Annotated in this window: 401 protein-coding genes, 11 tRNA genes, 3 rRNA genes, 11 pseudogenes, 6 riboswitches and 1 other annotated feature (2 of these 433 running past the window's edge); of the genes and pseudogenes, 302 read left to right on the forward strand and 124 right to left on the reverse strand. The window is 42.1% G+C overall.

The genetic code is table 11. The features are described from left to right. On the reverse strand, window positions 1-759 hold the 5' portion of the coding sequence (locus M1D81_RS01580; RefSeq protein ID WP_456265841.1) for an LLM class flavin-dependent oxidoreductase. It extends 234 nt beyond the left edge of the window; only the first 759 of its 993 coding nucleotides appear in the window; the start codon lies at window positions 757-759; the stop codon falls past the left edge of the window. Window positions 760-1,173: 414 nt separating this feature from the next. On the opposite strand from M1D81_RS01580, the gene M1D81_RS01585 reads away from it, so the two are divergent. The 15 genes from M1D81_RS01585 to M1D81_RS01655 all read left to right on the forward strand — a co-directional run bounded on the left by M1D81_RS01585 (window position 1,174) and on the right by M1D81_RS01655 (window position 16,327). Beyond that, window positions 1,174-1,776, forward strand: coding sequence for a TerD family protein (locus M1D81_RS01585; RefSeq protein ID WP_041106675.1), 603 nt, complete (start codon window positions 1,174-1,176; stop codon window positions 1,774-1,776). 20 nt (window positions 1,777-1,796) lie between these two features. Further along, a complete protein-coding gene (locus M1D81_RS01590) occupies window positions 1,797-2,378 on the forward strand; it encodes a TerD family protein (protein ID WP_039176267.1) in 582 nt (193 codons plus the stop codon). A 39-nt stretch (window positions 2,379-2,417) separates the two neighbouring features. Continuing rightward, window positions 2,418-2,996: a TerD family protein gene (locus M1D81_RS01595; RefSeq protein WP_007498343.1), complete on the forward strand. Its 579-nt coding sequence runs from the start codon at window positions 2,418-2,420 to the stop codon at window positions 2,994-2,996. Window positions 2,997-3,136: 140 nt separating this feature from the next. Continuing rightward, window positions 3,137-3,916 (forward strand): TerC family protein, encoded by a 780-nt coding sequence (locus M1D81_RS01600; protein WP_456265840.1) that lies wholly within the window; start codon window positions 3,137-3,139, stop codon window positions 3,914-3,916. 99 nt (window positions 3,917-4,015) lie between these two features. Then, entirely contained in the window at window positions 4,016-5,203 is a 1,188-nt protein-coding gene (locus tag M1D81_RS01605) for an HpcH/HpaI aldolase/citrate lyase family protein (protein WP_456265839.1), read from the forward strand. Next, complete coding sequence (locus M1D81_RS01610) at window positions 5,193-6,524, forward strand: phosphoribosyltransferase family protein (RefSeq protein WP_456267172.1); 1,332 nt, start codon at window positions 5,193-5,195, stop codon at window positions 6,522-6,524. The genes M1D81_RS01605 and M1D81_RS01610 overlap by 11 nt, the downstream gene beginning before the upstream one ends. Beyond that, a complete protein-coding gene (locus M1D81_RS01615; protein WP_456265838.1) occupies window positions 6,517-7,626 on the forward strand; it encodes a cysteine protease StiP family protein in 1,110 nt (369 codons plus the stop codon). Before M1D81_RS01610 ends, M1D81_RS01615 begins: the two co-directional genes overlap by 8 nt. Further along, window positions 7,623-8,438 carry an HAD family hydrolase gene (locus M1D81_RS01620; RefSeq protein WP_456265837.1) on the forward strand — a complete coding sequence of 272 codons (816 nt, stop codon included), beginning with the start codon at window positions 7,623-7,625 and terminating at the stop codon, window positions 8,436-8,438. The genes M1D81_RS01615 and M1D81_RS01620 overlap by 4 nt, the downstream gene beginning before the upstream one ends. Window positions 8,439-8,508: 70 nt before the next feature. Then, on the forward strand, window positions 8,509-10,125 hold the full coding sequence (locus tag M1D81_RS01625; RefSeq protein WP_456265836.1) for a YceG family protein: 1,617 nt from the start codon (window positions 8,509-8,511) through the stop codon (window positions 10,123-10,125). 14 nt (window positions 10,126-10,139) lie between these two features. Further along, on the forward strand, window positions 10,140-11,231 hold the full coding sequence (locus tag M1D81_RS01630) for a toxic anion resistance protein (RefSeq protein ID WP_456265835.1): 1,092 nt from the start codon (window positions 10,140-10,142) through the stop codon (window positions 11,229-11,231). 400 nt (window positions 11,232-11,631) lie between these two features. Then, a complete protein-coding gene (opuAA, locus tag M1D81_RS01635) occupies window positions 11,632-12,897 on the forward strand; it encodes a glycine/proline betaine ABC transporter ATP-binding protein OpuAA (protein ID WP_024424349.1) in 1,266 nt (421 codons plus the stop codon). A 10-nt stretch (window positions 12,898-12,907) separates the two neighbouring features. Next, entirely contained in the window at window positions 12,908-13,753 is an 846-nt protein-coding gene (opuAB, locus tag M1D81_RS01640; protein ID WP_456267171.1) for a glycine/proline betaine ABC transporter permease subunit OpuAB, read from the forward strand. Then, window positions 13,753-14,634, forward strand: a complete 882-nt coding sequence (locus M1D81_RS01645; RefSeq protein WP_456265834.1) for a glycine betaine ABC transporter substrate-binding protein — start codon at window positions 13,753-13,755, stop codon at window positions 14,632-14,634. Before opuAB ends, M1D81_RS01645 begins: the two co-directional genes overlap by 1 nt. A 107-nt stretch (window positions 14,635-14,741) precedes the next feature. Beyond that, entirely contained in the window at window positions 14,742-15,494 is a 753-nt protein-coding gene (locus M1D81_RS01650; RefSeq protein ID WP_456265833.1) for an alpha/beta fold hydrolase, read from the forward strand. Window positions 15,495-15,604: 110 nt separating this feature from the next. After that, the gene (locus tag M1D81_RS01655) at window positions 15,605-16,327 is read left to right on the forward strand and encodes an SDR family NAD(P)-dependent oxidoreductase (RefSeq protein WP_456265832.1); all 723 of its coding nucleotides are present in this window, start codon (window positions 15,605-15,607) and stop codon (window positions 16,325-16,327) included. 48 nt (window positions 16,328-16,375) lie between these two features. Here M1D81_RS01655 and M1D81_RS01660 read toward each other — a convergent pair whose 3' ends face one another. After that, the gene (locus M1D81_RS01660) at window positions 16,376-17,503 is read right to left on the reverse strand and encodes a M20 peptidase aminoacylase family protein (protein WP_456265831.1); all 1,128 of its coding nucleotides are present in this window, start codon (window positions 17,501-17,503) and stop codon (window positions 16,376-16,378) included. Between the two features lie 153 nt (window positions 17,504-17,656). On the opposite strand from M1D81_RS01660, the gene M1D81_RS01665 reads away from it, so the two are divergent. From M1D81_RS01665 to M1D81_RS01675, 3 genes are all read left to right on the forward strand, one after another. Further along, complete coding sequence (locus M1D81_RS01665; RefSeq protein ID WP_024424344.1) at window positions 17,657-19,087, forward strand: YfcC family protein; 1,431 nt, start codon at window positions 17,657-17,659, stop codon at window positions 19,085-19,087. Window positions 19,088-19,306: 219 nt separating this feature from the next. Beyond that, window positions 19,307-20,254: an L-lactate dehydrogenase gene (locus tag M1D81_RS01670; RefSeq protein ID WP_024424343.1), complete on the forward strand. Its 948-nt coding sequence runs from the start codon at window positions 19,307-19,309 to the stop codon at window positions 20,252-20,254. Window positions 20,255-20,297: 43 nt separating this feature from the next. Next, on the forward strand, window positions 20,298-21,920 hold the full coding sequence (locus tag M1D81_RS01675) for an L-lactate permease (RefSeq protein ID WP_456265830.1): 1,623 nt from the start codon (window positions 20,298-20,300) through the stop codon (window positions 21,918-21,920). A gap of 120 nt (window positions 21,921-22,040) precedes the next feature. On the opposite strand, the gene M1D81_RS01680 is transcribed toward M1D81_RS01675, so the two are convergent. Both M1D81_RS01680 and M1D81_RS01685 read right to left on the reverse strand, forming a co-directional pair. Beyond that, window positions 22,041-23,396, reverse strand: coding sequence for an IS1182-like element ISBpu1 family transposase (locus M1D81_RS01680; RefSeq protein WP_456265168.1), 1,356 nt, complete (start codon window positions 23,394-23,396; stop codon window positions 22,041-22,043). Between the two features lie 97 nt (window positions 23,397-23,493). Further along, window positions 23,494-24,483: a LacI family DNA-binding transcriptional regulator gene (locus tag M1D81_RS01685; protein ID WP_456265829.1), complete on the reverse strand. Its 990-nt coding sequence runs from the start codon at window positions 24,481-24,483 to the stop codon at window positions 23,494-23,496. A gap of 109 nt (window positions 24,484-24,592) precedes the next feature. Between M1D81_RS01685 and M1D81_RS01690 the strand changes: the two genes are divergently transcribed. From M1D81_RS01690 to M1D81_RS01720, 7 genes are all read left to right on the forward strand, one after another. Beyond that, window positions 24,593-25,918, forward strand: coding sequence for a DegT/DnrJ/EryC1/StrS family aminotransferase (locus M1D81_RS01690; protein WP_456265828.1), 1,326 nt, complete (start codon window positions 24,593-24,595; stop codon window positions 25,916-25,918). Next, on the forward strand, window positions 25,893-26,759 hold the full coding sequence (locus M1D81_RS01695) for an HAD-IIB family hydrolase (protein ID WP_456265827.1): 867 nt from the start codon (window positions 25,893-25,895) through the stop codon (window positions 26,757-26,759). The genes M1D81_RS01690 and M1D81_RS01695 overlap by 26 nt, the downstream gene beginning before the upstream one ends. Next, a complete protein-coding gene (locus M1D81_RS01700) occupies window positions 26,756-27,805 on the forward strand; it encodes a Gfo/Idh/MocA family protein (protein WP_456265826.1) in 1,050 nt (349 codons plus the stop codon). The genes M1D81_RS01695 and M1D81_RS01700 overlap by 4 nt, the downstream gene beginning before the upstream one ends. Before the next feature lie 54 nt (window positions 27,806-27,859). Beyond that, window positions 27,860-29,050: an MFS transporter gene (locus tag M1D81_RS01705; protein WP_456265825.1), complete on the forward strand. Its 1,191-nt coding sequence runs from the start codon at window positions 27,860-27,862 to the stop codon at window positions 29,048-29,050. 92 nt (window positions 29,051-29,142) lie between these two features. Next, entirely contained in the window at window positions 29,143-29,775 is a 633-nt protein-coding gene (locus M1D81_RS01710; RefSeq protein WP_394722369.1) for a LysE family translocator, read from the forward strand. A 154-nt stretch (window positions 29,776-29,929) separates the two neighbouring features. Further along, window positions 29,930-30,607 (forward strand): hypothetical protein, encoded by a 678-nt coding sequence (locus M1D81_RS01715; RefSeq protein WP_456265824.1) that lies wholly within the window; start codon window positions 29,930-29,932, stop codon window positions 30,605-30,607. Window positions 30,608-30,955: 348 nt separating this feature from the next. After that, window positions 30,956-31,714 carry a YqcI/YcgG family protein gene (locus tag M1D81_RS01720; RefSeq protein WP_456265823.1) on the forward strand — a complete coding sequence of 253 codons (759 nt, stop codon included), beginning with the start codon at window positions 30,956-30,958 and terminating at the stop codon, window positions 31,712-31,714. Here M1D81_RS01720 and M1D81_RS01725 read toward each other — a convergent pair. Continuing rightward, complete coding sequence (locus M1D81_RS01725; protein ID WP_456265822.1) at window positions 31,709-33,025, reverse strand: amino acid permease; 1,317 nt, start codon at window positions 33,023-33,025, stop codon at window positions 31,709-31,711. The genes M1D81_RS01720 and M1D81_RS01725 overlap by 6 nt on opposite strands. A 112-nt stretch (window positions 33,026-33,137) precedes the next feature. Here M1D81_RS01725 and M1D81_RS01730 point away from each other — a divergent pair, with 112 nt between their 5' ends. The 3 genes and pseudogenes from M1D81_RS01730 to M1D81_RS01740 form a co-directional block, all read left to right on the forward strand. Further along, entirely contained in the window at window positions 33,138-33,734 is a 597-nt protein-coding gene (locus M1D81_RS01730) for a DUF1989 domain-containing protein (protein ID WP_087978377.1), read from the forward strand. Between the two features lie 198 nt (window positions 33,735-33,932). Further along, window positions 33,933-34,754, forward strand: a complete 822-nt coding sequence (gene nadE, locus M1D81_RS01735; protein ID WP_456265821.1) for an ammonia-dependent NAD(+) synthetase — start codon at window positions 33,933-33,935, stop codon at window positions 34,752-34,754. A gap of 352 nt (window positions 34,755-35,106) precedes the next feature. Beyond that, a pseudogene (locus tag M1D81_RS01740) lies at window positions 35,107-35,621 on the forward strand (transposase); the annotation flags it as partial. 114 nt (window positions 35,622-35,735) lie between these two features. On the opposite strand, the gene M1D81_RS01745 reads toward M1D81_RS01740, so the two are convergent. Beyond that, window positions 35,736-36,059 (reverse strand): hypothetical protein, encoded by a 324-nt coding sequence (locus M1D81_RS01745; RefSeq protein WP_456265820.1) that lies wholly within the window; start codon window positions 36,057-36,059, stop codon window positions 35,736-35,738. Continuing rightward, complete coding sequence (locus tag M1D81_RS01750; protein WP_456265819.1) at window positions 36,060-36,314, reverse strand: hypothetical protein; 255 nt, start codon at window positions 36,312-36,314, stop codon at window positions 36,060-36,062. Between the two features lie 1,233 nt (window positions 36,315-37,547). Between M1D81_RS01750 and M1D81_RS01755 the strand changes: the two genes are divergently transcribed. Beyond that, window positions 37,548-38,660, forward strand: a complete 1,113-nt coding sequence (locus M1D81_RS01755) for a Rap family tetratricopeptide repeat protein (RefSeq protein ID WP_041106640.1) — start codon at window positions 37,548-37,550, stop codon at window positions 38,658-38,660. A gap of 305 nt (window positions 38,661-38,965) precedes the next feature. Here M1D81_RS01755 and M1D81_RS01760 read toward each other — a convergent pair. After that, window positions 38,966-39,172 (reverse strand): annotated as a pseudogene (locus tag M1D81_RS01760) (sporulation protein); the annotation flags it as partial. 335 nt (window positions 39,173-39,507) lie between these two features. Here M1D81_RS01760 and M1D81_RS01765 point away from each other — a divergent pair. The 7 genes from M1D81_RS01765 to M1D81_RS01795 all read left to right on the forward strand — a co-directional run bounded on the left by M1D81_RS01765 (window position 39,508) and on the right by M1D81_RS01795 (window position 47,466). After that, on the forward strand, window positions 39,508-40,365 hold the full coding sequence (locus tag M1D81_RS01765) for a citryl-CoA lyase (RefSeq protein WP_456265818.1): 858 nt from the start codon (window positions 39,508-39,510) through the stop codon (window positions 40,363-40,365). Then, window positions 40,362-41,795, forward strand: a complete 1,434-nt coding sequence (locus M1D81_RS01770; protein WP_456265817.1) for an aldehyde dehydrogenase family protein — start codon at window positions 40,362-40,364, stop codon at window positions 41,793-41,795. The genes M1D81_RS01765 and M1D81_RS01770 overlap by 4 nt, the downstream gene beginning before the upstream one ends. Before the next feature lie 8 nt (window positions 41,796-41,803). Beyond that, window positions 41,804-42,577 (forward strand): type I 3-dehydroquinate dehydratase, encoded by a 774-nt coding sequence (aroD, locus tag M1D81_RS01775; RefSeq protein WP_456265816.1) that lies wholly within the window; start codon window positions 41,804-41,806, stop codon window positions 42,575-42,577. Between the two features lie 38 nt (window positions 42,578-42,615). Then, entirely contained in the window at window positions 42,616-44,376 is a 1,761-nt protein-coding gene (locus tag M1D81_RS01780) for a thiamine pyrophosphate-binding protein (RefSeq protein ID WP_456265815.1), read from the forward strand. A gap of 23 nt (window positions 44,377-44,399) precedes the next feature. Next, window positions 44,400-44,780, forward strand: coding sequence for a cupin domain-containing protein (locus tag M1D81_RS01785; protein ID WP_024424330.1), 381 nt, complete (start codon window positions 44,400-44,402; stop codon window positions 44,778-44,780). A 124-nt stretch (window positions 44,781-44,904) separates the two neighbouring features. Continuing rightward, the gene (locus M1D81_RS01790) at window positions 44,905-46,107 is read left to right on the forward strand and encodes a CaiB/BaiF CoA transferase family protein (RefSeq protein ID WP_456265814.1); all 1,203 of its coding nucleotides are present in this window, start codon (window positions 44,905-44,907) and stop codon (window positions 46,105-46,107) included. Between the two features lie 45 nt (window positions 46,108-46,152). Beyond that, window positions 46,153-47,466 carry an MFS transporter gene (locus M1D81_RS01795; RefSeq protein ID WP_456265813.1) on the forward strand — a complete coding sequence of 438 codons (1,314 nt, stop codon included), beginning with the start codon at window positions 46,153-46,155 and terminating at the stop codon, window positions 47,464-47,466. 239 nt (window positions 47,467-47,705) lie between these two features. Here the strand turns inward: M1D81_RS01795 and M1D81_RS01800 are convergent, their stop codons facing one another. After that, entirely contained in the window at window positions 47,706-49,064 is a 1,359-nt protein-coding gene (locus M1D81_RS01800; protein WP_456265812.1) for a hypothetical protein, read from the reverse strand. A gap of 148 nt (window positions 49,065-49,212) precedes the next feature. Between M1D81_RS01800 and M1D81_RS01805 the strand changes: the two genes are divergently transcribed. Next, complete coding sequence (locus M1D81_RS01805) at window positions 49,213-49,986, forward strand: IclR family transcriptional regulator (protein WP_456265811.1); 774 nt, start codon at window positions 49,213-49,215, stop codon at window positions 49,984-49,986. Between the two features lie 85 nt (window positions 49,987-50,071). Then, the gene (locus tag M1D81_RS01810) at window positions 50,072-50,629 is read left to right on the forward strand and encodes a shikimate kinase (protein ID WP_003214270.1); all 558 of its coding nucleotides are present in this window, start codon (window positions 50,072-50,074) and stop codon (window positions 50,627-50,629) included. 56 nt (window positions 50,630-50,685) lie between these two features. On the opposite strand, the gene M1D81_RS01815 is transcribed toward M1D81_RS01810, so the two are convergent. Further along, a protein-coding gene (locus tag M1D81_RS01815; protein WP_456265364.1) for an IS3 family transposase occupies window positions 50,686-51,836 on the reverse strand; the annotation gives its coding sequence in 2 pieces (ribosomal slippage) (window positions 50,686-51,563 and window positions 51,563-51,836; 1,152 coding nt in all). A gap of 425 nt (window positions 51,837-52,261) precedes the next feature. Between M1D81_RS01815 and M1D81_RS01820 the strand changes: the two genes are divergently transcribed. From M1D81_RS01820 to M1D81_RS01830, 3 genes are all read left to right on the forward strand, one after another. Continuing rightward, entirely contained in the window at window positions 52,262-53,209 is a 948-nt protein-coding gene (locus M1D81_RS01820; RefSeq protein ID WP_456265810.1) for a dihydrodipicolinate synthase family protein, read from the forward strand. A gap of 77 nt (window positions 53,210-53,286) precedes the next feature. After that, window positions 53,287-54,294: a LacI family DNA-binding transcriptional regulator gene (locus M1D81_RS01825; RefSeq protein WP_456265809.1), complete on the forward strand. Its 1,008-nt coding sequence runs from the start codon at window positions 53,287-53,289 to the stop codon at window positions 54,292-54,294. A gap of 120 nt (window positions 54,295-54,414) precedes the next feature. Next, window positions 54,415-55,791 carry an MFS transporter gene (locus tag M1D81_RS01830; RefSeq protein ID WP_456265808.1) on the forward strand — a complete coding sequence of 459 codons (1,377 nt, stop codon included), beginning with the start codon at window positions 54,415-54,417 and terminating at the stop codon, window positions 55,789-55,791. 210 nt (window positions 55,792-56,001) lie between these two features. Here the strand turns inward: M1D81_RS01830 and M1D81_RS01835 are convergent, their stop codons facing one another. Continuing rightward, window positions 56,002-56,775 carry a class I SAM-dependent methyltransferase gene (locus M1D81_RS01835; protein WP_025092802.1) on the reverse strand — a complete coding sequence of 258 codons (774 nt, stop codon included), beginning with the start codon at window positions 56,773-56,775 and terminating at the stop codon, window positions 56,002-56,004. 116 nt (window positions 56,776-56,891) lie between these two features. Between M1D81_RS01835 and M1D81_RS01840 the strand changes: the two genes are divergently transcribed. Further along, complete coding sequence (locus M1D81_RS01840) at window positions 56,892-57,809, forward strand: LysR substrate-binding domain-containing protein (RefSeq protein ID WP_456267170.1); 918 nt, start codon at window positions 56,892-56,894, stop codon at window positions 57,807-57,809. 45 nt (window positions 57,810-57,854) lie between these two features. Here the strand turns inward: M1D81_RS01840 and M1D81_RS01845 are convergent, their stop codons facing one another. After that, window positions 57,855-58,640, reverse strand: coding sequence for a carbon-nitrogen family hydrolase (locus M1D81_RS01845; RefSeq protein ID WP_456265807.1), 786 nt, complete (start codon window positions 58,638-58,640; stop codon window positions 57,855-57,857). 212 nt (window positions 58,641-58,852) lie between these two features. On the opposite strand from M1D81_RS01845, the gene M1D81_RS01850 reads away from it, so the two are divergent. Beyond that, window positions 58,853-59,809, forward strand: a complete 957-nt coding sequence (locus M1D81_RS01850) for an acetylxylan esterase (RefSeq protein ID WP_456265806.1) — start codon at window positions 58,853-58,855, stop codon at window positions 59,807-59,809. 35 nt (window positions 59,810-59,844) lie between these two features. On the opposite strand, the gene M1D81_RS01855 is transcribed toward M1D81_RS01850, so the two are convergent. Then, window positions 59,845-60,159, reverse strand: coding sequence for a hypothetical protein (locus M1D81_RS01855; RefSeq protein ID WP_456265805.1), 315 nt, complete (start codon window positions 60,157-60,159; stop codon window positions 59,845-59,847). A 92-nt stretch (window positions 60,160-60,251) separates the two neighbouring features. Between M1D81_RS01855 and M1D81_RS01860 the strand changes: the two genes are divergently transcribed. From M1D81_RS01860 to M1D81_RS01885, 6 genes and pseudogenes are all read left to right on the forward strand, one after another. Then, on the forward strand, window positions 60,252-61,022 hold the full coding sequence (locus tag M1D81_RS01860) for a nucleotidyltransferase domain-containing protein (RefSeq protein WP_456267169.1): 771 nt from the start codon (window positions 60,252-60,254) through the stop codon (window positions 61,020-61,022). A 161-nt stretch (window positions 61,023-61,183) separates the two neighbouring features. Further along, window positions 61,184-62,101 carry a proline dehydrogenase family protein gene (locus M1D81_RS01865; RefSeq protein ID WP_456265804.1) on the forward strand — a complete coding sequence of 306 codons (918 nt, stop codon included), beginning with the start codon at window positions 61,184-61,186 and terminating at the stop codon, window positions 62,099-62,101. Between the two features lie 23 nt (window positions 62,102-62,124). Then, window positions 62,125-63,672, forward strand: coding sequence for an L-glutamate gamma-semialdehyde dehydrogenase (pruA, locus tag M1D81_RS01870; RefSeq protein WP_456265803.1), 1,548 nt, complete (start codon window positions 62,125-62,127; stop codon window positions 63,670-63,672). A 126-nt stretch (window positions 63,673-63,798) separates the two neighbouring features. Beyond that, window positions 63,799-65,031, forward strand: coding sequence for a PucR family transcriptional regulator (locus M1D81_RS01875; protein WP_024424315.1), 1,233 nt, complete (start codon window positions 63,799-63,801; stop codon window positions 65,029-65,031). Between the two features lie 132 nt (window positions 65,032-65,163). Beyond that, window positions 65,164-66,462, forward strand: a complete 1,299-nt coding sequence (locus M1D81_RS01880; protein WP_456265802.1) for an arsenic transporter — start codon at window positions 65,164-65,166, stop codon at window positions 66,460-66,462. A gap of 179 nt (window positions 66,463-66,641) precedes the next feature. Beyond that, window positions 66,642-67,956, forward strand: a pseudogene (locus M1D81_RS01885) (IS1182 family transposase). 110 nt (window positions 67,957-68,066) lie between these two features. Here the strand turns inward: M1D81_RS01885 and M1D81_RS01890 are convergent. Beyond that, entirely contained in the window at window positions 68,067-68,744 is a 678-nt protein-coding gene (locus M1D81_RS01890) for an amino acid ABC transporter permease (RefSeq protein WP_034283291.1), read from the reverse strand. 12 nt (window positions 68,745-68,756) lie between these two features. Next, window positions 68,757-69,629, reverse strand: coding sequence for a transporter substrate-binding domain-containing protein (locus tag M1D81_RS01895; protein ID WP_456265801.1), 873 nt, complete (start codon window positions 69,627-69,629; stop codon window positions 68,757-68,759). 182 nt (window positions 69,630-69,811) lie between these two features. On the opposite strand from M1D81_RS01895, the gene M1D81_RS01900 reads away from it, so the two are divergent. Then, entirely contained in the window at window positions 69,812-70,141 is a 330-nt protein-coding gene (locus M1D81_RS01900; RefSeq protein ID WP_024424311.1) for a YckD family protein, read from the forward strand. 108 nt (window positions 70,142-70,249) lie between these two features. Further along, window positions 70,250-71,412 (forward strand): IS3 family transposase gene (locus M1D81_RS01905; protein ID WP_456265149.1). Its coding sequence is split into 2 segments (ribosomal slippage): window positions 70,250-70,526 and window positions 70,526-71,412, totalling 1,164 coding nucleotides; the frame shifts between segments, so codons are not numbered across the junction. 65 nt (window positions 71,413-71,477) lie between these two features. Here M1D81_RS01905 and M1D81_RS01910 read toward each other — a convergent pair. Continuing rightward, entirely contained in the window at window positions 71,478-72,242 is a 765-nt protein-coding gene (locus M1D81_RS01910) for an MBL fold metallo-hydrolase (protein WP_456265800.1), read from the reverse strand. Between the two features lie 115 nt (window positions 72,243-72,357). Between M1D81_RS01910 and M1D81_RS01915 the strand changes: the two genes are divergently transcribed. Together M1D81_RS01915 and M1D81_RS01920 are read left to right on the forward strand one after the other, a co-directional pair. Beyond that, a complete protein-coding gene (locus M1D81_RS01915; protein WP_039176401.1) occupies window positions 72,358-72,774 on the forward strand; it encodes an Lrp/AsnC family transcriptional regulator in 417 nt (138 codons plus the stop codon). 28 nt (window positions 72,775-72,802) lie between these two features. Beyond that, window positions 72,803-73,609, forward strand: coding sequence for an aminoglycoside N(3)-acetyltransferase (locus M1D81_RS01920; RefSeq protein ID WP_456265799.1), 807 nt, complete (start codon window positions 72,803-72,805; stop codon window positions 73,607-73,609). Between the two features lies 1 nt (window position 73,610). Here the strand turns inward: M1D81_RS01920 and M1D81_RS01925 are convergent, their stop codons facing one another. The 3 genes from M1D81_RS01925 to M1D81_RS01935 all read right to left on the reverse strand — a co-directional run bounded on the left by M1D81_RS01925 (window position 73,611) and on the right by M1D81_RS01935 (window position 76,370). Further along, window positions 73,611-73,997, reverse strand: coding sequence for a competence protein ComJ (locus M1D81_RS01925; RefSeq protein WP_041106618.1), 387 nt, complete (start codon window positions 73,995-73,997; stop codon window positions 73,611-73,613). A 119-nt stretch (window positions 73,998-74,116) separates the two neighbouring features. After that, the gene (locus M1D81_RS01930) at window positions 74,117-75,814 is read right to left on the reverse strand and encodes a methyl-accepting chemotaxis protein (protein ID WP_456265798.1); all 1,698 of its coding nucleotides are present in this window, start codon (window positions 75,812-75,814) and stop codon (window positions 74,117-74,119) included. A 127-nt stretch (window positions 75,815-75,941) separates the two neighbouring features. Further along, a complete protein-coding gene (locus tag M1D81_RS01935; RefSeq protein ID WP_456265797.1) occupies window positions 75,942-76,370 on the reverse strand; it encodes a sporulation protein in 429 nt (142 codons plus the stop codon). A 367-nt stretch (window positions 76,371-76,737) separates the two neighbouring features. On the opposite strand from M1D81_RS01935, the gene M1D81_RS01940 reads away from it, so the two are divergent. The 12 genes from M1D81_RS01940 to M1D81_RS01995 all read left to right on the forward strand — a co-directional run bounded on the left by M1D81_RS01940 (window position 76,738) and on the right by M1D81_RS01995 (window position 129,676). Beyond that, window positions 76,738-78,798, forward strand: a complete 2,061-nt coding sequence (locus tag M1D81_RS01940) for a hydantoinase/oxoprolinase family protein (RefSeq protein ID WP_456265796.1) — start codon at window positions 76,738-76,740, stop codon at window positions 78,796-78,798. Then, entirely contained in the window at window positions 78,795-80,783 is a 1,989-nt protein-coding gene (locus M1D81_RS01945; RefSeq protein WP_456265795.1) for a hydantoinase B/oxoprolinase family protein, read from the forward strand. Before M1D81_RS01940 ends, M1D81_RS01945 begins: the two co-directional genes overlap by 4 nt. Further along, a complete protein-coding gene (locus M1D81_RS01950; RefSeq protein WP_456265794.1) occupies window positions 80,780-81,865 on the forward strand; it encodes an ABC transporter substrate-binding protein in 1,086 nt (361 codons plus the stop codon). The genes M1D81_RS01945 and M1D81_RS01950 overlap by 4 nt, the downstream gene beginning before the upstream one ends. A gap of 8 nt (window positions 81,866-81,873) precedes the next feature. Next, the gene (locus M1D81_RS01955; protein WP_456265793.1) at window positions 81,874-82,965 is read left to right on the forward strand and encodes an ABC transporter ATP-binding protein; all 1,092 of its coding nucleotides are present in this window, start codon (window positions 81,874-81,876) and stop codon (window positions 82,963-82,965) included. Next, complete coding sequence (locus M1D81_RS01960; protein ID WP_456265792.1) at window positions 82,965-83,834, forward strand: ABC transporter permease; 870 nt, start codon at window positions 82,965-82,967, stop codon at window positions 83,832-83,834. The genes M1D81_RS01955 and M1D81_RS01960 overlap by 1 nt, the downstream gene beginning before the upstream one ends. Further along, a complete protein-coding gene (locus M1D81_RS01965) occupies window positions 83,827-84,630 on the forward strand; it encodes an ABC transporter permease (RefSeq protein ID WP_456265791.1) in 804 nt (267 codons plus the stop codon). The genes M1D81_RS01960 and M1D81_RS01965 overlap by 8 nt, the downstream gene beginning before the upstream one ends. 369 nt (window positions 84,631-84,999) lie before the next feature. Then, window positions 85,000-85,093, forward strand: a riboswitch (cyclic di-GMP riboswitch). A gap of 145 nt (window positions 85,094-85,238) precedes the next feature. After that, entirely contained in the window at window positions 85,239-95,945 is a 10,707-nt protein-coding gene (locus M1D81_RS01970) for an amino acid adenylation domain-containing protein (protein ID WP_456265790.1), read from the forward strand. Window positions 95,946-95,966: 21 nt separating this feature from the next. Further along, the gene (locus M1D81_RS01975) at window positions 95,967-106,661 is read left to right on the forward strand and encodes an amino acid adenylation domain-containing protein (protein WP_456265789.1); all 10,695 of its coding nucleotides are present in this window, start codon (window positions 95,967-95,969) and stop codon (window positions 106,659-106,661) included. A 43-nt stretch (window positions 106,662-106,704) separates the two neighbouring features. Next, on the forward strand, window positions 106,705-110,538 hold the full coding sequence (locus M1D81_RS01980) for a non-ribosomal peptide synthetase (RefSeq protein WP_456265788.1): 3,834 nt from the start codon (window positions 106,705-106,707) through the stop codon (window positions 110,536-110,538). Between the two features lie 63 nt (window positions 110,539-110,601). Further along, the gene (locus M1D81_RS01985; RefSeq protein ID WP_456265787.1) at window positions 110,602-120,735 is read left to right on the forward strand and encodes an amino acid adenylation domain-containing protein; all 10,134 of its coding nucleotides are present in this window, start codon (window positions 110,602-110,604) and stop codon (window positions 120,733-120,735) included. A gap of 13 nt (window positions 120,736-120,748) precedes the next feature. Beyond that, entirely contained in the window at window positions 120,749-128,929 is an 8,181-nt protein-coding gene (locus tag M1D81_RS01990; RefSeq protein ID WP_456265786.1) for an amino acid adenylation domain-containing protein, read from the forward strand. 6 nt (window positions 128,930-128,935) lie between these two features. Beyond that, window positions 128,936-129,676, forward strand: coding sequence for a thioesterase II family protein (locus M1D81_RS01995; protein ID WP_456265785.1), 741 nt, complete (start codon window positions 128,936-128,938; stop codon window positions 129,674-129,676). Between the two features lie 32 nt (window positions 129,677-129,708). On the opposite strand, the gene M1D81_RS02000 is transcribed toward M1D81_RS01995, so the two are convergent. The 6 genes from M1D81_RS02000 to M1D81_RS02025 form a co-directional block, all read right to left on the reverse strand. Beyond that, the gene (locus M1D81_RS02000) at window positions 129,709-130,248 is read right to left on the reverse strand and encodes a hypothetical protein (protein WP_456265784.1); all 540 of its coding nucleotides are present in this window, start codon (window positions 130,246-130,248) and stop codon (window positions 129,709-129,711) included. Between the two features lie 20 nt (window positions 130,249-130,268). Further along, the gene (locus M1D81_RS02005; protein WP_456265783.1) at window positions 130,269-130,802 is read right to left on the reverse strand and encodes a stage II sporulation protein M; all 534 of its coding nucleotides are present in this window, start codon (window positions 130,800-130,802) and stop codon (window positions 130,269-130,271) included. Further along, window positions 130,759-131,448 (reverse strand): ABC transporter ATP-binding protein, encoded by a 690-nt coding sequence (locus tag M1D81_RS02010; RefSeq protein ID WP_456265782.1) that lies wholly within the window; start codon window positions 131,446-131,448, stop codon window positions 130,759-130,761. Before M1D81_RS02010 ends, M1D81_RS02005 begins: the two co-directional genes overlap by 44 nt. Before the next feature lie 8 nt (window positions 131,449-131,456). Further along, complete coding sequence (locus M1D81_RS02015) at window positions 131,457-132,881, reverse strand: hypothetical protein (RefSeq protein ID WP_456265781.1); 1,425 nt, start codon at window positions 132,879-132,881, stop codon at window positions 131,457-131,459. Window positions 132,882-132,945: 64 nt separating this feature from the next. Then, window positions 132,946-133,245, reverse strand: coding sequence for a hypothetical protein (locus M1D81_RS02020; RefSeq protein WP_456265780.1), 300 nt, complete (start codon window positions 133,243-133,245; stop codon window positions 132,946-132,948). A gap of 294 nt (window positions 133,246-133,539) precedes the next feature. Beyond that, window positions 133,540-134,481 carry a DMT family transporter gene (locus tag M1D81_RS02025; protein WP_456265779.1) on the reverse strand — a complete coding sequence of 314 codons (942 nt, stop codon included), beginning with the start codon at window positions 134,479-134,481 and terminating at the stop codon, window positions 133,540-133,542. Between the two features lie 103 nt (window positions 134,482-134,584). Between M1D81_RS02025 and M1D81_RS02030 the strand changes: the two genes are divergently transcribed. Then, window positions 134,585-135,922, forward strand: a complete 1,338-nt coding sequence (locus tag M1D81_RS02030; protein WP_456265778.1) for an aminotransferase-like domain-containing protein — start codon at window positions 134,585-134,587, stop codon at window positions 135,920-135,922. Here M1D81_RS02030 and M1D81_RS02035 read toward each other — a convergent pair. The 5 genes from M1D81_RS02035 to tcyA all read right to left on the reverse strand — a co-directional run bounded on the left by M1D81_RS02035 (window position 135,919) and on the right by tcyA (window position 140,004). Next, entirely contained in the window at window positions 135,919-136,611 is a 693-nt protein-coding gene (locus M1D81_RS02035; protein ID WP_456265777.1) for a 4'-phosphopantetheinyl transferase family protein, read from the reverse strand. The two genes, M1D81_RS02030 and M1D81_RS02035, sit on opposite strands and share 4 nt — an antisense overlap. 353 nt (window positions 136,612-136,964) lie before the next feature. After that, window positions 136,965-137,609: a YczE/YyaS/YitT family protein gene (locus M1D81_RS02040; protein WP_456265776.1), complete on the reverse strand. Its 645-nt coding sequence runs from the start codon at window positions 137,607-137,609 to the stop codon at window positions 136,965-136,967. Window positions 137,610-137,753: 144 nt separating this feature from the next. Next, window positions 137,754-138,497: an amino acid ABC transporter ATP-binding protein gene (locus tag M1D81_RS02045; protein ID WP_024424287.1), complete on the reverse strand. Its 744-nt coding sequence runs from the start codon at window positions 138,495-138,497 to the stop codon at window positions 137,754-137,756. A gap of 12 nt (window positions 138,498-138,509) precedes the next feature. Continuing rightward, window positions 138,510-139,202 (reverse strand): amino acid ABC transporter permease, encoded by a 693-nt coding sequence (locus M1D81_RS02050; RefSeq protein WP_456267168.1) that lies wholly within the window; start codon window positions 139,200-139,202, stop codon window positions 138,510-138,512. Then, on the reverse strand, window positions 139,189-140,004 hold the full coding sequence (gene tcyA / locus M1D81_RS02055) for a cystine ABC transporter substrate-binding lipoprotein TcyA (RefSeq protein ID WP_046313883.1): 816 nt from the start codon (window positions 140,002-140,004) through the stop codon (window positions 139,189-139,191). The genes M1D81_RS02050 and tcyA overlap by 14 nt, the downstream gene beginning before the upstream one ends. Window positions 140,005-140,349: 345 nt before the next feature. Continuing rightward, window positions 140,350-140,451, forward strand: a riboswitch (purine riboswitch). 253 nt (window positions 140,452-140,704) lie between these two features. Here tcyA and M1D81_RS02060 point away from each other — a divergent pair. The 5 genes from M1D81_RS02060 (at window position 140,705) to M1D81_RS02080 (ending at window position 145,961) form a co-directional block, all read left to right on the forward strand. Continuing rightward, a complete protein-coding gene (locus tag M1D81_RS02060) occupies window positions 140,705-141,970 on the forward strand; it encodes a cytochrome P450 (RefSeq protein ID WP_229137380.1) in 1,266 nt (421 codons plus the stop codon). Window positions 141,971-142,022: 52 nt separating this feature from the next. Then, window positions 142,023-142,652, forward strand: coding sequence for a dienelactone hydrolase family protein (locus tag M1D81_RS02065; RefSeq protein WP_456265775.1), 630 nt, complete (start codon window positions 142,023-142,025; stop codon window positions 142,650-142,652). Then, window positions 142,649-143,833 carry an MFS transporter gene (locus tag M1D81_RS02070; RefSeq protein WP_087978497.1) on the forward strand — a complete coding sequence of 395 codons (1,185 nt, stop codon included), beginning with the start codon at window positions 142,649-142,651 and terminating at the stop codon, window positions 143,831-143,833. Before M1D81_RS02065 ends, M1D81_RS02070 begins: the two co-directional genes overlap by 4 nt. Next, window positions 143,823-144,245 (forward strand): hypothetical protein, encoded by a 423-nt coding sequence (locus M1D81_RS02075; protein WP_087978498.1) that lies wholly within the window; start codon window positions 143,823-143,825, stop codon window positions 144,243-144,245. Before M1D81_RS02070 ends, M1D81_RS02075 begins: the two co-directional genes overlap by 11 nt. A 282-nt stretch (window positions 144,246-144,527) precedes the next feature. Continuing rightward, entirely contained in the window at window positions 144,528-145,961 is a 1,434-nt protein-coding gene (locus M1D81_RS02080; RefSeq protein WP_456265774.1) for an amino acid permease, read from the forward strand. Window positions 145,962-146,091: 130 nt separating this feature from the next. On the opposite strand, the gene M1D81_RS02085 is transcribed toward M1D81_RS02080, so the two are convergent. The 4 genes from M1D81_RS02085 to M1D81_RS02100 form a co-directional block, all read right to left on the reverse strand. Beyond that, window positions 146,092-147,645 (reverse strand): MFS transporter, encoded by a 1,554-nt coding sequence (locus M1D81_RS02085; protein WP_456265773.1) that lies wholly within the window; start codon window positions 147,643-147,645, stop codon window positions 146,092-146,094. A gap of 84 nt (window positions 147,646-147,729) precedes the next feature. Next, window positions 147,730-148,584 (reverse strand): SDR family oxidoreductase, encoded by an 855-nt coding sequence (locus tag M1D81_RS02090; protein ID WP_456265772.1) that lies wholly within the window; start codon window positions 148,582-148,584, stop codon window positions 147,730-147,732. After that, entirely contained in the window at window positions 148,578-149,675 is a 1,098-nt protein-coding gene (gene uxuA, locus M1D81_RS02095; protein ID WP_456265771.1) for a mannonate dehydratase, read from the reverse strand. The genes M1D81_RS02090 and uxuA overlap by 7 nt, the downstream gene beginning before the upstream one ends. An 18-nt stretch (window positions 149,676-149,693) precedes the next feature. Continuing rightward, complete coding sequence (locus M1D81_RS02100) at window positions 149,694-150,371, reverse strand: GntR family transcriptional regulator (protein WP_024427298.1); 678 nt, start codon at window positions 150,369-150,371, stop codon at window positions 149,694-149,696. Window positions 150,372-150,721: 350 nt separating this feature from the next. Here M1D81_RS02100 and M1D81_RS02105 point away from each other — a divergent pair, with 350 nt between their 5' ends. From M1D81_RS02105 to uxaC, 3 genes are all read left to right on the forward strand, one after another. Then, entirely contained in the window at window positions 150,722-151,888 is a 1,167-nt protein-coding gene (locus M1D81_RS02105; RefSeq protein ID WP_025093649.1) for a Gfo/Idh/MocA family protein, read from the forward strand. Window positions 151,889-151,946: 58 nt separating this feature from the next. Continuing rightward, window positions 151,947-153,044 (forward strand): Gfo/Idh/MocA family protein, encoded by a 1,098-nt coding sequence (locus tag M1D81_RS02110; protein WP_456265770.1) that lies wholly within the window; start codon window positions 151,947-151,949, stop codon window positions 153,042-153,044. Between the two features lie 80 nt (window positions 153,045-153,124). Next, a complete protein-coding gene (gene uxaC / locus M1D81_RS02115) occupies window positions 153,125-154,558 on the forward strand; it encodes a glucuronate isomerase (protein WP_456265769.1) in 1,434 nt (477 codons plus the stop codon). 74 nt (window positions 154,559-154,632) lie between these two features. Here uxaC and M1D81_RS02120 read toward each other — a convergent pair whose 3' ends face one another. After that, window positions 154,633-156,126, reverse strand: coding sequence for a peptide MFS transporter (locus tag M1D81_RS02120; RefSeq protein ID WP_024425520.1), 1,494 nt, complete (start codon window positions 156,124-156,126; stop codon window positions 154,633-154,635). A 262-nt stretch (window positions 156,127-156,388) separates the two neighbouring features. On the opposite strand from M1D81_RS02120, the gene M1D81_RS02125 reads away from it, so the two are divergent. The 8 genes from M1D81_RS02125 (at window position 156,389) to M1D81_RS02160 (ending at window position 165,016) form a co-directional block, all read left to right on the forward strand. Then, window positions 156,389-158,176, forward strand: a complete 1,788-nt coding sequence (locus M1D81_RS02125; RefSeq protein WP_456265768.1) for a right-handed parallel beta-helix repeat-containing protein — start codon at window positions 156,389-156,391, stop codon at window positions 158,174-158,176. 198 nt (window positions 158,177-158,374) lie between these two features. Next, window positions 158,375-159,700, forward strand: coding sequence for an LLM class flavin-dependent oxidoreductase (locus M1D81_RS02130; RefSeq protein WP_456265767.1), 1,326 nt, complete (start codon window positions 158,375-158,377; stop codon window positions 159,698-159,700). 17 nt (window positions 159,701-159,717) lie between these two features. After that, window positions 159,718-160,221, forward strand: coding sequence for a GNAT family N-acetyltransferase (locus tag M1D81_RS02135; protein ID WP_024427303.1), 504 nt, complete (start codon window positions 159,718-159,720; stop codon window positions 160,219-160,221). A 22-nt stretch (window positions 160,222-160,243) separates the two neighbouring features. Continuing rightward, the gene (locus M1D81_RS02140) at window positions 160,244-161,038 is read left to right on the forward strand and encodes an amino acid ABC transporter substrate-binding protein (RefSeq protein ID WP_024427304.1); all 795 of its coding nucleotides are present in this window, start codon (window positions 160,244-160,246) and stop codon (window positions 161,036-161,038) included. A gap of 24 nt (window positions 161,039-161,062) precedes the next feature. After that, window positions 161,063-161,737: an amino acid ABC transporter permease gene (locus M1D81_RS02145; protein WP_024425525.1), complete on the forward strand. Its 675-nt coding sequence runs from the start codon at window positions 161,063-161,065 to the stop codon at window positions 161,735-161,737. A gap of 12 nt (window positions 161,738-161,749) precedes the next feature. Continuing rightward, window positions 161,750-162,496, forward strand: a complete 747-nt coding sequence (locus M1D81_RS02150; protein WP_087978509.1) for an amino acid ABC transporter ATP-binding protein — start codon at window positions 161,750-161,752, stop codon at window positions 162,494-162,496. 34 nt (window positions 162,497-162,530) lie between these two features. Further along, the gene (locus M1D81_RS02155) at window positions 162,531-163,688 is read left to right on the forward strand and encodes an amidohydrolase (RefSeq protein WP_456265766.1); all 1,158 of its coding nucleotides are present in this window, start codon (window positions 162,531-162,533) and stop codon (window positions 163,686-163,688) included. Next, window positions 163,679-165,016 carry an MmgE/PrpD family protein gene (locus M1D81_RS02160; protein ID WP_456265765.1) on the forward strand — a complete coding sequence of 446 codons (1,338 nt, stop codon included), beginning with the start codon at window positions 163,679-163,681 and terminating at the stop codon, window positions 165,014-165,016. Before M1D81_RS02155 ends, M1D81_RS02160 begins: the two co-directional genes overlap by 10 nt. 53 nt (window positions 165,017-165,069) lie before the next feature. Here the strand turns inward: M1D81_RS02160 and M1D81_RS02165 are convergent, their stop codons facing one another. The 6 genes from M1D81_RS02165 to M1D81_RS02190 form a co-directional block, all read right to left on the reverse strand. Further along, window positions 165,070-165,522: an SMI1/KNR4 family protein gene (locus M1D81_RS02165; protein WP_456265764.1), complete on the reverse strand. Its 453-nt coding sequence runs from the start codon at window positions 165,520-165,522 to the stop codon at window positions 165,070-165,072. 14 nt (window positions 165,523-165,536) lie between these two features. Beyond that, window positions 165,537-166,997, reverse strand: a complete 1,461-nt coding sequence (locus M1D81_RS02170) for an HNH/ENDO VII family nuclease (RefSeq protein ID WP_456265763.1) — start codon at window positions 166,995-166,997, stop codon at window positions 165,537-165,539. Between the two features lie 777 nt (window positions 166,998-167,774). Then, on the reverse strand, window positions 167,775-168,620 hold the full coding sequence (locus M1D81_RS02175; protein ID WP_456265762.1) for a GAF domain-containing protein: 846 nt from the start codon (window positions 168,618-168,620) through the stop codon (window positions 167,775-167,777). A gap of 164 nt (window positions 168,621-168,784) precedes the next feature. Continuing rightward, window positions 168,785-170,161, reverse strand: a complete 1,377-nt coding sequence (locus M1D81_RS02180) for an aspartate kinase (protein WP_456265761.1) — start codon at window positions 170,159-170,161, stop codon at window positions 168,785-168,787. Window positions 170,162-170,335: 174 nt separating this feature from the next. After that, window positions 170,336-171,772: an MDR family MFS transporter gene (locus tag M1D81_RS02185; RefSeq protein WP_456265760.1), complete on the reverse strand. Its 1,437-nt coding sequence runs from the start codon at window positions 171,770-171,772 to the stop codon at window positions 170,336-170,338. A gap of 16 nt (window positions 171,773-171,788) precedes the next feature. Beyond that, window positions 171,789-172,655, reverse strand: coding sequence for a TetR/AcrR family transcriptional regulator (locus M1D81_RS02190; RefSeq protein ID WP_456265759.1), 867 nt, complete (start codon window positions 172,653-172,655; stop codon window positions 171,789-171,791). Window positions 172,656-172,964: 309 nt separating this feature from the next. Between M1D81_RS02190 and M1D81_RS02195 the strand changes: the two genes are divergently transcribed. After that, window positions 172,965-173,276 carry an ArsR/SmtB family transcription factor gene (locus M1D81_RS02195; protein WP_456265758.1) on the forward strand — a complete coding sequence of 104 codons (312 nt, stop codon included), beginning with the start codon at window positions 172,965-172,967 and terminating at the stop codon, window positions 173,274-173,276. A gap of 31 nt (window positions 173,277-173,307) precedes the next feature. On the opposite strand, the gene gabR is transcribed toward M1D81_RS02195, so the two are convergent. After that, window positions 173,308-174,732 (reverse strand): MocR-like transcriptional regulator GabR, encoded by a 1,425-nt coding sequence (gabR, locus tag M1D81_RS02200; protein ID WP_456265757.1) that lies wholly within the window; start codon window positions 174,730-174,732, stop codon window positions 173,308-173,310. 109 nt (window positions 174,733-174,841) lie between these two features. On the opposite strand from gabR, the gene gabT reads away from it, so the two are divergent. Genes gabT through M1D81_RS02215 form a run of 3 tightly spaced genes read left to right on the forward strand, consistent with a single transcriptional unit; the run spans window position 174,842 to window position 178,937 of the window. Beyond that, window positions 174,842-176,158, forward strand: coding sequence for a 4-aminobutyrate--2-oxoglutarate transaminase (gene gabT / locus M1D81_RS02205; protein ID WP_456265756.1), 1,317 nt, complete (start codon window positions 174,842-174,844; stop codon window positions 176,156-176,158). A gap of 21 nt (window positions 176,159-176,179) precedes the next feature. Further along, on the forward strand, window positions 176,180-177,568 hold the full coding sequence (locus M1D81_RS02210; RefSeq protein ID WP_456265755.1) for an APC family permease: 1,389 nt from the start codon (window positions 176,180-176,182) through the stop codon (window positions 177,566-177,568). After that, window positions 177,543-178,937, forward strand: coding sequence for an NAD-dependent succinate-semialdehyde dehydrogenase (locus tag M1D81_RS02215; protein ID WP_456265754.1), 1,395 nt, complete (start codon window positions 177,543-177,545; stop codon window positions 178,935-178,937). The genes M1D81_RS02210 and M1D81_RS02215 overlap by 26 nt, the downstream gene beginning before the upstream one ends. A 45-nt stretch (window positions 178,938-178,982) precedes the next feature. Here the strand turns inward: M1D81_RS02215 and M1D81_RS02220 are convergent, their stop codons facing one another. The 3 genes from M1D81_RS02220 to M1D81_RS02230 all read right to left on the reverse strand — a co-directional run bounded on the left by M1D81_RS02220 (window position 178,983) and on the right by M1D81_RS02230 (window position 182,036). Continuing rightward, complete coding sequence (locus M1D81_RS02220) at window positions 178,983-179,579, reverse strand: NAD(P)H-dependent oxidoreductase (RefSeq protein ID WP_456265753.1); 597 nt, start codon at window positions 179,577-179,579, stop codon at window positions 178,983-178,985. 191 nt (window positions 179,580-179,770) lie between these two features. Continuing rightward, window positions 179,771-180,385, reverse strand: coding sequence for a YcnI family copper-binding membrane protein (locus tag M1D81_RS02225; RefSeq protein ID WP_024425541.1), 615 nt, complete (start codon window positions 180,383-180,385; stop codon window positions 179,771-179,773). 16 nt (window positions 180,386-180,401) lie between these two features. Continuing rightward, on the reverse strand, window positions 180,402-182,036 hold the full coding sequence (locus M1D81_RS02230; protein ID WP_456265752.1) for a copper resistance CopC/CopD family protein: 1,635 nt from the start codon (window positions 182,034-182,036) through the stop codon (window positions 180,402-180,404). Window positions 182,037-182,543: 507 nt separating this feature from the next. On the opposite strand from M1D81_RS02230, the gene M1D81_RS02235 reads away from it, so the two are divergent. The 8 genes and pseudogenes from M1D81_RS02235 to M1D81_RS02270 all read left to right on the forward strand — a co-directional run bounded on the left by M1D81_RS02235 (window position 182,544) and on the right by M1D81_RS02270 (window position 189,732). Next, window positions 182,544-183,986 (forward strand): PTS mannitol transporter subunit IICB, encoded by a 1,443-nt coding sequence (locus M1D81_RS02235; RefSeq protein ID WP_456265751.1) that lies wholly within the window; start codon window positions 182,544-182,546, stop codon window positions 183,984-183,986. Window positions 183,987-184,080: 94 nt separating this feature from the next. Further along, window positions 184,081-184,515: a PTS sugar transporter subunit IIA gene (locus M1D81_RS02240; protein WP_012008933.1), complete on the forward strand. Its 435-nt coding sequence runs from the start codon at window positions 184,081-184,083 to the stop codon at window positions 184,513-184,515. Window position 184,516: 1 nt separating this feature from the next. Beyond that, window positions 184,517-185,638, forward strand: a complete 1,122-nt coding sequence (locus tag M1D81_RS02245; protein WP_456265750.1) for a mannitol-1-phosphate 5-dehydrogenase — start codon at window positions 184,517-184,519, stop codon at window positions 185,636-185,638. Between the two features lie 99 nt (window positions 185,639-185,737). Continuing rightward, window positions 185,738-187,486, forward strand: coding sequence for a methyl-accepting chemotaxis protein (locus tag M1D81_RS02250; protein ID WP_456265749.1), 1,749 nt, complete (start codon window positions 185,738-185,740; stop codon window positions 187,484-187,486). A 226-nt stretch (window positions 187,487-187,712) separates the two neighbouring features. Further along, window positions 187,713-187,975 (forward strand): annotated as a pseudogene (locus M1D81_RS02255) (RidA family protein); the annotation flags it as partial. Between the two features lie 182 nt (window positions 187,976-188,157). After that, window positions 188,158-189,000 (forward strand): SDR family NAD(P)-dependent oxidoreductase, encoded by an 843-nt coding sequence (locus M1D81_RS02260; protein ID WP_456265748.1) that lies wholly within the window; start codon window positions 188,158-188,160, stop codon window positions 188,998-189,000. 43 nt (window positions 189,001-189,043) lie between these two features. Then, a complete protein-coding gene (locus tag M1D81_RS02265; protein ID WP_073203836.1) occupies window positions 189,044-189,439 on the forward strand; it encodes a MerR family transcriptional regulator in 396 nt (131 codons plus the stop codon). A 152-nt stretch (window positions 189,440-189,591) separates the two neighbouring features. Beyond that, window positions 189,592-189,732: a hypothetical protein gene (locus M1D81_RS02270; protein WP_373394002.1), complete on the forward strand. Its 141-nt coding sequence runs from the start codon at window positions 189,592-189,594 to the stop codon at window positions 189,730-189,732. A gap of 32 nt (window positions 189,733-189,764) precedes the next feature. Here M1D81_RS02270 and M1D81_RS02275 read toward each other — a convergent pair whose 3' ends face one another. Genes M1D81_RS02275 through M1D81_RS02285 form a run of 3 tightly spaced genes read right to left on the reverse strand, consistent with a single transcriptional unit; the run spans window position 189,765 to window position 190,720 of the window. Then, window positions 189,765-189,998 carry a DUF2651 family protein gene (locus tag M1D81_RS02275; protein WP_456265747.1) on the reverse strand — a complete coding sequence of 78 codons (234 nt, stop codon included), beginning with the start codon at window positions 189,996-189,998 and terminating at the stop codon, window positions 189,765-189,767. Between the two features lie 25 nt (window positions 189,999-190,023). After that, window positions 190,024-190,317 (reverse strand): DUF5316 family protein, encoded by a 294-nt coding sequence (locus tag M1D81_RS02280; RefSeq protein ID WP_025093625.1) that lies wholly within the window; start codon window positions 190,315-190,317, stop codon window positions 190,024-190,026. Window positions 190,318-190,342: 25 nt separating this feature from the next. After that, window positions 190,343-190,720 (reverse strand): VOC family protein, encoded by a 378-nt coding sequence (locus M1D81_RS02285; protein WP_025093624.1) that lies wholly within the window; start codon window positions 190,718-190,720, stop codon window positions 190,343-190,345. 184 nt (window positions 190,721-190,904) lie between these two features. Here M1D81_RS02285 and M1D81_RS02290 point away from each other — a divergent pair, with 184 nt between their 5' ends. The 8 genes from M1D81_RS02290 to M1D81_RS02325 all read left to right on the forward strand — a co-directional run bounded on the left by M1D81_RS02290 (window position 190,905) and on the right by M1D81_RS02325 (window position 197,601). Then, the gene (locus tag M1D81_RS02290) at window positions 190,905-191,171 is read left to right on the forward strand and encodes an excalibur calcium-binding domain-containing protein (protein WP_456265746.1); all 267 of its coding nucleotides are present in this window, start codon (window positions 190,905-190,907) and stop codon (window positions 191,169-191,171) included. Between the two features lie 128 nt (window positions 191,172-191,299). Beyond that, entirely contained in the window at window positions 191,300-192,055 is a 756-nt protein-coding gene (locus tag M1D81_RS02295; RefSeq protein WP_041089116.1) for a Cof-type HAD-IIB family hydrolase, read from the forward strand. Between the two features lie 181 nt (window positions 192,056-192,236). Next, the gene (locus M1D81_RS02300) at window positions 192,237-192,995 is read left to right on the forward strand and encodes a LamB/YcsF family protein (RefSeq protein WP_041089118.1); all 759 of its coding nucleotides are present in this window, start codon (window positions 192,237-192,239) and stop codon (window positions 192,993-192,995) included. A 26-nt stretch (window positions 192,996-193,021) separates the two neighbouring features. Beyond that, on the forward strand, window positions 193,022-194,239 hold the full coding sequence (locus M1D81_RS02305; RefSeq protein WP_456265745.1) for an NRAMP family divalent metal transporter: 1,218 nt from the start codon (window positions 193,022-193,024) through the stop codon (window positions 194,237-194,239). Window positions 194,240-194,244: 5 nt separating this feature from the next. Next, window positions 194,245-195,036, forward strand: a complete 792-nt coding sequence (locus M1D81_RS02310) for a putative hydro-lyase (protein WP_456265744.1) — start codon at window positions 194,245-194,247, stop codon at window positions 195,034-195,036. A gap of 18 nt (window positions 195,037-195,054) precedes the next feature. Beyond that, the gene (gene pxpB / locus M1D81_RS02315; protein WP_025093620.1) at window positions 195,055-195,801 is read left to right on the forward strand and encodes a 5-oxoprolinase subunit PxpB; all 747 of its coding nucleotides are present in this window, start codon (window positions 195,055-195,057) and stop codon (window positions 195,799-195,801) included. Further along, the gene (locus M1D81_RS02320; protein ID WP_456265743.1) at window positions 195,798-196,844 is read left to right on the forward strand and encodes a 5-oxoprolinase subunit C family protein; all 1,047 of its coding nucleotides are present in this window, start codon (window positions 195,798-195,800) and stop codon (window positions 196,842-196,844) included. Before pxpB ends, M1D81_RS02320 begins: the two co-directional genes overlap by 4 nt. Next, a complete protein-coding gene (locus M1D81_RS02325) occupies window positions 196,828-197,601 on the forward strand; it encodes an IclR family transcriptional regulator (RefSeq protein WP_456265742.1) in 774 nt (257 codons plus the stop codon). Before M1D81_RS02320 ends, M1D81_RS02325 begins: the two co-directional genes overlap by 17 nt. A 34-nt stretch (window positions 197,602-197,635) precedes the next feature. Here the strand turns inward: M1D81_RS02325 and M1D81_RS02330 are convergent, their stop codons facing one another. After that, on the reverse strand, window positions 197,636-198,271 hold the full coding sequence (locus tag M1D81_RS02330; RefSeq protein ID WP_024425558.1) for an FMN-dependent NADH-azoreductase: 636 nt from the start codon (window positions 198,269-198,271) through the stop codon (window positions 197,636-197,638). A gap of 406 nt (window positions 198,272-198,677) precedes the next feature. On the opposite strand from M1D81_RS02330, the gene M1D81_RS02335 reads away from it, so the two are divergent. The 3 genes from M1D81_RS02335 to M1D81_RS02345 all read left to right on the forward strand — a co-directional run bounded on the left by M1D81_RS02335 (window position 198,678) and on the right by M1D81_RS02345 (window position 202,698). Beyond that, window positions 198,678-199,310, forward strand: coding sequence for a GDSL-type esterase/lipase family protein (locus M1D81_RS02335; RefSeq protein WP_456265741.1), 633 nt, complete (start codon window positions 198,678-198,680; stop codon window positions 199,308-199,310). 88 nt (window positions 199,311-199,398) lie between these two features. Then, on the forward strand, window positions 199,399-200,481 hold the full coding sequence (locus M1D81_RS02340; RefSeq protein ID WP_456265740.1) for a C45 family autoproteolytic acyltransferase/hydolase: 1,083 nt from the start codon (window positions 199,399-199,401) through the stop codon (window positions 200,479-200,481). A gap of 129 nt (window positions 200,482-200,610) precedes the next feature. Continuing rightward, a complete protein-coding gene (locus M1D81_RS02345) occupies window positions 200,611-202,698 on the forward strand; it encodes a BglG family transcription antiterminator (protein ID WP_456265739.1) in 2,088 nt (695 codons plus the stop codon). Window positions 202,699-202,714: 16 nt separating this feature from the next. On the opposite strand, the gene M1D81_RS02350 is transcribed toward M1D81_RS02345, so the two are convergent. After that, window positions 202,715-203,323, reverse strand: a complete 609-nt coding sequence (locus tag M1D81_RS02350) for a class I SAM-dependent methyltransferase (RefSeq protein WP_456270889.1) — start codon at window positions 203,321-203,323, stop codon at window positions 202,715-202,717. Window positions 203,324-203,479: 156 nt separating this feature from the next. On the opposite strand from M1D81_RS02350, the gene M1D81_RS02355 reads away from it, so the two are divergent. Next, window positions 203,480-204,349 carry an SDR family oxidoreductase gene (locus M1D81_RS02355; protein ID WP_025093614.1) on the forward strand — a complete coding sequence of 290 codons (870 nt, stop codon included), beginning with the start codon at window positions 203,480-203,482 and terminating at the stop codon, window positions 204,347-204,349. 294 nt (window positions 204,350-204,643) lie between these two features. Further along, entirely contained in the window at window positions 204,644-205,066 is a 423-nt protein-coding gene (locus tag M1D81_RS02360) for a pyridoxamine 5'-phosphate oxidase family protein (RefSeq protein ID WP_041106492.1), read from the forward strand. 618 nt (window positions 205,067-205,684) lie between these two features. Here M1D81_RS02360 and M1D81_RS02365 read toward each other — a convergent pair. Together M1D81_RS02365 and M1D81_RS02370 are read right to left on the reverse strand one after the other, a co-directional pair. Continuing rightward, window positions 205,685-205,867 carry a hypothetical protein gene (locus M1D81_RS02365; protein WP_024427342.1) on the reverse strand — a complete coding sequence of 61 codons (183 nt, stop codon included), beginning with the start codon at window positions 205,865-205,867 and terminating at the stop codon, window positions 205,685-205,687. Between the two features lie 13 nt (window positions 205,868-205,880). After that, the gene (locus tag M1D81_RS02370) at window positions 205,881-206,099 is read right to left on the reverse strand and encodes a hypothetical protein (protein WP_311165051.1); all 219 of its coding nucleotides are present in this window, start codon (window positions 206,097-206,099) and stop codon (window positions 205,881-205,883) included. Between the two features lie 158 nt (window positions 206,100-206,257). Between M1D81_RS02370 and M1D81_RS02375 the strand changes: the two genes are divergently transcribed. Both M1D81_RS02375 and M1D81_RS02380 read left to right on the forward strand, forming a co-directional pair. Beyond that, window positions 206,258-206,449: a hypothetical protein gene (locus tag M1D81_RS02375; protein ID WP_456265737.1), complete on the forward strand. Its 192-nt coding sequence runs from the start codon at window positions 206,258-206,260 to the stop codon at window positions 206,447-206,449. Window positions 206,450-206,590: 141 nt separating this feature from the next. Further along, window positions 206,591-208,507 carry a hypothetical protein gene (locus M1D81_RS02380; protein ID WP_456265736.1) on the forward strand — a complete coding sequence of 639 codons (1,917 nt, stop codon included), beginning with the start codon at window positions 206,591-206,593 and terminating at the stop codon, window positions 208,505-208,507. Between the two features lie 75 nt (window positions 208,508-208,582). Here the strand turns inward: M1D81_RS02380 and M1D81_RS02385 are convergent, their stop codons facing one another. Beyond that, window positions 208,583-208,879, reverse strand: coding sequence for a DUF3817 domain-containing protein (locus tag M1D81_RS02385; RefSeq protein ID WP_456265735.1), 297 nt, complete (start codon window positions 208,877-208,879; stop codon window positions 208,583-208,585). A 129-nt stretch (window positions 208,880-209,008) separates the two neighbouring features. Next, window positions 209,009-209,683, reverse strand: coding sequence for a GntR family transcriptional regulator (locus M1D81_RS02390; RefSeq protein ID WP_456265734.1), 675 nt, complete (start codon window positions 209,681-209,683; stop codon window positions 209,009-209,011). Between the two features lie 154 nt (window positions 209,684-209,837). On the opposite strand from M1D81_RS02390, the gene M1D81_RS02395 reads away from it, so the two are divergent. The 14 genes from M1D81_RS02395 to M1D81_RS02460 all read left to right on the forward strand — a co-directional run bounded on the left by M1D81_RS02395 (window position 209,838) and on the right by M1D81_RS02460 (window position 228,948). Continuing rightward, a complete protein-coding gene (locus M1D81_RS02395; RefSeq protein WP_456265733.1) occupies window positions 209,838-210,665 on the forward strand; it encodes an AraC family ligand binding domain-containing protein in 828 nt (275 codons plus the stop codon). Continuing rightward, window positions 210,655-211,587, forward strand: a complete 933-nt coding sequence (locus tag M1D81_RS02400) for a DMT family transporter (protein WP_024425568.1) — start codon at window positions 210,655-210,657, stop codon at window positions 211,585-211,587. Before M1D81_RS02395 ends, M1D81_RS02400 begins: the two co-directional genes overlap by 11 nt. Before the next feature lie 98 nt (window positions 211,588-211,685). Further along, window positions 211,686-212,741, forward strand: a complete 1,056-nt coding sequence (locus tag M1D81_RS02405) for a tartrate dehydrogenase (protein WP_197172368.1) — start codon at window positions 211,686-211,688, stop codon at window positions 212,739-212,741. Window positions 212,742-212,813: 72 nt separating this feature from the next. Then, window positions 212,814-215,000, forward strand: a complete 2,187-nt coding sequence (locus tag M1D81_RS02410) for a DNA topoisomerase III (RefSeq protein ID WP_456265732.1) — start codon at window positions 212,814-212,816, stop codon at window positions 214,998-215,000. A 197-nt stretch (window positions 215,001-215,197) separates the two neighbouring features. Next, complete coding sequence (locus M1D81_RS02415) at window positions 215,198-216,280, forward strand: glycosyl hydrolase family 8 (protein WP_456265731.1); 1,083 nt, start codon at window positions 215,198-215,200, stop codon at window positions 216,278-216,280. Then, complete coding sequence (locus M1D81_RS02420) at window positions 216,261-217,112, forward strand: GGDEF domain-containing protein (RefSeq protein WP_025093605.1); 852 nt, start codon at window positions 216,261-216,263, stop codon at window positions 217,110-217,112. The genes M1D81_RS02415 and M1D81_RS02420 overlap by 20 nt, the downstream gene beginning before the upstream one ends. Further along, a complete protein-coding gene (locus tag M1D81_RS02425) occupies window positions 217,102-218,814 on the forward strand; it encodes a DUF2334 domain-containing protein (RefSeq protein ID WP_456265730.1) in 1,713 nt (570 codons plus the stop codon). The genes M1D81_RS02420 and M1D81_RS02425 overlap by 11 nt, the downstream gene beginning before the upstream one ends. Before the next feature lie 37 nt (window positions 218,815-218,851). Further along, complete coding sequence (locus M1D81_RS02430; protein ID WP_456267167.1) at window positions 218,852-220,075, forward strand: glycosyltransferase family 2 protein; 1,224 nt, start codon at window positions 218,852-218,854, stop codon at window positions 220,073-220,075. A gap of 4 nt (window positions 220,076-220,079) precedes the next feature. After that, window positions 220,080-222,167, forward strand: coding sequence for a cellulose biosynthesis cyclic di-GMP-binding regulatory protein BcsB (locus tag M1D81_RS02435; RefSeq protein ID WP_456265729.1), 2,088 nt, complete (start codon window positions 220,080-220,082; stop codon window positions 222,165-222,167). 69 nt (window positions 222,168-222,236) lie between these two features. After that, window positions 222,237-222,381: riboswitch (cyclic di-AMP (ydaO/yuaA leader) on the forward strand. A 112-nt stretch (window positions 222,382-222,493) separates the two neighbouring features. Then, on the forward strand, window positions 222,494-224,320 hold the full coding sequence (locus tag M1D81_RS02440; RefSeq protein ID WP_456265728.1) for an APC family permease: 1,827 nt from the start codon (window positions 222,494-222,496) through the stop codon (window positions 224,318-224,320). Window positions 224,321-224,387: 67 nt separating this feature from the next. After that, the gene (locus M1D81_RS02445; protein WP_456265727.1) at window positions 224,388-226,109 is read left to right on the forward strand and encodes a pyruvate oxidase; all 1,722 of its coding nucleotides are present in this window, start codon (window positions 224,388-224,390) and stop codon (window positions 226,107-226,109) included. A gap of 193 nt (window positions 226,110-226,302) precedes the next feature. Beyond that, on the forward strand, window positions 226,303-227,895 hold the full coding sequence (locus M1D81_RS02450; RefSeq protein WP_456270896.1) for a ribonuclease YeeF family protein: 1,593 nt from the start codon (window positions 226,303-226,305) through the stop codon (window positions 227,893-227,895). A 4-nt stretch (window positions 227,896-227,899) separates the two neighbouring features. Beyond that, window positions 227,900-228,376, forward strand: a complete 477-nt coding sequence (locus M1D81_RS02455) for a DUF2247 family protein (protein ID WP_212049115.1) — start codon at window positions 227,900-227,902, stop codon at window positions 228,374-228,376. Between the two features lie 347 nt (window positions 228,377-228,723). Beyond that, complete coding sequence (locus tag M1D81_RS02460; protein WP_456265725.1) at window positions 228,724-228,948, forward strand: hypothetical protein; 225 nt, start codon at window positions 228,724-228,726, stop codon at window positions 228,946-228,948. Between the two features lie 40 nt (window positions 228,949-228,988). Here the strand turns inward: M1D81_RS02460 and M1D81_RS02465 are convergent, their stop codons facing one another. The 4 genes from M1D81_RS02465 to M1D81_RS02480 form a co-directional block, all read right to left on the reverse strand. After that, the gene (locus tag M1D81_RS02465) at window positions 228,989-229,252 is read right to left on the reverse strand and encodes a response regulator (RefSeq protein WP_105928492.1); all 264 of its coding nucleotides are present in this window, start codon (window positions 229,250-229,252) and stop codon (window positions 228,989-228,991) included. Window positions 229,253-229,350: 98 nt separating this feature from the next. Beyond that, complete coding sequence (locus M1D81_RS02470) at window positions 229,351-229,920, reverse strand: GNAT family N-acetyltransferase (RefSeq protein WP_456265724.1); 570 nt, start codon at window positions 229,918-229,920, stop codon at window positions 229,351-229,353. Between the two features lie 71 nt (window positions 229,921-229,991). Next, window positions 229,992-231,269 (reverse strand): Nramp family divalent metal transporter, encoded by a 1,278-nt coding sequence (locus M1D81_RS02475; protein ID WP_456265723.1) that lies wholly within the window; start codon window positions 231,267-231,269, stop codon window positions 229,992-229,994. 222 nt (window positions 231,270-231,491) lie between these two features. Further along, a complete protein-coding gene (locus tag M1D81_RS02480) occupies window positions 231,492-231,752 on the reverse strand; it encodes a GlsB/YeaQ/YmgE family stress response membrane protein (RefSeq protein ID WP_024427360.1) in 261 nt (86 codons plus the stop codon). Between the two features lie 156 nt (window positions 231,753-231,908). On the opposite strand from M1D81_RS02480, the gene M1D81_RS02485 reads away from it, so the two are divergent. After that, window positions 231,909-232,739 carry an EcsC family protein gene (locus M1D81_RS02485; protein ID WP_456265722.1) on the forward strand — a complete coding sequence of 277 codons (831 nt, stop codon included), beginning with the start codon at window positions 231,909-231,911 and terminating at the stop codon, window positions 232,737-232,739. 25 nt (window positions 232,740-232,764) lie between these two features. Here M1D81_RS02485 and M1D81_RS02490 read toward each other — a convergent pair whose 3' ends face one another. Then, the gene (locus tag M1D81_RS02490) at window positions 232,765-233,862 is read right to left on the reverse strand and encodes a DctP family TRAP transporter solute-binding subunit (protein WP_456265721.1); all 1,098 of its coding nucleotides are present in this window, start codon (window positions 233,860-233,862) and stop codon (window positions 232,765-232,767) included. A gap of 68 nt (window positions 233,863-233,930) precedes the next feature. Here M1D81_RS02490 and M1D81_RS02495 point away from each other — a divergent pair, with 68 nt between their 5' ends. The 8 genes from M1D81_RS02495 (at window position 233,931) to M1D81_RS02530 (ending at window position 242,612) form a co-directional block, all read left to right on the forward strand. After that, on the forward strand, window positions 233,931-235,550 hold the full coding sequence (locus M1D81_RS02495) for an ATP-binding protein (RefSeq protein ID WP_456265720.1): 1,620 nt from the start codon (window positions 233,931-233,933) through the stop codon (window positions 235,548-235,550). Next, on the forward strand, window positions 235,547-236,230 hold the full coding sequence (locus M1D81_RS02500; RefSeq protein WP_024425373.1) for a response regulator: 684 nt from the start codon (window positions 235,547-235,549) through the stop codon (window positions 236,228-236,230). The genes M1D81_RS02495 and M1D81_RS02500 overlap by 4 nt, the downstream gene beginning before the upstream one ends. 125 nt (window positions 236,231-236,355) lie before the next feature. Then, on the forward strand, window positions 236,356-237,624 hold the full coding sequence (dctP, locus tag M1D81_RS02505; protein WP_377940097.1) for a C4-dicarboxylate transporter DctP: 1,269 nt from the start codon (window positions 236,356-236,358) through the stop codon (window positions 237,622-237,624). Between the two features lie 199 nt (window positions 237,625-237,823). After that, the gene (locus M1D81_RS02510; protein ID WP_456265719.1) at window positions 237,824-238,846 is read left to right on the forward strand and encodes an AI-2E family transporter; all 1,023 of its coding nucleotides are present in this window, start codon (window positions 237,824-237,826) and stop codon (window positions 238,844-238,846) included. A 63-nt stretch (window positions 238,847-238,909) separates the two neighbouring features. Further along, window positions 238,910-239,043, forward strand: a riboswitch (cyclic di-AMP (ydaO/yuaA leader). Window positions 239,044-239,119: 76 nt separating this feature from the next. Then, the gene (locus M1D81_RS02515; protein WP_456265718.1) at window positions 239,120-240,361 is read left to right on the forward strand and encodes a dicarboxylate/amino acid:cation symporter; all 1,242 of its coding nucleotides are present in this window, start codon (window positions 239,120-239,122) and stop codon (window positions 240,359-240,361) included. Window positions 240,362-240,487: 126 nt separating this feature from the next. Continuing rightward, the gene (locus tag M1D81_RS02520; protein ID WP_456265717.1) at window positions 240,488-241,399 is read left to right on the forward strand and encodes an ABC transporter ATP-binding protein; all 912 of its coding nucleotides are present in this window, start codon (window positions 240,488-240,490) and stop codon (window positions 241,397-241,399) included. After that, complete coding sequence (locus M1D81_RS02525) at window positions 241,392-242,159, forward strand: ABC transporter permease (protein WP_456265716.1); 768 nt, start codon at window positions 241,392-241,394, stop codon at window positions 242,157-242,159. The genes M1D81_RS02520 and M1D81_RS02525 overlap by 8 nt, the downstream gene beginning before the upstream one ends. Before the next feature lie 117 nt (window positions 242,160-242,276). Next, window positions 242,277-242,612, forward strand: a complete 336-nt coding sequence (locus tag M1D81_RS02530) for a hypothetical protein (RefSeq protein ID WP_017366657.1) — start codon at window positions 242,277-242,279, stop codon at window positions 242,610-242,612. A 296-nt stretch (window positions 242,613-242,908) separates the two neighbouring features. Here the strand turns inward: M1D81_RS02530 and fbpB are convergent, their stop codons facing one another. Both fbpB and M1D81_RS02540 read right to left on the reverse strand, forming a co-directional pair. After that, entirely contained in the window at window positions 242,909-243,058 is a 150-nt protein-coding gene (fbpB, locus tag M1D81_RS02535; RefSeq protein ID WP_065215285.1) for a Fur-regulated basic protein FbpB, read from the reverse strand. Between the two features lie 315 nt (window positions 243,059-243,373). Beyond that, a complete protein-coding gene (locus M1D81_RS02540; RefSeq protein ID WP_012008983.1) occupies window positions 243,374-243,694 on the reverse strand; it encodes a thioredoxin family protein in 321 nt (106 codons plus the stop codon). Between the two features lie 184 nt (window positions 243,695-243,878). On the opposite strand from M1D81_RS02540, the gene M1D81_RS02545 reads away from it, so the two are divergent. The 7 genes from M1D81_RS02545 (at window position 243,879) to M1D81_RS02575 (ending at window position 251,320) form a co-directional block, all read left to right on the forward strand. After that, the gene (locus M1D81_RS02545) at window positions 243,879-244,961 is read left to right on the forward strand and encodes a D-alanine--D-alanine ligase (RefSeq protein WP_024427367.1); all 1,083 of its coding nucleotides are present in this window, start codon (window positions 243,879-243,881) and stop codon (window positions 244,959-244,961) included. A gap of 80 nt (window positions 244,962-245,041) precedes the next feature. After that, on the forward strand, window positions 245,042-246,406 hold the full coding sequence (locus tag M1D81_RS02550) for a UDP-N-acetylmuramoyl-tripeptide--D-alanyl-D-alanine ligase (RefSeq protein WP_135033051.1): 1,365 nt from the start codon (window positions 245,042-245,044) through the stop codon (window positions 246,404-246,406). Window positions 246,407-246,424: 18 nt separating this feature from the next. Further along, window positions 246,425-247,117 carry an alpha/beta hydrolase gene (locus tag M1D81_RS02555; protein WP_024427369.1) on the forward strand — a complete coding sequence of 231 codons (693 nt, stop codon included), beginning with the start codon at window positions 246,425-246,427 and terminating at the stop codon, window positions 247,115-247,117. Window positions 247,118-247,244: 127 nt separating this feature from the next. After that, window positions 247,245-247,583, forward strand: coding sequence for a n-acetylglutamate synthase (locus M1D81_RS02560; protein WP_456265715.1), 339 nt, complete (start codon window positions 247,245-247,247; stop codon window positions 247,581-247,583). A 165-nt stretch (window positions 247,584-247,748) separates the two neighbouring features. Further along, a complete protein-coding gene (cshA, locus tag M1D81_RS02565; RefSeq protein ID WP_024427371.1) occupies window positions 247,749-249,248 on the forward strand; it encodes a degradosome RNA helicase CshA in 1,500 nt (499 codons plus the stop codon). Between the two features lie 106 nt (window positions 249,249-249,354). Beyond that, the gene (locus M1D81_RS02570) at window positions 249,355-249,834 is read left to right on the forward strand and encodes a PH domain-containing protein (protein ID WP_456265714.1); all 480 of its coding nucleotides are present in this window, start codon (window positions 249,355-249,357) and stop codon (window positions 249,832-249,834) included. Further along, on the forward strand, window positions 249,824-251,320 hold the full coding sequence (locus M1D81_RS02575) for a PH domain-containing protein (protein ID WP_456265713.1): 1,497 nt from the start codon (window positions 249,824-249,826) through the stop codon (window positions 251,318-251,320). Before M1D81_RS02570 ends, M1D81_RS02575 begins: the two co-directional genes overlap by 11 nt. 54 nt (window positions 251,321-251,374) lie before the next feature. Here the strand turns inward: M1D81_RS02575 and M1D81_RS02580 are convergent, their stop codons facing one another. Next, window positions 251,375-251,980 (reverse strand): rhomboid family intramembrane serine protease, encoded by a 606-nt coding sequence (locus tag M1D81_RS02580; RefSeq protein WP_456265712.1) that lies wholly within the window; start codon window positions 251,978-251,980, stop codon window positions 251,375-251,377. A gap of 94 nt (window positions 251,981-252,074) precedes the next feature. Here M1D81_RS02580 and acpS point away from each other — a divergent pair, with 94 nt between their 5' ends. The 14 genes from acpS (at window position 252,075) to M1D81_RS02650 (ending at window position 263,072) form a co-directional block, all read left to right on the forward strand. Next, entirely contained in the window at window positions 252,075-252,440 is a 366-nt protein-coding gene (acpS, locus tag M1D81_RS02585) for a holo-ACP synthase (protein ID WP_456265711.1), read from the forward strand. Between the two features lie 160 nt (window positions 252,441-252,600). Next, on the forward strand, window positions 252,601-253,617 hold the full coding sequence (locus M1D81_RS02590) for a DUF4367 domain-containing protein (RefSeq protein WP_456265710.1): 1,017 nt from the start codon (window positions 252,601-252,603) through the stop codon (window positions 253,615-253,617). 137 nt (window positions 253,618-253,754) lie between these two features. Further along, a complete protein-coding gene (gene alr / locus M1D81_RS02595; RefSeq protein ID WP_456265709.1) occupies window positions 253,755-254,936 on the forward strand; it encodes an alanine racemase in 1,182 nt (393 codons plus the stop codon). A 294-nt stretch (window positions 254,937-255,230) separates the two neighbouring features. Then, a complete protein-coding gene (locus M1D81_RS02600) occupies window positions 255,231-255,512 on the forward strand; it encodes a hypothetical protein (protein ID WP_003214273.1) in 282 nt (93 codons plus the stop codon). 4 nt (window positions 255,513-255,516) lie between these two features. Next, window positions 255,517-255,867, forward strand: coding sequence for a type II toxin-antitoxin system endoribonuclease NdoA (gene ndoA / locus M1D81_RS02605; RefSeq protein WP_024425388.1), 351 nt, complete (start codon window positions 255,517-255,519; stop codon window positions 255,865-255,867). A 116-nt stretch (window positions 255,868-255,983) separates the two neighbouring features. Further along, window positions 255,984-256,814, forward strand: coding sequence for an RsbT co-antagonist protein RsbRA (locus M1D81_RS02610; RefSeq protein WP_025093581.1), 831 nt, complete (start codon window positions 255,984-255,986; stop codon window positions 256,812-256,814). Window positions 256,815-256,818: 4 nt separating this feature from the next. Further along, the gene (gene rsbS / locus M1D81_RS02615) at window positions 256,819-257,187 is read left to right on the forward strand and encodes an RsbT antagonist protein RsbS (RefSeq protein ID WP_003214235.1); all 369 of its coding nucleotides are present in this window, start codon (window positions 256,819-256,821) and stop codon (window positions 257,185-257,187) included. Window positions 257,188-257,189: 2 nt separating this feature from the next. Beyond that, window positions 257,190-257,591 (forward strand): anti-sigma regulatory factor, encoded by a 402-nt coding sequence (locus tag M1D81_RS02620; protein WP_024425390.1) that lies wholly within the window; start codon window positions 257,190-257,192, stop codon window positions 257,589-257,591. A 10-nt stretch (window positions 257,592-257,601) separates the two neighbouring features. Beyond that, the gene (locus tag M1D81_RS02625; protein ID WP_024425391.1) at window positions 257,602-258,609 is read left to right on the forward strand and encodes a PP2C family protein-serine/threonine phosphatase; all 1,008 of its coding nucleotides are present in this window, start codon (window positions 257,602-257,604) and stop codon (window positions 258,607-258,609) included. A 59-nt stretch (window positions 258,610-258,668) separates the two neighbouring features. Beyond that, the gene (locus M1D81_RS02630; RefSeq protein WP_024425392.1) at window positions 258,669-258,998 is read left to right on the forward strand and encodes an anti-sigma factor antagonist; all 330 of its coding nucleotides are present in this window, start codon (window positions 258,669-258,671) and stop codon (window positions 258,996-258,998) included. Next, window positions 258,995-259,483: an anti-sigma B factor RsbW gene (gene rsbW / locus M1D81_RS02635; protein WP_024425393.1), complete on the forward strand. Its 489-nt coding sequence runs from the start codon at window positions 258,995-258,997 to the stop codon at window positions 259,481-259,483. The genes M1D81_RS02630 and rsbW overlap by 4 nt, the downstream gene beginning before the upstream one ends. Then, window positions 259,449-260,237, forward strand: coding sequence for an RNA polymerase sigma factor SigB (gene sigB, locus M1D81_RS02640; RefSeq protein WP_024427378.1), 789 nt, complete (start codon window positions 259,449-259,451; stop codon window positions 260,235-260,237). Before rsbW ends, sigB begins: the two co-directional genes overlap by 35 nt. After that, window positions 260,237-260,836: a PP2C family serine/threonine-protein phosphatase gene (locus M1D81_RS02645; RefSeq protein ID WP_456265708.1), complete on the forward strand. Its 600-nt coding sequence runs from the start codon at window positions 260,237-260,239 to the stop codon at window positions 260,834-260,836. Before sigB ends, M1D81_RS02645 begins: the two co-directional genes overlap by 1 nt. A 76-nt stretch (window positions 260,837-260,912) precedes the next feature. Continuing rightward, on the forward strand, window positions 260,913-263,072 hold the full coding sequence (locus M1D81_RS02650) for a Tex family protein (RefSeq protein WP_456265707.1): 2,160 nt from the start codon (window positions 260,913-260,915) through the stop codon (window positions 263,070-263,072). A gap of 19 nt (window positions 263,073-263,091) precedes the next feature. On the opposite strand, the gene cmpA is transcribed toward M1D81_RS02650, so the two are convergent. Continuing rightward, the gene (cmpA, locus tag M1D81_RS02655; protein WP_008346893.1) at window positions 263,092-263,226 is read right to left on the reverse strand and encodes a cortex morphogenetic protein CmpA; all 135 of its coding nucleotides are present in this window, start codon (window positions 263,224-263,226) and stop codon (window positions 263,092-263,094) included. A gap of 99 nt (window positions 263,227-263,325) precedes the next feature. On the opposite strand from cmpA, the gene M1D81_RS02660 reads away from it, so the two are divergent. From M1D81_RS02660 to M1D81_RS02720, 13 genes are all read left to right on the forward strand, one after another. Continuing rightward, window positions 263,326-263,799 carry a SprT family protein gene (locus M1D81_RS02660; protein WP_456265706.1) on the forward strand — a complete coding sequence of 158 codons (474 nt, stop codon included), beginning with the start codon at window positions 263,326-263,328 and terminating at the stop codon, window positions 263,797-263,799. 199 nt (window positions 263,800-263,998) lie between these two features. Continuing rightward, window positions 263,999-264,976: a thiamine pyrophosphate-dependent dehydrogenase E1 component subunit alpha gene (locus M1D81_RS02665; RefSeq protein WP_456265705.1), complete on the forward strand. Its 978-nt coding sequence runs from the start codon at window positions 263,999-264,001 to the stop codon at window positions 264,974-264,976. 19 nt (window positions 264,977-264,995) lie between these two features. Next, a complete protein-coding gene (locus M1D81_RS02670; protein WP_456265704.1) occupies window positions 264,996-266,033 on the forward strand; it encodes an alpha-ketoacid dehydrogenase subunit beta in 1,038 nt (345 codons plus the stop codon). Between the two features lie 17 nt (window positions 266,034-266,050). Then, a complete protein-coding gene (locus M1D81_RS02675; protein WP_456265703.1) occupies window positions 266,051-267,181 on the forward strand; it encodes a dihydrolipoamide acetyltransferase family protein in 1,131 nt (376 codons plus the stop codon). Between the two features lie 16 nt (window positions 267,182-267,197). Beyond that, window positions 267,198-268,577, forward strand: coding sequence for a dihydrolipoyl dehydrogenase (lpdA, locus tag M1D81_RS02680; protein ID WP_456265702.1), 1,380 nt, complete (start codon window positions 267,198-267,200; stop codon window positions 268,575-268,577). 103 nt (window positions 268,578-268,680) lie between these two features. After that, window positions 268,681-270,528 (forward strand): sigma-54-dependent Fis family transcriptional regulator, encoded by a 1,848-nt coding sequence (locus M1D81_RS02685; RefSeq protein ID WP_456265701.1) that lies wholly within the window; start codon window positions 268,681-268,683, stop codon window positions 270,526-270,528. A 223-nt stretch (window positions 270,529-270,751) separates the two neighbouring features. Then, window positions 270,752-270,826 (forward strand) — tRNA-Asn (locus M1D81_RS02690). 4 nt (window positions 270,827-270,830) lie between these two features. Further along, window positions 270,831-270,921 (forward strand) — tRNA-Ser (locus M1D81_RS02695). A gap of 9 nt (window positions 270,922-270,930) precedes the next feature. Beyond that, window positions 270,931-271,002 (forward strand) — tRNA-Glu (locus M1D81_RS02700). Between the two features lie 20 nt (window positions 271,003-271,022). Next, a tRNA-Gln gene (locus tag M1D81_RS02705) sits at window positions 271,023-271,097 on the forward strand. 31 nt (window positions 271,098-271,128) lie between these two features. Continuing rightward, window positions 271,129-271,204: transfer RNA gene (locus M1D81_RS02710), tRNA-Lys, on the forward strand. Window positions 271,205-271,211: 7 nt separating this feature from the next. After that, window positions 271,212-271,294 (forward strand) — tRNA-Leu (locus tag M1D81_RS02715). A gap of 48 nt (window positions 271,295-271,342) precedes the next feature. Continuing rightward, a tRNA-Leu gene (locus M1D81_RS02720) sits at window positions 271,343-271,426 on the forward strand. A 124-nt stretch (window positions 271,427-271,550) separates the two neighbouring features. Here M1D81_RS02720 and M1D81_RS02725 read toward each other — a convergent pair. Further along, window positions 271,551-271,775 (reverse strand): annotated as a pseudogene (locus M1D81_RS02725) (tyrosine-type recombinase/integrase); the annotation flags it as partial. A gap of 260 nt (window positions 271,776-272,035) precedes the next feature. On the opposite strand from M1D81_RS02725, the pseudogene M1D81_RS02730 reads away from it, so the two are divergent. Both M1D81_RS02730 and M1D81_RS02735 read left to right on the forward strand, forming a co-directional pair. Next, window positions 272,036-272,580: pseudogene (locus M1D81_RS02730) on the forward strand (HAD-IIIA family hydrolase). Window positions 272,581-272,836: 256 nt separating this feature from the next. Beyond that, window positions 272,837-272,920, forward strand: a pseudogene (locus M1D81_RS02735) (hypothetical protein); the annotation flags it as partial. Window positions 272,921-273,119: 199 nt separating this feature from the next. Here M1D81_RS02735 and M1D81_RS02740 read toward each other — a convergent pair. Further along, complete coding sequence (locus tag M1D81_RS02740) at window positions 273,120-273,683, reverse strand: GNAT family N-acetyltransferase (RefSeq protein WP_456265700.1); 564 nt, start codon at window positions 273,681-273,683, stop codon at window positions 273,120-273,122. A 204-nt stretch (window positions 273,684-273,887) separates the two neighbouring features. On the opposite strand from M1D81_RS02740, the gene M1D81_RS02745 reads away from it, so the two are divergent. The 4 genes from M1D81_RS02745 to M1D81_RS02760 all read left to right on the forward strand — a co-directional run bounded on the left by M1D81_RS02745 (window position 273,888) and on the right by M1D81_RS02760 (window position 276,503). Then, window positions 273,888-274,400, forward strand: a complete 513-nt coding sequence (locus M1D81_RS02745; RefSeq protein ID WP_456265699.1) for a GrpB family protein — start codon at window positions 273,888-273,890, stop codon at window positions 274,398-274,400. Between the two features lie 223 nt (window positions 274,401-274,623). Beyond that, a complete protein-coding gene (gene cspC / locus M1D81_RS02750; RefSeq protein WP_008346765.1) occupies window positions 274,624-274,827 on the forward strand; it encodes a cold shock protein CspC in 204 nt (67 codons plus the stop codon). Between the two features lie 354 nt (window positions 274,828-275,181). Next, window positions 275,182-275,580, forward strand: a complete 399-nt coding sequence (locus M1D81_RS02755) for a MerR family transcriptional regulator (RefSeq protein ID WP_456265698.1) — start codon at window positions 275,182-275,184, stop codon at window positions 275,578-275,580. Window positions 275,581-275,660: 80 nt separating this feature from the next. Next, entirely contained in the window at window positions 275,661-276,503 is an 843-nt protein-coding gene (locus tag M1D81_RS02760; RefSeq protein ID WP_456265697.1) for an oxidoreductase, read from the forward strand. Window positions 276,504-276,915: 412 nt separating this feature from the next. Here M1D81_RS02760 and M1D81_RS02765 read toward each other — a convergent pair whose 3' ends face one another. Next, complete coding sequence (locus M1D81_RS02765) at window positions 276,916-277,965, reverse strand: NAD(P)-dependent alcohol dehydrogenase (RefSeq protein WP_456265696.1); 1,050 nt, start codon at window positions 277,963-277,965, stop codon at window positions 276,916-276,918. 218 nt (window positions 277,966-278,183) lie between these two features. Between M1D81_RS02765 and M1D81_RS02770 the strand changes: the two genes are divergently transcribed. Continuing rightward, window positions 278,184-278,585, forward strand: coding sequence for a MerR family transcriptional regulator (locus tag M1D81_RS02770; protein WP_456265695.1), 402 nt, complete (start codon window positions 278,184-278,186; stop codon window positions 278,583-278,585). Between the two features lie 43 nt (window positions 278,586-278,628). Here M1D81_RS02770 and bglS read toward each other — a convergent pair whose 3' ends face one another. Then, complete coding sequence (gene bglS, locus M1D81_RS02775) at window positions 278,629-279,357, reverse strand: beta-glucanase (RefSeq protein WP_456265694.1); 729 nt, start codon at window positions 279,355-279,357, stop codon at window positions 278,629-278,631. Between the two features lie 268 nt (window positions 279,358-279,625). Between bglS and M1D81_RS02780 the strand changes: the two genes are divergently transcribed. The 5 genes and pseudogenes from M1D81_RS02780 (at window position 279,626) to M1D81_RS02800 (ending at window position 284,208) form a co-directional block, all read left to right on the forward strand. Next, window positions 279,626-280,201, forward strand: a complete 576-nt coding sequence (locus M1D81_RS02780; protein ID WP_456265693.1) for a TetR/AcrR family transcriptional regulator — start codon at window positions 279,626-279,628, stop codon at window positions 280,199-280,201. 79 nt (window positions 280,202-280,280) lie between these two features. After that, on the forward strand, window positions 280,281-281,720 hold the full coding sequence (locus M1D81_RS02785) for a DHA2 family efflux MFS transporter permease subunit (RefSeq protein WP_456265692.1): 1,440 nt from the start codon (window positions 280,281-280,283) through the stop codon (window positions 281,718-281,720). A 193-nt stretch (window positions 281,721-281,913) separates the two neighbouring features. Further along, window positions 281,914-282,807, forward strand: coding sequence for an alpha/beta hydrolase (locus M1D81_RS02790; RefSeq protein ID WP_456265691.1), 894 nt, complete (start codon window positions 281,914-281,916; stop codon window positions 282,805-282,807). A gap of 151 nt (window positions 282,808-282,958) precedes the next feature. After that, window positions 282,959-283,335 (forward strand): annotated as a pseudogene (locus M1D81_RS02795) (MmcQ/YjbR family DNA-binding protein). Window positions 283,336-283,446: 111 nt separating this feature from the next. Then, a complete protein-coding gene (locus M1D81_RS02800) occupies window positions 283,447-284,208 on the forward strand; it encodes an SDR family NAD(P)-dependent oxidoreductase (RefSeq protein WP_456265690.1) in 762 nt (253 codons plus the stop codon). A gap of 229 nt (window positions 284,209-284,437) precedes the next feature. Here M1D81_RS02800 and M1D81_RS02805 read toward each other — a convergent pair whose 3' ends face one another. Next, entirely contained in the window at window positions 284,438-284,806 is a 369-nt protein-coding gene (locus tag M1D81_RS02805; RefSeq protein ID WP_025093561.1) for a UPF0715 family protein, read from the reverse strand. A 275-nt stretch (window positions 284,807-285,081) separates the two neighbouring features. Between M1D81_RS02805 and M1D81_RS02810 the strand changes: the two genes are divergently transcribed. Further along, on the forward strand, window positions 285,082-286,230 hold the full coding sequence (locus M1D81_RS02810; RefSeq protein ID WP_456265689.1) for a type II asparaginase: 1,149 nt from the start codon (window positions 285,082-285,084) through the stop codon (window positions 286,228-286,230). A gap of 35 nt (window positions 286,231-286,265) precedes the next feature. On the opposite strand, the gene M1D81_RS02815 is transcribed toward M1D81_RS02810, so the two are convergent. Both M1D81_RS02815 and M1D81_RS02820 read right to left on the reverse strand, forming a co-directional pair. Then, window positions 286,266-287,150 carry an alpha/beta fold hydrolase gene (locus tag M1D81_RS02815; RefSeq protein ID WP_456265688.1) on the reverse strand — a complete coding sequence of 295 codons (885 nt, stop codon included), beginning with the start codon at window positions 287,148-287,150 and terminating at the stop codon, window positions 286,266-286,268. A gap of 56 nt (window positions 287,151-287,206) precedes the next feature. After that, a complete protein-coding gene (locus M1D81_RS02820) occupies window positions 287,207-287,659 on the reverse strand; it encodes a MarR family winged helix-turn-helix transcriptional regulator (RefSeq protein ID WP_456265687.1) in 453 nt (150 codons plus the stop codon). Window positions 287,660-287,874: 215 nt separating this feature from the next. Between M1D81_RS02820 and M1D81_RS02825 the strand changes: the two genes are divergently transcribed. The 5 genes from M1D81_RS02825 (at window position 287,875) to M1D81_RS02845 (ending at window position 291,848) form a co-directional block, all read left to right on the forward strand. Beyond that, window positions 287,875-288,480, forward strand: coding sequence for a TetR/AcrR family transcriptional regulator (locus M1D81_RS02825; protein WP_024427803.1), 606 nt, complete (start codon window positions 287,875-287,877; stop codon window positions 288,478-288,480). Window positions 288,481-288,511: 31 nt separating this feature from the next. Further along, window positions 288,512-289,708: an MFS transporter gene (locus tag M1D81_RS02830; RefSeq protein WP_456265686.1), complete on the forward strand. Its 1,197-nt coding sequence runs from the start codon at window positions 288,512-288,514 to the stop codon at window positions 289,706-289,708. A 138-nt stretch (window positions 289,709-289,846) separates the two neighbouring features. Next, window positions 289,847-290,875, forward strand: a complete 1,029-nt coding sequence (locus M1D81_RS02835; RefSeq protein ID WP_125587421.1) for an acyltransferase family protein — start codon at window positions 289,847-289,849, stop codon at window positions 290,873-290,875. Between the two features lie 186 nt (window positions 290,876-291,061). Then, the gene (locus M1D81_RS02840; protein WP_456265685.1) at window positions 291,062-291,355 is read left to right on the forward strand and encodes a hypothetical protein; all 294 of its coding nucleotides are present in this window, start codon (window positions 291,062-291,064) and stop codon (window positions 291,353-291,355) included. 226 nt (window positions 291,356-291,581) lie between these two features. Beyond that, entirely contained in the window at window positions 291,582-291,848 is a 267-nt protein-coding gene (locus M1D81_RS02845; RefSeq protein ID WP_456270897.1) for a GNAT family N-acetyltransferase, read from the forward strand. On the opposite strand, the gene M1D81_RS02850 is transcribed toward M1D81_RS02845, so the two are convergent. Beyond that, a complete protein-coding gene (locus M1D81_RS02850; protein ID WP_025093555.1) occupies window positions 291,840-292,313 on the reverse strand; it encodes a GNAT family N-acetyltransferase in 474 nt (157 codons plus the stop codon). The genes M1D81_RS02845 and M1D81_RS02850 overlap by 9 nt on opposite strands. Window positions 292,314-292,354: 41 nt before the next feature. On the opposite strand from M1D81_RS02850, the gene M1D81_RS02855 reads away from it, so the two are divergent. After that, on the forward strand, window positions 292,355-292,624 hold the full coding sequence (locus M1D81_RS02855; RefSeq protein WP_024425418.1) for a YesK-like family protein: 270 nt from the start codon (window positions 292,355-292,357) through the stop codon (window positions 292,622-292,624). On the opposite strand, the gene M1D81_RS02860 is transcribed toward M1D81_RS02855, so the two are convergent. The 3 genes from M1D81_RS02860 to M1D81_RS02870 all read right to left on the reverse strand — a co-directional run bounded on the left by M1D81_RS02860 (window position 292,621) and on the right by M1D81_RS02870 (window position 294,244). Continuing rightward, complete coding sequence (locus M1D81_RS02860; RefSeq protein WP_456265684.1) at window positions 292,621-293,160, reverse strand: GNAT family N-acetyltransferase; 540 nt, start codon at window positions 293,158-293,160, stop codon at window positions 292,621-292,623. The two genes, M1D81_RS02855 and M1D81_RS02860, sit on opposite strands and share 4 nt — an antisense overlap. Further along, the gene (locus M1D81_RS02865) at window positions 293,157-293,552 is read right to left on the reverse strand and encodes a VOC family protein (RefSeq protein WP_024425420.1); all 396 of its coding nucleotides are present in this window, start codon (window positions 293,550-293,552) and stop codon (window positions 293,157-293,159) included. The genes M1D81_RS02860 and M1D81_RS02865 overlap by 4 nt, the downstream gene beginning before the upstream one ends. A 68-nt stretch (window positions 293,553-293,620) precedes the next feature. Beyond that, entirely contained in the window at window positions 293,621-294,244 is a 624-nt protein-coding gene (locus M1D81_RS02870; RefSeq protein ID WP_456265683.1) for a GNAT family N-acetyltransferase, read from the reverse strand. A gap of 149 nt (window positions 294,245-294,393) precedes the next feature. Here M1D81_RS02870 and M1D81_RS02875 point away from each other — a divergent pair, with 149 nt between their 5' ends. From M1D81_RS02875 to M1D81_RS02900, 6 genes are all read left to right on the forward strand, one after another. Next, on the forward strand, window positions 294,394-294,945 hold the full coding sequence (locus tag M1D81_RS02875; RefSeq protein WP_456265682.1) for a TetR/AcrR family transcriptional regulator: 552 nt from the start codon (window positions 294,394-294,396) through the stop codon (window positions 294,943-294,945). A gap of 77 nt (window positions 294,946-295,022) precedes the next feature. Then, a complete protein-coding gene (locus tag M1D81_RS02880) occupies window positions 295,023-295,565 on the forward strand; it encodes a dihydrofolate reductase family protein (RefSeq protein ID WP_456265681.1) in 543 nt (180 codons plus the stop codon). Between the two features lie 108 nt (window positions 295,566-295,673). After that, the gene (locus M1D81_RS02885) at window positions 295,674-296,147 is read left to right on the forward strand and encodes a MarR family winged helix-turn-helix transcriptional regulator (RefSeq protein ID WP_041116800.1); all 474 of its coding nucleotides are present in this window, start codon (window positions 295,674-295,676) and stop codon (window positions 296,145-296,147) included. Next, entirely contained in the window at window positions 296,131-296,754 is a 624-nt protein-coding gene (locus tag M1D81_RS02890) for a nitroreductase family protein (RefSeq protein WP_056768413.1), read from the forward strand. The genes M1D81_RS02885 and M1D81_RS02890 overlap by 17 nt, the downstream gene beginning before the upstream one ends. Window positions 296,755-296,771: 17 nt before the next feature. Then, window positions 296,772-297,824: an LLM class flavin-dependent oxidoreductase gene (locus tag M1D81_RS02895; RefSeq protein WP_024425426.1), complete on the forward strand. Its 1,053-nt coding sequence runs from the start codon at window positions 296,772-296,774 to the stop codon at window positions 297,822-297,824. Between the two features lie 350 nt (window positions 297,825-298,174). Continuing rightward, window positions 298,175-298,468 (forward strand): hypothetical protein, encoded by a 294-nt coding sequence (locus tag M1D81_RS02900; RefSeq protein ID WP_025093551.1) that lies wholly within the window; start codon window positions 298,175-298,177, stop codon window positions 298,466-298,468. 33 nt (window positions 298,469-298,501) lie between these two features. On the opposite strand, the gene M1D81_RS02905 is transcribed toward M1D81_RS02900, so the two are convergent. Further along, on the reverse strand, window positions 298,502-299,065 hold the full coding sequence (locus M1D81_RS02905) for a helix-turn-helix domain-containing protein (RefSeq protein WP_456265680.1): 564 nt from the start codon (window positions 299,063-299,065) through the stop codon (window positions 298,502-298,504). 93 nt (window positions 299,066-299,158) lie between these two features. Between M1D81_RS02905 and M1D81_RS02910 the strand changes: the two genes are divergently transcribed. Continuing rightward, complete coding sequence (locus M1D81_RS02910) at window positions 299,159-299,746, forward strand: LysE family transporter (protein ID WP_024425429.1); 588 nt, start codon at window positions 299,159-299,161, stop codon at window positions 299,744-299,746. A 4-nt stretch (window positions 299,747-299,750) separates the two neighbouring features. Here the strand turns inward: M1D81_RS02910 and M1D81_RS02915 are convergent, their stop codons facing one another. Next, window positions 299,751-300,302, reverse strand: coding sequence for an N-acetyltransferase family protein (locus M1D81_RS02915; protein WP_456265679.1), 552 nt, complete (start codon window positions 300,300-300,302; stop codon window positions 299,751-299,753). Window positions 300,303-300,425: 123 nt separating this feature from the next. Between M1D81_RS02915 and M1D81_RS02920 the strand changes: the two genes are divergently transcribed. Together M1D81_RS02920 and M1D81_RS02925 are read left to right on the forward strand one after the other, a co-directional pair. Then, the gene (locus tag M1D81_RS02920; protein WP_024427790.1) at window positions 300,426-300,611 is read left to right on the forward strand and encodes a CsbD family protein; all 186 of its coding nucleotides are present in this window, start codon (window positions 300,426-300,428) and stop codon (window positions 300,609-300,611) included. Window positions 300,612-300,759: 148 nt separating this feature from the next. After that, window positions 300,760-301,422, forward strand: coding sequence for an O-methyltransferase (locus M1D81_RS02925; RefSeq protein ID WP_025093548.1), 663 nt, complete (start codon window positions 300,760-300,762; stop codon window positions 301,420-301,422). Window positions 301,423-301,458: 36 nt separating this feature from the next. Here M1D81_RS02925 and M1D81_RS02930 read toward each other — a convergent pair whose 3' ends face one another. Next, complete coding sequence (locus M1D81_RS02930) at window positions 301,459-301,785, reverse strand: AzlD domain-containing protein (RefSeq protein ID WP_025093547.1); 327 nt, start codon at window positions 301,783-301,785, stop codon at window positions 301,459-301,461. After that, the gene (locus M1D81_RS02935) at window positions 301,782-302,507 is read right to left on the reverse strand and encodes an AzlC family ABC transporter permease (protein ID WP_024427788.1); all 726 of its coding nucleotides are present in this window, start codon (window positions 302,505-302,507) and stop codon (window positions 301,782-301,784) included. The genes M1D81_RS02930 and M1D81_RS02935 overlap by 4 nt, the downstream gene beginning before the upstream one ends. Before the next feature lie 297 nt (window positions 302,508-302,804). Between M1D81_RS02935 and M1D81_RS02940 the strand changes: the two genes are divergently transcribed. Together M1D81_RS02940 and M1D81_RS02945 are read left to right on the forward strand one after the other, a co-directional pair. After that, a complete protein-coding gene (locus tag M1D81_RS02940) occupies window positions 302,805-303,680 on the forward strand; it encodes a DMT family transporter (RefSeq protein ID WP_456265678.1) in 876 nt (291 codons plus the stop codon). 76 nt (window positions 303,681-303,756) lie between these two features. After that, complete coding sequence (locus M1D81_RS02945) at window positions 303,757-304,770, forward strand: S66 family peptidase (RefSeq protein WP_456265677.1); 1,014 nt, start codon at window positions 303,757-303,759, stop codon at window positions 304,768-304,770. A 35-nt stretch (window positions 304,771-304,805) separates the two neighbouring features. Here M1D81_RS02945 and gltP read toward each other — a convergent pair whose 3' ends face one another. Next, the gene (gltP, locus tag M1D81_RS02950) at window positions 304,806-306,056 is read right to left on the reverse strand and encodes a glutamate-aspartate/proton symporter GltP (RefSeq protein WP_024425437.1); all 1,251 of its coding nucleotides are present in this window, start codon (window positions 306,054-306,056) and stop codon (window positions 304,806-304,808) included. 369 nt (window positions 306,057-306,425) lie between these two features. On the opposite strand from gltP, the gene M1D81_RS02955 reads away from it, so the two are divergent. From M1D81_RS02955 to tsaD, 12 genes are all read left to right on the forward strand, one after another. Then, window positions 306,426-306,502, forward strand: a tRNA-Arg gene (locus M1D81_RS02955). 11 nt (window positions 306,503-306,513) lie between these two features. Next, window positions 306,514-306,587: transfer RNA gene (locus M1D81_RS02960), tRNA-Gly, on the forward strand. A gap of 134 nt (window positions 306,588-306,721) precedes the next feature. Further along, window positions 306,722-308,270: ribosomal RNA gene (locus M1D81_RS02965) — 16S ribosomal RNA — on the forward strand. 182 nt (window positions 308,271-308,452) lie between these two features. After that, window positions 308,453-311,383, forward strand: a 23S ribosomal RNA gene (locus M1D81_RS02970). A 61-nt stretch (window positions 311,384-311,444) separates the two neighbouring features. Continuing rightward, a 5S ribosomal RNA gene (rrf, locus tag M1D81_RS02975) occupies window positions 311,445-311,560 on the forward strand. Together the 16S, 23S and 5S rRNA genes with 4 tRNA genes alongside form the textbook arrangement of a ribosomal RNA operon. Before the next feature lie 18 nt (window positions 311,561-311,578). After that, a tRNA-Met gene (locus M1D81_RS02980) sits at window positions 311,579-311,655 on the forward strand. 4 nt (window positions 311,656-311,659) lie between these two features. Continuing rightward, window positions 311,660-311,736: transfer RNA gene (locus M1D81_RS02985), tRNA-Asp, on the forward strand. 272 nt (window positions 311,737-312,008) lie between these two features. Continuing rightward, the gene (gene thiL / locus M1D81_RS02990) at window positions 312,009-312,986 is read left to right on the forward strand and encodes a thiamine-phosphate kinase (RefSeq protein WP_317222175.1); all 978 of its coding nucleotides are present in this window, start codon (window positions 312,009-312,011) and stop codon (window positions 312,984-312,986) included. 13 nt (window positions 312,987-312,999) lie between these two features. After that, window positions 313,000-313,476 carry a tRNA (adenosine(37)-N6)-threonylcarbamoyltransferase complex ATPase subunit type 1 TsaE gene (gene tsaE, locus M1D81_RS02995; RefSeq protein ID WP_044335667.1) on the forward strand — a complete coding sequence of 159 codons (477 nt, stop codon included), beginning with the start codon at window positions 313,000-313,002 and terminating at the stop codon, window positions 313,474-313,476. Then, complete coding sequence (gene tsaB / locus M1D81_RS03000) at window positions 313,457-314,146, forward strand: tRNA (adenosine(37)-N6)-threonylcarbamoyltransferase complex dimerization subunit type 1 TsaB (RefSeq protein WP_025092761.1); 690 nt, start codon at window positions 313,457-313,459, stop codon at window positions 314,144-314,146. Before tsaE ends, tsaB begins: the two co-directional genes overlap by 20 nt. 25 nt (window positions 314,147-314,171) lie before the next feature. After that, window positions 314,172-314,600 (forward strand): ribosomal protein S18-alanine N-acetyltransferase, encoded by a 429-nt coding sequence (gene rimI, locus M1D81_RS03005; RefSeq protein ID WP_024424460.1) that lies wholly within the window; start codon window positions 314,172-314,174, stop codon window positions 314,598-314,600. Then, on the forward strand, window positions 314,593-315,621 hold the full coding sequence (gene tsaD / locus M1D81_RS03010) for a tRNA (adenosine(37)-N6)-threonylcarbamoyltransferase complex transferase subunit TsaD (protein ID WP_024426735.1): 1,029 nt from the start codon (window positions 314,593-314,595) through the stop codon (window positions 315,619-315,621). Before rimI ends, tsaD begins: the two co-directional genes overlap by 8 nt. Window positions 315,622-315,891: 270 nt before the next feature. On the opposite strand, the gene M1D81_RS03015 is transcribed toward tsaD, so the two are convergent. Further along, window positions 315,892-317,814, reverse strand: coding sequence for an ABC-F family ATP-binding cassette domain-containing protein (locus M1D81_RS03015; RefSeq protein ID WP_456265676.1), 1,923 nt, complete (start codon window positions 317,812-317,814; stop codon window positions 315,892-315,894). Between the two features lie 138 nt (window positions 317,815-317,952). Here M1D81_RS03015 and moaC point away from each other — a divergent pair, with 138 nt between their 5' ends. Genes moaC through tatC form a run of 4 tightly spaced genes read left to right on the forward strand, consistent with a single transcriptional unit; the run spans window position 317,953 to window position 320,085 of the window. Beyond that, on the forward strand, window positions 317,953-318,444 hold the full coding sequence (gene moaC, locus M1D81_RS03020; protein WP_025092758.1) for a cyclic pyranopterin monophosphate synthase MoaC: 492 nt from the start codon (window positions 317,953-317,955) through the stop codon (window positions 318,442-318,444). Window positions 318,445-318,459: 15 nt separating this feature from the next. Then, complete coding sequence (locus M1D81_RS03025) at window positions 318,460-319,113, forward strand: redox-sensing transcriptional repressor Rex (protein ID WP_008355687.1); 654 nt, start codon at window positions 318,460-318,462, stop codon at window positions 319,111-319,113. 27 nt (window positions 319,114-319,140) lie between these two features. Next, window positions 319,141-319,320, forward strand: a complete 180-nt coding sequence (locus M1D81_RS03030) for a twin-arginine translocase TatA/TatE family subunit (protein WP_008355689.1) — start codon at window positions 319,141-319,143, stop codon at window positions 319,318-319,320. A 6-nt stretch (window positions 319,321-319,326) separates the two neighbouring features. Continuing rightward, complete coding sequence (gene tatC, locus M1D81_RS03035; RefSeq protein ID WP_208945843.1) at window positions 319,327-320,085, forward strand: twin-arginine translocase subunit TatC; 759 nt, start codon at window positions 319,327-319,329, stop codon at window positions 320,083-320,085. Window positions 320,086-320,123: 38 nt separating this feature from the next. Here the strand turns inward: tatC and M1D81_RS03040 are convergent, their stop codons facing one another. The 3 genes from M1D81_RS03040 to M1D81_RS03050 are packed head-to-tail and all read right to left on the reverse strand — an operon-like array spanning window position 320,124 to window position 321,732. Next, window positions 320,124-320,750: an NUDIX hydrolase gene (locus M1D81_RS03040; protein WP_208945844.1), complete on the reverse strand. Its 627-nt coding sequence runs from the start codon at window positions 320,748-320,750 to the stop codon at window positions 320,124-320,126. A gap of 56 nt (window positions 320,751-320,806) precedes the next feature. Then, the gene (locus M1D81_RS03045) at window positions 320,807-321,001 is read right to left on the reverse strand and encodes a YdiK family protein (protein ID WP_003213897.1); all 195 of its coding nucleotides are present in this window, start codon (window positions 320,999-321,001) and stop codon (window positions 320,807-320,809) included. Further along, window positions 320,998-321,732, reverse strand: coding sequence for a CPBP family intramembrane glutamic endopeptidase (locus M1D81_RS03050; protein WP_024424466.1), 735 nt, complete (start codon window positions 321,730-321,732; stop codon window positions 320,998-321,000). The genes M1D81_RS03045 and M1D81_RS03050 overlap by 4 nt, the downstream gene beginning before the upstream one ends. A 229-nt stretch (window positions 321,733-321,961) precedes the next feature. On the opposite strand from M1D81_RS03050, the gene groES reads away from it, so the two are divergent. Together groES and groL are read left to right on the forward strand one after the other, a co-directional pair. Then, window positions 321,962-322,246 carry a co-chaperone GroES gene (gene groES / locus M1D81_RS03055; RefSeq protein WP_024426730.1) on the forward strand — a complete coding sequence of 95 codons (285 nt, stop codon included), beginning with the start codon at window positions 321,962-321,964 and terminating at the stop codon, window positions 322,244-322,246. A gap of 55 nt (window positions 322,247-322,301) precedes the next feature. Then, the gene (gene groL / locus M1D81_RS03060) at window positions 322,302-323,936 is read left to right on the forward strand and encodes a chaperonin GroEL (protein WP_024424467.1); all 1,635 of its coding nucleotides are present in this window, start codon (window positions 322,302-322,304) and stop codon (window positions 323,934-323,936) included. Window positions 323,937-324,025: 89 nt separating this feature from the next. On the opposite strand, the pseudogene M1D81_RS03065 reads toward groL, so the two are convergent. Further along, window positions 324,026-324,388, reverse strand: a pseudogene (locus tag M1D81_RS03065) (tyrosine-type recombinase/integrase); the annotation flags it as partial. A 102-nt stretch (window positions 324,389-324,490) separates the two neighbouring features. On the opposite strand from M1D81_RS03065, the gene M1D81_RS03070 reads away from it, so the two are divergent. Together M1D81_RS03070 and M1D81_RS03075 are read left to right on the forward strand one after the other, a co-directional pair. Continuing rightward, window positions 324,491-324,910 carry a phage holin family protein gene (locus M1D81_RS03070; protein WP_269196187.1) on the forward strand — a complete coding sequence of 140 codons (420 nt, stop codon included), beginning with the start codon at window positions 324,491-324,493 and terminating at the stop codon, window positions 324,908-324,910. Between the two features lie 49 nt (window positions 324,911-324,959). Next, window positions 324,960-325,766, forward strand: coding sequence for a peptidoglycan recognition protein family protein (locus M1D81_RS03075; protein WP_456265675.1), 807 nt, complete (start codon window positions 324,960-324,962; stop codon window positions 325,764-325,766). An 85-nt stretch (window positions 325,767-325,851) separates the two neighbouring features. On the opposite strand, the gene M1D81_RS03080 is transcribed toward M1D81_RS03075, so the two are convergent. After that, complete coding sequence (locus M1D81_RS03080; RefSeq protein WP_456265674.1) at window positions 325,852-326,139, reverse strand: hypothetical protein; 288 nt, start codon at window positions 326,137-326,139, stop codon at window positions 325,852-325,854. Between the two features lie 508 nt (window positions 326,140-326,647). Here M1D81_RS03080 and M1D81_RS03085 point away from each other — a divergent pair. The 4 genes from M1D81_RS03085 to M1D81_RS03100 all read left to right on the forward strand — a co-directional run bounded on the left by M1D81_RS03085 (window position 326,648) and on the right by M1D81_RS03100 (window position 328,988). Then, window positions 326,648-326,893, forward strand: coding sequence for a DNA-binding protein (locus tag M1D81_RS03085; RefSeq protein WP_456265673.1), 246 nt, complete (start codon window positions 326,648-326,650; stop codon window positions 326,891-326,893). A 322-nt stretch (window positions 326,894-327,215) separates the two neighbouring features. After that, window positions 327,216-327,551, forward strand: coding sequence for a helix-turn-helix domain-containing protein (locus tag M1D81_RS03090; protein WP_144474258.1), 336 nt, complete (start codon window positions 327,216-327,218; stop codon window positions 327,549-327,551). 13 nt (window positions 327,552-327,564) lie between these two features. Then, a complete protein-coding gene (locus tag M1D81_RS03095) occupies window positions 327,565-328,395 on the forward strand; it encodes an ImmA/IrrE family metallo-endopeptidase (protein WP_456265672.1) in 831 nt (276 codons plus the stop codon). Then, window positions 328,392-328,988, forward strand: coding sequence for a hypothetical protein (locus M1D81_RS03100; protein ID WP_144474256.1), 597 nt, complete (start codon window positions 328,392-328,394; stop codon window positions 328,986-328,988). The genes M1D81_RS03095 and M1D81_RS03100 overlap by 4 nt, the downstream gene beginning before the upstream one ends. A 781-nt stretch (window positions 328,989-329,769) precedes the next feature. On the opposite strand, the gene M1D81_RS03105 is transcribed toward M1D81_RS03100, so the two are convergent. Continuing rightward, window positions 329,770-331,092: an ATP-binding protein gene (locus tag M1D81_RS03105; RefSeq protein ID WP_456265671.1), complete on the reverse strand. Its 1,323-nt coding sequence runs from the start codon at window positions 331,090-331,092 to the stop codon at window positions 329,770-329,772. A gap of 327 nt (window positions 331,093-331,419) precedes the next feature. Here M1D81_RS03105 and M1D81_RS03110 point away from each other — a divergent pair, with 327 nt between their 5' ends. The 3 genes from M1D81_RS03110 (at window position 331,420) to M1D81_RS03120 (ending at window position 333,128) form a co-directional block, all read left to right on the forward strand. Continuing rightward, the gene (locus M1D81_RS03110) at window positions 331,420-331,806 is read left to right on the forward strand and encodes a hypothetical protein (protein ID WP_456265670.1); all 387 of its coding nucleotides are present in this window, start codon (window positions 331,420-331,422) and stop codon (window positions 331,804-331,806) included. A gap of 101 nt (window positions 331,807-331,907) precedes the next feature. Then, window positions 331,908-332,510, forward strand: coding sequence for an FMN-binding negative transcriptional regulator (locus M1D81_RS03115; protein ID WP_456265669.1), 603 nt, complete (start codon window positions 331,908-331,910; stop codon window positions 332,508-332,510). Window positions 332,511-332,684: 174 nt separating this feature from the next. Further along, window positions 332,685-333,128, forward strand: a complete 444-nt coding sequence (locus M1D81_RS03120) for a hypothetical protein (RefSeq protein ID WP_456265668.1) — start codon at window positions 332,685-332,687, stop codon at window positions 333,126-333,128. 48 nt (window positions 333,129-333,176) lie between these two features. On the opposite strand, the gene M1D81_RS03125 is transcribed toward M1D81_RS03120, so the two are convergent. Further along, window positions 333,177-333,644 (reverse strand): hypothetical protein, encoded by a 468-nt coding sequence (locus M1D81_RS03125; protein ID WP_024424476.1) that lies wholly within the window; start codon window positions 333,642-333,644, stop codon window positions 333,177-333,179. Window positions 333,645-333,966: 322 nt separating this feature from the next. Further along, window positions 333,967-334,641, reverse strand: coding sequence for a hypothetical protein (locus tag M1D81_RS03130; protein WP_456265667.1), 675 nt, complete (start codon window positions 334,639-334,641; stop codon window positions 333,967-333,969). 210 nt (window positions 334,642-334,851) lie between these two features. On the opposite strand from M1D81_RS03130, the gene M1D81_RS03135 reads away from it, so the two are divergent. Continuing rightward, on the forward strand, window positions 334,852-335,220 hold the full coding sequence (locus M1D81_RS03135) for an RlpA-like double-psi beta-barrel domain-containing protein (RefSeq protein WP_456265666.1): 369 nt from the start codon (window positions 334,852-334,854) through the stop codon (window positions 335,218-335,220). 73 nt (window positions 335,221-335,293) lie between these two features. After that, entirely contained in the window at window positions 335,294-336,343 is a 1,050-nt protein-coding gene (locus M1D81_RS03140) for a hypothetical protein (protein WP_456265665.1), read from the forward strand. 214 nt (window positions 336,344-336,557) lie between these two features. On the opposite strand, the gene M1D81_RS03145 is transcribed toward M1D81_RS03140, so the two are convergent. The 3 genes and pseudogenes from M1D81_RS03145 to gabP all read right to left on the reverse strand — a co-directional run. Further along, the gene (locus M1D81_RS03145) at window positions 336,558-336,929 is read right to left on the reverse strand and encodes a carboxymuconolactone decarboxylase family protein (RefSeq protein ID WP_095407866.1); all 372 of its coding nucleotides are present in this window, start codon (window positions 336,927-336,929) and stop codon (window positions 336,558-336,560) included. Window positions 336,930-337,207: 278 nt separating this feature from the next. Beyond that, window positions 337,208-338,737, reverse strand: a complete 1,530-nt coding sequence (locus M1D81_RS03150) for a multicopper oxidase family protein (RefSeq protein ID WP_456265664.1) — start codon at window positions 338,735-338,737, stop codon at window positions 337,208-337,210. Between the two features lie 89 nt (window positions 338,738-338,826). Continuing rightward, window positions 338,827-340,223, reverse strand: a pseudogene (gene gabP / locus M1D81_RS03155) (GABA permease); the annotation flags it as partial. 482 nt (window positions 340,224-340,705) lie between these two features. Here gabP and M1D81_RS03160 point away from each other — a divergent pair. The 5 genes from M1D81_RS03160 (at window position 340,706) to guaA (ending at window position 347,799) form a co-directional block, all read left to right on the forward strand. Then, window positions 340,706-341,605 (forward strand): cation diffusion facilitator family transporter, encoded by a 900-nt coding sequence (locus tag M1D81_RS03160; protein WP_456265663.1) that lies wholly within the window; start codon window positions 340,706-340,708, stop codon window positions 341,603-341,605. A 102-nt stretch (window positions 341,606-341,707) separates the two neighbouring features. Further along, window positions 341,708-342,670 (forward strand): AAA family ATPase, encoded by a 963-nt coding sequence (locus M1D81_RS03165; RefSeq protein WP_456265662.1) that lies wholly within the window; start codon window positions 341,708-341,710, stop codon window positions 342,668-342,670. Window positions 342,671-342,771: 101 nt separating this feature from the next. Next, window positions 342,772-343,857: a DUF58 domain-containing protein gene (locus tag M1D81_RS03170; protein ID WP_456265661.1), complete on the forward strand. Its 1,086-nt coding sequence runs from the start codon at window positions 342,772-342,774 to the stop codon at window positions 343,855-343,857. 9 nt (window positions 343,858-343,866) lie between these two features. Continuing rightward, window positions 343,867-346,071, forward strand: a complete 2,205-nt coding sequence (locus M1D81_RS03175; RefSeq protein ID WP_456265660.1) for a DUF4129 domain-containing transglutaminase family protein — start codon at window positions 343,867-343,869, stop codon at window positions 346,069-346,071. A gap of 186 nt (window positions 346,072-346,257) precedes the next feature. Then, window positions 346,258-347,799, forward strand: coding sequence for a glutamine-hydrolyzing GMP synthase (guaA, locus tag M1D81_RS03180; protein WP_024424487.1), 1,542 nt, complete (start codon window positions 346,258-346,260; stop codon window positions 347,797-347,799). Window positions 347,800-347,878: 79 nt separating this feature from the next. On the opposite strand, the gene M1D81_RS03185 is transcribed toward guaA, so the two are convergent. From M1D81_RS03185 to M1D81_RS03200, 4 genes are all read right to left on the reverse strand, one after another. Continuing rightward, the gene (locus M1D81_RS03185; protein ID WP_456265659.1) at window positions 347,879-348,364 is read right to left on the reverse strand and encodes a YbaK/EbsC family protein; all 486 of its coding nucleotides are present in this window, start codon (window positions 348,362-348,364) and stop codon (window positions 347,879-347,881) included. Next, window positions 348,346-349,455: a helix-turn-helix domain-containing protein gene (locus M1D81_RS03190; RefSeq protein WP_456265658.1), complete on the reverse strand. Its 1,110-nt coding sequence runs from the start codon at window positions 349,453-349,455 to the stop codon at window positions 348,346-348,348. Before M1D81_RS03190 ends, M1D81_RS03185 begins: the two co-directional genes overlap by 19 nt. Continuing rightward, window positions 349,456-351,117 carry a 2-isopropylmalate synthase gene (locus M1D81_RS03195; protein ID WP_456265657.1) on the reverse strand — a complete coding sequence of 554 codons (1,662 nt, stop codon included), beginning with the start codon at window positions 351,115-351,117 and terminating at the stop codon, window positions 349,456-349,458. A gap of 57 nt (window positions 351,118-351,174) precedes the next feature. Next, window positions 351,175-351,439, reverse strand: a binding site (T-box leader). 219 nt (window positions 351,440-351,658) lie between these two features. Next, on the reverse strand, window positions 351,659-352,546 hold the full coding sequence (locus M1D81_RS03200; RefSeq protein WP_456265656.1) for a helix-turn-helix domain-containing protein: 888 nt from the start codon (window positions 352,544-352,546) through the stop codon (window positions 351,659-351,661). Window positions 352,547-352,814: 268 nt separating this feature from the next. Between M1D81_RS03200 and M1D81_RS03205 the strand changes: the two are divergent. After that, window positions 352,815-353,227: pseudogene (locus tag M1D81_RS03205) on the forward strand (tyrosine-type recombinase/integrase); the annotation flags it as partial. Between the two features lie 243 nt (window positions 353,228-353,470). Next, entirely contained in the window at window positions 353,471-354,475 is a 1,005-nt protein-coding gene (locus M1D81_RS03210) for a hypothetical protein (protein WP_456265655.1), read from the forward strand. A gap of 68 nt (window positions 354,476-354,543) precedes the next feature. On the opposite strand, the gene M1D81_RS03215 is transcribed toward M1D81_RS03210, so the two are convergent. Next, entirely contained in the window at window positions 354,544-355,104 is a 561-nt protein-coding gene (locus M1D81_RS03215; RefSeq protein WP_456265654.1) for a GNAT family N-acetyltransferase, read from the reverse strand. A 368-nt stretch (window positions 355,105-355,472) separates the two neighbouring features. Between M1D81_RS03215 and M1D81_RS03220 the strand changes: the two genes are divergently transcribed. Next, entirely contained in the window at window positions 355,473-356,018 is a 546-nt protein-coding gene (locus M1D81_RS03220) for a sigma-70 family RNA polymerase sigma factor (RefSeq protein WP_456265653.1), read from the forward strand. Then, window positions 355,987-357,432, forward strand: a complete 1,446-nt coding sequence (locus M1D81_RS03225) for a DUF4179 domain-containing protein (RefSeq protein ID WP_456265652.1) — start codon at window positions 355,987-355,989, stop codon at window positions 357,430-357,432. Before M1D81_RS03220 ends, M1D81_RS03225 begins: the two co-directional genes overlap by 32 nt. Window positions 357,433-357,450: 18 nt before the next feature. On the opposite strand, the gene M1D81_RS03230 is transcribed toward M1D81_RS03225, so the two are convergent. Next, a complete protein-coding gene (locus M1D81_RS03230; RefSeq protein ID WP_456265651.1) occupies window positions 357,451-358,638 on the reverse strand; it encodes an MFS transporter in 1,188 nt (395 codons plus the stop codon). A 100-nt stretch (window positions 358,639-358,738) separates the two neighbouring features. On the opposite strand from M1D81_RS03230, the gene M1D81_RS03235 reads away from it, so the two are divergent. From M1D81_RS03235 to ablB, 21 genes are all read left to right on the forward strand, one after another. Next, a complete protein-coding gene (locus M1D81_RS03235; protein WP_456265650.1) occupies window positions 358,739-359,635 on the forward strand; it encodes a LysR family transcriptional regulator in 897 nt (298 codons plus the stop codon). Between the two features lie 115 nt (window positions 359,636-359,750). Further along, window positions 359,751-359,852: riboswitch (purine riboswitch) on the forward strand. A 144-nt stretch (window positions 359,853-359,996) separates the two neighbouring features. Further along, a complete protein-coding gene (locus M1D81_RS03240; RefSeq protein ID WP_024424502.1) occupies window positions 359,997-361,322 on the forward strand; it encodes an NCS2 family permease in 1,326 nt (441 codons plus the stop codon). 207 nt (window positions 361,323-361,529) lie between these two features. Then, window positions 361,530-361,691, forward strand: a complete 162-nt coding sequence (locus M1D81_RS03245; RefSeq protein ID WP_166644707.1) for a hypothetical protein — start codon at window positions 361,530-361,532, stop codon at window positions 361,689-361,691. 11 nt (window positions 361,692-361,702) lie between these two features. Beyond that, window positions 361,703-361,882 (forward strand): YezD family protein, encoded by a 180-nt coding sequence (locus M1D81_RS03250; RefSeq protein WP_024424503.1) that lies wholly within the window; start codon window positions 361,703-361,705, stop codon window positions 361,880-361,882. Between the two features lie 222 nt (window positions 361,883-362,104). After that, window positions 362,105-362,896 carry a hypothetical protein gene (locus tag M1D81_RS03255; RefSeq protein ID WP_456265649.1) on the forward strand — a complete coding sequence of 264 codons (792 nt, stop codon included), beginning with the start codon at window positions 362,105-362,107 and terminating at the stop codon, window positions 362,894-362,896. Window positions 362,897-363,100: 204 nt separating this feature from the next. Then, on the forward strand, window positions 363,101-363,655 hold the full coding sequence (locus M1D81_RS03260) for a DUF2179 domain-containing protein (protein ID WP_024424505.1): 555 nt from the start codon (window positions 363,101-363,103) through the stop codon (window positions 363,653-363,655). Next, window positions 363,652-363,852 (forward strand): NETI motif-containing protein, encoded by a 201-nt coding sequence (locus M1D81_RS03265; protein ID WP_060700064.1) that lies wholly within the window; start codon window positions 363,652-363,654, stop codon window positions 363,850-363,852. The genes M1D81_RS03260 and M1D81_RS03265 overlap by 4 nt, the downstream gene beginning before the upstream one ends. Window positions 363,853-363,931: 79 nt before the next feature. After that, a riboswitch (purine riboswitch) is annotated at window positions 363,932-364,033 on the forward strand. A gap of 169 nt (window positions 364,034-364,202) precedes the next feature. After that, on the forward strand, window positions 364,203-364,691 hold the full coding sequence (purE, locus tag M1D81_RS03270) for a 5-(carboxyamino)imidazole ribonucleotide mutase (protein WP_456265648.1): 489 nt from the start codon (window positions 364,203-364,205) through the stop codon (window positions 364,689-364,691). Then, a complete protein-coding gene (purK, locus tag M1D81_RS03275) occupies window positions 364,684-365,826 on the forward strand; it encodes a 5-(carboxyamino)imidazole ribonucleotide synthase (RefSeq protein ID WP_456265647.1) in 1,143 nt (380 codons plus the stop codon). Before purE ends, purK begins: the two co-directional genes overlap by 8 nt. Continuing rightward, window positions 365,823-367,118, forward strand: a complete 1,296-nt coding sequence (gene purB / locus M1D81_RS03280; RefSeq protein WP_008355754.1) for an adenylosuccinate lyase — start codon at window positions 365,823-365,825, stop codon at window positions 367,116-367,118. The genes purK and purB overlap by 4 nt, the downstream gene beginning before the upstream one ends. A 72-nt stretch (window positions 367,119-367,190) precedes the next feature. Further along, window positions 367,191-367,913, forward strand: a complete 723-nt coding sequence (gene purC, locus M1D81_RS03285; protein WP_456265646.1) for a phosphoribosylaminoimidazolesuccinocarboxamide synthase — start codon at window positions 367,191-367,193, stop codon at window positions 367,911-367,913. After that, the gene (gene purS, locus M1D81_RS03290) at window positions 367,906-368,160 is read left to right on the forward strand and encodes a phosphoribosylformylglycinamidine synthase subunit PurS (protein WP_003214349.1); all 255 of its coding nucleotides are present in this window, start codon (window positions 367,906-367,908) and stop codon (window positions 368,158-368,160) included. Before purC ends, purS begins: the two co-directional genes overlap by 8 nt. Next, window positions 368,157-368,840: a phosphoribosylformylglycinamidine synthase subunit PurQ gene (gene purQ / locus M1D81_RS03295; protein ID WP_456265645.1), complete on the forward strand. Its 684-nt coding sequence runs from the start codon at window positions 368,157-368,159 to the stop codon at window positions 368,838-368,840. Before purS ends, purQ begins: the two co-directional genes overlap by 4 nt. Then, window positions 368,824-371,055, forward strand: a complete 2,232-nt coding sequence (purL, locus tag M1D81_RS03300) for a phosphoribosylformylglycinamidine synthase subunit PurL (RefSeq protein WP_044335226.1) — start codon at window positions 368,824-368,826, stop codon at window positions 371,053-371,055. The genes purQ and purL overlap by 17 nt, the downstream gene beginning before the upstream one ends. After that, complete coding sequence (purF, locus tag M1D81_RS03305) at window positions 371,031-372,461, forward strand: amidophosphoribosyltransferase (RefSeq protein ID WP_024424615.1); 1,431 nt, start codon at window positions 371,031-371,033, stop codon at window positions 372,459-372,461. Before purL ends, purF begins: the two co-directional genes overlap by 25 nt. 96 nt (window positions 372,462-372,557) lie before the next feature. Further along, complete coding sequence (gene purM, locus M1D81_RS03310; protein ID WP_024424511.1) at window positions 372,558-373,598, forward strand: phosphoribosylformylglycinamidine cyclo-ligase; 1,041 nt, start codon at window positions 372,558-372,560, stop codon at window positions 373,596-373,598. Further along, a complete protein-coding gene (purN, locus tag M1D81_RS03315) occupies window positions 373,595-374,164 on the forward strand; it encodes a phosphoribosylglycinamide formyltransferase (protein WP_041108687.1) in 570 nt (189 codons plus the stop codon). The genes purM and purN overlap by 4 nt, the downstream gene beginning before the upstream one ends. 15 nt (window positions 374,165-374,179) lie before the next feature. After that, on the forward strand, window positions 374,180-375,718 hold the full coding sequence (gene purH / locus M1D81_RS03320) for a bifunctional phosphoribosylaminoimidazolecarboxamide formyltransferase/IMP cyclohydrolase (protein ID WP_456265644.1): 1,539 nt from the start codon (window positions 374,180-374,182) through the stop codon (window positions 375,716-375,718). 12 nt (window positions 375,719-375,730) lie between these two features. Next, window positions 375,731-377,005 (forward strand): phosphoribosylamine--glycine ligase, encoded by a 1,275-nt coding sequence (gene purD, locus M1D81_RS03325; protein ID WP_456265643.1) that lies wholly within the window; start codon window positions 375,731-375,733, stop codon window positions 377,003-377,005. Window positions 377,006-377,116: 111 nt separating this feature from the next. Beyond that, window positions 377,117-377,311, forward strand: a complete 195-nt coding sequence (locus M1D81_RS03330; RefSeq protein ID WP_024424515.1) for a hypothetical protein — start codon at window positions 377,117-377,119, stop codon at window positions 377,309-377,311. Between the two features lie 21 nt (window positions 377,312-377,332). Further along, window positions 377,333-378,178 carry a putative beta-lysine N-acetyltransferase gene (gene ablB / locus M1D81_RS03335; RefSeq protein WP_456265642.1) on the forward strand — a complete coding sequence of 282 codons (846 nt, stop codon included), beginning with the start codon at window positions 377,333-377,335 and terminating at the stop codon, window positions 378,176-378,178. Here the strand turns inward: ablB and M1D81_RS03340 are convergent. Then, a complete protein-coding gene (locus tag M1D81_RS03340) occupies window positions 378,173-379,831 on the reverse strand; it encodes a PucR family transcriptional regulator (protein ID WP_456265641.1) in 1,659 nt (552 codons plus the stop codon). The two genes, ablB and M1D81_RS03340, sit on opposite strands and share 6 nt — an antisense overlap. Before the next feature lie 191 nt (window positions 379,832-380,022). Here M1D81_RS03340 and M1D81_RS03345 point away from each other — a divergent pair, with 191 nt between their 5' ends. From M1D81_RS03345 to M1D81_RS03360, 4 genes are read left to right on the forward strand one after another with little or no spacing between them, the layout of a single operon-like run. Further along, the gene (locus M1D81_RS03345) at window positions 380,023-381,387 is read left to right on the forward strand and encodes an aspartate aminotransferase family protein (RefSeq protein WP_025092628.1); all 1,365 of its coding nucleotides are present in this window, start codon (window positions 380,023-380,025) and stop codon (window positions 381,385-381,387) included. A gap of 12 nt (window positions 381,388-381,399) precedes the next feature. After that, on the forward strand, window positions 381,400-382,086 hold the full coding sequence (locus tag M1D81_RS03350) for a CoA transferase subunit A (RefSeq protein ID WP_456265640.1): 687 nt from the start codon (window positions 381,400-381,402) through the stop codon (window positions 382,084-382,086). Then, window positions 382,062-382,727 carry a 3-oxoacid CoA-transferase subunit B gene (locus tag M1D81_RS03355; protein ID WP_456265639.1) on the forward strand — a complete coding sequence of 222 codons (666 nt, stop codon included), beginning with the start codon at window positions 382,062-382,064 and terminating at the stop codon, window positions 382,725-382,727. The genes M1D81_RS03350 and M1D81_RS03355 overlap by 25 nt, the downstream gene beginning before the upstream one ends. A 14-nt stretch (window positions 382,728-382,741) precedes the next feature. Beyond that, window positions 382,742-384,007 (forward strand): peptidase, encoded by a 1,266-nt coding sequence (locus M1D81_RS03360; protein ID WP_456265638.1) that lies wholly within the window; start codon window positions 382,742-382,744, stop codon window positions 384,005-384,007. A gap of 32 nt (window positions 384,008-384,039) precedes the next feature. Here the strand turns inward: M1D81_RS03360 and M1D81_RS03365 are convergent, their stop codons facing one another. After that, window positions 384,040-384,261: a YgaP family membrane protein gene (locus M1D81_RS03365; RefSeq protein WP_034623033.1), complete on the reverse strand. Its 222-nt coding sequence runs from the start codon at window positions 384,259-384,261 to the stop codon at window positions 384,040-384,042. A gap of 125 nt (window positions 384,262-384,386) precedes the next feature. Between M1D81_RS03365 and M1D81_RS03370 the strand changes: the two genes are divergently transcribed. Continuing rightward, window positions 384,387-386,129: an adenine deaminase C-terminal domain-containing protein gene (locus M1D81_RS03370; RefSeq protein WP_456265637.1), complete on the forward strand. Its 1,743-nt coding sequence runs from the start codon at window positions 384,387-384,389 to the stop codon at window positions 386,127-386,129. 561 nt (window positions 386,130-386,690) lie between these two features. Continuing rightward, a complete protein-coding gene (locus M1D81_RS03375; protein WP_024424524.1) occupies window positions 386,691-387,005 on the forward strand; it encodes a YerC/YecD family TrpR-related protein in 315 nt (104 codons plus the stop codon). 241 nt (window positions 387,006-387,246) lie between these two features. On the opposite strand, the gene M1D81_RS03380 is transcribed toward M1D81_RS03375, so the two are convergent. After that, a complete protein-coding gene (locus M1D81_RS03380; RefSeq protein ID WP_456265636.1) occupies window positions 387,247-388,827 on the reverse strand; it encodes an FMN-binding glutamate synthase family protein in 1,581 nt (526 codons plus the stop codon). Between the two features lie 139 nt (window positions 388,828-388,966). On the opposite strand from M1D81_RS03380, the gene M1D81_RS03385 reads away from it, so the two are divergent. After that, entirely contained in the window at window positions 388,967-389,197 is a 231-nt protein-coding gene (locus tag M1D81_RS03385; RefSeq protein ID WP_024426686.1) for a hypothetical protein, read from the forward strand. A gap of 23 nt (window positions 389,198-389,220) precedes the next feature. On the opposite strand, the gene M1D81_RS03390 is transcribed toward M1D81_RS03385, so the two are convergent. Then, the gene (locus M1D81_RS03390) at window positions 389,221-389,586 is read right to left on the reverse strand and encodes a DUF2283 domain-containing protein (RefSeq protein WP_456265635.1); all 366 of its coding nucleotides are present in this window, start codon (window positions 389,584-389,586) and stop codon (window positions 389,221-389,223) included. A 247-nt stretch (window positions 389,587-389,833) separates the two neighbouring features. Here M1D81_RS03390 and pcrB point away from each other — a divergent pair, with 247 nt between their 5' ends. The 5 genes from pcrB to M1D81_RS03415 all read left to right on the forward strand — a co-directional run bounded on the left by pcrB (window position 389,834) and on the right by M1D81_RS03415 (window position 397,201). Further along, window positions 389,834-390,526, forward strand: a complete 693-nt coding sequence (gene pcrB, locus M1D81_RS03395; RefSeq protein WP_456265634.1) for a heptaprenylglyceryl phosphate synthase — start codon at window positions 389,834-389,836, stop codon at window positions 390,524-390,526. Window positions 390,527-390,583: 57 nt separating this feature from the next. After that, window positions 390,584-392,806, forward strand: a complete 2,223-nt coding sequence (gene pcrA, locus M1D81_RS03400; protein WP_024426683.1) for a DNA helicase PcrA — start codon at window positions 390,584-390,586, stop codon at window positions 392,804-392,806. A 40-nt stretch (window positions 392,807-392,846) separates the two neighbouring features. Then, a complete protein-coding gene (gene ligA / locus M1D81_RS03405) occupies window positions 392,847-394,853 on the forward strand; it encodes an NAD-dependent DNA ligase LigA (protein ID WP_456265633.1) in 2,007 nt (668 codons plus the stop codon). 15 nt (window positions 394,854-394,868) lie between these two features. After that, the gene (locus M1D81_RS03410; RefSeq protein ID WP_456265632.1) at window positions 394,869-396,065 is read left to right on the forward strand and encodes a CamS family sex pheromone protein; all 1,197 of its coding nucleotides are present in this window, start codon (window positions 394,869-394,871) and stop codon (window positions 396,063-396,065) included. A gap of 128 nt (window positions 396,066-396,193) precedes the next feature. Continuing rightward, entirely contained in the window at window positions 396,194-397,201 is a 1,008-nt protein-coding gene (locus M1D81_RS03415; RefSeq protein WP_456265631.1) for a phosphotransferase enzyme family protein, read from the forward strand. Window positions 397,202-397,242: 41 nt separating this feature from the next. Here the strand turns inward: M1D81_RS03415 and M1D81_RS03420 are convergent, their stop codons facing one another. Beyond that, window positions 397,243-397,935 (reverse strand): MgtC/SapB family protein, encoded by a 693-nt coding sequence (locus M1D81_RS03420; protein ID WP_456265630.1) that lies wholly within the window; start codon window positions 397,933-397,935, stop codon window positions 397,243-397,245. A 167-nt stretch (window positions 397,936-398,102) separates the two neighbouring features. Further along, window positions 398,103-399,584, reverse strand: a complete 1,482-nt coding sequence (putP, locus tag M1D81_RS03425) for a sodium/proline symporter PutP (RefSeq protein WP_456265629.1) — start codon at window positions 399,582-399,584, stop codon at window positions 398,103-398,105. Between the two features lie 416 nt (window positions 399,585-400,000). Here putP and gatC point away from each other — a divergent pair, with 416 nt between their 5' ends. The 3 genes from gatC to gatB are packed head-to-tail and all read left to right on the forward strand — an operon-like array spanning window position 400,001 to window position 403,207. Then, window positions 400,001-400,291 carry an Asp-tRNA(Asn)/Glu-tRNA(Gln) amidotransferase subunit GatC gene (gatC, locus tag M1D81_RS03430; protein WP_024424549.1) on the forward strand — a complete coding sequence of 97 codons (291 nt, stop codon included), beginning with the start codon at window positions 400,001-400,003 and terminating at the stop codon, window positions 400,289-400,291. Window positions 400,292-400,305: 14 nt separating this feature from the next. After that, window positions 400,306-401,763 (forward strand): Asp-tRNA(Asn)/Glu-tRNA(Gln) amidotransferase subunit GatA, encoded by a 1,458-nt coding sequence (gene gatA / locus M1D81_RS03435; protein WP_024424550.1) that lies wholly within the window; start codon window positions 400,306-400,308, stop codon window positions 401,761-401,763. A gap of 13 nt (window positions 401,764-401,776) precedes the next feature. Next, window positions 401,777-403,207, forward strand: coding sequence for an Asp-tRNA(Asn)/Glu-tRNA(Gln) amidotransferase subunit GatB (gatB, locus tag M1D81_RS03440; RefSeq protein WP_456265628.1), 1,431 nt, complete (start codon window positions 401,777-401,779; stop codon window positions 403,205-403,207). A 179-nt stretch (window positions 403,208-403,386) separates the two neighbouring features. Here the strand turns inward: gatB and M1D81_RS03445 are convergent, their stop codons facing one another. Beyond that, the gene (locus tag M1D81_RS03445) at window positions 403,387-404,232 is read right to left on the reverse strand and encodes a TetR/AcrR family transcriptional regulator (RefSeq protein ID WP_456265627.1); all 846 of its coding nucleotides are present in this window, start codon (window positions 404,230-404,232) and stop codon (window positions 403,387-403,389) included. 129 nt (window positions 404,233-404,361) lie between these two features. Here M1D81_RS03445 and M1D81_RS03450 point away from each other — a divergent pair, with 129 nt between their 5' ends. Continuing rightward, window positions 404,362-407,586: an efflux RND transporter permease subunit gene (locus tag M1D81_RS03450; RefSeq protein ID WP_456265626.1), complete on the forward strand. Its 3,225-nt coding sequence runs from the start codon at window positions 404,362-404,364 to the stop codon at window positions 407,584-407,586. A gap of 228 nt (window positions 407,587-407,814) precedes the next feature. Here the strand turns inward: M1D81_RS03450 and M1D81_RS03455 are convergent, their stop codons facing one another. Beyond that, window positions 407,815-408,768: a nucleoside hydrolase gene (locus M1D81_RS03455; protein ID WP_456265625.1), complete on the reverse strand. Its 954-nt coding sequence runs from the start codon at window positions 408,766-408,768 to the stop codon at window positions 407,815-407,817. Between the two features lie 181 nt (window positions 408,769-408,949). On the opposite strand from M1D81_RS03455, the gene M1D81_RS03460 reads away from it, so the two are divergent. The 7 genes from M1D81_RS03460 (at window position 408,950) to M1D81_RS03490 (ending at window position 416,426) form a co-directional block, all read left to right on the forward strand. After that, window positions 408,950-409,858, forward strand: a complete 909-nt coding sequence (locus tag M1D81_RS03460; RefSeq protein WP_456265624.1) for a diacylglycerol kinase — start codon at window positions 408,950-408,952, stop codon at window positions 409,856-409,858. 61 nt (window positions 409,859-409,919) lie between these two features. Then, window positions 409,920-411,302, forward strand: coding sequence for a 23S rRNA (uracil(1939)-C(5))-methyltransferase RlmD (gene rlmD / locus M1D81_RS03465; RefSeq protein WP_456265623.1), 1,383 nt, complete (start codon window positions 409,920-409,922; stop codon window positions 411,300-411,302). A 266-nt stretch (window positions 411,303-411,568) separates the two neighbouring features. Next, window positions 411,569-412,771, forward strand: coding sequence for a hypothetical protein (locus M1D81_RS03470; protein ID WP_456265622.1), 1,203 nt, complete (start codon window positions 411,569-411,571; stop codon window positions 412,769-412,771). Continuing rightward, window positions 412,771-413,439, forward strand: a complete 669-nt coding sequence (locus tag M1D81_RS03475; RefSeq protein WP_456265621.1) for a hypothetical protein — start codon at window positions 412,771-412,773, stop codon at window positions 413,437-413,439. The genes M1D81_RS03470 and M1D81_RS03475 overlap by 1 nt, the downstream gene beginning before the upstream one ends. Continuing rightward, window positions 413,414-414,205, forward strand: a complete 792-nt coding sequence (locus tag M1D81_RS03480) for a toll/interleukin-1 receptor domain-containing protein (protein ID WP_456265620.1) — start codon at window positions 413,414-413,416, stop codon at window positions 414,203-414,205. The genes M1D81_RS03475 and M1D81_RS03480 overlap by 26 nt, the downstream gene beginning before the upstream one ends. Window positions 414,206-414,487: 282 nt before the next feature. Next, window positions 414,488-415,462: a tRNA dihydrouridine synthase gene (locus M1D81_RS03485; RefSeq protein ID WP_456265619.1), complete on the forward strand. Its 975-nt coding sequence runs from the start codon at window positions 414,488-414,490 to the stop codon at window positions 415,460-415,462. A 109-nt stretch (window positions 415,463-415,571) separates the two neighbouring features. Further along, window positions 415,572-416,426 carry an SMI1/KNR4 family protein gene (locus M1D81_RS03490; protein ID WP_456265618.1) on the forward strand — a complete coding sequence of 285 codons (855 nt, stop codon included), beginning with the start codon at window positions 415,572-415,574 and terminating at the stop codon, window positions 416,424-416,426. A gap of 53 nt (window positions 416,427-416,479) precedes the next feature. On the opposite strand, the gene M1D81_RS03495 is transcribed toward M1D81_RS03490, so the two are convergent. The 3 genes from M1D81_RS03495 to M1D81_RS03505 form a co-directional block, all read right to left on the reverse strand. Then, the gene (locus M1D81_RS03495) at window positions 416,480-416,851 is read right to left on the reverse strand and encodes a hypothetical protein (protein ID WP_285707444.1); all 372 of its coding nucleotides are present in this window, start codon (window positions 416,849-416,851) and stop codon (window positions 416,480-416,482) included. A 188-nt stretch (window positions 416,852-417,039) separates the two neighbouring features. After that, entirely contained in the window at window positions 417,040-417,177 is a 138-nt protein-coding gene (locus tag M1D81_RS03500) for a hypothetical protein (RefSeq protein WP_456265617.1), read from the reverse strand. Between the two features lie 403 nt (window positions 417,178-417,580). Continuing rightward, entirely contained in the window at window positions 417,581-417,787 is a 207-nt protein-coding gene (locus tag M1D81_RS03505) for a hypothetical protein (RefSeq protein WP_070326795.1), read from the reverse strand. 113 nt (window positions 417,788-417,900) lie between these two features. On the opposite strand from M1D81_RS03505, the gene M1D81_RS03510 reads away from it, so the two are divergent. Further along, window positions 417,901-418,548 (forward strand): DUF3885 domain-containing protein, encoded by a 648-nt coding sequence (locus M1D81_RS03510; RefSeq protein WP_456265616.1) that lies wholly within the window; start codon window positions 417,901-417,903, stop codon window positions 418,546-418,548. A 43-nt stretch (window positions 418,549-418,591) separates the two neighbouring features. Here the strand turns inward: M1D81_RS03510 and M1D81_RS03515 are convergent, their stop codons facing one another. Further along, window positions 418,592-419,920: a 6-phospho-beta-glucosidase gene (locus M1D81_RS03515; RefSeq protein ID WP_024424565.1), complete on the reverse strand. Its 1,329-nt coding sequence runs from the start codon at window positions 419,918-419,920 to the stop codon at window positions 418,592-418,594. A gap of 199 nt (window positions 419,921-420,119) precedes the next feature. Here M1D81_RS03515 and M1D81_RS03520 point away from each other — a divergent pair, with 199 nt between their 5' ends. Then, window positions 420,120-420,851 (forward strand): MurR/RpiR family transcriptional regulator, encoded by a 732-nt coding sequence (locus M1D81_RS03520; protein ID WP_025092658.1) that lies wholly within the window; start codon window positions 420,120-420,122, stop codon window positions 420,849-420,851. Between the two features lie 17 nt (window positions 420,852-420,868). On the opposite strand, the gene M1D81_RS03525 is transcribed toward M1D81_RS03520, so the two are convergent. Further along, window positions 420,869-422,068 carry an MFS transporter gene (locus M1D81_RS03525; RefSeq protein ID WP_456265615.1) on the reverse strand — a complete coding sequence of 400 codons (1,200 nt, stop codon included), beginning with the start codon at window positions 422,066-422,068 and terminating at the stop codon, window positions 420,869-420,871. A gap of 145 nt (window positions 422,069-422,213) precedes the next feature. Between M1D81_RS03525 and M1D81_RS03530 the strand changes: the two genes are divergently transcribed. Next, on the forward strand, window positions 422,214-422,693 hold the full coding sequence (locus tag M1D81_RS03530) for an aminoacyl-tRNA deacylase (protein ID WP_024426664.1): 480 nt from the start codon (window positions 422,214-422,216) through the stop codon (window positions 422,691-422,693). A gap of 64 nt (window positions 422,694-422,757) precedes the next feature. On the opposite strand, the gene M1D81_RS03535 is transcribed toward M1D81_RS03530, so the two are convergent. Both M1D81_RS03535 and M1D81_RS03540 read right to left on the reverse strand, forming a co-directional pair. Next, a protein-coding gene (locus M1D81_RS03535) for an IS3 family transposase (protein ID WP_456265614.1) occupies window positions 422,758-423,908 on the reverse strand; the annotation gives its coding sequence in 2 pieces (ribosomal slippage) (window positions 422,758-423,635 and window positions 423,635-423,908; 1,152 coding nt in all). 109 nt (window positions 423,909-424,017) lie between these two features. Continuing rightward, window positions 424,018-424,926, reverse strand: coding sequence for a LysR family transcriptional regulator (locus M1D81_RS03540; RefSeq protein WP_024426663.1), 909 nt, complete (start codon window positions 424,924-424,926; stop codon window positions 424,018-424,020). Window positions 424,927-425,029: 103 nt separating this feature from the next. On the opposite strand from M1D81_RS03540, the gene M1D81_RS03545 reads away from it, so the two are divergent. Next, window positions 425,030-426,235: an MFS transporter gene (locus tag M1D81_RS03545; RefSeq protein WP_456265613.1), complete on the forward strand. Its 1,206-nt coding sequence runs from the start codon at window positions 425,030-425,032 to the stop codon at window positions 426,233-426,235. Window positions 426,236-426,293: 58 nt separating this feature from the next. Here the strand turns inward: M1D81_RS03545 and M1D81_RS03550 are convergent, their stop codons facing one another. Beyond that, entirely contained in the window at window positions 426,294-427,373 is a 1,080-nt protein-coding gene (locus M1D81_RS03550) for a DUF3900 domain-containing protein (RefSeq protein WP_456265612.1), read from the reverse strand. A gap of 200 nt (window positions 427,374-427,573) precedes the next feature. Then, complete coding sequence (locus M1D81_RS03555) at window positions 427,574-427,723, reverse strand: DUF1540 domain-containing protein (RefSeq protein ID WP_073204211.1); 150 nt, start codon at window positions 427,721-427,723, stop codon at window positions 427,574-427,576. Window positions 427,724-428,078: 355 nt separating this feature from the next. Here M1D81_RS03555 and rfbF point away from each other — a divergent pair, with 355 nt between their 5' ends. Genes rfbF through M1D81_RS03580 form a run of 5 tightly spaced genes read left to right on the forward strand, consistent with a single transcriptional unit; the run spans window position 428,079 to window position 432,860 of the window. Beyond that, entirely contained in the window at window positions 428,079-428,843 is a 765-nt protein-coding gene (gene rfbF / locus M1D81_RS03560) for a glucose-1-phosphate cytidylyltransferase (RefSeq protein ID WP_024424573.1), read from the forward strand. 4 nt (window positions 428,844-428,847) lie between these two features. Next, on the forward strand, window positions 428,848-429,819 hold the full coding sequence (locus tag M1D81_RS03565; RefSeq protein ID WP_025092661.1) for a GDP-mannose 4,6-dehydratase: 972 nt from the start codon (window positions 428,848-428,850) through the stop codon (window positions 429,817-429,819). Window positions 429,820-429,831: 12 nt separating this feature from the next. Then, window positions 429,832-430,743: a putative nucleotide-diphospho-sugar transferase gene (locus M1D81_RS03570; protein WP_456265611.1), complete on the forward strand. Its 912-nt coding sequence runs from the start codon at window positions 429,832-429,834 to the stop codon at window positions 430,741-430,743. Beyond that, window positions 430,740-431,930, forward strand: coding sequence for a glycosyltransferase family 2 protein (locus tag M1D81_RS03575; RefSeq protein ID WP_456265610.1), 1,191 nt, complete (start codon window positions 430,740-430,742; stop codon window positions 431,928-431,930). Before M1D81_RS03570 ends, M1D81_RS03575 begins: the two co-directional genes overlap by 4 nt. Beyond that, window positions 431,931-432,860: a putative nucleotide-diphospho-sugar transferase gene (locus M1D81_RS03580; RefSeq protein WP_456265609.1), complete on the forward strand. Its 930-nt coding sequence runs from the start codon at window positions 431,931-431,933 to the stop codon at window positions 432,858-432,860. It abuts the gene before it with no gap. A 103-nt stretch (window positions 432,861-432,963) separates the two neighbouring features. Here M1D81_RS03580 and M1D81_RS03585 read toward each other — a convergent pair whose 3' ends face one another. From M1D81_RS03585 to pbp4, 3 genes are all read right to left on the reverse strand, one after another. After that, on the reverse strand, window positions 432,964-434,319 hold the full coding sequence (locus M1D81_RS03585; RefSeq protein WP_456265168.1) for an IS1182-like element ISBpu1 family transposase: 1,356 nt from the start codon (window positions 434,317-434,319) through the stop codon (window positions 432,964-432,966). 299 nt (window positions 434,320-434,618) lie between these two features. Continuing rightward, window positions 434,619-435,857, reverse strand: coding sequence for an MFS transporter (locus M1D81_RS03590; RefSeq protein ID WP_456265608.1), 1,239 nt, complete (start codon window positions 435,855-435,857; stop codon window positions 434,619-434,621). Window positions 435,858-435,999: 142 nt separating this feature from the next. Further along, on the reverse strand, window positions 436,000-438,039 hold the full coding sequence (gene pbp4, locus M1D81_RS03595) for a penicillin-binding protein PBP4(5) (protein WP_456265607.1): 2,040 nt from the start codon (window positions 438,037-438,039) through the stop codon (window positions 436,000-436,002). A gap of 209 nt (window positions 438,040-438,248) precedes the next feature. On the opposite strand from pbp4, the gene M1D81_RS03600 reads away from it, so the two are divergent. Then, on the forward strand, window positions 438,249-439,712 hold the full coding sequence (locus M1D81_RS03600; RefSeq protein WP_456265606.1) for an SLC13 family permease: 1,464 nt from the start codon (window positions 438,249-438,251) through the stop codon (window positions 439,710-439,712). A gap of 5 nt (window positions 439,713-439,717) precedes the next feature. Here M1D81_RS03600 and M1D81_RS03605 read toward each other — a convergent pair whose 3' ends face one another. After that, window positions 439,718-440,074, reverse strand: coding sequence for a hypothetical protein (locus tag M1D81_RS03605; protein ID WP_456265605.1), 357 nt, complete (start codon window positions 440,072-440,074; stop codon window positions 439,718-439,720). An 84-nt stretch (window positions 440,075-440,158) separates the two neighbouring features. Here M1D81_RS03605 and M1D81_RS03610 point away from each other — a divergent pair, with 84 nt between their 5' ends. Continuing rightward, complete coding sequence (locus M1D81_RS03610; RefSeq protein ID WP_456265604.1) at window positions 440,159-440,386, forward strand: hypothetical protein; 228 nt, start codon at window positions 440,159-440,161, stop codon at window positions 440,384-440,386. Here M1D81_RS03610 and M1D81_RS03615 read toward each other — a convergent pair. Further along, window positions 440,367-440,846: an Hsp20/alpha crystallin family protein gene (locus tag M1D81_RS03615; RefSeq protein WP_456265603.1), complete on the reverse strand. Its 480-nt coding sequence runs from the start codon at window positions 440,844-440,846 to the stop codon at window positions 440,367-440,369. The genes M1D81_RS03610 and M1D81_RS03615 overlap by 20 nt on opposite strands. Window positions 440,847-440,911: 65 nt before the next feature. Here M1D81_RS03615 and M1D81_RS03620 point away from each other — a divergent pair, with 65 nt between their 5' ends. Then, on the forward strand, window positions 440,912-441,169 hold the full coding sequence (locus tag M1D81_RS03620; RefSeq protein ID WP_456265602.1) for a hypothetical protein: 258 nt from the start codon (window positions 440,912-440,914) through the stop codon (window positions 441,167-441,169). A 6-nt stretch (window positions 441,170-441,175) separates the two neighbouring features. Continuing rightward, entirely contained in the window at window positions 441,176-441,409 is a 234-nt protein-coding gene (locus M1D81_RS03625; RefSeq protein ID WP_008344178.1) for a hypothetical protein, read from the forward strand. A 35-nt stretch (window positions 441,410-441,444) separates the two neighbouring features. Here M1D81_RS03625 and M1D81_RS03630 read toward each other — a convergent pair whose 3' ends face one another. Continuing rightward, entirely contained in the window at window positions 441,445-442,836 is a 1,392-nt protein-coding gene (locus M1D81_RS03630) for an amino acid permease (RefSeq protein ID WP_197172132.1), read from the reverse strand. A 180-nt stretch (window positions 442,837-443,016) separates the two neighbouring features. Then, on the reverse strand, window positions 443,017-444,090 hold the full coding sequence (locus M1D81_RS03635) for a tetratricopeptide repeat-containing glycosyltransferase family 2 protein (RefSeq protein ID WP_456265601.1): 1,074 nt from the start codon (window positions 444,088-444,090) through the stop codon (window positions 443,017-443,019). 132 nt (window positions 444,091-444,222) lie between these two features. On the opposite strand from M1D81_RS03635, the gene M1D81_RS03640 reads away from it, so the two are divergent. The 3 genes from M1D81_RS03640 (at window position 444,223) to M1D81_RS03650 (ending at window position 447,965) form a co-directional block, all read left to right on the forward strand. Next, window positions 444,223-446,106, forward strand: coding sequence for an ABC-F family ATP-binding cassette domain-containing protein (locus M1D81_RS03640; RefSeq protein ID WP_456265600.1), 1,884 nt, complete (start codon window positions 444,223-444,225; stop codon window positions 446,104-446,106). Between the two features lie 186 nt (window positions 446,107-446,292). Further along, complete coding sequence (locus tag M1D81_RS03645) at window positions 446,293-446,718, forward strand: MerR family transcriptional regulator (protein WP_456265599.1); 426 nt, start codon at window positions 446,293-446,295, stop codon at window positions 446,716-446,718. A gap of 56 nt (window positions 446,719-446,774) precedes the next feature. Next, window positions 446,775-447,965, forward strand: a complete 1,191-nt coding sequence (locus M1D81_RS03650; RefSeq protein ID WP_456265598.1) for an MFS transporter — start codon at window positions 446,775-446,777, stop codon at window positions 447,963-447,965. A gap of 47 nt (window positions 447,966-448,012) precedes the next feature. Here the strand turns inward: M1D81_RS03650 and M1D81_RS03655 are convergent, their stop codons facing one another. Next, on the reverse strand, window positions 448,013-449,566 hold the full coding sequence (locus M1D81_RS03655; RefSeq protein WP_024426645.1) for an ABC-F family ATP-binding cassette domain-containing protein: 1,554 nt from the start codon (window positions 449,564-449,566) through the stop codon (window positions 448,013-448,015). 152 nt (window positions 449,567-449,718) lie between these two features. Between M1D81_RS03655 and M1D81_RS03660 the strand changes: the two genes are divergently transcribed. Next, window positions 449,719-450,861, forward strand: a complete 1,143-nt coding sequence (locus M1D81_RS03660; RefSeq protein ID WP_024426644.1) for a DEAD/DEAH box helicase — start codon at window positions 449,719-449,721, stop codon at window positions 450,859-450,861. Between the two features lie 37 nt (window positions 450,862-450,898). Here M1D81_RS03660 and M1D81_RS03665 read toward each other — a convergent pair whose 3' ends face one another. Continuing rightward, window positions 450,899-451,903 (reverse strand): NADP-dependent oxidoreductase, encoded by a 1,005-nt coding sequence (locus M1D81_RS03665; protein WP_456265597.1) that lies wholly within the window; start codon window positions 451,901-451,903, stop codon window positions 450,899-450,901. 123 nt (window positions 451,904-452,026) lie between these two features. After that, complete coding sequence (locus tag M1D81_RS03670) at window positions 452,027-452,404, reverse strand: YfmB family protein (RefSeq protein WP_039177083.1); 378 nt, start codon at window positions 452,402-452,404, stop codon at window positions 452,027-452,029. A 221-nt stretch (window positions 452,405-452,625) separates the two neighbouring features. Between M1D81_RS03670 and M1D81_RS03675 the strand changes: the two genes are divergently transcribed. The 7 genes from M1D81_RS03675 to M1D81_RS03705 form a co-directional block, all read left to right on the forward strand. Then, complete coding sequence (locus tag M1D81_RS03675; RefSeq protein WP_034282732.1) at window positions 452,626-452,973, forward strand: general stress protein; 348 nt, start codon at window positions 452,626-452,628, stop codon at window positions 452,971-452,973. Window positions 452,974-453,944: 971 nt separating this feature from the next. Continuing rightward, entirely contained in the window at window positions 453,945-454,601 is a 657-nt protein-coding gene (locus M1D81_RS03680; protein WP_456265596.1) for a class I SAM-dependent methyltransferase, read from the forward strand. Between the two features lie 281 nt (window positions 454,602-454,882). Then, on the forward strand, window positions 454,883-455,608 hold the full coding sequence (locus M1D81_RS03685) for a GTP cyclohydrolase II (protein ID WP_456265595.1): 726 nt from the start codon (window positions 454,883-454,885) through the stop codon (window positions 455,606-455,608). Window positions 455,609-455,640: 32 nt separating this feature from the next. Beyond that, complete coding sequence (locus tag M1D81_RS03690) at window positions 455,641-456,444, forward strand: formylglycine-generating enzyme family protein (protein WP_061110494.1); 804 nt, start codon at window positions 455,641-455,643, stop codon at window positions 456,442-456,444. A gap of 4 nt (window positions 456,445-456,448) precedes the next feature. Next, the gene (locus M1D81_RS03695) at window positions 456,449-458,206 is read left to right on the forward strand and encodes a WD40 repeat domain-containing protein (protein ID WP_456265594.1); all 1,758 of its coding nucleotides are present in this window, start codon (window positions 456,449-456,451) and stop codon (window positions 458,204-458,206) included. A 283-nt stretch (window positions 458,207-458,489) separates the two neighbouring features. Beyond that, window positions 458,490-459,572 (forward strand): bifunctional diaminohydroxyphosphoribosylaminopyrimidine deaminase/5-amino-6-(5-phosphoribosylamino)uracil reductase RibD, encoded by a 1,083-nt coding sequence (gene ribD, locus M1D81_RS03700; protein WP_456265593.1) that lies wholly within the window; start codon window positions 458,490-458,492, stop codon window positions 459,570-459,572. A 112-nt stretch (window positions 459,573-459,684) separates the two neighbouring features. Beyond that, window positions 459,685-461,373: the 5' portion of an exosporium glycoprotein BclB-related protein gene (locus tag M1D81_RS03705; RefSeq protein WP_456265592.1), read on the forward strand. The gene runs 1,296 nt beyond the window's last position; 1,689 of the gene's 2,985 nt are visible here — the first part of the coding sequence; the start codon lies at window positions 459,685-459,687; its stop codon lies beyond the right edge, outside the window.

Here is a 461,373-nt window from a genome sequence, read left to right on the forward strand (position 1 = left end):
CAGTCCTTTTTCAACACGCAGCAGCCATAAATCTGTACTGCTGGCGATCCGGTCTGCTTCTTCATCTGTTTCACCGCAGATGACAAAGACGGCAAACATAGATTGTGGCTGTCTGGAAAAGACAGATGGAGAAAAGCGTGATCGATACGTCTCGAATGCTTGTGTGCCGCGTGCAGGATGGATAAAGTGGCCAAAAATATAATTGATTCCAAGCTCCGCCGCCTGCATGGCACTATTTTCTCCCAGCCCAAGCAGCCAAACCGGCGGATGAGCATCAACAAACGGAGCAGCTTTCACGCCTGCATGCGGATGACCAGAAGGCAGGCTGTCTGATAAGTAAAAAAGAAGGTCCTTCAGCTGGCGGTCAAACTGAGATAGGTCTTTTTTTGCTCCGTCCGTCAAAGCGAGTCTCGTCCTTTCGATCCCGCCTGGAGATTTGCCGACACCAATCTCAATCCGTCCAGGATAAAGGGCTTCAAGCTGCCGCGTAATCTCTGCTACTTTAAAAGGACTGTACTGAGGAAGTAAAATGCCGCCAGATCCGGTACGCAAAGTCGATGTATGAGCCGCAATATGAGCCATTAATATTTCAGGCGCTGTACTAGCGAGCCCCCTTGTGCTGTGGTGTTCAGCGAACCAATAGCGCTCATACCCAAGCGTTTCAGCCAGCTGAGCCAGCTGCGTTGTGTGAATCAATGTCTCCTGCGCTGTCTGACCTTTTGGAATGGCGACTTGATCTAATATATGAAGTGATGGCATCATCAACATCCTTTCATCAACATGCTGAATATAAGTATAAAGAAATCCATGGATGGAAGGAAACGAAAGGGTTTATCCTTTGATCACATGTTTTGATCTTTTCTATATCAACATATGAAACCACATCAATACGCTTCTTTTCAGCAAGAGCTGTTCACCGCGAACTTTCGACAATGTTTCACATGAAACACTTCATTAACGACATGAATCATTTTCAATGTGCATCTTTCGTTAAAAAAATATAAAGTGTTTGAAACCTATCTTGAGCATAGATCGTATATACTAGTAAATAGAAAAAAGAGTAAGAGGCTCCAATGTCATTTCATGAATTTTGTCGAATTTTCATGTATGATGATTTTAATAGGGTCCATCGCTTAATAAATAGATTTTTATTATGCTGGAGGAGTGATTGATTTGGCGATTACATTAGAAAAAGGTCAACGTATTGATTTAACAAAAGGGAAAACAGGGCTGACGAATATTCTTGTTGGACTTGGCTGGGACCCTGTATCACAAGGCGGCGGATTTTTAGGAAAGCTGTTTGGCGGCGGAGGCGGCGCTGATGTTGATTGTGATGCTTCAGTGCTCATGCTGAAAAATGATAAGTTTACGGAAAATAAAGATTTGATTTATTTTGGCAACCTAAAAAGCAAATGCGGCAGTGTGGAGCATACAGGTGACAACCTGACTGGTGAAGGAGACGGAGATGATGAACAAGTCCTCGTCAACTTGAACAAGGTGCCGGGTAATGTGAATAAATTGGTGTTTGTCGTCAACATTTATGATGCCCTTAGAAGAAACCAACACTTTGGTATGATTCAAAATGCTTACATTCGCATCGTTGATCGTTCAAACAATCAAGAATTAGTGAAATATAATTTAAAAGATGACTACGCAGGAAAAACTTCGTTAATCGTCGGGGAACTTTATCGCCACGAGAATGAGTGGAAGTTTGCGGCGCTTGGAAATGGTACAAATGACGCGAAGCTTGCCGATATTACGAGAAACTATATTTAAACAGAAGGGAGAGGTTCCTAGTGGGAATTTCTTTAGCGAAAGGTCAAAAAATTGATTTAACAAAAACGAATCCGGGTTTAACAAAAGTAGTCGTCGGTCTTGGCTGGGACGTCAATAAGTATGACGGCGGACATGACTTTGATCTAGACGCAAGTGTATTCCTTTTAGATGCGGCAGGTAAAGCAAGCTCTCCATCTGACTTTGTCTTTTACAATCAAACAACTGGCGGAGGCGGCAGTGTCGTACATACAGGCGATAACCGCACTGGCGAAGGGGACGGAGATGACGAGCAGGTCAATGTTGACCTTGCAGCTGTACCGGCAAGTATTGAGAAGATTTCATTTGTCATTACAATTCATGATGCAGAAGCGCGCAGTCAAAATTTCGGACAAGTGTCTAACGCATATGTACGTATTTTAAATGCAGCATCGAATGAAGAACTCATTCGCTACGATTTGGCAGAGGATTTCTCAATTGAGACAGCCATTATTGTAGGAGAATTATACCGTCATGGCGGGGAATGGAAATTCTCAGCGGTCGGATCAGGCTATCAAGGCGGTCTTGCCCGCATTGCAACGGACTTTGGCTTAGATATCGGATAACGATAACTTCCTATTTTCAAAGACAGGAGAGATAAGAATATGGCGATTCAGCTTTCAAAAGGACAACGTGTCGATTTAACCAAAACCAACCCAGGGCTGACGAAAGTGATGATCGGTCTTGGCTGGGATACGAATAAATATTCTGGCGGAGCCGAATTTGATTTGGACGCTTCGGCTTTCTTGGTGGATGCAAACAATCGTTGTCAGCAAGATACAGATTTTGTGTTCTATAATAACCTTCAGCATCCGAGCGGCAGTGTCACTCATACAGGTGATAACCGTACGGGTGAAGGAGATGGAGATGACGAGCAAATTCTCGTTGATTTCTCAAAAATTCCTGCTAACATTGATCGTATCGGAATTACAGTTACGATCCATGATGCAGAGGCGCGCAGCCAGAATTTTGGACAAGTCTCTAATGCATTTGTTCGTGTTGTAAATGAAGAGGGCGGGGAAGAATTGATTCGTTTCGATTTAGGCGAAGACTTCTCAATTGAAACAGCTGTTGTGGTATGTGAATTGTACCGGCACGGTAGTGATTGGAAGTTTAACGCGATCGGAAGCGGATTCTCTGGCGGACTTGCAGCTCTTTGTCAAAATTATGGATTAGAAGTGTAAATAAGAGACACAAATCAGTTCAAGAGGTGCTGTCAAAAGCTCATATGAGGGCCTTTTCCTAAGTGAGAAAGAAACAGCGATCAAGAATAGCAGCAGGCGAAAGCCTGCTGATGCTTCTACACTTATAGGAGGAAAACCAGTTGGACATTTTGAAACATATGTTGGATACATATGCCTCGTTTTTTGATTGGCATATGTGGGGAGAGGTATTAACAGACCCTGTCTCTTGGGGGCTTATTGGGACGCTTGTCGTGCTTGAAGGATTGTTATCAGCAGATAACGCACTTGTATTAGCTGTGATGGTGAAACATTTACCGGAAAAGCAGCGTAAAAAAGCATTAACCTACGGATTAATTGGCGCTTATTTCTTCCGTTTTCTATTCATTGGCATAGGGATGCTGCTTATTAAATTCTGGTGGATTAAGGTCCTCGGAGCTGCTTACTTAGCATGGCTTGTTATTAAGCACTTCTGGTTAGGTGACGGCGATGATGAAGCGAAGGAATTGAAAAAAGAAGGCTGGATGGTTCGTGTCTTTGGTGTGTTCTGGGCTACCGTTATTTCTGTTGAAATTATGGACCTTGCCTTCTCGGTTGACAGTATTCTTGCAGCATTCGCTGTATCTGAGGAAGTATGGATTCTACTTTTAGGCGGAATGCTTGGAATTCTCATGATGCGTACAGTCGCGCAGTTATTCCTTGTTCTCATTGACCGTATCCCAGAGCTCGAGAATACAGCGTTTATTCTCATCGGGATCATTGCGATCAAAATGGGCTTGAGTGCTGCTCACATTGAAATCCCGCATCTTGTATTCTTTGCGATTATTATCCTAGCATTTATCGGAACGTTTATTGTTCATAAAATCAATAAGAAGAAACATCAAGAAGTGACAAACGAAGCTGCGGCTTCAAAAGAAGAATAGGACGATCAAAAAGGAATGGAGTTGATTAGCGGCTCCATCCTTTTTTGAATCATCAAGTCATTTGTTCGATTTTCTCTCAACAACAGGAGGTGGCACAGCATGCGGTATTTTCAGTTTTTATCAGAGGCGCGGCAGCACGATATTTTTTTCAAACGGCCGGGGGCGATGCATTTGATGACGCCAAGGCACGTACTTGCGCATGCATTAGGTGCTACTTTGTATATGCCTGCGACAAGACAGGATATAGCAGACATGCTGCTGTCGCAGAAATATGAAGCGCTTTGCTCTGTTGTATTTTGTTTAGAGGATGCCATCGGTGATCAAGAAGTGGAAATGGCTGAACAGAATCTAGTAGTACAACTCGCCAAACTGTCGGACAAATTAACGCATACACCTGAAACGGCTGAACAAATGCCGCTTTTATTTATCCGGGTTCGTTCGCCGGAGCAGCTGCTCAAAATGGCAGATTTGCTTGGTCCATCTCTTCGTTTATTGACGGGCTTTGTCTTTCCAAAGTGTTCTATTCATAATGCGAAGGATTATTTGGACAGCTTGAAACAGGCGTCCGCACAAACGAAGACAACGCTGTACGGTATGCCCATTTTGGAAACACCCGATTTATTAGAAAAAGAAACAAGATATAAGGTGTTGTCTGAGTTAAAGCAGATCATGCTGAATGATGAAGAATATATCTTGAATATTCGTATTGGGGCAACGGATCTTTGCGGCTTATATGGCATTCGCCGTGATCGCGACACCACCATCTATGAAATCAGATTGATTGCTGATTTGATTACAGATATTATCAATTATTTTGGCCGTTCCTTTGTTGTTTCAGGTGCTGTATGGGAGCATTTTGGCCCTGCACGAAAGGAACAAAAACCGTTCATTCGTGCGCTTTCTAAGGGCGGTGAGCTGTCCTTATCTGAATTCGATGACGTACAAGGTTTACTCAAGGAGACAAGACTCGATGTAGCCAACGGCATACATGGAAAGACAGTGATCCATCCAACACATCTCAAGCCAGTGCAAAGCATGTACGTTGTGACAAAGGAAGAGTACTTGGATGCATTAAGCATTTTGGAACATGCCGACGGCACAGTTGGCGTGATGAAGAGTGCTTTCTCTAATAAGATGAATGAAACGAAGCCGCATTACAGGTGGGCAGAGCACATTTTAATTAAGTCAGACATTTACGGGGTGTTTCATGAAAATAGAAGCTATATCGACATACTCACAGAATCAGAAGCGGCATACGCTGAACATCTTGGAACATATGGAGGTTGAGCTCGACCTCAAAGAAGGTGCGCTCCAGCTGGAAAAAGAGCATCTTTTTGAGATGGCGGCAAGGGTGAACAAAAAAAGAGCCTTTTTATTCGTTAGTAAGGTGCTTGGAAAGCATATTCCTGTTCATCCAGTAAAACCGCTCCTTGTCTCGGGTCTTTTAGCGATGGCATATGCCAAAGAACAAACGGGAAAGACGCCCCCGCACCAAGATCTTATTGTAGAGGCACTCAAGACGGATGATCACACGGTGTTAACGGCAGCCTATGAAACACTCAAAGAAGAAAAGCTTTCAGCAGGCAATGAGCCAGTCGTCATCGGCTTTGCGGAAACGGCAACAGCCCTTGGACATGGTGTGTATGATGTGATAGAAGGTGCATCTTACATTCATACGACACGTGAACAGCTGCTGGATCTTGACCCGTCATTGGTATTTGAAGAAGAACATTCGCATGCAACAGATCAGCTTTGTTATGCAGACGAAGCATTCCTTCGTACAGACCGCCCCATCGTGTTAGTAGATGATGAAGTCACGACAGGCCGTACCAATATCAACATCATTCGTGACCTTCATGCAAAGTACCCAAGGCATTCTTATACCATTCTTTCCATTTTGGACTGGCGGACGGAGGAGCATGAGAAAGCCATGAGCCAGCTTGAAGAGGAGCTTGGAATCCACATCACATCATTGTCTTTATTAAGAGGGCAGATGGTTTTTCGAGGTAAAACGCTCGATGAGCCAGCTTATTCGTATGAGATTGCGGAGCAAGAGAAGCAGCCAAGTCTCTCTTTTCATTCTCTTCAATCTTTCTTTAAGCAAGTGCCGTATTCCCTTTCTCATGCAGCAAATTCGGCTGGTCATTCGCCATATATACATGAAACAGGCCGTTTTGGTTTAAATGCAGCAGATACGGAAGCGCTCGACCAAGCAGCTGCTGAAGCGGGATTGAGGCTGCGGCAGGAACGCAAAGGAAAACAAACACTCTGCTTAGGGACAGGTGAGCTGATGTATGTGCCGATGAGACTGTCTGCACACATGGGGGAAGGTGTTCTCTTTCATTCAACAACGAGAAGCCCTATTCACCCAGTCGAAAAGGATGGATACGCTGTCCGAAATGGGTTTACCTTTATGAATCCAGAGGATGCCCGAATTCAGCATTACGTGTACAACATTCCAAAAGGTGAATATGATGATGTATTTCTCTTTTTTGAGAAAAAGGTTTCTCAGGAGGCATTGCTTCCGCTTGTTCACTTATTTGCTGAGCGGCATGTGAAGCATGTGCATATTGTGACTTTATCAGACGAGGTGAAGGTGAATGGCTAATGTGTATACAAAGATGGGGAGCTATCCAGAGCAGGATGTAACCTTCTTACTCAAAGATTTATCCTCTATTGAGATGGAGAAAAGTACAGAGGAGCGGGAGCGTTCGATTCAGAGTGGTGCGCATTATTCAGAAATGCTGCCAATTGAGTACAAACCAACGGCATCTTATATGACTTTATTCTATCAATCTCTTGAAGAAAGTAAGGAAAAGGTAGCAGAAGCAGTAGCTGTTGTAGCAGAACAGATTGTGAAAAAACGAGGCTTCCAAACCGTACTTTGCAGCTTGGCGCGTGCAGGGACACCGATCGGGGTGCTGATCAAACGATATATTCGAAAGACATATGGTGTCGATCTGCCTCATTACAGCATCTCTATTATTCGCGACCGCGGAATAGACGAGAATGCACTGCATTATATGCTGAAAGAACATCCAGGTTTTGAAATTGCTTTTATCGATGGATGGACTGGAAAAGGTGCGATTTCGAGAGAGCTCCAAAAAGCTGTTCTTGATTTTGAAAAAAAGTATGGTGTACGTCTCTCGAGCGAGCTGGCTGTGCTGGCAGACCCCGGCTATTGTACACATGTATACGGAACGAGAGAGGACTTTCTCATTCCAAGTGCCTGCCTGAATTCAACGGTATCCGGGCTTGTCAGTCGTACGGTATTAAACAACCGCTGGATCAATGCCGATGATTTCCATGGGGCCAAGTATTATAAAGAGCTGGTTGATGAGGATGTGTCCAATTTGTATGTGGATACGATTGAAGATGCATTTTCCAGCCTCGGACCAAATGTACAGGAGAAAGCAGAAACCATACTTACGCAGGGGACGCCGGCAGATTGGCGGGGAATGGCATCCATTGAAGCAATCGGTCAGGAGTTTCAAATTGAAAATACCCACTTGATTAAGCCGGGAGTTGGTGAGACGACCCGCGTGCTGCTTAGAAGAATCCCGTGGAAAATCTTGATTCAGCCTGGATCTCAGGAGAAGCTGAAGCATATTTTGCTTTTGGCAGAGGACAGAGGTGTTCCTGTCATTGAATATGCCAATATGTCCTACACGTGCTGTGGATTAATTCGTCCGCTGGAGCATACGTCATGAAGAGATTTGCATTTGCCAGTGATTTAGACCGGACGATGATGTACTCACATCGCGTGCTTGACCAGTATGCGTATGAAGGAGAGTATGATTTAGTTGAGGTGCTGGACGAACGGCCGCTTTCCTATATGTCTGTTGAAACGAAAAAATCTTTGCAGACGATTCATCAATCAGGCTGGTTCATTCCAGTGACGACAAGAACAACTGCACAGTATGAACGAATCACCTTCTTTGAGCAAGAGCTTAAACCGGAGTATGCTGTCACAACAAACGGGGGCTGTATTCTTCATCATGGCAAGCCGCTTGAGGATTGGCAGGCCATTGTTGATGAGAGGCTCAGGGAGTGTATGCCAGTCAGAGAGATGCTGAGGGCGATCTCGGAACTTCCAGTTGCGGCATGGGTGAAGCGTACCCGTACAGCAGAGGGAAGATTCCTTTATTTGATTATGAAAGAGGAGTATCTATCTCACATTCCGCTTACTGAATTGAAGCTGTGGGGTGAGGAGAGAGGATGGCAGGTTTCTCTTCAGGGACGAAAGCTTTATTTTATTCCACAGCCGCTTAATAAGTGGGATGCTGTTGCTTTTCTAAAGGATAGGCTGCAGCTTGAATACGTCTATGGTGCGGGAGATTCTCTGTTAGATGCGGGGCTCATTCGTCAATCAGATATGGGCTTTGCCCCAAGACATGGAGAAGTTCTCGACTTTGACCCAGAACTTGAGCCGACAGCAGCATTTGGCATGGCCGCAGCGGATGAAATCACTGCTTGTGTCATCAAGCAGATGATGAACGCAAAAAAGCCTTCGATTCGATAGCAGAAGTAGAAGGCTGAATGATATGATAGTAGTAGCTTTCGAGAAAATATAGGAGAAAGGAAGGAGCGGCGTGAGTTATAAAGAAATCAATGTCACCCATATACGGGCGGAGCAGGAAGCCTGGAAAAATGTGCTGAAAAAGCCGCTCCCTGAAAGAGACGGTTATGTAAAGGACGAGCATACCTTGTCCTTGCCGCGTCTCGCCGCCCGGGTCCTTGGAACTCCGCATGATGCAACCGATTATTTTATTTATTTACATGAATTATACGAAACAGACGGCATGCATATTTTAAGTGAAACGCTCAATCGTCATATTGAGCCAGAGCATTTTCAAGCGCTGCAGCGCATTCATTTGATTAACCAAGAAGAAAAGGGATTGTCCGTGAATCGCTTTGTGGCGTTTTTAGATGGTGAACAGCTGATTGTACGCCATCCAAACCCTGTGATGAACCGGCATATCCGTCTTTCATTGATCAAGGTGTTTGAGCATTTCAAGCAGCTCCACGAGGGTGGATTTCAGCATCCTGATTTCCGCCGGGTCCTGCTGGATGTCGTGAAGTTTTCAAATAACCATCTAGGTCCATGGCTGAAGGAAGTCAATATAGAAGAAAAAATGCCGGCTGTCATTTGGTATGGAGAGGCGAATAAAAGTCAGCTTTATTTTCTTTACTATGTCATGCTGATTGGCTGTGATGTTGTGCTATTTCATCCAGAAGGCAAGGATTCGTTCCGCGAATTAGATCCAGAAGAAAAGCTGACTTTTATTGATCAGTACCCGGGAACTTCAAAGCTTGAGCCGTTCCCTACTGAAAAGCCAGAGAGGAAATCAACGGTGGCGTACCGCTCGACAAGAGAACTTGAAGAGGTGCTTCACACGGAAGATTCCATGCTGTATAAGCCGTGGCAATTCAGAGATCATACTCCTCATTCTATTACGCTGAAGACAACATATGATGAGCTGTTTTTAATTGCAAAGGAACGGTCCTTTATCCGCCCGAATTTCAAAGCAGACCGGGACACGATACAGATTCCGAATCTTTTTGCGAAAATGATGGGTGTCACACGGGACAAGCGTGAATACTGGGATCGCATCCATACGTTAATGGAAGGGAAAGAGACGAAGACCATTCGCCATTTTCCTTTTACGAAAGAAGTGACATCGAATTATCAATTTCATTATCAGCATGCACTTTCTTCTGCTGGAGAGATTGATCCTGACTTATTAATGAAAAGCAATGTGTGGCAGTTTTCTCATCTATATGAAGGTACGCAGCGTGCGATTGCAGAGTCGATATCTCGAATCTGTCAGCATCCGAAGCTATTAAAAGAAGGCAATGAAACCGAATTAGACGTCCGCATTTATTTATTCAAGCAGGTTCTGCATTTAAGCCAGGACCTCGTTGAACTGATTCAAACCTTTGATTACGCACAAACCGTACCGAAAGTGATTTTATACCATACGGAATATAATGGGGAGCTGACACGTTCTGATGCGGCCGCCCTGATTTTCCTAAATGAAATGGGTGTGGATCTCTTCGTATATCATCCGGCGGGATATCAGTGTATCGAACGGTATATCGATGACCAATTATTTGATACCCATTGGCTTGATGAGATGGTCATGAACCAGGAGTTTAAAGAGCCGTCCATCGTTAGAAAGTTATTTCAATCCATTAAAAACCGATAAGGAGATCAAAGCTTATGACAAATACAAACGGAAATGACATCATTTCAATTGATAAAGAGGAAATCACGATTGAGAAGGCAGACGATATTCGCGTTCAGCTTCGGAATGAACCAGAAGTGCAAAATATTGCGAGACAGATCGATGTGAAAAATCAGCTGGAACTGCTTGAATACGGAAAACAGCCGGCCGTTGAAATCTCTAAGTTCTCTGATCGTATCCTTTCCATGATGCGTTCAACAAGTGTCACTGACTCAGGAACAATGCTGACGCAGCTTGGCAAGATTATGGATCGCTTTGATAAAAATGATTTTGACGAACCGAAGGGTGGTTTGTTGTCAAAAATCTTTAAGCGCGGCGGCATGATCGAAAAGATTTTTAGTAAATATCAAACGCTCGGTGCAGAAATTGAAAAAATTAATGTGGAAATTAGTAAATATAAAGATGAAATGACCAAATCGACTGTGACGCTTGAAGAAATGTATGAGCATAACATTCAATACTATTTGGAGCTGGAAAAGTATGTCGTAGCCGGTCAAATGAAAATCGAAGAATTACAGCAATTGGTTCCTTCATATGAAGAAAAAGCAGCTAGTGGAAACCAGCTGGCACAGATGGAGCTTGATACGCTCCGTAATGGCATTCAAGCGCTTGAAGAGCGTGTGTATGACCTTGATATGGCACGGATGGTTGCGCTTCAAACGGCACCGCAAATCCGTTTGCTTCAGCGTGGGAATACGAAATTAATCGGTAAAATCAACTCTGCCTTCATCATCACGATTCCAATTTTCAAAAATGGGATCATTCAAGCTGTTACAGCGAAGAGACAAAAGCTTGTGGCTGATTCTATGAGTGAGCTGGATAGAAGAACAAATGAAATGCTGAAACGAAATGCTGAAAACATTTCAAGTCAAAGTGTGGAGATTGCCAAATTATCTGGCCGTCCAAGCATCGATATTGAAACGATTGAATCTTCCTTTAATACAATTGTACAAGGGATGAAAGAGACGAAACAGATCGAAGAAGAGAACAAGCGTTTACGTGAAGATGGAACAAAACGTATGCTTGAGCTTCAAGATAATATTAAGCGGGCTGCCCTAGAGTCCTAAAAAAACAAGCTGTCTGTAACTAAAGTTGCAGACAGTTTTTGTATGAATTTAAATAAAATTTAAGAAAAAAGTGTTTTTATGTGACCATTTTCGGGTAAATCTTGTTCAGGGGAATGGTTCGCCCGTAATTCAAAAAACCGCTATGACGAGGATTCGACTTATTTTTTAGCACAATTAGGAATTTCCAGTAAAATATTGTCTGGTGAGAGGAAATACCCCGTAAAATATGTAGTTTATGAAGCATTCTATAGGATTTAAGAGTAATACGGCGTATAAACTCTAATGACCAGACCTCTATATGGAATTCATACATATTGTGGGGAAATAAGCGAATTCTAAAGATTGTTCGCATCATAACGCTTATGTTACGGTTATAAAGATGCTAATTTGGAGGGAAAATATGAATTCTGAAGAGAGAAATATCAAAATCAAGATAAATAATGTATCTAAAATTTTCGGTAAAAATGCTAAAAAAGCATCTCAAATGCTTGAAAAAGGGAAAACAAAAAGAGAAATCCTAAAAGAGACCGGCGCAACTGTTGGTGTCAATCGAGCAAATTTTGATGTATATGACGGCGAGATATTTGTCATCATGGGGCTATCAGGGAGCGGAAAGTCCACACTTGTGCGGATGCTAAACAGGTTAATCGAACCAACCTCCGGTGAAATATATATTGATGGGGATATGATAACAAATATGTCAAAGGATCAATTGCGTGAAGTCAGACGGAAAAAGATCAGCATGGTTTTCCAAAACTTCGCATTGTTCCCGCACCGTACAATTCTTGAGAACACAGAGTATGGTCTTGAATTGCAAGGTGTAGATAAAGAAGAGCGCAGACCAAAAGCGCTTGAATCTTTAAAGCTTGTTGGACTTGAAGGCTTTGAAGAGCAATATCCAAATCAATTAAGTGGTGGTATGCAGCAGCGTGTTGGATTGGCACGTGCGTTAGCAAATGACCCTGACATTTTATTAATGGATGAAGCATTCAGCGCACTAGATCCATTAATTCGTAAAGATATGCAGGATGAATTGCTTGAGCTTCATACATCTGTAGGAAAAACGATCATTTTCATTACCCATGATTTAGATGAGGCGCTTCGTATTGGTGACCGCATTGTACTCATGAAGGACGGAAATATCGTTCAAATCGGAACACCAGAAGAAATTCTGATGAACCCATCGAATGAATATGTTGAACGATTCGTTGAAGATGTTGACCTTTCTAAAGTATTAACCGCTGGTCATATTATGAAACGTGCAGAAACAGTTCAGATCGATAAAGGGGCACGTGTTGCACTTACGCTCATGAAAAACCTTGGGATTTCGTCTATCTATGCAGTAGATAAGAAAAAGCATTTATTAGGTGTCATTTCTGCCCAAGCAGCGAAAAAGGCAGCAGAAACGGGAGCGTCGCTTGAAACGGTGCTCGATAAAGAATTTACGACAGTGTTGGAATCTACGTATTTGACAGAGATCTTTGATGCGGTGTCTGATGCGAACATTCCGATTGCCGTTGTTGATGAGAAAAACAGAATGAAAGGCATTGTGGTCAGAGGTGCATTGATTGGTGCATTATCAGGAAATGATGAGTATATCAACATGTCTTCTAACAAGCTAGAAGAAATTAAAGCACAAGAGCCTTCTGCACAGGAGGTAGAATAAGATGTTTAGTATGAGTGATTTACCTAGAATTCCGTTCGCGGAATATATCGATCAATTTGTTGACTGGTTAACATTAACGTTTGGTGGTTTCTTTGATGGCATCACAAATGGATTAGCAGGAACAGTAAATGGGATTGTGGCAGCACTTGGCGTCATTCCATCCATTATTTTAACCATTATCTTTGCCGGCATTGCTTGGTGGATCAGTACAAGAGGAGTTGCTCTTTTCACACTTATTGGATTTTTACTGATTGACTATTTAGGCTACTGGCATCCAATGCTTCAAACACTTGCGCTCGTTTTGACCGCTGTGGTCATTTCCATCGTGATCGGGGTTCCGATCGGTATTTGGGCATCACAGAAGGAAACTGTGCGTAAAATTGTGACACCTATTTTAGATTTAATGCAGACAATGCCTGCATTCGTTTATCTATTACCAGCGATCTTCTTCTTTAATATTGGGGTTGTTCCTGGGGTTGTGGCATCGGTTATTTTCTCCATGCCGCCAACGATTCGTATGACTATTCTCGGTATTAAACAAGTACCGGCTGATTTAATTGAAGCTACCGAAGCATTTGGTTCAACGACATTCCAGCGTTTATTCAAAGTTCAGCTTCCACTTGCAACAAAAACCATCTTAGCTGGTATTAACCAAAGTATCATGCTGGCTCTATCAATGGTCGTTATTGCGGCAATGGTAGGTGCACCAGGACTTGGTTCAGAAGTATATAGTGCGGTAACGCAGCTGAAAACAGGTATTGGTTTTGAAGCAGGTATTGCCATTGTGATTGTGGCGATTACACTTGACCGTATTACCCAAAACATTAAAACGAAAAAATCCAGGGGGAATGCTTAATGTGGAAAAAGTCTCTCTACATTGGGATGACCGCCCTGCTTGTCTTTTTACTAGCCGCTTGCGGTGCGCAGACAGATTCAAATGCGAGTGCGGCACAGCAGGTGAATAAAACCATTATCGGAATCGATCCTGGTTCTGGGATTATGGCACTGACAGATCAAGCGAAAAAGGATTACGGCTTAGAGGATTGGACGGTTGTGTCTGCATCAAGTGCAGCTATGACGGCAACGCTCAAAAAATCTTACGACCGTAAAAAGCCAATCATCATCACTGGCTGGAATCCACACTGGATGTTTTCCCGCTATGATTTAAAATATTTAGATGATCCAAAAAAATCTTATGGTGAAGCGGAAGAAATTCATACGATCTCACGTAAAGGATTTGCAAAGGATCAGCCGGAAGCAGCCAAAATGCTTAGTCAGTTTAAGTGGTCTCAAGATGACATGGGCGAAGTCATGATTGATATCCAAGATGGTGTGAAACCAAAGGATGCCGCCGTAAAATATGTGAAAAAACATAAAGACCAAGTAGCGAAATGGACAAAAGGCGTGAAAAAGTCAAATGGTGATAAAGTCAATCTTGCCTACGTTGCATGGGATAGTGAGATTGCAAGTACCAATGTTGCAGCAGAAGTATTGCGTGAACTCGGGTTTAAAGTAACTTTGACTCAGGTTGAAGCAGGTCCAATGTGGACAGCAATTGCAACCGGAAGTGCGGATGCAACATTATCTGCTTGGCTGCCAAATACGCATAAAACGTATGCAGCGAAGTTTAAAGGAAAATATGATGACCTTGGCACAAGTATGAAAGGTCTTCGAATGGGGCTAGTTGTCCCGACATATATGAAGAACGTAAACTCCATTGAAGATTTGAAAAAATAGTCAATGATGTAGTGGTTCCCTTATAATAGAAGGGAGCATGTTGAAAAAGCAGTCTGCTCAAAAAGCGGCTGCTTTTTTCTTATATTGAAGGATGGAGTTGTCGGGCGATGGATAAGTCAATCATGATTTTCCTGCATGGTGGAGGAGTAAGCAGCTGGATGTGGCAGGAGCAGATTGAAATATTGAAGGACACGTATGAATGCTTTGCGCCTGATCTCATTGGACACGGGACAAGAGCAAAAGAACAGATATTTTCAATGAATGAAAGCACCCAAGAAGTCATCTCATGGATCAAGGAAAACGCGAAAGGCCGTCAAGTGATTCTGATAGGATTCTCTTTAGGTGCGCAGATTGCCGTTGATGTGTTAGCAAGAGAGCCAGATATCGTAGACATAGCAATCATCAATAGCGCCCTTGTGTTACCTTTGCCATGGCTCCATTTCATGGTGAGACCCCTCTTGCCACTGACGTACCCATTATTAAAGAAAGATTGGTTTATCCAGCTTCAAGCCGAAAAGATGGGGCTCTCGCAACATGTACTGCATCATTATGCGGCGGAATCGAAACATCTGCAAAAGAAAACCCTTCTTACGATGTTTCAAGAAAACCTCCATTACAAGCTCCCTGACACGTTTCAACAAGCGAAGGCACGCATTCTTGTCACAGTGGGAGAAAAAGAAAAAGGCATCATGAAACGGTCAGCAAAAAAAATAACGAATTCACATCCGAAGGCAACAGGCGTCGTTGTTCCCAGTATTGGACATACATTTACTTTTGAAAAGAAAGAACTTTTTACAGAAATGATCAAAAGCTTTATAGAGGCACGTGCATTACCAGTGGAATTAAAGGAAATTCAGTAGCCGCGCCAATCAATAAGTGAAGACGAGCATAAAAGGGGCGCCGGTCTCTTAGAATCTGTATGATATAGGTATAAAACGCTTACAGTAACTGTGCCATAGAAGGAGGAGCTATGAGTAAAAACTATATCATATTTGGTGCAAGTCAAGGATTAGGAGATGCTTTTGTAAAGGGTCTTCCTTCAAGTGGAGATACAGTTTGGATTGTATCGCGAAGTGAACCAAGCAGTTTGAACATAGATGGCGGTGTACATAGAATTTGGCTGAAAATCGACTTATCAAGCCAAACGCATATCCCTGATATGCTTGAAGCACTTGAGAACAAGACGATTGATGTACTCATCTATAACGTCGGTTTATGGGAAAAACGAGGCTTTGAAGACGATTATTCCTTTGATCACGATCAGCCAGAGGATATTGCACATTTAATCAATGTGAATGTCACCTCAACCATTACATACATCCAGGCACTGCTTCCGCACGTAAGGAAATCAGAGAATGGGAAAATCATCGTGATTGGATCAACGGCCGGACTCGACCATACAAACCTGCCTCAGGTCTCGTTTGCTGCATCTAAATTTGGCCTGCGCGGAATTGTGAATGCACTGAGAGAGCATGTGAGGAAAGATAAAATATCCGTCACCTGTATCAATCCAGGAGAGCTGGCGGCGGAGGTTCCGTATGAGGATGGAGCCGAAAAGGCCATCACTCTATATGATGAAACGAGAATCCCTGTCCAGGATATTGTGGAGCTTGCCAGATGTGTGATTCATTTATCAAGGGTATCTTGCGTGAAAGAAATCAATGTTCCAGCCATGGCAGATCTGAATGCGTAATATAAAGCAGACCACCCGCCCTCAAGAGAAGGCGGGTGGTTTTTTCATTTATGATGAATGCTGCTGGAGTGTTTGATAGACAGCTTCGGTCAAAATCTCAATGCCGGTAAAGATTGCCGAGCGGTCGAAGGTCATATACGGATGATGAAGACCAGGCTTTAAATCACAGCCTAAACCGAGCATCGTGGATTTGATATGCGGAAGCTTTGCTGCATAAAAGTGAAAGTCCTCTCCACCTGTTGTGACGATCGGGGGATCAAGCTGCTCTTTGCCTAAAACCTGTTCAATTGCATGAGACATGATCTGGACAGCTTCCTCATTTAAGGTGGCGGCAGGCAGACGATGGTCTGTTGAAAGTGTAATGGAAGCGCCAAAGGCATCCGCTACAGAATGAACCGCTCTTTCAATTTCTTTTTCTAGCTCATCCATTACTTCGTTTGTTTGCGCCCGTACATCTAATGTAAAAGAAGCTTTCCCTGGGATGATGTTTGAGCTGCCCCCGCCAGCATGTAAATTGGTCATTTTGACAGAATGCGCGACTCTTGGATCGACATGGATATGCGCGAGTCTCTGCACGAGGGTTGAAGCCACTTCTATTACGTTGACGCCAAGGTGAGGACGTGCGCCGTGCGCTTCCTCGCCAATAATGGTGCCGACGTAATGATTACTTGATCCGTGCAAAATAGCAGGCGCGCAGCGTCCGTTTAATGTTTCTTGAATTGGGCGCACATGTACGCCATATAAGTAATCGACATCTGCGAGCACACCTTTTTCAATCATTTTCAGCGCACCGCCGCCTCTTTCCTCAGCAGGCTGAAAGATGAAACGGATCGTGCCGTTCGGGCGTTCTTTTTCTTTTAATGCCATGAAGGTGCCAAGAGCCATTGTCATGTGTGCATCGTGGCCACATGAATGATTGGCTTGAAACTCACCATCTACTTCCTGCCAAAGTGCATCAATATCGGCTCTCACAGCGACCACTGGTGCGCCTTCTCCAATTTCACCAATCACCCCTGTACAGTCGTCAAATGTTTGAGTTTTGCAGCCCAATTTTTTCAATATATCTTCAATATAAGCGGTCGTTTCTGTTTCTTCCCAGCTGATTTCTGGGTGGGCATGCAAGTATTCAAAGATGTCTGTCACGGTTTGTTTCATTTCGTTTGTCAAAGTTGTCATGAGAAGCCTCCTTGCTGACAGATAATCTGCCAAAACATTATTTTAATGAAATAATATTGCTCTTAAATATCAACAGTGTTTATAATATAACACATCATTTGATTATTCTGAAAATTAAGTGAAATTCCGATCAGGACAAAGGGGTTTTGACACATGAAAACAGCGACAGTATCAGCACCAGAGAAACAAAAACGAAAACTTCAAATGCCGGATGCGTATGTTCTCTTATTTATGATTGCACTGATTTGTACAATAGCAACATATTTTGTACCAGCGGGTGAGTTTGACCGAAAGACATCTGGGGAGATCACAACAGCCGTTCCTGGCAGTTATCACCGCATTGATCAATCACCAGTGAGTCCAGTTGGATTTTTTACAGCGATACAAGAAGGAATGGTAGGGTCCTCTTCTATTATTTTTCTGATTCTATTTACGGGCGGAACCATTGCCATTTTGGAGAAGACAGGTGCTATTAACGGGATGATTCACCATGTTATCAGCCGGTTTCAAACGAAGCAATTATTGTTTATTTGTATTGTTGGGGGATTATTTTCAGTCCTTGGAACGACCGGAATTGTCGTGAACTCTGTTATTGGGTTTATTCCAATCGGCATCATTGTGGCACGATCCTTGAAATGGGATGCTGTGGCAGGAGCGGCTGTCATTTACATCGGCTGTTATGCAGGGTTTAACGCAACGATTTTATCTCCATCTCCATTAGGTTTATCACAAACGATTGCAGAGCTGCCGATCTTTTCCGGCATTGGCCTGCGTGTCATTATTTATCTTTGTTTTCTTATTTCTAGTATTGTGTACATCTATTTATATACAAGACGTCTGAAGAATAAAGAAAAGGGAAGCATTCTTGGCGATCAATGGTTTCCTGCTAAGGGGCTTGGCGGCGCCGATGCGGAATCCGTGGACAAGCCTGCATTTACTGGCAGACATAAGCTGATTTTAGCAGTGTGCGGATTGTCACTTGGAGGTTTCTTATATGGCGCACTTCAGCTTGGATGGACCGATAAGGAAATGGCGGGGGTGTTCATTTTTATGGCTATCGCTGCTGGACTGCTCGGCGGTTTAGCAGCCAATGATATTGCGAAAACGTTTATTATCGGGTGCCAAAGCCTTGTATACGGCGCACTTATTGTTGGGATGGCACGCTGTATTTCGGTCATTTTAGAAAACGGGAAGCTGCTTGATACAGTGGTCAACGGCTTGGCGAGTATGCTGACAGGCTTTAGTCCAATCGCTGGTGCGATCGGGATGTATATTGCGAGTGCGCTTCTTCACTTTTTGATTTCATCAGGATCAGGAGAAGCCGTTGTCTTTATCCCGATTCTTGCGCCGCTCGCTGATTTAATGGGCATCACAAGACAGGTAGCTGTAGAAGCGGTGATGCTTGGCGAAGGGGTAGTCAACTGTATCAATCCGACTTCTGGTGTGTTGATGGCTGTGCTTGCTGCAAGTGGTATTCCTTATGTAAAATGGCTGCGTTTTATGGTGCCGCTTGCCCTCATTTGGTTTGTCATCGGTCTTGTATTTATTTGTATCGGGGTCATGATCAACTGGGGACCTTATTAAAAGTATGTAGGAAGCTGCCGAAAAGCGTTTGGCAGCTTTTTTCTTGTGGAAATATGGATGGAGGCAGTGCTTTGAAAGCACAATAAATGTGTTCACAAATTCGCTACATATTTTTTTTGAGCAGTCCCCTTGCAAAAGTTTGTGAAATGTTGCACAATATGAATGTGAAATACTTCACATAAGAAAAACAGCCTAGTTTTACTCAGGAGGATGAGATAAATGACAAACGAAAAAGTAAACAAAGTAGCCCTTATTGGAGCAGGTTTCGTCGGCAGCAGTTATGCCTTTACATTAATAAATCAAGCAATCACAGATGAATTGGTTGTCATCGATTTGAATCAAGACAAAGCAATGGGTGACGTGATGGATTTAAACCACGGAAAAGCATTTGCCCCGCATCCTGTGAATACATGGTATGGAGATTATGAGGATTGTAAGGATGCAGATATCGTCTGTATCTGTGCTGGTGCAAACCAAAAGCCAGGTGAAACAAGACTTGACCTTGTTGAGAAAAATTTAAATATATTTAAAGGCATTGTAGAAAACGTAATGAAAAGTGGATTTGATGGTATTTTCTTAGTTGCTACAAACCCAGTGGATATTTTGACATATGCGACTTGGAAATTCAGTGGACTTCCAAAAGAACGAGTGATTGGCAGTGGTACGACGCTTGATACGGCAAGATTTAGATACATGCTTAGTGAATATTTTGAAGCAGCGGCACACAACGTGCATGCTTACATCATTGGCGAGCATGGAGATACAGAGCTTGCTGTTTGGAGTCATGCGAATATCGGAAGTGTACCGATTACAGAATTAATGAAGAGAAATGAGCAATACAAACAAGAAGACTTAGATGAAATCATGGAAAATGTTCGTCATGCTGCTTACCAAATCATTGAGAAAAAAGGCGCCACTTATTACGGCGTAGCAATGAGTTTAGCCCGCATTACAAGAGCGATCCTGCACAATGAAAACAGCATTTTAACCGTCAGCACTTACTTAGATGGAGAGTACGGAGCGGAAGATGTCTACATTGGTGTACCAGCTCTTGTGAATCGAAATGGTGCAACAGAAGTAATGGAGCTCGCACTGAACGATACGGAGAAAGAAAAATTTGCACACAGTGTGAATGTGTTAAAAGAGATTTTGGCTCCTCATTTTTAATCAATCAAAAGCAACCTATCTGAGCAGAAAAGGATGAATCACTATGTGGCAGCAAATATATGATCCGTTTGGTAATGAATTCGTCAGTGCATTGGTGGCAATGCTCCCAATCTTGTTTTTCCTTCTTGCATTAACCGTTTTTAAGCTAAAAGGTGTCTTAGCCGCTTGTTTTACCTTAATCGTTAGTTTTGTAACAGCTGTTTTCTTCTTTCATATGCCAGTTGAAAAGGCATTATCTGCTGTGCTGCTCGGTATATCTAATGGGCTGTGGCCGATTGGATATATCGTCATTATGGCGGTATGGCTCTATAAAATTGCCGTGAAATCTGGTAAATTTGATGTCATTCGATCTAGTATTGCAGGAATCTCTCAAGATCAACGTCTTCAGCTCTTATTAATTGGTTTTAGCTTTAACGCATTTTTAGAGGGCGCTGCTGGGTTTGGTGTACCGATTGCGATCAGTGCCGCTCTCTTAACAGAGCTTGGGTTTAAACCGCTGAAAGCTGCGATGCTCTGCTTAATTGCCAATGCTGCGTCTGGTGCATTTGGTGCTGTGGGCATTCCAGTGATTACAGGGGCGCAAATGGGCAATATGACGCCGCTTGCGTTATCTCAAACCCTTGTATATACGATCCCGTTTATTTCATTCTGTATTCCGTTCCTGCTCATTCTGATTGTAGATGGATTCAAAGGAATCAAAGAAACTCTGCCAGCCTTGCTTGTTGTGAGTGGAACCTATGCCATTTTGCAAGCTGTCACAATGGTGACGATGGGTCCTGAGCTTGCCAATATTATTTCTGCCTTGGCAAGTATGGGAATTTTGGCTTTATTTCTTCGGAAATGGCAGCCAAAACACATTTATCGTGAAGAAGGAGCGCCAGAAATTGAACAGAAACAAACGTATCGCGGCGTTGAAATCCTGAAAGCATGGTCTCCGTTCTATATTTTAACTGCGGTTATTACGGTATGGAGTCTGCCGGCATTTAAAGCATTGTTTGCTGTAGGAGGACCGCTTAACTGGACGACCATTTTAGTGAAAATGCCGTTTTTACATCAGCAAATTGTGAAATTACCACCAATTGCACAAACGGAAACACCTATTGATGCGATCTTTAAAATTGATGTCATCAGTGCAACAGGGACAGCCATTCTGATTGCGGTCATGCTGACAGGGCTGTTTAGCAGACATATTACATTAACAGAAGGCGCTGTCTGCTTAAAAGCAGCGGTGAAAGAGCTTTGGGTTCCTGTTCTTACTATTTGTTTTGTTATGGGCTTTGCCAACCTTGCGAACTTTGCTGGACTAAGTTCAGCGATTGGACTTGCTCTTGCCAAAACGGGCGATTTGTTCCCTCTTGTCAGCCCGGTGCTTGGCTGGATCGGCGTGTTTATTACGGGGTCTGTCGTGAGTAACAACGCCTTATTCGGTAACCTTCAAGCGGTCACTGCTTCTCAAATCGGTTCACAGGCAGGTTTGTTAATTGGGGCGAATACGACCGGTGGTGTGATGGCGAAATTAATTTCTCCACAATCTATCGCTATCGCTACAGCAGCTGTTGGAGAAACAGGGAAAGAATCTGAGCTCTTCAAAAAGACTGTGAAGTACAGCTTCATTCTGCTCGGCATTGTATGTATATGGACATTCATTCTTGCTCAATTTGTATAGGTTGATAGATAGATATAAAAAAGACTGAGATCTCTCTCAGTCTCAGACCGTAGACAAACCCCTCCTTTACTTAAAGTAAAAGTGGGGTTTTCACATTTTTTGATAAAAATATCATGTGTTTTACGCTGGACATGGTCCTTTCCATGTCCAGTTTGCTAGCTTTTTAAGGTTCATGGCAGCGAAAGTAAGCATCGCTTGCATTGAAACTTTTTTTAGTCCTCGAAGTTTCGTCCAACGCATACCATGCTTTTCTTTGGCATCCGCAAAAACGCGTTCAATTGTTTCTTTCCGTTTTGCATAGATGCTCTTATTTATTTCAGTGAGTCTTAGGTTGTCTGCTTCATCTAGGTAATCCTGCCAAATATGCCGATGAATTTGTTTGGTATGATTTTGACTTTGTGTACAGTTATCTAAAAACGAGCAGGACTTACATACTTCTGAGTCGGACGCATATTGCTTATAGCCTTCTCTAGTCGTTGTACGATAGGAGAGAATTTGCCCGTTGGGGCAAATGTAACAATCAAAATATGCATCATACACGTATTCATTCTTTTTCAAATAACCAGCTTTTGTTTTTGGACGAGTGTAAGGCATGACTGGTCTTATCTCTTGATCCATTAAAAACTTAGCGATGTAAGGTGTTTTATATCCAGCATCTACTGCGACTACATTTGGTTTTCCGATTTTCTCTGTCACCTTTGATACGAGTGAATCTAACATACGACTATCATGAACATTGCCACCTGTGACCAGTGATCCTAGAATAAATCCTTTTGAATCACAAGCTGTATGAAATGAATAAGCAAATGACTTTTCACGTTCATCCTTTACATAGTAGCCACTCTCTGGGTCAGTTGTACTGACCTTGATTTCTTTTATTTCTTCTTTATTCTGAAGGGGTAAAGGCTTTTTTCCATGTTCTTCACGATCAATATTAATTTCCTCATGAAGCTGATTTTGATAACTTCTCGTCTCAACTCGAACGATTTTCTTTTCAAGTTTTTTCTTATTGGCATTCGCTTTGACATGTGTTGAATCAATGAAGGCGACAGAAGGGTCAACGAGGCCTTTTTTCATCGCTTCTCTTAAGATTCGATAAAAAATTTGTTCGAATAAATCTGTATCGTGAAAACGTCTCACGTAGTTTTTACCGAAGGTAGAAAAGTGCGGAATTTTCTCCGAAAATCCATACCCAATAAACCAACGATAAGCCACATTGGTTTCAATTTCTTTAATCGTTTGACGCATGGAGCGAATGCCAAATAGATATTGGATCAAAACCATTTTAATGAGAACAACGGGGTCCACACTTGGTCTGCCATTGTCGGAACTATAATGATCTTTGACAAGATCATAAACGAAGTCAAAATCGATTGCTTGATCTATTTTCCGTACAAGATGATCTTCAGGCACTAATTCATCTAATGCCACTACTTCTAATTGATTTCTTCTTTCTTCTTCACGTTTCGATAACATGTTCATCCCCCACAGAAATGTTAATATCCTTATTATACAAAAAAGCTTGTAGACTTTGTCTACAAGCTGAGACTGAGATCTCTCTCAGTCTTTTTCATTATGTAGATTCTCTTGTCACGAGCCGGGTAGGCAGCTGGATATGTTCGCGCTGTACTGGTTTTTGGTCTTGCAGGAGTGCGATCATTTGCTGTACAGACCGCTGGCCAAGCTCAACGATCGGTATGTCAATCGTGGTGATCGTTGGAGCTGTCACTTCACATATGTCTTGGTTGTCATAGCCGATGACCGCTAGATCCCTGGGGATTTGATAGCCATATGAAATGGCCTGTTTAATGAGTCCTGCTGCGACTTGATCATTGCCGGTGAAAATGGCATCAGGTGCTTCCTTCATGTGATGGATGACCTCCATTAAGCGAAAGCCGTCTTCAATGGTAAAAGCCTCTCCAAACAGCCAATCATCCTGCAGCGGCAAACCATGAGCAGAGAGTGCATCAAGATAGCCCTGTCTTCTTTGCTTCTGTGCTTCACTGCTTTCTGTATCAAAGCAAAACCCAATCGATTTTCGCCCCGACTGAATCAAATAGTCCACCGCTTTATAGGCGGCTTCCCGTTCATCGTATCCGATAATCGGGATGTTTGCTGTTTGGTGAAATTCATTTGCCATGACAATGGGGCCGTTCGTTAAAAATGGCTCGATCTTTTCCCACTGATTTTCTAATGCCCCCAATATGACTCCATCTACTTCTTTTCTTTTTAATAATTGAAGCCCTTCAAGCTCTAATGCTTCTTGATAAAACGTCTGGAGCACGATGGCTTTATATCCTTGATCCAGTGCTTCCTTTGAAATGCCTTTAATCAATTGTGCAAAAAAAGGATGGTCCACAGCTGGAACAGACACAGCAATGGTTTTTGTCTGATGTGACCTTAGTGTGCGGGCTGCTGAACTCGGTGTATATTCCATTTCTTTCATCACCTGTAAAATGAGCTGCCGTTTTTCTTCTGACACATATGGGTGATGGTTTAGCACTCTGGAAACGGTGGTGGTTGAAACCCCGCAGCGTTTGGCAATTTCATAAATTGTACACATATTAACAAATCCTTTACACAAAGTTATTGTTCTGAAATCGATAACATCATTTACAATGTGAAACAAGTTAAATATTAACAGAAGGAATTGATTAATTGGAGGGAATGGAATGCAAATATTGACGAAGATATCAGGTAAAAGCAAGGATTATCTTCCTTTGCTGGATATGATCAATCAAGGTGTTCAAGTTAAGGCCGATTCAGTTGAAAAGCATCGAGCAAATGAAAAGCTGGTGTCGTTCCTTGAGCAAGATATAGAGCGCACAGGTTTGGAAAAAATTCTCTTCCATTATAAACAAAATAAGGAAAAAAAGATACCGTTCCTGCCAGTTGACAAATTGATTTCAGAAGATGAAATCGATGATATTATGCAGGTGCTGAAGGAAGTATTGAGCTCTGGCCGTTTTACTTCAGGGCCATATATTCCGACGTTTGAAAAGGCGATTGCTGAGTACTTAGGGAAAAAATATGTCATTGCCACGTCAAGTGGAACAGATGCGCTGATGATCAGTCTCATATCAGCAGGCGTCCATCCAGGAGATGAGGTGATTTTGCCGGCCAATAGCTTTGCTGCAACAGAAAATGCAGTGCTTGCCATTGGGGCTGTTCCGGTATATGCCGATATTGATCCTGAAACCTACTGCCTCTCACCGAGTGAAATAGAGAAGCATATCACAGATCAAACGGTATGCATTCTACCGGTTCATTTATATGGAAAGCAAGCGGATATGAAGGAGATTTCGACGATTGCGAAACAGCATGGGCTGAAAATCATTGAAGACGGCTGTCAGGCGATTGGCAGCAGCGGCCTTGGCGCTTATGGAGATGGACTTGTTCTCAGCTTTAATCCATACAAAAACCTTGGGGTCTGCGGAAAGGCAGGAGCCATCGCTACAAATGATGAGGCCTTAGCGGAAAAATGCATGGAGATCAGCTACCACGGCTTTGAAGCTGGAAAGAAAAATGTCAAACGCAGTGACTATGGCTTTAATTCGAAAATTGATAATTTGCAGGCAGCGATTGGACTCGAACGAATGAAGTATTTAGGACTGCAAAATTTCAAACGTTTTTACTTAGCCAAGCGATACATTGACCAGCTGCAAACGCTTGAGGATGAAGGATATATGAAGCTCCCGACGCTGACAGATGATCATGTATGGCATCTATTCCCGATTAGAGTGCTGAAGGGAGAACGAGATGAACTGGCAGCGAAATTGCTGGAAATGGGCATAGAGACGGATGTCTATTACCCGGTTCTATCCCATCAGCATCAAACAAATCTTGTTTCTCAAAAATATAGACAAACGACACTTCCACATACGGAAAAAGCAGCACAGCAATTACTTCACTTGCCGCTTTATCCAGGAATGCCGCTGCAAGATCAGGAGAAGGTCATCGAGGGGGTTCATCATGTTATCAAGTCTTCCATTCAATAAAAAACTGCTGAATCAGCCGAAGAATCCGCAGTGGATCGTCTTCTGTGATTTTGATGAAACGTATTATTCTCACGGAATGACAGAGGAGCAGAGAAAGGATGTCAAGCGGCTGGAAGCCTTTGTAGCAGAAAAGAGTGAAGCAGGACAGCTCTTGCTGGGCTGGGTGACGGGAAGCAGCCTCGCTTCCGTCACGAGCAAAATGGAAAAAGGCGGGTTTCATCAATTCCCGCATTTCATTGCGTCTAATTTAGGGACTGAGATTGTATATACGTCAGATGCCCGTTTTGGACAGCCAGATGCAGAGTGGATGAAGCGGCTGGATGCACAGGGCTTTTCAGATGAAAAAATCGAAGACATCCTGGAAACCATCCGAGAAAAGGGTATTTCCCTTAGGCCGCAAACGCAGCTGGGCAGTTCAGGGTATAAAAAGAATTTCTATTATCAGGAGCAGGATGAACGGACGGATCTTCATCATCTATCATTTATCCAAACACTGGCTAAAGAGCGTGGCGTGGCGGTCAACATCAACAAATGCAACCCGCTTGCAGGAGATCCTGCGGATTGCTATGATGTCGATTTTTTACCAGTCGGAACAGGGAAGGATGAAATTGTCCGCTTTATGCTGAACCAATATGATTTATCAAAAGACCAAGGCTTTGCCTTTGGTGATAGTGGAAACGATTTGCGGATGCTTCAATCTGTCACACACGGTTTCCTTGTCCAAAATGCGACAGCCGAAGCCAAACGGCACCATCACCAAATTTGTCATCATGGGTATACAAAAGGAATCTATGAAACACTGAAAACAGTGATGTATAAACATGAGGAGGCACATTCATGAAGAAAATTGGAATTGTTGGAGCAGGGAATATTGCAAAAGCACATGCAAGAGCATTATCAACGATCAAGGGTGCAGAATTATCCGGTGTCTATGATTTGCATGAGTCGGTCGCACAGGGATTCATTAAACAGTACGGCGGACGTGTGTATTCAAGTATCGAGACACTGGCAGATGCATCTGATGGATTGATCATTGCATCCCCTAATTTTTGTCACAAGGACCATGCCCTTCAATCTCTAAGAGCAGGACAGCCGATTTTATGTGAAAAACCGATGGCTGTGTCGCTGAAGGAAGCGAAAGAAATGGTGGAGACAGCCAAACAGTTCCAAGTTCAAGCCAGTATGGGCTTTAACTATCGTTATTTATCCTTTGTGAATATATTGAAAAACTTGATTGCCAACGGTGAATTAGGCCGCATTTTAACCGTCAGAACTCATTTTAAGAAAAACAGTGCCCTTAGAAGAAAGACGTTTTCATGGAGAGACAGCGGCGAAAGTCTGCGTACGAGCGGTGCACTAGGGGATCTTGGCATTCATTTAATTGATATGCTGTGGTACTTATTTGGCAGTGAAATGAAGAAAGAATCACTTAACACCAAGATGCTGACACATGTAAAGGAAAAAGAAGAGAAAAAGGTTCAGGTGGATGATCATACCGAAATTTTCGGGCAGATGGAGAATCAAGTGTTCTTTCATTTGGTGACATCCAAAAGCACGCAGCCTGAGGAATGTGGATTTAGTGTAGAAGTCGTTGGTCATGACAAGGTATTCAAATACCATACGAACATGAAAAACGAATATGAGATCAGTGATGGATTGTGTGTGGAACGTCATCAAATGCCGCAAACTTTGCTGACAGATCCGCCAAATGAATTTTACGGATGGTCCGATACATTCCGTGATCAGCTGATGCATTGGGTGAATACTGATCCATACCCATCTCATATGAAGGTCGCTGATTTTGAAGATGGTTATCGCGCACAGGCTGCGCTCAATACATGCTTTGAGAGGGAAGAGGCAGTCGTCTCTGCTGCTCAGGCATATTAAAGAGGTGGAGCGGAGGATATCATGACTCCGCTCCTTTTTAGAGGAAGTGAAAAGATGAAAAAGGTATTTTATTTTGGCTGTGTCTTTTATTTTTTTATTGGGACCATTCATGTGTTTTTTGGCAGCTTAACGCCTTATTTGCTGTCGAGTTACGATAAGGGTCCCGGGGAATTATCATCTTTAATTTTTTTTCAGTTTATTGGTTTTTTGACAGGCGTTCTGTTATCCCCCATTCTAGTGAGAAAAAAAGGCTATGGCGCTGTGCTGACCATGGGTCTTTTGCTGATGATCGGCTCACTTCTGCTGGGGCTATTGGTGCCGGGCTGGACAACGCTTGTGCTGGCAGGTTTTTTTCTTGGGAGCGGTGCAGGCAGTCTTGAGACAACAGCCGGTGCGTATGTCATTTCGATGGCTAATAGTGCAAAGCGAATCAGTATCATGGAAGTCTTTTTTGGATTAGGTGCGCTGTTATTTCCGCTAGTGATTCTGCTGACTGTCACAGAACAGACATGGCAGTATGTGTTTTTATTTCAGGTGGGTGCGCTGACATTTTTCCTCATGCTCTGGCTGCTTTTTATGAACAAACTGCCTCAGGGGCAGATGGATGCTCCTTCCACAGGAGGGCCGAGAAAACCGTCCTTGCTCGTTGATCGAAATAATCGATTGATTGTGGTGACCATGATTTGCTTTGCCTTTTTCTACGCAGGGATTGAAACGAACTTTGCGAACTTTTTGCCGTCGATCATGCTGGAAAAAGGGGGAGAAAATTGGGGCCTTTTTGCGGTCTCTACTTTCTGGACAGCGATCGTCATCGGCAGAACCGTGATTGCGAGAAAAGCTGATCAGCTGCATCCGCTGCGTTTTTTAAAGCTAAGTGCATCACTGATGATTTTGCTGCTTGTGATATTCGCTCTGACAACCCACATGACCGCGCAGCTGATTCTCATCTTTTTCATCGGCCTTTGCGCAGCTGGCATGTTCCCAATCGCCCTGACAGCGTCTGCCTTAATGATTGAAAATGCCATTGATGAGGCGACAAGTTATTTTATTGCAGCCGCGAGCTTAGGCGGAGCCTGCTTGTCCTTTTTGATTGGATTTAGTCTGGAATGGGCAGGAGCGGCTAGTGCCGTCTTTGTATTTGCCTTCTTAGCTGTTCTTCTGTTCGCAGCTGCGATTCAAATGAATCGTTTTAAGAAAAAAGAAACGGTATATGCGCAGCAGTCAGCACTGAAAGCAGACCGCTAAGCCTCCACCTGAAATGATGACAAAGGACTTGTACTAAAACGCAGAAAGTTTGAATAACATGTACAAGTCAGCATCAAAAGGAGGACGTCTATGTGGCGGTGTTTTTTGGTTATATCTTTTTAGGGTTGTCACTTTCAGCGCCTGTTGGGCCAGTCAATGCAGCCCAAATCGACAGAGGGATTAAAAGTGGATTTTGGCATGCGTGGATTTTTGGTGTGGGGGCTATGGCTGCGGATATTGTCTATATGCTTCTCATCTATTTTGGTGTCGCCCAGCTTTTGACTGCACCTCTTGTAAAAACCTTTTTGTGGCTGTTCGGCTTTTTCGTTTTGACCTATACCGGCATTGAAAGTCTGCGTAAAATCAATTTACAGGAGAGTCCGAAAAAGGACAGCGAAAACACATCAATTGGCAAATCGTTCATGACCGGATTTTTCATTTCTCTATCTAATCCGCTCAGTATTTTGTTTTGGCTTGGCATCTATGGCAGCATCTTAGCCAATACGATCGAAAAGTATGGAGCTTCCCAAATGCTCATGTACAGTATGGCTATTTTTATCGGCATGCTGATCTGGGATTTCAGTATGGCGCTGCTTGCTAGTTCGTTTAGGCGTTATTTAAGTGAACGTGTTTTACATGGCTTATCCGTTCTTGCAGGTCTATCGTTACTTGGTTTCGGCGTCTATTTTGGGTATCAAGGGATTATGGCGTTGATTGGTTCATAAGAGTGAACAAACAGACTGATCATTCAGTCTGTTTGTTTGATTTGGTGTTATAAATATACTGATTTTTTAGGTAAAATTAGTTCTTTTTTCATTTGAATGGATAATTTGGGGATGTTAGGGTTGGAGTATAATTAATTGAAAGGAAGATATGTTTATGTTTAAGAAAGTAAGTATTTTGTTAGTGGTAGTATTGATATTTTCTACAATTCTTCCATCATTAAGTGCTATGGCAACAGCTAAGGAATCTGAATCAAAAGATCACGATTTTGATCCTAATAATTTTTTATTAATTAAAACAGAAAAAAATAAAACAGTGTTTAATGTTATTGAAGGCGATAACGAAGTCTATGAATATGAAGTTATTACTAAAAATCCAGATAAAGAAAATGAAAAAATTCAGGTTAATAAGTATTCAATTAAAAATAGTAAAAGAAATGATTTAATCGAATCGACAGAAGAGTTAGTAAATAGTAAACAAAGTATATCTACAAGTGCATCATGTAAAGGGAAAAATGGAACTCAAATAAGTTGGGCAGGAACTAGAGCGACTCTATATTTAGATTCATGTACTACTAAAAAAATAGTAAATATAATAGATGGTGGTTATGGATCAACTGGAGCTATAGCCAGTATAGCTGGTGCTCTTAAGGCTACTGGAAAATTTGCAAAGTTTGTTCCTTATATTGGTGCTATTTCTGGCATATTATTTTTTGCAGGTTCAGCTATAAAACTTATTTCTGGAAATGGGAAGTATGGAATAGGTTATCATATGGTGAGAAATCCATTAACAGGTGATATCTATCATGCTAACGGAATTCCATGGAGGCAGTAATGTGAAAATATGAGGAGTTGAATTGTACATTGTACAGATTTTTACTAATATTAGCCACGTTCATATTTATATTTAATTTGTTTATATTCCCTACATTTTTCAAGATTGAACCAAGTTCTATCGGTACTTTTGTTGGCTTGGCGATATTAATTATTATTATAGGGAAACTACTAAACAAAATATCATGAAGTTTTGTTAAGAATTTAAGAATGAGACCACTAAATAAGAAGCAGGCAAACTGAAGCCTGCTTCTTTTTTTGAACAAAAACTAAGTCGTTTCAGGACAGTCACAACAGCCATTTCTACCTCATAGGCTGTGGAGAAGACGCTAAAACGAGGTGTAAGGAAATGGCCCAGCTGTATGCAAAAAGTTGCCTTGATCAAAATCTACGATCACTAGAAGAATGGAAGCAGGATGCTTTCATACAATTTGGCGAGATGGTAGGAGATGAAGCAAATACATTCCCTTGTGTACCCGGAAGACAGGGATTTTTTCTCGATCATTTACGCTATGGGTTTGTTGGTGACCCGAGGGAAGAGGAAGCGGTGGATGAATTAGCCCAGCTGCTGAGAGAATATCAAGGCTGTGCGAAAGAAACCGGTCAATATGCTTCATTTATCTGTTTTTTTGAAACACCGCAGGATTTAAAGGAAAGTTCGCTTGAAGAGTTTGAGCAGCAGTTTTGGTCGCTGCTTCAACGGCTGCATCATAAAGATGAAGAACCGTGGCCTGAGGAGATCCCGCTAGATACTCATCATCATGAGTGGGAGTATTGCTTCCATGGTGAAGCGTATTTTATTTTGTGTTCTACACCTGCTCACAAACTCAGAAAAAGCCGCCACTTCCCTTATCTCTTAATGGCATTTCAGCCTAGATGGGTGTTTGAGAAATTGAATGGATCGACCAAGTTTGGACAAAAAATGAGCCAGCTCGTTCGCAAGCGGCTCAAAGCATATGATGAGGTCAGTGTTCATCCATCATTAAAATGGTACGGGGACCCGACCAATCATGAGTGGAAGCAATACTTTCTCCCAGATGAAGAGGCGGAGAAACCAGCCTCCGCCAAATGTCCATTTACTGCATTAAAAAACATGATGAAATTATGATGCGGTCTGATCCTGTTTCCACTTTTTCCTCATAAATAGCACCATGATGGCAATCACTGCAATGATCCCAAGGCTGATAAAAAAGCCAGGTCGTCCGCTTGCCTCTGTTAATGTGCCTGATACGGCGGCTCCAATTAAGAGCAGCGCAAGAATCATTTCGCACGTTTGGCGAGTGGATGGCTTGGATAGCTTTTTACTTGAGAACAGAATAAAGATCCATGTGTACAGCAGAGTAAGACCGGCTGCTGTTGTGAGATGCTCGTAGATGTGTTTGGATAAAAAGAGTGCAAGCAAAATCGAGACAATTAAGCCAGCAGCAGTTAAGATAATCGAAGACCATCTCACATGCGATGGATCTTTTTGTTTAAAGCAGGCAGGTGCATCCTGATGCTCTGACATTGTGCCGAGAAGCGTTGTGACCGCATAGAGAGAGGCAACCAATGTCGAAAAACCGGCAATGATGAAAATGCCATTAAAGATATGAAGAAAGATCGATAAATGAAAAGGCTCTAATGAAGTAATAAATGGACTGCTGTTCTCTTTAAAGGCTGTCACTGGGACAAGCAAGAGAGCAAGTCCGATTGAGACGATATAGATGACTGCTAGAATGATCAGCATGACACGTCCAGCTTTTGCTGCATCCTTCGGGTCCTTTAAATGAACCGCCATCAGCCCCATGACTTCAATTCCCCCAAATGCATAAAACGCATAAATCAATCCATTCCAAAGACCAAGCGGACCAAGAGGCATCCATTCGTGATCCTTGTTAGGCAGATGAAGGGTCGGTTTATGTTCTGTCAAAATGCCGAATAATACAAGCACCGCAAGAATCATAAATAGAAAAATCGCCGCTGTTTTCAGTACCGCAAGAACATTTTCTGTCTTTTGAAAAGAAGAAAGCCCAATGATAATCACGAGCAGGGCAAGAGCGGAATAAATCGCAGAAAACACCCAAAGTGGAACAGAAGGAAACCAGTGGCGGGTAAACAGAGAAATGGCGGTTAACTGACTTCCTGTAATCAGCATTTCTGCAAACCAATACACCCAGCCATTGCTAAACCCTGCCCAGCGTCCATATGCTTTACGAGCATAGGAACAAAACGACCCTTTATCAGGATGATCGGCTGTCATCGCAGCTAAATGTTTAAAGACGAGATACGTTCCGACCGCAGCAAGCAAAAAGGAGATGCAGACGGAATAACCGGATTTTGTAATGGCGATGCTGGAACCAAGAAAGAACCCAGTGCCAATTGTACAGCCCACTCCGATGAGAGAAAGCTGCCACCAAGATAAAGATTGTTCTTCTTTCAATGCAAGTGCAACACCTTTCTATTTCAATGACATTAGCTTGTGACCGACTCTTTTTTTTATACATGATCAAGGGGACATTTTGGGCATACTGTCATGGAAAGGAGTGCATGTGATGAACGGACAATACGTCATTTTACCAAAGGGTAGACTCGGCTTTCGTTTAGGAAAAGGCCAATGTATGCGAGTGGTTGATGTCGAAGGCCAGCAAGTAGCAGATGTGATGGCCTATCATGAAAAGGATTTTTATGAAAAATTTGACCAAGGTGCGACGATGGACAGTTTGTTCTCGTCTAAAGTGAAAAAAGGCGATAAGCTTTATTCTAATTTATATAAACCGATGTTTACGATCATTGAAGATACAGTAGAATGCCATGATTTATACATGCCCGCCTGCCGGCAAGAGATGTATCAGCTTTTATACGGCCGGACGCACTTAGAGGTCATGCATACATGCTATGACAATTTGCGGACTGCCTTTGAGCCCTTTGGAATTCCAAAGGAGGATATGTACTATCCTTTTAATGCCTTTATGAATACAGTCATTGATGAAAAAGGAAAGCTGTCTGTCGAGCTGCCAAAATCGCTGCCCGGTGACTACATTCGCCTGCGGGCTGAAATGGATCTCATTGTGGCCGTGTCTGCATGTCCTGCTGATATTGGGAAGTGTAATGGATCAAGCTGTACATCTATACGGGTAGAAATTGATTAAAACAGAAAAGGACCAGTCCATAAAGACGTGGTCTTTTTCACTTGTGAATGTTTGATCATCTAAGAAATAGGGGAACGTCTAACAAAATGTTCTTGATAAAAACATGGTATAATGGAGATTCAAAAAACGTTGTGAAATCAATGAATTGTGAGTAAAACCTGTTCTCTTCATGTAGAGGATGCTTAGGAGGAAAAGTGTATGAGTTTGCAGAAAAAGATCAGCCAAGAGTTGCATGTGCAGCCCTCAATTGACCCAAAGCAGGAGATCGAAAAACGGGTTGGATTTCTAAAGGAATACTTAAAAAAAACCGGGGCAAAAGGATTCGTACTCGGCATTAGCGGCGGGCAGGATTCAACGCTTGCCGGACGTCTTGCACAGCTTGCTGTCAGTGAGCTTCGTCAAGAAGGAAAAGAGGATGCGGTCTTTATTGCGGTACGCCTTCCGCATGGTGTGCAGCAGGATGAAGATGATGCACAGCTCGCCCTGTCATTTATTCAGCCAGACAAGTCGTGGAAATATGATGTTGCACCTGCCGTGTCAGCATTCAGTGATCAATATCAAAAGGAAACGGGCGGCCCATTGTCTGACTTTAATAAAGGGAATGTCAAAGCACGCATGAGAATGATCGCGCAATATGCTGTCGGTGGTGAGGAAGGATTGCTTGTCATCGGTACAGATCATGCAGCTGAAGCAGTAACCGGCTTCTTCACGAAGTATGGGGATGGCGGTGCAGATGTTCTTCCGCTCACAGGTTTGACAAAACGCCAAGGCCGGGCGCTACTCGAAGAGCTAGAAGCACCGGAGCGCCTGTACTTAAAGAAACCAACAGCCGATCTGCTGGACGACAAACCTCAGCAAACGGATGAAACAGAACTCGGCATTACGTACAATGAAATTGATGATTACTTAGAAGGAAAACCAGTGTCAGATCAAGCAGCAGAAGCGATTGAAAAGCGCTATGTTCAATCAGAGCATAAACGCCAAGTACCCGCTTCCATGTTTGATGACTGGTGGAAATAAAAAAGAAACCTCTGCAGAAGATGGAGAGGTTTCAGGCTGTCGAGAAAATCTCGACAGCTTTATTTTTTTCCTTAAATTTCCCATCTCCAAATTTTATAATAGAGATAAGTCCACTAAAGGAGGTGTTTTTTTTTTATGTTCCACACTAGAAATTCTTCTCAGCACGAAGCCGAATTTGTATTACTAGATCAACTGGTCGAAGAGGATCACCTGCTTCGTAAAATTGATCAGAACATTGATTTTTCATTATCATAGACAAAGTCAAACCTTATTATAGTGAGAATAAAGGTCGTCCTTCTCTTGATCAAACTTATTTTGTTTAAAATGATATTTATCGCATACCTGTACGGTATCCGTTCCGTATCTTGATCGATTGGATCACCAAATCACCTGATTTGATTTTCAAGTAGAAGCGGTTCCCTTGATTCTGGTTATTTGACAACATCAATCTGTAAAGGATTTATCCGATCGCCGCATTTTTGGTGTCATCGCACATAGACGCTTTCATCGAACAAGAGGAAATTCCAGTATCATTTTGAACATGATCATTACATATGCCCAAATGGTGAAAAGCTATTATATACGACAACTGTCCGAAAAGGTTATAGGTACTATAAATCAGACCCTAAAAAATGCGTTTCTTGTCCTTTCCTTGAAAGTTGTACAAGATCGAAAAATCATCAAAAAGTGAACTCAAGACATGTATGGGAGGAACAAAAAGAAAAGGTTAGACAAAATCGTCTGTCTATCTCTGGAAAAAAGTTATATAAAAAGAGAAAAGAAAAAATAGAGCGAAGCTTTGTAGATTCAAAATAACTGCATGGGCTTCGCTACTGTTGGTTGAGAGGAAAACAGAATGTGAGTGAGTAAGTTCTTCTCACAGCTGCGTGCCAGAACATGAAAAAGATTGCCACAGACCTAGCCTAGCTTGGCTAGGTCTGTGGGAGGCCTTTTTTATTTATTGTTGCTTAACAGTAATTTTTAAGGTATTTTTACAGTATATGCTAAATCAACAAACGTAATTTTTACGCCTACATCAACTTTCTTATATTTGTTTTTAACTGCCCATGCAACAGCACCAGAGGTTCCAGCAGTAATAGCCGCAGCGGCTCCAGCACCCCATGGTCCAGCAGCAGCAATTCGACTTGTGTACCAACCGATATATCCGGCTGCAAATCCACCTGCTACTATGGCATTCATGCTTCTAACTTTCGGTCCTAATTTGAGGTGTAAACCTACAAAACCTAATGTCTGCATGTCACCTTTTTTCTCATTCTCTTCAAAGCTAAATTCTTCTGATTTCATTCAAGTCATTAGTAGACTGTCGTGTTCTGAAATTCCCATTTCCATAAGGGTTTCTTTATCAGCTGTAAAATGAATATTTCCATCCTTATCTAATTCGAAGTAATTAGATAGTTTCTCTGCTAATTCCAATTGATTTTTATCTACACTGACTGGAGGGGTCTCATTATTACCTTGACTGGCATGACTAATCATTGGAGAAGAGAAACCAAATGTAATAGTAAGTACACATAACACTACTAGAAATTTTTTAAACATACGTACCACTCCTATTTATTTTTGGGGTAACGCATACATGATATTTCCTTCTATTGGGGTGGAATATTTAGAGGTTAAGGAGAGTAATAAAATGTATTTATTCTTATTCACTTTGATTTATTGTGTAATCACTCAGATGTTGAGTTTTTCCTTTGAGATGTCTTTTGGTGTGTACTTGATAGGGTTAGCTTTAATCAAAGGACTTTCCAGTGGGGAAATTAGAGACATCTTTAATTTCAAAAAGACAAGGGACGTGTTCAAAGAAAACACATTTATAGATTCTTTGATGGAATTGTTTTCTTTGGTAATAGTGTTTATTAATGCATACATAATTGATTATGAACCATTCTCTCCTTTTGAATTTGTTTATACTTTTTTCTTGCTTGTAGTTCTGTACAGGTTCCTATTTTGGGGGATCATAAGAGAGTCTAAAAAATGGTTGCATAAAGAGTCATAAGAGACATGGGCTTATAAAAATCACTCACTTTCTTTGATATATTCAAATGCTACCATTTATTTCTTTATAATTGGTAATATGGTGGAAATTTTATTTTTCAGTTGCGGTGTCCGCAATTAAGGTTCTTTTAATTGGGAGGAGAAATTTCGAATAGAGAAGAATTAGATTGTCAATTATCGCTAATGAACAGGCTGGAGAGCTTGTTTTTTTGTTTCTTAATATTATGTTTTTGTTGAAAAAATTCCATTTTGCTTGCGGTGTCCGCAAGCATTTTTTTATTTTCCAGTGCTTCATTTTGACGGATTTTTTTTGTGATAAAATCCAGTCACTGAAGAGGTGAATCATGTGAAGGTAGAAGTAGGAATAAACCTGTTTGAGATAGGATTACTCATTCTAGGTGTTTCAGTTTTGTTTTTAATCAAAGCTAATGAGGAACGAAAACGAAAAAGAAAGAGCTAGGCTGCTTCTTGAAAGGCGCTTGACGGAAATCAATAGATTTTAACACTCACATAGAGGTTTACTTAAAAATTTCAGTTGAGATCGCTCAGATTTGATTCTAATCGCTTTTTTTGTTTAGGTATTAAAAGTAGGGGTGGTGTGTCAAAAACGCTTATAAGGGCTTTAAATGTGTTTTTTCGTTTTGGCTACTGAAATCAGTTTTAAAATCTGTTTGCGGTATACCGAAAATTTTCAAAATTGGAATGAAAATGGGTTTTGGGCGTATTTCATGTGCTAGGATTTAACATAAAACGGCAAAAATTGAGGGGGATGAATAAATGGCAGCTGTATCTTCAGCGAAAATCGGTCAGAAGATTAATGAATGGTATCAGAATATCAAGAGGCTGAATGTAACAGATGCGGAAATGCTTCGGAGTGAGATCAGAAGGGATTTAGATATCATGGAGGAAGATGAGCAAGCTGTTCTTTATTTTCAGCTTATGGAATTCCGCCACGAACAAATGCTTGAATACATGAATCTAGGAGCTCGGAAATTAAACAAAGCGGAGTACCTGCGATCAGTTGAAGGGCAAGGGCGGAAGCTTACTGGAATCCTGGAATACTATTTTAATTTTTTTAAAGGGATGTATGAGTTTTCGCAAGGTGATTACATTACTGCGATTACTTTTTATCGACAGGCAGAAAAACGGTTGGATCGAGTGGCGGATGAAGTTGAAAGAGCAGAGTTTTACTTCAAGATGGCAGAGATTTTCTATCACATGAAGCAAACTCAAATGTCTATGTATTACATCATGCTAGCCCTTGATACATATAAGGCGCACCCGACTTATCTTGTCCGAGAAATTCAGTCTCGTTTTGTTGTTTCAGGAAATTATATTGATCTTAACAGTTCTGAAAAATCTCTCCCGCATTTAGACAAAGCATTAGAAAAATCACATGCGATTAAGGATGAATTAATGATTGGTATAAGTTTGATGAACTTGGGTCACTGTTATTCTAGTTTGGAAAAATATCAGTTGGCATTAGATCATTTGGAGGAAGCTGAAATTTATTTGAAACGTCATTCTCACATACGAGCAATCCTTTATCAGCAGGCTCTGATCCATTTTAAATTGGGTAACGATGAATTGGCCAAGGAATATTTGCAGCGTGGCATAGATTATCTAAAATCAAACCCTGATCAATTATTCGAATCTTTGTACGATTTTCTTGTAAACCTATATATAAAGCCACTTAATCTTGATGATCTCAAGGATATTTTGAAACGATTTGATAACATTAGGGGTTATCCATATTTAGAAGAACTGGCATTAGAGTCCGCAGAATTTTATACTAAATGTGAGCGTATGGAGGAATCTGTATATTTGTATCAGCAAATGGTGTACGCTCAAAAACAAATTCGAAGGGGCGACTGTTTGTATGAACATTAGAAAAAGCTTTGTTTTAGCTGGTCTTGCGATCATGATGTTGGTTGGTGGTTCATATCTGAATCATACCGAGACTGCTATGGAGTTGGCTATTCGATTAGGTACATGAAAAATGGCAGACCTTTTGGGTCTGTCTATTTGGAAATTCTTCTGGAACAACGCCAATGCACTAACAGACACTCAGAAAAAATCCCTTCCAATTGGATAGGGATTTTTTGAATAAGCTGCGATCTAATTCAAAGTTGCATAACCCTAATCAACAACAAACAGTACGGCCCCGCACCTCGATTGTCTGAAGGAGATATTTATTCTATATCGGCTCCTGCAACGCCTTCTTCACACATAGCCATAGGGAATTCATCTCGATCATATCCCCTTTTTGTTGGTATGTTTTTCAATGATTTTTCTCTATTTTTATCGGCACCTTCTTTATCAATCGTGCAGACGGCAGAAGCGCCCTTTTTTATAGCATTTTTTATGTGTCGTGCTGTTTCTGGATACTTATCAGTCGGAAACTTCAATTTCACATCATACTGAGACCTCTCCAGAAGATGGAGAGGTCTTTTTATGTCGAATTTCAAGTGGGTTTGACAAAATAACCAAAAATTCATTAAATTAGTAGAACGATCTACTTAAGTCCATTTAACTAAATATCGTTTTTTTTGAACAAAAATAGCAAATATAATTAGTTCGATTCACTTAATTTCGTTTCTATTGACAGTATTTTCAGAAAAAATAATTGACGAACGAAAAGAATGCGCTTACAATGAAATCACATTCCGAAAAGTGAAATTAGATTCCACTGGATGGAATAAAGGGGTGGTTCACCCCCAAATAAGAAGCTAAAGGAATGATTGACGCAATGAAAAATCGAAGTGCACTGGAAATTTACAAAGAGGGAGGCGCTTGGTGGGAGACGGAGATTAGTCATATTCAAAAAAATTCAATTGAACTACGAGGGTATCCGATTGAAGAACTGATTGGTGAATTGTCGTATCCACAAATGCTCTATTTACTGCTTGTTGGTGAATTATTGGATGATTCAAAAGCAGCTCTTTTTGAAAGTGTTCTTGTCGCAGGTGCGGACCATGGACCAAGAGCGCCATCTATTGCAGCAGCTAGAATGGCGGTGACTTGCGGCATTTCGTTTAATTCCTCTGTGGCAACAGGGATGAATCTATTAGGTGATATTCATGGTGGAGCCGGAGAGAAGGCCATGCGTATGTTATACGAGGCCAAAGCGATCTATGATGATCAAAAGGATGTACAGTCTGCGGCAAAGCAAGTGTGCCAAACATGGTTAACCCGTAAGGAAAAAATCCCGGGAATCGGGCATCAGCTTCATGATGATGATCCGAGGGTGAGACGTCTATATGAGCTGAGTCACACATATGTCCAGCAAGGTCTTATCAGCGGGGTATATTTACGGTTAGCCGAAGCGATTAGACATGAGCTTGAACAACTGAAAGGGAAGAAAATCACGATGAATATAGATGGTGTATCTGCTGCCATCCAATGTGAATTAAACATTCCAGCAGAAGCAGCAAAAGGCATTTTTTCCTTATCCAGAGGAATGGGCATCGTGGCGCATGCATATGAGGAGCTGACAAAAGGAGCCCTCGTGAAAGGACCTTGTCCGAATGAAGAAAGATTGGTTCGTTATGCAGGACATGGAACGCGGCACTTGAAGGAGGGAGAAAAAATTTGAGTGATTTAAAAGCGTTGTCATATATAAACGGCGAGTGGCTGGATACCGGTCGTGTGAAAACAGATATCATCAATCCTTACTCAGGAGAAAGGATCGGAACATCCTATCTCGCCTCATCAAAAGACATAGAACAGGCACTTTCTAGTGCGCAGCATGCTAAAAAACAAATAGCGGGAATATCGGCAATCGAACGCTCAAAGCTTCTAACAAAAGCAGCCGCCTTGCTTGAAGAACAAAAAGACCATTTTGCAAAATTGATTTCGCTAGAATTAGGCAAACCGCTTAAAAATACAAGAGATGAAGTCTCGCGGTCAATCGAGACGCTGGCTCAGTCGGCGGAAGAAGCGAATCGATTAATAGGTGAGACCATTCCTGGCAATGTATCATCGCGCGGACAGGGAGCAATGGCCATGACATTTAAAGTACCAGTCGGAGTTGTGCTGGCGATTACCCCTTTTAATGCACCGCTCAACTTAATTTGTCACAAAGTCGGTCCGGCCTTTGCAGGAGGGAATGTCATCATTTTGAAGCCCGCACCGCAAACATCAGCTGTTGCCACAGCGTTTGTCGAACTCCTTCTCGAAGCAGGATTTCCTGAGGCTGGTTTGCAGCTTGTGATTGGCGGGGTCGACGCCGGGAAACAGTTAGTCACTGATGAAAGAACGAATCTCATCTCTTTTACCGGCGGGGCTGCCGGAGGCGAACACATTACAACCTCTGCGGGATTAAAAAAGGTACTGCTCGAACTCGGAGGGAATGGCGCGACGATTGTTCATCACGATGCAGATATTGAACAAGCCGCATCCATGTGTGCCAAAACAGGCTTTAGTAATTCCGGTCAAAGCTGTATTTCTGTTCAAAGAATTTATGTCCACCAGGAAATAATGCCGTCGTTTACTGAGGTATTAAAACAAAAAGTAAAGCAGCTAGTTGTTGGAGATCCGCTGTCCAGTGAGAGTGATATCGGCTGTATGGTCGATGTACAGGCCGCGCAGCGTGTTGAGGCATGGATACAAGAGGCAGAGAGCCTGGGTGCCCAGCTTTTATGCGGGGGGAAAAGAAATGGAGCGAGCATCACACCGGCTATTTTGCTAAACCCTTCGAAACAGGCCAAGGTCGTCTGTGAGGAAGTGTTCGGCCCAGTTGTCAGCATTCTCCCTTATGAGGAGCTGGAGGAGGCAATTAAAGAAGCAAATGATAGTCGATATGGCTTGCAGGCAGGGATCTTTACAAATCAGCTGGATGTGGCATTACACGCAGCAAAAGAGCTTGAAACTGGCGGGGTTGTCATCAATGGGACATCGAATTTTAGACTGGATCATTGGCCTTATGGCGGGATTAAACGAAGTGGCCTTGGAAGAGAAGGTCCGCGTTTCGCCATCGAGGAGATGACCGAAACCAAAATGGTCGTGCTTCCAAATGGTCTGTGAAAGGGCGTATGGATGTGAATGCATTTCAGCAAAAGGTAAAAAGTGTGCAGACAGGCGGTCAGCCAATGATTTGTACGCCGCTCATCGGACACACAAAGGAAGAATTATTTCATGAAGTCGAGGTGTTAACTGAGAAGAAGCCTGATGTGATAGAGTGGCGGGCGGATTTTTTTCATCACCTTCATGACAAGGATCAAGTGATAGGAACCCTTAAGGGAATGGTAGAAAAGGCAAAGGGCATCCCATTTTTATTCACCATTCGTTCTGAAAAGGAGGGAGGCGAAAGGATATCACTCTCAGAATCTGAGAAAGTTTCTTTGCTTGCCGAGCTTTGTTCCACAAAGCTTGTGGACGCCGTTGATTATGAATTGATGCATGATGTGACACATATACAGCAAGTCAGTCAGGCAGCTAAAAGGCATGGTGTTACCTTGATTGTGTCGTATCACAATTTCGATCGCACCCCTGAGGTGGATCGTCTCGTGCAGCTATTCGTCAATGCAGAATCAGTCGGCGCCGACATCGCAAAGATCGCAGTGATGCCGCATTCTTATGACGATGCATTAACACTGCTCTCGGCGACCAGCCATGCGAAAAAGCAGCTGTCAATTCCCGTTATTTCGATGGCAATGGCGGAATACGGGGCTTTTACAAGAATGATTGGCGGACTTTTTGGTTCTGTGATGACCTTTGCTGTAGGGAAAGAAAGCTCAGCTCCCGGGCAAGTGGCGATACAGGATTTGAACAATGTTCTATCTATTGTGTTTTCAAAGAATAAGTGAGTAGCAGATTCATAGCTGCACCGTGAGAGGAGAGAAACATGAAGAAGAATATTTCTACACAGGTTATTCAGTACTTAGAAAATCGGGGAGTCGAGCATATTTTCGGTCTCTGTGGTCATACGAATATTGCCTTTTTATCAGCACTTGAAAAAAGCTCGATTCAATTTGTAAATGTCAGGCATGAACAGATAGCGGCACATGCAGCTGATGGTTATGCGCGGGCAAAGAAACAGACGGCTGTCGTTCTCAGTCATCTAGGACCTGGACTCACCAATGCGGCAACAGGGGTAGCGAATGCAGCACTTGATTCCATTCCAATGGTTGTCATTGCAGGAGATGTCCCAAGTCATTATTACGGAAAGCACCCACATCAAGAGATCAATCTTCATTCCGATGCCTCTCAATACGAAATTTATCGGCCGTTTGTGAAAAGAGCATGGCGAGTTGATATTCCAGAATTATTTCCAGAGATTTTATCAAAAGCATTTCAGTTAGCTGAAAGCGGCCGTCCTGGCCCGGTGCTTATTTCTGTTCCAATGGATGTGTTCTCAAAAGACCTAGATGTGTCCCTGTTTGAACAAATCAACCATCATACACACACCATTGAAAAACCTTCTATTGATGATCAAACGGCCAATCGGATATTAGATCGATTGCTGCAGGCAGAAAAACCGCTCTTATATGTAGGAGGAGGCATTTTATTAGCTGATGCAGCTGAGGAATTAAAGGCATTTTCTGACCATCTAAGTATCCCTGTTGCCCATTCTTTGATGGGGAAAGGAGCCATGCCGGATGATCACCCAATGACCCTTGGAATGACAGGGTTTTGGGGGACAAAATTTATCAATGATCAGTGCAAAGAAGCGGATTATATATTGGCTTTAGGCACCCGTTTTGCTGAAGCTGATGCGAGCTCGTGGGAATCAGATTATACGTTCCGCTTTCCAACAACCAAGCTCATCCATATTGACATTGACCCGAATGAAATTGGACGTAACTATCCTGTTGAAATTGGAGCAGTAGCCGATCTTAAGCAAGCCTTGACTGTACTCAATCGAGTGGCGAGAGAAAGACTGCCAAAAGGGCTGAATCGTCCTGAATTGAAAAAGGAAATTGCGGCATATCGTCAGGATTTTCAGGCTAGCAATCTGACGAATATTCAAGATGAATCTTTCCCAATGAAGCCGCAGCGTATTTTGCAGGAAGTGCGGGAAGTATTGCCGCCAGATGCCTTTATTACAACGGATGTTGGCTGGAACAAAAATGGGGTCGGACAGCAATTTCCTGTGTTGACGCCAGGAACCATTTTAACGCCAGGCGGCTTTGCAACGATGGGATTTGGAGCACCTGCCGCACTTGGGGCAAAGATTGCCCAGCCTGACCGTGTTGTTGTGTCACTCGTTGGGGACGGCGGCTTCGGTCAAAATCCATCCGTTCTCGCAACAGCCGTTGAAGAAAACATTCCTGTTGTGTGGATTGTGATGAATAACAGTGCGTTTGGCACAATAGCCGGCTTGCAAATGGCACACTATGAAACGACGTACGGTACTGTTTTCCGAAAAGATGGAGAAAGCTATTCACCGGATTTTGCTGCCATTGCGAGAGGTTATGGAATGAAGGGGATGAAAATCACCTCTGCTTCTGAATTCAAAGAAGCTTTAGCTGATGCCATTGCTTCTCAGGAGCCTTGCGTTATTGATGTCGCAATGAAAAATGATCCTGTTCCTACGGATGGACATTGGAACATTAATGATATTTATTCACCAAATTCAAAGCGCTCACATGTCAGCGTGAATTAAACAGAACGAGGGAGGAATTAACAATGAAAATTAAAGTATTGAATCCGTTTCAAGATGGGAACCCATTATGGTTAGGCTTAGATCGTCCAGAGGAGCAAATGGTTCGAAAGGTATTTCAAACCATTACACCGGATACAGTTGGATCAGAGCATATGATGGCGGGTCTCACCATTTTTGAACCAGGGGAAGCAAGTTCAGTGCACAATCACCCGGGTTCAGAAGAATTTGATTTTGTGATTAAAGGATCTGGCGAAGTCATTTGTGATGGAGAAAGGCAGTCCTTTAAACAAAATGATTTTATGTTCATTCCTGACGGTGTCCCGCACCAGCATGTCAATACAGGAGATGAACCTTTATGGCTCATTTGGCTCTACACACCGCAAGGGCAGCTTCCGAAGGATTAAAAAACTGCACCGGTAAGCCCTCCTTTTGAATCATCAGGGTCTTCCGGGGCAATCAGAAAGATGAAAAGGGCTAAAATAGAAATGATTTTAGCCCTTCATCACTTGAATGAAAGGGAGTCAAGCAATGAATATGAATACACCGCTCGAAGGAATAAAAATATTAGACGTCTCTACGATGATTGCTGCACCCTATGGCGCGGTGCTTCTAGGGGATTTTGGAGCAGAGGTCATCAAAGTCGAGATTCCTGGCAAAGGCGATACGCTGCGGCATGTCGGCCCTTTTGCAGATGGGGAACCACTTAGATGGTCTGGTCTCTCACGGAATAAGAAATCCCTTACACTGGATCTGCACAAAGACGAAGCAAAAGACATTTTTAAAAAGCTTGCGGGTCAGGTCGATGTGCTGATTGAAAATTTCCGCCCTGGCACCCTCGAAAAATGGGGCGTTGGGTACGATGTGTTAAAAGAAATCAACCCTCGTTTAATTATGATTCGTGTATCGGGTTATGGTCAAACGGGCCCGTTTAAGGACAAAGCCGGATTTGGAACACCAGCGACGGCGTTTAGCGGCTTTACATATATTCAAGGGTTTCCAGACCGGCATCCAGTCAGCCCTTCCTTTTCTCTCACTGATTATATTGCTGGCATCTATGTGGCGTTTGCTACTGTGACAGCGATGTATTACAGGGATACACATCCAGAAGGAACTGGGCAAATGGTGGATTTGGCCCTCTACGAATCTGTGTTTCGTATGTTAGAGTTTTTGGTTGCAGAATATGACAAGCTTGGAAAAGTGCGTGAGCGTTCACCGGGGCTAAGTGGACATTCAAGCCCTGCCGGTACCTATGAGACAAAGGATGGGCATTATTTGGTTCTGGTGACGAGTACAGATTCGACCTTCAATCGATTGGCAGAAGCGATGAATCGATTAGATTTACTAGAGAATGAAAAATTCGCGGTCAATGCCTCCAGGCTGAAGCATAACAAAGAAATGGATGCGATCGTCTCTGAATGGATCGCGTCGAAAACAAGGGATGACGTATTAGAAATTTTAGATACACATGGTGTTCCTGTGAGCCCAATCTTAAGTATTCGGGATATTTTTGAGCATCCGCAATTTAAAGCACGAGAGAATATCGTCGAGGTGCATCACCCTCGTCTTGGAAAAGTGAAGGTGCCTGGGATCATTCCAAAGTTTGAAAAAACACCTGGAAGTATCCGTCACATTGCACCTGATTTAGGCGAACATAATTATGAAATTTTAACAAATATGCTTGGCTTAACAGAAGAAGAGTGTAAGCAGTTAGAAGAAAACGGGGTAATTTAATACGCTCAACCGAACCGCACGCTGCGGAAACAAAGGAGGATGGTTATGAAAGTGCATTCAGAACTGAAGGGGAATGAATTGCAGCCCGCATATGTGAAACCAACGAAAGCCCGTTTTGGCATATTGATTCTGTTGTTTTTTATTACCGCTATTAATTATATTGATCGAGCCAGTGTGTCCATTGTTGCTCCTGCGATTCAATCTTCATTGCAATTAAATCCAGCCTTATTAGGCCTGATTTTTTCAGCATTTAGCTGGACATATACAGCGATGCAAATCCCAGGCGGTTTTATTCTCGATAAATTTGGCTCAAAGGTAACGTATGGAATATCACTCGTTACTTGGTCTATTTTCACAGGCTTACAGGCGTTTGCGAACAGCTTTGCCTTTTTATTCGGCTGCCGTTTGTTTATTGGGATTACGGAATCTCCCGCTTTTCCTGCAAATAACCGTATTGTTACCACATGGTTTCCAAGGCGGGAACGGGCTTTTGCAACAGGTGTTTATACTGCTGGAGAGTATGTTGGTCTTGCATTTGCGACACCTCTTCTATTTTGGATCATGACGACTTTCGATTGGAGAACCGTCTTTATTACGGCAGGTGCGCTCGGTATCATATTTGCTTTCTTTTGGTACAAGTATTATCACGAACCGAAGGAGCATCCGAAGATAAATGAAGATGAGTTAGAATTAATCCGGCAAGGCGATGGGCTGACAGTCGCATCACAGGAGAAGCTGAAATGGGCAGACTTTGCCGCCCTTCTAAAATATCGTAAATTGATCGGGCTTTATATTGGCCAATTCTCTGTTGCGTCTACCCTTTTTTTCTTTTTAACATGGTTTCCGACCTATTTGGCAGAGGCGAAAAATATGGCGTTTCTCAAGGTAGGTTTTGCTGCGTCTCTTCCTTATATTGCTGCATTCTTTGGGGTCTTGTTTGGAGGTTATGTATCTGATTGGCTGCTTAAAAAGGGCGTATCAGTGAATGTAGCGAGAAAGCTGCCAGTAGTGGTTGGCTTGCTGATGACGAGTACCATTGTTTTAGCAAACTTTACAACAAATATCCCGCTTGTGCTGACCATTTTATCCATCGCTTCATTTGCGCAAGGATTGTCTAATATCTCTTGGACGATGCTGTCTGAGGTGGCACCGCGGGAAATGGTTGGGCTGGCTGGCGGCGTATTTAACTTTTTTGCTAATTTAGCTGGGATCATCACTCCGCTGATTATCGGACTTATCGTGTCGGCGACAGGCTCTTACAATGGAGGGATTTTATTCGTCAGTTTAGTCGCCTTAATCGGGGCATTGTCGTACATTTTTATTGTAGGTAAAATTGAACGAATTCAATTAAAACCATAGCGGGAAAGCAAAAGAGAACTCAAGGATGAGTTCTCTTCAGCGTGTAGACAAACCCTCGCATTCTTTGTCAGTTCTGCGCTTCGGTGCTCACGAATGTCAAATTCGCTCCGCTCCGATGCTCGTCCTTCCTAGACTGCAAAGGTTTTCTATCACGCTGAAAAGAAGACAAAGGGCTAAAATCAAGATCATTTTAGCCCTTTGTCAACAGTCTGAGAGAACTCAAGGATGAGTTCTCTTTTTTATGTATAAAAGATAACGGTGATAATCGCTGCACATGCGATACCCATGCTGATATAAAGGCTGGCAAACCATATATTCCAGCGAGTGATACGGTAAGGGTTGACCTTCATCAAATCAGCCAATAAGGAGACAGAAACATTAAAAGGACTAAACATGACAGTTGATGTGCCAGCAACGATCAGCATGATTGCGATCGGAAGGGCAGGCAGTTCATGGATGACTGGTGCCATCATGCTGACTAACAAAGCAAGCGAGACGAGCGGGTGAAAACCGCAAAGGGCGGTGATCAGAAAATACAACCCAATGACACAATAAACCCAAATGGCATGGTCTGATATACTGACAATAAATGCTTGAATCGGCTGCATACTGTTTGTCGCAAGGAGCATATCGACAAAGAAGCCTGCACTTAAAAATAGACACATATAGTTGGAGAGCTGACGGGTTCTTTCTTTCCAATGAGGCACAGAGACAGCGATATATTGTTTTCTTTTTTTGATAACAGAAGAGAATAATAGAGCAAATGGAATAATCGTCAGTACTACAGCGAATAAATAGCCTTTCCCAATCCATGCATCGACAAGTGAGACGACTGTCATAAAACCCAGCAGCATGAAAGCGAGCTGAAGGGTTTTTCGCTTAATTCGGTGAGGATTGGCGTTTGTTTCTGAAGACTGAATGATGTTTGGTAATCGTTTGCTTTGACGAGAAAAAAGCATCCAATCTATCGCCATCACCACGACCATTAAACCAAAAGTAATAGGTGCAATTTGATAATATTTTAGTTTGGTTGCATCAATGGTGACGCTTACCAGTACTTCAACAGGACTCCAGCTTAAACATAATGCATATGACCTTAAGAGGTTGCGTGTATAAAGATGTTGTTTCACTTGTTCTTTTAGGGATTCGAGCGACGGTTTGAGCGATGTATATAGTAAAGGAATCGTCGCGATATTTAAAAACATGCCGAGTATATGAGTGACAAATGAACTCTTGCGATAAAGCTGGTTTGAGCTCGTTGTATGCAGTGTGAGCAGTTTATTTAATTGTGTATCGAAATGTCCAACATGTATGAGAGAATGAATAAAAGGCAGCATGAAAAAGAGAGAAAGCAAGCCCAGCATGGAATGAAAGTGAAGAAAAAACGTGTGCAATGGCTGGCCGGATAAGAAGAATAAGAACAACCCAATGATGAGAAATACAGCACCTGTTTTCAAATAAAGCCCGCTTGCTTTCTTAAAAGAAATGGTGAGCGAAGCAGCAGCCAGCAGACCAACAAAATAGGAGAGTATAGGAGCAGGAAATAGTTGATGAACAATATATAGACTGATAAGAAGTGTAAAAACGAGCAAGTACATTCAAATATCTCCTCCATCAAATATCTTCAAGTGATTTTATTCCGTCTAGTGGAATTTGTTTTCTTTTAGTGGAACGTTTAAAATGGATTATAGCAAAATCGATCGTTGATGTCGATAAGAAATCAAAGGGGAAAAGGAGAAAGTGAATATGGCTGATAAGAAGTCAAAAGAAGAATCAGGACTGCGTACAGTTCAGCGTGCTTTGGATATTCTGTATTGTTTTAGTGAAGAACGTCAAGAGCTGACGCTAACGGATATTTCAAAAGAGATGAATTTAGCAATGTCTACGACAACGAGACTGCTCAAGGCACTTGAAATGAATCATTTTGTGGAGAAGAATCAAGAAACAATGAAATACCGATTGGGTCAAAGACTTTATCTCCTCGGATACATTGCAGGGAAGTCCATTAAATTGAGAGAACTGGCTAAACCACTCATGTACTCACTTCGTGATGAAACAAAAGAAACCGTCAACCTGTATGTACTGGATTCAACCAGCAGGGTTTGTATTGAACAAGCGGAAGGGCTGCAATCGATTCGGCATCTTGTCAAGATTGGTGAGAAGCTGCCATTGTACGCAGGTGCAGGCGGAAAGGTATTATTGGCATTTCAAAGTGAAGAATTTCAACAAAAAGTATTAGCGTCTGAGGCTGATCATGTGAAGAGAGATGACTGGCAAGAGGAACGTAAACATATTCTTGACACGTATACGTCTTGCAGCATCGATGAACGAGAGGTAGGATCTGCGGCAGTAGCTGCACCAGTCTTTAATATTCATGGGGAAGTGAAGGCTTGTTTATCCATATCTGGTCCAACCCATCGGTTTACTGAAGAAGTCATTCCTCAGCTGCAGCAAAAAGTAAAAGAACAGGCACAGAGGCTTTCTGAACAGCTCGGCTACGTCGTCAAACACAATTTTTAAGATTGCCTATCTTTTCACGCTCCATTTATCATATAATAGAAACATTATGTAGCATTCCTTGTCGTAGGGAGGACGTGTCACGATCATGAAAATCAATAGAGAAATTCCTGTAAGACAGCGGAATATTGTCCTCATTGGCTTTATGGGTGTTGGGAAAACAACCATTGGGCAGCTGGTTGCCAAAAAGCTATATAGAGATTTTATTGATGTCGATCAGGAGATTGAGAAAAAGTACAACATGACGATTCCAGAGATGTTTCAGCAAAAAGGAGAAGCATTCTTCAGGCAGGCTGAAAAGGATTATATCGTCGATTTATGTGAACATACACAGCTCAAGATCGTCTCCCTTGGAGGCGGTGCATTCAAACAGGAAGAAATCAAACGCGCCTGCTTGAAGCATTGTACCGTTCTTTTCCTTGATCTATCGTGGGAGAATTGGAAGCAGCGGCTTGATATTTTAATCGAAAACCGTCCTGTTCTTCACAACCGGACACTTGATGAGATGAAAGAGCTGTTTGAAGAGCGCCGGGAGATTTATTCTCTTCATAACTCAAGAGTGGAAACAGATCATTTAGAGGCTGAGGAAGTCGCCAATTATATTGTGGACACACTCAAGCTTGGCTGGGATTTATATTCGAAATAAAAAAGTCTACCGTTGAGGGACTGACCCCCGTTTTTGAGACAGGGATCAAAACACCTTTATACAGCCAATTGCCGATAGTTTATCGGTGATTGGTTGTTTAGTTTCGTTTGAATACGAATGTTGTTATAATAATAAATGTATTCTTTGACAGTGCGTTCTACGATGTTGGTCGTAGTTCGATCAATGCTGTTAAGATAGAACGTTTCAGACTTTAGTGAGGAATGAAACGATTCGATGGAGGCATTATCAGCGGGTGTCCCTTTACGGGACATGCTCATGGTAATGCCTTTTATATGAACAGCTTTCTGATACTCGTAAGATGTATACACAGAACCTTGGTCGCTATGTAACACGCAGTTCTCAGGCAGTGCTGGGAGCTGATCAAGTGTGTTTAAGATAAAGTCTGTGTCCTGCTTATCACCAATCGTAAAAGCAATCACTTCTCCATTATATAAATCCAATATACTGGAAAGGTACAATTGTTTCTGTCCATAAGGCAAATACGTGATGTCCGTTACTAGTTTTTCAAGAGGGCGATCAGACTGAAAGTTCCGATCGAGTATATTACCAGCCACGGCATAGGGTTGCCCATTCTTCTTACGCTTTTTCATTTTAACCCGGCATTGCCACTGGTTTTTCTGCATGATACGTTGAACAGTTTTATGGTTAATACGCATTCCCACTTTTAGTATGGCTGTAATTTTTCGGTATCCATATCGATACTTGTGCTCTCGGCACAACGTGCCGATTTGTTTCTCTAGTTGTCTTTTAGAATGATTCTGAGTCAGATTCTTTTTCCATCTATAGAACGAAGCGCGTGAGATGCCTAAATGGACACAGATGTCCTGTACTGTCATCTTTTTGCGCAATTCTTCTACCAGTTTGATTGACGTTTCCTTATCAACTTCCTTTCCAATTCGTTGTACTTTTTTAAAACTTCATTCTGTTGACTCAGATAGCGATTTTCTGCCCGCAGTCTCTCTAATTCGGAAGAGTACTCGGGACCCTTTCCATAGGTATATTGTTTTCCAACAGGCTGTTCGAACCGGTGTGTATCCCCAGCCTTATGCCACCTCACCCATGTTTGAACCTGCGTTTTATTTTTGATATTCAATTCTTGCATGATCTCTTTCATAGGTACGCCTGCCAATCTCATGTCTACAGCCTTCTGTTTGACTTCAACCGGATAACTCACTCTTGTCCCCATAGAAAAACACCTCCATGTTTTATATCGGATCACAACGATCCGTTTTCAAACTTGAAGGTGTTTTTTATTTGTCTCATCTTATGGGGTCAGTCCCTTGAGGGTAGACTTTTTTTCTATTGAATTCTTTTCCTTCGTACATATGATGATGCTTTGACAACCAAAATGTATTTATCCTTTTTTTGGTGTGCAGCCGTTTGGAAAAAGCGGTGATCCTCCTTCAATCAATTCATGATGATGAGTTTTTTGATATAGATCATTTTCTTTTTCGGAAAAATAAAATAGTATCTAAATTTTAATAAGAGTTTTTTGAATTATGATAATCTTTAAAAAATAATGTTGACATCTTCCGTGAGGACATTCTATGATTGTTTACGTAAACGCTTACGGTAAACGTTTACTATAATCGAATGGGGAGGAATTTGTTGATGAAAAATAAAGAAAAATGGAGCGGTGTATTCCCGGCGGTCTTAATTCCTTTTAAAGATGACTATTCAATTGATGAACCTGCTTTTCGTAAGCTTGTTCGCTGGGTGGCGGAGCACGAAGGAATTAACGGGATTGTTGTCAATGGACATACTGGCGAGATTATGACTTTGCTGCCACATGAACGAGCTGAGGCTGTGCGTATTGCAGCCGACGAATTAAAAGGGGAAGTACCTGTCATTTCCGGGGTTTCAGCTGAAGGGACAATTGAAGCGATCCAGCATGCAAAAGCAGTTCAAGAAGCTGGTGGAGAAGGTATCCTTCTCATGCCGCCGCATTCATGGCTGAGATTCGGTATGCAGCCTGAATCACCTGTCCAATTCTTTAAAGATGTTGCAGAAGCGATTGACATTTCAGTCATCGTCCATCAATATCCAACGTGGACAAAAACCTCATATACAACGAATCAATTACTAGAAATGTCGGAAATTGAAAATGTTGTCTCATTCAAAATTGGTCAAAGAGACATGGCACAATATGAAGTCGATGTGCGCGCACTGAAAAAGCATGCACCAGATGTATCGCTGCTCACATGTCACGATGAATATTTATTGCCAACATTAGTTCAAGGGATTGATGGAGCGCTTGTCGGTTTCGGCTGTTTTGTGCCAGATTTAATCGCTGAACTTGTGAAATGTGTGGAAGAACAAGACCTTGCAGCAGCTAATAAAGTGTACGATAGAATCTTTGAATTAAAGCATGCTGTATATAAAATGGATGAACCTTCCTCTACCTCTCATCTGCGAATGAAGGAAGCGATGTTCCAGAGAGGTTTGATCAGCAGTTCGCTTGCTAGAAAGCCGGTATTACCTTTAACTCAAAAGGAAAAAGAAGAGATTCGCCAGGGCCTTCAAAGTGTTGGTTTGCTTAAGGAAAACGTCAGTAGATAACAGACCATTGATTTCATGATGAAGGTGAGTCAGGTTATAATAGGGTATAAAACAACAGACTCCCGGAGGTATGAAATGTGTCAGTAAGTATTAAAGATGTCGCATTGAAAGCAGGAGTGTCTATAGCCTCTGTTTCCCGAGTATTAAGTGGAAAACCAGGAGTAGGCGCTCAAACGGCTGAAAGAATCAAGCAAGTGATTGATGAGTTAGGCTACCGCCCTAATTTAGGAGCGAGAGGGCTCGTGAAAAGAAAGACTGGGAATATCGCTGTAGTGGTTCCCCGCGGTTCATATATTTTGAATAATCCATTTTTTTCAACGATTTTAGATGGCATAGCGAAGGAATTAGATGAGACCGAATTCAATATGCTGATGTCATTTACATCTGTTCAGCAGCAGCGATTACTGGAGACGCAGGCTGTAGATGGTGCCATTTTATTTTCTCCAAGAAATGAAGAATTGAGCATGGATTGGTTAAAAAGTTTGGCTATTCCCATTATCGTTGTCGGAAGTTACTTAGAGGATTCTCCATTTCCATGTGTCAGGCCAGATGATGAAGAAGGTGTTTGTCAATCTGTAACGGCCTTATTTGATAAAGGTCATCGAACCATTGGGCTGGTCAATGGTCCAATGAGTTCGATGCATAGTGTAAGGTATTACAAGGGATATGAGCGCACACTGAAACGTTTAGGATTAACAATGAACAAAGAGCTTGTGTTTGAGTTAGATGAATTTGATGGGGGAAAAGTAGTAGAAGTGGTTTCTCAATTTCTCCAAGGAAACCAGCACATGACTGGAGTTGTTTGCTCTTCAGATTTTTTGGCGGTAGGGGTCATGAAAGCGGCAGAAAACGCAAATGTGTCAATACCTCATGATTTGTCTGTCGTTGGTGCTGATGATGTGCCCATTGCAAGTTTTCTCACCCCGTCTTTATCTTCTGTTCATGTTGATTTAGTTGGAATGGGAAGAAAAGCTGTTTCTTTACTAACACAGTTATTGGAAGGAGAACAGTTAGAAGCGATGGAGCATATTTTCCCTATGTATTATATAGATCGGGGCACCACTGGAACGCCAAAAAAGATTTGATAGATGCTGAAAACTCGTATGAACGCTGCAGAATTTCTCTTGACTTAAAATGTAAGCGGTTTCTCCGGCGCTCTTCGGCATGTACTTTTGCATCATTTCCTCTAATAAGGAGGAGATACCATGACGTTAGAACTCAGCGGAAATTCAAATTCTCAAGGTGGGCAAGTTGTTGATAGAGCTTCACAACTATTGACCAGGATGGAAAGTGTACCTTTTTCGAGGTGGCATTTAAAACCTCGGATCATTATGGGATCTGCTACCTTTTTTGATGCGTTTGATGCGCTATCTTTAGCGTTTGTTCTCCCGGTCCTCATCGGCATGTGGAATTTATCACCTGCTCAAATTGGCCTTCTTATTGGGTCTGGTTATATAGGACAAGCGATTGGTGCTATTTTCTTTGGGTGGTTAGCAGAAAGGCGCGGCCGTGTATTTAGTGCAAAGTGGACGGTGTTCCTCATGTCTATTATGAGTATCGCTTGTGTATTTTCAGGTAATTTTATGGCCCTTTTTATTTTCCGCTTTATACAAGGGATTGGAGTTGGAGGAGAGGTGCCGGTAGCAGCCTCGTATATCAATGAGTTGTCCCGGGCCCAAGGAAGAGGCAGATTTTTTATGCTTTATGAGATGATTTTTCCATTAGGATTAATGATCTCAGCTCAAATTGGCGCTTTCGTCGTACCTAGCTTTGGGTGGAAATGGATGTTCTTGATTGGAGGCATTGGAGGTTTAATCGTCTTTGGATTCTTTTTCATGCTGCGTGAATCGCCAAGGTGGCTTATTTCGAAAGGCAGGTTAGATGAAGCCGAAAGAATTATTGAAGAAATTGAAGCTAGTACTGACAAACGAATGCCTGTCGCAAATCAAGTATCCAGCAGTACTGAAAAAGGCGACTGGAAAGAGCTATTTTCAACTTTTTACCGTAAAAGAACATTGGTCGTATGGGGACTATGGTTTTCTGCCTACTTTGTATCGAATGGTTTAAATAACTGGTTACCGAGTCTTTATAATACTGTTTACCATTTGCCAGTTGGAGATTCATTAAGGGCAGCATCTCTCACAAATATTTTACAGACTGTAGGGGTATTCGCTTGTGCATTTTTAATTGATAAAGTGGGTCGGAAGCGCTGGGCAACCATTGCATTTGTATTAACAGGTGTTTTATTAACTACTTTATGGGTCAGCGGAGCGACTTCACCAGAAAGCGTCATCTATTTAGGGTCTGCTGCTTACGGAATGATGGGGACAATTACAGTTCTTCTCTATCTATATACACCTGAAATTTATCCGACACGAATGAGGGTGATTGGAACGGCATTTGCTACAGCGTGGCTTAGACTGGCCTCAGCGATCGCTCCTATTATGATAGGTTTTATTTTAGAGGTAAGCGGTGTTTCAACTATTTTTATTCTTTTTGCAAGTGTGACGGTAGTGGGAGCAATTCTTGCTTTTAAAATGATCGAAACGCGCGAGAAAGTACTAGAGGATATTGCACCGTAAGTAACGCATGCAGTAAAGAACTTATTCCAAAGAGGGTAGGTTCTTTTTTATTCAGAGAATCTAAAATGCCTCACCTATCTCCGTTCATTTATCATATAATAGAAACAGGATCTAGTCGTGAAGAGAGACGTGTCACGAACATGAAAAGCCACCTGTGAAACAGTGAAGATTAAAAAAGTCTACCGGCGATGGTAGACTTTTTCTATCAGTTTAATGCTTGATTCCCTGAAGCAGTGCAGCTTTTAAACAGAAGGAAATGGGCTGATGCTGCGCATCGAATTGAAGCTGAAACAGCTGCTTTGTGTCAGGGTCTGCGGCTTGAAGGTGGGAAACGATCTCCTTTTGAATATTCTCTGGCGTGCGTCCGCGTATAATCCAGTCCTGATAATCAATATGCAGATCCCAGTAACGAATCTCTTTCTGAGTCAATTGGTTGTCATCGAAAAGCTCTTTCCATTCTGATAACGAGCTTTCCCGCACATGAGAAGGGTCTCTCAGTCTATTTAAGTGATTAATAAATGAATCCTGTGCAGGGTTTTCAGGTGCATAATGGTCGACGAGCAGAAATTGGCCGCCTTTTTTTAAGACTCGGCTGATTTCAGACATGGCTGCCGGAAGGTTTGGAAAGTGGTGAGCAGCAAATCGGCACGTCACTAAATCAAATGATTCATCAGAGAAGGGCAATGCTTCTGCGGCTGCCTGCTCAAAAGTAATGTGGTTCAGGTGGCGTTCTTCCGCAAGTGCTGCTGCAATCTCGATCATTTTTTGCGTGACATCAATGCCGACCCCTTTAGAGATAACGTCTGAAAAGGAAAAAACGGTATGTCCTGCCGCGCAGCCAATATCAAGTAAATGCTCATGTCCCTTCGCATTTGCTGTTGTTTTCATCCATTCCAGCTCTTCTCCGGCTGCAAATATAGGTGAATCTCGATAGTTCTCGGCATTTTGTGAAAATTGGTTCTCGGCTTTAGCATATGGATTCATTTCTTTTCCCCCTTTGTGGTCTCTTTATCGTAGAATTCCTTCTGTTATTTGTCTAAGACATAAAAGATATGACATGGATAGTTAAAACCTATGAGGTGATGAAAGTGGATATACGAATGATGGAATATGTCATTGAAGTGTACCGGCAGCAAAGTTTTACAAAAGCAGCGGATCAACTTCATATTGCACAGCCTTCTTTAAGCCAGCAAATGAAGAAGCTGGAAGAGGAATTAGACACACCGCTATTTATTCGAAAGTATGGACAAGTAACGCCCACACCTCAAGGGAGACGATTCATTAAAAGGGCTGAGAATATTTTGAAGGAAAGAGATGATTTGCTGCGTGAAATGGGAGAAGCAGCTTATGAAATCGGGAAAGAGCTGAACATTGGAGCGCCAGCAGTCACAGGGGGATATATCTTGCCCGGCTTATTAAAAACCTTTTGTCAAACGTATCCTCATGTCGACGTTCAATTGATAGAAGGTTCACCTCGTGAGCTCGAAAAACTTCTATTGGCCGGAAAACTGGATTTGGCTATTTTATCTATGCCTGTCGAGCATGAATCATTGAAAATGAAACAAATGCTGACAGAGCCGCTCCTTCTTGCAGTTCCGCAAGCTGCACAGCCATGGTTATCAGAGGAATTGAACGAGATTATCAAGCAAGCAGGGCAAAAAGAGTCCGGTCACGAAATCGTTCCCTTTCAGCTTCTTGAAGGTATCCCATTTATTATGCTGAAAGAGGGATACGGTTTTCGGCAAGTGGTCACGGAACTGTGCCGTTATCACGGTTTTCAGCCAAAAACGGCTTTTGAAACAAGTCATATTCAAACAGCGCAGGCATTGGTCAAAAACGAACTAGGTGTGACCGTTGTGCCGAAAATGGTAGCACAAGAGGATAGGAACGGGGTCATTTATTTACACATTGATTCATGCCCAACCCGCACACTTGTGTTTGCATATGTGGAAGAAAGGTATTTAACGAAAGCCGCTCAAGCCTTTATGGACCTTTATCAGAATCAAGGGAAAGCTTAAACAAACGTTTAATTAAACGCAAAAAGCAGGGGAGCACCCTGCTTTTTAATATAAGTCGAGACGCTGATCTGTCATAACCGGAATTTGCTGTCTGACTTCATCCACCAGCTGAAGATCAATTTCAGCATAATAAATATCTTCGTCATCGTTTGTTTCAAGCAGGATGCGGCCGAGTGGATCAATCACCATAGAGTGTCCAGGGAATGCCGTGTCTCTGCTTGTGCCTGTTCTGTTAACAGCAATCATAAATGACTGGTTTTCAATCGCTCTTGCGATGAGCAGGCTGCGCCAATGGTCCACTCTTGCTGACGGCCATTGCGCCGTATTGACGAGCACCTTCGCTCCTTTGTTCACAAGTGTTCTGGAAAGCTGCGGGAAGCGGAGATCGTAGCAGATCATCGCACCAATCGTCACATCTTCACCATAGTCAAATAAACCAAGCTGATCACCAGCAGTTAGATAGTTGTGCTCATCCATTAAGTGGAATAAATGAATTTTATCATAATCTAACAAAAGCTCACCTTGGCGGTTAAAGACATACATCGTGTTGGTGATGTGTTCATCTTCTGTCCGTTTATTTAATACACTGCCTGCGATGAGATACACTTGATGCTTACGTGCAAAGGAGGAAAAGAGCTGTTTTGTGCGTTCACCGTTTACATCCGCAAGCTGATCGGCTTGCTCAAGGGCGTAGCCGGTATTCCACATTTCGGGTAAAATGATCAAATCAGGCTGCTCGCGGACCGCTTCTTCTAAAAACGCTGCTGCTTTTTTAAAATTCACTTCAGGTTCTCCAATTTGTACGTCCATTTGGACAAGGGCGATTTTCATACGAGTTCCTCCTTTATTCGCTAAATATCATGGGTACATCCATGAATGTATGTAATGGTTTATTCTAGTCTTCAAGGCCAGTTTCTTTATCATAAAGGTTTCCATCATCTTTGCCAATAGAAATGTCAGAAGGTTTTGTTAAATGGCTTTCTAACTCAAGAAATCGGTGGTATGATACATATAACGAATAAAACAAAGGGGGATACTCGGATATGCAATTGTTTGATTTGCCGCTTGAAGAGCTAAAAAAATATAAACCAAAGAAAACAGCACGTCCTGATTTCTCAGATTTTTGGAAGAAATCACTCGAAGAACTGCGCCAAGTGGAGGCAGAGCCAACACTTGAACCGTATGACTATCCAGTGAAAGGCGTCAAGGTGTACCGCCTGACGTATCAAAGCTTTGGACATTCTAAAATAGAAGGCTTTTATGCTGTACCTGATCAAACTGGCCCGCATCCAGCGCTCGTTCGTTTTCATGGCTATAATGCCAGCTATGATGGCGGCATTCACGACATCGTCAACTGGGCGCTCCACGGCTATGCCACATTTGGTATGCTCGTCCGCGGTCAAGGCGGCAGTGAAGATCAGACAGTGACACCAGGCGGTCACGCTTTAGGGTGGATGACAAAAGGCATTTTATCAAAAGAGACCTACTATTATCGCGGTGTTTATTTAGATGCGGTTCGTGCACTCGAAGTCATTCAGTCCTTCCCTGAAGTGGATAAACACCGGATCGGCGTGATTGGCGGGAGCCAGGGAGGCGCATTAGCGGTAGCAGCTGCAGCCCTTTCAGATATTCCGAAGGTCGTCGCGGCAGATTACCCTTATTTATCAAACTTTGAGCGTGCAGTGGATGTGGCATTGGAGCAGCCTTATTTAGAAATCAATTCGTACTTTCGGAGAAATAGTGACCCGGAAGTGGAAGAAAAGGCATTTGAGACATTAAGCTATTTTGACTTAATCAATTTAGCTGGATGGGTCAAACAGCCAACATTGATGGCGATCGGTCTGATTGACAAAATTACCCCGCCATCTACTGTGTTTGCGGCATACAACCATTTAGAAACAGATAAAGACCTAAAGGTATATCGCTATTTTGGACACGAGTTTATCCCGGCTTTTCAAACAGAGAAGCTCTCCTTCTTACAAAAGCATTTGCTCAAATAAAAGAAAAAAGAGGCCGCTCTAGGAGGGCCTCTTTTTTAATAACTCGTATTTTGTCTCGTTTTTTCATCAGGTACTAACGCGGTGATAATAAGGGCAAGAGCTGTGATGATATGAAGGATGAATCCGAGTACCGGAATCCATGCGAGGCAGGATGTGATAATCCCAATGATGCTGCCAATTATTGGTCCTTGGTCTCGCTTTGATAAGACGAGTGTGATAATATGCAGAATAAGCATGACCATGAGCGGTGTATAGCCATTGCTAATAATAAATAATCCTCCGATGACAGGGATGGCAAGACAGGCTTCAAAAATCCCGGTGATCCATTTCATGATGCGAGATATAGACATGAGATCCAACTCCTTTTTCATATATGTCTTATTCGTATTTTACCAAAACGTGAAGAAGTCATGCAGATTTCTATAGAAAGAGTTGATGGATGATGAGAGCGAGAATCAAGGAAGAGCTGAAAATCATCGAAGAAACATATGATGTAAAAATTTGCCTCGCGGTCGAATCAGGCAGCAGAGCATGGGGATTCCCCTCGACTGATAGTGATTACGATGTTCGTTTTTTATATGTTCCTCGAAAAGAATGGTATTGGGCGCTGGAAGAACATCGTGATGTCATTGAACGGCCGATTGATGATGTGCTTGATATCAGCGGCTGGGAGCTTAGAAAGGCACTTCGCTTATTCAATAAATCGAATCCATCCATCATGGAATGGTTGTCTTCTGACATCATCTATACTGAATCCTTCTCTTTGGCAAAGCAGCTAAGAGAATTAAAGGACCGAGCGTTTTATCCTCCAGCATTGATGTATCATTACCTCAATATGGCGAAGCGGAATGAAAGCCGGCATTTACGAGGAGAGCAGGTGCGAATCAAGAAATATTTCTATGTGCTTCGTCCGCTGCTTGCCTGTCAGTGGATTGAACGATACCCGACTGTTCCGCCGATGGACTTTCATGAACTGCTCGAAGAACTAGTGGAGGAAGGTCCGCTTTTAGCGGAAATCCATGAGCTGCTCAAACGTAAAATGGACGGAGAAGAAATGGATGTAGAGAACCGCCTCGCTTATGTCCATCCATTTATCGACAAAGAGCTCGCGCGATTTGATGAATTGGTGAAAAGCTACAATCAGCCGAAAGACAACCTGTTGCAAGAATTAAATGAGCTGCTGCAGTCTACCCTTGATGAGGTGTGGGCGTAAGCAGGGAAGAGCCAGCCGGATCACGGCAGGCTCTTTTTTATCTCTTATTGTGATAAAACCACAAAAAAAGTCAGAATTTTTGTCATCTTCAAATATTGTAGCGGACAGCTTATGAGCTTTACAATAAAGACATAGCTTACAAAGAGTGGGAGGTGCCCTTTATGGAGTCGGTCACAAGAAATTTCTTCTTGTTTTTGTCAAAGAGCAGTCTCTTGAACCATATTGCTCGTAATTGGGGAAGTGCTGTTGCATCTAAGAAAATCATCGGAGGGAAGGACTTTGAGAGTGCCATCCCTGTTATCAAGCGATTAAATGACCAAGGAATGGCTGTGACAGTTGATCACCTTGGTGAGTTTGTTACAAAGGCAGAGATTGCCAATGAACGGACGACTGAGTGTATTCAAACCATTCAGCGGATTGCTGAGGCGGGACTCAATTCCCATGTGTCACTCAAAATGACATCCCTTGGCCTGGATATTGACGATGACCTTGTGTATCACAATATGAAACGTATTTTAGATACGGCAGAGAAACACCGTATCATGGTGACCATCGATATGGAGGATGAACAGCGCTGTCAAAAAACGCTGGACATTTTTAAAGAGATGAAATCTCAATATGAGTATGTCAGTACGGTCTTGCAGGCGTATTTGTACAGAACAGAAAAGGATCTTGATGACCTAAATGAGCTGCAGCCATTTTTAAGACTTGTAAAGGGTGCCTATAAGGAATCTGCCGAAGTGGCGTATCCAAACAAAAAAGACGTCGATCTGAATTATCAAAAGCTGATCGAAAAGCAATTGCTCTCAGGGAACTATACAGCCATTGCGACACATGACGATCGAATGATTGAGTTCACGAAAAATATTGTGAAAAAACACAATATACAGACAAATCAGTTCGAATTTCAAATGCTGTACGGCATGAGATCAGAAACGCAGCAGGCACTTGTGAAAGAAGGCTATCAAATGAGGGTCTATACTCCGTATGGACGAGAGTGGTACGGCTACTACATGAGACGTCTTGCAGAACGGCCGGCAAACATTGCCTTTGCTCTAAAAGGGATGACGAGAAAATAATTTGAAACGGGAGCGTGACAAAAATGACAACACCTTACAAGCATGAACCATTCACGGATTTTAGCCAGGAAGAAAACCGCAAAGCGTTTGAACAAGCATTAGCTAAAGTAACCGAATCACTTGGCCAAACCTATCCGCTCGTGATTAATGGAGAAAGAATTGAAACGAAAGACAAGATTGTTTCGATCAATCCAGCGAAAAAGGATGAAGTGGTTGGAACCGTATCGAAGGCCGGGAAGGAAGAGGCAGAGCAGGCGGTTCAAGCAGCAGCGAAAGCATTCGAAACATGGCGCTACACGTTTCCAGAAGAAAGAGCTGGCGTATTATTCAGAGCTGCGGCAAGCATTCGCCGTAAAAAGCATGAGTATTCAGCCCTTCTTGTCAAAGAAGCAGGTAAGCCTTGGAATGAAGCGGATGCAGATACAGCAGAAGCAATTGACTTCCTAGAGTATTATGCCCGTCAAATGCTGGAGCTGGCGAAAGGCAAACCAGTGAACAGCCGCGAAGGGGAACGCAATCAATATGTTTACACACCCACTGGCGTGACGCTCGTGATTCCGCCGTGGAACTTCTTGTTTGCAATCATGGCAGGAACAACAGTAGCCCCAATCGTCACTGGGAATACAGTTGTTTTAAAACCAGCAAGTGCGACGCCTGTCATTGCAGCCCGTTTTGTGGAAGAGCTTGAGCAAGCCGGTCTTCCAAAGGGTGTTGTCAACTTTGTACCAGGAAGCGGAGCAGAGGTCGGGGATTACTTAGTAGATCATCCGAAAACAAGCCTGATTACATTCACTGGATCAAGAGAAGTAGGGACACGTATCTTTGAACGCGCGGCAAAAGTGCAGCCAGGCCAGCAGCATTTAAAACGTGTCATTGCTGAAATGGGCGGTAAGGATACAGTGGTTGTCGATGAGGATGCAGATGTTGAATTAGCGGCTAATGCCATTTTCACATCAGCCTTCGGATTTTCAGGTCAGAAATGTTCAGCTGGATCTCGGGCTGTCGTCCATGAGAAGCTGTATGACCAAGTGGTTGAGCGAGTGAAGGAAATCACAGAAACGAAAACAACAGCCAATCCACTTTCTGCGGATGTTTACATGGGACCTGTCATTGATCAAGCGTCTTTTGACAAGATTACGGATTATATCGAGGTTGGCAAACAGGAAGGCCGCTTAGTCACTGGCGGAACGAGTGATGATTCGGAAGGATACTTTATTCACCCGACCATTTTTGCAGATCTTGAGCCAACTTCCCGTTTAATGCAAGAAGAAATCTTTGGACCGGTCTTGGCTTTCTCGAAAGTCTCTAGCTTTGATGAGGCACTTGAGGTAGCCAACAACACAGAATACGGTTTAACAGGTGCTGTCATTACGAATAATCGTGATCACATCAACCGTGCGAAGCAGGAGTTCCATGTGGGGAACCTTTACTTTAACCGTAACTGCACAGGTGCCATCGTTGGTTACCATCCATTCGGCGGTTTCAAAATGTCAGGAACAGATTCAAAAGCAGGCGGTCCAGATTACCTAGCTCTGCACATGCAGGCAAAAACGATTAGTGAAATGTTTTAATATGGAAAAAGCATGAACCTGCACTGATGGGTTCATGCTTTTTTTGCCTGCCTGCGACTTGTTTCTATACAAATCTGACTGGAAAGAAGTATGATAAATGTATCACTTAATCAGGGAGCAATCGGGATGGAAGAGATATTAGAAAAGCTTCATACATTTTTTGATGTCGACAAATTAATTGCATTTATTAGCGGATATTTAAAAAAACCAGTCATTTTAGAAAGCACAGAGTGTCAGCTCCTTGCTTATAATTCTTACAGCATTCAGCAGTTTGACCCAGTCAATCAGCAAACGATTTTCTCAAAAGAATGTCCGGGGTCTGTGGTCGATTGGTTAAAGAAAACAGGGGTAATTGAGCGGCTTCACAAGGAGTCAAAGCCTTTTTATGTGAGCGGCCATGACGAGCTCGGATTTAATCGGCGGGTGGCTGTGAGCGCCAAGCATAAACAAGAGGTAGTAGGCTTTATTTGGGTGCAGGACATTGAGGACTCCCTCTCTCAGGAGGAGCTGCAATTTTTACACGAAGCTTCCTTTCAGGTTGGAAAAGTGATTTATAAGAATAAGAAACAGCTTGAGAAAAAGGAAGGCAAGATTGAAGAGTTTTTCAAAAAGGTCATGGATGATCATTTTTATACTGAAGAAGAGCTGAAATGGGAGGCTGAGAACTTAAGCATTCCACTGCCAGCCGTATTTACCGTTATGGTCGTGCACGCTGCCGATAACAAAAGTGAGACGGCAGAAGATGTGAAGGATGTCATTCGAACTTATTTGCAGCTAGAGGATAAAGTGAATCACGTCTATTCGGTTCAAGCAGATATTGTCGTTATATTAGGCAGCCTGTCAGACCGGCACTCACCGAAAGCGACTGCCGCTGATGTCATCGCACATCTGCAATCAAAAACGAATGCCCATCCTTCCCCTTTGTATATTGGGATGGGAAGAGAGTATCGTGATGTCATGAAAATGAGTACAAGTCGATTTGAAGCGATAGAGGTCGTCAAGGCAGTAAAAATTGTCGGAGGGCAAGAACTGATTCCATATGATTATGAGAATTTAGGGGTCTTCCGGTTTTTAGACTCTATTTACAGCCATCAAAAAAAGAAAAACGACTTCAATCCAGATTTGTTACGCTTGAAGGAAAAAGACCGCGAGAGTCAAACCTCGTTTTTAAAAACGCTGGAAGTCTACTTATTGAATAACTGCAAGCTAAAGCCAGCAGCGGAGCAGTTGTTTATTCATCAAAATACATTAAACTATCGAATGAAACAAATTTTTGACATGACTTCGATCGACTTAAGTCATTTTAGCCAGAGATGTGAGTTATTTATTGAATTGATGCTGATGAAAAAAGATCAATAATGATGATGGAATCCGCAGGTGCACGGGATCACCTGCGGGTTTTCATGTGACATGCGAAAATGGCATACAACTGATGCATTTCGTTGTATGATAGATAAAGATTTTATGAGAAAAGTGAAAGGGGGGCCACCTTTGGGATCAGTCACCTTAGCCATTTTGATTTTCATCATGACCCTCGTCCTTGTCATTTGGCAGCCAGGACGTGTCACCATAGGATGGTCAGCGTGTGGAGGCGCCATTCTTGCACTTGCCTTTGGTGTCGTTCATCTGGGCGATGTGTGGGAAGTCACGCAAATTGTATGGAACGCGACCTTTGCCTTTATTGGCATTATTATCATTTCGTTAATTTTAGATGAGATCGGCTTTTTTGAATGGGCTGCACTGCATATGGCAAAAGCCGCAAGAGGCAACGGTGTCCGCATGTTTATTTATTTAACATTGCTCGGCGCTGTTGTAGCTGCTTTTTTTGCCAACGATGGAGCGGCGCTGATTTTGACCCCAATCGTTTTATCTGTGGTGAGAGCGTTGAAGCTGGATGAGCGCATGGTGCTGCCTTTTGTGATGGCAAGCGGCTTTATTGCAGATACAACCTCCTTGCCATTTGTCATTAGTAACCTGGTCAATATCGTATCAGCCGACTATTTTCATATTGGTTTTCTAGAATATACAGCGAATATGTTCGTGCCAAACCTTGTGTCGCTTGGAGCGAGCATGCTGGTTCTGTATGTATTTTACCGAAAGCTTATCCCAAAAACCTACGATCTGTCACAGGCAAAGGAACCGGCGTCAGCTATTCGAGATATCCGTATGTTCCGTTTGTCTTGGTATGTGCTCAGCTGTCTGCTTGTGGGTTATTTTGCGGGGGAGCTAATCGGTATTCCAGTGTCCATCATCGTAGGCGGGATTGCCCTTGCTTTCTTATGGCTGGCGAGAAGAAGTCCGCAAGTGGCGACAAAGCGAGTGATCAAAGAAGCGCCGTGGTCCATTGTGTTTTTCTCGATCGGTATGTATGTCGTCGTATATGGACTGAAAAATGTCGGTCTTACAGAAATATTGGCGGCATGGATTGAACAAGGGGCTTCACATGGCTTGCTTGCAGGAACGATGTTTATGGGCGTGCTTGCCGCAGTGCTGTCCTCTGTGATGAACAATCTGCCGACCGTTTTAATTGATGCGATTGCCATTGGACATACAGATACAGCAGGTGTCATGAGAGACGGACTGATTTATGCCAATGTCATCGGCTCCAACCTTGGACCGAAAATGACCCCAATCGGCTCATTGGCGACATTGCTGTGGCTTCATGTTTTAAAGAAAAAAGGCGTCCATATCTCTTGGGGGGCTTACATGAAAGCCGGAATCATCCTGACCATCCCAACCTTGATTCTCACATTACTCGGGTTATATGTATGGTTATGGCTCATTCATTAATTATCGTGTAGACAAACCCTCGCATTCGCCCGCAGGTATGCTCTCCGGTGCCTAGGGCTGCAAAGGTTTTCTATCACGCTGAAAAAGAGCAGATCCATGAGATCTGCTCTCAGCTTGTAGACAAAGTCTACAAGCTTTTTTGTATAATAAGGATATTAACATTTCTGTGGGGGATGAACATGTTATCGAAACGTGAAGAAGAAAGAAGAAATCAATTAGAAGTAGTGGCATTAGATGAATTAGTGCCTGAAGATCATCTTGTACGGAAAATAGATCAAGCAATCGATTTTGACTTCGTTTATGATCTTGTCAAAGATCATTATAGTTCCGACAATGGCAGACCAAGTGTGGACCCCGTTGTTCTCATTAAAATGGTTTTGATCCAATATCTATTTGGCATTCGCTCCATGCGTCAAACGATTAAAGAAATTGAAACCAATGTGGCTTATCGTTGGTTTATTGGGTATGGATTTTCGGAGAAAATTCCGCACTTTTCTACCTTCGGTAAAAACTACGTGAGACGTTTTCACGATACAGATTTATTCGAACAAATTTTTTATCGAATCTTAAGAGAAGCGATGAAAAAAGGCCTCGTTGACCCTTCTGTCGCCTTCATTGATTCAACACATGTCAAAGCGAATGCCAATAAGAAAAAACTTGAAAAGAAAATCGTTCGAGTTGAGACGAGAAGTTATCAAAATCAGCTTCATGAGGAAATTAATATTGATCGTGAAGAACATGGAAAAAAGCCTTTACCCCTTCAGAATAAAGAAGAAATAAAAGAAATCAAGGTCAGTACAACTGACCCAGAGAGTGGCTACTATGTAAAGGATGAACGTGAAAAGTCATTTGCTTATTCATTTCATACAGCTTGTGATTCAAAAGGATTTATTCTAGGATCACTGGTCACAGGTGGTAATGTTCATGATAGTCGTATGTTAGATTCACTCGTATCTAGATGCTGGATATAAAACACCTTACATCGCTAAGTTTTTAATGGATCAAGAGATAAGACCAGTCATGCCTTACACTCGTCCAAAAACAAAAGCTGGTTATTTGAAAAAGAATGAATACGTGTATGATGCATATTTTGATTGTTACATTTGCCCCAACGGGCAAATTCTCTCCTATCGTACAACGACTAGAGAAGGCTATAAGCAATATGCGTCCGACTCAGAAGTATGTAAGTCCTGCTCGTTTTTAGATAACTGTACACAAAGTCAAAATCATACCAAACAAATTCATCGGCATATTTGGCAGGATTACCTAGATGAAGCAGACAACCTAAGACTCACTGAAATAAATAAGAGCATCTATGCAAAACGGAAAGAAACAATTGAACGCGTTTTTGCGGATGCCAAAGAAAAGCATGGTATGCGTTGGACGAAACTTCGTGGACTAAAAAAAGTTTCAATGCAAGCGATGCTTACTTTCGCTGCCATGAACCTTAAAAAGCTAGCAAACTGGACATGGAAAGGACCATGTCCAGCGTAAAACACATGATATTTTTATCAAAAAATGTGAAAACCCCACTTTTACTTTAGGTAAAGGAGGGGTTTGTCTACGGTCTGAGAGCAGATCCATGAGATCTGCTCTTTTTTTTGCTACAGATATTTCGCATAGCGTTTTTCTAAAAAGTCCTGAAGCAATGAGACGACACTGCAAATGCCCCAGTAAATGAGTGCGACCAAAATATACATGGTCATATAATCGAATTCTCGTCCGCCTACAATTTTTGCCTGCTGGAAGAGCTCTGGTACAGTAATCATCGCTGCCAGTGAGGAAGCTTTGATTAAATCCAGCATGACATTGGTCAATGGCGGCAGGGCGATGCGGACGGATTGAGGCAAAATGACACCACGCATCGTTTGCCAATAGCTGAGACCTAATGATTTAGCGGCTTCTACCTGTCCACTTGGAACAGAGGAGAGGGCCGCCCGGTTAATTTCTGCAATATAGGCAGCACTATTAAAGCTGAACCCAATAATGGCGGCAGTGACCGCTGTGAACTCAATGCCGATATAGGGGAATCCAAAATAGAGAATAAACAAAATCACCAGAATAGGCACGCCTCGCATGAATGAGATATACAGCCGCGCAGGCAGCCGAAGAATCCATGAATTCGCCATCCTGGCAAGAGCGATAAAAAAGCCAAGAATGGTACCAAAAAACATGCTCACAAAGGAAATGAGCAGCGTCAGCCAAATGCCTTTCATAACAAACGGAAATGACGCCTTTGCCAGTGCAGGATTAAATATATATTCTAAATGAATATCTCCCACGATTGCGGCTCCTTATTTGGAAATGTCGACATCTTCGACATCAGCATCAATTTTCTTAGAGACGTCTGCATGATTAAAGAATTTCTCAGAAATCTTTTTCATTGTTCCGTCTTTTTTCATGTCGCCTAATACACGATTCAATTCTTTTTGAAGCTCTTTGTTGTCCTTCTTCATAACAAAACCTTGTTCATTCGGCATGTACTTCAAGTCAGGGTGAATCATAATATTTAATTTAGGAAATGCAGCAAGAGCCAGTGTCTGCAAGTAATAATCATTTAGAATGACATCTGTACGGCCGTTTGCAACATCCTTTAAGTATTGCTCGTTTGTCGCATTATCATAAATGACTTCTTTTGCACCGTACTTACGAGCGACATCCATATAAATCGTTGTGGCAGCCCCTGCTGCTTTCTTTCCTTTTAAATCTTTTAACGTTTTAATGCCAGATAAATCATCTTTCCGAACGATAGCCGTGCCGTAGGAATATTTATAAGGGGTTGAAAAGGCAAACTTGTCTTTTCTGTCATCTGTGATGTCGATATCATTTGCAGCGGCATCCACTTGACCAGAATTAATGGCACTCAGCATCCCATCATAGCCCATTTCTTTAAATTCTACTTTCACATCAAGACGTTTAAACGCTTCTTTGACGACTTCTACTTCATAGCCAGTTAATTGATCCTTGCCATTAGAAGTATCATGATAAGAAGTTGGATAAAGGGTGCCTGAAGTTGCAACCACGATTTTCCCTTTCTTTTTAATCTGATCCCACTTTGTGTCTTCAGATTGAGATGAGCCTGATTGACTGCAAGCAGACATGATAAGGATGAAAGCAGACACAACAAGCATGATCCATATAGGTTTTTTATGATAAAAACGACTCATTTAAGAATCCTCCTCTATTTTTTATACAAAACAAAACATAGCACGCTTTTTCTGTAAGGACAACGTTTTCAGAAGAAAAGTGAAAAAGTAAGAATATTATAAGCAATTTGCACGTTAGAAATAATGTATAAAAAAGGAAAGCGAGCGCAAAATAAAGGCGAATAAAGGAGGGAACAACAATGATGAAAAAAATCAGTAGTTTGATCATCTTGTCGATGATGCTGTTATTTGGTTTTCATATAGAAACGGCTCATGGAGAAACACCTCAAATGGAAAAGCGCCCGGTGACACATCAAGTGAAATTAACAGCAGAACAACAAAAACAAATTGAAATCCTTGAGCAGCAAATTCTTTCTAAGCGAAAAGAAGTCATTGAGAAATATGTACAGTACGGCGTGTTAACAAAGGAACAAGGCACACACATCACGAAACGAATGGATGAGCATTACACTCATTTGAAAAAGAACGGATTTGTTCCATTGCTGAAAAAGCCACAGCACCATCGCCCATGATAATGATGAAACCGGCAGCGAAGTAGACTAACCTAGTCAAATGGGACATAAAAAAACACCCTTCAAGTGATACACTTAAACTAAGTGCTAATTTGGAGGGTATTTTTTATGAAAAAAAACAAATATTCAGCTGAAATAAAATGGGCGGTTGTGAAAGATAAATTAAGCGGGCAGTTTACCAATCAACAAATTATGGATAAATATCATATAAAGAATGTATCTCAGATTAAAACATGGATGAAGTGGTATCGAGGAAATCAGTTACATCGATTCGATCAGCCAATTGGAAAACAATATAGCTTCGGGCATGGACCTGACAATGTATCCAAAGAGGAAAAAGTGAATAGGCAGGTTGAACACCTTAAGATGGAGAATGAAATTCTAAAAAAGTATTTGGAGATCGTAGAGGAGTTGAAAAGGGAGTAACCTTGTATTTGATCGAGAGATTACGGAAGAAATATACAGTAAAGTCTGTCTTAAGTATTTTGCAGGTCGCCAGATCGACCTATTATCGTTGGGTATCCGAAGGAATACGTAAAAAATCACAAGTGGAGAAGGCTGTTATTTCCTTATGTACCGAAACGTCGTTCCGGTACGGCCATCGTAAGATCCGAAAGCTACTTCAGCGTCAATATGATATCAAACGAAACCGAAATACTATACAGCGCATCATGCAAAAATACCATCTTCAATGTCGTGTGAAGCGTAAAAGGAAATGGAAATCAAAAGGGGAATCTGTCATCATTGCCCCAAATATATTAAATCGAAACTTCACCGCAATACACCCGAATTTAAAATGGGTAACAGATATTACTTATATTCAGTATGGACCAAGAACGCTCTACCTTTCGACCATTATGGATTTGTACAACAACGAAGTTGTTGCCTACACCCTAGATGATCACCAACAGACATCACTCATATTGGACACATTGAGAGCAGCTTTAGAGAAAAGGAATTCGCCTAAAGGTGTACTTGTGCATTCAGATCAAGGAAGTGTATACAGTTCGTATGCATATCAAAAGGAGCTGGGGGTAAGGAACCTCACAAGTAGTATGTCTAGACGAGGTAACTGTTGGGATAACGCAGTGATTGAATCATTCCATTCCAGCTTAAAATCAGAGGAATTTATGTTTACAAAGTTCAACTCTATATCAGAAAAAGATGTCAGGCAACGAATCGACCGTTACATCAAGTATTATAATGAAGAGCGTATCCAAAAAAAATTAGGCTACCACGCACCAAAAACATTTGGTAGCATGGCAACCTAATAAGGGTGTTTTATTTGTGTCTCAATCTGCTATGTCAGTCTAAAGTGCCGGTTTTTTATTGTCGATCAGAAGGTGAGACTTTCCCCATCTTGAGGGACAAAAATGGCTTGATCTGCATGATGTTCTTGAATGTAAGCTTCTAAAGCAGCTCTTGTTAACAAGCAATGATTCACAGCTTCAAGATGACAGACGACAATTTGAGCTTTTGGCTGAGAACGGTGAATGTCTAGAATCTCTTCCTTGGTCATTGTAATCGGATCGCCTTCTAAAAATTGAGCAGCCCCGCTATTGACCACAATGAGGTCTGGCTTGCTTGTATTCACAACCTCTTTCGGTTCATCACACCAAATAGTATCACCTGCAATATAAAGGGTAGGTTCATCAGGGTGAGAGAAAACAAAACCGCTCACCTGCCCCATCCGCTTCGCCGTTTCTCCCGTCCCATGCTGTCCGCCTGTACGTTTAATATGAACGCCGCAAATGTCCATTTCATCTTCAATGCATGTGACATGCTGAAATCCAGCTTCTTCAACTTCTTTTCGATCCTTCTCCGATTGAGTATAAATTGGTTGATCCTGAGCTAATTTTCTTTTGGCCTCGTCGTCAAAGTGGTCCACATGTAAATGAGAGAGTAAGACAGCATCTGGGTGTAACAGACTGTCTAAATCTATATTTACAGGAAGCTCCACAATAGGATTGTTCAAATGTTGATTGGCTGTATGAGGGAACGGTGGATATGTTCCTTTTGCTGCAAAAAAGGGATCGATTAAAAAAGTTGAATGACCATAGTGAAGGTATAAAGTCGCATTGCGAATGAGTGTAATTTTCATAAAAAGGCCTCCTTTTTTTCTGATTAAGTTTACAGTATATTAAAAGAGTTCTATGTGACAGAGGATCATGAAAGTCTTTTGGCAGAAGGGCTTGATTTTTGAAAGAGGTGAGCCAATGCTAGACCAAACAGATATGAATATTTTAAAAGAACTATCAAAGAACAGCCGATTAACGATGAAAGCTCTAGGTGAAAAAGTTCATTTAACCGGCCAAGCTGTTGCAAATCGGGTGTTAAAGCTAGAAGAAGAAGGCGTGATTGAAGCATATACCATTTCAATTGATTGGCAGACACAAAAGACAATTCAAACCTTTTTGCAGCTCTATACCCGTAGTCATCATCATGAACCACTTCTGTCGTTTCTTTATGAAAAGGAAGAAATCAAGAATTTGTTCAAAATAAGTGGTGAGGGCTGTTATATGGCTGAAGGACATTTCTCCAGTCATGATGAACTTGATCAGTTTTTAACGGAGCTGACGAATTACGCAAATTACAAACTGTCTATTGCGGTTAAACGTCTCATTCATCAGTAATAGAAGAGACGCAGGAGGAAAAGGAACGATGCAAAAATTAATCGAAAATCAAGCTGAACCGATGACAAAGGAAAGAATCAAAGCAGACTTGGAACGACTTGGTGTGAAAAAGGGCATGATTTTATGTGTTCACTCATCTTTATCATCAATCGGCTGGGTAAACGGAGGCGCTGTAGCCGTCATACAAGCATTGATGGAAACCTTAACAGAAGAGGGGACACTGATTATGCCGGCACAAACGTTAGAGCTTTCTGATCCCGCCGATTGGATCGATCCGCCTGTTCCTTATTCATGGTGGAAATCGATCAAAGAAACAATGCCTGCTTTTGACCCAGCTTACACGACGCCAGCAGCAATGGGTAAGGTGGCGGAAACATTTTGGAAATACCCAGGCGTGGCGAGAAGCAATCATCCTCATTTTTCATTCACAGCCTGGGGGAAAAGAAAACATGAAATTCTGAAACACCATGCACTTTCCTTTGGATTAGGAGAGCAGTCGCCTCTTGGCCGCATGTATGATCTTCAGGCTCAAGTGCTGCTGCTTGGTGCATCATTTGAGAGCATGACAGCTTTTCATCTAGCTGAATACCGAATCCCTCAGCAGGACCTCATGACAAGAGGAGCGCCTATTTTAGAGAATGGGTGGAGGGTATGGAAAGAGTACCAAGATATCATCACAAGAGAAGAACTATTTGAACAGATTGGCCGTGATTTTCTGCAATCAGGAGGCATCCATCAGCACAATCAAATCGGACTTGCCAGTTCATATTTACTGCCCATGAGAGAATCGGTAGACTATGCGGAAAAGTGGCTTGATCTATACGATCAGTCGTAATCTACACTGTTTGGAAATTTACATAATAAACGTCTTGATCAGGCTGCTGTGAGGTGTAGCAGGTAAGCTGATAGTTTCCTTTTGGAATGGAGAAAGACAGCACATGGGCCATGACGCTTGTGATATAAACTTGATCACTTGTAAGCGTAAAGGGAACTGTTATGGCTCTATCAACCGAGACTTGGGGCTCATCGCTATTTAATGTCACAATAATAGACGCCTTTCCATTATTGATTCCTTCAAAGGAAACTCCTTGATCTCCTGTTGCAAATCCTTGAAGAATGTCCTCATCTGTCCAATCAATAACAGGAGGTGTTTCGCTTCCGGTGTATACCGTGATTTGGTGGTAGGAGATAGATAGGGAATAGGCTTGATTTAAGTGATTCATATAAAAAACTCCTTTATTTATGGATTTTCGTTGGAACGTGAATGGTTAAAGAGTGATTCTTGAGGAGAAAGTTAGGCAGCAAGACGATTGTCGCCGTCTTGCGCTATTTGGTGTGGGATCTAGATGTGAAATTGCGAGACCATTGCTTTTAAATCTCCTGCTAAATGGGCAAGCGCTTCTGATGAAGCTGTTACTTCTTCCATTGCAGCAAATTGTTCTTCTGTTAAACCGGCTACTTGCTGTGAATGTTCACTCGTTTGTTTAACGCCTTCTGTTATAGACGCAAAAGATTGTTTCGCATCGTTTGTATAAGCTGCGATTTTTTGTGATGCACTTGATAAATGCTTAATGCCATCTGCCATTTCTCTCATGGATTGCTGGATATCATGAAATGATTCCTCTGTATGAGAGATAAGGACAGCCCCTTGAGCCGCTTCCTCTCTTACTCGTTTGATGGCATTCGTCGAATGAGTCATCTCTTTTTGTATTTCAGAAATGAGATGGGAAATCATGTTTGATGATGCTTGAGATTCTTCTGCAAGCTTTCTCACTTCGTCTGCGACAACAGCAAATCCTTTTCCGTGCTCACCTGCCCGTGCTGCTTCAATTGCTGCATTAAGAGCTAGCAGGTTTGTCTGGCTGGCGATATCTGTAATGACTTTGGAAATATGATCAATTTCAGCTGAACGTGTTTCCAATGCTTGAATCGCTGTACCATTTTCTTCAATTGATTTGGCAATAGACGTCATTTGTGAATGAACTTCACCGATATTGTGTACACCTTTCTGGGCCACTTCTTGTGCGGAGTGACTTCTTGAAGCCATTTGTCCTGCATTTTCAGTGATGTTTGCCAGCTCGTTTGATACTTGAATCATTTTGTGCTCACTAGCTGTCATTTGAGCGGACTGTTCTTCTGAAGATTGTGCCACTTCTTGAATCGTGTAAGTGATTTTTTCTGATGCTGCACTCGTTTCTTCTGCGCTAGCTGACAGCTGCTCAGAGGATGTGGCCACTAATTCAGACGTGTTCATGACATTTAGAATGGTTTGATTTAGTTTTTCACGCATCTTATTGAAATGGCCAGCCAGATCAGACAATTCATCACCAGCAGTATCCGTCACATTGATGGTTAAATCACCTTCGCCTGCACTCTTAATGGCAGAAGCCATATGCTTGAGACGTGCCTGAATCCGTTTAGTGAAAATAGAAATAATGATGACCGAAACGATCAGACTTAACAAAAGGACGATGACAAATTGTATATAGAATGACTGAAGCATTTGTGAAATCATGCTTTGATTGGCGCCAGTATAAAAAATACCAATTGTTTCGCCTGCTTCATTTTTGATTGGCATATAAGCCGTTTGATAGTCTTTCCCGGCAACATTTGCTGTGCCGTAATAGTTTTCTCCTTTATCTAAAACAGTGGTCTTCACTTCAGGAGAGACTTCTGTACCTACAGCTCGTTTCCCGTTTAACATGACATTCGTAGCTACGCGGGTATTTCCTTGAAAAATCGTGATGGTATCACCGGTATATTCGGCTAATTGGTCAACCAATGTGTCATGATCATTCATTTGCGTATTTCCTTTGAATAGCTTGTCCTCTTTAATCTGCCACGAGCCTTCTACTTTTTCATTCAGGTAGGCGTAGCCTAGTTTTAAATCACCTTTTGCTTTTTCAGTTGCCATTTGCTTGATGTTTTCCGTCATTTCGCGATTCACCACATAACCAACAACTGCGGAAAAGATGATGAGGACACTTAAAAAGATCAGCAAAATTTTGGCGCCAAGCCTCAGTTTTCCCTTTTTCTTCATGCTTTTTAACTCCTTTAGGTATAAGGTAGGATAACCCTCCTTAAGGATTATCGGCATGAAAAAAGTGTTTAAAATACCTGCATGCAGTCATGTGAAAATTTTTTTAATATAGAAAAGGGAAAGGCTGCTAATCGATGATAAATTGAATTCTTGTGCCGTCAGGATCATCCGATAATTGATGACTTACCCACGAGCCTGCGCCTCTATTATCAGAAGGGCGTACATATTTGACAGAAGCTCCTGTGCCTCCTTCTTTACACATTGCCATTGGCCATTCGTCACGATCATACCCGCGCTTTGTTGGAATGCCATGTAATGATCGATCTCTCTGCTCATCACTATGTTTACGGTCAATTGTACAAATGGATGAATGACCCTCATCAATGGCTTCTTCTATATGCTTGGCTGTTTCGGGATAGCGGTCTGATGGAAAATGAATCGTTTTGTCATAAGATGAATTCGCTGTCTCTTGTTTCCCTTGCTCCAGCTGGATATAGCCTGTTGCTACACCAATAACAATCAATAAAAGCAAGAGAATCATTTTAAGAAGTTTCATAGGTGCTGGCTCTCTTTCTTGTTTGCGTATTTTGTAAACAGAAGTATAGCAGAATTACTTACCAATTTCTCCTGGTTTTGAGAAAACGTCTTTTAAAATTCAAAAAACAGATTTTACTTGATTTCTTGTTTTTCATTTTTGTAGAAATTCATAAAAATTTTAATTTTGTAGATCATAAAACGATTATGCTCATCCAAAATGGCTTTATCACTGCTTTTTGAGCTAATTTCAAGAATTTAACACACAGAAATTTCAAAAAAATAAAATTGACTAGACCGATCTGCTTTAATAATATGGAGTCAAATATCAAAAAATGTCGTAATTTATCAAAATATGATTCTAATTACATTGTAGGAGGGAAGTACAAATGGCGGATGTCTCATACCGGCTCGGAATAGACATAGGCGGAACATTTACTGATTTATCGTTGATAAATGAAGCAACAGGGGAGCTGACTGAACTCAAGACACCCACAGTGACTGATGACCCAGCCCAAGGTATTATCAATGGGTTAAATCTTCTAAAAAAAAGAGGTGTTGATTTATCCAACATCCAATACCTCGTTCACGGAATGACAATCGGTCTTAATACATTATTGCAGCGAAAAGGAGCAGATTTAGCTCTTTTTGTGACAGAAGGATTTCAAGATATATTGTCACTTCAACGTTTACGACTACCCATTCCTTATGACTTCAATTCTCGTTTGCCAGAACCATTGATACCTCGGAAGCATGTATATCCAATCTCTGAAAGGTTGATACACGATGGTACGATCAAAAACCCTCTCCATCTGCAGCAGTTAGATGATGCAGTCCAGCATGTTATATCTAAAAATCTAGCAGGTATCGTCATTTCTTTTTTACATAGTTATCAAAACCCAGTTCATGAATTACAGGCAAAAGCCTATATCAATCATCATTATCCACAGTTAGAAGTCCTTACTTCATCTGAATTATGGCCTCAAATGAGGGAATACGAGCGTACAGTGATGTCTGTCGTTAATTTGTACATTCAACCAAAGGTGAAACAGTATTTACAAACACTGAAAAGTCGTTTGAAGGAAGAAGGTGTACCAATTTCTCCATACATTACACAATCAAATGGTGGTTTAATGGATGCAGAAAGTGCGGCAACTTCGCCTGTTAAGACTCTCTTTTCTGGTCCGGCAGCTGGTGTCATCGGTGCGGCGAGAATTGCAGCATCAGCTAGTGAACCCAACTTGATCACTTTTGATGTCGGGGGGACGAGTGCAGATATCTCGATTATTCAAAATGGACAGCCTACAATGGCGCAATCCAATCAGCTTTCAGGCTTTCCGATTATTCTCCCATCTGTTGCGATGTATTCAATAGGAGCAGGAGGAGGTTCGGTAGCATGGATTGATCAGGGCGGACTTCTAAAAGCGGGGCCAGAATCAGTTGGCTCAAATCCGGGACCAGCTTCGTATGGAAAGGGAGAAAAAGCAGCTTTAACTGATGCGTTTCTTATATGCGGTTATCTCAATCAAGAACGTTTTGCCGGAGGACATTTACAATTACAGTTGTCTGCGGCGAAAAAGGCCTTTCAGCCAATTGCTGATCAGCTCAACAAAACGGTTGAAGAGGCTGCTGACCAGCTCATTCAAGTAGCCGTAGCCAATATGTACACAGAATTAAGCAATGTGATGGAGCAGCAAGGATTTGACCCTAGAGATTTTAGTTTGCTGGCGTTTGGCGGAGCAGGGCCGGTTGTGGCGAATTTTCTTGCGAGAGAAATTCATGCGAAAAATGTGATTGTTCCTCCAAGTCCGGGTACATTATGTGCATTAGGTGCTCTGACCGCTGACTTTATTCATGATGCGGTGCTGTCGAAGAAAATATGCTTACAAGACTATTCGATCAACCAACTAAAACAAGATTATGAGAAGCTGTCGCGAAAAGCGACTGATTGGGTCAGCCAGCAGGACATTCAGCATATCAATCAGACATCCATTCTATTATTAGCAGACGCACGTTATCAAGGACAGGCATTTGAGATTGAATTGCCATTATCGATTGATTGGCTAAAACAAGAACAAGACATCCACCAACTCATTGAAGCCTTTCACAAACTGCATCAACAACAATATGGTCATAGGGATGATCAGGCAAACATCGAGTTTACTCATTTACGCGTTCGAGTCATAGGCGAGACGCCTCCGCTGCCTTTTTCACCTGTTCATGAAAGCAGCGGACAGTCTTTGAAACCATATGAATATAGACGAATCTTTATAGAGGAAAAAGAATACGAAGCACCGGTTTATAACCGGGATACTCTGTCAGTAGGTTCTATTGTAAATGGACCAGCCGTTATTGAGCAGGATGATACAACAACATTAATTTTGCCAAACTGGGCAGGTAGCATTGATCCATCAGGTAACTTAGTGATTTCAAAGGAGGCAGCTTTATGAGAACTGATCCAGCAAAGCTTGAGATGATGCGCAGTTATTTTAATGCGATTGCATCAGGCATGGGACATGTCATTGAACGAACGTCATTTACGACCTTCGTCAAAGAATCTGCTGACTTTGCGACAGCATTAGCCACGCCTTCTGGAGATTTCTTTGTTTATCCGAAGACAGTGGGTGTGACGATCTTTTTAGGGCTGAGTCTAAAAAAGGCGATTGAAGAAAGCGGGCCGATGCAGCCAGGAGACATTATCATCACTAATGATCCTTATACGACAGATGGTTTGGCGACTCACCTGCCAGATGTCCATATCATTAAGCCGATTTTTGTAGATGATGAAATCGTAAGCTATGCTTGGTCTTTTGTTCATGTCAGTGATGTGGGTGGACTTGTGCCTTCGAGTATTTCACCGACAGCAACGGATGTTCATCAAGAAGGATTAAGAATTCCGCCAGTAAAAATTTATGAAGGCGGAAAAGAGAATCAGGTCGTACGTACCTTTTTAAGAGCTAACAGCCGCGCTAGTCATCTAAATGATGGTGATATCAATGCGATGATTGCTGCAGTGAATACAGCAGATATTCGGTTAAAAGAAATGATTGAGAAATTCGGAAAAAACGAAGTGAAACAAGGAATGATAGACTTGCTGAAGCAAGCCGAGGATCGTGCTGGAAAGGTCATTGAAGCTATACCGGATGGAACGAGTGAATTTGCTGATTATTTAGATGATGATATGATCTCAGACGTCCCTATTCGGTTGAAAATCAAGCTAACGATCAAAGGGAAACGGCTGAAGCTCGATTTTTCTGAGTGTGATCCCCAAGTAAAAACAGCCTTTAACCTTGTTACCAATGGTCAGAAACATTCCTTTCTTTATCAAGGGTTGATTAATTACATCATTAGTAAGGATCCTTTTATACCGATTAATGGTGGAATAACGTATCCAATTGACGTGATCTCTCCTAAAGGAACGCTGGTGCATCCAGAATACCCGGCTTCTGTCGGGATTCGTCACTCGATTACGATGAGGCTGTACAATGTCGTGCTGGGCGCCATTGGTAAGCTGTTGCCTGAAGCAGTGCCGGCAGCAGGTGCAGGTCAATCTGCCATTGTGGTTCTCTCTGTACCTGATGATCAAACGGGTGGCAGGAAAATGTCCGTTGTCGAACCATTAGGCGGAGGCGGAGGTGCTCAAAATGGTACTGATGGAGTGGACGGTATTGATCATTCGTCAGGCTTTTTGAAGAATACCCCAATTGAGAGTTTGGAGCAGCATATTGATATTCATGTTCACCGATATGAGCTTCTGCCGAATACAGGTGGAGCTGGTGAAAATCGGGGCGGACATGCGATTGGTTTGGAATTTGAAATGATGAAGCCTGAATCGATGGTGACAGCACGAGGAATGGAACGGATGAAGTTTCAGCCTTGGGGATTAATGGGCGGCCGAGCAGGATCGGTTGGTGAGGTCAAGCTGATCACAGCTAATGGTAAGAAACAAGACCAGCCCAAAATAGATGTTCTGCGACTTGAAAAAGGCGATATCGTTCAATTGATTTCACCAAGTGGAGGCGGCTGGGGGAATCCATTTGCCAGAAAGAAAGAAAAAGTCCTTCAGGAAGTGGAAGCAGGTCTATTAAGTGAAGAAAGAGCGCTGCAGCAATATGGTGTGAAAGTGTATTTAGACCAAAATGAATGGAAGATTGATGAGGAGCAGACGAGCAAGGTGCGTGAAAAGGTTGATGTTTCTGCATCTGCTGACGTGTGGGATTTCGGAGAACACAGAGCAGCTTATGAGAAAGTATGGACGGACGAAGCCAGCAGTGAGCTGGCCGTTCAGCTTCGTTCCTATCCGGCTAACGAACGTACGCACTATAAACATGCAGTTCATCAACATTTCAGTCATAGAAATGAGCCGTTAACAAAGGAAGATATTACGCAAGCACTTCGTCAAATGAATGGACAAAAAGGGGGAAATGAAACATGAAAAGAAGATTAATTGCGATTTTTGCAGGTATCCTATCAATCGTTGTACTGCTGGCCGCTTGTGGTGGAAATGGAAAGGATCAAGGCAAACAGCAGCAGACTGTGATTGTTGGTGTATATGGAGGCGATTGGGAAAAGAATATTAAACCAATCCTCGAAAAGTTTGAAAAAGATACGGGAATTAAAGTGCAGACCGTCTCTGGGGCGGATTCTGAATGGTTTACAAAATTAAAAGCGTCAAATGGGAAAAATCCACCATATGACTTGCTAATTTTACAGCCTGATACGATTCAAAGAGGTATCGCGGCAAACGTTCTTGCGCCTATTGATGAAGATCAAGCGCCGAACGTCAAAAAGCTTTACCGTTCTGTCCAAAAGAAGCTTACTGTGAATGGAAAACAATATGCAGCAGGCTTTAGTATGGGGCAGCTTGGAATTGCTTATAGAAAAGACCTCGTCAAGCAGGAACCAAACAGCTGGACTGACCTATGGAGCAGTCAGCTGAAAGGGAAGGTAGCCATTTCATCTCCGACTTATTCAGCCGGTTTGCAATTTTTCTCTGCACTTGTTCATGCGCAAGGGGGGATAGAATCAAATCCTAAGGATATTGATAAAGCATTTAAGAGTCTCGCGCAATTAAAAGGTCATGTAGCTGCTTTTCCAGATAACCCAGGATCGATTCAAACTTTGTTAGAACGTGGGGATGTCGCGGCTGTTCCATATTGGGACGGGCGAGTATTTGCACTTGAAGAAGAAGGAATGGATATTGGTTTCTCATATCCGAAAGAAGGCGCTGTTGCAGCTGTTGCGAGCTGGGCTTTAACGAAGGGGAATCAGCACGAAGAAGCGGCGTACAAACTATTAAACTACTTGAGCGGAAAAGAAGCTCAGGAGGCATTCTCGGAAAAATCTTATTATGGCATGTCGAATTCTGATGTGAAATACAATGACAAGATTAAGGGGAAAGTGAAAGTTGGAGAAAATTATTACAGCAAGCTGACTTGGGTAGATTATGAAACAGCGACCTCTGAGCTTGGCAATTGGACAAATCGATGGAACGAAGTATTAGGCGGAGGAAAATAGGTGATCGCATGAGTGGAATTCATTTAGAACACATCAGTCAGCACTTCGGTGAGCAGATTGCTCTCAACGATGTCAGTCTTAAGGTGAATGAGGGAGAGTTTTTCTCCCTTCTTGGTCCCAGCGGCTGCGGAAAATCAACGTTATTAAACATCATTGGCGGTTTTTTAGAACCAACAAAAGGCGTTGTCTATATTGGTGATCAGGATGTGACAGCTTTGCCGCCCTACCAAAGAAAAACAGGTATGGTCTTTCAAAGCTATGCACTTTTTCCGCATCTGACTGTATTTGATAATGTGGCGTATGGGCTAAAGGTTCAAAAGAAAAAGAAGGCGGAAATTAAAGAGAAGGTGATGGAAAGCTTGTCTCTTGTTCAATTAGAGGCATTTGCGAAACGGATGCCCCACCAATTAAGCGGTGGTCAGCAGCAGCGGGTAGCGATTGCAAGAGCGCTGGCGATTCAGCCGTCTGTTCTTCTTCTTGATGAACCGCTCAGCAACCTGGATGCCAAACTAAGAAAAAACATGCAGACAGAGCTGCGAAATATTCAAAGGAATGTCGGGATAACAACCATTCTTGTGACACATGATCAAGAGGAAGCCTTAAGCCTTTCTGATCGGGTTGGAATTTTAGGAGAGGGAAGAATTCAGCAGATTGGGACGCCTTTAGAGGTGTACCGCCAGCCAAACAATCGATTTGTAGCTGAATTCATCGGACAGGTGAACATCTTTGAGGCCGTCTACAATGAAGCTGATGCTGTATTTACGGTTCCGCATTTCAACCATTCAAACGGTCAGCATCTTCAGCTGCAGGCTGCGGCACATCAAGAGAAGAGGGAAAAGCAACTGCTTATGCTGCGTCCTGAAAGAATCAGCATCTCTTCTGAGCAGGAGGAAGTTCAGCCAAACCATGTATCAGGCGTGCTGTCAGATGTGAGTTATATTGGGCACTCATTACGTTTGGTTGTGGGACTTGATAATGGTGAAATCATTGTCCATGCTTCTGATGCGGCATTTCCCGAGCTGCCTGAAGTTGGAGAAACCGTCCATATCCATTGGCAGCCTGAAGATATCGTTTTCTTAGATTCGAAGGTGCATACGTGATGCGAATCAAGAAAAAGAATCAACGATTTCATTGGTTTATGCTGCTTCCAGCCTGTTTGTTTCTTGTTGTATTTTTATTAGCTCCGCTGGTGATGATGCTCGTTCTCAGTTTTCGTGATGTCGATTCGATGATGAATACATTACAAACGTATAGCTTTTCTCAATATATCCATGTGTTCACGACAGATGCATATGTAAAGGCGATTGGAAGTACTGTGTGGGTGGCTTTGCAGACAACGGTGATTTGTTTATTGATGGCATACCCCGCAGCATACGTGCTCGTCAAAGCACCTAATCCGCGTCTGCGGGCATTTTTCTATATCCTACTTGTGTCGCCGCTTTTGACAAGTGTTGTGATTCGGACGTTTGCTTGGATTGTTCTTCTTTCGCAAAATGGTCTGATCAATGGCATGTTACTAGATTTACATGTAATTGAGAAGCCGCTCTCCATGCTGTGGAATATGAATGCAGTCATTCTTGCCTATGTCCAAGTCATGCTGCCATTTGCAGTACTGCCGATCGCAACAAGCTTAACCGATATGGATCGTCACTTAAGACCAGCTTCTATGAGTCTTGGAGCTGGCCGGATTCGAACCTTTTTTCATGTCACCTTACCACTGACCATTCCAGGCATGGTGACTGGTGCGATCATCGTCTTCTCACTGGCAGCAGGAAGTTATATCACCCCGCTGTTAGTCGGGGGACGGATGCAGCCGCTGCTGCCGCTGTCAATTTATCAGCAGGTGATGCAGGTATATAATCTACCACTTGCTGCGGCTATGTCCTTTACATTATTGGTTTGTGTGCTTGTGGTAGTCAGTCTATTAAGCTATTTATTGAAGCGTTGGGAGGTGAGGATGCATGCGTAAAAAGTCAATAGGTGACCGCTTGCTTTCCATCTTGATTTGGACTCTTGGGTCATTGGTTTATCTTTTTTTAACCATACCTGTTCTTGTGATCGTCCTATCTGCTTTTAGTCCAAATGCCTTTCCTGAATTTCCACCGACTTCTTTCTCTGTTCGCTGGTTTCATGAGGTCGTGTCAAATCCAGAATGGATGGAATCTCTTCGGATCAGTGTGATTCTGCTGTTCATTGTGACGCCTCTCACGGTTCTTTTAGGGACAATGGCTTCGTATGCTTTAGCAAGGCTTTCCTTTAAGGGAAAGGAGGCTGTCCAAGCATTCATAATGTCACCTCTCATGATTCCTCAGGTGGTGTTAGGGATTGCAATGCTTTACTTGTTTACGGCTATGGGTTTTACAGGGTCTTTGTGGGCGCTCGTCATTGGTCACGTCATCATTGGTTTTCCCTATGTGGTTCGAACGGTAGGCGTGAGTGTTTCGAATTTAGATCCGCGGCTTGAGCTGGCTTCAATGAATCTTGGCGCAGGACCCATCCGCACGTTTTTTCGAGTCACATTGCCTTTGATTAAGCCGGGAATCATTGCAGGAGGGGTGTTTTCAGCTGTGACGTCATTTGGGGAAATATCGATCAGTTTGTTCGTTTCCTCTCCTCAAACCATTACAATTCCTGTCAGGACCTTTAATTACATTGAGCAGACCTTTGATCCAAGTGTCAATGCGATATCTGTCATATTTATTATCATTTCTATCATTGCGCTGCTCATTATTGAAAAAACGATTGGTCTGTCTAAGGTGATGTAAATATAATGAAGAAACAAGGGGTTGTCATTTGAAATGACAGCTCTTTTTTTGTGTTGTTTTTACAGTAAAAAAATTCATTTTTTTAGGGAATGTAGTTCTTAAGATTTAAGAATTTGCGGGGAACGCAAGGAGACCTCTATCCTACATTTTCGGGCATATTTTCAAATTTTAAGGAAAAATATGAAATTTTTGCGGTATTTAGTCGATTATTTTCGGTTGAACGCAACTATTATTAGTTATTTTCGGTAAATATCGTCAATTCTCATAGGATCCCTTCGGTATAACGCATGAATCTTTACACCTATTTTTCGGTGAAAAAAACAATATTTTCATATAAAGTGGACGTAAATAGAAAATATCTAAAAGAAAAGAAGAAAAAGGCAAATCTATGGAAACATAGAGACGCAAAGCCATGTCCTAAGGTAAATGATTCTTTTTTTGCTAAGGTCGGCAGGCTACCGAATGAAAATGGGAGTCCCTCCGTTTTATTCGGGGTGGGCTCCTTTTCTGTTAAAGCGTCTATTTTAATGAAATAGACTTGGTTCTTTTGGTATAGAGGGTGCAGGGTGAAATTGGTGGAGAAAACATAGAAGAGGCGGAGGATGAGAATGAATACAGTTTATTATCCCTTAACACATGCGCAAAAGCGAGTATTCTACACGGAAAGATTTTATCCAGGTACAAGTATTTCTAATTTGGGTGGATTCGCCAGGTTGAGATCAGCATCTGGTCTCGATCCTTCTTTGGTCGTCGATGTGCTTCAAGTGTACATTCGACAAACTGACTCTCTTCGGCTGAGGCTCGTGTATCGAGATGAACAGGAGGAGCCTGTTCAATATATCAAATCTTATGAAAAACAGCCGATTCGCATGGAAAAGGGCTGGAGTGAAGAGGAAGTAAGGGCTTGGGCAAACGAGCAGATTCGTGAGCCGATGCCATTGATTGACAGCCCTTTGATTGAATTTACGGTGTTTCAAATCAGTGATCAAGAGTGCTGGCTGTTCTGTAAAGCACATCATATTGTCGCGGATGGTATTTCCATCATTTTAATGGGAAATCGCATTATTGATTTATATCATGACATGCTGCAAGGAGTAGACATCTCGCCAGTTGAGGAGATTTCCTTCGTTGATCACATCATGAGTGAGCAGACCTATGAATCTTCTAAACGTTTTCAAAAAGACCAAGCTTTTTGGAATGAGCAATTTGCTCATATTCCAGACTTCGCATCTTTAAAACCGCATAAGGGATACGAGATGAGTTTGCATGCGGAGCGATTTTCAGGGGATGTTCCAGATTCTTTAAAGGAGAAGCTTCGTGTTTTTTGTGAAGAACAGAAAGTCAGTATGCTTTCGATGTTTATGTCCACTGTCTATATTTACTTACATCGCTTTAGCGGTATGGAGGATGTCGTTCTTGGAACCTTTATGGGCAACCGGACGAATGCCAAAGAAAAAAAGATGATTGGGATGTTTGTATCGACGATTCCAATGCGTGCATCTGTTCAAGGGTCGCAATCGTTTCTTGATTTCGTAAAGCAGGTCATGGCGGATCAAATGAAGATCTTGCGACACCAAAAGTACCCTTACAATTTGCTCATGAATGATTTGCGGGAAAGAGAAGGGTTTACAGGACGCCTTTTTGATATTTCTTTAGAGTATCAGGTGATGCAGTGGCAGAAAAAAGAGAATCTGTCGTTCATTACTGAACCGATTTTTAGCGGGAGCGGAATGAATGATATTTCAATCCATGTGAAAGACCGCTGGGATACTGATACATTGACCATTGATTTGGATTACCGTACAGATGTATTCACAGAAGAAGAAATGAGTAAGATGTTTGATCGATTCTTGATATTACTAGAAGCGGCCGTCTCTCAGCCTGATCAGCTGATCGGGACACTGCCTTTACTTTCAGCAGGTGAACAAAAGGAGCTGCTGCAATTATCTGAAGGAGAATCGTTTGAAAGGCCAGCAGCAAAATCGGTTCATCACATGTTTGATGAGACAGCCAACAAATATGCAGACCGGACAGCCGTTGTAGCAGAAAATGGAACAATTACTTATGGAGAGCTGCAACAACAGGCAGACAAGCTGGCACGTTTTTTACAAATGAAAGGTATCTCACGTGATGTGCCTGTTGCTGTTTTGATGGAGCGGAAGACAGATGCCATGGCAGCAGTATTCGGCATACTAAAGGCTGGCGGGGCATATGTACCAATTGATCCTGCATTACCTGAGGAGCGCATTCAATTTATTGTGGAAGATTCAGGTGCTTCTATTGTGTTAACAGAGGAAGCGTTCATTCAAGAGCACCCAGCCCTTTCGGAAAAATTGATCGTGCAGCAGCAAATATTATTAGATGATGGACAGCTGCCTGAGCTCGTCGATCAGACGGCGCCAGAGGATTTAGCCTACATGATTTATACATCGGGTACGACCGGAAAGCCGAAGGGCGTCATGATTGAGCATCTTCAGCTTCATCATTTGGTCCATGCTTTGCATCATGAGATTTATCAAGGGGCGAATGAGCTACAAATGGCGCTTCTAGCCCCATTCCATTTCGATGCATCGGTCAAACAAATCTTTGCTGCCCTTTTATTTGGACATACGCTTCATATCATCCCGCGAGAAACGACGAGAAATGGTATGCAACTAGCGGCTTATTACAGAAAACATCAAATTGAAGCGGCAGATGGAACACCGGCGCATGTGCAGCTTTTACTTGGTGCGGATTTGGACGGGCTGTCATTGACGCACATGTTGATTGGGGGAGAAGCGCTGCCTGCGAAAGCAGCACGTTCACTTATCGAAGCGGTTCGTATGAGTCAGCCTGATTTTACTCTGTGGAATGTGTATGGTCCAACTGAGACGTGTGTGGATGCGGCGGTGCATCGCCTGAATCTCAGTGAGCTGAGCGAATCAACTGAACAGCGCTATGTGACGATTGGAAAACCGCTTGGTCATCATCGTATTTATATTTTAAATGAATATGATCAATTGCAGCTGCATGGGGCAGCAGGAGAACTGTGCATTGCCGGTATAGGTGTTGGGCGAGGCTATGTGAATCAGCCTGAATTGACGGAGAAGGTATTCACAGCAGATCCGTTTTCTCCGCATGAGCGGATGTATCGAACGGGGGATCTAGTCAGATGGCTTCCGGATGGCACGATTGATTATCTTGGCAGAATGGACGATCAAGTGAAAATAAGGGGTTACCGGATAGAAACAGGCGAGATTGAAGCTGTGATGGAGCAGGTAGATGGAGTTGATAAGGCTGTCGTGCTAGTGGTTGACGAAGCGGATGGAGAAAAGGCGTTAAGTGCTTATTATCAAGCTCGGCATGAAGGTGTGTCTGTTGACATGCTGCAAGCGGCTATCAAACATCAGCTTCCAGCGTACATGATGCCTCTTTATTTCAAAGAGCTCGATGCTTTTCCACTCACAGTCAGCGGCAAAGTCGACCGTCGTGCACTTGCTGCATTTAAAGGTGATAGAGCGGTTCAGGCTGTTTATACGGCACCTAGAAACGATATAGAAACGAAGCTTGTTCATTTATGGGAAGACATTCTAGATCAAGAGAAAATCGGTGTATATGATTCTTTCTTCGATCGAGGCGGGCATTCGCTCAAAGCGATGACCGTACTTACACAGGTTCAGCGAGACTTTCAAGTGGAGGTGCCGCTCTCCGTTTTATTTGAACAGCAGACAATTGCTGCTCTAGCTGCATATATTGAGCAAGCAGAAAAGTCTTCTGAAACGGTGATACCAAAAGCGCCGGCTTCCGATCATTATCCATTGTCGCCTCCGCAGCAGCGCGTCTACATGGTGAGTCAATTGGAGCAAAGCACTGCATATCATATGCCTGCTGTTGTGAGGTTAAAAGGAACTCTGCAGCTTGAGAAGCTGACTGAAGCCTTTGACAGACTGATCTCACGTCACGATATGCTGCGCACTTCTTTTCATACGATAAAAGGTGTTCCTCGTCAGCGGATCGTTTCATCAGTGTCCTTTCAAATAGAACAGCTGACAGACGGTACGATGGAAGAAAACATGCAGCAATTTGTCAGACCTTTTGAACTTGAGTGTGCACCGCTTCTTCGAATTGGTTTGCAGTCATTGCATGATCAGGAGCATTTGCTCTATTTCGATATGCATCATCTGATTTCAGATGGTCTTTCGATCGATTTGATGCTGCGTGAGCTGTCAGATGCTTACGAGGGATCGGTTAAAGCACCATTGAAGCTTCAATATCAAGATTATGCTGTTTGGCAACAGCACCAAGGCTTTCAAAAAGAAGAGGCATTTTGGCTGCAAGAATTTTCGGGCGATATTCCGGCTTTACAGCTGCTGACCGATTATCAGCGTCCAGCTGTCCAGTCTTTCGCAGGTGATCGTGTCATCAAAGAAATAGATGAAGTGTTAAAGAATCAATTACAGGAGCTTGCTGCAAACCATCACACGACACTGTATACGGTTTTGCTTTCTGCTTATTATACATTGCTTGCGAAATATACAGGTCAAAAGGAATTCGTGGTCGGAACACCGGCAGCAGGGCGTGTGCATACAGATTTGAATGACATGATCGGTATGTTTGTCCAGACACTTGCTTTGCGGTCGGAGGTTGATCCGAACGGAACCATGTCTCAGTTGATTGAGCAAGTAAAGAAAAAGACAATGCAGGCATTTGAGCATCAGCAATATCCATTTGAACGGCTGCTTGAAAAGCTGAATGTACCAAGAGATTTTAGCCGTCATCCATTGTTTGACACCGTCTTTACACTGACGCCGGATCATGGAGCAGCCCAGCATATTGGAGACATGATGGTCGAGGTTGAAGAAACCAATTTCCATATTGCGAAATTTGATTTAACACTGCAAGCGATGGAGTCAGATCAAGGTTTATCCTTTGTACTTGATTACAGTACGGCGCTATTTAAACGAAGTACGGCAGAGCAGATGATGAAACATTATGTTTATCTGCTGGAGCAGATGGTTCAAGCGCCGCAGGAAGCTATTCAATCCTATCGATTACTGTCTGAACAAGAAGCAGAAGCTCAGTTAAATAGATGGAATCCGTTACCTTCGCCTTATCCAGTAGAAGAAACCATTGTGACGCAATTTGAAAAACAGGTGCAGCAGCATGGTCATCAGCCTGCATTGCAATGTGAAGATGTGGTTCTTTCTTATCAAGAGCTGAATGACCGAGTGAATCAGCTGGCTCATTATTTGCGTGAAACTGGTTTTGAAAAAGGGATGAAAGCGGCCCTATTCTTTGAACGTTCCAATGAAATGGTGCTCTCTGTTTTGGCTGTGCTTAAGGCGGGCGGTGTCTATGTACCAATTGACCCCGATTTCCCTGATGAGCGCGTGAAGCACTTTTTAACAGACAGCGGTGCACAATTCTTACTGACACATCAAGTGCTGCGCCATCGCTCGGTGCTCACTGCATTTGAGGGAACCATCATAGAAACAGAAGATCAAGCGATTGATCAGCAGTCAGACTGCCCTATAGATGCTCATATTTTACCTGAGGACTTGGCGAATTTGACCTATACATCAGGTACAACCGGTAAGCCTAAAGGAAATATGGTGACACACCGGAACATTTTGAGAACGGTGAAGCAATCGAATTATCTCACCATTCATCATGAAGACACGGTGATGAGCCTCTCAAACTATGTATTTGATGCCTTTATGTTTGATGTGTTTGGTGCTTTATTAAACGGAGCGAAACTCATTGTTCTGCCAAAGGATCATATTTTAAACATGAATGAGCTTTCTGGAGCGATTGAGAAGGAAAAAGTCAGTATTTTAATGATCACAACAGCTCTTTTTCACTTACTCATCGATATGAAAAAAGACAGCCTGAAAAACGTAAGAAAAGTGCTGTTTGGCGGAGAACGTGCTTCTGTGCCTCATGTAGTGACTGCGCTTGAGACAATTGGGGAAGACAAGCTTGTTCATATGTACGGACCTTCTGAGAGCACAATTTTCACCACATATTATCCTGTGAATCACATTGAGAAGCAGGCATTATCCATCCCAATCGGAAAGCCAGTGAGTCAAACGGCTGTTTATATTGTAGATGAGTTTGGACATGTTCAGCCGCCGGGTGTGGCGGGAGAGCTATGTGTCGCTGGTGATGGACTGGTGAAAGGATATTATAAGCAGCCAGAACTAACAAGCGAAAAGTTTGTCAAAAATCCTTTCCGCCCTGGAGAGACCATGTATAAAACGGGCGATCTTGCACGCTGGCTGTCAAATGGAGATATTGAATTCATTGGACGGATCGATCATCAAGTGAAGATTCGCGGACAGCGTATCGAGCTTGGGGAAATTGAACATCAGCTGCTGCGGCATCCTCAGGTGAAGGAAGCTGTCGTCATTGCTGCTTCGAATGACACCTTATGTGCGTATTTCACAGCGGAAGGATCTGTTTCATTATCTGATTTGCGCGAGCAAGCAGGGCGTGAACTGCCTGTATATATGATGCCGGCATTTTTCATGCAATTAGACGAGCTTCCTTTGACGAATAACGGCAAGGTCGATAGGAGGGCGCTGCCGGCACCTGATCTCAGTGAGCAGGGGGCAAATGAATACACCTCTCCTCAAACAGAAACAGAGCGTCTGCTGGCGAACATTTGGGAGGAAGTTCTTGAAGTGCCGCGAATCGGCAAGCATGATCATTTCTTTGAATGCGGAGGCCATTCGCTGCGCGGCATGAAAATGCTGAACAGGCTGTATGAAGAGATGCAGGTGGAGCTCACTTTGAAGTCTTTATTTGAATCCCCAACATTAGAAGCGTTCGCCCTTGCGGTTGATCAAGCGGATCAAACGGAGATCAAGCGAGTAGAAGTTGCCAAAGAGGCGGCCTATTATCCAGTGACATCTGCTCAGAAAAGACTGTTTGTTTTGGAGAAAATGACTGATGCGGAGCAAAGCTATCATATGCCGGCTGCCTTAAAGCTAGAAGGCGCCTTTGATGAAAAACGATTTGAAAAGGCAATTGATCAGCTAGTCCAACGTCATGAAGCTTTCCGAACGAGCTTTGATTTTGTTGAGAATGAACCTGTTCAACGGATTGAAACAAATGTCTCTATAGACATTGAAAATATTGAACAGAACGGCCGAGACATACAGGAATTAATGAATGACTTTATCAGGCCATTTGATGTAGAAAAAGCGCCTTTACTCAGAATAGGGCTGGTTTCCGTCTCCGTAAATGTCCATTATTTACTGATTGACATGCATCATATCATTTCAGATGGTGCGTCTGTTGGCATGTTAATTGAGGAGCTATCAGCCCTGTATCGAGGAGACAAACTAGAGGAATTACCTGTTCAATATAAGGATTATGCAGTTTGGTCAAAAAGTGAGGCATCTGCTGCGCAAAAAGCAGCTGAAGAGGCTTTCTGGCTGGATCAATTACAAGGGGAGCTGCCTGTACTGGCACTGCCAGAAGATCTGCCAAGGCCAAAAGTGCAAACATTCGCAGGAGATCGTGTCTCATTTACAATCGAAGGTTCGCTTAAAGCGAAATTGGACGAACTCGTTAGAGCGCTCAACAGTACGACCTATACAGTCCTGCTTGCTGGCTACAGTATTCTTTTGAGCAAGCTTTCAAGACAAGAAGATATCATCATTGGTTCTCCGGTTGTTGGCAGAACCCATCCTGATATTCAATCTGTGATCGGCATGTTTGTGAACACGCTGGCACTTAGAACAAGACCAGCAGGACATCAGACAGCTGCTGAATTTGCTTCAAATGTTCATCAGCTTGTGTTAGAGGCAAATGAGCATCAGCTGTACCCATTTGAAGAATTGGTAGATCAGGTGCAAACGGTTCGCGACACAAGCCGTCATCCAATTTTTGACGTGGTATTCTCAATGGAAAATGCGGATATTCGTGATTTATCAATGGATGGGCTTCACATTGTTCCACAGCCATTCGAAGAGAATATTGCCAAATTTGATTTGACCTTAACTGGAAACGAATCCGCAGATCAAATTGAGCTCGTGTTTGATTTTAATTGTTCTATCTTTCAAAAGGCGTCAATTGAAAAGTGGAAAGAATATTTCCTTCATTTGCTGGAACAAATGGTGTCAGCGCCAGATCAATCGTTAGATCAAATGCAATTATTGTCACCGCAGCAGCAGCAAAAACAGTTGAATGAATGGTCAGGACCAGACCTTGACGTCCCGTTAGATCAAACGGTTCATGCCCTGATTGAGGCTAAGGCACAAGTAGCGCCGCACCAAAAAGCAGCCACCTTCTGCGGAACGAGCTGGACGTATGAAGAGCTGAACAGCCGGGCGAATGTAGTCGCTTCAAGACTCATCTCAAACGGCACAAAACCAGGCGGCCGCGTCGGCATTCTCACCCGCCCATCCCTTGATATGACAGCCGCTGTCCTTGGCGTCCTCAAGGCAGGTGCGGCATTTGTTCCAATTGATGCAGATTATCCAGCGCAGCGTATTGCATACATGCTTGAAGACTGCGGGGCAGAGGTACTTCTAATGCAAAAAGGACTTACTGCGCCAAACTCTTTCGCAGGTCATGTCCTGTTCATAGAAGATGCCGTAGAAGGAGTAGCTCACGAGATTCAGGTTCATGTGAAGCCAACAGATCTCGCTTATATGATTTACACCTCTGGGACGACAGGAAAGCCGAAGGGTGTCATGGTCGAGCACCAGTCCCTTGTGAATCTTGCATTCTGGCACAATGATGCGTTCCAAGTGACGAAAGACGATCGAACTGCGAAATATGCCGGCTTTGGCTTCGATGCCTCCATTTGGGAGATGTTCCCGACGTGGATTGCCGGCGCAGAGCTGCACATTATTGACGAAGCGATTCGTCTCGATATGATCAAACTCAATGTGTATTTCAATAAAGAAAACATCACCATTGCCTTCCTGCCGACTCAGTTATGCGAGCAGTTTATGTCAATGGACAACCATTCTTTACGCTATTTACTAACAGGCGGAGACAAGCTGAAACAAGTGAAGCCTGTTCCATACAAACTCGTCAATAACTACGGTCCAACTGAAAATACAGTCGTAGCGACAAGCGGAATGATCGATCCAGAACAAGGCACGATTCCGATTGGAACAGCGATTGCCAATACACGTTTTTACATCACAGGCTCTTTATACGACCTGTCGCCGCCAGGCGTACCAGGCGAGCTCGTGATTGCCGGAAAAGGACTGGCAAGAGGCTACTGGAATCTTCCGGAAGAAACCGACAAACGGTTTGTCCCAGATCCATTTTACCCAGGCGAGCGCATGTACCGCACAGGGGATTTAGTGAAATGGACAGAGGGTGGTGAGCTGATCTATCTCGGCAGAATAGACCATCAGGTCAACATCCGCGGCTTCCGTATTGAACTGTCAGAAATTGAAGCGCAGCTCCTGACGCTGGATTCGGTCAAAGAAGCCGTCGTGACAACGGTCAAAGATGCAGGTGATCAAGATGCGCTTATCGCTTATGTCATCACGGCTGAAGAAACAGCAGCCCTGAAAGAAAGCCTAAAACGCACGTTACCAGAATACATGGTGCCATCATGGATCATAAAACTAGACCAATTTCCAATGACGGCCAATGGAAAGGTCGATCTCAAAGCATTGCCAGCTCCTGATATCGAAGCGAATCAAACGGTATACGAAGCCCCAAGAGATGAAGTGGAAACGCTGCTTTGCGGCATTTGGGAAGATGTCCTTGGCGTCAGCCAAGTCGGCATTCACGATCACTTCTTCTTCCTTGGCGGAGATTCGATTAAAGGCATCCAAATGGCAAGCAGACTCACGCAAGCAGGCTGGAAGCTCGATATGAAACTTCTATTCCAGTACCCAACGATTGCAGAGCTGCGCCCATATATTGAAGAAGCCGATCTTCTCACAGCCGACCAATCACCTGTCGAAGGAGAAGTCATCTTAACACCGATTCAGCGCTGGTTCTTTGAACGAAACTTTACGAATCAGCATCATTGGAACCAATCGGTTATGCTTCATGCGCCAAATGGTTTGGATGTGGAAATCGTTCAGCAAGTACTGAAGCAGCTCATGATTCATCATGATGCATTGCGAATGGTGTATCCGCTCGAAGAAGGGCGCGTCATCCAGCGTCATCGAGGAATCGAGGAAAACAATGTGGCAATTGATGTGGTGGACGTAACAGGGGAACTGTCGCAGCAAATCCAGCAGGTAGAAAAGCTGGCAACTGAAGTGCAGGCGAGTATATCGCTAGCAGACGGGCCTTTAGTGAAACCTGCCATTTTCCGAACGGATCAAGGGGATCATTTATTGCTGGCTGTACACCATCTTGTGATTGATGGTGTGTCATGGCGCATTTTCCTTGAAGATTTCATGGCTCTTTATGAACAGTCGAAGCGCGGGGAAACTCTTACCCTTCCTGAAAAAACACACTCCTTCCAAGAATATGCCCAGAAGCTGACTGAATACGCTGTGTCAGATGAGCTGTTATCGGAAAGAGAGTATTGGAAAAAGGTGCTTGCGCATTCCGTTCCTCCGCTTCAAAAGGACCATGTCACGGAGGATCAACGAATGCTTCATACACAGACCATTCGTTTTGCATTGTCTGAAGAGGAAACACGCAGTCTGCTGACGGATGTACATGAAGCCTACCAAACAGAAATCAATGACATTTTGCTGACGGCATTAGGATTGTCCATGAAAGAGTGGACAGGTGAAGACAGGCACTTTATTCATCTTGAAGGGCACGGGAGAGAGGACATCCTTCCTGCGGTCAATGTATCACGGACCATCGGCTGGTTTACTAGTATGTATCCTGTGTTATTGGATATGTCGCATGCAGATGATCTTTCTTATCAGATTAAGCATTTAAAAGAGGAACTCAGACACATTCCGAACAAGGGCATCGGCTATGGCGTTTTAAAATACTTAACGCCTGACAAGATGAAGGACGATATTGATTTTCAAGCCACACCAGATATCAGCTTTAACTATCTTGGTCAGTTTGATGAACAGATCGGCGGCGGTGAATGGAGGCGCTCTCCGTGGCATGCAGGACAATCGCTGAGCCCTGAATCTGAGAAACCTCATGCGCTGGATATAGTTGGTTTCGTAGAACAAGCAATGCTCCATGTGACGATTTCCTATCATCACCTTGAATTCGAAGAACGTACGATGGAACAGTTCAAGGATCTCCTAGAAAAGAATGTGAAGGCATTGATCTCACATTGTCTATCACAGGATGAGAGTCAGATCACACCGAGTGATGTGGGGGATGAGGACCTCACCATGGATGAACTTGAAAAGCTAATGGATCTATTTTAAGCAAAATGAAGAGGTGGACTTATGAGCAAGCAGAAAATTCAAAAGGTATATCCTTTAACGCCAATGCAAGAGGGCATGCTGTATCATGCTATGCTAGACCCTAATTCCTCCTCTTATTTCACACAGCTTGAGCTTGGAATAAGCGGAGATTTTGATCTCGATCTTTTTGACAAGAGTCTCAATGAACTCGTACGGACATATGACATTCTGCGTACTGCCTTTGTCTATCAGCAATTACAAAAGCCTCGTCAGGTTGTACTGGCTGAACGTCATATAGATGTGTATAGAGAAGATCTATCTCATCTGAATCATCAAGAGCAGAAAAAGGTATTGGATCAATATAAAAAGCAAGTGAGAAAGCAAGGATTTCACTTAACGAATGATCTGTTGTTGAAAGTCGCTGTTTTTCAATTAAATGAAACTAACTGGCACCTGATTTGGAGCAACCATCACATCATCATGGATGGTTGGTCCATGGGTGTTTTGATGAAAAAACTGTTTCATTACTATGAATCTTATCGGAACGGCCGAACGCCGGATCGCTCACAAGGTAAGCCTTATGCGGACTATATCCAGTGGCTTGGAAAGCAAAACAAACAAGAAGCGGAAGACTATTGGAAGGAGCGGCTGGATGGTGCTGTTCAGCACCAAGGGCTGCTGCAGCAAAAAGAAGCGAATGGACAATATGACCATCAAGAATGGACGTTTACATGGGACGCTGAAACGGTACAAGGCATTCAAGATGCGGCAAGACAATGCCAAGTGACAGCACCGAACCTTTTTCAGGCTGTCTGGTCCGTTCTTTTAGGCATCTATCATGCAGCAGATGATGTCACATTCGGAACAGTCGTATCAGGCAGACCACCAAGTGTGTCTGGGATTGAGCGGATGGCAGGGCTGTTTATCAATACGATACCTGTTCGGGTGACATTGGATCAGGAGCAGACATTTAAACAGTTGTTTCAAACGGTTCAGCAGCATGCACTGGAAGCAGAAAACTATGATTTTATGCCGCTTTATGACATTCAGCAGAAAACAGCTGCTGGAGGAAAGCTCTTTGATCATTTGGTTGGGTTTGAAAACTATCCTTTAGATCAGGAACTGTCTGGTGACACCATGTCTGCACGTCTCGGATTTTCCATTGATGTAAAGGACGGATTTGAACAAACGAATTTCGATCTCAATGTCCTTGTCTATCCTGGTGAAACGTGGACATTGAAATTCAAATACAATGCGATGGCTTTTGAAGAAAAGGTCATTGAAAACATATCCAAACATCTGACCAACCTCATGAAGCAAATCATTCACAATCCTGACGTACGTCTTCATGAAGTGACATGTATTACAGAAGAAGAAAAGCAGCAGATTGAAGCATGGAACCAGACGGAGCGTGATTATCCGAAGCATCTGTCCATTCCTGAGCTGCTCAATGAACGTATCAAGGCGCAGCCTGACCATCCGGCATTAGTCGAAGGCGAGCGAACATTCACATACAAAGAGCTTGGACAAGAAATCCGTCGTTTAGCCAGCAGTCTTGTTGAAAACGGCGTTCAGCCAGGGGATGCTGTCGCGGTATATATGAACCGGTCAGCAGATGCGGTGATCTCTATTTTAGCCATTTTACACGCAGGAGCTGCTTATGTGCCGATTGATCCAGCTCAGCCTGAGAAGAGAATCCGTTGGATGCTTGAAGACAGCGGCGTATCCGTTTTGCTCTATGCTGACAGCCAGCCGCCAGTTGATGAAAACATCAAAGCTGTTCGTGTAACCAGCATGTCTCATCACTCACAAACGGAGTTATCGGTCCAGACGTCTCCATCTCAATTGGCTTATATCATGTTCACATCGGGCTCAACAGGACGGCCAAAAGGAGTTCAAATTGAGCATCAGCACATTGTGAGGTTAGCATGCTCACAGGAGAAATTAGGGTTGAACACGTCGGATCGTATGGCGCATACAGGAGCTGTCAGCTTTGATGCGATTACCCTTGAAATCTTCACTACGCTTCTGAATGGGGCGACGCTTTATCCTGTTGACCGTGATACTTTATTGGATATTCACCGATTCGAACAATTTATCCAAACACATCAGATCACAGCGCTCTTTTTAACGACTGGTTTATTTAATCAGCTCGCTCAGCAGCGGCCGCAAATGTTCAGCGGGTTAAAAACATTATTCACCGGCGGTGATGTGATCAATGTGAAAAGTGCGGAGCTTGTGAAAAAACATCATCCATCACTTACCTTGCTGAATGTCTATGGCCCAACTGAAAATACAACCGTTTCGACCATTTACGAAATAAGAGGAGATGAAACGGGTCCGATTCCAATTGGTCAGCCGATCAACCATACGTCAGCTTATATTTTAGATGACTATCAAAGACTGCAGCCAATTGGAGCCATAGGAGAGCTGTATGTGGGCGGAGATGGCGTTTCAAAAGGGTATATCAAACGTCCAGATTTGACTGATCAAGTATTCATGGCAGATCCTTTTAAGCCGTCAGGACGGATGTATCGAACAGGGGACTTGGCTAGGTATAGTGCAGATGGTCAGATCGAATTCCTCGGCCGTGCCGATGATCAGGTGAAAATTCGTGGCTTCCGTATTGAGCTTGGTGAAATTGAATCAGTGCTTCACCAAGAAGCAGGGATAGATGAAGCAGTTGTACTTGTTCAGCAGCTTTCTTCAGATGAAAAGGAAATCATTGCATACTTCACAGGGACGCACACAGAAGAAGAGGTGCGAGATGTATTGAATCAAAAACTGCCAGCTTATATGGCGCCGCACCATGTGATGAAGCTGGATACCTTTGCACTGACATCGAACGGGAAGGTAGATCGAAAAGCTTTACCTAAGCCTGACGAAGTGCATCGCGAGGAAATCAAAATCATTCTGCCTGAGACTGAGACAGAAAAGGCACTCGCTGACATTTGGGAGGAGCTTCTTGGGAAAACGGTTGGGGTAGACGAGCATTTCTTTATGGCTGGCGGGCACTCGCTCAAAGCGATGATGATGTCTGCGAAGGTTCAAGAAGTGCTTCAAAAGGAAGTGCCGATTCAAGTGATTTTTGAGAAGCCGACGATTCGTTCATTAGCGGCTTACATCGATCAGGATGGTCAAGAAGAAACCGGACATCCTATTTTACCAGCAGAGCAGGCGGAAGAATATCCGGTATCACCAGCTCAGCGCCGTTTATACATTTTGCAGACACTTGAACCTGACAGCACGAATTATCATATTCCGATCGTCTTAACGCTTGAAGGAACACTCGAATATCAGCGGCTCAAATCAGCATTTAATCAGTTAATCCAAACACATGAAATCTTAAGAACGAGCTTTCATATGAACGGGGAAGACATTGTCCAAAGGGTGCATGAATGGACTGAATTTGACCTTCCTGTTCATGACATCAAGGAAGAAGAGGCGGAGGCATTTCTTACTGAACGTCAATCGCCATTTGATTTAACAGAGGCACCTCTTTTGCGAGCTCAGCTCCTGAAAGTCAGTGAGAACCGTCACCTTCTCGTCTTGGAAGCCCATCATCTCATTACAGATGGCAGCTCCATGAAGACATTCATTCAAGATTTGGCGAAGGCCTATGATGGAGAAGCTCTTGCAGAAAGAGCCATTCATTATAAAGATTACGCTGTCTGGCAGCTAAGTGAAGAAGAAACGGAGAAACAGAAGGAGCATGAAGCGTATTGGCTGAAGCAATTTGAAGGAGATTTACCGGTTTTAGAGCTGCCAACTGATTATCCGCGTCCAGCAGTACGTGATTTTTCTGGAGAACGATTCATGTTTGGCTGTGATCAAGCAACGACTCAGCGCATTCATGAACTGCTTCAGAAAACCGATACGACCATGTATATGTTCTTGTTATCCGCCTTTCAGGTACTGCTTGCCTCCTATAGCGGGCAGGAAGATATCATTGTGGGTTCGCCTGTTGCTGGACGGACACACCCTGATATCCAGGACATGCCGGGGATGTTTATCAACACCATTGCGATGCGCGGAAAACCAGAACAAACCAAAACATTTTTACAGCTGCTTGAAGAAATAAAAGAAACAAGTGTTGACGCTTTTGCACATCAAAGTTACCCGCTCGAAGAATTAATTGCGCATCTTCCATTAGACCGTGATACAACTCGGAGCCCGCTTTTTAGCGTGTCATTTAACATGCAGAATATGGAGGTTCCGGCGCTGAAGCTCGGCAACCTGCACATTTCGCCTTATGCCATTCAGCATCACTCGGTCAAATTTGATCTATCTTTAGAAGCATTTGAACGCGAGGGAGCATTAAAGCTGAGCTTTGACTATGCAGCGGCATTATTTAAAGAAGAGACCGTCCGCAGGTTCGGAACTCATCTTCTGGCGATTATTCGGGAGGCGGTTCGTCATCCACAGGAACAAATCGGCTTGCTCCGTATACTGGATCAGCATGAACAAATAGAGCGTCTGGAGAAAAAAGCCGAAGGGCAGACGAATCGTCATGAGCCATTCCATGTCCAATTTTCACGTCAGGCGAAGGAAACACCGGATGCTATCGCTGTCATGGATGATCAAAGAAAACTCACCTACCGCGAGCTGGAAGACATGTCACATGCACTTAGCTGTGAACTTAAGAAACGAGGCGTCGAGAAAGAAGATGCTGTGGCACTGCTTCTTGACCGCTCTGTCTATGTCATCGTCTCCATGCTCGGTGTGATGAAAGCAGGAGGAGCGTTTGTCCCGATTGATCCGGCCTTCCCGGCTGAACGAATCCGCTGCACATTAGAGGATTCAGGTGCACAAGTCATCGTGACAAATGAGTCTTTTGCAGATTCCTATCAAAATCATAAGTCGATTCAAGTGGTGCAGGTTGAACAAGCAGTGCATCAAAGCCATCCACTAGAATTGCCGGAAGTATCGGTTGATCAGCTCGCTTATGTTATTTACACATCTGGGACAACGGGGAAGCCGAAGGGTGTACAGCTCACGCATCGTAATCTATCACACTATGTCAGCTGGCTGATAAATGAGGTGACATTGCAGGAATGTGATCGGACAGCACTGCTTTCTTCTTATGCATATGATCTTGGTTACACAAGCATTTTCCCTGTATTAAAAGCAGGGGGAACACTCTATGTTCCTCATGAAGACGTGTATACAGACCCTGTACGTCTGATGCGGTTGATTGATGAACAAGAGCTGACTTATATCAAAATGACACCATCCTTATTTCATATGATCGCAGATTCTAAGGAACATTCATTTAATGCTTTACGCCTCGTGGTACTTGGAGGAGAATCGATGATTCCTGAGGATGTTGAAACATTTATGACGCAGCATCCATGCGTGGCAGTAATGAACCATTACGGTCCGACTGAGACAACCATTGGTACAGTAACCAAGCTGATCACACCGCAAGAGCTGGACGCTTTGAAGGAACGATCTTTGATCGGACAGCCAATTGCTCACACAAGAGCGCTCGTATGCAATCAGCAGCAGCGGCTTGTCCCATATGGTGCGCCGGGAGAGCTTTATATATCTGGAGAAGGCGTGTCGAGAGGATATTTGAATCAGCCTGAATTAACAGCGGAACGTTTTCTTGAAAATCCATATGACCCTCAAGAGAGAATGTATCGCACAGGGGATTTGGTCAGACAGCATGCAAATGGAGATATTGAGTTTCTTGGAAGAGTCGATGATCAAGTGAAAATCCGCGGCTATCGCATTGAGAAACAGGAAATTGAGCATGCCGCACGTACTCTGGCATCTATTCAAGAAGTCTATGTAAAAATCCTGCACCTGTCCGGGTTGCCGGAGCTTGCACTCTATTACACAGCGCCTGAACACATTGGAACACTGACGTTTAGAGAAAATCTTGCGGAGACACTGCCGGATTATATGATTCCAACGTACTTTGTGAAAGTCGATCACATTCCACTCACTCAAAACGGAAAGGTGGATGTGAAGTCTCTGCCGCTTCCGCATGAGGTGCATATGAACCATGCGGCGCATGTGGCACCAGAAACGGAACTTGAGCGGGCGCTGTGTGACATTTGGTCAGAAGTTCTTGGGGTTCAACAAATAGGTGTTCTTGACCACTTCTTTGAATTGGGAGGTCATTCCCTCAAGGGCATGGTGCTCATTTCGAAGGTGCAGGCAAAGCTGAACAAGCATGTGCCGCTCAAAGTCCTTTTTGAAAAACCAACCATACGGGCAATGGCAGCCTACTTGGAAGAAGCGGATTCTTCGGTGGTGACATCCATTCAGCCAGCGGAAAAGCAAGATTTCTATCCCGTCTCTTCTGCTCAAAAGCGTATGTATGTACTGCAGCAGCTGCATCCAGAAGCAGTCACTTATCATATGCCAGCCGTTTTAATGATGGAAGGCAGCCTTGATGTGAAGCAGCTGGAAGCAGCGCTTCAAACCTTGATCGACAGACATGAATCACTTCGGACAGCCTTTGTAGAAATTGACGGCGTACCCGTTCAAAAAGTCTATCGCCAAGTGCCGTTTACATTAGAGGTTGATGAAATAGAGGGCGATCAGGAGCAGTCTGTCATCGATTCATTCATTACACCATTCTCATTACATCAAGCACCATTAATGAGGGCAAAAGTGGCGAAGCTTTCTGATGAGAAATATGTATTCATGATGGATATGCACCATATCATTGCAGATGGTGTCACACGCAGCCTGCTCATTCAAGAACTCGCAGAGCTGTATGAGAAAAAGACGTTACCGCCAGTTCAGCTGCATTACAAGGATTTTGCGGTATGGCAGCAGGAAGAAAAGCAGCAGGCGCTGCTTGAGAAACAGCGGCAGTATTGGCTGGAGCAATATGCACAGCCGCCGGAAGACTTAGCACTGCCCCTTGATTTTCCGCGCCCTCAAGTTCAGTCATTTGAAGGAGGGCGAGTCGATAGATGGTTGTCTGCTGAAAAGGTGCAGTCCATCAAAACGCTTATGGCGGAAAAAGGTGTGAGCTTGAACATGGTGATGCAAACGGCATTTGCCATTTTCCTTTCCAAGTTAACTGGGCAGACAGATATCGTCATAGGCGCTGTGACCGCAGGACGTACGCATGCTTCGATCGAACGGGTTCCAGGCATGTTTGTCAATACACTGGCTCTTCGAAACGAAGTGCAGCCAGAAGAAACGACAGCGCAGCTGCTTGAAAAAATGAAAGATCGCAGCCTATCAGCCTATGAACATCAAGAATTCCCGTTTGAGGAATTGGTGGCTCAGTTAGATCTTCCGAAAGACACGAGCCGCAATCCATTGTTTAGTGTCATGCTGACAACAGATGACCGTGACCTGACGATACCGGATTTGAATGGACTCAAGCTGTCGCAAAAGCAGCAAGATACCGTTCATACAAAATTTGATATAACGCTCGGTGTATTTGAAGAAAATGACCAAGTGGGCTTGCGCTTTGAGTATGCAGCGGCTCTGTTTAAAAAGAGCACCATTCAGCGCTGGAGCAGGTATATTGAAAAAATCATAGACGATATGCTGGCTAAGCTGAATCAGCCAATTTCAGCGCTATCTCTCATAACTGAAGAGGAAAAACGAGAGCTGATCAATGAATGGTCAGGACCAGACCTCAACGTTCCGTCAGATCAAACCGTCCATGCCTTGATTGAAGCTAAGGCACAAGAAGCACCGCACCAAAAAGCAGCGACCTTCTGCGGAACGAGCTGGACGTATAAAGAGCTGAACAGCCGGGCGAATGTAGTCGCTTCAAGACTCATCGCAAACGGCACAAAACCAGGCGGCCGCGTCGGTATTCTCACCCGTCCGTCCCTTGACATGACGGCAGCTGTTCTTGGCGTTCTCAAGGCAGGTGCGGCATTCGTTCCAATTGATGCAGACTATCCAGCGCAGCGTATTGCATACATGCTGGAAGACTGCGGGGCAGAGGTACTTCTAATGCAAAAAGAGCTTACTGCACCACCTTCCTTTACAGGTCAAGTGCTGTTCATAGAAGATGCCGTAGAAGGAGAAGCTCACGAGATTCAGATTCATGTGAAGCCAACAGATCTCGCTTATATGATTTACACGTCCGGGACGACAGGACAGCCGAAGGGTGTCATGGTCGAGCACCAGTCCCTTGTGAATCTTGCATTCTGGCACAATGATGCGTTCCAAGTGACGAAAGATGATCGAACCGCGAAATATGCCGGCTTTGGCTTTGACGCCTCCATTTGGGAGATGTTCCCAACGTGGATCGCCGGCGCAGAGCTGCACATTATTGACGAAGCGATTCGTCTCGATATGATCAAACTCAATGCGTATTTCAATAAAGAAAACATCACCATTGCCTTCCTGCCGACTCAGTTATGCGAGCAGTTTATGTCAATGGACAACCATTCTCTGCGTTATTTACTAACAGGCGGAGACAAGCTGAAACAGGTAAAGCCAGTCCCATACAAACTCGTCAATAACTACGGTCCAACTGAAAATACAGTCGTAGCGACAAGCGGAATGATCGATCCAGAACAAGGCACGATTCCGATTGGAACAGCGATTGCCAATACACGTTTCTACATCACAGGCTCTTTATACGACCTGTCGCCGCCAGGTGTACCAGGCGAGCTCGTGATCGCCGGAAAAGGACTGGCAAGAGGCTATTGGAATCTTCCGGAAGAAACCGACAAACGATTTGTCCCAGATCCATTTTATCCAGGCGAGCGCATGTACCGCACAGGGGATTTAGTGAAATGGACAGAGGATGGTGAGCTGATCTATCTCGGCAGAATAGACCATCAGGTCAACATCCGCGGCTTCCGTATTGAGCTGTCAGAAATTGAAGCCCAGCTCCTGACGCTGGATTCGGTCAAAGAAGCCGTCGTGACAACAGTCAAAGATGCGAGTGATCAAGATGCGCTTATCGCTTATGTCATCACGGCTGAAGAAACAGCAGCCCTGAAAGAAAGCCTAAAACGCACGTTACCAGAATACATGGTGCCATCATGGATCATAAAACTAGACCGATTCCCAATGACGGCCAATGGAAAGGTCGATCTGAAAGCATTGCCAGCCCCTGATATCGAAGCGAACCAAACGGTATACGAAGCCCCAAGAGATGAAGTGGAAACGCTGCTTTGCGGCATTTGGGAAGATGTCCTTGGCGTCAGCCAAGTCGGCATTCACGATCACTTCTTCTTCCTTGGCGGAGATTCGATTAAAGGCATCCAAATGGCAAGCAGACTCACGCAAGCAGGCTGGAAGCTTGATATGAAACTTCTATTCCAGTACCCAACGATTGCGGAGCTTCGCCCATATATCGAGGAAGCCGATCTTCTCACAGCCGACCAATCACCTGTCGAAGGAGAAGTCATTTTAACACCGATTCAACGCTGGTTCTTTGAACGAGCATTCAGCGATCAGCACCATTGGAATCTCTCGATGATGCTTCATTCGCCAAATGGATTTGACCTTTCTATTACTGAACAAGTCATGCAAACACTGCTTTCACATCATGATGCCCTTCGCATGGTATACAAGCAGGAACAAGGCGGCATCCTGCAATACAACCAGCGGGAGCTTCCGGAACCGCTGGCGATTATTTCTCATGATGTCTCAAAAGAGCACGACGTGAAAAAGGCTGTTTCCACATATGCCAATGAGTATCAGCGTCAGCTGAACCTCGAAACAGGTCCGTTAATGAAAGTGATTTGTTTCCATGCAGAAGATGGCGATCATTTACTCATCGTGACACACCATTTAGTCATTGACGGTGTCTCATGCCGAATTTTACTAGAGGACTTTATGTCTCTATATCAGCAGGCAGCTCAGGGAAAAAAACTTGTCCTGCCGCTGAAAACTCATTCCTTTAAAGAATGGGCAGAGGCCATTGAACGTTATGCACAGTCACAGCCATTAAAAAATCAGCAGGAGTATTGGGCAGAAATTGAAAGCAAACCATTAACCGCATTACCTGTTGATCATGAAGTGACAAAAAGAAAAGTTATCGAAACCAAATCGGTTCAAATGCAGCTGACAGAAACAGAAACTGAGCAACTTTTGACCGATATTCATCTGCCGTACACAACGGAAATGAATGATATTCTTTTATGTGCTCTCGGTCTTGCTGTGCAAGAGTGGACAGGTGAGTCCCATGTACATGTGCAGCTAGAAGGTCATGGTAGAGAGGATATTTTATCAGGGCTGGATGTCTCTCGCACGATTGGCTGGTTTACGAGTATGTATCCAGTTGTTCTTGAAACGAAGCCGGATCAGACCATAGCTGATGCTATTAAAGGAACGAAAGAAATGCTGCGGCGTGTGCCAAATAAAGGAATTGGCTACGGGATTTTAAAATACATGACAGCCGCTGAACCGTCAGGGCAGCATGTACAGCCTGAAATCAGCTTGAACTATCTTGGGCAGATTGATCAGGAAGTGACGACAGAACTCTTTGGGCCGTCGACTTATGATATGGGACGACAAGCAAGCCCTGATTCGGAAGCTGTTTATAAGCTGAACCTTAGTGGTCTTGTTCAACAAAATCGATTCATTTTGTCTTGTTCCTATTGTGCAAGTGAATATGAAGAACAGACGATACAGCAGTTCATGGCATTGTTGAAGGGGAAAATTCAATCCATCATCACCCATTGCTTAGCGCAGCAAGAACGGGAATTTACGCCAAGTGACTTCTCTGCGGCTGACCTTGAAATGGATGAAATGGACGACATTTTTGACATGCTTGAGGAGAAATTGACTTAACAACACGAGATGAATCATAAAAAAGGAAGGGAGGATGAAATAGATGAGTCAATTTAAAAGGGATCAAGTTCAAGACATGTATTATCTGTCACCGATGCAAGAAGGAATGCTGTTTCATACCCTCCATCATCAGGAAAAGGGCTTTTATGTAGAGCAAATGGATATGAACGTTAAGGGCACACTGCGTTATGACTTACTTGAGAAAAGCATGAATATCATCGTGGAGCGGTACGATATTTTTCGTACCGTGTTTCTCCACGAAAAAGTAAAGCGCCCTGTCCAAGTTGTACTAAAAGAACGTCCTTTTACACTTGATGTTGTGGACTTGCAAGATCTTTCTGAAGACGAACAACTTGAACGTATAGAGAAATTCAAACAACACGATCAGCTGAGAGGATTTGACCTCTCGAAGGATTCTCTCATGCGGGCATCTGTTTTCCAAACGGGCCCTGCCAGCTATCGCTGGATATGGAGCTATCATCATATCCTTCTGGATGGCTGGTGCTTTGGACTTGTGGTGCAGGAGTTATTTGCGATTTATCATGCACTTTTACATGACATCCCTTACAAGTTAGAGCCGGTCAAACCATATAAAGAATATATAAAGTGGCTGGAAAAACAAGATAAGCAAGCATCACTTCAATATTGGCAGCAATCATTAGCAGGGTTTGATGGACAATCGACCTTTAAAGAACAGCGGAAACAAACGAATGAACATGAATTAGGCGAAATTGAGTGGTCCATGAGCAAAGAAGAAACGGCCGCTTTATCAGAGTTAGCGCTGCAGCAAAATGCAACGTTAAGCAGTGCGCTTCAATCAGTCTGGTCGGTTCTGCTGAGCAGGTATCAGCGGTCAAATGATGTGCTGTTTGGAACAGTTGTGTCAGGACGTCCAGCAGACTTGGCTGGCGTTGACAGGATGGTTGGATTGTTCATCAATGTCATCCCAAGAAGAATTCAGCTGACAGATCACATGACATTTCGTGCGCTCTTGTCAGAAACACAACAGCAGTCTCTTGCAGCCGAGCCGCACCAATATATTCCGATTTATGATATTCAGGCAAAGTCAGGTCAGCAGCAGCTCATTGATCATATTGTTGTGTTTGAAAATGTCCCAGCCGCAAAGAAGGACGAGCAAGAAGCACGATTAGGGTTCACGGTGGAGGACATGAATGTCTATGAAAAATCAAACTATGATCTCAATCTGCTCGCATCGCCTGGAGAAGAATTACTATTGAAGCTGGCCTTTAACCAAAGAGCGTTTGATCCTCAATTTGTTCATAAGTTAAAGGAACAGCTCAGCCTATTGATACATGAGGCGGTCAAGCATCCTGATCAATCGGTTCATACACTCCCATTCGTCACAAAACAGGAAAAACAGCTGATTCTTGAGGAATGGAATGCACCTGAGCTTGAGCATGACCAGCTGTATTTATCGAAATGGTTTGAGCATAATGTCCGCAAACAGCCAAATGCAGTGGCGCTATCAGCAGAAGAGCAAACGATGACATATGCTGAACTGAATGAACAAGCCAATCGATTGGCACGACATTTGCAAAAAAATGGAGCCGAACATCAAACGATCATCGCCATTTTAGCCGATCGAACGCCTGAACTCATTGTCAGTCTGCTTGCTGTCTTAAAAGCAGGCGCAGCCTATGTGCCAATTGATCCCGGCTATCCAGAAAGCCGTATTCAATACATGCTTAAAGACAGCGGAGCGACGCATCTTCTGACTCACTCATCCTTTATTGGTCAGGCGAAGGGACTCGGGTTTGCTGGCACGTATCTGTTTGCAGATGATCAGGAGATTTCACTAATGAGCTCAGAGAATCTGCCGCTGGAAGCAGGTTTACACGATACGGCATATATCATGTATACATCAGGCACAACGGGTCAGCCAAAAGGCATCATGACAACCCATTCCAATATTGCCCGGGTGGTCAAAAATACGAACTACTTAACCATTTCAGAAACAGATACACTACTGTCGCTATCCAACAGCGTATTTGATGGCTTTACCTTTGATGTATACGGTGCACTTTTAAACGGAGCAAAGCTTGTCCTGCCGAAAAAAGACACCATTTTAGATATGCATGAGCTGACGGAGCTGATTAAAAGAGAAAGCATTTCTGTCATGTTTGTTCCAACTGCTTTATTTAATCTTCTTATTGATGAAGAAACCGATTGGATGCGCAGTGTGCGCAAGGTGCTGTTCGGAGGTGAGCGTGCATCTGTACAGCATGTGAGAAAAGCCTTTGATGTCATGGGGAAAGGCAGACTAATCAATGTCTACGGCCCAACTGAATCAACGGTTTTCGCCACCTATTATCCTGTAGATGAAGCGCCTCCGATCAAAGCGCATTCTATTCCAATCGGAAAGCCGATTAACCAAACGGGTGCTTATATATTGAGCCAGCACGGACAGCTTCAGCCGATTGGAATGGTCGGAGAACTTTGTCTCAGCGGCAAAGGACTTGCGAAGGGGTATTTGAATCGTCCTGATCTGACAAAAGAAGCCTTTATCACACATCCATTTGCTGCGGGAGAAAGGCTGTACCGTACGGGTGATTTGGCTTATTTTCGAGCAGACGGTCTGATTGAGTATGCAGGCAGAGTGGACGATCAGGTGAAAATTCGCGGCCACCGAATTGAGCTGACAGAAATTGAAGCCCACCTTCTCATGCATCCGGGCGTAAAGCAAGCTGCCCTTATGACGGATCAGCATGGCTCGCAGCATACAAGACTGCTCGCCTATATGACGTGTGAAGAGGAGTGGAAGGACAAAGTTGATGTGATCAAGTCAGGGCTGAAGGAGAAACTACCGGCTTATATGCAGCCTCATGAGCTGATCAGACTTGAGAAAATGCCGCTGACACCAAACGGAAAGATTGATAAACGTCAGCTGCCAAAGCCGGAGACGCCTCAAGGAAACCGCCATGTGAAGCTTCCGGCCAATGAGATAGAACAAAAGCTGCTTGTCATGTGGCGTGAAGTACTTGAACGAAATGATATCAGTACAGATGACCATTTCTTTGAGCTTGGAGGACATTCTTTAAAAGCAATGTCACTTTTATCAAAGGTGTCGAAGGAATTCGATGTTCAGGTGCCTATTCACTTGCTGTTTGAGACGCCGACAATCGAAGCCATCAGCCGTTATATTCAACAGCAGGATCACGAAGCTGCCGGCTATCTTGTATTCAATGAATCTCAAACGCCAACAGTCTTTGCTCTTCCGCCATTACCGGGCTACGGCTTTATCTATCAGGAAGCTGCCAAAACGCTTGATAGCGTTCGTTTGATTGCCTTTGACTTTATTGAAGCTGATCAACGCATGACGCAATACGTTCAGCATATTCAGCACCTTCAGCCTGAAGGGCCGCTGACTTTGATGGGCTACTCTGGCGGGTGCTATCTGGCCTTTGAGCTCGTTCAATCGCTTGAACAAGCAGGACGGACGGTGGAAAAGGTCATCATGATCGATTCCTATAAGAAAATTGGTGAAAGTGATTTAGAAGGACGATCCATTGATGACGATATCGCAGCGATTGTCCATCAATCAAAGCAAAGTGAACTTGCCCAAGAAGAGCTCGTTCAAGAAGCGCTTGCTCAAAAAACGCGGGCCTATTATGAAACATTTGTTAAGGGGGTGAATCAAGGAAAGATACAAGCAGATATTGATTTCATCCAATCAGAAGAGCAAATTGATATTCCAGACTGGATGGATCATTGGGAAGAAGCGACGACCGGTGCTTATCGCTATTATCAAGGCTATGGTCAGCATGCTGACATGTTCAAAAACAAAGAATGTGCAGCCCAAAATGCCCAGATGATCCAAAAGATCGTCAATCAAAAAAATAGAGAAGCCGTTTTGTAAACTTTAGATCAGGCAGGGGTGCACATTAGCAGTCCTGCCTGATAAAAAAGGAAAGGAACTCATATGAAACCATCAATTATGAACCAATCAAATGTACATGAATCAATGGATACGATTTTACAAGATGTACAGAGAACCATTTTACAAACCAACGAAATCGAACGCTTCGCTGTTTTTTCTCGTGAAAAAACCATTCGACCGCGGCCATATCACCTCTCTCATTTATTTCTCGACAATCACATGGAGCAGGAGGCCGCAGCTGAATCGATACAGACGCAAACGGCTTCCCTTGCTTTAGCGGACATGCCGCCCGCCCTTTCCTATGGAGGGGATCTAGATGTTAAGGCAGGAGCCCAAACCTTGCAGGACGCTTTAACAGAGGCAGCAAAAACGACAAATGGGCTGACTTATATCGTCAATAGTGAAAATGAACTCACGCAATCCTACGCACAGTTAAAGGAGGACGCCGAGCGGGTGCTGACAGGTTTGAGGGCGCTCGGACTTGAACCTGGTGATCCTGTGTTCTTTCAGTTTTCATCCAATCATGCAATGGTAACAGCCTTTTGGGCGTGTGTGTTAGGCGGATTTGTTCCAACATTAGTGTCCGCTGCACCGACCTATCGGGAAATGAATGCCTCCGTGAAGAAGCTTCATCATGCGTGGAAGCTGTTGGAGCATCCGCTCATTTTAACAGATGACTCGCTGATTGATGAGGTGCAAGGTTTAGCTTTATTGTGGCATACAGACAAGTTACGTGTCGCAGCCGTTGAGCCGATGCTTTCTTTAGCGAGAGATATAGAAGCTTATCCCGCGACACCGGATGATTCAGTCTTTTTTATCTTAACGTCTGGAAGTACAGGGATGCCCAAATGCGTAGAGCATTCTCATCGAAGCGTGCTGGCGAATGTCAAAGGAACAGTGGCAGCCAATGGGTTTACACAAGAGGATGTGTCGTTAGACTGGATGCCTTTAGATCATATTGGCGGTATTGTGATGTTTCACCTTGTCAATGTGTACACGGGCTGTGAGCAGGTTCGGGCAAGAACAGATGATTTTATCGCTCAGCCGCTGCGCTGGCTTGACTGGATGGACCGCTACCGTGCAACGAAGACATGGGCGCCTAACTTCGCATTTGCGATGATCAATGATTATGAGAAAGACATTTCATCAGGATCTTGGGATCTTTCTGCTATGACCTGTATGATCAATGGGGCTGAAGCGGTCGTACCGAAGACGATTCACCGATTTTTACACTTACTTGCTCCGCACGGCTTAAAGGGAGACGTCATGAGACCGGCATTTGGCATGTCTGAAATCTCTTCAGCCGTTGTCTTCTCTTTTGCGATAGAGCGGGGAGATGAAAGCAGCGGGGTTCTAACCTTTGAGGAAACATCACTCACAGAGCAGCTAAGACCAGCGGAGGCACGTGAGACAGGAACTGTCAGCTTTACAGAGCTGGGAAGACCAATTCCTGGTATCACGATTCGTATCGTTAATCATCAGCATGAGCTTCTTCCCGAAGATCATATTGGCAGTGTGCAAATTAAAGGGCCGACGACAATGAAGGGCTATTACAAGAATGACGAAGCGAATCAAGAAGTCTTTCAAACAGACGGCTGGTTTCACACAGGGGATTTAGGTTTTCTGCACGAAGGAAGGCTGACATTAACCGGAAGAGAAAAAGACATGATCATCATCAACGGGAAAAATTATCACAACTATGAAATAGAAGTCATTGCAGAGGAAGTACCCGGCGTCGAAACGAGCTTTGTAGCCGCTTGTTCCGCCCGGATGGAAGCATCTGCATCCGACGAGCTGATTCTCTTTTTTACACCGAAGCTGTATGAACCTTCTTATATCATGAGGGCAAGTCAGAATATCAAATCCCATATTGCAACAAAAATGGGGTTGTCTGCATCGCGTGTGATCCCTGTCCAGAAGCACGCCTTTCCGAAAACAAGCTCTGGAAAAATAGAAAGGGCACAGCTTAAGAAGCGATGGCAGGAAGGCGAATTCGATGAAATCATCAAGGAGCTGGACATCAGACTTGAAAATGAACACACCTTGCCTGATTGGAGTTTACAAAAGAAGTGGACACCTGCTCCGCTTCATGAAGCGGAAAAACAAACAGAAGGGAATATGGTGATCTTTGCAGACACATTAGGGCTGGCAGATCAATTGAGATCCCTTTCAAGCAATAAACAAACATATATTACGGTTGAACCGGGTCAAGCATTCACACAACTTACACATACACACTTCATCATCCACCCGAATCGGCCGTCTGACTACGAACAACTCTTTGAGACGCTCCGTTCGTATGGCGTTTCGGTGAAACAAATCATTCACCTTTGGAACTACACAACTCAAGAAGACACACTTCATGCAGCGTTGGCGAAAGAAGGCCAGAAAACAGGCAGTATGAGTGCACTATATGTAACTAAAGCGGTCGCTGCCTATGAGGAGCCGGTAGAGATCACCTTTGTCTCTGCTCATGCGATGAATTTGCCGGAAGATCAAACACATGATGTGGAGAAAGCAACGACAGCAGGACTGATGACAGCTGTTCAGCATGAATGGCCGTTTATCAAGGTGCGGTGTCTTGATTTTTCTCTGACAGAACCGGATGCTGGCCGTTCTCATGCATCATCGATCATGACAGAGCTAACACATGACACAAGCCATCATATCGCCGCTTATCGTGAAGGTGTTCGTTATACTCCTCTTTTAACACCGCTTCATCTGGGAAAAGAACAAAGGATGAAGAAACCGCCATTTGAATCATCCGGGCTTTACGTGATGACAGGCGGGCTTGGCGGCATTGGGAGGATGCTTAGTGAGTACCTGCTGACATCCTATCAAGCGCATCTTGTGCTGGTTGGAAGAAAAGCGAGAGAGGCTTTATCTGAGAAGCAGCAAGACGTATTGATTTCACTTGAGAATCTAGCGGAAAAGCAAGGTGGTACAGTTCTTTATGAAAAAGTAGACATTACTGACGCAAAAGCCATTGAAGCCCTGATCTCAAGAGAGGAGACGGCTTTTGGTAAAAGGCTGCATGGCGTTATTCATTTCGCTGGCATCATTCAAGAAGAGCTGCTTCGTGATATGACGTCTGTATCATTAGATGCGATGTACGAGGCGAAGGTATATGGCACGATTGCGCTACATGAAGCAGCCTCTAAACGGGAGAATGTCTTATTCCTTTCTAGCTCGTCAGCTCGAACGTTAAAGGGCGGGATGACCGTTGGCGCTTATTGTGCGGCCAATGAGTTCGTTGAACAATTTGCTCATTATCAGAGGCTGACATCTACAGTAAAGCCATATTGCTTTAGCTTTAGCATGTGGGATGAGACCGGAATGAGTGAAGGGTCAATGATCAAAGGCATGCTAAAAGAAAGGGGCTATCTCCCGATTTCAAAGCGGGCGGGCATTCAAACAATGCTTGCATGCATGATGACAGAAGTTCCCCTCATTTATATCGGGCTGGATCGATCGAAGCAGGAAATTCAAGAGATGATACAGGGGGAGACTCAAACAGAGCAGGTCATATATGTCTTTTTCAAAACCGATCAAACAAAGGCTGTTGAAGAAAGGCTGTATCAATCCATTTATACGTGTATACAGTCTCGTCTCTCTGGTGAATATTCCGTCCATCTATATCCTGAAGAATACTGGAAAGAAACAGAGGATGGGATGCCGGACGAAGTGCATTTCAATGAATTAATAGAGGAAAGCGGACATGCTTCAGAGGACAGAGCACCTCAAACCGAGATGGAAAAACTCTTGGCACACATTTGGTCCGAACTGCTTGATGTCTCAAACATCAGCTGTGGTGATCATTTCTTTCTACTCGGAGGTCATTCGCTGAAGGCAACGCAAATGCTGTCTGCTGTTAGACAGAAAACGGGATTTGACGTGCCGCTCGCTGTTCTTTTTGAGCATACGAGACTTGGAGAGTTAGCGGAGTGGATTGATTCACATGCCAAAGCCGATGAAGCGATTCTGATACGGAAAATAGAAAAGGGTCAGGAGCTTCCGATGTCCTATGCCCAGCAAAGACAATGGTTTCTCTATCAATTACAGCCTGATCTGCCATTATACAATAATACGATTTCCTTTCGGATGAATGGACCTTTAGATGTAAAGGTGCTTCAGCACAGCCTGCAGCAAATGGTGCAAAGGCATGAATCGCTCAGAACATCCTTTGCGATGAACGGCGATGAACCGGTACAGATCATACATGAGCATATGACCCTTCCAGCGCTTGAGGTGGTCGATGTATCAGATTTGGCATCACAGGAAGAAAAAGAACAAAAAGCGGCTGAGTGGGCGAAAAAAGAAGCGGGCACGCCTTTCCGCTTAGAGCATGATGCACTCTTTCGCACGAAGCTGATTCGGCTGTCAGAAACAGATCATTTGCTGCTGATGTCTATTCACCACATCGTGTCAGATGGCTGGTCGATTGGCATTGCCGCAAAGGAGCTGTCCGAATGGTATACAGCGATCATCGAAGGGAGGGAGCCTGATCTCTCACCGCTGCCGATTCAATATGCAGATTACGCACTATGGCAGAAGGAGTATTTGACGGGAGAAACGCTTCAGAAGCAGCTTTCCTATTGGAAGGAGCAATTTGCGGTACCTGTGGAAGAGTTGATGCTGCCGTATGACTACACGCGTCCGGCCGTTCAATCCTATAGGGGAAAAACGAAAAAATACCGCTTATCTAAGCCGCTGTCTGACCAGCTGGCTGCTCTTTCTCAGAAAACAGACAGCACCCTTTATATGACATTACTTTCGGCTTTCTCTAACTTGCTGCATCGGTTGTCTTCACAGGATGAGTTTGTCATTGGCTCCGTCATTGCTGGGAGAAATCGGGCGGAGATGGAGCAGCTCATCGGATTTTTCGTGAATACGCTGGCACTTCGGATCGATCATAGCGGGAATCCGGCTTTCACAGAGCTATTAGAGCGAGTGAAGGAAACAACAATGGGCGCCTATGCGCATCAGGATGTGCCGTTTGAGATGGTCGTAGATGAGCTGAATATTGTACGTGAGGCTGGGAAACAGCCGCTGTTTCAGGTCATGTTCGTTCTGCAAAACCTGCCCCTTGAAGCTTCTCCGATGGGTGAGGCGACATCTGTTTTAGCCATTGAAGATAATGATACAGCCAAATTCGATCTCTCTCTGTTTGTTTTTGAAGGGGCGGAAGGTCTTCAATTAAAACTGGAGTATGATGCAGACTTATTTTCTGACGACACGATGGAACGGTTCCTTTGTTACTACGAGCAGCTGCTTGCATGTATTTGTGAAAATCCAGCACAGCCGATCAAACAAATGAATTACCTGCCAGAGAAAGAGAGGCATCAGCTGCTCTATGAATGGAGCGGCACAACAGAACAACCAGCAGGCCCGCTTCTCATCACAGAACGGTTTGAAGCGCAGGTGAAAAAGACACCTCATGCGATCGCCCTCGAATCTGGGGAAAATAAGTGGACGTATCAGGAGTTACAAGAGAAAGTCGACCGGCTTGCCGCTTATCTGCAGCAGCGAGGAGTGAAGCCGCATGAACCAGTAGGGCTTCTGATCGACAGGTCGCCTGAAATGATTTTTGGGGTGCTGGCGATTGTGAAAGCAGGTGGGGCCTACGTCCCAATTGATCCTGAATATCCAGATGCACGCATTGATTATATGCTGAGGGATACAGGTATTCAGCTGTTACTGACAAAAAATGAATGGCTGAAACAAGTCTCGATCAGTCAAACCGAGCTCATTTGTCTTGATCAGGGGTATGAAGAGTTTTTATCAGAGGCAGAACTCAAGTCTGATGCTTTAAAACCTGATGGACTCGCTTATATCAATTACACATCAGGATCAACCGGTCAGCCAAAAGGGGTTTTAATTCCGCATCAAGCGGTCATCCGGCTTGTATGCGAAACAGATTATGTCACCCTTAATGAACAAACGCGTATTTTACAAATCGCGAGCTTTTCCTTTGATGCCTTTACGTATGAAATATGGGGAGCCCTGCTCAACGGGGGAAGGCTGATACTGACCGATCGAAATACGATCTTATCAATGGATACACTAGCTGACACGCTGACATCTTACAAGATCACAACAGGATTTCTGACGGTGCCGCTGTTTAACCGATTAACAGAGGAACATCCAGAAGCTTTATCTGGATTCGACGCCTTATTGGTCGGTGGTGATGCTTTGTCAGCTGCTCATATCCGTAAAGCGCTGCCTTATTTACCTGTAGGCCTATTAAACGGCTATGGACCAACTGAGAATACGACGTTCTCCTGTGTGCATCACATTCGGGCACTGGATGAGGGGCAGGCAACAGTTCCTATCGGTCAGCCAATTGCGTATTCACAGGCCTATATACTAGACGACCAGCTGCAGCCGGTTCCGCAAGGTGTTATTGGAGAGATCTACGTAGGCGGTACAGGGCTTGCACTCGGTTACCTTGGAGATGAAGAAAAAACATCGCAATCATTTATCCCGCATCCTTTCCAAGAAGGAGCGCGTTTATATAAAACAGGCGATATGGGCCGCTGGCTGCCAAATGGCATCATCGACTGCCTTGGAAGAATCGATCATCAAGTGAAAATTCGCGGACACCGCGTCGAATGCGGAGAAATTGAGTCCGCTATGCTGCGTTTTGAAGACATTATAGAATGTGCGGTCATTCCGCATCAGCATGAGAGTGGCCACAAGCGATTGATCGGTTATTTTGTCCAAAAGGGCAGCATGACCACGCAAAACATTCGCCATCAATTAAAAAAAATACTGCCAGATTATATGGTGCCAAGCCTATTAATAGAGCTGGAGGAACTCCCGCTCACGGCAAATGGCAAGGTAGACCAAAAACGTCTCCCGCCGCCAGAGTGGAGACAGGAAGAAGTGGACAAACCGGCTGACAGGGCAATCAGTGAGGAAGAACGCGTACTGGAAAAAGTGTGGACTCAGCTGCTCGGTACGCCTTCGATTGGCGTACATGATAACTACTTTGAGCTTGGCGGAGATTCGATTATTGTCATACAAATGGTGGCGCGTTTAACGCAGGAAGGCTATGTCATTCAGCCGAGAGATGTATTTGAAAAACAGACGATTTCACAGCTGGCACTTGCTATGAAAAGGTCAGATGCTGCTGCGTTCTATGACCAGTCGCCTGTCACAGGAGCTGTTCGTCTGCTTCCAATCCAATCATGGTTCTTTGAGCAATCAATGACGAATCAAGATTATTGGAATTTATCAGCGCATATGGAATTCAAGCAATCCATACAGCTAAAGCAGCTGACACAGGTTCTCTCAAAAATTGTCGATCATCACGATATGTTGAGAGCGATGTATACAAAAACAGCAGATGGAGCATGGATTCAAACCATTCGTGCGCCTGGCATCACCCCTTGTGTCACCTTCTTTGATTTGACGGATGTTACTCAGGAGGAAGCGCTGGAACAAATCCGCATGGAGACCGCCGCCTGTCAAGGAACGTTGTCATTAGAGCGGGGAGAAGTCATCAAAGCCATTCTTTTTCACACAAGTGATGGCACGTCTGAACTCTTTATCGCTGCCCATCATCTTGTAATGGATGGAATCTCATGGCGCATCATACAGGAAGACATATTAAATGGACTGAAGCAGCTTGCGGCAGGGCAGGAAATCGAGCTTGCAAAGAAAACTGCGTCCTATCAGCAGTGGGCAGATGCTCTTTATGAATATGCACAAACCGATCAATTACAAGAGCAGGTTCCTTTTTGGCAAAAGATTACGAGCCAAGAGGAAGAGGGTTCTCCTTTTCAAACACCTGCACTTTTCAATATAGAAGAACATGCAGAGATCCTGTCTATTCAACTGACGAAGGATCAAACAGATATTTTACTAAGGCAGGCATCACAAGCGTACCGAACAGAGGTAAACGATTTACTCTTATCAGGACTCACGCAAGCCGTTGGAAAGCCGCTGCTCATCACGTTAGAAGGGCACGGACGCGAGGATTTATTTGAACAGATGGATTTGTCACGAACAGTCGGATGGTTTACAAGCTCTTATCCTATTTTTATTCCTTTTATTCAAACCGATATTGAGAGACAAATCAAAGATGTCAAAGAAACCTTAAGAGCTGTGCCGCAAAAGGGAATCGGCTATGGCTTGCTTCAATATATGACAGCATCTCGTTTCCTCAAAAAGGCCGCGCCGCAGATGAGCTTTAATTATCTTGGACAGTTAGATCAAATAGACGGTGAAGCACATCTTTATTTAGCAGATGAACGAAATGGACATGTACATGATCCAAAAGCAGAAAGACAGCATTTGATCGATGTATACGGATATGTTGTGAACGGTCAGCTTCAGATGAATTTTATGATTAATCGTGAAATGCTTCAGTATGAAGAGGTGCGCCTATTACCTGAACGGTTCAAAGAAAAAATGGAGGATATTCTGACGCATTGTGTAGAGACAAAAGGCGGTTTTACGCCATCTGATTTTCCACTGGTTCAGCTGACGCAAGAGCAGATCGATGAGCTACCAGACAATGTAGTGGATGTGTATCCACTATCTCCAATGCAGCAAGGGATGCTCTTTCATGCACTATTAGATCAAGCGTCACAGGCGTATTTTGGTCAAGTGCATATGACACTCGAAGGCTTAACGGACGGCGCAGCCTATGAAAAGGCCTGGAATCTGCTTGTAGAGCGTCATTCGATTTTGCGGACAACATTTGCTTGGGAAGGGTTAAAGGAGCCTGTTCAGTTGATTCAATCAGAAGGAAGCATTCACCTCACTCAGCACGATGTGCGCCACCTGAGTGAAACAGATCAGAAGGAAGCCATCCAGCACTATTTGCAAACAGATCGTTCAAAGGATTTCAAACTAGAAAATACGGAAGAACCGCTGATTCGTATTGCTTTATTCCATCGTGATGAAAACACATGCACGTTTGTTTTTAGCTTTCATCATATTTTAATCGATGGCTGGAGCTTGTTCAGTTTTATTGAAGAATCCTTTTCTTTGTACCGCTCTCTTGTGGATGAACGGGAGGTGGATCTTCCCGCTGTACGTCCATATAAAGATTTTATCGAGTGGCTGCAAAAGCAGGATCAAGAGAAGGCGCTAGAGTTCTGGAAACGTTATATGTCAGGAGTAGAGGAGGCTACACCGCTCCCAGGAGACGACGGGCATGCTTCGGATGAAGAAGCAGGTGTTGATCAGCTAAGTATCAAACTAACGCCCGAGATGCAGCAGAAACTCGAAAAGATGACAGGCACGCAGAAGGTGACAATGAGCACATTGATTCAAACAGCATGGGGGCTGCTTTTGCATCTTCATTCAGGATCAGAGGATGTTGTGTTCGGAGTGACAGTATCAGGACGGCCGGCGGATTTACCACAGGTTGAAAGCATGACAGGGCTCTTTATTAACACATTGCCGCTCCGTTTGCCGATCACGCCAGAGTGGACCATTTCCAAGCTGCTGGCACATACACAGGACACAGTTTTTCAGATGCGGGAATTCGAATATACCGTACTGCCGGATATTCAGCAGCTGACCCATATCCCAAATGGAGATTCATTGTTTAACAGCATTGTCGTGTTTGAAAACTATCCGATTGAATCTATCGAGCCATACGGAGTAAGCATTTTAGATATTGCGAGTCATGAAGAAACGAACTATGACCTGACCTTTGTGGCAGTTCCGGGAGATACGCTGGAGCTTCGGGTCACATATCGCTTCAATCAATATACAGAAAAGCAAATTCAAGCGCTGATGCAGCAGCTGATCCATACACTTGAAGCGATGACAGAACAAATGGAGACACCCCTCTCTTCCTTCACGATCGTGACGAATGAAGAAAAAGAGCGGATGATCACCGATTGGGCGAAAAACGCACAAGTCAGCGTGCTGTACCCAGATCAAGAAGAGGTCTATTCAGGTGTGCATGATCCTTCCTGTGAGACGGAAATTTATGTCCTGAGCGAAGAGCATCAGCTCATGCCGGTGGGGTTTTCTGGAGATATTTTTATCGGCGCAAAGGATATCAAAGCAATTTGCGGGGAGCTTGCCGATTGGATGGAGACGCATAAAATTCCGCATCCATTCAAACATCAAACTGGCGAATACCTCTATCCGACAGGGGATGTCGGCGTTTGGACTGAAGAAAACAAGATTCAGATTTTGGATTGGATGTAGGAGGAGAAGAACGATGTTAGTGAGTAGACGAAAAGGACATGCAGCAAATCATATCGTCAGAATCAACGGAAAACGGATGGATCTTAAAGCATTAGAGCAAGTCATGATGCTTCATTTTCCGCTAAAGGAATGTGCAATCATTCCGAAGAAAAATCAAGAAGGGAGTCTATCGCTTGTGCTATTTGCACAGGCGAAGGACGCTTCGCTGACAAGAGAGGATCTGAAGAAAGGGCCGCTTCATCCGCATGAAGTGCCAGCCGCTCTCGTCTTATTACCTTCTTTGCCAAAGACAGAAAGTGGAGCAGTCGACAAAGAGGCACTGCTTTCAATTGAAATCATAGATCAAGAGGAATTAAGAAAGATAGAAGAGCGCACCAAAGCTATAGATGGAGTAGAGGAAGCGGCCGCTTTCATTGAAAGTCAGTCAGAAAAACGCACGCCCTATCATCTAGATGACCTGTTTCCTGATCGACAGCGTACTCAAGGGAACGGACCGCTTTCGAAAAGTGAAGCGGGCGAAGCAAAACCATCATCTGTCCATGAGAAGCCGCCTGCACTTGTGTATGGCGGAGATGTGATCAAAAAACCAGGCACACCTGTCACACTGACAGAGGTGCTGATTCGATCAGCCTTTATGTCACCAGACCGCGGGGTGACTTATTTGAAAGAAGACGGGCGTACGTTGACCCAAACCTATCCTGAATTGCTAACTAGCGCTGAACGGGTTCTGTCTGGTTTAAGGGCAGCAGGACTGTCAAACGGCGATCAAGTGTTACTTCAATTGAAAGACCATCAAGATTTTATCACGGTGTTCTGGGGCTGTATTCTCGGAGGAATCATTCCGACCCCAGTCTCTGTACCGCCTGTTTATGATGAAATGAATCAAGGGGTGAATAAGCTGAAGGGCGTATTTCAGCTGCAAAATGAACCTTTCATTATTACAAATGAAGCAAGTGCAGAGGACATTGCTGGGCTGCGTGAGACATTTGAAGCGAAAGTCATGCCTATCTTAACAATTGAAACGCTGCTGGCGTATGAACCAGATGAACAGCATTATGAGCCGGAGCCGGATGAGCCTGTGCTGCAGCTGCTGTCTTCAGGAAGTACGGGTATACCAAAGTGTATCCGTCATCATCATCAAAGCATTTTATCTAGAATTATGGCCTTTGAGCAGGTAAACGGCTTTACACATGAGGATGTGTCGCTTAACTGGATGCCGCTTGATCATGTTGGTGGAATTGTCATGTTTCATGTACATGACGTCTACCTTGGCTGCCAGCAGATAAGTCCATCCATCGATCAATTTATCGAGCGGCCGATGGTGTGGCTGGATTGGGTAGAAACATACGGTGTCACAAGGACATGGGCGCCAAACTTTGCCTTTGCCATGATGAATGAATATGAAGACGACATTCGTAAGGGAAACTGGGACCTGTCCACTCTGACTTATATCATGAATGCAGCCGAAGCGGTTGTCCCGAAAGTCACAAAGCGCTTCATGCACATCATGGGCCAGCACGGATTAAGCCGTCATGCGATGGTACCTGCTTACGGCATGTCAGAAACATCCTCAGCCATTGTTCAGTCAAAGAAATTTATGCGGAACAGTGCACAGGATGGACAGCTGACGATTGATCAGACCTCGTTAACAAGTGAGATCGAATATGTGACGCACGATCATCCGAACAAGATGACGTTTACAGAAGTCGGCACGCCGATTCCGTCTGTATGGATTCGAATTGTAGATGAGCATCACGAGGTGCTGCCAGAAGATCAGGTTGGGCGCTTGCAGGTGAAGGGTCCAACAATTATGATGGGCTACTATCAAAATGAAGAAGCCAATCAAGAAGTTTTTGCGGAAAACGGCTGGTTTCACACAGGGGATTTAGGGTTTATTCATGAAGGGCGTCTCGTTCTGACAGGTCGAGAAAAAGACATCATTGTGATCAACGGCGCTAACTATTTGAATTACGAAATTGAAGCGGTTGTAGAAGAGGTGGACGGGGTGGAAGTCACCTTTGCCGCTGCGTACGGCATTTACAATCCCGAATCAAGCAATGACACGCTTGCCGTCTTTTTTGTCTCACAAAGGGATTCAATAGAGGAACAAATCGCGATAATTCAACAGATAAGAGAGGCCATCATTCGAAAAATCGGCATAGAGCCTGATCACATCATTCCAGTGAAAAAAGACCAATTTCCAAAAACGGAGAGTGGGAAAATTCAGCGTGCCCAGTTAGGCGCAGCACTAAAAGAAGGAGCCTTCCGTGACATTGAACAGGCACTGGATCTTGCTTCTGAAAATGAACAAACTCTCCCAGACTGGTTTTTCAAACGCATTTGGACTAAGGAGCATATCGGTCCAACTCAGCTTTTTACTGATCATGTACTCGTTTTTGAAGATGAAAAAGGACTTTATCAATCGCTTTACACACAATTTGAGCAAAAGAATCAGCCATATATTTCTGTGAGGAAAGGGCATGAATTTTTGCGTCTGTCCAAAGGGATGTACCAGATAAATCCGAGAATCAAGGGGGATTACGTCAGGCTCGTTGCCGCACTTGAAGCAGATGAACTAAAGATCGGGCGCATGCTCCATCTGTGGAATGTGTCAGACAAAGAAGACATCGTTGATCCTGCGCAGTTCAAAACCAATCAATCCATTTTGTACTTGTATCAAGCTTTGAGACAAGCAAATAAAGAGCCCATCCGTCTTGTCGTTGTGACAAAAGGTGGTCAATTTGTGAAGCCTGAAGACGATCTTCATGTGGAGAAAACGCCGCTTGCAGGTCTGCTCAAAACCATTCCGCAAGAATGGGAAGGAGCAGAGGTGTCTCATCTTGATATTGAAGCGGAGAATGTAGAACAGGACGCCAAGTATATTGCGGAAGAATTGTCTGCGATTCATATAAAAGCAGAGGTGTCTTACCGAAATGGGGACAGATTCGTACCAAAGCTGGAAAAAGTCAATATGATCGAATCACCTCAAACAGAAGGATTTTTAGAATATGAAGGTCTTTATTTATTGACTGGAGGACTTGGCGGGATTGGGTTTGAGCTGTCTAAGCAGATGCTCCAATTTGGCTTAAAGCTCGTACTGATTGGACGGACATCTCTGGAAGACAGCTTGGAAAAGAAAGAAGCCTTCTCACAGCTAAAAGATGTTGGTGACGTCATTTATATCCAAGCGGATGTGACCAGCTTACGTGACGTTGAACAAGCGATTTATGAAGCAGAAAAGCATTTTGGACAATCGATCCGGGGTGTGCTGCATTTGGCTGGTGCTGGTAATGTGTCTGAGCATTTTCAGCAGGCGGACAAGTATACACTGGCTCATACGTCAGAAGAGGATTTCACAAAAGAAATGTCAGGGAAAGCAGACGGGGCATGGGTCCTGCAGGAAGCCTTTAAGTATGATCCGACAGTACCGTTTGTCTTTTTTGGATCGGTCAATGGCTTTTTTGGCGGCACAACATTTGGGGCATACTCTGCGGCTAACAGCTTTTTAGATGGACTCGCGCACGCTCTCACCTTTCAAGAAGGAAGACGAGCGATCTCTTTGAACTTCAGTATGTGGGATAATCTCGGTTTGTCTAAGGGTCATACCGGAGCAGCTCTCACCGTTCGCAAGGGATTTCAATTGATTGGAAAGAAACAAGGTCTCCATTCATTATGTTTAGGTGTCCGGCTCAATGAAGCGCATCTGTTTATCGGTCTGGACGGAGCAAATCCAGACATCGCCGGGTATCTTCAGCCAGCTCCAATACCGGTCTTTGAGAAAAAGCTTTTTTACACCGTTCAGCCTGGCAAAGAAGTGCATGTTGAAGAGATCACGCGCGTCTTAGAAGGCAAATGGGACATTCAGCAAGTACAGGAAATACCGAAAAAGCAAGATGGCTCTATTGATTATGAAGCACTCAAATTGAATCATGGCAAAAACGGACAAAGCCTTGAAAAGCAATTGCCAGAAACGAAGACAGAGCAGCTTCTTGCCGCCATCTGGGAGGACATTTTAGAAGTAGATCGTGTGTACAAAGAGGATCAATTTTTCGACCTTGGCGGACATTCACTAAAGGCGACTCAAACCATTTCCCGGATCAATCATGAATTTTCAATGAAGGCGCCTTTAAAAATATTATTTGAAAGCAAACATCTGGCACATCTGGCGCAAATGGTTGATGACATCAAAGGGGCGCCAGCCGTTCAGGAAGCCAAAATTCCAAAGCTTGAAAAGCAAACAAGCTATGAACTGTCACATGCCCAGAAGCGTATTTGGTTCTTATCCACATTAGAAAAGAGCCATCATTACAATATATTAGGTGCTTGGAAACTGACAGGACCATTACACGTTCAAGCATTAACAAAAGCGATTGGCCTTTTAACAAAGCGGCATGAAGCACTTCGGGCAGTATTTAAATCACTTGGCGGCAAGCCGGTTCAACTTATTCGCGAAGACCTTCCGCCATCTGTGACTGTGGCAAATTTCTCGTTATTTAATGAAAAAACAAGAGCGAGAAGGCTCAAGCAGCTCATTCAGCAAGAGGCAGACCGCGTTTATGATTTAGAAAGAGGACCTCTTGCGCAGTGGACGATAGTAGATATGGGCAAGGAGGAGTATTATCTCCTTTGCGCGCAGCACCACATCATTTCAGATGCATGGTCACTCAGCCTGCTCATTCAGGAATTAGAAGTGGCGTATGAAGCGCTGCTTGCAGATGAAACGCCGCAGCTCCCAGCCTTAGAAATCGAATGGACAGACTATGTACATTGGGAAAATGAACAATTAAAGCATCATCAAGAAGACCAAGCCTATTGGCTCAATACGTTACAAGGTGAACTTCCAGTGCTGGAGCTGCCGTTTGACCGTCCTCGTCCGCCGGTTCAAACATTTAACGGTGCTACAGAGCAAATCGTACTGGATGAACCGCTTATCCGCCGCTTGCAGGCTTTGTCCAAGCAGCAGGGCACGACCTTGTTCATGACGATGCTGTCCGCGTACTACGTCCTGCTTCACAAGCTGTCCGGACAGACAGATATCATCATTGGATCGCCTATCGCGGGCCGGGATGCCAAGCAATCAGAGCAGCTCGTTGGAATGTTTGTGAATACACTTGCGCTGAGACAGGACGTCTCAACAGCAGAGACGTTTGCCGATCTTTTGGAAAACGTGAAAGAGATGACATTAAAAGCGTTTGAGCATCAGCATTATCCATTTGACAAGCTTGTCGATGACCTTTCGTTAGATAGAGATTTAAGCCGGTCCCCTATTTTTCAGGCGGCCATGGGGTATGTCACCGATTCGCTCGATGTAAACCTTAAAGGGCTGACAAGTGAACATGTAATGGTCCATCATACAGTATCTAAATTTGATCTCACCCTGCATGTTTTTGAACAGGAAGAGCAGCTGTCGATTCAGGTGGAATACAATACGGATTTATTTGATCAAGAGACCATTCATCGTTATATGAACTATTATCTCCATGTGCTAGATGGCATGACAGAACAGCCTGAGCGTACATTTGCTGATTATTGTTTAATGGACAAAGCGGAACAGGCGGCCATGATTATAGGGAAAAACAAAACGGATACGCCATATCCAAAGCGTACGCTTCAAGAATTGTTTGAAGAGCAGGTGCAGCGTGATCCGCATCGTATTGCCTTGTCCTATATGGATGAACACATGACATATGAAGCTTTGGATAAGAAGGCGACAAAGCTTGCTGCTTACTTGCAGTCAAAAGGAATTGGACCAGGCTCCCTCGTACCGATGCTATTTGATCGCTCCTTTGACATGATTGTGTCGGTCCTAGGAATCGTCAAATCTGGTGCTGCATATGTTCCAATGTCACCTGAATATCCTGATGCACGCATCCGTCTCATCATTCGTGATACGCAAAGCGATGTGATCATCACCCAGTCTCATTTTGCAAACCGTCTAGTAGACTTTGCAGGTACAAAGATTATCATGGACAAGCCAATACCAGAAACAAATGCAGTGTATCAAAGAGAAGCATCGATCATAGGGGAAGACCAGATCGCTTATGTCAATTACACATCAGGCTCAACAGGTACACCAAAAGGCGTGATGCTTCCTCATGCAGGAGTTGTCCGCTTAGTTAGAGAAACAAACTATATCAAGCTCGGTCCAGATGACAAGATGCTTCAGCTCTCAAACTATGCTTTTGATGCTTTTACATTTGAATTATGGGGGATGCTACTGAATGGCGGTCAGCTGATTCTGCTCCCAAAATATGCAGCACTGAATATGGAAGAATTAACGCAGTTCATCAAAACGTATCAAGTGACAGCCAATTGTCTGCCAACTGCTTTATTTAATCGACTGGTAGAGCACGATCCGAAAAGTGTGGCAGGCTACCGCACATTACTCGTTGGCGGGGAAGCCATGTCTAGTGAGCATGCACGAAAGGCACTGCCGCATATGGAAGGTGTGCTCGTCAATGCTTACGGTCCAACAGAAAACACGACATTAGCCACAACACATCAAGTCACACACGTGCCAGCAGGCGCAAAATCAGTTCCAATTGGTGTGCCGGTGTCAAACTCAACTGTTGTCATATTAGACGATGCGCTCAATCCAGTACCAGCAGGCGTCAAAGGAGAAATTTATATCGGTGGAACCGGCCTTGCGAAAGGCTACCTTCATGATCCAGAGCAGACAAAGGAGCGGTTTATTGACAATCCCTTCCCTGAACTAAAGGGAGACAAGCTGTATCGTTCAGGCGACCTTGGTACATGGCGGTTAGATGGCACCATTGAATACCTCGGCCGAAAAGATCACCTGGTGAAAATTAGAGGCTACCGAATTGAATGCGGAGAAATTGAGACAGCCCTGCTCAAGCATCCACAAGTCAAAGAATGTACAGTCATCGCCAAAACGTATGGCAGCTTAAAACGGCTGGCGGCCTACCTTGTAACAAACGGAGAAAACCCTGTTCCGGGCTGGAAAGCCTTTTTGCAGGAAAGCCTGCCAGGCTATATGATTCCAAGTTACTTTGTCGTACTGGATGAAATGCCGGTGACAACGAACGGGAAGGTTGATCAAAAAGCACTGCCAGAGCCAACAGAAACAATCTCCCTTTCCCATGAGGATGACAAACCGGTCACCGAAATGGAGGAGCGGATTGTCGCAGCTTTCAAGGAAGTGCTTGGTGTGAAGCAAGTAGGTAGACATGACTCCTTCTTTGATCTGGGCGGCGATTCCATTATGAGTATTCAGGCTGTCGCCAAATTAAAAGAAAAAGGTGTTCGTGTTGATCCAAAATGGATTTTCATGCACCCGGCGCCTGCGCAATTAGCCGCACATTTGGACGCAGTGCCAGAAGCCGCTGAGAACGTCGAAAGGTCTCCGAAGGACTACGTGATCGAGCTGAAAAAAGGCGATCCAGCCGAACCGAGAATATTCTTTGCGCCGCCTGCTGGTGGAACGGTGATGGGCTATATTGATGTTGCTAAGCTCATGACACATCAAGGTGCTGTGTATGCCTTGCAGTCTCCTGGCCTATATGAGGATGAAGAGCCGCAATTCCTCCATTATACGGAGCTTGTGCCCCTTTTTATTGAAGCTATTGAGACGTTCTATCGTCCGGGGATTGACTATCTGGCAGGGCATTCAATGGGCGGGCATCTTGCCTACGGAATGAATCAGCGGCTCTGCCATGCAGGAAAAGCACCGAAAGGACTCATCATTTTAGATACGGTGCCAGTGCTAAGAGATGAGGCAGATCAGGCACTTCATGCCGATATGAACGAAGAAGAAGTGAAAATGCTCGCGCTTGTCCTTGGAATGGGGAACCTGGTCGGCATTCAGCCAGAAGCTTTACAAGGATTGAGCTTCCAAGAAGTGAAGCAGAAAATTCTCAAAGAGGCAGAAAGGGATGAAGTTGTTCATCAATTCATGAATGATCAATATTTAGATAAATATTTACAAATGCAAACGCATAATACGATCATGTCACAAGCCATTGAATTAGAAAAAGAACCATTCCCTGTGCCATTTTATATTGTCCAAAGCAGTGATCACGCAAGCGATTTCCAGAAGAAGTTCGCAGACTGGGAGGCTTATACGAAAGAGTCGTGCTCGTATTACCACATCAAAGGCGACCATGTCACCATGATGAAAAGACCGCAGGCAGATGAACTGGCACGGATTCTTCAAACGATTATAAAGGGGTAAAGACGTATGAATCAGTTATTGAAAACCTTTGAAAAAAAATCACATCTCATTCAGCTTATTTGTTTTCCTTTTGCCGGCGGATATTCCGCCTCATACCGTCCGCTCTTTGAACAGCTAAAAGACGTGGCCGAAGTCACAGCAGCAGAGCCCCCAGGGCACGGCACCAATCTCATGCAGCTTGAATCAAGCATTGACCGGCTGGCAGAGCTGTACAAAGAAGCACTCACGGACAAATTGAACCGTCCATTTATTCTATTTGGACATTCAATGGGAGGACTTGTGGTATACAGACTAACCCAGCTGTTAGAAAAGGAAGGAATTTATCCCGCAGCAGTGGTGATCTCAGCCATTCAGCCTCCGCAAACAAAACGGCAGATGCTGACGCATTTATCCAATGAAGCATTTGTACAGCATATTGCCGAAATGGGCGGGATTCCAAAGGAATTACTAGAGAACAAACCAATGATGGATTACTTTACGCCGTCATTGCGTGCAGACTACAAGGCGTTAGAAACCTTTCAGCACACAGATCAATCGATCATCGACACACCTGTTTATTTATTCAATGGAAAGCAAGATGAGAAATGCATGCAGGATGCAAGCGGCTGGCTAAAATGGGCAAAAACCATCGAACGCACCAATTTCGATGGAGGCCACATGTACATCAACACACACCTTGAGCCATTTGCAGAGCAGATGAGACATGTGATTGAGCATGCAGCTAAGCAGCAATTGATCAACAATTAAGAAAAAAACGACCCATCCATAGGGTCGTTTTTTTACTGAGGAATAATACTTGAAAACGCTGATATAGCTAATGAAAATAAGAATAATAAAACGAACGGTATGAAAAATTTATAGCTTCTATTTTCTTGATATTTTACGTAAGAATAGCACCACACACTAAATGATACTAGAACGAAAATATTGATGTTCCATAAAAATGGAAGTGTAATCGTGCGTTCAGTATTAGATACCTTAAATAGGTATAAAATAATAACAATCAAGTTGCCTAGTAAAATGTAATAGTAAGCTAATATCCCTTTTTTAAAAATATTTTTATAGGAATCCTTTATTCCGAAAATAATAAAACTTAAAAAAATGACTAATGAAAAAAATAAAACTTCAACCATTGGCTTGAATATTTCTCCAATCACAGCAAGTGAAATACCTATCCACTTACTAACTTCAATTACATCTTGATTTCCATCAAGTTGTAGTTCTAGTAGATTTTTGTTTATTTCATCCATTTTTATTATAGAAAGGATGAAAGCTATTATACCAGAAAGCATACATACTAATAAAATGTGTTTTTTCATAATAGCACCCTTTAACAAAATCAAATTTTTATAAAATAAAATTCAATCATCGAAGCAATAAATAATAAGAAAACACCGGTTATAAGCTGACTTGCATAGATTTTCCCTTTTGTTTTAAATGAAATTTTGTTTTTAGATATGATATATCCTATAATCTGTCTTGATATATCAAAAGAGACAAAATAAAAAAGGAACAAACTGACAATCTCCATCGGAGCGTGGAAAATAATATAGTATAATGCTATATCAAATCCATATATATAGGTATACGATATAAAAAATGCACCTAAGAAAAAACCATTTAGAAAAATAATCATGCTAGATAACAAACCTAAACTAACTATTCCAGATATTAATATTAGGAGTGACACAAAAAGATTATTAAAAAAAATGTCTAGATAGCTATGAATCTCAATGTTGTTTTTAAAATCTATACTATCTATAAATGTTGAAGCAAAAATACTTAAACTAAAACCTCCTAAAAATAATATGATAAAAACTGAAAAATTTTTAAGATAATTTTTCAAAAAATTTCTTTTCGAGCTGATCTTCATGAAAAGTCACTCCTGAAGATTTTTTTTCTGAGTGAATGATACTACCATTATCAATAAAAAGGATTTCATCACATAAGTCTGCAGCAAATTGAATGATATGTGTGGAGAGCAAAATGATTTTGTTGGCATCTCTGAAATTTCTTAAATGTTTTTTCATGTCAGCCATGTTAGTAGGATCAAGACCTGTAAATGGCTCATCTAATAGAATAATATTTGGATGATGTAATATTGTTAAAATAAAAGACATTCTTTGTCTCATGCCTCTTGAAAGAGCAGAGGAACGGCGGTGAATTTGTTCTTCTAACCCATATTTGCTCAATAAATCCTTGATTTGTTCATTTTCTAAAGGTTGTTCTACAAGCATAGATTGATATTTTACAAGTTCAAAACAGGTTAAGTTTTCAAATAGAGTTGGGTCGTCTTCCATATATCCGACAGAAGAAAAATTCTGCTTATTATGATTTATTAATATTTGACCTTCATCAGGATTTATCAATCCAGCTACCATTTCTAAAATAGTCGTTTTTCCAGCACCATTTTTACCTAATAGTCCGATAATCCTACCCTCTTGGAAATGCATCTCAGGGATCATAACTTTAAAGTTAGACTCTTTGTATTCTTTAATTAGACCATGAATTGATAACATACAATCCCTCACTCAAATAATGTTTTAAATGATTTGTAGTTTTTATTGATTGTTCTATCCCAAAATTTAATCATTAAAAATAAAATGATGAATGAACAAGCGGCCATAACAGAATTTGTTAAAATGAAATATACTGTGCTATATGAGGAAATCACTGATAAAGCTAGAATGAAACCATAACTAATATTTAAAGTCAATTTACTAAGAGAACTTGGAACTTGATAAACAAATTCCCAATTAAAATAAGGAAATACAACAGTAGAACCGACAGTACAAATACCGACGAGAATGCAAGTGTTTATTAAAGTAATCATCACATAAAAAGGCTGATCTAGTTTTAATACAAAGCTTGAAAAAATGATATATAAAATACAAAAAAACAAGTGTAATATAATAGATAAAATAATCTTATTTTTAATTTTATTTTTCACTAAGTTAGGTAGATTCTGTTTTAAAGGAAGAATGGGACCATCAATATCAAAAGAAACATATGGTTGTATTGCATTCGATATAATAATCATTGGAAAAATCACACTAAAAATAAATAAAAAATCATTTTCTATATTCAATGTTTCAAGTTGATTTGTATTAACACCATAAAGAATTAGACCAAATAACCCCCCAGATAAAGTTAATATAAATAATAATACTGACCATTGAATAGGAGGATTTCTCATGAGAAGTGTAATTTCATAAAACAAAATATGATTAAACTCTCTAGATGTTCTTTTTCGTTTTTCTTTTAATTCTTTTTGGGAATTAAAAATTGGTACATTACGAACATTTTTCTTCCAATTCATCAGTAACAATAAACTAATGAATGCGAAGGTTAAAATAAAATATATTGAATAACTAGATAAAGAATTTGTTAATAAATTGAATCTAAATACAGTGAATACCCATAGAGCAATGAGGCCTGTAGTTATATAACCAATGCTCGATGAAATTGAGAAAAACTTTGGATTAGAAAGTAGCAGCAAGACGTGTAATCTAAGTAAGTAACCCAAAATAAAAGAAGTGGCGGCCAGAGCTGCTATTGTAAAAGCTCCCTCATACCCATTTATAATTAAATTTGCTAAGTAAGACCCTAAAGTGAAGAATAATACACCCACCATAGTGCTGAAAAACTTACTCATATCTTTGCCGAAAATATATTGATCTAGATGAACTTTTAAAATAGCCATCTGTTTTTTATCAGAGGAGAAAAGTATTCTCATCAAACTCTTATCAATATTAACTGTAAACATAAATAGAAACAGCGATAAATAGAATATTGATAAATTCTTAACGAAAAAAGGAGTTAATATACCTAGTAATAGTGGTGTTATTATGTATAAAAAAGCAAAAAATACAAAAATGAGAGCATTTTTTCGATGATGTCTTCTTAAATCATTGATTAACAAGATTTTTGTATATGTTAAATATTTATGCATTTACAACACTTCCATTTTAGAGGTGTATAGAGAAGGCTGTTACACCTTCTCTATTAAATCTTTTTTAGAAAGAAATAGCGTATTTCACTCCGTATTTTCTAGCATAACTAATGACCAGAGAAGCAATAGTACCAAGTCCAAAAGTACCTAAGACAGCAGCAACAGCACCCACTGTACCTGCTGCATTTAGAATTGCACTAACAGAAGTTATAGCCCAGCCAGGTATTTGAGGATAGTTTGCTACTAGATTTGCAAAAGGTGTAACTGGTTCAAGAGTCAATAAAATCATAGTTGTTAAAGTTAGAGTGAAAATAAGACTCAAGCCTACAATTGCAAAAAATCTATTTTTTAAACTCAATTCCATAATTAACACCCCCTCCCTTGCTTATATGCCCATATTATACAAAAAAAGGATATTTAATAAATGGGTTTTTTATACTGTATTTTATTTCTCTGCAACGAAAGGTTTAGTAGTGTTTTGAAGAGATATGAGAAAAAGTAGTAAAATTAATAGCTCATAAATCGTATTTTTTATATTGATAATGACATTACTTCAGTAACTATCTATGAAATTTGGACGAAAAAAGAAGCTTATACAAAACAATTAATAATTAATAAGACATAAGAAAGCGGCTCTCTATAAAGAGGCCGCTTTTTCTTATGAATGCTGCTTCTTCACCACATTCCCGCCAATCACCCCGCCAATGACCAGCACCCCTCCGAGGAGATGATACCAATCAATCGTTTCGTGTAAAATGAGAACTCCGGCGGCGACTGTGATAAACGCGGATAAATTGTTAAAGATGCTGACCTTTGCCGCTTCTAGCTGTGAGAGTGCATAGTTTGATAAATATGCGGTAAGAAGAGATGAAAGAATACCTAAAAAGAGCATCGACCATACAAAGGATGGTTCTGTAAATGGACTAAAAAACTGAGGCAATGTTCCATTGATCGAATGCCGAATAAGCGCGGCGGCATTGAAAAAGACAAAGCCAAAGAAGGTCATCACAAAGGTGAGTTCGATCACATGGAATCGTTTTGTAATCACTCTGGCAAACACACTATATGCACTGGATGACAAGGCTGAAAGTAAAATCAGTACATAGCCGATGAAATGAGAATGCTTGACATCGATTCCCTTCATGACAAAGAGAAGCATCACCCCGCACACAGAAAGGAAGGTAAACAGCACTTGTATCCATGTCGCACGTTCCTTTAAAAACCAGGCTGCCAGCAGCATCGTCAAAATGGGAATCGTCGCTTGAATGATGCCAGCCTCTGAAGAAGATGTATACATCAATCCCCACACTTGAAAAGCAAAGAACAAAACAGGGTAAAGCAAGGAAAACGGTACGATATAAATGAGATCACGCCATTGAATGGATACGCGATACTTTTTTCGTAGAAACGGATACAGCAATAGAGCGGCTGCAAAAGAAACGGTAAAGCGGTGTGCCAATAAATCGATTGGATTTGCTGATTCTAATGCTATTTTGACAAACAAAAAGGAAAAACCAATGATAGAGGCATATGCGATCGCAGCAGCATACGCTTTTTGTTTTGATATATTCACAACGTGACTCCTTACATGAGCATGCATGCTTCAAATGAATTGACCGGTTCTGTTCTTCTATCGTAATCGGATCATTTAACGTGTACAATAAGAGAACATCATATCTGTACCGGTACAAGGAGGAAAAGGTGTGAGGAAATATGATCAGCTTGTCTTGAGCTTAAAAGAAAAAATGGATTCAGGGGAGTACAGCGCTGGAATGAAAATTCCCTCCATTCGCCACTTAGCGGCTCAATATGCAGTGAGTAAAAGCACTGTCATCAAGGCGCTGGATACATTGGAGCGTGAACATTTGCTGTATTCTGTAGAAAGAAGCGGCTATTATGTCGTGAAAACGAAGCAGCGAGCAGGTAAGCAGGACGGCACATGGATTGATTTTGCTTCATCTGCACCTGATCCCGTTGTGTTTCCATATGTCGATTTCCAGCACTGCATCAACCAAGCGATCGATTTATATCAAAATGAATTATTTATTTACGGCACAGCCAACGGCTTACCATCGCTGCTGCCAGTCATTTCAAAGCGATTAATGGATTATCAAGTGTTTGCTCATCCAGAACAGATCGTCATGACCTCTGGCATTCAGCTCGCTTTATCCATATTAAGCACCATCCCTTTTCCGAATGGAAAACAAACCATACTAGTCGAACAGCCGGGGTATCACTTATATCTCCAATATTTAGAGAAAAACCAATTGCCTGTGCGCGGAATTCAACGGACGGAAAAAGGGATCGATCTGCTCGAATTAGAACGTATCTTTCGAGAAGAGGAGATTCGTTTTTTCTATACGATGCCACGATTTCAAAACCCGCTTGGAACGAGTTTATCAAAGCAAGAAAAAAGAGCGATTGCAGCCCTTGCTGAGAAATATGATGTCTACATTGTTGAGGATGATTATCTAGCAGATTTAGAATTCGACACAAAAAGAGACCCGATCTATTCATATGATCAGGCAGGAAAGGTTATTTATTTGAAAAGCTTTTCTAAAATCATCTTTCCGGGGCTGCGAACAGGAGCTGTCGTCTTACCTGAAGAACTGATTACACCTTTTAGCGAACACAAACGGCTGATTGATATCGACAGCTCCATGCTGTCCCAGGCAGCTTTAGAAATCTATTTAAAAAGCGGGATGTTTGAGCGGCATAGAGACAGAATGCAGGCGACGTATCGAAATCGATCCACGCAGCTCGTGACAAGTTTAAAAAATGATCAGGGCGCTTATCAGCTGGGAGAACAGGAGCCGGCTACCCATACACATGTACGTGTCGACCGGTCGATTCCCATGAACCAGCTCATTCAGCAGCTGAAAAAGGCATCTGTTTCCATTCAGCCAATTGACCGCCATTACCTGCAGGCCTATCAAAAGGACCCCATTCTTCAGCTGAACATCTGGCAGGTGAAAGAAGAGCAGATCACACGCGGAGTCGATCTATTAAAGACGTTATTTCAGCAAAGCACGCGTTATTAAAGACGGGACAGGACATCACTGCAAGTGATTTTCTCAACGCTTTCAGCCGCAGCAGACTTTCGTGAGCATACCGCCATTTGGTAGGCAGGGTCAAGTGAATATGTTTGCACAAAACAAGGCGCTTCATGATCAGGTAATGTTAACGCAGCCTGTCCATCCTCTGACAGACGGGCTGTAAAGGACGAAAGCCCATAGGATAAGCCTTTTCCAGTCAGCTTGATAAAGGCCTCCTTCATTGACCATAAATGAAAGAAATACGCTTCCTGCCGTTCTGCCGGTTGTGAGAGTAAATCCTGATACTCATCCGCTGAAAAAAAACGTTTGGCAATCGCCAGATCAATAGGTTTGATTTCCTCAATATCAATGCCAACAGGTGCATCATCTACTGCGCAAACGACCCAATCGCCAGAATGAGAAAGATTAAAATGAAAAGAAGGAAGCTGCCGGACAACTGGCTTGCCATTGCCTTCAGTTCCAAAAACGATCTGATCCATAGGCAGATCGTACATATCATGGATCGTTTGACGAACCAGCACCTCACCTAACAAGGTTCTTCTTGCATCGATCAAAAAACGAAAGCGTTCAGCCGCAGCACGCTTTTCAGATGAAACAAAGGGTTTCAGCCGATCTATTTGTTGTCGTGCATCAATTTCATCTAAGTGTTGTAATTGGATAGCAAATATCTTCATAACGAACCTCTAATTTTTTACATTGATTGTACCATTGAAGAGCGCCGTGCAAAAGAGAAAGAGGCAGGCTGATTTCCTCTTATAATTAAAAGAAAAGTCTGTTTATTTATTTAACCACAAGAAAAGCCATTCTAATTATAGAATGGCTTCAGCGTGTAGACAAACCCTCGCATTCTTTGTCAGTCCTGCGCGCTGGTGCTCACGAATGTCAAATTCGCTCCGCGCCAGTGCTCGTCCTTCCTAGACTGCAAAGGTTTTCTATCACGCTGAAAAGAAGACAAAGAGCTAAAATAAAAATCATTTTAGCCCTTTGTCAACAATTGAAGCCATTCTAATTATAGAATGGCTTGTTCTCATCTAGTCAGGGTTTGAACAGGTTTCTCTGCTGTTTTTGTAATGAGCAGCTGCAGAAGCCGTGTCGATTGCGGCAAGGAGAAACGAAGGACAAGACCTGTGAAGATCGCAGTCAAAATCGTTCCAATGCCAATCGGTCCACCGAGCATCCATGCAAACAAAAGCACTGTTAACTCAATGCCATTTCGAACCCACTGTATGTTCAGTCCCGTTTTCGCTGAGATGAGCAGCATTAATGAGTCTCGTGGCCCAGCGCCAAGATTGGCTGAAACATAAATGCCAACGCCATATCCAGAAACAACAACACCTGTAATAAATACATATAAGGACGGTAAATACCCGTGTGGCGCAGGTAATATCGCATTAAAGAAATCAATAAACACGCCAACCAGCACCATATTCAGTAAAGCGCCGATCTTTGGAAATGATTTCGTAAAAATAGAAGTCAGTGTCACAATAAGTGCACCAATAATAATGGACCATTGTCCAATTGTGAGTCCAAAATGCTGAAACAGTCCGTAGTGGAAAGCGTCCCAAGGACCAATCCCAAGGATCTTCCCTTTCACTGTCAGCGATAGTCCAAAAGCTAGTACGATCAATCCAACAAAATAAAAAAACCAACGTAAAAGATGTTCCCGCTTCAAAAGCATTCCCTTCTTTCTTAAACACTCGATTTCCATCGTAACATACTCTCACACCCCTTTAAATGGCTTTGTTTGATTGTAATCGCTTACTTTTAAAAAGATGAAAAAAGGCTGCCCTCACCACATGAGAACAGCCTTTTTTCATCATACTGGATTCAATATCCGGTTTAAGAATTGTTTTGTTCGTTCTTCCTTTGGTCGTTTGAAGATTTCTTCCGGAGGACCTTGTTCGACGATGACGCCGCCATCAATAAAAATCACTTCGTCTGCTACTTCTTGCGCAAACTTGATTTCATGTGTGACAACTGCCATGGTCCAGCCTTCCTTCGCTAGATCCTTCATGACCTTTAAGACTTCCCCGACAAGCTCAGGGTCAAGCGCAGAGGTTGGTTCATCAAAAAGCATGAGTTCTGGCTGAATGGCAAGTGCACGGGCAATCCCGACACGCTGCTTTTGACCGCCTGAGAGCTGGAATGGATACAGATCCTTTTTATCTTCCAGACCGACCTTTTGCAAGAGCTGAATGGCTTCTTTTCGAACCGTTTCCTTTGGACGGCGCTGCACCTGGACAGGACCTTCCATCACATTTTCAAGCACTGTACGGTGAGGAAAAAGGTGATAATCCTGAAACACCATTCCTGATTTCCGGCGTAACTTCAGCAGATCAGCTGATTTATTTTTTTTCGAAAAATCAATCGAGAAATCATCGAAGGTAAAGGAGCCGCCATTTGGTATTTCAAGTGCATTTAAACAGCGAAGCATTGTTGTTTTTCCTGAACCAGATGGACCGAGAATGGCCACAACCTGCCCTTTGTTGATCGAAAAATCAATCGACTTTAAAATCTCATTTTCCCCAAAGGATTTCTTTAAGCCTTTGACTGTTAGCATGTCGTTCCCTCCTTACCTTGCGACATATCGATCAAGTCGTTTTTCAATTTGATGCTGAACGAGCGATAGAATGAAGCAGAATACCCAATAGATCAGAGCTGCCTCCATATAAATGAATAATATTTGATCCAAGTTCGCCGCAGCAATTTCCTGTGATTTACGGAACATCTCTGCCACGAGAATTTGGGAGGCAAGGGATGTATCCTTCACCAAGCTAATGAATGAATTAGACAGCGGTGGAATCGATACACGTACAGCCTGCGGTAAAATCACGCGGACAAGCGTTTTGCGATGTGTCATCCCAATGGAATAACCTGCTTCCCATTGTCCTTTTGGAACAGACAGGACGGACGCACGGATAATTTCCGACGCATATGCACCTACGTTTAAAGAAAAAGCAATAATGGCGCTTGGATATGGATCCAGTGTGATATTAAATGTCGGAAAGAAATAGAAAATAATAAACAATTGCACAAAAAGCGGCGTTCCGCGAACGGCCGACACATAGATGGAAAAAATCCATCTGAGGATTTTGATTTTAGACATTCTCGCAAGAGCTGTCACAAGCGCGATAAAAATACCAATAATAAAGGCAATGATGGCGAGGGGAATTGTATAATAAATCCCCTGCATCACCATTGGCCAAAAAGATTGCTGAAGAAGATCCCAAGGAATGACGACTCCTAGGATATTATTTTGTAACATCTTCACCAAACCATTTCTTAGAAATCTTAGCGAGTGTACCGTCTTTTTTCATTTCTTTTAATGCGCCATTCACTTTGTCAACGACTTCGCCGCTGCCTTTTCTGAATGCGAAATACGTTTCTTGAGGATCTCCTGTTTCAAATGCAACTTTTAGGTTTTTGTTACCGCTTGTTTTCAAGTAATTCAATACAGCCAATTTGTCATTGAACGTCAGATCAGCACGTCCTTGCTGAATCAATTGAATGGATTGTGCAAGACCTTCAACGCCTTCGATCTTAGCGCCAGCATCTGTTGCTAGTTTATTGTAGTTACTTGTTAACGATTGTGCTGCTTTTTTGCCTTTAACATCAGATAGTTTCTTGATGTCGTTATTATCTGATTTTGTCACAACAATAGCTTGAGATGTCGTGTATTTATCAGAGAAATCGTATTGATTTTCACGTCCAGTTTTCCCCACTTGGTTCGCTACCACGTCAAAACGTTTTGCGTTCAGTCCAGCAAACATACTGTCCCATTGTGTTTCCTTGAATTCAGGTTTTAAGTCAAGACGCTTTGCTACTTCTGTGATGACTTCTACATCATAGCCAGTTAATTTATCTGTCTTTTTGTCATGGAAGGTGAAAGGAGCATAAGTACCCTCAGTTCCGATGGTTAATACACCTTTATCCTGAATGGATTTCCAAAGGTCTCCTGATTCCTTAGACCCAGATTGTTTATTCGCGTTGTCGCTTGCACCAGATCCACATGCCGTGATCAATGCAACACAAGCGCCTAACATAATGGCAAAGAACATTTTTTTCATTTTATTCCCCACTTTTCTTGTTGGTATTTACAACATATGATCTTACAGAGAAGCAACCTAAAAGTAAAGCATTTGAAACTAGCTTGAGCGAATCTCACCAACTTTATGCCCGCAACTGCCGTTCCCCTTATAAGAAATCGTCAAACTTACGCTCTGAATATACCCAGATGAAAAGGATATTCAAACAAAACATATTCATGTGATTGACATAAATCGAAAACCAAAATGAACCGATACGTGTGTATTTTTAAAAATGCTATATTTTCATAAACCATTTCATATACAAATGTGCTATGATCAACTTAGGAAAAGTATTTTAATGTTAATTTTTCCATTTGATTCAAATTAGATGCAAGCAGCAATACTCGTATACCTTCAGTAATATGGTCTGAGAGTCTCTACCTAATTCCCGTAAAGAATTAGACTACGAGAAGATTGCTACTTAATCTTACTTATAGGAGAAATGAAAGGAACTAATACAATTTTATATTGTTAGAATTTTCTAACTAATGACTTCTGTGTTTTGTTTCAATCATGTATTCTTTAAGACCAAGATCAGGTAGAACTTCTCATGCTATTCCGTGATGCGGTGGCAGGTTCTCTTTATCTTGGTTTTTTTATTTGCCTCGTAGACCGGAATGATGGAGAAGGTGAACAAATTGAATCAAAGATTCGAAGGTGAAAACAGAAGGGATGATGGTTGAAATTGAAGACAGAACAAAGTGTGAAACAGTTGAGTTTGTACAGTGATGAATATTTTGAACATCGTTATGACATTTATAAGGAATTGAGAAATGAAGCCCCTGTATGCTGGAATGAAGAAATGAAGTCATGGTTCATTACAAGACATGCTGATATGACGACAAACCTTCCAGGGGATCGTTTTATCTCCAGTCAGGTCATTCCTTTAAAAATGAGTAATTTAGAAGAAGGAGAAGATCAACACTTTAAGGACATCATTGACATCATTCAAACATGGATGGTTTACCATGACCGTCCTGATCATACAGAGCTAAGGGGTTATATGAATCGTGCCTTTTTAGTCAATGAAATTGAACTTATTACACCAGAAATCAAAAAAATTGTCGCAACAATTATTGAACGGGTGCTAGAAAACAATACAGTATCATTTGATTTCGTAGAGGAAATTGCTCATCCAATCCCTGCAATGGTGCTGTGTAAAATGCTTGGTATCCCAGGGGGAGAAGTAGACAAGTTTATTAAATGGTCTGATGATATTGCTCTTTTTATGCAAAATTTTGTCGTATCTCATGTACCAAGTAAAGAAATAAGTGAACAAGTCAGAGGAAGCGTGAAAGAAATTTATGCGTATTTATCTAATGCCATTGCTGAAAGAAGAAAAGAGAAGAAAAATGACTTGTTAAGCCGGCTGATTTCTGAGACACCAGGTGTTAATGGCGAGTTAACAGATGACCAATTAATTGCTCAAACAATGCATTTGATTTTTGGGGGTCATAAGATCCCGCAGTTTGTTCTTAGTAACTCCTTACATTTGTTATTCAAAAATCAAGAGATTCTCGCTATGTTGAAAAAGGATATGTCGTTATTACCTAAAGTTTTAGATGAGACAATGAGGTTAGAAGGACCTATTCAATACATTGTCAGACACGCATCTGCAGATTTTGAGTTACACGGAAAGCAAATTAAGAAGAACGATTCAGTTTATTTTTTCTTGGCATCTGCCGGAAGAGATGAGCGAGTATTTGAACATCCTGATCAAATGGATATTACAAGAAAAGGATCCCGTCATATGGCTTTTGGTGGAGGCTATCACACCTGTATCGCAGCAGCATTTGCTCGGGCAGAAATCATGGAAATATTAAAAGAAGTCATTACGCGATGTCCTGATATACAGCCTTTATACGATCTTGAAAATCCAGAATGGACTTCTAACCCTACATTTACAGGTATATTACACATGGAAGTAAAAGTGACTAAGGAATAAGTAATGAAGAAGTCCTCACGTTTTTTACTCTTTTGAAAGGAATGAACGTCATTTGCAAACATCACATCAAAAACCTGCAATCATCTTAATACATGAGATATATGGAATAAATGATCATATGAAGAGTGTCATTCAACATTTTGAGTTGGCAGGTTTTAAAGTCTATTGTCCTCATTTATTAGGCCGAGTCAAATACTTTGATGAAGACAGGAAGGATGATGCATATCGCTACTTCATGAATGAAGTTGGTTTTGAACGATCGATTAACACAGTTCTTCATTTAGCGAAAAAGATAAAAACAAAAGATGAGGAAATCAACCTATTTGTATTAGGGTTTAGTGTCGGTGCAACAGTCGCTTGGCTATGCAGCCAGCATGGAGATTTGTTTTCAGGTGTAATCGGATTTTATGGTTCTAGAATAAGAGATTACGTCACGATTTCACCTGAATGTGAATCATTGCTTTTTTTCCCTGCCATTGAAAATTCCTTTCACCCTAAAGAAATGGTGAAAGTTATGGAGGGAAAGCATGGTCTGCATATGATGACGGTAGAGGGAAGACATGGATTTGCCAATCCATATTCTGAGGCTTTTGAAGCGTCATCCAGAGACCGCTGTTTTCAAAAGATGAGTGAATTTATAAAAGCTAACTTAAATAGAGACAGATTGGCAGAAAGAATATGAAGGCTCACAAATGGATGTCCATGCAGTTTTTTGGCTTCTTTTTCACATTCGGTATATTTGTGCCTTACTGGTCTATATGGCTTGTTTCAGATAAGAATTTCACGCCCGATCAAGCTGGTATTATTATTGCGACAGGACTGTTGACCCGTGCGATGACTACCTTTTTTTTATTTCCATTGGCTAGTCAGTATATGAGCCTGGCACGATTAAATCAATGGGTGGTTTTTTTATCGGTTCTTCTTTTTGCTCTTCTCATACCAGCAAATAGCTTTCTTGCAGTTATTGTGACGACCTTCTTCATTAGTCTGCTCTATCCAATGCCTTTAGCAATGCATGAAGCAATGGCATCAAAACTGATGAAGAAAGGAGAGATTTCGTACGGACGGTGCAGGTCTTATGGTTCTTTTGGATACATCGTGGCTTTGCTGCTAATGGGTGTCGTTATTTCTATTTTGGGAGAAAAAGCCATTATCTACGTGATGATTTCTGGTTTGATGATATTTGCCTTATTGGCTTCTTTAAGGGCCCCAAACACTTTACGAGAAAAGAATGAACGGGCAGGAATGAGTATCAAAAAACTATTCCAGTCAAAATCATTTGTGCTGGTTCTACTTCTTTGTGTTATTCTTCAATCGGCACACGCGGCATATTACAGTTATGCTGTGCTGTTTTTAGGCGGTATAGGAGTTCAACCAGAGTATATTGGGTTTCTATTGTTACTAGCAGTCATTGCGGAAATAGTCTTCTTTTATATTTCCGATTCCCTTTTTAAAAAGGGTCAAGTGACGACTTTGTTGATGTTTAGTATAACGGCATCTATTGTGAGGTGGATGTTACTTTTCCTTTTTGATCATGTGCTGATTTTTATCATGGCGCAAATACTCCATGCCTTTACATTTGGGCTTACTCAGGTTGCCTTTATGAAGTACCTGGATAGAAATATAAAGAATCAATTCTTTCCTTATGCTCACGGGTTATACGCAGCATTAGGTTTAAGTCTTGGCAACGGGCTTTTAACAATAGTGAGCGGGTATTTATTTTCCTTATCACCTTCCTATGCATTCTTAGGGATGGCGATCATTTGTATGCCGTGTTTTATTTTCATTTATTTGTTGAAAGTGACGCTCAAGGGTCACGGCCATAAAAAAAGTAATGAGGAGAGACAAATCCATGCGAATTAAAAAGGAGAAGGAGTATCGAGAGTTAGATGGTCAATTAGATGAGATAATGAAAACGGATGTTTTTCAATTTTCAAATGATCAAATAGTACAAGTGAAAATCCATTATGCAGCTTCTTCACGCAGACAGGGAGTGGTTCTGATATCAGAGAATGGATTTTTACTAGAAGGAAAAGGCTATGCCTCAACATTCATATTATGGGCGGATAAAATAAATAGTGAACATATGATGACATGTTCCGAAGGTACGATGAATTTATTTAATGTGTGGGAAGAAGAGAGAATGCTTGGTTATCATGATCAATTGTCTGGCATGAGAATCGAAAAGCAGCAAAATGGCTTTATCTATCATTGCTATGACAGTTATACAAAAGAAAAAGAAACCTCTATGATATTCTCCCTCTCCTTTTTGTAAGGAAGTTCCATTAAATCAGGTTTTTAAAAACAACGGAAAACCAGTGTGTAAAAGTCTTCTAAAGACGCACGCTGGTTTTTTATTGATAGTAGCAAGGGTATTCATTTCAAGAGATGTTATTTGTGCGAACATTACTAAAATAAAGACTTTGAGACAGTGACCATAGAAGGAAGCATATTTATTATAAAAGATGTATAATTAGTAGGTTGTTTTGAAAATGGAATGAATCACATGGAGACATGTTTTGATAACAGAGCATCTTAGAAGAAGGAGGGCATCATTGTGGATGTTGGACAAAATCAGCCTGAACAATTGAAAAGGGCGATGACCTCCCGCCATTTATTTATGATTTCACTTGGCGGTGTCATTGGGACAGGCTTTTTCTTAGGAACGGGCTATACGATTGGACAAGCAGGGCCGGTCGGAGCTGTTCTTTCATATATTGTGGGCGGATTGATCATGTATTTAACCATGCTGTGTCTTGGTGAGCTGTCGGTTGCACTTCCTGTGTCGGGGTCGTTTCATACGTATGCGACAAAATTTGTCAGCCCTGCAGCAGGTTTTGCTGTCGGCTGGATTTATTGGCTCGGCTGGGCGGCAACGGTCGCCCTTGAGTTCTTATCAGCAGGACAGCTGATGAGGCGCTGGCTCCCGCAAGTGGATGTGTGGATTTGGTGTCTCATATTCGGACTCTGTCTTTTCTTATTAAATGCCCGGTCAGCGAAAGCGTTCGGGGAGTCAGAGTTTTTCTTTTCCACCATTAAGATTATTGCGATTTTACTCTTTATTGGCGTAGGCGGAGCGGCGATGTTTGGGTTTATTGAAACAACGAGCGGTGAACCCGCCCCATACTTCAGCCATTTTGTGAGTGACGGGCTGTTTCCAAATGGCCTGCTCGCTGTTGTGGTTACGATGATCACAGTCAATTTTTCGTTTCAAGGAACAGAGCTGATCGGGATTGCGGCAGGTGAAAGTGAAAACCCTGAGAAAACCGTTCCCCGCTCGATTCATCAGACCGTATGGCGTACACTTGTCTTTTTCGTCTTATCTATTTTTGTCTTAGCGGGTATGGTGCCTTGGAAGGAAGCTAGTGTGCTGCAAAGCCCATTTGTTACTGTGTTTGAGAGAACGGGCATTCCTTTTGCGGCAGACATCATGAACTTTGTCATTATCATTGCTTTATTATCTGTTGCGAACTCTGGCTTGTATGCATCAACGAGAATGCTGTATTCCTTATCGAAGGAAGGAATGGCAGGAAAAGCATTTAGACGCGTCAATCAGCGCGGTATTCCGATGAATGCCTTACTGCTCACCTTCCTGTTTACAGGGATTTCGCTGTTATCCGGGTTCTTTGCAGAGAAAACGGTATTTGCCTGGATCGTGTCCATTGCCGGCATGAGTGCCCAGACAGGCTGGATCACGATTACATTATCACAGCTGCTTTTCCGTAGAAAATACTTGAAAGCAGGCGGAAAGCTGGAAAACTTAAAATTTAAAACGCCTCTTTATCCGGTGCTGCCGATCATTGCAATCACACTGAATACCATCGTATTGGTCAGCCTTGCCTTTGATCAAGAGCAGCGCATCGGGCTATATGTCGGCGTACCGCTTATGATCATTGGATATGTTGTCTATCACCGCTATGTGAAAAAGCATCAGGCACAAAGTGAACCGCTGAAGCTGCAGATCCGCGGAGATGATGAAATCCGGTTTTAAATCAAAAAACACTAAATGTAAGATATTTAAAAACACCTCTGATATCAATCTGAAGGTGTTTTTTCTTGATTCTGGAACTTCTCGTATCAATAGATTTAACTGAGCTTTAGTTCTCAACTAACAACAAACGTTAGTTAATATCCTGCTGTTTAAAATCTTGTTGTTCAAAATGTTGGCGCTTACTCTGATATCCTACGTTATTATGACCCCAAAGTTTCTCGTAATCCCAACCTGTTAGCGCTTTCAAAACACTTCTTGTTTCATTATCAGCCTGTTCCATTGAACCATTATTCTTTAACCTATTAATTTCATTAATCATAATGGAATGAGTTTTTTTAGATAATTTAAATCTAAATGAAATAACTAAGCTAATACCGACTAGCCCTACAGTTCCGAAAAACAGAATACCGACAATCCCATTTATTGCTGTAGTAGACTGTGTCGTCGCACTTGCAACGAATCCACTTTCCTGTAAAATAACTCCTACCAAAAATGTGGCTAAAGCTGTAGTACTCTTGCGTGTAAACGTCATAATACCTGCAAATATTCCTTCTCTTCTTCTACGAGTGACCATTTCATCTACATCAGGAATGAAAGTGTAAATATTCCATGGTATATAATATAATCCACTCTTTCCGATTCCTAAGATAACAGAGAAAGCATACAGCGCTATAATCATATAAGCTGGTTGTGTGAAGTATAAAAATATATAACCACTTATACATGTAATAATCGCAATATAAGATATTTTCAAAGATGGCGCAGGACCTATTTTAATCACGAGCCAACCAAACAATAATGTACATAACATTTGAAGTAATGAACCAATAGATAATAAATTGGATGCCAACACTGCATCTTTATTTAAAGAAAACACAACAAAGTAGACAAAGACAGCGTTTAAAATATCCATGGCCGTAAACGAACAAATATACATCGTGAGGTGCTGACGGAAACTTCTAATTCTAAAAGTAGATGTTAAGTCAATGATGAATTTTTTGATGGATTCTATAACAGGTACTTTTTCTACAGCATCAGGTTCTATCATGTCTTCTTCTATTTTACGTTCCCATGTTGTTCTATGTGTAATTAATAATGAAGCCATAAAAATAAAGGTGAAGATAATCCCATTGTAAAGAAAAACTTGAGGTGAATCTTTTCCGAATATTTCGAATAATCTGCCTGGAATAAAGGTAGCTAAAAATGTTCCTAGTCCTGAATAGATTAATCTTATTGTTGAGAGCTTGGTTCGTGCATTAAAATCATTCGTCATTTCGGCTCCAAGTGTTTCAAATGGAATTAATACCATTGCTGCAAGGAATTCTAACAAAATATAAACCGTTAAATAGTACCAGTAATTCATATCAGAAATCCAAAGAAGAGAATAAATAACCATCAAAGGGCTTCCAACTAGCAAAAAGAACCTGCGTCTTCCAAATTTTTTCCCAAGTTTTGTACGACCAAAATTATCAGTGATATGGCCCATAATTGGGCTTGCTATCGCATCAATAATACGAGCAATCGCAATAATAGATCCTGCTTCAACAGGGGTAAGACCGCAGTATGTAATGAAAAAATATAACATCCATGCGCCTATTATAGCGAATGCTCCTCCTCCAAATAAATCCATTGTTCCATAACCAAGATAATTTTTGAGTGTTAGTTTCCTGCTCTCAGTCTGCATTCTTATGTCTCCTTTCCAAGTCTATTTATAAATTTAAAAAAACATATAAAATAATGATGTATGACGAGGAAGAATATAAAAATATTAAACACCTGAATACGCCATAAAACCTCCATCAACAGGAATTGTCACTCCGGTAACAAATGCTGACATATGATCATCAACAAGCCATAATAGGGTACCAAGGAGATCTTCTGGCGTACCAAACCTTCTCATTGGTGTGTGCGAAATAATCTTATGAGACCTTTCTGTATAATCTCCTTCTTCATTTAGGAGAAGGTTTTTATTTTGTGAGGTTAAAAAGAAGCCCGGTGCAATAGCATTTACTCTAATTCCTGCCTCAGCCATATGAACAGCTAACCATTTGGTGAAATTTTCAATTGCTGCTTTTGCCGCGCTATAAGCAGGCACTTTGGTCATTGGAGAAGGGGCACTCATAGATGACATGTTGATGACAACTGCTCCCTTTTGATGAACCATATGTTTAGTGAAAACTTGTGTAGGAATGAACGTCCCCATAAAATTTAAATCAAATACATTTTGTACACTATCTGTACTTAAATGAAAAAAAGTATTTACCTTAGGATTAGTAAGATCTTCTGTTTGAAATATTTCGTTGGTTGTATTTGCACTGGGGTGGTTACCACCAGCTCCATTTATCAATATTGTACAATTGCCTAATTCCTCTGTTACAATCTTCTCGGCTTGTTCAACACTCTCTTTATTCAGAACATCACATTTAATCGCAATCGCTTTCCCGCCCATAAGGTTAATTTCTTCGGCTACCTTTTCACCCTTTTCGACTGTTCTATTTAAAATAGCCACAGATACGCCATGTCTAGCAAGTTCCTTTGTCATGGCGCTGCAAAGTACGCCGCTTCCTCCTGTTATGACAGCTACTTTACCAGCTAAATTTTTATTTTCTTGTATGTTTACCATGCAGCTTCCTCCTTTGCTTCTTTTCGTACAGACTGTTTATTTTTTAAAGCATCCCAAGCTCCCCACAAATACATAATTCCAAGTGCTCTATCATAAAGGCCATATCCAGGCCTGCATTGTTCATCCCAAATGTGTCTTCCATGATCGGGTCTGCAATAACCTTTGAATCCGCTTTCATAATAAGCATGTATAATGGCTGAAACGTCTACTGATCCATCTTTTGATCGATGCGATGTTTCAACAAAGTCCCCGTTATCATATACACGTACATTTCTTATATGAGTAAATGGTATTCTATCAATAAATTCGTGAATCATAGAAACTAAATCATTCTCTAAGTTTGCTCCTAAAGATCCTGTACAGAGCGTTATACAATGATATGGGCTGCTATTTAGTTGTAAAATTTTTCTGATGTTTTTTTGGTTAGTGACTATTCGCGGTAGACCAAAGACAGACCATGGTGGATCGTCAGGATGGATAGCCATTTTAATATCATGAAGTTCTGCAATTGGAATAACCTGATCTAAAAAATATTTCAAGTTGGCCCATAAATCATCTTCTGTTATATTTTTGTAGGCTTCAAAAAGTTGGTGAAGGTGATTTAACCTCTCTGGTTCCCAACCTGGCATGGTTAAACTGGAGTTCTCGCTAATTTTATTTACTAAGTCTTTCGGATCAATATCTTTAATTCGACTATGTTCATAAAATAGAGCTGTAGAGCCATCAGAAAGTGTTTTATTTAAGTCTGTACGGATCCAATCAAAGACAGGCATAAAGTTATAACATATGACTTTAACCCCCACTTTTGCTAGCTTCTGAATTGTTTTCTTATAATTTTCTATGTATCGATCTCTAGTTGGAAGTCCGAGCTTAATGTCTTCATGAACATTCACGCTTTCAACCACTTCAATATGAAGATTATGTTTATCAGCTAATTTTTTCATTTCTAACATTCTTTCCATTGGCCACTCTTCTCCTGCGGGCACATCATGCAGTGCCCAAACAATTCCTTCCACTCCTGGAATCTGCTTTATTTGTTCCAGTGTGATCGTGTCGTTTCCTTCTCCAAACCATCTGAATGTCATCCTCATCTACCATCACCCCTAATGTTATTTAAAATAATTTGGATATTCTTTCTTCAATAATTCTTTATCAACAAGTGCAATTTTCAAATGTTCTTCCATGATTTTTTCAGCTTTATCAGCATCTTGATCTTGTATAGCTTTGAATATATCCACATGTTGGGAAAGAATATTATCCCAATTATAATCTGTTACTAGCCTTAACATGCGGCTCCTATTAAAGTGTACATTCATCTGTTGAATAACTAACCATGTTTTTTCTTTTTTACATCGTTTGAAAATAGTTCTATGAAACTCCTCATCTAATTCAAACATTTTTTTATAGTCTTTTTTCTTAACGCAAATTTTTTGCATACTTAAATTCATATCTAAATCATTAATCAGCTCTTCCGAAAATTCCTGACAGGCTAGTCTAATCACTGCCTTCTCGAGATGTTCTCGCATAAACCGTGCTTCCTCCACAAGGTTCAAATCAATTAAAGAAACAAAAGTACCTCGTTGAGGATAGATACTTAATAATCCTTCTTGAGATAATTTTAAAAAGCTTTCTCTTACAGGAGTTCGACTAACATTAAATTGAACGGATATTTCTTTTTCAGAAATATTTGTCCCAGGTGGAAGCTTCAGGCTTAATATTTGATCTTTTAGCATATTGTAAACTTGTTCCCTCGTAGAGAGGTTTTGGTTTTTAAAATCAATATTCATTATTCTAATCTCCTTTCTCTAACATACTACCATACAAGTAGATTAGAATGGTAGATATTCATTTCATTTTTCTGAATACTTTCACTGTGAGCATCTCTTGATGATTCCACTATGTAAGTCATAATCAATCATAAAAGTGAGGGATATTAAAAAGAAAATTCAAAAAACTATACAAAATTCAAAAAGATTAAGTTATAATGTTTTTGAGCTACCATACTAGTATAACTAGAATATTTAATAAAACGAACGGTACTCTGATCTATCAGTTAGGTGAATCATTCAGTTTTTTGAAAGCGCTATCTCATTTTTAGAAGTGAAAATTTATCTTATTGCAGAAGGGAAAGATTGATATGTCCAACATCGCCATTATAGGAACTGGATCTATTGCAACTGCCCATATCGAGGCTTATCTTGCAATGCCTGAAATCAGTAAAATTGTAGCTTTAGCTGATATTTATCCTGAAAAAGCAATGTCTGCAGCAACAAAATATAACCTGGAAGCACGAGTTGTCGCTAACTACCAAGAATTATTGAATGATCCTACGATTGATGCCGTTTCCATTTGTACACCTCCTTATATGCACGCAACCATTGCCATCGATTTTCTTAAAGCAGGCAAACATGTCTTAGTAGAAAAACCTATGGCTTCTTCTCTAAAAGAATGTGACGAAATGATAAAAGCATCTATTGAAAGCCAAAAGCTTTTATCTGTTGTTGCTCAAAACAGGTTTATGACGCCCATTATGAGATTAAAACATGTCCTTGATCAAAACCTAATTGGAAAAATCGCTCATACTCAAGTTGATTCTTTTTGGTGGCGTGGTCATAGTTATTATGATTTATGGTGGCGCGGTACATGGGAAAAAGAAGGTGGAGGTTGTACACTTAATCATGCTGTCCATCATATTGATATGTTGCAATGGATGTTAGGATTGCCGACTGACATTTTTGCAGCAACTAGTAATACCTTGCATGATAATGCAGAGGTTGAAGACCTTTCTATTGCTGTACTTCGCTATGGAAATGGCAGCTTAGCACAAGTAACCAGTTCTGTTGTTCATCATGGAGAAGAACAACAATTGATTTTTCAAGGTGAAAAAGCTAGAGTATCTGTCCCATGGAAAGTAAATGCTCAAATAGCTAAAGAAAATGGGTTTCCTCAAGAGAAAAATGATGAGGATTTAGAAAATCGTATTCAGGAAGCTTTTCATCAATATCCGGAATTACTATTTGAAGGGCATAAAGGACAAATCAATAATTTTTTAATGGCTATCAAGGGTAACCAGAAGCTTTTAATTGATGGAACAGAAGGAAGAAAAACACTAGAACTTATTACAGCCATCTATAAATCTGCAAACCAAGGTGTTCATGTGAAGCTTCCTCTTTCAGCAGACGATCCTTTTTATACACGTGAAGGAATGCTCGCGAACGTTAAGCATTTTTATGAAAAACAAAGCAGTGTAGAAAATTTTTCAGACGATACGATCACCGTTGGAGGAAATTACGAGAAACTATGAGTCTAACGTTATTAAATTATTAAAAATAAACTGGAAGCTAGCTAGAGGAGGAACAATCATGCAGAAAAGTGATGGAATGAATTATGCTCCTAAGGGAAAAAGTGCCCCTGTTGTTACAGAAGGACAATTCGTCATGGCGGCAATAGGTCTTGATCATGGACACATCTATGCAATGTGCAATGGATTAACTGAGGCTGGGGCTACATTAAAATGGGTTTATGATCATGATCAGAAAAAAGTACAAGAATTTTGTAAAGCATATCCGGAGGTACAGGCAGCCAAAAGTGAGAAAGAAATCCTCGAAGATCCAGATGTCAGGCTCGTGGCAGGCGCAGCCATTACATCTAAACGCTGTGATTTAGGGCTGCGTGTTTTAGATCATGGTAAGCATTACTTTACGGATAAATCACCTTTTACAACGTTAGAACAATTGGAGCTTGCTCGTAAAAAAACAGCTGAAACGGGACTTAAATGGGCTGTTTATTATAGTGAACGTTTGCACGTGGAGAGTGCCGTATTTGCTGGTCAATTGATTGAACAAGGAGCCATTGGAAAAGTGGTACAAGTTCTTGGAACTGGCCCACATCGTAGTAATGTAGAAAGCAGACCAAGCTGGTTTTTCGAAAAGGAATATTATGGAGGTATTCTATGTGATATTGGCAGTCACCAAATTGAACAATTCCTTTTCTATTCTGGCGCAAAAGATGCAAAAGTTGTACATAGTAAAGTGGGCAATTATAAGCATCATCAATATCCAGAATTAGAAGACTTTGGTGATGCTGCTTTGATTGCTGATAATGGGGCTACAAACTACTTTAGGGTAGACTGGCTGACTCCTGATGGCCTTAGCACTTGGGGGGATGGGCGCACATTCATTCTTGGAACAGATGGGTATATTGAAATTCGCAAATACGTAGACATCGCAAGGGATAAAATAGGAGACCATTTATACTTAGTAAATCAACAGACAGAGCAGCATTTTTCTCTAAATGGAGAAGTAGGATTCCCTTACTTTGGTGAACTTATTTTAGATTGTTTAAACGGTACTGAAAATGCTATGACTCAAGAACATACTTTTAAAGCCGCAGAACTTTGCTTAATTGCACAACGAGACGCAATCTACGTAAATACGGAGTGTGAATTAAGTAAGATCTAAAAAAGAGAGGTGTTATTTTTGTTAATAACACCTTATTTCATTTAATTGATTTTCTAAACATAAGTATAGAGGTGACGATATTGTCTACATTCCTAAGCGAAGATATGATGCTTAATCATGAAAGTTCAAAAGTTCTTTATCATGATTACGCGAAAAATATGCCAATCTATGATTTTCATACGCATTTAATGGCTGATGACATTGCTGCTAACAAACAATATGAAAATATGACTGATATTTGGCTTAATGGTGATCACTATAAATGGAGGGCGATGCGATGGTTAGGCGTAGAAGAAAGATTGATCACGGGGAATGCAAGTGACAAGGAAAAATTCTTAGCTTGGGCGCAAACTGTTCCATATACAATAGGAAACCCTCTTTATCATTGGTCACATTTAGAATTAAGTCGTTATTTCAATATAAATGAGTTGTTCTCAGAAAAAAATGCACATCAAGTTTGGGATATTTGTAATGAGAGATTAAATGAAAGTAACATGTCCACAAATGGAATTTTAGAAAAATTTAATGTAAAAGTTGTGTGTACGACTGATGATCCAATCGATACTTTAGAAATTCATCAAATCATACGTAAAGATGTAGGAATTAAAACTAGGGTCCTACCTACATTTAGACCGGATCATGCTTTAAATATTGAACAATCAAATTTTGTAAACTATATAGAAAAATTAGGTGATTCAATCAACGGCGCTGTTTTAACATATGAAAATTTTATCGCTTCATTACATTCACGAATTGATTATTTTCACGCGAATGGATGCAGAATGTCTGATCATGGTTTTGAAATATTTCCATTTTCACCAGCTACTGAACAAGAAGTGTCTTCTATATTTGTACGTGCGCTGCAAGGAAAAACACTATCTCTGGAGGATATCAATAAATTTAAAACAAACACTCTGATTCACCTGAGTAAAAAATACCATTCTCTTCATTGGACCATGCAATTACACATAGGTGCTTTAAGGAATAATAACACACGAATGTTCAAGTTAACGGGGAAAGATAGTGGGTACGACTCTATGTCTGACTTCCACCTGGCAAGACATTTAAATGGTTTTTTGAATGAATTAGACAAAGACAACCTTTTACCTAAAACCATTATCTATAATTTAAATCCCGCTCATAATGCGATTGTGGCCTCTACTATAGGGAATTTCCAGTCTTCTGATGCCAGAGCAAAAATTCAATTTGGATCCGGGTGGTGGTTTAATGATCAAAAAGACGGCATGCTAGATCAGATGAAAACATTATCTAATATAGGATTGCTTAGCACTTTCGTAGGGATGCTTACAGACTCAAGAAGCTTTTTATCGTTCCCTCGCCATGAATATTTCAGAAGAATCTTATGTGATTTATTTGGGACGTGGATAGAAAATGGTGAGCTTCCAAGGGATTACGAGTTTATAGGAAAAATAGTCAAAGATATTTGTTATCACAATGCTGTGAATTATTTTAATATTGAAATAAATGAGACAGTACCAAAAATAATGCAGTAAGATATAAAATTTCTACATGCTGATCATAAATAAAGTGAAAAACTGGACATGAGATACTCATGCCCAGTTTTTTATTAATGAACGCCTTTCATCGCTTTCTTAATCACTGGTGTCAGTAATAGCATCACAACGCATAAAACGATGGCCAGCAATCCGATGATACCGAAATAGACGGTTTCCGGCACTTTATCAAACAGTTTGACTACTTGCGCATTGATCGCCTGTGCCATTGCATTTGAAAGGAACCAAAGGCTCATCGTTTGCGCTGAGAAGGCAGCAGGGGCCAGCTTTGTTGTCGCTGACAGTCCAACTGGTGATAAGCAGAGCTCTCCGATCACGACGAGGAAGAAGCTCAGAACGAGCCATAATGGGCTCACAAGTGTGTTCGGACCGGACATGTATGCAGGAATGATCATGATGATGAAGGATAACCCTGCAAACAGAAGACCGAGTGAGAATTTAATCGGGGTAGACGGCTGTTTCTTTCCAAGTCTGACCCATAACCAAGCAAACACTGGAGACAGCAGCACAATAAAGATTGGGTTCAATGATTGGAACCATGAAGACGCTAGTGTCATCCCAAGGAAATTTAAGTTTGTTCGTTGATCTGCATATGTTGCTAAAATGTTTGAGCCCTGCTCTTGAATCGCCCAGAACATCACGGCAGCAAGGAACAATGGAATATAAGCGAGAACCCTGGATTGCTCCACTGCGCTCGTCTTTTTACTGAAATACATGACAATGAAATAAACAATCGGAATGAGTACACCAAGGGCACTGACAAACCAAGTGAATAGATTAATTGTGAGTGCGCCTGTTTGAATGCCAATGACAGCAAAAACCGCAAGCAAAATCACAACCAATGATCCGTAAATTTTGAAGTTCTTACGTTCGGCAGCTGATAATGGATTTGTCACATACGTACCGGCAAGACCGAGGTTCGGTTTTTTTGTGACCACAAATGTAATGAGTCCAACAAGCATCCCAACGGCAGCAAGTGAGAAACCGAGGTGGAAATTCACTTTTTGACCGAGTGTTCCGACAATTAATGGGGAAATAAATCCACCCATGTTGATCCCCATGTAGAAAATACTAAATCCAGAGTCCCTGCGCGGGTCTGTTTTTGTATACAGGTCGCCAACAATGTTTGAAACGTTTGGCTTGAGAAGACCTGTCCCGATAATAATCAGCCCCATACTAATAAAGAGCGCTGTTGCTCCGCTTGGCAAAGCCAAAATCACGTGGCCAAGCATAATGAAAACTCCGCCATAAAACACCGTACTGGATGATCCAAATACCCGGTCGGCGAGCCATCCGCCAATCACTCCTGACATATAGACAAGCGCACCGTAGACAGACATGATCGAATTGGCTGTCGTCTGGTCAAAGCCTAGACCGCCTTTTGTCACCTCTGTGTACATATAATAAATAAGCAGTGCACGCATGCCATAATAGGAGAAACGCTCCCAAAATTCAGTGAAAAACAGTGTGTAAAGTCCTTTAGGGTGTCCAAAAAAACCTTTTTGAGGAACACTTTTAACAATTTTATCGTGGTCAATTGTAGACATGGCATAGATCCTTTCTTAAAAAAAGAGATATGAGAAAAATGATATTCTTGTATAGTTCTTGTGTCAATATAAAACTATTCTAAAACAGGAAAATGTTAGTTCAATAGGCGTAAAGACTCAAAAAATTGAAAAATTCTTTGAAGTGAAAATTATCGGAAAGTTATTCCAAAAGAATTTATTTAAAATTTGAAGGAATGTACAAGCAAACCTTTACCACATGCATAGGATGACAAGAGAACATGTGTGAAAAGGAGTGATTAGGTTGGGGGAATTGAATGAATCTGATCTAAAAAAACCAGTTGTCAATGTACTAGATTTTGGCGTAATTGCTGACGGGAAAACGGATTGCACAGCTAAGCTCAATGAATGTTTAGAGTGGACAAAAGCACAGGGGTATTCCCATATCTGGCTGCCGAGCGGCACATATTTAATCGATGCGGTGTACAGAGGTGATCCATTTTTTCCTTTCCGAGGTGCAGGTATACGGGTGCCAAGTCATATATGCATTGAGATGGCGTCAGACGCTGTAATAAAGGTGAAACCAAATGATTCATGGGGGTATGCAGCTTTTTATATAGGAAAGGTTGAGCATGTGACCATTCGAGGCGGGCGTATTGAAGGGGATCGTCATGAGCATGTATACAAGCCGCTCCCCGCTGAACGAAGAACCCATGAATGGGGCTTTGGGATATGTATTGAAGGTGCTTCCCATGTAGAAGTAAATCATGTCCAAATAAAAAATTGTACGGGAGACGGCATCATTGTCAGTCCCCACGGTTTGTTGACAGAGGGTGAACCGTACTCGCCTGCTGCATCTATTGATATTTCTGGCTGCACCGTCACAGATTCGAGACGTAACAATATTTCGATTACAGGCTGTGATGGGGTCATTGTGGAGGACTGTCTCTTGGAAAGAGCAGGAGTAAATGGGGTCGAGCCAAGAATGGGCATTGATATTGAAGGCTATGGAGAAAATGCCGTTAATATGGAGGAACCTCTGAATATTCAGATTCGCAACAACATCGTCAGAGGAGGTGCTGCAAGCTCCATCTATAACTTTAACGGCTATGGTGTGATCATTGAAGGCAATCATACAGATAGCAGTATCTCCTATGGCTTCTCTACCGAAACGATCATTGCTAACAATTTAATTCGGGCAGTAGGGGGAGGTGTGACAAAAGCAGGGATTACGAGCTTAGGCGTCTCACTTGGTCAAACGGAAAATAATGTGGTGATTATTGGCAATATGATTGAGGGGTTTGAAAAAGGAATTGATGTGAGAGGAGACAGCGTTCACATTACAGGTAATAAGATCAGTCTTTTTGAAGATGCGGCTGTGTCCGTTTATATGGCGAATCGTATTCTAATAGAAGGAAACCATATTGAATCAGGAACGAATATCGGAAAAAGAAGCGCCTCGCTGCGTATCTATCAATCGGATAGTGTCGTTTTTTCAAACAATACGGTCTACTCTGTTATCGATGCGGCCGTGGTGAGAGGAACGAATATTCTCATCCAGCACAATCAATTCAAAGAATTCAGCAGAGGAATCTGGGTGCAGGAAGGGGAAGCTGGGATCAACGGCAACCACTTTATTCAAGAAGGACACCCGGAGCTAGATTCTTCCTATACGATCAGTGTCACTGGAAATGCAAAGGCTTTCATCTGGCGGAATCGCTTTAAACTCTATCAAAACTACGCTGTATACAGCAGCACGACGGGGGCGCTGGAAATTAAAGATAATTCCTTTGAAGAAACATCCTTATATGTGGTGATGTATATTAAAAATGGTTCACCACAAATTGGAGATAACCGCTTCTATTTAAATCGATCGATCGGACAGCCGACGGCGATCTTTATTGACCAGGCCGCCTCAGCCCGTGTGCTGCGCAATAACATCATCAATCTATCTCCTCAAAAAGCAATTGCCGTCCGCACCGCAAATTCCACTCATTCTGTGATCGCTCACAACATGCTGGAGCGTAGTCAATTGGTGACACATGCCACAGACCGGCTCATCGGAAATATTGAAATTGATACACCGTCATAAGTGTTTAAAATCCCTTATTTTGGAGGTTTAGAAGGCGGTTGACAATCCTGTAAAAAGGGCATATAGTAATAATTATTTTTCATTTTTCGCAACATTTGCCCTTTTTTTATTAATAAAACCGATTAATTCAATCAGAAAAATGTATCTTCTAAGGACTTCAGTTTGATACATGTAGGATATAGAAAGGATGAAGAACAAGTGTCACAGCCGAAAAGGAAGCTCAAGCTAGGCGTATTCATCGCAGGAACTGGACATCACGTTGCCTCTTGGAGACATCCGAATGCAGTACCAGATGCAGCCATGAACCTAGATTATTTTAAACAATTAGCAAAAAAGGCAGAGGAAGGAAAGCTGGATTTGCTCTTTTTAGCCGACAGTTTATCCATTAATCAAACCTCTCATCCGAACGTATTAACGAGATTTGAACCGCTCACGCTGCTTTCATCCATTGCTGAGTCTACTTCAACCATTGGTTTAGCAGCAACAGCTTCCACTACATACAGTGAGCCTTTCCATATTGCAAGGCAGTTTGCCTCCCTTGATCATTTATCAGGCGGAAGAGCGGCATGGAATGTGGTCACATCTTCTATTGAAGAAACAGCGAAAAATTTTAGCGGAGAAGAGCATTTAGCACACCATAAACGATATGAGCGGGCAGAAGAGTTCGTTGAGGTCGTCAAAGGTCTCTGGGATTCTTGGGAGGAAGACGCTCTTGTCAGAAACAAGGAAACAGGAGAATTCTTCGAATCTAGTAAGCTTCATGAGCTCCAGCACAAAGGTGAGTTCTTCTCAGTAAGAGGTCCTCTCAACGTATCACGCACGCCGCAAGGACAGCCCGTGATCATTCAAGCGGGATCTTCAGAAGATGGTCAAAAGCTTGCAGCAAAAACAGCAGAGCTCATTTTCACAGCACAAAACGATCTCGATAAAGCGAAGGAATTTTATCAAAGCTTGAAGGGAAAAGTAGAGGCTGCTGGCCGTGCTAGAGAGGACGTCAGCATCATGCCGGGTATCTTCCCGATCATTGCTGATACAGAGGAAGAAGCCCAAGCGAAATATGAAGAATTACAGGAGCTGATTGTTCCTGAGATTGGACTGAGCATTCTGCAAAATTACTTAGGCGGGATTGATCTGTCTCAGTATCCGTTAGACGGGCCGCTTCCAGAGATTGATCCGAGCACGTCAAATGCGGTGAAAAGCCGTTTTGATCTCGTGATGAATATGGCGAGAAAGGATAACCTGACCATTCGCCAGCTTTATCAATCGGTTGCCGGCTCACGCGGTCATAATATTTTCATTGGAACGCCGCAGCAGCTGGCAGACGTGATGGAAACATGGCTTCGTGAAGAAGCAGCAGACGGCTTTAATGTCATGCCGCCGCTCTTGCCAGAAGGGCTGGATGTGTTCGTAGACCGCGTTGTCCCAATCCTTCAGGAACGAGGCTTATTCAAAACCGATTACACAGGACAAACCTTACGAGATAATCTTGGATTAACAGAGCCAAAAAATCGCTATACGACATAAGGGTGAGGTGACTAACGTTGGGATACACGTTTCGTCTGGCAACAGAGGCAGATATAGAGGCGCTGCTTGAACTGACAACAAGAGCCTACGAGCCAATTCGTGAGCTAGGCATCCAGTTCCAAGCAGCACATGCTGATTTCGCTCTCGTTCAGAAAAATGTACAAAAGAATCTTTGTTATGTGATGGAAGAAAACGGAGAGCTTCTATCCACCTTATCACTCCGTATGCCTTGGGGAGAGCAGCCAGGACCATTCGGCGTCCCTCACATCTGGTGGTTTGCCTCAGAACCAGCTGCCAAAAAAGGCACAGGCTCAGCCTTGCTGGAATGGGTTGAAACCGAAGTGCTAAGGGATACACTGAAGGTGCCGTACGTGTCGCTCGGTACAGCTGATAAGCATCCATGGCTCATAGAGATGTATGAGCGTAAAGGCTATGTCAGAGCAGGAGAAAAAGATTTAGGCAAAGGTCATATCACGGTTTATTTCAAAAAACAATTAAGATCAGATATCACACAACCATAAGACGAAAGAAGGGTTTTCGAACATGAAAAACAAAAAGTGGCTAGTCGTTCTATTTGCAGCAATGCTGGCAGTTTTAGCAGCTTGCGGCGGCAACAATCAGAGTGAAGGCAAAGACGAAAAGGTGTTAAAAGTAGGCGCTACAGGACAAAGCTATCCATTTGCTTATAAAGACAATGGCAAGCTTGTCGGATTCGATGTTGAAGTAACAGAAGCCATTGCGAAAAAGCTAGGCTACAAACTAGACTGGCAGCTGAGTGAATTCAGCGGACTGATGGGACAGCTGACGTCTGGTAAGCTCGATACAGTGTCAAACCAAGTTGCCATCACAGACGAGCGTAAACAAACATTTAACTTTACAGATACGTACGCTTACGCAGGAACACAAATCATCGTGAAAAAAGACAACAACGACATCAAAGGTCTTGACGATTTAAAAGGAAAAACAGTGGCGGCGGTTCTTGGCTCTAACCATGCTAAAAACTTAGAGAGCAAAGACCCTGACAAGAAAATTAAGATTAAAACATATGAAACGCAAGACGGCGTATTAAATGAAGTGGCAAATGGCCGCGTAGATGCTTATGTCAACGGACGCAGTGTATTACTTGCTCAAATTGAAAAAACAGGTCTGCCGCTGAAAATCGTAGGCAACCCAATTGTGTATGAAGAAGTAGGCTATCCATTTGCGAAAGATAAAAAGCATGACAAACTAAGAGAAGAATTTAACAAAGCCATCAAAGAATTAAGAGAAGACGGGACACTTAAGAAATTGTCTGAGAAATATTTCAAAGACGATGTGACAGTGCCAATTAAAAAATAACGACAGCGGCGGTGAAGAGCAGACATGAACAAAATTGATTGGCAGTATATGGTGACGGTATTTCCGACATTGCTTCAATACTTGCCGATAACGATCTTCATGGCGATTGTCTCCATGGTATTTGCCATTATCATTGGTGTGGTATTCGCTCTCATTACGAAAAACCGGATACCTGTTTTATACCAATTTGCCAAGCTGTATATTTCTTTCTTCAGAGCGGTTCCAACCTTGGTTCAGCTCTTTCTCATTTATTTTGGTCTCCCGCAGCTATTCCCTGCGATGACCTCAATGGATGCTTTAACAGCGGTCATTATCGGATTAAGTATTAAGAACTCAGCATACTTAGCAGAAATTTTCAGAGCGGCTCTGAACTCAGTGGATGAAGGCCAGCTTGAGGCATGCTTATCTGTCGGTATGACAAGATGGCAGTCTTACGTTAGAATTATTTTCCCGCAGGCCGTCAGAAATGCGATTCCAGCGACGGGGAATACCTTTATCGGTCTTTTAAAAGAAACATCTCTTGCCTTTACGATTGGTGTGGCAGAAATGTTTGCACAAGGGAAGATGATTGCATCGGCGAACTATAAATACTTTGAAACCTATTTAGCCGTAGGGATTGTATATTGGGTGCTGACGATTATTTATAGCTTCCTGCAAGACTTGTTTGAACGAAAAATCAGCAAACCTTACCGGAATTAAGGAGGTGTGGACATGATCAAGCTCACCAATTTGAAGAAATCATTCGGCGACCTTGTCGTCTTAGACGGAATCAATCTCGACGTGCAAAAAGGGCAGGTTGTGGCCATTATCGGACCTTCTGGCTCCGGTAAATCCACCTTGCTGCGCTGCTTAAATTTATTAGAAATACCAGATGAAGGCACGATTGAAATTGGCGATGCGAAGCTCGATGCGTCTAAATATTCACGTAAAGAAGCCCATCAGCTGCGTCAACAAACGGCCATGGTGTTTCAAAACTATAATTTATTTAAAAACAAGACAGCACTGCAAAACATAACAGAATCACTGCTTGTGACGAAAAAAATGACGAAGCAGCAGGCGAATGAAATCGGTATGAAACTGCTGAAGCAGGTAGGGTTAGAGCAAAAGGCTGACAGCTATCCAGTCACATTATCTGGCGGACAGCAGCAGCGGATTGGGATTGCCCGTGCGTTAGCGGTTGATCCACATGCGATTTTGCTGGATGAACCAACGTCAGCGCTTGATCCAGAGCTTGTCTCAGGTGTGCTTCAAGTCATTAAATCCATTGCGATTCAAGAAACAACAATGATTATCGTCACACATGAAATGGCGTTTGCAAGAGAAGTGGCAGACCATGTGATTTTCATGGCGGATGGTCATATTATCGAGCAGGGGACGCCAACTGAGCTATTTGATGAAACAAAGAATGAACGAACGAAACGATTTATCCAAAAAGAAGCAGCGGCTGAAGAAGCATAAGCTGCTTTTTATTCTTTAGAGGGGTGAGTGTCTAGTGAAATCAATAGGAAATGAAGCTTTAAACAAACGTTTGATCAACATTCGCCGATCGCTTCATGAGCATCCAGAGCTGGCGTTTGAAGAATATGAAACGACAAAGAAACTGCGCCGCTGGTTAGAAGAGGAAGGGATCACTGTGCTTGATATCCCAGCACTTCAAACAGGTGTTGTGTGTGAAATCAAAGGAGAACATGAGGGACCGACGATTGCTCTGAGAGCTGATATTGATGCACTTCCGATTGAAGAGGCATCTGGTGAACCATTTTCTTCAAAGGTACCGGGTAAAATGCATGCATGCGGTCATGATTTCCATACAGCTTCTATTTTTGGCGCGGCTCTTTTATTAAAAGAGCGGAAACACGAGATCAAAGGAACGGTGCGTATTTTGTTCCAGCCGGCTGAGGAAGTTGCTCAAGGGGCGAAACACGTCATAGAGGCAGGTGTTTTAGATGGGGTCGATGCGATTTTCGGTATGCACAACAAGCCTGACCTGCCAGTTGGCACGATTGGCATTAGAGAAAAAGCATTGATGGCGAGTGTGGACCGGTTTGAAATCGATATTAAAGGAACGGGTGGCCACGCCGGTATTCCAAATCACACGGTAGACCCCATTGCCATCAGCGGGCAGATCACAAGCGCCCTTCAGCAAATTGTCAGCCGCCGCATCAGCTCCTTGCATCATGCGGTTGTCAGTATCACACGCATTCAAGGCGGTACGTCATGGAATGTGATTCCTGACCGTGTTGAGATGGAAGGAACCGTTCGGACGTTTGAGCCTGAAGTAAGAGCGATGATTCCGGAGCTTATGAAACAAATCGTCAGCGGAATTGCAGGAGGATTTGGAGCAGAGGCTGAAGTGAGATGGCATCCTTATTTGCCTTCTGTCATGAATGATGAGCGTCTAACAAAGGTAGTAGAAGAAACGGCTGGCTCACTTGACTTACATGTCGTGCAGGCAGAGCAGTCACCGGGCGGAGAAGATTTTGCTCTTTATCAAGAACGCATCCCAGGCTTTTTTGTATGGATGGGGACTAGTGGTACGAAGGAGTGGCATCACCCTGCGTTTACATTAAATGAAGACGCACTTCCAGTTTCCGCTGCCTTCTTTGCTGAACTTGCCGTTCGGGCATTGGAGTCTCGATCATGGAATTAACAAAACATCTGGCAGAAGCAGTGCTTTCTGCTGATCCGCTGCAGGATGAGCGGGCCATTCAAATGGCTGGAAATGGCCTGTTAGACGCTGCAGCATCAGCGCTTGCTGCGAAAGAGGATGAAGGGATCCAAAAGCTGATGCAGCTTGTTGAACAGGAAGGCGGAGCCGCTCAGATTCCTGTCATTGGACAAGGAAAGAAGGTGAACCGCCAATCTGCAGCAATGCTGAACGGCTACCTCATCCATGCCCTTGATTATGATGATGTGCACTCAGATGTGAGAGGACATCCAAGTGCGGTCATCATTCCGGCGCTGCTATCACAGCTGACAGACGGCAAAGGGTATGGCGAGCGGTTTTTAGCTGCCTACATCACAGGTGTCGAAGTGATGGCAAGACTTGGCGAATCCATCGGTAAGGCGCATTATGAGCGGGGCTGGCATAATACAGGAACACTCGGAGCCATTGCGGCAGTGTGTGCGATTGGCTATTTGAAACAAGTCTCCAAGGAAGAACTGACGAAAGCAATCGGCTTTGCCGGAGCGCAATCAGCCGGAATGCGAAAGCAATTTGGCTCTGATATGAAACCATTACAAGCCGGCTTAGCTGCTAAAACAGCCGTTTGGTCTATGGATTTAGCTTGTTCAGGTTTTGGCGGAAATGACTCGGTTCTTGATGGCGCACTTGGTTTCTTTTCACTCTATGGAGATCTGGAACGTGCGAAAAGCCGTTTACTAGAGGGCTATGGTTCTACATGGCGTATCGTTTCGCCGGGGCTGTGGTTCAAAGTATATCCATTCTGCTCAGCAGCCCACCATGCAGCAGATGCGATCCAATCCTTAATGAAAGAGCGGTCTTTCTTGCCGGAGCAGGTAAAACAGGTCGATGTCATATTCCCGCCAGGCGGAGATGCAGCGCTTATTGAGCGGACACCTTTAACCGGAGAAGAAGGACGTTTCAGTGTCGAATACGTCATCGCACTTGCAGTGTTTGGACAGACACTTACGCTGGATGCCTTTACGAAAAAAAACATTCCTTCAGACATGCGGACATGGATGAAGCGGGTAAGCAGAGGATATGATCAAACGATAGAACCCCATCCTGATGCTGTTCCAAAAGGACGCTTTACGATTGTGAAGCTCACCTTATCTGACGGCACCACCATCAGCAAGCGGGTTGATGTTCCGCAGGGAGCACCCGGACACACACTATCGACAGATGATATCATGAAAAAATTAAACAGTGTGACAGACAAATCATATGCACAGCGGATTTTACAGGCAATTGAAGGGAGGAATGAATCCCTTTATTTGCTTTTTTTGGAATGTTAGAGAAAAAGAGAAAGGCCCATCAATCGAGATGAGCCTTTTTATCGGTTTAATTATTATTCAGCAAAAGAGTCAATACCTTCTATGATTTCGCAAAGAAGATATTCAAAGAAGTGGTCTTTGGCGTAAATGGTCTCTTCCTCATATGGAGACCAATTAAGCACCGGGCACTCGCCATCTTTCATTTGGTTTGTGTCTAGGACCATCATATAAGGACCGTGATTGACTATGACTACATAGCCATCAGGAAGCCCTTGTTCTTGAAAAGTACGAGTGGTCTCAATGACAGGTGATTCTTCAATTTCGCCTGGAGAACCACCTTCAATCCATATGCCTAAAATACCGCCAGTTCCAAATTGTTTGATATACCATTTGTAACTATCAGGAAGACTGACATTTAATTCTCTTTCTATATAAGAGACTTCCTCATCAGTCAAAGTTCCATAAATTACACTATCTTCATCTTGATATTTTTTAAAGTAATTTAGAATCATATCTTCAACTAACATTGTGTTTCCTCTTTCTATAATTTATTTAGAATCTCTTGAGCTCTAGATTTCCAATAATTTTTTTTGAAATTATTGTATTGTTTCTCTAAAATGGGATTATTTCGAAAACTTTGACCAGTCTTAATGATTCCATGGAGTTCCTTTTTAAATTTAGTATGTTTATTTTGGGAAAGTTCAATCATAGCCCCTGGTTCTTTTTGAATGGAGTGATGTAATTCAATCATACTTCCGTCTTTATCATAAGGGGAGTAGCCACCTTTTGCAAGTTCAAGATTTGTTTTCCCTCGGCCTTTTTTAGGTTTATAATTCCAATCAATATTATTCATTCTATAGACTCTTCTATCAATTTTTTTCACTTTTTTAGCGACTGTTACTGTTCCTTTCACTTCATAAGCAGTATACCTATTCCCTGTCTTTTCCAACCAAGTTAGGTTTTCTTTTTTTGATGTGAATTTTGGCTTTTTAGCGCTTTGTAACAATTTTCTCTGTGCTTGATTTACTACTTTACCTGTACGACCCATTGGCCCCATGATGATTGCAGCTGAATTAAGAGCTATGTCTGTATTAGTCAGGGAAGTTCCATTTAGTGTTTTTCCTGATAAAACCTCACTTAGTGCTAATACATCACCAGTGCCCGGAGCAATGTAGGCAACATTTGTAATAAAGTTTTCCATTAAACCACTATACATTTTCCCCGCATTTGCTATCCCGCTTGTAGAAGCTGATAAATGAATTTCAGAAGTGTAAATATTAGCTTTGACATTTTGGAGATGAATTAATTTAGGGTTAATATCGAGTTTTGGATTCTTTAATCTATTTATATGTTTCTGCATTTGATTAATATTTTTTTCAGCAGCTTTATTAGCACTATTCAATTGATTTGTAGCAGCTTTGAGACCGTTACTAATACTTGTCATGGAACTTAAAATTTGTTTATTAGCTTGCTGTATGCGTTTGTTATTTGCTGTCATGTCTTTATTTAATTTTTTAGTAATACGATTTGCTTCATTAACACTTTTCATAACTTCTATATAATTTTGATCAGTTTCTTTCTTAATTTTATCCATTCTTTTTCCAAAGTCATCAATTAATCTATTAAACCCTTCAATTGTTTTCACAGTACCCTTAATTAACTTGATAACATCTTTATATATAGATTTTAATTTTTTATAAGCGACCTCCGCGTCTTTTTTTATTTGTGCGATTTTTTTCTTTGAATTTTTTTCTTGTTCCTCATAAGCTTTTTTAAACCATTTTTGAAAAAGTGGATTTTCAATTATTTTTATACCATCTTCAAGTTTCTTAATATCTTTATCATCTACTTTATATAGTTTTGCTATCTTAATAACTAATTCAGCATCTGATGATGATGCGTATGCTTTATTTTGATAAGGTTCTAATAAAATAGAGAATGATAATACTAGTATTAGTAAAATAGGTACTAAAGTTCTTAATAAACTTTTAATTCTTTTCAAAAATAACACTCCTTAATAAGTTGTAGATTTATATTAATATAAAAAAATGGATATAAATACTTAATTATATAAATTTAAGGTTATTTTAAGAATATAAGGGTCTTATACCATTTTTATAATGTTGATATATAAGTTCAAGAAATCAATTGATTCCAATTGAGATTTAAGAAGGAACATGTAATATAAAGCTACACAAAGAGACAGCGGAGGCTTGACAACTGCATGAAGCTTTACTGACAGAAAATATTTGGGCTAAGATATGAAAGTATGGATTATGAGGAAATCCATTCAACTTTAAAAACTTCACTATCCACTTATCAATACGTTTGAAGTGATTAAGGAGCAACTGAATCGAATCGCTGAAGAGAATTTTAGCCGTGGATCATGAATAAAAGGTATACGCCGCAGATTATGACTGGCTTATTCAAATTATTGATGAATATTATAAAGAACGCCATTCAATTCACCCGAAGATGGCCTTATTTTCTTAAGAGGAACACAAGAGAATGGAGAGACGATCATTGAAGAAGAAGAAATAGGTATTGGTATTGCAACAGAAGAAGTCCAGCACATTCTATAAAGCGGATATATTCCAGAACAAATGTACCATGTGGAGAATTCGGACTTGGCCTGTCCATTGTAAAATGGTTTGTGGACTTATATCAGGAACAGATTGAGTTGATAAATGAATAATAAAAGCGAATGACATTCATGATTCGTTTACTTTTCCCACAAGAAAAGGGCTAACATCAGTTAACCCTTTGTGTGTATCACCATTTAGTCCATTTTGGTAAACGTTAACCCAATATGAGCAAGTGCCTGCGGCAAGTCTTTCCGGATGGTGATGTCTTTAAACGATATATTGGATTGAATCGCACTTAAAGCAAGGTCTTGCTTAATTCCTGTTAAAACCGCCGAAATTCCTAAAAGTCTCAGCGTTTGTGCATAGCTGACCAAATATTGAATGCTTTGTTCATTCAGGCTTTTGGTTCCCGATACATCAATGACCAAATGAGAGAGCGACAGCCTGTAGCTTTCCTGTAAAATGGTTTCCAAAATATGCTGAGCACGTGTCTCTTCGATATCACCAAGCAGAGGAAGCACGGCGACACCGTCAACAACTGGTACGATCGGTACAGACAATTGCTGAATTTGCCGGTTGGCACGGTCTAGTTCGAGGACATAGCTTAATAAAGAAGCCATCGTTTCAAACATATACACATGCTCTTCTGTGAACTGCTTCGGCTTCAAATCAAGTCCGCAAATCGTTCCGTAGTTCGTCCCATCTGTGAAATCAATGGGAACCCCAATAAACGAGCCGCCTTGAAGATTATTCGTGACTTCTAAGTATTTAAAACGATCATCCTTCGAAATGTCAGGAATCACAAGTGTATCCCGATGATCGACCGCACGCTTGCAAAATGTCTTTTCGTAAGGAAGTTCTTCTCCTTCTTCAAGAAGCTGCTCGTCATGATTTAGCACCTTTACAATTTGATTGGTGTGTTGGTCATTTTTAGCAATAAACAGTGTATTCACATCAATGAATTGACTCATCATGTTTAAAATACTAGTAGAAGCATCATGGAAATTGCGAAACTGTTTTAATAGTTGTTGACGAGGCATTGTTTTAGGACTCCTTGTAGCTCCGATCATAGGCCGGAACGGATAGTTGATTTGTCTCTATCATACAAAATCAAACAAGAAATAGATACACTTTCATGCGCAAAAACACTCTGATCGGCGAGATGAAAAAAGACTGCCGATCCAAAGATCTGGCAGCCTTCTGATTAAAGAGAGACAGGGACAGTAGACATAGAGAAAAATTCCTCATACAAGGCTTGAACAGCTACTTTTTCTTGCGCCGCTTTGACGCCAAACATCATGCTGACTTCTGAAGAGCCTTGATTGATCATTTCAATATTGACCTTCGCTTTTGACAGCGCCTTTGCCGCTCTTGCTGTTGTGCCAACATTATGACGCATCGCTTCTCCTACTACCATAATCAGTGAGAGATTCCGCTCTAGAACGACCTCATCTGCATCAAGCACGACCTTCAAACGGTCTAGCAGCTCCTCTTCAATATGCTGCTCCTCCAGCTGATCCTGCCGTAAAATAATGGTCATATCATCAATGCCAGAAGGAACATGCTCATACGTCAGCCCATACTCTTCTAGTGTTTGCAGCACCTTACGTCCAAAACCGATTTCTCTGTTCATCAAATATTTACTAATGTAAATGCTGCAAAATCCATTGTCTGAGGCGATTCCAACTACAGGTCCATTTGTATGGTCCCGCTGATTTACGATTTTTGTCCCTTTTGCCGAAGGGTTATTAGTGTTTTTAATCTGTACCGGAATGCCTGCACGGAAGGCTGGAATGAGTGCTTCATCATGGAACACAGAAAAACCAGCATAGGACAGCTCGCGCATTTCCCGGTATGTCAGCTCTGTAATCTCTTTCGGTTCATGAACGATCGTTGGATTGACGGCATAAACAGCATCGACATCTGTAAAGTTTTCATATACATCTGCCTTCAGGCCGTTCGCCAAAATGGAGCCGGTAATATCGGAGCCGCTTCGCGAAAAGGTGACGATGTCGCCCGCGAGACTAAAGCCAAAAAAGCCTGGGAATATAATAATGCCAGAGCGCTTTCTTAATTTGTACAAATGATCATAAGACTCCGGCAGAACTTGCGCTTGACCAGGCTCATCGCTCACAAACAAACCAGCTTCCTTTGGATTCACATAATGAGCTTCCACACCTTGGTGGCGGAAATAGGCGGCAATGAGCTTAGCGTTATTGTCTTCACCACTTGCTTTAATGGCATCAAGATAGCACTCAGGGCGGGATGAATCAGCCTGTAATAGTGCCTCTAGATCTTGCCTGATCGTATCGATAATGTCTTGACCTAATCCGAGTTCATCCGCTATTGAGGCATACCTCTCAATGACTGCTTCCTTTAAATCATGTGCTTCGCCTAAACGTAAATATTGTTCACCGCAGCTAATTAATAGATCGGTGACCTTTGTATCCGTTGAATGCCGTTTTCCTGGTGCGGAAACAACGACTGCTTTTCTAGCTGGATCTGCTGTTACAATGTCAAATACCTTTTGCAGCTGCTTGCCAGATGCAAGTGAACTGCCACCAAATTTAACGACCTTCAATGCATACATCTCCTATAGTAAAAATTTTCTCACAAATTGAATAGTTCCTATTATCAACTCTTTTCTTTAAATTATCAAGGTTTTTCTTCACTAGAAATACAAATGTATTTACAGAGAGGACGATATTGTATGAGTATATGAAAAAAGAGCCGGCCATATGCCGAGCTCTTTTTCTTATGAAGAAGACGAGGAGGAAGATAGCTCCTGCTTCATCACTTTATTCTCACGTTTTTTTTCTTTTAAGAAAAAAGAGAGGACGAGACCAATGACGGCAATTAGACCAGAAATGAAGAATGACGTATTCATTCCATGAACGGCCGATTTTAATGGATTGGCCAATTCTGCATTTGCAGCAGAGCTGCTCATGATGGAAACAAGCACAGCCGTTCCAATGGAACCGCCTACTTGTCTCATCGTGTTATTCATCGCTGTCCCATGAGGGATCAAATGAGGCGGTAAAGAGTTAATACCTGCGGTTGTCAGCGGCATCATGATCATCCCAACCCCGATTAAGCGAAGCGTGTAGGCGACCGTAATGAGGACGATCGATGAATCAAGGGTGAGCAGCATAAATGGCAGGGTGGTAACGGTGAGTATCGTAAATCCGCCTAATGCCAGCCCTTTTCCGCCGACTTTATCAAAAATCCGTCCAATAATCGGTGACAGGAGTCCCATGAAGAGAGCACCTGGCAATAAGATAAGCCCTGTATCAAGTGCAGACAGCCCTCTGACATTCTGCGTATAAAGCGGCAGAATCGTCTCTGTCCCAATTAATAAAGCAAAGACAAGCATGCCGAGGAAGGTTGTTAAGCTAAAGATCGCAAATTTAAATACGCCAAACTCCAGCATTGGTTTTGTCAAATTCGACTGGCGCAGGATAAAGAAGAACAAGCTCACGGCGCCGACAATCAGCGAAATGAGAACAGTCGCACTCGTCCATCCATACGTGCCGACACTAGAAAATCCGTAAAGCAGCCCGCCGAAACCGAACGACGACAAGATGACAGATAAAACATCAATACGTGTTTCTCTTTGCTGCGTCACATTTTTCATTAAGAAGAAAGCAAGAATGAGATCAATGATACCGATTGGCAGAACAATATAGAACAGGGCCTTCCAGCTGAAGGAATCGACAATCCAGCCGCCAAGTGTTGGTCCAAGCGCTGGTGCGAACGAAATGACAAGTCCGACCATGCCCATTGCCTGTCCGCGTTTTTCTTTCGGGAAAATGGTTAAAAAGATCGTTTGCATCAGCGGCATTAAAATCCCTGCGCCTGCTGCCTGTACGATACGCGCTGCAAGTAACACCGGGAAATTCGTTGCAAATGAAGCGAGAATTGTACCGGCTGTAAAGATGCTAAGTGCCGTTAAAACTAAAGAACGGCTTGAAAATTTCTCAATTAAGAAAGCCGTAATGGGGATGAGAATCCCGTTTGTCAGCATAAAGGCTGTTGTAAGCCACTGTCCTTTGCTGACCTCAATATTGAAATCTTCCATGATATGCGGGATCGCTGGAATGAGAAGCGTTTGGTTTAAAATCGCAACGAATGCCCCAACGAGGAAAATCCCAACAATCACAGATCGATTATACGATGTAGTTGATTGGTTCATGTTATCCCTTCTTTATCTATAAAATGATGCTTTTCAGCTGTGACACGTTTTGTGATAAAACGCTGTTTTTGCCTAAATAATCGAGCAGTGAGCTGACTAAAAAGGTTCTCGGTTCATCCGTTGATAATTCTTGATTGAGCAGCTCATACGCAGAGAGGAGATCGTCCTTTTCTTCTCCGTTTGACAGTGCGTGAAGCTCTTGTTTGATCTTCGTTAAGTACGAGATGACAAGTTTTTCTTCATCATATCCGTCCTGTGAGGAAAACAAATAAGAGTCCATGAGCTGATCTGTTAACACAGGCTCAATTGAGCAAGGCTTTTTCGATACACGGTCCATCACACCGATAATCATCTCGGCAGCATTTTCTAATTTGATGTTCTTGTGCTCAATCGCCAGCATTAAGATGAATTCTCTCATTAATCCATTGAGAACAATTACGAGATCCCAGACATAAGGAGCGACGGATTCACCATAGGTGCTCAAAATAATGTCTCTGTGCCGCTGCATGATAATGGAGCGAGTCTCGCGTAAGTGTTTAATGACAATAGGCGAATGCTGAGAAAAAGCTTCAAAGGACAGCATGTTCAAAAATTTATGATTCTCTTTAAACTCTTCAAGCTCAAGCTTGATCTTCTTTGTGAATTTTTCCTTTTTGGACAGCGTCGTTTCTGAATGAATGATGCGGGAAATCTCTCTCATTTTGCGCTGATTGTATTTAATCAGTTCTAGTAGAAGAGCTTCCTTTGAATCAAACAGTTTATAAATAGACGCTTTTGATATTTTGCAGGCATCGGCAATTGACTGCATGGAGACACTCATATAGCCTTTTTGAGAAAATAATTTCTTTGAAACCCGCAAAATCTCTTCTTGCTTTTCGTTCATCTTCATAAGTCCTTTCCGAATCGGCAAAACCATATGGTCACAATGGAAACCGAGTGGTCACTTTTGCTATGATAACAAAACCAATGACCCATGACAAGAAAATGAACTTAAAAAAATACCCGTCTGCATGACAGGTATTTTATCCTTCGTGCGGTATATATTTTTGTTTTGCCGTGAAGAGCGACGATCAACATGTCTTTCTTCAAGGCAGTCTCATTACTCATAGACGTTTGTGAAGTCATATCGTTACTTGACTAGCTCCAGGTGAATGAGATTGTATGTTGGCACAAAATACGATACATTTATTGTATGACGAATCCAAACCATCCAAACAAAGAAGATATGAGACTGATTTCTGTGCTGCACGCATTGGCTGATCCAATCCGGTTAGAAATTGTCCGCTGCTTAGCGGAAGCGGGGGAGAGGACATGCGGCACGTATGAGATGAATATTGCCAAATCCACGCTTTCCCATCACTTCAAAGTGCTGAGGGAGGCAGGCGTCGTGAAAGTGAGAATTGACGGGAAGCACCGTTACTATTCTTTAAGAAAAGAAGACATCGAGACCGCTTTTCCTGGACTCATGTCATCGATTCTAGCTGCAGATAAAGAACGGTGGTAAGCCAGCTGTCTATGAAGAGCAGCTGGCTGTTTTATTTCCCAAAAATGGCGTCATACAGCCGTTTCACTGCCGGCTGAATATCCTCTTGCTTCATATGTGAGAAGCCGAGGACGAGCGGAACAAAGCCTGGCTGATGCCCCGGCAATTGCTCATCAAGGGTAAAACGATCCATTCCGTACATTTTCAGCTTTCTTTCTTTCGCTCGCTGTAAAATCTCATGCTGCGTTCGATTTGAGCGGAACTCTGCAATAAAATGAAGACCGGCATTTTCTCCAATAATCCGCACATTGTCAGTAAAAACCGTATTGAGCTCTTCAATGAGCTGCTTCCGTTTTTCCTCATATAAACCATTCATTCTTTTAATATGCCGTTGATACGCCCCATCTTTTATAAAATGAAGAAGGGTGTATTGTGTAAAAAGATTGGCTGTTTGAATGAAAAAATGCTGTTCCTCCTTATAGCGTCTCAATAAATGCTGAGGCAGCACCATATAGCTTAGCCGCAAGCCGGGCAGCAATGATTTTGAGAAGGTGCCCATATAAATGACTTTGTCATATCGGTCAAGACTTTGCAGCGCCGGAATGCTGTCTGTTCCATATTTAAATTCACTGTCATAATCATCCTCAATGATATAACGGTCTGGCTGATCAGCTGCCCAGTTTAACAGTTGAATACGCCGGGAAATCGGCATAATCACCCCTGTTGGAAATTGATGTGAAGGGGTAATGATCAGCACATTTGGCTGTTTCTTATGAATATCGCTCATCCGCACACCTTTTTGGTCAATGCCAATCGTTTCAATTTGGTGATGATTGTTTTTCAGCATTTGAAAGAGCCGGCGGTAGCCAGGGTTTTCTAACCCATATATTTGATCGGCCGGAAGAATGCTTGATAACGAATGGATCAGTGACTGTGTGCCTGCACTTAAAATGAGCTGTTCTGGATAGCATTTGACCCCTCGTGCAAGTCCGATCAATCGGGCAATCGTTTCCCGCAGTTCATACACACCTTGTGGATGCGGAAGCTCACCGAAGGCTTCTTGGTGGAGATGGATCGCCTTTTGTTCACTTTTCAGCCAGCTTTTAAATGGAAAGTTCGCTGTATCGACGGAGATATGTGAAAAGGAATACCAGTCGTCTCGTGCAATCGGTTCTTCCTTTAAATCTTCAGGAAGAGAAGAAGGTTTCAGCTGACCAGATTCATGAAATGTTTCTAGTGATTCCACGAAAAACCCTTTGCGTTCAACCGAATATAAATATCCCTCAGCAAGCAGCTGCTGATAGGCGCCATTCACTGAATTAACGCTGACGTTTAATGTATCGGCTAACTCTCGTTTAGATGGTAATTGATCGTGCGGCTGCAGGTTGCGATTTAAGATTTCTTCTTTAATTTTCATATAAATTTGATGATAAATATATCCGTTTCGTCCTGTTTGGTCTAGTTGAATTGTCAGCATCTCACCATTCCATCCTCTCTGGTACCATGAAGAAAATGATATTGGTACTTTCTATCATACCAAAAAATATTCAGAATAATAAAAAAGGATATAAAGGGGATGGATGACAATGAGTCAAACGACAACAAACCGTTTTTCAACCGAAGAATGGCAGGGGAAAAGAGATCAATACGTCGCAAGAGGCGTGAGTAATGGCAACCGTCATCTTGCAGCGAAGGGGAAAGGAGCCGAGCTGTTCGATATTGATGGGAAACGATTTATCGATTTTGCAGGCGCCATTGGCACATTAAACGTGGGACATTCACATCCAAAGGTCGTGGAAGCGGTCAAAGCACAGGCAGAGAGCCTGATTCACCCAGGATTCAACGTGATGATGTACGAATCGTATATCGAATTGGCAGAGAAGCTGTGCCATCTCACACCAGGGGATCATGATAAGAAAGCCATTTTTCTTAATTCAGGTGCAGAAGCTGTTGAAAATGCGGTGAAAATTGCACGTAAATATACGAAAAGACAGGCCGTTGTGTCGTTTACAAGAGGTTTTCACGGCAGAACGAATATGACCATGAGCATGACGAGCAAGGTCAAGCCATATAAATTTGGCTTCGGGCCATTCGCATCTGAGGTGTACCAAGCACCGTACCCTTATTACTATCAAAAACCTGAAGGATTAAGTGATGCAGCGTACGACGAGTACATCATTGATCAATTCAATCAATTCTTCGTCGCAGCCGTTGCACCTGAAACTGTTGCTTGTGTGGTCATGGAACCAGTCCAAGGGGAGGGCGGATTCATTGTGCCATCGAAGCGTTTCGTTCAGCATGTCGCTTCATTCTGTCAGCAGCACGGGATTGTCTTTGTTGCAGATGAAATCCAAACCGGTTTTGCGAGAACAGGGAAATACTTTGCGATTGAGCACTTTGATGTGGTGCCGGACTTAATCACTGTGTCAAAATCTCTTGCAGCTGGCTTACCGCTGAGCGGTGTCGTTGGCAGAAAAGAAATGCTTGATGCGGCAGATCCAGGGGAGCTTGGGGGAACATATGCAGGCAGTCCGTTAGGCTGTGTAGCTGCACTGGCTGTCCTTGATATCATTGAAACAGAACAACTGAATCAACGATCTGAACATATTGGGCAAGTCATTGAGGACAAAGCAAATGAATGGAGACAGGCGTATCCATTCATTGGGGAAGTCCGCCGGTTAGGGGCAATGGCGGCAATTGAAATTGTGGAAGATCAAACAACGCGTACACCGGATAAGAAAAGAGCCGCAGCGATTGCAGCATATGCAAATGAGCACGGGCTGCTTCTTTTAACGGCAGGGATTAATGGGAATATCATTCGCTTCTTAACACCACTTGTCATCACAGATGAGCTGCTTCACGAAGGACTAGGGATTATCGAGGACGCCTTCAAAGCACGCTAAACAACAAAGGGGGATGGTTGTATGCAAAAACAACAAATGGCAAAAACGATGTCGCAGTCTGACGTGCTGTTTTTGTCCATTGGTGCAATGCTTGGCTGGGGCTGGGTTGTACTTTCGGGAGATTGGATTTTAACAGCTGGATTTTTAGGCAGTGTGATTGCTTTCGTTATAGGCGGTGTTCTCGTCATCTTTATCGGACTTACGTATGCTGAGCTTTCGTCTGCGATTCCAGAGACAGGCGGAGGGCTTGTTTTTGTCCAGCGGGCATTTGGGATGAAAGCAGCGTTCGTCTCAGCATGGGGCGTATTGTTTGGTTATGTGTCTGTGATTACGTTTGAAGCTGTCGCCTTGCCGACTGTCATTGATTATGTGATTCCAACACAGCATGCTGGCTTCTTATGGAATATAGGAGGATGGGACGTTTATTTCACGTGGGTATTGATTGGATCTGGCGGGGCATTGTTTTTAACAGCGCTGAATTACATTGGGGCGAAGCCTGCTGCCATTTTTCAGTCCGTGTTCACAGTGGCGATTATTCTGACAGGTTTTCTCCTTTTAGGCGGCGCAGCATTTAATGGAGATTTTGCAAACCTTGAGCCGATGTTTCAAGGCGGTGTTGGCGGTCTTATGGCGGTGTTAGTCATGATTCCCTTTTTATTCGTTGGGTTTGATGTCATTCCGCAAGTAGCGGCGGAGATTAACGCACCAAAAAAAATCATTGGGAGAATCTTGATTATCTCCATCGTGAGCGCAGTCGTTTTTTATCTGCTTATTGTCTTTGGGGTAGCTGCTGGAATGTCAAAAGGACAGCTTGAAGCCTCTTCATTAGCAACCGCAGATGCGATGGTTCAGCTTCTCGGTCATCAAGCGTTTGGAACAGTGCTTGTCATTGGCGGTGTAGCAGGGATTGTGACGAGCTGGAATGCTTTTATTATCGGTGCAAGCCGTATTCTATATGCTATGGCGGAAAGAGGTATGATTTCCAAATGGTTTGCGTATATTCATCCAAAGTATAAAACACCGACAAATGCCATTTTATTTCTTGGAGCTTTGGCTTTTTTCGCCCCATTACTAGGGCGTCCTGCCCTCGTATGGATTGTCAATGCGGGCGGTGTCGGAATCATCGTCGGGTACTTAATCGTGTCCATTGCCTTTATGAGGCTTCGCAAAACAGAACCTGAGCTGGAGCGTCCATATCGCATAAAATATTGGCGGACGACAGGTATTTTAGCTATCGGACTGAGTCTTCTTTTCCTTTCATTTTACTTTCCAGGAATGCCGGCCTCTTTATCGTGGCCAGCTGAATGGATATTGCTTTTAGGGTGGGTACTCATTGGGTATATACTATATGTAATGAATCCAAGAACGAAGGAGACGGTAGAGCATGACAAACGAACTCAAAGTGTATAATCCTGCAACAGGAGAAGAAATTGCTTCAGTTGCTCAGCATACAAAAGAACAGATCGAAGATGCAATTTCCCGTTCACACAAAGCATTTAAGTCATGGGCGAAAACGTCAGCGCATGAACGTGCCAATATCATTCGCAAGTGGTTTGATCTGATGATTGAGCATAAAGAAAGGCTTGCGAAAATCATCACAGAAGAAAACGGAAAGCCGTATCAAGAAGCATTAGGAGAAATCGTCTATGCGGCTGGTTATATTGAATGGTACGCGGAGGAAGCAAAGCGAATCTACGGCAGAACCATCCCGTCACATACGACGAACAAACGCCTTTTCGTCACAAAACAGCCAGTTGGTCCTGTGGCTGCCATTACACCGTGGAATTTCCCTGCGGCGATGATTACGAGAAAGGCAGCTCCTGCGCTTGCAGCAGGCTGTACGTTTATTGTAAAACCTGCTGAAGACACACCGCTGACAGCCATTGAACTAGTCAAATTAGGTCATGAAGCCGGCATTCCAGAGGATGCACTGCAATGGGTTGTGGGAGACGGCAAAGAAGTGGGTGAAATCTTCACAGATAGTCCATTGATTCGAAAAATCACGTTTACAGGCTCAACGCCCGTCGGAAAGCACTTGATCAAAAACAGTGCCAGCACAGTCAAGCACGTATCAATGGAGCTTGGCGGTCATGCTCCGCTCATCGTAGACAAGGATGCGAATCTTGAACTAGCTGTCAAACAAGCAGCGGCATCTAAGTTTCGGAATGCAGGACAAACCTGTGTCTGTGCCAACCGCTTAATTGTGCATGAAGACATTCATGAAGCATTTGCGCAAAGCTTCAGCAAAGAAGTAGAAAAGCTGAAAGTAGGAAATGGCTTTGAAGAAGGCACATCCATCGGTCCAATTATCAACAAGCGCGGCTTTGATAAAATTGTCGGCCAAATTCAAGATGCAGTGGATAAAGGGGCGAAAGTTCTTGTCGGCGGCGATACGCATTTCGACGATGACAAGTCGTATTATTTTGTCCAGCCAACGGTTCTTACACATGTGGACCCTTCGATGAACATCATGCATGAAGAGACCTTTGGTCCAGTGGCACCAATTACGACATTCAAAACGTTAGACGAGGCAATTGAATTAGCCAACGATACACCTTTTGGCCTTGCAGCTTATTTCTTTACAGAAAATTATCGGAACGGACTCTACATTTCAGAACATCTCGATTATGGGATTATTGGCTGGAATGATGGCGGTCCATCGGCTGTTCAAGCACCTTTTGGCGGTATGAAAGAGAGCGGAATTGGCCGAGAAGGCGGCATCGAAGGGATCGAACCTTATTTAGAAACAAAATATGTATCCATTGGGTTAGACGAATAAACGTGAAAAAGACTGTCAGAGGAAATCTCGGCAGTCTTTTTTATGTTAAACAGCCGGCGGAAAAAGCTGATCCACCGTTTCTTTCGTTTCTTTCAAAATTTCATGTATGTAATCTGCAGATGCCTGCTCCATACTGCTGAACAAAAGCCGTTCGACAGGCTGAACGCCAATAAAATTGAAGACTTCAGTATCGGTTGTCATGTGATGAGAGGAGCTGAAGACTTTATTGGAATCAAGAAAAGTCCTCGGGGCATCGTGCGTATTGATAATGACACCTTTTTTGTGCTGAAGCAGATTTTCAATCTCACCATCCTCATTAATCTGATAAGCAAAACCTTCAGAAAAAACGCGCTCTACATATCCTTTTAGCATGGCCGGCAAGCCTGTCCACCATATTGGAAAAATAAACGTCAGTACATCCGCTTGCTGAATCAGCGTCTGCTCTCTTTGAATAGCGATTGGGACATCACCGCATTTGATGGCAGCCTTTTCTGCAATGGTGAGCTCTGGCGAAAATCCTATGGCATAGACATCACGAACAGTCACTTTATGACCATTGTTCAATAGAGTGCTCACAACAAGATCTAATAAGGTTTGATTTAAGCTTTGCTGGGGATGAGCAAATATGATTACATGGTTCATCTCATAGCCTCCTATGTGGTCATCTGTCTCATTATGGCACGCGGCTTTATCCTATTCAATCCTATATTGGTAATAACAAGTTGGGAAAATGGAAAATAATTGATTTCTCATCAAAGTAAACAGTGTGATTTGTACATGTGTAAAGGAAGAAAAAGCGATCGTTTCTAAGAAAACGATCGCTCATACAGCTTTTATTTCTTTCTAAAAGCAAGTCCAAGTGCAATCAGTGCCACGACTAGAGCAGCAATGGACAGACCAAGGACAAGTGGTGAGGAAGAAGCAGAGGCTGTTTCAGAGGCTTTTTCTTCTTTTGGTTTTTCCTGGCCATGTGAATCCGTTACAGTATTAGATGCCACAATGTTTGTGATGGAATGAGGTTTATCAGCATCTTTATCGCCAGTCCATTCAACGACAGTTCCATCCTTATAATATTGATACGCATCCCAAGCAGCTTCACCTGCTTTTTCAGGGTTTTTCGCTACAAAAACGAATTGCTGGAATTGTCCAGCAAGCACACCCTTACCTGTTGCTTCCCAAGTCACTCTTGTTACCTTGCCATCTTTCTCTTCAGTTGACGTTTTCCAGCCAGGTACTGGCTCATATTGCTGGAATTCTACGCCTTTAGGTATTGACAAGACAACCTTTGTCGTCGGGCTGTCACTCTCAGAAGGAACCTTTAATGTATAGGTCTCCCAAGCATTTGTCGCAGATGTATCAGGCTTGACTGTTACGTGCGCACTCACAGGAATTGCTAATAAAAATGAAGCGAGAAGCATTGGTAATAAAGCTTTAACGTATTTTTTCATATGTGATGAACTCCTTTTAGTTTCTTCTAATAAATGTGGTATCGATATTCTTAAAAGAACCAGTTAACGCATGGATTTCAATTTTCCATGTGCCTTTTTCATTTAATAAGAGATTTTCAGCAGAGAAATGACCATTTTTTAATCGTTTCAGCTGAAATTCACTCGGTGTCTCATCACCGAATAAAGCCACCTTATGGATCTTGGCTGTTACAGATTGAATATCAGAGATCGTTTCGCCATTCTTCTTTGTAAATGCCACTTCGAATGAGTTTTTCCCCGGGGCATTCGGAGTAATGCTCAAGGACACAATATCACGATGCTCGACCTGATTTGCACCAAAGAAGGGCTCAGGTGCAGGCGGAGGAGGGCTCGGAATATTGGTAAAGACAGCTGTTAATAACAAAATGGCGATCCCGATCATCCATTCGGCTCGTAAGGAAATGCTGCGTTTCTGCTTCTTTTCCCATCTCAGCATTAAGTAATGCATAAGCCCAAGAAGGCCCATGATGATAAATAAACCAAGCTTGATTAAAAAGGTGCGTCCGTATGCTGATTGGAAAAGAGCGTCAAACGATTGCAAAATAAAGATGGCATTCACAAATCCTGAAAACACAATGAGTCCAACAGAGAGCAGTGCCCAAGGATGAAATGCTGCTAGCGTACTCCGAATGAGCGGCTGATCTTCATTTGGCAGTTTCTTCATCAATAGAAGGACAATAGCTGTTAAACCACCGACCCAAATCGAAGCAGAGACGAGATGGATGAAATCAAGTGATGTTGTGAGTATTTTATTGTCTGTTGCGGCTGGATGTCCGATTTGTGCTTTCACCCAAAGGAGCACTATGAAGAGGAGCAGTGGAAACAGCCAAACCCGAAAAGAAGAGAAGTCCCCTTTTCTCACTGCTACAATCGTCCAGATGGTGAGAAGAACAAATGACGCCATAAGCATCATCCACAGACTGCCGCCAGAAGTGGACGCAATCGTTTCTTGTAAAAGCGAAGGCTGAAATGCCCCCCAAAAGGACACATCTGCCGCTGATTTTGTCTGAATTGGCAGCTGGAACACAAGTGCTCCGCCCATCATCATCAATGACAATGTCAAAAGCCGCTTCATTCGTTTCGCCAATACAGGTGAAATCGCTGCCCTAAACCAAAGCAGTCCAAACAAAATGGTCCCAAGGAATAAGCTGAATGACGTATAAAGAAAGGCTTTATCAATAGTTGAGGCCACATCAATGGAATCATTCGTTTGACCTTGCTCTAATTGGTCAAAACCGCCATCCGCTTTTCCAATACTAAACGGAATCATGCCAGAGACAGAGTGTCCGTCCGCTGATACCGCATTCCATTGGATGGTGTAAATTCCTTTTGGTAAATTCTTTTTCAAAGCCGCTTCCATGATCTTTTGATCTTTAATGACCGTATCTCCTTTATCCACACGATCACCTTTTGCATTTAGCACTTTAATGGCATGAAATCCGCTTTCAATCCCTTCACTAAATGTGATCGAGACTGAAGGAGGCTGCTGATCCAGCTCTTCATTTGCCGCCGGGTTTGAGCTCACGACGTATGCGTGAGCAAATGCTTCCTTTGGAATGGAAAAAGCGAACATGACCATAAGAAGCAGAAGCCACTTACTATTTTTAAACAAGATGAATAACCGCCTTTCTACCTATGAAAATGTCTCATGTATCAGAAAGAAAGCGGCAGTAAACTGTGAGTCACAGAAAAAACCGCTCTTCCTATTGTTCCGCCCGTTCTAATCGGTAAACGAAACAAACAGCAAGATGGTTCACTTTTTCTGTGTCATGTCTGCGCAGACATTTCTTAATTGAATAGGTTTGATCAATTATAAGCCTATTCGATTTAAGAAGAGGAAACAAGAAGAGACCATTTGAAAGTTGTGAAATTCCCATGAATTTTGCTTCAAAACAACGGCAAATCTACCTTTTCACCCGTTTGGTATTGGGGTCTGAAGGTGATGTCACATCATTTTTCAGTTTTGTCACACTTGATGTGACAAAGTGACATTTAGTTTCAATTGAAGAGAACGTGAAAGCGTTTTACGATAGGCATAAGGGCTTCACTGAATCTTGTTCTTATATCTTTTGACCTATAAAGCCCTAAATAAAGGGAGAGAAGAAAGGAGTTTTCATAGATGCAGGAAAAAAGCGGATTTCGCGTAAAAATACAGCGCTTTGGAAGCTATTTAAGCGGTATGATCATGCCGAATATTGGAGCGTTTATCGCCTGGGGACTCATCACCGCATTGTTCATTCCAAGTGGTTATTTTCCAAATGAACAATTAAATACACTTGTTGGTCCAATGATCAACTACTTGCTGCCGCTCTTAATCGGTTACACAGGCGGGAAGCTCGTATATGACCATCGAGGCGGGGTACTCGGTGCAACCGCTACGATTGGGGTTATTGTCGGTTCAGACATCCCAATGTTTCTAGGCGCAATGATCATGGGGCCGCTTGGCGGTTATCTCATTAAGAAAATCGACCAGCTGTTCAAAGACCGAATCAGATCAGGTTTTGAAATGCTGATTAATAATTTTAGTGCAGGTATTCTAGGTGCCATTTTGGTCGTCATTGCTTTCTACGCCATCGGTCCAGTGGTACTAGGTTTGAATAAAGCCCTTGCGGCAGGTGTAGATATCATTGTCAATGCACATTTACTTCCGCTGGCGAGTATCTTCATTGAACCAGCGAAAGTATTGTTCTTAAACAATGCCATTAACCAAGGAATTTTAGGGCCATTAGGGGTGGAGCAAGCAGCGAAGACAGGCCAGTCCGTTCTGTTCTTGCTTGAAACAAACCCAGGACCAGGTCTCGGTGTTCTTCTAGCTTACATGTTCTTTGGAAGAGGGACGGCAAAGCAGTCTGCACCGGGTGCGATTGTCATTCAATTTTTAGGGGGAATCCATGAGATTTACTTCCCATACATCTTAATGAAGCCAAAGCTCATTTTAGCGGTTATTGCTGGTGGAGCAAGCGGCGTTCTGACCTTTACACTGTTAAATGCAGGCTTAAAGGCTGTGCCGTCACCAGGAAGTATTATCGCTCTTATGCTCATGTCACCAAAAGGCGGCCACCTTGCCGTTCTAGCAGGTGTTGTCGTGGCAGCGGTCGTATCGTTCCTTGTCGCTTCTGTCATTTTGAAAGCGTCAAAAGCAGTGGACGAAGACTTAACAGCAGCAACAGAAAAAATGCAGGACATGAAAGGCAAGAAAAGTGCAGCAGCAGCTGCTCTTACAGCACAAAAAGAAGGCGCTGAAGCAAGCGAGCAAGCAGCATCTCCAGATGAAATCAATCCAGATAACGTGAACAAAATCATCTTTGCCTGTGATGCAGGAATGGGCTCAAGTGCGATGGGCGCATCCGTCTTAAAGAATAAAGTCAAAAAGGCAGAGCTTGATATTGATGTGACAAATACATCCATCAGCAACATCCCAGATGATGCCGATGTGGTCTTTACTCATAAAGATTTAACAGATAGAGCTAAGGCAAAACTGCCAGGAGCTGTCCATATCTCAGTTGATAATTTCTTAAACAGCCCGAAATACGATGAGCTGATTGAGAAATTGAAAAAATAACATGACGAAACGGGTTGAGTCCAATTTTTCCTCATTGAACTCCCCGTTTTGGCTGTTTTCTGATTTCTATTCTAAAAAAGGTGTGTGATCTTTCATGAAACAAGTACTTTCAAAAGATAATATTTTTCTAAACGAACAAGCGGGCTCTAAAGAAGAAGCCATTAAAAAAGCAGGCGAAGTCTTAGTTGCAAACGGTTATGTCACAAGTGATTATGTGGACAAAATGTTTGAAAGAGAAAACATTTCTTCTACATTTATGGGCAACGGAATTGCCATTCCTCATGGAACAGAAGATGCGAAAGCGGCTGTCCTTCATTCAGGAATTTCCATTATCCAAATTCCAGATGGCGTTGAATATGGCGAGGGGAATATTGCTAAAGTTGTATTTGGTATCGCTGGTAAAAACAATGAACATCTCGATATTCTTTCCCAAATTGCGATTGTCTGTTCAGAGGAAGAAAACGTAGAGCGTATCATTCATGCAAAGGATCAGGATGAACTGATTGCCATCTTTAACGAGGTGAACTAACATGAAGGCACTTCATTTTGGAGCAGGAAATATTGGCAGAGGGTTTATCGGATCTTTGTTAAAAGCATCAGGCTTTGAGCTCGTTTTTACCGATGTAAATGAAGCGGTGATCAACGAGCTGAATGAAAAAGGAGAATACACGGTTGAACTCGCAGCACCAGGGCAGCAGCAAGAAGTGGTTGGTCCTGTGTCAGCCATCAATTCCGCAAAAGATCCAGCCGCTTTAAGAGAGGCAGTTGCAACAGCTGATCTCATTACAACAGCTGTTGGACCAGCTGTTTTGAACATCATTGCTTCATCGATTGCTGAAGGTTTAAAACAGAAAAAATCTGATCATATCATCAACATTGTGGCATGTGAAAATATGATTGGCGGCAGCTCTCATTTAAAGGAAGCTGTTTTCTCTCATTTAACAGCTGATGAACAAGAAGCGCTGTCACACACAGTTGGTTTTCCAAACGCTGCGGTTGACCGCATTGTCCCCATTCAGCACCATGAGGACATTTTGAAAGTATCAGTCGAGCCATTTTTCGAGTGGGTCATTGATGAGACAGGCTTTATTGGAGACGTTCCTCAGATCGATGGAGCGACCTTTGTACAAGATTTGACGCCTTATATTGAGCGTAAGCTCTTTACTGTCAACACAGGACATGCACTAGCTGCTTATGTCGGGTACGAAAAAGGCGTGCAAACGATTAAAGAAGCTGTCGATACACCAGAGATTCGTCAAGTGGTCGAAGGTGCACTTCACGAAACGGGCAGTTATTTAATCGACACATATGGTTTTCAAAAAGAAGAACATGATGCGTATATCCAAAAAATCATCAAACGATTTGAAAATGCCTTTATCTCTGATGAAGTCACGCGCGTCGCACGTTCCCCGCTTAGAAAGCTTGGAGCAAATGACCGTTTAATCGGTCCAGCGAAAAAAATCAGACAGCCACAGTATTTAATGAAAGGCATTGTGGCAGCTTTGGCTTACGACTTTACTGAAGACGAAGAAGCTGTTCGTCTGCAGGCATTACGAAAAGAAAAAGGCATTGAAGGTGTGCTGGAAGAGGTATGTGGACTCTCGCCAGCAGACGATCTTTATCAAGCCATTCTTAAAGAAACAGCTCATTAATCAGAAAATCCCTTTCCAACGTGAGAAAGGGTTTTTTTCTATGACTTTTTTAATACTTTTCCCTGCTTGACGATATATAAAGTAAGGGGGAATTTGTACATGAAAAAGAAAGCGTTTGCGTCAAGAAGTGTCTTTTTTCAATTAATGTCTGCCATTATCGTGATCACGATTTTAACGGGCGGACTTGTTGGAACAACGGGGTATTTGTTAGCAAAACATGTCTTAATTGATGCAGGGAAAGCAGATTTAAAGCACATCGTCAGCGGAGCAATGGCCACACTTGAACAGTTGAATAACCGTGTGGAGAAAAAAGAACTGACGCTTGAGCAGGCGCAAGAACAAGCCCGGCTTTACTTGAGCGGGCCCAAAAATGATAACGGGAAAGGATACCAATCTCAAAAATCAAATTTTATCTATAAAAATAAAGGCTATCTCGTCGCATACGGCTCTGACTATTCAACCCAGGTCCATCCAGTCAACGACATCGGCGTCATTCCAGAGAACACGACCAATCGCCAAAAAATGGTCGCTGGCGCCAATGCGAAAGGTGAGGATGCACACTATGTGACCTATATGGATAAGGACGATGCAACCGGCGAAGAAAAAGAAAAGCTCGCCTATATGAGCCAGTTTACGCCGTGGAATTGGAGTGTAGGTATCGCTGTCTTCCAGGACGAATTTTATAAAGAATTAGAGCAAATGAAGCTCTATATTATTCTCATTACAGCAGGTGTCGCCCTTCTAAGTCTAGGCGTCTTTTATTTAGCTGCCCGAGGAAAAGTCAGACTGCTGAAGCAAGTCACTTCTGCTTCAAAGGAAATTGCGGCGGGTAATATTGAACGCACGAACTTAAAGGAAACAACGGATGAAATCGGCCAGCTGGCAAAAGGCTTTAACCATATGTCAGGAGAGCTTAGAACACTGGTGAGCGGTTTACAGGAAACGAGCAGTCAGCTTGTGGAATCAGCGACAGATTTATCGGCGATATCTGAAGAAACCTCAGCCAGCAGTGAAGAAATTGGACGAGCCATCGGAGACATTTCGACTGGAACACTTCATCAAGCATCTGATCTTGAAGCAGCCAATCAACAAATGACCCAGTTTAATCAATCTATTGAGAATGTCAAAGAACAGAATGATCAAATTAAACGGATTTCCGACCAATCAAGTCAATCATCACAGCAGGGCCAGCAAATCGTACAGCAATTAAAACAATCGAATGAACAATCGATTCAGGCATCTCAAGGCATTAGAGCAGGAATCGAGCAGTTAACTACAAAAGTACAGGATATTTCTCAAATCACAGATACGATTGAAAGCATTTCAAATGAGACGAATTTACTGGCGCTGAATGCAAGTATTGAGGCAGCACGTGCAGGAGAGCATGGCAAAGGCTTCTCAGTTGTGGCGAGTGAAGTGCGGAATTTAGCTGAACAGACAAAACAATCAGCCGTTCAAATTCAGCAAATGATTCAAGGCATTAAAGAAGAAACGACGGCAACAGCCGGCATCATGTCGAGCACAATGGATCGTTTTGCCGAGCTGGATGAAGCGGTGCATGCAACAGAACATGAATTCAATGCCATCTCTACATTGATTTCACAAACCATCGTTGAAACAAATGCGATGGCAAAAGAGCTGAATACACTGCTGGAGCAAAACGACCTCATCACAAAAGCCATGCAGGGCGCAGCCCATATTTCTCAAGAAAATGCTGCGGCGATCGAAGAAATCACTGCATCCACAGACGAACAAGTGACAGCCATCTCTAATGTGGCAAAATCAGCAGAAAGACTCAATGAGCTTAGCATGCGATTGAATCAGGACATTGCGCGTTATCGTTTGTAAATCATTTTGACGATGTATCACTGGTCAGGTACGATGAAGTTAATCAAAACCTTGATCACGCAAACAAAAGGAGTGTTCCGGTCATGAAAAAGAAGATATTGATGTTCTTACCTTGTGGCTATGGATACTCCACTGCTGTTTTCTTTTAGGATAGATAGAAATTGGTGAAGTCTGTCTACAAAACGAAGAAACTAGCAGAAAAATAAACGTGAGTGAGGGACATCACATGGAAAAAATCACGAGAAAAAACCCAGAAAGTATGCCGAAACCTGTTGGTCACTACAGTCATATCACAAGGGTGCCAAAGGGTGCGGGATTATTTGTGACATCGGGTCAGGTAGGCACAGATATAGATGGGCAGATCCCATCAAGCTTAAACGGCCAAGTAACGAATACGTTTGAAAACATTAAAAAATCCTTGAATCAGAAGGATTGAATGAAGAACATGTGATCAAGGTCAATATATGGGCAACAGAAGAAATCGACTGGGTGTAAATTTTGGTTTTATTTTTCATTAATACAAAAAGCTATCCATAATAAAGGATAGCTTTTTTTAAGGATACGAATATAAATCGCTTATGGAAATATATTAAACAAATTTCCCTTGACTTGGTGTTAACTCCAAGTAGTAATCTGTGTTTACTATCGGAAACACAGAAAGGAAGAATAAAATGAACGAACAAAATAAAGTGGTATTGATTACAGGAGCCAACTCTGGGATTGGATTGGAACTGACGAAAAAGATTCTATCTCAAGGATGGGGAGTAATTGCTGTAATTCGTTCTGATTTTCCAAATGATCAACCAATAATTATTGATGCTCTTAAAAAGAAGCTATTAAGAGTATATAAAGCTGATTTAGCCGAATTCTCCAGCCTTAGAAACGTACTTAGCCAGATTAAGAAAAGCGAGACCAAAATTGACTTGATTTTTAACAATGCAGGAGTCAGTTTTGCTGAATACAAATATTCCAAACAAGGGCGTGAAATTCATTTTGAAGTTAATACATTAGTGCCTTATATCGTTACAATGGAACTTAAAGAACTGTTACTACATGGGCAGGAGAAAACGATCATCAATACGTCTTCCAATTCTTTATTATTTTTGAAGCAATTTGACTTAAATACAGTAATCGATCCTAAGACAATTCCATTTAAAAAGATTATAGGTCCATATGCGAACAGTAAATTAGCCCTTTCCTTGTGGACGAATGGAATTGCTCCGAAGCTATTGATCGAGGGAATAAAAATTCGCAGTGTCTGCCCAGGACCAAACAGGACGAAGTTGACCAAAGGAAAAAGAATGCCCAGTTATATTCTTCCCATAAGGAACCTTATTTTTTCTCCTCCAAGCAAAGGGGCATCTCGCTTATATGAAGCTGCTTTCAATATCAACAACGAAATTACCGGGATTTTTGTAAACAAGGGCAAAGAAACTGCAATCAAATTCTCTGGTTATGAGGCACAAGTACTTAATCAACTGATTGATATTTACCAAAACGAGTTTCTCGTTTAGATTTTAATTAATCTATCTGTAAACAAAATTAGTAGGTGATGATTTGAATGCTTATTCTATCAAGCAAGCTTCCAAGAAAACCGGATTAACTGAAGATGCGATCCGCTATTATGAAAAAATCGGATTGCTTCCTTATGCAAAAAGAAAACGAAATGGACATCGAATATACGATGAAGAAGACATAGAGCTAATGGAACTGATCATTTGTCTGAAAAAAACAGGAATGTCATTAAATGAAATGAAAAATATTTTACAATATCCTGTAAAATATAAACTTAGTTCTGTTCCCGAATTAAAAAGAACCCTTTTAGAATATAAAGAAAAAGTGATGAATCAAATACACGATCTTCAACGTATTGTGGAGTTTATTGATTCTAAGCTAGAAAACGATGAGACCCTTTTTCGGCCTCAAAAAAATAAAGGTAACAAAAACGGTTAGTGTATGACTGGTATTTTACCTGTAGTTTAGGTATGAAGCTATCCCTTATGGGCTATTACTTAATATTTTGTTTAAATCAATAAGATGCTTCAATATAAGAGTATTTTAGTGTAAATTAGCACTTAAATGAAATGAAAAATAGAGCTCCTAAAGTGATAGACTGGGACCATCTATATCCTCAGTGGGATACGATCTTTAAAACAGCTTACCCATCAATGACGGTTGCTTATGTATCAGCTTTAGGATGGCCGGAGCTGAAAATTGAAATTGAACTATGGTGTGCGGATATATGATTCAAAAAAAGAACAGTGGAAACTGTTCTTTTTTACTTGAGCCGCCTTGTAATCCATCCAGCAAAGAATGTAAAGACGGTATAGACGATGACCCAAATGAGAAAGGATTCATTCCCGTCAATATAAGTGAACATGAAGATCATGCTCGCTAACAGCACAATCAAAGTAGGCACCCAAACATTCTTTAAAAAGATCGTGCCCAAAATGCCAATCAGCACAGAGAGAATAGGAAAGCCAAATACAATGAATAGAATAAAAACAGCCATATTGCGAACTCCTTTTAACAAGTGTTTACATCAAAACATAAAAGACTGACGCAGCCATGTGTGGAAGTGCAAAAATGATCACAAGAAAAGCCGTATCAAGACGCCACATGCGGTGTTCTTTTGTTTCAGAATGATAGGCTGTTCGTGTCTCTTCTCCACTTGTCCAAGCACCCATTAGCACCCCAGACATCACGACCCCAATAATTGAGATGCCGCCACTGACAAACCCAATCCATTCAAGGTGCTGCAACAGGATAGCGGCGCTGCAAATCACAATCATTGAGCAAACACCGGCGAAAAAAGCATGTTTTTTTCTCATTCTGGTTCACTCCCTTCAAAGACAATTAGGAGACCGCATCACATATTTCAATGAAATGACCATCAGGATCAGACACATAAGCGACTGTTTGACCCCATGGTTTTTTTGCAGGTTCTTTGATGATCGAAACCCCTTTTTCCTTCATTGATGCAATCGTTTGCTCCACATCATCCACAACAAAGCCAATTTCAAACGTGTGAGACGCTTGATTTGCTCCAGGGACAGGCAGTCCGAGTGCTTCTTTGACATCCTGGCGTGAATTAATTGATAACGTCACGTCTCCAGTGTCAAACTCAACATAGGATTCAACCCTCAATTTTATTGGGAAACCAAGTACATGCTGATAGAAATGAATACTCGCCTCCACATCGTTTACATATAAAATGGTATATTTCATTTTCATGTGAAAAACTCCTTTCTTCATATATGTGTCAAAAACGGAAAGGTTTCCCACTCATTGTACCATATAGGATATAAGGTGTATTTCATACCAAAAAAATCAAAATAATTAGCTCAATAGTCTTGAAAAACAAAAAGTGGTGACATATGATAAAAATGTAAAATTAGAAAAAATAGGGGGATTTTACATGTTGAAAAAAATCATGGTGGCTGTTTTGTCTTTAGGTCTTTTACTAAGCTTTACACAAGTCGACACCCACACAGCAGATGCAAAGACAGTAAAGTACAAAAACTGCAAAGCGCTGAACAAAGTATATAAAGGCGGCGTAGCAAAAAGCAAAAACACGAAAAACAAAGGCGGAAAAACAAAGTACAAGCCTTATGTATCAAAAGCACTTTATCAAAAAAATAAGCACCTTGACCGCGATAAAGACGGCATTGCGTGTGAACGCTAAGCACATGTGAAAAAGACCTGTCACAAGGTCTTTTTTCTATGGGATCAAACTCGCCCCTTTGTGCCAGCTTCCTCTTTATATTAAAATAAAGATAGTTTCAAAAATCGATACAAAGTGGGGTACTCAATTTGTCAACACAAGCTCATAAGAAAGACATCCGATTGATTGCCATTGATATGGATGGCACGCTGTTAAACAGTGAGCACATCATTCCAGAGGAAAATAAACAAGCCATTAAAGAGGCTGAAGCAAAAGGGGTCCATGTGGTCATTAGCACAGGGCGGACACTGATGACATGCCGAGAGCTGGTTGAGCCGCTCAAGTTATCGTCTTACCTTGTGACTGCAAACGGAAGTGAAATCTGGGATTCAAACTTCCAGCTGATCGAACGGGATCTGCTGCATCCTGATCACGTCCAAATGATGTGGGATTTAAAAAATAGGTACGAAACCGATTACTGGGCTTCGACTGTGGAGAAGGTGTGGAGAGGTGAATTCCCTGAACGAATTCATGACCATGAATGGCTGAAATTTGGCTTTGATATTCATGATGATGACGTTCGTGAGGAAGTACTCAATACATTGAAAACAAATAAGCACCTAGAGATCACAAACTCAAGTCCAACGAATATCGAAGTGAATGCAGCCGGCATTAACAAAGCGGCAGCTCTTGCAAAAGTAGCAGAACGCATTGGCTGTACGATGGACAACGTCATGTCACTTGGCGACAGCCTCAATGATATGGCCATGATTCAAGAAGCCGGATTAGGCATTGCGATGGGAAATGCGCAGGAAGTGGTGAAAGAGGCCGCTGATTGGATTACGGCTCCTAACACAGAACACGGCGTGGCAAAAGCCATCCAGCATTGGGTGCTGTCTAAATAAGGTGTATATCATTACGGAAAAAGTGAGAGGATTTTGCCTCTCGCTTTTTTGTTTTCTCCTAGTTCGATTGTTATGTTTTCTCACAATTTCATGTGCAGTCTATCCAAAGTTGGTATAATCAATATAAATTCGAATATTCGGACTTTATATTCCGTATTTCGGAACAACAAGGAGGGGTTCTATGTATCAAGTGGATATCAACTGTGATTTGGGAGAAAGCTTTGGTCAATACACAATCGGTGCAGACGAACAAATCTTAGAATATGTCACCTCAGCTAACATTGCTTGCGGTTTTCATGCAGGAGATCCAACGGTTATGAGAAAGACGGTCAGAATGGCACTGGGTAAAGGGGTCAAAATTGGTGCACATCCTGGATTGCAAGATTTGGCCGGCTTTGGCAGACGTCCAATGGCTATCTCCGCAGAGGAAGCCTATGATCTTGTCATCTATCAAATTGGTGCTCTATCAGCCTTTCTCAAGGCCGAAGGCGGTACGATGCAGCATGTCAAACCACACGGCGCCCTCTACAACATGGCGGCTAAAAATACTGAATTATCTGAATCGATTGCGAAAGCTGTGTATGATGTGGACCCAAACCTTGTGTTATTTGGTCTGTCAGGCAGTGAACTTGCATTAGCAGGTGAACGAATAGGTCTTCAAGTGGCACATGAAGTGTTTTCTGATCGGACGTATCAAACAGACGGGACGCTGACATCCCGCCGCGAACCACATGCACTCATTGAAGAGGATGAACGGGCCGTCCAGCAGGTTGTTCGTATGGTGCGAGAAGGCAAGGTTCGTACAGTTCAAGGAGAAGATATCGAGCTCAAAGCAGATACGGTCTGCATTCACGGAGACGGCAGCCATGCGCTTCAATTTGCGAAAACCATTACAGCGAAGCTAAAAGAAGCCGGTATTCATCTCAAGGCCTTTCAATAAAAATCGTCATCAAAGGGGGAAACAGCATGAAAACAGAGAAGGTCAAACACATGAAGGCACCAAAGGGGAATCGGTCTATGCTGATGGGCGCTGCCTTTTTAATGGCGACGTCCGCGATTGGACCGGGATTTTTAACACAAACGACCGTCTTCACACAGCAGCTTGCGGCTAGCTTTGGGTTTGTCATTTTGATCTCAATTTTATTAGATATTTTTGCACAAACAAATGTATGGCGCATCATTGCCGTCTCAGAAAAACGAGGTCAGGATATTGCAAATATGGTACTCCCGGGTCTCGGGTATGTGCTGGCCTTTTTGATTGTCATTGGAGGACTTGCCTTTAACATCGGAAATATCGCAGGGGCTGGTCTCGGTTTTCAGGTGATTTTCGGCGTCGATCCGCGAATTGGCGCAGGGATCAGCGCTGTGATTGCCATTCTCATCTTTGTGATCAAAGAGGCTGGGAAAGCGATGGACCGTTTCACACAAGTAGCAGGCTTTGTGATGATTGGCCTGATGCTGTATGTGGCGATTTCAACAGCTCCGCCAGTTGGAGAAGCAGCCGTGAGAACATTTGTCCCAGAGACGATTGATATTTTATCCATTGTGACACTTGTGGGCGGAACGGTAGGCGGCTATATCGTCTTTGCTGGCGGGCATCGCTTGCTGGATGCAGGTATTAAGGGGAAGGAAGCACTGCCGCAAGTGACGAAAAGCTCTATTTTCGGTGTCTTAATTACATCTGTCATGCGTGTAGCACTTTTTCTTGCCACATTAGGAGTTGTCGCAAAAGGCTTGCAGATAGATCCATCCAACCCGCCTGCCTCTGTTTTTCAATTAGCTTCAGGAAATATCGGATATAAAATGTTTGGGATTATTATGTGGGCTGCGGCGATTACATCCGTCATTGGAGCAGCATATACATCTGTTTCCTTCTTCAAAACCTTCTCACCAAAAATTGAACAAAACCAGCGTGGTATCATCATTGGCTTTATTGCCCTCTCGACCATTTGTTTTATTACGATCGGAAGACCAGTGAACATCTTGATATTAGTTGGAGCGATCAATGCGTTGATTTTGCCGCTCGCCCTTGGCACATTACTCGTTGCGGCGTATAAGAAAGACATTGTCGGAGATTATCGTCATCCATTCTTTTTGACAGTGACTGGTGCATTTGTTGTGGTCATTATGGCGATGATGGGCGGCTATACCATCATTAATGAAATCCCGAAACTATGGAGCTGATTCAGATGAATACTTATCAAACATATGAACCATCACAGATGAGAGAATTGATTCGCGAAAAAAAGATTACAGGACCAACGGCTGGCTTTGCAGAAGGGTTTGCTCAAGCCAATTTAATGATTGTCAAAAAGGAACTTGCCTTTGATTTTCTTTTATTTTGCCAGCGGAATCCGGCTGCATGTCCCTTGCTTGATGTACTGGACCCAGGTGATCCAGTACCAAGACGGTCGGCGCCTCAAGCGGATATTCGTACGGACTTTCCTAAGTACCGTATTTACCGAAAAGGGATTCTTGAAGAAGAGGTGACAGATATCTCTGCTTATTGGGAGGATGATATGGTTGCCTTTCTCATTGGATGCAGTTTTACGTTTGAGCACGCGCTTATGCTGAATGACATTCCTGTCCGCCATATTGAAGACGGTCATAACGTTCCCATGTATCAAACGAATATAGCTTGTGAAAAAGCAGGAGTCTTTCATGGCCCGATGGTGGTCAGCATGAGACCCATTCCGGCGCATCAAGTCACAAGAAGTGTTCAAGTGACATCTCGATTTCCATCAGTCCATGGCGGACCGATCCATATAGGGGACCCAGCGGTGATTGGTATTTCCGATGTGAATCAGCCTGACTTTGGAGAGCCATCTGTGATCAAAGAAGGAGAAGTCCCGGTGTTTTGGGCATGTGGTGTGACGCCGCAAGCCATTGTCATGCATACAAAACCCGACATTGCGATCACTCATGCACCCGGGCATATGTTCATCACAGATCGAAGAGATCAAAAGCTAGGTGTATTGTAGAAAGAGAGGTGTCCTCAAGTGGCTTTTTCAACGATAAAAGATTCCATCACCTATCACCCGCTGGGAGATGCAGCGATCGTCATCCAAGCAGGAGCTGACATACGTGAGGAGATTCATGCACGTGTTGAGCAGCTGTTTGCATGTATTGAACAGCACCCATTTGAAGGGTATGTAGAAGCAGTTCAAGCCTTTACAAACGTGACTGTTTTTTACGAGCCTTATACCGTACATCAATCGGCCCAGCTACAAACACAAGACCTGTCTCCGTATGAATGGGTCAAAGGCTATATTGAACAACTTCTTGAAGACAAATGGCAGGAGGGAGTTCAGGTAAAGCGCCGCATCGTTGACATTCCAGTCTGTTACGGAGGAGCGCTGGGCCCTGATTTAGAAGAGGTTGCCCGTATCAATGGTTTAACGCCAGAAGAAGTCGTGCGTATTCACACTGCCGGCACGTACCTTGTCTATATGATTGGATTTGCCCCAGGGTTTCCGTTTTTAGGCGGGCTGTCTGAAAAGATCGCAGCACCACGCAGAGAAACACCAAGGATGTCCATTCCAAAAGGCTCTGTTGGTATTGCAGGAAAGCAGACAGGCGTTTATCCAATTTCCACACCGGGGGGCTGGCAGCTCATTGGACAAACCCCGCTGCCGCTTTTTCGCCCAGACGAGGAAATTCCGAGTCTATTGAAAGCAGGGGACGAGGTCAGATTTGTCCAAATGTCTGAAAAGGAATTTTTCAGCATGAAGGAGGCAGAACGTTGAGTATTCATGTCATCAAGCCAGGGATCTACACAACCATTCAAGATAAAGGGCGGCAAGGCTATCAAAAGTATGGTGTCTTAACGAGCGGCGGCATGGACCCGCTCTCACTTAGAATCGCCAACATTCTCACTGGCAACCAAGAAAACGAAGCCGTGCTGGAAGTGACGTTGATGGGGCCGGGGCCTGTGCTCACATGTGAGAGGGATCAGCTCATTGCAGTCACTGGTGCTGATGTAGAGATTGATATTGATGGAGAGCGGGCACCATTATGGAAGCCGCTCTTTGTCCGCTCAGGAAGCACGATCACCTTTGGTCTTTGTAAGAGAGGCTGCCGCGTCTATTTTGCTGTAGCAGGTGGATTTGATGTGCAACCAGTCATGCAGAGCAAAAGCACCTATGTCAGAGCAGGGATCGGTGGACTGAAAGGACGACCGCTTGAAAAAGGTGACGCTCTGCCTGTTGGAGAGCCGTCTCTCGTAGCGGATCATTTGTTTGATAGGCTGAAAAATAAAGTGAAACAGGCGGGATACGGCGCACCCGATTGGACAGTGAGTCATGATCATTTTTTACCGCTGCGGAAATCACCAGTGATTCGTGTGCTGGCAGGCAGGCATCTTTCTCATTTTCAAGAAACATCTCAAACCGCGTTTTTTGAGCAGCCTTATCAGGTCACACCCCAATCAGATCGCATGGGCTGCCGGCTAAAGGGAGAGCCGGTTCATTTAAAAGAAAAGCTGGAATTGATCTCAGAAGCTGTCGCCTTTGGATCTATTCAAATTCCACCCGATGGCCAGCCGATTATTCTGCTGGCAGATCGGCAGACGACAGGCGGATACCCGCGTATAGGAGAAGTAGCGACTGTTGATTTGCCGCTTATTGCACAGGCGATGCCTGGGGCAAAGCTGTATTTTGAACAAATAGATCATCGGGAGGCAGAGCAGGCGTTATTTAAGCAAGAAGCGGAACTGAGGGAGCTGGCTGCAAGAATCAAGCTGGAAGCATTCTCGTTTAGAAAAGGTGAAGAAGATGCAAAACACAAATAAAACGGTTGTGAAATCAATGGAGATTTTGCGGCTGTTTATCACTCACGATCAATTAACCTTAAATGAAATGATCGAGCTTTCCGGTATGCCGAAAACATCTGTCCATCGCATGGCGACCTCTTTAGCTGATATGGGGCTGTTAGAAAAGCAAGAAACAGGAGTTTATCGATTAGGCTTGATGTTCCTTGAATACGGTCAGCTTGTGGCGGACCGCCTTGATATTCGAAGGATTGCAAGACCATTTATGGAAAGCTTGCGGGATGAAGTAGGAGAAGCTGTACAGCTCATTGTTCGTGAGGGCGACGAAGCCATTTATGTGGAAAAGATTGAAGGCACGCAGCCTGTTCGTCTCTACACCGCCGTCGGCAGACGGTCTCCCCTATATGCGGGTGCCTGTGCGAGAAGTATTCTCTCCTTTTTGCCAGAGAGCGAGAGACTTGCCTATATTGACTCAATTGAGCTGGGGAAGATCGGAATTGGGACCATCACAGATAAAGAGGTTCTAAGAAACATGCTGGAAGAATCAAATGCGCGGGGATATACGCTAAGCTATTCTGAGCTTGAAAACTATACAGCTGCGATTGGAGCTCCTATTTTCAATCATCTAGGGGAAGTGGCAGCAGGTATTAGCATTGCAGGATTTGAAGCAGGATATCAAAAAGAACGCTTACCTTACTTAATTAAACAGGTGAAAAAAGCCGCCAGTGATATTTCGAGAGAATTAGGATTTTCATCTGAACAAATAAAAAGCCAATGACCGTAAAGATCATTGGCTTTTTGCGTGCAGTTGATTAGAAAGTTTTTCCTAAAGCTTTCGCACGTTCGATTGCATCTGCTTTAATTTGCTCTGCTTTCGCAGGCTCAGCATTGTGGCCTTCAACGATAAGACCTTCGAAAGAAGGAATTCCGAAGAAGTTAGCGATTGTACCAAGGTAACGGTGACCTGCTTCAAGTTCAGCAGCAGGGCCTTCAGAGTAGTATCCGCCACGTGCTTGGATGTGAAGAGCTTTTTTGTCTGTTAATAATCCAACAGGACCTTGCTCAGTGTATTTGAATGTTTTACCAGCTACAGCAACAGAGTCGATGTATGCTTTAAGAACTGGTGGGAATGAGAAGTTCCAAAGTGGTGAAACAAATACATATTTGTCAGCAGAAACGAATTGATCACTTAATTCGTTTAGACGAGCAACTTTCGCTTGCTCTTCAGCTGAAAGTGTATCGAAACCAGCGCCAGATTGAAGTTTGCCCCAGCCAGCGAATACATCTGCATCAATGTGAGGGATGTTTTCTTTGTACAAATCGATATGTACAACCTCGTCACTTGGATTTGCTTCCTTATAAGATTCGATAAATGCCTTAGCAGTAGCCATACTGTAAGAAACTGTTTCATCATGCGGATGTGCAGTGATGTATAAAACTTTTGCCATGTTCATTCAACCCTTTCTGTTTCGGTTATTTTTTTAGTGTATCCCAAAGGTACACTGAATATGTGGCATCTTTAATCATATTGGAATGCTATGAAAAAGATGTAACAATCACAGTTACATGAAAACTGATATTTTCATTGTAATCACAATGTAGTTTGAAGTCAAGGTATAAAGTCTCGAAATCAAGATAAAAAGTTTGTAAATTTTTCTGGAACGAGTAAACATGCAGTTTTCAGCGTAAAAATCCTACTCTTATTGAACAAAAAATCGTTCGATATCGCAAGTAAAGAGTTTGTAAAGGCGCTGCATCTCAAAAAAAGATGGATGCCCCTAAGTCATCTGCTACAAGCATCTGTTCTCCGGTTTCGTATATATAAGAGAGGGCAGGAGAGAGTGAGGGATAAGAGTGGGACGATCCTATGTTGCGATTGGAGATTCCTTAACAGTTGGGGTGGGGGCACGTTTATTTGGCGGAGGATTTGTTCAGCGGTTTTGGTGGATGCTTGAAAAAAAGACGTATGCACCGGTCGAGCTGTCCGTATTTGCAAAATCAGGGTTAACGACTGATCAGATTTTACAGCTCTTCAAACGGTCAGAGGTGAGACGTGCGATTGCAGCAGCAGACATCATCACCATCACAGGCTGCGGGAATGACCTTGTTCAAGCTGTTCAGCAGTATGAAGAAGGTGAAGATGAAAAGAAACTGCTGCAAGCGGTCACGCATTGCCAGGCGAATTTTAGCAAGATGATTCAAGAAATCGCTCAGATTAAAAGAGGGCAGCATCAGCCCTGCTACGTGTATTTCATGAATTTATATAATCCATTTCCACAAATACCAATAGCCGGGCGTTGGCTTCAGCAATATAATCAACAGCTTCGTTTGCTTGCTGCGAATCCGCATGTAGAAGTTGTGGATGTGTACCGGGCGTTTGAAGGACATGAAAGAGCCTACTTATCGATTGATCAATTTCACCCAAACCCTAAGGGGTATGAAGCGATGGCAGAAGCATTGTTTAAGGAATACTGTAAACAGCTGTAATCCGTGGGATTGCAGTTTTTTTCATCCTTTTCAATAAATGACGGTTTCGATATGATAAAAGAAACGAAGGCGAAAGAGGTGTGCAGGCATGGAGGAAATCAGTGCGTTTTTTCAAAAGATGACAGGAACGGCTTATGAAGTAGGAAAACAGCAGGCTGTCTGGCTTAAGGAGAACCCGCTGCTAAAGACACAATATATTCGAACAGAACCGGTAACACAACAGGCTGTGAAAGAAACGAAGCAGCTGATCCGTCCCTTTCTTCCTCAATTTGATGAAGAGATTGCTGGGTTTTGTGATGAAATGAAATTAGATGAGCGTTATTTGACCTTTTTCTATTCATCTCATCTTCAGCCAGGCTGTTCCCACTGTGTGAGGCAGGGGAATATGGCGGCAGGTCAACAAACGGTCATGCTGCGTAACTATGATTTCTCCCCGATTTTTGATGATATGCGTCTTGTGACGACACATGTGAAAGGCTCGGCATATCATACAGGCTCGTCGCTGCTGTTATTTGGCAGATCTGATGGAATGAATGAGCATGGTCTTGCTGTGACTTTCTCTGCTTGCGGTCCGCCGGTTGGCAATGAACCCGGTTTAAAGCCTCCAGCCGTCGCCGGTTTGCAGGTGTATCATGTGATTCGCTCTGTTCTGGAATCCTGTCCAACGGTCGAGGAAGCCATTCGCTCTATCGAGGAAATGCCCGTTGCCTCAAATGTTCATATCATGCTTGCGGATCGAAAAGGAGAGGCGGCTGTGATTGAAATCATTGATGGTCAAAAAAGGGTGAGAAGACCGGAGAGAGGTTATATTGCTGCAACGAATCATCCGGTAGCTGATCAAACAGCAAAAGGGATGACCAAACATCATTCTGTTGTCAGATACGATATGTTAATGGAAGCTTTAAAAGAGCAACGATCAAGTGATTCTCTTTTGAAACTGTTCCAGACAGAATATCCTGATGGTCTGACTGTGCACAATTATGAGGAGCTGTTTGGAACGATGCGAACCGTCATGTTCCGTCCAGAAGAAGGCACAATCGATTATTGCTTTGGCTCTCCCGTATACAATCCGACTTATTCTTTAAAAGCTGGGGGTTCACTGCCTTTTCAAGAACAAAAGGTTCAATTTCATCAAAAGGATTATGGACCGTCATTTTGGAGAAGTGTCTGATGATCCCTTGTTTATATTTTGTCACAGCCGCTGTGCCAAATTCAGATCAACTTAAGATTGCATCGCTCGTTGAAAGCGTTTTATATTAAGGTGTGACAATAGACCTATTTATACAGAAGGAGGCATTTCATGTACATAACGGCACGAGAACAGAAAGTCATTAAATACATCATTCAGCAAAATCGTTATGTCACCATTCGTGAGATAGCCGATTCTGTTCAGGTAAGTACTAGAACGATCCATAGAGAACTAAAATCTATTAAACCAATTTTGAAAGATTATCACCTTTCATTAGATAAACAGCCGGGGAAAGGCTTGAAAGCAGTCGGTGAACAGGAGAATAAACAGCGGCTTCTTGCTCATATGTCAAATGAGGATCAAATCGAATATAGCTCAGATGAACGAAAGCTCTTAATCCTATGTGCGCTGCTTGAAGCGAAGGAACCGGTGAAATTATACACACTCGCAGCTGATTTGCAGGTCACAAATGCGACGATCAGCTATGATTTAGATGAACTGACGGAGTGGATTGCTCCATACGGTTTGGAGCTTATCCGCAAGCGCGGGTACGGCATTGAATTAAAAGGGCCGGAGGAAGCAAAACGAAAAATTGTCGGCAATCTCATTGTTGACCGGCTCGACATTCAATTATTTTTAGAAACGATTGAAATGAATATCAAACATCGAACGAAAGCAACGGAAAAGGTGTTTGGCGTTGTCAGCAGAGGACAGCTGCTAAAGGTAGAAAGGCTGCTCTTTCATTTGAAAGATCGACTGTCACTCTCATTATCTGATAGTGCCTATATTGCACTTGTTGTTCACTTAACCTATGCTATCGAACGTATTCAGCTTGGGGAAACCATTCGAATGGAAGAGGAAGAGCTGCTGGAATTAAAGAGGACGAAGGAATTTGAATCATCACTTCGAATGGCAAGAGCGCTTGAACGCATGTTTAATGTGGAGATTCCTGAAGCGGAGGTCGGATATATGACCATCCATCTTCGCAGTGCAAATCGCAGCTTTGGGGCAGAATACCGTATTGATGAAATTGAGCTGGATATAGCGCTGAGAACGAAAAAGCTCATTGATTTTATTTCAAATAAAACTGGCTATCATCTCAATGAAAATGATTCATTGTATGAGGGGCTCGTGTCTCATCTTGAGCCTGCCATGAACCGTCTAAAGGAAAAGATGAGAATCTATAATCCGCTCACACAACAAATAAAAAAAGACTACTTTTTGCTGTTTATGGCGATTGAAGAAGGAGTCGAGCGTTTCTTTCCAGAGATTGAATTTCCAGAGGATGAAATTGCCTTTCTTGTGCTTCACTTTGGCTCAGTGCTTGAAATCAAAAAAGAAGAAACAAAAATTCATGCGCTCGTTGTTTGCTCAAGCGGGATTGGTTCCTCGAAAATGCTCGCCTCCCGGTTGAAAAAAGAATTGCCGGAGATCGCCAAATTCGATCTATCCTCCTTGATGGAGCTAAAGGAAATCGATGCATCGAGCTATGACATGATTGTCTCGACCGTTCCAATCCCATATGAGCATATCGATTACATTATGGTCAGCCCCCTTTTAAACGAGGATGATGCCATGCGTGTGAAGGCTCATATTAAACGGAAGATTCCTTATATCATCGAGAAAAAAAGAACAAAAGAATCTCCTAAAGAATTGGTGCAAGAAACCGTTGATATGATGGCGGTTGCAGAGCAGGTGGCGAATTATATGTTTGTGATTCGCAGCATCCTGTCGCATTTTACCATCGAAAAAAGAAAGACGATGCCGCAGCATGATGAAACCATCAGGCAGCTGCTTCGTCAGCTTGAAGAGGAAGGGTTTATCATACATGCGGATGATGTAGCGGGCGGCCTTTTGGAACGTGAACAGCAAGGCGGCTTAGGCATACCTGGCACTGAGTTTGCTCTTTATCATTTAAAGCATGCATTCATCAAGGAACCAATCTTTCATATTTATGATCTTGATCAGGCATATGAGGTTAAAAGCATGGATGGCGGGCAGCAGCAGATGTCACGAATGCTCATGATGCTTGCGCCGCAAGAGCTTGGCAAGGAAGGGTCAGAAATGTTTAGTCTGATCAGTTCATCCATCATTGAAAGTGAAGAAAGCATGGCGCTTTATGGACAAGGAACAAAGGAAGATATTGAACAGAAATTACATCAGCTTTTCTATCAATTTGTCAAAGAGGCAAAGTGGTAAGAAAAAGGCCGAGAGATTAGTCGCTTCTCGGCTTTTTTGCTGTGACACAGACGGCAAGGGTAGGACGAATTTCTTCATACTCAATAGAAAATTGGTCAAACCCGGCAAACTGCAAGTCGTTTAATATGTTTTCACCTATCTCTTTTGTCCGATTGGCATCAGCTCCTTTTTCTCTTGGCTGCATCACAATAACGAGTGATCCGCCAGGTTTCAAGGTGTGATAAAGATTGAGTAAGCCCGTTTTTGGATCATCCCAAATCGTAAAATTGTTAACAGACAGCACTTTGTCATACTGCTCTCCGGGAAGACGTGTTTTCTCGATTTTTCCGACATACAGCCGAACCTGTTTGTCTTTTGCCCGTTTGCTGACGCGTGACTGTGCTTGCTCCTGCATGGTGGAAGAAGCATCAAGCCCATCAATATGAAGATCTTGATAATGCTTGAGCATATGTTTAATACTGTAGCCGGGTCCATAGCCAATTTCTAAAATGTTTTCACCATCTATCAAATCTAAGTGGCGGATGGCCCACTGATTCAATGCTTTATTTTCATTTGCCATAATGAGTCCAGCAATGCTTCCGAGCCAGCCTTTTGGTCTGCTAAAGGTTTTCGAAATAGACAGCATGTGAGAACGCTCCTTTTTGATGATCATGTAACCGATTTTTCCCCTCTTCAAACATGCTGATTTTCGGGAACACATCAGTACAGCTTCATGATGTTTGAGTGAAAAAATGAGGTGGTAATGAAAGGATACATCAACAAATCAAGGAGGAGCTTACACATGGATTTACGTGAATATTTAACAAATGGCATTCCGCGCCAAACGCAGGATCAGCAGCCAGGCAGTGAAAAGGAAATGAATCCAGCGCCGATCTTTGAGGATGAATCATATCAAGGTTCTGGCAAGCTAAAAGGAAAAGTGGCACTGATTACAGGTGGAGATAGTGGAATTGGACGGGCAGTATCTGTTGCCTATGCAAAGGAAGGTGCACATGTTGCCATTGTGTATTTAAATGAACATGAGGATGCAGAGGATACGCAAAAACGTGTAGAACAGGAAGGCGTTAAATGCTTAACGATTGCAGGAGATGTCGGTGACGAAGCCTTTTGTGAGAAAGCAGTAGAAAAAACAGTTGAAGCCTTTGGTCAATTAGACATTTTAGTGAATAATGCGGCTGAACAGCATCCGCAAGAACGTATTCAAGATATTTCGAGTGAACAGCTTCACCAAACCTTTAGAACCAACTTCTATTCCTATTTCTATTTTACGAAAAAGGCACTGGATTATTTAAAACCGGGAAGCTCCATCATTAATACAACATCAATTAACCCATATCGGGGTAACCCAGTGCTGATTGATTATACGGCGACAAAAGGAGCCATCAACGGCTTTACGCGTTCTATGGCACAATCGCTTGTGAAAGATGGGATTCGGGTGAACGGTGTAGCGCCAGGTCCAATTTGGACGCCGCTCATTCCGTCTACATTTGATGAAGATAGTGTGGAAAGCTTCGGCGCAGAAACCCCAATGGGAAGACCAGGACAGCCTGTAGAGCATGTCGGCTGCTTTGTCCTGCTGGCTTCTGACGAATCGTCTTATATGACAGGACAGACACTTCATGTCAATGGCGGTTCCTTTATGAATACATGATCTATCGCGGCGCCGCCCAGCTTTGATTGGGCGGTGTTTTTAGTATTTCTTGCGATTTTTCTGCACAGATATGACAGACCATACGATAATGCCTACAACAACTGCCGCAATGACTAGTGAACTCAAATGGAACATCGTTTCATGATGCATGTTCAATTTCTCCCTTCATTGAACCTGTTTTCTATAGCATCAGCCAGAAGGTCGCTTTTTATGAAAAACACATTTCTTTGTTTAATGAATGGGCTGTCGTGGAAACCTACGTATACGGATGAAATTTTGAAGGAGTGAAACGATATGTCTCAAGAAGAATTAAAACAAAAGGTATTAAACTTATTAGATGAACAAAAGGTCGGGACACTAGCGACTGTTGAACAGGATAAGCCGCATACCCGCTATATGACTTTTTTCCATGAAGGGCTGACGTTATATACACCAACGAGTAAAGAAACACATAAAGCAGAAGAAATTGAAAAAAACCCGAATGTTCATATTCTCATTGGATATTCAGGCGAAGGATTCGGTGATACTTATGCAGAGATTGCAGGCACCGCAGCATTAACCGATGATCGGGAACTGATCGACCGTCTTTGGTCTGATGAGATGGAGAAATGGTTTAAAGGAAAAGAGGATCCGAATCTAGTGATTCTGAAGATTGAGCCAACCTCCATTCGTTATATGAATGAAGGAAGCCGTACACCAGCAGAATTATCACTTTAACACTTGCGTAAGCAGGGGGAATGTGTTAGAGTTTTATATTAGTGTTGAAATAAGCAAATAAATAAAGAAAGTAAACTTTCTTTTTTCTATGACATAATGAGAAGCAATAGAGCTTCTACTTGATAAGAACGAGACGCTGTCAAAGCGAACAAACTTATTCTTTTCCTTCTGCACCCGCCCCCTATAAAAGCGGAAGAATGGAAAAAAGACGTTTTGATTTACAATTCACACTGGCGCGGCTTCGGAGCCGTAAGGACGAATGAGAGGTAGGGCTTTCGTTGTCTTGTTATCCAGAACTTCCATGGCGTTTACTTTCAAACGTAGGTTCACTCGGAACACATATGACACACTGATATGATCGAATCTTAATTCATACACTCCGTAACGGAGATTAAACATTGATTATTTATTTGCATGAAAAGAGTAAGGAACAGGCTGCCATCTATTTGGCAGCCTTTTTCATTAGGTCAAACAATAGAACCCCGAAACCAATGAGCACAAGAAAAGGAAAAACAAAGGTCGCAACCATTCGCATAGCGTCCGCTCCAAAAGGGTTCGACACTAACAGCAGACCGATAAATGCACAGAGCATCAGAGTGAATAAAACGGGCTTCATGATCATTTACTTTGTCCTTTCTTCTGATACTGCCAAATTCGCTCAATAAAAAAGAACATAACCGCAAACAAAATAGAAAACATGAACATATCCAGCAGTGTCACGCCTCTATTTGGGTGCACAAGACCAAACCAAACGAATTGCAGAACAAAAGAGATCGCAAAATATAGAATGGATTTTTTCATTATTGTCCTCTTTTCACTTATTTTTTTGTCCCTTAAGCCATATCAGCCAAATGATGAAGGAACCAATCACACATGAGAGCAAAGTGACAGGCGGCAAGGTGTGCCAGCTAGTCAGCCCCTTTACAAAACACATATAAAAAAAGAAAATGGAAATGGATACGAGTACCCATTGCTTGAACCAGCGAGGGACACGCAGCCAAGCTGCTAGAATGATTGATGATAGCTTATCCAATGAGATAACTCCTTTTTTGAATCTGATTGGATTTTATCGTAAACAACAAAGTTTGTAAAATATGGATTTTAGAGGCTTTGATGGTATTCTTCTAGCATGAAACATTTTCACTGTACTGACGTATAAGTGAAAGGAACCTCATGAAAGGAAGCGATATAGTGAAAAGAGTACCAGTCATCTTCCTCAGATATATTGTCTTCTTTATTCCAGCAATCATTCTTAGTTTCTTGGTGTGGAACCATTACCAAGATGATTTGTCAGCAGGGAAAGCGACGCAATATGACGTCAGACGAATATTTACATTTGATGAAGGGAAACGAGTGGTGAGTGCTGTATCAAAAGACCAGTAGCTCCATTTTGTAATGTATGATCCTCAATCAGGAAAAATAATCAGTGAATGGACCACGGAAAGCGATACGTTTAATGAAATGCTGCCATCCATTCAAGGTAACAATCTCTTACTTGCTTTAAAAAATAAAGAGGGGCAGCTTTTGATCGAGAAACTAACGCCTAGCGGAGAAAAGAAAGAGCTCATTAAACAAAACTTGCAGATACCCTCGTTTTTAAAAACGAATACATATCAATGGAATGGACGGCTTGTGTTTACAGGAGAAATGGAAGGCGCTGCTGCGGTCATCGGTGAGCTGAAGAATGGTCAGTTTCATGTGCACAATCTCAACAAACTGAAGCTGCCAGCAAGACCCGTTTCCATCGATGCCGTCATGAACTCCTTTAGAGGCCAGACGCCTATACCTATATTTGAATTGACTTTAAAAAATGACCAGAAAGCATATGTCAGCGGAGTCTCAAACGATAAGCATCAGCTTGGGGTCTATGTCTCCAAAAACGCTGAACCGTTTAGCCTCATTAAAGATAAAGTGGAGAAGCAGCTAGCAAAAACAATCGGAACATCCCAAAACTTTGCCGTCGCTGTCGAATCTAACTATCCAAAAAGACCAAGGAAAGTGAATGCAGATGGAGGGCTTGGTGAAGTCGTCCCAACACCAAAACCGATTTATCAAACCTTTATCTACCAGCTTAATGAAGAAGAAGTTCTTCTTGTAGGCTCTACAGCAAAGGACGAAGCAAAAGGCAAGCTGACTGGTTATATTTACAACCACCGCACGAATAAGACGACGTCTGTCAGCAAGCTTTTTCAGTCGTTTTCATATGAAAATTTAAACCGAGAAGGACTATTTTTCCATAAAAATGTGAAAAGTGATTGGATCTATTATTCATTCGAAAATCAATTAACGGGTGCATTTGAGACGAAAAGCAAACAGCTAAAGGAATTTCCTTTGCAGAAGGTCATCTCAATTGAAAACGCCAGTCCAGCTCACCAAACGTCTGTTGACACCTTTACGCAATATGTAATGAAGGGCGGACCGCTCATTCTTAACTGGGCGATATGGATCTTGATCCCGCTGTTATTATTTGTACTAGCGATCTTCCTGCCGCCGATTTTGAGACTGGTGAGAAAGAACAAGATTAAGGACAGTGTCACATTAGAAGCCAATATTGTGTCTGTTAAAGAAACGGGCACCTACATCAACGAACAGCCAGTTGTCAGCATGCGGCTTCAATTTGAATATGAAGGGCAGCGCATAGAAAAGACGGTTAAAACGGTTGTATCCTACACCCAGATACCGCAGCCAGGCCAGCGTATTGTCATTCACTATGATCCGAAGAAGAAAAAGGCAATGCTCTTAAAAGAAGGTGACTTCTCACAGCCAAGTCAGCCAAAGTTCATCAAAGGCGCTGTTTTAAGAAATATAGAATCATATGGAACCGTAGGACGAGGCACCGTCTTATCACTCACATTTGAATTGGATCAGAAAACGTATATCATTCCAATGATTCAAGCCGCTGGTTTTGAATTTACAACAGGAGAAAAAGCCGATCTTGTCGACATCAACGGCCAGCTCAAAATGGCAGCCTATGGCCATGAAGTGCGGAATCGATCGGGGAAAGATGTGACGTTAACAGGAACGATCCAGCGTGTGAAGCAATATCCAATTGCCATCCATGAACAAAAGCCTATTCAGCTTGATGTGACGGTTTCAAACGGAGATGAGTCTATCACAAAAACGGTCAGCCAGTTTATCCCTGATCATATGCAGGTCGCAGCGGGCACTCAAATCACGATCCAGACAAAGAAAGAAGAGCTGGATAGAGAAATGGGTCTCATGCAAGAGAAACAAGGAAGTGCAAAAGTGACCAATGTTGAATTTGCGGGCGTCATCGGCAATCTGCCGTTAGCGATCATTCAGGTTGAGAGAAATGGCATGGTGTATGAAGTGAAACAGCCAATTGATCCAATCACTAGCGTCTTGCCTGGTGATGAATTATGGGTGGCATATCACGACATGACGCGTCGAGCAGCCATTGTGAAATATGCATCAATATAAAAAAGCGTTCCTTTATCAGGACGCTTCAGCGTGAAGACTAGGGGCTAAAACGAATGTCGTTTTAGCCCTTTTTGATTAAGCTTTTGTATCATATTGGCGGAGCACCTTATCGTAGGCGAAGTTACCGAAAGGAATGAAAGCCGCAAAAAAACCAGCGATGGACCATTTCAAATGCCAGCGAACTTTAAAAGTCACATATGCCAAAATGAGCATATAGATGACAAACAATGCGCCGTGAAGAGAGCCTACAATAGTGACTGCTATCGGAATATCCGCAAAATATTTTAGAGGCATGGCAATTAAAAGAAGGGTTAAAAGAGACATACCCTCAATAAAACCCGCCTGTCGAAGACGGCTAATACTTGTATGCATATACAAATCCTCCTGTATAAAAGCTAGTTTCTCATCTTCTAATATAAACGAAAGATCGTCTGGACATGCTGAAATCTACGAAAAATTCAAAATATGTTCATGGAATGCTTAAAAAATGGGAAAAGTCCTTTACTCTTTGTTTGTTTTAGAGAGTACTTGCTTTAAGTGCATGACATCATGTAATAAATGCTCCCTCATTGCTTGAACCGCTTCTGTGGAGCGGCGCTCTTTTATTTCAGAATAGATGGCTGTATGCTCCCTTTGAATGGTTTCAGCACGGGCCCCGCCGCTAAAATGGAAGATGCGGCAATAGTGAATGAGTGCATTCACGTGATTCAATTGTTTGGATAAACGGTCATTGTGACTCGCTAAAATGATTTTTTGGTGAAAGGCTTCATGTAACTGGACGATCTCTTTAGATGGCAGCTGCTGCTTGATCGCTTCGCCTGCCTGCGTGAGAACCTGCTCAATTTCATCCATTTCTCTTTGCGAGGCTTCCTTACAGGCAAGCTCAACAGCAAGTGTTTCTAAGGCCGTCCGAATTTGATAAAGTTCCTCAACATCTTTTTCTGTTAACGTATAGACGGAATAGCCTGAGCGATGATCTGCGATTAAAAGCTCGTCTTTTTCTAACAGCCTCATGGCCTCTCTTACCGGTGATCGGCTTACGCCAAATTGCTTGGCAAGCTGTGTTTCATTGATGCGCTCTCCTGGCTGAAACTGGCCATCAAATATCATTTGCTTCAGCTGTTCATAAAATTGCATGTGATACGGTGCTGGTCTTTCCAACTCGAATGAATTCATCCCATCATTCCCTCTTTTATACATCATCTTTTGTCTCATGTTATCCAAGTTCTCCCCTCTAGGCAAGCCTGCATCAAAAAGTCAATATCGTACAATCCAGGAGAAAAAGGGTGTGCTACACTTATGATCAGTTCAGTGAAAAGAGGGGATCGACATGAACACACAAGAGGAACGAACTGTACATTTTGATCAAGACTTGCAAATAGAGGCGTATCGCTTTCATGGCATCATGCAAAAGTTCCCAAATCATTTTCATACATATTATGTGATTGGGTTTATTGAAGATGGTCAAAGACGTTTGATCTGCCAAAATCAAGAATACATCATTGAAAAAGGTGATATTCTTCTTTTCAATCCGTATGATAATCATGCATGTGAACAAATTGATCACAGGACACTCGATTATCGCTGCTTAAATATTGAAGCAGAGGTGCTAGAGAAGGTCTTTCAGCACAAACCGCATTTTAAAGCCCCTGTGTTTTCACAAAGTGAACTAACAAAGCCATTATATGATCTACATCAAATGATCACAGAAGAAGCTCCTGCTTTGAATAAACAGGAGACCTTCTATTTCTTTATGAAACAATTGATTGAAGCCTATGCTGATACATCAGAGGAAAAAGCATCACCCGCACATGCCAACGAACAAAAAGTCCAAGACGTACAGCAATATATTGAAACACATCTCACGGAAAATATCTCGTTAGATGACTTAGGTGAGCTTGTGTCCATGAACAAATATTCATTGCTGCGTGCTTTTACAAAGTTCAGAGGCATCACGCCGTATCGTTATTTACAGACAGTCAGGGTGAACTATGCGAAGGAGCTTCTTGCCCAAGGAGTAAAGCCTGTAGATGCGGCTGCCTCTGCTGGATTTTCTGATCAAAGTCATTTGAGTCATTTCTTTTCAGAATTTATTGGGCTTACGCCAGGGCAGTATCAGCAAATTTTTGCAAAGCAGGTAACTGCTGATGAAAAATAAACAGCTGCTTGGTCATTTGGCGGCCATGTTCACCATTTTTTTATGGGGATCTACCTTTATCTCTACCAAAATATTATTAACGGCTTTTTCTCCAACAGAGATTTTATTTTTCCGTTTTTTTATAGGGTACTTGGCTCTGATGATCATCTATCCAGTCACCATGAAGGTGCGAAGTAAAAAGCATGAAGGGATGTTTGCGCTGGCAGGTTTATGCGGTGTGGTCTTATATTACTTTTTAGAAAATGTCGCACTTACTTATACATTCGCTTCGAATGCAGGTGTCATCAGCTCCGTTGTCCCCTTCTTCTCCTTTTTATTGGCTTATTTTTTATTAAAAGATGAGCCGCTGCACAGCCGGTTTTTCATAGGCTTTTTCATCGCAATGACGGGAATCGTGCTGATCAGCATGAATGGAATGACCACGTTTCAATTGAATCCACTCGGTGATGCGTTAGCTTTAACGGCCACCATCGTCTGGGCATTCTATTCCATTTTATCGAAGATGATCAACCAATATGGCTACCATATCATTCAGGTAACAAGGCGTGTCTTCTTTTACGGACTGCTATGGATGATTCCACTGATCTGGCATTTTAAAATTCGTTTAGACTGGGAACGATTGACGAATCCATCGTTTGCCTTCCACTTGCTGTTTTTAGGCCTTTTCGCATCTGCCATTTGTTTTCTGACATGGAGCTTTTCTGTGAAAACGCTCGGTGTGGTGAAATCGAGTGTGTATATTTATGGAGTGCCCATTATTACGATGGTCATTTCAATGATCGTTCTTCACGAGAGATTGACCCTCATGTCTGCGCTTGGAACGGCACTGACCTTAGGAGGTTTGCTGCTTTCAGATAAAAAAAGTACAGGAAGAAAGAAACAGAAGCCCCATGTGCTGATGCAGGATAAAAAGGCGCTTTGATCAAAAAAGCGTCTTTTGTCCATTGTAAGAACAGACACTCTCTAGTAAACTCGAATTAAATGGTCGACGGTCGACCGATGACGAAGGGGGAAAAATCAATGAAGCATGTTTCAATTGCAGCAATACCAGGAGACGGGGTTGGAAAGGAAGTTGTACCTGAAGCCATCCGAGTTTTGAAAGCGATATCAGATGTGCATGGCGGTCTGTCTTTCACCTTTCAGGATTTTCCGTGGAGCTGTGAATATTATTTAGAGCATGGCGAAATGATGCCAAAGGATGGATTGGAACAACTGAAAGCCTTTGACAGCATTTTCTTAGGGGCAGTCGGAGATGCCAATTTAGTGCCGGATCATGTATCGCTTTGGGGATTGCTGATTAAAATTAGACGTGAATTTGAGCAGGTGATTAACGTTAGACCTGCAAAACAGCTGAGCGGTATTCGTTCCCCGCTTGCTCAGCCAAAGGATTTCGATCTTCTTGTTGTAAGAGAAAACGGTGAAGGTGAATATAGTGAAATCGGAGGCCGCATCTATCAAGGGGAAGATCAGCTTGCCATTCAAAATGCTGTTTTCTCCAGAAAAGGGACAGAGCGAGCCATGCGCTTTGCTTTTCATTTAGCAGAAAAAAGACGAAAGCATGTGACAAGTGCAACCAAATCGAATGGAATCGTTCATACAATGCCATTTTGGGATGAAGTGTTTCAAGACGTAGCAAAGGATTATCCAGAGGTGACAGCAGACTCGCAGCACATTGATGCGCTCTCAGCCTTCTTTGTGACAAGACCAGAGAAATTCGATGTGATTGTTGCCAGCAATTTATTTGGCGATATTTTAACTGATCTTGGGGCTGCGATTATGGGAAGTATTGGCGTGGCACCTGCCGCCAACATCAATGTGAATGGCAAATATCCATCCATGTTTGAGCCTGTACACGGATCAGCCCCAGACATTGCAGGAAAAGGAATCGCCAACCCAATCGGTCAAATTTGGACCGCTAAACTGATGCTTGATCATTTCGGTGAGGAAGAACTGGGTACACACCTGCTCGAAATCATCGAGTCAGTCACAGCAGACGGCTTTTTAACGGCAGACATCGGCGGGGCTTATCAAACACAAGAAATCACAAACGAAATCATCACGCGCTTGAAGAAATAATCCGTCATTAGAACCACATCTCCACGTCTGCTATAATAAAAGGATGGATAGAAGAAAGAGATGTGAAATCTAGTGTCAAAAACAGTTGTATTAGCAGAGAAACCTTCAGTAGGACGTGACTTAGCACGTGTACTGAAGTGTCATAAAAAAGGAAATGGTTTTTTAGAAGGAGATCAATACATTGTAACGTGGGCGCTTGGCCATTTGGTCACACTGGCTGATCCAGAAGGCTACGGAAAAGAATTTCAATCCTGGCGTTTAGAGGATTTGCCGATCATTCCAGAGCCGCTAAAGCTTGTCGTCATGAAAAAGACAGGTAAACAATTTCAAGCAGTAAAAGCACAGCTTGCAAGAAAAGATGTAAAAGACATTGTCATCGCAACAGATGCTGGACGTGAAGGGGAGCTTGTCGCAAGATGGATTCTTGAAAAAGCGCATGTGAAAAAGCCCCTAAAACGATTATGGATTTCATCTGTTACCGATAAAGCCATTCAAGAAGGCTTCAAACGACTAAAAGACGGCAGAGAATATGATAATCTGTATCGCTCAGCGGTTGCACGTGCAGAGGCAGACTGGATTGTAGGGATCAACGCAACAAGAGCGCTGACGACCAAATTCAATGCACAGCTTTCCTGCGGACGGGTACAAACACCAACGATTGCCATGATCGCCAAACGAGAAGAAGACATTCAGCAATTCCAGCCAAAGCCGTTTTATGGAATGACTGCACAAGTAGATGGACTCACCTTGACGTGGCAGGATGCCAAAACAAAGCAAAACCGCACATTCCAAGAGATTGTCATAAAAGAGCGTTTGGCAGGCTGCAAAGGAAAACCAGCAGTGATCGATGCATTGAAAAAAGCAGCGAAAAAAGCTTTTGCTCCAGGGCTGTACGACCTCACTGAATTGCAGCGTGATGCGCATAAACGCTACGGCTTCTCAGCGAAAGAAACCTTGTCTACGCTTCAGCGGTTGTATGAGCAGCATAAGCTTGTGACATATCCGCGTACAGATTCACGATTTATTTCAGCGGATATCGTTCCTACATTAAAAGACCGATTAAAAGGAATGAATGTCAGACCGTACGCTCAGCATGTGAACCGCATTTTACAATCAGGTGTGAAAGCGCACAAAGGCTTCGTCAACGATGCAAAAGTGTCAGATCACCATGCGATCATTCCAACCGAGGAAGAGCTGTATCCTGGTGCATTAAGTGATAAAGAGCGTAAATTATATGATATTATTGCCAAACGATTCCTTGCTGTACTCATGAATCCTTTTGAATACGAGGAAACAACGGTGATCGCCAAAATAGGAAGTGAAACATTCACAGCAAAAGGAAAAACCGTGCAATCAGCCGGCTGGAAAGCTGTGTACGATGAATCGTATGAAGACGAGGAATCAGCCGAAGCAGATCAGCATCTGCCGGTACTCTCCGAAGGGCAATCACTTGAAGTGCGCCAGCTGAAAGAAACAAAAGGAGAAACGAAACCTCCTGCCCGTTTTAATGAAGCAACCCTGCTATCTGCTATGGAGAACCCAGCGGCATTTATGCAGAATCAGGAAAAGGACTTAGTGAAAACCCTTGGTGAAACAGGCGGACTAGGGACAGTCGCCACAAGAGCCGATATCATTGAAAAACTGTTCAACAGCTTCTTAATCGAGAAAAAGGGCAAAGATATTTTCATCACATCGAAAGGGAAGCAGCTGCTCTCCTTAGTGCCTGAAGACTTAAAGTCTCCAGCATTAACAGCAGAGTGGGAACAAAAGCTTTCTAAAATCGCAAAAGGACAGCTGAAGGCTTCTCAATTCATGAGTGAAATGAAGTCCTATGCAAAACAAGCCGTATCTGAAATCAAACAGACGAACCAAACCTTTAAGCATGATAATGTCACTGGCACCCATTGTCCGGACTGCGGAAAACTTATGCTGAAAGTGAATGGAAAACATGGCACAATGCTCGTGTGCCAAGACCGAGAATGCGGCCACCGTAAAAATGTGGCGAAGAAAACAAACGCACGCTGCCCGAACTGCCATAAAAAGCTCGAGCTGCGCGGAGAAGGCGATGGCAAAATCTTTGCTTGTGTGTGCGGCCATAGAGAAAAACTGTCTGTTTTCGAAAAACGCAAATCACAATCCAATCAAAAGAGAGCCAGTAAGCATGATGTGTCTAAATATATGAAGAAACAAAAGAAAGTGGAAGAACCAATCAATAACGCACTGGCTGAGCAATTAAAGAAATTAAAATTAGATCAATAGTATTATAAAAACCCATGCGGAAACGCATGGGTTTTCCAATGTAATCAAGCATATCGACATATTGTTTTTCTGAAAATGGGAATGTCTATGCGAAAAGACTCGTAATTTGGTATAAAATATTTATTTAAATTTAAACAGAAACAATCTATAATAAATCGTTGGAATGCTAAGATAACGGGAGTTGAAAGGGGACACGAATGGATACACCCATACATCGCATAGGTATTGTTTTACTCATTGTCATTCTACTAGGCGGATGTACCTGGAAGCAGCAGAAGGAATCAGCTTATCCAGTATCACCACAGCCTGTATTGCCTGGAGAATATTTTATTACTCATCACCTCATGACAGATCAAGGCATGATTCGCACTTCATTTGCAGAGCAGCACATCTACTTATCTGAATCGCTTGGGCTTTGGATGGATTATCTTGTTCGAAAAAAAGACCAAAATTCTTTTGACCAACAATTTGGTGTCCTGCAAGATGAATTTTTACTAGACCATCATCTTCTCAGCTGGCAAATCGAATCTGATCAAAAAAGTAAGGCCAATGCCTTGGTTGATGATTTACGGGTAGTGGCGGCACTTCAAAAGGCAGATCGTTTATGGAAGAATGCAGCGTATCAAACCACAGCAAAAGAAATCGCACAAGCGTTAAAAGACAAGAATATGTATAGAGGCATCTTGTCCGATTATTATGATGCATCAACAAATCGAACTTCACACACAATCACACTCTCATATTTAGACCCAAAAGCAATCAAAGAATTGGAATCCCTCAAAATATTCACGAAGCAAATGACGAGTAACCAATTGACCATTCTAAAACAAGCACCGAGAAAAAAAGGATTCTTTCCTAAATCCTATGACATAAAGAAAAAAGCCTATTCATTTGATCGAGAAATCAATATGATTGATCAACTCTATACGGCTCTACATGCCGATCGTGCAAAGGTGAATACGTCCGCGATCATGAAATGGCTTAAAACGACTTTTAAAAAAGAAGGAAAACTGTACGGTAGATATAAGCTGAGCACATTGCAGCCATCAGTGACGTATGAATCGCCTTCTGTATATGCGCTGGTCATCTTGTATGCTCTTAAACGAAACGAACCGGAATTCGCAAAAGAGGTGTATGACCGCATGAAAGAATTACAAATGCAAGATCCTCTCAAGGATGAGTATGGAGGGTACATGAACGAAAAAGACACACACTCATTTGACAACTTATTGCCTCTCATTGCAGAAAGGGAGCTTTTTAATGAATCGGTTATTCAGTAATACGTATCGTTTATATTATTCTCTGCTCCTCACGTTCGCAGGTCTTATTTTGTTTATGGGCTACCTTGGCGTACATGATGCAGAGAGCTTTTTGATGATCACACTGACTTTTGTCGTGTTAGGATGCGGGATTTTATTTGGCATCTTACCAGCATTAATTTTTACCTTGCTGATGCTGTTCTTTATAGGAAGTGCTATGTTCTTTACAGAGCTTGGCCACACAAATCCCTTCTTTTCCAATCAAACATTGCAGGATGTGGTGGTTTGGGGCGCAGCTCTTCTCTTTTTCGCGATTTCAGCAGGAAGCTTGCATGAGCGAATCAAGACGATGCGTCACACCATAGAACAACAAAAGCAGGCGATGAAACAATTTGTGGCGATTGACTCGACAACTGGATTTGACAATGCAGATCGGATGAAGCTGGAATTATCCGAGGAAATGAAACGGGCAGAACGCTACAAACAGCCATTCGTTTTTATCCTTCTTCATATCCATTATGCAGCGGAATTCAAATCATTATATGGAGAAAAAGAAATGCAGCACCTATTTCAGCAATTAAGTATCAAGATTCGCGAAAGTGTCAGAGAAACTGATAAGAAATTTCGATTATCCGAAGAACGAATAGGATTGCTGCTTACTCACACACCAGAAGAGAATGTCTCTGTCGTCCTTGAGAAGCTAAAAGATAAATTGCAAAAGCATGTGCTGTTAAACGGTCGTGAAGTCACCCTGACTTTTCATGTCTGTCATTTAACAAGCAGTTCGGATTATCGTACGCCAGAGCAATTTTTAGAAGAACTAGAAAAAGAGATGATGATGAATGAACTTTAATTCTATAATGAAATGCTGTTTGATGATCGCTCTTTTTTTCATTCTTTCGTTTCAATACATGGCTTCAGCCGACGCTCTTGCCAAGCCAGATACCCTGATCGTTTATTCAACAGAATCGGGAGAAGCGACTCCAGCAGTGCATATGCTGGATCTACTCGCCGGACATTTTTCCAAACAGACGACGATTGTATCTGATGAACATTTGGCTGAAAAGAAGATCAGCGAATTTCAGCAAGTCATCTATCTAGGGGAAATAAAGAGAACCTTACCAAAACAGACCATTCGTGTAATGAACGAAGCACAGAAGATCATAGCCATTGGATACAATGCGGACCAGCTGCGCCCATTTTCCAAGCTTACTTTTCATAAACAAGAACACACGAGTCAAATCAAATATACAGATGATCCCACTTACCGTCAGCTAGAGAAAAGGATCATTGCGTTAACGGTTCAAGGGGCAGACTTGCAAAGGGAATTTCTATTGAAGAAGCATGAAGCTGATCTTCCATTTGTGATTCAAACAAAGGAAGGTGCGGCCTATATTGGAATCTTAAATGTCGTGCAGCATAATGAGCTTCTTGCAGAAGTGCTAGAAAAACACCTGCCTTCTTCTGATCAGCTGACCACAAAGTACTTAAGGCTTGGGAACATCAGTCCTGTCACTGACGAAAAGAAGCTGCTTGAGCTTGGACAATATGTATCCACTCGGCATATCCCGTTTCTGATAGCGGTAACCCCTGTTTGGGTGGATCGAACAACAGGCGATGAAGTGACACTGAGTGACCGCCCGAAGCTCGTAAAAGTGTTAAAACAATTGCATTGCGATGGAGCCAGCATCATTCTCCATGGATTTAGCCGTACGTATCGAACAGAGGATTCTGGTCAGGATTTTGAGTTCTGGGATGCAAAGAATGATCAGTCCATTACGTCAAATGACCCTAAAAAAGCCGAGAAGAAGCAAAGTGAAAGCCACTTTCCGAATGAAAAAGACTTCCATGATTATACGAGATCGAATCAGCAGCAAGAAACCATCTATACAGAAGAAAAACTCACAAAGGGCATTGAGTTTCTTGCGCAGCAAGGTCTCTATCCACTGGCATTCGAGGTGCCGCATGATGCCATATCTCAACAAGGCTATGAAGTGATATCAAGGCATGTGTCCAGTCTGTTTGGACAGGTACAGCTGTCGGACCATACGTGGAAAACAGCCGGTGCTCCGCCGCTCGTGACGAAACCCGCCATGCTCCATGGCATGACCTTATATCCTCAGCAATCAGTAGAGCCAGCGTCTGACCAAGAAGGTTCAAATATTTTAATAGAACAAAAGATTCAATCCATCCAGCATCTTCAATCAGCCGCAATCGGGCTGTCCTATGATGTGGAATCCGGAATAACTGGATTGCAGAATCTGATGACGCTGATGGATGCAATTCCTTCTAGTGAATGGCTGGATTTAAAGAAAACAAAACAAACAGTCCAAACACCACATGTACAGATCAAAACATCAGGGAATGGACATATTCAAGTAGAACAATCCAATAGAGCAGAAACCAAAACAGTTAAACGAAGCGGCATGGAAAATATGCTGCGAATTCTCACAGTCGTAGTCATGCTGTTTATTGCGGCATTTGCTTTTTACACATTGTATTTAAGGCTGACAATGAAAAAACGAATTTTTAAGGAGAGAAAATTAGGTGGCTGATGTCTTATTTTATCTTTCATTAATATTGATTTGGATCATGCTCCTATACCATATGTTTCTCATGCAGGGCGGCTTTCAGCACTACCTGACCTACGAAAAAGTGTTGCCTGAATGGACGAAACAAGGGAAAGAGCTGCCGACCGTCAGCATTCTAATTCCTGCTCATAATGAAGAAGTTGTCATCCGGCAAACGCTAAAAGCAATGGTCCAGCTATCCTATCCTAAACATCTTCTTGAAATCATTGTGATTAATGACAATTCCTCTGATGGCACAGGGGACATCGTGCAATCATTCAGTGAGCAATATGATCATGTCCATATGATTGAAACGAAGCCGCCATTTGCAGGAAAGGGAAAATCCACTGCACTGAATGAAGGCTTAAAGGCTTCAACAGGAGAAGTCATCTGCGTATACGATGCAGATAACATGCCCGAACAAAAGGCCGTCTATCATTTGGTTCTTGGTTTATTGAATGACCCGAAGGCAGGCGCTGTTGTCGGGAAATTCAGGGTCATCAATGCAGCCAAAAATCTCCTGACCAAATTTATTAATATTGAGACCATCTGCTTCCAATGGATGGCGCAGGGTGGTAGATGGAAGTGGTTTGGTATTGCGACAATACCAGGCACCAACTTCGCCATCCGCCGGCACATTTTAGAAGAACTTGGCGGCTGGGATGTTCATGCGTTGGCTGAGGACACCGAATTAACGATTCGAGTCTATAACCTTGGCTATGTCATTCGATTTTTCCCGGCAGCGATCACTTGGGAACAAGAGCCTGAGACGTGGAAAGTCTGGTGGCGGCAAAGAACACGCTGGGCACGAGGCAATCAATATGTTGTACTCAAATTTTTAAATCAGTTTATGAAGCTGAAACGAAAACGAATGATTTTCGATTTGTTTTATTTCTTCTTTACGTATTTCTTATTTTTCTTCGGTGTCCTGCTCTCAAATGGGATCTTTATCGTGAACCTATTTGTTGACCTTCATTTATCTGTAGGAGCTGTTGCACTGATCCTGTGGGGATTGGCCTTCTTCCTCTTTCTAACAGAAGTGATGATTACATTAAGCATTGAGAAAACAGAGCTCACCAAACAAAATATACTCATTGTGGCGCTCATGTACTTCACTTATTCTCAAGTATGGATTGCGCTAGTCGTGTACTCCTTATGTGTAGAGGCAAAGAGCCGATTATTCAAACAAGAAGTGAAATGGTACAAAACCGAGCGGTACGATCAACAACAAAAGAAAAGCGGGTGACAAATTGAAATCGGTAAAATGGATGATTTTTATATTGGTGATATCCCTTGCCATTCAGCCTTTTTTCATGGCGGGTCAAGCAATGGCGCAATCAAATCGAGTGCAAGTGAAAGATGACTGGATTCGCTCATCAAAAGGAAGTCAGACCGAAACGCAAGCATTATCAGAAGATGTAGTGACCTTGTATGGACAAGAAGACCGCACTGAATTTTCCTATCAAATAGAGAAAGAAAAAGTAGAGTCTAGCACCCTTACATTGAATATAGAGGCATCACCATTACTCATTTCGCCATCATCGTTCACAGTCATGATTGATGGAGAGATTGAAAAGACCATTCCCGTATCAGGGAAAAACCAAAAGAAGTCGATTCAAATCAAATTGAACAAGGCGCAATTGAAAAAAGGTTCTCATCAAATTCAGCTCGCATTTTATGGCGTGTTAAAAGAAGGGGTGTGTATCAACCAAGAGACACCGGCCAACTGGCTGAAAGTATATCCTGAAAGTGAGCTTGCTTTCAAAGGAACTCAAACGAAAGACGTGACGTTAGACAGCTTCCCTTCACCTTTCATTCAAACAGGTGATCAGAAAGAACAAACAGAAATTGTGATTCCAAATTCACCGGAAGCAGCTGAATTAGAAGCGGCTATGAAAGTATACCGTACGTTGAAAAACAAAGACCGCCAAGCAGACCTCAAAATCGTCCAAGAAAAGGACCTCGAGCAAATCGCGCATCCAACCATTGCTGTGGGAGCAAAAGGAAACTGGGATGGACGAGTGAAATCGATCGAGCAAGCTGCGAAAATGAAAACAGCAAGCAATCAGCTCACATTAGCGGTGAGAACCTTGACAGGAAAGAAAAAAGAACAGCCTATTTTATTTGTCACTGCTAAGCAGCCAAAAACAATTGCTGAAAAAATCAATGTCCTAACTCAACCAGAACTGACTGGTCAGCTCACTGGTAGCGATTTACTGCTTCAAAAGATTACGGCTAAAGCATCAAAACCATCTCATCAAATTCGTTTAAAAGATTTCGGTGGAGAGGATGTCACAGTTGGAACCAAGAAAACGTCGTCTGAACATTACTATTATCCGAAGGCATTGACCGCTAATCAAAAATCAGGTGCAAAGCTAAATCTATCATTTAAAAAATCTGATATAGCGAACAAAGCGGAACGCTTAACAGTCATGATCAATAACGAACCGCACGATGTACCGTTAACAAAACTAGGAAACAAAGATGAGAATGGATTCTATCATGTGTCAATTCCAATAGATTCACAAGTACTTCAAAAGAACGAATATATTGATCTACAATTTGTGACTACAGGCTTTAAAAACATGGAATCCTGCAGACATACGGATGAAGAAGGCTGGATTTACATTGATAAGAACAGCTCTCTTCAAATACCAGAAGGTACGACTAGTGATACACCGGATTTAGCCGCATGGCCGCTTCCTTTCACATCAAAAACGCAGCAAGGAAAAACACTGATCGTCATTCCAGATCAAATCAAGCAAGAAACGATCAATCAAATGGCGATGCTGACAGAATCATTTAGTCAGCCGGAAGCTGCCCAATATCATTTGATCAAAGCTTCAAATGTGACAAATGATCAATTGAAAGATCACTCTCTCATTTTCATCGGGGGCATTCAAACGTTCTCTCTTTTAAAAGAAAAGGCAGACGATCTCATCGTTCCAGTGAAAAAGGATCAGTATGATGTATCCTCCTTTGGCATGATCAACGAAACGACTGCTCGTATCGTATGGACGCAGCCATCTGTATGGAATAAAGAACAGACAATGACCGTCTTTTCAGGAATGAATGCAGCTGACGCTGATCTTTCACATGAAGTGCTTCATTTCCTGCAAACAAATACGGAAACGGCAACAGTCGCAATCGAGAACAAAAACAAAGACATGTTCTCTAATCATCAAACGGTCAGCAGCACAACAAATGATCTCCAAAAAGATGAAAAGCAAGGCATCGATGATTCTTGGATTTACTTTGCATGTATCGCTGCGCTGATTATTTTTGTGGTCGGGCTGATTATTTATTTCGTGCGAAAAAACCGCAAAAAGACTGATTGATAAACGATCAAAAGACCATGAAAAAATGTCTTTACTTTGGTGTCAAACGGGAGTATGATCTCTTTTATAAAAGACCAATCGCTGAATCATTTCGATGAGCGGGGGAACCATTAGTGGTGCAGGACACCACGTGGGGTGAATCCTTTTTAGGTAGGGCAAAGTCTCATGCGCCCGAATCCGTCAGCTAACCTCGTAAGCGTTAAAGAGAGCAAAGACCAACCTGTGATCTAAACAATAGACGCAGGGGCATTCTATTGCCTCTGTGTCTTTTTGGCGATCCATCTTTTGTAACATAAAACGTTTGACACTAAAGGAGCGGGCATCACATGTACAGTTTGATGAAGCGTATTTTAATTGGGAAACCATTAAAATCACAGGCAGCAGGAGAACAAAAACTATCAAAAATCAAAGCGTTAGCATTACTGTCATCAGACGCATTGTCATCCGTTGCATACGGTACAGAACAAATCTTGATTGTTCTTTCAGTCGTTAGTGCAGCAGCATTTTGGTACTCACTCCCGATTGCAGGTTGTGTATTAATTCTTTTAATGGCATTAATTTTATCTTACCGCCAAATTATTTATGCTTATCCAGAAGGCGGAGGGGCTTATGTCGTCTCTAGCAGAAACTTAGGTGAAAAACCAGGACTGGTCGCTGGCGGATCATTGCTTGTAGATTATATTCTGACTGTAGCAGTGAGCATATCAGCGGGTACTGATGCCATCACATCGGCTTTTCCGGCACTATATCCATATCATGTGCTGATTTCAATTGTATTGGTCATTTTGATTATGGTGCTTAACCTTCGTGGGTTGACTGAATCGGCATCTATTTTGGCTTATCCCGTATACTTGTTTGTCATATCACTCCTTATATTAATTGGAGTCGGCGGCTTTAAATTGTTAACAGGAGGTGTGCCTCCAGCACCTGAGCATACAGCGATCGGCACACATGTACCTGGCATTACATTATTTCTTTTATTAAAGGCATTTTCGTCTGGCTGTTCTGCATTGACTGGGGTAGAAGCCATTTCAAATACCATTCCATCCTTTAAAAAACCAGCTGCACAAAATGCAGCGAGAACATTATTGATGATGGGTGGATTACTAGCTGTTTTATTTGTGGGTGTGACATTGCTTGCGTTTGGTTTTGGCATCTCACCAAAACCCGAAGAAACGGTTGTATCACAAATTGCATCAGAAACATTTGGACGTACATTTTTCTATTATGTCATTCAGGCTGTCACAGCTTTAATCTTGATATTAGCGGCAAACACCGGCTTTTCCGCCTTTCCTTTATTGGCGGTCAATTTAGCAAAGGATAAATATATGCCGCGCATGTTTACTGTAAGAGGGGATCGACTCGGTTACTCTAATGGCATTATCTTTTTAGGTGTAGCTTCTATGCTGCTCATTTGGTTGTTTGATGGGAAAACGGAACACCTCATTCCGCTATATGCTGTCGGTGTATTTATTCCATTTACGTTGTCACAGACCGGCATGTGTGTGAAGTGGATTCGTGAAAAACCGCAGGGCTGGAAAACGAAAATGCCTATCAATATAGTCGGAGCACTGATTTCTTTCACGGTTCTCATGATTCTCATTTTGACCAAGTTCCATCTTGTATGGCCAGTATTTGTTTTCATGCCAATTGTGCTATTGATCTTTCATTCCATAAAAAAGCATTATCTGTCTGTCGGAGAACAACTGCGTTTAATGAATGAAACAGAGCCTGTTGAGATTAAAGGAAATGTGGTCATCGTGCCAATAGCAGGAGTAACACGAGTCGTCGAGCAATCTGTTCAATATGCAAAATCCTTATCAGAGCAAGTCATAGCAGTTCATGTATCTTTTGATAAAGAAAAAGATAAGAAAATTGAAGCGGATTGGGAAAAACTGAACAGCGGTGTGCGGCTTGTGATATTGCATTCGTCTTATCGAAGTCTTATTCATCCGCTTGATAAATTTCTTGAAACAGTTGAGGCTAAAGCAAATGCGCATCAATATAAAGTGATGGTGCTTGTGCCTCAATTTATCCCGAAAAAAAGATGGCATACGATCTTGCATAACCAATCTGCCTTTTTATTAAGATTCCGTCTATTATGGAAACGGGATATTGTGGTCGCCACCCTTCCATATCATTTTAAAAAGTAGCAGCAAGTTGAAACGTTTGATCAAAAGGGTGCGGTGGTATGGAGTAAGAAAAAAGGAGTTTTCTCACATGCCGCAAAGAACCGCAGGAAAAGAAGTAACAGCGCTACTGGAAGAGTGGGGCGTAAAACATATTTATGGAATGCCCGGCGACAGCATAAACGAATTGATTGAAGAGCTTAGGCATGAATCAAGCCAAATACAATTTATACAAACGAGACATGAAGAAGTGGCGGCACTCTCAGCGGCGGCTGATGCCAAACTAACAGGTAAGCTCGGTGTCTGCTTATCCATCGCTGGACCGGGTGCTGTCCACTTATTAAATGGACTATACGATGCAAAAGCAGATGGCGCACCCGTTTTAGCAATTGCAGGTCATGTTGCGTCGAATGAAGTAGGAAGAGACACATTTCAAGAAATCAAATTAGAGCGGATGTTTGACGACGTCGCTGTCTTTAATCAGCAGGTACAAACAGCAGAAGCGCTGCCTGATTTATTGAATCAAGCCATTAAAGCAGCTTATACCCATAAAGGGGTGGCGGTTCTCACCGTATCAGATGACTTATTTTCTCAAAAAATTAAGCGTAAGCCAGTTTATACATCTCCTCTTTATGTTGAGGGAGAGGTACGGTCAAAGAAAGATCAACTGCTAAAGGCAGCACAGCTAATTAACAATGCGAAGAAGCCAGTCATCTTAGCAGGTAAAGGATTACGAAATGCAAAAGAAGAGCTTCTTTCATTTGCAGAAAAGGCTGCTGCACCTATCGTCATCACACTTCCTGCAAAAGGGGTTGTGCCAGACAGGCATCCATACTTTTTAGGAAACCTAGGTCAAATTGGAACGAAGCCAGCTTATGAAGCGATGGAAGAGTGTGATCTCTTAATTATGCTTGGAACTTCCTTTCCATATAGAGACTACTTACCAGAGGACACACCTGCCATTCAACTGGATATTAAACCAGATCAAATCGGTAAAAGATATCCAGTAGACGTAGGAATCGTGAGTGACAGCAAGAGTGGTTTGCAGGAACTGACCTCCTACATTGAGTATAAAGAGCAGCGTGGTTTCCTTGAAGCTTGTACAGAGCATATGATGAAATGGCGAGAAGAAATGGATAAGGAAAAATCCGTTGCCACATCACCGCTTAAACCGCAGCAAGTCATTGCTAGACTAGAAGAAGCAGTTGAAGACGACGCCATTCTTTCTGTTGATGTAGGGAATGTAACCGTATGGATGGCCCGCCATTTCGAAATGAAACAGCAGGATTTCATCATCTCCAGCTGGCTTGCCACAATGGGCTGTGGTTTGCCTGGAGCGATCTCTGCTAAGTTAAATGAACCGAATCGTCAAGCGGTTGCTGTCTGCGGCGATGGTGGCTTCACAATGGTCATGCAAGACTTTGTGACAGCGGTAAAATATAAACTGCCGATCGTTGTTGTGATCTTAAACAACAACAACCTTGGAATGATTGAATATGAACAACAGGTAAAAGGAAACATCAATTATGGTATAGAGCTGGAAGATATTGATTTTGCTAAGTTCGCAGAAGCATGCGGCGGCAAAGGAATCTCCGTGTCATCACATGAAGAACTAGCTCCAGCCTTTGATACAGCCCTTCAATCAGATAAACCCGTCATTATTGATGTTGCTGTCACCAATGAACCGCCGTTACCTGGCAAAATTACGTACACACAAGCAGCTGGTTTTAGTAAGTACTTACTGAAAAAATTCTTTGAAAAAGGCGAGCTGGATATCCCTCCACTCAAGAAAAGTTTAAAACGCTTTCTCTAAACAAAATGTAGTCGGTCCTCTCAAAAGAGGACTGACTTTTTTGTGATGAAAGGAAAAAACATTTCAATTATCACTTGTTTTATTTCCTCTAAAAATATATGGAAGTTATTTTTGTAACTTATAGCCTATTTTTCCAATTCACTGAGAAAGGTAAAATAGACTTTATGATCAATAATGGAGGGAGTGACTTCTTCTGGGCAAGATACTTGATGCAAAAGCACTAACCAGTGCCATGGACGCAAGGGCAAAACACTATCAGGAACTCCGCGAACAAATGGTTGATTTAAAAAAGGCATTACAAGGTGTGGCCAACCTCGGTGACGACTTCACTGGGAAAGGTGCAGATAATATTAAAAGTTTCTATAAAGAGCTGTCTGGAAATGTGGACATGTTTATCAGCTTCATTGATAAGCAAAAAGCCTTTCATGAAGGTGTTTCTGGGACACTGGATGATACAAACTTTGGCGGCGATACCTTTGTAGAAGAACACTTTTTAGACAACGCAGTACATATGGGCATCAAGAATGCCAAAAGCATTGTGAAGGATCAAAAAAAGGCACTCAAAACGATTTTTCAAGACATTGATGACCTCATGTCCCTAGAGGTATTTGATAGCCAAACCTTTGATGAAAAAATAGAAGATGCGGAAGATGAACGAAAAAAGACGGTCAAAGACCTAAGAGAGCTTGATCAAAATTTAAAAGATGAATATGCTTTGTCAGAAACGGAGCAGAAAGCTACAATGGCATTGTACGCTGAAATGATGAATGCGACAAATGACGGAAAAGCGATTTCGCCTATGAATTTTGACAAGAAAGCGTATCAAAATAGCGACATCTACAAGGCAAAAAGCGATATTGAGAAGCAAACTGCTGAATATCTGAAAATCAAAAAAGAACAAGAAGAAGCCCGAAAGATTGCGAAGGAACAAGAAGCGCTCGCCAACCGCCCTTGGTATGAAAAAGCCCTAGATTATGGCGGAAATATTGTCAATGAACTAACAGGTGTGAACGATGCAAAACGTGCCGCAACAGGCGTCGATCCAATCACAGGGGAGGAACTCACCGCAGGACAGCGAGTCGCGGCAGGAGGCATGGCAGCAGCCGGCTACATCCCTATCGTCGGCTGGGCAGGACGCATTTTTAAAGGCGGGAAAGCCGTCTATAAAACCACCCAAGCCACGTCAGCTGCAGTCAGAGCGGTCGACATCTACAAGACGTCACAAAAATCTTTTGATGCGTTGAAAACTTCTCAAAAAGGCTTATATGGCCTCACCGCCACTAACGGCTTCAGCGAAGCGATCACAGGCCGAGACATGTTTGGGAATAAGATCTCAAAAGAACAGCAGGAAGCGAGCATGAACGCGGCGTTTGGAATGCTTTTGCCGTTTGGGGCTAAAGGGTTTCATGGGAAGATGGGGATTAAGAGTACGAGAGAACTTAAGCATCCAGTTTTAGATAATACACGAGTAGGTAGTGCATTAAAAGATGATTTTTATCATAGCTTTAATGATATAATTGACAACTACGCAGTTCATTCTAAGAGATTTGATTTACCAAATAGAAAAGGCCATATGGATTCGTTGTATCAAATAGAGGGCTCGGTGGTTAAGTACGAAACCAAATATGTAAAAGTAAAAAACAACGCCCCTGAAATGTTACAGTCGAAAGAAATAAGGAATGGCGTGTTTGAATGGGTGGTAGATCCAACAACGAATACAGTAACCCATAGAACTTTTATACCTGGTGGCAAAGTGACAGGAAAAATAAATCAATGGGGGAAATAGAAAATTGTATAAAACGGATATAATCACGAAAAATGGTTTTGATTGTAACTGGTCTACACTGTTTGTTGGTAGACAGTTTAATTTAATTTCGGCAATAGAAGTAACAAACTATGCTGTTAAATATCTAGAAAACAACCCTAATGCTAACAATGAATTAATCCTTGAATTAGCTTGGGAACAAGAAGAAGTTAAAGTAGATCATATACTTGAAAGCATAGTCTCTGACAAATCATCGGAAGACATGAAGAGAGAGTATCATAAGTGGCTATATAGCACTATGAAAGAAGTTTATACTAATTCAACTGATGAAAACATATTTGAAGAAATTGAAAATATTTTTTCAATCTTTAATACGCCCGAAAATATGTATGATTTTTTTAGAAAAGTTTCAGACGCATTTTATTACCCTCACGATTCACAAAATACAATTAAAGAACTTGTAGAAGAGTTTTTAGAAGATGAAAAGGAATTGATTTTATAACTAGAGAGTTTAATAGAACGATGGACTAATGGTCCATCGTTTCATTCTTTGCTGGTAAAGAGATTGGTATGATAAAAAATAAAGTAGATTTGTTAGATCTCGAAAGCAATTGAGGAGAAAACAATGAGTGACCATAAAATAAGCATCCTGTCTGAGAAGTTTGAAAATGAAAATACTGCTGAACTCGTAGAAGGAATTACGATTATGATAGACGATAAATTAAAAAGATGCTAAAAAATACAACAAACCTGAATGAAACAGTCACCTTGATTTTTACCTGCACAAGCTATTCCATTCCCGTCAGAAATTAATGTGTTAAAATAAACCAATAAAAAGGAGCTAAAACCATGCTATGGATTTTCACACAAAACCAGCAAAGTTTCGTGCATGTCCACGAAGTCACAGTAGCCGGCAAAAAGATTGAAGGGATGATCGCAGGAAGCGATACTTGGGTCAAGACGCTCGGTAAGTATGACTCAAACGATCGTGCAGCAGAGATCCTTCAAGACATTGTGAAAACGATTGAAGCCAATCAAGATGCCACTGTGACTTACAGAATGCCAAATCAATAAAAAAGAAACCACCTTTCCATTGCGAAAAGGTGGTTTTTGTTTATGATGGTGTTTTTGTAAAGGCTAAAAATAAAGGGATGCCTGTGCCGACAAGGGTGGTGGCAAATAGGAACATACCGCAAATGAATAGAAAATGGCTGGCTGAAAAGACAAGTGCCAGAATGAGAAAAACGATGCTGAGTCCTACCATGCTATATGATGGGACAAAGCGGCGTTTGTAGGTAGCTTTCTTTGTTAAGAATGAGAAGAAAATGCCAAATAATAAAGGGACAATCCATAAGTAAAATAAAATAATAAGAGACATACTTCATACCTCGATTTTTCCTTCTATTTTATCAGATGCTGATCGCATTCGATACTACAAAGCTTCACTTTGTAAAATAATTCATGCAATCGACACAATTACGTGGGCTGATTCATAGAATGCATTTTTTCTTTCATATATTCAGGCTGCAAAAGGGCGTATACACAATGATCCGTAAAGCGGTCGCCCAGCCATTCACATTGTCTCAAAATGCCTTCAAGCGAAAAGGATAATCGCTCTGCGATACGTCTGCTCTTCAGGTTATCGACAGCAGCCCTGATTTCAATGCGGTGCAGACCACAATCTTCAAATAAATAATGAATGACTGCTTTGCACGCTTTTGTCATGATGCCTTTTCCTTGATAGCCTTCTCCGAGCCAATAGCCAATTGAAACAGTCCTGTCGATCCAATGAATTTGGTGGGTGCCGATAATCCCGACAAGTTCTCCATGTGACCAGATGCCCGCTTGAAAACCGTTGTTCTGCATGGCTTGCTGCATTGCGCCTTGAATGAACGCCATGCTGTCTTCTTCTGTTTTCGTTGAATCCACCCAAAGCATCCATTCACGTAAATGCTCTCTTGACCGCTGAATGAGCAAATATAAACTTCGTGCGTCTCTTGGCTCAAGCAGCCGCATGGATATCTCTTGATCTTGATAAAAAAACATGTGCCCACATCCTCTCAGGGGAATTTTACCATAACCATATGAAAAGAAAAAGACAGCATCACTACTGTCTTTTACATAAACGTATCCACAATTAAAAAGAGATTGAGTGCGACAACAAGAGCTGCTATCACCCAAGATATTCCTGTTACCCAGCGGGCATTCGTTAATTCGCCCATAATTCGTTTTTTACTTGTAAATAAAATGAGCGGAATTAAAGCAAAGGCAATACCAAAGGATAAGACCACCTGACTCATCACCAGTGCGGATGTCGGATTCACCCCAGATGCAATGATCACAATAGGGGGAATCATAGTAATCAGCCGGCGGACATACAGTGGAATACGGTATTGAATAAAACCCTGCATAATGATATCGCCTGATAATGTACCGACAGAAGAGCTTGATAGTCCGGCTACAAGCAGGCCTACACCAAATAAGATAGCTGAAACAGGACCTGCGAGAGTGTTAAAATGCTGGAACGCGACATCCAGATCTTCAACAAAGAGACCATTTTTATAAAATAGAGCGGCTGCCACAATCAACATACTGGCATTGATGGCTCCAGCAACTAGCATCGCAATGAGGATATCTAAAAACTCAAAGCGGAAAATCTGTTTTTTCTCCTTTTCCGTTCTGCCGACGACTCTTCTTTGGGTTAAAGCTGAATGTAAATAGATCGCGTGCGGCATTACAGTGGCACCTAAAATTCCAGCTGCAAGCAATACACTATCTGTACCTTCAAATTTTGGAATGAAAAGCCCGCCTGCGACACTTGCCATATCAGGCTTGGCGACAAAGGTTTGCACAGCGAAAGCGATCACGACAACGAACAGCATACCGGTGATGCCGGCTTCTAATGCTCGATATCCTCTTCTTTGCAATTCTAAAATCGCAAATGATCCGATGGCTGCAATAATAGATGCTTCAAGCAAAGGAATCCGAAAGAGCAAGTATAAACCAAGTGCCGCTCCAATAAACTCAGCTAAATCTGTGGCAATAATAACGAGTTCTCCCTGAATCCATAAACCAATGGAGACGGGTTTCGGAAACTCTTCACGTGCGATTTCAGGTAAGTTTTTCCCTGTCGCTATTCCAAGCTTTGCGGATAAGGATTGGATGAGCAGCGCCATGAGATTTGATATAAGAATGACCCATAAGAGAAGATATCCATATTTAGAGCCAGCCGCAATGTTGGTGGCAAAATTCCCTGGATCAATATATGCAATGGCAGCGATAAAAGCAGGGCCTAGAAAAGGAAGAAGCCTTCTAAATCCTTTGACCTTACCTTCAAGTGCACGCTCAGCTGCCGCTGACATGTGTGCCTGTGCCTCGATGTATTTGTTTGTCATATGTCATCACCTAGATTCTACAAAGTTTTGCTTGGGCACAAAAAGTTTCCTTCATGCAATTTTTAATCATCATATGCCCATCTTCATGAAAAGTCAACTATCTGAACTAATAGGTTTGTTTATCATATGTAAGTGAAAAAAATAGATACCTTGTCAACGCGCAACATAAAAAACACCGCCCCTTAGACGGTGTCCCTACTGCTTCCTCTGTTATTTGTTTTTTTAAGATACCCTTGATCCCACGCTGCGGAAGATCAGGCTTAAAATAATGACAAAGATGGCTGCTCCTAAGATCGCTGGAATGATCGCAAAGCCTGCCAGACTAGGACCCCACGTTCCAAGTAATCCATGACCAATCCAAGCGCCTACAAACCCGGCAATCATTGAGCCGATCCATCCTCCTGGTACACTGCCTCCAGCGAGTGCACTCCCAATGAGACCAATGACAATCGCCACAACTAATGAAATTAGAAATCCTAACATGTGGATCACTCCTCTTTTGTTTGTTTATTAAGCAATAACCGTTTTGAAAAAGATTAAAACCTTTCGGAACCGCTTCAATGTTCTATACGTATGATGGACAAGGATTGTGTATAATAACAGACAAATACTTCAGCGGCATCTAAGGAGGCATATGGCATGGAGGATAGAGAATGGCTAAAAGCACAATTAAAGGAGATCGAAAAGTGGGAGAAAGACCAGCAAAAGGTATGGTTTTGGGAGAAGCTCAGCCGCCTTCCATTTCAAATGCTGGACAAGCTGACGCCTGCTTTTATTCAGAAAAAAATCGGTGTGCTACTTGATGAAATGGGTCATTACATTCAATCTGGCGGAGCCTATTTGACGTCGGAAAAAGGCATCATCCATCAATTTCAAAAGAAATGTGCAGACGATTCCATTCAGCGTATAGAGGATATTGGAAAGGCCCCAATCGACATGATGGATGCCATTAGTGAACATATGGGGAAAAACAGAACGAACCTTGCAACGGTGCAAGGGGCGACAACTGGTGTCGGCGGAATGTTTACGCTAGCCGCTGATATTCCTGCGGTCCTGGGCCTCTCTCTGAAAACATTACAGGATATTGCCGTCACCTATGGCTATGATCCTAAAAACAAAGAGGAGCGGGTCTTCATCATTAAATGCTTGCAGCTGAACTCCGCGGATGTCGTTGGAAAGAAATCGATTCTAAAAGAACTGAAAAGCTATCATGCATCCGAAGGGAAACATGAAAACATGATTTCCCAAATCCAAGGGTGGCGTGAGGTCGTCTATAATTACCGGGATTCGTTCGGCTGGAAGAAACTATTTCAGCTTGTGCCCATCGCCGGAATTTTGTTTGGTGCCGTTTCAAACCGCTCACAATTAAAAGGAATTGCCGAAACAGGCATGATGCAATACCGAAAGCGAAGAATTTTAACAAAATTAGAAGAGCTCACGCAGCAAGAACAGAGTGAGTCCGGCGCATAAAAAAATCCCATATCAAAGGGATTTTTTATTTGCTCTCATCCTCTTCCTGAAAAGCATGAAGAGGTGAGTGTTCATAACGTGCACGCAGTTCGCGGATCTGTTTGATGAGGGTGGAGCCGATCGTTTTTTCGGCTTCATCATACAAAGGATCAAGGGCTTTCATCCATTTTTGCTTTTCAGCTGGCGTCAATTCATGAATGGCAATCGGTGATTCACGTTTAATGTCCTCCAGCTGATCTTTGTTCATCTGTTCTGCATGCTTTTCATTCCAAGCCGTTGTTTCCTCCATGGCTTCAAGTAAAATTCGCTTCGTTTCGGGTGTCTGGCGGTCAAAGAAGGATTGATCTGTTAAGACCACATAGCCTAAATACCCGTGATTGCTGATCGTCATATAGTCTTGTATATGATAGAATTTTTTTGAATAAATATTTGAAATGGTATTTTCTTCACCGTCTACTTTTTTGGTTTCTAATAGCTGAAACGTTGAATTAAATGATTCCTGATAGGGCTTTGCGCCAAGGAGTTTGAATTGTTTTTCAATCATGTCGCTTTGCATAATGCGGAGAGACTGGTTTTTTAAATCAGCCGGCTGTTTGATGGGCCCTTTATTAGAGGTAATTTGCTTAAAGCCATTTGTCCAATAAGCCATTCCCTTTAATCCATCTTTTTGCAGCGTGCCAAACAACCTTTGTCCAATTGCACCGTGCAGGCCTTCTTGAACCGCGCTGTAATTTGAAAAAGCAAAGGGAAGATCAAGTGCCAGCCACTCAGGGGACAGCATGCCGAGCTTCGAGGTAGACGGAGCGATAAATTGAACTTGATTCTCTTTGAGTGCATTTATTTCTTCAATATCAGAATAAAGGCTGCCGTTGGAGAAAATTTGAATGGAGATCTTTCCACCGGATTTTTCGTGCACGAGCTCAGCAAATTTCTTTGCGGCAAGCCCTTTAGGTGTATTGTCTGCCACGACATGGCTGAATTTGAACACAAGCTGGTCCTTCAGTCCAGTCTGTTCATCATCAAAGGTTGTCGCTGATTTTGGCATCATATGATAAAAGCCAAAGTATAAAGCGGTTACAAAACCGATCATGAGCAATAGTGTATAAGCGAGTAAATTCTTCATGCGTCAAATCCCCCTTATGTCAAGCATACTTGACAGAGGAAGAATCCGTAAAGATACAGGTGAAAAAAATGATGAGAAATCGATTGAAATTACAACAATTATCTATTAGATGGAAGCTTACCATCCTCACATATTTCGTTGTCATTTTCGCCCTTTTAATCGGAGGAATTGTTCTTGTTGGGGGAATTAAGCAAACTGAGGAACGGGAGCTTCGAAAAAGACTCATGAACACGGCGAGAACCGTGGCTGAGATGAATGAGGTGAAGCAGGCGTTAGCTGATCAGACAAAGGAACGTGATCAATTACAGCATGCAATCGAAGAGATTCGGATTATTCAAGACGCTGACTATATTGTCGTGATGGATATGGATCATGTGAGATTAACGCATCCAGTGAAAACGAGGATTGGCCAGCGCTCAGAAGGAACTGATGAAGAGCCGGCTTTTGCAGAGCATATTTATTTCTCAGAAGCAGAGGGAGAGCTTGGAACAGCCATCAGAGCTTTTTATCCAGTGAAAGATGATCAATTTAATCAAACAGGGGTTGTGCTTGTAGGAAGAACTCTGCCAAGTATGGCAGATATATTAGGAGAAATGAAGCAGGATATCCTCATGATCCTCCTGCTGACGCTCAGCTTTGGGCTTGTGGGTTCATTTTTGCTCGCCCGTCATATTAAACAGCAAATGTTTAAGCTGGAGCCGCATGAGATTGTCAGAATACTAGAGGAACGCACTGCAACCTTTCACTCTATTAATGAAGGGGTTATCGCCATTGATAATCAGCACATGATCACCATTTTTAATGAGAAGGCGAAGCAGATTTTTGGCGTAACAGGTGATGTCGTGGGCCGGAATATTTGGGGTGTGCTGTCTGATACAAGACTTCCTGAGATTATTGATCGCGCACAACCCGTCTACAATGAAGAAATTCATATGAGCGGAAAGCGGATCATGAGCAGCCGGATTCCGATTGTCATGAAAAAGGAGATCATCGGAGCGGTCGCTATTTTTCAGGACCGGACAGAAGCGGCAAAATTGGCGGAGGAGCTCACAGGAGTTAAGAACTTTGTGGACGGTTTGCGGGTGCAAAACCATGAACATATGAATAAGCTTCATACGATTGCCGGGCTGATTCAGCTTGGTAAAGCCGATCAGGCGCTCGATCTAGCCTTTCAAACGACAGAGGAGCAGGAACATGTGACGGACTTTCTTCATCGCGTCATAGAGCATGATGCTGTCGCAGGGTTATTGATGAGCAAAATCAGAAGGGGCAAGGAGCTTGGCATCATGGTCGAAGTAGATGAACATAGCTGTCTGCGTGATTTCCCTGAACGGCTTGATCAGCATGATATGACAAAGCTGCTCGGAAATCTCATTGAGAACGCCTTTGCTTCGTATGATACTGTAGAAAGAGACACAAAAGTCATTTCCATTAGTATCGATCAAACGGAGGATGTCCTCGCGATTTTAATTGAAGACAATGGCTCCGGGATCGAAGAAGAAATGATTCCTTCTATTTTCGATAAAGGCTTCACACATGGCAAAGAGGGCGGAACAGGCTATGGCCTGTATATTGTAAAAACGATTATCGACAAAGGGATGGGAAATGTAGAGGTCACATCAAGCATCGGCATTGGTACCACCTTCTCAATCGAATTCCCAATGACCATAGAGGAGAGAGACAGATGACTCAGATTAAGGTGCTGTTAATTGAAGATGACCCGATGGTGCAAGAAGTGAATAAAGAGTTCATTATGAGTGTTCCTGGCTTTCAAGTAGCAGCTGTCGCTGGGAACGGGGAGCAGGGCATCCAGCTGATCAAAGAAATTCGTCCAGACCTCGTGGTACTTGATGTCTATATGCCAAAAAAAGATGGCGTCAAAACGCTGCAAGACATCAGAAAACAGAAGATGAAAGTGGATGTGATTGTCATTTCAGCAGCGAAAGACAAAGAGACCATCGGCATCATGCTTCAAAATGGTGCGCGGGATTATATTATTAAACCATTCAAATTTGAACGAATGAAAGAATCACTTGAAAGCTATAAGGCGTTTAAATCAAAAATCCAAACTGCAGCAGAATTCTCTCAGGAGATGCTCGATGATATCATACGAAAGCCTGCTGTTAAGCAGGAAGATACTTGGCTTCCTAAAGGGCTGAATGTGCATACGATGAACGAAATTAAAGCGTATATGGGCTTGCAGGAAGGCGCGCAGTCTGCAGAAGAAGTCGCCAATGCACTTGGCATTGCCCGCGTCACGGCACGCCGGTATTTAGACTTCCTCGTTAAAGAAGGCGAGCTGAAATTAGATATGCAATATGGCGGAGTAGGACGGCCTGTGAATAAATATATCGTACATTCTGACTAAGAGACCAAAAAGACCAAAATGTACGATATGTCCATAAGCTTCACAGCCTTTGGTGAAATCGCTATCATTTTATTTACAGATAATAGTTAAGCGTTTACATCGAAGGGTGAGGGAGTTGATTTTTTATGAAAAGGATTTTGAAGAACCTGACATTTCAGGTAATTGCAGCTGTCATTATCGGGATCATTGTCGGGATGGTTTGGCCAAACGTCGGAAAAGAAATGAAGCCGCTTGGTGACACCTTTATCAATGCCGTTAAAATGGTCATTGCACCAATTATTTTCTTAACCATTGTTCTTGGTATTGCCAAGATGGGTGATATGAAAAAGGTTGGGAAAGTTGGGGGAAAAGCATTTATTTATTTTGAAGTTGTCACGACACTTGCTCTAGTCATCGGTCTTTTTGTGGTGAATATCATGAAGCCAGGTGCAGGTCTTGACTATAGCAAGCTTGAAAAAGGGGACGTTTCACAGTATACCCAAAATGGGGGACAGGGTATCGACTGGATGGAATTCGTCACACACATCGTTCCTTCTAACATGGTAGACGCCTTTGCGAAGGGTGATATTTTACAGGTCTTATTCTTCTCTATTCTATTCGGTGTCGCGCTCGCTGCTCTTGGCGAGAAGGGGAAAGGCATCATCGAATGGCTTGATAAGCTGTCACTTGTTTTCTTTAAAATCATTGGTTATATCATGCGTGCTGCGCCTCTTGGTGCATTTGGGGCGATGGCTTATACGATCGGACACTTTGGTTTGGCATCGATTAAACCGCTGGCGAGTCTGATGCTCTCCGTTTATTTGACCATGTTCTTGTTCATTTTCGTTGTACTGAACATCATTTGTAAAATGTATGGCTTCAGCCTGCTCGGTTACCTGCGGTTTATCAAGGATGAAATTTTAATTGTACTTGGCACAAGTTCTTCAGAATCCGTGCTGCCAAGAATGATGGATAAAATGGAACGCTACGGGTGCTCTAAGTCTGTTGTCGGTCTTGTCATTCCAACAGGTTATTCCTTTAACTTAGACGGAACTTCAATCTATTTATCGATGGCCGTCGTCTTCTTGGCGCAAGTGTTTGGTGTAGACCTGTCAATCGGTCAGCAGATCACGATTATCCTTGTTCTGATGCTTACATCAAAGGGAGCAGCTGGGGTCACAGGAAGCGGATTTATCGTGCTTGCATCTACTCTTGCGGCACTACAGGTCATTCCGTTAGAGGGTCTAGCACTGCTGCTTGGGGTTGACCGCTTCATGAGTGAAGGAAGAGCGATTACAAACCTCATTGGAAATGGAATCGCAACAATTGTTGTCGCGAAGAGTGAAGGTGAATTTGACGAAGCGAAGAGCAAAACAGCACTTCAGGAAATGCGGAATATAAAGCAGGCTGTTTAGTATAAAAACAACCAAAAACCGAAACCTTATGTTCTACATGGGTTCGGTTTTTTCTTGTGTAAAAAAGAAAAATCAATAAAATGACTACGAATCGTAAGACCTCATTGACCTTTTATTATATAATTTACAGAAAGATCCGATATAATGTATATCAGATACGATGAAAAATAGACTTTAGTCCTGGCAGGTGTGTAACGAAATGGCGGCATTTTTAAAATTGTTCGAAAAACCCGGTGTTAAACGGTTTTTAGTATTTGTAGTATTAGCCACAGCATTATATCTATTAAGAGGAATGATGAATTTAATTCTTCTGACCTTCATTTTCACCTTTTTGATGAATCGGTTAGAAGAGGTCATTAGAGGCTTTTTAAATCGCTTCTTGAAAATAGGCCAGAAATCAGTCATTACCATTTTGTATATTCTTCTGGCTGGTGGATTGACATTTGGCGGATTCGTTTTTGTACCAATCATCGTCAAACAGGTAGAGCAGCTATTCCATTTAGGAAAGAAAATTGCAGATCATCCACAAGATTTACCCTTCTTTGACGTCATCACGAACGTATTCGGAGATTTTAAAATATCAGCTTTCTTTGAGAAAGGGTTTAATTTCCTCTATACATACTTAACAGATTTCAGCACGTTCAGTATCCAGGTCATTATGTCCTTAATATTAAGCATGTTCTTCCTGTTTGAAAAGGAACGTCTCATTCAATTTATGAACAAGTTCAAAACGAGTAAAATCTCCGTGTTCTATCATGAAATTGCCTTCTTTGGACGTAAATTTTCCCGAACGTTTGGAAAAGTACTCGAAGCACAGTTTATTATTGCAACCGTTAATTGTGTGCTAACGACCATTGCGCTAGGCTTTATGGGCTTCCCGCAGTTATTTGGATTAGCGGTCATGGTCTTTTTGCTAGGCTTAATCCCAGTAGCGGGTGTGGTTATCTCTCTTATTCCACTCAGCATCATTGCGTATACACTTGGAGGCGGAATGTATGTCCTGTATATTGTGCTGGTGATTGTGATTATCCATGCTATTGAAGCATACTTCTTGAATCCAAAGCTCATGTCAGCTAAAACAGAACTCCCTATTTTCTTCACGTTTATTGTGCTGATCTTCTCTGAACACTATATTGGCATTTGGGGACTTATTATCGGTATCCCAATCTTTGTGTTTATTTTAGATATTCTTGAAGTGACAAATAGGGAAGAAAGTAATTAAAAAGTTCATATGAACCTGTTTACAATTTTCTAAAAATAAGGTATAAATGGTATGAAAATATCATATTACCACACGCTTAATCCTTCTAAAGGAATGGGGGACCCATGTTTTTGGGGTGAATTTTTCTTATCTGAGAAAAAAGGACATCTCTTCGTCCTAACCCGTCAGCTAACCTCATCAGCGTGAAGAGAGTAGACAGTGGTACACGTATGGACACGCAGGCCCACGAGAAAACTCTCTCGTGGGCTTTTTGACGAGGAAGGGGAGATTTTATTGAAGCTGGCGACGAAAATTATTATTGCCTTGTTTGTAGGTGCAATCACAGGATTGCTGCTCAACCTTTTTGCTCCAAATGTATTTAAAACGTTAGACCCTTATTTATTTACACCTCTAGGTCAAATCTTCTTAAACCTGATTAAAATGCTGGTTGTGCCCATTGTATTCTTTTCAATCACGCTCGGTGTAGCAGGCCTTGGTGATCCGAAGAAGCTAGGCAGAATCGGTGCAAAAACCATTACTTATTTCCTGCTCACTACGACTTTTGCCATCATCATTGGCATCTCATTAGCCTTATTGATCAAGCCGGGAGCCTTCGGCGATTTTGATACAAAAGCGGCTGATTATACCGCAGAGGAAGCCCCATCAATGGCAGAAACACTACTCAACATTATTCCAACCAATCCAGTCCAATCGTTAGTTGAAGGAAACATGCTTCAAATTATCGTCTTCTGCGTATTTTTAGGTCTTGGCATAGCCATGCTTGGTAAAAAAACGGAAGGCTTGCTGAAGCTGTTTGAACAAGGAAATGAATTAATGATGTATCTTGTCGGTGTTGTGATGAAATTTGCACCGTACGGAACATTCGGTTTGATTGCAACGGCAATCGGCAGTCAGGGGCTGGATGCCATGAAAGCGATGGGACTTTACTTCTCGGTCGTGTTAATTGCGCTTATCCTGCATTTCTTCCTGACATATGGATCAACCATTGCTATCTTAGCTAAACGAAATCCAATGGCATTCTTTAAAGGATTTTCACCAGCGATGGTTGTTGCGTTTAGTACATCAAGCAGCAACGCAGTACTGCCGGTATCAATGGAAACAGCGCAAAAGCGTTTAAAGGTGCCAGAGCCGATTTCAAGCTTTGTGCAGCCGCTGGGTGCAACCATTAATATGGATGGCACAGCCATTATGCAAGGTGTTGCGACCATTTTTATCGCTCAAGTATATGGGGTTGAACTGACGCTTGTTCAAATGCTGACGGTTGTCTTAACAGCTGTTTTAGCAAGTGTCGGTACAGCAGGTGTCCCAGGGGTAGGACTCATCATGCTGGCCATGGTGTTAAATTCTGTGAATCTTCCTGTTGAGGGAATAGCACTGATCCTTGGTATAGACCGCTTATTAGATATGGCAAGAACCGTAGTTAATATTACAGGTGACGCAGCATGTGCGGTGATTGTTTCTGAAACCGAAAAGAAGCATGAGAAAGAAGCGCCGACACCTAACTTATCACTGTAATAAGCAAGAAGGGCTGACTGGATCAGCCTTTTTTTCATGGATTGATTTGTCTCGCGTGATATACTTTTTACAGGATGAGCAGTCGTAACTGCCGCCATAGGCTTTACATCAGAAGGAGGAACCACTTTGCAGTCTGCTGTTTTAAAAGTAGAGAAAGTCGATAAACAAATTGGCCGGAAAATGATCTTGCAGGATATTTCTATAGACATTGGGCAAGGAGAAATTGTCGGATTACTTGGACCCAATGGGTCTGGAAAAACCACTTTGATTCGATTGATCGTTGGCTTGATGAAAAAAAACAATGGCAACATCATGATCAATGGATATTCACAAGATGAGGATTTTCTTCAGGCGATGTCATCTGTTGGTGCGATCATAGAAAACCCAGAATTTTATTCGTATTTAACAGGCTTTGAAAACCTTGAGATGTATGCAGCGATGCACGATGGCGTGACGGAGGAACGCATTCAGGAAGTGGTGGAAAGAGTTCGTCTTGAGGATGCCATTCATCAGAAGGTCAAGACGTATTCACTAGGGATGAAACAAAGGCTTGGGATTGCACAAGCTATTTTGCATCGTCCGAACCTGCTCATTTTAGACGAACCGACAAATGGACTGGACCCTGCAGGAATGAAGGAATTCCGGGAGCACTTACAAATGCTTGTAAAGGAAGAAGGAACCTCGGTGTTATTTGCGACGCATTTATTGCATGAGGTAGAGGAGCTATGTGACCGCATGATTATCATTCAAAAGGGACAGATCAAAGCTAGTGCTCATCTCCGGGATATGGAGGGGAAAGAGCAGGTGCTGATGAATATTCAGCCAGTAGAAAAGGCGGTCTCATGGCTTGACGCACACGACTATACATATGAACGAAATGGAGCGCGTGTCCTGCTTCAACTGAACAAAGAACGTGTGCCAGAGCTGAACAAACAGCTTGTGCTGGCGGGGTTTGATGTACTTGAAATGATGCCTCAAAAGCAGTCAATTGAAGAGGCGTTTATGAAATGGACGGAAGGCGGGACGACAGATGCTTAACCTCATCAAGAATGAGCATAAGAAAATCATGAAGAAAAAGATCACATTCATTGCTCTTTTATTGATCGTTGTATTTCAACTGGCCATGGCTCTAACCTTGAAACGAGTCATATCAAGCTTTGGTGGACAAGACACAGTCGCGAACTATTTTGCTTATTCCACGAACGTCGTGTTTATTTTACAGGTGCTAGCTGTCGTTATTGGCGCAACTTTGATCTCAACAGAGTTTCAGAAAAGGACGATCAAATTTCTATTGATCCGGCCAAAAACAAGACTGCACATCTTTCTGTCAAAATACATCACACTTGTGCTGACAGTCATTTATTTGTTTGTTTTTTATTATGTTTTGGCTTTTCTCTTTGGTCTTATTTTCTTCGGTACTGATTTTGATGAAAGAACGGGGCAATTATTTCAGCATACGTTTGCCGTCATTGGATCTCAGTGGGTGGAAGTGGTCATGATGGCAAGCTTTGCTTTTATGTGTTCCAGTTTGTTTAGAAACAGTCTTGTTGCCCTTGTGACCTCGTTTTTTGTTTTATATGCGGCGAAATCACTTGTGCCGATCATGTCTCTTTTAGAAAATCAGTGGGGAAAAATCCTCCTTTTTGCGAATACGGACTTTACTCAGTACAGCTTTCAAGGACCGCCGCCTTTTGATGGAATGAGCATTTTGTTTTCTCTATTTATAGTAGGGGCGCATTTTGTTTTCTTTATTGGATCGGCTTGGATTCTTTTTTGGAAACGTGATGTAAATGTGTAAAAATTGTGTCAAATAACAAGAAAAATTCGTGACATCTTTGTGAAAACGAGTCTGTATTTCACGATAACCGGCTGATTTTGTCTTATAATAAAAAAGAGTCATGGAGGTGGCACTATCGTGAAAAATTTCATTACGGCTTTACCAATTTTGTTGCTGCTGTCGTTTTCGTTTGTGTCTTTTGCCTTCCAGTTTGATCACCTTGTTTATTTCAGACTAGCGCTGGGGATCTTTTCGTTAGCGGGTCTTTTCTTTCTGTATACACTTAAAAGAAACATGAAATGGTTCATGGTCTATTTATATGCGAGCTGGATCGTTCTTGCTGCCGTCACGACATTTGAGGAACCAGTCTTTTCTCAATTTTTCTTCGGTGGGTTAACGATGACAATGGGTTATCTCACATATATGCTCATTTATTTAGGAATGAAGCAGGACCGTGTAGCGAAATCACATTAAAACAAAAGCCGATAAAATCGAATAACAGATTTTATCGGCTTTTTTAATTTGTTGAAGCAGACAAAAGAGCAGTCAGTGATGACTGCTCCCAGATTGTTGACAAAGGGCTAAAATGATCTTTATTTTAGCCCTTTGTCTTCTATTCAGCGTGATAGAAAACCTTTGCAGTCTAGGAAGGGCGAGCACCGGAGCGGAGCGAATTCGACATTCGTGAGCACCGGAGCGCAGACATGACAACCAATGCGAGGGTTTGTCTACACGCTGAGAGCAGTCAGTGATGACTGCTACTCTAATAGTTATGATTCACGCCCAGCAGCTGCAAGCTGCTTCTGATGTTTTTTGTCAATGGTTTCGTAAATACTTTCCATCATTTGAGGATCGCGCATGATGGCCTTTTTGTTCTCTTCAATCAATTGCTGGTAGGTTTTAATTTTCTTCTTAGACATGTGACTCATCGCTCCTTAATAAGAATGGACGTCTATAGGATTTCACATAGATGAAATTGATAATCATTTTCAATTAGCAACTCCATTATACAAAGACAAATGTCAGAAGTAAAGATTCAATTCAGAAAATTCACGTAACCGACATATTCCAAGCTGGTTCGACGCTGCATTCTTTCCCAGGAAATAATTTTGTCATGACTTGTCGTAAGTGCAACATCAATTTGAAACGTTTTGGCTGTGCAGCTCGTCTTATGAAGAGATTTAAAAAGAAAAAAGACATCAGCAAGAGTTTGCTGATGTCCTTCGTTTCATCAATTAAGAAACGTGCTCTTGAAGAAATTCTGTCACTTCTTCAGGCGATTTTGCATTTGCACTGTGTAAATGACCTGTTTTTTCACCATTTTTGAAAATTAACAGGCTTGGAATACCCATTACCTGATACGTTTCAGCTAATTCTGGGAAATCATCTTTATTTATTTCAAACCATTCATGGTGAGCATAAGCTTCTAGGATGTCTGGAATGAACATGTCCATTCTTGTGCAGTCAGGACACCATGTTGCAAAGAATTTAACGATGACTTCTTTGTCTGATTGAATAATTTCATTGAATTGTTCAGTACTTGTGATTTTTTTCAATTTGTCACAACTCCTTTTCAATGTCATTTTAATATAAAATAAAGGCGAATGACATACAAATGCTCGGGAGGCGCTTACAACCTTTACAAATCATTTCAATTACGTAACAACAAAAATTAATTAGAGCATTTTTGCTTGAAAGTGATAAGATAGTAAAGATGAATTTTAGTGGGGGGAGTATCCATTGAAAATAAGTTTAGGATTGATTTACGGCGGAAAGTCAGCCGAACATAATGTATCACTGCAAACAGCCCTTGCAGTTACAAAAGCACTTAACACTGAGAAGTTCGATATACATCCAATTTATATTACAGAAGAGGGTGAATGGTTAAGAGGAGAAAAACTCACTGAACCAGTATCAAACGTCAAAATGCTTCAATTTGAACAGAACGCAAAGACGTTTTTACCAACTTCTTTAAATGAAAGCATGTTTCCACAGCCTGCATCGGCTGATGAGAAAATTGATGTTGTCTTCCCGTTGCTGCACGGACCAAATGGAGAAGATGGCACAATGCAAGGATTACTTGAACTGTTAAATATCCCGTATGTCGGCAACGGCGTTCTCGCGTCTGCCGCGGGTATGGATAAAGTCATGATGAAAGATGTTTTTGCACAAGCAGGACTTGCACAAGCAAAGCACCTTTCTTTCAATAAAAAAGACTACGAGAAAGCGACACCAGACAGCTTAGAACAGGTGGAAAAAGTACTGGGCTATCCATGCTTTGTGAAACCTGCCAACATGGGATCAAGTGTTGGAATTAGCAAATGCCGCAGCAAAGAAGAACTGCAGACTGCATTTGACCTCGCTTTCCAATATGATCGTCGTGTGGTCGTAGAAGAAGGCGTAGTTGGAAGAGAAATCGAGATTGGTGTGTTAGGCAATGATGAGCCGAAATGCTCTGTCGTTGGTGAGATTGCACCTAAAACAGATTTTTATGATTACAAAGCAAAATATGAAGATGGCGATACAGATTTGATCATTCCGGCGAGTGTGTCAGAGGATGAATATAAGACGATTCATGACATGGCGATTAAGGCATTTAAAGCCCTCGATGGATCTGGTCTCGTACGTGCAGACTTCTTCCTGACAGAAAAAGGTGAAGTGTTGATCAATGAAGTGAATACAATGCCTGGATTCACACCATTTAGTATGTTCCCATTACTTTGGAAGCACACTGGTGTAGAGTATCCAGAGTTAATTGAAAAGCTGGTGTCACTTGCAATTGAACGCCATCGAGAAAAACAAACCATTAAAACAACTTTTTAATGTGAGCAGCAAGCAGACACTATCCTTAGGTAGTGTCTCTTTTCCTTCAAACGTGAAATGAGAAAGAGAGGCGAAAAATCATGATCAAACGTACAGTGAAACAAATCGCCCAAATGGCTGGTGGAACCCTATCTAATCAAGCTTTTGGCGAAGAACAGATTCACGGAGTGACAACAGATACACGAAAAGTATCAAACGGCGCCCTGTTTATCCCGCTTATCGGAGAACATTTTAACGGTCACACATTTGCTTCAAAAGCAGTGGAGCTAGGAGCCTCAGCTGTTCTTTGGAATCAAAAAGAAGCCAATCCGCCAGAAGGCGTTCCAGTAATTCTTGTAGAGGATACACTAGCTGCGCTTCAACAGCTGGCGAAATCATACTTAAAAGAAGAAAACCCTCGTGTTGTCGGTATTACAGGAAGTAATGGGAAAACCACAACGAAAGACATGATTCATTCCGTCTTGCAAACAGCGTATCAAGTTCATAAAACAGACGGTAACTTTAATAATCATATCGGTCTTCCGCTCACCATTCTTGCAATGCCAGAAGGAACCGATATTGCGGTTTTGGAGATGGGCATGAGTGCAAAAGGCGAAATCGAATTTTTATCAGACCTCGCTGAGCCGGATGCGGCAGTCATCACAAATATCGGGGAATCTCATATGCAAGATTTAGGGTCAAGAGAAGCCATTGCTGATGCAAAATGTGAGATCGTCAAAGGGTTAAAAGAAGACGGCATCTTTTATTACTTAGGTGATGAGCCTTTGCTTCGCGAAAGAGCAAGTTCACTCTCTCAGCGTGTAAAAACCTTTGGAGAAGCAGAGGACTGTGATATCAAGGTAACGCACATCAACCAGCTTGCAGAAGGAACAGAATTTCAGGTCGAAGGGTATGCCCAAGGTTTTCTCATTCCTGTATTAGGGAAACATAATGTGAAGAATGCACTTGCTGCTATTGCTATTGGCCAGCATTTTGGGCTGAATGAAAGACAAATAGCCCAGGGACTGATGCAAACGAAGTTGACGGGGATGCGTCTTGAGCTGTTTAAAACAGATAAAGGAATCACTGTCATTAATGATGCGTATAATGCAAGTCCTACTTCTATGAAAGCAGCCATTGATCTTGTGGGAGATATGGACGGCTTCGCCAATCGTATTCTTGTACTTGGAGATATGCTCGAAATGGGCAGTGAAGAAGAAACGTATCATTATGAACTTGGCCGTTACATCAAGCCGGAATTTATTGATCATGTCATGACGTATGGCCGTCTAGGTGCATTCATTGCTGAAGGAGCGAAAAAATCATTCGGGGCTGAGCACGTATTCTCCTTTATGGACAAAGAGGACCTGAAGAAAAAACTAGCTGAAGTGGCAGGGCCTGACGATGTTGTGCTTGTCAAAGCCTCACGCGGTATGAAATTGGAAGAAGTCATTACTGCACTATAAAAGTGAGAAGGTGACAGAATGATTGGCTGTTTATGTATCCACGGTTTTACGGGTGCCCCTTATGAAGTAGAACCGCTGGCGCAATATTTAAAACAGACGGCAGATTGGGAAGTGCAGTCTGTCACGCTTCCGGGGCATGGGGATGAGCTTCAGTTAAAAGGCATTCTTTATCAAGAATGGATAGCGACAGCTGAACTCGAACTTCTATCCCTTTACAGAACTTGTGACACCGTGTATTTGATCGGCTTTTCTATGGGCGGAATGATTGCTTCTTACTTAGCAGCGAAGTACCCAGTTGCCCGTCTCGTCCTATTAAGTGCTGCGGCTAAATATGTGAACCCAAAACAAATGATGCAAGACACAAGGCAGATGGTGAAGGAGTCCCTGTCAGGGATCATTGATACAAACCCTTTATATGATCGATATCGCCATAAGCTCACAAGCACGCCGCTGTCAGCCGCGATAGAATTTATGAAGCTGGTAAAGCAAACGAAGAATTCGCTTGAGAAGCTTCATCTGCCTGTGTTAATTGTTCAAGGTGAAAGCGACGGGATTGTGCCTGCTTCAAGTGCAGAATTTATTTATCATAAAGTCCCGTCTCGCCAGAAAGAAATGTTTTATTTGCCCGATTGTAAACATCATGTTTGTCATGAGCCATGTGCCCAGCAATTGTTTGAGAAAGTAGAACATTTTCTAAAAAAAGCAATTTAATATATAGAAAAGCTAAAATGTGGCTAAACTAATATAAATTGAATCCCACTTGTTAAAATTTGCATCATTTTTGTCGAATGAGTGACAGGCATATGGTACAATAGGAAAGAAAAGGTGGTTGATTCGGTTGTTTCAATATGACGGAAAAACCTTTATCCCGCAGTCTAATTCGAGTAACGGAGAAGTATCAGCAGGAACCATATTTCAATATTATCAGGACGGGAATATACTAACGGGCACATATCAAGGCTGCAGTATTATATCAGGCGTACTTGTAGGAACTGTGAATGAGGATGGAACACTTCATTTTAGATACCACCATGTAAGCAAGGACGGCAGTATAAGAAGCGGGACTTGCAATTCCACTCCAAAGCAGCTGGATAACGGAAAAATTCAACTGTTTGAAAAGTGGAAATGGATGGACGGAGATCAAAGTGAAGGTGAATCTGTCATTGTAGAACAGTAGATATATCCATTTCTGTCTTGTTGAAAAACAAATAGTGTAATGGTAAGATATAAGGTAGGGTAATTCGGGCTTTGTATATAATGGACCTGTCCTTTCAGAAAAGGGCAGTTTTTAATGATCATTCACGAGATTACTGAAACAGCAATTAGAAGGAGTTTGAATAAATTGACTATAACGTTTCAAGATTTTCAATTAAGCGAAAGTCTCATGAAGGCTATTAACCGCATGGGATTTGAAGAAGCAACACCGATTCAAGCAGAAACGATTCCTCTCGGTCTTCAAAATAAAGATGTCATCGGACAAGCACAAACAGGAACAGGAAAAACTGCAGCATTTGGTATTCCTCTGGTTGAAAAAATCGACCCAGCGTCTCCAAATATCCAAGCGATTATCATTGCGCCAACAAGAGAATTAGCGATTCAAGTATCTGAAGAGCTATATAAAATCGGCCAAGACAAGCGTGCACGCGTACTTCCTATCTACGGTGGACAAGATATCGGCCGTCAAATCCGTTCGCTCAAGAAAAATCCTCATATCATCGTAGGGACTCCAGGACGTTTACTCGATCACATTAACCGTCGTACAATGCGTCTTCAAAATGTTGAAACAGTTGTGCTAGATGAAGCAGACGAAATGCTAAACATGGGTTTCATCGAAGACATTGAAGCGATCCTTTCAAATGTACCAAGTGAACACCAAACACTTTTATTCTCTGCAACAATGCCTGCACCAATTAAGCGCATTGCAGAGCGTTTCATGACAAACCCAGAACACGTAAAAGTAAAAGCGAAAGAAATGACTGTATCTAACATCCAACAGTTCTATTTGGATATTCACGAACGTAAAAAGTTTGATACATTGACTCGTCTTCTTGACATTCAATCACCTGAGCTTTCAATTGTCTTTGGCCGTACGAAACGCCGTGTTGACGAATTGACTGAAGCACTTAACCTTAGAGGTTATACAGCTGAAGGAATTCATGGTGACCTGACTCAAGCAAAACGTATGGTTGCGCTTCGTAAATTCAAAGAGGGTTCAATCGATGTTCTTGTCGCAACAGACGTTGCAGCACGTGGACTTGATATCTCAGGCGTAACACACGTGTATAACTTTGACGTACCGCAAGATCCAGAAAGCTACGTGCACCGTATTGGACGTACAGGACGTGCTGGACGTACAGGTATGGCGATGACATTCATCACACCACGTGAAAAAGATATGCTTCGTGCGATTGAGCAAACGACTAAACGTAAAATGGATCGTATGAAAGAGCCTACACTAGATGAGGCGATTGAAGGACAACAGCAAGTAACAGTTGACCGTCTACGCACAATCATCAGTGAAAACAACTTGAACTTCTACATGACAGCTGCTGCTGAATTGTTGGAAGATCATGATTCTGTAACAGTGGTTGCAGCTGCGATCAAAATGATGACAAAAGAGCCGGATGCAACGCCTGTTCGTTTAACAGATGAAGCACCGATGATTTCTAAACGTCATCGTAACAACCGCAGCTCTTCTAAACGCAGAGACGGCGGCGGTGGCGGAGGCTACCGTGGAAAAGGCAAGAACAGCCGTTCATCTTATGGTGATAAAAAGCGTTCTTCAAATGACCGCAATCGTTCTTCTAACGATCGTCGTCAAAAGAAATCTTATAACAACTAACATACAAGAGCGAATCCTTTGCAGGGTTCGCTTTTTTTAAAATTGAAACTTTTTCGGCTTTGTTACGTAATATATTGATAGAAAAGTAAGAGAATGGGGGAAGAATGTGAGAAAACAGCCGCAACGTCAAATTAGTTTAAATGGTTTAAAGGTATGGCGTCTTCAAAATGGAATTATCTCATTGATTTTCTTACTCATCATCATTGGGGTATTTGTTGCCAGCTACTATTTCCAATGGCCATATTGGATTGGAGCGATCCTTTCTGGTTTATGGGTCTTACAGGTCATTTTTGGCATTTGGCTCATACCAAAAATCCGCCACCACATCTGGCGCTACGAAGTATTCGAAAATGAAATTGAAATACAGCATGGACTCATTCGCGTCACACGTGTCATTGTGCCAATGGTTCGTGTTCAGCATGTTGATACATCTCAAGGGCCGCTTTTAAGGCGCTACTGTTTGGCCTCTGTTCAAATTTCGACTGCTGCCACAGTTCATGATATACCGGCGCTAGAATTAGAAGAGGCAGATGAGCTTCGTGATTACATATCTCGTTTAGCAAGGGTGACGGAAGATGATGTCTGAACCAAAACGTGTACATCCCATTTCGATGTTCATTGATTTTATATCAGATGCTGTATCCATGATCAAAAACTTCATTATCCCTTTTTTCGTGTTGATTTTTGTGAACTCGAATTCGAGCATTCGCTTTTATGCATTTATTATTCTTGGTGCGCTTCTTTTGTGGAAAGCCGTTTTTACCATTTTAGAATGGAGACGATTCACTTACCGGATGGAAGACGATGAATTTCGTGTGGAATCGGGTGTGATTACGAAAAAGAAAAAATATATTTCGTTAGAACGAATTCAAACGGTTAATACAAGTGAAGGCATTTTTCAGCGGATTTTCGGTTTAGTGCGGGTTCAAATCGAAACGGCAGGCGGAACGGATGGTCCAGAAGTGAGCCTGACCGCGATTACAAAAGCAGAAGCGGAACAATTAAAGCAGTCGATTTTCAACCGGAAGAAAAGCTTGCAGGAAGAAGAAATGACGGATGAAGCAGGTGATCTGCCCGGCCATTTCACTGCGCAAAAACCGATGCAGGAAGAAATCAATGTCTCCTATCGTATGGGTGTGCCAGAATTGCTTTTGGCTGCGACCACTTCAAGCGGTATCGGTGTCATTATATCCGGGTGTCTTGCCATCTACACGCAAATAGATGAAATTCTCCCTTTGGACGGGTTCTTCAAGCAGTTCTCTTTTTTAAGCCATGCGAGCGTTGAAATCTATGCGATTTTGATATTTCTTGCCGTATTGATCGCTTGGATCTTGAGTGTCGGGGTAACAGCACTTCAGTATGCGAATTTCGCTGCAAAACGAAAAGGGAATGACATCATCATTACAAGAGGGCTCATCGAGAGACATCAAATGACCATTCCACTTGCGAGAATTCAAGCAGTGAAAATCAAAGAGAATATGATCCGTGAGCCTTTTGGTTTTGCGACGGTGATGCTTGTTAGTGCAGGAGGTTCGATTACAGAGAAAGAAACCTCTTCTGTCTTATTTCCGCTCATTCGGAAGAAAAAAATAAATGAATTGCTGTCACAATTCACCGATCATTATCATGTAGCACCAGAAACAGAGCTGAAAAAAGTGCCAAAGCGTTCACTCAAACGCTACCTGATCTCATATGGCTTTGTGCCGTTACTTGCAGGTGTCATCCTGTCGGTACGCTTTCCGCCATGGGGGTATTTGGGACTCATTCCGTTACCGCTTGCTCTATTCTTCGGCTATTTAGCTTATAAACAATCAGGATATACAATCAAAGGTTCATTGATTCAAATGACATCAAGAGGCATTGGCAAGACCACTGGCATTGTCTTGAGAAAACGAATGCAAAACTATACGATGACGCAATCTTTTTTCCAAAAGAAAGGCCGGGTCGCAAGTATTCACACCTTTGTGAAATCCTCTGCGCTGCTTGATTCCTTTGGTGTGCATCACCTTGAGGAAGAAGATGCGGCACGTGTATTTGATTGGTATTCGTATGAAAAAAATCAATCGTCTTAAACGAAAAATGTCGATCAGCTCCTGCATGAGGAGTGATCGACATTTTTTATGAGATCAATATCGTCTTTTTTTCGAATGGAAAAGCAGCGTAATCGGTGCTAGAAGCATACCGCCGATCAATCCAAATAAGTGAGCCATGATATTGATGTTCGAATTGACGAACGTCATGATGACAGAAACAGCAAGAATCGTTAAAATCACTTGTGAATTCCCGCGGTCCATCATGTGCGGTTTAAACAGGACAAGGTATAGATAAACCCCAAACAAACCAAAGATCGCACCAGAAGCGCCAACATGTACATACTCTAAAGGCTCCACCCAATAGGTTCCGAGATTGCCAATGAATCCTGCACCAAGATAAATGATCAGAAATCGAACCTTCCCAAGCAAATGTTCAAGCGCTGGGGCGAATAAGAAAAGGGACATGGAATTAAATAAAATATGTGTGAGACTTCCGTGAAGAAAAATAGGTGTAACGAGCCGCCACCATTCCCCAGCCGCTACACCATAATTGAAACCGACGAGATGATCCTGTCCAAGCTGTATCATAGGGATAGGAACCGCAAATATAAGCCACAGGCCCATTTGTAAAGCAAGGATCGCTGTTACGATTGGATACGATCTAATAAATTGTTGAAAGCTCTCCGTTCGAATAAACATAACAAACCCCTTTTGACTAGATAATGGTAAGTTTATAGTAACACGTTTATGAAGCGAACACTTAAATTAGTACGAGTATCATAGGAGGGACCTCATGATCAAAGGAATAGGCATTGATATTGTAGAGATCGACCGTCTTTCGCGAGTGCTCAAAAGACAGCCTCGTTTACCGGAACGCATTTTAACTTTAAGTGAACAGGACGTCTTTCGTACACTCAGTGAAAAAAGACAGCTGGAATTTTTGGCAGGGCGCTTTGCGGCAAAGGAAGCTTTCGCTAAAGCATACGGAACGGGAATCGGTCAGCATTTAAGCTTTCATGACATAGACATTCAAAAAGACGATAAGGGAAAACCCTTCATCAAAAGCAAGAAAGCGGAGGGAGATCAGATTCATGTGTCCATTACCCATACAAAGGAATATGCTGCCGCACAAGTTTTAATTGAAAGGTTGTCAAGCTAGTCTGCATATTGTTTGTCCCCCCTTCATATATTGGGTAGTGCGATAAGGAAGGGCGAGTTGCTAACAGGCTTTGATGGTTCGCGGTACGCAGTTAACTCTTGAGGCGTACTGTTAAAGTCAAACAAGCGGTTTCTTCCTTTTAACACAATTAACGAAGGGGTTGAAAAGGGTGAGAAAAAGCTTTGTTTTGCTTGTAACGGGAATCCTTTTTGTACTGATTCTCTCCGCATGCGGTCAAAAATCTCAGCAGGATATCGTTGGAGATTTAAACAAAAAGGCAGAGGAAATGACATCATACAAAGCCAAAGCAAAAATGACCATTGAGACAGGAAATGATCCGCAGGAGTACCAGGTAGAAATTTGGTACAAAAAGCCGGAGCTTTACCGTGTCTATTTAGAAAATCCGAAAAAGGATCAGAGTCAAGTCATTTTAAGAAATGGCAATGGTGTATTTGTGCTGACACCTTCATTGAACAAGAGCTTCCGTTTCCATAGTGATTGGCCGAATAATAGCAGTCAGGTCTATTTATTCGAATCCCTTGTGAAGGACATTAAAAATGACAGTGCAGCTCAGTTCAAAGCGAAAGAGTCAAAGTATGTGTTCGAAACGAAGACCAATTATCAGCACAACCAAATGCTGCCTACCCAAGAGATTACCTTTCATAAGAAAACAATGGCGCCTGCCAGTGTGAAAGTGCTGGATAGCGACAAAAAGCCAATGGTGAAAGTGGAATTCTCTCACTTTGAATTCAATAAATCCTTTGACAAAGATGCATTTGATGAGAAGAAAAACATGACACTCTCTCAAATGGATGTTGCCACAAGTGCAGACCCATCTGACAGCTTTGCGGTGAAAACACCAGTTGATATGCCAGAAGGCGTGAAGAAGATGGAAGAGAAAGAAATGACGACAGATGCTGGGAAGCGTTATGTGATTACGTACGGCGGCAAGAAATCCTTCACACTTATCCAGGAAAAAGCGCGAGTAGCTGAAGCGTCTACGCCTGTTACGATGAACGGTGAGCCGGTCGATCTTGGTATGACAGTAGGGGTTCTGACAGATCAATCCCTCTCATGGACATCTGGCGGAGTTGACTACTTAATTTCCTCAAGTGATCTATCGAAAGAAGAGCTTTTGATGGTCGCAAAGAGTGTAGAAGGCCAGTCAGCTAAATAAATGAGGTTCTCAGGCGGAAATGATAAATGAAGCATCAGCCCTGTGCAAGGGCTGATTTTCTTTGATTTATTTCACATTATTCTTGATTTTTAGTATCATATGAAGGGATTGAATCATTCAATAGGGAAGTGTGACTGATGGACACAAATGCCTTTTATAGAGACACATGGGCAGAAATTAATTTAACAGCAATCAAGCACAATGTTTCACATATGAAAGATCATATCGGTCAAAATGTTCAACTGATGGCTGTTGTGAAAGCCAATGCATATGGACATGGAGATATAGAAGTGGCAAGAGCTGCCCTCAACGCTGGAGCAGACTTGTTAGCTGTAGCCTTTTTAGATGAGGCCATTTCTTTAAGAAATCAAGGCATTAAAGCACCGATTCTTGTACTCGGCGCAGTACCGCCGGAGTATGTCAAAACCGCCGTTCGATACAATGTGATCATGACCGCTTACTCCACCAGGTGGCTGAGGGAAGTCGCCGATATGGTGAAAGGGCAGATGGGACAACCCATTCGTTTTCATTTGAAAATAGACAGCGGAATGAACCGTTTAGGTGTGAAAACGTTGGAGCAAGTCAGCGAAGTAAAGAAGCTTGTCAGCGAGAATTCTTATTTACAGCTGGAAGGTGTATTTACTCACTTTGCGACCGCGGATGAAAAGGATGAGAACTATTTTGATCGGCAGTTTGACACCTTTGAAACCCTGCTTCAGCCGCTTCATACGGAAAAGCTGCTCGTTCATTGTGCCAATAGTGCAGCAGGTTTAAGGTTTAAAGAAGTGTTGTTTAATATGGTTCGCTTCGGCATCAGTATGTACGGGCTGTCACCATCAGAGGAAATCAAAGATGAACTTCCTTTCAAGCTGGAAGAAGCCATGTCTCTTCATACAAAGCTTGCCCATGTGAAGCTCATTCAAAAGGGTGAGAGTGTCAGCTACGGGGCGACGTATACAGCTAATCAAGATACATGGATCGGTACGGTACCAGTCGGCTATGCAGACGGGTGGATCCGGAAGCTGGCAGGAACGGAAGTACTTGTTGGCGGAAAGCGCCGGAAGATTGCCGGAAGGGTATGTATGGATCAATTCATGGTTGACCTGAAAGAGAACCTTCCAGCAGGGGAGCCAGTCGTTTTGATTGGTGGACAAGGTGAAGAAATGGTATCAGTCGATGAAATTGCAAAAAGGCTTGAAACCATTAACTATGAAGTCACTTGCTCCATTGGCCACCGCGTCCCAAGAGTATATATAGAGGACGGGAAAAGGGTACATGTGCGGAATCCGCTGCTGCAAGGCGGGTCAAGCTTTTTCTAAACAGCATTCACAGGAACGATCGTCAAACTGACATCGTTCTTTTTTATTCTACAAAGCAGGGGTAAACATTCTCCCTTTTTTAGAGATTTTGGAAATACCGTATGATTTTCGGAAAAAAGCGTATAATGTGAAAGAGGAACTCCATTATCATCTTTGATTTACGGGTGAACAGCCGCTTCATGTTCTAATAAGAAATCATGAAAAAACAGCTTTGCTTGCGCATTGAATAATGGTATGATTAGTCTTGGAATGGATCGAAACGGTATCCGTAAGTTTTGTGGAGGTGTATGTTTTTTGTCTGAATCCAGCGCAACAAACGAAATGAAGATTCGACTACCGGAGGCTTTGATGTCTGAAATCGAACGAGTAGCAGAGCAGGATAAGGTAACAAGAAATGAATTGATCTACCGAGCGACAAAAACGTATATTCGTGAACGTAATATTCGACAAAATCGTGAATCGATGAGACGCGGCTACATGGAGATGGCGAAAATTAATCTGAATATCTCTTCAGAGGCACAATACGCAGAATTTGAGGCTGAGAATACAGTTGAGCGATTAGTCAGCGGGGGTTAAACATTTGATTGTTAAACGCGGTGATGTTTACTTTGCTGATTTATCTCCTGTTGTTGGCTCCGAGCAGGGCGGGGTTCGCCCAGTATTGGTGATTCAAAATGACATTGGAAATCGCTTCAGCCCGACTGCTATCGTTGCAGCCATAACAGCCCAAATACAAAAAGCGAAATTACCGACTCACGTCGAAATTGATGCAAAGCGCTACGGCTTTGAGCGAGATTCTGTCATTCTCTTGGAGCAGATTCGTACAATCGACAAACAAAGATTGACAGATAAAATCACACATCTTGATGACGAGATGATGGAGAAGGTTGATGAAGCCTTACAAGTTAGTTTGGCTCTTATTGATTTTTAATATGGTGAGATTTGGTTGCTCTCTTGGGAGCAACTTTTTTTTGTGTTCAATTTTTATTAACGTTATAATGAAGAAAGACTAAAAGAAGTGCTGTTTATGTACGTAGGGGGTAAAACATGTCGAATCATATCGTGTTAGCTTTTGCAAGAGAGCATCGAGAGGAATTACAAAAAGAGTGGACGGACATTTTTAGACGACTCGGAGAAAAGGAAACGGACATGATGCTGAACGACAATATGTATGAAACCATCTGTTCGGAATATGTTCATTTAATCATTACATCTCTTTCAGAAGGGTATGCTGAAGATTTTGAAGAAAAAGTGCAAACTTTTGCTTTAAAAATTGTTCAAATGGGTATATCACTTAAGTTACTGGCAAATGGTCTAACAGAAATCCGTTCACATTTATATCAAAAAATGAACAATGACAAAGATACAACAGAAGAAAGTCATGACCTCATCTGGCAAATTGATCGCTTCATCACGCCTATTCATAACGAGATCTTAAACCAGTATTCCATCTCATGGGAGAAAACAGTCAACCTTCAAAAAATCGCGCTGCAGGAACTTTCTGCCCCGCTGATCCCAGTATTTGAGCACATTACCGTCATGCCGCTTGTTGGAACAATTGACACAGAACGTGCCAAAAAAATTATGGAGAATCTGCTCAACGGTGTCGTCAAACATCGTTCACAAGTCGTCTTAATTGATATTACGGGTGTACCTGTCGTTGATACAATGGTGGCGCATCATATCATTCAAGCATCAGAGGCTGTGAGATTAGTAGGTGCGAAGTGCTTGCTTGTCGGTATTCGTCCAGAAATAGCCCAAACCATTGTGAACCTTGGAATTGATTTATCTCAAGTTACAACAAAGAATACCCTTCAAAAAGGAATTCAAACTGCTTTGGAAATGACAAATCGAAAAATTGTTTCATTGGAGGGATAACCCAGTGAGAAATCACCCGAAGATTCCAATCTTAAAACTATATAACTGTCTTCTGATTTCGATACAGTGGGAGCTTGATGATCAAACAGCTCTCCACTTTCAAGAAGACTTGCTGAATAAAATTCATGAAACAGGAGCAAACGGTGTTGTCATTGACCTCACATCCGTTGACATGATTGATTCCTTTATTGCAAAGGTATTAGGTGATGTGATCACGATGTCCAAGCTCATGGGGGCAAAAGTTGTATTAACAGGAATACAGCCGGCAGTCGCTGTGACGCTGATTGAACTTGGAATATCGCTTGAAGAAATTCAGACAGCACTAGATCTTGAACAAGGGCTTGAGACACTGAAGCGGGAATTGGGGGAATAGATATGAAAGACCAATCCTGTGTAAGAATATTGACGGAATGGGACATAGTCGCAGCAAGACAATTGGGGCGCAATGTTGCAAAAGAACTTGGATTTGGTACAGTTGACCAAGCAAGAATTACGACGGCCATTTCAGAATTAGCTCGAAACATTTATTTATACGCTGGTAAAGGTCAGATTTGTATAGATGAAGTGATGGAGCGCGGAAAGCGTGGACTCAAAGTTATCGCAGCCGATGAGGGGCCAGGTATCATGGATATACGTAAAGTAATGGAAGACGGATTTTCAACATCAGGCGGACTCGGAGCAGGTCTTCCGGGCGTCAGACGACTGATGGATGAATTTAAATTAGATTCTGCACCAGAACAAGGAACGGAGATACAAGCTGTTAAGTGGCTTCGCTAGGAGGGAAACCATGGATTTTAAGGAGGTAATGGAGCAGCGGTACCATCAGCTGCTCAGTCGTTATATCAGTGATTTAACTGAAACATCGCTTTATCAAGCTCAAAAATTTAGCCGTAAAACCATTGAGCATCAAATACCTCCTGAAGAAATAGTGAGTGTTCACCGAAAAGTGATTCAGGAGCTTTACCCTGATTTGCCGGAAGATGTTTTTCATTCACTAGACTTCTTAATTGAAGTCATGATTGGGTACGGACTTGCCTACCAAGAACATTTAACACTCAGAGGCATCCAGCAAGAAATAAAATCTGAAATCGAAATAGCTGCAAATGTGCAGCAAACCCTTCTGGAAACGAAAATTCCAGAAGGAGATACCTTTGATATTGGTGCAATTAGTGTACCGGCAAAACAGATGAGTGGAGATTATTACCACTTTGTGACGGATCACGATACAATCAATATCGCGATCGCAGATGTCATTGGAAAGGGAATCCCAGCTGCGCTCTGTATGTCGATGATTAAATATGCGATGGATTCCTTGCCAGAGTCAGGGAGCGGCCCAACAAAGGTGCTGAAAACCCTGAATCGTGTTGTCGAGCAAAACGTAGACCCGAGTATGTTTATCACGATGTTCTATGGCAGCTATAATAAAGAAACGCATGAGTTTAAATACGCATCGGCTGGTCATGAGCCGGGCTTTTTCTATTGCAAAAAAGAGAACACATTTTACGATTTAGATGCAAAAGGGCTTGTTCTTGGGATCGCACCAGACTTTGACTACAGACAGTACGAGAAGCATTTGGACGCAGGAGACATGGTGATTTTATTCTCTGATGGGGTCACAGAATCCAAGTCAGAGGATGGTTTCTTAGAGCGGGAGGACATCAAAACACTCATATCTGAGCACCTATCATACTCAGCTCAAGAAATGGTGGATGCCATCTACGCCAGCTTACTCAAACTGCAGGATTTTCAGCTGCACGATGACTTTACTTTACTTGTTCTCAAAAGAAAGGTTTAGAAAGTGAACATGCGGGTATATAAAACTTTAGGAAACAAGAATTTCGAGGTGAATGCATAATGAATATGTCTGTAAAAGAGCATCAAATAGATCAAAAAACGAAAATCAGTGTCAGCGGAGAAATTGATGTGTACTCCGCTCCTGAGCTAAGAGAAACGCTCATGCCTAAAGCTGAGGCGGGAGAGCATCTTGAAATCTGTCTAAAGGATGTTACGTATATGGATAGTACAGGGTTAGGTGTATTCGTTGGGCTGTTTAAAGCGGCTCAAAAAGCAGGTGGAACGTTAAAGCTTGAGAACTTGTCAGAACGGCTTGTAAGGTTGTTTGAAATCACTGGGTTAAAGGACATCATTGACATTTCTGCAAAGTCAGAGGGTGGGGTACAATGAACGAATCAGTAGATCTAATCGAGATGAAAATACCGGCAAAACCAGAATATGTAGGCATCATTCGTTTGACTCTGTCAGGCGTAGCGAGCCGGATGGGCTATGCCTATGAAGAGATTGAGGACTTAAAAATTGCCGTCAGTGAGGCCTGTACAAATGCAGTTCAGCATGCCTACAAAGGTGAAGACGGCGAAGATGGAGAGGTGGCTGTTCGCTTTCTTGTCTACGAGGATCGTCTAGAAATCATTGTCGCTGACAAAGGCGGTAGCTTTGACTTTAAGCAAAAACAGGAAGACCTCGGACCGTACACATCTGCTCATACGGTGGATCAATTGGCAGAAGGAGGTCTTGGTTTATACTTAATGCAAACATTGATGGATGAAGTCGAGGTGCAAGCAAACTCCGGAGTTACCGTGGCGATGACAAAGTTTTTAAACAGGGAGCGAGTTGACCATGACACAACCATCCAAAACTATGAAACTAACTAAAGATGAAGTAGACCGCCTTATCCAAAGCTATCAAACCAATCAAGACGAGCAGGCGCAGCTGACGCTGGTCGAATGCTATACAAATCTGGTTGATATGCTGGCGAAAAAATATTCTAAAGGAAAAAGCTTTCATGAGGACCTCAGACAAGTTGGAATGATTGGTTTACTTGGCGCCATTAAAAGATACGACCCGCTCGTCGGTAAATCATTTGAAGCCTTTGCCATTCCAACCATCATCGGGGAAATCAAACGCTTTTTACGAGATAAGACATGGAGTGTCCATGTACCAAGGCGGATTAAAGAGCTTGGACCAAGAATCAAAATGGCAGTTGATCATTTGACAACCGAGACACAGAAATCACCTAAAGTCCAAGAAATAGCAGAATACTTAGATGTAACAGAAGAAGAAGTACTTGAAACCATGGAGATGGGCAAAAGCTATCAAGCGCTGTCTGTTGACCAAGGTGTAGAGGCTGATTCTGAAGGAAGTACGGTGACGATTCTAGACGTTGTCGGCTCACAGGAAGAGGGCTACGAACGTGTGAATCAAAAAATGATGCTTGAGAGTGTGCTTCATGTGCTGTCGGATAGAGAAAAAGAGATTATCAATCTGACTTACTTGCAAAATAAGAGTCAGAAAGAGACAGGCGATTTACTTGGCATATCCCAAATGCATGTATCGAGACTTCAGCGGAAGGCAGTGAAAAAACTGCGAGATGCATTATCAGAAGATGCGTCTATGGAGCTAGGGTAATGAAACAGATTGAACAGCATGAGCATGTAAACGCCATTATCTATCAATCGAATAAAGAAGGAAAACCATGCTGCGGGGACAGTTTTTTTATTAAAGCAGATGATGAAGAACTAATTTGTGCTGTAGCAGACGGATTAGGCAGCGGCCAGTACGCCAATGAATCATCTTCTTTAGTCAGCGAAATTGTCGAAGAATATGGACATGAGGATGTGGCGGCCCTCATCGACAGATGCAATCAGGCTATGAAAAATAAACGCGGGGCCACTGTGGCCATATTAAAGGTGAATTTTTCCCAGCAGCAATTTACCTATTGTTCGGTTGGTAATATTCGGTTTATCTTGAATGCACCTTCTGGCGACTATATTTATCCACTTCCGACATCAGGATACTTATCAGGGAAACCTAGAAAATATAAAACATACACCTATTCCTACGAAAAAGGATCGATATTCATTATGTATTCAGACGGACTGAATGTGCCAAACATGCGCATGTGTTTAAAGCATGGACATTCAGTTGAAGACATCGCCAAACAGCTTGAAACATACACACAAGACAAAAAGGACGATCTCACCTATATACTTGGTCAGCTTACGTAAAATAGCTGACCTTTTTTCTGTTTTGCCGGTTTTTTTGATACACTAAAAGAGAAGACACAGTGAGAGGATGCAAAGTATGAAGACATCTGACTTTTTATTGAAACAAATTGCGACAGAATTAAAGCTTTCAACAAAACAAATTGAAAGTGTGATCAAGCTTTTAGAGGATGGCAACACCGTCCCGTTTATTGCCCGTTACCGGAAAGAGCAGACAGGCTCACTGGATGAGGTGCAAATTCAAACCATTTCAGAGCGCTATACATATATCCAAAATGTCACGAACCGAAAAGAAGAAGTCATTCGCTTAATTGCTGAACAAGACAAACTGACTGATGAATTAAAACAGAAAATTGAACAAGCTCATAAACTGCAAGAGGTCGAAGATTTATACCGGCCATTCAAACAAAAGCGCAAAACAAAGGCAAATGTAGCCAAAGCAAAAGGGCTGGAGCCGCTGGCGGAATATTTACTCACGCTGCCAAGCGATCAGATCGAGAAGAAAGCAGCTGCTTTTATTAACGAAGAAAAAGAAGTGACAAATGTAGAAGAGGCACTTGAGGGTGCGCAGCACATCATTGCTGAACAGCTGGCAGATGATCCTGATATGCGAAAATGGATTCGCAGTGAAACGTACCAAAAGGGCAGTCTTGTCACATCAGGAAAAGACGTCGAAAGCGATGAGAAAAACGTCTATGAAATGTATTACGATTATCAAGAGCCAATCAAAAAGATTGTCCCGCACCGTGTACTAGCGGTCAACCGCGGGGAGAAAGAAGGCATTTTAAAGGCAGCTATCGAACCACCTGCTGAAAATATTCGCTTTTATCTCGACAAACAAGTTCTAAAAGGCAAACAGACGACGGCGAGACCGTTGATTGAAGCGGCAATCGATGATGCATATAAACGCCTCATTCAGCCTTCCATCGAACGAGAAATACGAAAAGAGCTGACAGAAAAAGCAGAGGAACAAGCAATTCATATTTTTGCTGAAAACTTAAGAAAACTGCTGCTTCAGCCGCCGATGAAAGGGAAACGTGTACTTGGAGTCGACCCCGCATTTCGGACAGGCTGTAAATTAGCTGTCGTGGATGATACAGGCAAAGTCCATCATATTGGCGTCATTTACCCGCATCCGCCCGTGCAGAAAAAAGCGGAAGCGAAACAAAAAGTCAAAGAGATCATTCAATCATCAAACATTGAAGTGATTGCGATTGGAAACGGAACAGCCTCAAGAGAGACAGAACAATTCATTGCAGACTTGATTCAAGAGCTGGATCAGCCGGTGTCTTATTTGATTGTGAATGAAGCTGGAGCAAGTGTTTATTCCGCATCAGCGCTGGCACGAGAAGAGTTTCCAGATCTGCAAGTCGAAGAGCGAAGCGCCATCTCAATCGCTAGAAGATTACAAGATCCTTTAGCAGAGCTCGTGAAAATTGATCCGAAGTCTGTCGGTGTGGGCCAATACCAGCATGATGTCAGCCAGAAGCAATTAAACAGCTCGTTAACCTTTGTGGTAGAAACAGTCGTCAACCAAGTTGGTGTAAACGTCAATACCGCCTCACAGGCGCTGCTGCAATATGTATCAGGCCTTTCAAAAGCCGTCGCAGGGAATATCATCAAGCGCCGCGAAGAGATTGGGAGATTCACAAGCAGAAAAGAATTGAAGGATATCCCAAGGCTCGGTGCTAAGACATATGAGCAGTGTATCGGTTTCCTTCGCATTACAGATGGACAAGACCCGCTTGATCGTACAGGTATTCACCCTGAGAGCTATAAAGAAACAAAACAGTTTTTACGCATGATCAACATGACGCCAGACGATCTTGGCACAGAGCAGTTAAAAGAGAAAATGGCTGAAGTGAAACTGGACGAAGCAGCCCAGCAGCTGGACATTGGGACAATTACACTTCAAGATATCATTGATCAGCTGACAAGACCTGAGCGTGATCCGCGGGATGAAGTGCCAAAACCGCTGCTCAAAACAGATGTGCTGAAATTGGAGGACTTGAAGCAAGGAATGGAGCTGCAAGGAACAGTGAGAAATGTTGTAGACTTCGGCGCATTTGTTGATATTGGCGTAAAGCAGGATGGGCTTGTGCATATTTCTAAACTAAGCAATCGTTTTGTGAAGCATCCGCTTGACGTTGTATCAGTTGGTGACATTGTGACCGTATGGGTGGACTCTGTTGACCAGGCAAAAGGCCGCGTTGCCCTCTCCATGCTGAAACCAGAGTAACAAAAAAACGAGGCGCACCTTAGGATGGGGTGTGCCTTGATGTGACTGAATGTTTTTTTCTATAGAAGTACCAGCATTGATTCAGCAATTTGATTTGATAATGATTTTTCTCATAAAATGCCTTCTGCATCTGATTTTTCAGCCAGTTGGGCATCGCCCATTCCTCCTTTGATCGAAACAGTGGATGTACCTTCAATGTATGCATAGGGGAAATTGTCCCGTTCGAGGTTTTTATAGAAAGGAACGATCTTGATTGAACGAGAGAGAGTTACAGCAGTTAACAGAGCACATTTCCCAGCAGTTCTTTGGCAAGGCATTCCGCCATCAGGCTGTTTTTAATGACCGGTTAAAAACGACAGGCGGGCGATATTTACTTGGTACACACAACATCGAACTGAACCGCCGATACCTAGAGGAGCATGGTCGAGAAGAATTAATTGGGATCATCAAGCATGAGCTGTGTCATTATCATCTGCATCTTGAGGGAAAAGGCTATCAGCATCGCGACCGTGATTTTAAAGCCTTATTAAAAAAAGTAGGAGCCCCGCGTTTTTGTACACCGCTAAAGACCATGCAAAATAAGCGCCGTGCGGAGAAACGCCATGAATATATTTGCACAGGATGCGGCCGGTCTTTTATAAGGAAAAGACGGTTTGATACCTCTCGTTATGTATGCGGCGTCTGCAAAGGGAAATTAAAGTGGCTGCGCACAACCGATTCATTGTGATAAGCATTCCTCTATGGGGATGCTTTTTTTGTTCCGATAGATGTGTGGACATATTGAGACAAAAAGAGACGCATGTCTCATTTTGTCTCTTTTTTCATCGGTATGATTCGTTCAAAACCTAAGTGTTCATGCGTCGTCATGTTGGCACGATTTTTGCTTGTATAGAAGTGCAAGCAAAAAAGATAGGAGGTTTTACCAAATGGAAATGGCATTGACTAAAGAAAAAGCCGTATGGATGTATCAAAAAATGCAGGAAATCCGCCAATTTGAAGACCGGGTGCACACGCTTTTTACAAAAGGAATCTTGCCGGGGTTTGTCCATCTTTATGCTGGCGAAGAAGCTGTTGCCGTAGGAGTCTGTGCTCATCTGAATGAAAAAGACAGTATTACGAGTACACACCGGGGCCACGGCCACTGTATAGCGAAGGGCTGTGACCTAAAAGGAATGATGGCAGAAATCTATGGGAAAGCAACAGGTCTCTGTAAAGGCAAAGGCGGATCCATGCACATTGCAGATTTTGATAAAGGAATGCTTGGTGCCAACGGAATTGTTGGAGGGGGCTTTCCTCTTGCGTGCGGGGCAGCCCTCACAGCTAAATATAAAAAGACAGAAAATGTAAGCGTTTGCTTTTTTGGGGATGGTGCAAACAATCAAGGGACTTTCCACGAAGGAATCAATCTCGCGGCCATCTGGAAACTGCCCGTCATTTTCATTGCAGAAAACAATGGGTACGGGGAAGCGACACCATTTTCCTATGCTTCAAGCTGCAAATCAATCGTAGATCGAGCCGCCGGTTATGACATTCCTGGGATTCAGGTAGATGGAAAAGATGTGATGGCCGTTTATCAAGCCGCAGAACAAGCAATTGAACGAGCAAAAAATGGAGAAGGTCCGACATTAATTGAATGCATGACATATCGGAATTATGGCCATTTCGAAGGAGACGCCCAGCGTTACAAAACAAATCAAGAAAAAACAGAACATCAAGAAGAGAGGGATGCGATCGCTCTTTTTAAAAATGAATTGATCAAGCAGCAGCTGCTGACGAATGGAGAGCTATCAAATATTGAAGCGGCTGTAGCAGAAGCGATAGATGAAGCCGTTACATTCAGTGAAGAAAGTAATTATCCAGATCAGACCGAATTATTGACCGACGTGTATGTTTCGTATCAATAAATCAAAGGGGGAGAGGAAAATGACAAGAGAAATCAGCATGTCTAGTGCATTAAATGAAGCGATTAAACTTGCCATGAGAAGAGACGAGGATGTCATTTTAATGGGGGAAGATGTGGCTGGAGGTGCTCATGTCGATCACTTACAAGATGATGAAGCATGGGGCGGTGTGCTTGGTGTAACGAAAGGAATCGTTCAGGAGTTTGGACGTGAGCGAGTTCTTGACACACCGATTAGTGAAGCTGGCTATGTAGGTGCGGCCATGGCAGCAGCTTCCACAGGGCTAAGACCAATTGCAGAACTCATGTTTAATGATTTTATCGGCACCTGTCTGGATCAAGTGCTGAATCAAGGAGCAAAATTCCGATATATGTTTGGCGGAAAAGCAGAGGTACCGATCACGATCAGAACGACACATGGGGCGGGTTTTAGAGCAGCTGCTCAGCATTCGCAAAGCTTGTATGCGCTATTTACAAGCATCCCTGGATTGAAAGTAGTGGTGCCTTCTTCACCATACGATGCCAAAGGATTGCTGCTGGCAGCCATCGAGGATCAGGACCCTGTCATCTTTTTTGAAGACAAAACGCTTTACAATATCACAGGAGATGTTCCAGAGCGATACTACACGCTGCCGCTTGGCAAAGCAGATGTGAAAAGAGAAGGCTCAGATGTGACCATTTTTGCAGTAGGCAAACAAGTTCATACAGCACTCGAAGCGGCCGAGCAATTAGCTGCCCAAGGAATTGAAGCAGAGGTGATTGATCCAAGAAGCTTGTCACCGCTCGATGAAGAGGCCATTCTAGCTTCAGTAGAAAAAACAAATCGGCTTGTCATTGTGGATGAAGCAAATCCAAGGTGCGGAATTGCCGCTGATATTTCTTCTCTGGTTGCGGATAAAGGGTTCGATTTACTTGACGCTCCAATCAAAAAAGTGACGGCTCCTCATACACCGGTTCCGTTTTCACCACCGCTTGAAGATATCTATTTGCCGACACCTGATAAGGTTGTGAACACCGTATTAGAGATGGTTGGAAAGAGTCATGACAAGATCTTGAACTAAAGAAAGGAGAGAGGGAGATGGCTGTCGAGGTTGTGATGCCGAAATTGGGCATGTCAATGAAAGAAGGAACGGTATCTGTCTGGAATAAAGAGATCGGAGAGACTGTAAATAAAGGGGAAAGCATTGCAAGCATCAACTCTGAAAAAATTGAAATGGAGATCGAATCACCTGCAGAAGGAACCATATTGGATATAAAAGTGCCTGAGGGAGAAGGTGTACCGCCTGGCACGGTCATCTGCTATATCGGTGAAGGAAATGAACAGGTCGAGGAAAAGAAAGAAAAAGACCTGCCGCCAAAACAAAAGAAAGAGAGAAAGAAAATCTCCCCTGTGGCACGTAAGATTGCTCAAAGCGCTAATCTGGATATTCATACACTAGTGGGAACAGGTCCAGATGGGAGAATCACGAAAGCGGATGTGCTTCGAGCACTTCCTGATGAAAAAGAAAAACAACAAAAAGAACCAAAGCATCAGCCAGTCAGCATGATGCGGAAAACCATTGCCTCGCGAATGATGGAAAGCCTGCAAACAAGTGCACAATTAACAATTACGATGAAAGCGGATGTGACAAAGCTGACAGCATTACAGTCTGAGTTGAACGAAACAGCCGCAGGACGACACGATATGAAATTAACCATGACCGATTTTGTAGCCAAAGCAGTGGTTCTTTCCCTGCTAGAGCATCCTGCAATGAACAGTCAATATCAGAATGATAGAGTCGAAACTTTTGAGTATGTTCATCTTGGAATCGCTGCTGCTTTAGATCACGGTCTGGCAGTGCCTGTTATTCAGCACGCGGAAAAACTTTCACTTATTGAGCTGGCGAAGAGCATCAAATCGTATGGCAAAAAAGCACGTGAAGGCAAACTTCTCCACGATGAAATTGAAGGCTCTACCTTTACAATCACTAACCTAGGCGCCTATGGTGTGGAACATTTTACACCGATTTTGAATCCGCCGGAAGCAGGTATTCTTGGCGTTGGCAAAGCGGATCACATGCCTGTATATCATGGGAATGAATTATGTAAAGGGACGATCCTGCCACTCAGTCTGACATTTGACCATCGCGTGCTGGACGGGGCTCCGGCATCACAATTTTTATCAACTGTTAAAACGTATTTAGAAAAACCAGTATCCATTCTTTTATAGGAAGAAGGTGAAATGAATGACGCTTGTCATTATAGGAGGCGGGCCAGCAGGATATGTGGCGGCAATAACAGCCGCCCGTTTTGACAGAGAGGTTGTACTAATCGACCAAGGCCTGTTAGGAGGTACTTGCCTGAATGAAGGCTGTATTCCAACGAAAGCACTTTTGCAAAGCGCTGATATGTACGAGCATGTGAAATCAGCTGGACATTTTGGAATTGAGCTTCCAGGGAAGGAACCTGTCATTCATTGGGATGCCGTTCAAAGGCGGAAGCGGTCAGTCGTCAAGCAGCTGACTGATGGCGTTCGTTATTTGATGAATAAAAACAAAATCAGCGTGTTAAATGGGAAGGCATCATTTCTTTCAGCACATGAGCTATTGATAGAAAGTGAAGGGAAATCTGAAATCATCCAGGCAAAACAAATCATTATTGCTTCAGGATCAGAACCTGCTGCTTTACCTTTCGCCCCATTTGACAGAGAGTGGATCATTGATAGTAAGGATGCGATGACGCTCCCTTCAATACCAGATTCGCTTTGTATCATTGGTGGAGGGGTGATCGGCTGTGAGTTTGCAAGCATCTTTAGCCGAATGGGATCAAAGGTTGTCATGGTGGAACAGGCAGCACACATTTTACCTGAAGAAGATCACGATACGGCTAAATGTCTTCACGATCAGCTTCAAAAAGCAGGTGTGGAGATTTTGACATCAACCGTAGTCAAACAGCTTGATGCAATTTCAAAAAAAGTGGTCATTGAGAAGGATCATGGGGAGCGCTGTGACATCCAGTCTGATCATTGTTTAGTCGCCATTGGCAGAAAGCCGAGGCTGGGAGAGCTGAATCTTGAGCAGATCGGCATTGAATTTGACAGGAACGGCATCTGCGTGAATGAGCATATGCAAACCAATCTCCCGCATATCTATGCGTGCGGTGATGTGACAGGCGGCGTTCAGCTTGCTCATGCTGCTTTTCATGAAGGAACGATTGCGGCATCACATGCATCAGGTGAAGATGTAAAGGTCAATGAACAAGTGATTCCAAGGTGCATCTACACGTCTCCAGAAATCGCTAGTGTCGGTTTAAATGAAGAGAATGCTAGAAAACAATATGGGGAGATTCGGATAGGGAAATTCGCATTTTCTGCAAATGGAAAAGCATTAATTTTAAATCAGCCAGCTGGTCAAGTAAAGGTCATTGTCGAACCGCAATATCAAGAAATTTTAGGTGTATCCATTATCGGGCCGAATGCAACAGAACTGATTGGACAAGCGGCGGTGATGATGCATACAGAGCTGACAGCTGATACATTAGAGCAGTTTATTGCGGCACATCCGACACTCTCTGAGGCGATACACGAAGCCTTGCTGCAAACAAATGGACGAGCGGTGCACTGCTGATAGAGAAACTTTCTATCCGAATGACTTCCTGGGTCAGCCAATAATTGAAAGCGCTTTTATAATTATCTATAATGGATAAAAAGCCCCCAGAGGAGAGGATGGAATGAATCCGACGCCTTGTTATTTAAATACTTGGAAACGTTTTGTTCATGAAGGTTTGCTTGATAGGTCTCGCCTGGATAAGAGAGTGATGGAGTCATGGCACAGATGTAAACAGGCAAATGTGAACCCGTATTTAGATAAAGGACAGTCGTTGTTAGAAAAGGAATTATTCAGTGTTCAAAAAAAGAAGTACTCACTATTTCTAAATGCCGCTCTTCCTTACTTAAATAAAATCAGTCAGCAATTAAAAGAATCTGACATGATGGCTTTACTCATTGATGCAGATGGTTATGTGCTAAGTCTGACAGGAAGCCAAAGGACCCTGGTAGAAGCGAAAAAAATAAATTTTATGGAGGGGGCGCGCTGGACCGAAGCTGATGTGGGGACGAACGCTATTGGAACGGCACTGGTCATTGGGGAGGCAGTAGCGATCAACGGAACGGAGCATTTTTCAGTCGCTTCCCACCATTGGAGTTGTTCAGCGGCCCCTATTCGTGATACAGACGGCACGATCATAGGAGTCATTGATATCTCCTGTATGGCGGATCAAAGGCATCCTTTTATGCTTGGGATGGCTTCAACAGTTGCATATGCCATAGAGAGAGAAATTCAGGTCCAGCAAAAAAGGAAAGAGATGGAGCTGATCAGTCATTGTCTCCAGCAAGTAGAAGCGGACGAGCCTTATGTTGTCTGTAATGAGAAAAAGCAGATTGTTTCGGCAAGCAAACCGATAAGAGACCGATTTTCAGACTGGTACGGAATGGATGTTGAGCTGCTCATGGCTGATACATTTGTTACACGGGACAAGCGGATCATTCAGTCAGAACAAGACGGAAAGCTGCTTGGGATGTCTTTTTCTCTTGAAGAAGCAGCGAAGAGCAATATAACCGTTTCTTTTGCTCAATTTCCCGGGGAATCTGGAACAAGTACGGCATTTCAGCAAACGCTCAGCGAATTGAAACGAGCGGCACAAACAGATGCAAATGTCTATATTTGGGGAGAAACAGGTACAGGGAAAGAACTGGCCGCTCGAGCGATTCACTTAGCTAGTGAAAGACATAAAGGACCGTTTATTGCCGTTAATTGTGGAGCCATACCCGAAAGCCTGTTAGAAAGCGAACTATTTGGTTATGCTGAAGGGGCTTTTACAGGGGCCAAACGTTATGGAGCAAAGGGGAAATTTGAACAGGCGCATAAAGGAACACTCTTTTTAGACGAAATAGGCGAAATCCCTTATGCGATGCAAGTGGCACTTCTTAGGGTCATTGAAGAAAGGAAAGTCGTACCGCTCGGCGGGACACACGAAATCCCTTTGGATATTAGAATCATTACAGCGACACACCGGAATATGAACGAACTGCTGAAAGAAGGAAAAATACGTGAAGATTTGTATTACCGTCTTCATGTCTATCCAATCAACATCCCGCCGCTTAGAGAAAGAAAAGAAGACATTGTTGATTTATATCGTTATTATCAAAAGAAGCACCAATGGAATGCGGCATTTCCTGAATCTTTTTTTCGTAAGCTGGAAGCGTACCATTGGCCAGGAAACATACGAGAGCTTTTTAATCTGTTTGAACATATAAGGGTACTGTTTCCTAAAGGAGGATGGATTGGTGAATCGCAATATGCGGCAGTATTAGAGACGATGGATCAGAAAAAGCAGAAGCTCCATCTACCAGAGTATACCGAGAACCCAAAAGAACTCACGCTAAGGGAACGCATTCAAAAGCAAACGGTGATAGAAGCACTGCACAAAACGAAAGGTCATGTGTCAGAAGCTGCGAGGTCAGCAGGGGTGCCTAGAAGCACCTTTTACAAGTGGATGCGAAAGTATAAGCTGTCATGAACTCATAGGGAGCGCAGCAGTAAGGAGGCCTTGGTCTTTCAATTAGAGGTCGGGGTCTTTCTGTCATGTCTAAACAGAAAACAAAAAGGAAGGAAGAAAGGCTTGACTGTTATATTAGTATATGTTAAATTATAAAAGCCGTCGCTAATGAGACAGGAATGAAACACTTAAAAATTCTTGACACATTTTTCTGGCATAGATATAATGAAACATGTCTTATTATTCCGCAGTAGCTCAGTGGTAGAGCTATCGGCTGTTAACCGATCGGTCGTAGGTTCGAATCCTACCTGCGGAGCCATAATGGAGAAGTACTCAAGTGGCTGAAGAGGCGCCCCTGCTAAGGGTGTAGGTCGTGTAAGCGGCGCGAGGGTTCAAATCCCTCCTTCTCCGCCATTATTGTATGGCCCGTTGGTCAAGCGGTTAAGACACCGCCCTTTCACGGCGGTAACACGGGTTCGAATCCCGTACGGGTCATGTTTTGTTTTTTGATTCGTTGGGCTATAGCCAAGCGGTAAGGCAACGGACTTTGACTCCGTCATGCGTTGGTTCGAATCCAGCTAGCCCAGCCATTTTTTATATATGTTTTTCTGCATAGCAGATGAGCCATTAGCTCAGTTGGTAGAGCATCTGACTTTTAATCAGAGGGTCGAAGGTTCGAGTCCTTCATGGCTCACCATTGTCATGCGGGTGTGGCGGAATTGGCAGACGCGCTAGACTTAGGATCTAGTGTCTTTATGACGTGGGGGTTCAAGTCCCTTCACCCGCATTGTTTTTTCAAACAGTGCACTTATGAATATATGAGCACATCATACACGCGGTCGTGGCGGAATGGCAGACGCGCTAGGTTGAGGGCCTAGTGGGTGAATAACCCGTGGAGGTTCAAGTCCTCTCGGCCGCATCAATGATACCAAGGGTTTATAGACCTTTGGTATTTTTATTTATTTATAGTATTTCACGTAAATGCCCAAAACGTGCCCACTTACTTTATCTAAGTGGGCATATTTTGTTTGAATTTGATATTTTTAAATAATGTCATCTAATTTATCAGCCATGGATTTTTGTTTGTTTGGAAATAAGTGTCCATATACATCTATTGTTGTTCTTATAGATGCATGCCCTAATCGTTCTTTGATTGTGTGATATTCCTCTCCTTGATCAATGAGTAGTGCGACATGTGAATGTCTTAAATCGTGTAATCTGATTACTTTTAAATTCTCATCTTCTTGACAAAAATATTTAATTTTCGTGACAGTTGAGGCTTTGTTGACAGCAATTTCTTTCTTATATCTATCGTGCTCTATGTTGTCACAAGAGTTTGCTGAATATCGTTACACATCTTACAAGACAAGATATTTGCTAGATGGTCGAATGAATATTTAATAATATATGTGAACTATGATAAACAGATGTCATCAAAATTGTCTAGTTGAATAATGAATATCTTAACGCGGGAGCAGTTGCTGGAATAAAATTTGTATATTAGTGTTTTAAAAATGGGGGAAATAACATGAAACAGATAGAAGCAATTTTTTTAGATAGAGATGGAACAATTGGTGGTGATGAAACATTCATTATCCCGGAGAATTCGAACTCTTTCCTTATACAGCAATTCAAATTAATAAACTAAAAAAAGATAATGTAAAAATTTTCTCTTTTACAAATCAACCTGGTATATCAAGTGGATTAGCTAAATTAGAAGATTTTAAAGAGGAATTAAAAGGTTTTGGTTTTGATGAAGTATATATATGTCCACACGGTCATAATGACGGATGCTCTTGTAGGAAACCCGGCATAGGAATGTTAATAGAAGCTCAACAAAAACACAATTTAACTCTCGAAAATTGCGTCGTAATCGGTGACCGTTGGAGTGATATTGTTGCAGCTGATAAAGTAGGAAGTATTAAAATTTTGGTTAGAACTGGGGCTGGTGAATATTCACTTAGTGAACACTTTGATAAATTAAGTGGTATTAAAATAGACTATATAGCCAATGACCTTAATGATGCTATAAACTGGTTGTATAACGATTGTGGTTTAAATAACCAAGTGTAATAATCCCTGCTAATAAGAGCTGTCAATACAGTTCAGATCATGTTAAAAATAAACATTATCGTTATATAGCTAATAATAAAACAGTTTTGAAGAAAGCGAGTCCTTTCATGAACAGAGTGTTGAGGTCTTTGAAATGATAGTAAACCAGTGAAAGTTTTAAAAATGACAAGAAACATGAAAGCTAATCAGGAGAAAAGTGCTTAGAAATCTATGAATGGAGAGTGAATCGAATTGCTCCATAAAAGAAATTGGCTCGGATAAAAAAGACAAACAAAAAGCACTTCGTGATAGGTCGAAGCTGATTGCAGTTACATTATGGTCTTGTGTTGGGAGCCCGCTGCTGAAAACTTTCTGTCAGGGTTTATCAAAGAAAACATCAGATTATGAAGAAGCAAAGGCAATAAAAACAAAGTTAGAGGAGTAGCCCCACTTATCATGACCAAAATTAAAAAACATAGCATAGTATATATAATTAATATGCTATGTTTTTTCTTGTTACACTAATGCACCTACTATTTTAATTGCTAATGTTCATAAGGTTACTTTATGATGGAATAAAAACAAGTGTCAGTCAGCTGGCTGCCATCTGCGGATAAATCATCATTTCTTAAAGTGCCTTCAAAAACAAAGCCAAGTTTTTCTGGGATAGCCCGACTTTTGAGATTTGTTGATTCACACCTAATTTCTATTCTTCTAAATTTGATATTGTTTAACCCAAAGTCCGCTAACTTCCTCACTGCTTCTGTTATAAAACCATTCCCACTAAATGTTGTATTTACCCAGTACCCGATCTCACATTTAGGAATGGTCCAGTCAATCCTCTGAAGACTAGTTACCCCGATGAAGTGATTGCTGTTTTTATCAAAAATAAGAAAACGAAAACTTTCTCTTTTTAAAAAATTGATATGAGCATTTCTTAAATTGATCTCTGTTTCTTCCACAGTAGGCAGTTCTTGAGCAAATGGTAACCATGCTTTTAATTCAGAAAAGGAATCCTTTATTGCTTGGTTTACAATTTTCCCGTCTCCTGTTTGGTGTGGTGCTCGAAGAATGAGTCTTTCTGTTTCTAACTGTAAAGGAAGATCTAACAACAAAGGATTCATTTGATTTCTCCTCTCGGAATTTTATATTTTAGAGTATGTGGTTCAAACTGTACGTTGTTAATTTATTGTAGCAGATACCTGATCAATTCTTTAGAATATGAAAGAGCATCTTAAGTAAGTGGACTTTTTGTTTGAGATTGTTCTCTGGTTAGTTGTATTAAAATAACCAAATAAACAACAAAATCATAAAGTGGGGTTGAGTACATGCTTGGATTACCAAGAGGGGAAGTTTTTTTAGTTCCTTGGTCTGCTGAATGGGTCAAAGAATTTGAAAGTGAAAAGAAACGAATAATAGAAGTTATCGGTCAGTACATAGTGAATATACACCATATTGGAAGTACAGCAGTAAATGGTTTGAGTGCGAAACCCATTATTGATATTGCGATCGAAATCAATCATTTTCTTGACGGAGAACAGTGCGTAACAGCTTTGCAAGGGATTGGTTATTCTTATAGAGGGACCAATGTGCTGCCTGAAAGACACTATTTCAGCAAAGGAGAACCACGTACACATCAAATCCATATGTATCAAGCGGGCAATAGATATCTACTCGAACAAATAAATTTTAGGGATTACCTGAGAAGTAACGAACTAGCAAGAAGTGAGTACCAACAGCTTAAACTTAACTTATCAAGTGTAAATAAAAATGACAAACACAAATATGCAGAGGGAAAAACAGAATTTGTTAAGTCTATTTTAAATAAAGATTCTCTTTAGGTGCTGAAAAAATTGATTTTATGCACAAGAAAAATCGCTGCAAAGAAGAGATTCTTCTTTCTAATCAAGAAATTGCAATTATTACCGATTCATGCTATAATGAAAAGTAATTATTTTTGTTCGGCGTAAAGGATAGTATGAAGATTGACTTTTCGTCTTGAGGGTACTTTGGGCAAGGATAGTATAATACATTGTGTGGTAAACGCACGAGGAGGCAACAATCATGGAACAAGGTACAGTAAAATGGTTTAACGCAGAAAAAGGTTTTGGATTTATCGAACGTGAAGAAGGCGACGATGTATTCGTACATTTCTCAGCTATCCAAGGCGACGGATTCAAATCTTTAGACGAAGGTCAAAAAGTATCATTTGACGTAGAGCAAGGTTCTCGTGGAGCTCAAGCTGCTAACGTTCAAAAAATTGCTTAATCTTCATTCCTTTAAAACAGGTTCTCTCGGAGAGCCTGTTTTTTTTGCATGAAAAAACCCTACTCAGCGTACAAGTAGGGAGATGGTACAAGATATTCGTAAAAATTTCATGCTTCAAAGGTTAGTTTATAGTATAACATACTGGATTGACAATATGCGGAATTTCCATAAATTATTTATATTCATTTTAGGGAAGCATTCATTACGGTGATATACTTATAAAATGATGGAAAGAAGTTAAAGGAGAAGTTCCAGATTGAAAAGTTCCTTTCTTTTGGTTTAACACTGACACATATTGAAACACATCATGGTTTCAGTTAAAGTTAACTTTAATATAACATGTGAGGTGATAAAATGTATTCTATAACTGAAATCGCAAAAATTACGGGGCTATCTACTTCGACACTTCGTTATTATGAACAGATCGGTATATTGCCAGGAGTCACGAGAAACGAGCTCGGACGACGTGTTTATGACGAGAGAATACTAGAGTGGATCGAACTAATTCTTGCATTGAAAGATACAGGTATGTCCATAGAAAATATAAAACAGTACACTGACTTAGTTCTATTAGGGGATAGTACATTAAATGAGAGAAGAGATCTTTTATTGCAACATAAAAAAGAAGTGGAGCGAAAAATTATTAGTTCTCAATTGAATTTAGAAAAAATCATTCGGAAAGTTGCTTTATATGATATCTTAATGTACCAAGAAAACAATGTTAAGATAAAAAATAAAAAACCACTGGTATAATCCTTGACTTAAAGTTAACTTGAACAGATATGCTATAAGTGTAAATGATTCAAGAAAATGAACTTTAAGGAGTGGGGCATATGTCGGAGAAAGTATGGTTGATTACAGGATGTTCGACGGGATTTGGCCGTCAAATTGCTAAAAAAGCGATTGAGTCTGGCTATAAAGTAGCGGTAACTGCTCGGAATGTGGATCAAGTAAAGGATTTAGTGGCTGGCAAAGAAGAGCAAGCAATTGCCATCACGCTAGATGTGACCAACAAGGCTCAAATTAAAGATGCTGTTGAAAAAACAATCGATGCATTCGGTCGAATTGATGTGTTGGTGAATAATGCAGGGATCGGATACTTTGCTTCCGTCGAGGAAAGCGTGGAGGAAGAAACGCGTAAAATGTTCGAAATCAACTTCTGGGGTTTGATGAGTGTCACGAACGAAGTGCTGCCTCATATGCGTAAGCAAAAAAATGGTCATATTATTAACTTCTCTTCGATTGGTGGATTGGTATCATTCCCGACTCTTGGATACTATCATGCCACGAAATATGCTGTCGAAGGACTATCAGAAAGCCTAGCGCAAGAAGTCGAGCCTTTCAATATCAAGGTATCAATCATTGAACCGAGTGGTTTCAGAACGGACTGGGCTGGTCGCTCATCTGTCAAAACGAATACAGAGATTCCGGAACTAAGAGATTCTATCGTTGGTCAAATGCTCCAAGGTATGGCTAGTCAAAGTGGTCAAGAACCTGGAAATCCAGAAAAAGCAGCCGAAGCTTTAGTGACCATCGTTGAATCAGAAAATCCGCCGCTCCGCTTATTGTTAGGAAAAGCTGCTTACCAAACTGCCAAACATAAACTAAACAATATGAATGAGAGTATTGAGGCATGGAAAGAAGTGACCTTAAACAGTGATTTCGAAGAACAATAATTTCTAAGATGAAAAAAGGGTGAGCTGATTTATAAGCTCGCCCTTTTTCTGCATACCATGAAAAGCGGCGGCTACTGAAATTCTTGTGCCGAGACATGCAATTGACGGATGACGATTTGTTTTACTTTCTCTAGGTCCCGATCCTCTGTCGAGACCATCTCGTCATACCGCCTTCTCGGGCACCTGTTCTGTCTCTTTGTTGACAATCTTCATGTTCACAATGTGATGTAGCGGTATCATTGCATCATCAAGGGTTCAAATATTTCATAAGTGCGTTACTGCAATCATATAGCAGCTTTTTAATAGTCAAGCCTATAAGCAGTATCCACATGATCACGTCTTTCTCTTTATATTGCCATCTTCCAAACATAAAAAGACCAGCCCATCAGGCTAGCCTTTCAAAGAATATCAATCATAACGTCGAAATATCAATCACAAACCGGTAACGCACATCACTTTTCAGCACCCGTTCATATGCTTGATCAACTTGATTAGCGTTGATGACTTCAATTTGTGGTGTGATGTTGTGAGCAGCTGCGAAATCGAGCATTTCTTGTGTTTCTTGGATGCCGCCAACGAGTGAACCAGCTATGCTGCGGCGGCCGGAAATTAATGAAAAGACGTGGAATTGATCCGGCTTAGGCGGTGCACCGACGTTCACCAAGGTTCCATCTACACGGAGTAAGGACAAATAGGCATCCACGTTAATGTTGGCAGAGACCGTATTAAGAATGAGGTCGTACTGACCGGCTAGTGTCTGAAACGTATCAGGATCACTTGTAGCAAAATAGTCTTTTGCGCCAAATGACAGAGCTTCTTCTTTTTTATTCAAAGAGCGGCTCAATACCGTCACTTCAGCGCCCAGAGCACTCGCGAATTGAATGGCAACATGACCGAGTCCGCCCATTCCGACGATAGCAACTTTTTTGCCAGGACCTGCCTTCCAGTGCTTTAATGGTGAATAAGTTGTAATGCCAGCACAGAGAAGGGGACTTGCGGCATCAAGGGGCAGTTGATCAGGAATGCTGACGACAAATCGTTCAGTCACGACAATTTTTTGACTGTAGCCGCCATAAGTCGGTTCCCCGTTATAGTCACGGCTGTTATACGTTTGGACGACTCCTTTTGTGCAATACTGTTCGTCTCCATTTTGACAATATTCACAGGTGCCGCACGAATCCACAAAGCAGCCAACGCCTACACGGTCTCCGATCTGAAATTTCGTCACATCATCCCCTACAGCTGCAACGACCCCAGTAATCTCATGACCTGGAACCATCGGGAAAATACTGCCGCCCCATTCATCAAAAGCACTGTGGATATCTGAATGACAGATCCCGCTAAATTGAATATCAATTAAAATATCATGTGGACGAAGTGCTCTTCGTTCAATGGTCGTCCGTTCAAAATTCGCTTTTGCGTGTGAAACACTTAAAACATTTGATTGGTGCGTCTGACACATTCTTGATCATCCTTTCAAAAATAAGATTCGATTCTTTTCTTCTATACTGTACTTCTTAAAGTGAACTATAAGTCAACAGAAAACCTTCTGTGATAACGAATTCAGGCTTTTACAACATGCTTGAATCAAGAATTGAGCCAAAAGCATCTTGCTTTCTTTTTCAAAATGGAGATGATGAGGAAAGGAGATCGGAAGGTTAGAGAAAGAAGGAGGACGCAATGAAAATAGCACAAGCAGCAAAACAGCTCGATTTATCCACTGCGACACTTAGATACTACGAAAATATTGGTTTGATTAAGGAAATCAAACGTGACGCTCATGGAATTCGTGATTATACAGAGGATGATCTTCAATGGATTGAATTGATCAAGTGTATGAGAAATGCAGGGCTCTCGATTGATGCGCTTAGGGAATATACAGCCTTATTTTTTGAGGACGATGATCATACACTATCTTCGCGAAAAAACATTTTGGTCAATGAACGAGAAAGACTCGTCCAAAAACAAAAGGAAATCGAAGAGACCATTAAACGATTGGATTTCAAAATAGAAAGTTATGAAGATATTATCCACAATCATGAGAAAAAACTCGCTCATCAGCTGAAAACTCATTCTAATTAAACGAAGAAAAACCTGTGAAAAAATCACAGGTTTTTTAATAGAGTTATCTTTTGGTGTAACGCACCCAGTTATAATGTGCGTGGAGTGGTGTAACCCCGTTGTAGGAGCCAAGCCATTCATCGACACCTGCACCATTCCACAGGTTCATCATAATTTTCCCTGGTGTTTGGGGAATTTGTGTGGTGGCGGTATGCTTTAATTGTCCATCGACATACCATTTGATAGAGTTTGGCTGCCAGTCAAATGCATACGTGTGATAAGAGTTCGCTGCATCGAAATCAAGGTTGACGATCTTCTCATGATTTCCGACACCATTCGTATAGTAGTTAAACTGTACCTTTGTCGTATCTTTTCCTAGAAATTCAATGTCAATCTCATCCCAAGGCGTGCCATCAGTCGGTCCCGTATAAGTGAAGAAAGAAGAGACGATCCCCACATTTTTGGCTGGCTTCATGTTGACTTCATATAGCCCATAGCCGTACGTTTGAACGGAGCGGTTTTCTCCGCAGTCAAACTTGTTATAGGCGGGACTTGTGAGCGATAAACGCATTTCACCTGATGATGTCATCGACACGTTATTTGCACGCCACGTACAGTTAAACATGTTTCCATTCGAGTATCCATCGGCTTTTTGCCATAATCCCGTATTATAGTTGTTAAAAGGTTCATAAAACGATCCACCTGTTTGTGCCGAGGCACCCGCTGTAAATGTGGACAAACTCAAGACTAATCCAGTGACAAGCAGCATCAACATTCGTTTCATACGGTACATATTCGCATTCTCCTCTCCTTTTATGGAAGCGCTTTCTTTATTGATCATACATCATTCTTTCAAAAGGGAAAATCGGTCTAAATAATGATAAACAGTGTGCATTATTTAATAGAATTGAAAGAAGGATCATAAGTAAAAAATAATGATTGACATTGCGGACAGTTGTCCGTAAGATAATATCGGGACAATTGTCCTAATAAAAACCTAAAGTGTTTTGATTTAACACATAGAGATAAGTGTCATGTGAATGAAGGTAAAGAAGGTGAGCATGGTGGAAAAGGATATTGGGGAGGAAATTGAAGAGATCGCATTCTCCTTGTTTCAAGAATTTGGTGTAGAAAATGTCAGCATGCATAAAATTGCGAAAACAGCTGGTGTTGGGCAGGGTACTTTATACCGCCGCTATGCCAATAAAAGTGACTTGTGCCTTTCTATCCTTGGAGAGAGATTTGAACAGCTGATCCCAGCTTTGCATCTTTACTTGAGCAAAATAAGTGATCAGCCGGTTCGTGAACGTTTGCGTTATGTTCTCGAAGAAATTCATCTGATCGTCGGTCATCATCTTGACTGGATTCGGATGCTCACAATTTCTGGGAATTTAGAGCAGACAAGTAAAGTGTATGAGAGTCATTACAGTCAATCGCTTAGACAAATCATTCGTGATTTGCTTGAGGAAGCGAGAGAAAAGGGAGAAGCGAACATACAGGATATAGAATTGACAACGTTATGTATGGCATCTCCAATGATGCCTGAACTCATGTTTTATATACATGAATCTGGCTATTCAATCGAAAGAATAGCTCAATTTGCTGCAGAAAAACAGATTTTATCCGTCTTTCAATAGACATTAAAGTGGCTCATTTCTGACCACCCTGACTTCCTAAGATTCATCTAAACTCAAAAAGAAAAGGAGCCAACTTCATATGAACAAACAGCAAGCAGCAGCTTCTGAAATTCGAACGCTGCCCATTATTATTTCTTTTATCACAGCTGGATTTATTGGCCTATTCAGTGAAACGGCATTAAACATGGCGCTGAGAAATTTAACGTTAGACTTTGGAATTGAAGCGACGACTGCTCAGTGGCTGACAACAGGATATTTATTAACACTTGGTATTCTTGTACCGATTTCAGGACTCATTCTTCAATGGTTTACGACAAGACAGCTTTTCATTACGTCGCTCGTCTTTTCGATCATCGGAACATTTATTGCGGCGGTTGCGCCGGTCTTTAGTATATTAATGGTAGCACGTGTCGTGCAGGCAGTCGGCACAGCATTGCTTCTGCCATTGATGTTTAATACGATTTTGGTCATCATCCCGCCTCATAAACGAGGCAGATCGATGGGGATTATTGGTCTTGTGATCATGTTTGCACCAGCTGTCGGTCCAACCGTCTCAGGTCTTATTCTGAAATCGTTGACGTGGCATTGGATTTTCTGGATTTCACTTCCTTTATTAATTGCTGCACTCGTATTTGGTTTTATTTTTATGCAAAATATTACAGAACCAACAAGACCGAAAATCGACATCTTATCAATTGTGCTTTCAACCATTGGTTTCGGCGGAATTGTATATGGCTTTAGCAGTGCCGGTGAAGGCGGCGGCTGGAGCAGTATGCATGTCATCGTTGCGATTGTAGTTGGTGTCATAGGGATTCTTGTATTCTCCTTAAGACAGTTGAACATGAAAGAACCAATGCTGAACTTAAGCCCGTTTAAATATCCGATGTTTGTCATTGGGTTACTTCTGATTTTAGTATGTATGATGGTGATGCTGTCTGCTATGATGATTTTGCCATTGTATCTGCAAACGTCCTTGGCGCTTTCTACATTTACAGCAGGTATAATGCTATTGCCAGGTGGAATTATCAACGGACTGCTATCCCCAATCATGGGTGGTCTATTTGATAAGTTTGGTCCAAAATGGCTTGTCATTCCAGGTCTTGTCATTGTCGCAGCGACGATGTTTGGCTTTACGAATCTAAGTGTGAATACGTCGATTGGATTCATTGTAACCCTTCATATTACCTTAATGATCGGAATCGCGATGATCATGATGCCTGCTCAAACAAATGGATTGAATCAGCTGCCGCCAGAGCTATATCCGCATGGTACAGCGATTATGAATACATTGCAGCAGGTGGCAGGAGCCATTGGTACTGCGATCGGTATCTCGATCCTTTCATCAGGAACCCGCAGCTTTATGGAAAATGTGTCTGATCCCGCAAATCCGATGAATCAGCTGCTCGCCTTTACAAATGGCGTCCAGCATGCATTTATCTTTGCAGTGATCATGACGATCATTGGTTTGATTATTGCCTTCTTCATTAAACGAGTGAAGGTAGAACAGCAAGTATCATAAGAAAGATGAAAAGCACTGAGGACTAGCGCCGCAGTGCTTTTTTTATTTGCTCAATGCTTGTTTCAAAGAGAGTGAAAACGGGGAGATAGGTAAAAAATGAACATTGAAAATTTGCTGCTGATTCAGTAGGAGGAAAAGAGGAAAAGGAAACGAATGAGTAACTAAGAAATGAATAAGATAGGAGTCTGAGATCATGAACTTAGAAGAACAAATCAAAATCGCTGCGTCATTACGCCAGCCATCTGAAGGTTCATTAGCGAGTCAATCGGAACTAAAGCCAGTAAATCCTCCTGAAGTGAACAAAATGGAATATGATATTCCAACAAGTGCTGGCGAAACAAAGGTGTGGGTATTTAAGCCAGTGAACACATCCAAACAGCTGCTTCCTGTTTTTGTGAATTTACATGGCGGCGGATTTATCATGGGCAGTGCTGAAATGGATAATCCATGGTGTCCAGTCATTGCAGACCGGGCGCAATGTATCGTTGTCAATGTCGAGTATCAGCTTGCACCCGAGCACCCTTTCCCGGCCGCTCTTCATGAATGCTACGATGTACTGAAGTGGCTGTATGAACATCCTGATGAGCTTCAAATCGATCGGAATGCATTAGCCATTGGCGGACATAGCGCAGGAGGAAATTTGGCAACGGCTGCTTGTCTATTGAATATTCAAAAAGGAAATAAACTCCCAATTGCCTATCAAGTGCTTGATTATCCGCCGCTCGATCTAGCCACTGATCCAGCACAAAAGCCAGCGTTTGAAGAAGCGATCCCAGTTGAATTGGCGAGACTCTTTAATTCCTTCTATCTGCAAGGCCAAGATCCGCACAATCCGCTCGTTTCTCCGGTTTTTGCAGATCGTTCATCCTTAGCACAAATGCCTCCAGCTCTCGTCATCACAGCAGAGAAGGATTCGCTGGCTGAAGAAGCCGAGCAATATGCTGCCAAGTTAAAAGAAGCAGGGGTAGACGTCACGTACAAACAATTTAAAGGCGTTCCACACGGCTTCACGCACGCCGGAGATTTAGCCATAGCTGAAGAGGCTTGGCATCTGATGGGGGATCAATTAAAGAAAGCGTTTGAATAAAAAAGCAGAGTGATTCAAAAGCACAGGAGATAATGGACCTGTGCTTTTATTATTGTTTCTGAAAAAAGTAAATGTAAAAAGGGTCAGATATCTTTACTCGTTGTCGATATAATAGAAAGAATAGATGATCTCTTAAAAAGGAACTAATGAAATGAAAAAAGAACAGCTACAGGCATTTTGTCTGTCTTTAAAAGGAACACGCATGATTATCAACCTGAGTGGCAGGCAGATCGTTATCATATTGACGGAAAGATGTTTGCTATGATGGGGGGAGATGCGAATCGAAAGCCTGTCATCACGTTAAAATGTGATCCTCATCGTACTGAAGAACTAAGAGAGATGCATGTAGGAATTATCCTTGGCTACTATATGAATAAAACTCATTGGAATTCCATTTACCTTGATGCAGACATTTCTTTCTCATTTGTAAAGGAATTAATCGAACATTCCTACCAATTGATTTTTCAAAAATTAACAAAAAAATCTCAACATGATATCCTCCTAAATGATTCAAAAGGAAGTGACTGAGGAGCTGTATCTAAGTTACATAATGCCCTTTGACTCTCTTCAAAATTGACTTGAGCGAAATGCTGTCGTTATAATTTAACCAGTTAGAAGACACGAATAGGGGGATATAAAATGGGCTATACAGTCATTACAGGAGCAAGCTCAGGTATTGGATATGAGGCGGCTCTCGCCTTTGCAGCACGAGGAAAAAATCTTATATTAGCTGCACGCCGGCTCGATAAACTCCAAGAATTGAAGAAGAAGATTCATGATCAATATCCCGATATCAAAGTAGTCATACAGTCAGTCGATTTAACAAACATAGAGCAAGTGTATTCATTTTATGAATCATTGTCAGATTATGAGCTGGATACGTTCATTAATAATGCAGGGTTTGGTCACTTTGGCTCTATAGGAGAACAAGATTTAAGTAAAATTGGGGATATGCTTCATCTGAATATCGAAGCATTAACGATTCTATCCACCTTATTTGTTCGTGATTATGAGCAAGTAGAGGGAGCTCAGCTCATTAACATTTCTTCACGAGCCGGCTACACAGTCGTCGGCAATGCCGTCACCTATTCAGCAACGAAGTTTTACGTGAGCGCCTTTACAGAAGGGCTGGCCCTAGAGTTGAAGGGAAAAGGAGCCAAATTACAGGCAAAAGTATTAGCGCCATCCGCGACAGAATCAGAATTTGCAAAGCGTTCATTGGGTGTAGACGAATTTGAATATGAAGGCAATGTCAAGAAATATCATACATCAAAAGAAATGGCAGCTTGTCTGCTTGAGCTTTATGACAGTGAAAAAACAGTCGGTATTGTGGACGGAAAGACATTCGAATTTGAATTAAAAGATCCGATCTTTTCACACGCTGGAACAAGTATGAAATAACAATTCCCATCACTGAGGTAGATTTCCTCAGTGATTTTTTTATGTGATTGACTGTTTGGTCAAGCATAGGAGGTATGTAACGAGTGAAGGCGATTAAGCATCACAAAATATACTCTTCGTCACTATATAGAACAGGATATTGTACGTCCTAGGAAGATCGCTCAAAATGGATAGCTGTTATTTGATGAGAAAAATGCTTTAAAGAAACTAATGAAAAAACACCTTCGCGTTAGGTGTTTTTTTCATGCATTCTTTGATAAAACAAAGAATCACAAGTCCAGTAGATAAGACTGCTCATGATGATAATTGGTAAAGACGCCTGGCTCCCAATACCATCGATGAAAAAGAGCATGACAACCATTGCAATCAGTAAATACGCAGCTAAATAAAGAGGATGGAAAGCCTTTGGCTGCAAAGAAAACAATAACTGCAAAGGAACCGCAAAGACGAAATAAAAAACAAAAAAGATAGGAATGTAAAATATCAGAAACGCAGGCTCAGCTTGAATAGGTGGAAATAAGCAGACAAACAAGCCGAGTAAAATAGAGCTGATGAATAGAGTGATTAGGATTTTGTAAAAGGGTTGAAGCGAATGCAAAATGTATACTCCTTTTTTGTAAAATTTACTATATTTTATCATAAATTCATTATCGAGCATCGGTTATTTTGAAAATATGCCACCTTCAATATTCAATTTAATTACAGCAAATTTAGGTACTAAGAATTGAATAAATCATTAATATAACGCCCTTTTTACCTTTATTTGGTTCTATACCTTTAGCCTCATGTCGATGAATGAAGGTATGGTATAAAGTAAATCCTATAGGTAGAGTTTAGCCATAAATCCATCAAATGAGGAAAAGAGATGATCCAATGAACATGACAAAATGGTTAGGTGCTGTCTTTCTTTCTGTTTTATTATTGGTGACAGCAGCCTGTGCGAACACAGGTACTCAAGAGAATACTCAAAGCGAAAAAGAAAACGTATCCAATGAAACAAAAGAGAAACACAAGGCGGTTGAAACAGGGAATAAGTCCTTATCAAATATTAAGGTATTAGCCACGGGCGGGACGATTGCTGGCAGTTCAGACAGTGATACAGATACGACGGGCTATAAATCTGGTTCACTCGGCATTGATAAAGTCATTGCTTCCGTTCCACAGCTGAAGGATATTGCAAATGTCACGGGTGAGCAGGTTGCGAATGTTGGCAGTGAAAATGTTGATAACGCTCTTCTTTTAAAATTAGCCAAGCGAGTGAATGAACTATTAAAAGATGATCAAGTAGATGGCATTGTCATTACGCATGGAACAGATACCCTTGAAGAGACAGCTTACTTTTTACATCTGGTTGTCAAAAGTGATAAGCCTGTGGTGGTCGTTGGCTCAATGAGACCAGCATCGGCAATCAGTGCGGATGGTCCGCTCAACTTGTATCATGCAGTGAAAATTGCATCAACCAAAGAAGCAAAGGGCAAAGGGGTCATGGTCACATTAAATGACCGAATTGCATCAGCCCGATTTGTTACGAAAACAAACACGACCACAACCGATGCCTTCAAGTCACTTGAGCAAGGATACATCGGAGAAGTTACTGGTGAAGTGGTGTCCTTTTATAACGAACCGACAAGAAAACATACGACTGAAAGTGAATTTGATGTATCAAAGATAAAAGAATTGCCTCAAGTCGATATTTTATACGGCTATCAAAATGATCAAAAATATATGTATGATGCCGCAGTAAAAGCAGGTGCGAAAGGGATTGTCGTGGCTGCAGCAGGAAATGGAACGATGTCAACAGAAGCCATCAAAGGGGCAACAGATGCAGTGAAAAAAGATGTGGTTCTTGTGAGATCAAGCCGTACGGGTAATGGAATTGTCACCCACGAAAAAACGGATGATGAACATCACTTTGTGTCCTCTGATTCATTAAACCCGCAAAAAGCACGTATTTTGCTCATGCTGGCCCTAACGAAGACAAATGATCCAGATAAAGTGCAAAGGTATTATGAACAGTATTAACGGAGAAAAAGACCCGAAAGACATCGGGTCTTTTTTCATGCATTTTCAGCACGCTCCTTTAAAGAGAGTAAAATATCTCGCCAAATATCGTCTACATCAGTAAGAAAGTGCCCTGCTTGATCGATATAATAGGTTTTGACGTTTGGAATCGCCTGAGCTATTTTTTCTATTTCTACAAATGGAGCCATTGTATCTTCTTTTCCATGCCAAACATCAACAGGGATTTGAATATCTTTCATTTCGAATGTCCATGGTTTCGAGAGTAAAATGGGTTCACGAATACATTCATCCACCGATTGACGAGTCGCTTCGTGTAAATGTGTCATCATCATCTCTAACTGCTCATCGGTTTGAAGGAATTGCCGATCCCACGGATGTAAATGCTTGTTCCCGTTTTTGGCCAGCTTCTTAAATTTCTCTGGTTTGTTCTCAATCATTTTTTTCTGGGAACGATAGCTTGCTTTCAATAGCCAAGGAAACTTCTTACTAAGGAAAAAGGCTAATTTATTTTCTTTCAGCATAGCTTTAGGAGGTTTTCCGCTTTGAAAAGGGGTTGTACTTGAGATTAGAGCGGCTGAAAGGACGCGATCCGGCAATTGATAGGCACAACCAGCAGCGAATGCACCGCCTCCAGATACGCCCATCACTGAAAAATGTTGAATGCCAAGATCATCTGCCACTTCCAGCACGTCTTTTGCCCAGTCTAAAATTGTGCGGTCAGGTAGTGGGGTGGATAAACCAAATCCAGGTCGATCCAAACAGATGAGACGAATGCCGAGCTCTTGTGAGATTGGATCATCATCTAAAAACATTACTCTTGATCCAGGTGTCCCATGAAAAAAGAATACTGGAAACCCCTCAAGATCACCGTATTGAGTCAAACCGATGTGGCGGCCATCTTGTAAATGAACGCTTTTCATATTTTCATCCCCTTAATAGTTTATCTAGCTTAAATGTTAATGAGAGAAACACCGTATTAAGGCGCTTCTTTCGCAATCTGATAGATTTTTTCGTATAGAGATAGTAATGTTTTTAAATCTTCTTTTGGAAGTTTTGCATAATATTTTTGAATAAGGTGCAATTGAATGTCTTCCGTATTTTTGTGATAGTCATGACCCTTTTGAGCACAATCAACAATGATTTCTCTTCGGTTATGTGGATTAATTTCTCGTGTGACATAGCCGAGCTGCTCAAGCTTTGATACAAGCTGGCTAGCTGCGCTGGCAGAAATCGAAAAGTAATCAGCTAATTCATTGATTGTTCTTGTTTTCGTGCGCAGCAGCTCAAGTGTCAGCTCTTGTTTGGCTGATAAATCTGCATACTCATGTTTTAAAAATCGCTGATGCTCTTCTACATAAATTGAGCTTAGAGCATTCGAGTATTCAATGATCTTTTTACCGTAATGAATGATTTCCTCATCCAATGTCATCACCTCTATTCTATTATAGGCATTCTTTATATTTAAGTGAAGTTAAATATAAAGGGGAATTAAATGATTGACGAGATACTTGAAAGGGAGATCACCGGTATATCCATTTTTCATTGTATGATGAGGAAAATCCATTTATAATAAAAAAATAAACCAACTGGTCGGTTTTATTTTGTCCGTATGAAGAAATGCAGGGTAGAAAGGGATTGTGACATATGACAAGTACACAAAGCGGGGCTGGAAAGAGTGAGAAGACGAAGCAAAAAATCGTCACCGCTTCTCGTGATTTATTTGCGAAAAAAGGATATTCAGAAACATCCGTGCGCGATATTTTAGAGGCTGCTGAGGTGAGTAAAGGCAATCTCTATCATCATTTCAAAGGAAAAGAGTTTTTGTTTCTTCATATTATGGAAGAGGATCACCGTTTGATGATGGAAACATGGCATGAGGAGAAGAAAACACAGCACCGGGCTGTCGATAAGCTCGCTGCATTTGCAGAGATGCTCAGTCAAATGGGGATTAACTACCCATTAATGAGAGCGAGTGAGGAATTTTGTGCCAGTGCTTTTACATCAGACGAAGTCATGGAGCGGCTGAACAAGATTGATGTCGATTTTGATGATGTGATGAGAGATATCTTACTTGAAGGAAACAAAGATGGCAGCTGGTCGATCCAGCATGTGGAGTCAAAAGTGAAAATATTACTTTCCGTTTTTTATGGATTAGACGTGTTATATAAAAATGACACCATTGAGCAGAAGAAAGAGTTACAAAAAGAGGCGATCTCATTGTTTATTCACGGAATCAACCATCATGAGTAACAAGTGAGTCAGTAAAGGGGAAACAAACATCATGCAAAAACCGATTCGTGAGCAAAAAGCAGTACTCGTGATTTTATTAAGTAATATATTTATTGCGTTTTTAGGCATCGGTCTCATTATTCCTGTCATGCCGCTATTTATGAATGTTATGCATCTAACAGGGAGTACAATGGGATACCTTGTGGCGGCGTTTGCCGTTGCCCAGCTCATCGCATCACCTATTGCAGGGAGATGGGTAGACCGCTACGGAAGAAAGATTATGATTGTGTCTGGGCTGTTTCTATTCGCGTTATCAGAACTCGTTTTTGGTCTTGGTACACACGTGTATGTTCTGTATTTTGCAAGGCTTCTAGGCGGTATTAGTGCGGCATTTATTATGCCGGCTGTCACTGCGTATGTCGCAGATATTACGACCGTTCAAGAAAGATCAAAGGCGATGGGCTATGTCTCTGCGGCCATTAGTACTGGTTTTATCATCGGTCCGGGAATTGGCGGGTTTATAGCAGAATACGGCGTACGCCTGCCATTCTTCTTTGCGGCAGGGATTGCGTTTATTGCCGTTATTTCGTCTATGTTTATGCTGAAGGAGCCTTTAACAAAAGAAGAGCGAGAGAAGCAATTGAATGAAGTGAAAGAATCGACATTCTTTAAAGATTTGAAAAAATCGATTCATCCAAGCTACCTCATCGCCTTTATCATTGTGTTTGTCCTCGCATTTGGACTATCTGCATATGAAACAGTCTTTAGCTTGTTCACAAACCATAAGTTTGGATTTGGTCCAAAAGATATTGCCGTCATCATTACCGTCAGTTCGATTGTGGCAGTCATCATCCAAGTACTTGTGTTTGGTAAACTGGTAAATGCCCTAGGAGAAAAAAGAGTCATTCAGCTATGTCTGATTATCGGGGCTGTCCTTGCTTTCGTTTCAACCGTTGTTTCAGGCTTTTTGGTTGTTCTGATTGTCACATGTGTCATTTTCCTTGCGTTTGATTTATTGCGTCCAGCATTAACGACCTTCTTATCCAAAATCGCTGGCAACCAGCAAGGATTTGTCGCAGGGATGAACTCCACCTACACAAGCCTAGGTACGATTTTCGGGCCGGCCCTTGGCGGCATTTTATTCGATCAAAATATTCATTTCCCATTTTTATTCGCAGGTGTTGTCTTATTTCTTGGATTAGGCTTAACCCTGATTTGGAAAGGGAAGGCAACGGTTGAATCTGATTAGATTAGGGGCTCTAACTAGGGCTCTTTTTTTTGTTCCTTTTGGATAGATTTTTGAAAATAATCACAAGGTCCCTGTTGATAAGGCGTTATTCATGTTAATCTAATACATGTTTTACCAAATAAAGGAGGGGGATTTTCAATGCAAATTAAAGAGATTTTTTTTATTCGGTGTATCTCGTGTTTGAGTGTTGTGCTCATTCATGCAATAGCCATTTTATCTAGTCCTCAATCATCATCGATTCTTGTAGCACTACTCATGTTCAGTACACCGAGTTTTATTTTCATTTCTGAGTTTTTATTGGCGCATGCTTATCCAAATGGTACACCTAAAGGATTTATGTGGAAGAGAGTGAAAGCCATCTTTTTCCCATTTGTATTTATTGGGATTGTCGATGGGTTTATGCATTCGGCATCGTTAAATGGAGGGGCAGCTGACTTTTTTAAAAGAGCTTCAGCAAATGTCTTATTGGGAAATTATATTGGTTATTTTGTTCTGATTATTTTTCAATTTTACTTTTTGCATATGTTTTTTCACAAAATTGCTAAGCGTACCTCAGCCAAATGGGTATTGCCGATCTCCTTTATCATCACAGTTGGTTATTTAAGTGTCATGAACCTCGTCAAAATCCCACAACCTCAATTACCTAATCCAATGTTCGGCTTAGAATGGATTCCATTTCCAGGGTGGTTATTCTATTTTTGTTTAGCCTATTATTGTGGAGTGAATTATCAGCAGTTTATCACAAGACTTCATCGTTTTAAGTATGCCGTGTATGGACTTGTTTTGATTTCCGCAGCGACCCTTCTAAGCAATTCATATGTAGGCTTTTTCGAGCCTTCTTCTAAGAGGCCAGACGTTGTTCTTTATACAATCAGTATTGTCTTCTTATGTTTTCTCTTGTTTTCTAAAGTGAAAAGCGTTCCACCTTTCGTAGCTGTCATTAGTCAATATTCATTCACCATCTATTTGCTTCACGGGTATTTTCTAGGTATCTCTGTGTTGCTGTGGGGACAATTAAAAGATTATCCATTCTTTGTAGGGACAATCATAATATCAGCACTAGCAATTGCTGGATCTATCCTATTGTCATGGTTAGCGAATCATTATAAATATGGCTATATGTTTGTCGGTAAAATCAACAGAACGAGACGAAAAACAGTCGCTTAACCCTGATTTGGAAGGGGAAGGTGACAGAAGAAGCATCAGCAGAATAATATCATCCAGAATGTAAGAGACCTTTTAAATGAGGTCTCTTTTTTTAAATGGCGCCTTTGATGCAAAATCCCTTTTTTGGCAAAGAATTCTCTATGTCAGCCGCTTTTTCTTTATAATGGAAGGATAGGGGGGATCATCGTGCATCTATTGAAGCAGCAAAAGACACCATCACTGAAAAAAGGAATTAGACAGATCGATCCGGCATATCCAGTGTTTGTAGATGCGGTCATGGATGGCATGATACAAGGACATCTTTATGTAGATGATGAAGCGCATCCGCTTGTTTATTTTCTCGAAGCTTCATGCGGCATTTATTATGTAGCAGGAAGGAGTGAAGCGGAGCTGTTACGCTGCTCAGCTTTCTTGTGGATGTGTACGAAAGGCAGAAAAGACAAAACGGCCGATTCACCTTATTTTCAGCAAATCCATTAACAGATGCAATGATGAAAAAATGTCTTGGGTTACATCTGAATGAAATGGAAAGACATGCGTACGTTTATTCACAGGCATATTCTCATGCCACTCAGCCTCATCCAGGCTATAGAGTAGAGCGGACAAATGAGCAGGTGATGACTGCAAGCGTGCTTTCCCTCCTAGCTATTACGAAGCCTATTGGGGAGAAACAGCTCGTTTTCTATCAAAGGGAATCGGGATTGCCATTTTAAATGGAGAGAACGTGGTCAGTGAATGCGTCTCTATTTTTTCAAGTCTGGATCTTGCGGAGATAGATATTTGGACAGATGAGTCTTATCGCGGAAAAGGTTTGGCGCTGCTGTCAGCTCAGCATATGATCAGCACCTGTCTTGAAAAAAAGAGGACACCGCATTGGGATTGCGATGTCCATCACCTAGCTTCAATCAAACTGGCAGAGAAGTTAGGCTTTCAGAGGCTCAAAACCTATCGATTGTTTTATGGTTCAAGATGAGAAGGTTTTGAGATACCAAGCATCCATTGCAGAATGCTCAGAGCCTTCAAGCGGTTCTGAAAGAAGAGAAAAGCCATATCGCTGATAAAGGCCTATAGCTGCTGTTAATTCCCGGCGGGTTTCTAAATAACACGCTTCGTAGTATGCAGAGGCATATTCCAGCGCCGTATCCATCAGTTTTTTGCCCGCACCTTTTCCTTGTGCTTTTGGACTTAAATAAAGCTTTTGTAATTCACATACTCCCTTTGTAAATGGAGCAATCCCTACACCGCCCACAATCTCACCCTGCTCTTCAGCAATCCAATAGGCTGCATGAGTCAATGATTGATAGTATTCGAAAAGCTGGTCAAGTTGAGGATCAGTATAGGCTGTTCCTTCAATCGCTAGATTCGCTGATTCTAGTGACTGGCGGATAATCGCTGCGATATACGGGTTGTCTTTTTGCTCAATGGGTCTAATGTTCATTTGAAGTACCTCCATTGTTATGGGTTAGGAGTTGATATCACATGTTCTGGCTGCAAACCGCCTTTTTTACAATCGTTGTCTTGTGTCTCTCATGGTGGGCAGGGAAAAGACGCCGGCAGCGCCATGCGGGGTTCATTGTCCCAATATGCTTGATTTTATTTGGTTTGGTTTTATTGATTGTTAGTTTTTTTATTGGCAGATGGGAAGGCATGGTGCTTAGTCTAGCGAGTATCTCTATCGTTCTCTCTTCCATCATTTGTTTAATCATCGTCACTGGGATTCAATTTTTTAAAAAAGATGACCCTTCTTAAGCAGGAGCATCTGTATTCATCATGTTTTTATATTCTTTACGAAGGATGCCCATGATGATGACATCTGAGTATGTACCGTTGAAATAGAGCGCTTGGCGTCTTTTTCCTTCGTATTGAAATCCGGCTTTCTCATAGCTTCGAAAAGCCCTTGGATTGTGGGAAAAGACTTCAAGCTCAAGACGGTTGAGTTCTAATGTGTCAAAGGCAAATGCTTGAACCATCCGAACAGCTTCAGTGCCATAGCCTTTTTGAAAATGCTCTGGCCCGTGAAGCGCAATGCGGAAGCTTGCCGTATGATTGATTGGATCAATGTCCACAATCGCCGCATCTCCAATCATCTCTTTCGTGTCTAGCAGACAAATAGCGAAATCTCGTCTGCTGTCATCTTGCAAAAATCGGGTATAGGCGGAGCGAATTTCTTCTAGTGTGAACGTTTTGCGTGTGCCAGTCATATAAAGTGTTTCTGCATGCTGGCATCCTCTTTGAATACCAGGATAATCTTGCTCTTCAATCGGTCTCAAAAATATACGAGTCATGACGGATCACCCTCCTCTATATATCGAGAGATTTCAATTAAATTCAGATCAGGATCACGGATATAAACAGATTCAATTGGACCTAATGTACCGGTGCGTCTGACCGGCCCCTCTTCAATGGGGACCACTTGCTTCCGGAGGTGCAGCAGCAAACTGTCCATGTCTAAATCGGTGATAAAACACAAATCATGAGATCCAGGAAGAGGATGAGCCGCTTTTGGCTCAAATTCATGACCAGCTTCATGAAGGTTGATCTTCTGTAAACCAAAACGAAGCGCTTTACGGCCTTCACCAAAAGTTTCTTCCTTCATCCCTAATACGTTTGTATAAAAGCGAATGGTGTCCTCCATATGTTGTACAGTCAACACGATATGATCAAGTCGTCGTATCATCAGTCTCTCCTCCAAGTATGATCATTGATTGAACTGACTCTATTATATCATCACCTGAAGGGGATACCTTATTTAATCACGGTTTTATAGCTCCAGCTTTCCAAGGACATTTCCTTTCCGCGAAGTACCCTTTCATCAAATTCCATCCAGCCATTTTTCTGGTAGAAATGACGATTGGCCTCGTTGTGTGTCATCAGTGTAAACAGTCCGCCGCCTTGCCGGGTGATAAAGGGAAAAAGGCATTGCTTTAACATGCGGCTTCCGAGTTTTTTTCCTTGCTGGTCTTTTGCCACGACAAGTGCTTCTAAATACCAGTAAGGCTGCTTTAAGGAAGAACATGCTTTTTTCGCCTCCTTTAACACACGGAACACATGCTGAACCGCCGATATACCGCCAATGAAGAGCAGCTTTAACCCACCTGATAACACGTAATCCATGACGCTTGGTTCAGGAAGACGCGGATGCTTTAAAAGGGCAGCAGACACAATGTTCTCGTTTTCAACCCCGACCAAACAGATTTGATGCTGAAAATACACATTTGTATTGACCAAATGCAGCTGACGAGTGAAAGCAGAGCGGTTTTTGACCTTTTCACATAATAGGTCAAAAAATGAATAGTCCTGAAACGAATCATCTAACAATTCTGCCACTTGAGGCAGTTCATCCTCTCTAGCAAGTCTAAAATGAAACATATAATGGTCCTCCTTTACTGAACACATATAGATTATTGAACATGTGTTGATTATAATAAGAAGTAAACCAATCGAACATCGGCAATGGACGAGATCCTGTTCATAAATAGACATTTGGCGCCTGATTGTTCAACAATGGAGGGGATATCATGAAGGACAGACGAACAATCAAAACAAAAAGAGCCATTCGGGAAAGCTTCCTTGAGCTGTTAAAGGAAAAGGATGTGCAGCAGATTACGGTATCAGAGCTGTCAAGGAAAGCGGATTTAGGCAGGGGAACCTTTTATTTACACTATCAAGATGTGTTTGATTTATATGAACAGCTTGAGAAAGAACTATTCGATCAGCTCGGGAGGTTATATGATGAATCCTTTCCAAGTCAGGACCCTCTTGACATGCTTTCCTTTTTAAACAAAACGACGGAGTACTTGAAAGAGAATCAATATATGTTGACGTTATTTGTAAAACCAAATGGCCCAACGACAAACCAATTCAAAGCAATTTTCAAAGAAAAAATCATGAAAGAGTGGCAGCTTGATCAGCGGCCGATTACAGCAAATGAACAAATCGAGGCCTCTTTTGTCGTGTCTGGGGTCGTGGGTGTACTCGAGGAATGGATTCATGAAGAAATGACCATTGATACCGGCAAGCTCGCGCATAAATTATACGAGCTTCTCCTCAAGGTGGAACAGGAATCGTAAAAAGTTATGTAGCCTTTGTCTTTCCTTTTTGATAAAATAGAATATATGTTCTTATTTGAAGTAAGGGAGTGGTGGGAGTGAGTGAGAAAAGGAAGCTGCTTTTTTATGGGGCGATGAGTATCGATGGATATTTAGCGAGAGAGGATCACAGGCTCGATTGGCTGATAGGGACAGAGGGCGAAGAAGAAACGAGCTACGACACCTTTTATGCGTCAGTCGATACACTGATCATGGGGCGCAGTACATATGAACAAGTTCTTCAGCTGTCACCAGATGAGTTTCCTTATGAAGGAAAGACTTGTTATATCATGTCACGTACGTTACAAGACAGTCTGGAAGGAACCCATATCATTCGCGAAGATGTCTTATCATTTGTGAAAAAATTAAAGAATGAAACAGGCCGGAATATTTGGATTTTCGGCGGCGGGGGACTGCTTCAATCTTTCATAAAAGAAAGATTGGTTGATGAGCTTTTTCTTCAAATCGTACCTGTCATGATTGGAAGAGGAATTCCTCTCTTTTCGCCGGCGGATCTGGAATCCAAGTTTTCATTACAGGAAGTAAATCAATATAAACAAATTGCTGAAATGCATTTTATCTTAAAAGAAGAGGATCACTGAACCAAGGTGGTCTTTTTTTTATGAAATAAACTCGTTGACAAGAAAATATCCTAGTGTTAGGATAAATTTATCCTAGTTTTAGGATTTCTTGAAAAAGGAGTAGTTGCCATGGTGCAGCATGATCATGAATTAGATTTAAGGCTATTTCGCGTGTGGATGAAAGCCTATCAAGCCCTTTTTACAAATATCCAAAAAGACATTGAACGTTATGATATCGGATTTGAAAACTTTCAGATCCTTGAATTGCTCTACAGTAAAGGGCCTCAGCCTGTTCAAAAAATTAGCGATATCCTCTCAATCCCAAGTGGAAGCATGACATATGTCGTGAACAAACTAGAAAAACAAGAACTGGTGAAAAGGCAATGTGCGCCTTCAGATAAGCGGGTATTTCATGTACGGCTGACGGAAAAAGGGAAGCAATTGTTTGACGATATTTTCCCTAAACACACAGAGGTCATTTCGCAAAATCTAGCCTTTATTGAAAAAGAAGAAAAAGAGCAGCTCATTGAATTACTGAAAAAAATCGGTTTAGGTGCAAAACAACTTCGCGAAAAGGGGAAACAAGATGACACTCAGCTTTGATACGTTGGTACGTGAAAGACGATCCGCATCAAATTTTTTGCCAAATATCTCGATTTCGAGAGAAGAGCTTAACAGCATATTTGAAGAGGTCAAGCTGGCACCATCCGCTTTTAACTTACAGCATACACAATATATTGTCGTCCAAACAGAAGAGCTGAAAGAACAAGTAAGAGAAGCGGCATTTGGACAATATAAAGTGCACTCTGCTTCAGCAGCGATCATCGTACTCGGAGATCCCAAAGCTTATGAGCACGCAGGGAACATATATGAAGGCCTAAAAATGCTAGGCATTATCAATGCGCAGCAATATGAAGAAATGGTCAGAGAGACCATGAGCTTTTATGTGCAGAGAGGAGCCGATTTCCAGAAGGAAGAGGCGATCCGCAATGCTTCCTTATCTGCCATGCTGTTTATGCTTGCCGCTAAAAATAAAGGCTGGGATACTTGCCCGATGATCGGTTTTGATCCCGAAGCAATGAAAAAGGTATTAAACATTCAATCAGATTTGGTTCCTGTGTTAATGATTACACTCGGAAAAGAAAAAGTAGAGAGCAGACAAGCGAGAGGCTATAGAAAGCCAGTTTCTGAATTTGTGACATATTTATAAGACAGGGGGTTCCCATTATGGAACTAGGAATTAGTACATTTGTTGAAACAACACCCGATTTTCAAACAGGAAAAACAGTCAGTCACGCACAGCGTATTCGAGAAGTAGTAGAAGAAATTATTTTAGCAGATCAAGTCGGTCTCGATGTATTTGGCGTAGGTGAGCATCACCGTGAGGATTTCGCCGCATCGAATCCAGCTGTCGTCTTAGCGGCTGCAGCCACACAAACAAAAAATATTCGTCTGACAAGTGCAGTGACAGTCCTTTCATCAGCAGATCCTGTTCGTGTATTTCAGGATTTTGCAACGCTGGATGGACTATCAAACGGACGTGCAGAAATTATGGCAGGCCGTGGTTCATTTATTGAATCATTCCCGCTCTTTGGCTATGACCTGGATGACTATGAAGAATTATTTGAAGAAAAGCTTGATTTGCTGTTGAAATTACAGCAGTCAGAGCGTGTAACATGGAGCGGAAAGCATCGCCCATCCATTCAGGATGTTGGGGTGTACCCAAGACCTGTTCAAGATCCGCTTCCAATCTGGATCGGCAGTGGAGGAAACCGTGAATCGGTCGTACGTGCTGGATTACTAGGGTTACCGCTTGTACTTGCCATCATTGGCGGAAGTCCTAGACAGTTCGCACCGCTCGTTCAGCTGTACAAGCAAGCGGCAGTGCACGCTGGACATGACCCTGAGAAATTAACTGTAGCATCACATTCTCATGGATTTGTTGCGGCAGAAACAGACCTGGCAGCAGATCAATTCTTCCCATCTACACAGCATGTGATGAACACATTAGCGAGAGAGCGCGGCTGGGGACCTTATACTCGTTCTACGTTTGATGCAGCGAGAACTTTAGAAGGCGCGCTGTATGTAGGAGATCCAGATACAGTGGCAGAGAAAGTCATTCACCTTAGAAAAAATGTAGGCATCACACGTTTTATGCTTCATGTACCGGTTGGTTCAATGCCGCATGATCAAGTGCTGAAAGCCATTGAGCTATTTGGAAAAGAAGTGGCTCCTAAAGTAAGAGAAGAGGTTGCCCGCTGGGAAGCAGAGCAAAAATAAATAAAAAGGCCGATCAAGAGAATAGGCTTGATCGGCCTTTTCTTATGCTTAAGGATCAGTGATACATGGTTTTACTGTAGGGCATTTGGCAGCAGAAGCAAATGGTGTGATCGCCAAGGAGAAGAGGAAAACAAGTTGAAAACAGATGAGCCATTTTTTCATGAAATCACCTCCGTTCACAATTGTTTCACTAGATTGAGGTGAGGATAAATGCATAGAAGTATGTAACGCACTCTATCCAGCATAAGACAATGATATCATAATTTTCAAAAAAATGAAAAAATAAACTTACAAAAGTTCTAAATTATGGTATAGTTTATACGTTCAACAAAAAAGGGAGGGATTTTTTTGTGAAAAAGGTCATGTCTTCTGTTTTGGTTGGAGCAATTGTCTTAACGGGTGCTGGGGTCACAACTGCTCCAGTGGAAGCAAAGGAGCAAACAAACAGTGAAGTAACGGCTCAGGCCAGTCGAACTGTTTCAGTAACAAGAACATATACGACATCAAACATCCCAGAAAGTATTGTATATGCAGAGGATGGCTGGGTAGGGATTTTAAAACAAACCTCTATTGAAGAATTAGGATTAGGAAAATATAGAGTCACATTTACTGGAACAGTGGTACGCGATCCGGGATTTAATTAAATAAAACGCAAAGCTGACAGGTGGACAAGCCTGTCAGCTTTTTTCATGAGGATAATAAAGAATCATTTGCATCCGTACCATTTGTTCTCCGGTTTGTTTATACGTGTGCGTCCGGTCCGCTTTAAAACGAATAGAGTCTCCGGCTTTTAAGGTGTATTGTTCATCACCAATGGATAAATCAAGGACTCCCTCAAAAACAGTGATCAATTCCTCTGTTCCCCCAATGTGTTCACTCGCACGAAGAGACCCGCCTCGATCAATTTCCACTCGGTACATTTCAAATTTCCCCCGGTCGTCAAAAGGGAAAGTCGTGTATACACGATATTTTCCATCATCTTCAGTTAAAACCTGTGCATCTTCCTTGCGTACTACCTTGATTTCAGGCTGTGGTGAGTGAATGAGCTCACTAAAAGATACCTTTAATCCGTTGGTGATTTTCCACAAAGTCGTGATGGTAGGGGTTGATTCTCCTCTTTCAATTTGTCCAATCATCGTCTTGCTGACACCAGTTAATTCTGCCATCTTTTCGAGGCTTAATTTTTTTTGATCTCTCAGAAGCCTCACATTTTTAGAAATAATCGATTGTACGTCTTCCATGAAAAAAGCTCCTTTCTCTATTTACTTTATAAAGACCGAACGTTACGTAATAAAGTAATTAAAGTCTAAATAACGTATAAGGGAGGCGGCATTTTGATTGTATCCATGTTGATCTATGCTTTTGTTAGCAGCTTTACCCCAGGGCCCAACAACATCATGGCCATGGTCTTTACGAATAAATATGGGGTCAAGCAAACATTTCGATTTTGTTTAGGTGTAGGTATCGGATTTCTCGTCATTTTGTGTTTGAGCTGCTTCTTTAATCTCATCCTTTATCAAGTGATGCCGAAAATAGGATGGGTCATGGCGTTCATCGGAGCTGCATACATGATTTATTTAGCGGTCAAAATTATGAAAAGTAAAGGCGGGGATGACGAAACACTTGATCGCTACAATCATTTTATCCCTGGTATGATGCTGCAATTTATCAACCCAAAAGCGATCTTGTATGGATTGACTGTGATTTCAACATTTGTTTTGCCATATGGACAATCTAATATGCAGTATGTCATATGGACGCTGATTCTCGCACTCATTGGCTTTCTCGGTACATTCAGCTGGAGCTTATTTGGCTCTTTGTATAAGCGTTTTTTGACTGCTTACGAAAAACCGTTCCAGTATGTGATGGGGCTGCTTCTGATATACAGTGCGATTTCGATGATATGGGGCTATGTGATGTAAGTAGTCAGGAGCTTGGCCGCTGTCTGCCCATCACAACAGTATCATAATATAATCCGTCACTCAGCCGTTTATCGTTTTTTAATACGCCTTCAATCAAAAAGCCGTGGTTCTCATATAACCGAATGGCTTTTTTGTTCGTTTCCAGCACTTGAAGTGACATCTTCTGAATGCCCTGCTGATCTGCCCAGTCAATTGAAGCGGCTAATAGCTCTTTCCCGATATGATAGCCCCAAGCATCTTTCTGGATGGCGACGCCAAATGTCACTTTGTGAGCAGAGCGCTTGAGTGAATGGCCCTCGCATCTTGAAAAACCGACAATTTTTCCTTCAATAGCAGCAACCAAAAATAAATGCCGGCTTTGCTTGCTATCTTCTTGAATCAAAGCCTCAAATGCTTTTTCATCAAGAAAGGCTTCGCCCGGTTCACGGTCTAAATATTCTGTTTCACCATCGATTTTCAGTCTGAGAGCTGATAACTGCTTGGCATCAGCCGCTGAAGCGGACGGAATATGATAGGTCAACCCACGAACTGTGAATATTTTTTCAGAGACGATCATGAAATAGAACACCAACCCTTCTTCTAATGTCTATCATACCTGAAACGTGTACATCGCACACTCAGATGTTTTGTATCTTTCAAAAAGGCTAAATGAATAGTATCAAACGTGGAGGTGGAACAAATGAGTAAAGAAAAAGGACATATGGATAAAGCGAAAGGAAAAACAAATCAAGTCAAAGGTCAAGTCAAAGAAAAGCTTGGTGAAGCAACCGATCATCAAAACTTGAAAGCAGAAGGGAAAAAGGATCAAGCAAAAGGAAAGCTTCAAGATAAAAAAGGGGATGTCAAAAATAAGCTGAACGAGTAGAACCGAAACCAGTGCGTTGCTTCATGTATTCCTCATCACATGTCTTTCATCAAAAAAATGAATAGATGTGTGAAAAGAATTGATTATACGCTCTCACGATCATCATGTAGACTTGAGAGAGAAGACATAATCAAGGGAGATGGATGAAATGGAGCACGTGTGGGGAAAAGTTGACGAGTATATCACAGACAAGTTGATTCCTAAAGATGATGTATTGGAGCAAACCCTTACTCATAATAAGCAAGCGGGTCTGCCAGAAATTGATGTGTCACCAGCCCAAGGGAAAATGCTTTATTTATTAGCAAAAACGAAGAATGCAAAGCGCATTTTAGAAATCGGGACACTCGGTGGATACAGTACTATTTGGCTGGCCCGTGCTCTTGAAGAAGATGGGGAACTCATCACATTAGAGGCTGTCAGCCATCATGTACAGATCGCACAGCAAAACATCAGCAGAGCGGGCTTATCAGAACGGGTGAGCATTTTGGAAGGAAAGGCATTAGATACGTTATCTCAGTTAAAAGAGAAGGCTGCGCTTCCATTCGATTTCATTTTCATTGATGCAGATAAACCGAACAATCCGAAATATCTGAAGTGGGCGTTAGATTTCTCGAAAAAGGGAACAGTCATTATTGCAGACAATGTCGTCAGAAATGGTGCAGTCCTTCATGACTCTGATGAGGATGAACGAGTACAAGGAACTCGTGAATTTTTCGATTTACTCAAACAAGAGCCGAGAATAGAGGCAACAGCGATTCAAACGGTTGGGGAAAAAGGTTATGATGGATTTGTATACGGAATCGTCAAATGAAACAAAGCTTAACCACATGTGGTTAAGCTTTTTCTTTTAGAAAAACCATCTAGCAGTGCCCATCAGCATGACGCCGGCAAGAACAGTAAGTGACAGGCTTTTTGTCCAAACAGCAATGAGTACAGTAGGAGTCAAGACAGCAAGATACATCCAGTGAATGGTGACGCCTGTGCCTGTTGATGTATGGATGAAGAGATGCTCTGCAATCAAAGCTGTAAAGATACAAATAGGAATAAACGATAACCATTTCAGCACCACTTCAGGCAGCTGAATACTCCGTACAAATATAAAGGGGACGACTCTCGGAATGACGGTGACGATCATACAACCAACAATGAGCCATAACATAAAGCTGCTAATCATTTATCTGTCACCACCCCAATAGTTGCGACAAGTACAGTTGCTATGAGAACAGCCACATGTGATGGAACAAAATGAAGCAGAACAAACATAGCAATGACCATATACAACACAAGTGACAGGCGATGAGTTAACTTATTTTTGGGTACTGTCTGTAACGAAAGGACTAACAGTGCAGCAAACATCGCTGATAAAGCAAAATCAAGACCAAGCGCTTCAGGATTTGAAATCCAGTGTCCAAAAATGCCGCCAAGTATGCAGGCCGCAATCCAGCATAAATACGCCGTTAAGTTCAGTCCGTGCATCCACCTGTTATTCAGCTTTCCTTGCTGCGCTAATTTATTTATCGCTACACCGAAGGATTCATCAGTCAGCAATAGACCGAATCCTATATTTTGTTTCACAGAGTAGCGTGTAAAATGAGGAGCAAGCGTCAGGCTGAGCAATAAATGCCGCAGATTGACAATAAATGTGGTGAAAATTATAGCGGAAAGGGGACTCCCTGTCACAAGCAGTGCACAGATAATAAACTGTGAAGCACCTGCGTAAATAAAAATCGATAAAAGCGCAATGTCCCATATACTTAACTGTGCGCTAATTCCAACAATTCCGAAGGCAAACCCAATACTCATATAACCGAGCAGGGTTGGCACACAATCTTTTATTCCCTCGAGAAACGGTTCGTGTTCCGTGCTGGGAATGTGTTTCCTCGCTTCGATATCCAACGTCCTCTACTCCTTTTCTCCGTGGCCACCTATAGTTTTACTTACTATATGAAAACGAATTCAGCATGTCAATACCCGTTTATCTTCTATTATATGAAGAAAAATGGTGACAAAAAAGGATTGAAGTCAACCAGAATTTGTTATAAAGTAGTCTGAAAATAAAAATAAATGAGGTGACGACAATGCAATGGAAGCCTTTATTTGAACATGATGTACCAAACACCCTCCGTCCATAACGGAGAGTGATCTCCGTTTGTGGATATGGCGGTCAATATATCCAGTAACGGAGGGGAAAAGATGAAGGAAAAATATATAGGCGCCCTTTATTTAGCAATCGCTGCAAGTATTTGGGGCGGCATGTACGTTGTTGTCAAAGTAACAGTAGCGGTGGTTCCGCCGCTTGAGCTTGTATGGATGAGATATGCTGTAGCTGGAATCGTGCTGGTGTGCACCATTTGGCGCTTGGGCTATTCCTTTCGATTAGATAAAAAAGATATCCCGCTTGTTGTCATGATCGGATTGATCGGAAATTTCCTATCAATTGTGACCCAAGAAATTGGCACCCTGTATACGTCGGCACAAATGGGGGCTGTGATTACATCTGCGACCCCTGCTTTTATGGTGCTGTTTGCGTTCTTTCTATTAAAAGAAGCCATGACTGTTCGAAAGTGCGCATCCATCCTGCTTGCGACAGCAGGTGTATGGCTCATGATTGGACCAGTCGCAGTGCAAACAGATGAATTTGTTGGCGGTCTTTCATTAGTTTTCGCTGCTTTAACTTGGGCACTGATGTCTGTTTTGCTGAAACGAGTTCCAGGAAAATACCCTCAAGTCGTGACGACCACATATGCGATCATCATTGCATTCATTGTCTTAACACCAGCTGCTTTATTTCGCCTGCCTCATCTAGAGGTGGAGCAGATGGCAAGGCCAGAGATTTGGGGCGGCATTCTCTATCTAGGCATCATCTCAACAGCTCTAGCATTCTTTTTGTGGAATAGAGGGCTTCAATTGATGGATGCCTCGAGCGGAGGTCTGTTCTTTTTCTTTCAACCGATCGTAGGGGTAGCTCTCGGCTGGCTGCTTTTAGGTGAAGAGATGGGGATACGCTCATTCATTGGGATACTATGTATCTTTGCAGGAGTCTATACTGTACTGCGTCAAAAGGAATAAGAAGAGATGTCCCTTATAAAAGGGGCATTTTCTTTAAAATGGACAGGGAAGAGAGTAGAGGTTGGGGGGAAGCAGAATGATACAATTTCCGCATTTGCAAAAAGGACAAACAATTGGCGTCACAGCACCTTCCTCAGGTGTACAGCCATCTTTGCATGACATGTTTCAGCTTTCATGTGAACGAATGAAACATAGAGGCTACGATGTCATATGTGGAGAGACGGTCTGGCAGCAGGAAAAGGCAAAATCTGCGCCTGCGATAGAACGAGCAAACGAACTTCAGTACATGATGACATGTGAGGAGATTGATCACATCATCCCGCCATGGGGAGGACAGCTGCTTATGGAAGTGTTAGAGCATCTCGATTTCTCATCGATGAAAAAAAAGTGGATTCTTGGTTACTCAGATACGAGTGCACTTCTGCTGGCGTTGACATTAAAAACAGGCATTGCCACAGCGCATGGACCGAACTTAGTCGATCTAAGAGGAGAAGAGCTGGATCAAACGACTGCCATGTGGGAGCGGGCACTTTCCGCAGAGACGGAGATAACCCAGTTTTCTTCATCTATGTATCAAAAGGAATGGCAGCATGACAACCCGAGTAAACATGTCTTTCATTTAACAGAACCTGCCGCGTGGCATACGGTTGATCAACAAGAAATGACAGTGAAGGGAAGACTGATGGGTGGCTGTATTGATATCATACGTCACTTAGCAGGGACACCTTATGGGGACGTCAAAGCTTTTCAGGAAACATTCATAAAAGGCGAACCGATTCTCTGGTATTTCGAAAACTGCGCATTAAATGCTGCAAGTATGAAGAGATCGCTTGTTCAATTAAAACTAGCAGGTTGGTTTGATCACTGTTCAGGTATGATGTTTGGGCGTAGTGCAGTAAATGTGCCTGTTGAAGGGTATCAGTATCAGGATGTATATGAAGAATTACAAAAGGAATTACAAATCCCCATTTTTTACGACATAGATTGTGGGCATGTCCCGCCGCAAATGACGCTGATTAATGGGGCATATGCAGAAGTACGGCTGCATCCTCAAGGAAAAGCCGTACTAAAGCAAACATTTTTAGCATAAAAAAGGAAAGGGCGAACCCTTTCCTTCATATCACATTACATCCCTTTTGTTTCTTCACCTGCTTTTGGAACTTCCCACGCCGACTCACGGAATACTTTTTCCCATTTTGATACAACAATACATGCAACGGCATGCCCTGGAACATTCACGCCTGTTCGTGCCATATCCATAATTCGGTCAACACCGGCTATGATGGCAACGCCTTCTGCTGGAAGACCGACTGCATGAGCGGTTGCCAAAAGAACAACGAGTGAACCGGATGGCACAGCTGCAATCCCTTTACTCGTTAACACAAGAACAAGCATCATTAAAAGCTGCTGTGACAGACTCATGTCGACACCAAACGCTTGTGCAAGGAATACGCAGGCAACCGATAAATATAAACTTGATCCGTCACAATTGAGAGAAAGACCAGATGGAATCACAAAGGAAACGATTCTTTTTGGACACCCGTATTTCTCCATTCGTTCCATCAATTGAGGAAGGACAGTTTCAGTACTCGTAGTAGAGAAGGCAACAAGGAACAAATCCCAAATCATTTTTAATACTTCGAAGTAGTTAAAACGGAAGATCAGTGCAACCAGAGGGAATAAAGCAAAGAGAATAATGAATAATCCTAAAAATACTGTTCCGACAAGCTTCATCATTGGGATTAATAAAACAATGCCATATTGGCCGACAGAAGCAGCCATTAATGCAAGAACTCCAATAGGTGCTGTCACCATCACCATCTGTGTGAGCTTAAACATAATTTGTGCCACTGATTCAAAGAAGGTGAGAACAGGAGCAGAAGCTTTACCGATGCCGCTTGCCGCTACACCAAATAAGATGGCGAAGAAAATGACAGCAAGTAAATCATTCTGAGCCATAACATCGACGATATTGGTTGGAATGATATCTAATACCATTTGTTTAAAGTCAACGACCTTCTCCGTATAACCATCTAATTCCCCAATATCTTTCTTAGCTAATTTAGAGAAATCGAGGCCAACGCCAGGCTTTAGCCCATTTGCCAATAATAGCCCGATCCCAAGAACAATGGTTGTGATGACCTCAAACCAAATGATCGTCTTTAATCCAAGGCTGCCCATTTTCTTCATGCCGCCGCTGCCGGCTGCACCAATAACAATGGTAGAGAACACGATTGGAACAACGATCATTTTAATCAGCCTGATGAATCCATCTCCAATTGGCCTGAGGGCCATTCCGAAGTCAGGGAAGAAATGGCCGATAAGAGCTCCTATCACCAAAGCGATCATGATTTGAAAAGCGATAAACTTTTTCATCATCTCTTACCTCCTTTAAATGCTTGGAAAAATATTAAGAATTTTCCAATAAATAAAAATTCTATGTGGCCATGTTTTGTCCTCCTTTGTATTTAGAAAGATTTTATTTAAGAATCATTGGAATTATGAAGAAAGAGAAGAAAATAGGGCTATTACATGTCTATTGATCTAAGAAAAAATCAATTTTAAAAAACATGAAACTTTTTTAGAAAAATGTATTGACCCTTTTATATGATTCATGGTATATTTTTATTCGTCGCTGATGACGTATTTGAAACACAGACGTTCACACACATGCGGCAAACAAATTTTAAAAAGATGTTGACTTAAGAAAAACGATATGTTAAGATAATTAAGTCGCCTGATTAAGCGCCCGTAGCTCAATTGGATAGAGCGTTTGACTACGGATCAAAAGGTTAGGGGTTCGACTCCTCTCGGGCGCGCCAATACAAACCACGCGGGTGTAGTTTAGTGGTAAAACCTCAGCCTTCCAAGCTGATGTCGTGAGTTCGATTCTCATCACCCGCTCCATTTTTGAACATGATCTTTGAAAACTAAACAAGACAAAACGTACCTGTTAATTCGAGTTTTTATAAAAAAATCCTATGATACTTCATAGGTAGTCAGTCAAACGCTGATGAAAAACAAAACTTCGGTTTTGTACTTTTTCGGAGAGTTTGATCCTGGCTCAGGACGAACGCTGGCGGCGTGCCTAATACATGCAAGTCGAGCGGACAGAAGGGAGCTTGCTCCCGGATGTTAGCGGCGGACGGGTGAGTAACACGTGGGTAACCTGCCTGTAAGACTGGGATAACTCCGGGAAACCGGAGCTAATACGGGATAGTTCCTCGAACCGCATGGTTCAAGGATGAAAGACGGTTTCGGCTGTCACTTACAGATGGACCCGCGGCGCATTAGCTAGTTGGTGGGGTAATGGCTCACCAAGGCGACGATGCGTAGCCGACCTGAGAGGGTGATCGGCCACACTGGGACTGAGACACGGCCCAGACTCCTACGGGAGGCAGCAGTAGGGAATCTTCCGCAATGGACGAAAGTCTGACGGAGCAACGCCGCGTGAGTGATGAAGGTTTTCGGATCGTAAAGCTCTGTTGTTAGGGAAGAACAAGTGCGAGAGTAACTGCTCGCACCTTGACGGTACCTAACCAGAAAGCCACGGCTAACTACGTGCCAGCAGCCGCGGTAATACGTAGGTGGCAAGCGTTGTCCGGAATTATTGGGCGTAAAGGGCTCGCAGGCGGTTTCTTAAGTCTGATGTGAAAGCCCCCGGCTCAACCGGGGAGGGTCATTGGAAACTGGGAAACTTGAGTGCAGAAGAGGAGAGTGGAATTCCACGTGTAGCGGTGAAATGCGTAGAGATGTGGAGGAACACCAGTGGCGAAGGCGACTCTCTGGTCTGTAACTGACGCTGAGGAGCGAAAGCGTGGGGAGCGAACAGGATTAGATACCCTGGTAGTCCACGCCGTAAACGATGAGTGCTAAGTGTTAGGGGGTTTCCGCCCCTTAGTGCTGCAGCTAACGCATTAAGCACTCCGCCTGGGGAGTACGGTCGCAAGACTGAAACTCAAAGGAATTGACGGGGGCCCGCACAAGCGGTGGAGCATGTGGTTTAATTCGAAGCAACGCGAAGAACCTTACCAGGTCTTGACATCCTCTGACAACCCTAGAGATAGGGCTTTCCCTTCGGGGACAGAGTGACAGGTGGTGCATGGTTGTCGTCAGCTCGTGTCGTGAGATGTTGGGTTAAGTCCCGCAACGAGCGCAACCCTTGATCTTAGTTGCCAGCATTCAGTTGGGCACTCTAAGGTGACTGCCGGTGACAAACCGGAGGAAGGTGGGGATGACGTCAAATCATCATGCCCCTTATGACCTGGGCTACACACGTGCTACAATGGGCAGAACAAAGGGCTGCAAGACCGCAAGGTTTAGCCAATCCCATAAATCTGTTCTCAGTTCGGATCGCAGTCTGCAACTCGACTGCGTGAAGCTGGAATCGCTAGTAATCGCGGATCAGCATGCCGCGGTGAATACGTTCCCGGGCCTTGTACACACCGCCCGTCACACCACGAGAGTTTGCAACACCCGAAGTCGGTGAGGTAACCTTTATGGAGCCAGCCGCCGAAGGTGGGGCAGATGATTGGGGTGAAGTCGTAACAAGGTAGCCGTATCGGAAGGTGCGGCTGGATCACCTCCTTTCTAAGGATATATGGAGTAGCGTACGTTTTCGTCTTGTTTAGTTTTGAAGGATCATTCCTTCAAAACATGTCTCTAGCGAGACAGGATTGTTCTTTGAAAACTAGATAACAATAAGTAATACATTCACATTGAATGCAATGCAAAGTTCATCACACATAGTGATTCTTTCTAAAGTAAGAAATGGTTAAGTTAGAAAGGGCGCACGGTGGATGCCTTGGCACTAGGAGCCGATGAAGGACGGGACGAACACCGATATGCTTCGGGGAGCTGTAAGCAAGCTTTGATCCGGAGATTTCCGAATGGGGAAACCCACTGCTCGTAATGGAGTAGTATCCATACTTGAATACATAGAGTATGAGAAGGCATACCCGGGGAACTGAAACATCTAAGTACCCGGAGGAAGAGAAAGCAAATGCGATTCCCTGAGTAGCGGCGAGCGAAACGGGAACAGCCCAAACCAAGAGGCTTGCCTCTTGGGGTTGTAGGACACTCTATACGGAGTTACAAAGGAATGATATAAGCGAAGAGGTCTGGAAAGGCCCGCCAAAGAAGGTAACAGCCCTGTAACTGAAATGTCATTCTCTCCAGAGTGGATCCTGAGTACGGCGGAACACGTGAAATTCCGTCGGAATCCGGGAGGACCATCTCCCAAGGCTAAATACTCCCTAGTGACCGATAGTGAACCAGTACCGTGAGGGAAAGGTGAAAAGCACCCCGGAAGGGGAGTGAAATAGATCCTGAAACCGTGTGCCTACAAGTAGTCAGAGCCCGTTAACGGGTGATGGCGTGCCTTTTGTAGAATGAACCGGCGAGTTACGATCCCGTGCAAGGTTAAGCAGAAGATGCGGAGCCGCAGCGAAAGCGAGTCTGAATAGGGCGCATGAGTACGTGGTCGTAGACCCGAAACCAGGTGATCTACCCATGTCCAGGGTGAAGTTCAGGTAACACTGAATGGAGGCCCGAACCCACGCACGTTGAAAAGTGCGGGGATGAGGTGTGGGTAGGGGTGAAATGCCAATCGAACCTGGAGATAGCTGGTTCTCTCCGAAATAGCTTTAGGGCTAGCCTCAAGGTAAGAGTCTCGGAGGTAGAGCACTGATTGGACTAGGGGCCCCTACCGGGTTACCGAATTCAGTCAAACTCCGAATGCCGATGACTTATCCTTGGGAGTCAGACTGCGAGTGATAAGATCCGTAGTCGAAAGGGAAACAGCCCAGACCGCCAGCTAAGGTCCCAAAGTATACGTTAAGTGGAAAAGGATGTGGAGTTGCTTAGACAACCAGGATGTTGGCTTAGAAGCAGCCACCATTTAAAGAGTGCGTAATAGCTCACTGGTCGAGTGACTCTGCGCCGAAAATGTACCGGGGCTAAACGTATCACCGAAGCTGCGGACTGTTCTTACGAACAGTGGTAGGAGAGCGTTCTAAGGGCTGTGAAGCCAGACCGGAAGGACTGGTGGAGCGCTTAGAAGTGAGAATGCCGGTATGAGTAGCGAAAGACGGGTGAGAATCCCGTCCACCGAATGCCTAAGGTTTCCTGAGGAAGGCTCGTCCGCTCAGGGTTAGTCGGGACCTAAGCCGAGGCCGAAAGGCGTAGGCGATGGACAACAGGTTGATATTCCTGTACCACCTCCTCACCATTTGAGCAATGGGGGGACGCAGGAGGATAGGGTAAGCGCGGTATTGGATATCCGCGTCCAAGCAGTTAGGCTGGGAAATAGGCAAATCCGTTTCCCGTGAAGGCTGAGCTGTGATGGCGAGCGAAATTTAGTAGCGAAGTTCCTGATTCCACACTGCCAAGAAAAGCCTCTAGCGAGGTGAGAGGTGCCCGTACCGCAAACCGACACAGGTAGGCGAGGAGAGAATCCTAAGGTGATCGAGAGAACTCTCGTTAAGGAACTCGGCAAAATGACCCCGTAACTTCGGGAGAAGGGGTGCTTCTTAGGGTGTTAAAGCCCCGAGAAGCCGCAGTGAATAGGCCCAGGCGACTGTTTAGCAAAAACACAGGTCTCTGCGAAGCCGTAAGGCGAAGTATAGGGGCTGACGCCTGCCCGGTGCTGGAAGGTTAAGAGGAGCGCTTAGCGTAAGCGAAGGTGCGAATTGAAGCCCCAGTAAACGGCGGCCGTAACTATAACGGTCCTAAGGTAGCGAAATTCCTTGTCGGGTAAGTTCCGACCCGCACGAAAGGCGCAACGATCTGGGCACTGTCTCAACGAGAGACTCGGTGAAATTATAGTACCTGTGAAGATGCAGGTTACCCGCGACAGGACGGAAAGACCCCGTGGAGCTTTACTGCAGCCTGATATTGAATGTTGGTACAGCTTGTACAGGATAGGTAGGAGCCTTGGAAACCGGAGCGCTAGCTTCGGTGGAGGCATCGGTGGGATACTACCCTGGCTGTATTGACCTTCTAACCCGCTGCCCTTATCGGGCAGGGAGACAGTGTCAGGTGGGCAGTTTGACTGGGGCGGTCGCCTCCTAAAATGTAACGGAGGCGCCCAAAGGTTCCCTCAGAATGGTTGGAAATCATTCGCAGAGTGTAAAGGCACAAGGGAGCTTGACTGCGAGACCTACAAGTCGAGCAGGGACGAAAGTCGGGCTTAGTGATCCGGTGGTTCCGCATGGAAGGGCCATCGCTCAACGGATAAAAGCTACCCCGGGGATAACAGGCTTATCTCCCCCAAGAGTCCACATCGACGGGGAGGTTTGGCACCTCGATGTCGGCTCATCGCATCCTGGGGCTGTAGTCGGTCCCAAGGGTTGGGCTGTTCGCCCATTAAAGCGGTACGCGAGCTGGGTTCAGAACGTCGTGAGACAGTTCGGTCCCTATCCGTCGCGGGCGCAGGAAATTTGAGAGGAGCTGTCCTTAGTACGAGAGGACCGGGATGGACGCACCGCTGGTGTACCAGTTGTTCTGCCAAGGGCATCGCTGGGTAGCTATGTGCGGACGGGATAAGTGCTGAAAGCATCTAAGCATGAAGCCCCCCTCAAGATGAGATTTCCCATTCCGCAAGGAAGTAAGATCCCTGAAAGATGATCAGGTTGATAGGTCTGAGGTGGAAGCGTGGTGACACGTGGAGCTGACAGATACTAATAGATCGAGGACTTAACCTATATTCTATTGTGAAGCATGAACATTGTTATCTAGTTTTGAGAGAACATTCTCTCCATCAGGTTTGGTGGCGATAGCGAAGAGGTCACACCCGTTCCCATACCGAACACGGAAGTTAAGCTCTTCAGCGCCGATGGTAGTTGGGGGTTTCCCCCTGTGAGAGTAGGACGCCGCCAAGCTTGTTATCTTTATATCATCGCGGGGTGGAGCAGTTCGGTAGCTCGTCGGGCTCATAACCCGAAGGTCGCAGGTTCAAATCCTGCCCCCGCAACCAAAATGGTCCGGTAGTTCAGTTGGTTAGAATGCCTGCCTGTCACGCAGGAGGTCGCGGGTTCGAGTCCCGTCCGGACCGCCATTTTTATGACTTGTAAACGAAAACGTATAGTTTCGTTTTTTTTTATGTCTTTTTCTTTCTAGAAGTACCCAAGATGCAATGAATGATATGTGTTTGGCTACACTATAAGAAAGAAAAGATAGATTATTTCAACTCAGCCTGGTTTTTTCACACCAGGCTTTCTTTATATCATTTTTAGTTGGAACTGAGACTTATATTCGCTACACTAATACTAAATGTGTTTGACCTCATGTCTATTTAACCAATTGATTGCAAGAAGGGGCTGTCTTTTTATGGATGAATTTGATCTTATTCGCCGAATCACACCAAAAGATACATATCAGCGCTCTTTGATCATGGGCATCGGTGATGATGCAAGTGTTTATCAACCTCATTCACATTGTGAAGAGGTCGTTTGTGTTGATACAATGGTGGAGCATGTTCATTTTCGTTTTGACTTTTCAACACCATTTGAAGTTGGCTTTAAAGCACTGGCAGTCAATGTCAGTGACATCGCTGCAATGGGAGGGACCCCAAAATATTATCTTGTTTCAATTGCGATCCCGCCTCATGGTGATGAGACAATTATTACGGAGCTTTACGAGGGAATGAAAGCGTTGGCTGACTCTTATCATATGGATTTGATTGGTGGAGATACAGTGGCCACCCGCAGTGACTTTGTCATTACCGTGACGGTCATTGGTGAGGTTTCAAAGGGAACAGCTTGTTATCGTCACAGTGCTCAGATTGGGGACGTCGTCTTTGTCACGGGTGAACTCGGTTCATCAGCTGCTGGGTTATCAATCTTAATGAACGAAGCAGCCCCTTCTAAGGCGGTCGATGCTGATTTTTTTCTTAAGCGTCATAAAATGCCTCAGCCTCATATTGCTGCTGGACACATTTGTTCAAGTTTCCCGCGTGTTACCTTGAATGATGTGAGTGATGGATTAGCGAGTGAGTTGAATGAGATAGCCGAAGCGAGCTGTGTGATGATCGAGATAGAAGCTGATAAGCTTCCAATTCATCCAGATTTACAGGTGCTGCGCAAAGACTGGCTTGAATGGGTGTTGTTTGGGGGAGAAGATTTTGTTTTAACTGGTACGATACCAGAATGTGATTGGGAAAGCTTTGAATCGCAATGTCAAAAAGAAGGCATTCAGATCACACGTATTGGACAAGTCAAAGATGATCAAGCAGCCAGTGTTATGTTAAAAGACAATGATCAACAAACAATGTTAATGAAAAAAGGATATAATCATTTTAAGAAATGAGGTGACATCAACGGTGAAATTAACATGGACGACAAAAGGTGCGGATGAGACGAAACGAATTGCCGCTGCATTGGCCAAACTTGTGATGCCAGGCGATGTATTGACATTAGAAGGAGATTTAGGTGCAGGTAAAACCACTTTTTCAAAAGGTTTTGCGGAAGGCTTAGGAATTACCCGTATCGTCAACAGCCCCACCTTTACAATTATTAAAGAATATACCGATGGCAGACTGCCACTTTATCATATGGACGTGTACCGCATGGAAGATGCAGAAGAAGAGATCGGCCTCGAAGAATATTTTGAGGGTGAAGGTGTATGCTTGGTTGAATGGGCACATCTGATTGAACCTCAATTGCCTTCTTCCTATTTAAAAATTGAAATGCTGAGAACAGAACGTGAAGAAGAACGGCATCTCACGTTTGATGCAAAAGGGGAGCGTTATGAGACCCTTTGTAAGGAGATGAAAGAATTTGACCATACTGGCCATTGATACATCAAACCATACTCTAGGAATTGCTCTTGTAAGAGACTTCACTGTGATTGGGGAGAGCATTACGTATTTAAAAAAGAACCATTCCGTCCGAGCGATGCCTACTGTTGAAGCATTGATGAAAGAATGTGGTGTATCACCAAGCGAACTAAGCAAAATCGTTGTAGCAAAAGGACCTGGTTCTTACACTGGCGTCAGAATCGGTGTTACCATCGCAAAAACACTTGCGTGGACGCTGTCTATCCCGATATCAGCTGTTTCGAGTTTAGAAACACTTGCGGCAAATGGCCAATATTTTGATGGATATATCTCACCTTTATTTGATGCGAGAAGAGGCCAAGTTTATACCGGACTATATATGTTTGAAAAGGGTAAGATCAAAGAGGTAGAACCAGATCAAAATATCCTGCTCACGGATTGGCTTCATGAACTGAAGCAGACAGGAAAGCCTGTTCTATTTCTTGGACAAGATGTGCATCTTCATGAAGAGAGCATTCGCTCCATTTTAGGAGAAACGGCTGTACTGGCAGAGGGGACATTCCATAACCCAAGACCTTCAGTGCTTGCATTTTTAGGCGCAGATCGTCCTGCTGAAGATGTCCATCAGCTTGTTCCTAACTATATTCGTTTGGCAGAAGCGGAAGTGAAATGGCTTGAAGGACAAAAATAATCTTCACATAGCAGAGATACGACAAATGACAGTAGCGGATATTCCAGAGGTGTATACGATTGAAGTGCATTCGTTTACAGCGCCTTGGAAAAAGGAATCGTTTGTCTATGAGATTCTCCATAACCAATACAGCCATTATTTCCTCATTGAGGAAGATAAGCAGCCTGTTGGGTATTGCGGGGTCTGGATTGTCATGGACGATGCACAAATTACGAACATTGCGATTCTCCCTGAGCATAGAGGAAAAGGCTACGGGGAAGCATTGCTTCGATATGTCATGGAATTTTGCAAAGAAAAAAAGACAGATCATCTTTCTTTAGAGGTGCGGGTTTCGAATACACCAGCACAATCCCTCTATGAAAAGCTCGGTTTCAGACCAGCTTCTATTCGAAAGAATTATTATACGGATAATGGAGAAGATGCATTAGTCATGTGGGTGAATATAAATGAGTGAACAAACAGATCGATTCATATTAGGTATAGAAACAAGCTGCGATGAAACAGCTGCGTCCATTGTCAAAAATGGAAAGGAAATCGTGGCGAATGTGGTCGCCTCGCAAATAGACAGTCATAAACGATTTGGCGGAGTTGTACCCGAAATTGCTTCAAGGCATCACGTGGAGCAAGTCACCATCGTATTAGAAGAAGTGATGGCACAGGCGGGTATGAGCTTTAAGGATTTAGATGCGATTGCTGTCACAGAAGGACCTGGCCTCGTGGGTGCTTTGCTGATTGGTGTCAATGCAGCAAAGGCACTGAGCTTTGCCCATCAAATTCCTCTTGTTGGTGTTCATCATATTGCAGGGCATATTTATGCAAACCAGCTTGTTGATGAATTGGAGTTCCCATGTTTAGCTCTTGTTGTCTCCGGCGGACATACTGAGCTTGTTTTAATGAAGGAACATGGATCTTTTGAGGTCATCGGAGAAACTTTAGATGATGCAGCTGGAGAAGCGTACGATAAAGTGGCCCGGACGATGGGTCTCCCGTACCCAGGCGGACCTCATATTGATCGGTTAGCACATGAAGGAGAGCCGACAATTAAGCTTCCTCGTGCATGGCTTGAAGAAGGGTCTTATCACTTTAGCTTCAGTGGTTTAAAATCAGCTGTGATCAATACCTTACACAATGCGTCACAAAAGGGAGAAACGATTGCCCCAGAGAATTTGGCCGCAAGTTTTCAAGCAAGCGTCATTGAGGTGCTTGTTGGGAAAACATTGAAAGCGGCTGAAGCCTATGGCGTGAAGCAGGTCGTTCTAGCTGGAGGAGTCGCTGCCAATAAAGGACTAAGAAAAGCTTTAACCTCAGCATTTACGAAGCTGCCAGAAGTGAAAGTCATTATTCCGCCATTATCTCTTTGCACAGACAATGCAGCCATGATCGCTGCCGCTGGAACCATTGCGTTTGAAAAAGGAATCAGAGGCGATATGGCGATGAATGGCCAGCCAGGATTGCCGCTTGTCTCATATGAATGAAAACTCCTGTGGATGACAGGGGTTTTTATTTTTTTATGAAAGCGATTTATTCACATGTAAACGTTATATATCCACAATTGTTAGAAAATTTCGTTTTAAAATGAAGAGGGTGTGTATAAACACGATCTTTTTTGTGGATATGTGATTAAAACTCTGTGGATAAAGTGGATAAGTCTAATGTATTTAAGAATAATCAAGAAGTTATTGTGGGTATCATTGTGGATAATGAATTTTCTTTGAAAGAAAAAAGAGTACCTTTTAAGGCACTCTTTAAGCTTCTGACAGCTCTTCCCACTCCGCAAAAAGTGATTCCAGCTCTTGATTGAGCGTATCATTTTCTGTCTGAATGGCTTGGACCTTCTCGTGATCTTGAAAAATATCAGGATCACATAGCAGCTCTTCATTTTCACCGAGCTTGTCTTCGACGACAGCAATGCGTTCTTCAATTTCTTCGATTCTGCGCTGCTTTTGTCTTTCTTTCTTTTTCAGTTCTTTTTCTTCCGCATAAGAAAGCTTTGCCTTTTCTGCTGGCTGTGCAGCTTGTTTTTTAAGCGGCTCATTTTCTTGAAGTGCTTCCAGCTCTAATTGTTCATTTTTCTTTTCAAGATAGTAGTCATAATCACCGAGATATTCTCTTGTTTCTGTAGGCGACAGCTCAAATACTTTCGTAGCAAGACGATTGATAAAATAACGATCATGCGAAACAAATAAGATGGTTCCTGGATAATCGATTAGTGCATTCTCTAAAATTTCCTTACTATCTAAGTCCAGATGGTTTGTCGGTTCATCGAGAATAAGAAAATTGGCTTTTTGGAGCATCAGCTTTGCCAGTGCAAGGCGTGCTTTTTCTCCACCGCTTAATGCATGGACAGGCTTTAAAACGTCATCACCGGAAAAAAGGAAGTTTCCTAAACATGTCCGAATTTCTTTTTCATTCATATGAGGATAGTCATCCCAAAGCTCATTGAGCACTTTTTTCGAGGATGTCAGTTTGGCTTGCTCTTGGTCATAGTAGCCGATCGTGACATGAGATCCAAAAGTGATGTCGCCTTTTACTGGTGTTAATGTGTTCGTTAACGTTTTTAAAAGGGTTGATTTCCCGATCCCGTTAGGACCAATGAGTGCCACACTATCCTCGCGTTTAATCTGAAAAGAAAGAGAGGATAGGAGCGGTGTTTTTTCATCATAACGAATATCGAGGTCATGCACCTTGAGTACATCATTGCCGCTTTGTCTCGTAATATCAAAATGGAAGTTTGCGGATTTTTCATCACCTAAAGGCTTATCTAAACGATCCATTCGTTCGAGCTGCTTGCGTCTGCTTTGAGCGCGCTTTGTGGTTGAAGCTCTTGCTAGGTTGCGATCCACGAAATCCTGAAGCTTTGAGATCTCTTCTTGCTGCTTTTCGTATAGTTTCATATCCCGCTCGAGCTGCTCTGCTTTCAGCTCAAGATACTTACTATAGTTCCCTGCAAACTTTTTCATCGAAGTTCTTGAGACTTCATAGACGTGGTTTACGACTTTGTCTAAGAAATAGCGGTCATGGGACACGATGAGAATGGCACCTGTATAATTTTGCAAATACTGCTCCAGCCATGATAAGGTATCAATATCTAAATGGTTGGTCGGCTCATCCAGAATTAAGAGTTCTGGTTTCATTAATAAGAGCTTTCCAAGCGCTAGACGGGTTTTCTGACCGCCGCTTAAGGATTGGACGGTTGTCTCATCTTCAAAATGACTAAAGCCGAGTCCATGTAGAATGGAGCGGACATCTGCTTCATATTGATAGCCGCCTTGATCTTTAAATTCCTGCTGCAGCCTGTCATAGGTTTTCATCAAGACATCCAGCTCAGAACCTGTGGAAGAAGCCATTTTCTCCTCAATGGTTCTCATTTCTTGTTCCATCTCTTTTAAATGATCAAAAACCGATAATAATTCGTCCTTTAACGTACGTGTAGACGTTACATCGGTATGCTGTGCTAAATAGCCGATCGATAGGTCTTTTGGTTTGATGATCTCACCTTGCTCGTAAGACATTTGACCGGCAATGATTTTCAAAAGCGTGGATTTGCCTGCGCCGTTACGACCTACAATGGCAATGCGATCCCTTGCTTTGACTTCCAATTTTATATTCGTTAAAACGGTATCAGCGCCAAACGATTTGGACAGCTGATTCACTTGTAGAATCATCATGTAACTTCACCTCTGCTATAATATGTTAAGTGTAGCTTATCAGCAGTAAACCGGCAAATGTTACATACAATCGCCATATTCAAATGAAAGACAGATAGGAAAAAATAGTGTATCATTTGAGTGAGGGAGCGTTGAAAGATGAGTCAATTTAGCCACTTTAACGAACAGGGAAGAGCAAAGATGGTCGACATTAGTGACAAATCGTCTACAGTGAGAACCGCCGTTGCTGTTTCAAGCGTTCGTATGATAAAAGAAGTGTTTCATAAAATAGAGCAACGTGAAATTGGAAAAGGAGATGTGCTGTCTGTTGCACAGGTTGCTGGCATCATGGCAGCAAAGCAAACATCTACCATCATTCCAATGTGTCATCCGCTTGCATTAAAAGGCGTGGATATCTCCTTTGATTGGGAGGAAGACGGAAATGCGCACATCCTGAACATACAAGTACAGGTAAAAACAAAAGGAAGTACGGGTGTGGAGATGGAAGCGCTCACTTCTGCTTCAGTATGTGCACTGACCGTTTACGACATGTGCAAAGCGATTGATAAAGGCATGATCATCGGTCCTACCTATCTAATTGAAAAGACAGGCGGGAAAAACGGTGATTTTCACAGAGCATCTGATATTTAAGTTGGAGGACCTTATATGAATATAGATCAGTCAAAAATTCCACAAGCGACAGCCAAACGTTTGCCGCTATACTACCGTTTTTTAAAAAATCTGCATGCATCAGGAAAACAAAGGGTGTCATCAGCAGAGCTTAGTGATGCAGTCAAAGTGGATTCTGCTACCATTCGCCGAGATTTTTCGTACTTTGGTGCACTTGGGAAAAAAGGGTACGGCTATAATGTCGATTATCTCTTGACCTTCTTCAGAAAGACCCTTGACCAAGATGAAATGACCAATGTCATGCTCATCGGTGTCGGGAATTTAGGGACTGCCTTTTTACACTATAATTTCATAAAAAATAATAATACAAAAATTTCAATGGCTTTTGACGTCAATGAGAGTAAAATAGGAAGTGAGATAGGCGGCGTGCCTGTCTATGATTTGGATAAGCTTGAAGAGCATGTTCAAGAGGTAGGAGATATCCCTGTTGCAATTTTGACAGTACCTGCCGTAGCAGCTCAATCCATTACAGATCGTTTGATTGCCCTTGGCATCAAAGGAATCCTTAACTTTACGCCGGCTCGATTGAATGTGCCGGAACACATTCGAATTCATCATATAGATTTGGCGGTTGAACTTCAGTCTCTTGTGTATTTCTTAAAGCATTACTCTGTTACGCAGGAGGACTGACGAAAAGGGGTAAAGGGGGTGGAGCAAATGGGTCCGATCGGTCCTGGGAGTTTGATTCTGATTGCGATTGTAGCGCTCATTATTTTTGGGCCGAAAAAGCTTCCTGAATTAGGAAGAGCAGCAGGAGATACATTACGTGAATTCAAAAATGCCACAAAAGGCTTAGCTGATGATCAGGAAGAAAAAAAGAAAAAAGAAGATCAGTAGAATAGGATGAGCTTCATGAATGTCAAAGATATGCCGCTTATGGAGCATATTGTGGAACTGCGAAAACGTTTAGTGATCATTGCGATGTTTTTTGTCGCCTTTATGGTGGCTGGTTTTTTTCTCGCTAAGCCGGTCATTGTGTATTTACAAAATACCGATGAAGCGGCAACACTCACGCTGAACGCATTTAAGCTTACAGATCCACTGTACGTGTTTATGCAGTTCGCATTTGTCATTGCTTTGGTTTTGACGTGTCCCGTTATTTTATATCAGCTGTGGGCGTTTGTGAGTCCAGGCTTATATGAGAAAGAAAGAAAGGTGACACTTGCTTACATTCCGATTGCACTGCTTTTATTTTTGAGCGGTGTGGCTTTCTCTTATTTTATTTTGTTTCCGTTTGTCGTCGACTTTATGATGCGAATGTCGAATGATTTAAATGTAGAGCAAGTCATTGGGATTCATGAGTATTTTACATTTCTGATGCAGTTAACACTTCCATTTGGCTTTTTGTTTCAGATGCCCGTCGTGTTGATGTTTCTCACAAGACTTGGCATCATCACACCGATGTTTTTATCAAAAATACGGAAGTATGCCTATTTTGTCCTCCTTGTCATTGCCGCACTCATTACACCGCCAGAGCTTGTTTCTCACCTCATGGTCACCTTGCCAATGCTCGTTTTATACGAAGTGAGCATTATCATTTCAAGAGTGACCTACCGCAAAATGCAGCAAATAGAGGAGAAAGAAAGTCATTATGTCTCATAAAAAAGCATCATGATCCAATGAGGATCACGATGCTTTTTCTATTGTGAAAGAAATTGATCGATCGCATGAAAGAGGTGCTCATAATAGGCGTGCTCATGCTGGACAAAATCATGAACACCCACTTCGATGCTTTCCTCACGTCGTTCTTCGTTTGCATCAACTTGAAAGCCCTCGATTCGAATTCTTTCACATGTTCCTGTTAACAGCTGCTGTGCATCAAGCAGCTTGGCTCTGTACAGACCAGCGACTTCTTCTTTCTGTAGATAAACTTCCATGTGCTTTTCTTGATACATATAAAGGTAAACATGGCAGAACTCACGGTCGATGAACGAAGGCATATGGATTTCATCCTGTATGACACCTGAAAAGGTAAGGTCCTCAAAAGGGATGGAAAGACCAAGCTCTTCTTCTACCTCTCTTAAGCCATCAGAAGGCTGTTCATCTGCGAGAAGATGGCCCGCTGCGGTGATATCAAACAAAGAAGGAAAATCCTTTTTTGCGGGACTTCTTAGCTGAAAATAGAGATATACGGTGCCATGCTCTTTTTTAAGAAGCCAAAAATGAAATGTTTCATGCCAAAGACCTTGGGCGTGGACATCTGAACGAGCGGCAGCTCCAATCGTTTCATGCTGATCATTGAAGATGCGAAGTTTTTCATGTTCCATAAAGATACATCCTCCATAAAAAAACCATTTTCCAACCGCGGAAAATGGTTTTTGATTTATTTTTGCTGCTGTTTTTTGAGTTTGACAGAGAAGGCAAACATTTTAAGCGCGATATTGATATTATAGGCCGCAAACACCATCAGCAAAATGCTGTAAAATGACCACATGTCACCTGGGTTTTGAATGGCCATATAGGTGAAAGCGACACCTACGGCAAAATAAATGATGCCCCATACGACTGGGTTTCTCATGAGAAAAAGCCTCCAATAATCATTTGCATGGTTTGAGATTGTTCTTCAATCATTTTTTTCACTGGCTCAATCTGCACAAGAACAACAAGTGAATTCATCAGCATATGAGCGCCGATTGGAACAATGATTCGTTTTGTTTTCGCATATAAAAAGGCAAAGGTAAAGCCCATTGCGGTATAGAGCAAGATATGGGGAAAATCATAGTGTACAGCAGCGAAAACCACTGAACTGGCAAGTGCTCCAATGAAGAAATTCGTTTTTTCATAAATCACACCAAAGATGATTTTACGGAAAATGATTTCCTCTAAGATTGGACCAATCAGGGCGATGACGATCACAAGCCAAGGAACGGCATCCATAATGGATAAAATGGTTTGCGTATTTTCTGACTCACGGCCAATGCCGAATGCATATTGTTCAATCGCCCCCGCAATCGATTGTGCAAAGAGAGAAAGAAAGAAACCGCCAATGATCCATGCGATAGCAGAACCGATTGAAACTGGCGCTTCATTTCGCAGTGAAGCTTTTGGGACGGTTCGAAGGATGAGCAGAATAATGATCAATCCGATACAAAAACTGATGATTGTCCACGTTCCTGATAATTTTGAAAGCTCTGTTTGAGTCATCGGTGATTGAATGAATCCCAGCCATTTCATAATGAGCACATAAGGAAACGCAGAAACCTGCACCAATATATACGTTAAGATGATGTACCAATATTGTTTTTTCAAGTAACGAAAACCCCTTTACTAAAAGAACTAGATTTATTGTAACACAAGTCTCCTTTTTCGATGAAAAGGAAAGAATCTGAGACCAAAAAAGATCGTGAAAGCGTAAAAATTTTTAAAGGTTTTCACTTGAAATTGCAGAAGACATTCTTTATTATAATAAATGTGTTAGCACTCGCTGGTGATGAGTGCTAAAAAAGACTACATATAAAAATTGAGGAGGTTGTTTCTTATGTTAAAGCCATTAGGCGATCGCGTAATCATTGAACTCGTTGAATCTGAGGAAAAAACCGCTAGCGGTATTGTTTTACCGGATTCTGCAAAAGAAAAACCGCAAGAAGGTAAAATTGTTGCAGCAGGTTCAGGGCGTGTACTTGAAAGTGGTGAGCGCGTTGCGTTAGAAGTAAGCACAGGCGACCGCATTATCTTCTCAAAATATGCAGGCACTGAAGTGAAATATGAAGGCAAAGAATATTTAATCCTTCGTGAGAGCGACATTTTAGCTGTTATTGGTTAATCACATAAAAAACATTGAGATAAATTTTTAAAAAGACTGAGGAGGTTTCGTTATTATGGCAAAAGATATTAAGTTCAGTGAAGAAGCACGTCGCGCGATGTTACGCGGTGTAGATGCACTTGCAGATGCTGTAAAAGTAACTTTAGGACCTAAAGGACGTAACGTGGTTCTTGAGAAAAAATTCGGTTCTCCACTTATCACAAATGATGGTGTAACGATCGCAAAAGAAATCGAATTAGAAGATGCATTTGAAAACATGGGTGCAAAACTTGTGGCTGAAGTTGCAAGCAAAACAAACGACGTAGCTGGTGACGGTACTACGACTGCAACAGTTCTAGCTCAAGCGATGATCCGTGAAGGTCTGAAAAACGTAACAGCTGGTGCAAACCCTGTTGGCGTGCGTAAAGGGATTGAAGAAGCAGTGAAAGTAGCACTTGAAGGCTTGCACGAGATTTCTAAACCAATCGAAGGCAAAGAATCAATTGCTCAAGTTGCGGCGATTTCTGCAGCAGATGAAGAAGTCGGCAGCCTAATCGCAGAAGCAATGGAGCGTGTAGGTAACGACGGTGTCATCACTATCGAAGAATCTAAAGGATTCACAACTGAGCTTGAAGTGGTTGAAGGTATGCAGTTTGACCGCGGATATGCTTCACCATACATGGTGACAGATTCTGATAAGATGGAAGCAGTTCTTGAAAATCCTTACATCTTAATCACAGATAAAAAGATCACAAACATTCAAGAAATCCTTCCTGTACTTGAGCAAGTTGTACAACAAGGAAAACCATTATTGCTTATTGCTGAAGATGTAGAAGGCGAAGCACTTGCAACTCTTGTTGTGAACAAACTTCGTGGTACATTCAACGCAGTAGCAGTAAAAGCACCTGGATTCGGTGATCGTCGTAAAGCAATGCTTGAAGACATCTCTGTTCTAACTGGCGGAGAATTAATCACAGAAGATCTAGGACTTGACCTGAAATCAACTGAAATCGGTCAGCTTGGCCGCGCGTCTAAAGTTGTTGTGACAAAAGAAAACACAACAATCGTAGAGGGCTCAGGAGATTCTGCTCAAATCGCAGCACGTGTGAACCAAATCCGTGCTCAAGTAGAAGAAACAACTTCTGAATTCGATAAAGAAAAATTACAAGAACGTCTTGCAAAACTAGCTGGCGGCGTCGCTGTCATCAAAGTTGGTGCTGCAACTGAAACAGAACTAAAAGAGCGTAAACTACGCATCGAGGATGCACTGAACTCAACTCGTGCAGCAGTTGAAGAAGGTATTGTATCCGGTGGTGGTACAGCACTTGTGAATGTATACAACAAAGTCGCTTCAATCGAAGCAGATGGTGACGTTCAAACAGGTGTAAACATCGTTCTACGTTCTCTTGAAGAGCCAATTCGTCAAATCGCTCACAACGCAGGTCTTGAAGGATCCGTTATCGTTGAGCGCTTGAAAAACGAAGAAATTGGCGTAGGCTTCAACGCAGCAACAAACGAATGGGTAAACATGATCGAAAAAGGAATCGTTGACCCAACAAAAGTAACTCGCTCTGCACTTCAAAACGCAGCTTCTGTAGCAGCAATGCTTCTAACAACTGAAGCAGTCGTTGCTGACAAACCAGAAGAAGGCGGCTCAGGCGGCGGAATGCCGGATATGGGCGGCATGGGCGGCATGGGTGGAATGATGTAATCAAACGGCGGAAACCCTTGTTATACCAAGGGTTTGACCGTTGATTTCATCTGAAATGCTCGAAAAAATAACATTTTGATAACATTTCTTCATGAAATCCCGATATTGAGGATGTTTCCGAAAGTCTTCTGGACTTTTTGCGAAGCATCCTCTTTCATTTTTTCAGTAACGTGTGTGTAAATTCTCATTGTGGTTTTCATATCATCATGACCAACTCTTTTCATGATCGTTGTAATGTCTACCCGGGCTTCGGTCAACATGCTGATATGTGTGTGTCTGAAAATATGAGGTGTTGCATGCTTCCTAATAGATGTTTTCTCGAGTAACCTTTCCATACGCACAATGATATTTTTAGGCAGGAATGGATATCCATTTTCTCTCGCAAAAACAAAATTTCCATCATGGTATTCCTCTGGCTTTATGCGTGACTGAAGCCTTCTTTTTTTCTGTCGCAATAGAGCTTGAGAATCAAATCAAGCAAGAATTGAAAGATGCATAGCGTCAGTAACAGCATTCATTGCTTTACTCACATCTTTAAGGAGGTGATTAAAGAAATGGAGGAAACGATAGTGTTTATAAACTTTGAAACTTTGGATCTTGCAAGAACATATCTATTCGGCGGAGTGAAATTTCTGGACTTGCTCTTGCTGCTAAGTGTTATTGATGTGCTTACCGGTATCATCAAAGCGTGGAAATTTGGGAAGTTGCGCAGTCGCACGGCTTGGTTCGGTTACGTGCGAAAAATGCTTAGTTTTGTTGTCGTGATTGTGGCCAACATTATTGATCAGATTATGGGTTTAAATGGAGTGCTGACCTTTGGGACAGTGCTTTTTTACATTGCAAACGAAGGTCTTTCTATAGTAGAGAACCTTGCACAGATCGGCGTTAAAATTCCGGCTGCAATCACTGACAGGTTGCATGTGATTGAAAATGATAGTCAAAAAGAAGAATCAGAAAAGAAAGCTGCTGAATAATCGGCAGCTTTCTTTAATACTAAAATCAATTTTAAGGAGTAGATGAACAATGGTGAAAGTCATTCAAGACTTCATTCCGAGAAGTAATAAGAACCGCCCGGGCAACTATATGAAGCCTTTATATATTACTGTCCATAACACCGCTAACACAGCCAAAGGTGCGAACGCATCGAGTCACGCTAATTTTGTGAAACGCGCAAACACAGCGGTGAGCTGGCACTACACTGTGGACGAAAATGTCATCTATCAGCATTTGCCGTTAAACGAAAACGGATGGCATGCGGGAGACGGTCGGGGAACAGGTAACATGAAGTCAATTGGTATTGAAATTTGTGAAAATGCAGACGGCAATTTTGAGAAGGCAGTCGAGAACGCTCAATGGTTGATTCGCCAGCTGATGACAGAGCAAGGTATTTCACTTTCAAACGTTGTGCTGCATAAACATTGGAGTGGAAAAGAATGTCCTCGTAAGTTGCTTAATCGTTGGGACAGTTTCAAAGCAGGTATTGCAACTGCTCACACGGGTAAAAAGGCAACCGCGAAACCTGTAAAATCAGTACCAAAAAAAAGTACAGCTAAGCCTAAAACAACATTTAAAAAGGCATACAACCTACCTTCTGGCATTTTAAAAGTAACCAAGCCTTTGACGAAAGGGGCAGCCGTAAAAGCCTTACAGGAAGCGTTAGCCGCTCTTTTCTTCTATCCTGATAAGGGCGCGAAAAACAACGGGATTGATGGCTATTACGGGCCGAAAACAGCGGATGCGGTCAAACGATTCCAGCTCATGCAAGGGCTTTCTGCTGATGGCATATATGGACCAAAAACTAAAGCGAAGTTAGTTAAGCTATTAAAGTGATCAATACTATTAGAAGTAATTAGATTGCACTCTTAAACAAGAATAAAAAACAAGCAGAGACTCTATCACTGCTTGTTTTTTGAGATTAATTCAAAGGTTCTTGATTTCTATAAACATAACAAGTACCTTCTATTACATCCACACACTGATATTTTTCGAATGTACTTCTTCCTTCATCATTCGTCATATAAACGACAGCTTGTCTCGTTTTACTATTGTAATTAATTTGAGTTACTTTAAACTTGAATTCTTTGTTTCGAATAGGAATTAAATCATCTGGAGTTACTGCTGCACTTGCTGCTTGTGCCCCTGATATAAGTAAGACACCAGCAAGAGCAATATTCCCTACAGCTTTCCTAATTTTGATTTTCATTTAAAATTCCCCCTAAAGTAATATTTATTGGTCAATACAACCAAATACATCCAAATGTTAACATGAATAATGTGAGAGAAATGTAATTTATTGTCGAATTATAAAAATATTTTATTTTCTACCTAAACTATAGACATAAGTCTATAGTTATAGTATAATAAATATAGGAGGTGAGGAAATGCTAGACAACATGATAAAAGTCCTTCAAATCATCTTTTACGTTGCATCTATAGCGTGGATTGCCCAACAATCACACGACGCAAACAAAGATAATAAGAAGGACTAACAGTGGGGAAGCGAGTTAATCGCTCGCTTCTCAATATAATTATAACCAGTCTAGCATATAATATGAACCAAAAACAATTGATCTTCTTTATGATCCTCTTGAGTGCGGCTTCAATTGTAACGCGTTCAATATGGACAAATACTTTCACAACGGTAATCATGGCCGCTTTAATAATTGCAACGCTTTTTGTAATCATCAAAGATGTAGTAAGGAGCAGATAACATGGAATATCATTTGCAGAACCGGCAGCAGGTTGAGGACTTTATGAAAAACGAAGTCCTCACCTCTTTAGAAGCTCAGGAGATTTTAAACGTAAACAAGCAACGCATGAGTAAATTGCATACAGATGGTCGAGTAATCCCAATAAAAAAAGTGGGGAAAACTGTTTTATTCTTAAAGTCAGATATCGAGCAGCTGAAAAAAGATTTAGAAGAAGGGCGGAAGAAATACCGTCCTTATGAAAGTTGAAAAGGCATGTCTTACGATATCACTAGTTGGTAAGGGAGTATAAAACCAATTACCAATACTATATATAGTATGCTTTTCAAAATGACACAATATGTAGTGTTTTTGTTTGGTTAGAAAACAAGATGTAGTATTATATAATATGCTTTGAATTAAATCAAGCGAAAGTATTGATTATCAAGATCAAATAATCTAAAATTGAATTAGAGAAAGTTATGTAACAAGTTGAAAAAGTTCAATAATATGTAAGCTTTCTCTGTTTGAACATCCTTTATATTGGTTAAGATATTTGTAATCTAAGTTTATAGTTAAGGGGGTTGTAAAAATGTTTTGGGAGGAATTACGTTTATCAAGAGAACGTTGCGGATTGTCATTGGAAGAATTATCTGCCTTGTCCAGTGTATCTCAAGATACTATTGCGTGTTTAGAAGCTGAAACTGAAGAAGTAGATGAACAGCAATTAGAACAGTTGGCTAAGTCTCTAAATGTGTCCCCTGGATATTTATTAGGAATTGAACCAGCCCCTAGCGTTAATCAAAGTACTGAAGCCAGATTTAGAATTCAAGGAAAACAACGTACTGAATTAAATAAGGCAATTGAATTTGGACAGGATTTAATTGACAAGATTGAAGAACTTAAGTATTTAAGTCTAGTTGATTAATGTTGGTGGTAAAATGAAAATTCATTCTCCGATATATAAAGACAATAAATATTATCAAATTGCAAAAGATAGAGCTATTGTAACGAGAAAAAAATTTGGTATCGAGGATGGGCCTATTACAGGGCCTATTTTTCAATTTTTAGAAAAAATGGATTGCTTTGTTGTAACGTTTGATTTGGGTCGTACAGCTGCAACAGGCATGTACTTAAGAAAAAAAGCAGAAAATGATGTTAAACTGGTATTAATTCATAATAAGAGAGTTAAAGGCCAACAAAATTTCACAGCTGCACATGAGCTGTCTCATGTCCTTTTTGATAAAGACGAACTCATAGATATTTGTTATCCTGACAATTTAAAATCAAGGGATGAAAAAGAAATTTTAGCTGATCATTTTGCTGCACATTTTCTAATGCCGGAAGAAAGTATAATCAATGATTGTCAAGGTTTAGATAATATAACTAAGCTAGACATTATCAAGTTATGCATTCAATATAAAGTTTCTTTTCATTCAATGGCATTAAGAATGTACATATTAGGATTAATATCGAAGGAAGAGTATGAGCATTATCAAAAACAAAGCAATAAAGGTAAGCTGAGACTCAGAGCAATTTGCGAGGAACATGGTTTAGATAATTCAACCTTTTGCGTTCCAGAAGAATCTTATATTTCTGAAGAGTTTTTTAATCTATTATATAAGTCATATCATAAAGCAAATATTAGTAGATCAGTTCTGATACAATACTATTTAAAGCCATTAGAAGAAGCTTTAAAGTTAAATATTGAAAAATATATTGATATTGCAGATGAAAACTACCCTGATGAATTGGGGTGGGATGAGATATGATAGAGCATTTTTTGACTGATAAAGTTGTAATAGATAACACAGTTCTCTCTAATTTTTCAAAAACAGACTCTTTTTATTTGATAAAAGAAACCTTAAAAGGAATACCTATTATAATGCTTTCTGTTCAAAGAGAAGCCTATGAAGATCCTATTGTTAAAGAAGATGTAATGAATGCTGTAGATGAAGGTTGGCTAAAAATTGAAAAAATAAAAGGTCGAAACATGCTTAGGGATTATTATATGCTATCAAAATCTTATCCTGGAACTCTAGGGTATAAAGCAAAGTTAGGTGACGGTGAGGCGGCCTCCTTGGTTTATGCTTCTTATGAGAATTGCGCTCTTTTAACAGACGATAATGGTCCTAGAAAGAGAGCGCAAGAATATAATGTTAAAGCAGTTGGAGGCACATTAGCTATTTTATATTTTGCTCATGTTGAAAAAAATATAATCAATGTGGATGAGTGTAATCAACTGTTTACAGATATGCGTAATCTTGGTAGTTATTTCCCTAAAAAGTATCAAACTTATTCTATGGCTTTACCAGATTTACAGGAAAAATTCCCAATAAATGCAAACGTGATAGAGTTTGAATAAAAAGCCGCCTTTGGTGAGCTTTTTTATTTGAACTTCCACTCTTTCTTCTCTTTATCCCATGTCTTGAGAAAGACAGTTCTTTTTTGTTGTTTTGTTATTTTTTTATAAATAACACGAAAATAACGAAAACCCCATCCGACTACGAAAAAGTGCGATGTTATCTTGTTTTGTCATTGTTGTTTTTTATCACGGAAACCCTTGAATGAAAGAGACTGAAATCGCGCGAAAATAGGGTGAATTATGGGTGGAATGATGTAACACCCTCGAAAACCCCTTGAAATATAGGGGTTTTTGTAAAATTTAATTGGGGTGTTAACATTTTGTTAACATGAAGTTTTTAACGGAGGCTTCTCTTAAGTTGAACAAACTTGGGGGAAGCTTTTTTTTCATTTATTGTCTAACTTGGAGATAGACGTTTTTCGTGATTCAATCATCGCTATGTCCAAGTCGGTCTATGATTTGTTCAAGTGAGACACCAGCTTCAGCAAGAAGAGAGGTATGTGTATGCCGAAGTGTTAATTCAACGTTTAAGCCGACTATTCTAAGCAAGCTGGTCATTCGATTTTAAACGTTTTTATAGACAATTGAGTAACCGTGCTATCGCTCGTTTTTGGCAATAATGATGTCTCTATTGTAATAAGTCGTTCGATTACTTGATGTTGTGCTTCTTTGTTTCGGTTTTAGGGCAAAAAAATATTAAAAAAGAAGTCGCTCTTCAACACTAGGAGCGGCTCCTTATTGTTAATATGTGATTGATAAATCTTTGTATAAATCATACATTCTATTTGTTTAATAATCTTTTTAGCATACTTTTGGGTTTTACAGGTTTTGAACTTTCAAGGATAAGAGTAGATAACTTCCCAAGCATTTCAGTTAATTCATTTTCGAATTCTATAGTGTTATCATCAGTATTTGTATGAGCGTGAACCAACTCGTGCACAAGTGTACCTGCGAATGATTGTATATTTTTCAGTTGGCTACGTTTAATGATAATTCGTTTAGTGGACGGCTCCCATAACCCAAGTGCATCATTACCCGTATAATTGTCTGGCCGCATTGAATTGGATATCACAATATCATTTATGAGATTACTCTTTTTTGGGAACCAACTTACAATGGTATCTTTGTAATTGAAAATTTCTTTTTCTTTAGCCGTTAATTGGTTAACTTTTACGATATCAAATTCGAAGTGTTCGTTCCATTCTAATGCATAAGTTTCCAAGTTTCTGAAGTTATTACCATCCAGATCTTTACTAGTTTCAAGTTTATTCGCTAGTGAATCAGGAACAGTAATAATACGTAGCCATTGTAATTCATCGTGATAAATTCCTGTCTGAATCTTTTGTAAATCATCCACCAGCTTTCTAGCAAATGTTGGGCTCTTACATTCTAAGAGAATAGACTTTACCCTGTCTGTGTAAGCACTTCTTCCAACATTTGTTCGCTCCCGATTTAAAGATTGACGAAGTTTCTTAGTGGTGGAAGTGATATTGTAAGAAAAGAGTAAATTGTCTTCCTCAGCTACACAAATTCCGTTAACGTAAATTCTTGAACGATTTTTTTTGTTTTCAATGAGTTCCCCATACTTCGTTTTTTCAATCGTCTTTTCTCCAGAATAAAGTAAGAAGAAATCTTTGGCTTTTTCGATATCATCATCTTTGAGACCAGTAAGTATAAAATCTGTGCCTACCAAATTAGGATTAGTCGGACTATTGACGATGGCGTGCAAAGTTACCAAATCGTCAAATTCTCCCTTAGATAACTTCTTTATTGTAATATCACTATATATTGACTGAATGAGGATTTCTACGTTCCTTCGATCGAATGTCGCTAATGCATCTTTTAAACCTACCCCGAATTTGCCAATGACTTTATCTGGGTTCTCTGTCTTTTCAATATTCTCGTTTTGCGTTAGGTGTTCATACTTTAGACCTCTCCCAAAATCTTTGATATGCCATTTATTATCTTCATCTTTAAAAATAAGGGGCTCTTTCGTATTCGTTAAATTTGATTCATCTAGTGCATTTGCTATAATTTCCCTTAAGGCATGAGGAATGGTCCAGTGCTCTAATACTTTTTCGATGTTCAAATCGAATTTTTTCATTATTAATGTTTCTCCTTTTTAATTGGTATTTTTTATAAGAAAATTATACCTCACACTTTTGAAACTAGACTACCATTTGAAGTATATTCAAGATTGTCTCTTTTTTAATATTCTCAGTATAAAATTCTTTTCTAAAATAGAAAAATCCATGGGTATTGAGATTATAATAAAAAGATTGAGGTGGGTTGATATGACAGACTTCAGAGAGTATCTTGGATCAGGGAGTCGAGGGATCTAACTTTAAGGGAAATAGCTGAAAATTTATACGTCCCCTTTAACTCTCTTTAAATGAAAAGCGGAGATCAGAGAATAGATAGTGAGTTTTTGGTGAAGTTAGATGACTATTATGGAATATTAATTGATACAATGCTTAATCGAATGATGAGGAAAAAAAGGGGCTTATCGAAGAGGAAGTGGTTTGGCATTCGAGAAGCACTAAAGTATATTCTGGATAATTATCAAGGAGAAAAATTTGAATCGTTTAAGATCCATGTACGGAATGTTATTAAGAACATGATAGCTGAAGAGGCAGGGTTAGGTGAGAACTGTTTCCTTATAGTGGGTTCAGTCGGACAAGGGAAATGCGCTGAAATTCCCCGATATTTAATAGCTCAGGCCTTTGAAATTGCGGAAAAACCTCTTAAACGTGATGTTTGTTTTGGTATATGGGAGTACAATATAGCTATCCTACCATCGCATTTATCAAAAGCTTGAGTTTGTTCAAACAGGAGCACACGTATTCCACATGGGGGACGAAGAGCAAATGGGTTTCATTTGACCAAAACATTGAGCTGATCAAAAAGGAGGAAGGGTACATGCATATCCCATCATTTTTTCGAGTGAAAGATATGGAGAAAATCAAATCATTTATTCAATCTCATTCATTTGCTACAGTTGTGACGACAATGAATGAAAAGCCCATTGCGACACATATTCCAGTGAGTTTTCATCAAGTTGGAGATTCGTATGTGATCTCGGGGCATATGGCGATTGGGAATCCTCAGTGGAAAACGTTTGAAGAGAGCGAGAAGACGCTCGTCATTTTTCAAGGGCCGCATGCCTACATATCTTCTTCATGGTATGAAAAAGAAGCAGTACCAACATGGAATTACCAGGCTGTTCATGTTTATGGAAAGGCGGATCTGCTTGAAAAATCGGAACTGGTTAAGGAATTAACCACAATGCTGGAGACATACGAAAGTCACAGAGAACAGCCGGTGCTATGGGATACGTTGTCTGAGGAACTGTTAGAGAAGCAAATGAAAGGCATTGTAGGCTTTAAGATCATCATTGATGAAGTTCAGGCTGCTTTCAAATTAAGCCAAAATCGCCACGAAAGGGATTATATCCGCATTATTGAACAGCTGGAAGCAGAGGGTGAAGTGGAAATGGCTGAGGAGATGAAAGAAAGATTATAGGAAGTATGAGAAAAAGCACTCTTATGATCAAGAGTGTTTTTTTGAGAGATATGAGATATCTTGGCTTATAATGTCACATTTTCTTTAAAATTACATAAAAAAATCCACTATTTCCATAAAAAATCAGATCAATTCCTTATAATAATGGTATCTGAGAATGGGGAGTGAGTCGAGATGGACGAAAACTTGCTGCAAATGAATCAAGTAAGGTCAGAGGACGAATTAGCGGTTGTGAATATTTCTTCTACAGAGATTGGTGCGCTATCAAAAGAAACAGCGGAGCGGATTTTAAAAACGAAGGATACGGATTATATTCATCAGCTGATGTATGTTCCGATTGAAAAGAAAGAAGATTTGAATTGGCTGATTCAAAGTGTTGGAGCGGCGTTAGACGATGACGATGAGGATGAAGATGACGCTGCACTTGAATTCGCTGATTTGCTCTATTTCTTTGTCATTCCGTTATATGAGGAGTATATAGTGAGAGATCATCATTTGTATGAGTATTTAGAGGATTTGCTGGTACGTTTAGCATCAAGGGCTCACTCAGATATTCACGCACTGGTCGATGTTATGAGAGACGATTTAACCGAGATGAACATTAAAAAAAGCTTGTAGATTGCTTCTCTACAAGCTTTTTTAGTTATAAGAAAATCCATCAAACAGTTATTGGGCTCTTTCCCAAGTGATTTTTGTTTCATTTGTTGTTTTCTTTCCTTTTGCGAGCACCTTGCCGTTTTCTTGTTTCACGGTGATGTTTAGGTCATAAAAGGAATAGAGGGCGCCGAGGCTGTCATTTTCCGGTTTATGCAGATTGTTTTCTTTTTCAGTTGATGCTCCAATGGCCAGCGTTTTTGCAAAGTTTAAACCGATGACTTCAGCGTAATCACTATTGGTATCGGATGAAGCTGTTACGTTTAAAGAAATGACTTTTTTCTTTTGATCCACGGTGATGTCAGTGTCTTTGATGAGCTTAGACTGCTCCATCACTTCTTTCGTTTCCTTTTGAATGCGTTCATTAATCGTTGGAAGTGCCTTAGATTCTGGTTTTTGTTCTTTTGTCGTATTCGAGCAAGCTGCTAGAATGGAGAGACTTGCAACTAGACTCATGAAAACAAGTAGACTTTTTTTCACGTTCGTTCTCCTTTTTTCGTCAAATGTTGTATGTTTATGTTACCACGAATCTTTGTTTTGATTAAAAGAGAAGTGTTGATAAGCTGTGAACAATAAAAAGCACCCTCTATCGGATGCTCCAGCGTGTAGACAAACCCTCGCATTCTTTGTCTGTCCTGCGCGCTGGTGCTCACGAATGTCAAATTCGCTCCGCTCCGATGCTCGTCCTTCCTAGACTGCAAAGGTTTTCTATCACGCTGAAAAGAAGACAAAGAGCTAAAATAAAGATCATTTTAGCCCTTTGTCAACAGTCTGAAGCACCCTCTATCGGGTGCTCTATTTCTTATTGTGCTGAAAGGCTTGTACTTAATGGGATAGAAGAAATGACGGTGAATTTAGGAGCTGCGGCACCAGATTCTAAATTTTTACGTAAAAGTGACGATTTGATTGACCCGTCCCAATTTTTATAGATACTTCCTGATGTATTTGCACGAAGCTGTACATTCGAAAAGCTTGCTTGTGAATAGCTGTTTGCTCCATTATCCTGTACGCCATGTACCATTTTGACAACATCAAGGTTTTTCAGACGGCTAGGATTGTAAACAGGCTGCTTATAGCGCAGTTTCCCATTGACATATAGTGACACCGTGTCATCACCATTGTTGATGAGCTTTAAGTTGACACGTGCACCATCTTTAATACTTGAATCGTATTCGCTGTTCCAGTATTTACTGCCGCCTTGTGAGCCGCTGCCCAGAAAAACTTTATAGCCAGAAGACGTTTTTGAAATACCGCTCTCTACAACGGCAGAGCCGAGACCGAGATACCAGTCCGCATAGCCGTTTTTAATGGTGGCTGTTTTCGGCAGGACAATATCAGCAGAGATACCTGACCATTTGGCTTCATCTGTTTGCGTCACAATGGCGCCGTGACGAGGACTAGCCGCTGAGGCAGGAAGACTTGAAAACATCAAAACGAAGGCCAAACTTACAATCAAAACGGTGAAACACTTTTTCATGAAAATTCCCCCTTAAATTTGATTCACTTTTATTATATAAAATGAAGGAGGGGGGACAGCTTACAATGTTCTGACTGTTTATGGTAGTATTTATGAACTTAATCGGTCATAAAGTGGTCAACTTGTATTTGAATTGTAATGTGTCTGTAAAATAACTGAGCTCATCTTCATGTATAATGAGTGCAGAAACCAAAAACGGAGGATTTCTTAATGAATAAAAAGCTTATCACGACAATCGTAACAGTAGCTAGTTTATTTTTAGCATTCAGTTTCTCGCATGGAGCAAGTGCAAAAAAAGTAAGCGGTAATATTACTTGGTATAATGGTGTCGGCAAAAAAGGCGCAGATGGAAAAAAACTCGGTCATTGGGATGCAGCAACTAAAATGGGCTTTGACGTACCGAAAAAAGGTACAAAACTAAGAGTGACAACAAAAGCGAAACCACATAAAGTGATTACAGTATATAAATATGATGTAGGCAGATTGCCAAATGCTGTATTAGACGTAAGTCCAAAAGCATTCAAAGCACTTGGGTATAAAACAAGTAAAGGTGTCGTAAAAGGGCATTACACTTATTAATACATAGGCATGCAAAGAAGCGGGAAAAGTTCATTTTCTGGCTTCTTTTCTTGTAGAGAGGGTCTGAAAGGCAATGAAAAAATCAACATGGTGGATCATCACAGTCATTGGCGTCGCAGTGATTGCGGCAGTTATTTTCTTCATGATGAAGCCTGGGCAAGAGGCGAAACATACAGGAAAAGTCAAAACAAATCAAGAGGCAAAAGACGAATTGCTCGTTTCATTTACAGATCAAAAATTAAATAATACTTATTACTTGCATGATCGGGCGCTTCATACGGAGAAACTGACAGCATATCCTTCGATTGCTTATGATTCTACGAAACAAGTTTTATATTACACGTATACGGATGAAGACACGCAAAAGGTGAGTATTCGGGAATTAAATGTGAAATCTGACGAAGAAAAAACACTGTTTACGAGTGATGATTCTATCGACAGTATGAGGCTGTCTGGTGACGGAAAGAAGTTATTTCTAAGGTATAACAAGGATTCTGGAGAGCAATTTTATGTCGCATCTTTTGATTTGAAGACACACAAAATGAAAGAGCTGTATCCGGAAAAAAGCAAGGATGATACGGTGAGTTCTTTTGCATATGATCCGACTTCAAATGATTTGGCGATCCAGCATTATTCTTTAAAAGAAGATTATCAAAAAACCGATGAAGCGAATGAAAAGGGCAGAGATCCTGAACCAACAACCATGAAGATCACCCTTCAAACAGATGAGAAGGGAAAACGTATTGCACGTATCTCACAAACGATCAATGATATTTCATTTTCTCCAGATCATAAGAAATTGATTTATACAGAAGTAAAGGTTCGTAAAGAAAAAGAAATATCCTCTATTAAGATGCTTGATGTAGAAACAGGAAAAACGACGACACTTGTTAAAAACAGCCAGGATGTTCATATTTTAAGTGCTGCACAGCCGCAATTTTCTAAGGACGGGTCGTCTGTTTATTTCTTAGGTGTTGCAAAAAACGCAGAAGAATTAAAGGATGATACTGGACGAAAGGCGAAGGTAAGAACGATTTTTGAATACAATATAAAGAAGAAAACGGTGGAAGCTGCTTGGGAGAAGGATGGCGGAATCGTTAACAATTTCACTGTCAATCGATAAAGGAAACGTTCAGTTATTTATATAACTGGACGTTTTTTTATTTTGTCACTTGAAATGCTGGAGAAATGGTGGATTTATAGATGGAAAATCAATTTTTAAGCAGTGATACGAGGGCTATTTTCATATTTTGCTTATGTGACAGAAGAAAAGAAAAAGAGTAGTATGAGTGAACATAAAAAAACGAGAGGACTGATGACATCTCGTTTTCTCTGTTTTATTTGTTTTCATCTAATAAGTTTTGAAAGATAAACAGGGCATTAATGGAGTGAGGGAAGCCAGCAACCTTTGTACAGTGTTTAATAATCTCCATAATCTCTATAACAGAAAGTCCGATATGTAATGCTTGTTCAAAATGAGTCTTTAAGTCTTCATCACAATTGCCTTTTGTGATGAGGGAAGATAATGTGCTGATGGCCTTTTGTTTTTCATCTAATATGAAGTGATTGAATTCTTTTTGTTCACTGAGTTCAATGGTTAGTTGTTCAATGTTTGACCGAATGCTCTCATTCTCATGAATTGAAAGCTTCTCTCTGTTACCTGCCGCTGTTTCTTGTTTGACCTGGCAAGTCTCTTTTTCTTCATTCAAATTGAACTCCTCCGTTTTTTATCGCAATTTTCCATTTGTTCGTTCATTATGGCTTATGTGCCTTTTGATAGATGTAATGGGTATATAGTAGTATTATCGGTTGCTGCGTCAACATTTTAAGTATGGAATGCTCTACAAAGAAATGATTCATGCGATTTATTTTTCCATTTTGAAATGGATCATAAAAAGGGCTAATGAATGGATGTCCGTTAGCCCCTTTGTAATCAGCAGTTTCATAAAAGTTCTACGTATTTTGCGGAAGAGCGGTTTCATTTTTACTAAATGATATCCATCGGCCTCATCATGTCATAATCTTCATGCTCTAAAATATGACAATGCCACACATATCGGCCGCTGTATGGAACAAATCGAGCAACGATCCGAATGACTTCACCTGCATGCGCCTGAATGGTGTCCTTGTAGCCTTGTTCATGTAAAGGAGGCGCTTCGTTTGGCCCTGTATACACGATTTCTCCTGTCGATTGATAGACGTCTGTATCAAATGGCCTTCTGTCTAAAACCCTAAATTGAACAAGGTGCAAATGAATAGGGTGTGTACCCCTGGTTGGATTGACGATAGACCATACCTCTAGACTGCCAAGACGAGGATTTTCTGTGACAGGATCATTCCAAAAATGGTTATCGAGCAATAGGATAGGGCGGCCGTATTTATCCTGCGTGCCGGTAAGTGTGAGTGTACGCTCTTTATCAGCTCGACTTGGCCGAAGCGGTGGCAGCGGTTTGAAAATCGGACGTAATGTTTTAGGTACTCTCCCTTTTAGTGGACGTGTGACTTTGAATTGCATAATGTTCGCATCTGTTTCAGGATTCACATCCTGTCCGCAGCCGGCTGTATTTTTGAGAGTGATCGTTTTGTTTTCATAAGCTGAAAAGTCGATGATGACATCGAAACGTTCAGCAGGTGCGATGCTAAAGGATTGATGGCGAACAGGTCTTGGCAAAAAGCCCCCATCGGAACCAATTTGCAAGATTGTAGCGTCATTATCTAGATGCAGCTCGTAAGTTCTAGTATTGGACGCATTTAAAATACGAAAACGGTATTTTCGCGGCTCTACTTCTAAATACGGCCATACTTTTCCGTTGACTAAGATCGTTTCTCCACAAAAAAAGGGCACGATGGATGGGTCTGGTATGTCACTGTCCTCTGGCGTGTCGTTTGGTCTGCTAGGATAAAACAGTGAGCCATCCTCTTGAAACGTCCGGTCCATAATCATTAAAGGAATGTCATAGTCATCTTTCGGCAGCTCTAAGGACTTTTCAAATGCATCTGAGATCAAATAAAACCCAGCTAAACCGGCGTACACATTTAGTCGTGTCAGTGCCATCGCATGATCGTGATACCATAATGTGCAGGCTTGCTGATGATTTGGGTATACGTAAGTCTCTCTTTCAAAAAAAGGGCCGGTTGCTTCAAAATCCCGTGAAAACCAAGCCTCTGGGTAGCCGTCACTGCTTGCTGGTGTGACGCCGCCATGCAGATGAACGACTGTTTTGACCTCTGGTTCATCGTGATGACCGGAGTGGATGGTGTGATCGACAGGCAGAAAATGTTTCAATGGCAATTTGTTCATCCATTTCACTTTGACCTTTTCATTTCGATTGGCTTTAATGGTTGGTCCAGGCAAGCTGCCATTATAGGTCCATAGCTTGGTTGGGGGCAGGTCTCTATGAACTTTTAAGAATACCTCCTCCATAGCAATTTCATAATACGTTTGTCTTGGGTTCTTTTTGACGGGCTCCGCGACTTCTGGAATTGGAAGCTCGTCAACAAATTTTTCTAGGTTCATGTTGACTAATCCTCACTTAAATTCAATTTGATACAGTATAAGTGCGGACATCCAAATAGGTGAATAAAATAAAAAAACCCGCTTTTCAGCGGGAGAATTACGGGTGTTTGTTTTCAAGCGCCGCATTTGCAGGCACTTTTTTATTCGGTTTAAAGATGAAATAAGCAGCCAGTACGCCAAAGGTAATGATACTCGTCAAAATGAGCTGTGGCCGCATGGATTCGATAAACAGCATCGATGCCAAGATGGCGCAAATGACCAAAATGGTAAAGTACGTGAGGTATGGGAACAGCCACATTTTGATTTTGAGCTGTTCTGGATTTTCTTTTTCGATTTTGCGTCGCATTCTTAATTGTGAAACGGCAATGACCAAGTAAACAAGAAGAGCAATGGCGCCAGATGCATTGACTAAAAACAAAAAGATGGTTTCAGGATAAAAGTAGTTCATCATGACGGCAATGTAGGAAAAGAAGGTACCTGCGACTGTAGCCGCTACAGGAACACCACGTTGGCTGATTTTCATAAAGCGTTTCGGCGCTTCGCCTCTTTCTGCTAATGAATAAAGCATTCTGGACGTTGTGTACAAACCGGAGTTTAAACAAGATAGAACAGCTGTTAAGACAATGACGTTCATGACTTGAGCGGCTGATGGAACACCAATGTATTCTAATACCGCAACGAACGGGCTTGTTAAAATACTTGCGGAATTCCAAGGAAGCAAGGTGACAACGACAGCAATTGATCCAACATAGAATACGATAATACGCCATACAACAGAGCGGGTGGCTGTCGTCACAGATTTGACTGGGTCTGCTGATTCACCGGCCGCTATGGCCACAATCTCCGTTCCCATGAAGGAAAAGATGACGACGACGATTCCGAGTAACACAGAGCTGAATCCATTTGGAAGAAAACCGCCGTTCCCTGTTAGATTGGCAAGACCTGAAGTATGATGACCGCCAAAACCAAAGATAAATGCAAAACCAATGAGTAGAAAGAGAATGATGCTGACGACTTTAATTAATGAAAACCAATATTCAAATTCGCCAAAAGATTTAACAGAAAAGATATTTGTTAATGTTAAGAGGATTGTGAGGATAAGACTTGTGAGCCAAACAGGTGCATCTCCATACCAATATTGAATAATGGCAGCACCGGCAATGGCTTCAATGGCGATGACGATCACCCAGAAGAACCAGTAAAGCCAGCCGATTGTAAACCCGGCCCATGGACCGATGGCATCGCTCGCATATTGTGAGAAAGAACCGCTTGTCGGATACGCACATGCCATTTCTCCAAGCATTCTCATAATAAAGATCACCAGAAGTCCGGCAAAAGAATAGGAAAGAATGGATCCAGGCCCTGCAGAATGAATGACAGCGCCGCTACCAACAAATAGCCCTGCCCCAATGACCCCAGCAATGGAGATCATCGAAATATGTCTTGTTTTAAGGTTTTTTTGAAGACCGTTTGTCATGTTGGACATTTCTTTACCTCCAAACATTTCTCATGAATAGAGAATTTGTTTTTAGAATATTTTAAATTTTATCATACTGAATTGTCATTCAGCATTGGACAGGTTATCAAACTGACATTTCAAACCTCTTAACATGATGTTAAAAAGTAGAAAGGATTTGAGAGATTATGTTCCCTCTTTTCCCTCTGTTTATTTTTAAAATAGCATAAAAAAGGAAGGAGGGAAGTTGTGTCTCAAAATAAAATTATTCTGATAATTGACCAGAGAAGAGTGATTTGACGATATGTCCATTTCGAAGAGAATTGGAAAAAGGTTGATGGGAGTAGGTCTTGAGGTCATTTGACCTTGTAAAAATAAGTTTACTTAGGTCAACACATTTCTATTTATCCTATTTTGCTGACATAAGCGAATCATGTTGCTGTAGACCCACACGGGCTTTGCTTTGTAAGATAAATAATAGAAAAGTGATGTGTGAGGAGGCGCGGTTCAACATGGAGCGCTATAACGAATTAAGACAAGGTGAAACAGGTGCTTGGGTCAGCATCATTGCCTATGTGATCTTATCTGCGGTCAAACTCATTATTGGGTATGTGTTTCATTCAGAGGCTCTTTCAGCAGATGGATTGAATAACACGACGGATATTATTGCATCCCTTGCTGTGTTGATTGGGCTGCGTATTTCTCAAAAGCCGCCTGATGAAGATCATCCGTATGGTCATTTTAGAGCGGAAAATATTGCGTCTCTTGTGGCTTCCTTTATCATGATACTTGTTGGACTTCAGGTTTTGCTGAGTGCAGGCCAGTCGTTCTTCTCATCTGAGCATCAAACGCCGGATATGATCGCGGCTTGGACAGCAGCAGGAAGTGCTGTTGTGATGTACGGTGTGTATATTTATAACCGCAATCTGTCCAAACGAATTAATAGCCAGGCTCTCCATGCGGCAGCTGCTGATAATAAATCAGATGCGTATGTAAGTATTGGTACATTTGTAGGAATCATGGCTTCTCAATTTCAGCTGGCATGGATTGATACGCTTGCAGCGTTTGTCATTGGCTTAATTATTTGTAAAACTGCGTGGGAGATATTCAGAGATGCCTCTCATTCGTTAACAGACGGTTTTCATATCAAAGATATGTCTAAATATAAAGAGACCATTGAAGCAACACCAGGAGTGGGCGATTTAAAGGATATAAAAGCGCGTTATCTTGGAAGTACAGTCCATGTGGATGTAGTGGTTGAGGTCGAGCCTAACTTGAACATTGCAGAAAGCCATGATATTGCAGATGAAATTGAACGAAGAATGAAACAGGAGCATGATATTTTACACTCTCATGTTCATATGGAGCCAGCAAGTAAGTCAAAAGAAGAGAAGAAGTCTTTCCCATCGTGAGAAGGCTTCTTTTTTATACGTGCTGATGTTATATGCAAATGCGCGTTGTATGGTAAAGTTAGACTATATGAAATTTGACAGAAACGTGATAGGAGGATCAGGATGGCATTTGATGAACCGATGCATTCAGATTTACAAAAAATCGTAGATAACATCAATAAAGTCATGGTTGGGAAAAAAGACATTGCGATATTAAGCCTTGTTGCGATTTTGGCGAAGGGGCATGTGCTGCTCGAGGATGTGCCTGGTGTAGGGAAGACGATGATGGTTCGTGCTTTGGCAAAATCCATTGGCTGTGAGTTTAAGAGAATCCAATTCACTCCTGACCTTTTGCCTTCAGATGTAACAGGCGTGTCGATTTACAATAAAAAGACGAATGAATTTGAATTTAGGCAAGGACCGATCATGGGGCAGATTATTTTAGCTGATGAGATCAACCGGACCTCTCCTAAAACTCAATCAGCATTGCTTGAAGCGATGGAGGAAGGCAGTGTCACCGTGGACGGAGAAACGATGCGGCTTGCGGATCCATTTTTCGTCATGGCGACGCAAAATCCAGTGGAATATGAAGGGACGTATCCGCTGCCAGAAGCGCAAATGGACCGGTTTTTATTCAAACTGCAGATGGGATATCCGACCATGCTCGAGGAGCTGGAGGTGCTCAACTTGCAGGAGAAGCAATCCCCGATTGATACGCTCCAAGCTGTCATGACAAAGGAACATATCCATGCGTTGCAGCAGGCTGTTCAGACCATTCATGTGGATGCATCCATTAAAGAATATATTGTTGAAATTGCTCAAGCGACGCGTAAACACCCGTCTGTTTATCTAGGTGTGAGTCCAAGGGGATCGATCGCTTTGATGAAAGCGGCACAGGCGTATGCGCTTTTGAATCAGCGCGATTATGTGATTCCTGATGATGTACAGTATTTGGCGCCTTATACATTACCGCATCGTATGATTTTGACATCAGAAGCGACATATGAAGGGAAGAAGGCGGAGACACTGCTGCGGCAAATGCTTGAGCAAGTTGGCGTGCCAGTTCAAAAGTCGATGACTCAATGAAGTCACGTCATCGTATAGCAATTTCATTATGGTTAAGAGTGATGATGCTCATCATTCTCACTGCGGTAGCCTTTTGTTATGCCATGTTTCAGGGAGGGTTTGTGAGTTGGTTCCTTTTTTATGCATTTTTACCATATGCTTTGTATGCTTTGCTGTTTGCACTTGTTCCGCTTCGCGCGACAGCCAAGAGGACAATACAGCAAACACGCTTAAAGGCGGGGGATGTGCTGTCCGTTGACCTTGAAATCAAGCGGACACATCCATTTCCATACGTTTACGTCATGATAGAGGATGCTCCGCCAAATACCTTTCACTTACAGGAACAGATTGAAATGAAGCAAATGCTTTTTCCTTGGTTTCGGAAAACTTGGCGATTTTCCTATCAATTGAATGATGTCATGCGAGGAGAGCATCATTTGACAGCGGTTAGAATCAAAACGGGTGATATGTTTGGGTTTGTTGAAAAAGAAATCATCATTCCGTTAGAGAAAAAGCTGCTTGTCTACCCAAAAGTGCTGGATATCCCTGTAGAGCCTGCTGAGTCAGTGAGTGAAAATGGAGGCAAAGCGGTTCACTCGTGGTTCAATGAACCGGCCAATGTGACAACAGGCGTACGGGAATATCAGCAAGGAGACCGTTTTGCTTGGGTGGACTGGAAGACGACGGCCAGAAGAGGCCAGCTGATGACGAAGGAATTTGAACAGAATCAAGCAAAGGACCTTGTTGTGTTTGCTGATTTTACTGATCAAGCTGTTTTTGAAACAGTCGTCTCTATTGCGGCATCTGTTCTTCAAACGGCTGTGAAAAAAGGAGTGCCGTCAGGTCTTGTCCCTCTAGGAGATCAGCATGCCTTTCGAGTCGATCAAGGAGAACTTCATTTACAGGACATGCTTTATTATTTAACAAGGGTGCAGCATCAGCCTTCCCGCGCACTAGAATATAAACCGTTAGCAGCGAGTGAGTACCAGCACTCAGGAAAATATGTCGTCACGGGTCAGCTGCAGGAGGAGCTTGCGGCAAGTCTCTTTGGAAATCGAAACAGAAAGAACATCACCGTGCTTTTAGTGAAGAAAGCCGTTGACCATTTCACGACAAAAGAAAAACAGCTTGTAGACCGGCTCAAGGCCTCTGGAATACGCATCACCCTTTTATTTGAAGACCGGCTGCACGAAAGAACTGTGAGGTGACAAACATTTATGCTGCATTCGCATCTGCGGCAAAGCCGTTTTGAATTGTTCATCTATTATGCTGTAGCTTTTCTGCTGCTATGGGAGTGGCTGCGTCCACTTCAAGATTTTACAGAGACGAGCCATACGTCTTATTTCATCATTTTTATCGGGCTTACGTGTTTGTTTACGTTCTTTCGTCTGAAGTGGTATGTGACGTTTCCTATTTGTGCTGGACTGATTTTGCTCGCCTTATATTTGATCTTTTATCAATCAGCGCCAGGCTATCCGGCTGCTTTGTTTGCTGATATCAAGGATAATATCACGTTAATGAGCATGGGCATGTGGAGTGATATGTACCCGTCTTTCCGCACATTGTTGTTTTATATTTTGCTGTGGCTGCTTGTCTACTTGCTACATTATTGGGTGGTCTATCAGCAGCGTATCTTTTTCTTTTTACTGATGACGATTGTGTATGTCACGATTCTTGATACGTTTACTCCATATGACGCGACTTTTGCAATCGTTCGTATTATGGTATTTGGCTTTTGTTTGCTTGGATTGCTGTATTTTGATCGACTGCGTTCAGCTGAGGGCGTTCGGGTGTCACAGAAAGCACGTCTAAAGTGGTTTTTGCCTATGCTGGCGCTTGTCCTTCTATCAGCGTCACTGGGTGCTTCTTTGCCAAAGTCTGATCCGAAATGGCCCGATCCTGTTCCGTTTTTTAAGGCGGTCACGAATCAAGATGGGACAGCCGGGCAGAATAAAGTGGGATATAGTGCAGATGATTCGGCGCTAGGCGGACCGTTTAGTGAGGACCGCACACCTGTTTTTAAATGGAGCGGAAAGGAGCCATCATACTTTCGTGTAGAAACAAAAAGTATTTACACAGGAAAGGGCTGGGAGGATGCTTCAAATGATACGAAGCCTACTCGGCTAAAGGACGACACTGTGCCGAATCGGTGGTTTACTGAGCGAGTGAAAACAGAGGAGCATGAAACAAGAATTGATATAGAATCGGATTATCGATTTAATCATGCTGTTTATCCTATTGGAACGATCATGCTGACGCCAATGGAAAACATTCCGCTGCAAATCATGGGCAAAACGGAGAAAATTGTCCCGTCTATGCAAAACCCACCTAAAAATTTGGGGAACTATCAAGTCAGCTTTTTATCTCCTACATTTATCCTGGAGGATTTGCAGAGAATCAAAGTACCGACAAAGAAGCAGGTGAATCAGCAGGTTGGCCGTGAATACTTGCAGCTTCCATCGTCACTTCCAGAGCGTGTGAAAACGTTGGCAAACAGCTTAACGGAAACGAAAGATAATATGTATGATAAAGCGAAAGCCATCGAGGATTATTTAGGATCTGCGAAGTTTTCATATGAGACGCAGAATGTCGCTGTGCCTGGTCGTAATGAAGATTATGTGGATCAATTTTTATTTGATACGATGATCGGCTATTGTGATAATTTTTCAACCTCTATGATTGTAATGCTTCGTTCGATCGGAATTCCGGCGAGATGGGTGAAAGGGTATACGTCTGGCCAGTTATATGAAACACAGATGGATGGAAACAATGTGTATGAAGTGACCAATAACAATGCGCATTCATGGGTAGAGGTTTATTTTCCAAACAGAGGCTGGGTCACCTTTGAACCGACAAAAGGGTTTACAAACCCAGAGACATTTACGAATGAAGCTGTTTCAAGCGATCAAACGGATGATCAAAAAGAAGAAGAAGATCAGTCTAGTTCTGATGCAAGTGAAGATCAGCAGCAAGACCAGCCGAAGCAGCAGGAGACAGAGCAGCCTGCACAACCAAAGGAACAAACAGCGCAGGCAAAGCCAAATATGGTGCATGTTGGTTGGGTTATAGGTTATGCGGCAGGAGCTATTGTCCTGCTTGGTTTCATCAGCTGGATGCTTTATCGATTCAGAACAAGATGGCTGCCATTCTTTATTGTAAGAAAGGTGAAACGTCTGCCAGAGGATGAAGCATTCTTCTATGCGTATGCAGCTCTATTAAAGCAGCTAGGGCGCAGAGGAATCGAGAAAAAGCCAGGTATGACGCTAAGAGAATTCGCTTCGTTGATTGATGAGAAGAATGGAGATCATCATATGTCAGAGCTGACACAGCTTTATGAACGTGCGCTCTACCGGCGAGAGGATGCGTCGGCGCTTTGGCAGCAATCGGCAAAGTTATGGGAAAATTTAATAAACAGGAGATAGTCTTGACCGCGTACCTTCCTGTTGTTAGAATAGGTGAATATTAAAACCTTCTAAAATACATGAAATTGAAGCGTTCGGATGTGAGTCTGGGCGCTTCAAAAGCGTGATTCACACTGAGAGCAGGTTTTCTCCTCTCATTTTTTCTGTGCGTTTATAAAAAACTATATTGGACATAGAGGTGACACCATGACAAATTTAGTAAATGAAATGATTTTGGTTCTCGATTTCGGCAGTCAGTACAATCAGCTGATCACACGCCGTATTCGTGAATTTGGTGTGTACAGTGAGCTTCATCCGCACACTTTAACTGCTGAAGAAATTAAAGAAATGGCACCTAAAGGAATCATCCTTTCTGGTGGACCAAACAGTGTTTATGATGAAGGATCTTTCCGCTGTGATGAAAAGATCTTTGATCTAGACATTCCGGTTCTAGGCATTTGCTACGGTATGCAGCTCATGACTCACTATTTAGGCGGGAAAGTAGAAGCGGCCAGCCAGCGTGAATATGGAAAAGCAGATATCCATATTAACGGAACACCTGCTTTATTCAAAGACCTTCCGACTGATCAAGTCGTTTGGATGAGCCATGGTGACCTCGTTGTTGAAGTACCAGAAGGCTTTACAGTCGATGCAACAAGTGCACATTGTCCAAACTCAGCCATGAGCTTAGCTGAGAAGAATTTCTATGGCGTTCAATTCCATCCAGAGGTTCGTCACTCTGAGTACGGAAATGACCTATTGAAAAACTTTGTCTTCGGCGTGTGTGATTGTGATGGCAAATGGTCAATGGAGAACTTTATTGAAATCGAAATGCAGAAAATCCGTGAAACAGTAGGCGACAAGCAAGTATTGTGCGCACTAAGCGGCGGTGTGGATTCATCTGTTGTGGCGGTATTGATCCACAAAGCCATCGGCGATCAGCTGACATGTATTTTCGTAGACCACGGTCTTCTTCGCAAAGGCGAAGCAGAAGGGGTTATGAAAACATTTAGCGAAGGTTTCAACATGAACGTGATTAAAGTAGATGCGAAAGATCGTTTCTTAAACAAGCTAAAAGGTGTGTCTGATCCTGAGCAAAAACGTAAAATCATCGGTAACGAATTCATTTATGTATTCGATGATGAAGCGGACAAGCTAAAAGGAATCGACTACTTAGCACAAGGAACACTTTACACAGACATCATTGAGAGCGGAACAGCAACGGCACAAACAATCAAATCTCACCACAACGTAGGCGGTCTTCCAGAAGACATGCAGTTCGAATTGATTGAGCCACTCAATACGCTATTCAAGGATGAAGTCCGTGCCCTAGGTTCAGAGCTTGGCATTCCTGATGACATTGTCTGGAGACAGCCATTCCCAGGTCCAGGACTAGGTATCCGTGTACTAGGTGAAATTTCTGAAGAAAAACTAGAAATCGTCCGTGAATCGGATGCGATTCTACGTGAAGAAATAGCCAACTTCGGCCTTGAGCGCGACATCTGGCAATACTTCACGGTTCTCCCAGACATCCGCAGCGTAGGTGTTATGGGTGACGCAAGAACATACGACTACACAATCGGCATCCGTGCTGTTACATCTATTGATGGGATGACGAGTGACTGGGCAAGAATCCCTTGGGACGTGCTAGAAAAGATCTCAACTCGTATCGTCAATGAAGTGAAGCATATTAACCGCGTGGTGTATGATATTACGAGTAAGCCGCCTGCTACGATAGAATGGGAATAAATGTAAAAGAGCTAAAAACCTTTGTGTATCAAGGGTTTCTAGCTCTTTTTTATTTTTAACTGCACTTTTCCCTTCCGTTTTAATGTCTTAATGAATCATTCCATCCCTTACACACATCAATCCATTGTGAATAACCGGAGTGTTTTTCTAATTGTTTTATTGTGAGTTCAATAGCACTGTTACTGCTTCCGCAGGCTGGATAGACTGTCTCAAAACGTTTGAGTGAAATATCTAAATAAACAGAAACGCCATTCTTTATAGCAAAAGGACATACTCCGCCAATTTCATGACCGACCAAGTCAACGACCTCATGAGGAGAAAGCATTTTAGCTTTTGTTTTAAAATATTCCTTGAATTTTTTGTTATCAACTTTTGCATCGCCAGAGGTCACAATTAAAATAGCTTGTCCATTTACTAGAAAGGAGAGTGTTTTTGCGATTCTTTCAGGTTCACAGCCCAATGCAGAAGCAGCCAAGTCTACAGTTGCACTAGATACTGAAAATTCTTGAATTCGAGTATCCATATCATATTGTTTAAAATAATCTTTTACTTTGTTGATTGACATGATGATTTCTCCTTTTTATTAGTATTGATTTGACATGATCTATTATTTAAACGATATTGATGTGGTGTTAGGTGATATTTTCTCTTAAATAAACGAATGAAATGTTCTACATTTTGATAACCAACGGCTGCCGCAATATGATCTACTTGTGAATGGCTGCCAGTGAGCATTTCGCAGGCTTTATCCAATCTTATTTCTTGTCGAATCTCACTAAATGATTTGCCAAGCTTACGAGCTATATATTTTGACAGGTAAGACTGTGAAAGGTTAAATTCCTCTGCCATCTCCTGGATGGTTATATGCTCACAACATTGCTGAATATATTGGAGCATTTCAATAATACGTATATCACGATATTGTTTGACCTGATTGACGTTCATATGACTTGGTTTGAATCTTAATAAGAGACATAATAATATCTCAAACAAATTATTCATAATCAACTGGTAACTAGGGAACCGATTATAATTTTCTGTAAATAGTTGAAGAGAGCAGTCAAGCAAATGTTTATCCAAGTGACTATGGAAAATAAGAATATTTTTATTTCCTTTTATATACAATGCATTCAAAAAGAATTCTGAAATGACATTGTTTCCTTTTAACATTTTAAAAAACACTTTTTGAAAAGTACTCTTACGGATCATGATTTGCATGGCGATTGTATTCTCCATTACAATTGGCTTGTGTATGGTGTCAGGTGGAATAAAGGCAATATCTCCTGATTTTAAAGTCATTTTTTTGTCTTCCACTTCTACATACATCTCATTTTCCAGAACATAGATCATTTCAAAGAAATCATGGATAGCCGACAATTGAGGCATAAAACGGCTATACTTTCTCACTTCGATATCTTTCTCCTGACCTAACCACATGGTATCTTCCTTTTCAAATTCGTTCTGCCCTTTTTGCAAAAATTCTTCTATATATATTTGCTTATGCATTAAATTGTGTTTATCATAATCCTTCAAAAATAATTGCAATGATTGATTGTCATGCTTTTTCTGTAGGTATTGTTGATAAAAAATTTCTTGCTCGTTATATTCTCTTAAATATTGCATCACTTCATGTTTTTCAAGTTTATCTTTTTCCATCTACATCCAAACCTCTAGTTTATTTACTGCAACCACCAGGGCCTTCACTGTTGCTTCTATAATATCTTTATCAATTCCAGCACCCCAATGCATGTTTCCTTGATATGAAATTCCAATCTGTGCACAGGCTTTTGCTTGGGAATTTTTGCCCAAAGAATTCTGTTCATAGACTTCCAACACATATTCGAGATGAAAATATGCTTTTAATGCATTACTGATGGCATCTAAACTTCCAGTGCCAGTTCCTTGTATTTCAATTTGTTGATCATCTCTCAGCAAAGTTAAGGTAACTTCCTGCTTTTCTCCTTTATGAAATTGATAATCAAGCAGCTGGAAATGAGGGTGATAATCAACATACTGTTCTTTAAAAACATGATATATTTCTTCGACAGACAATTCCTTACTTGCCTGATCAGATACTTTCTTCGCTTCATATCCCATGGCTTCATTCATTTGATAAGGAAGTTGAATGCCATAATTTGTTTCTAGTATATAGCCTATGCCGCCTTTTCCAGACTGGCTGTTGATTCGAATCACATCCGCTTGATAATTCCTCCCCAAGTCAACGGGATCTACTGGGATATACGGAACGTCCCATTTATCAACTTTATTTTCTTTTCTATATTTCATACCTTTAGATATCGCATCTTGATGTGACCCAGAGAATGCGGTGAAAACCATTTCCCCAGAATAGGGCTGCCTCTCAGGAACAGTGATTTTTGTTAGTTTTTCATATTTTTTACGAATCGCTTCTAGGTTATTGAAATTCAATTTTGGATCATAACCTTGTGAATACATATTCATCGCCAAGGTAATTAAGTCAACGTTCCCTGTACGTTCACCGATACCAAATAATGTACCTTCGACTCTTTCTGCGCCAGCCAGAACACCAAATTCTGCATCACTCACCCCAGAGCCGCGGTCATTATGAGGATGAACAGATAATGTCACACTGTCTCGGTAAGACAGATTTTTGTGTATATACTCAATCTGACTTGCAAAGATATGAGGCATTGAATATTCAACTGTTGTCGGAATATTGATGATGGCTTTATGAGCTCGTGTCGGTTTCCAAATATCTAAAACACTATTACAAATATCTAACGCATAATCCACTTCTGTTCCTGGAAAGCTTTCTGGACTATATTGAAAATAAATATCACTATTTGTTTTTTCGGCAAGTTCTTTTACTAAAATAGCTCCATCAATGGCAATTTGTTTAATTTCATCTTTTGTTTTCTTAAATACTTGTCTGCGCTGCGCTTCTGAAGTCGAATTATATAAATGAACAATCGCTTTCGGTACTCCCTTAATGGCTTCGAAGGTTCGGCGGATAATATGCTCTCTCGCTTGTGTGATCACCATAATCGTGACATCGTCTGGAATCATATGATGATCAATCAGTGTCCGTAATAGCTTAAACTCCGTATCAGAAGCAGCTGGAAATGCGATCTCAATTTCTTTAAAACCTATCTCTACTAATAACTGAAACATTTCCAATTTTTCTTCTAAGTTCATAGGAATAGGTAATGCTTGATTACCATCCCGCAAGTCCACACTGCACCATATCGGAGCACTTTCTAATGTTTCTTTCTTCACCCAATCATACGTAAGGTTCGGTGGCAAAAAGTATTTCTTTTCGTATTTTTTGTGGTTAAACATGATCGATTCCTCCTAGAAAATAGAATATAAAAAAAGCCTTTCATCCCCAAGATTTAACTTGGAGACGAAAGACTTCTTCTTACGCGGTACCACCCCTGTTTCATGATAACCATACATTATCATGCCCTTATTCGGATACAGATTGTTTGATCTTATATCCTTCCCATATAACGGTGGGGGCCCGTCCTTAACTACATTGATACTTTTCATTTCACTAAGGCTACTCTAAGGTGAGTTCCCTGCCTTTTTGTTATTGCTTCTCATCAGCCAGCAACTTTCTGAAAACATTTCGGCAAGTACTATTCCTTATCATCGCATTCTCATTTTTCTGATTTTTTCTATTATACCAAGTCTATAAAAAGAAGATAGTGATTGGGATATCTTTTTTAATTGATTTTTTTTGTTCTATGGGTGCTTATCTTTAATCCTCTTCACCAAATAAAATTCCAAGGCCACAAATAAAGGTGAATGAATTCATAGCGAATAATAAAATCGCACCAATTTTTTTCATGGCAATGAACCTCCTCTTAAATTCAGTCTGCTAGCCTTCAAAATTTAAATTCACTGGTTCATCCTCTAAATGATCCACAGTATTTTGTTCTGTCACTGGCACACTTTCATCTACAATTTTAAAACTAAGTTCGTCCATCCAAATGTGACCTTGACCATGTAGTAATATGCCAAACGCAATGACTTCACTTTTGACTGGAACATCCAATACTACACTAAAATGATTCCAGCCGTTTGTTCCTGTAATGGGGCGGTTCATCATGTTGTCAAAGGCAAGAACTTCACCTGAAGAATGGTCAATCCTCATCCATAAACCAGCTGAACCTTTCACATCTTCGCTTTTGACAAAAGCGGAAAATTGAAGACGTTCTCCACGGTAACGATCAGACTTAATTTGCTGCATTAAGGTCGCGAATCCTCGTGCTTTTTCATCTTTTGATTTTAAATAAGCGGAGTTAGTACCACTGTGTACAATTCTGTTATCCAAACCTGTTTCATAGTCAGATGGGGTGTCCCCCGTCATAATCCAGCCAGTAGGTGTGTTCTGATTTGCAGCCATATTCGTTTCCTCCTTATCAATGACATTCCTTAGTAATCTCCGATAACGTGCGGGTGACATGTCATATATCTTCTTAAAGGCTCTAGTGAAGGATTCCTGTGAACTAAATCGATACTGCAATGTAATGTCAATCGCCCGTTGATCCGTATGAATTAAATCCTTCGCCGCTTGGGTCATTCGACGTTCCCTTATATAATCGACAACTGACTTCTTAATCACTTTCTTGAATATACGGTGAAAGTGAAACCTAGAATAACCAGCGTGTTTCGCTAGAGTTTGAAGCGGTAAATCATCTTTCAGATGCTGTTCAATATAATTCAATGTTTCTTGAATGGTTTTCTCATGTTCTTGATAGGACAACCGAGCACCTCCTTGCCTTGTAAGTTTAGTATAGCGGAAATGATCTTTAGGAAACTTGACTTTTTGTGCTGTGTTGCAATATTAGAACGGAGACAGTCGTTCCCAAGACTAGGTATTCGAATACTGATTGAAATTGCTGAGAAAAACTAGAAATCGTCCGTGAATTGGATGAGATTCTATGCGAAGGAAATGCTCTCTTAGGCCTTGAGTGTGACATCTGGAAAATCCTTCACGGTTTCTCCAAACAGCTTAGGTTTGTTATGGGGAGTATACAAAAACTGAAGATGAAAAGAGAATTATCGCTCTTGATGATGATACAATAAATATATTAACAGTATGGCGGAAAAGACAATTGGAGATAGGATTAGGTAAAGCAAATGACTTTATTTTTAGTTATGATGGATTGCTAATGATTAAATCGACAATAGGCAGAATCATTAAACGTTATTCTCAATTCGCAGGAGTAACAAGGATTCAAGCAAAAGGATTGCGGCACTCTCATGCTTCTTATCTAATCAATGAATTTAATGTTTCTGTTCTAGTACTATCACTATCACTATCACAATGTATGGGACATTCAAGTCCAGAGATTACTTTAAAACACTATGCTCAATGTGGAGTGGGGCAGATACTGCAATTGCTGAAATAATGACGGGAAATTTAATGGAAATCAATTATTGAATTTAATAAAGCAGAGGCTTTGCTCTTAGATAGCAATAAAAATTCAAATTGAAATAAGGTTAATGATTCTAGATTAGATTTTTATATTGCTTTTTTCGAGAGAAAATATTAATTTTAATAATATATTACCAAGAAAAGATCAAAGTAGTGATAATAATAATTATTCGAATTTTTGTTAAATTATATTGTTTAATGTTAAATTCACTATATAAAATAAAAAAATGAAAGAAGTTGGTAATTCGGATGGGAAGTAAACTGTTAGAAATATTTTTTGATAAACAATATATAGCTCCATATATGTACTTAGATGATATTAAAACCCATTATGAGCAGTTTAGTGATTCTAATATATATATGATAATGTTGTCAGATAAATATGAAATCATTGAAGTTTCCAAATTTGATCGCAAATTAAACATAAAGTATAAGTGTTTAAGTTCTAATGAAGAAAAAGTGATCAATTTTACTATACCATTTTTTATTCCAATTGAATTTATAGAATACGAAGTTTGTGATTATGGAACAGCTTTAGAATTAAGTATTGGAGAGGAAGGTGTTGAATTTATTAATCAGCAGAAAATTTATAGTGTACCTAATAAAATAAAGAGGACTATCTACGATTTAATAAATATTTCTAATAGCAATATAGAGACTAGCAATACATTTGAAGTTCTTTATATTGGGCAATCGATAACTAAAAATAATGGGAGAAATATTTATGATAGGCTTTCGAATCATGAGAAAATTTTAAAGATTTATAGAGATTATAACTTAAAATATAGAAATAAAGAGTTGATGGTTTTTTTACTCCGCTGTAATTCTAAATTGATAAATAAGTTTAGTGATTATGAATTCAAAAATGAAATCATTATGGGGAATTCTAGATGGAAAGAAACGGATGAATTGGGTTCGAAATTAACAGATTACTCTTTAATTAACATAACTGAGGCAATGTTGATATATCATTTTAAACCTAAGTATAATATTAAATTCAAAAATTCTGTACCAAATGTTGAATTGAAAGTTTACTCCGAACTTTCGAATGCAGGTGTTAGTGAAATTTATGTCGGGTTAAATTTATTTTTTGAAGTTTCAAAAAATCGTAATCAATTATACACTGATTTTAGTCAAGTGAAGGCAAAGCTACGAATATTAAAATGTTCACTTGAAAAATTGTATCATAAAAATATTGAAACAGATATTGAAATAGAAGATGTAAGCGATTTTATGTATGAGTTAATTCATTAGTAAAAGGTAAATGTTTATCAATATGAGAAGTTCTGAAGAATTTTTCCTTGAAATATTCTTCAGAACTACTATGAATAATCCCTCTTCAAAATCGAATACATAAACACATCATCAAACCCATTCTGACCAAGATCATACTCCCGCAATAAACCCTCTCTTACAAAATCAAATTTCTCCAATAATTGAACGGAAGATGTATTTTCTGGATCAATAATCGCTTCAATCCGATTCAGATTCATTTCCTGAAATCCATATCGTAGCACCGCAGCAATCGCCTCACTCATGATGCCTTTTCTCCAATGATCGTGGTGTAATTCATAGCCAATTTCGGTGCGGAGGTGCTGTTTTTCTAGATTGAGAAAGCCGCAGCTGCCGATGATCGCAGGATCATCTTTTAGAGAAATGCCCCAGCGGATGCCTGTTTGTTCTTTGAAGATGTTGTGATACCACTTGATTTCTTCTTTTGTGTCTTCAATCGTTTCATGAGCATCAATCCCCATGTAGCGGCACACGGTTTCATTGGATAAATAGATGTGCATATCCTCAGCGTCTTCGATCGTTGCTTGTTTTAAGATCAGTCTTTCGGTATGTATCGTTGGAGATATTTGGGGAAAATTGATTTTGTTCATTTGGTTATCCTCCATGCGATGTCTTTTGTTCTGTACATGCCTTACAATAAAAAACCCCTTCATTCCTCAGCCAAGCCTTCACCTCTGTCATTCCATTTCTCTTTGGATAGGTCAGCTTGACGTACACTTCTTCGTTTCCTTCTATCTTTTTCTGACAGCTAGCACACGTGGGTTCTTCAAATAGAAACAATCGACTACTCCTTTTTGTACATATTTCTTCCATTATATCAAATGTTCGACATGTTCTTTACGGCCCGTTATTCACTTTTTCTATTTTTGTCCGACATATGCTAAGGAAAAGAAATTTCCATTTGTTGAAACCGTTTGAGAGAAAGATTGCTCTAACAGGTGTAGGAGGTGTGAGTGAGATGAAGCAAGTGCGTCTGATTAAAAAAGCACAAAAAGGGAATGTCCCGGCATTTGAGAAATTAATGCTGATGTATCAGGAGCGTTTATATAAAACGGCTTTTCTCTACACTAGAAATAAAGAGGATTCGTTAGATGCTGTTCAAGAGACGGTATTTAAAGCGTTTAAGCATCTATCTGGTTTGAAAGAACCGGCTTATTTTTCTAGCTGGCTGACGAGAATTTTGATTCATACAATTTTTGCGATGAAGAAAAAACAGCAAGATGTTGTTCCGTTTGAACAGCAGCACGAAAGCGTTGAACGTCATGATTTTTTGGAAGACAAGCTCGATTTAAAACATGCACTTGAAGTGTTAGATGAGCAATACCAGGTGGTCATTCAGTTGTTTTATTTTCAAGATTATTCAATTTCGATGATTTCTGAGCAGATCGGTGTGCCTGAAGGAACGGTTAAAACTCATTTGTATCGAGCAAGAAAGTTATTAAAGCAAACGTTGGAGAAGGAGGAGAGTGTCGATGGAACAAAAAGAAATGAAGAAGCTTTATGATGAGATTGATGTACCAAAGGTTGAAGTGACCTCTGCTGTTCGCCAAGCCATTGGGGATGTGAAAGAGGAACAGAAAAGACATTGGTTCAAATGGAACTGGAGAACGCCAATATACTCTGCCATTGTTCTCCTCGTCCTTTACTTTTCATCAGGTTTCCTTTTTCCTTCTCTTAATACAGCAATGGCACGTGTACCGATTATTGGGCAATTTTATATGATGTTTCACGATAAAGTAGGAATGGCTCTTTTTCAGAGTGATTTGGTGAAACATGTCAATGAGGGGGCTGAATCAAGAGGGGTTACTGTGAAAGTAAACAGTGTGTATTATGATGCCGGGCGGCTTGTTTATACGTTCACGGTGGAGAATCTCCATACAAAAGAAGATTCTGTTTCGTTGAGAGTGAATGCAGAAAAAATCGATGGAAACTTCCAACTTAATTATGATAAAACAGAATTGAAAAAATTAAAAGATGGCCGCTATGTTGGACAGACGGAAGTCTATACAAACGGACAAACGATCAAACAAGGTCAGCAAGTGCCACTTGTCATTTCGAAGATTGGGGATATTGCAGGGAATTGGCGTTTCAAGTTACCTGTGGTCAAGCAAAAAACCACCTTACTAGCGGGACAAAAAGACGTGTCTATTTTAAATGGACGTTATCAAATAAGAAACGTAAAGGTAGAAAATGGAGTGAATGGCTCTGCTATTCAATATGCCATTGATTACAATGGTTTTGCCAAAGATGATAGAGTTAGTATTGATAGAATGAAGGATAATTTAGGGAATGAGTATGAACTTGAGATTGGAACCGTTTTAAGAAAAAAACAACTGACTTCTGACAAAACGAGAAAAGATCATTTGACGATTTTGAATCAGCCGATCAATCCAAAGGCGACTGAATTGACATTTTACACAGATGTGAGAAACGAACGAGAATACAGCCACATCATTCCTCTCAAGACAAAGCTGCCTGTTCAGTTCAAAACAAAACACCGTGGCATCGGAATCAAAATCAATAAGATAGAGCAAAAAGACCGTTCTGTGATTGTTGATTATCAATTTACTGGAGTAGATCAAAAAGAATTAGATCAGGATGTGATGGAGAATATAGGTGAATTCATTGGATTAGGCGATGTTGAAAAGATGAAATCATGGCCCAATCCACAAGCAGACTATGAAAGCGAATATTACTTGAAGGGGAACCATGCGAAGATGACGAATTTAAAGACAGCTACCATGCAATCCACCTTTGAATTTGATGATAAGAATTTAGAAACTTTATCATTAAAGCATTTTTCTTTTAAAGAATATGGGCTTTACCTTGATTTGTCAGAACTGAATATGTTGGCACCACAGAAAGCGATAAAGGTAACCATTCCAGTCAAAAAAGAAACTTCAAAAGCTAGTCAATAAATAAGAGAGCGAACATGGTTATACATGTTCGCTTTTTGTCTGTTGTCCCGCCAGTCGATGACGATTGAACGAATACCTAATCAACATCAACGCCACAAAACTAGCTAACCCGCCTATCCAACTTAAATTAGTCACATTTGTATACTGTATAATCATGCCGCCCATTGACGATCCGAGCATCATGCCGATGTTCATAATCGCTGTATTAAAGCTTAGCACGGTTTCTGATGCTTGGGGTTTAAGGGAGATCAGATAAAATTGCTTCGCTGGTGTTGTTGTCCATGTGGCGATGCCCCAAATGGCGAGTGTGATCAAGACGCTAATTGTTGAGAATTGCGTAAAGAATAAGGCAAAGAGAGCGAACATCTGGATCATGATGCTGATCGAGATGGTTCGGTTTGGTCCCCATTGATCGACGGCGAAGCCGCCAAAGCGTGAGCCAATAAAAGCAGAAATGCCTAAGACGAGCAAGGCCATGCTTGTCATTTCAATTGAAAAGCCGGCGGTCTGTCGTAATAAAGGAGAGATATAAGCAAAGACCATCGTGTAGCCTAAGATCCAAAAGACGGTCGTTGCTAAGCCGCTGATCACTCTGCGGTCTTGAAGAATGTGTAATTGCTGCTTTAATGGCAGATGAGAATGTCCCTCTATGCGTGGCAGCAATTGATAAAGAAGCAAGAAGAGACAAGCAGTACCTAGTGCAATGATGAGAAAAATATAGTGCCAATCCACGTGACCTGATAGAAATGTTCCAATCGGCACACCAAGTACGAGTGAAACAGTGAATCCAGTAATGACAGTCGCCATTGCGCTTCCCTTTTTTTCTGGCGGGGCGATCTGCGCTGCATAATTCGTGGCGACGACAATATATAAGCCGCCGCTCATGGCCATGATGACACGAGAGAGCAGGAGCAGCACAAAATGATGGCTGAAAAAGGCGAGCATATTGCCTAAAATAAACACAAAAATAGCTGATAACAAAACCTTTTTTCGGTTTAGTTTCGACGTTGCCATGACTAAAAAGAGAGCGCCCACTGCATAAAAAAGAGAATAGACGGTGATGAGCTGTCCGGCAGCAGGAATAGAGATGTGTAAATCAACAGCAATGATATCTAGAATGCCAGACACGACGAATTCTGACGTGCCTGTGACAAATGAACCGACAGCTAAAAGAATAATCAATAGCTGATGAGATGTGTTTTTCATTTTGAACCCTTCCTTCATGTTGATACGTTGTCTTTAGTTTAAATTCCGTGCTAACATAAGTAAAATTGATGTTTTTCATGAAGGAGATGAGTAAATACTCATGAGCTTTGTTCGCTTTGATATTATCGCAAAAGTTGTGGAGCTTGGCAGTTTTACAGCAGCAGCTGAAGCATTAAATATGACGCAGTCAGCTGTCAGTCATGCAGTGGCGAATTTAGAGTCAGAGTGGGGCGTGTCTTTATTCATTCGTGACCGAAAAAAGGGCATTATGCTGACGGACATTGGTCAAACGCTTCTCCCGCATATTAGAGAAGTGCTAAATAGAGTGGAGAAAATCCAGCAAGAAATTGCGTTAACGAAAAATATTGAAACAGGTATGATTCGTATCGGCACATTTGCCAGTGCCTCTGCTTGTTTATTGCCTAAACTGCTTGTGAGCTATCAGAAAAAACATCCAAAAATCGAATTTAAATTCTATGAGGGAACGTATGAAGAAATATTGGAGTGGCTGGATTCTGGCATCATTGATGTTGGATTCGTTGTAAAAGGTCATGCGGATGAAGCCTTTGATTTAATGCCGCTTATGAAAGATGAGATGGTCGTCGCCTATCACCCAAATCATCGATATGAACAGCAGCCCATTGTAGATATAACAGATTTGGCGGGTGAACCATTTATTATGCCGACTGGCATGTATCAATCACATGTAGAGGATATTTTTTCAGAGGCGCAAATGAAGCCAGCTGTTTTATTTGAAGTTCATGATTGTACGACCATTGCCCGTATGGTCGGGGAAGGACTTGGCGTCACAATAGGCCCTGAGTTATTTTTAAAAACGCAGCAGCTTGTGCATATTCGCCAGCTGAATGTCTCTCATCATCGTGAGGTTGCGCTCGCCTGTCCGTCGCACTCTCAAGCTTCGCCGGCAGTGAAAGAGTTTTTCCATGTAGCCGAAGCGGTTTTTGCAAAAGAGAAGGATTTGGGGACGGGTGTATAAAGAACTAGATGTGATTTTCCAAATTCGTGTAATAAGACGAATGAAGCGGACATTTCTTTGAAAAATGTTCGCTTTTCGTATTGTGTTTTAAAAATGAAGTTGGTACAATAGACACAGAAATCAAATAGATAGAAGTCGTATAATCGCGGGGATATGGCCCGCAAGTTTCTACCAAGCTACCGTAAATGGCTTGACTACGTCAATTCACACTCGTTTGATATAAATCATGCATTGTTCTTGTTTTATGTCACAGTCTGAATTCACATATGTAGTCAAGCGTCCCAAAATTGTTGGGGCGTTTTTTATTTGACTAGTGAATGGGGCAGGCTAAAGCAAAAGGACATGAAGGGAGTCAGTTGGCTTGAAACAGTTTTTTCAGTTTGATGAATTAGGTACGAATTACCGCAGAGAGATCATCGGTGGTTTAACCACATTTTTGTCGATGGCTTACATTCTGTTTGTTAATCCGATTACACTTGCATTAGTGTCTGTGCCGGATTTTCCAGATAAATTACGAATTGATCAGGGGGCAGTCTTTACAGCGACGGCGTTAGCTTCTGCTGCAGGGTGTATTCTGATGGGATTGATCGCCAGGTATCCGATTGCGATTGCACCCGGTATGGGTCTGAATGCGTTCTTCGCCTTTTCGGTTGTGCTTGGCATGGGCATCAAATGGGAAGCTGCACTTTCAGGTGTGTTTGTTTCAGGTTTGATTTTCGTTGCTCTTTCTTTAACAGGTTTCCGTGAAAAAATCATCAATGCCATTCCGGCTGAGCTGAAGCTGGCAGTTGGTGCGGGTATTGGTTTGTTCATTACGTTTGTCGGTCTTCAAGGCTCTGGCATTATCGCAAATAATGATAATACGCTCGTTTCGCTTGGAAATATTCATAGTGGTCCGGTTCTGTTAACGGTGTTTGGTATCGTTGTGACGGTCATTTTAATGGTACTTCGAGTGAATGCAGGTGTCTTCATTGGGATGCTTGTGACAGCTATTGCAGGGATGATTTTTGGTCTTGTGCCAGTACCATCTCAAATTGTGGGAAGTATTCCAAGCTTGTCTCCAACCTTTGGTCAAGCCTTGATTCACTTACCAGAAATTTTCTCCATTCAAATGCTTGTCGTGATTTTAACGTTCTTATTCGTTGGGTTCTTTGATACAGCTGGTACACTTGTGGCTGTGGCAACACAGGCTGGTTTAATGAAAAATAATGAGCTGCCTCGTGCAGGAAGAGCGCTTCTGGCGGATTCTTCTTCTATTGTTGTAGGTTCTATTCTTGGTACATCTACAACAACATCTTATGTTGAATCTAGCTCAGGTGTTGCTGCTGGTGCGCGTTCTGGTTTTGCAGCTGTCGTCACAGGCATTTTCTTCTTGCTTGCGATGTTCTTCTCACCACTTTTATCCATCGTTACATCGAATGTAACAGCACCTGCTTTAATCATTGTCGGTGCGCTGATGGTCGCTCCGCTGGCGAAGATTGCATGGGATCGTTTTGAAATTGCGGTACCAGCTTTCTTAACGATGATTATGATGCCACTGACTTACAGTATTGCAACAGGTATTGCGGTTGGCTTTATTTTCTACCCGATTACGATGATCTTTAAAGGGAAAGCGAAAGAAGTACATCCAATTATGTATGGATTGTTTGTCATCTTTATTCTATATTTTGCTTTCTTAAATCATTAATTGAACATTTGAAACAGCAGCTCATAGAAGCTGCTGTTTTTTTGTTAAAAAAATCAAAACATAGTTGACTTATAGGAATTATGTGTTTATGATAAAAAGACATAATTCGCTGATTGGATCACCAAAGGCGCTTTGATTTCCTTTTTAATAGAAGGTTTCAGGGTGCCTTTTTTTCTTGCAGACATTCAAAAGGGGAGGAGATGCCTTTTGTCACGCTGGCTTCGACAGGTGATTGAACGTAAAAAGCAGGTGCTGATTCAAAAGCTCCTTTTATGGGGGCATGAAGAAAAGCAGGAAGCGCTCATGCATTATACAATTCATGAGCTGGAAAATGAGGTTCTCTATTTAAAAGAGCGAAAACAAAAATAGGGGGATGAGCGATGGATGAACAAAAGCTGAATTATATTTTATCTGCCTTAAAAGGGATCGACTATGGATCAGTGGTCATCACCATTCATAATGGACATATTACACAGGTTGATACGACCAAGAAGACTCGGTTCCCCGCTCATCAGGAGAATCTCCGGGTTCAGCAAGGAAAGCGGAGTCAATATCGTTGACCATGAATTTCAACATTGATAAAAAGCTGATGGAGGCCGTCAGCTTTTTTGTTTTGTCTTATTTTCTCTCCATTTTAAAACCTCTGCTGCCTTTTATCCGTCTATTCGTATGAACGTCAAGGAATCTTGACTGAATAGAGAGACTCCGCTACTTTAAGAGGAGTCATCCGAACAGTTCATGCACTTTTAGCACTGTAAGGATTGGATAGGAGTTGATATGAGATGTTAGAGAAAGATCAAGATCAGGGGACATCTGAAAAGAAAAACGAAGAGTCATCAATAGATCAAGAAACAAGGCAATCCCGCCTCAGCCGCAGCGCTGCAAAACGAGGAAGAACCTCAAAAACAGCGGATGATGAGCGCTCAGCTATCCAGCGTATACTGCAAGGTGCAGGAGGCGCGTTTAAGCGTTATGGTTCATATGGACTGGCGATGTTAAAATCACCGAGCCGGGCCATTAATCAAGCGGAAACATTGCGTATGAAGTACGCCTGGATCTCGATTGTGTTATTCAGCGTGTTTTTTGCTTTAGGCAACTATGTTCAATTAAAGGCGTCAAAGACCCGTTTATTAGGCTTTGGCATTCATTATTCTTTTGGCGACGCCTTTTTGAGAGTGGCAGTCTTTACACTCATTGTGTTGACATTGATGATGCTTACCGTCTGGCTGCTCGGAAAGTACATGCTAAAAGGCAACATATCACTGAAAGAAGTGATCATGAAGTTTGGTGCTGCGCTTGTGCCGGTTTTGGTTTTATCCATCCTTTGGCTTGTATTTGCCATGCTGAATATTCCATATGTGACCGTCATAATATCCGTAATGATGTTTGTCGGCCTCCAGTTGATTGCGGTCGTGCTCTTTCGCTCGATTCAATCGGAGCATGATGCCGTACGTGGAGATTTGATGTATGCGGGCTGGGTCTTTTTATTGGTTGAGCTTGTTATCATTGCGCTGCTCTGGGGCATAGTCGGGGAGTATTTGATTCCATCACTTGTTCCTGTTCGATTTGGATAAAACACACTGAAAACCTCCTTTTTTGAAAAAGGGGGTTTTCATGTTGAGAAGAGAAAAAAACGGGTAAACTCTTGGTAACAAACACCATCCTTGTTGTCGAAAGATATATGTGTTTTGATCGCGTAAATTTGATTGTATCAAGGTATGTTCTCTAGTAGAATATGGGGTGCTTTATTTGATTTTTTAGTGCAGGGGGTTCGAATCGTGCTTCAACAACTTTTATCCAATGCGTTCACCATGGTTTTAATCATTTTAGTGATTAATATTGTTTATGTTTCTTTTTCCACCATGCGTTTGATTTTAACGATGAAAGGCAGACGGTACGCAGCTGCTTTTGCGGGTACGATCGAAATGCTCATTTATGTCATTGGGTTAAGTATCGTTTTAGATAACTTAGATCAAATACAAAATGTCATTGCGTATGCGCTAGGTTATGGGATGGGGATCATTGTCGGGATGAAAATTGAAGAGAAGCTGGCACTTGGCTACACAACTGTTAACGTGATCACAAAAGAATTGGATGTCGATCTCCCAAGACAATTGAGAGAAAAAGGATATGGTGTCACCAGCTGGGTAGCAGGCGGTCTTGAAGGAGACCGGACAGCATTGCAAATTTTAACACCGAGAAAATATGAACTGCAATTATATGAAACGATTAAGACGCTGGATTCAAAGGCGTTTATCATTTCATATGAGCCCAAATCGATTCACGGCGGCTTCTGGGTGAAGGCTGTGAAGAAAAGGAGAATTAAAGAATGACCGCAAAACCAAAGAAGAAAAAATTCTATGTGGAAGACAACATGACGATTGATCAAGTGTTGTCCCAGATGGCAGCGGAAGGCTACTCGCCTGTCCGTCGAATGGAGGAACCGATTTTTCAAGAAAAGAAGGAAAATGGGTCGATTCAGATCATTCCGATTGGGAAAAAAATCGTATTTGAAGGAAAAACAGTCTAAATCCGAACATTAAAACGACGACTTCATAGATTGTTCGATAAATCCGTTGACATCATGAACATCCGTTGTTAAGATAAACATGAAATCAAAACACGAGCCTCATATAATCTTGGGAATATGGCCCATAAGTTTCTACCCAGTTACCGTAAATGACTGGACTATGCAGGATAGTGAACAAAACTGACATGGCGTTTCAAAAGCGAACAGCGCTTACCATGGCCCGGTTTGTGTTGCTTCCTAACATTGCAATACAGACCGGGCCTTTTTGTTCGGCGTTTGACAAGCTGTTTAGGTTTGGGAAGCGTGTCAAACGATACAAAATCGAATAACAGCTTAAAGGTGGGGACAAAATGAAGCCGCTTGTAGGTGTCATCATGGGAAGTACATCTGATTGGGAAACAATGAAAAATGCGTGCGACATCTTAGAGGAATTAAACATTCCGTATGAAAAACAGGTAGTATCCGCACACCGGACACCTGACTTGATGTTTGAATATGCGACTGAAGCAAGAGGTAAAGGACTAAAGGTCATCATTGCCGGTGCTGGAGGCGCAGCACATTTACCGGGGATGGTCGCAGCAAAAACGACACTGCCGGTCATTGGTGTGCCTGTACAATCAAAGGCACTAAACGGGCTTGATTCCTTATTATCCATCGTTCAAATGCCAGGCGGTGTACCAGTTGCTACAGTAGCCATTGGCAAAGCCGGTGCAGCAAATGCAGGCCTTCTTGCCGCACAAATGATTTCAGCATTTGATGAAAAGGTCGCAGCTCGCCTTGAAGAAAGAAGAGAGCAGACAAAACAGACTGTACTAGAAAGCAGTGATCAGCTTGGCTAAGCAGACCATTTTTCCAAACGCAACTATCGGGATCATTGGCGGCGGACAGCTTGGCAGATACATGGCTGTCAGCGCAAAGCAAATGGGTTACCGGGCAGCAGTTCTAGACCCAGTCGCACAATCTCCTTGCGGACAGGTTGCCGATAAAGAAATCACAGCCGCATATAGTGACCTTGAAGCGATTCGAAAGCTGGCAGACATCAGCGATGTGGTGACTTATGAGTTTGAAAATATTGATTATGATGCACTCAATCAGCTGAAGGAAGAAGCCTATTTACCACAAGGAAGCGATCTTCTCCTTTTAACTCAAAATCGTGAGACCGAGAAAAAGGGGATTGTAGACGCAGGCTGTGAAGTAGCGCCTTACCGCATCATTCATGATGAAAAAGAGCTGGAAGATGCAGTGCACGTGCTCGGTTTGCCAGCCGTGCTGAAAACATGCAGAGGCGGCTACGACGGAAAAGGACAGTACGTCATTAAAGAAAAAGGACAGCTTCAGGAAGCAGCTGCACTGCTCACACATGGAACTTGTATTTTAGAAAGCTGGGTTCCATTCCAAATGGAGCTATCAGTGATCGTTACTCGTTCTGTTCATGGAGAGATTGCCGTATTCCCAGTCGCTGAGAACATTCATAAGCATAATATTTTGTTCCAAAGCATTGTGCCTGCAAGGGTAGAGAACCGCATTCAGGAGAAGGCGAAAGAACTGGCAACAACACTGGCTGAAAAGCTGGGGCTTGTTGGTACGCTTGCTGTAGAACTGTTCCTGACAAATGACGGAAAGCTGCTCGTCAATGAACTGGCACCACGCCCGCATAATTCTGGTCATTATACACTTGATTTATGTGAGACAAGTCAGTTTGAACAGCACGTCCGCGCTATATGTGGTTTGCCGCTTGGCGGTACAGCCCTTTTATCAGAGGGAATGATGGTGAATTTATTAGGCGATGAAGTGGACATTCCAAAAGAGCATCCTGAGCTTCTCAAAGAAGCGAAGCTTTATCTATATGGAAAGCATGAAGTAAAAGCCGGCCGCAAGATGGGGCATATGACGTTTATGAAACAGCTCGATGATGAGTGGATGACTAACATCACAAAGATATGGACTGAAAGAGATGGAGGAAACGGGAAATGATCGAACGTTACGCACGACCAGAAATGTCAGCAATCTGGACAGAGGAAAACAAATTTAATGCATGGCTTGAAGTAGAAATTCTCGCTTGTGAAGCTTGGGCAGAGCTTGGCGTCATTCCGAAAGAAGACGTTGTGACAATGCGCAAGAATGCAAGCTTTGATATTGGACGTATTTTAGAGATTGAACAAGACACGCGCCACGACGTGGTTGCCTTTACGCGTGCTGTCTCTGAATCTCTAGGAGAAGAAAGAAAGTGGGTTCATTACGGGTTAACATCGACAGACGTAGTGGATACGGCGCTTTCATATCTATTAAAACAGGCGAACGATATCCTGCTCAAGGACATTGAGAGATTTGTTGACATACTAAAAGAAAAAGCAAAAGAGCACAAATATACCGTCATGATGGGCCGTACACACGGTGTACACGCTGAACCGACAACATTTGGCCTGAAGCTTGCTCTTTGGTACGAGGAAATGAAGCGTAACTTAGAACGTTTTAAACAAGCAAAAGCTGGCATTGAATATGGCAAAATCTCTGGAGCTGTTGGCACATATGCGAACATCGACCCGTTTGTTGAGCAATATGTATGTGAGAAACTTGGCATCAAAGCTGCACCAATTTCAACCCAAACCTTGCAGCGTGACCGCCATGCAGATTACATGGCTACTCTTGCTTTAGTCGCAACGAGCATTGAGAAATTTGCTGTTGAAATTCGTGGTCTTCAAAAGAGTGAAACACGTGAAGTAGAAGAGTTCTTTGCCAAAGGACAAAAAGGATCATCAGCGATGCCGCATAAGCGTAACCCAATCGGTTCTGAGAATATGACGGGAATTGCCCGCGTGATCCGTGGATATATGCTGACAGCTTATGAAAATGTACCGCTTTGGCATGAGCGTGATATTTCTCATTCATCTGCTGAGCGCATCATTTTACCAGATGCAACGATTGCACTGAACTATATGCTCAACCGTTTCTCAAACATCGTGAAAAACTTAACGGTTTTCCCTGAAAACATGAAACGCAACATGGACCGCACACTTGGCTTAATTTACTCACAGCGCGTTCTTCTTGCATTAATCGATACAGGCATGGCACGTGAAGAGGCATATGACACGGTTCAGCCAAAGGCAATGGAAGCGTGGGAGAAGCAAGTGCCGTTCCGTTCATTAGTAGAAGCAGAAGAAAAAATCACGTCACGTTTAACACCTGAACAAATTGCTGACTGCTTCGATTACAACTATCATTTGAAAAATGTCGATATGATTTTCGAACGTCTAGGTCTTGCGTAAGAAATGGGCCGCCTGCTTGCCAGGCGCCCAATCCTGAAAATTGCCAACATTCAAATTAGGAGGCCAACCTGAATGACTGTGAAACAAGAACTTCTCTACGAAGGCAAAGCGAAAAAAATCTATCAGACCGATGACGAGCATATTTTATATGTCGAATATAAAGACTCAGCTACAGCATTTAACGGCGAAAAGAAAGCAGAAATCGAAGGCAAAGGCAGACTGAACAACGAAATTTCGAGCTTAATCTTTCAAATGCTGCATGAAAAAGGGATCAACAATCACTTTGTGAAACGTCTTTCTGAAACAGAGCAGCTCATTCAAAAGGTGCAGATTGTTCCGCTTGAAGTGGTTGTACGAAATGTGGTGGCAGGCAGTATGTCAAAACGCCTCGGCATTCCAGAGGGAACGAAACTGGACACACCTTTGATTGAGTTTTACTACAAAGATGATGCGCTCGGCGATCCGCTCATTACAGAAGATCATATTCGCATTTTACATGCAGCGACACCTGAGCAGGTCGAGGAAATAAAACAGATCACAAGACAAGTGAATGAAGAGTTAAAACAAATCTTCTCAGACTGTCATGTGAATTTAATTGATTTCAAGCTTGAATTCGGAATAGATCACGAGAATCGTATTTTGCTAGCTGATGAGATTTCACCTGATACGTGCAGGCTTTGGGACAAAGATACAAACGAAAAGCTTGATAAAGACGTGTTCAGACGAAACCTGGGCGGCTTAACGAATGCATACGAAGAAATTTTCAAAAGACTTGGAGGCCATAAACATGTATAAAGTGAAAATTTTTGTCAGCTTAAAAGAGAGCGTTCTTGATCCACAAGGAAGTGCCGTGCAGCACGCTTTGCACAGCATGTCTTATCAGGAAGTAAAGGATGTCCGTATCGGGAAATACATGGAGCTTGTCATTGAAAAATCAGATCGTGATTTAGACACAGTCGTCAAAGAAATGTGCGAAAAATTACTTGCCAATACGGTGATTGAAGATTACCGCTATGAGGTGGAGGAGGTTGTCGCACAGTGAAGTTTGCAGTGATCGTCTTGCCTGGCTCTAACTGTGATATCGATATGTACCATGCGATTCAAGATGAGCTAGGTGAACAAGTTGAATATGTATGGCACGACGAAACGAGTCTTGACGGATTTGACGGTGTACTCGTACCAGGCGGTTTCTCTTATGGGGATTACTTAAGATGTGGTGCGATCGCCCGCTTCTCAAACATCATGCCGGCGGTGAAAAAAGCAGCTGAGGAAGGAAAACCTGTTCTTGGTGTTTGTAACGGGTTCCAAATTCTTCAGGAGCTAGGCATTCTTCCGGGTGCGATGAGACGAAATAAAGACTTGAAATTTATCTGTCGTTCAGTTGAACTCATTGTAGAAAACAACGAAACGCAATTTACAAGCGGTTATCAAAAAGGCGAATCCATTACGATTCCTGTAGCGCACGGTGAAGGCAACTTCTACTGTGACGAAGACACTCTAGCGAAGCTCATTGAACGCGGCCAAATCGCTTTCACTTACGGAGACGATATTAACGGCAGTGTGAATCGTATTGCAGGTGTAACGAATGAAGAGGGCAATGTACTCGGCATGATGCCGCACCCTGAGCGCGCGGTTGATTCATTACTAGGCAGCGCAGACGGACTTAAATTGTTTCAATCTATCGTGAAAAATTGGAGGGACACTCATGTCACTACTGCTTGAACCAAGTCACAAGCAAATTAAAGAAGAGAAATTGTATCAGCAAATGGGATTGAGTGATGAAGAATTCGCTTTAATCGAATCCATTATTGGCAGGCTGCCAAACTACACAGAAACGGGCATTTTTTCTGTCATGTGGTCAGAGCATTGCAGTTATAAAAACTCAAAGCCTGTTTTAAGCAAATTCCCGACAAAAGGAGAGCACGTCCTTCAAGGTCCTGGGGAAGGCGCTGGAATCGTTGATATTGGAGACAACCAAGCGGTTGTATTTAAAATCGAATCACATAACCATCCATCTGCGATTGAACCGTATCAAGGAGCGGCGACAGGTGTCGGCGGAATTATCCGTGATGTATTCTCCATGGGTGCGCGTCCAATTGCTGTATTAAACTCTCTTCGTTTTGGTGAACTGACTTCACCTCGCGTGAAGTACTTGTTTGAAGAAGTAGTGGCAGGGATCGCAGGCTATGGAAACTGTATCGGAATTCCAACAGTCGGCGGAGAGGTTCATTTCGATCAAAGCTATGAAGGCAACCCGCTCGTAAATGCAATGTGTGTTGGATTAATCAACCATGAAGACATCAAAAAAGGGCAGGCCAAAGGTGTCGGCAACACGGTCATGTACGTTGGTGCCAAAACGGGACGTGACGGAATTCACGGTGCAACATTTGCATCTGAGGAATTTTCTGATGAATCAGAAGAAAAACGCTCAGCAGTTCAAGTCGGTGATCCATTCATGGAAAAACTGCTGCTTGAAGCGTGCCTTGAAGTCATCAAAAACGATGCACTCGTTGGAATTCAGGATATGGGAGCGGCTGGCTTGACAAGCTCAAGTGCGGAAATGGCGAGTAAAGCAGGTTCTGGTATCGAGATGAATCTAGATCTCATCCCGCAGCGTGAAACAGGCATGTCAGCATACGAAATGATGCTGTCTGAATCTCAAGAGAGAATGCTTCTGGTTATTGAAAAAGGCCGTGAACAAGAAATCATTGATATTTTTGAAAAATACGATCTTGAAGCGGTATCAGTCGGTCATGTGACAGACGATAAAATGCTTCGTTTACTTCATCAAGGTGAAGTGGTATGTGAGCTTCCTGTTGATGCACTTGCAGAAGAAGCGCCGGTTTATCACAAGCCATCAAGTGAGCCTGCATACTATCGTGAGTTTTTAGAAACAAAAGTTGAAGCACCTGCTATCACAGATGCAGCCGACACGTTAAAGCAGCTTCTCCAGCAGCCGACAATTGCAAGTAAAGAATGGGTTTATGACCAATATGACTACATGGTTCGGACAAATACAGTCGTTGCACCAGGCTCTGATGCGGGCGTTTTAAGAATCCGCGGAACGAAAAAAGCCCTTGCGATGACAACCGATTGTAACGCACGTTATCTGTACCTTGATCCAGAGGTCGGCGGGAAAATCGCAGTCGCAGAAGCAGCACGTAACATTGTGTGCTCAGGCGCTCGTCCGCTTGCAGTAACAGATAACCTGAACTTCGGTAACCCAGAAAAACCAGAAATTTTCTGGCAAATTGAAAAATCTGCTGACGGTATTAGCGAAGCGTGCCGCAAGCTCAGCACACCAGTTATCGGTGGTAACGTCTCTTTATATAACGAATCAAATGGAACAGCCATTTACCCAACACCAGTCATTGGGATGGTTGGTTTGGTGGAAGATACAGCTCATATTACGACGCAGTCGTTCCAGCAGGCTGGCGATGTGATTTTCGTCATTGGTGAGACGAAGGAAGAATTCGCAGGCAGTGAGCTTCAAAAGATGACAGAAGGCCGTATTTACGGAAAAGCACCAGAAATTGATTTGGATGTAGAGCTCACTCGTCAGGAAGCCCTTCTTGCTGCGATTCAAAACGGACTTGTTCAATCAGCTCATGATGTGTCTGAAGGTGGTCTTGGTGTTGCACTTGCTGAAAGTACATTTGGAACAGACGGTCTTGGCGCTCATATCCAAATTGATCTAAACAGCGAAGCTTCATTATTCAGTGAAACACAGTCACGTTTTGTCGTCACAGTGAAACCAGAGCATCGCGAAGCGTTTGCTGCGGCTGTCAAAGATGCGAAAGAAGTCGGCACGGTCACAAATGATGGGGTATTCACTGTCAAAAATCAAGAAGGACAACAATGGATTCATGCAGCGGTCAACGAGCTTGAACGCGCATGGAAAGGAGCGATCCCATGCTTGCTGAAATCAGAGGCTTAAACGAAGAGTGTGGCGTCTTTGGGGTTTGGGGACACGAAGAAGCCCCGCAAATCACATATTACGGATTGCATAGCCTTCAGCACCGAGGACAAGAGGGTGCGGGAATCATTGCAACAGATGGTGAAAACCTGACGGCACATAAAGGCCTTGGACTGATTACGGAAGTCTTTCAAAACGGTGAGCTAAAGGATTTGAAAGGAAAAGGTGCGATCGGACACGTTCGGTATGCGACAGCAGGCGGAGGCGGCTTTGAAAATGTGCAGCCCCTCTTCTTCCGCTCGCAAAACAACGGCAGTCTTGCCCTTGCTCATAATGGGAACTTAGTGAATGCAACGCAATTAAAGCAGCAGCTAGAGAACCAGGGGAGTATATTCCAAACATCTTCTGACACTGAAGTGCTCGCTCATTTAATTAAGCGCAGCGGCTATGTTGAATTGAAAGAGCAGATCAAAAATGCCCTGTCCATGCTTAAAGGCGCATATGCTTTCTTAATTATGACAGAAACAGAAATGATTGTGGCTCTTGATCCGAACGGCTTACGTCCGCTTTCACTTGGTATGCTTGGGGACGCTTATGTTGTTGCTTCTGAAACATGTGCATTTGATGTTGTCGGTGCCACGTATTTACGAGATGTAGAGCCTGGAGAAATGCTGATCATTAATGATGAAGGCCTGAAATCTGAACGCTTCTCCATGAACATTAACCGCAGCATGTGCAGCATGGAATACATTTATTTCTCAAGACCTGACAGCAATATCAACGGCATCAACGTGCATAGTGCGAGAAAGAACCTTGGCAAAAAGCTTGCCGAGGAAGCGCATGTCGAAGCAGATGTCGTGACAGGTGTACCAGATTCGAGTATTTCTGCAGCGATTGGATATGCCGAAGCGACAGGTATTCCATATGAGCTCGGTTTAATTAAAAACCGTTATGTCGGACGGACCTTTATCCAGCCGTCTCAAGCATTGCGTGAGCAGGGCGTGCGCATGAAGCTGTCAGCTGTGCGCGGGGTCGTCGAAGGAAAACGTGTCGTGATGGTGGATGATTCCATCGTACGCGGAACTACGAGCCGCCGCATTGTGACGATGCTAAGAGAAGCGGGTGCGACGGAAGTCCATGTACGCATTAGTTCACCGCCTATCGCACATCCATGTTTTTATGGAATTGATACGTCCACACATGAAGAGCTGATTGCTTCTTCTCATTCAGTGGAAGAAATTAGACAGGAAATCGGTGCAGACTCCATTGCATTTTTATCCGTAGACGGTTTAATGGACGGGATTGGCAGGAAGTATGATGATCCGCAGCGCGGTCAATGCTTAGCATGCTTTACTGGGAAATACCCGACTGAAATTTATGAAGATACTGTTCTTCCGCATGTGAAGGAAACAGCACTGACGAAATAATCGAATAAAGGAGCAGCAGTCAAGATGATTTGATATGCTGCTCTTTCATTCTGCTGAAAATAAATGGAAGAGAAGCAGCTAAAAGGAGTGAATGGGATGTCAGAAGCATATAAAAACGCCGGTGTCGACATCGAAGCAGGATACGAAGCCGTCAAACGAATGAAAACACACGTGGAACGTACAAAAAGAGCAGGCGTCATGGGTGCTCTAGGCGGATTTGGCGGTATGTTTGATTTATCTGAGCTGCCATACAAAAAGCCCGTTCTTGTCTCAGGAACAGATGGTGTCGGAACAAAATTAAAGCTTGCCTTTTTAATGGATCAACACGATACGATCGGTGTTGATGCCGTGGCAATGTGTGTGAACGATGTGCTGGCACAAGGGGCAGAGCCGCTCTTTTTCTTAGATTACTTAGCAGTTGGTAAAGCAGATCCGATAAAAATTGAATCAATCGTCAAAGGTGTGGCTGACGGCTGTGAGCAGTCTGGTTCAGCGCTTGTCGGCGGAGAAACAGCAGAGATGCCGGGTCTTTACACAGAAGATGAATATGATATTGCTGGTTTTTCAGTAGGCGTCGTTGAAAAGGATGAAATTGTGACAGGAGAGAGCATCAAAGAGGGGCACTTGCTTATTGGACTCAGCTCAAGCGGAATTCATAGCAATGGGTACTCTCTTGTTCGTAAAGTATTGCTGGAAGACGCTGGTCTGGATCTGCATCAAACGTATGAACCTTTTACAAGACCGCTTGGAGAAGAGCTTCTTGAACCGACCAAAATTTATGTGAAGCCTGTTCTTAAACAAGTGAAAGCCGGCAAGATTGACGGCATGGCACATGTGACAGGCGGCGGCTTTATTGAAAATTTACCGCGTATGCTGCCTGAAGGGCTTGGCGTTGAGATTGATAACGGCTCATGGCCAGTACCGCCAATTTTCTCCTTTATTCAAGAAAAAGGACAGTTAAAGGCAGAAGAAATGTTCAACGTGTTTAATATGGGCATTGGTTTTGTCTTAGCGGTAAAAGAAGATGACCTTGTCGAAGTGATCAGAGGACTTGAAGAAGACGGAGAGAAAGCATTTCTCATCGGCCGTGTTCAAAAAGGAGAAGGTGTCACATTCGGCGGTGGAAGCCTCTCATGAAGAAGTTTGCGATCTTCGCCTCTGGAAGCGGGACGAATTTTCAAGCCATTATGGATACATTAAAAAAAGAACAGTGGCAGGCAGAAGCCGCCATTGTGATTTGTGATAAACCGGGTGCAAAGGTGCTGGAGCGTGCTGAGAAAGAGGGCATTCCCTCCTTTGCCTTTACCCCGAAGGCTTTTCCGAATAAAGCCGCTTTTGAACAAACGATTATTGAACAGCTTAGGCTGCATGAAGTGGAATGGATTTTCCTTGCTGGGTATATGAGACTGATTGGTCCAACATTACTTGAAGCATTCAGAGGGAAAATTGTCAATATCCACCCGTCCTTGCTGCCAGCCTTCCCAGGGCTGGATGCCATTGGACAAGCCTATCAAGCAGGCGTCAAAGTGGCGGGCATCACCGTCCATTTTGTCGATGAAGGCATGGATACAGGTCCGATTATTGACCAAGCGTCGATTTACATCGAACAAGGGGAAGAGCTTGAATCGATTGAAAAAAGAATGCATGAACTAGAACACACACTATATCCAAAAGTGATCAAATCACTTTTAGAATTATCTTAATGAGGTGACGAAGGCATGACAATCAAACGCGCATTAATCAGTGTTTCCGATAAAACGAATCTTGTACCTTTTGTGAAAGAATTAACAGAACTTGGTGTTGAAGTGATTTCAACTGGAGGTACACATAAGCTTCTTCAAGAGAACGGCATTGATGTCATTGGAATTTCAGAAGTCACTGGATTCCCTGAAATCATGGACGGACGACTCAAAACACTTCACCCGAACATTCATGGCGGGCTTTTAGCAGTGAGAGAAAACGATGAGCATATGGCACAGATTGAGAAGCATGGCATTCAGCCGATTGATCTTGTTGTCGTGAATCTCTATCCATTCAAAGAGACGATCTCAAAAGACGATGTGACGTATGAAGAAGCGATTGAAAACATTGATATTGGCGGACCGGGAATGCTTCGTGCAGCATCAAAAAACCACCAAGACGTCACAGTGATTGTCGATCCTCGTGACTATGATACAGTCATCCAGCAAATCAAAGAAGGCGGCGTGTCACTCGAGAAAAAACGTGAGCTCGCTGCAAAGGTATTCCGTCATACAGCTGCATACGATGCTCTGATTGCGGATTACTTAACAAACTTTGTGGGCGAAACAGAGCCAGAACAGTTCACTGTCACGTTTGAGAAAAAACAATCCCTTCGTTATGGAGAAAATCCGCACCAAGCGGCGACTTTCTATGAAAATGCTCTTCCAGCCAAAGGTTCATTGGCTACTGCAAAGCAATTACATGGAAAAGAACTTTCCTACAACAATATCAAAGATGCAGATGCCGCTCTTCAAATTGTACGTGAATTCACGGAGCCAGCAGCTGTTGCTGTGAAGCATATGAACCCGTGCGGCGTTGGTACAGGAGAAACGATTGCAGAAGCATTTGACAGAGCATTCAAGGCAGATGAGACGTCTATTTTTGGCGGCATTGTGGCACTTAACCGTGAAGTAGACAAACAAACGGCTGAGGTACTGCATACGATTTTCTTAGAAATTGTCATCGCCCCATCGTTCAGCCAAGAAGCACTTGACGTGTTAACAGCGAAAAAGAACCTTCGTCTATTAACATTAGATGTAGAAGCGGATCTTGGGAAAAAGGAAAAGCAGCTGACAAGTGTTCATGGCGGACTGCTTGTTCAGGATATTGACACGTACGGCTTAGAGGAAGCAACGATTTCTATTCCAACGAAAAGAGAACCAATAGAAGACGAATGGAAAGACTTAAAACTTGCTTGGAAAGTAGTCAAGCATGTGAAATCAAATGCTATTGTCCTTGCGAAAGATCAAATGACAGCAGGAATCGGTGCTGGTCAAATGAACCGCGTGGGCTCAGCTAACATTGCAATTGAGCAAGCTGGTGAAAAGGCAAAAGGAAGCGCACTAGGCTCTGATGCATTCTTCCCAATGGGCGATACAGTGGAAGCTGCTGCAAAGGCAGGCGTCACAGCGATCATTCAGCCAGGCGGATCTATTCGTGATGAAGAATCGATTCAAAAAGCAGATGAATACGGCATCGCCATGGTCTTCACTGGCGTTAGACATTTCAAACATTAAGGGGATGACAGTGTGAACGTATTAATTATCGGCAGAGGCGGAAGAGAGCATACCATCGCATGGAAAGTGAATCAAAGTGAACTTGTCAGCCAAGTATTTGTCGCACCCGGCAATGATGGAATGACAGATGCTGCGAAGCTTGTACCAATCGACGAAGGCGATCATGAGTCATTAATTCGTTTTGCAAAAGAAAACGAAATCGGCTTAACCATTGTCGGTCCAGAGGTCCCTTTAATCGCAGGTATCGTTGATGCATTTGAAGAAGCAGGTCTAAAAGTATTTGGACCGAATGCAAAAGCTGCGGTCATTGAAGGCTCAAAGGAATTTGCAAAAGACTTAATGAAGAACTACGATATCCCAACAGCCGCTTACGCTGCCTTTACATCGTTTGAAGAAGCAAAAGCATATGTAGAAGAAAAGGGTGCGCCGATTGTCATTAAAGCAGACGGGCTTGCCGCAGGGAAAGGCGTGACAGTGGCGATGACGCTTGAAGAGGCGGTCGATTGTCTGCATGATTTCTTAGAGGATGAAAAGTTTGGCGATGCAAGTGCATCTGTTGTCATCGAAGAATTTTTAACAGGCGAAGAATTTTCACTCATGGCCTTTGTCAACGGAGAAAAGGTGTACCCGATGGTGATTGCGCAGGATCACAAACGGGCCTTTGAAGATGACAAAGGGCCGAACACTGGCGGAATGGGCGCTTATTCACCAGTTCCGCAAATTTCAGATGAAGTGGTTCAGAAAGCCGTGGAAGATGTTGTGAAACCGGCAGCTCGCGCGATGGTGCAGGAAGGGCGTCCATTTACAGGCATTTTATATGCAGGCTTAATGCTGACACCAGAAGGCTCAAAGGTGATTGAATTCAATGCACGCTTTGGCGACCCTGAAACGCAGGTGGTTCTCCCTCGTCTTGAATCAGATCTAGTCCAAGTCTTCCTCGATATTCTTGATGGAAAAGATGTGGACTTACAGTGGAAAGACACTGCGGCTGTCAGTGTGGTTCTTGCATCAGAAGGATACCCGGAAGACTATGCAAAAGGCACACCGATCGGTGCCTTGCAAACGACTGTGTCTGATGTTGTGACCTTCCACGCAGGAACAAAAAAAGAAAACGATCAATTCGTCACAAATGGCGGCCGTGTAGCGAATGTAACCGCATTTGACGACACATTTGAAGCGGCAAGATCAAAAGTGTATGAAGCGGTTGAAGAAATCATACAGCCAGGTCTATTTTATCGCCGTGACATCGGTGCCCGTGCGCTGAAAGCTGCGGGGAAAAACGTTTAATCAAAACACCTTTCTATCTGACGAGATGGAAAGGTGTTTTTTGTTCATGAGAAGGGATGATGCTCGAATATGAAGAAGTAGTATGGGATGACGAGTTTATGAGGAGGCAGCATGGTCATTCAAGGAATTATTCTATTTGCAATCGTGTTACTTATTTTATTTATACTGTTCTCAAATCTCATCATGTATGAAGCGAGAAAGCAAAACAAAGCCAAAAAAGGCTCAGCCATTCGGTATATGATCATGTCGATTTTTTCTGGTATCGTCATTGTTTCATTTTCCATTTGGATTTTTTTTATTAGCTGATTTATAAGAGAGGATGAGTATATGGTGCAATTGAAGGAACTTGCGAATGAGCGTTTTTCTGCCTCGATCTGTATTGATTCATTTAATGAGCGAATCCGTTTGGATGACTACAGCGGCAGGGTGCGGGATGTGATTCAGTCGGTTCTTAAGGAAGCGGCAGCCTGCAAGGCTTCTAAGGTCATTGTGAAAGTCAGGCGTGAGCATATGCCTCTTTTTTTAGAAAAAGGCTTTCGCCTTGAAGGCGTGTTTTCTCATTATTTTCTTGGAAGTGATGCGTACGGCATGTCGCTCTTTCTGACGGAGGATCGAATGAACAGCCCGTATTGGCTGAAGGAAGATGAAATTGTGGCGTCTATTCAGGAAAAGTTTCTCAAAAAAGACCAAGGCACGTGGCAGGATGAGTATGTGATGAGGAAAGCGGATACGCAGGATATTCACAAGCTGGCAAAGCTCTATGATACCGTTTTTGAAACGTATCCTACGCCAATGAATGAGCCAGATTACATCCAAAAGGTGATGGAGGAAGGGACCGTCTTTTATGCCGTTGAACATGACGGTCACATTGTGAGTGCAGCATCCGCTGAAATCAATGAGCCGTATGGTCATGCGGAATTAACAGATTGTGCGACCCTTCCATCATACAGAAAACTAGGATTCATGCATCATTTGATTCTAGCACTCGAAAAAGAACTTCAATCCATGCACATCTATGTCTTTTATTCTCTCGCACGTGCACTGTCCTATGGAATGAACCAAGTGTTTTATCAGCTCGGCTATACGTATACCGGGCGTTTCCAAAACAACTGCTATATTTTTGACAAAATTGAAGATATGAATCTATGGGTGAAAACGCCGAATGAATCATGAAATGGTTCTCATCTGATCAAGCAGACCAGATAGGCGGTACGCCATGATACTGAGCTGCAGCTTCATCCGATCATCTGTAGATTTGAGACTGCAGCCTGTTCTCGTTTCAATTTGTTTCAGCCGGTAGCTTAATGTATGTCTGTGAATAAACAATTCTCCCGCAGATTTTTGAATATTTTCATTGTGTGCCAAATACACTTCGAGTGTATGGATCAGGTCAGCCCCCTGTTTTTTCGTATAAAGCAAGGGACTTAACAGCTCCACGTAAAAGTCATGCAAATTCATTCCCGCTTCATTCATTTCAAGCAGCATCCCGTATAAGCCGAGCTTTTGATAATGAATGATGCATTCGTCTGTCTTTAAAAGCGGAAGAAGCCTTGCTGCATACTGCGCTTCCTTCGCGCTTTTTGAAAAGAGACCGATCTGGTCATAGGCTCTCCCAATGCCAATCACAATCGGATGGACGGGAAAAAAATAAGACCAAGTGCTCCGGCACTCTTCTGCTGCACGATACCACTCCGCTTCTTGAAACGCTTTTTTTCCTGCCGGTGTAAGAACAAAAATGGAATCGAGCCTTGTCTTAAGTAAAAAAGGAATATGTCTGCGTTCAAATATCGACGTGAGCAATTGAGATAGGCGCTGCATCATTTGGTGATCGAGCTGTGTGTGCTGATGCTGAAATTGAAAGTAGATGACCACCTGCTCATCGCTCATATCGTATTGCAGCTTTGTTGCCTGTTCGACCACATAGCTTTCTTCTGTGTATTGCTGCTGCAAAATATCATCTAACAAATGACCTTGCATTTGGTTTTCTGTATCTTGAATGGCTTTTTGCTTCAGCCATTCAATCGCATACACCGCCCCGGCATGCTCGATGGCAATCGCGTCGAGATGATGCCACACATCCTTTTTCTTTAAAGATACAATAAATCCGAAAATATCGCCCATCGCAATCACTGGGCATGCAGCGAGGACAAACGCACCGCACGTGTCATAAACGAGCCTTCCTTTCTCCTCAGCCTGCTTGAGAAGAGGCGTCGTTTCGATTGGTTCATGATCTGTCAGAAAGCCAAAAGCAGGAGAGTACGTCACTTCATCTTTGATGAGATGAGCTGCGGTCTGATGTAAAAAAACATCAAGCACAACGATGTTCGCCGAAGTGAGGTGTGCCAGCTCATCTGTAATTTGGGTGACATTTTTATTGCTGACATTTAAATGGGTCAATCTTTGGTGAATGGCTGAAGAATATTTAAGCTGATGGAGCTGGCTGCTGACGATTTGCTCTAGGACGGCTTTTGTAATGTCTGAGAAGTTGACATGTGACGGAATCTCGATGAGTGGTATGCCGCTGTTTTTGGCAGCTTCGATCAGTGATGCAGGAATTTCCGTTAAGTACACGCCTTTATAAATCGCAATGGCCGATAGACGTTGAGATTGAATCAGCTCCTCAAGCCGGGCGCGCCTTTCTAGATTGTCTGCAAGTCCAAAGCCGGTTGTGACGAGCAGCTCCCCTTCTGAAAGCCTTGAAGTATCTTCGATAATTTCCACGATGGTCACCCACTGAATGAGGCGGTCCAGTCCATTTTCCCCAGCAAGCAGCTTTGTTTCCTTCATGATATCGAGCGAGAGTGCATCTTTGACGAGAATCGCCATAGACTCATGACCTCCTTTTGAACACTCTTATACACGATGTATAAAAAATGCGTGTGAAATTCGGGCATGTGGCGAATGGAGGATGACTGCCCTCTTGATTAAGCTAATCTTATAACAAGTATACAAAATTTTCTTGCGATTCATGAAAAAAGAAAGATGCAGCTGCTGACGAGAGAGGGAGGAATGACAAAGTGGAGACCCGGGATTACTTAATCAAACCGATGTTGAATCAGCATTATCCTGTGGCTGTGAAAGGAGAGGGGATTTATTTATATGATCGGGACGGGAAAAAATATTTAGACGGCTCATCGGGTGCTGTCACGGCGAGTATTGGACATGGCATACGAGACATCATTGATGCCATGACAGAGCAAGCGGAAAAGGTGAGCTTTACGTACAGATCACAATTCACAAATGAACCAGCAGAAGAACTTGCCTATGAATTGAGTACGCTCTGCCCAGGGAACCTGAACTGGTCTTTTTTTGTCGGAAGCGGATCAGAGGCAACAGAGACCGCCATGAAAATTGCCATTCAGCATTGGCAGGAGCAGGGGAAGGCTGAGAAGAATCACATCATCTCAAGATGGATGAGTTATCACGGAATCACTCTCGGTGCGCTGTCGATGTCAGGTCATATTGCTAGGAGAGAGCGCTTTGAACCACTGCTCGAAAAACACCCGGTGCTGTCTCCGCCATACAGCTATCGTTCGTGGCTGCCAAAGGAAGAAAGCAAGCAGGTCGAATGGTATGTACAGGAATTTAAAACTGTCATCCAGCGTATAGGAAAAGAGAGGATTGCGGCTTTTATTGCAGAGCCGATTGTTGGAGCAGCGGGTGCGGCGCTTGTTCCGCCAGACGGATATTTTGCGGCGATGAAGCGAGTTTGTGAGGAAAACGATATTTTAATGATTGCAGATGAAGTCATGACAGGCTTTGGACGAACTGGGAAAATGTTTGCCATGGAACATTGGGGCGTCGTACCGGATATTATGGTACTCGGAAAAGGCATGAGCGCCGGCTATGCACCGATTGCTGCAGCTGTCTCAGCGGATCATGTGATTGCACCGATTCTCAGCGGTTCGGGCTCTGTGATGGCAGGCCACACTTATAGCGGCAATCCGCTTTCAGCAGCCGTCTCACTGGCTGTCATTCGATATATGAAAAAACACCAGCTTTCAGAACGGGCTGATCTGTCTGGCCGATATTTAATGAATGCTTTAAAGGATTTGCAAACAAAACATTCCATCATAGGAGATGTGAGAGGAAAGGGGCTGCTCATTGGCATTGAATTTGTCGCAGACCGATTATCGAAAACACCATTTCCTGCCCATGCTCAAATGACACATTTAGTTGTGGAGACGGCCAAGCAAAATGGTTTGCTTGTTTACCCAGCAAGCGCTGGAGAGGATGGAGTGGGAGGTGCAGCAGTCATGATCGCACCGCCGCTTTCCATTACGCAGCAGGAGATGGATGAACTGATTCATTTATTCGGGCAGACAATGACACAGGTCGAGCAAGAAGTCATCAATCGAGGGTTTTTCCCATCTGCCATGTAGGGAGGAAAGAGGATGAACAAAACAGCGAACTTTGATCAAGTCATCACGCATTTTAGAGACGGAATGACCATTATGTTTGGCGGGTTTGGCGGTGTAGGCTCCCCGCCATCATTGATCGATGCCATCCTAGAAGCCAATATTAAAGATCTGACATTGATCGGAAACGATGCAGGCTTCCCGCAAATCGGTGTTGGCAGGCTGATCACAGAAGGAAGAGTGAAGAAAATCATTGCCTCTCATATTGGCTCAAATCCAATTGCCGGGCAGAAAATGCAGGCGGGTACACTAGACGTTCTTTTTTACCCGCAGGGCATCCTGGCAGAAAAGATCAGGGCAGGCGGGATGGGTTTAGCGGGCATTGTGACAGATGTCGGCATGGATAGCCTCAATCTTGATGAGAAACAATTGGTTCCGCTGGATGGAAAGAAGTATATTCTTGAACCTGCACTGACTGCGGATATCGCGATTGTGAATGCCCTCAAAGCAGATGAAGCAGGGAACCTGATTTTTGATAAAAGTGCGCGGAATACAAACCCGATTGTGGCGATGGCAGGAGACTGGACCATTGCGGAAGTAGAAGAGATTGTGCCTGTGGGCGGGCTTCATCCAGAGGAAATCGTCACACCAGGCGTATTTGTGAACCAGATCGTGCAATCAAAAGGAGTGAACTGGACATGGGCATGGGAGACATCGATTTAAGACACCGCATAGCCAAACGCGCGGCACAGGAAATTGAAGATGGCATGATTGTGAATCTTGGGATCGGCATCCCGACCCTTGCAGCTGACTACATCCCAGCACATTACGAGGTGTGGCTGCATGCAGAAAACGGCATTATGGGGGCAGGCGCTTCACCAGTACGAGGGGAAGAAGATCCGAACTTGTGCAATGCCGGGGGTTTTCCCATTACGTTAACAAAAGGCGGATCATATATGGACAGCACAACCGCTTTTGGCATCATTCGCAAAGGGATGCTGGATATGACCATTTTAGGTGCACTTGAAGTTAGCAGTCATGGGGATCTTGCCAATTGGATTGTGCCAGGGAAACGAGTGCCGGGTATGGGTGGAGCCATTGAACTTGCGCAAAAAGCGAAAAAGGTGGTGGTCGTGATGAGCCACCTTGATAAACATGGACAATCTAAGATAAAAGCAGCCTGCACGCTGCCTTTAACAGCTAAGTCTTGTGTGGACTTGATTATTACAGATATGGCAGTCATTGAAGTCAAGTCACAGCTGCTCATTTTGCGTGAAGTCATGCCGCCGTATCAGCCGGAAGATGTCATGAGGGCGACAGAGGCGCCGCTCATTTTAGCGCCTGATGTCAAATCTGTTGTGTAGAAAGGATGACTGACTTGCAGCCAACCACACGTATCAGAAATTGGATGAAAGAGCATAAGGAGGAAGCCGTGACGCTTCTTCAGCAAATGGTGCAATGTGACAGCACACAAGGAAATGAGCAAGAAGTACAGCAAATCGTAGCAAATAAACTTTCTGCCATTGGTTTTGATGTTGACGTATGGGACATTGGCGGAGATGACTTGCTGAATCATCCGTATTTTTATTCCCCGAGACGTTCTTTTAAAGGAAGTCCTAATGTCGCCGGACGATTGAAAGGTAAAGGCGGCGGCAAATCCATTTTATTAAATGGGCATGTGGATGTTGTCCCGGCAGGAGATCACAAACAATGGACATATCCGCCCTACAGCGGGCATATCATAAACGGGAGACTTTATGGACGCGGGGCAACAGATATGAAAGGTGGAAACGTTTCTTTACTCTTTGCACTTGAAGCACTGCATGCGCTTCAGATTCCGCTGAAGGGAGATGTCGTGTTTCATAGTGTTGTCGAAGAAGAGAGCGGCGGCGCAGGCACCCTTGCAGCCATACTGAGAGGATATACAGCAGATGCAGCCATCATTCCAGAGCCAAGTCATATGAAAATCTTTCCGATTCAGCAAGGATCTAAATGGTTCAGACTGCATATTAAAGGAAGGGCTGCTCATGGCGGAACAAGATATCACGGCGTTTCTGCTATTGAAAAGAGCACGATAGTCCTTTCACATATAGCGGCACTTGAAGAAAAAAGAAATCAGCGAATCACTGAGCCGCTGTTTCAGCATATCCCAATCCCGATCCCAATCAATATCGGGAAAATTCAAGGCGGTGATTGGCCATCCTCTGTAGCAGACGTTGTCACAATGGAAGGGAGACTCGGGGTGATGCCGGGTGAGACGGTAGAACAGGCAGAAAAGGAACTAGAAAATTGGATGGCAGAACTCGGAGAAAAAGATGAATGGTTCCAAGAGCATCCTGTTGAGGTCGAATGGTTTGGTGCAAGATGGCTTCCGGGTTCAATCGATACAGATCATCCGCTTTTAGGTTTATTGAAGGAACAATATGAAGCGGTCATGAAGCAGCCGCCGAAAATCGAAGCCGCCCCTTGGGGAACGGACGGCGGATTACTGTCACAGGCAGCAGGTATTCCAATCATCGTGTTTGGACCTGGAACAACGGAGCTTGCCCATTTTCCGAATGAATCCATCGACATTGAGCATGTGATTGAAGCAGCAGAAATTATTGCAGGGACAATGGTCGAATGGTGTGAAGCAGCGGAATGAGATGAAAATGATCACAAAAAAAGAAGGCTGCCTTACTCAGCCTTCTCTTTATGTGTGTCCTGCTGCTCACACATATATGTCACTGGACAAAAACGAAGAATGCCAGATCCCAGTTTCATACCGCCAAACATGATGCTCAAAAGCAGCATTTTACTCCATGGTTTTCTAGCATATAAGGATCCAGCTACAGTACATATTGTCATTCCGCAGGCAATTCTAATGAGCGCTTCCATTAAGCCGAGATTAGGTTTCATTGAAGGTGAATCTCCTTTTTTAAATTATTTTAAGTGTGATTTCAAGAAATTGTAACGTTTCATTAATGCGTAACGTAATTCGTTATGTTACGATAGGGCTAATACAAATGAAGGAGAGTATGTGAATGTCCGAACGTACTTTTAATTGGAGAAACAATGACATCCGCACACAAATCGATGTAGTCGACTCAAAAATAGTTCCAACACTCCTTTTAACGAATGGACTCGTGCTTAACCCGTTTTTGAAGCAATGGGTGAAGGCAAATATTTGGATACATGATGATCGAATTGTTTATGTCGGAGCAGAGCTTCCTCAAAATAAAACAGCTAAACGTGTGATTGATTGTGAAGGGAAATACATTGTGCCTGGGTATATAGAGCCTCACGCGCATCCGTTCCATATTTATAATCCCCAATCACTTGCAGAATATGTGTCTCAATTTGGCACAACGACAATGGTCAGCGATAACTTATTTCTTCTTTTGCAAAGCAATGAAAAGAAAGCGCTTTCCACTCTATGTGAATTAAAAAAGCAGCCATTTCAGTATTTCTGGTGGTCCAGATACGATCTTCAAACGGAAGTCAGATATGAAGATGAGATGCTGCCAGTTAACTACCGGAAGGAATGGATTGATCATCCTGACGTCCTCCAAGGCGGCGAATTAACAAGCTGGCCAAGATTGATGGACGGTGATGATCTCATTTTATATTGCATGCAAGAAACGAAGAAGCAGAGAAAACGAATTGAAGGGCATTTCCCAGGAGCTTCTGAGAAAACGCTAACAAAAATGAAGCTGTTTGGCGCGGACAGTGATCATGAAGCGATGAATGCGGACGATGTGTTAAAACGCTTGTCCCTTGGCTATCATGTTTCATTGCGGCATTCTTCCATCCGTCCAGATTTAGTGAACATTTTAAGAGAACTGCATGAGCGTGACTTTAGACACTATGACCACTTTTTCTATACAACAGATGGTGCTGCTCCTCACTTTTATGAGGAAGGCATGATTAACCGTTTGATTTCGATTGCCCTTGAAGAAGGCGTGCCGATCATTGATGCGTATAATATGGCGACATTTAACATTGCAAAATACCATCAAATTGATGATTTATTAGGCGTTGTTGGCCCAGGCCGGCTGGCTTCTATAAATATTTTAGACGATCCAATGAACCCAAATCCTGAAACGGTGATATCTAAAGGGGTTATTCTCAAATTAGATGGCGAGAACCAGCATCAATTCCAAGAAACAAAATGGGAAAATGGCGGGCTGGCTCCATTAGATTTAGGCTACGACCTCACGATGAGTGATTTGCAATTTTCTATGCCGCTAGGTGTCAAGATGAGAAATGCCGTTATTATGGAGCCTTATACAGTGGAAATTGATAACTCCATCAACCAGCTCTCATGTGACCATGATCAAAGCTTCTTTAGCCTGATTGACCGAAAAGGCGAGTGGCGTGTGAATACGATGCTAAAAGGGTTCGCAAATAAAGTGCAGGGCTTTGTCAGCTCATTTTCGCTCACGGGTGATATTTTAGTGATTGGGAAAAATAAAGAAGATATGATGCTGGCACATAAGCGGATGAAAGAAATTGGCGGGGGAATCGTCCTCACAGAGAACGGGAAAATTTTGCACGAAATCCCGCTGCAATTATCAGGCTGTGCATCGGCTGAACCATTTGAGACTGTTCTTCAGCAGGAACAAACATTACGCGAGCTGCTCATTGAGCGCGGCTATCCATTTGACTGCCCAATTGATACACTTGTCTTTTTCCAAAGTACACATTTGCCTTATATTCGAGTGACACCAAGAGGAATATTTGATGTCATGAAAAAAACTGTACTCTTTCCGTCTATAATGCGTTAAAATATAACAGAGTGGAGCTGTATCATCTTTGCTGGATTTCTGACTGCTGTTATAGGGCAGAAGTGAGCCATGGTTCTCTTCACTGCCATGTAAGTGATCATGATCTTATGTGGAGCTGTTGACAAAGCAGAGGGCTTTGACATGACGAATGAAGTACTCTAATTGTAAAATGAATCTGCCGGTTACGCTGACCGGCCAACATATTTTGAATAATCCGAGCAAGGCGGGGCGCATATTTGTGGTCTCGCCGAGCTTTCTGCAAAGCCTGTATATGAGGGCAGAAGACCTAACCAAGCAGAAGTCATCTTTATACCGGAAGCAAACAAGTTTGTCAGATTGTCATACAAGGAAAATGACAGAACTTGTCGAATTTGTTTACGATAAAGAAGCTTCGGCTTACGAAAGAACCTGACGGCATTTTCAGCGTAGAACCAAACCTGTCATGATCTGTTCAAAGCTCATTGCTGAGGTTTTAAAAAAATTAGTCAGGAAAGATACCGCTTTCTTAGAAGAAGATCGTGCGAAGCGGTGTGGCAATAGTAAAGGAGAAGATGTATTAAGATGCAAATTGATAAATTAAGGGGCAAAAGCTTAGATCAGTTATTCAACTCCATCTTATCCCTTAAAGACCTGGAAGAATGTTATCGATTCTTTGATGATTTATGTACCATCAATGAAATCCAATCTTTATCACAGCGTCTTGAAGTAGCGCGTATGCTTCGCGAGGGAAACACGTATCATAAAATTGAGACGGAAACAGGTGCAAGCACTGCAACTATCTCACGTGTCAAACGCTGCTTGAACTACGGAAACGATGCCTATACGATGGCACTTGACCGCGTAGCAGAACAGCAGGAAAATAACGAAACAAAATAAAGCAGCTTTCACTGTAAACAATCCTTTTTACGAAAAATGGACTTGTTTACAGTTTTTTTATGAAAAGGCGGGCAGGGGCTGATAAAGTGCCCCTGTTTTTTACTTTAGCTCGCCCATAAACCATCTTTCTCCCTCATAGGAGATGCCATCTTCGCTTGAGATGATTTCCTTAAACTCTACTGCTTGCAAACTTTATACGAAAATGTCAATAAAAAAAGGCGCGTTTCCGCACCTTTTCGAGCTAGACAGATGGCTGTGTGCCTGAGAACATCGGCACTTCGCTTGTTTCACCATTCTCTTGTCTAAAAATAATATGTTTTTCATTAAAATGAATAGGCGATTCTATTCCCGCAGCTGCGGATAAGTTAAACAAACCTTCTCTAAGAGACAGGATATAATTGCACACTCGGTATTTTTTTTCTTCAATTGATAAACCCTTTTGCAGCTTTGGGTCAGTCGTGGCGACGCCGACTGGGCATTTATTCGTGTGGCAGACTTGGGCGCGAATGCATCCGACTGAAAACATGAGTCCTCTGGCAATATTCACAAAGTCAGCTCCCATTGAAAGGGCAATCGCAATTTTATCAGGCGAGAGAAGTTTGCCAGAAGCAAAGAGCTTCACCTGATCTCTAACCCCGTATTCTTTCAATATTTGATGAACCATTGGGAGTGCCGTGAAAATCGGCAGCCCGGCGGAATCCGCCAATTCATGAAAGGACGCCCCTGTACCGCCTTCTCCGCCATCCACTGTAATGAAATCAGGGTGTTTCCCGCTTTTTTTCATATAGCTGGCAAGCTCTTCAATATTTTCTTTATGGCCGACAACAAGTTTGATTCCAACTGGTTTTCCGCCTATACTCCGCAGCTGTTCAATGAAATCAAACATGTCAGGAATGGAGTGGAACATCTCAAAGCGGTTTGGGCTGTCAATGGATTGGTGAGGCGGTAATTTACGGATATTCGCTATTTCTTCCGTCACTTTTTCGCCGTCAATATGACCGCCGCGTGTTTTTGCTCCTTGTGCCAGCTTGAGTTCAAAGGCTTTGACTTCCTCGTGTTCGCTTTTTTTCTTGAATTCTTCAAAGGAAAATGCGCCATCTTCTGTTCTGACGCCAAATAAACCGGGCCCAATCTGGCAAATGATATCTGCGCCGCCTTTGAGATGATAAGGAGAAAGCCCGCCTTCACCTGTGTTCATCCACGTACCGCCGGCCATTTTTAAACCTGAGGATAGAGCTGTAATCGCCCTGTCGCCTAAGGAGCCGTAACTCATGGCGGATTGACCGATCAGTCCTTTTACATGGAAAGGCTTTTGACATGTGTGTTCGCCAATGACTTGTACATCCTCTTGATGGAGAAAGTAAGGCTTTGCTTCGACTTCTTTGAAATGTTCACTTCTTCGCAGTAAATTGTCTTGATCAATCTGATACACTTTTGTTTTAATTTTTTCAGATTGATCGATTCGTAGTTCATCTCGCTGCTTTGGAAACAGGACGTTTCGAATGTAATAGCCTGGCTTGTCAAAATCACGTTTTGATCCAAAACCCATCGTCCGGCTTTTGTACTTCCCAGACATGACCGCCTGTTCGTATTCTCTTCTTGAGAAGGGCAGCTCCTCTCGGTCATTCAGAAAGAGATATTGGCGAAGCTCAGGTCCTATTTTTTCAAAAATAAACCGCAGCTTTCCAATGACCGGATAATTTCGCAGAACTGAATGCTCTTCTTGTTTTTCATCTCTCATCCAAATCCAGATTAGTAGAATGATTGGGATGATCAAACAAATGACTAGTAATGCGCTGATGACAATTAAGGTTGTGGTCATGAAGTTCCCCTCTTTTCTCTTTCATTGCTGTTGTTATTCCACTTTTTAATGAAAGAGAAACCACATCAACATATTGTGACGTTTAGAAATGAAAAGGCGGGGTAACTTACAAATAAGATCATAAGGGGAGGGAACATACATGAATAAGCGTCCAAATGCGTATGTACTTGCAGGATTAGGGGTTGGAGGAGCTGTGTTATTAGCGGTAAAAAATAAACAGCATCTGAAAAAATGGGCAAGCATGTTCCGGTCAGATGAAAAGATTCCTGAAAAAGCCGGCCACCCAGATCCATTAGATATCCAAGACAACAAAATGGTCGACGAAGGGGCCATGACATCCGTCCATTATTTTAATGAAGCGAGACAATAATTTGAAAAAACCGTTTTGAAAGATCAAAACGGTTTTTTTCTTGTGATGTTATAGCGAAGAGGATCGACAATAGTAAAACCGATCAGCTCATTGTGATCAGGTGTTGAGAATTGGAATTCAACGCCTGACAGTTGATAGGTTGAGAGAATTTCCTGATCCGTCAAACGTAAAGAAAGATCATCCTCATATACCGGTACGTTCCGCAGGACCTTGGATTCTTCTGCAAATAACTCCAAGCCAGCCACTCGGCCCTCTTGATCGATATCTACATTGACACATTCATTGACATCTAATTCAATGGTTTCTTTAATTTTCATATACTCCGCTTGCGGGGTGATATAGATGTATCCGATGTCTATATTTTGTTCATATGTGATCGTTCTTTTCAACTGAATCACTTCTCTCAATAGATGGTTTTTAAATCTATAGTAAAATATTCCTTTATTGTATAATAGCATGTGACAAAGTGCCAAAATATCAACCTTTTTCAGCTTTCTCCAGCAATTTTATGTAAAGTCACAATCGCCCATTTTCAAAAGAATGAAACTTTTAGCCAAAGGAGGTTACCCATTTTTTGCGGCCTTTGATTTTGTTATAATATTTAAATGGAATGAAACGAATGGAGGAACGTTTTTCATGTATGATGTTACCGAGTGGAAGCATGTCTTTAAACTCGATCCAAATAAAGAAATTTCTGATGAACAGCTAGAAGCGATTTGCGAATCTGGGACGGATGCCATATTGATTGGCGGAAGTGATCATGTGACAGAGGACAACGTGCTTCAATTGATGTCAAAGGTCCGCCGGTTTCTAGTGCCATGTGTGCTCGAAATCTCCACACATGAGATGATTGTGCCTGGCTTTGATCTGTATTTCATCCCAACCGTCTTAAACAGTACTCACCCTGACTGGATTGTTGGGCTCCATAAGGACGCGATGAAGGAATTCGGTGATTTGATGTCAATGGAAGAGATTGTGCCTGAAGGTTATGTCATCTTAAATGAAGATTGTAAAGCGGCCAAGCTCACAGAGGCAAATACAGCGCTGGATATCGATGACGTCAGGGCATATGCGAGAGTGGCAGAGCATTTGATGAAGCTGCCCATTTTTTATCTGGAATACAGCGGAACACTTGGAGACATAGAGCTTGTCAAAGAAACAAAAGCAGTGCTTGATGAAACAGTTCTTTTTTATGGCGGCGGCATCAAGAACGCTAAGCAGGCAAAAGACTTCTCCCAGCATGCAGACGTCGTGGTTGTAGGAAACGTCATTTATGACAATTTCAACGAAGCATTAAAGACAGTGGATGCAGTCAAAAAGTCATCATAGTCAAATAAGACGAAACGGGTTAAAATAGAACATAAGTTCGAATTGGCGGTGAATGGAATGAATGAAATATCGAATCATCTATTAGAAGGGCTGAATGACGCACAGAAAGAAGCAGTCAAAGCAACAGACGGTCCTTTATTGCTGATGGCAGGAGCAGGAAGCGGGAAGACACGGGTGCTCACACATCGAATTGCCTACTTAATGGCAGAAAAGCATGTGGCGCCGTGGAACATTTTAGCGATTACATTTACAAATAAAGCAGCACGTGAAATGCGTGAACGTGTCCAAGCTATTTTAGGGCCTGGCGCTGATGACATCTGGATCTCTACGTTCCACAGCATGTGTGTCCGCATTTTAAGACGCGATATTGACCGCATTGGTGTGAATCGCAACTTCTCTATTTTAGACACATCTGACCAGCTTTCAGTCATTAAAAACATTTTAAAAGAACGGAATATCGATCCTAAAAAGTTCGACCCGCGCAGTATTTTAGGATCAATCAGCAGTGCAAAAAACGAACTCATTGACGCAGAGGAATACGCCAAAACAGCTGGTGATTTCTATGATCAAGTGGTCAGCGATGTCTATACAGATTATCAAAAGCGTTTACTCAAAAACCAATCACTCGACTTTGATGATTTAATTATGATGACAATTCGTCTGTTTGAGCGCATTCCTGAAGTATTAGAGCACTATCAGCGGAAATTCCAATACATTCATGTGGATGAGTATCAGGATACGAACAGAGCACAGTACATGCTTGTGAAACTGCTCGCGCAGCGCTTTCAAAATATATGTGTTGTCGGTGACTCGGATCAGTCTATTTATCGCTGGCGCGGAGCGGATATTACAAACATTCTTTCCTTTGAAAAAGATTATCCATCCAGTGAAGTGATTCTGCTTGAGCAGAATTACAGATCGACGAAACGCATTTTGCATGCCGCAAATACGGTCATTCAAAACAATGCAAACCGGAAGCCGAAAAATCTTTGGACAGAAAATGATGAAGGAGCGAAGATCGCCTATTACCGTGCAGATAATGAATTCGGTGAAGGACAATTTGTCGCAGGAAAGATTCGTCAGCTTCATCAGAGCGGAAAGCGCAAATTATCCGATTTTGCGATCCTTTACCGGACAAATGCCCAGTCTCGTGTCATAGAGGAAACGTTAATGAAAGCCAACATTCAATACAACATTGTCGGCGGCACAAAGTTCTATGACAGAAAAGAGATCAAGGACATTTTGGCATACTTACGCCTAGTGGCAAACCCAGATGACGATATTAGTTTTGCACGAATTGTCAACGTACCAAAGCGCGGAATTGGTGCGACATCTGTTGATAAAATTGCAGCATATGCGGAGATGAATGACCTGTCTATGTTTGAAGCACTTGGTCAGGTGGATTTCATTGGACTGAGTGCACGGGCAGCCAATGCGCTTGATGAGTTCAAACAGCTCATTGATCAAATGACGAACATGCAGGACTATTTATCTGTCACTGAATTAACAGAAGAAATTCTAGAGAAAACAGGCTATCGTGAAGCGCTGAAGCTCGAAAAAACGATTGAAGCACAAAGCCGCTTAGAAAATATTGACGAGTTTCTATCCGTCACTAAGAACTTTGAAGAACAAAATGAAGACAAGTCACTTGTGACCTTCCTGACAGATCTCGCCCTCGTCGCAGACATTGATAAGCTGGATGAGAATGAAGAAGAAGATCAGGATGCCGTTATCTTAATGACACTTCACGCCGCAAAAGGTCTAGAATTCCCTGTTGTTTTCTTAATGGGAATGGAGGAAGGTGTCTTCCCGCACAGCCGTTCATTAATGGAAGATGCAGAGATGGAAGAAGAGCGCCGCCTCGCTTACGTAGGCATCACACGGGCTGAAGAAGAGCTTTATTTATCAAGTGCGAAAATGAGAACACTTTTCGGCCGGACAAACATGAACCTTGAATCTAGATTCATTCGAGAAATACCAGCCGATTTATTGGACAACCTAAATGAGAAAAAAGAAACAAAAACACCGTTTGGCCAAACAAGAGAAAGACCGCAAAGACGGGGACCTGTCTCACGTCCGCAAACACAAACGATTCAAAACACAGGCGGCGGCAGTATTGGCTGGGCTGTGGGCGATAAAGCGGCCCATAAAAAATGGGGCGTTGGTACGGTTGTCAGTGTGAAAGGCAGCGGAGACAGCACAGAGCTTGACATTGCGTTCCCAAGCCCTACAGGCATTAAGCGTCTTCTCGCAGCATTTGCACCAATCGAGAAGCAATAAACTGATAGGACAAAACGGATGAATTGAAAGGAAGAAGCAGATGGATAAAGAAGCAGCGAAACGCCGGATCGAGGAACTGCACCAGATTTTGAATCAATACAACTACGAATATCATACACTTGATCGTCCAAGTGTTCCTGACGCTGAATATGATGCGCGGATGCGTGAGCTGATCTCTCTGGAGGAAGAACACCCTGACTTAAAAGCAGCGGATTCTCCTTCACAAAGAGTAGGCGGCGCTGTTTTAGACGCTTTCCAAAAAGTGCGTCACGGCACACCGATGCTCAGCCTTGGGAATGCGTTTAATGAACAGGACCTTCTTGATTTTGACCGCCGGGTTCGTCAAGCAGTCGGTGACGATATCGCATACAATGTCGAGCTGAAAATTGATGGACTCGCTGTTTCTCTCCGTTATGAAAATGGCGTGTTTGTCCGAGGAGCGACACGCGGAGATGGAACAACGGGGGAGGATATTACTGAAAACCTCAAAACGATTCGTTCCATCCCGCTTAAAATTAAACGCCCTCTGTCGATTGAAGTGAGAGGCGAGGCATTTATGCCAAAACCTTCTTTTGAAGCATTAAATGAAAAAAGAATACAAAACGAAGAAGAGCCGTTTGCAAACCCGCGTAATGCGGCTGCAGGTTCACTTCGTCAGCTTGATACGAAAATTGCAGCGAAACGAAACCTTGATATATTCGTCTACAGTATAGCGGAGCTTGATGAAATTGGTGTTGAAACGCAAAGCGCAGGACTTGATCTTCTCGACGAACTTGGCTTTAAAACAAACAAAGAAAGACGGATGTGCCAAACGATCGAAGAAGTCATCGACCTCATTGAAACATTAAAAGTAAAGCGTGCCGATTTTTCATATGAAATCGACGGAATTGTCATTAAAGTCGACTCACTGGCTCAGCAGGAAGAACTCGGCTATACAGCAAAAAGCCCGCGCTGGGCGGTTGCGTACAAGTTTCCGGCTGAAGAGGTCGTAACAAAGCTGCTTGATATTGAACTAAGCGTCGGACGTACAGGCGTAATTACACCAACAGCGATTCTTGAGCCTGTCAAAGTAGCAGGGACGACAGTGCAGCGAGCATCTCTTCATAATGAAGATTTGATCAAAGAAAAGGATATTCGCTTGTTCGATCAAGTGATTGTGAAAAAAGCCGGCGATATTATTCCTGAAGTCGCAGGTGTCCTTGTCGATCAGCGTACAGGCGAAGAAAAGCCGTTTCACATGCCAACTGAATGTCCAGAGTGTCATAGTGAGCTGGTGCGAATCGAAGGCGAAGTGGCCTTGCGATGCATCAATCCAGAATGTCCTGCCCAAATACGTGAGGGACTCATTCACTTCGTTTCCCGTAATGCAATGAATATTGATGGACTTGGCGAGCGGGTCATTACACAGCTCTTTAAGGAACAGCTAGTCTCTCGTGTGTCAGACCTTTACCGTTTAACGAAAGAAGAGCTCATTCAGCTTGAACGAATGGGTGAAAAATCTGTTGATAACTTACTCCGTTCGATTGAGCAGTCGAAAGAAAACTCTCTTGAGCGTTTACTATTTGGACTCGGCATTCGATTTATTGGTTCAAAAGCGGCAAAGACCTTGGCGATGCATTTCGAAAACATCGATCAATTAAAGCAAGCGACGAAAGAACAATTACTTGAAGTCGACGAAATTGGTGAAAAAATGGCTGATGCCGTCGTCACATACTTTGAGAAAGAAGAAATACTCGATCTGCTGAACGAACTAAAAGAGCTTGGAGTCAATATGACCTATACAGGACCAAAGCCGGTAAAAGCAGAAGAAAGTGATTCCTACTTTGCAGGAAAAACCATTGTGCTGACAGGAAAGTTAGAAGAAATGGCGCGAAACGATGCAAAAGCAGCGATCGAAGCGTTAGGCGGCAAGCTGGCAGGCAGTGTGAGTAAAAAAACAGATCTAGTCATTGCCGGAGAAGCAGCGGGGAGTAAGCTGACAAAGGCAGAAGAACTCAATATTGAAATTTGGGACGAAGCTAAAATGCTCGAGGAGCTAAAGAAATAAGAGGAGTGTTTTCTATTGAAAAAGTTGTTATTGCTGCTGACAATGCTCACACTGGCATTGTCAGCGTGTGCACCTTTTGGGGGAAAGGAAGAGGAAGAGGTCACACAAAAAACGGATGAGACGAAGGAAACAAAGGAAACAGCCATCATCCCGATGTACAATATCTCAGACTCCTATTACAAAATGGTACTGCCGTTTAAACAAGGAGCTGCGAGGGGTTTAACAGCGGAGCGTCTCAACACACGCTTGGACATTGATGAATTTGAAACAGGACTCATGCGCCTTGCAACAGAGTCATTTAATACAAACGACTATCTTTTCCAAGAAGGACAGCATTTAGATGAGGACACCGTTCTCAGCTGGCTGGCACGCAAAAAAACAGGCAGTGATCTGAAAAAGGCAGAAAAAGATGATAAAGACTTTAAGAATCTAGGCTTAAATCCTGCTCTTCCAAACTCAGGTTCAACAAAGTCTAAAAATGAAAATAGTCCCATCTACTTAGCTTCGATGCTAGAGCATAATTACTTAATTCGAAAAGACAAAAACAGCTTACAGCTTGGCGGAGTTGTCATTGGGCTTGCGCTGAACTCTGTTTATTATTACCGTGAAAAGATCGGTGACCCTCAGCAAGAGGTGACCATCGATTCATCGAAAAATTCAAAGAAACTTTTGGCAGAGGGTGAAAAAATCGCTGAACAAGTGATCAAGCGCATTCGTCAAATGGACGGACTGCAAAAAGTGCCTGTCATGATTGCCCTTTATAAGCAAGCACCAAAATCATCTATCGTTCCAGGTAACTTTATCGCCAAAACGGATGTAAAAGCAGGCTCCGCTGATATCGGAAATTGGGATACGATCGATGAGGAGAATGTATTCTTCCCTTCAGATAATGCGAAAAGCAGCTACAAAGATGATTCAGAGCGATTTGACCGCTTTAAGACAAAGGTCGAAGACTACTTCCCGAATTACACTGGTGTTGTAGGAAAAGGTTTTTACAAAAACGGCAACCTGCAAAAAATGAAAATTGAAATTCCAATGCAGTTCTATGGAAAAACGGAAGTCGTAGCCTTCACACAATATTTAACCGGTGAAGTCATGGATTACTACAAGAGTACCAATATCGAAATCAACATTACATCTTCTGATCAACAAGAAGCCTTGATTACGAAAAATGCTGAAGACAAAGAACCGACTGTTCATATATATGACTAAATAAGAGGGATTTCCAAACTCTTGTCAAAATATTAGTAGAAACCAAGAAGAAAGGCAGGTATGTTGATGCTCGTATAATGCTGATTACCGTCAAGAACATATAAAAAGACGATAAAAGGAGAATCAGCATGCATAAAGAAGTAAAAGCACGATACGATGAACAGAAAGTCTTAAAGAAAGCGGCTCACTTGTATGACTTTCAGCTTGACCAAGTCACATTTCTAGCCGATGCAGAAAATTATGTGTATGAATATAAGGCAATGAATGGGGAGAATTATATATTAAAAATCACCCATACCATTCGTCGTTCACCCACATATATTTTAGGAGAAATGGACTGGATTCAATTCCTGTCACATCATGGTATTTCCGTAGCAAAGCCGATTTCATCAGCTAGAGGAAAAGACGTTGAAATCATTCCTGATCAAGCCGGAGGCGCATTTTTACTCCGTGTGTATGAAAAAGCACCGGGGAGAAAAGTGAATGAAGGAGATTGGAATGGGAAGCTGTTTGAAGCGTTAGGGTCCTATACAGGACGAATGCATCAAATAACAAAACGATATCAAGTAAAAGATCCTCTTTATAAGCGTCAAGAGTGGTATGAAGAGGAGCAATTAAAGCTTGATCAATATATTCCGTCTGATCAAACGGTTGTGTTGCGAAGAAAAGATGAACTGATGCAAAAGCTGCACCAGCTCCGAATTTCGAAGGATGTGTATGGACTGGTGCACGCCGATTTGCATCATGGGAACTTCCATTATCATCAAGGAGAGATTATCGCATTCGATTTTGATGATATTGGATATCACTGGTTTATCAATGATATTAGTATTTTGCTATACAATGTTCTTTGGTATCCAGTGATTCCCTATGAGGATAAAGCTGAATTTACGGCAGAATTTATGAGTCATTTTCTAAAAGGCTATCGACAGGAGAATGAGCTTGATGACGCGTGGCTGGCAACAATCCCTGATTTTCTCATGCTGCGTCATATGCTTATTTATGGGCTTTTACATCAAGCATTTGATCTCCAAACAATGACTTCTGACCAAAAAGCCATGCTGTCATGTTTTCGAAAGGAAATTGAGCAAAACACACCAATTACTCCTTTTGACTTTCAACAGCTGGCCCGATAAAAGTAACCCCTTGCTGTGTTACAGCAAGGGGTTTTTAATGACTACACCGTATCACACTTCACGCCAACGACGCTTTCTAGATCTTTAATATCAAAGTACACATCGGTTGTATAGCGGTCTTTATGCACGCGTACACGTACTTCCATGATTGGATATTCCTTTTCCTTTAAATCATCAATTCGTACAGAATGAATACGGATATTGAGGGCTTTCATTTCTTTTAAAATATCGGTCATGCGGTTTCGGTCAGAAAGAGACATTCTAATGCGGATTTCTTTTTCCTGCAGGCGAATCGGTCCGATCCGCTGGAAGAGCCATGGCAGAAATTCAACACTAATGAGAATAAAGAAAAGACTGAGGAAGGCCTCTTTATAAAATCCTGCACCTGTTGCAACCCCAAGCCCTGCTGCTCCCCAGATCATCGCAGAAGTCGTGAGACCTGAGATGACATCATTGCTTTTTCGAAGAATTACACCTGCTCCAATAAAACCAACACCAGATATAATTTGCGCCGGTAACCTGAGTGGGTCCATTTGAAGCTTAGAGACTCGAGGGAAATTGTAGGCTGCATCAATGCTGATGATGGTTAAGACGCAGGAGCTGACAGCAATGACAATACACGTTTTTAAGCCGAGGGGCTTTTTCTTCAGCTCTCGTTCAAGCCCGATAATCAGACCGATTAAGGTGGCCACGGCTAATTTTAAGACTGTATCCCATTCAATTGTCCAAAACATGCGTATCGCTCCTTTCACTTCATGTACGTTTCACCACATGTATATGATCTTCTCACAGCCCATATGGCTGCACAACTCTTATTTTATTCAGTTTCTGAAGAAAGAAAAGCTTTTTATTTTATTTAAAAAGAGAGTCATCCGCATAGGGCAGATGACTCTTCATGTTCTTATTTTGTTTCTTCTTCAAGATGATCTTCCATCTTGTCAAAAAGCTGTTTTGATGCTTTTGACGGCTTACTTGTCAATAAGCTCACAATAATGGCAGCTAATCCACTAAGCGTAAAGCCTGGAATCATTTCATAAATACCTGTGGCATGGTTGAGGCCTGTCGTAATCCATGTCAGAACCACAACCGCACCAACGATCATTCCAACTAGGGCACCGTGATGATTCATTCGTTTCCAGTATAGGCAGAGCAAGATGACTGGACCAAATGAAGAACCAAATCCTGCCCAAGCATAACCGACAAGGTCAAGAATGGTATCACTTGGGTTAAGTGAAAGGCAGAGAGCAATCACAGCGACAACGAGTACAGACATCCGGCCAATCATGACGAGCTCTTTGTCTGATGCTGTTTTTCTAAAGAACGTTCTGTATAGATCCTCTGTCATGGCACTTGCTGTGACAAGCAGCTGAGACGAAATTGAACTCATAATCGCAGCTAAAATGGCAGAAAGTAAAAATCCAGTGATATATGGATGGAACAATACTTTAGAAAATACGATAAAGATGGTTTCAGGGTCAGCAAGGTTCATACCCGTTTCATGAACATAGGCAACACCCACTAAACCGACAGACAGTGATCCAATCACTGAAATAATCATCCAGCTCATTCCGATTCGGCGTGCTGGTTTTAAATCTTTAACGGACGTAATGGCCATAAAGCGCACGATAATATGCGGCTGTCCAAAGTAACCTAGTCCCCAAGCAAGGAAGGAAATAATGCCAATGACGCTCGTTCCTCTAAAAATATCAAGCAATTTAGGGTCAATCTGTTGAATGTCTTGGATTGTAGCAACAGGTCCGCCTAATTGTGTAAAGGCAACGATCGGCACGAGCACTAATGCTAAAAACATGATAGCTCCTTGGACAAAGTCCGTTAAGCTCACTGCCAAAAATCCGCCGAACAATGTATACAAAATGACAATACTTGACGTCAAAATCAGTCCAAACATGTAATTTGCACCGAATGCTGACTCAAATAAACGTCCGCCTGATACCATCCCAGACGATGTATACAGCGTAAAGAAAATTAAAATGATGACGGCTGAAACAGCTTTTAATAAAGCAGATGATCCTTTGAATCGTTTATCAAAGAAATCAGGAATCGTAATCGCATCATCCGCAATCTCTGTATAAGAACGTAAACGAGGTGCAAGAATGAGGTAGTTCAAGTAAGCACCAACGATTAAACCAATCGCAAGCCAGGCTGTCGATAAACCTGTTTTATACATTTCACCTGGCACACCCATCAGCATCCATCCACTCATGTCCGCAGCACCTGCTGAAAGGGCTGTAACGAATGGGCCAAGCCCGCGTCCGCCAAGCATATAATCATTTAAATCATGTGTTTTCCTGAATGCATACCAGCCAATGGCAAGCATCCCGATAAAATAAATAGATAAGGAAATTGTAACTTCAATACTCATTTTGTGTTCTCACCTTTTTCGTATTAATTTGACATCACCTCAATCAAAATATACAGAAGTGCGATGGCAGCTTTTTTGCTTGACTGTCCCGCTCACTGCTATGGTTACTAAACCTAACAGAGTATTCCCAAGTGATCAACCTGACTAAACCTCTTCATTTTGAAGAAAAAATGGACTGATCGGTGATAAGAATCAATATGTAAACGATTACAAAAATAAACCAAAGTAAAAATTTTCTGAAAAATTAAAAGTCACCTGATGAATAATTCCTTTTGAAAAAAAGATGTTTTCAAGAGAATGAACCTTTCACAGCACCTGCGTAAAGTTGCTTTAGAACAGTAAAATTTGATATGATAAAGTGTATATGACTTATGATCATGACCACGAGTACGCATCATTTTTGGAGGTGAACCTGCATGTCAAGAATTTCAATAGAAGAAGTCAAGCACGTTGCCCATTTAGCAAGGCTTGCGATTACAGAAGAAGAAGCTGAGATGTTTACAGAACAGCTTGATAGCATCATTTCATTTGCAGAGCAGTTAAACGAGGTAGATACGGAAAACGTTGAACCTACTACACACGTATTAAAAATGAAAAACGTCATGAGAGAAGATGTTCCGAATAAAGGTCTTTCCATTGAGGCAGTCGTCAAAAACGCGCCTGATCATAAAGACGGCTATATTCGTGTGCCATCAATTTTGGACTAAAGGAGGCCCGAGACATGTCACTGTTTGATCACAAAATTTCTGAATTAAAAGAGCTTTTACATAAAAAGGAACTGTCTGTTTCTGATTTAGTGGACGAGTCTTATAAACGAATCAATGAAGTAGACGGGAAAGTACAAGCATTCCTTGCACTGGACGAAGAGAAAGCACGTGCGTATGCAAAGGAATTGGACGAGGCAGTTGGTGAAAAGGACGAGCTTGGCTTATTGTTCGGTATGCCGATCGGTGTGAAAGATAACATTGTTACAAAGGATTTGCGTACTACAGCTTCAAGTAAAATCCTGCAAAACTTTGATCCAATTTATGATGCAACCGTTGTGAACCGCCTAAGAGACGCTGAAGCAGTCACAATCGGTAAATTAAATATGGACGAATTCGCAATGGGATCTTCTACGGAGAACTCAGGCTACAAAGCAACGAAAAACCCGTGGAATTTAAACACTGTTCCAGGCGGATCAAGCGGTGGATCAGCAGCTTCTGTTGCAGCAGGTGAAGTACCGTTCTCACTTGGTTCAGATACAGGCGGTTCTATTCGTCAGCCGGCATCTTTCTGCGGAGTTGTCGGTCTTAAGCCGACATATGGCCGTGTATCCAGATACGGATTAATCGCATTTGCTTCATCATTAGACCAAATTGGTCCGATTACACGTAATGTAGAAGACAACGCATATGTTCTTCAAGCAATTGCAGGTGTCGATCAAATGGACGCAACAAGTGCAAATGTCGATGTCCCAGATTTTCTTTCTTCATTAACTGGCGACATCAAAGGCTTGAAAATTGCTGTGCCGAAAGAATACCTTGGCGAAGGCGTCGGCGAGGAAGCAAAAGAGTCTGTTCTTCAAGCGTTAAAAGTATTAGAAGGACTTGGTGCTTCGTGGGAAGAAGTATCTCTTCCGCACTCTAAATATGCGCTTGCGACTTACTACTTATTGTCTTCTTCAGAAGCATCTGCGAACCTTGCTCGTTTTGACGGCATCCGTTATGGCTACCGTACAGACAATGCAGACAACTTGATTGATTTATACAAAAATACTCGTTCTGAAGGTTTCGGAGACGAAGTGAAGCGCCGCATCATGCTTGGTACATTCGCGCTAAGCTCAGGATATTACGATGCGTACTATAAAAAAGCGCAAAAAGTCCGTACATTGATCAAAAAAGACTTTGAAGATGTTTTCGAAAAGTATGATGTCATTGTAGGACCAACAACGCCGACACCTGCATTTAACATTGGTGAAAAAACAAGCGACCCGCTAACCATGTATGCAAACGATATTTTAACGATCCCTGTTAACCTTGCAGGCGTTCCAGGAATCAGTGTGCCTTGCGGGTTTGCAAATGGCCTTCCGTTAGGACTGCAAATCATCGGCAAGCACTTTGACGAAGGAACAGTGTACCGCGTGGCTCACGCTTTTGAGCAAGCAACAGATCATCATAAAGCAAAACCTGAACTGTAAGGGGTGAATCAGAATGAACTTTGAAACGGTAATTGGACTTGAAGTCCACGTAGAGCTAAAAACAAAATCGAAAATATTCTCAAGCTCGCCGACGCCTTTTGGTGCAGCTGCCAACACGCAAACAAGTGTCATCGACCTTGGATATCCTGGCGTACTGCCTGTACTGAACAAAGAAGCGGTGAACTTTGCGATGAAAGCGGCCATGGCGCTGAACTGTGAAATCGCAACAGATACAAAATTTGACCGTAAAAACTACTTCTATCCTGATAACCCAAAGGCGTATCAAATTTCTCAATTTGATAAACCGATCGGTGAAAACGGCTGGATTGAAATTGAAGTAGAAGGCAAAACAAAACGAATCGGTATTACGCGTCTTCATTTGGAAGAGGATGCTGGGAAACTGACGCACACAGGCGACGGTTACTCACTCGTCGATTTCAACCGTCAAGGCACACCGCTAGTTGAAATCGTATCTGAGCCAGACATTCGCACGCCAGAAGAAGCGTATGCTTACTTAGAAAAATTAAAATCCATTATTCAATATACAGGCGTTTCTGACTGTAAGATGGAAGAAGGCTCACTTCGCTGTGATGCCAATATTTCTCTTCGCCCAATCGGCCGTGAAGAGTTTGGTACAAAGACAGAGCTCAAAAATTTGAACTCATTCGCTTTCGTACAAAAAGGCCTTGAATTCGAAGAAAAGCGTCAAGAGCAAGTATTGCTTTCCGGCGGCTTGATCGAACAGGAAACCCGCCGTTATGACGAAGCGTCTAAAAAGACGATCCTGATGCGTGTCAAAGAGGGCTCTGATGATTACCGCTACTTCCCAGAACCAGATTTGGTGGAGCTGTACATTGATGACGAGTGGAAAGAACGCGTAAGAGCATCGATCCCGGAGCTTCCAGATGAGCGCCGCAAACGCTACATCGATGAACTTGGACTGCCTGCATACGATGCAATGGTACTCACGCTGACGAAAGAAATGTCTGATTTCTTTGAAGCGACCATTTCAGAAGGTGCAGAAGCGAAGCAAGCATCGAACTGGCTCATGGGTGAAGTATCTGCTTACTTAAACTCTGCTCAAAAAGAGCTAAACGATACAAAGCTAACGCCGCAAGGACTTGCTGGCATGATCAAGCTTATTGAAAAAGGAACAATTTCCTCTAAGATTGCGAAAAAGGTATTCAAAGAGCTCATTGAAAATGGGGGAGATGCAGAAACAATCGTCAAAGAAAAAGGACTTGTCCAAATTTCTGACGAAGGTGCGCTGCTCAAACTTGTCACAGAAGCACTTGATAACAACCCGCAATCCATTGAAGACTTTAAAAATGGTAAAGACCGCGCGATTGGTTTCTTAGTCGGACAAATCATGAAAGCATCGAAGGGCCAAGCTAACCCGCCGATGGTGAACAAGATTCTCCTTGAAGAAATCAAAAAACGCTAAATCGCAAAAAACCGCCTTATGAAATAGGCGGTTTTTTTTTGCTTGAAATGACAGGGTCTTATCATAGATTCAGACCACCGCCGTATATCAATTTAGAGAATCTTTTCTTATAATGAAGCATAAGCGAAAGTGCACATTCGAAGGGGAAAGGTGAGCTAAATCGAAAACAGCCCGTCATGTTACTGAAGAAACAGCTTCAATTGCTCAACTGCTCTAAGAACAGCAGGGTCCTCACACTTTTCTAAATTCGTCAGCATCCCTTGGATGACTGGCTTACGAGGTTCAGCTTTAGCCAGCTCTTCTTCAATCACTTCAATGGATACAACGGTATCATCTGAAAGCAGATGCTCAAGCTTTAACGAACGTAGCTCCTCTTGAAGGGAAGCAGCACTCGGCGCTTCATCATCCCAAATGGTTTGCTTCAAAATCGGTTTCGTCTGAGAACGAAGCAAGCCGTGGACCAGATCATCAAACCGTTCGAGTATAAAGGATGAGAGCTCATCAAATGATAATTGCATTTGATCCTGTAAAAGCAGCACTTGCACATATGATTGGATAATGCCTTGGATCATGACTGACAGGTCAGTTATATACGGTTCGATCTCCTGTCCATAAGTGGTCAAGATGGAAATTTGAATTTCATCGTTCATTTGCTTTTTCACAGTTTTTGAATACTTTTTAATCTGCTGGTTTTCCGGAATAATGTTCTCGCTGAGGATCAGAATGATAAAATCCTTGTTCTCAGCAAAATGCTGAAACTGTTCAGCGATTTGTTTCTGAAAGATCTCTCTCGGCGAGAGATGCTGATTCTCTTTTCGAATCTTTTCGATAGTTTGCATCGAAGTGCCGATATAATATTCAAACGCTCGGTTGAAAAGCTGTTCTTTTGATTTGAAATGTAAATAAAATGCGCCTTTTGATATTCCGCATTCATCTGCAATTTCCTGAATGGTCGTAGAAGAAAAACCCTTTTTCGCAAACAATTGGATGCTTGCTTTAATGATTTTTTCTTTTTTTTCGTTCATGAAATAAGGCCCCTTCAGCTTTAGAATGTTACGTCAAACGCAAGTGAATGGTTGACGGCATTGTATATCACCGTTTATTATGATATAGAATGACCAGTCAGTCAATACATAAAGAAAATGGAGGATATAATGAATTCGATCATCAATTTTGTATTAAAGAATAAGTTCGCTGTATGGCTCATGACGATTATCGTAACAGTTGCTGGTCTATATGCCGGATTGAATATGAAACAAGAATCAATCCCGAATATCAACACGCCAGTCATTACGGTTTCTACAACGTACCCTGGCGCAACGCCGGACGAAGTATCAGATAAGGTGACAGATCCAATTGAAAAGTCGATTCAAAACCTCAATGGGGTCAGCGTAGTCACTTCTAATTCTTTTGAAAATGCATCATCTATTCAAATCGAGTACGATTACAACAAAGACATGGATGAAGCAAAAAAGGAAATTGAAGATGCGATTAGCAATATCGATTTCCCTGAAAATGCAGAAAAACCTAAAATCGCCCGCTTTAGTATTAATGCGATTCCAATCCTAGCCCTTAGCGTCTCTGGTGATAAAGAATCATTACAAGACCTTACACAAAAAGTAGAAAACGATCTCGTTCCTTCACTTCAAGGATTAGACGGTGTCTCTTCTGTCGAAACGTCAGGACAGCAAATCAAAGAAGTAGAATTTTCGTTTAAACAAAAGAAATTGAAAGAATACGGTCTAGATGAAGATACCGTTCAAAACATGATCAAAGGCTCTGATGTGAATGTACCATTAGGTCTATACACATTTGGCAACAAACAAAAATCAGTTGTCGTGGACGGTAATATTTTAAGCGTCAAAGATTTGAAAAACATGCGTATTCCAGTCACACCAAGTGCAGGCGGCGGTGCGGGAAGCGCTGGAGCTGGAGCACCTTCTAACGGCTCAGAAAACCCAGGTGCGCAAGGTGCGGAGCAGCAGGCTGGAAGTGCAAGTCAGCAGCAAGCAGCAGCTCAGCAGCAAGCAGGTGGAGGTGCAGCAAGCAGTCAATCTGTAGAGCTGCCGACGATCAAGCTATCTGAGATAGCAGATATTAAAGTCGTAAAAAATGCAGAATCGATCTCTAGAACGAATGGAAAAGACAGTATCGGTCTGCAAATTGTCAAAGGCTCTGATGCCAACACAGTGAGTGTAGCAGAAGAAGTGACAAAAGAGCTTGAGAAATTTAAAAAAGACAACAAAGGCATCAATGTAAGCACCACATACGATCAAGCAGAACCGATTAAAGAGTCTGTCAGCACAATGCTGAACAAGGCGATCATCGGAGCGATCTTTGCGATCATTATCATTCTCTTGTTCCTGAGAGATATCAAATCAACATTAATCTCGGTCATCTCCATTCCGTTATCTCTGTTGATTGCTGTTTTAATATTAAATCAGCTGGATATCACGTTAAATATTATGACACTTGGTGCCATGACCGTCGCCATCGGGCGTGTTGTCGATGACTCGATAGTGGTCATAGAAAACATCTATCGACGAATGGCATTAAAGGATGAACCGTTAAAAGGCAAGGCACTCGTCAGAGAAGCCACAAAAGAAATGTTTATCCCAATCATGTCTTCGACGATTGTGACAATTGCGGTATTCTTACCGCTAGCATTAGTAGGTGGAATGATTGGTGAACTATTCATCCCATTTGCCTTAACGATTGTGTTTGCGTTACTTGCTTCACTGCTTGTCGCTATTACAATTGTTCCAATGATGGCACACACTCTATTTAAAAAGAACCTGTACGGCACAGCGAAAAAGGTAAAAGAACATAAACCAAGCAAGCTTGCTGGCGGTTATAGACGTGTACTTAATTGGACACTCAACCATAAATGGATCACATCAGGAATTGCCATTCTTATGCTTGTCGGAAGCTTATTTTTAGCACCACTTGTCGGTGTCAGCTTCTTACCACAGGAAGCAGAGAAAACGGCCATGGTGACATATACACCTGAACCTGGACAAACGAGAGAGCAAGCAATTGATGAAACGAAAAAAGCTGAAGAATATTTGATGAAACGTGACCATGTCAATACAGTTCAGTATTCACTAGGCTCTTCAAATGCTATGACAGCAAGTGTTGGCGGTAACTCTAACGGTGCGTTATTCTTCGTACAATATGATGATGACACGCCAAACTTTGATAAAGAAAAAGACCGCGTGGTCAAAGCCCTTCAAGACAAAGCATCTAAAGGGGAATGGAAATCACAAAACTTCTCATCTGCTGGTGCAAATAATACCGTGACATATTATGTGTACGGGGACAAAGCAAGTGATATTGAAGGCACAGTAAAAGATGTTGAGAACATCTTAAAAGATGAGAAAAACCTGAAAAATGTCAGCACAAGCTTATCTGAGAAATACGACGAATATACGTTTAATGCAGATCAAGAAAAACTGGCGAAACTAGGTCTAACTGCTTCACAAATCGCTCAAGCGATTGCACCTCAAAATAGTGAAACAACACTGACGAAAGTCACAGAGGACGGCAAAGAACTTGATGTGAAGCTTCAAACGGAAAAAGATGAATATAAGAGCAAAAAAGATTTAGAAAATAAAAAGATCACCACACCAACAGGGCAAGAAGTCCGAATTGGTGATGTCGTCAAAGTAAAAGATGGTACGACAGCAAATACGGTGACAAAACGTGATGGGAAAATCTACGCAGAAGTGTCTGGTGACATGACAACAGACGACGTCTCAAGTGTAACGCAGGATGTTCAGAAGAAAGTCGACAAGCTTGATCTAAAATCTGGCGTAACGATTGACACAGGCGGCGTAAGTGCGGATATCCAAGAATCCTTTACACAGCTTGGCCTTGCAATGCTTGCAGCGATTGCCATTGTGTATCTCGTTCTCGTCATCACATTTGGCGGAGGTCTTGCACCATTTGCGATTCTCTTCTCACTGCCATTTACGATTATTGGTGCGCTGCTTGGATTGTTTATAGCAAAAGAAACCATCAGCTTAAATGCCATGATTGGATTGCTCATGCTGATCGGTATCGTTGTTACTAATGCCATTGTCTTGATTGACCGAGTGATTCATAAAGAACAAGAAGGCCTCTCAACAAGAGAAGCGCTACTTGAAGCAGGTACAACAAGATTACGTCCAATCTTAATGACGGCACTTGCGACAATTGGTGCACTGCTGCCACTCGCATTAGGATTTGAAGGCGGAAGCCAGATCGTATCAAAAGGACTTGGTGTTACCGTAATTGGCGGTTTAACAAGTTCTACACTTCTCACATTGGTTATCGTTCCAATCGTGTATGAAATGTTAAGCAAGTTTAGACGTAAGAAAAAGTACGCAGAAGAAGAGTAAGAGGAAGCCCCGCCAATGAGCGGGGCTTAGATTGTTGACAAAGGGCTAAAATGAACTTGATTTTAGCCCTTTGTCTTCTTTTCAGCGTGTTTGAAAACCTTTGAAGTCTAGGAAGGGCGAGCACTGGAACGGAGCGAATTTAACATTCGTGAGTACCGGAGCGCAGACCTGACACCGAATGCAAGGGTTTGTCTACACGCTGAGCCCCGCCAATGAGCGGGGCTTTTTTTATTTTGAAATCTGACAAACAGCTTTTCTCATAAGCTCTTCAAATGCGTGGAAAAAGGCATCACGATCGACATGGTCAATCACTTGAATTGATTTTCCATCTGGATGCTTTTCAGTGCGACCTTGTCTAGGCGTCTCGGTATAAACGATCGCATTCACTTCTTTTGAACGGGTAAATGATGTAGAAGCAAGAGTAATCGTTGTCAGCACATCCCATAAGTAATACGTCGAATTGGTTTCATGATGAATGAGCGGCGGACAAAAGGCGTAGCACTGACCGATAAAATCTATTCCAATATGAGAACGAAGGGAAGCCCAGCGCTGACGTACATCAAGTGTAAGCGGGACTTGATTTGTACTTTCAAGCGCGACCATTTCAATAGGAAACGCTTCCTGAAAGACAGTACTCACAGCATAAGGATCCCAAAAGGCATTCCATTCTGCTGTACCGTCATGCTCGGGTTCTTCAACATTGCCTTTTTCAAGGAACGTGCCGCCCATCCACACCAATTTCTCAATTTTATTAGAGATTGAAGGATCTTCTTCTAGAGCGCGTGCAAGATCTGTGAGCGGACCAGTAAAGAGCAGGGTGACAGGTTCTTTTGACTTCTTAACCGTTTCAATCAGATGAAGGTGTGCTGGCAGCTTGGACACCTTTGTATCAACAGTGCCTTTTTCGTTTAAAATCGGCAGGGTATCTACATAAAAAGCATGCATGCGCCACTCCTTCGGAAACGGATTGACGCCTCTAGAAGTTGAAGCAGCGACTTCAATTTCATAAGGGCTGAATCGATCAATGATTTTTTGAGATGCACTGAGAGCAGGCTCTAAATAACAATCAGCAGGAATCACAGACATTCCGATGACTTTCAGATGTTCCATTTGAAGGAGAAGAAATAAAGAGACGAGGTCATCAACACCGCCGTCATGATTAAAATAGACAGGCTTTTTCATCGCATATCATCCTTTACAGCGTTTTCTTTTATCTTATCAGAATGCGTTCTTGCTGAGCGAAATGTGCTAGGAGATTTCACATATTAGGTGGTTGTTTTGTTGCCATTTTCAAATCTCATAGTATAATTAAAGGTTGTTAGTGGTGAAAATAGATTGCATAATGAATATAGGATGATGATGAATGAAACGTGCTCGAATTATATACAATCCGACATCTGGGCGTGAACTCTTCAAGAGAAATTTACCGCAGGTTTTGCAAAAATTTGAACAAGCTGGCTATGAAACTTCTTGTCATGCGACGACATGTGCAGGAGATGCCACGCAAGCAGCAGAAAAAGCCGCACAGAGAGATTTTGATTTAATTGTAGCAGCAGGTGGAGACGGAACGATCAATGAAGTCGTTAACGGACTAGCCCCGCTTGAAAAAAGACCAAAATTAGGAATTATTCCAGTTGGAACAACAAATGACTTCGCAAGAGCACTTGGCATTCCACGAGAAGGTGTTTTGAAAGCGACAGATGCCATTATTGAGGGTGTAGCGAAGCCGCTTGATATCGGTAAAGTCAATGGCCATTATTTTATTAATATTGCTGGCGGCGGCCGGTTAACAGAGCTCACCTATGAGGTGCCTAGTAAGCTGAAGACCATGCTTGGACAGCTTGCTTATTATTTAAAAGGCATGGAGATGCTGCCTTCTATCCGCCCGACAGAAGTCGAAATTGAATATGACGGCAAATTGTTTCATGGAGAAATCATGCTGTTTCTTGTTTCACTCACAAACTCAGTAGGCGGCTTTGAAAAACTAGCGCCAGATTCCATTTTAGATGATGGGATGTTTGACCTGATTATTCTAAAGAAGGTCAATTTAGCAGAAGCCATTCGAGTGGTCAGCCTTGCACTCAGAGGCGAGCATATTCATGATAGCAATGTCATCTACGCAAAAGCGAATCGCGTGAAGGTAGATGTAAAGGATAAAATGCAATTGAATTTAGATGGTGAATACGGCGGCTTGCTGCCAGGTGAATTTGAAAACCTGTATCGCCATATTGAATTTATTGTGCCAAAAGCAACAGCTGAAAAAATAGGGTGAAGACTGAACTTGGTTCCTTATGGCGGCCAAGTTTTTCTTTGCAAATGAGGTGATAAAATTGGTGAAAATGAAACCGCCTGTTCAAAAGAATGAATACTACAATGTAACCTTCGAAGACTTAACGCATGAAGGTGCAGGTGTAGCGAAAATTGAAGGATTCCCTGTCTTTGTACCGAATGCCCTTCCTGACGAACAAGGGAAAATCAAAGTCACACGAGTCAAAAAAGGATTTGCTTTTGGACGACTCATGGAGCTGACAAAGGAAAGTCAGCACAGGCAAGATGCGCCATGTCCCATTTACAAGCAGTGCGGAGGCTGTCAAATTCAGCATATGAGCTATGAAGGCCAGCTGCTATTTAAACAGAAACAAGTAAAGGACGTTTTAGAGCGGATCGGCAAGCTTGATATGAGCCGTGTAAAAGTTCATCCTGTACTCGGCATGGAAGACCCTTGGAATTACCGAAACAAAGCACAAGTTCCAGTTGGCGAACGGGAAGGCGGACTTGTTGCAGGGTTTTATCAGCAGCGTACCCATGAAATCATTGATATGGAAAAATGTTTGATTCAACAATCAGAAAACGACGAAGTGGTACAGGCAGTAAAAGACATATGCAATGCGTTAGGCATCAAAGCATATAACGAAGAGCGGCACAAAGGCTGGCTGCGTCATGTGATGGTTCGCTACGGTATTGCAACAGGTGAAATGATGGTTGTGTTTGTTACTAGAACGGCTGATTTTCCGCAAAAGCAGCAGGTGATTGAGCAGATTATAGCACGCTTCCCACACGTTCGGTCAATTGTACAAAACGTGAATTCAAAGAAAACAAATGTCATTTTCGGAGACGAAACAACCGTTTTATGGGGCGAAGAATACATTTATGACACGATTGGCGACATCAAATTTGCCATTTCAGCCCGCTCATTTTATCAAGTGAACCCAGCTCAAACAAAGGTGCTTTATGACAAAGCGCTTGAATATGCAGAGCTGCAAGGTGAAGAAACCGTCATCGATGCCTACTGCGGAATCGGTACGATTTCCTTATTTCTCGCACAAAAAGCAGGCAGAGTTTATGGGGTTGAAATTGTTCCAGAAGCAATTGAAGACGCAAAACGCAACGCTGCCTTAAACGGAATCAACAATGTTGAATTCGCAGTCGGTGAAGCAGAAGCGGTTATTCCGAATTGGTACAAAGAAGGCATCAAAGCAGATACATTAGTCGTTGATCCGCCAAGAAAAGGCTGTGACGAAGCACTGCTTGACACCATTTTAAAGATGAAGCCAAAACGAGTTGTTTACGTGTCCTGTAATCCAGGGACGCTTGCCCGTGATTTACGTATTCTTGAAGATGGCGGGTATGTGACAGAGGAAGTGCAGCCTGTGGATATGTTTCCGCATACGAGTCATGTGGAGTGTGTTACACAATTAGTTATAAAAATCCTTTGAGTTATAACAATTTGTTAAAAGAAAAGTATTTAGTGATTTAGTTAAAGGTACTACTATTTGAAAAAACTTATGATCTTTAAGCTACTTGTATAATCAAAATTCACTCCACTCTTATTCTTGATTATAATGGTGACACTTACAGAAAACTAGAGGTTAAAACTTTTATTCGATACTCAATCAAGATCACTACAACACTACCTTTCGAAATTGGTTTTTTTGGTAAAAATATGTTATAATTATACTTATGAAGAGTAGGAGAGGAAATAATGGCTAAAAATATAAATGATATAGTAAATATTAACATTGAAAAAGTTATGGAATCTGATAAGGTTACTAAATTTAAACCTACAGATGAACAATTAACGACTCTTATTCATTCGTTAAATACGCTAAATCAAGTTGAGATTTTAAATATTATAAGTAGTTTTAAAATTTCTATTGATCATAATAGATTAAAGAAAAAAAAAGAATTAATAGAATACCTCATATTCTGTTTTAAAAATGGCATATTTAACGAAGGTGTATTTAATGAATTTAGAAGTCAGGCTTTTAATCCTGATATTGATAGTACTGACGGCTTCTTTTTTTCATACGAAGCTAAATCCACGAATGTTAACAAAGAAGGTCTAGAGTCATTTTTGAAAAAATGGAATGAGGTTATGGATAATAAAAGGATTGATTTTTTAGAAATTAATCATCAGAGTGCTAAGTTTTTAGTAACAAAACATACAGATAAGTTTATTTTTGACCAAGAAAGTATGTTTAGTATAAAGTATAATGATGAAAAAAGGGCTAAGGTTGAGATACATTTTGATAAAAGTATTGTATACGTGAAAACTACAAATACTGTAATTTATAATGCGATAAAAACAATAATTAAATCTTTTCTGGAAGATTTATTAGAAATAGAGAAACTCTATATCACACCCCCAAAGTTGAGCCGAAATTTAAGTCTTACTTTTAATGATGAACTAACGAAAGCTACCCAAGAGAATTCGGTTCATCCAAATACCATTAAATTATTAGACATATTATTAGAATTAAATACATCAAGTTCTTCATTTAGTGGGTTTGAATGTGTAAATATCACTCTTGATCATGAAGATACAATTAACAGAAGTGATGCAAAATCTAAAATAGTTTCTCAAAATTATGGCGGGGGAGATTTGCTGAAAAATAGAGTTGTGAAAGATTTAATACTTAATAATAGGATTATTTATGATATTGAGTTTATAATTGAGTATAATCATACTGATAATGAGGGGCACATTAGTAAACAACTTGTAACAGTAGGTATGATTAATGATAGAAAAAGTTCTCTTAGGATTTTTATAAAAAATAGTGACTATAATATTAGAAATTTAATTAAAAAAGCTTATATTGAGCTTACTACTGTTTTTATATCTAATTATGGTCAATCACAATTAAGAAATGAGGATTACATAAAAAAACTGTTAGGACTTTGTTAATGATGACAAATGATAATTTTTTTTATGAAGCAATGCTATACGTATTAAATGACCAGAAAAAATTTTGCGAAATTTTTAATCAAGTTATAGAAGAAATTCAAATAGATGAGGGAATATATTTTAACTTAAATATATCAAGTGAAAAAGATCAGAGTAGCAATTGGTCTTTCTCAACCAAAGAACAAGTGCAAATTTTTGTCGTCAATAATTTAATGTGGATATTTGTTGAAAATGTATTTGAAAATTTAGATTTTTTGGAAAAAATTGAGTCGAAATTAAGTAAATATATTTCTAAGGTAAGTTTAACGAACAAATCTTTCATTCAATTAATTTTTAATGGTGGTTTTAGTGAGAATCTATTAGAAATAAAAATTGAAGGTAGAGATATTTCTGAGTTTGACGAAGATATATTTATTGGCAGTTTTATAAATAAAACATTCGAGTTTATGGATATCATTAATTTTAAAGATATACACATTAAATACTTTAAAATTCAGCCAATTAAAACAAATGCAGTATTAACTCTTAGGTACCCTAATGTAATTCAATTCAGTGATTATATCGATTTAACAACATACCAGAAATTAATTATGAATTTTTCAGAGTTTATTTATAGAACAAACAGTTGTGAAGGAGAAACTGATGAGAAAAATAACAATAGAAACTGATAATAATAGTTACCAACTCCAAGAGTCGGGGAATCAACCATGGCATGAATATGATGGGATATCAATAGATTTTATTTTAAATTTAAAACACATACCAGAGAAAGAGTATCTATTGAAGGTCAGTAGTTTGTGTAAACAATTTGATTGGGTTAATGTGGAGGACGATTCCTTTATATTTGACCTTGAGAAAATAAAAAGAAACTTTAAAGTTTTTGAAGAATGTAAATGGATGAAAAGCTATATTTCTCTAAAACCTAACTACGAACCAGCTTTGGATGACTCAAAATTTATAGTTAGTTTCTCTGCCACAAAAAAAGAAATAGAAGTGAATTCCCCGAAAAAAATATTTCTGAGCCATAAAGGTGCAGATAAACCCTTAGTTAGAGAGTATTTTCAACTGCTAAAAGAGCTAGGATTTGATCCATGGCTAGATGAAGATGCTATGGTTGCAGGAACAAAATTGAATAGAGGAATATATGAAGGATTTAAAGAGTCATGTGCGGCTGTTTTTTTTGTAACCTCTGCATTTAAAGATGAAGATTATTTAGAGGATGAAGTTGATTATGCCATAGATGAACAAAGAGAAAAGGGTGACAAGTTTGCCATTATTACTTTGGCAATAAAAGATCATGATGGATATACAGGTGAAATTCCTTCTTTATTAAAAAAATATGTATATAAAGAACCGACTTCTCAACTTGAAGCATTTAGAGAAATTATTAGAGGACTTCCATTAGAGACAGGAAAAAAAATATGGAAAAAGTGATTACATTAAAATTCGGAAATTTCCTTATCTAAAATACTTCGAGAATATTTGTAGAATTTATGCATAAAAAATATTAAATACCCCAACATTGGAATATTCGATCAATCTAATATCCAATGTTGGGTATTTTTTTATATCAAACGATTCTTTCTTCTCATAGATTATAATATTTTGCAATTTTGCACGGTTCATATTAAAGTATATAATGATAAAAATTTCTGAAAGAATTTACAGAAGGACATGCCCTTTAGGCGCTATGTCATGAGAGGAATTGGATGAAAGATGAGTAAAAATTTCTGGCGTGATTTACCGCGGCCATTTTTTATATTAGCACCAATGGAAGAAGTGACAGATGTTGTGTTTCGTCATGTTGTGAGTGAGGCGGCGAGACCGGATGTGTTTTTTACAGAGTTTACGAACAGTGAGAGCTATTGCCATCCTGATGGTATTCAAAGTGTGAAGGGGCGTTTAACGTTTACAGAGGATGAGCAGCCGATTGTTGCTCATATTTGGGGAGACAAGCCTGAGAACTTTAGACAAATGAGCATTGGAATGGCGGAAATGGGATTTCAGGGGCTTGATATTAATATGGGCTGTCCTGTCCCGAATGTCACGCAAAATGGGAAGGGCAGCGGCTTGATTCTTCGTCCAGACGTTGCGGCAGAGCTGATTCAAGCAGCAAAAGCTGGGGGATTACCTGTCAGCGTCAAAACAAGACTTGGTTTTACTGAGGTTGATGAATGGCGCGGATGGCTTCGACACATTTTGGAGCAAGATATTGTGAATTTATCGATCCATCTTCGCACAAGAAAGGAAATGAGCCAGGTGGATGCGCATTGGGAGCTCATTCCTGAGATCAAAAAACTTCGTGATGAAGTAGCACCTGATACGCTTTTGACAATCAATGGTGATATTCTTGATCGTCAAACAGGCTTAAAGCTCGCTAAGCAGTATGGAGTGGACGGAGTGATGATTGGGCGTGGGATTTTCCATAACCCATTTGCTTTTGAAAAAGAGCCGAAGGAGCATACAAGTGATGAACTGCTTGGTCTTTTAAGGTTACATCTTGATCTCCATGATCAATACTCATCACTAGGCTTGCGTCCATTCAAGGCACTGCACCGTTTCTTTAAGATTTATGTAAAAGGATTCAGAGGAGCGAGTTTCTTAAGAAATCAATTAATGAACACATCATCAACAGATGAAGTGCGTGCAATGCTAAATGAATTTGAAGCGAGAAATCAAGAACAATCATGACCAACAAGAGGAGGGGGGCGAACCCTTCTCTTTTTTTATAAATAGGACTATTAAACTAGTTCTCTTAAATGGTAAAATGAGATAGAAATAACAATTGGAGGTATTGTATTTGAAACCATTTTGGGATAAAGACAGAGAAAGCGAAGAAACGTTTAAGAAAATCAATGAGAAAGGCATTGCAAAAGCGGAAAAGAAGCTAGGCGTCATCTTGCCAGATACATATAAAAAACTGATTCTCGAACAAAATGGCGGGTATACCCTGCATAACGCTTTTCCAACGGACCAGCCGAATGGATGGGCAGAGGATCATGTGTCATTTGATCATTTAAGAGGAATTGCCAAGAATGAAGGCATTATGGATAGTGATTATTTAATAGAAGAATGGGAATTGCCTGAGGGACTTGTGCTCATTTGTGGGGATGGTCATACGTGGATTGCATTGGATTACAGAGAAACAAAGGAGCATCCGCCGATTCACTACTTTGATCTAGAAGATGAGACGGATTTTAAATTAGCGGATTCGTTTGATGAGCTGCTTGCTGGGCATTATACCGCAGAGGATAGCTTAGAAGATGGGATGTCAGATGAAGAGTGGCAGGCTGAATATGAAAAGCAGAATCCGCCGTTATCAAAAGAAGAGGTGAAAGGCATATTCTTAACTAAAGACCCTGAACGGCTTTCAAAAATCTCGAATTTTCAAGTGGAACAAATAGATGATGTTAAGTGGATTTTTTCTGAAGTAGAAACATATATGGATACCCTTCAGGACGAAGAAATGTTAACGGCTGTTGGCTGGGCAATCAATACTATTTTTATATTGAATGAAGAGATGATTAAGCAGCATGCTGATGTTGTCGAGAATGCACGTTGTTTTGCAAAGCATTTGAGTCAATCAGAAATAGATGAAATGCACCAAATTGCCTTTAATATATCAATCGCATTGGAATTTGATTTAGAGGAATAATTATCTATCATTTTAAAAATAGACCCCCTTACCAAAAGGGGGCCGCCATTTTCTTACTCTGCACTTTCCTCAACCTCACGGCTATCCTCTGTTTCACCAATATAAATAGGGCCGTTTGCGTGGTCGATTCGGATTGGCCATTCGTACGGAATTTGAAGACGTCTAGCAATCGCTCTCCAGAATTTTGTGGAATCCATTTCGAATTCTTGAAAGTCTTTTAATAAGTCTTTGTAAGATGAGCCATCAAATTGAATGAACATATCTTGAAGGCGCATGAACGCGACATGTCTCACTTCAAGTGCTGCTGCGGCTTCCATTTCTTCTTCTGTTGCTTCTCCGATGATTGTACCTGCGGGCGGAAGCATGTCGTATACGTTAAATTCCTCTTCTTCTTCGTGTGCTGCATTGTGCTGTTGATCTGACATTTTTCTTCACTCCTTCTAGTTCTCAATCAAAACTTTATTTCGTGCTTACTTCTATTATCGGAAGGAAATGTGAAATGTGGAATGAAAAGTGGTGCAGATTCGCGCCACTTGCTTTTTTCTACTGATCACATAAAAAACCCGTAAGGTGACTGCATAATCTCTTACGGATTTTTAGGTCGTTATTGTTGTTATTTGTTTTTATTATTCAATTCCTCTAGAAGTCTAATAATTGTTTCGTTTTGCTTCTCCATGTTCTTCAATGTCTTTTCGATCGTGGAAGAACAAGCGAATAACATGATTAAAATCGCAATTCCTACAAATATCAAAACAAATCCCCCTCATGCAATCCTTTATTTTCAGTTGCCTAAATAAGATGAATTCCCTTGTATCTTTTTAATACCGTACTATTTTTGGAATTTCATATAAATAATTCAATAGGGTTATTTATTATCAAACTTTCATAATTGATCCCTATAGAAAATAAAGTAGACGATTTCAATAGCCCCTCTCGATTAATTAGAGACCCGTGACAGTGTTTTAACTGAAAACAGATACTCTTTGGACGTACAACCGTAACCGTCAGTGGTGTCTTTGCATGTGGTGATAATTTAGGCGGTCCTGCTCAGTTAGTTCTTCCAGCAGCAGCTGGAAGCCAGGCAGGAATGGGTGTCATTCATGAACTGGTGCAAGAAGAGTTTCAAGAAAAAACATCTCTATGAAAAGAGATGTTCAGCGGAGAGCAGTTTTTCGTTTTGCTAAGACGTGAGCTGTCCATTCAAAAAGTGCGTAGATGACAAAGAAGATCAGGATCCAGCTGCTGACATCGACCCATACATTGGTGATCTGAATGATGTTCGCCTGATCAAGTCCAGCCTGTATCCACATGGTGATCAGTGCTGTAAGGAACACTTGTAAAAACCATTTTGATGTTTTCAATTGGCCACACCTCCATCTCTTTCTATCATATAAGAAATGACAGTTTATTTCCAATTGTTTTTCTATATGTTTCAACTGTAAAATGAAAGATAAAACGAGTGAAAGGAAAGCAAATGAGTGATCAAATAAATATGTTTCTAAAAAATCATTTTCCTCATCTTGTCCTCACGCCGCCTCTTTTTTATGGGTGGCCTCTTGGGCTTCGGTTTGAAGTGGCAGATTGGTCATTAGGAAAAGAATCGGTTGTATTAGGAAAAGCGGGAGATCGTGCTTTAGAGATTGTGAAATATGCTTTTGATCCAGAAGACGAGATGCTGCTTGTGACGGATGTGTATACAGATCATGAACATGAATTAACGAAGCATAAGCTCCTGGTTTATCAAAAATATGTGCATCGGCAAGTAAGGAATAGATTGCGCCACGAGCTTTTGACTTATGTATGTCCAGATTTAGAAGATTCACTGACATTAGAGAGATTTACACTCAAATGCCAGCTGCAAGATATTCGATTGCGTCCGCTTCTCCATGCGATATGCCAGGAAGACTTCTATGCGTCGAATCAAATCTTGAAGGGAAAACTGGGATATGAAATTTACCTAATGAATCTCTCGAAAAAAATGATTTTTCACTTATATGATGATCGGGGCTGTGATCTCATTGCGGCAGATGCTGAGCGTCTACGCCCAGTCTATGAAGGCTTGCAGCACTGGCTATTAGACTATGATCGTCCTAAGATGGACCGGCTGTTTGCAGGCAAATAAAAAAACCGCACTTTCGACAAGTGCGGTCAGCGTGTAGACAGTTTTATGCTTCTACTTTATTGAAGAATTGTGGCAAATATTCTTTGTGAGCTTCTAGCATTTCATCTAGGATGCTTTTTGCAATGGCATCTGATGGGACAAGCGGGTTGATGGTCATTGCGACAAGAGCTGTGTTGTAATCGCCTGTCACAGCTGCTTCAGCAGCTACACGTTCAAAAGATTTAATTTGAGAAATAAGTCCTTTGACAGCGACCGGCATTTCACCAACAGCGATTGGTTTTGGACCGTCTTTTGTGATCACACAGTTGAGTTCAACCGCAGAATCATTTGGAATGTCACTAATAGCCCCGTTATTAATGGTGTTTACAGGCTGAATGTCATGCTTGTCATTATAAATGGATGCAATCAAGTTACAAGCTGCATCACTGTAGTAGGCACCGCCTCGTTTTTCAAGCTGTGGCGGCTTGATGTCGAGATCAGGGTCTTTGTAAAGCTCGAACAAATCATTTTCTAATGCGCGAACGACTTCAGCACGTGTTCCTTCATTTGCTGCTGCTTTCTTTTCCTCAGCCAGCATATCACTTGTTTTGTAGTAGTAACGGTGATACGGACAAGGAATGACGCCAAGCCCTTTTAAGAAATCAGCATCCCACGGAATCGCTTGAATGTTGTTCATCGACATGCTGGAGTTTGGATCAGCCATGTCTTCGATGACTTGATCCATGATGCTTTTGCCATCTAAGAATACATTGAGTCCAAAGACCATATGATTTAATCCAGCAAAGCTGACTTCGACTCTGCTTGCGTCGACACCAAGCCCTTTGGCGATTCCCATGCGAATGCCGATCGGCACGTTACATAAACCAACGACTTTACGATGGTTTGAATAACGAAGAACGGCTTCAGTGACCATACCAGCTGGATTTGTGAAATTCACAAGCCATGCATTCGGGCAAAGCTCTTCAATATCTTTGACAATATCAAGAATGACAGGAATGGTGCGAAGTCCTTTGAATAGACCTCCTGGCCCATTTGTTTCTTGACCAATGACATCATATTTTAAAGGAATGCGTTCATCTTTCATACGTGCTTCAAGAAGTCCGACACGGAATTGTGTTGTGACAAAATCAGCATCTACAAGTGCTTTCCTGCGATCTAATGTTAAATGAACCTCGATTGGGAGCCCTGCTTTTTTGACCATGCGTTTTGCAAGATTTCCGACGATCTCAAGCTTTTCTTTTCCCGCTTCAATATCAACGAGCCAAAGCTCGCTAATCGGAAATTCATCGTATCGTTTAATAAATCCTTCTACAAGCTCTGGTGTATAGCTTGATCCTCCGCCAATTGTGACAACCTTTAATCCTTTTGCCATGTTCTGCACCTCCGAATAATGTAACGCGCAATGTTATAATAGAGAAAAGTCTTTTTTCTTGTTTGTACATCTATAGCTTATCGTGAGAGCATCATGTGCGTAAATGACTTCAGTGTCTTTAGGCAAGGGTGCCCTATTTAGAGATTTGTTACATAAAAGAAACACATTGTGACATGTAGTTGGAGAAAGGGGAAGTCAGATGTTTTCAAGTGAGGTCATTTCCAGCTTTAATGAACTAGAAAGCGCTTTATACCGATATATCATGGAAAACAGTGAAAAGGTCGTGTACATGAGAATTCGAGACCTTGCAGATGCTGCGCATATTTCCACTTCGTCTGTCCTCCGCTTTTGCCGAAAAGTAAATTGTGAAGGCTTTTCAGAGTTTAAAGTGAAGCTCAAAATGTATTTAGAATCAGAGCAGACACCTTCTTTAAAAAGCACACAGCACTTTCTATATGAATTTATTGAACGAACATTGAAGGGAGACTTTGAGGGGAAAATTAAGGAGGCCGCGAAGCTCATTGCTGAGGCAAAAAATGTGCTGTTTATCGGAACTGGCAGTTCTGGCATTTTGGCGCAGTATGGGGCGAGGTACTTTTCAAGTCTTGAGAAATTTTCATTTTATATCAACGATCCGTTTTTCCCGATGAATATGCAGTATTTAGACAATAGTGTCACCATTGTGCTGTCAGTATCAGGGGAGAACAGTATTACGATTGATCATATTTCGAAGTTAAAAAGAGAAGGCAGCAAGATCATTAGTATTACGAATAACCAGCACTGCACGATTTCGCGCATTTCAGATTTAAATATTGCCTACTACGTCACAGATGAACGGGTCCACAGAGCCAATATCACCACACAGACGCCAGTTGTGTATATTTTAGAAGCCATGGCTCGTAACATGTTTGCGATGTTAAAAGAAAAGTAAAAGAGCCGCTGCATCCATCAGCTGCTCTCTTTTTTCTGCTTCATAAAAGCAAGGATGGCAATGCCGGAACAAACGAGCACAAATAGACCGCCCAGCAAATACACAGACCTCGCCCCGTATGCATCTGCAATCAATCCAACAAAGAAAATAGATAAACCGACAGACACAGAAGAAAGGATGTAGTGAGCCGAATACACCTTTGATAAATCATCTACTGGCGTTTCCGTTTGAAGAATGGTTTGCTGCGAAACATCTCGGATTTGGTAGGCAGGCCCCATCAAAATACAAAGCACCAAAGCAAGCCACGGCAGGCTGTTCAGTGAATAGACAATGGTCAGCACTGCATAAATGAATGAACCAGCTGCCATATAGAGGAGAAGCTGGTTTTGAATAAACTGACTCATCCATGCAGCCAAGAGCCCGCCTATGATGGCACCTGTATAATAAGCGGCATTGATAAATCCCCACCATTCCTCACCTTGCTTTAAATCTTGTGTGACAAAGGCAAGCGTAATTGCCCCGATCCACACAGCACCCGCAATATTTTCACAAACATCCATAAAGGTCAGGGTGCGCACCGTTTGATTTCTCCAAATGATCGTCCAGCCATCTTTGAAGCTGTTCATCTTATTTGTTTTTCGAACCGTCTCTTCTTGCTTGAGAAGAGGAAAGACAGGGATGAATAATAGATAAGACAACACAATCATGACACAGGTGATCCACATTAAATAAAATGGCCCGATCCATAGGACGAGCATTCCAGTGAACGAATAACCGGCGATTTGAACCATTTGATGAAAAATGGACGCTGTACTGTTTGCTTTCACAAGCTGATTTGCTGGTACAAGCATCGGCATGATGGCCTGCATTAAAGGACTGATGAACCCGCCTGTGAGGGAAATCAAAATAAGCGCACTAAACAACCAGACCATATGCTGCTGAAACAAATGAAATTGGGCTGTAAACACGATGAGCATCCCAAGACGTAAAAGCGGGATCCATTTCAATAGCCGGCCAGCTTGAAAGTAATCGGTTAAAACAGGAGAGAAGAGCCCAGCTAATAGCTGGCATATTGTTCTAATCAGCGGAAATACAGCCGCATAGGCAACAGATTGTGTATCTTGATAAATGACAAACGTGATCGTCATCACAAATAAAATATCACTCAGCATGAGAAGGCTTTTACTGCTTGTATAACACCAAAACTTGTTTCCCATATCAAACCGGCTCCTTTTCAAAAACAAGTTCAGTATAGCATGGTGATGGTGTGTCCAGAGGTTTTTCTTTGAAAAATACATCTTAAGGATGAGAAGATTGTGATAAGCTAAATGAAGGACATTGTAAGGAAAGGGGTTCAATCGATTGAAAAAATTACCGGCACATGACTTTTTGGACAAACATGGCATCCCATATGAGGTCAAAACATTTTCTGCCGAAACAGAAAAGGGAGCAGCAAATGTAGCGGCAGCTCTTGGTTTTCGTGAAAGACAAATGATTAAAACATTGATTTTTGAAACAGGAGAAGGGGAGCAGCTGCTTGTGATGGTTGGCGCTGACCAGCATATTAAGTCAGGGAAACTCAAGAAAGCGGCCGGCTCCCGTAATATTAAAATGGCTTCACCGGAGAAGGTTCTTGAAGTGACGGGCTATCGAATTGGTTCGATTCCGCCGTTTTGCTGGCAGCCAGAAGGATTCCGCACCATTATTGAGGCTTCGTTATTAGAAGAGGAAATATTAGGTGTTGGGGCAGGCGAATGGGGAAATGAAATCCTCATCACCCCAGAACAATTGGTGAAAGCCTCAAAAGCTGTACCGTTTGACATCGTGCAGCCAGCTGAATAGAGAAAAAAAGTGCCTGTTTCAGAAGGGACTGACCCCCGTTTTTGAGACAGGGATCAAAACACCTTTATACAGCCAATTGCCGATAGTTTATCGGTGATTGGTTGTTTAGTTTCGTTTGAATACGAATGTTGTTATAATAATAAATGTATTCTTTGACAGTGCGTTCTACGATGTTGGTCGTAGTTCGATCAATGCTGTTAAGATAGAACGTTTCAGACTTTAGTGAGGAATGAAACGATTCGATGGAGGCATTATCAGCGGGTGTCCCTTTACGGGACATGCTCATGGTAATGCCTTTTATATGAACAGCTTTCTGATACTCGTAAGATGTATACACAGAACCTTGGTCGCTATGTAACACGCAGTTCTCAGGCAGTGCTGGGAGCTGATCAAGTGTGTTTAAGATAAAGTCTGTGTCCTGCTTATCACCAATCGTAAAAGCAATCACTTCTCCATTATATAAATCCAATATACTGGAAAGGTACAATTGTTTCTGTCCATAAGGCAAATACGTGATGTCCGTTACTAGTTTTTCAAGAGGGCGATCAGACTGAAAGTTCCGATCGAGTATATTACCAGCCACGGCATAGGGCTGCCCATTCTTCTTACGCTTTTTCATTTTAACCCGGCATTGCCAATGGTTTTTCTGCATGATACGTTGAACAGTTTTATGGTTAATACGCATTCCCACTTTTAGTATGGCTGTAATTTTTCGGTATCCATATCGATACTTGTGCTCTCGGCACAACGTGCCGATTTGTTTCTCTAGTTGTCTTTTAGAATGATTCTGAGTCAGATTCTTTTTCCATCTATAGAACGAAGCGCGTGAGATGCCTAAATGGACACAGATGTCCTGTACTGTCATCTTTTTGCGCAATTCTTCTACCAGTTTGATTGACGTTTCCTTATCAACTTCCTTTCCAATTCGTTGTACTTTTTTAAAACTTCATTCTGTTGACTCAGATAGCGATTTTCTGCCCGCAGTCTCTCTAATTCGGAAGAGTACTCGGGACCCTTTCCATGGGTATATTGTTTTCCAACAGGCTGTTCGAACCGGTGTGTATCCCCAGCATGATGCCACCTCACCCATGTTTGAACCTGCGTTTTATTTTTGATATTCAATTCTTGCATGATCTCTTTCATAGGTACGCCTGCCAATCTCATGTCTACAGCCTTCTGTTTGACTTCAACCGGATAACTCACTCTTGTCCCCATAGAAAAACACCTCCATGTTTTATATCGGATCACAACGATCCGTTTTCAAACTTGAAGGTGTTTTTTATTTGTCTCATCTTATGGGGTCAGTCCCGAAGCAGGCACTTTTTTAATTGGCAGCAGGCGAAGTAAATGGACCGATACCTTTCATTTGCAGGAAGGCATCCACGGTTCTATTTTCTTCAAGATCATTCGCCCGTTTGCACACAACCACCGGTCTGACGATCTCAATGCCTTCAATGTACACGCGCCCAATTTCTTGCCGCTTGAGACTGCCGTGAACCGCATCACGGGGAACAAGTGTGATGCCATATCCAGCTTTGATCATTTGAATCGCTTCATGAACACCGCTGAATTGTAAATCAACGGTCGGTTTTTTAATTCCTTTCGAGGTAAAAAGAGAAAAGAGCTTATCTCTTGTGGAACTGCCTTCTTCACGCATCAAAAAAGGCTCCTGACTCAGGCGCTCCAGCGGGACCGTTTTTCCGTTTAACGGATGGTCTGCCGGCACAATAAAATCATAGCTTAAATTCGTTAAATGAGAAGTGAGAATCTCCTCATGGTGCAAATCCTCGATCACAGCGATGGCCACATCTGATTCATATTGAAGCAGGCTCTCTAAAACTTGAGCGGAGTTTCCGCTTTTTAATTCAATTTCTGTCTGTGGTGAAGATGTTTTAAAAGCAGCAAGCCAATCTGGCAGTAAAAAGTTGAGTGGTACATAGGTAGAAGCGATGCGGAGCCGCCCCTTTTTTCCGTTTTGTAAAAGTGTGATCTGATATTCTACTTCTTTTTCAGCCTCGAACACTTGCCGGGCATAAGGGTATAGAATTTTCCCCATTTCCGTAAGTGTAATGCCTCTGCCATTTCGTTTAAAAAGACGGAAACCGATCTCACTTTCAATGCTTCTAAGCTGAGCCGTCACAGCTGGCTGTGTCAAAGATAGCACGTCTGCTGTTTGTGTAACGCTTTTTGTCTCTGCGACCTTTGCAAAAATCCGAAGGGCATGTAAATTCAACTTTGCACCACCTATCAATTATTTTGATGGTTTAATCAAAAACATTCATTAGATTTATTATAAGGCATCCCTTATTGTAAAGATAGCGAAGGGGGAAGGGAAAATGGATCATCGTCAAAAGCAAGTGGTGTCAATATCACTTATCACAGCATTTGCACTGATTGGGGATTCAATGCTTTATATTGTTCTTCCGATCTATTGGAAAGAGGTTGGTTTATCATCTATTTGGGAGGTCGGGCTGCTGCTGTCCATTAACCGATTCATCCGCATCCCGCTAACACCTGTCGTTTGGTGGCTTTATCGGTTTGTCCCAATGAAGACCGGTGTATTGATCGCTATTTTGATTGCATCAGTGACCACAGTGCTTTATGGTGTGAGCGGTTTTTGGCTGCTGCTGATTTGCCGCTGCGCTTGGGGGCTGGCATGGACGTTATTGCGTATGAGTGGAATGAGATTAATTGCTGAGATGGAGGAAAGCTCTCAAGGGCATTATACGGGTATTTATAATGGGCTTTACCGGCTTGGCAGTTTATTCGGCATGTTATTTGGCGGAATATTCGCCAGCCTGATCGGCTTCCAGTCCATGACGCTTGTTTTTGGTTTACTCACATTACTAGGAATCATTTTTTATGTCTCTTTGGATGAGATTGAAAAGAGAGAAGAGGGGCAGGTGTATCAAGTCATCAAACAGAGGTGGCTTGCACAGGATGTTGTAAAAGTATTAATGACAGGTATGCTGATCGCACTTGTGATCCAAGGGTTATTCGCATCAACACTCAGCCATGTCATTGAAGCAAGGATCGGTCATGGAGAATTTGCTCTGTTCGGCTTTGTCATCGGAGCTTCGGCTTTAAGTGGAATCATTCAAGCGCTCAGATGGGGGTGGGAACCATTTGTAGCACCAAAAACGGGCAGATGGTTTGATGGGCTTGTGATGAAGGAACGAACGCTTTGCTGGATGTTTCTTTCATTTGGAGGTCTCAGTTTTCTGGCGGTCATGCTGAAGGTAAGCGGCTGGTTTCTTGTGATGCTGCTTTTGATCCAGCTGCTCTCAACAATCTTAACGACATTAACGGATACGCTTGCTTTTCAAAAAGCGTCTGCTCAAACAGATAAAAACCGCTTCCTCGCAAGCTATTCCTTTGTTCAAGATATGGGAGCGGCTTTAGGACCCTTGTGCGGGTATACGATGATTCAGTTTTTTGGATCAAGCAGCGTCTTTTGGCTGATGCTCATCATAAGCTTATTGCTTGTCAGCATGTGGGCAAGAGGCAGGGAGCTGCATGTTTCTTCTGATCCTGCGTCATAAATCAAGCATTATACAAAAAACTGCTTCCTGCACTGAATGCAAGAGGCAGTCGTGTTTTTTATTCTAGATCTGAATCATAGGCTTTTTGCGTTAGCTGGCTGACCACCTCTTTTAACCCATTTGGTTTATGAAACTCAACAGGTGTGCTTCCTTTTTCGAAGACGATTTGATCTGCTTCAACGAGCACGACATATCGATTGTTGAGCTTTGCAAAATGGATTGAGTGGCCAAAGTCTGCTAGAAGACCTTTGATTTCCGTTTCGCCTAGACGCATTTTCATTGTGATATCAGGGGTTTGTTCAACAATATGGGAGGCCGCTTGTGTGACCTGTTCTGTATCGAGTGTTTCTCTAATTTCTCGCTTTTCACTCGCTTCCCATATTTCAAGATCCTCTTCAAACTGCTTTAATTCTTCACTTTCATCCTGTAATGTTTCAAAAACCTGTTCCTGTACCATATTCATGACCTGTGATTTCATGATTTCAGGCATGGATTCACCGTATTCGACGAATTTCAAAAAGTCCTCAAAATAACGAGCGTGTGAGGATTGGTGAATTTTCACTTCAGCTTCTTCAGTCATGCCCTCTTCCGGCATAAACGGGTATTGAATCGATTTCATGTTTTTTGTCGTAATGGCCATTTCGACTTTTCTGATCAAGGTAGATGTATCAGCGATGGAAGCCACTTTCTGTTCGAAATCGCATTTCATAATAAAGACAAAGGAATCATCGAAATATTTTTTAGGAACGGCAGAAGCAACTAAAAAAACGCCGCCTCTGACAGCACTTGTATCTAAATATGTGCGAACAAACTGTTCACTGCATTCATTAAACAATTCTTTTGTATCTGCAAATCTCGTTTGATGAAATAGGTTGTAGTTTGGATTTGAATCAAGCTCATGACCAGGCTCTACAATAAATCGGCCAATTTTGGTCGGTACTTGTTCAGATTTAGGGTGTCGGTCCACTTTTCGTTTGACGATTTTTTTCAGTTCACCGTCTAAAAAGTCCTTCAGCTCACTTTGTTCAAATTCCTCTTGATCTAGTGTTTGATAATGTTTAAACCGTTTATTTGCTTGTTCATCTTTGCCTTCGATTTCCACGACAAAGAATGATAGAAAACGTATCGTAAAATCCATTGATTGGTCACCACTTTTTCTTCTTCGGATATGTTGAGTATAGAAAAAGGAGTGAAAATCGTCAACGAATGGAGAAATATCGTGTCATTATTTCCCGAGAAATGTTTATTGAAAAACACTTGATAATAATTATCATTCTTGATAGAATGGTAAAAGAAAAGAAGGAACCTGCCAGTTCCTTCATCTCAGAGAAAAATAGATTATTTTGTTTCAAATGTTTCGCAATCAGTTTCAGCATTGCGAGTCACTTCAGTCATCGTGTTTTTACCGATTTTAATGGTAGAAGCGGTACAGCTGTTTTCAGCCCAAAAACGGCAAGAGTTCACTTCACAAAGAACGTTTTGTGCCAAGGGAATTCACCTCCGTAATTCATATTGAGAATGAAACAAGCTGCCACTTGAATTCATTCAATCTAGTAGTCTCTTTGTAGAAAGAGGCTGTTTGTGCTGGTTATGCACATGTTTATCATACCATCTACCCTGAAAATATACAATTTAAACTTTGGAAGAGCGAGAATATGAATCTCGCTCTTTTTTTATTTGTAAAAATAGTTAAATGCTAGGTGGCACACTCTCTCATTTCGACATATGAATAGAGTAGATTCAAAACCTGATGTCGGACAAAGTATGGGGGTACATGTACTGATTTTCCGCATAAAGATAGGGTTTTTAATCAAAAATCTTCATAGAGAGATGAGGGGAGAAGATGAAAGCAGTCATTCTCTGCGGAGGAAAGGGAACGAGAATGAGTGAGGTCACACAAGCGCTTCCTAAACCACTTGCTATGATCGGAGATCGGCCTATTCTATGGCATATTATGAAAATCTATCAGTATTACGGTGTAGATGAATTTATCCTATTGCTTGGATATAAAGGAGAGAAGATCAAAGAGTACTTTCTGAACTACGACTGGCAGCACCACAGCATGCAGCTCGATATGGCGACAGGAGAAATGAAGCTTTTAGGGAAAAAGGAGAACTGGAAAATCACCTTTTTAGATACAGGTGAAGATACGATGACAGGCGGACGTTTAAAGCAGGCACAGGATTACATTGGTGATGAGACTTTTATGATGACGTATGGTGATGGACTGGCCAATATCAATATGTTTCACTTATTGAAACGTCATCAGGATCTTGGAGCAGCTGCGACTGTCACAGGCATTGAAAAGAAGTCCCAGTACGGGACACTGAAGGTGTATAACGGGATGGCACAATCCTTCTCTGAGAAGACAGACAGTATCGGGATGATCAATGGAGGATTTTTTGTGTTGTCTCCAAAGGTATTTGATTATTTGACAGATGATGATCAATGCGTGTTTGAAGCGGAGCCTCTTCAAAACCTGGCGGATGATGGAGAGCTTGCCGTTTATGAGCATCACGGATTTTGGACAGCAATTGATACGTATAAAAATCTGAAGGAAATCAACGACATGTGGACAGATGGAAAACAACCATGGAAGGTTTGGTGACAGCATGAGCGGATTTTGGAATGGAAAGAACGTATTTGTAACTGGATGTACAGGGCTGTTAGGGAGTTATCTCGTTAAGGAATTGATTGATCAAGGGGCAAACGTGACTGGACTTGTGCGTGATCAGGTGCCTCGATCGAATTTATATCAAGGCAGTCAATTTGAAAAAATGAATGTGGTGCAAGGCGCATTAGAGGATATGCAGACGATTGAACGTGCGTTAGGAGAATATGAAATTGACACCGTCTTCCATTTGGCTGCCCAAGCCATTGTTGGGGTCGCGAACAGACATCCTGTTTCTACATTTGAAGCGAATATTTTAGGGACATGGAATGTGCTGGAGGCTTGCAGAAGACAGCCGCTGATCAAACGAGTGATCGTGGCATCAAGTGACAAAGCATACGGTGATCAAGAGCAGCTGCCATATGATGAAGACATGCCGTTAAATGGGAAACATCCGTATGATGTCTCGAAGAGCTGTGCAGATCTCATTTCTCATACGTACTACAACACATATGGTCTTCCGGTTTGTATTACACGCTGCGGTAATTTATATGGAGGCGGAGATTTGAATTTCAACAGAATCATTCCGCAAACCATTCAGCTTGTGTTAGAAGGAAAGGCGCCGGAAATAAGAAGTGACGGGACATTTATTCGTGATTATTTCTACATTGAAGATGCAGTGAAGGCTTATTTGCTGCTAGCTGAGAAGATGGAGGAAAAAGGGCTGGCGGGAGAAGCCTTTAACTTTAGTAACGAGATTCAGCTGACAGTACTTGAACTTGTAGATAAGATTTTAAAAGCAATGGGAAGTGAACTGAAGCCTCGTATTTTGAACCAAGGAACACATGAAATTAAGCATCAATATTTGTCAGCAGAGAAAGCGAGAAAGCTGCTTGATTGGAAGCCTGATTACTCCATTGATGAAGGCTTAGAGAAGACGATTGAATGGTACCGCGAATTCTTTCAAAAATAGAGGTGTAAATAGATGAACAGCATATATTGTACGGTTCTTTCAAGTGGAAGACTTTATCAAGCCATTGCGTTTTTCTTATCGTTGAAGCAAGTAGAAGATGATGCTGTCATCAAGACGTTATGTATGGATGATGCTGCATTTGATTTGCTTCATCAAATGAATTTTCCGCATGTGGATCTTGTTCATGTACGGGAGCTCGAAACACCAGAGCTGCTGGAGAAAAAAGAGGAACGGGATGCATCGGAATATTGCTGGACCTTAAAACCGATTTGGATTGAATGGTTATTTGAACAGGAGCAGGCAGAGAGCGTGACCTATCTTGATGCGGATTTGTTCTTTTATGAGAGCCCTCAGGTGATTTTTCAACATCAGCCGAATGCTTCTGTTTTAATTTCGAGAGGGGATATTATCATTCCAAGCTTTGATGCAGAGGAAGTGAAGATGCTTCAGAAGCTTTTAGGACGCTATAACTCAGGCTTTCTGCATTTTAAAGGAGATGAAGCCGGGCGAAAATGCCTCAGCTGGTGGAAAGAAGAATGCTTAAAAGAATGCAAAAATGCACCGGGAGAAGGCAAGTTTGGCGATCAAGGATATCTAGATCATATGCCGAGACTGTTTGACAAAGTAGAAGATATTGAGACAAAAGGCGTGAATATTGGTCATTGGAACTATGGGCAGCATTCTTATCGGGAGGAGAATGGACGTATTCTTCTGGAGGATGGGCACCCGCTCATTTGTTATCATTACAGCGGCTTTCGGATTGTGAGTAAGGATGAGATGCAGCAAATTCATGAAAAAGGACGAAATGATCTGCCGTTTTTCCAAGAAGCCTATCGGCAAGTGCTTCGCCATGTGATTGAATCTGTGGAGCAGGTCGATCCGCTGTTTAACGGCTATGCCAAACGGGAGGAGGATGACGCATGAACGAAAAGCCGAAGGTAAGCGTCATTATTCCAAGCTATAATGCCAAAGAGCGTTTAGAAGGAAGCCTTTTTTCCTTAACGCTTCAGGAAACAGATATTCCATTTGAGGTCATTGTTGCCGATAATGGCTCAACGGATGGCACGATGGAAATGCTCGAGAATATTGAGGTGAACTTCCCATTTAAAAAGGTGCGTATTCCTGTCAATCAAGGGATTGCAAAGGGGCGTAATCATGCCATTCGCGAGGCGGAGGGAGATCTGCTCATTTTTCATGACAGTGATATGCTGGCAGAACCGAGGTTTATTCAAAAGCATGCAGAGGCCCACGCTGACAGGGAGGATCTCGTTATTTGCGGTGTGTGCTGGAAGCGGATTTATCGCTATTTTTACACAGCATTTGATAAAGATCATATGAAGCGGTTGAAAAAGCAAGGGCTGTATAAGCGGAAAATGGAGGACAAAACGCCTCTTTTATCATTGGAAGAAGTCCAAAATGGTGCATTTTTAGAGAAAAGCTTCGATTTGCAGTCTGAATTTATTGATATCCTGAAAGACATTTTGGAAACGTACCACTATGATTTAGGTGCTTATGAGCTGCCATGGCGATTTTTTATTACAAATAACTCCTCTGTTAAACGTAAGCATGTCATGGCACTAGGGATGTTTGATGAAAATATCGTTCGGTACGGATTTGAGGATTATGATTTAGGGATTCGATTGAATCAGCTTGGTCTCTCCTTTGAATTACGAGAGGATATCATGAGTGTCCATCAAGAGCATCCAAGTAATTTAACGTCATTTGATGACATCAAATACAACATTTTGTATATGTGTGAGAAGTTTAACAATATTGATTCCATTGATGTCCACTTGGCTTTCTCTGGTCCGTTTTCTCACACTGTGACAAATGATATTGTGAAAGAAGTTCGGCAGCTGCGTGAGAATCCAGCATTTGATGACCTGTTATCCTATTTTTTAGAGCTGCTTCATTTGATCACAGAGCGGAATGTAGGCATCAAACGGGATAAAAAAGATATGCTGACAGCCAAGCATGTTCCTTTGAAAAAGCTGGCAGAAGCGGCGCAGCTTGCACGTCAGGAGTATGGCTGCATGGTGCTTGTAGAAGCCATTCAAGGGCTGACGAAAGAGCTGTTACGCGTTGATTTGTTCCAAGTGGATGTGTTGTAAATGGCGTCTTATCACTTTACAACCATTGTGTCGAATACCCATGTCTTTAAGCTTTTGGCGCTGATTCATTCGCTTGAACAAAACGCTCATGCATTCAAGCTGTCCGTTTTATGTGCGGATCCTTTGGCTTATAAGGTGTTAAAGGAGTTCCCTCACCCGCATGTTCAATATGAACAGCTTGAAGACATTGAAGATGATACGCTGCGAAAGGCAAAAGAAGATCGTACGTTTCATGAGTATTGCTGGACATTAAAATCTGCTTTTCTGCTTAAAATTCTTGAGTCCTCAGATGCGGATTATCTTGCCCATCTGGATACAGATTTGTATTTTTATCATGATCCAGAGGCGATTTTTGCAGAGAATCCAAGCGCTCATTTATTTTTGACGGATCATATGAATTCCAAGCGGTTTTATCATTTTTATGAGCTGTCTGGCCGCTTTAATACAGGGTTTGTAGGCTGTCGTAACACAGATGTTGCCAAACAGGCAGTCACCCAATGGAAAGAAAACTGTCTTGCCCATTGTACAGTAGAAATGGATACAGAAAAAAAGACGTACGGGGATCAGCGGTATGTGGAAAGATGGGTTGATGATTTTGAAGGGGTTCATATCGTTGCATCTAAAGGAGCCAATGCGGCGATTTGGAACATTGAAAACTACAAGCTTTCAGTTGTAAAAGGGGAGATGTATCTCGACGAATGTCCACTCTTGTTCTATCATTTTTCTGCCTTTACGATTATTGACGAGAATACCTTTAACCTTAATTGGTATTACTATATGAAGGAACAGAAGCTTGTGGATCATTTGTATATTCCGTATGCCGACTTGGTTCATCAAAAGATTAAACAGGTGCAAAAGGTATTTCCAGAATTTAAGCAAGGATTTATTGCAAGGAAGCATGTTCCTGACACGCATTTTTATGAGAGATGAAAAACCGCTCATTTATTGAGCGGTTTCAGACCGTAGACAAACCCCTCCTTTACTTAAAGTAAAAGTGGGGTTTTCACATTTTTTGATAAAAATATCATGTGTTTTACGCTGGACATGGTCCTTTCCATGTCCAGTTTGCTAGCTTTTTAAGGTTCATGGCAGCGAAAGTAAGCATCGCTTGCATTGAAACTTTTTTTAGTCCACGAAGTTTCGTCCAACGCATACCATGCTTTTCTTTGGCATCCGCAAAAACGCGTTCAATTGTTTCTTTCCGTTTTGCATAGATGCTCTTATTTATTTCAGTGAGTCTTAGGTTGTCTGCTTCATCTAGGTAATCCTGCCAAATATGCCGATGAATTTGTTTGGTATGATTTTGACTTTGTGTACAGTTATCTAAAAACGAGCAGGACTTACATACTTCTGAGTCGGACGCATATTGCTTATAGCCTTCTCTAGTCGTTGTACGATAGGAGAGAATTTGCCCGTTGGGGCAAATGTAACAATCAAAATATGCATCATACACGTATTCATTCTTTTTCAAATAACCAGCTTTTGTTTTTGGACGAGTGTAAGGCATGACTGGTCTTATCTCTTGATCCATTAAAAACTTAGCGATGTAAGGTGTTTTATATCCAGCATCTACTGCGACTACATTTGGTTTTCCGATTTTCTCTGTCACCTTTGATACGAGTGAATCTAACATACGACTATCATGAACATTGCCACCTGTGACCAGTGATCCTAGAATAAATCCTTTTGAATCACAAGCTGTATGAAATGAATAAGCAAATGACTTTTCACGTTCATCCTTTACATAGTAGCCACTCTCTGGGTCAGTTGTACTGACCTTGATTTCTTTTATTTCTTCTTTATTCTGAAGGGGTAAAGGCTTTTTTCCATGTTCTTCACGATCAATATTAATTTCCTCATGAAGCTGATTTTGATAACTTCTCGTCTCAACTCGAACGATTTTCTTTTCAAGTTTTTTCTTATTGGCATTCGCTTTGACATGTGTTGAATCAATGAAGGCGACAGAAGGGTCAACGAGGCCTTTTTTCATCGCTTCTCTTAAGATTCGATAAAAAATTTGTTCGAATAAATCTGTATCGTGAAAACGTCTCACGTAGTTTTTACCGAAGGTAGAAAAGTGCGGAATTTTCTCCGAAAATCCATACCCAATAAACCAACGATAAGCCACATTGGTTTCAATTTCTTTAATCGTTTGACGCATGGAGCGAATGCCAAATAGATATTGGATCAAAACCATTTTAATGAGAACAACGGGGTCCACACTTGGTCTGCCATTGTCGGAACTATAATGATCTTTGACAAGATCATAAACGAAGTCAAAATCGATTGCTTGATCTATTTTCCGTACAAGATGATCTTCAGGCACTAATTCATCTAATGCCACTACTTCTAATTGATTTCTTCTTTCTTCTTCACGTTTCGATAACATGTTCATCCCCCACAGAAATGTTAATATCCTTATTATACAAAAAAGCTTGTAGACTTTGTCTACAAGCTGAAACCGCTCATTTATTGAGCGGTTTCAACGTGTAGACAAACCCTCGCATTCTTTGTCAGTCCTGTGCGCTGGTGCTCACGAATAACATATTCGCTCCGCTCCGGTGCTCGCCCTTCCTAGACTGCAAAGGTTTTCTATCACGCTGAAAAGAAGACAAAGGGCTAAAATCAAGATCATTTTAGCCCTTTGTCAACAATCTGAACCGCTCATTTATTGAGCGGTTTTCTTTTTTATGATTCATTCCATTTGGAGATGGTTTGGTCGCTGGGAAGTAAGAAGGCTAGGATGCCTAATATCGGTAGAAAGGCAACACCGATCATGGTAGGCGTTAAGCCGAAGGCATCAATGAACGAGCCGAGGGCAACCGATCCGATTGCGCCCATACCAAACGCAAGCCCAACAGTTAAACCAGACATTGTGCCAATTTTCCCGGGAAATAGTTCTTGGGCATAAACCACGGTGACAGAGAAGCTTGATGTCAAAATGAGCCCAATGAGTCCGAGTAAAACATAAGCAAAAACCGGTCCGGCAAATGGCAGCAGCAGGGCAAGCGGGAAGGATGCCAATAAGGAAACTAAAATCACATTTTTCTTGCCAAAGCGGTCTGCAAGCGGCCCGCCTAAAAATGTCCCAATTGCACCTAGAATGAGAAATAAGAAAATATAAGTCTGTGATTCTTTAATCGTCAAACCGTATTGTTCAATCGCATAAAATGCATAGAAATTCGAAATGGCATTTCCATACCAAGAGCGGGCGAAGATGAGAAAGACGATAATGCCAAGTGCAATGAGTGCTGATTTACGATGAATATCAGATCTGACAGCTTTTGCAGGTGTTTTTTTCGCTTGGGCCCGAATGGTTTGAAGTCTTCCTGCGTACCATCTTGAAATATAAAGAAGGAAACCAACCGCCAACATTCCAACAATCGTAAACCAAGCTACGCCTGTCTGACCGAGCGGGACGAGCATTAATGCAGCGATAAGCGGAGCAAAGGCTTGACCTGTATTCCCGCCTACTTGATAGATGGACTGGGCAAGTCCTCGTCTTGGACCAGCTGCCATGTTCGCAACACGCGAGCCCTCTGGATGGAAGATCGCAGAGCCGAGTCCGATAAAGACAACGCAAAGCAGAATGGTGGCAAAGGATGGAGCAAACGCGAGTCCGAATATACCGACAGCACTTAAAAATAAAGCAATCGGAAGTGCATAAGGCATCGGCCGTTTATCCGTGTACCACCCAATAGCTGGCTGCATCACGGAGGAGACCATATTTAATGTAAAAGCAATCAGCCCTAATTGTGTAAAAGTCAGCCCCATTGAGCGTTCCAAAATAGGGAACATCGCAGGAATAACAGCTTGCAATGTGTCGTTCAGCAGATGACAAATACCAATAATCAATAAGATGGGATAAACCGTTGAGCCGGTAACAGAATGTTGAGGTTTATCCTTTGTACGAGCAGCAATGGCCAATGAGACTTCCTCCTTTCATTTATCTCTGATTTTTGCATTCTTCTCATTTTATTCATAAGGTGAACTATAAAACAATAGCAAATTGTCATGATTTAGAAAAAAAGAGACACAAGCATTTGATTGGGCTTGTGTCTCTAAAGAGTTATTTGTAAAAAGAAGCAATCACAGGCTTCATTTTTTGAACGACGAGTCCACTGCCGCCGCGGTTTTTCACCCCTTCGATCATGCCGACGAGGACGTAATCTTCTTTTTTAGGATTAAACGCAAGTAAAAATCCATTTTCAGTGCCGTCTGTTGCACCTTGTTTGCTCTTTAATTCTGCCGTTCCCGTTTTAGCAGCAATATCCGCTCCTTCGATTTGTAAGGAGTGGGCTGTCCCGTTTGGACTGGTCACGACCTTAGTCAATGCATCTTTCACTGTGTCTGCCGAGCCTTCTTTGATGATTTGTTTTGGTGATGCTGTTTTTTCATCTTGAATCACTCGAGGGTAGACAAGCTTGCCTCCCGTGGCAAATGGAGAATAGGCATGTACTTGTTCAATCGGTGACATGAGTAATTCGCCTTGCCCATACGCCGAGTCAGCCAGTAAGATCTCCGATTGAATACCATCGTTTGATACTTGTGCAGGCTTCATTGTAAATGGCATGTGTAAGTCTTCGCCAAATCCAAATGCTTTCACTTTTTTCTCGTAGGTGTCTTTGCCGATTTCGAGTGCTTCCTGTCCAAAATAAATATTGTCTGAGTACACAAGAGCATCGACCATATTTACTTTTTCCTTATCGTGAACCCGTGTGATGCGATAATTTCCCCAAGATTGATCCTTTTGCCATTTCAGTCCGTGAATGGTGCGCACTTTTTCAGGCTTTGTGACACCTGTTTCCAGCCCAATGGCAGCTGTAATGGTTTTGAATGTGGACCCTGGTGCAAACCGGCTCGCATATCGAGCTTGGAATGGAAGGTCTGGATTTTCACTGTATGCCTGATATTGCTTAGGTGTAATCCCGTTTGTCATGAGATTGACATCGTAGGAAGGGGTGCTGACAAGTGCTAATAGATCACCTGATGATGGATTCATGATCGTGACGGCCCCTTTTTCACCTTTCAGCTGATCATAGGCTTTTTTCTGTAAAGAAGCATCGATCGTCAGCTTCACTGTTTTTCCATCTTTTCGAGCTGATTTTTGCAATGTTTCTTCAATGCCTGTTTCATCATGGACGATGAGAATGCTTCCGCCATCTTGTCCGCGTAAGTTTTTGTCAAATGTGAATTCAAGGCCGGTTTTACCGATGATTTGATCCGCCTTTAATGCTGGATTTCGTTTGATATCATCCGCATTTGCTTTTCCGACATACCCGGTGAGATGAGCAGCGGCTTTGTTATATGGATAGTAGCGCATTTCCTTTGATTGATAGGTGACGCCATTTACGTCTTTTGGAATTGGCTTTTGTTTTAACATCGATTTGAGCGGGACAAACGTGTCGTCTGTAACCCATGCTTGTTTCAGCTGATTGTTGATGAGTTCTTCCTCTATATCAAAAGCTTTGCTGATCTTTTTGATATTGTGTTCTTTTTCTTCTCCTGTTCCGAGCTTACCTGGGATGACGCCAAGTGCGTTTCCACCAGTTGTTTCTGCGAGCGTACGTCCTTTTCGGTCGACAATGTTTCCGCGGACAGCAGGATCTGATTTGACCTTGATAGTATCTCCTTTTTCCATTTGCGGGAAGATGAGATTTGGTTTCCAGTCCACTTTCCACTTGTCATCTTCTTCGGTGAGAATGCCCTTGTAAGACAGCTTATGCAGCTTGCCAAGAGACGTTTTCATCGTTACATCATAGGAGAATTGATACCCATCTCCTTTGTCCTGTTTTTCAACGTTGAGCTTTGAAATGTTCAGATCAAAAGCACCAATGCCGTTGAAAATATTGTCGTATTTTTCGGCTAGTTGTTTTTTTGAAAAGTCATTGGCTTTCAAAGATGCACTTGTCACCTCATCTGCCAGCTTCGTAAAGTCTTTCTTCTCCATATGTTTCGTAAAGCTTTGAGCGGCTTTTAAAGCCTCTTTTTCTTTTGAGAAAAGAGTATCTTTTAAGAAAAAGAAAGCAGCAGCGACGACGATAATGCTAAGAAAAGGGATGATGACTTTTTTCTGTTTCCAAAATGATTTTTTTTGACCCGTATACAATGAAAACACCTCAATTTTTGATTAGATCCTCTATATTTTACAGTGATTGGTCGTGATTTGTATAGTTTCTCCTATGAAAATAGACCAAGGGATCATGTCATGGTTTGGGTAATGGGAGTAAAATAACAGCTATTCATCATGAAAGATATCTTCATTTTTTCTTATGATTTAAAGGATTTCTTAAAAGATCCTCGAATGTTAGAAAAAATATGACAAGCGCTTTCAATAGGGGGGGGATTGTTATCGTTTATAAAAAGGTGAATTTGATTGGACTTGTTCTTGGACCGACACTCTTTTTGTTCGTTCTTTTTCTCATACCTGAAGATGAATTGACCTATGCTGCGAGGATAGTCTTGGGCATTACAGCTTGGACGGCTACATGGTGGGTGACTGAAGCACTGCCCATTCCTGCTACATCTTTATTGCCCATCATCTTGCTGCCGACACTTGGCGGGCTTTCTATGGAACAGGCATCAAGGTCTTATGGAGATCCGATCGTCTTTATGTACATGGGGGGATTTATGATCGCAATTGCCATTGAAAAATGGAAATTACATAGAAGAATGGCCTTACACATTTTAAGGGTGATTGGCACAAAAAGTGACCGCATTGTCTTAGGTGTCATGATCGCGACTGCTTTTTTATCTATGTGGATTTCGAATGCAGCGACAGCACTCATGATGCTGCCAGTGGCACTTGCAGTGATTAAAGAGGTCAAGACAAATGAAATCTTATCTGGTCCATCTCTTGATCGATTCAGTAAAAGTATCTTATTGTCAGTAGCGTATTCAGCGTCAATAGGAGGTTTGGCGACACTTGTCGGGTCTGTGCCAAATGCGGTGTTTGTAGCGATGTCAAAAAAACTGCTAGATCGAGAGATTATGTTTTTCGAATGGTTTTTGTTTGGTTTTCCTGTTGCGATGATTCTGCTCATTCTCTTATTTTTGTATTTGACGAGGGTACAGTTCAAGGTAGAACACAAAGGGGAAATGAGTGCAGCGTTCATTCAAAAGGGATTAGAGGATTTAGGAAAAATGAAAAGAGAGGAAAAATGGGTATTTGTTGTTTTTCTCATGACGGCGTTCTTATGGATTTTTAAGCTCTTTTTGTTTGGAGGAATGACCGTATCTGATACGTCTATCGCCATTTTCGGTGCCATGCTGTTATTTCTCATTCCAGCAACAAATGGAGAGAGAATATTAGAATGGCAGGATATGAAAGAACTGCCGTGGGGACTTTTGCTTTTGTTTGGAGGAGGGCTTGCGCTCGCTGCGGGCTTTGCAGAAACCAATCTAACAGGATGGATCGGAGAAAATTTACAGCATTTAAACGGGCTTTCGTATATCATGCTGCTGATTATTTTAACGGGAGCGATTCTGCTTATGACGGAAATTATGTCTAATACGGCTGTTGCCAATATGATTATTCCGATAACGGTAGGGCTTGGGCTTGCAATTGGAATCGAGCCGTATGGGTTAATGGCCGCAGCTGCTTTGGCTTCCTCCTGTGCGTTTATGCTGCCGATTTCCACACCGCCAAACGCCGCTGTCTTTAGTGCGGACGTGCTGAAAATATCTGATATGGTCAGGGCGGGTTTTTGGTTAAATATCATCAGTATTGTGGTGATTGTTCTTGCGGTCTATTTCTGGCTGCCGGTCGTGCTGAAAAGCTGATCGCATTAAGAAGAGGAAGGCTTTGATCGAATCGAGACAACCGGTGTTTTTGTTTCTTTTGGCTTCGGTGTTTGTGTGGATTTTTTGATGCATGTGTCCTTTGGTGTGTAATAGGTTGCCCCAATATTGAGCCTGCCTTGAAGCTGGTCAATAGAAAGCTCCCCAAATTCTAAATGATAATCAATTTTGTCCACACGCATGGATTCAATATGGATGTGTGTATCCTCTGAGACAGGAGCAGCTGGTGCAGACATTTTTTGCTCAAGAGCGGCGAGTCTTTTTTCTAGCTCAATGACAGCTGGGGATGGATTGGATTCAGTTTTTTTAAAGAGTGATTGAATGAAATGTTTCAAGTAGACCACAACCTTTTCTTCCGCCTTACTCTAGTCTATGGAAAAGCTGCCCCGTATATACTTAATAGAGATGACAAGAAAGGGGAGAAGCACATGCTGCCTGCTCAGATTCACATTGCCCGTATGAAAACGAATTCCATTGGCACAGGATCATCTATGACGTTTGGCTCGACGTTTGTTCGCAATCATTGCAGTACGATCAAACGAAACAATGGCTTTGGGGAACAGAATGCTGATGGCGTGATCACGATCCTGCCGAATGAAACAATTGATGATCGTGATCAAATAGACGCAGTGAGTATCAATATTCGTCATCTATGATGATAGCCGTCGCTTTTCCTTCATCTTTTTGCAGGCGGATGTAAAGTACACCGTCTTTAAAGGCAGCATTCATTTGGCCGAGAATCATTTCTGGAAGGCGGATTTTCTTTTCAAACGGACCATACTTCCCTTGTTTTTGGCGAAAGTCCTGCTCGTTAAAAAAGAAAAAACGCTGTCCTTTCACAACCAAATATTCACCATATGATAACACCTGAACGTCTTCCTTTCGGTAGCCAGGCAAGTAAATTAAGTATTGAATTTCTGCATGGGTTTCCACCATGTCGATTGGAGGAAACGACGCATCTGATCCCCGCTGATCCTGCTGTGTGAATGTAAATGGAGATGGACCGTTTGCCATAAAGGGGGATCTTTGCTCATCATCGAAGATCATTTTCCAAAAATCATCTCCATGCATTTGCTGGGCAATATCCATCCACTGCTTCATTTTTTCGAAGTCCATGTGAAGACCTCCCGTTAACATACTTGATGGGTGCTTGCATATACCTATAAAAAGGAGGTTTATCTGTGGTTCAACCAATTCCGTATATCAATATTAATATTTTCATGTTAAAAATTAATTCCTTTGAAAATGCGTCGGCGGTGAATGTCGGACAAAATTTGTTAGCAGAGTGGCAAAACTCAGATAAAAAAAATCAGGGTTACGGACAGAATTTTGGAGATGCCAGCGGTTTTGTCGGTACAAAAAGCCATGTAGATGATCGAGATCAAGTGGACTCACCTGCCTCTTTTTCACCAGCAGCTAAACCCATTCAAAGGAAGTGACGTGTGATGTTATTCTCACCCTCAGTCGTCAATGTCGGTGCTTTTAAAATCAATGCAATGGATCGGGGTGCATCACTGACGCTTGGACCTTATCAGCAGATTGATTATTTTCTCTCAATGAAATTGAATCAAGGTTTTGGTGAGGACAATGGAGATTGTTCACCGCTTGTCATTCCGATTTCAAGCGTGTTAGATCCAGATATGGTGGACTCGAATTCAGTCAAAAACAGTGTGATTTAAGAAAAAAAGAGACCGGAAATCCCCGTGTCTCTTTTCTAATGTGTTTCATTAAGATGGCTTTTTCGTCTTGCATAGGTGAAATAGACAACAACACCGATGGCGATCCAGATGAGGAAGGCTCTCCATGTTTCCCATTTCAGTGTGAAAGCCAAGATCATACAAATGACCGCACTAATGATAGGAAGGACAGGGACAAAGGGTACTTTAAAAGCTGTATTCATATTCGGATGTTTTTTCCGGAGTACGATCACAGCGATAGAGATCACCGTAAAGGCCGCAAGTGTACCGATGCTGACTAAATTAGCAAGTGTTGATAAGTTGACGAATCCAACGATACAGGCCGCAACAGCGCCTGTCAGCCAAGTGTTGGCAACCGGTGTCTTAGATTTCGGATGAACGTTTGAAAAGATTTTCGGCATGAGCCCATCTCGGCTCATGGCAAAGGTTAAACGAACCTGAGCGTAGACAAGTGCAATTAACACTGTCGTAATCCCGATAATAGCACCTGCGGATATAATGCCAGCGACACTATTCAGGCCAACCACTTGAAGAGCAAATGCGACAGGATCACTGACATTCAGCTTCGTATAGTGAACCATGCCAGTTAAGACGAATGAAACCCCGATATATAAAATCGTACAAACACCGAGCGCACCGATGATTCCAATTGGCATCGCCTTTTGCGGGTTTTTAACTTCTTCAGATGCATTAGCGATTGCATCAAATCCAAGGTAAGCAAAAAAGACAGTTGCCGCTCCAGCAATCACGCCATGGAAGCCCATTGGCATAAACGGTGTCCAGTTTTCAGGTTTGACGTAAGCAAAGCCTGAAATGATAAAGAGCAGGACGATGGCAATTTTGATCAGCACAATGATGTTATTCAGCTTTGTGCTTTCTTTGACGCCTCTTGAGACGATAAAGGTGATGAGCAAAATAATGAGTGCGCCTGGAAGGTTAAAGACGGCCCCATCAGCGGCTCCAGGTGCAGCTGATAAAGCTTTCGGTATGTGCAGGCCAAATCCGCTGAGCAGTGATTGAAAATAGGACGACCATCCACTTGCTACAGCAGAGAGCGCAATGACATACTCAAGCATGAGATCCCAGCCCATTAAGAAGGCGAGAAATTCTCCAAGTGTTGCGTAGGAATACGTATAGACGCTTCCTGACACAGGAATGGATGAGGAGAATTCAGCGTAGCAAAAAGCAGCAAGGGCGCATGCGATCGCAGCCAAAATAAAAGATATAATAATCGCAGGTCCTGCATCATTTGCCGCAGCAACCCCCGTAATGACAAAAATTCCAGTCCCGACCACACAGCCAATGCCAAGCAAGATTAAATCAAACGTATTCAACGAACGGCTGAGCCGCTTTGTTTGACTTTCAAGCATGAGCTGGTCGAGAGATTTTTTTCGAAATAAAGAACTCATGTTGACCTCCTAATGGATAAATCTTTTCGTAAGACGAATGTTAGTATATGCGCAAATGACAATTTAGTCAATTGGTTGAAAAACGCTTTAAATCACTAAAGTATTAAACGTCACAACCGAATAAGTATATAAAAAGAGACATCCGCCGGGAAATCGAAGGCGGATGTGGTGACAGACGATCTATGTCTGTTCAGCAAATATTTTTTCATTGTACAGCACACTTGGATGAGTGGGATGATGGGCGGAGGAGGCATGGTGATGTATTTTGGCTTGCTCCAGGTCGCCGAGCTGATAATAACAGTAGCAAAGCTGAAGGTGAGGATACCACGTTTTATATTGTGTAAGTGTGAAGGCTGTTTCGTTTTCAGGAGCCTTCAGCGCCTGCTCATACCAAAAGATGGCCGCCTGATGTTTATTTTGTATTTTTAGATGATCCCCGATCCGGCAGCAAAACTCTGGCCGGGGCTGATCATATAAGAAGGAACGTAATAATGAGAATAAGGCCGCTTCCTCGAAGCCAACGGCGTAATAGCAGTCCGCTAAATATTGACATGTGCGAATTTCATCCTCAATCCAGCACTTTTTTGTGTTTAAAAATTCATGATAAAAACGAATTGCCCTGACATGCTGCCCGTTGTCTCTTAATTCATTGGCAAAATAAAAGAGATCACGGGGCGTCATGTCCTCTCCTTTTGCCAGCAAGTCTTCATAAATTCGCAAGTTGCGCCCAGGCTCACCAAGCGTTGTTTTCTTGCGTTTTTGATGTGTGACGGCGATATCTGCTGGAAAGATGTTTCCATATACTTGAAGAAACTCGTGAACGGCCCCGTACCACTGAAAGTTTAAGGAGCGCTTTACAAGGCGATTTCTTCTATATTTAAAATTGACTTGACCGCTTTCATCGAATCCCACATGATAAAACATCGAAACGGCATCCACCGAGGGATCAAGTGTTTTCTTAAGCTGAAGCAGTTTTTGGCGGTCTTCTTCAAGCAGAACATCGTCAGCATCGAGCCATAAAATATACTCTTTCGCTGCATGTGAGAAAGCAAAGTTACGTGCTTTTGCAAAATGCTGCACCCATTCAAAATCCAGTACCTTTGCTGAAAAAGAATGAGCGATCTCCTTCGTTTGATCTGTTGATCCCGTATCAACGATGATCATCTCATCGACAATGTCTTGAACAGAAGAAAGACAGTCCGCCAGCACTTCCTCTTCATTTTTCACAATCATACATAAGCTAATGGTTATCATCTTTAGATCACCTCTTCATAGTGTATCGAGCATCAAAAGGAAACATTCTTTTCAGCAGCGGGTTTTTTAAAACTAGTTTTCTGCTACTGGCTGATTTAAAATAAAGGAAGAATCTATGTAAGGGCTGATAAAATGAGTTTATTGAATGTTGAAGGATTATATAAAACCTATGGCGAGAAAACGCTGTTTGATCATATTTCGTTTCATATAGAACCGAAGGAGCGCATCGGATTGATTGGACCAAATGGTACAGGGAAGTCAACGCTTCTAAAAGTCATCGCGGGACTTGAATCGTTTGAGGAAGGTGATATCACGAAAGCAGGGACACTTGATATCGAATTTCTTGAGCAAGATCCTGAAATGAGCGGAACTGAAACGATTCTTGACTACATTTTTTCTGGAACGGCACCAATGATTCAAACGATGAAGGCGTATGAACAGGCACTCGCCGATTTAGAGCATGACCCGCAAAATGAGGCAAAACAAGAGGCGCTGATGCGCATGCAAAACCGAATGGATCAGGAAGACGCTTGGGATGCGAACCTTTCAGCAAAAACGATTTTGACAAAGCTTGGCGTGAAAGATGTGAGCCGCTCTGTACATGCATTATCAGGCGGACAGAAAAAGCGTGTCGCCATTGCTAAAAATTTAATTCAGCCTGCAGGTTTGCTGATTTTAGATGAGCCAACCAACCACCTTGATAATGCCACCATTGAATGGCTTGAAGGATATTTAAGCCAATATAGCGGTGCTGTCATTCTCGTGACGCACGATCGTTATTTCTTAAACCGGGTGGCCAATCGAATTTATGAGTTAAATCAAGGACAGCTTTATACGTATAAAGGAAATTATGAAGTCTTTTTAGAAAAAAGAGCGGAGCGGGAAGCAGAGGCTCAGGTGAAAGAAACGAAGCGTCAAAACTTGCTTAGACGAGAGCTTGCATGGCTGAGACGAGGAGCAAAAGCAAGAACGACAAAGCAGAAAGCACGTATCGGCAGAGTCGAAGAGCTGAAGGACCAAAAAGGGCCTGATGCGAAGGGAGAGCTTGATTTTGCCATCGGTTCGCACCGCCTAGGAAAACAAGTGATCGAGGCGGAAGACTTATCGATTTCATTTGCTGGCCAGACCCTTGTGGAGCGGTTTACAGATTTAGTCGTGCCGGGTGATCGTATCGGATTGATCGGACCGAATGGAGTCGGCAAAACCACTTTACTGAACTGTTTAGCGGGTAAAATCGAACCGGCCTCAGGACAATTGACCATTGGACAAACCGTTCGTATTGGCTATTACACGCAGGATCACAAGGAAATGAATGATGAGCTGACCATCATTGAGTATATCAAGGAAACAGCTGAGATCGTCAAGACGTCTGATGGCGCCATTGTCACAGCAGAGCAGATGCTGGAGCGCTTCCTTTTCCCAAGATCGATGCAGCGGACGTTTATCCGTAAGCTGTCAGGGGGAGAACGCCGCAGATTGTATTTATTGAAGGTCTTAATGGAAGAACCGAATGTTCTCTTTTTAGATGAGCCGACGAACGACCTTGATACAGAAACCCTCAGTATTTTAGAGGATTATTTAGAGCAGTTCCCTGGCGTCGTCATCACCGTGTCCCATGATCGTTATTTCTTAGACCGAGTGGTTCACCGCCTGCTTGTCTTTGAAGGAAATGGCCGCATTTCACACTTCCAAGGTGCTTACAGCGATTATATGGAACAGGAAAAAGAGCAGAAGCGGACAGAGACAAAGCCTGCTGAAAAACAAGTAGAAGCAGCGCCGAAAAAGAGAAAAAAACTTTCTTATAAAGACCAGCTTGAATGGGAAGGGATTGAAGACCGGATACAGGCATTAGAAGAAAAACATCAGCAGCTCGAAGCCGGCATTGCGGAAGCAGGCAGTGATTTTGGAAAAATTCAAGAGCTGATGGACGAACAAAAAGCCGTTGCGGAAGAACTAGAACAAGCAATGGACCGCTGGACAGAACTGTCGCTTATGATTGAGGAATTAAATGAATAAAAATGTGAAATTAAAAAACCTGTAGAGCGGTCTACAGGTTTTTTTCATAGGAGCATTTGGCATACGCATCATGCTGGTGAATGGATTCCTCATTACGGCACTCGATTTGGTTAAAAATTTAACGTTTACGTTAAGGTTATAAAGGTGTATAATAAAACATGAATTGATGAGCAGGAGGCACTGGTGATGGAATGGATGAAAATTGATCAAGTGGCAAAAAGAAGCGGACTGACAAAACGGACGATTCGTTTCTATGAAGAGATTGGTTTATTATCAGCACCAAAGCGGACAGAGGGCGGAGTCAGACTTTACTCAGAGGACGACATGGAAGAGCTAGAGAAAGTGATGCAGGCAAAAGAGGTACTCGGCTTTTCTTTACAGGAGCTTCAATCGTTTATGGAAATCGGAAAGCAGCTAGAGCTGAATAAAGAAGGCTACTTGCTGTCGCTTGATCCAAAGGAACGATTAGAGAAGCTGTTAGATATCGAGGCGCAGCTGACTGTGCAGCATCAATTGATAACAAAAAAGCTTGAAACCATTCAATCCTTTAAAAAGGATCTTGAAGCGATGAAAGAAAGAGCGGCTCATGCAATTGAGCAATTACAAAAATAAACACCTCTGCGTGTTTATTTTATTTTGTCAACATTTGAAGGAAAGGTTCTGATGGAATGAAGGAAGAAGAAGTTTTGAAACAGCGTACAAGTCTGCTTAGGCAGCCAAAAGCCGTTTGGGCTGTTGCCTTTGCGTGTGTGATTTCGTTTATGGGAATAGGACTCGTCGACCCGATTCTGCCAGCCATTGCATCGCAATTACACGCATCTCCAAGCCAGGTGTCTCTTTTATTTACAAGCTACTTACTTGTGACCGGCTTTGTGATGTTTTTCACCGGCTTTATTTCTAGCCGGATTGGTGCGAAATGGACGTTATTAGTAGGACTCATTTTTATTATTGTTTTTTCTGCTTTAGGAGGTACTTCTTCAACGATTAATGAATTGATTGGCTTTAGAGGCGGATGGGGCATTGGGAATGCTTTATTCATTTCAACTGCACTCTCTGTCATTGTCGGTGTATCTGTTGGAGGAAGTGCGAAGGCCATTATTTTATACGAGGCAGCATTAGGTCTTGGGATATCGGTTGGACCGCTGCTTGGCGGTGAGCTTGGAACAATTTCTTGGCGCGGGCCTTTCTTTGGCGTTGCCATGTTAATGCTCATTGCTCTTTTAGCGATTACCTTCATGCTTCCACCTATGCAAAAGCCGCAGAAAAAAGTGAAATTTTTCGAGGCTGTCGGGGCGTTAAAATATAAAGGACTTTTAACGATGGCATCTGCCGCTTTCTTATACAATTTCGGTTTCTTTGTGCTGTTGGCGTATTCGCCATTTGTGCTCCATCTTGATGAACATGGACTTGGTTATGTCTTTTTTGGTTGGGGGTTATTTTTGGCTGTGACCTCTGTTTTCTCAGCGCCAGTCATTCATCGCAAACTTGGGACATTGACCTCACTTGTGGTTCTGTTTGCTTCTTTTGCTGTGATCTTATTCGGCATGGGGGTATGGACGTCTCATGTTGTGGTCGTGATCTGCGGAATTGTCATTGCCGGGGGAATTCTCGGGATGATCAATACAGTGCTTACGACAGCTGTGATGGGGTCAGCACCGGTTGAACGTTCAATTGCTTCATCCTCTTACAGTGCTGTACGGTTTATTGGGGGCGCGATTGCTCCTTGGATTGCCGGAGTTCTCGCTGAATCGTATACAGCAAGTACACCTTATTATGTCGGGGCTGCTGTTGTTCTTCTAGGCTTGATTATTCTGCTTCTTGGACGTAAGCATTTGGTAAATATCCACGCAGGTCATTAATTAGAAAAAGGCCTTATATCTTTTGAAGATATAAGGCTTTTTTGTCGTTATAATACTTTTGTCGTCCAAGATTCGCAATTCCAAGTTTCGGTTGCCACATCTTGATAAAATTCAGGTTCGTGAGAAATCAATAAGACGCTGCCTTTATATTCTTTTAAGGCGCGTTTTAGTTCTTCTTTTGCATCGACATCTAAATGGTTTGTCGGCTCATCGAGAACAAGTAAGTTGGTTTCTTCGTTGATCAGCTTGCAAAGACGGACCTTTGCTTTTTCTCCTCCGCTTAATACAGACACACGGCTTTCAATATGTTTTGTCGTTAATCCGCATTTTGCAAGAGCGGCTCTGACTTCGTATTGCGTGTAAGAAGGGAAGGTGCTCCATACTTCTTCAATACAAGTATTGCTGTTTTGCTCTTTTACTTCTTGCTCAAAGTAGCCAATATGCAAGAATTCTCCACGTTCCACCTCACCAGAAATAGGTGTGATTTCCCCAAGAAGACTTCGGAGCAGCGTCGTTTTTCCGATACCGTTAGCACCGTACAGCGCAATTTTTTGCCCGCGTTCCATTTTCAAATTCAATGGGCGGGAGAGCGGTTCATCATAACCGATGACCAAATCTTTCGTTTCAAAAATCAGTTTCCCAGACGTACGCGCCGGTTTAAAGTGGAATTCTGGTTTTGGCTTTTCTGCTGCCAGTTCAATCATATCCATCTTATCCAGTTTCTTTTGACGGGACATCGCCATATTTCTTGTGCTGACACGTGCTTTGTTTCTTGCGACAAAATCCTTTAGTTCAGCCACTTCCTGCTGCTGTCTTTTATAGGCTGCTTCAAGCTGCTGCTTCTTAACTTCGTACACTTGTTTAAATTGATCATAATCGCCAACATAGCGCGTGAGCTCTTGATTTTCAACATGATAAATCAAGTTGATGACACTGTTTAAAAACGGAATATCATGTGAAATGAGGATAAACGCATTTTCATACTCCTGTAAATAGCGCTTCAGCCATTCAATATGCTGCTCATCCAAATAGTTGGTCGGCTCATCGAGAAGGAGAATTTCTGGCTTCTCTAACAGCAATTTTGCTAGCAGGACCTTCGTACGCTGACCGCCGCTGAGCTCCGTCACATCACGGTCTAATCCAAGATCCGTTAACCCAAGACCTCTTGCAATCTCCTCGACCTTAGAATCAATGATATAGAAATCATTGTTTGTCAGTGCGTCCTGAATGACGCCAACTTCCTCTAACAGCTTTTCCAGCTCATCAGGATCGGCTTCACCCATTTTGCCATAAATGTCATTCATCGCGGCTTCCATTGAAAATAAATAATGGAATGCATCCTGAAGGACCTCACGGATCGTTCTTCCCTTTTCTAGCACGGTATGCTGATCAAGGTAGCCGACACGGACATTTTTCGCCCATTCGACTTTTCCTGCATCTGGCTCCAGCTTGCCAGTAATAATATTCATAAACGTTGACTTTCCTTCACCGTTGGCGCCGATTAAGCCGACATGCTCGCCTTTTAATAAACGGAAGGACACTTCGTGGAAAATGGCTCTGTCGCCAAAGCCATGACTTAAATCTTTAACAGATAATATCATTTTTTACACCTCAAATAGATTCAAAACGGCTAGTGCCTCTCATGATTATATCGAACTGTCCAGCTCGATAAAAGCATCAAAAGAAAAATTGCGTTTCAAAGCTGATTTTGAGATACTAAAGGATAGATTGAATGAGGATAAAGGAGATCGACATGACGGAAAATTGGGCATTTTTGAAAGAAGCAAAGCCATTTATTCAGGAAAACTTTCAAGCGGCTGGCTTCGAAAAACCAACAGCTATACAAGAAAAAACAGCAGAGTGGATTACGGAGAAGCGTGATGTGATCGCAGAATCGCCAACTGGGACGGGGAAGACACTTGCGTATGTACTGCCGCTTTTAAATAAAATTGATGTCAATATCAAGCATCCGCAAGTCTTAATCTTGGCACCTTCAAGAGAGCTTGTGATGCAAATCTTTGATGTCGTGCAAGAGTTCAAACAAGGATCAGACATCAAAGCGGTTTCCTTGATTGGTGGAGCGAACATCAAGAAGCAGCAAGAAAAACTAAAGAAACATCCGAACATCGTTGTGGCGACACCGGGCCGAGTACAAGAATTAATCAAAATCAAGAAACTGAAAATGCACGAAGTCAAAACGATTGTATTAGACGAAGCAGATCAGCTTCTTGTGCCAGAGCATATGAAAACGATCCAAGGAATCATTAAGTCCACATTAAAAGAAAGACAAATCCTTTGTTTTTCTGCAACGTTGAAAGAAGAAACCGTTCAGCTGATCAAAGAAATGACATCTGAACCAGAAGTATTGAAAATTGCTAGAAGCGAGGAAGAAGCGCAGAAAGTGGGTCACTATTATCTGTTATGTGATCAGCGTGACAAAGTGAAACTGCTGCAAAAGCTATCACGGCTTGAAGACATGCAGGCGCTCGTTTTTGTACGTGACATTACGAACTTAAGCATTTATGCAGAGAAATTAGCGTACCATCATGTCGACCTTGGTGTCCTTCATAGTGAAGCAAAAAAAGCTGAACGTGCTGTGATCTTGAAATCATTTGAACAGCGTGAATTCCCGCTCCTTCTTGCAACAGATATTGCAGCAAGAGGAATCGATATTGATGATCTGCCATATGTGATTCATGCAGATATGCCAAATGAAGAGGGCTACATTCACCGTTCAGGCAGAACCGGACGCGCAGGAAAAGAAGGCGCAGTCATCAGTCTTGTCACACCTCAAGAGCAATCAATGCTGAAAAAAATGGCGAAAAAGCTGAATCTTTCGCTTGAAGAAATTGTGTATAAGCAAGGCCAGCTGCACCTTGCGCCCAAGCAGGCATAAGAAAAGGACCCTCCATTATTGGCAGGGTCCTTTTTTGTTATGAAATTTTGACAAGCTGTTTTCCGACATTTTCCCCTTTGAATAGTCCAAGGAATGCATCAGGAATGTTGTCAAAGCCTTCAATGATTGTTTCTTTATATGTGAGTTTGTCTTCTTTTACCCATTGTGCGAGATCCTTCGCTGCCTCTCCAAAACGATCTGAATAGTTGGCAACGATGAAGCCTTGCATCAATGCGCTTGTTTTGATGAGTTTTGTTTGCACACGCGGTCCGATATCTTCGCTTGCACTAATATTATAAGAAGAAATAGCACCGCACACTGGAATGCGTGCAAAACGGTTCAAATGATTCATCACCGCATCTGAAATCTCGCCGCCTACATTGTCAAAGTACACATCAACGCCGTTAGGACAGGCTTTTGCAATCGCATCATCTAAATCATTTGTTGTTTTATAATTAATCGTTTCATCAAAGCCCAATTCTTTTAAATAAGCGAGTTTATCATCAGATCCGGCAATACCCACGACGTGAGCGCCTTTGATCTTAGCAATTTGTCCTACAACAGAACCAACAGCTCCTGCGGCTCCAGAGATGACAACCGTCTCGCCTTCTTTTGGCTGGCCAATCGCAAGCAGGCCGAAGTAAGCGGTTTGCCCTGGCATGCCCAAAATGCCTAAATAATAGGACAATGGCGCAATGGACGGATCAATTTTAGTCAGAGATTCAGCTTTGGCAGTGGAATATTCTTGCCAGCCAAGGAATCCAAGGACAAAATCACCTTTTTCAAATTGAGGCGATTTCGTCTCAACGACTTCTCCGACGACACCGCCCTGAATCACTTCATTTAGCTTGAACGGAGGTGTATAGGATTTTGTATCCTGCATTCGTCCTCTCATATAAGGATCTACAGAAACATATTTCGTTTGAATCAAGACCTCTCCATCTTGCGGCACAGGTATATCTACTGTTTCAAAATGAAAAACATCTTTTGTAGGTAATCCTTTTGGACGTTTAGCTAATTGAATTTGCTTTTGTTGACTCATGTCAAATCCTCCCTTTCACTTACAGCCTAGATTTACATTAACATGATGCTTCTTTTCGTTCAAAACATACGGTCTTTTCAAAACACACACAAAAAAAAGCAGCCGCCATCTCATCGAAGGGGGCTACTTTTTCTGAAAAGATACAGAGAGGAGCGGCGGGAGACAGCCAAACAGCTGATACACATCCGCATCACGTTCTTTTAACAAATATTCGTTTGCATTTTGCATGGAGGCTTTCATCATATCGCGCGTCACAAAAGGAAAAAGGATATTCAAGTATGAGGACAACAGGTCTTGTGGATCTTGTTCAATTGACTCGATATCTCCAATGTTAATAATGATGGAAAAGAGATAATCAATGGAGATGCGAAAGTGCTGTTCGGCAAACAATGTAAGCGGCTTTGTATTTGCTTCTTCAGGATTCCACTTTTGAAAAAGCTGTTTCACCAAATCACTGACAACCCAAGCATTAAACTGCTGCTCCGCTGAAAAGTAATACATCAGCTCTCCCTCATTTCTAGCCTCCAGTATAAGAATTGTACAACAAATCGACAGGATTGAACATAATAATTCAGAAAATTTAGTCATTTCTACGGGCTTTTTGTCAAAAATAAGTCGATAGACATGGTACGTTCATCAAGCAAATTGGATGTGCTCGTGGAAGGTTTAATGTCAAAAGTGACGGGTAAAAGATTCGTAAGACGTTAAAGGAGGAATATAAAATGAAACCTGTTGTAAGAGAGTATTCAAATGATGAAACACTTCAAAAAGATGTAGAGCAATTAAAGGCACTCGGTGTTGCAAGAGAGGACATTTATGTTCTGTCCCATGACGATGATCGAACTGAGCGTATTGCAAATAATGCAGATGCCAATACGATTGGCTCAAGAGAAGTTGGACTCAAACATGCGGTTGGGAACATCTTTAGTAAAAAGGGTGATGAGCTCCGCAATAAAATTCATGAAATTGGTTTCTCAAAAGAAGAAGCTGAGACATTTGAAGAACATTTAGACGAAGGGAAAGTCCTTCTCTTTGTCACCGATCATGAAAAAGTGAAAAACTGGGCGTAAACGCCAACCGAAAAAGCCTCTTACTTTTGTAAGGGGCTTTTTTTCATGCCTCCATGTCTGAAGGAGAGACATATATCTTTTTTACGATAATAAGTAAATACAGAAGTATGGAATAAATAGTAAACCCTCTAATTGAAAATGCCGTTATACCGAAGAAAAACAGGGGGAAACAGAAAAAAATAGTCAAAATATCACAAAAAACCATTCGGGAAATAATCATTGTATCTTTCTATTTTGATTTAAAATTAAATAAAAAGCTTGTGTAATTTAGTAGATAAATTTCTTAGTTCTAATGGTTTAAGTTGTATTTTTTTGTAGAAATAAGTGTTTTAAGGTCAAAAAACCACGAAAATTACCTGTATTTTCAATTAGAAAATTCATTTTAATGTTTAGGAAATAATTTGTTGACAAAATAAACTAAAAGCAATATATTTGGCTTAATCCAGTCATTATGGAATTAGTTGTTAAATTTCTCGCGGGTTTATTCGGAGCATAATCAAGTAAAGGGGGTGGCATGAAACCAAGGTACAAGCACCTTTAAGAGGAAAATTTGTGAGGAATATGTCTATGAGAAAAGAGCAAATGATCGTTTACTTGAAGAAAAAATGATCGCCATTCTAAACAGTAGATTGATCTTTCTACTAAAAGCACAGTGTAAGAGATTGTCAAAAGACGTTAAATCCTTATAAAAAAGAGAAAGCGGTTTCAATATGAAATGTGAGTTGATCGAACGGTAAAGGAGGTGAACTCATATGAAAAAAAGAGAGAACAAGCTGAGGCGATGCGGCCTTCGAACGGCTGCATATGAGGATGAATGCTGAAAAAGAAGAGTGAACATGTGGGATGCTTCTCTCCTTTTTCAGAAAAAACAGATTTTCCTAAAAAATCCATCTTCCATTTTAACATAAGGTTTTTAGCTTGAAAACCACCTTTGCCCGAAAAGAAGATTGTGAATTGAAGGAGGTTTCATGATGAAAAAGGCTTTGTACCATGAAGACAGTGGATTGTATTTAGAAAAGATGCGCATGGCATTCCGAGAGCATTATGAGCAAAGAACAGATATGTGGTCTACTGATCCATCCTTAACAGACGCAGCAGTGATGTCATTAAAGGCATGGCGTTCAAGGGAAAAGAATGCACTCGCTTCTGTGCTGGATATCGGGTGCGGCAACGGCCGTGCACTAGAACATTTAAGCGGGCTTTCCGCATATGTCGGTATCGACCTGTATGAGCATGAGGAGTGGGAAGGGTTACAGAAAAGAGAAACAGTTCCTGTCCATTTTGTTCATCAAGATTTTATGTCATGGTCCATGGATCAGGGACGCGGGATGCAGTTTGATTTAATTTTAGATCATGGCTGCTTTCATCATCAACATCCTGATGATCATGAACGTTATTTAAAACAGGTCTCTTCTTTACTTCATGAAGGCGGTGTCTTTTCACTTGTTGTCTGGGGAGAACAGTGGAAAACAGGATTAATCGGAGAAGATGGCCGTTTCCATTTTTCATTTTCAGATTCTCAGCTTGGCGAAAAAATTTGTGCAGCAGGTCTTGAGCTTGTATCCATATCACCGTTACAAGCGAAGGCCGGAATAAGCCAGCATCATGTCATTGCCGTCAAAATCTAGTACAAAGGTGAGTGATTCAAACTTAGCAGAGGTGTTCATGGGAAGAAAGAGCGTCTGCCAATCAAGGGCGTTTGCGGCTCTGACAGAAAATAAAGCATATGAACCAAGATTTCTGCTCCTTTGTACTGGAAAAGGACAAGGTCTAAAGCGATGAGAGACACTGCACATCCATTTCCTTCTGCGGGAGCACACAGGCTGAGGGAGTGCGTACACATATTCATCACTCCATCACTGCGCTATGGGAGTCGATTTGGGTGCAGTGATGAATAGGGGGGAGACAAATGAACAAGTTTGTAGATGAATTACAATCAATGATTCATCATTTTACCTTTCAAGAAAAACACTATTTGCTCGTGGGGCCTGTGAATTTACCGATTTCCATTCAACATGAAGAAGTGCCATTTAAGTGGTATGCCTTCGCACCTGTTGAACGGGATACAAAACCAACGATCGAATCTATCGTCCGAATGAGTACCGCGCAGCAAACCTTTTCCTCTTGTCTCTTATTTGGCGACTTTGAAAATGAACGGCCGCCGCTTGTGCGAATCCATAGTGTCTGCCAAACAGGGGATGTGTTTGGGTCACTGAAATGTGATTGTGGTCCACAGCTTGCATTATCACTGAAGAAAATCACCGATTACGGAAAAGGCATGCTTGTGTATATGGCCAATCAAGAAGGTCGGTCCATTGGGCTGATGGCAAAAGCGCTGACGTATAAATTACAGGAGATGCAGCTGGATACTTTTGAAGCCAACCGCTTGATCGGCTGCGGGGATGATGATCGGCATTACGAGGAAGCAGCAGCTGTTTTGCACTATTTAAACAAAGGGAAACCATTGCATTTACTAACGAACAATCCAGATAAAGTCGATTCTATTGCAGCTTACGGTCTTCCTGTTTTGCGGTTTGATCATACGGTCGAAGCCTCTCTCTACAATGAAGCCTATTTAAAGGCAAAAGCAGCCTCAGGGCATATGGTCGATGAGAAGAAATTAATTAATCAATAGACGAGTTTATTGAAAGAAGGCGGGAGAAAAGCGTGAAACCTGATATCAATTGGATTCAAATCCCAAGCGGCTATGCAACGATTGGAAGTAATGAAGAAGATATGAAAAAGGCAGCAGAATTCTGGAAGGACAAGCTGCTCAATCCAACCTACGGACGTGAGAAAAAGTTTCAAAAATGGCTGTACAAAGAATTTCCATCCTATCAGCCGTATATCAACGAATTTTTTATCTCAGATACGGTCGTCAGCAATGAACTGTATCAAAGCTATTGTGATGAAACAGGACAGACATACCCAGAGAGCTTAACGAACGAAGAGCTTGGCGGGGGAAAAGATCATCCAGCTTGGGGCATGGACATTGAGGAAGCCTTCTCGTTCTGTCAGTGGCTGAGCGGGAAACTTGGAATTGATGTTTCAATTCCTACTGAAGAAGAATGGGAGTATGCTGCCCGGGGAAACACGAGAAATCAATACCCGTGGGGAGACGAGTTTGATCCTTCTTACTGCAATACGCACGAATCAAATATTGAAAAAACGACGCCTGTCCGTCATTACGAAAAGGGCCGATCCTTATTTGGTCTTTATGATATGGGAGGAAACGTCGAGGAATGGGTCAACACCAAATATCACGTATATGAAGGCGGCATCGAGGTCGTCGATGATTTAACGGAAACACTCGGAAGTGATTACTATATTTTAAAAGGCGGCTCTTTCGCAAGAGGCGGAGATTTATGCAGAGTCGCAAGAAGACACGGGAAGCACCCAGATCCCGTTTTTCGATTTACTGGTTTTCGTTTAGTGACTCGTCAAAAACAACATATAAAGGTGGGAGTGTAAAACCATGCATAGAGGACCAATTACATCTGTTTTATCAACTCAGCACGACCAAATTGTTTACACTGGCGGCTATGACCGCTGTATTTATCAGTGGAACCGGGCGACGGGAGAAGGAACGTTTATTGGCAGTCACGAGCATATCATTAACTCCATATCTCTTTCTGAAAACGGAAAGTATTTAGCAAGTGCATCGTCAGACTATACCATTCAATTGTATGATACAGCTACAAATACCCGAATCCGCACGTTGTTTGGTCATGCAGATGATGTAGAAGCCGTCGCTTTTGCGAAGCAGGATACTTTACTTGTATCCGTGTCCAGAGATAGAAGATGCCTAGTCTGGGATATCGAAACGGGCGCTATTTTAAGAGAATTTCATGGTCATAGCAAAGATGTATTAGCTGTATGGATACATGGTGATAAAGCTTATACAACAGGTGATGATGGATATGTCCTTGTATGGCTGTATGAGACCGGAGAAATTGTAGGGGAAATCGGCCCGTTTGATTATGAGCTCGATACGATCAGCGGCAGCAATCAAAAAGAAGTTTTCGCACTTGGAAGAGATGATGGCACCGTTATTATTTACGATGCAGCGACTTTACAGGAGAAGAAAATCATCAAAGCCCATTTACAGGGCGTCAAGCGCGTGAATTTTTCTCCAAGCGGCAATTACTTGCTGACAGCAGGCTACGACCATTTAATTAAGCTGTGGAATTATGAAACAGGTGATTTAGTCGATACACTGCTGCCTCATAAATATCAGTGGGAGCGCTCACTTGTCTGGACAGAGGATGAGAAGTCAATACTAGGAGCCAGCTTTGGAAAAACATATTGTGAATGGTCGATCGAAAAGGGCAAAGTCGTATCAGATGAGATCGAAATGGCGACACCATCTATCAATGATATTGCGCTGACTGATGCAGGTGATATTATTACCGCATCAGATGATGGAAAATTCAGGAAAAACGGGATTGAAATTGCCAAATCGACGGGCGTTTTAACAAATGGAGTAGCTGTTGCACGGGATGGAAGCTATTATGCGTGGGGAGACCATGCAAGTCAGGTGCATATTGTTCATGAGTCATTAAAGCAAATGGTTTCGTTTGATCTTAACACAGGTCCGGTCAACAGCGTGTATTTCCACGAGGAGGATCGTCAATTTTATATTGGAACTTACGGCGGTTATGTCCATGTCATTTCGACAGAACACTTAAAGGAAATCGGCCGTTCCAAAGCACACGATTGTGCGGTTAAAGCATTAAAGGTAGAAGGAGATCTTATCATCACAGCAGCAGTTGAAGGAACCATCTGTCTTTTAGATAAAAAGAGTTTATCCTTAAAAGCGGAATACATTGGTGCGACAGAGCTGTTAAATGATGTCTTTATTGATAGTAAACGAGACCGTATCGCCATTGTCAGCCGCGACAAGAATGTGAGATTGTTTGATTTGCATACAGGAAGAATTTTAGACCAGCATAACGAACACCAGTATTCGATTAAATCGGTCACAGTCACAGACTCAGGCTATATTGTAAGCGGTGATTATTGGGGCTATATCGTTGTGTGGAATCCAGAGCTGGATGTCAACACCGGCCCAATTAGAATTGCCCAAAATGGGATTAGTGCCATCAGACAATTAGGCAATGATGTATATGCAAGCTCATATGACGGCGGGATTTATCACGTTCGAGAAGATGGGACGCATACCGAAGTACTACGCTTATTTGAACAATTTCCAAAAGAAGTAATCTCTCATTAAGAAAAAGAATGTAAGCGGGGGATTCTCATGATAAGTGTTTGCAAGGAACATATGAAAAAAGGTCTGTCTGTACTCAATTGTCCGCATGTGCTCCTCATTAATAAATATGAATGCCGCAAATGCTGTTTTTGTAAACAACGAGCATCTTATAAACTTTTTTATTCCTTGCCTTACTATGATCGATCTGAAAAGAAACGGATGGAAAAAATATAGCACATGAGAATAGAACTCCTTCATTCCCTGAAGGAGTTCTTTCCCTTGAAAGAGAAGAAAGGAGACTTACATGAAAGACGATGTTTTTTATATGAAGCTAGCGATTGCCAACGCAAAGGCCATGAAAGGACAAACCTCGCCAAATCCGCTTGTCGGGGCAGTGGTAGTCAAAAAAGGTGAGATCGTTGGAATTGGTGCTCACATGAAGGCGGGCGAGCAGCATGCTGAAATTCATGCGCTGCAAATGGCAGGAGAAAAGGCGAAGGGAGCTCATATGTATGTGACGCTCGAACCTTGTTCGCATCATGGAAAAACAGGTCCTTGCTCAGAAGCCATTATAAAGAGCGGGGTGAAACGTGTGGTCATTGCTACCGGGGACCCAAATCCGCTTGTAGCAGGTAAAGGGGTCACGATGTTAAAACAAGCAGGAATAGAAGTAGAAGAAGGGATATGTAAACGGGAAGCGGACAGCTTAAATCATTCTTTTTTTCATTCGATACAATCAGACCTTCCGTATGTCATATTAAAAACAGCCATTTCGTTAGACGGGAAAATTGCAACAGCTCATCAAGAAAGCAAATGGATTACAGGGACAGAAGCAAGGAAAGAAGTACAGCAATTACGTCAAGAAGCAGATGCTGTGATAACAGGCGTCGAAACCATTATTCAAGATGATGCAGGTCTTATTGTGAAAGATTCAATCGTGACACAGCCCATTCGTGTCATTTTAGATTCCACCTTAAGAATTCCGCTTCATGCGAAATGTTTAAACGATCATATGGCAGAAACCATCATTTGTACCTCAAACAAGTACGATCAAAAAAAATATCATCAACTGATGCAAAAAGGACATCAAGTATTTGTCACAAGCGGAGAAAATCGGACAGATCTTCATGCGGTGTTACGTATGTTGAAAAAGCGTTCTGTGATGTCGGTGCTTGTAGAGGCAGGAGGGAGTGTGAGCGCATCCTTTTTAGAAGCGTCACTTGTAAACGAAGTCATTATTTATATGGCACCATTATTAATTGGAGGGAAAGATGCACCTACTTTCTTTGAAGGAGAAGGTACGAAAACATTAAAAGAAGCCATCCGGCCGGTAGATATGGATTATAGTATGGTAGGAAAAGATTTAAAAATGACGATGAGACTTTAATGAAAGAAAGACCTTGTACATGAAGTGCAAGGTCTTTTGATTATTTTAAAAAAATAAAAGTGTACATACACCATTCCCAAACATGATGAATACGATGGATGGGGGTGATTCCATGAAAAGATGTAGGCAATGTGGTAAGACATATCCATCTCATTCGACAGACCACTACCAAAAAGGAAGCTGGTATGATGCGTATAAGGATAATAGCTGGGAATGTGATAGTTGTAAGAAAGGGAACTCAGAAAAGCCAGGGAAACCAGTGAAAAATCCTTGCTGCGGAAAAGATCCTTGTGTTTGTGTGATTCAAGGCCCGCCAGGCGGGAGAGGAAGAAGAGGCCCAGCGGGTCCAGCGGGTCCGGCAGGCCCAGCAGGTCCAGCAGGTCCAATCGGTCCAACAGGCGTAGGTTTAACAGGCATCTTGGCATTTGATCCAGCAGTAGCACCAACCTACCCAGTAGGGCAAGTGGTGACATACGATGGCAGTACGTACGTCGTCAATTCAGTACCGCCATTAGGTACACCTGATACGTCGGCGGATTATACATTATTAGCTGCAGCGGGGGAAACAGGTACAGGGCCAACAGGTGTCACAGGAGATCCAGGTCCAACTGGAGCCACAGGAGCAACCGGCGTGGGTTTAACTGGGGTTGTACCGTATGATGCTGCAGCAGCACCAGAATATCCATTGGGGCAAGTGGTGACATATGAAGGTGGAACGTATCTTGTGAATACAGCATCACCAACAGGTACACCAGATACATCATCAGATTATACGCTATTAGCCGCTGTAGGCGCGACTGGCGTTACAGGCGCTACCGGTACGGGTGCAACAGGAGAAATTGGCCCAACCGGAGCCACCGGCGTTACGGGAGCAACAGGAGCAACCGGTGCCACAGGGATTACAGGAGCGACGGGAGTAGGTCTAGCCGGCGTCACAGCGTTTGATCCAGCGGCAGCGCCGACATATCCAGTAGGTCAAGTGGTGACATATGAAGGAGGAACTTACCTCGTCAATACTGCACCGCCAACAGGTACACCTGATACGTCACCAGATTATACGTTATTGGCCGCTGCAGGAGCGGCTGGCGTTACGGGTGCAACCGGTACAGGAGCCACGGGTTCCACCGGCGCAACAGGAGTGACAGGACCAACCGGGGAAGTTGGTCCAACCGGAGCTACCGGCGTCACTGGAGTTACGGGAGAAATTGGCCCAACCGGAGCCACTGGTGTTACGGGAGCGACGGGGGAAATTGGCCCAACCGGAGCTACTGGCACAGGAGCAACAGGGATCACAGGCGCGACAGGAGCAACTGGTGCAACCGGCGTCACAGGAGCAACTGGTGATACAGGGGCAACAGGAGTGACCGGAGCAACAGGTGTCGGTTTATCTGGAGTTGCAGCGTTTGATCCAGCAGTAGCGCCAACCTATCCAGTAGGTCAAGTAGTGACATATGAAGGAGGAACATATCTGGTCATTACAGCGCCGCCAACAGGCACACCGGATACTTCTCCAGACTATACGTTATTAGCAGCCGCAGGCGCGACAGGTGTCACGGGAGCGACAGGAGCAACTGGGGTAACCGGTGATACAGGAGCGACAGGAGAAACGGGCGTCACAGGAGCCACGGGAGTCACGGGTACAGGAGCAACCGGAGCAACCGGCGTCACAGGAGCCACCGGGGTAACAGGTGATACGGGTGCTACTGGAGTAACCGGAGCAACTGGGGTAACTGGTGATACAGGAGCGACAGGAGAAACGGGCGTCACAGGAGCCACGGGAGTCACGGGTACAGGAGCAACC

The sequence above is a fragment of the Bacillus sp. JZ105 genome (assembly GCF_053903125.1).

Excerpts from the sequence above, each read along its gene's own strand:
- M1D81_RS02485 (WP_456265722.1), top strand. The coding sequence starts at position 231,909 with ATGGAGGATAGAGAATGGCTAAAAGCACAATTAAAGGAGATCGAAAAG.
- M1D81_RS01695 (WP_456265827.1), top strand. The coding sequence starts at position 25,893 with ATGTTATCAAGTCTTCCATTCAATAAAAAACTGCTGAATCAGCCGAAG.
- M1D81_RS02185 (WP_456265760.1), bottom strand. The coding sequence starts at position 171,772 with ATGAACCAATCAACTACATCGTATAATCGATCTGTGATTGTTGGGATT.
- M1D81_RS02210 (WP_456265755.1), top strand. The coding sequence starts at position 176,180 with ATGCAAAAACAACAAATGGCAAAAACGATGTCGCAGTCTGACGTGCTG.
- M1D81_RS02830 (WP_456265686.1), top strand. The coding sequence starts at position 288,512 with ATGCAAAAACCGATTCGTGAGCAAAAAGCAGTACTCGTGATTTTATTA.
- M1D81_RS02100 (WP_024427298.1), bottom strand. The coding sequence starts at position 150,371 with ATGAATATTGATTTTAAAAACCAAAACCTCTCTACGAGGGAACAAGTT.
- M1D81_RS02785 (WP_456265692.1), top strand. The coding sequence starts at position 280,281 with ATGAACAAACAGCAAGCAGCAGCTTCTGAAATTCGAACGCTGCCCATT.
- M1D81_RS03190 (WP_456265658.1), bottom strand. The coding sequence starts at position 349,455 with ATGGAAAAAGATAAACTTGAAAAACATGAAGTGATGCAATATTTAAGA.
- M1D81_RS02645 (WP_456265708.1), top strand. The coding sequence starts at position 260,237 with ATGAAACAGATTGAACAGCATGAGCATGTAAACGCCATTATCTATCAA.
- M1D81_RS03185 (WP_456265659.1), bottom strand. The coding sequence starts at position 348,364 with ATGTCAATCAACAAAGTAAAAGATTATTTTAAACAATATGATATGGAT.
- M1D81_RS02105 (WP_025093649.1), top strand. The coding sequence starts at position 150,722 with ATGTCCAACATCGCCATTATAGGAACTGGATCTATTGCAACTGCCCAT.
- M1D81_RS03215 (WP_456265654.1), bottom strand. The coding sequence starts at position 355,104 with ATGAACAAAATCAATTTTCCCCAAATATCTCCAACGATACATACCGAA.
- M1D81_RS03460 (WP_456265624.1), top strand. The coding sequence starts at position 408,950 with ATGAAACGTGCTCGAATTATATACAATCCGACATCTGGGCGTGAACTC.
- M1D81_RS02490 (WP_456265721.1), bottom strand. The coding sequence starts at position 233,862 with ATGAAGAATTTACTCGCTTATACACTATTGCTCATGATCGGTTTTGTA.
- rsbW (WP_024425393.1), top strand. The coding sequence starts at position 258,995 with ATGAACGAATCAGTAGATCTAATCGAGATGAAAATACCGGCAAAACCA.
- M1D81_RS02035 (WP_456265777.1), bottom strand. The coding sequence starts at position 136,611 with ATGAAGATATTTGCTATCCAATTACAACACTTAGATGAAATTGATGCA.
- M1D81_RS01840 (WP_456267170.1), top strand. The coding sequence starts at position 56,892 with ATGATGGAATATGTCATTGAAGTGTACCGGCAGCAAAGTTTTACAAAA.
- M1D81_RS01900 (WP_024424311.1), top strand. The coding sequence starts at position 69,812 with ATGAAAAAAATCAGTAGTTTGATCATCTTGTCGATGATGCTGTTATTT.
- M1D81_RS01865 (WP_456265804.1), top strand. The coding sequence starts at position 61,184 with ATGGAGTCGGTCACAAGAAATTTCTTCTTGTTTTTGTCAAAGAGCAGT.
- M1D81_RS01930 (WP_456265798.1), bottom strand. The coding sequence starts at position 75,814 with ATGAAGAAAAAGGGAAAACTGAGGCTTGGCGCCAAAATTTTGCTGATC.
- M1D81_RS01800 (WP_456265812.1), bottom strand. The coding sequence starts at position 49,064 with ATGTACTTGCTCGTTTTTACACTTCTTATCAGTCTATATATTGTTCAT.
- M1D81_RS01790 (WP_456265814.1), top strand. The coding sequence starts at position 44,905 with ATGAATATGAATACACCGCTCGAAGGAATAAAAATATTAGACGTCTCT.
- M1D81_RS02685 (WP_456265701.1), top strand. The coding sequence starts at position 268,681 with ATGAATCCGACGCCTTGTTATTTAAATACTTGGAAACGTTTTGTTCAT.
- M1D81_RS02865 (WP_024425420.1), bottom strand. The coding sequence starts at position 293,552 with ATGATACGACGACTTGATCATATCGTGTTGACTGTACAACATATGGAG.
- M1D81_RS02220 (WP_456265753.1), bottom strand. The coding sequence starts at position 179,579 with ATGAACCATGTAATCATATTTGCTCATCCCCAGCAAAGCTTAAATCAA.
- M1D81_RS02400 (WP_024425568.1), top strand. The coding sequence starts at position 210,655 with ATGAAAAATAAACAGCTGCTTGGTCATTTGGCGGCCATGTTCACCATT.
- M1D81_RS01670 (WP_024424343.1), top strand. The coding sequence starts at position 19,307 with ATGACAAACGAAAAAGTAAACAAAGTAGCCCTTATTGGAGCAGGTTTC.
- M1D81_RS02800 (WP_456265690.1), top strand. The coding sequence starts at position 283,447 with ATGGGCTATACAGTCATTACAGGAGCAAGCTCAGGTATTGGATATGAG.
- M1D81_RS02020 (WP_456265780.1), bottom strand. The coding sequence starts at position 133,245 with ATGGAATTGAGTTTAAAAAATAGATTTTTTGCAATTGTAGGCTTGAGT.
- M1D81_RS01975 (WP_456265789.1), top strand. The coding sequence starts at position 95,967 with ATGAGCAAGCAGAAAATTCAAAAGGTATATCCTTTAACGCCAATGCAA.
- M1D81_RS02050 (WP_456267168.1), bottom strand. The coding sequence starts at position 139,202 with ATGTTACAAAATAATATCCTAGGAGTCGTCATTCCTTGGGATCTTCTT.
- M1D81_RS02745 (WP_456265699.1), top strand. The coding sequence starts at position 273,888 with ATGCTTGGATTACCAAGAGGGGAAGTTTTTTTAGTTCCTTGGTCTGCT.
- purS (WP_003214349.1), top strand. The coding sequence starts at position 367,906 with ATGTATAAAGTGAAAATTTTTGTCAGCTTAAAAGAGAGCGTTCTTGAT.
- M1D81_RS02890 (WP_056768413.1), top strand. The coding sequence starts at position 296,131 with ATGACACTCAGCTTTGATACGTTGGTACGTGAAAGACGATCCGCATCA.
- M1D81_RS03030 (WP_008355689.1), top strand. The coding sequence starts at position 319,141 with ATGGGTCCGATCGGTCCTGGGAGTTTGATTCTGATTGCGATTGTAGCG.
- M1D81_RS03045 (WP_003213897.1), bottom strand. The coding sequence starts at position 321,001 with ATGAGAAACCCAGTCGTATGGGGCATCATTTATTTTGCCGTAGGTGTC.
- M1D81_RS02000 (WP_456265784.1), bottom strand. The coding sequence starts at position 130,248 with ATGAAAAAACACATTTTATTAGTATGTATGCTTTCTGGTATAATAGCT.
- M1D81_RS02070 (WP_087978497.1), top strand. The coding sequence starts at position 142,649 with ATGAAGGCTCACAAATGGATGTCCATGCAGTTTTTTGGCTTCTTTTTC.
- M1D81_RS03455 (WP_456265625.1), bottom strand. The coding sequence starts at position 408,768 with ATGAAAAAGCCTGTCTATTTTAATCATGACGGCGGTGTTGATGACCTC.
- M1D81_RS02345 (WP_456265739.1), top strand. The coding sequence starts at position 200,611 with ATGTACATAACGGCACGAGAACAGAAAGTCATTAAATACATCATTCAG.
- M1D81_RS03670 (WP_039177083.1), bottom strand. The coding sequence starts at position 452,404 with ATGTATTACTTTTCAGCGGAGCAGCAGTTTAATGCTTGGGTTGTCAGT.
- M1D81_RS02045 (WP_024424287.1), bottom strand. The coding sequence starts at position 138,497 with ATGCTAACAGTCAAAGGCTTAAAGAAATCCTTTGGGGAAAATGAGATT.
- M1D81_RS02075 (WP_087978498.1), top strand. The coding sequence starts at position 143,823 with ATGCGAATTAAAAAGGAGAAGGAGTATCGAGAGTTAGATGGTCAATTA.
- M1D81_RS01785 (WP_024424330.1), top strand. The coding sequence starts at position 44,400 with ATGAAAATTAAAGTATTGAATCCGTTTCAAGATGGGAACCCATTATGG.
- M1D81_RS02330 (WP_024425558.1), bottom strand. The coding sequence starts at position 198,271 with ATGGCAAAAGTTTTATACATCACTGCACATCCGCATGATGAAACAGTT.
- M1D81_RS03385 (WP_024426686.1), top strand. The coding sequence starts at position 388,967 with ATGAATAAGCGTCCAAATGCGTATGTACTTGCAGGATTAGGGGTTGGA.
- M1D81_RS03355 (WP_456265639.1), top strand. The coding sequence starts at position 382,062 with ATGGGCATGGGAGACATCGATTTAAGACACCGCATAGCCAAACGCGCG.
- M1D81_RS01965 (WP_456265791.1), top strand. The coding sequence starts at position 83,827 with ATGCGTAAAAAGTCAATAGGTGACCGCTTGCTTTCCATCTTGATTTGG.
- M1D81_RS01925 (WP_041106618.1), bottom strand. The coding sequence starts at position 73,997 with ATGAATCACTTAAATCAAGCCTATTCCCTATCTATCTCCTACCACCAA.
- M1D81_RS03195 (WP_456265657.1), bottom strand. The coding sequence starts at position 351,117 with ATGTTTAACCACAAAAAATACGAAAAGAAATACTTTTTGCCACCGAAC.
- M1D81_RS03485 (WP_456265619.1), top strand. The coding sequence starts at position 414,488 with ATGAGTAAAAATTTCTGGCGTGATTTACCGCGGCCATTTTTTATATTA.
- M1D81_RS02275 (WP_456265747.1), bottom strand. The coding sequence starts at position 189,998 with ATGGCTGTTTTTATTCTATTCATTGTATTTGGCTTTCCTATTCTCTCT.
- M1D81_RS02495 (WP_456265720.1), top strand. The coding sequence starts at position 233,931 with ATGATGAGAAATCGATTGAAATTACAACAATTATCTATTAGATGGAAG.
- M1D81_RS03650 (WP_456265598.1), top strand. The coding sequence starts at position 446,775 with ATGAAGGAAGAAGAAGTTTTGAAACAGCGTACAAGTCTGCTTAGGCAG.
- M1D81_RS02580 (WP_456265712.1), bottom strand. The coding sequence starts at position 251,980 with ATGTTTATTCGAACGGAGAGCTTTCAACAATTTATTAGATCGTATCCA.
- M1D81_RS01895 (WP_456265801.1), bottom strand. The coding sequence starts at position 69,629 with ATGAGTCGTTTTTATCATAAAAAACCTATATGGATCATGCTTGTTGTG.
- M1D81_RS01945 (WP_456265795.1), top strand. The coding sequence starts at position 78,795 with ATGAGAACTGATCCAGCAAAGCTTGAGATGATGCGCAGTTATTTTAAT.
- M1D81_RS01960 (WP_456265792.1), top strand. The coding sequence starts at position 82,965 with ATGCGAATCAAGAAAAAGAATCAACGATTTCATTGGTTTATGCTGCTT.
- M1D81_RS03470 (WP_456265622.1), top strand. The coding sequence starts at position 411,569 with ATGGCTAAAAATATAAATGATATAGTAAATATTAACATTGAAAAAGTT.
- M1D81_RS01935 (WP_456265797.1), bottom strand. The coding sequence starts at position 76,370 with ATGAAACTTCTTAAAATGATTCTCTTGCTTTTATTGATTGTTATTGGT.
- ribD (WP_456265593.1), top strand. The coding sequence starts at position 458,490 with ATGAAAGACGATGTTTTTTATATGAAGCTAGCGATTGCCAACGCAAAG.
- M1D81_RS03265 (WP_060700064.1), top strand. The coding sequence starts at position 363,652 with ATGACCGCAAAACCAAAGAAGAAAAAATTCTATGTGGAAGACAACATG.
- lpdA (WP_456265702.1), top strand. The coding sequence starts at position 267,198 with ATGACGCTTGTCATTATAGGAGGCGGGCCAGCAGGATATGTGGCGGCA.
- M1D81_RS01835 (WP_025092802.1), bottom strand. The coding sequence starts at position 56,775 with ATGAATCCATATGCTAAAGCCGAGAACCAATTTTCACAAAATGCCGAG.
- M1D81_RS02165 (WP_456265764.1), bottom strand. The coding sequence starts at position 165,522 with ATGTTAGTTGAAGATATGATTCTAAATTACTTTAAAAAATATCAAGAT.
- pcrB (WP_456265634.1), top strand. The coding sequence starts at position 389,834 with ATGTATGATGTTACCGAGTGGAAGCATGTCTTTAAACTCGATCCAAAT.
- M1D81_RS02090 (WP_456265772.1), bottom strand. The coding sequence starts at position 148,584 with ATGGTAAACATACAAGAAAATAAAAATTTAGCTGGTAAAGTAGCTGTC.
- M1D81_RS02360 (WP_041106492.1), top strand. The coding sequence starts at position 204,644 with ATGTCTCAAGAAGAATTAAAACAAAAGGTATTAAACTTATTAGATGAA.
- M1D81_RS02670 (WP_456265704.1), top strand. The coding sequence starts at position 264,996 with ATGACAAGAGAAATCAGCATGTCTAGTGCATTAAATGAAGCGATTAAA.
- M1D81_RS03175 (WP_456265660.1), top strand. The coding sequence starts at position 343,867 with ATGCTGCATTCGCATCTGCGGCAAAGCCGTTTTGAATTGTTCATCTAT.
- gatA (WP_024424550.1), top strand. The coding sequence starts at position 400,306 with ATGTCACTGTTTGATCACAAAATTTCTGAATTAAAAGAGCTTTTACAT.
- M1D81_RS02140 (WP_024427304.1), top strand. The coding sequence starts at position 160,244 with ATGAAAAACAAAAAGTGGCTAGTCGTTCTATTTGCAGCAATGCTGGCA.
- M1D81_RS03415 (WP_456265631.1), top strand. The coding sequence starts at position 396,194 with ATGCATAAAGAAGTAAAAGCACGATACGATGAACAGAAAGTCTTAAAG.
- guaA (WP_024424487.1), top strand. The coding sequence starts at position 346,258 with ATGACAAATTTAGTAAATGAAATGATTTTGGTTCTCGATTTCGGCAGT.
- M1D81_RS02915 (WP_456265679.1), bottom strand. The coding sequence starts at position 300,302 with ATGATCGTCTCTGAAAAAATATTCACAGTTCGTGGGTTGACCTATCAT.
- opuAA (WP_024424349.1), top strand. The coding sequence starts at position 11,632 with ATGAATTCTGAAGAGAGAAATATCAAAATCAAGATAAATAATGTATCT.
- purL (WP_044335226.1), top strand. The coding sequence starts at position 368,824 with ATGTCACTACTGCTTGAACCAAGTCACAAGCAAATTAAAGAAGAGAAA.
- M1D81_RS02465 (WP_105928492.1), bottom strand. The coding sequence starts at position 229,252 with ATGTCTCTTATTATTTTATTTTACTTATGGATTGTCCCTTTATTATTT.
- M1D81_RS01675 (WP_456265830.1), top strand. The coding sequence starts at position 20,298 with ATGTGGCAGCAAATATATGATCCGTTTGGTAATGAATTCGTCAGTGCA.
- M1D81_RS02925 (WP_025093548.1), top strand. The coding sequence starts at position 300,760 with ATGGAGCACGTGTGGGGAAAAGTTGACGAGTATATCACAGACAAGTTG.
- M1D81_RS01805 (WP_456265811.1), top strand. The coding sequence starts at position 49,213 with ATGGCTGATAAGAAGTCAAAAGAAGAATCAGGACTGCGTACAGTTCAG.
- bglS (WP_456265694.1), bottom strand. The coding sequence starts at position 279,357 with ATGTACCGTATGAAACGAATGTTGATGCTGCTTGTCACTGGATTAGTC.
- purN (WP_041108687.1), top strand. The coding sequence starts at position 373,595 with ATGAAGAAGTTTGCGATCTTCGCCTCTGGAAGCGGGACGAATTTTCAA.
- M1D81_RS02340 (WP_456265740.1), top strand. The coding sequence starts at position 199,399 with ATGGAGGAAATCAGTGCGTTTTTTCAAAAGATGACAGGAACGGCTTAT.
- M1D81_RS03375 (WP_024424524.1), top strand. The coding sequence starts at position 386,691 with ATGCAAATTGATAAATTAAGGGGCAAAAGCTTAGATCAGTTATTCAAC.
- M1D81_RS03580 (WP_456265609.1), top strand. The coding sequence starts at position 431,931 with ATGGCGTCTTATCACTTTACAACCATTGTGTCGAATACCCATGTCTTT.
- M1D81_RS03135 (WP_456265666.1), top strand. The coding sequence starts at position 334,852 with ATGAATAAAAAGCTTATCACGACAATCGTAACAGTAGCTAGTTTATTT.
- M1D81_RS03095 (WP_456265672.1), top strand. The coding sequence starts at position 327,565 with ATGAAAATTCATTCTCCGATATATAAAGACAATAAATATTATCAAATT.
- M1D81_RS02770 (WP_456265695.1), top strand. The coding sequence starts at position 278,184 with ATGAAAATAGCACAAGCAGCAAAACAGCTCGATTTATCCACTGCGACA.
- M1D81_RS01860 (WP_456267169.1), top strand. The coding sequence starts at position 60,252 with ATGAGAGCGAGAATCAAGGAAGAGCTGAAAATCATCGAAGAAACATAT.
- M1D81_RS01755 (WP_041106640.1), top strand. The coding sequence starts at position 37,548 with ATGGCAGCTGTATCTTCAGCGAAAATCGGTCAGAAGATTAATGAATGG.
- M1D81_RS02190 (WP_456265759.1), bottom strand. The coding sequence starts at position 172,655 with ATGAACGAAAAGCAAGAAGAGATTTTGCGGGTTTCAAAGAAATTATTT.
- M1D81_RS01795 (WP_456265813.1), top strand. The coding sequence starts at position 46,153 with ATGAAAGTGCATTCAGAACTGAAGGGGAATGAATTGCAGCCCGCATAT.
- M1D81_RS03445 (WP_456265627.1), bottom strand. The coding sequence starts at position 404,232 with ATGAACGAAAAAAAAGAAAAAATCATTAAAGCAAGCATCCAATTGTTT.
- M1D81_RS02285 (WP_025093624.1), bottom strand. The coding sequence starts at position 190,720 with ATGAAAATGAAATATACCATTTTATATGTAAACGATGTGGAGGCGAGT.
- M1D81_RS01685 (WP_456265829.1), bottom strand. The coding sequence starts at position 24,483 with ATGTGTACAATTTATGAAATTGCCAAACGCTGCGGGGTTTCAACCACC.
- purB (WP_008355754.1), top strand. The coding sequence starts at position 365,823 with ATGATCGAACGTTACGCACGACCAGAAATGTCAGCAATCTGGACAGAG.
- M1D81_RS02110 (WP_456265770.1), top strand. The coding sequence starts at position 151,947 with ATGCAGAAAAGTGATGGAATGAATTATGCTCCTAAGGGAAAAAGTGCC.
- M1D81_RS02280 (WP_025093625.1), bottom strand. The coding sequence starts at position 190,317 with ATGAGAAAAAAACATGCTTTTTTCGCCGGTGTTTGCTCAATGATTGTG.
- M1D81_RS03230 (WP_456265651.1), bottom strand. The coding sequence starts at position 358,638 with ATGAAAAACACATCTCATCAGCTATTGATTATTCTTTTAGCTGTCGGT.
- M1D81_RS03025 (WP_008355687.1), top strand. The coding sequence starts at position 318,460 with ATGAATATAGATCAGTCAAAAATTCCACAAGCGACAGCCAAACGTTTG.
- M1D81_RS03100 (WP_144474256.1), top strand. The coding sequence starts at position 328,392 with ATGATAGAGCATTTTTTGACTGATAAAGTTGTAATAGATAACACAGTT.
- M1D81_RS02510 (WP_456265719.1), top strand. The coding sequence starts at position 237,824 with ATGGCGGCATTTTTAAAATTGTTCGAAAAACCCGGTGTTAAACGGTTT.
- M1D81_RS01655 (WP_456265832.1), top strand. The coding sequence starts at position 15,605 with ATGAGTAAAAACTATATCATATTTGGTGCAAGTCAAGGATTAGGAGAT.
- M1D81_RS02475 (WP_456265723.1), bottom strand. The coding sequence starts at position 231,269 with ATGACAAACAAATACATCGAGGCACAGGCACACATGTCAGCGGCAGCT.
- M1D81_RS03365 (WP_034623033.1), bottom strand. The coding sequence starts at position 384,261 with ATGAAACCTAATCTCGGCTTAATGGAAGCGCTCATTAGAATTGCCTGC.
- M1D81_RS01830 (WP_456265808.1), top strand. The coding sequence starts at position 54,415 with ATGACGTTAGAACTCAGCGGAAATTCAAATTCTCAAGGTGGGCAAGTT.
- M1D81_RS01595 (WP_007498343.1), top strand. The coding sequence starts at position 2,418 with ATGGCGATTCAGCTTTCAAAAGGACAACGTGTCGATTTAACCAAAACC.
- M1D81_RS01750 (WP_456265819.1), bottom strand. The coding sequence starts at position 36,314 with ATGTTTAAAAAATTTCTAGTAGTGTTATGTGTACTTACTATTACATTT.
- M1D81_RS02820 (WP_456265687.1), bottom strand. The coding sequence starts at position 287,659 with ATGACATTGGATGAGGAAATCATTCATTACGGTAAAAAGATCATTGAA.
- groES (WP_024426730.1), top strand. The coding sequence starts at position 321,962 with ATGTTAAAGCCATTAGGCGATCGCGTAATCATTGAACTCGTTGAATCT.
- M1D81_RS02305 (WP_456265745.1), top strand. The coding sequence starts at position 193,022 with ATGAAAACAGAGAAGGTCAAACACATGAAGGCACCAAAGGGGAATCGG.
- M1D81_RS01920 (WP_456265799.1), top strand. The coding sequence starts at position 72,803 with ATGCAAAAATTAATCGAAAATCAAGCTGAACCGATGACAAAGGAAAGA.
- M1D81_RS02235 (WP_456265751.1), top strand. The coding sequence starts at position 182,544 with ATGCAGGAAAAAAGCGGATTTCGCGTAAAAATACAGCGCTTTGGAAGC.
- M1D81_RS01970 (WP_456265790.1), top strand. The coding sequence starts at position 85,239 with ATGAATACAGTTTATTATCCCTTAACACATGCGCAAAAGCGAGTATTC.
- M1D81_RS02940 (WP_456265678.1), top strand. The coding sequence starts at position 302,805 with ATGAAGGAAAAATATATAGGCGCCCTTTATTTAGCAATCGCTGCAAGT.
- M1D81_RS01910 (WP_456265800.1), bottom strand. The coding sequence starts at position 72,242 with ATGAAAATTACACTCATTCGCAATGCGACTTTATACCTTCACTATGGT.
- M1D81_RS02085 (WP_456265773.1), bottom strand. The coding sequence starts at position 147,645 with ATGCAGACTGAGAGCAGGAAACTAACACTCAAAAATTATCTTGGTTAT.
- M1D81_RS02245 (WP_456265750.1), top strand. The coding sequence starts at position 184,517 with ATGAAGGCACTTCATTTTGGAGCAGGAAATATTGGCAGAGGGTTTATC.
- M1D81_RS01990 (WP_456265786.1), top strand. The coding sequence starts at position 120,749 with ATGTTAGTGAGTAGACGAAAAGGACATGCAGCAAATCATATCGTCAGA.
- M1D81_RS02460 (WP_456265725.1), top strand. The coding sequence starts at position 228,724 with ATGCTATGGATTTTCACACAAAACCAGCAAAGTTTCGTGCATGTCCAC.
- M1D81_RS01875 (WP_024424315.1), top strand. The coding sequence starts at position 63,799 with ATGGAAGAGATATTAGAAAAGCTTCATACATTTTTTGATGTCGACAAA.
- uxuA (WP_456265771.1), bottom strand. The coding sequence starts at position 149,675 with ATGAGGATGACATTCAGATGGTTTGGAGAAGGAAACGACACGATCACA.
- M1D81_RS01765 (WP_456265818.1), top strand. The coding sequence starts at position 39,508 with ATGATTGACGCAATGAAAAATCGAAGTGCACTGGAAATTTACAAAGAG.
- M1D81_RS03220 (WP_456265653.1), top strand. The coding sequence starts at position 355,473 with ATGAAGCAAGTGCGTCTGATTAAAAAAGCACAAAAAGGGAATGTCCCG.
- M1D81_RS01980 (WP_456265788.1), top strand. The coding sequence starts at position 106,705 with ATGAGTCAATTTAAAAGGGATCAAGTTCAAGACATGTATTATCTGTCA.
- M1D81_RS03520 (WP_025092658.1), top strand. The coding sequence starts at position 420,120 with ATGTTTTCAAGTGAGGTCATTTCCAGCTTTAATGAACTAGAAAGCGCT.
- M1D81_RS03665 (WP_456265597.1), bottom strand. The coding sequence starts at position 451,903 with ATGAGTCAACAAAAGCAAATTCAATTAGCTAAACGTCCAAAAGGATTA.
- M1D81_RS02665 (WP_456265705.1), top strand. The coding sequence starts at position 263,999 with ATGGAAATGGCATTGACTAAAGAAAAAGCCGTATGGATGTATCAAAAA.
- M1D81_RS02350 (WP_456270889.1), bottom strand. The coding sequence starts at position 203,323 with ATGCTGTCTATTTCGAAAACCTTTAGCAGACCAAAAGGCTGGCTCGGA.
- M1D81_RS03570 (WP_456265611.1), top strand. The coding sequence starts at position 429,832 with ATGAACAGCATATATTGTACGGTTCTTTCAAGTGGAAGACTTTATCAA.
- M1D81_RS03510 (WP_456265616.1), top strand. The coding sequence starts at position 417,901 with ATGAGTGATCAAATAAATATGTTTCTAAAAAATCATTTTCCTCATCTT.
- gabT (WP_456265756.1), top strand. The coding sequence starts at position 174,842 with ATGAGTCAAACGACAACAAACCGTTTTTCAACCGAAGAATGGCAGGGG.
- M1D81_RS03040 (WP_208945844.1), bottom strand. The coding sequence starts at position 320,750 with ATGGAACATGAAAAACTTCGCATCTTCAATGATCAGCATGAAACGATT.
- M1D81_RS02150 (WP_087978509.1), top strand. The coding sequence starts at position 161,750 with ATGATCAAGCTCACCAATTTGAAGAAATCATTCGGCGACCTTGTCGTC.
- M1D81_RS02430 (WP_456267167.1), top strand. The coding sequence starts at position 218,852 with ATGCTCCTATACCATATGTTTCTCATGCAGGGCGGCTTTCAGCACTAC.
- M1D81_RS03120 (WP_456265668.1), top strand. The coding sequence starts at position 332,685 with ATGGACGAAAACTTGCTGCAAATGAATCAAGTAAGGTCAGAGGACGAA.
- gltP (WP_024425437.1), bottom strand. The coding sequence starts at position 306,056 with ATGAAAAAGTTTATCGCTTTTCAAATCATGATCGCTTTGGTGATAGGA.
- M1D81_RS02195 (WP_456265758.1), top strand. The coding sequence starts at position 172,965 with ATGACGAATCCAAACCATCCAAACAAAGAAGATATGAGACTGATTTCT.
- M1D81_RS02145 (WP_024425525.1), top strand. The coding sequence starts at position 161,063 with ATGAACAAAATTGATTGGCAGTATATGGTGACGGTATTTCCGACATTG.
- M1D81_RS03150 (WP_456265664.1), bottom strand. The coding sequence starts at position 338,737 with ATGAACCTAGAAAAATTTGTTGACGAGCTTCCAATTCCAGAAGTCGCG.
- M1D81_RS03085 (WP_456265673.1), top strand. The coding sequence starts at position 326,648 with ATGGAATATCATTTGCAGAACCGGCAGCAGGTTGAGGACTTTATGAAA.
- M1D81_RS02790 (WP_456265691.1), top strand. The coding sequence starts at position 281,914 with ATGAACTTAGAAGAACAAATCAAAATCGCTGCGTCATTACGCCAGCCA.
- M1D81_RS01730 (WP_087978377.1), top strand. The coding sequence starts at position 33,138 with ATGAACGGACAATACGTCATTTTACCAAAGGGTAGACTCGGCTTTCGT.
- M1D81_RS03685 (WP_456265595.1), top strand. The coding sequence starts at position 454,883 with ATGAACAAGTTTGTAGATGAATTACAATCAATGATTCATCATTTTACC.
- M1D81_RS02920 (WP_024427790.1), top strand. The coding sequence starts at position 300,426 with ATGAGTAAAGAAAAAGGACATATGGATAAAGCGAAAGGAAAAACAAAT.
- M1D81_RS03130 (WP_456265667.1), bottom strand. The coding sequence starts at position 334,641 with ATGAAAAAGTGTTTCACCGTTTTGATTGTAAGTTTGGCCTTCGTTTTG.
- pcrA (WP_024426683.1), top strand. The coding sequence starts at position 390,584 with ATGAATGAAATATCGAATCATCTATTAGAAGGGCTGAATGACGCACAG.
- rfbF (WP_024424573.1), top strand. The coding sequence starts at position 428,079 with ATGAAAGCAGTCATTCTCTGCGGAGGAAAGGGAACGAGAATGAGTGAG.
- M1D81_RS03080 (WP_456265674.1), bottom strand. The coding sequence starts at position 326,139 with ATGAAAATCAAAATTAGGAAAGCTGTAGGGAATATTGCTCTTGCTGGT.
- M1D81_RS03225 (WP_456265652.1), top strand. The coding sequence starts at position 355,987 with ATGGAACAAAAAGAAATGAAGAAGCTTTATGATGAGATTGATGTACCA.
- M1D81_RS02760 (WP_456265697.1), top strand. The coding sequence starts at position 275,661 with ATGTCGGAGAAAGTATGGTTGATTACAGGATGTTCGACGGGATTTGGC.
- ligA (WP_456265633.1), top strand. The coding sequence starts at position 392,847 with ATGGATAAAGAAGCAGCGAAACGCCGGATCGAGGAACTGCACCAGATT.
- M1D81_RS03525 (WP_456265615.1), bottom strand. The coding sequence starts at position 422,068 with ATGGGAAACAAGTTTTGGTGTTATACAAGCAGTAAAAGCCTTCTCATG.
- M1D81_RS02815 (WP_456265688.1), bottom strand. The coding sequence starts at position 287,150 with ATGAAAAGCGTTCATTTACAAGATGGCCGCCACATCGGTTTGACTCAA.
- M1D81_RS02850 (WP_025093555.1), bottom strand. The coding sequence starts at position 292,313 with ATGAACATTAGACCCATTGAGCAAAAAGACAACCCGTATATCGCAGCG.
- M1D81_RS03625 (WP_008344178.1), top strand. The coding sequence starts at position 441,176 with ATGTTATTCTCACCCTCAGTCGTCAATGTCGGTGCTTTTAAAATCAAT.
- M1D81_RS02895 (WP_024425426.1), top strand. The coding sequence starts at position 296,772 with ATGGAACTAGGAATTAGTACATTTGTTGAAACAACACCCGATTTTCAA.
- aroD (WP_456265816.1), top strand. The coding sequence starts at position 41,804 with ATGGATGTGAATGCATTTCAGCAAAAGGTAAAAAGTGTGCAGACAGGC.
- M1D81_RS03680 (WP_456265596.1), top strand. The coding sequence starts at position 453,945 with ATGAAAAAGGCTTTGTACCATGAAGACAGTGGATTGTATTTAGAAAAG.
- cspC (WP_008346765.1), top strand. The coding sequence starts at position 274,624 with ATGGAACAAGGTACAGTAAAATGGTTTAACGCAGAAAAAGGTTTTGGA.
- purF (WP_024424615.1), top strand. The coding sequence starts at position 371,031 with ATGCTTGCTGAAATCAGAGGCTTAAACGAAGAGTGTGGCGTCTTTGGG.
- M1D81_RS02365 (WP_024427342.1), bottom strand. The coding sequence starts at position 205,867 with ATGAAAAAATCCATTCTATATTTTGCGATCTCTTTTGTTCTGCAATTC.
- M1D81_RS03340 (WP_456265641.1), bottom strand. The coding sequence starts at position 379,831 with ATGGCGATTCTCGTCAAAGATGCACTCTCGCTCGATATCATGAAGGAA.
- M1D81_RS02420 (WP_025093605.1), top strand. The coding sequence starts at position 216,261 with ATGAATCGGTTATTCAGTAATACGTATCGTTTATATTATTCTCTGCTC.
- M1D81_RS01940 (WP_456265796.1), top strand. The coding sequence starts at position 76,738 with ATGGCGGATGTCTCATACCGGCTCGGAATAGACATAGGCGGAACATTT.
- M1D81_RS02905 (WP_456265680.1), bottom strand. The coding sequence starts at position 299,065 with ATGGAAGACGTACAATCGATTATTTCTAAAAATGTGAGGCTTCTGAGA.
- M1D81_RS03585 (WP_456265168.1), bottom strand. The coding sequence starts at position 434,319 with ATGTTATCGAAACGTGAAGAAGAAAGAAGAAATCAATTAGAAGTAGTG.
- M1D81_RS03575 (WP_456265610.1), top strand. The coding sequence starts at position 430,740 with ATGAACGAAAAGCCGAAGGTAAGCGTCATTATTCCAAGCTATAATGCC.
- M1D81_RS02825 (WP_024427803.1), top strand. The coding sequence starts at position 287,875 with ATGACAAGTACACAAAGCGGGGCTGGAAAGAGTGAGAAGACGAAGCAA.
- M1D81_RS02575 (WP_456265713.1), top strand. The coding sequence starts at position 249,824 with ATGATGTCTGAACCAAAACGTGTACATCCCATTTCGATGTTCATTGAT.
- M1D81_RS02440 (WP_456265728.1), top strand. The coding sequence starts at position 222,494 with ATGTACAGTTTGATGAAGCGTATTTTAATTGGGAAACCATTAAAATCA.
- acpS (WP_456265711.1), top strand. The coding sequence starts at position 252,075 with ATGATCAAAGGAATAGGCATTGATATTGTAGAGATCGACCGTCTTTCG.
- ablB (WP_456265642.1), top strand. The coding sequence starts at position 377,333 with ATGGTGCAATTGAAGGAACTTGCGAATGAGCGTTTTTCTGCCTCGATC.
- gatB (WP_456265628.1), top strand. The coding sequence starts at position 401,777 with ATGAACTTTGAAACGGTAATTGGACTTGAAGTCCACGTAGAGCTAAAA.
- M1D81_RS02160 (WP_456265765.1), top strand. The coding sequence starts at position 163,679 with ATGGAATTAACAAAACATCTGGCAGAAGCAGTGCTTTCTGCTGATCCG.
- M1D81_RS01615 (WP_456265838.1), top strand. The coding sequence starts at position 6,517 with ATGGCTAATGTGTATACAAAGATGGGGAGCTATCCAGAGCAGGATGTA.
- M1D81_RS03090 (WP_144474258.1), top strand. The coding sequence starts at position 327,216 with ATGTTTTGGGAGGAATTACGTTTATCAAGAGAACGTTGCGGATTGTCA.
- M1D81_RS03600 (WP_456265606.1), top strand. The coding sequence starts at position 438,249 with ATGACAAGCGCTTTCAATAGGGGGGGGATTGTTATCGTTTATAAAAAG.
- opuAB (WP_456267171.1), top strand. The coding sequence starts at position 12,908 with ATGAGTGATTTACCTAGAATTCCGTTCGCGGAATATATCGATCAATTT.
- M1D81_RS02250 (WP_456265749.1), top strand. The coding sequence starts at position 185,738 with ATGAAAAAGAAAGCGTTTGCGTCAAGAAGTGTCTTTTTTCAATTAATG.
- purH (WP_456265644.1), top strand. The coding sequence starts at position 374,180 with ATGACAATCAAACGCGCATTAATCAGTGTTTCCGATAAAACGAATCTT.
- M1D81_RS02755 (WP_456265698.1), top strand. The coding sequence starts at position 275,182 with ATGTATTCTATAACTGAAATCGCAAAAATTACGGGGCTATCTACTTCG.
- rimI (WP_024424460.1), top strand. The coding sequence starts at position 314,172 with ATGACAGTAGCGGATATTCCAGAGGTGTATACGATTGAAGTGCATTCG.
- cmpA (WP_008346893.1), bottom strand. The coding sequence starts at position 263,226 with ATGCCCAACTGGCTGAAAAATCAGATGCAGAAGGCATTTTATGAGAAA.
- M1D81_RS01605 (WP_456265839.1), top strand. The coding sequence starts at position 4,016 with ATGCGGTATTTTCAGTTTTTATCAGAGGCGCGGCAGCACGATATTTTT.
- M1D81_RS02290 (WP_456265746.1), top strand. The coding sequence starts at position 190,905 with ATGTTGAAAAAAATCATGGTGGCTGTTTTGTCTTTAGGTCTTTTACTA.
- M1D81_RS01780 (WP_456265815.1), top strand. The coding sequence starts at position 42,616 with ATGAAGAAGAATATTTCTACACAGGTTATTCAGTACTTAGAAAATCGG.
- M1D81_RS01985 (WP_456265787.1), top strand. The coding sequence starts at position 110,602 with ATGAAACCATCAATTATGAACCAATCAAATGTACATGAATCAATGGAT.
- M1D81_RS02875 (WP_456265682.1), top strand. The coding sequence starts at position 294,394 with ATGAAGGACAGACGAACAATCAAAACAAAAAGAGCCATTCGGGAAAGC.
- pruA (WP_456265803.1), top strand. The coding sequence starts at position 62,125 with ATGACAACACCTTACAAGCATGAACCATTCACGGATTTTAGCCAGGAA.
- M1D81_RS03140 (WP_456265665.1), top strand. The coding sequence starts at position 335,294 with ATGAAAAAATCAACATGGTGGATCATCACAGTCATTGGCGTCGCAGTG.
- M1D81_RS02555 (WP_024427369.1), top strand. The coding sequence starts at position 246,425 with ATGATTGGCTGTTTATGTATCCACGGTTTTACGGGTGCCCCTTATGAA.
- M1D81_RS02480 (WP_024427360.1), bottom strand. The coding sequence starts at position 231,752 with ATGTTAGGATTTCTAATTTCATTAGTTGTGGCGATTGTCATTGGTCTC.
- nadE (WP_456265821.1), top strand. The coding sequence starts at position 33,933 with ATGAGTTTGCAGAAAAAGATCAGCCAAGAGTTGCATGTGCAGCCCTCA.
- M1D81_RS01700 (WP_456265826.1), top strand. The coding sequence starts at position 26,756 with ATGAAGAAAATTGGAATTGTTGGAGCAGGGAATATTGCAAAAGCACAT.
- M1D81_RS03655 (WP_024426645.1), bottom strand. The coding sequence starts at position 449,566 with ATGATATTATCTGTTAAAGATTTAAGTCATGGCTTTGGCGACAGAGCC.
- M1D81_RS03160 (WP_456265663.1), top strand. The coding sequence starts at position 340,706 with ATGGAGCGCTATAACGAATTAAGACAAGGTGAAACAGGTGCTTGGGTC.
- M1D81_RS02405 (WP_197172368.1), top strand. The coding sequence starts at position 211,686 with ATGAAGCATGTTTCAATTGCAGCAATACCAGGAGACGGGGTTGGAAAG.
- M1D81_RS02215 (WP_456265754.1), top strand. The coding sequence starts at position 177,543 with ATGACAAACGAACTCAAAGTGTATAATCCTGCAACAGGAGAAGAAATT.
- M1D81_RS02240 (WP_012008933.1), top strand. The coding sequence starts at position 184,081 with ATGAAACAAGTACTTTCAAAAGATAATATTTTTCTAAACGAACAAGCG.
- M1D81_RS03450 (WP_456265626.1), top strand. The coding sequence starts at position 404,362 with ATGAATTCGATCATCAATTTTGTATTAAAGAATAAGTTCGCTGTATGG.
- M1D81_RS03210 (WP_456265655.1), top strand. The coding sequence starts at position 353,471 with ATGGGAAGTAAACTGTTAGAAATATTTTTTGATAAACAATATATAGCT.
- M1D81_RS02500 (WP_024425373.1), top strand. The coding sequence starts at position 235,547 with ATGACTCAGATTAAGGTGCTGTTAATTGAAGATGACCCGATGGTGCAA.
- M1D81_RS01855 (WP_456265805.1), bottom strand. The coding sequence starts at position 60,159 with ATGTCTATATCTCGCATCATGAAATGGATCACCGGGATTTTTGAAGCC.
- M1D81_RS03675 (WP_034282732.1), top strand. The coding sequence starts at position 452,626 with ATGAAACCTGTTGTAAGAGAGTATTCAAATGATGAAACACTTCAAAAA.
- M1D81_RS02470 (WP_456265724.1), bottom strand. The coding sequence starts at position 229,920 with ATGTTTTTTTATCAAGATCAAGAGATATCCATGCGGCTGCTTGAGCCA.
- M1D81_RS02355 (WP_025093614.1), top strand. The coding sequence starts at position 203,480 with ATGGATTTACGTGAATATTTAACAAATGGCATTCCGCGCCAAACGCAG.
- M1D81_RS02550 (WP_135033051.1), top strand. The coding sequence starts at position 245,042 with ATGATCAAACGTACAGTGAAACAAATCGCCCAAATGGCTGGTGGAACC.
- M1D81_RS02120 (WP_024425520.1), bottom strand. The coding sequence starts at position 156,126 with ATGTCTACAATTGACCACGATAAAATTGTTAAAAGTGTTCCTCAAAAA.
- M1D81_RS02525 (WP_456265716.1), top strand. The coding sequence starts at position 241,392 with ATGCTTAACCTCATCAAGAATGAGCATAAGAAAATCATGAAGAAAAAG.
- alr (WP_456265709.1), top strand. The coding sequence starts at position 253,755 with ATGGACACAAATGCCTTTTATAGAGACACATGGGCAGAAATTAATTTA.
- M1D81_RS02945 (WP_456265677.1), top strand. The coding sequence starts at position 303,757 with ATGATACAATTTCCGCATTTGCAAAAAGGACAAACAATTGGCGTCACA.
- M1D81_RS01705 (WP_456265825.1), top strand. The coding sequence starts at position 27,860 with ATGAAAAAGGTATTTTATTTTGGCTGTGTCTTTTATTTTTTTATTGGG.
- M1D81_RS02930 (WP_025093547.1), bottom strand. The coding sequence starts at position 301,785 with ATGATTAGCAGCTTTATGTTATGGCTCATTGTTGGTTGTATGATCGTC.
- M1D81_RS02885 (WP_041116800.1), top strand. The coding sequence starts at position 295,674 with ATGGTGCAGCATGATCATGAATTAGATTTAAGGCTATTTCGCGTGTGG.
- M1D81_RS02425 (WP_456265730.1), top strand. The coding sequence starts at position 217,102 with ATGAACTTTAATTCTATAATGAAATGCTGTTTGATGATCGCTCTTTTT.
- M1D81_RS01665 (WP_024424344.1), top strand. The coding sequence starts at position 17,657 with ATGAAAACAGCGACAGTATCAGCACCAGAGAAACAAAAACGAAAACTT.
- M1D81_RS02675 (WP_456265703.1), top strand. The coding sequence starts at position 266,051 with ATGGCTGTCGAGGTTGTGATGCCGAAATTGGGCATGTCAATGAAAGAA.
- M1D81_RS01630 (WP_456265835.1), top strand. The coding sequence starts at position 10,140 with ATGACAAATACAAACGGAAATGACATCATTTCAATTGATAAAGAGGAA.
- M1D81_RS02225 (WP_024425541.1), bottom strand. The coding sequence starts at position 180,385 with ATGAAAAAATACGTTAAAGCTTTATTACCAATGCTTCTCGCTTCATTT.
- M1D81_RS02175 (WP_456265762.1), bottom strand. The coding sequence starts at position 168,620 with ATGCCTCGTCAACAACTATTAAAACAGTTTCGCAATTTCCATGATGCT.
- M1D81_RS03550 (WP_456265612.1), bottom strand. The coding sequence starts at position 427,373 with ATGGATTTTACGATACGTTTTCTATCATTCTTTGTCGTGGAAATCGAA.
- M1D81_RS03610 (WP_456265604.1), top strand. The coding sequence starts at position 440,159 with ATGCTGCCTGCTCAGATTCACATTGCCCGTATGAAAACGAATTCCATT.
- thiL (WP_317222175.1), top strand. The coding sequence starts at position 312,009 with ATGGATGAATTTGATCTTATTCGCCGAATCACACCAAAAGATACATAT.
- M1D81_RS03370 (WP_456265637.1), top strand. The coding sequence starts at position 384,387 with ATGTCCGAACGTACTTTTAATTGGAGAAACAATGACATCCGCACACAA.
- putP (WP_456265629.1), bottom strand. The coding sequence starts at position 399,584 with ATGAGTATTGAAGTTACAATTTCCTTATCTATTTATTTTATCGGGATG.
- M1D81_RS02005 (WP_456265783.1), bottom strand. The coding sequence starts at position 130,802 with ATGAAGATCAGCTCGAAAAGAAATTTTTTGAAAAATTATCTTAAAAAT.
- M1D81_RS03255 (WP_456265649.1), top strand. The coding sequence starts at position 362,105 with ATGTTAGAGAAAGATCAAGATCAGGGGACATCTGAAAAGAAAAACGAA.
- M1D81_RS02740 (WP_456265700.1), bottom strand. The coding sequence starts at position 273,683 with ATGAATCCTTTGTTGTTAGATCTTCCTTTACAGTTAGAAACAGAAAGA.
- M1D81_RS02810 (WP_456265689.1), top strand. The coding sequence starts at position 285,082 with ATGAACATGACAAAATGGTTAGGTGCTGTCTTTCTTTCTGTTTTATTA.
- M1D81_RS02620 (WP_024425390.1), top strand. The coding sequence starts at position 257,190 with ATGAAAGACCAATCCTGTGTAAGAATATTGACGGAATGGGACATAGTC.
- M1D81_RS03630 (WP_197172132.1), bottom strand. The coding sequence starts at position 442,836 with ATGAGTTCTTTATTTCGAAAAAAATCTCTCGACCAGCTCATGCTTGAA.
- dctP (WP_377940097.1), top strand. The coding sequence starts at position 236,356 with ATGAAAAGGATTTTGAAGAACCTGACATTTCAGGTAATTGCAGCTGTC.
- M1D81_RS01955 (WP_456265793.1), top strand. The coding sequence starts at position 81,874 with ATGAGTGGAATTCATTTAGAACACATCAGTCAGCACTTCGGTGAGCAG.
- M1D81_RS02015 (WP_456265781.1), bottom strand. The coding sequence starts at position 132,881 with ATGCATAAATATTTAACATATACAAAAATCTTGTTAATCAATGATTTA.
- M1D81_RS01845 (WP_456265807.1), bottom strand. The coding sequence starts at position 58,640 with ATGAAAATCGCCCTTGTCCAAATGGACGTACAAATTGGAGAACCTGAA.
- M1D81_RS01995 (WP_456265785.1), top strand. The coding sequence starts at position 128,936 with ATGAATCAGTTATTGAAAACCTTTGAAAAAAAATCACATCTCATTCAG.
- M1D81_RS03165 (WP_456265662.1), top strand. The coding sequence starts at position 341,708 with ATGGCATTTGATGAACCGATGCATTCAGATTTACAAAAAATCGTAGAT.
- M1D81_RS03420 (WP_456265630.1), bottom strand. The coding sequence starts at position 397,935 with ATGTTTTGGACAATTGAATGGGATACAGTCTTAAAATTAGCCGTGGCC.
- M1D81_RS03075 (WP_456265675.1), top strand. The coding sequence starts at position 324,960 with ATGGTGAAAGTCATTCAAGACTTCATTCCGAGAAGTAATAAGAACCGC.
- M1D81_RS03350 (WP_456265640.1), top strand. The coding sequence starts at position 381,400 with ATGAACAAAACAGCGAACTTTGATCAAGTCATCACGCATTTTAGAGAC.
- tsaD (WP_024426735.1), top strand. The coding sequence starts at position 314,593 with ATGAGTGAACAAACAGATCGATTCATATTAGGTATAGAAACAAGCTGC.
- M1D81_RS03545 (WP_456265613.1), top strand. The coding sequence starts at position 425,030 with ATGGATCATCGTCAAAAGCAAGTGGTGTCAATATCACTTATCACAGCA.
- M1D81_RS02630 (WP_024425392.1), top strand. The coding sequence starts at position 258,669 with ATGAATATGTCTGTAAAAGAGCATCAAATAGATCAAAAAACGAAAATC.
- M1D81_RS02855 (WP_024425418.1), top strand. The coding sequence starts at position 292,355 with ATGTTCTGGCTGCAAACCGCCTTTTTTACAATCGTTGTCTTGTGTCTC.
- M1D81_RS03565 (WP_025092661.1), top strand. The coding sequence starts at position 428,848 with ATGAGCGGATTTTGGAATGGAAAGAACGTATTTGTAACTGGATGTACA.
- M1D81_RS02835 (WP_125587421.1), top strand. The coding sequence starts at position 289,847 with ATGCAAATTAAAGAGATTTTTTTTATTCGGTGTATCTCGTGTTTGAGT.
- moaC (WP_025092758.1), top strand. The coding sequence starts at position 317,953 with ATGAGTCAATTTAGCCACTTTAACGAACAGGGAAGAGCAAAGATGGTC.
- M1D81_RS01620 (WP_456265837.1), top strand. The coding sequence starts at position 7,623 with ATGAAGAGATTTGCATTTGCCAGTGATTTAGACCGGACGATGATGTAC.
- M1D81_RS02860 (WP_456265684.1), bottom strand. The coding sequence starts at position 293,160 with ATGACTCGTATATTTTTGAGACCGATTGAAGAGCAAGATTATCCTGGT.
- M1D81_RS02325 (WP_456265742.1), top strand. The coding sequence starts at position 196,828 with ATGCAAAACACAAATAAAACGGTTGTGAAATCAATGGAGATTTTGCGG.
- M1D81_RS02625 (WP_024425391.1), top strand. The coding sequence starts at position 257,602 with ATGGATTTTAAGGAGGTAATGGAGCAGCGGTACCATCAGCTGCTCAGT.
- M1D81_RS02260 (WP_456265748.1), top strand. The coding sequence starts at position 188,158 with ATGAACGAACAAAATAAAGTGGTATTGATTACAGGAGCCAACTCTGGG.
- M1D81_RS02610 (WP_025093581.1), top strand. The coding sequence starts at position 255,984 with ATGTCGAATCATATCGTGTTAGCTTTTGCAAGAGAGCATCGAGAGGAA.
- M1D81_RS03015 (WP_456265676.1), bottom strand. The coding sequence starts at position 317,814 with ATGATGATTCTACAAGTGAATCAGCTGTCCAAATCGTTTGGCGCTGAT.
- M1D81_RS02650 (WP_456265707.1), top strand. The coding sequence starts at position 260,913 with ATGAAGACATCTGACTTTTTATTGAAACAAATTGCGACAGAATTAAAG.
- M1D81_RS01915 (WP_039176401.1), top strand. The coding sequence starts at position 72,358 with ATGCTAGACCAAACAGATATGAATATTTTAAAAGAACTATCAAAGAAC.
- sigB (WP_024427378.1), top strand. The coding sequence starts at position 259,449 with ATGACACAACCATCCAAAACTATGAAACTAACTAAAGATGAAGTAGAC.
- M1D81_RS01720 (WP_456265823.1), top strand. The coding sequence starts at position 30,956 with ATGGCCCAGCTGTATGCAAAAAGTTGCCTTGATCAAAATCTACGATCA.
- M1D81_RS03480 (WP_456265620.1), top strand. The coding sequence starts at position 413,414 with ATGAGAAAAATAACAATAGAAACTGATAATAATAGTTACCAACTCCAA.
- M1D81_RS02765 (WP_456265696.1), bottom strand. The coding sequence starts at position 277,965 with ATGTGTCAGACGCACCAATCAAATGTTTTAAGTGTTTCACACGCAAAA.
- M1D81_RS03475 (WP_456265621.1), top strand. The coding sequence starts at position 412,771 with ATGATGACAAATGATAATTTTTTTTATGAAGCAATGCTATACGTATTA.
- M1D81_RS01690 (WP_456265828.1), top strand. The coding sequence starts at position 24,593 with ATGCAAATATTGACGAAGATATCAGGTAAAAGCAAGGATTATCTTCCT.
- M1D81_RS03330 (WP_024424515.1), top strand. The coding sequence starts at position 377,117 with ATGGTCATTCAAGGAATTATTCTATTTGCAATCGTGTTACTTATTTTA.
- M1D81_RS03105 (WP_456265671.1), bottom strand. The coding sequence starts at position 331,092 with ATGAAAAAATTCGATTTGAACATCGAAAAAGTATTAGAGCACTGGACC.
- M1D81_RS02010 (WP_456265782.1), bottom strand. The coding sequence starts at position 131,448 with ATGTTATCAATTCATGGTCTAATTAAAGAATACAAAGAGTCTAACTTT.
- M1D81_RS01820 (WP_456265810.1), top strand. The coding sequence starts at position 52,262 with ATGAAAAATAAAGAAAAATGGAGCGGTGTATTCCCGGCGGTCTTAATT.
- M1D81_RS01950 (WP_456265794.1), top strand. The coding sequence starts at position 80,780 with ATGAAAAGAAGATTAATTGCGATTTTTGCAGGTATCCTATCAATCGTT.
- fbpB (WP_065215285.1), bottom strand. The coding sequence starts at position 243,058 with ATGTCTAAGAAGAAAATTAAAACCTACCAGCAATTGATTGAAGAGAAC.
- M1D81_RS01645 (WP_456265834.1), top strand. The coding sequence starts at position 13,753 with ATGTGGAAAAAGTCTCTCTACATTGGGATGACCGCCCTGCTTGTCTTT.
- tcyA (WP_046313883.1), bottom strand. The coding sequence starts at position 140,004 with ATGAAAAAAATGTTCTTTGCCATTATGTTAGGCGCTTGTGTTGCATTG.
- M1D81_RS03695 (WP_456265594.1), top strand. The coding sequence starts at position 456,449 with ATGCATAGAGGACCAATTACATCTGTTTTATCAACTCAGCACGACCAA.
- M1D81_RS03640 (WP_456265600.1), top strand. The coding sequence starts at position 444,223 with ATGAGTTTATTGAATGTTGAAGGATTATATAAAACCTATGGCGAGAAA.
- M1D81_RS02415 (WP_456265731.1), top strand. The coding sequence starts at position 215,198 with ATGGATACACCCATACATCGCATAGGTATTGTTTTACTCATTGTCATT.
- M1D81_RS02025 (WP_456265779.1), bottom strand. The coding sequence starts at position 134,481 with ATGCATGCTCATGTAAGGAGTCACGTTGTGAATATATCAAAACAAAAA.
- M1D81_RS03070 (WP_269196187.1), top strand. The coding sequence starts at position 324,491 with ATGGAGGAAACGATAGTGTTTATAAACTTTGAAACTTTGGATCTTGCA.
- M1D81_RS02395 (WP_456265733.1), top strand. The coding sequence starts at position 209,838 with ATGAACACACAAGAGGAACGAACTGTACATTTTGATCAAGACTTGCAA.
- M1D81_RS02385 (WP_456265735.1), bottom strand. The coding sequence starts at position 208,879 with ATGCATACAAGTATTAGCCGTCTTCGACAGGCGGGTTTTATTGAGGGT.
- purM (WP_024424511.1), top strand. The coding sequence starts at position 372,558 with ATGTCAGAAGCATATAAAAACGCCGGTGTCGACATCGAAGCAGGATAC.
- M1D81_RS02870 (WP_456265683.1), bottom strand. The coding sequence starts at position 294,244 with ATGTTTCATTTTAGACTTGCTAGAGAGGATGAACTGCCTCAAGTGGCA.
- M1D81_RS02445 (WP_456265727.1), top strand. The coding sequence starts at position 224,388 with ATGCCGCAAAGAACCGCAGGAAAAGAAGTAACAGCGCTACTGGAAGAG.
- M1D81_RS03515 (WP_024424565.1), bottom strand. The coding sequence starts at position 419,920 with ATGGCAAAAGGATTAAAGGTTGTCACAATTGGCGGAGGATCAAGCTAT.
- M1D81_RS02300 (WP_041089118.1), top strand. The coding sequence starts at position 192,237 with ATGTATCAAGTGGATATCAACTGTGATTTGGGAGAAAGCTTTGGTCAA.
- M1D81_RS03660 (WP_024426644.1), top strand. The coding sequence starts at position 449,719 with ATGACGGAAAATTGGGCATTTTTGAAAGAAGCAAAGCCATTTATTCAG.
- M1D81_RS01680 (WP_456265168.1), bottom strand. The coding sequence starts at position 23,396 with ATGTTATCGAAACGTGAAGAAGAAAGAAGAAATCAATTAGAAGTAGTG.
- M1D81_RS03615 (WP_456265603.1), bottom strand. The coding sequence starts at position 440,846 with ATGGACTTCGAAAAAATGAAGCAGTGGATGGATATTGCCCAGCAAATG.
- M1D81_RS03250 (WP_024424503.1), top strand. The coding sequence starts at position 361,703 with ATGGATGAACAAAAGCTGAATTATATTTTATCTGCCTTAAAAGGGATC.
- M1D81_RS01715 (WP_456265824.1), top strand. The coding sequence starts at position 29,930 with ATGTTTAAGAAAGTAAGTATTTTGTTAGTGGTAGTATTGATATTTTCT.
- M1D81_RS01660 (WP_456265831.1), bottom strand. The coding sequence starts at position 17,503 with ATGACAACTTTGACAAACGAAATGAAACAAACCGTGACAGACATCTTT.
- M1D81_RS03235 (WP_456265650.1), top strand. The coding sequence starts at position 358,739 with ATGAGCTTTGTTCGCTTTGATATTATCGCAAAAGTTGTGGAGCTTGGC.
- M1D81_RS02780 (WP_456265693.1), top strand. The coding sequence starts at position 279,626 with ATGGTGGAAAAGGATATTGGGGAGGAAATTGAAGAGATCGCATTCTCC.
- M1D81_RS01810 (WP_003214270.1), top strand. The coding sequence starts at position 50,072 with ATGAAAATCAATAGAGAAATTCCTGTAAGACAGCGGAATATTGTCCTC.
- M1D81_RS01745 (WP_456265820.1), bottom strand. The coding sequence starts at position 36,059 with ATGAAATCAGAAGAATTTAGCTTTGAAGAGAATGAGAAAAAAGGTGAC.
- M1D81_RS03495 (WP_285707444.1), bottom strand. The coding sequence starts at position 416,851 with ATGTCAGATCAACAGCACAATGCAGCACACGAAGAAGAAGAGGAATTT.
- M1D81_RS03635 (WP_456265601.1), bottom strand. The coding sequence starts at position 444,090 with ATGATAACCATTAGCTTATGTATGATTGTGAAAAATGAAGAGGAAGTG.
- M1D81_RS01850 (WP_456265806.1), top strand. The coding sequence starts at position 58,853 with ATGCAATTGTTTGATTTGCCGCTTGAAGAGCTAAAAAAATATAAACCA.
- M1D81_RS03380 (WP_456265636.1), bottom strand. The coding sequence starts at position 388,827 with ATGACCACAACCTTAATTGTCATCAGCGCATTACTAGTCATTTGTTTG.
- M1D81_RS03115 (WP_456265669.1), top strand. The coding sequence starts at position 331,908 with ATGCATATCCCATCATTTTTTCGAGTGAAAGATATGGAGAAAATCAAA.
- gatC (WP_024424549.1), top strand. The coding sequence starts at position 400,001 with ATGTCAAGAATTTCAATAGAAGAAGTCAAGCACGTTGCCCATTTAGCA.
- M1D81_RS02390 (WP_456265734.1), bottom strand. The coding sequence starts at position 209,683 with ATGAATTCATTCGAGTTGGAAAGACCAGCACCGTATCACATGCAATTT.
- purC (WP_456265646.1), top strand. The coding sequence starts at position 367,191 with ATGACTGTGAAACAAGAACTTCTCTACGAAGGCAAAGCGAAAAAAATC.
- M1D81_RS01650 (WP_456265833.1), top strand. The coding sequence starts at position 14,742 with ATGGATAAGTCAATCATGATTTTCCTGCATGGTGGAGGAGTAAGCAGC.
- gabR (WP_456265757.1), bottom strand. The coding sequence starts at position 174,732 with ATGCTGACAATTCAACTAGACCAAACAGGACGAAACGGATATATTTAT.
- tatC (WP_208945843.1), top strand. The coding sequence starts at position 319,327 with ATGAGCTTCATGAATGTCAAAGATATGCCGCTTATGGAGCATATTGTG.
- groL (WP_024424467.1), top strand. The coding sequence starts at position 322,302 with ATGGCAAAAGATATTAAGTTCAGTGAAGAAGCACGTCGCGCGATGTTA.
- M1D81_RS03645 (WP_456265599.1), top strand. The coding sequence starts at position 446,293 with ATGGAATGGATGAAAATTGATCAAGTGGCAAAAAGAAGCGGACTGACA.
- M1D81_RS02310 (WP_456265744.1), top strand. The coding sequence starts at position 194,245 with ATGAATACTTATCAAACATATGAACCATCACAGATGAGAGAATTGATT.
- M1D81_RS01610 (WP_456267172.1), top strand. The coding sequence starts at position 5,193 with ATGGAGGTTGAGCTCGACCTCAAAGAAGGTGCGCTCCAGCTGGAAAAA.
- purE (WP_456265648.1), top strand. The coding sequence starts at position 364,203 with ATGAAGCCGCTTGTAGGTGTCATCATGGGAAGTACATCTGATTGGGAA.